We start from the raw sequence: 452,025 nt of genomic DNA on the forward strand, positions 1-452,025 counted from the left end.
CTGGCGTTCCGCGGTCTCGAGCGCCAGCCGATCGAAGAAGCGCAGGCAGGCGACATCGTCGCCATCGCCGGCCTGTCGAAAGGCACCGTTGCCGACACGTTCTGCGACCCGGCCGTCACCGAGCCGCTGCATGCGCAGCCGATCGATCCGCCGACCGTCACCATGTCCTTCATCGTCAATGATTCGCCGCTCGCCGGCACCGAAGGCGACAAGGTCACCAGCCGTGTCATCCGCGACCGCCTGATGAAGGAAGCCGAAGGCAACGTCGCGCTCCGGATCGAGGAATCAGCCGACAAGGACTCGTTCTTCGTGTCGGGCCGTGGTGAACTGCAGCTTGCCGTCCTGATAGAGACGATGCGCCGCGAAGGCTTCGAGCTTGCCGTGTCGCGCCCGCGCGTCGTCATGCAGAAGGACGAGGACGGCCAGTTGCTCGAGCCGATCGAAGAAGTCGTCATCGACGTCGATGAGGAACACGCCGGCGTCGTCGTGCAGAAGATGTCTGAGCGCAAGGCCGAGATGGTCGAGCTGCGTCCTTCGGGCGGCAATCGCCAGCGCCTGGTGTTCCACGCGCCGACGCGCGGCCTGATCGGCTATCAGTCGGAACTGTTGACCGACACGCGCGGCACCGCGGTGATGAACCGTCTGTTCCATTCCTATCAGGGTTACAAGGGCGAATTGCCCGGTCGTACCAACGGCGTGCTCATCTCCAACGAGCAGGGCGAATCCGTTGCCTACGCCATGTGGAACCTGGAGGACCGCGGCCCGATGGTCATCGACGCCGGCGTCAAGGTCTACCAGGGCATGATCATCGGCATCCACTCGAGGGACAACGACCTTGAAGTGAACGTGCTGAAGGGCAAGAAGCTCACCAACATCCGCGCCGCCGGCAAGGATGAAGCGGTCAAGCTGACGCCGCCGATCCGCATGACGCTGGAACGCGCGCTCGCCTGGATCCAGGACGACGAACTGGTCGAAGTCACGCCGAAGACGATCCGCCTGCGCAAGCTCTATCTCGACCCGAACGAGCGCAAGCGCTTCGAGAAGTCGAAGGTCAGCGCGGCCTGATGGTTTAAAGGGCGGGGATTTCCCCGCCCTTTTTTGACTGATCATTGTGGGCGAGCGTTGCGCATGATCACCTCGGCGTCGTCCACGGCAAGGTCAATCTCTACCCGGCAACCGTCCCGAACCGGCCGGTTGAGGCCAGCGGCTGTGATGATGTGGCCGGCATCCGCCATGGCGCCGATCCGGGCGCGGGGCAGGCCAAGTTCCATCGCGAGCAGACGGTCGAGCCGGATGGCGACCGGGACTGGTGTGGCTAGAACGATCTCCAGTCGGTCCGTTGCGGCTGACCCCAGTTCTTCCTTGCGGACGACGTTTCCAGCGAATTCCTCGACCCTGTATGCGAACCGGCGCAGGGCCGCGACATCGAAGGCGTAACGCCTGACCAGTGCCGGATCATTGGCCTCCAGGGCCGAAAGCAGATCCGGATCGAGGTCGCGGGCGTTGCGGCGCTCGAACAGCGTGTGGTTCCAGGTGTCGTCGCATGTGGTGCATTTGTAGACGAGCCAGGCATCGAGCCGCCTGCCATTGGCGTTGAGCCGGAATTTATCACTGCATTCGAAGGCGCGTTGCGTGCCGCAACGTGGACAGGAGCGCCAGGGGCGGGGGAAACGGTTTGCAATGAGGGTCCATCGGACGCGGAGCGTGCACGACATGCCGGTTGGTCCTTCCCGTCGGGAAGTCCGTCCAAGCGGCGATGAACGAGATGCCTCTCTTTGAGGCGCGGAATGGCGTTCGTGTGGAAATCAGGCGAGAGAGCCTTCGAGTCCGGCGCAGAGGCGCTGGCCAAACCGGTCTCGAACCGCCACAGGAACGAACGCAATTGTAAAAGCGGCAACGCGGCGCGCTGCCATGCGAGTTCTGGGAGAGCTGACGAGACCGGCGGTTACGATGGCAAAGTCGGAAGCCTGGGGCTGATGACGATGCGGCGTTCTAGCGAGCAGCCTCGATGAGATCAAGCCGTGTTCTCACGGCACATCTCCACGAACGTCGAACGGCAAAGGAGCCCGTCCACTCTCACGATTGCATCGTTTGACATTCGGCCTATGCTGCCGCGCTTGCCCGATGGAGCGCTTCATGACGTTCACGTCCCTTCTCATTTTCGCCGGTGCACTGTTCGTTGCCGCCGGCTCGCCGGGTCCTTCGATCGCTGCGCTGGTGGCGCGGGTGATCTCAAAAGGGTTTCGCGACGTGCTGCCGTTCCTGATGGCCATGTGGATCGGCGAAGCGATCTGGCTGTCCTTTGCGGTGTTCGGGCTGGCGGTCGTGGCGCAGACCTTCCATCTCGCCTTCGTCGCCATCAAATGGCTCGGCGTTACCTATCTCGCCTACCTCGCCTGGAAGATGTGGACGGCACCGGTCGAGGCGAACGAAGGCTCGCTACCGAAGGACGATTCGCCGATCAGGCTTTTCCTTGCCGGCATGGCGGTTACTCTCGGCAATCCCAAGATCATGATGTTCTATCTGGCGCTGCTGCCGACCATCATCGACCTCGCCTCGGTCTCCATGCTCGGCTGGATGGAGCTGACGGCGACGATGGCCGTGGTGCTGATCGTCATCGACTTCGCCTGGATCCTGGCGGCGGCGCAGGCGCGAAGGCTGTTGAAAAGCCCGCGCGCCATGCGCATCGCCAACCGGGTTTCCGCCGGAACCATGGCCGGCGCTGCCGCGGCGATCGCTGCGCGGTCTTGAACGAGCTCAAACTTTGTCCAGCAGACTCATGTCGGAAGTTCTCACTTTCCAGTCGACAAAGCAGCCCAGCACGCCACAGGCTGTGCATCGCACTCCGACATAAATCCAGCGAATGCCGTCCTGTGAAGGATAGATCGAAAAGCCAATCCCAATGTTGATGCTCTCCGATTCACAAACACATCTCAAACCAGTCGCTCCAGCGTCGTCCCAATACTCCGCAGAATCGCAAATGAAGTGCTGGGATCGACAGGCGGTGCATGTGCGTCGCGCCGCACCCTCATCGATGTCCGCGTCAAGGAGAAATGACTGCGATCCGCACCGGCAACGTGCGAGCCTGAATTCGCTTATGCCATAACCCTCGGAAGAGGCGTAGCTTTCCAGATATTGCGCGATGTCGGTTGGTCGATCTCCTACCCACCATTCGCCGGATGTATCGATCGTCATGATCAGCGCGCCATTGCGTGGTATTCGGCGTTGGGCCGCATGTCGATGGCGGCGGCGACGCGGTTCGACATGTTGAAGAAGGCTGCTGTCGAGGCGATGTCCCAGATGTCGCGATCGTCGAACCCGACCTGGCGCAGGGCCTCGCGATCGGCCTCAACGATCTTTGCCGGCTGCTCGGTCAGCTTGACCGCGAATTCCAGCATGGCGCGCTGCTTTTCGGTGAGGTCGGCGGCGCGGAAGTTCATCACCATCATCTCGCCGAATGCCGGATCGCCGGACAATTGGCGCACCGCTGCCCCGTGCGCGGTCAGGCAGTAGTAGCAATGGTTGATGGAAGAAACGACGACCGCGATCATCTCGCGTTCGAGCTTGGATAATCCGGAATCACCGAGCATCAGGTCGTTGTAGGTGTCGGTGAAGGCGCGCAGTTTCTTTTCGTCGAAAGCGTAGGCCCTGAGCACGTTGGGCACGAGGCCGAGCTTTTCCTCACACTTTGCGAAATAGGCCCTGGTGGCGTCGCTCAGTTCCCCCTGGGGCAAGTCCAGTGCGGTGATTTTCTCGCTCATCGTGGTGTCCTTTCGCCGGCATCTGCAAATTTTCTATGCAGCCAGCATTTTTCTTAGGCAGCCGTCAAACCTTTGTCGCCAAAAGGCGATCATCTGCTACGATAGTCGCAATACAGCCTAAGGCAGAGGTAAATCGCATCATGGCCAGCCTGAAGTCCGCAACCAAACCAAAGAAACCTGTGGTGAAGGGAGGCGGAAAAGAAGGTCAAAGGCCAGGACGGCTGGCGGACCATCTGCTGGCGAGAGCACCATCCGAAGACGTTGCCGTCTATGACCCGGCCGATCTCGCCCGCGCTGCCGAACTGGCCGAGAATGCGGTTTCCCGCCATAAGAAGGGCGAAAGCATCGTCGCCATCGAGACGGCATCCGGCGTGTCGCGCCAGGGGCGGCCGGTCACGGTGATCACCGTCGTCAACGACAACATGCCTTTCCTGTTCGATTCGATCCTCGGCGAGATCACCGAAGCTGCGGGCGAGCCGACACTGGTCACCCATCCTGTCATCGCGGTCAGGCATTCGAAGGCCGGTGTGGCCGAGATCGTCGGAGACGGTGGCCTCGCCAAGGAAGACGCAGGCCTCGACAAGGTCAGCGTGGTGCATGTCCATATCGGCCGGCTTTCGGAAGAAGCGGCCGCGGCGCTTGGCGCGCGGCTCACCAAGACGCTGGCGCAGGTACGCGCAGCCGTCGTCGACTGGAAGCCGATGCTGGCGCGTCTCGACCAGGCGATTTCGGAATTCCGCTACGCGCCGGTGCCGCTGGACAAGAAACATGTCGCCGAGGCCATCGCTTTCCTTGAATGGCTGCGCGACGACAACTTCACCTTCCTCGGCATGCGCGAGTTCAAATATTCGGGCGGTGAGAAGAGCGGCAGCCTTGAGCGCGCCGACAAGCCGGGGCTGGGCATTCTCTCCGATCCAGACGTGCTGGTGCTGCGGCGCGGCACCGAGGCAGTCACCACGACACCCGAGATCCGCGCCTTCCTGCACGGCCCGGAACCGCTGATCGTCACCAAGGCCAATGCCAAGTCGGTCGTACACCGGCGCATCTATCTCGACTACATCGGCATCAAGACCTACGACAAGAACGGCAAGCTGGCAGGCGAGCTGCGCATCGTCGGCCTGTTCACTTCGACCGCCTACACGCGCTCTGTGATGAAGATCCCCTATCTGCGCTCCAAGGCCGAGACGGTGATCGCCAAGTCCGGCTTCAATCCGGACGACCATTCCGGCAAGGCGCTGATCAATGTTCTGGAGAGCTATCCGCGCGACGAGCTGTTCCAGGTGCCGATACCCACCCTGCGTAAACATGCCGAGGCCATTCTCGGCCTGATCGAACGCCCACGCGTGCGTGCGCTGGTGCGCGCAGACCAGTTCGACCGCTTTGTCTCCATCCTCGTTTTCGTGCCGCGCGACCGCTACGACAGCGTCGTGCGTGAAAAGATGGGTGCGTATCTCAAGACAGTTTTCGATGGTCGTTTGTCGGCTTATTATCCGGCTTTCCCGGAGGGCGGCCTCGCCCGCGTGCATTTCATCATCGGCCGCTCCGGCGGCAAGACGCCCAAGGTCGAGCAGGAAACGATCGAGGCGGCGATCCGCGATATCGTCCGCACCTGGGAAGATGCGCTGGCGGAGGCCGCCGAGGCCGGCGGCCACGATGCGGCGCTGAAGGCGATCGCCGCGCGTTTCCCGGAAAGCTATCGTGATTCCTTCTCGTCGGCGGTGGCGCTGGTCGATGCCGAACGCATCGCGAGGATTTCGGCCGAGAGCCCGATCGACATCGATTATTATCGTGACGCCGGCCAGAAGCCCGAGCAAGCTTCGCTGAAGATCTATCACCACGGCAGTCCGGTGGCGCTGTCCCGGCGCGTGCCGTTGCTGGAAAACACCGGATTCCGGGTGATCAGCGAGCGTACCTTCGAGATCGACAAGGAGGACGGCAACCGAGTCTTCATCCACGACATGGAGCTGGAGAACGCGTACGGCCAGCCGATCGATCTCGCCGACGAGGGCGCGCTGTTCGAGGATGTGTTCCTGGCAGTGTGGCGCGGCGACGTCGACAATGACGGCTACAACAGCCTTGCCCAGACAGCCGGGCTGAAAGCAACCGAGATCCTGGTGCTGCGTGCCTATGGCCGCTATCTGCAGCAGGCCGGCATTCCGCAGAGCCAGGACTTCATCGCGGCGACGCTGAACCGCTATCCGGATATCGCCCGGGGCCTCCATGCGCTCTTCGTCGCGCGGCATGGCGCGGACGCGGCGGGCGAAGGCGTGACCACGGCCAAGCACCTCAAGGCGAAGATCAAGGATGCGCTGGAGGATGTGCCCAGCATCGACGACGACACCATCATCCGTCGCTACCTCAACCTGATCGAGGCGACGCTGCGGACCAACCATTTCGTGGATGGCAAGAAGGAGCGCGGCCAGTCGCTGGCGATCAAGCTCGATTCGCGCGCCGTCGACGGATTGCCGGAACCCAGGCCATGGCGCGAGATTTTCGTGTACGGCTCCGAGGTGGAAGGCGTGCACCTGCGCTTCGGCGCGGTGGCGCGCGGCGGTCTGCGCTGGTCGGACCGCGCCCAGGACTATCGCACCGAGGTGCTGGGCCTCGTGAAGGCGCAGCAGGTCAAGAATGCGGTGATCGTACCGGTCGGCGCCAAGGGGGGCTTCTATCCGAAGCGCCTGCCGCCGGCCAGTCAGCGCGACCTGTGGTTCGAGGCAGGCCGTCAGGCTTACATCAATTTCGTTTCCAGCCTGCTGTCGATCACCGACAACATCGGCATCGACCATGTCGTGCCGCCGGCCGGTGTGGTGCGCCATGATGCCGACGATCCGTATTTCGTCGTCGCGGCCGACAAGGGCACGGCAACCTTCTCAGACACTGCCAATGCGATTTCGGAAAAGCACGGCTTCTGGCTGGATGACGCTTTCGCTTCGGGCGGCTCTGCAGGCTACGACCACAAGAAGATGGGCATCACCGCCAAGGGTGCCTGGGAAGCGGTGAAGCGGCATTTCCGTGAAATGAACCGCGACATCCAGACCTCGCCCTTCACGGTGGTCGGCGTCGGCGACATGTCGGGCGACGTGTTCGGCAACGGCATGCTTCTGTCGGAACAGACCAAGCTGATCGCGGCCTTCGACCATCGCGACATCTTCATCGATCCCGAGCCGGACGTGGTGGCCTCCTTTGCCGAGCGCAAACGCATGTTCGACCTGCCGCGTTCGAGCTGGCAGGACTACGACAAGACGAAACTGTCCAGGAACGGCGTCATCGTCTCGCGCAACCAGAAGTCGATCACGCTGCCTGCGGAAGCCGCGGCAGCGATCGGCCTTGCCAAGACGACAGCGACGCCGGCCGAGATCATGACCGCCATCCTGAAGGCTCCGGTCGATCTTCTGTGGTTCGGCGGCATCGGCACCTATGTGAAGGCGGTTTCGGAGACCAACCAGGATGTCGGCGACCGCGCCAACGATCCGATCCGTGTCAACGCCGTGGACCTGCGCGCCAAGGTGATCGGGGAGGGCGCCAATCTCGGCGTCACCCAGCGGGGCCGCATCGAATTCGGACTGGCCGGCGGGCGCAACAATTCGGACGCCATCGACAATTCCGGCGGCGTCAACTGTTCCGACGTCGAGGTAAACATCAAGATCGCGCTGGCATCGGCCATGCGGAAGGGCTCGCTGGCGCGGCCTGCACGCAACAAGCTGCTGGCAGAGATGACCGATGAGGTCGGCAATCTGGTGCTCTCCAACAACTACGAGCAGACACTGGCACTGTCGCTCGCCCGCAAGCGCGGGCTGGCCGACATCGCGCATCAGGGCCGCTTCATGGCTGCGCTCGAAGCGCGTGGCCTGCTTGATCGCGCCGTCGAGACGCTGCCGTCGCCGGCTGCCCTTGCCGAGCGCGAAGCGAGAGGTGAACCGTTGACCCGGGCGGAACTCGGCGTCCTGCTCGCCTATGCCAAGATCGTGCTGTTCTCGGACATCGTCGCCTCGGATGTGCCGGACGACGGACATTTCAACACCGACCTGACCGGGTACTTTCCGGAACGGATGGTCAAGAAGTTCAATGAGGAGATCCATGGTCACCGGCTGCGGCGCGAGATCATCGCCCGTGTTGTCGCCAATGACCTGGTCAACCGCGGCGGACCATCCTTCACCAACCGGCTGATGGAAGCGACCGGACGCAGCGCGGCCGATGTGGTGCGCACCTTCGCGGTGATCCGCGACGGCTTCGGCCTGCCGGCGCTCTACAACGAGATCAACGCGCTCGACAACAAGATAGACGGTCAGGTGCAGATCGATCTCTATCAGATCGTAAGCCGGCTTATCTTTGTGACCGCCGGCTGGTATCTGAAGAACGATGCCGGCACCGCACCGCTCGGTCAGCGCATTGCCGAACTGCAGGAGGCCCGCAAGGCGCTTGAGCCGAAGCTGGTATCGCTGCTATCGGATTTCTCGCGAGAGCGGCTGGAGGAGAAGCGGCACGGCCTGTTCAAGGTCGGCACGCCCGACAGACTGGCGGAACGGCTGGCTCTGGCCGACGTCGCCGAGCTGATCCCGGATATCGCCCTGACATCGCGCCTTGCCGGTTCGGATATCGTCGCGGCGGCGAAAGCCTTCTTTGCCGTGAGCGAAGCCTTCCGCATTCCGCGCATCGAGGAAGCCGCGCGATCGGTGACACCGCCCGACTACTACGATCAGTTGGCGCTGTCGCGCGCCACCGACACAATCGGTGCCGCACGGCGCGGCATCGCGGTGGCGGCACTCACGCAGCACGGCAAGGCAGCCGATCCGGTCGCGGCCTGGCTGGAGGCTGGCGGTGAGCGCATCGCCCGCGTGCGCGAACGGCTGCAGGCCCTGACGGAAGGCGGTGACATCACAGTGTCGCGTCTGTCGGTCGCCTCCGGCCTGATGAGCGACCTGATCGGGGCTTGATGCCCCGATTCCGATCCCTAGTCCGACCCGATCCGCAGCCTGGAAGCTTCGAGCCTCTAGGCTGCCAGCCGGGTTCTCGACAGGCCCTCGCGAATGTGGCGGGCAAGTTCGAGCGTCGCGGGGGCCGCATCGCGCGTCGGCAGATGCAGGTTGATCGCGAAAGACGGCAGTGGCGGCAGGCCGGCCTCCGCCGGCAGGATGTCGAGATGTGACGGCACGGTAAAAGCAAGCCATGCCGTTACCGCGAGATCCGTCGTCACCGTGGCGGTGGTGGCATCGATGCTGCCATTCTCGAACACCGTACGCCATTCGCGATCCTGACTGTGCAAGGCTGCCAGGACCGCGGGCCTGAAAGCACAGGTTTCGGCGACCATCGAAACCGGCAGCGGTGTCTTCAGATGCGCGACACCGCCCTTGGCGCCGACCCAGACCAGACGGTCGACGGCGAGGCACTCGCCTTCGGAGGCGCCGAGTGGCGTCTCGACCAAAGCCAGATCGATCTCACCCCTGGCCAGTGCTTGCGTGAGATCGGGCGATGATGCGCAGAACAACGAAATCTCGACCTGCGGAAAGGCGTCCGCGAAACCCTTCAGAACAGGCGCGATGAGCGGACCGGCGAGATCGAAGGGCACACCGAGCCGGACGGGCCCTTCGACACGGCGTGTCGTCATGTCTGCCCAGATTTCATCGTTGAGGCCCAGCAGCGGTCGCGCCTTGCCTTGCAGGCGCTCTCCAGCGCTTGTGAGCCGCAGCCCACGTCGCTCACGCGAAAACAACTCATGGCCAAAGGCCTGTTCCAGCCGGGCTATCTGCTGGCTGACGGCACTTTGCGTGAGGTGCAGGGCATTGCCCGCAGCGGTCATGTTGCCGCGCTCGGCAACGGCGAGGAAGGTTCGGATCAGGGCAAGGTCGAGGTTGCGGGTCATAGCGCCATTATGATTGCTAATGCTGGCTATAATCAACATGCGTTTCTCTAATGATGTATCCGGCGCTAGCTAGGACGCCGCCGTATCCTCCGGAGAAACGCATGTCGCTCGAAGCCGTCCTGCCGTTGTTCATCTTTGCGCTCGTCTCATCCATCACGCCGGGCGGAGCAACCACCATGTCCGCTGCTTCGGGCGCGAATTTCGGCTTCCGTCGGTCAATCCCGTTGATGGCCGGCATCGCCGCAGGGCTTGCCAGCATGGCGGCCGCTGCGGCACTCGGCTTGGCCGGCGTCCTGATTGCGATGCCTTCGCTGCAGATCGTCCTGAAAGCGGGAGGTTCGGCCTATCTGTTGTGGCTCGCCTGGAAGGTTGGACGGGCGGGGCCGCCAAGTCTCGACACTGCGCTGGCGCGGCCAACCGGTTTTGCCAACGGAGTTTGGCTGCTGTGGCTCAACCCCAAAGCCTGGGCGATGACTTTGGGCGCAGCCGCGTCTTTCGCCACGCTGGCCAGCGGTCCAGCCCGGCTCGGCATCGTGCTGGCAGTCGCCTTTGGCCTGGCGGCCGCCATCTCGGTGTCGGTCTGGTGTACCTTCGGCGCGCTGATGGCGCGGCTTATCCGCACCGATGCGCAATGGCGGGGGCTCAACATAGCGCTCGCCGTCCTGCTCGCCCTTTCGATCGTACAGGTGTGGTTCTGATGACGATGGCTGTTCGAGCAGACAAGGAGATTGGTTTCATCGGCCTCGGCGTGATGGGACAGCCGATGGCGTTGAACATGGCACGGGCGGGAACACCGCTTTTGGTCTGGAACCGATCGCCGGGTCTTTGCGAACCGTTGCGCGAAGCGGGTGCAAAAGTGGCTGCAAGTCCCGGCGAGGTTTTTGCCGGAACGGAGATCGTCATACTGATGCTCGCCACGGAGCAGGCGATCGATGCCATGCTGGCGCGGGGCACGGCGGATTTCGCCACCTATGTCTCGGGGCATATCATCGTGCATATGGGAACAACCTCTCCGGGTTATTCGCGCGACTTGCAGGCCGACATCCGCGCAGCCGGCGGCCACTATGTCGAGGCGCCGGTTTCGGGTTCGCGCAAGCCTGCAGAAGCGGGACAGCTCGTGGCGATGCTGGCTGGCGAACCGGAAGCAGTGGAGGTGGTGCGGCCTCTGCTCTCGGCGATGTGCCGAGATACGGTTGTTTGCGGCGCGGTGCCGAATGCTCTCTTGATGAAGCTCGCAGTCAACATCTTCCTGATCACCATGGTGACGGGCCTGGCCGAGTCCGTGCATTTCGCCGAGCGCTACAATTTGAATCTCACCCAACTTGCTGCCGTGCTTGATGCTGGCCCCATGGCCAGCGATGTCTCGCGCATCAAGCTGGCGAAGCTGGTTGCCGGGGACTTTTCCGTGCAGGCGGCGATTACCGATGTCTTCAAGAACAACCGCTTGATCGCCGAGGCAGCGCGCGATGCAAAAGTCGCCTCGCCTTTGCTCGATGTCTGTCACGTGCTCTACGGTGAGACCGAAGCGATGGGGCTTGGTCAATCCGACATGGCCGCTGTCCTGCGCGCCATTGAAGCGCGCACGGCAAAGTCGCGCGATGCATGACCGGTAGCCGGATCGGGCAGTCCGGCGTCAGTGGCGCGGAATTTGAACATCAAAAGATCGTGTTTGCGGCCCAGGCCGCAAACCTCGCGCAAGGTCACGGCGGCCAACTCCCCGCGGGTCTTTGCAGAACCGCGAAAAACGTGCAGACATGGGCCACCGCGAACGGGACAAAGCGGTGGAGGACAGATGAGCGACGTGACCATGCAGCGCGCTTCCGGGCGCGGCATCTGGGGCTGGATGTTCTTCGACTGGGCGGCGCAGCCCTTCTTCACGGTGGTCACAACCTTCATCTTCGGCCCCTATTTCGTCTCGCGCCTGTCGGCGGATCCTGCGATGGGCCAGGCGGTCTGGGGTTATGGGCTGGCTGCGGCGGGACTGGTGATCGCGGTGCTCTCGCCGATCCTCGGTTCGATCGCCGACCAGACAGGGCCACGCAAGCCATGGATCGCCTTCTTCGCCACGATCAAGATCGTCAGCCTCATGCTGCTGTGGTTCGCTGCACCGGGATCGAACCTTTTCCTGATCGTGCTGTTCTTCTCGCTGGCCTCGGTGGCGGCGGAATTCTCGACGGTCTTCAACGATTCGATGATGCCGCGCCTGGTGCCCAAGGCGGAGATCGGCAAGATCTCCAACATCGCCTGGGGGCTCGGCTATCTCGGCGGCATGGTGGCGCTGATCTTCGTCGTGGCATTGATGGCGGGCTCGCCGGAGACCGGCAAGACGATCGTCGGCCTCGACCCGATCTTCGGTCTCGACCCCAAGCTCGGCGAGGATGCCCGCGCCACCGGGCCGCTCTCTGCGCTGTGGTACTTCGTCTTCATCCTGCCGATGTTCTTTTTCACGCCGGATGCAGTCAAAGGCATTCCGGTCGGGCCGGCGGTCAGGCAGGGTCTGGCGGAGCTGAAGTCGACGCTCGCGGAAGTGCGCAAGCGTGTCGGCATCTTCCGTTTCCTCGTCGCGCGCATGATCTACCAGGACGGCGTCAACGCACTGCTTTCGCTCGGCGGTGCCTTCGCCGCGGCGATGTTCGGCTGGTCGATCACCGAGATCGGCGTGTTCGGCATCATCCTCAATGTCGTCGCCATTCTCGGCTGCTGGGTTGCGGCGCGGCTGGATACCGGGCTCGGGTCGAAGGTCGTGGTGATGATCTCGCTGGTGCTGCTGACCATCGCCACCGTCGGCATCATCTCGACCGGGCCGGGCTATACGCTGTTCGGCTGGCTGCAGCTTCCCGGCGTCGACAGCGGCGGTCTGTTCGGCACGCCGGCCGAGAAGGCCTATATCGTCTACGGACTGCTGATCGGCGTGGCGTTCGGGCCGGTGCAGGCGTCGTCGCGCTCCTACATGGCGCGCAGTGTCACGGCAGAGGAGTCCGGCCGCTACTTCGGCATCTATGCGCTGGCGGGCCGGGCGACCAGTTTTCTGGCGCCATTCCTGATCGCCACCGTCACGGCGACGACCGGTTCGCCTCGCCTCGGCATGGCGATGATCATCCTGTTCCTGCTCGCTGGCATGATAATCCTCGCCGGCACGCCCTATCCGGCCGACAAGACGGAAGATTGAGGGCGGGCCTTTTGGCGAAAACTGCGGGCGAAGGCTGAGCGAAACCCTGCGAGATTTGGCGTCGCCCATCATCCGTCACTTCGTGACACCTTCTCCCCGCGAACGGGGGGAGAAGGAAAGGTCAATGGCGGAAATGCCTGATCCCGGTGAAGACCATGGCGATGCCGTGGTCGTCGGCTGCCTTGATGACGTCGTCGTCGCGCATCGAGCCGCCGGGCTGGATGACTGCCGTGGCGCCCGCTTCGACGGCGGCAAGCAACCCGTCAGCAAAGGGGAAGAAGGCGTCGGAAGCGACGACCGAACCCTTGGTCAGCGGCTCAGCGTGGCCGGCGGCTTCCGCAGCATCCAGCGCCTTGCGCGCCGCAATGCGCGAGGAGTCGACACGGCTCATCTGGCCGGCGCCGATGCCGACCGTGGCATGGTCCCTGGCATAGACGATGGCATTGGACTTCACATGTTTGGCGATGCGGAAGGCAAATTTCAGGTCCGCCATTTCAGCTTCGCTCGGCGGGCGCCTGGTGACGACCTTGAGGTCGAGATCGTCGACCACGGCATTGTCGCGGTTCTGCACCAGGAGTCCGCCGGCCACTGATTTCACGATCGTGCCGGCCTGGCGCGGATTGGGAAGCCCGTCGGTGACCAGCAGGCGCAGGTTCTTCTTGGCGGCGACGATCGCTGCGGCCTCTTCGGACACGTCGGGCGCAATGATCACCTCGGTGAAGGTCTTGACGATTTCCTCGGCAGCCTCGGCATCCAGCAGCCGGTTCAGCGCGACGATGCCGCCGAAGGCCGAGACCGGGTCGCAGGACAGAGCCTTGAGATACGCTTCCCTGAGCGTGGCGCCTTCAGCAACGCCGCAAGGGTTGGCATGCTTGATGATCGCGACCGCGGCGCTGCGGGCCGGGTCGAATTCACCGGCCAGCTCGAAAGCGGCGTCGGTGTCGTTGATGTTGTTGTAGGACAGTTGCTTGCCCTGCAGCTGGCGTGCCGTTGCAACGCCGGGACGCCTGTCGCCATTCACGTAGAAGCCGGCCGACTGGTGCGGGTTTTCGCCGTACCGCATGACGCTTTCCAGCCGTCCGCCGAAGGCGCGCCATGTCGGCTGCTCGATCTTCAGTTCTTCGGCGAACCAGCCGGAAATCGCCGCATCATAGGCGGCCGTGCGGGCAAAGGCCTTTGCTGCAAGCTGCTTGCGGAAATCCAGCGGAAGCGCGCCGCCATTGGCGGCAAGCGCTTCAAGCACCGCGCTATAGTCCTCGGGTTCGGTGACGATGGCGACATAGGCGTGGTTCTTGGCCGAGGCGCGTACCATGGCCGGACCGCCGATGTCGATGTTCTCCACGATGGCGGCGTAGCCGGCGCCGGAGGCGCGTACCTGTTCGAACGGGTAAAGATTGACCACGACCAGATCGATCGGCTGGATGCCGTGGTCGCGCATGGCGGCGGCATGTTCCGGATCGTCGCGCACGCCGAGCAAGGCGCCATGCACCGAAGGATGCAGCGTCTTGACACGGCCGTCCATGATCTCGGGGAAGCCGGTCAGTTCAGACACGTCGCGCACGGCGATGCCGGCAGCAGCGATCGACTTGGCGGTGCCGCCGGTCGACACCAGTTCGACGCCAGCCTTGGCGAGTGCCGCCGCGAAATCGATGAGGCCAGTCTTGTCGGACACGGAAAGCAGCGCGCGACGAACGGGAACGAGATCCGGCGCGGGAATGTTCTTGGCGGCAACGGCCATGGCTGGCGGCCTTTCTGCGGGCTGAAGAAGATGGCCCGCGCCGTAGCACACGGAGGCTCAAAATCAAGCAGGGTCAGCGCCGGAAAGCGTGCCGGGCACAAACTCAGGCGGGGAGCGCGTCCATCTTGTCACGCCAGAAGGACAGGCGTTCCTTCAGCGCAGCGCCTTCGGGTTGGGAATCGTCCTCGAAACGCTCGAGCACCTCGATGGCGATGGCGTCCTGGCCATGTCGGTCATATGCCGCTTGCAGCTGGGCTGCGCGATGGCTGCCCAGCCGAAGCGTGAACCACAACCGGTTCGGCATTGCGTCGAGATCCGGCGAATGCCCGACCCAGCGCTGATCCGTTTCGGCGCAGAACAGCCCATAAATCCCCGCCGGGACATCACGTTTCTTATAGGCCGCTACGGCGGCCTTCCTGTCGAGACTGCTCATGATGGAAACCTTTCGGCCGCCATGTAGCGGCAGCGTTCGGCAATGTCAATTATACCCGGGTAATATTTGACATTGCCGGAGAACACGGTATGAAGGCCGAACCAGGGAGAATTCTTGATGCCTTTGTCTCTGACCGCCGCCAGCACCGCGTTCGAGGGCGATCGCCGCCTCGCCGGCGGCTCGCTGGCCGAAGTGGCGCTCGCCGTGAAAGCGCGAGAAAGCGCCGCGGACGCGCCCTTATTGGTCTTCGACGACGCTACGGGTGCTGTCATCGATCTCGACCTGCGTGGTTCGGAAGCGGAGATCATTTCGCGGCTCGCCGGGCGTTTTCCATCGATTCCCTCCGCCAAGGCCGCTGCTGAGGACCAACCGATAGCGGAAGGGCCGGATACCGCAGCGCGCGGTCGGGGCCGGCCAAAGCTTGGGGTGATCGCACGCGAGGTCACGTTGTTGCCGCGGCAATGGGAGTGGCTGGCGGCGCAGCCTGGCGGTGCCTCGCAGACGTTGCGCCGGCTGGTCGATACGGCACGCCGTGCGGATGGCGATGGGAGCGTCCGGCGTAACCGACGAGAGGCCGCCTATCGTTTCCTTTCGGCCATGGCTGGAAACCTGCCCGGCTTCGAGGAGGCGTCCCGAGCCTTGTTTGCCGAGGATCCCGAGGCGTTCACGCGCGAAATGGCGAACTGGCCGACGGACATCAGGGCGCACGCCCGGAGGCTTGCAGGTTACGTGCCGGACACCTGAAATCGGAGCGCGCCAAGGTCAAGGCCTTGGGGCAAAACCCGCGGTGCCGGTGCGCACGAACTGCCAATGCACTTCCGCCAAGGTCGATGCCTGGAAATGCAGCACGATCTGCCGGCTGCGGCGCGGTCCGACGATACCGGCGAAGAAAATCGATTCCTCGACCTCGGGCTGTACCTGCGGCGAGGTGAACACCCAGATGTCGCCGCCTTCGGCGGCAAGCACGAGCCGGTCGTGCTCGTCACGGAACAGACTGGCGTCGGGGTGGATGTGAAAGCGCACGGCGACGGTGTCGCGACCATAATTGCGGATCGCACCGTTTCCGGCTTGCAGGAAACGGTCGCGGCCGGTCAGAACATTGCCATTCGTCGACAGCACCACTTCGCGTTCATGCAGGATGCCGAAGCGTTGCGCATAACCATCATGCCGGGCGATGAAGCCCTGACGCCCGCTGTCGTCAAGCCGTTCGCTCGAGACCTTGCGCGGACCTCCGAGCAAGGGCGAACCCGGCAGGCCGCCGAGCCGCATCGACAGAGCGAAACGCGCGGATGACGTATCGTTGAGCGTCGCAGTGGAATGCGCGGCAGTGGCGCGCGCCAACGGGCGGAATTCGGCGGCGCCATAGGTGTCCACGCCGGCATTGACGATGTAGTGCTGGCGGCCCGACGACAGCTCGAACGACAGACAGCCGGCATGGGCGGAATTGGAAACATCGATAGGCGGCGGCGCGCCTGTGTCGGCAATCACCGTCACGTCGCCCATGGCCAGCCGCTCGTAGCCGGAATAGGGCGCATGCAGCAACGGCGCGCCGGCGGTGTCGTCATGGCGCAGGATCGCGGCGATTCGGTCCTGAATCGTGGCGCCCATGCCGTTGAATCGGGCGAGGCTGCCGTCATGGTGGCGAAAGAAACGCAGCGCCGGCAGCATTCGGTCGATGGCATTGATCAACGCCGCCGGTGGTGTCTCGGCCTGATTGGCATAGGTCTGGCGCAGCGGCAGGAGGTCGGCCAGGATCTCCAGTACAGTCAGCGGATTGCGCGAGACATGACCGCCGTCGGGAAGGATCTGTCGGTCGAGCTCCTCGCCGAGATTGCGGGTGGCCGAGCGCAGTGCCGAGGCCGGCGCGGGCAGCGACAATGCCGCAAAGGCGAGAGCGACGCGGGCGCGCAGCCTGTCCTTGCCATCGGGCATTTCGCGCGCCAGCGAACGCAGGTAGCGGATCTGCACCGCAAGCGTTTTCAGGAAGGCGCGGTAGAATGGAAACTCCGCGCCCTGCAGGACGATGGAGGAATGCTGCTGCCAGGCGATGATGCGCTTGGCGGTGGTGGCCGGTTCCCAGGCCGGGCCCGCGATGCGATTGCCGTGCTGGGCGATCCAGTCGGAGACCAGCGCACGGGCGTTGGCGGCAGCAAGGTCGGTTCCGGCGGCGCGCATGTGGCGAAGCCAGCGGAACCCATGCAGTGAGCGCACCCAGCCATCATGGGCGACGTCAAGCTGGAACGGCGACAGGCCACCGGTCTCGACCAGATGGCCGGAGAGCGGAAAACGGCCATAGTAGATTTCATGCGCGATCTGCGGATCGGCCAGCCTGAGATCGGGCGGCGCAATCAGCACACGTTCGGGGGTGCGACCGGAATAGCGCCAGCGATAGACAGGCCCGGCGCGCAGGCGCCGGCGCGTCTTGCGCCAAAATTCCTTTGCGACGAGCGTCCACAGACGCGTCGTATCATCGGCAGCGAGTGCCAAAAACCACCTCGATTTGTCCCGTCCGCCCGCGTGAATTATAGGATTCAACTATATTCTTGAAAGCGAATTCGGCGGGAAGCCCACAGATCAGGGTTAAGCCAGACCTTTTTGGGGTATTTTGCCGCGACACGATTTGCCGAGTGCGGGATGTCAATCCGTTCTGCGCAGGCGGGCAGCAAAGAAGCCGTCGAGGCCGGACAACATCGGATTGTCCACGCCGAAGCCGGCGGGTGTGGTGCGCAGCGTTCCCTTCGGCGTCACGAAAGACGCGATGCCGGGGATTTCGTCCGGCCGGATCGGATCGTCGACAATACCCTTCGCCTCGGACAGGAAGGCTTCGTGGAGTTCCTCTCCTTCGAGCGGATCGAGCGAGCAGTTGGAAAAGACAACGCGACCGCCAGGCTTCAGCAGCGTGACGGCTTTCTCCAGCAATCGGCGCTGCAGGTTCGCAAGCTTGTCGATGTCGGCGAGCGTCTTGGTCCAGGGTACGTCGGGGTGTCGGCGTACCGTGCCGGTGGAAGAGCAGGGCGCATCCAGCAGAACAGCATCGAAAAGCTCGGCGGGGTTGTAGTCGAAAAGGTCGGACTGGATGACCTCGGCGTTCATGCCCAGCCGTTCGAGGTTCTGCCTCAGCCGCGCCAGTCGGCTTTTCGAGGTGTCGACCGCCGTCACCTTCGCGCCGCCGAGGATGAGCTGTGCCGTCTTGCCACCAGGGGCCGCACAAAGGTCGGCAACACGTTTGCCGGTGATGTCGCCGAAAAGCCTTGCCGGGAGGGCGGCTGCTGCATCCTGCACCCACCAGGCACCTTCCGCGAAGCCTGACAGCTCAGTGACAGGGGCGGGCAGCTTCTCCACACGAACCGTGCCCGTCGGCAGGACGATGCCACCGAATCGTTGTGCCCACAGTGCCGGGTCGGCTTTCACCGTGAAGTCGACCGGTGCCTCCAGCCGATGCACGGCGAGGATCGCATCGGTCGTTTCCTGGCCATAAGCGTCGCGCAACCGTTGCTCGAACCATGCCGGCGCATCATTGGTCGCATCCAGCGCCGGCGGCAGCTCGACATCCTTGGCGCGGACCAGGGCGCGCAGGACACCGTTGACGAGACCGGAAAAGCGTGCGGTGCGCGGATCGGCTTTGGCATGAGTCACAGCAAGGTCGACGGCAGCACTGTCGGGCACGTCCAGGAACAATATCTGCGCGGCCGCGACATGCAGGATATGCGAAAGCGTGGTGGCATTGGCCGGCAGCGGCTTTTCCAGCCGGCGGGAGAGCAGGCCGGCAATGGTCATGCGATAGCGGAGCGCGGTGACCAGAATGGCGCGCACCAGTGCACGGTCACGCCCGTCGAGCGCACGATATTGCGGGTGGCCGTGCTCGTTGTCGGTCAGTCCATCCAGGGGCGTGCGGGCATCGATGACCGCAGCCAGCAGTCGCGCTGCCGCCTGGCGCGCGGCAAGGCCGGGTGCCTGCGGCGCACTATCGGAACGATGAGGCGTCGGCTTGCGGGCGGCCCTGCCAGCTTGCTTCACTGCCATGGGCCTTTCGGGCCGGACGGGTTGCGACCCCAGGGATTGGATTTCGGCGCTTCCGGTTGCTCGCTTTCGCCTGAGGGAGGCTCCGAGCTGCCCCAGGGGCCGGCCGAATCGATCTGGCCGTGGCGCGGCGAAGGTGCCGCTTCGGGACGCGTCGCTTCGCCGGCCTCGCGGGCCTGGCCCATTTGCACGGCAAGCGCCTGCAAGGCGGCGATGCGGTTTTCCGTATTCGGGTGGGTGGAGAAGAGGTTGTCCATGCGCTCGCCGGAAAGCGGGTTGATGATGAAAAGATGCGCGGTGGCGGGATTGCGTTCGGCATCGTCGTTGCGGATGCGTTCGGCGCTGCGCGCGATCTTGTCAAGGGCGGAAGCCAGCCAGAGCGGATGGCCGCAGATTTCCGCACCGCGCCTGTCCGCCTCATACTCGCGGGTGCGGCTCACCGCCATCTGCACGATCATGGCCGCGAAAGGAGCAACGATCATCGCCACCAGCACGCCGATGAAGCCGAGCGGATTGTTGTTCTCGCGGTTGCCGCCGAAGAAGAAGGCGAAATTGCCGAGCATGGAAATGGCGCCGGCAAGGGTCGCCACGATGGTCATGGTGAGCGTGTCGCGGTGCTGCACATGGGCAAGCTCGTGCGCCATCACGGCAGCGACTTCCTCATGCGACAGGCGCTGCAGCAGCCCGGTCGAGGCAGCAACGGCGGCGTTCTCGGGGTTGCGGCCAGTGGCGAAGGCGTTGGGCTGGTCGGTGTCGATCAGATAGACACGCGGCATCGGCAGACCGGCATTGGCGGCAAGGCTCTTCACGATGGCATGGAATTCCGGTGCGCTGCGCTCGTCGACCTCGACGGCGTGGTTCATCGACAACACCATCTTGTCGGCGTTCCAGTAGCTGAAAAAATTGGTGGCGATTGCGATGACCAACGCAATCATCATGCCGCCGGAGCCGCCGATCAGGTAGCCGACACCCATGAACAGCGCCGTCATGGCGGCCAGAAGCATGGCTGTGCGCATCGTGCTCAAATGTTTCTCCATCGCCTGGCAAGGGTCGATCCCTCGCCCTGGTTCCGCTATATGATGGTAAGAAGCCCAAGCCGTTTCAATCCACTGGAAGAAAAGCATGCCGGACGAAAACCGCAAGCCGCACGAGATGCCGGGCGAAGCAGGCCAAGATAAGGCGCTGTCGCCGGCCGCGGAACGGGCACTGGCTGAAGCCGAAATCCGCCGGCAGGCCTATCGCCGGGCCGAGGCAGCCCTGCCCAGGGAAATCGGCGGGCGTGGCGGCAACGACCCTAATCGTTATGGCGACTGGGAAGTGAAGGGCCTGACCAGCGATTTCTGATGCGGGTTCGGGCCGGGGTCGATCGCCGCACGGTCTTTCCCGACGCTGACCCGCTGGCGGCATCGATACAATCGCCGACGCTAAATTAGCATTCTGTAACCTTGATTCTCAAAGCACCTGTAACTTTACCCTGCGTTTACCTTCGTTAGGGTTTTGGGGGCCGGAAAGCCGGGCCTTTACCAAGCACTCACCAATATTGGTCCAGATGCCGCCCCATCCGGCAGGAAACCCGCATTCGAAAATACGGGTTCCGCGGGCGGGGAAGGGCGATGATGTTTTTCGGCAGGCTTCGGCAGCTGGTCGGCAGGTTCGGCAGGGACCGCGGCGGCAATTTCATAGTGATGGCCGGCGTCGTGCTGGGTGTGCTGGCGCTGGCCGTGGGCTTTGCGGTGGATATCGGCCAGATGATGAATGCCCGTTCGGCGCTCGGCAACGCCATCGATGCAGCGGTGACCTCGACGGCACGCGATCTGACTACCGGGACTGCCACCGAGGCTGAGGCGACCAAGATCATCAAGGTCTACCTGGACGCCAATAGCAGCGGCGGCATTTTGAGCGCCAACCAGATCGTGATCGACAAGGTAACGCTGGACCGCACGCAATACACGCTTCAGGTTTCGGCCTATGTCGACGTACCGCTCTTCTTTCCGTTGTTCGGTACGGAAAAGACGCGGCGAGTGTCGCAAACGGGAGCTGCCGTCTATTCGTTCCGCCAGCTTGAGATTGCGATGATGCTCGACCTGACTGGGTCGATGAAAAGCGGGACAAAGGTCCAGGATCTCAAGAATGCCGCAAAAGATGCGGTCGACACTATTTTCAAGGATCAAAGCCCTAGCCGCCCCAGGGTGCGAGTGGCGCTTATACCTTATGCAAATGCGGTGAATGTCGGCAGCAGCCTGGCCGCAAGCTCCGTTTTCATTGAAACCAAGGATAGTGAACGCAAGCAGGCACCGGGCAACACCACGCCTCGACTGCCGTCGAATTCGAGCAACGGCACGAACAACAAATACAACTGTGCCACCGAGCGTAAGGGTGACTACCAGTATACCGACGATGGCCCCGAAAGCAGCATGGTCAATCGGGATCTATTCATAACGACTTTCTCGGACGGATCTGCCGGCTTCTCTGCTACTGTCATGTGCCCTAAAGCGGAAATAATGCCGCTCACGTCGGATGCTCAGGCGCTTAAGTCCCGGATCGATGCATTTGAGTTTGAGGGCGGTACGGCCGGCCATATCGGCGTGCAATGGAGCTGGTACCTGCTCTCGCCGAACTGGGCGGGAGCGCTCCCCGAGGCGCAACGTCCAATGGACTATGACAATACCAAGATAGGCAAATACGCGATCCTGATGACGGACGGCCTGTTCAATCTTTCCTATTTCGACGCTTCCACCGACAGAGGTGTGTACAAGGATGGCAAGGCTCCGCCACGTGACGCGGCCATCAAGCTTTGCGAAAGCATGCGTGCCAAGGGCATCGAAATCTACACCATCGGGTTCGATCTTTATAACCGCGATATCACCGCTGATTCCCGGGCCAAGGCGATTGATCTGTTGCAGAAATGCGCCAGCCCCGACAGCGGTGGAAAGCATTTCTTTGACGCCTCCACCGGACCGGAACTGAAGGCAGCCTTCGACAAGATCGCCAGGAACTTGAACAGACTGGCTCTGACGAAGTAACCGGTCTGTCAAACGACTCAACTGGAAACGGAAAAGGCCGCCACATCTTGTGATGGGCGGCCTTCCGTGGCTTTCGTCCAGGCGCGGCCCGTGGTCACGATCCCTTCGGACCGTGCACCGCGCGTCTCGCGCTTCAGCGGAGAGGCTGCTCTCCGTGAAGGCGATCCGCCGGGATCACGCTCTGGAAAACGAAATCACTCGACATCGGATCACCTCCTTTCAGTTCGTTGAACACGCCCACAAGGTGGGGTGTTTTCCGCCCGAGCGCAAGTGCAGGACCGCAACAGTTTCATGCTGCCGCGAAAAGCGCTGGAATTCCGGGCTTTGCCAGATGCAGGATGTCGTAGGCGGAACCATGTTCGGGTGTGGTCGCTGCCTCCGCGGAAAGCCGGAAACGCGAGAGACGCCAGTTGGCCAGGTCGATCGCCGTTACCGCGGCATAGATGCCCGCCTGTTTGACGAGCGCGGTGTTGTGTTCGTTCTCACTGCGTTTCAGCGCCGCGAAATTCGCGGCCGGATCGATCAGGACGTCTTCGCGATAGACGGAGCGTGCGCCTGTCGCCGATCCCAGATGCACATCGAGCGGCAGCCAGGTTTTCGATCGCGGGGCGACCAAAGCCATCGATCACTTTCTGGAAGCGCTCGCCGGTGATGAAATCGCTGGCGGCTTCGTCGTCCAGCCAGAGATAAAGCGACGAATAGGCATTGTTGATGGCGCCGTTCTCGCCACGCCGCTGCGCGACGAAGGCCTTGAAGCCGAGGCCGGGCGTCTCGTCCCAATCGGGGCCCAGACTGGCCGCCCTGCGGGCAATCTTCTCCATATCATGGTCGGCAGGAAGACGGTGGATGTACTGCATCATCAACATGGCTGGGCTCCTTGATTTCGATGCAGCTTGCCATCGCTGCTTCATTATGAAAACATATCAATAAATATATCAGCCATAAGATTTGAACATGAATGATCCGGCGCGAACGCTCGATATCGACACGGTCCAGGCCTTCGCGCTGGTCGCGGATCTTGCCTCCTTCACGCGGGCCGCGGAGGTGCTCGACACGTCGCAGGCAACGGTCAGCCTCAAGCTGAAACGGCTTGAAGCCCGCCTCGATGCCCGCCTGCTGGAGCGCACTCCGCGTCATGTTCGGCTGACCGCGCAGGGCGAACGCTTCCTGCCGGCGGCGCGCAACCTGCTCGAGGCGCATGAGCGTGCGCTTTCCGGCATCCAGGCAGCCGTGCCCAGTCGGCTCACGCTCGGCATAAGCGATCATGTCGCCGGGCCGGAACTGCCGTTGCTGCTTGCGAGGCTCAACGCCTACGACCCGTCACTGGTGGTGGAGGTCCGGATTGCCTCTTCGCGTGATGTCGTGGCCCGTTACGGCCACGGCGAACTGGATGCGGTGATCGCGCGACGCGGCGACGACAATGCCGACGGCGAGATCCTGTTTCGCGAGCCGTTCCGCTGGTTCGCATCACCGTCGTTCCAGCATCGCTCGGGCGAACCGCTCAGGCTGGCGGCGCTGGCCGCGCCCTGTGGCATCCGGGCGCTTGCCATAGATGCGCTGGATGAGGCGGGTCTGCCATGGAGGGAAGCGTTCGTCGGCGGGGGTGTCATGGCGTTGGGCGCGGCGGTGAGTGCCGGTCTGGCCGTGGCGGCGCTGGCCCAGAGGGTGGCGCCGGCAGGCGCCATCGATGTCGGTGCAGATCTTGGGCTGCCGCCCTTGCCGGGGCAGGACATCGTGCTGATGTCACGTCCCGGCCGCCGCGATGCGCGCGAGGTGCTCAAGGTTCTCGCCGCCGCTTTCCGGAGCGCGGCGGCGAGATCGTAGCCGCTCAGCCCTTCTTGTTCTGCCTGTTGCTGACGAGGTCGTCGACGACGGCGGGGTCGGCCAGCGTCGAGGTGTCGCCAAGCGCGCCGAAATCGTCCTCGGCGATCTTGCGCAGGATGCGCCGCATGATCTTGCCGGAGCGCGTCTTGGGCAGGCCCGGCGCGAACTGAATCTTGTCTGGCGAAGCGATCGCACCGATCTCCTTGCGCACATGCGCGATCAGTTCCTTGCGCAGGTCCTCGGTCGGCTCCACGCCTGCCATCAAGGTGACGTAGGAGTAGATGCCCTGGCCCTTGATGTCGTGCGGATAGCCGACGACGGCCGCTTCCGACACCTTGTCATGGGCAACGAGTGCGGATTCCACCTCGGCCGTGCCCATGCGATGGCCCGACACATTGATGACGTCGTCGACGCGGCCGGTGATCCAGTAATATCCGTCTTCGTCGCGGCGGCAGCCATCGCCGGTGAAATACTTGCCCTTGTAGGTGGAGAAGTAGGTCTGCACGAAGCGCTCATGGTCGCCATAGACGGTGCGCATCTGACCCGGCCAGGAATCGGTGATGCACAGATTGCCGTCGGCAGCACCCTCCAGCACCTTGCCGTCATTGTCGACCAGCTGCGGTTTGACGCCGAAGAACGGCCGCGTCGCCGAACCGGCCTTGAGGTCGGTGGCGCCAGGCAGCGGCGTGATCAGGATACCGCCGGTCTCGGTCTGCCACCAGGTGTCGACGATCGGCACCTTCTTGTCGCCGACGACGTTGAAATACCATTCCCAGGCTTCCGGATTGATCGGCTCGCCGACCGAACCCAGGACACGCAGGCTCTTGCGTGACGTTTTCTTCACCGGCGTTTCGCCGGCACCCATCAGCGCGCGGATGGCGGTCGGAGCGGTGTAGAAGATGTTGACCTTGTGCTTGTCGACCACTTCCCAGAAGCGCGATACCGACGGATAGTTCGGCACGCCTTCGAACATCAGTGTGGTGGCGCCGTTGGCGAGCGGGCCGTAGAGGATGTAGCTGTGGCCCGTCACCCAGCCGACATCGGCCGTGCACCAGTAGATGTCGCCATCGTGGTAATCGAACACATACTGGTGCGTCATCGAAGCATAGACGAGATAGCCGCCGGTGGTGTGCAACACGCCCTTCGGCTTGCCGGTCGAGCCTGAGGTGTAGAGGATGAACAGCGGATCCTCCGCTTTCATCTTCTCCGGCTTGCATTCGGCCTTAACCGTCTTGACCTCATCGTGATACCAGAGGTCACGTCCTTCAACCCAGCCGATCTTGCCGCCGGTGCGGCGCACCACGACAACCGACTTCACCGCGGTCTTCTGCCTGGCGGCGATCTCGATCGCCTTGTCGGTGTTTTCCTTCAGCGGAATGCTCTTGCCGCCGCGCAGGCCCTCGTCGGCCGTGATGACGAAGGTCGAGGCGGCGTCGACGATGCGGCCGGCCAGCGCATCCGGCGAGAAGCCGCCGAACACCACCGAATGGACCGCGCCGATGCGGGTGCAGGCCAGCATCGCATAGGCCGCCTCCGGGATCATCGGCATGTAGATGGTAACGCGGTCGCCCTTCTTGACGCCGTGCTTCTTCATCACATTGGCGAGCCGGCAGACATGCTCGTGCAGCTCGTTGTAGGTGATCTTCCTGTCGTCATAGGGATTGTCGCCTTCCCAGATGATCGCGACCTGGTCGCCGCGCTTCTTCAGGTGGCGGTCGATGCAGTTGTGCGAGACGTTCAACTGTCCGTCCTCGAACCACTTGATCGATACCTTGCCGTCGAAGGAGGTGTTCTTGACCTTGGTGTAGGGCTTGAACCAGTCGAGGCGCTTGCCGTGCTTGCCCCAGAATTTGTCCGGGTTCTTCACGCTTTCCGCGTACCACTTCACATACGTTTCGTTGTCGATCAGCGCATGCTTCTTCCACGCCGGCTGTACGCGGTGGACCTTAGCCTCGGTCATGTCTTGGTCTTCCTCCTGAGATCGGCCGCCGGTTGGCGGTGTTGCGGCCCGCGGGCCGCGAAATCGCCGGCATTATTATCAGTTCGGACGTTACGGCAATATTAGACATTGGGTTTGCCCGCCCGTAACAGAAAATTGCGTGAAGCCGCACACGCTTAGGTCGAACCAAGGGGGCGGATTGAACGTTTAAAGACATGGTTAACGTTCGAGGCGCAGAGTTTTTCCGGGAGGACCGGCAAGGGGTGTGTCGAGGCACATCCGAGATCAACTTGCGAGGGCTGCCATGCGCGACCATTCCGAACTGGAACTTCTGCTCAAGGGCTACGGGCTGACGACAGCCCGCATCCTGTATCATTATCCCGACCATCCGCACCTGCTGCAGACCTACATCTGGCAGGACTACGACATCGCCCCGAAATTCCCGATACTGGGTGCCTTCATCAGCTTCTGGCGCGAGAAGCTCGAAGGGCCATTGCACTCGGTCTGCTTCACGCACCAGAAGCTGATTTCGGCGAATGAATGGCGCAAGGTCGACGGCGAGATTCTGCTGCATTGATCGAATCGTGAGACTGTCCTGCTGCGGCAACTGCGGCAGGACAACGAAGGGCAGCCATCAAGATCAGCGGCGGGAGTTCGACCGCCCCCTGACGGAAGCGACTTTTTGCCTCGTCCGATGGATCGGCGGAAAGGCAAGTCGACGTTCATTTCTGGCCCAAAAGCTCATCTCCTTATCGCCTCTGGCTGATTGCAAAAGCCACTGCGCGCGGCTAAGCGCGGACCAGGCTTTCGGTCGAACCCGAAGCTGCACTTACGCTCTTAGAGGTTCGCTTGAGGAGGATTCCCGTGAATACGAAGAAACTGCTGACTGGCGTTGCATTCGCCGCTTCCGTGCTGGTTGCTGCCACGGCTGCCCGCGCCGACATCGTCATCGGCCTTGTCGCGCCGCTGACCGGTCCTGTCGCCGCCTATGGCGATCAGGTCAAGAACGGTGCCGAAGCCGCCGTTGAAGTCATCAACAAGGATGGCGGCATCAAGGGTGAGAAGGTCGTGCTGAAGCTCGCCGACGACGCCGGCGATCCGAAACAGGGCGTTTCCGCCGCCAACCAGCTGGTCGGCGAAGGCGTGAAGTTCGTCGTCGGTCCGGTGACCTCGGGTGTCGCCATGGCGGCGTCCGATGTGTTCGCCGAGAACGGCGTGCTGATGGTGACGCCGACCGCAACCTCGCCGGACCTGACCAACCGCGGTCTCACCAACGTCCTGCGCACCTGCGGTCGTGACGATCAGCAGGCGGAAGTGGCGGCTGCCTATGTGGTGAAGAACCTGAAGGACAAGAAGGTTGCCATCGTCGATGACAAGGGCACCTATGGCAAGGGTCTGGCCGACTCCTTCAAGAAGGCGATCAATGCCGGCGGCGTCAAGGAAGTCAGCCACAACTCGCTGACCCCGGGTGAAAAGGATCTGTCGGCCCTGGTCACACGCCTGAAGTCGGATGGCGCCGAAGTGATCTATTTCGGCGGCTATCATCCTGAAGGTGGCCTGCTTGCCCGCCAGCTCGCTGATGCCGGCGTCAAGGCACTGATCATCGGCGGCGAGGGCCTGTCCAACACCGAATACTGGGCGATCGGCAACCAAGCCGCCGCCGGCACGCTGTTCACCAACGCGACCGACGCACTGAAGAACCCTGACTCGGCTCAGGCCGTCGAAGCACTCAAGGCCAAGGGCATCCCGGCCGAGGCCTTCACGCTCAACGCCTATGCCGCCGTCCAGGTTCTGAAGGCGGGCATCGAAAAGGCCGGCAAGGATGATCCGGCAGCCGTCGGCACCGCGCTCAAGGGTGGTGAAGCCATTCCGACCGCCATCGGCAAGCTGACCTATGGCGAGACCGGCGACCTGACCAGCCCGAGCTTCTCGCTGTTCAAGTGGGAAGACGGCAAGATCGTCGCGGCCGAGTAAGGCAGCCGTACCGTTAAAGAAGAAAGGCCGGGAATTTCCCGGCCTTTCTTTTTTATGCGTTGGCGTGAGCGCGGCCCCTATCGGTGACCAAAAATGGCCGAACCGACCCGCGCCGAGCTGGCACCGAAGGCCACGGCCAGCTCGTAGTCGCCAGACATGCCCATCGAAAGCTTCTCGACGCCGGCCTCGCGTGCGAGTTTTTCAAGCAGGGCAAAGTGGGGTCCCGGATTCTCTTCCGCCGGCGGAATGCACATCAGCCCCTCGATGGTCAGGCCGTGCTCGCTGCGACAGCGGGCGACGAAGGCGACGGCATCTTTCGGTTCGATGCCGGCTTTCTGGGGCTCCGAGCCGGTGTTGACCTGTACATAGAGCTTTGGCGCCTTGCCTTGCCTTGCGATTTCCTTCGCCAGTTCGGATGCGATCTTTTCGCGGTCAACCGTCTCGATGACGTCGAACAGCGCGACGGCTTCCTTTGCCTTGTTGGATTGCAGCGGTCCGATCAGGTGCAGTTCGATCCCGGGAAATTCCTCGCGCAGCGCGGGCCACTTGCCCTGCGCTTCCTGCACACGATTTTCGCCGAAGACACGCTGGCCGGCGGCCAGCACAGGCCGGATGGCGTCGGCGTCGAAGGTCTTGGAAACTGCGACCAGGGTCACGGCCCCTGCCGGCCGGTTTGCCTCGCCTTCGGCGGCCACGATTCTTGCCCTGACCGTTTCGAGTTGCTGAACCGCGTCACTCATGTGCCAACCTGTCCTGATCCTGCTGTTTTTGCCGGGCCTCGAGACCCATATGGTTGACGGGTCCCCGAAAGCATGGTGAAGACCCCGACCATGTCCTTGAACTGCCGGACCAACCGGCGGTTTCCCGCATGCTTTGTAAGTGAAAAACCGGCCATGGCAACCGAACGATACAATCCTCGCGCAGCAGAGCCCAGGTGGCAGAAGGCATGGGACGAGGCCAAGCTCTTCGAGACGAAGAACGACGATCCACGGCCGAAATATTACGTGCTCGAGATGTTCCCCTATCCTTCGGGGCGCATCCATATGGGCCATGTGCGCAATTATACGATGGGCGACGTCGTGGCGCGCTGGCGCCGTGCCATGGGCTACAACGTGCTGCATCCGATGGGCTGGGACGCCTTCGGCCTGCCGGCGGAAAACGCCGCTCGCGACAACAAGGTCAATCCGCGCGACTGGACCTACAAGAACATCGAGACGATGAAGGGCCAGTTGAAGACCATGGGCCTGTCGCTGGACTGGGCGCGTGAAATTGCCACCTGCGACCCCAGCTACTACAAGCACCAGCAGAAGATCTTCCTGGATTTCTGGAAATCGGGCCTGGTCGAGCGCAAGTCGGCAAAGGTCAACTGGGATCCGGTCGACATGACCGTGCTGGCCAACGAACAGGTCATCGACGGACGCGGCTGGCGTTCCGGCGCGCCTGTGGAGCAGCGCGACCTGACGCAGTGGTTCTTCAAGATCACCTCGATGAGCCAGGACCTGCTCGACAGCCTGGACACGCTGGACAAGTGGCCTGAAAAGGTCCGCGTCATGCAGGCCAACTGGATCGGCCGTTCCGAAGGCCTGCTGGTCCGCTGGGCACTGGCCAATCCGCCTGCCGGCGAAAGCGAGCTCGAAGTCTACACCACACGACCGGACACGATTTTCGGCGCTTCGTTCATGGCCATCGCCGCCGACCATCCGCTGGCCAGGAAGGTCGCGGCAGGCAATCCGGAACTCGCCGCCTTCATCGAGGACGTGCGCCACATGGGCACCTCGGCGGCTGCGCTCGAAACAGCCGAGAAGAGGGGTTTCGACACCGGCCTGCGCGTCGTCCATCCGTTCGACGAGAACTGGACGCTGCCGGTCTATGTCGCGAATTTCGTGCTGATGGACTACGGGACCGGCGCGATCTTCGGTTGCCCGGGCCATGACCAGCGCGATCTCGATTTCGCCAACAAATATGGCCTGCCGGTCACCCCGGTGGTGTTGCCGGACGGCGTCGATGCCACCGGCTTCCACATCACGGAAGAGGCCTTTGTCGATGATGGCGCGATGATCAATTCGCGCTTCCTCGATGGCATGCGCTTCAAGGAAGCCTTTGACGAGGTGGCGACCAGATTGTCCGGCGTGACGATCGGCAATCGGCCGCAGGCCGAGCGCAAGGTACAGTTCCGGCTGCGCGACTGGCTGATTTCGCGCCAGCGCTATTGGGGTTGCCCGATACCGGTCATCCATTGTGAAAGCTGTGGCGCCGTGCCGGTACCGGCTAAAGACCTGCCGGTCGAGTTGCCGACCGATGTCACCTTCGACAAGCCGGGCAATCCGCTCGACCATCATCCGACCTGGAAGCATGTCGGATGCCCGCAATGCGGCAAGCCGGCCCGGCGCGACACCGACACGATGGACACCTTCGTCGATTCGTCCTGGTATTTCGCCCGCTTCACCGATCCGTGGAACGACAAGGCGCCGACGACGCTCGAGTATGTCGACGGCAAGAACGGCTGGCTGCCGGTCAGGCAGTATATCGGCGGCATCGAGCACGCGATCCTGCATCTGCTCTATTCGCGCTTCTTCACGCGCGCCATGCAGGTCACCGGCCATCTCAATGAGGTGAAGGAGCCGTTCGAGGGCATGTTCACGCAGGGCATGGTGGTGCACGAGACCTATCGCGCCGGCACCGGCGCGAATGCGTATTGGGTGCAGCCCGTCGACGTGAATATCGTGGACGTCGACGGCAAGCGCAGCGCCACGCTGATCGCGGATGGCAGCCCTGTCGAGATCGGCGCGATCGAGAAGATGTCGAAGTCGAAGAAGAATGTCGTCGATCCGGACGACATTCTGGCGAGCTACGGTGCGGACACGGCACGCTGGTTCATGCTGTCGGATTCGCCGCCGGAACGCGATGTTATCTGGACCGAGGCTGGCGTCGAAGGCGCGCACCGTTTCGTGCAGCGGATCTGGCGGCTGGTGTCCGAGACAGCGCCTGCGCTGGCAGGCGTTGAAGCCTCGGCTGCACGTGATGGTTCCGCCGCCGCGGTTTCGAAAGCTGTTCACAAGACGGTGAAGGCTGTCGGCGAAGACATCGAACGTCTGTCCTTCAACAAGGCGGTTGCCCGTCTCTATGAACTGCTCAACACGATCCAGCCCGTGGCGACTGCACTCGTCGACGGCAAGGGCGATCAGGCAACCGCTGCAGCGCTGCGCGAGGCAGTCGAGGCGCTTGTCGTCATGATCGCGCCAATGATGCCGCATCTGGCGGAGGAATGCTGGTCGGCACTGGGTGGCGAGGGTTTTGTCGCGAATCAGCCCTGGCCGCGCTTCGATCCTGCACTGGTGGTCGACAACGACGTCGTCTATCCGATACAGATCAATGGCAAGAAGCGTGGTGATTTGACAATCGCCCGCGACGCAGACCAAGCTCAGGTCGAACAGGCCGTCATGGCCCTGGACTTCGTACAGAAGGCGCTCGAGGGCAAGGCGCCGCGCAAGGTGATCGTCGTGCCCCAGAGGATCGTCAATGTCGTTGCCTGACACTCGTAAGACAGCGGCTTCGTTCGCGCGCCGCGCGGCGCTCTTCGGCCTGCTCGCCGGCGTTGCGCTGGTTTCGGCATGCCAGGTGCGGCCGCTCTATTCGAACCAGCCGCTGTCGACTGGTTCGACAGTGAGCGCGCGCGAGGAACTGGCTTCGATCGCCGTGAAGCCGGTCTCGTCGCGTTACGCCCAGCAGGTCCGCAACAATCTGATCTTTGCGCTGACCGGAGGAGGCGAGCGTCCCAACGCGCCCGCCTATTCGCTGGCGCTCAATGTCACCGAATCGGTGATCTCCACGGCGAGCATCCAGGTTGCCAAGGATCAGGACCAGCCGACCGCCGGTACGGTGATCATGACAGCGGCTTATACGCTGACCGATACCAAGACCGGCAAGGCTGTGGCCAACGGTCAACGTTCGATCTCTTCGTCCTTCGACAAGCCGGGCCAGGAATTCGCGTCCTATCGCGCACAGATCGATGCCGAAAACCGCGCCGCGCGCGAACTCGCTGAGCTGTTGCATCTGGCGCTGGCTCAGGACCTCGCCAAGCCCGGCGCCAGGTAAGCGGCGCGCAGGCGAGCAGCGAAACCATGCGCCTGACGGGGCTGGTTGCTGAAGGTTACCGGTCGCTCAAATCGATCCGGCTCGAGCTTGGCCAGGTCGGTTTGTTCGTTGGCGAGAACGGTGTTGGAAAATCCAATCTCTACCGCGCCCTGCAACTGATCAAGGCCGCCGGCGAAGGCACGCTTGCCCGCTCGATCGCCGGCGAAGGCGGCATGCAGTCGGCCCTTTGGTCCGGCGCACGTCGTCTGGGCCGACCCGTGCGCGTCATCCTGCAGGCGGATGTCGAGGATGACGAGACCGCGGCGCGTTTCTCCTATCGGGTGGAGATCGGGCTGCCGCCACCCGTTTCGGCGGGATTTGCTTTCGAACCTCACGTCAAGGAAGAGACCCTGACGGTCGAAACCGGGCGACGACCGGTGGAGATGATGAGCCGCAAGGGTCCTGCAGCCTACGGGCGTGACAGCGAGGGCAGGCGTACCGAACACCCCGCAAAGCTGCTCAATTCGGAAACGGCGCTGGCAGTGCTCGGCGCATCCGGCCGCTATCCGGAAACAGGGGATCTGCGGGCCGCGGTTTCGGGCTGGCGCTTCTATCACGGTTTTCGCACCGACGCCGATTCGCCCGCGCGGAAACCGTCGCTGGCGGTCACCTCGACGCTTCTGGACGAGGACGGCGGCAACCTTGCCGCGGTGTTCGCAACGCTTGCCCATATCAGGCAGGATACCGTCGATCTTGATCGCGCGCTGGCCAATGCCCTGGGAGCAAAGCTGGAAGTGCCGGAGCCGGGCGAAACCGCCACATTCGGCTTGCGTCTCCCGGATTTCCCGCAGCGGCTGTTCCGGCCGCAGGAACTTTCGGATGGGCAGATCCGCTTCCTGGCGCTCGCCGGCGCACTGATGTCGTATCGTCTGCCGGGGCTGATCGCACTGAACGAGCCGGAAGCCAGCCTGCACCCGCGCATGTTGCCTGCATTGGCCGACATGATCGCCAAGGCCGCGGAACGGACCCAACTCTGGGTGGTCACGCATTCGCGCGAACTGGCGGATCTGATCGCCGACCGCACCGGCGCGAGAGCGCTAACCGTGGTGCGGCTGGACGGGGCGACGACGATTGAGGGCCTGAGGCTAACGGGCCAGATGTCTGATGATGACTAGAGCGTTTCCGTTTTTAACGGAAACGCGGAAATGCTCTAATCGTTTGTTTTTACTATATTTTTGTAGCCAAGTGATTCCACTTGGCTACAAAATGCTCTAGCGGGCCACGGGCAGACTGGTACGTGGCTTGATCAGGCTCCAGCCCAGTGTCATGCCGGCGGCGGCAATCAGGATGGCGACGGCGCCGACCAGTTGCAGCGGATGCAGGCGCTGCCCGAAGACCACGAAGTCCGCGACAATGGCTACGACGGGATAGATGAAGGACAGCGCGCCGACGAGATTGGTGGGCAGTTTCTGGATCGCGCCGTAGAGCAGGATGTACATCAGGCCGGTGTGGACGACACCGACTGCGGCAAGCAAGGCCCAGGTACGGGCGTCTGTCGGCAGGTTCGTGAGATTCGCGAACGGGACCAGCATCAGGATGCCGACAGTAACCTGGATGAGCGCGATCAAGTGTGGCGGTACGCCCTTGAGCTTCTTCGCGACGATCGCGGCTATGGCGTAGAAGAATGCCGCGCCGAGCGCCAGCAGGATGCCGACCAGATAGTTCGACCCGGTGTGGGCGGCGTTCGGCTTGGCCTGCACGATCAGCAGCATGCCAACGAAAGCGACCGCAAGCCAGGTCAGTTTGGTCAGCGTCAGGCGCTCGCTGAACAGCAGCGCGCCCAGCGCCACCAGCATGAAGGGCTGCGTGTTGTAGACGGCCGTGGCAATCGAGATCGAGGCGCGCGGGAAGGCGGCGAACAGCAGCAGCCAGTTGGAGACGATGGCAATGCCGCCGATGATCGCATAGGCGATCTGCCGGCGCGAGATCACGTCGCGCCTGAACAGGCCGAGAGCGCCGCAGACGATCAGCAGCGTGACGGCGCCGAAGGCACAGCGCCAGAACACCACGTCCATCACCGGCTGCCCGGACAGCACGACAAACACGCCGATCGTTCCAGAGATCACCATTGCAGCGGTCATCTCGACCGTTCCACGTGTGTTGTCCGACATGATGCGACCTTTCCTTCGTTCGTGACCGTTTTGTACGCGCTCGAAGGTCAGGAATACATGCATTCGGAAAGGTATTTGCGGAGAACATCCTAATTCTGTAAGGTGTGATGTGTGGAAACCCTAAGGATGAGTAATGCTGGACGATTTAGACCGGCGTATTGTCGAAATCCTGGTCGACGACGCGCGTATCTCGCTGAAGGAACTGGCGGCTCGCGTGAACCTGTCGTCGCCGAGCGCGTCGGAGCGATTGCGGCGGCTGGAGGAGCGCGGCGTCATCCGCGCTTTCACTGTCGATGTCGATCCCGCCGCGCTCGGCTACACGCTGCAGGCGATCGTGCGCATCAAGCCGCTGCCGGGCAGGTTGCATCAGGTGCAGAAGCTCGTCGAGGAAATCCCGGAATTCACCGAATGCGACAAGGTGACCGGTGATGACTGCTTCATCGGGCGGCTGCACATCCGCTCGATCAGCGATCTCGACCGCATCCTCGACAGGATCACCGACAAGGCCGAGACCAGCAGCGCCATCGTCAAGGCACAGCCGGTGAAGCGCCGGCTGCCGCCGTTTGCTTGAACCATGCCGGACAAAAAAGAAACGGCGCCGTGACGGCGCCGTTTCTGTTCAATAGAAAGTCGGTGTCAGCCGATCTTCTGGCCGGTCTTTGCCCAGTCGGCGAGGAACTGCTCGAGCCCCTTGTCGGTGAGCGGATGCTTGACCAGAGCCTTCAGCGTGGCCGGCGGGATGGTGGCGACGTCGGCACCGATCAGCGCGGCGCGCTTGACATGGTCCGGCGTGCGGATCGAGGCGGCCAGGATCTCGGTGTCGAAGCCGTAATTGTCATAGACCTGGCGGATCTCGGCGATCACTTCCATGCCGTCGAAGCCCATGTCGTCGAGACGGCCGATGAAGGGCGAGATGAAGGTGGCGCCGGCCTTGGCGGCAAGCAGCGCCTGGTTGGCCGAGAAGCAGAGCGTGACGTTGACCATGCGGCCCTCGGCACGGATGGCCCGGCAGGCCTTGAGGCCGTCGAGGGTGAGCGGCACCTTGATGCAGACATTGTCGGCGATCTTCGCCAGCACCTTGGCTTCCTTCATCATGCCGTCGAAATCGGTGGCGGTGACTTCGGCCGAGACCGGACCCTCGACGATGTCGCAGATCTGTTTGGTGACCTCATCGATCTTGCCGCCGGACTTCAGGATCAGCGACGGGTTGGTGGTGACGCCATCGAGCAGGCCCAGCGCGTTGAGCTCCTGGATTTCCTTCACATCAGCGGTGTCGACGAAGAATTTCATGGTGTTCTCCTTGGGAGGGATAAGGCACTGCGCCGCAGGCTTGGCGTTGCCCTTTGCTCTAGACCAAAGTCGGGGCAAGGTCACGCGTCATGAAAGAAGATTCGCCCTTCACGACGGCCGCACCCGTGCTGGTGCCGATGCCTGCCGAACGCGCCTACACCTACGCGGTGCCGGAACGCATGCGTGTGGTGCCGGGTTCCATCGTGCGTGTGCCCCTCGGCCCCAGGCTGGTGGCGGGCGTTGTCTGGGATGGCACGGTCGAACAGGTCGACGCCAGGAAGCTGAGGCCCATCGACCATGTCTTCGATTGTCCGCCGATCGATCACGACATGCGCCGTTTCGTCGACTGGATCGCGCAATACACGCTGACCCCGCCCGGCCTCGTCGCGCGCATGCTGCTGCGGGCGCCCGAGGCCTTTGATCCAGAACCATGGATCGAAGGCCTGCAGCGTACCGCCGCGCTCCCAGACCGGATCACCGCCGCCAGGTCGCGCGTGCTGGAAACCGCCGATGGCGGCCTGGCGTGGACGCGCTCGGGCCTCGCGCATGCAGCAGGTGTTTCCTCGACCGTCATCGACGGCCTGAGGGCGCAGGGCGTATTCGAGACGGTGATGATTCCGCCGCGTCCGGTGGTGGCGGCACCCGACCCGACCTATGCGCGGCCTGAATTGACGCCCGATCAGGCGGCTGCGGCCGAGGCCCTGCGCGCCGGGGCCGCCGCGGGGACCTTTGGCGTGACGCTGCTGGACGGCGTCACCGGATCCGGCAAGACGGAAGTCTATTTCGAAGCCGTCGCGACAGCGCTCGACCAGGGCAAGCAGGTGCTGATCCTGCTGCCGGAAATCGCGCTCACCCACGCTTTCCTCGAACGCTTCCAGACGCGCTTCGGCGCCAAGCCGGCGGAATGGCACTCCGACCTTGCCCCGAAAATGCGGGAGCGCGTGTGGCGGCAGGTTGCGGAAGGCACCGTGCGGGTGGTCGCCGGCGCGCGTTCAGCGCTGTTCCTGCCGTTCAAGGAACTCGGCCTGATCGTCGTCGACGAAGAGCATGACCCTGCCTACAAGCAGGAAGATCGGGTCTTCTACAATGCCCGCGACATGGCGGTGGTGCGCGGCCATATCGGCTCGTTCCCGATCGTGCTCGCGTCGGCCACGCCTTCGGTTGAGAGCCAGGTGAATGCCAATCAGGGCCGTTATGCCCGTGTCGACCTGCCCGCGCGTTTCGCCGAAGCTGCCCTGCCGACCCTGCGCTCGATCGATATGCGCCGTGCACCACCGGCGCGTGGCAACTTCCTGTCGCCGCTGCTTGTCGAGGCGATGACCAGGACTCTTGCGAGGGAAGAGCAGTCGCTGCTGTTCCTCAACCGGCGCGGCTACGCGCCGCTGACGCTGTGCCGATCCTGCGGCCATCGTTTCGGCTGTCCGGTCTGTTCGGCGTGGCTGGTCGAGCATCGCTTTCGCGGGCAACTCGTCTGCCACCATTGCGGCCACAACGAGAGGCGTCCGGACGCCTGCCCGGAATGTGGCACCATCGATCATCTGGTGGCATGCGGTCCGGGCGTGGAACGCATCGCCGAGGAGGTGGTCGCTACTTTCCCGGATGCACGCACCATCGTGCTGTCCTCCGACCTCGTCGGCGGGGTGCGTCGACTCAGGCTGGAACTGGAAGCAATCGCGAAAGGCGAGGCGGATATCGTCATCGGCACCCAACTCGTCGCCAAGGGCCATAATTTCCCGAACATGACGCTGGTTGGCATCGTCGACGCCGACCTTGGTCTCGCCAACGGTGACCCGCGCGCGGCCGAGCGAACTTTCCAGCTTCTGTCTCAGGTGACGGGCCGTGCCGGCCGCACCGGCAAGAAGAGCCTCGGGCTGCTGCAGACCTATCAGCCGGACCATCCGGTCATGCGGGCAATCGTCTCGGGAGACGTCGCTGCTTTTTATGAGCGCGAAATCGCCGAGCGCGAACGTGCGGCCCTGCCGCCGTTCGGACGGCTCGCCGGCATCATCGTCAGCGCCGAGACGCGCCACGACGCGGAAGCGCATGCGCGGGGCTTGCGCCGGGCGGCGCCGGATGCGTCGGACATCTTCGTATTGGGGCCTGCGGAAGCGCCGTTGGCTCTGGTCGGTGGCCGTCACCGGTTTCGCCTGCTTGTGCATGGCGAGCGTCGCTCCGACATGCAGAGTTTCGTACGCCAGATGCTGGCAGGGGGACCGAAAGTGAGGGGATCGGTGCGGGTGAGTGTCGATATCGATCCGCAGAGCTTCCTGTGAGGGTGGTTGCTTGATCGAAGGGCATGCAGAGTTCCAATCCCTCTACAGAGAGCGACACGGCGAGGCAGTGTTGGAATTTTTCGGCCGCGCTGCCGACTATGCGTTGATGGAGCGCGGTCAGCTCCCTGATGTGGCAAGTGCTCGAAGCTTCTTCGAAGACTGTCCTCCGGGATGTGATCCGGCCAGTTCTCTCAAGCTGGCGTGCTTTGACGGGCAGGACGCTATCATCGGCATCGCGGATATGGCCTTCGGTTTTCCTGAAAAATCAGATGCCTATATCGGGCTGCTGCTGATCGATCCCGGGATGCGGGCACAGGGCATCGGCCGGCGTTTTGTGCTTCATCTTGTTCGCGAGGCGCAGGTGCGGCGGTGCCGGCGGATGCTGGTTGCTGTTCTCGACGTCAACACGCGCGGCCGCAGCTTCTGGGAGCGCGAGGGTTTTGTGCTGGAGAAGACGTTTGAACCGCGAGACATAGGTTCGAAGCGACATGTGCTGCATCGACTGATCAGGCCGCTATAGGCGAAGTCCGTTAAAGCGGGATGGCGACCATCAGCAGCAGCGGCGCATGTTCCGCGGCCTCGGTCCGCTGGATCTGCCATCGTGCGGTTTCGAGATTGTCACGGAGCCTGGCGATAATCGCTTCGATCGGGCCTGCCGATGGTGGTTCGTAAGCAAGGACAAGCCTGCCGCCCGGCTTGAGCAGGCCGCGGATGGTTTTCAATGCTGCATTCGCGTCGATCCAGAACAGATTGACATTGATGGCGAAGGCGATGTCGAAACGGTCGGCGCCGGCACCGAAGTTTTCGATCGAGGTGTGAACCAGCCTTAGCCTGCCAACGCGCTCATCAACCTCGTTGAGTACATGCGCAGCTTCGATCGCCGTGTCGGAGCGGTCGATGCCTACCAGCCTGCCGGTCGTCAGTTTCGACAGCACGAGTGCTGCAGCGATGCCGCGTCCGCCGCCGATCTCGAGCATCGTTTCGTGACCTACGAGGCCGAGCCGGTCGATCGTCCAGGCAAGTCGTTCGGGAACTTTCATCTCCAGCGAGCAATCCAACAGCGGGACGGCAATCTGAGCGACAGACCGAGGCGGTGGCAAGGGTTGCCGGATGGTTACGAAAGGTTTCCTTCGACGGAAACTTTCTATTGCCTTGTCAGCCTCGTGCGAATAGTTTCCGTCACTGGAAACTATCAAGGATCTTTCATGTCGCTGACCCTGTATCTCCATCCGCTCGCGGCGTTCTGCCACAAGGTGCTGATCGCGTTCTACGAGAACGACCTCGATTTTCGCTCCGAAACCGTGGACCTTCTGGACCCCGGTTCGGCGGCCAGCCATCTCGCACGATGGCCGGTCGGCAAGATCCCGGTGCTGCACGATGCAGTCCGTGACCGAGTGGTTCCGGAAACCAGCATCATCATCGAATATGTGCAGCAACATTACCCCGGCCCATTGCCGATGTTGCCGCACGAACCGGAAGCCCGGCTCGATGCCCGTTTGTGGGAGCGCTTTTTCGATCTCTATGTCAGCGAGCCGATGCAGAAGATCGTTACCGACCGGCTGCGGCCGCAGGGCGGCAACGACCCGGTCGGCGTCTCCCATGCCCGCAACACGCTGGATACGGCCTACGCCATGATCAACGGCCAGCTGGCGGGCAGGGAATGGGCGATCGGCGACGACTTCACCATTGCCGACTGCGCTGCAGCACCCTGCCTTTTCTTTTCCTCGATCGTGCACCCGTTCGGTGCCGATCAGGACAATCTTTGCGCCTATCTCGAACGCCTGCTGGCCCGGCCGACGGTGAAGAGAACACTTGCAGAAGCCCGGCCGTTCTTCTCAATGTTCCCCTATCGCGACGCCATGCCGGAGCGCTTCGCAAGCGGCGCCGCCTTTGTCCGAGGGTAATCCATGCAGCAAACCCAGCCTCTCGACCGTATCTTCCTGGCGCTCGCCGACCCCGGCCGGCGCGGCATGATCGAGCAGCTGGCGCGCGGCCCGGCGACGGTGAAAGAACTGGCAAGTCCGGCCAATATGCGGCTGCCGTCGGCGGTGAAGCATCTCAAGGTGCTCGAAGACGGCGGTATCGTCGTTTCGCGCAAGGCCGGCCGTACCCGCACCTATGCCATGCGACGCGATGCGTTCGCACCGGTGAACGATTGGGTGGGTGCACGGGAAACAGCACTCAATGCTGCATTCGATCGCCTCGCCCAGGCGATCGCCGACATGCCGGAAGAGGAATGACCATGACTGTCGAACACAAAACCTTTGTCGTCGAGCGCGAACTGGCAGCCAGCCCGAAACATGCTTTTCGGTTCTTTTCGGAGCCTGCGCTGAAAGAGCGCTGGACCTCCTGTCATCCGGACTGGGCGGTGCTGGAGGAGGAGTTCGATTTCCGCGTCGGTGGTGTCGAGGCCAAACGCTGGCGTACCGATGGGGGGCAGGAGCAGACCTTCCTTGCCCGCTATCTCGATATCGTGCCGGCACGGCGCATCATCTATGCCTTCGACATGGGCTTTGCCGGCGAGCGGCTCTCGGCCTCACTGGCGACGGTCGAGTTCTTTGCCGAGGCGGCCCGCACGCGCATGGTCTTCACCGAACAGATCGCCTGGCTCGGCGATGCCGGCTCGATGCAATTGCGCATTGCCGGTACGGGCGAAGGGATGGACCTGCTCGCGGACATCATCGCGATGGAAAGCGCTGATATTCATTAAGTCGTTGCATCTACAATGATATATCAAATGATATATCAGAGTTTGTCGCTTTGGATCGCCATCTTCCTGCGCAAAAATCGCTCCGGCATTCGCGCGACTATTTAACAGGCCATCGCCAGGAGCAGGCCGCCGACAACGGCAAAATTGATGATGAAAGCGGAGCGAAGGCCTTGTCTTTGCGGGCCTGAATAGCGCCAGAAATTGAGCGCAAGCGCACTTGCGGCGACGGTGAAGACGATCAGGGCGGCAGCGGCATAAGACCTGTGGAAGCCGAGGATCACACACAGGCCTGCTGTGACTTCAAGCAGTGAGCCGGCCGCAAGCAACGGCCCGGGTGCCGGGAAGCCGTGCTCGCCAAGCTGGCCGGCGAGGGCACGGAAGCGCAGGAAGTGCTCCAGCCCGGCCCAGACGAAGACGCCGCCGAGCAGGATGAAGCCAAAATGCTGAAGGGGCAGGTTCATGGTAAGGCCTCGCACGGTGTGAACGTATCGCACCATGCTCCGGCATCTCACCGCGATCTTGAACGAAACGGCCAAACAGCCTGGAGCAAGTTCAGTGTCCGGCGTTTCCGTTCAGAGAGCTTCAGAGTGTCTCCACGTTCCTGTGAAACCGGAAACTCTAGTCTTCGGGCGTGCCGGCGGTGACGGCGGCCAGCCAGCGGCGGACAATCTTCTGTTCGTCTTCCGAATATCCGGCGGCGAGATCGGCTTCGAGCAGGCGGACGCGGCCGCGCGCCTCGGCATAAACCGCCTTGCCCTTTTCGCTCAGTTCCAGCTGCCGGATGCGCTCGTTGCCGGCGTGGCGGCGTTTCACGATCGTGCCGGCCTTTTCCAGGTTGGCGACGATAACGCTCAGCGTCTGCGGTGTCAGCAATGCCGCGCGCGCCAGATCGGCATTGGACAGGCCGGGATAGGCACTCAGCATCGCCATCACCGCGAACTGCGGCTGGGTGATGCCAAGATCCACGAGTGTCGCCTCCATGCGATAGCGATAGGCGCCTGCCGCCTGGCGCAGCAGATAACCGAAGTAGCCGTCCTCGCCGCGCCTGCCCTCGCCGACACGCGGTATCGGCTGTGTGGAATCCGGTCCTGCTATGATATCTCTCCTCTCACCTGAATGGCCATCGTGGTCTTCGGGCAGAAGCACCGTCAAGGGGCCGCAGTTTTCGTCAGCGACGAACATGGCAAGCAAGGAAGCCGGTTCGGTCTTGCTGGCATTCTCCGCGAACAGATGGATTGCGCCTTTCGGCTCGAACCAGCTCTGTCCCTGGGTGTAGGTCATCGGCGGCTCGCCGGCGAGCTGCGATTTCAATGTGCCCTTCAGGACGAACGCGGTCACGTTGCCGGGATGGTGATGGCGCGGCGTGTAGGCATCCGGAGGGAAGTCGACAATCGCCACTGTCACCGCCTTGCCGGGAATGTCCGGCAGTGGCGTGCAGGAAATCGGTTTGATTTCGGTCGCCGGGCGACCCGAGGCCGCAGCAGACGTGCCATTTTCTGCCATGTGCATGGCCCCAGGTGGCGGTGCCATTGTCGTCACGTACAACCCTGCCGAAACTGCGCCGGCTACAGCCACGGCGGCCAATGCGACGAGGTGCCGCCGCTTCGACAGGCCTTGCGGGGTCTTGTCGTCGAAGATTTGGCTGCTCATGGTGTGGTTCTCCTGAAATCGGCGTGCCAACCAAGGTCCGCGGTGGCTCTTTCGGTCGAAACCTGGTCGTTCGGTTCTGCGATGTTGTAGATGCCGGCGCCGTGTTCGACGGCGAGCAACGCTGCGTAGGAGGCGGCGTCGATATGCACGGAAGCGCCCGGTTTCGGCGCTTCAAATCCCGTACCTGGACCATAGAACTGGCCGTAGCGCAGGATGACGGCCGCCATCGGCGCCTCGAGAGCCTGGCGTTCGAGGGCGACGACGCCGTTGATGCTGATGGCACGCGGCCCTTCCGCGCCGGTATCGAGCGGGTCCTGCTCGCCATGCGGCAGCGGACCGGGCGCATAGGCCGCGGCGATGCTCTGCACGATCAATCGCCTGGCACCGGCCCGTTTTGCAGCCTCGACCAGATTGCGGGTGCCTTCGTCGCGGATGCGGGCGTTGCGCACGATCGCTTCGCTCATCCGCGCCGGGTCGAGATCCTTCGGCAGGTCGGTCAACTGGTGGACGACGACGTCAGGCCTGGTTTCAAGCATGGCCGCCGACAGCGCGTCGGCATCGAATACGTCCACGAGCACGGCAGCGGCGCCTGCCGCCTTCAGTTCCACGGCTTTCGAGGCCGAGCGGGTGGTGCCCCATACCAGGTGCCCCTTTTCGACAAGCATCGGCGTGAGGCGTCGCCCAACCGCTCCGCTGGCTCCCGCGAGAAAAATCCTCGTGCCCATTCGATCTCCTCCATGTATCAGTGTTCTGATATCAGTATTCTTATATATGGTCAAGCAGACGAATTTGGGCAGTTGCCGGGCACGCGTCTGCGCGCTTGACTTCCCAAGGCGATGATCTTCAATGCGGTCTCGTTTCGAGGGGACCAAAATGGAATTTTCATTTCCTTGGCCGACCACCCAGGGGGAGTGGCTCGCGTGGTCGAGCGCAGCGGTCACGCTGCTGCTCGGTCTGGCCCTGTTCTTTGCGCCGGGTCTCTGTTTCAAGTTGCTGCGCCTGCAGCCCAAGCCGGAAAAGCCGGAAGCCATTGCCGAAGGGCGAGCGCGGATGGCTGGTTTTTATCTCGGCGTCGGGCTCTGCGCGATTCTGCTGGCCCAGCCGCTGCTCTATATGGCGCTCGGCTTCTCTTGGCTGTTCACCGCGTTCGGGCGGGTCCTCGCGATGATGTCCGATGGCGCCAATACACCTTACAACTGGGGTGCGGTCGTCGTGGAGCTCGTGCTGGCGGTGTTGCCGCTCGCGTTCGCCTTTGGCTTTTTGCCCTGAATCGTGGTGAATCCGCTGCCAGCCATTGAACTCGGCCGCCGGATGCGACAAAAGTGCCTTGAAAGCATGTCCGTGGACGCATTGCGGTCCTGAAAAGCCTGTGCTAGACGGCAACCGACTTTCGACCGGGGGACAGCGGAAGCCGCGTCCCTTGGCTTGAAAAAATGCAGTAAGGTCAAAGATTTAGCCAGAGTTTTCGCTCGCGCCAACGATCTGCGGCCTCTCAGACAAGAGAAAAGACGGTCCGTGGCCCAAACGTCCTCGCCAATCTCCGCTGTCGCAGAACGCTATGCGTCATCGCTTTTCGAGCTGGCGCTCGAGGCGAAATCCGTCGCCAAGGTCGAAGCCGATCTCAACAGCTTCGACGCTCTGCTCGCCAACAGCGCCGATCTGAAGCGCCTGATCGAAAGCCCGGTGTTCACCACCGAGGAGCAGGTTCGCGCCATTTCCGCCATTGTCGACAAGGCCAAGATCGCAGGTCTCGCCGGGAACTTCCTGCGCGTGGTGGCCGGCAATCGTCGTCTGTTCGCCGTGCCCGGCATGATCAAGGCGTTCCGCCGCATCGCTGCCGAGCATCGCGGCGAGACTGCTGCCGAGGTGACGTCGGCGCATGCATTGACTTCGGCTCAGGAAGCAGAACTGAAGACCGCACTGAAAGCCGTCGCCGGCAAGGACGTCGCGATCACCGTTACGGTTGATCCTTCGCTGCTCGGCGGCATGATCGTGAAGATGGGCTCGCGCCAGATCGACACGTCGCTTAAAACCAAACTCAATTCGCTCAAGCTTGCACTGAAAGAGGTCGGCTGATGGACATCCGCGCCGCGGAAATTTCCGCAATTCTGAAAGACCAGATCAAGAACTTCGGCAAGGAAGCCGAAGTCTCCGAAGTTGGTCAGGTTCTGTCGGTGGGGGACGGTATCGCCCGCGTCTACGGTCTCGACAACGTCCAAGCCGGTGAGATGGTCGAGTTCCCGGGCGGCATCCGTGGCATGGCGCTGAACCTCGAAGCCGACAATGTCGGCGTGGTTATCTTCGGTGCCGACCGCGACATCAAGGAAGGCGACACCGTCAAGCGTACCGGCGCCATCGTCGACGTTCCGGTCGGCCCGGGTTTGCTCGGCCGCGTCGTTGACGCTCTCGGCAACCCGATCGACGGCAAGGGTCCGATCAAGGCTGTCGAACGTCGCCGCGTCGACGTGAAGGCTCCCGGCATCATTCCCCGCAAGTCGGTGCATGAGCCGATGTCGACCGGCCTCAAGGCGATCGACGCTTTGATCCCGATTGGTCGCGGTCAGCGCGAACTGGTCATCGGCGACCGTCAGACCGGCAAGACCGCCATCATCCTGGACACCATGCTGAACCAGAAGTCGGTGCACGAAACCGGCCCCGAGGCGGAAAAGCTGTTCTGCGTCTACGTCGCCATCGGCCAGAAGCGCTCGACCGTCGCGCAGTTCGTGAAGGTGCTGGAAGAGCGCGGCGCGCTCGACTACTCCATCATCATCGCCGCCACCGCTTCGGATCCGGCGCCGATGCAGTTCCTGGCGCCGTTCACCGGCTGCACCATGGGCGAATACTTCCGTGACAACGGCAAGCACGCCCTCATCTCCTACGACGATCTGTCCAAGCAGGCCGTCGCCTACCGTCAGATGTCGCTGCTGCTGCGCCGCCCGCCGGGCCGCGAAGCTTATCCGGGCGACGTCTTCTACCTGCACTCCCGTCTGCTCGAGCGCGCCGCGAAGCTCAACGACGACAACGGCAACGGTTCGCTGACCGCGCTGCCGATCATCGAGACGCAGGCCAACGACGTGTCGGCCTACATCCCGACCAACGTGATCTCGATCACCGATGGTCAGATCTTCCTCGAAACCAGCCTGTTCTTCCAGGGTATCCGTCCGGCCGTGAACGTCGGTCTGTCGGTGTCGCGCGTCGGCTCGTCGGCGCAGATCAAGGCGATGAAGCAGGTCGCCGGCTCCATCAAGGGCGAACTCGCGCAGTACCGCGAAATGGCGGCCTTCGCGCAGTTCGGCTCCGATCTCGATGCCGCCACGCAGCGCTTGCTGAACCGTGGTGCACGCCTGACCGAGCTGCTCAAGCAGCCGCAGTTCTCGCCGCTGAAGACGGAAGAAGAAGTCGCGGTGATCTTCGCTGGTGTGAACGGCTATCTGGACAAGCTGGCAGTCAACCAGGTCGGCAAGTTCGAGCAGGGTCTGCTTTCGCATATGCGCACCACCGGCAAGGCGGTTCTCGATGCGATTCGCAAGGAGAAGGCGCTGTCGGACGATCTGCGCGGCAAGCTCAAGGCCGAGATCGACAATTTCGCCAAGACCTTCGCGTAAGGCGACGGAAGACGGGACCGGGTTTGAAGCATGCCTTCACTAAAAGACCTTCGTAACCGCATCGCCTCCGTCAAGGCGACGCAGAAGATCACCAAGGCGATGCAGATGGTCGCCGCGGCGAAGCTGCGTCGTGCCCAGGAGGCCGCGGAAGCGGCGCGTCCCTATTCCGAGCGGATGGGCGCGGTGCTGGCCAACATCACCCAGGCTGTCGGCGGCGGCGGTGACGCTCCTGCGCTGATGACCGGCACGGGCAAGGACGACGTGCATCTGCTCGTCGTCTGCACGGCCGAGCGCGGCCTGTGCGGCGGCTTCAATTCGCAGATCGCGCGTCTGGCTCGCGACCATGTCCGCAAACTTCTCTCGGCCGGCAAGCAGGTGAAGATCATCTGCGTCGGCAAGAAAGGCTTCGACATCCTGCGTCGCGACTATGCTTCGCTGATCATCGATCGCGTCGACCTGCGCGAAGTGCGTACGCTGAGCTTCGTGAACGCAGACGCCATCGCCAAGAAGGTGATCGGCCTGTTCAATGACGGTCAGTTCGACGTCTGCACGCTGTTCTATTCGAACTTCAAGTCGGTGATCAGCCAGATTCCGACCGCGCAGCAGATCATTCCTGCGGCAGCAGAAACCTCGGGCGAAGCCGCCAACGGTGCCGCTGTCTACGAATACGAGCCGGAGCCGGGCGAAATCCTCTCCGACCTCATCCCGCGCAACATCGCGGTGCAGATCTTCCGGGCGTTGCTGGAAAACGCAGCCGGTGAGATGGGCGCCAAGATGAGCGCGATGGACAATGCGACGCGCAACGCGGGCGACATGATCAACAGACTGTCGATCACGTACAACCGCCAGCGCCAGGCGCAGATCACCAAGGAACTGATCGAAATCATTTCGGGCGCCGAGGCGCTCTAAGCGTGAACCGCGAAGGCAGGCGGCCTTCGCTCGGAGCACGCGGTAACCAAACGGACGGAAAAGGGTAAACACGATGGCGAAAGCAGCGACCCCGAAGAAGGAGGCACCGGCGAAGGCCGCGGCTGCTTCCAAGGCGCCGGCGGAGGCAAAGGCCGCTCCGGCAAAGAAGGCGGCGGCCGCTCCGGCCAAGGCTGCGGCACCAGCGAAGACGGCTGCTCCTGCCAAGGCAGCGGCTCCGGCAAAGGCGGCTGCGGCAACGAAGGCTCCGGCCAAGACCGCTGCGGTCAAGGCCACCGGTGCCGCCGGCAGGGTTCGCCAGGTCATCGGCGCCGTTGTCGACGTGCAGTTCGACAACCATCTGCCGGCGATTCTGAACGCGCTGGAAACCGAGAACGTCGGCAACCGCCTGGTTCTCGAAGTCGCCCAGCACCTCGGTGAAAACACCGTGCGCTGCATCGCCATGGACTCCACCGAAGGTCTGGTGCGTGGCCAGCTGGTCTATGACACCGGCGCTCCGATCTCGGTTCCGGTCGGCCCGGGCATGCTCGGCCGCATCATCAACGTCATCGGCGAGCCGGTTGACGAAGCCGGTCCTGTGAAGGGCGTCGAGATTCGCGCCATCCACCAGCCGGCACCGGCCTATGTCGACCAGTCGACGGAGGCACAGATCCTCGTCACCGGCATCAAGGTTCTCGACCTGCTCGCTCCCTATGCCCGCGGCGGCAAGATCGGCCTGTTCGGCGGCGCCGGCGTCGGCAAGACCGTTCTCATCCAGGAACTGATCAACAACGTCGCCAAGGCGCACGGCGGCTATTCGGTGTTCGCCGGTGTCGGCGAGCGCACTCGCGAAGGCAACGACCTCTATCACGAGTTCATCGAATCGGGCGTCAACAAGAAGGGCGGCGGTGAAGGCTCGAAGGCAGCACTCGTGTACGGCCAGATGAACGAGCCGCCGGGAGCCCGCGCCCGCGTCGCTCTGACCGGCCTGACGGTTGCCGAGTACTTCCGTGACCAGGGCCAGGACGTGCTGTTCTTCGTCGACAACATCTTCCGCTTCACCCAGGCGGGTTCGGAAGTGTCGGCTCTGCTCGGCCGTATTCCTTCGGCCGTGGGTTATCAGCCGACGCTCGCCACCGACATGGGCGCGCTGCAGGAACGCATCACCACCACCACCAAGGGTTCGATCACCTCGGTGCAGGCCATCTACGTGCCTGCCGACGACTTGACCGACCCGGCGCCGGCAACCTCGTTCGCGCACCTGGATGCGACGACCGTGTTGAACCGCGCCATCTCGGAAAAGGGCATCTATCCGGCCGTCGATCCGCTGGATTCGACCTCGCGCATGCTCGATCCACTGATCGTCGGTGACGAGCACTATCAGGTCGCCCGCCAGGTGCAGTCGATCCTTCAGCGCTACAAGTCGCTGCAGGACATCATCGCCATCCTGGGCATGGACGAACTGTCGGAAGAGGACAAGCAGACGGTTGCCCGCGCCCGCAAGATCGAGCGCTTCCTGTCGCAGCCGTTCTTCGTCGCGGAAGTGTTCACCGGTGCACCTGGCAAGCTGGTCGACCTCGCCGACACCATCAAGGGCTTCAAGGGCCTTTGCGATGGCGACTACGATCACCTGCCGGAAGCCGCCTTCTACATGGTCGGCAACATCGACGAGGCGGTCGAGAAGGCCCAGCGTCTGGCTGCAGAAGCGGCCTGATCGCAAAAAGCAATCGCGCGGGCGATGTCGTCCGCGCGTTTCGTTCCGAGCGTTAGTGAGACGACATGGCTAAAGCTTTCAAATTCGAACTGGTCTCGCCCGAGCGTCTGCTTGTCTCGGAAGAGGTCGAGTCCGTCGTCATTCCGGGTGCGGAAGGCGAGATGACCGTCATGGCGGAGCATGCTCCGGTCATGACCACCATCAAGCCGGGCGTCGTCACGGTGAAGCCGGCTTCCGGCAATGTCCAGCGCTTCGTGGTGTTCGGCGGTTTCGCCGACATCCTGCCTTCGGGCTGCACGCTGCTTGCAGAATCCGCGGTCGCTGTCGGGGACATCGACCGGGCAGACATCGCCCGTCGCATCAGGAGGCGCGCGAGGATATCGCCGACGCCAAGGACGATGCGTCCCGCACCAAGGCGGAGCAGTTCCTGCACCAGCTCACCACGCTGGAAGGCGCGATCCTGCCTGCCTGACGGGTTGCTTGCACAGAGTTCAAAAAAGCCGGGCTTCAACCCGGCTTTTTTATTGTTGGAAATGGCTGAGTTCCTCAGTGGTCCTGATTTTGCCGCGTATCTAGACGCTCCAGATGCGTTTGGCGTTGGCCGACAGCAATTTCGTTCGTTCGTCGCTGCTCGTGCCGGCGAGCAAAGCGTGCGTGGCAGCGATCCATGTTGAGAGCCCTCCGCCCAGCGTGCAGACCGGCCAGTCGCTACCCCAGATCACGCGATCCCAGCCGAAGCTCGCTATCACATGTTCTGCATAGGGCCGCAGCGTCTCGACGGACCATTCATCCGGATTTGCATAGGCGACGATGCCCGAGATCTTTGCCACCACGTTCGGCCGGCGGGAAATCTCGATGATGTGCTCGCGCCAGGGATGTTCGATTGCGCCCTTGATGTCCGGTACGCCGCAATGGTCGAGCACGAATGTCGTGTCGGGCGCGAGGTCGATCAGCGCGATGGCCTTGGGGATCTGGTGCGGCAACACGCAGAGATCGAATGTGAGACCGCTGCCGATCCGTCTGATGTTATCGCGAAACAAGGTGCCCTCGGAGACCTCATCCGGGACGACATGCAGCACGCGGCGGAAGCCCTTGACGAATGGATCGCTGCGGACGCGCTCAAGATAGGCCGGAAAGCCGCTCTCTTCGGGGCGACAAGAAGCGATGGCGCCACGCAGCAGGCTGTCCGTGTTGGCCGCCAAGGCCTTCATGTGGGCGGTTTCCGCTTCGATGTCGTCCGGGTGGACATCCACCTCCATGTGGAACGCGCCTTCAATGCCTGCACGGCGGGCCTCGAGCGCGTATTGTTCATGCAGGAAGTCCCGGTTGAGCGCCGGAACGTTGCCGAGCCAGGGGTAATGCAGCGCCTGCCTGTCGATCAGGTGCAGATGGGTGTCGAAGATCATGGCGCGCTTCCTTGATGCGGCGGCGAAGGCACGCCCTGCTTCGGCCATGAGAGCATCATTCCACCGGGAAGGAAATGCTTCTTGGCGGGAAGCTTTTTTGCTGCACCGGCGGCAAGACGCCGTGGTCAAGGCAACCGCCCTTTTCCAGAACGTTTCCGTTATCAACGGAAACGCTGAAACGCTCTAGTTCTTTGTTTTTACGCAATTTCGAACGGAAAACCGCTGCGCACTTTTCCCGGAATTGCTCTAAGGTGCGGTCCCGGCGCGAAGGCAACTCAAAGCCAGGCCGCGCCGGCATCGAGGAGGAAGACGATGGGTTCACTCGACGGCAAGACCGTGGTCGTGACCGCAGCCGCGCAAGGCATCGGGCGAGCAAGCGCAATCGCTTTCGCCGAAGCGGGAGCGAGTGTCGTGGCCACCGACATCAACGAACCTTTGCTCGTCGAACTGGGCAGGACAAAGGGTATCCAGGTCCGCAAGCTGGACGTCCTCGACGATGCGGCGGTCAAGCAGGTCTTCGCAAAGATCGGCCGCGTCGACGTGCTGTTCAATTGCGCGGGCTTCGTCCATTCCGGATCGGTGCTGGAGATGAAGGACGGCGATCTCGACTTCGCCTTCGACCTCAACGTCAAGGCGATGGTGCGCACCATACAGGCCGTGCTGCCAGGGATGATCGAGCGCGGCGATGGTGTCATCATCAACATGTCGTCGGTGGCTTCGAGCATCAAGGGCGTCCCCAATCGCTTCGTCTACGGCCTGACCAAGGCGGCGGTGATCGGACTCACCAAGGCTGTCGCGGCGGACTTCATCACCAAGGGCATCCGCTGCAACGCCATCTGCCCCGGTACCGTCGACAGCCCCTCACTGGAGGGGCGCATGCGTGCGCAGGGCAATTACGAAGCTGCGCGCGCGGCTTTTCTTGCCCGCCAACCCACAGGCCGGCTCGGAACGCCGGAAGAGATCGCAGCGCTCGCGGTGCATCTCGCCGGTGCCACGTACACCACCGGTCAGGCATACGCCATCGATGGTGGCTGGACGGTCTAACTCTTTGTTTTCGCGCAATTCCGAATGCGAAACGCTGCGCGCTTTTGCTGGAATTGCCGTAACAGCCGAATTTGAACTGGAGGACTGTATGAAACTTGTTCGCTATGGCGCCGCCGGCGCCGAAAAGCCCGGTCTCATCGATGCGGACGGCACCATCCGTGATCTGTCCGGCTATGTCGCCGACATCGGGGGCAAGGCACTGGATCCGGCATCGCTCGCCGCCCTCGCCAGGCTCGATGCGAAAACACTGCCGGCAGTCTCCGGCAAGCCGCGCTTTGGCGCCTGTGTGTCCGGTACGGGTAAATTCATCTGCATCGGGCTCAACTATGCCGACCATGCCGCCGAATCCGGTCTGCAGGTGCCACCGGAGCCGGTGGTGTTCATGAAGGCCACTTCGGCCATCGTCGGACCGGATGACGACGTGCTGATTCCGCGCGGGTCGCAGAAGACCGACTGGGAAGTCGAACTCGGCGTCGTCATCGGCAAGACCGCCAAATATGTCTCCGAAGCCGAGGCGCTGGATTATGTCGCCGGCTATTGCGTCGCCCATGACGTGTCGGAGCGGTCTTTCCAGACCGAGCGTTCCGGACAGTGGACCAAAGGCAAGAGCTGCGACACCTTCGGCCCGACCGGGCCATGGCTGGTGACCAAGGACGAGATCAAGGACCCGCAGGACCTCAAGATGTGGCTCACCGTCAATGGCGAGACGATGCAGAACGGCTCCACCAGGACGATGGTCTATGGCGTCGCCTTTCTGGTCTCGTACCTGTCACAGTTCATGAGCCTGCATCCCGGCGACATTATCTCCACCGGCACGCCACCCGGCGTCGGCATGGGCATGAAGCCGCCGCGTTACCTGAAGCATGGCGACGTCGTCGAACTCGGCATCGAAGGGCTCGGCAGCCAGCGCCAGACGTTCCGGGCGGACGGCTGAGGCATGACATCATGAAGACCTCGCTCTTTGCCGCAGGATGGAGAGAGCGAGGGAGCTGGGCGTCAGGCGCGCGCGCGTCGGCGGTCCGCATCCTTGTTGCCCTCTTCGATCACCACGACTTTTCGCCATGGCGGCACGTTGTGGCCGGCATTGAGCAGGAACAGCAATGTCGGCGAACGGCGGATCATTTGTAGGCCGATGACAGCGCACAGGACCGCGAGAAGCGGTAATGTGAAGAAGGTGATCGGGAACAGGCTGGAGCCGTAGTCGCCGAAGAAACGCCGGAAGACGATGCCGGCGAAATTGAACAGGATGGCGTGGCTGCAGAACAGCACGAAGGAATACGGCTCGAGCCGTATGAAGGTTGCTGCGAACCCGGAATGCCGGATCAGGCCGGTCAGCACCCAGAAACCGCCAGCCATGGTGATGCGCAACAGGGTGTCGAGGGTGATGCGCAGCTGATCGTTCATCTCGCTGATCAGAATGTTCTGGACGCGAATGGCAATGAAGATCGCAGTCATCGCGGCGAGCCCGGCCGCCAGAAACAAGGACAGCCTGTCGATGGTTGCCGCGCCGGTTCCTGCAATGCGCAGCCACATGCCGAGGGAAAAGAACAACAGAAGTTGCGGCCGCTGCATCACATACAGGTCTTCGCCGAACAGCGCGTAGATGACGAGCAGCCCCATGGTGGCCAGTGCGAAGTGTTTCAGCCCTTGATAGAGCACGGGCGCCAGGAGGCAGCAGATGAACAGGTCGCGCAAAAACCACAAAGGCACGTCGGCCGGCCAGGCGGTGACGGCAAACAGCGCGTTCGCCCAGCTGAGCAGCGTCGGGTCCGGCATATCCTGCCACCTGTCGGTCATCAAACCGTAGGCGACCAGCAGCGCCAGCATGACGAGGTTCCAGGCCACGAGCGGTACGATCAGCGTCTTGAACTTCGATCGCGCCAGCGCAAGCGGATCGGTCTTGAGCAGACTGGCGACGATGAAATAACCTGAAACCACGCTGAGCAGCGAAACAGAGCTCAAACCGAGAAGGCGCGTGAAGGCGAAATAGACAAAATCGAAGATGGCGGTATCGCGATCCTCGATGTTTTGCATGATGCCCGGCTGCACGTGGACGAACATCATGAAAAAGATGCACAGGACGCGCGCAATTCTGACACGGTCGGACACTAACGGCGGAACAGCCGGGACGGGCGAGGGGCGGGACACATTGTTTTTCAAGATTCGTCTCCTCGACAAGGTCGGCTCCGATTGACGGAGCGGCGAGCGGTGCGGTCTCTCAGGAGGCGGAGCACAGAGACGCAGCGATGAACGGGCGATGTGTGAGGCCCGAAGACTAGGTTAGGGGATTCGGACCGTTTGACGGCTTCACAAAGTACTACCCGGGGTAACAGGGTGTGCCGGCGACTGTGCCGGTCCATTGCCAGGACCCGGGCGATCATGAAAAACGCCAGATGATCAAGCATGTCGGACGCATTCTCGGCCTGAGAGCGGCTGGCGCCCGGGCGCGCCTGGCGCGCCTGCGTCTCGATATGGCGGACACTGTCGTCTATGCGATCGGCGACGTGCATGGCTGCCTGGACGAGCTTCTGGCGCTGGAAGACGCCATTGTTCGCGACGCGGCGACGCTGCCTGGCCGCAAGCTCATCATCATGCTGGGGGATTATGTTGATCGTGGTCCTGCGTCGGCGCAGGTGCTCGACCATCTCGCGGCGCATCCGCCGGAGGGTCTGGAGCGCATCTGTTTGGCCGGCAATCATGAGCTTGCCATGCTCGATTATCTCGAGGGGCGGTCCAGTCTTGCCGCCTGGCTGCGCATGGGCGCGGAAAGCACGCTGCAGTCGTACGGCATCGATCATCGACGGCTGGTCGAGATCTTTCGCGATCAGCAACAGGTCGACGATGCGATCCGCAGATCGATTTCGCCGGCTCATTTTGCGCTGCTGCGCTCGATGCCGGTTCTGGTCGAAACCGCGCGGTACATCTTTGTTCATGCCGGCGTACGGCCTGACGTTCCGCTGGACAGGCAGACGGACGAGGATCTCGTCTTCATCCGCTCGGCCTTCTTCGAGCGCGCGCACCTGCTTTCGCGTTATGTGGTGCACGGGCATACGCCGGTCGAGCAAGCCGGCCGCGAAGGCATGCGTGTCAATCTCGACACCGGCGCCTTCTTCAGCGGCCGGCTGACAGCCCTGCGCATCTGGCAGGACAAGGGGCGCTACCTCAGCAACTTGACCCAGGAAGACTGAACGCGACCGGCCGGCCGGATATGCGGCGCCTTCCGTCACCCGATCAAGCGGGCTCCGTGCGGTTTGGCTCGGGCTCCGTCACCGTCTGCTCGACATAGTAGGACGCATAACGGTCGAGATACTGCTCGGCCGCGCCGAACATGCCGTAACTCGCCAGTTTCTTCATGTCGGTGCGGTTCAAGACGACGCCGAGGGTCTTTGCCGCGATCTGGCGGTCGGCCTGCAAGGCGGAGCGCACCAGAAGGCGCGGCGTGGCGCCCCACTCGGCCACCAGCACGAAGCCGTCGGCGAGCGGCGCAAAAGCCTTGGCATCGACCACGGGCCCGAGTGGCGGCAAATCGACAACGACATAGTCGAAGGACTTGCGTGCCTCTTCCAGCAGTGCCGCCATGGCCGGACCCGAGATGAGTTCGCTGGTGTGCGACAGGCGCCGGCGTACCACGGCGGGAAGGATGACGAGCTTGGTCTTGCGGTCGACCAGGCAGGCGCTCTGCCAGCGCTGCTCACCGACCAATGCCTCGACGAGGCCCTTGTCGGGGGTCAGCGACAGGCCGCGGCTAAGGCCTGGATTGCGCAAGTCGGCATCGATCAAAAGAGTGCGGGCGCCATTGGCAGCGAGCAGCCCGGCGAAATTGGCGGCGGTGGTCGTCTTGCCTTCGCGCGGCAGCACCGAGACAAAGCCGATCACCTTGCCGTTGGTCCGGTGAAGGACCACGTCGCTGGCCAGTTTGACGTTGCGCAAGGTCTCCGCGAAGGAAGAGGCCGGTTGGTTGATCGCCACCCTCAGGATGCGAGGGGTGACGGTTTCCGGTCCGGAGGAATTCGCGACCTGCGCATCGGTCGGTTGCGTTCGCGGCCGGGCGTCGGCGAAACGGCCGCCGATCGCCGGCAGATAGCCGAGGAAATTCAGGTCGAGTGCGTCCCGTACGTCGTCGCCGGTACGGAAGAAACGCTCGCGGAATTCCTGGACGGCACCTGCTGCCGCGCCGGCGAACAGGCCGAGTACCAAGGACAGGCCGAGCACCATGGTCTTGCGCGGGCTGGATGCCGAGGTCGGGTTGCCGGCGGTCGAGATGACACGGGCCTCGGCGATCGGGAAGGAGCGCTGCTGCGCGGCTTGCTCGTAGCGGGCAAGGAAGGCCTGGTAGAGTGTGTTGAGGGCCTGCGACTTCTGCTCAAGATCGCGCAGCTTCACCTGCGCCTGGCCGGTCTGAGAATTCTGGCCGGCCAAATCGCCGACATTGCCGCGCAGCGAATCCTCGCGCGATTTCGCGACCTGGTATTCGTTGCGGTAGCTTTCGGTGAGCCGTTGCAACTCGGCATAGATCTGGTTGGTCAGGTTGGCCTGCTCGGCGCGCAGCGCCACCGCCTGCGCGTGGTCCTGTCCGAAACGGCTGGAGATGTCCTGTTCGCGCTTGCTGACGTTGAGATAGCGCGCCTTCATCTCGTTGATGGCGGCGCTGTTGCTGCCGCTGGCGCCTTTTTCCTGCGGGATGGTGGCGTTCTTGACCGCGTTCTCGGGTCCGCTGTCCACGATCGCCTTGAACTGGTTGTAGCGGGCCAGCGCATTGGCGGTATCGGCCTGAGCCAGGATGACCTGCTTGTTGAGATCGGACAATTGCTGTTCCGACATCAGTTCGCCACGCGCGGCCGTCAGCCCGTTGGCCGCACGGAATTGCTCGACCTCGAGCGCTGCCTTCTGCGAATTTTCGCGCAGTTCGTCGAGACGGCCCTGCAGCCATACCGTGGCGCGCTGGGTGGCGTCGAAATTGGCGTCGAGATGATCGGACAGATAGGCGTTGGCATAGGCGCGCGCGATCGTGCCGGCCAGCTTGGGATCCGGCGCGGTGAAGGAGAGATCAATGACGAAGCTGCGGCCGACGCGTTCGGCGTGGACCCCGTCCTGGAGGATGCCGATGGCGCGACCGATCTTGGCGTCCTGTATTGAACCGGGTTCTTCTTCGGAGCGCGACGAGAAGAAGCCTGCCACGCTTTTGATCGTGGCTTTCAGCGCGCTGAGCGGCGAGCGTGGCGGGTCGAGGAAAGCTTCGTTGTCCTGAAGTTTCTCCGCCAGCACGACGGCGCGGGCGAGACGGCTGGATTTGAGGATTTCGACCTCGGATGACACCATCGCGTCGGCCTGCGGACCGGCGGGCGGGGCTGGCTTGTCTTCGGCAAAACGGGTCAGACTGTCATCGAGGAGGATCCGCGTTCCCGAAGTGTATTGCGGCGGTGTCGCCACGAGATAGACGACCCCGAGAACCAGGCCGATCAGCCCGAACAGGCCGACCAGCCGAGCCTGCCGGCGTGCTGCCGCCAGCAAGGCGTCGAGATCAATGAAGTCCGATGAATCTTCCGAGGACATGGGCTTCAACGGATAACTTCCCTGGTTCATGGCTGCTCCGGTGCTCCGTCGCGAAATGAAAAAATCGGCCACGGCCAGATGGCCGTGGCGCGTCGTGGAGTTTGAATCCACGCATCGTGCTTTCCGAAAATCGATTCCGATTTTTGGGCCGATGCGCGTCAGGCGGCGCGGCTGCGACGTGCCTGCGAAGCGATCATCTCCTCGATCGGTTCGAACACCAGGTCGCAAATGTCCTTGCGCGCGAGCGCGAAGGCGACGTTGGCCTGGATGAAACCGTCCTTCGAACCGCAATCGAACATGCGGCCTTCGAACGGAGAGGCATAGAATTTCTGGCTCTCCGACAGCCGTACCATGGCGTCGGTAAGCTGGATTTCATTGCCAGCGCCACGTTCCTGCGTGCCAAGAATGTCGAAGATCTCGGGCTGCAGCACGTAGCGGCCGTTGATGTAGTGATTGGAGGGGGCGGCCTCAGGCGCCGGCTTTTCCACCATTTCGGTGATGGTAAAGCCCGCGCCTACACCGGCACCCTTGCCGACGATGCCGTAGCTGCCGGTTTCGAGCGGATCGCACTGTTCGACCGCGACGACATTGCCGCCGGTTTCAAGATAGAGGTCCATGGCGCCGGCAAGGCAGCCACGATCGCCGAACGAGACCATGTCGGGCAACAGAAGCGCGAAGGGTTCGTCGCCGACGATATCCCTGGCGCACCACACCGCGTGGCCCAGGCCGTGCGGCGCCTGCTGGCGGGTGAAGGAAATCGTACCCGGCTGCGGCTGCATGCGGGTCAGCGACGCCAGCTGTTCGTTCTTGCCGGAGCGCGTCAGTGTCTCCACCAGCTCGGGCTGGATGTCGAAATAGTCCTCGATCACATGCTTGTTGCGGCCGGTGACGAAGACGATGTGTTCGATGCCGGCTTCCAGCGCCTCGTCCACCGCATACTGCACGACGGGGCGGTCCACCACCGTCAGCATCTCCTTCGGCATGGCCTTCGTGGCCGGCAGGAACCGCGTGCCCAAACCGGCAACCGGTATCACCGCTTTTCTCACCTTTTTCATCACGTCATCCCTGTTTGCAAATCGAGCCCCTCCGCCCAATTTCAAAAGTGGTTTGTTCAGCCGGCTTCCGATGATGTCCGGCCAGGTTGCAAGGTTGCCGCCAGCCGGCGCAATCGCGCCGCGATCGGCATGCCCAGATGCCGAAGTGCGGCCGGATCGCGCAGCGCCGTGGCTGCGGCAAGGATCGGCGCGCGCGCCTTCAGATGCTGCACCAGCTTGAGGAAGGATGCTGCCTGTCTGAGGCTGCGGGTGCGGCGTGTCTGCGCGGCGGCGGCACGCGGATCCAGCCTGTGCTGTTCGAGGAAGGTAGCATCCGCCCTCAGCATCGCCTCGACATGCCGTAGTTCCAGTACGCGCGAGATCGAGCCTTCGCGGATGTGATAGGCATAACCAACGCCTGGTTCGACGACGCAGCGGCCGCCTTTGGCCATGGCCGAAGCCAGGAAGATATAGTCCTCACCGATCCGCAGGGTCTCGTCGTAGCGCAGCTGGTGTCGTTCCAGGAAGCTTCGTTCGAAGATCGGTTTCATGTAGCCGAAGGAGAAGGTGCTTTCGAACATGATGTTGGCGGCGATGAAATCGGCGAGCGCGAGTTCGGAATGGGCCTCGAGAAGCTTGGTTTCGAACATCGCTTCGCGGGTGCCTTCGCCGTCGCGCACCACTTCGAGATTGTCGACAGCGATCTGGGCACCTTGTGCCTCGGCTTTCGCGATCATGCGCCGCAGGCGTTGCGGATGCACGGTGTCATCGGAATCAAGCACTGCGATCCAGCGACCGCGGGCGGCTTCCAGGCCGGCGTTGCGCGCGCCGCCGGGGCCACGGTTCTGGTCCAGCGCGATCACCTTGACCAGCTCCGGCGGAAAAGCGCGGGCGATCTCGACCGTGCGATCGCTTGAGCGATCGTCCACGACCACGACTTCAACCGACACGTCGCGCTGATCGAGCGCGCTCTCGATGGCGCGTGCAACCGAGTTCCCGGCGTTGTAGGCCGCGATGACGAAGCTGACGTCAGGCTGCATGGGTGCGCCCTCTCGCTGGCTGGTCACCATAGAGGCTGATTTCACGGACCCCGAGCAGCCCACTGATCGCCCCGACATGCATGATGCCGCGAAGTGCCTGGCGGTTGCGTCTGTGCGCAACAGCAACAAAAGCGCCGACACTCGCAAAACAATAAGCGGCCTTGGCTGCCGCCAGTCCGATCTGCAGCGGCCTTCTGCCCGTCTGCTGGCTGGCGAGCAGCCTGCCATGGGTCTGGCCCGAGCGGAAGCGGCGCTTGACCAGCCATTGCAGCCGGGCGCGTTCCTCGGGAACGGGTTCGAGCACCAGCGCATCTTCAGCATAGGCGATGCGTCCGCCGTCCGCATGAAGCTGCGAAAAATACTCAGTGTCCTCGCCGCCGGTCCTGCCGAGCGAAAGATTGAAACGTCGTCCTTCGACATGGGGAGACGCGCGGCGTAGAAGCACATTGCCGCTGTAGCCGGTGCGGATCTGCCCATCGACCCAAACCGGATTGGTCGAATGGAAATCGCCGCGACGCATCCAGCCGGGGGCGGTTGCGGCATAGATCGATCTTACCGGGCCAAGCACGGCATCGGCACCGGTGGTCCCGGCAATTTGCATCAGTGCGGCCATCCAGCCGGCCGTCACCGTGGAATCGTCATCGACAAAGGCGACGAAGTCGCCGTCGGCGGCATCGAGGCAAGCGTTGCGCGCCAGCGAGATGTTGGACGCCGGGCAATGGATATAGGTCAGCTCGAAGGGCAGGATCGGCGCGAGCGATGCCGTCAACTCCTGCGCGCTGGGCGCTGTATCGTTGTCGGCAACGATGATGCGCGCCTGGACATTGGACGGCCGTTCAAGCGCGCTGAGCGAGCGCAGGGTTTCCGCCAGATAGGGCCTGCGGTAGGTGCAAACGCAGACGTCGACCTGGATCTTCGGTGACGGGGGCAAGCCATTCTGGGTCACGACGCCGCCTCTCCGCGTTTCCACGAACCGAGAAGCTGCAGCCAGAAACCCATCGACCAGGCGAGGTGCATGATCATGGCGCAGAAGCTGGCCAGCAGGGCGTAGGGATTGCGCTGTCCGATCGCCATCCAGGCGCCGTAGCCGAGACAGGCTGCGATCCAAAGGCCGGCGGGAACGAGGGCCGACAGGCTGAGGAAGGCCAGCGAAGCACCGACGACAACCGGAAAGACCAGAAGCGGAATCGCCTGTCTCAGTTTCGGCCAGGTGCGGTGCTTCAGGATGTTGCGAGCCCGGCCGCGGCCGTAGCCGAGATACTGGCGAAACAGCGCGGATGCCGAGGCACGCGGATAGTAGGTCATGAAGGTCTTGTCAGTCATCCATATGCGATAGCCGGCGGCACGAAGCCGGTAATCCAGCTCGGCATCCTCGTTGTGGCTGAAGCTCTCGTCATAACCGCCGACGGCGCGGAAGGCCTCGACGCGCATCAGCGCATGGTGGCCGTGATCGGTCCAGTGGCCTGGCGCGCCCTCGCGATGCGGTGAGCCGCCATTGCCCAGTTTCGAATTCTGCGCGACCGCGGTCGCCTTTTGGAACAGCCCGAATCCCTTTGTCGCCATCGAGACGACGATCGAGTCAGCGCCGGTGGCCGAAGCCTCCTCGATCAGACGGTCGCAATAGTTTGCCGGGTAACCGCCATGGGCATCGATACGGATGAAGAAATCGACTTCGCCGCCATAGGCGGCGACCGCCTGATTGACGGCGGCGCTCTGCAGGCGTCGTGGATTGTCGAGCAGGACGACGCGGGGGTTTTGATCAGCGATCTCGCGAACGATGTCGCGGGTGCCATCGGTGCTGCCGCCATCGGCGACGACAATGCGCAGATCGTTCCGCTCGGCAGGTTCGGAAAGTTCGGTCAGCAGGGCGCCGATATGCCGGGCCTCGTTCAGGCAAGGAATCACCACCATGCACCGAGCGGCCGCTCCGTTTGCGACTTGTGCCTCCTCGCTTGCGGGGACGGCAGCCATCTTCGTGTCGAGGGCCGTCATGCCGCGACCCCCAGCAAGATGTCCTGCTGTTCCTTGCCGGCAAGGCGACCCAGTCGCGTCACCAGCGAACGGCAGTCATCCGGCACACAGATCCAGGTGCCGAGATCCTGAGCGGTTATCTTGCCTCGGCGCTCGAGATAAGTGTCGGTGTCGATGTCGCCCACCAGTGCAGAGAGGTTCTCGACGGACGGCTCGTCAAGCAGCAGGCCGATGTGGCGGTCGGCAAGGAAACGTGCCGTCTCGGTTCCCTTCATCGCGATAGGCACCGCCCCGAAGCGGCAGCCTTCATAAAGTCTGTTCGGCAGCAGCCAGCTCGAATTCAGGCCCTCCTCGAAGAAGTCGATGGCCCAACAGAAATGCACCTCGCCGTAGATGGCAGCGAGATCGTCCGGGTTGCGATAGGCACCCTGGAACGAAAGGTGGGGTTCGGCACGCACGAAGCCGTCGAAATCGTCGAACTCGACGCGGGCCGGTCGGCCGCGCAACAGGACCTCGAAACGCCCCTGCATGCGGCGCGTGAAATCTGCCAGCAGTTTCAGCGATTTGGCACAGCGCAATGCGCCGAACCAGCCAATCCTCCAGGGTTGGCCGTTCGCGGGCGGGGCCGGCAGCTTCGCCGGCTGGGCCGGTTTGCCGCTCAGGTCGAGCATCTTGTTCTGCAGCAGCACAGCTGGCGCCCGGGTCTGGCCGAAAGCCTCGAAATAGTCACGAACGAAGGCGGGAGAGCTGGTCAGCAACAACTGCGCATCGCGGCTGAAGAGCCGTTCGGCGCCACGCAGCGTTCTTCCAACGGCGCCTGTGTCGAGAAGGAAACGATGGATGTCCAGGCACTCGTAGACGATCGGTGCGGATCCACCGAAAATGCTGCGCGCCCGGTTGGCCAGGGCCAGCATCTCGAGGTTACGACCGATGATGATGTCGGGTTTCGGGATGGTGCCAAGCCTGGCGCCGAGCGAGAAGGCCGCCTTGGCGACGGCCGCAACGCGTTGGGCGAAAGCGCGATCGGCAGTGACGCCAAGATCGATTGGCGACAGGTCTTCGAAATCCGGCACCGTCTCGGCGCGGCGGAAACCCGCGAGCGTCACGGCGGCACCGCCGGTCTGGAGCATCGTCACGCGCCGGCGTACCGCCGGGTCGCAAAGATCGTGGACCAGGTAGAGGATATTCAGCATGGCCGGACCGTCAGCTTGGGCGATTTCGAAGAATTGTTGCGGCGATTTTGAAGCAAAGGTCGCGCCTAACGGGTGGTTGGCCTCCATCGGCAGATGCAACAATTCCTTGAAATCGTCCCGGGTGTCGCAGCGCCACGGGGCGCGGATGAAAGACCGCGCTCACTGCGTGCTCTTGTTCAGCTTGCAGACGATCGATTCCGGAAACTGGCAGGCGTCGCCGGGGGCTGTGTAGGCGACACGATCCACCTCGGCGATGATCTGCTGCGGAGGGCTGGAGAAGGTGCCCATCCAGGATTTCAGCGTGTCGCTGCCCCACAGGCTGAGATAGATCTTGGCAGGATGGCTGGGCAACTTGGCCGGGTCGGTGGCTTCCTCGACCAGCTTGCCATCGACATACCAGGCGATGCGATCCTGCTGCCACACGAAGGCGTAGTCGTGGAATTCCTTGTCGGCACCCCCAGGTACATCGACCAGCCTGGCCGAGCCGACGCTCTTGCCGTTGACATACTGGTTGACCTGGACCTTCGAAGGGTCTTTGCCCAGCACTTCGAAGTCGATCTCGTCATGCGGTTGTTTGTGGACCGGACCGATGAAGGAGAAGAAGCCGGTGTTGAGGCCGGACCCCGCCGCAGCCTTCATGCGGACCTCGAAAGTGCCGTAGCTGAAGCGCTTGTTGGTCTGCACCTCGCCACAGACATTGCTGCGGCCCTTGCTGGGTTCAGCCTGGAAGCCAAGCTTCAGGATTCCATCGGAGACATTCACCTGTTTGGCCGACCAGGTGCAATTCTGGTGGTCGCCGTTCGACCAGCCATCGGAAACATACCAGCGCTTCTTGTCGAGCTTGTCGAAGTTCTCGACGAAAGACTTGCCCGTCGCCTTAGGTTCTTTTTGATCTTCAGCACGGCCTGGAACGATACCAGCCATGGACGCGGACAATACCGACGCCACCACCAGACAACAGTTCAGGCCGGCTCGCGCCGGTATTCTCATACTTGCAGCCATACCGCTTGCTACTTTCGTTTTGGGTTCTCACCAGGGCGGCGGACCCGCGTCAATTTCGGGCGAATGTTGCAATGCACATAGAATAGATTAGCGGATCACAATGTGACGCCAACCCACATTCCTGCCGTCGATGCGGTAACTTTTTGTGATCGTCGGTTAAGCCAGCCGCCGACGAGGGGCTGGGGCGGGCGTCGCGATCTCTTCATTTTCATAGGGAAACAGCTCGGCCTGTGCTCGCAGACCGGTAACAAAATCGATCTGTTTCTCGAGGGCAGCGATCCGTGCCGAGTAGCGGATCATCACATCGGTGAGATCGTTGATGACCGGCGACATCGATGTGTCCTGGCCGTCTTCGAGTGCCTGCTGCGAGAAGGCAGCCTGAGCCGAGATGCTTTCGTGACGATCACGCAGGCCGTCCCTTTCACGCTCGATCTCCTTGCGCAACCCTTCGACCAGCCCAAGCAGTCGGGCGGCGCGGGTTGCGTCGGTCTCACGGTCCCGCCGCAGGCTCCGGACGCGGAACGGCTTGCGTGCGTTGAATTTGAATAAGGCCATGGCCGGTCCCTTCTCCTGCCGTTCGCAACCCTACCCGCCCACCGCGACGATCTTACTCTGCCGCAGCCAGCCCCGTCGAGGCATGCCATTGCCAGGCGGTGCGGACGATGGAACCGAGATCATGCCTGGGCCTCCAGCCCAGCACTGACCTTGCCTTGGCGTTGTCGGCGACCAGAACGGGAGCGTCACCCTCGCGGCGTCCTTCGCGGCGAATCGGGAACGGCTTGCCCGCTTCCGTCGCAATCGCCGTCAGCAATTCCTGCACCGTGGTTCCGGTGCCGGTGCCAAGATTGAGGGCAACGCTTTCGCCACCACCAAGCAGATATTCGACGGCGCGCCCATGCGCGTCGGCGAGATCGGAGACGTGGATGAAGTCGCGCACGCAGGTGCCGTCGCGCGTGTCATAGTCGGTGCCAAAGACGTTGAAGCCGTCGCGACGGCCAAGCGCTGCGTCGATGGCCAGCGGAACGGCATGCGTTTCTGGGGAATGCCGTTCGCCGATCCGCCCCTCGGGATCGGCTCCCGCGGCATTGAAATAGCGCAGGACCACAGAGCGGAAGTCCTGATGACGATCCAGATCGGACAGCATCTGCTCGACGATCAGCTTGGAGCGGCCATAAGGGTTGATCGGGTTCTGCGGATGCGTCTCCCGCATGGGGACATCGACCGGCAAGCCGTATGTGGCACAGGTCGACGAGAAGACCAGCTTGTCGATGCCGGCCTGCTGGGCGGCAAGGATCAGGGAGAGGGTGCCCGCGACATTGTTGTCATAAAAGGCAGCCGGCGCCTTCACCGATTCGCCGACTTCGATGAGAGCGGCGAAATGCACGATTGCAGCCGGTCGATACGCCTCGATCACTGCGGCAAGCTTCTCGCGGTCGCGGATATCGCCGCGCTCCAGCGGTCCCCATTTCACGAATTCAGCGTGACCGTTGCTCAGATTGTCATAGACCACCGGTGTGAAACCTCTCCCGGCCAGGTCCAGGCAGGTGTGGGATCCGATGTATCCGGCGCCGCCGACGACGAGAATATTGGTCACGGGGATCAATCCTTTTCGATTGCTGCGATGGGTTCGCGGGACATCGCCGGAGAGGCGACAAATTTCAGCCCGAATGTACTGGTCTTGGGAGGCTCGCTCCGGCCGACATGTTTTGTCACGCTTTTCAGGTTAAAAGCAGCCGGCATGTGACGAGCACCGTTTGTTTGAACGAGCGGGCCGTGCGTCAGCGAGCTCTGGACGGGGGGCACCGACCGGAATCATCGGAACCACTTGCGCGGGTTCCTAAACTCCTGAAGGCGCGAAAAAATGACGAAATGCACTGTCATCATTCCTTACTACCAGCGAGAGCCGGGAATCCTGGCCCGCGCACTGAGATCCGTGTTCGCGCAAACGCATCCGGATTTTGATGTGATTGTCGTCGACGATGCTTCTCCGCTGCCGGCCGAAGGCGATCTCGAAAACCTCAGCCCCGCCGAGCGGGCGCGAATAACCGTTGTAAAACAACCGAATGCAGGACCGGGCGGTGCACGCAACACCGGTCTGGATCATATCGGCGCCGACACTGACTATGCCGCCTTCCTCGATTCCGACGACGAGTGGACCCCCGACCACCTGAAGAATGCCGTGGCAGGCCTATCACTTTTTGAGGCGGATTGTTACTGGGCCTCGATCAAGGGTGGCGATGCCTTCTATTACCACTTCGGGGTGGCCGACCTGGCCGCTGTGACACAGGTGGTCCGTCTTTCCGAGCAGCCGCCTCTGGTCGAGGTCCCGGCGCTCGGCGCAACCATGCTGAAGAACTGGAGCTTCATGCACCTGTCATGCATGGTTATCGGCGAGGCCCTGTTCCGCAAGGTTCGCTTCGATGCCTCGTTGCGGTTGGCAGCCGAAGACGTGCTCTTCTTCTACGACTGCGTGAGAAGCTCCCGTCGCACGGTGCTTTCCGAGAGCTTCGGCGCCGTACGCGGCGAAGGCATCAACATCTTCCATGGGCTGGACAGTGATTCGCCGCAGTTCCTGAAACAGCAGTTCAACACCTGGGTGGCGCTCGACCAGCTGGAAAGCCGGTTTCAGCATGTTGCCGAAGACCGTGCGTCGATCGAGAACTACAAGCAGACGGCACGCAATCAGGCGCTGTGGGGACAGGCGCGGCTGGTGAAGGCTCGCAAGGCACCGCAATTCAAGCAACTGGCTGCGTGGGCCTGGCGCGATCCGAAACTCCTGCGCAGCGCCGTCAATCTCGCCGTTTCCAAGATCGCGAAATAGGACCCTGTGATGCAACCTTTCTACTGGGAATCCGCACACGGCAATTTTGGCGACGATCTCAACCTGTGGCTCTGGGATTTCCTCTTGCCAGGCTTCCGCAACGTCCATCCCGACGTGCTTCTGGTTGGGGTCGGCACCGTGCTCAATCAGGCATTGCTGCCGGCCGGCGTGAAGAAGCTCGTCGTCGGTAGCGGTTTTGGCTATGGCTCGCTGCCGGATCTGTCCGACAGGGAAGAATGGGATACCCGCGCGGTGCGCGGGCCGCTCACGGCGCAGAAGCTTGGATTGGCGCCGGAACTGGGCATCATCGACCCTGCCGTGATGGTGGCCGAGATGCCGGAGTTCCGCGATCTGCCAAGGACTGGCGGTGCGATCTTCGTTCCGCATTGGGAATCGACGGTCGGCGGCATCTGGCCGTTGGTCTGCCAGGCGGCCGGACTGGGCTATGTCGACCCATGCGGGGAAGCCAGGTCGGTGATCCGGGCGATCGCCCAGGCGGATCTGGTGGTGGCCGAATCAATGCACGCCGCGATCCTGGCCGACGCTTTCCGGGTGCCGTGGGTGGCGGTGACGACGTCCCGCTCCATCAATTCGTTCAAGTGGCGCGACTGGGCGACGTCGCTGGGTGTGGACTACAGACCCCGACAGATCCCGATCTCGTCGCGGGCAGAGGCGGTCACCAAGGGAGCACGATTCTGGGGCTTCGATTTCGAGACGCCGGCAGCGATGGTACACGATACAGGCCGACCCGATCATACCGAAGTCCTGGAGCGCAAAAGCGGAAATGCTTTGGTGATAATGCGCAACGACCCGCCACCGTCGATGCTGCGCTCCGTGGCAAAGCAGGTGTTGGCGGCGCCGTCGACGCTGGCATTGTGGCAGGCGCGCAAGGCGCGGCCACAGCTGAGCAGCGATGCGATGCTGTCGGAAAAGAAGGACCGCTTCCGTGAAGTGCTTGCGGACGTGCGGCGGGACTATCTCTGAGCGCCGATACGGGCTGGCAGCAGATAGCGCGGCGGTGCCGGCTCGTCGCTGACAGGCCGTTGCCGTGCCCGCCGGGCGTCCAGTTTGTCGCCGACTATGCCGCCAACGATCGCCGGCAGCGCGGCGGGACGCAGCAAGGCATGGATACCGGCTCCCGCAAGGCCCCGAGAAGCCTTGACGTCGAGGAAATGGCGCAACTCATAGCGGCCACGGACATGACGTTCATGGCGGCTCAGCATGGTCCTTGCCGTTGCCGGCAATGGGCCGGACAGCATGGCCAGATCGGCTTCGTAGAGCCGCTTGAGGTCATCGGTCCGGTGTTTGCCGCTGAGCGAATCGGGGCGCACGACGGCACCGTAGCCGCAGCCGTGAACGACCTTGTAGCGTGCGCCTTTCAGCAATGCGCGCGCATAGAGGTCATAGTCTTCGCCCAGCCGCAGGCGCTCGTCGTAGCGCAGGCCATTGGTGTCCAGGAAGGCGCGGCGCATGATGGGCTTGAGGAACCCGATCTCGCCACGCGAAGCGCCGCGCTTCGATATGTTGCCCTCGACGAAACCTTCGAGGTCCAGGAAGCGAGGGGCTGGTTCGAAATATGGGACGTGCGGTTCGGTGCCATGCGCGCCACGGCTGTCGATAAAAACGATGTTGTCAGCAACAAAGTCCCAGTCTTCACCGTCGACCAGGGCATCGAAACGTCCTTCCAGGAAAAAGTCGTCGGCATCCAGTATGGCGATCAGCGGGGCCTTGGAATGTTCGATCGCCCGGTTGCGGGCATGGGCCGGTCCATGATTGCGGTCGAGACGAAGGATATGCAGCCGTCCCGTAGCATCATCGGCCTCCAGGCTGACCTGGGCTGTTGCATCCTCCGAGCCATCATCGACCACGACGACCTCGGAAACCCGCTTTTCGCGTAGTGCCGAGGCGACCGCACGTCCGATCGTCGTTTCAGCGTTCTTGGCTGCGATGATGACGCAGACGGTGGCGGATGAAGCCATCTCGACACTCCAGTTGCGGCCGCTTGCTTGCAGCCGATGCATCCCCATGCCCGATTTGTGGCTAGCAGCCACGATCCTGCGCCATGACTGCCTGTTCGCAGAAACGCAAGGCGATTTGATGACAATTCGTGTCTGAGGGGTGGCAGGCCTGTGCGAGCACCTGAACGATCAGGGCAGCGGGGAACGTCCCACGCCAGGCAACTGCGCGGTTTCGCCCTTTGGCTGGATATCGGTGGTGGAAGCGGCGACATTCTCGCCGTGCGCAAGCGGTTCTCCGCGTTTCCCGGTCTCGCCCGAGCGCCAGACCATGACCAGAATGCCGATGAAATATCCGACTTGAATGATAACGGCACAAATCAGCGTCTGGATGAAAGTTGTCCAGGCCGATTGAGTAATCGCATAGCTTGCTACGGCGAATGCAACCAACACTGCGATGAAACCACGAAGGAATAACAGAAAGGACATATTATCCCTTCCTGATATTCTGATTTCGCGTCGTGTTGAAACGCTTGGGCAAAACCTGTCTCCCGCCATGACGGGCGCCGGTCTTACACCTCAGCCGGTGAAATCAAGACTCGCTTTCTTCAAAGCTTGAAGCCCAGATTTCCCATTTGCCCGCACGCCGTCAAATATAGGAATTTCGGCAACACTAGGCAACACGCTGCGGGATCACATCCATGGTCATGGTTTACCTTGGGTTCTCTGGAGATATTATTGCAACACGTCCGCGTAGCCGGTTGCGCTTGCAAAAGCTGAAGTGATGCTCTCCTTGTTATTTTAGCACTATTGGTTAGCTTCGCGACATCTTCATGGTGAAATAAAATACAATTTGATAAATACCGAAACTTGGCGTGATTTTTGTAGTTTAATATTGAAAACATAAAGGAAATCAAACACAAAAGTGAGATTTCATGCGGCGTTCGAACATAGGAGAACCCGCAATGTTTCGAATCGTTACAAAATATGACTGCCGTCTCCTCGTTGCGACCGATTTTCATCATAGAGGTGACATATCCAGCCCTCTATTGTTCGCATGCTGCGGTGCAGCATCGTTGACCTGACCATTTTTTGCGGAGCAACAAAATGAGAGACGCCGCCAGATTGGCCAACGGATTGTCATGCCAGCCCGACGAAGGGGCTCCTCCCGCGATAGGCGGTGCGATCAAGCGCGGATTCGACATTCTGGGCGCATTGGCAGGCATTGCCCTGCTCAGCCCCTTGCTGCTGATGCTGGCGGCGCTCGTCAAAACCACGGATGGAGGCGGCAGCATCCTGTACGGCCACCGACGAATCGGACGCAACGGGACGGTGTTCCGATGTTGGAAATTCCGGACGATGGTGAAGAACGGCGATGAGGTGTTGACCGCACATCTGGCCAGCAACCCGCAAGATCGCGAAGAATGGAATGCCACCCGCAAGCTGCAGAACGACCCCCGTGTGACACGTGTCGGAGCCGTACTGCGCAAACTCTCGCTTGATGAGCTGCCGCAGATCATCAACATCCTGCGCGGCGAAATGAGTTTTGTCGGTCCACGTCCCGTGGTGAAGGACGAACTCGAACTCTATGGCAATGCGGCTGAATTCTACTTGAAGTCGCGTCCAGGCCTGACCGGCCTGTGGCAGGTCAGCGGCCGCAACGACGTGTCTTATGGCGCCCGCGTCGCCTTCGATCAGCACTACGTCGAGAACTGGTCGTTTGTCTTCGATTTGAAGATTCTCGTCCGCACGGTCCCAGCGGTGTTCTCGTCGCGCGGTAGTTATTGATTTTTGCGACAGCCGGGCGGGTTTTCATCGGACCTTCCCTCCGGGAGGTCCAAGAAGAAGGACGGCATTCTTTGAGATATATTCGAGCAGCTTTGTCTGTACGGCTGTTTATCCACGGCCTGTGTGTCGGTTTCATGTTGATGGCGACATCCGCCTCCATGGCCGCCGATGGTTATCGTCTCGATGCGATGGACAAGCTGCGCATCCGGGTTGCCGAATGGCAGAGTGCCGAGGGCGCTGTGCGCGACTGGGCAACCATCAGCGGTGATTACAGCGTCAACCCCGCCGGAGAGGTTTCGCTGCCTTTCGTCGGCGAACTCGACGTCAAGGGCAAAACCACGACCGAAGTGGCGGCAGCCATTGCCGCCGGCCTGCAGCAGAAGCTCGGTCTGCCCGACCGGCCCGAGGCATCAGTCGAAATCGCCGAATTTCGTCCCGTCTTCCTCGCCGGCGATGTTCAGACACCCGGCAAATACCCCTATGCGCCGGGGTTGACCGTGCTGAAGGCGATGAGCCTCGCCGGCGGCCTGCGCCGCGCCGACAGCGGGCAGGGCGGTGTGCGCGACTTCATCCAGGCGCAAGGCAATTACGATGTCCTGATCGCGCAGCGGAATGGCCTGCTTGCACGCCGCGCGCGCTTGATCGCCGAGGCCGAAAACAAGGATCAGATCGATTTTCCGCCGGAGCTCAACAAGACCGATGTCGGCCGCAAGCTTATGGCGGACGAGACCGCGCTGAAGGAAGCGCGCGAAAAGCGCCTGCGCCTGCAACTCACGGCGCTGGATGACCTGAAGAAGCTGCTGCAGTCGGAGATCGAATCGCTCTCGAAAAAGATCGTCACGCAGAACCGTCAGGTCGAGTTGTCGAAGGACGAACTGAAGAGCATCAGCGGTCTTGCCGAAAAGGGCCTCGTGGTCAACCAGCGTATCATGAGCCTTGAACGGACAAGTGCCGAACTCGAGGGCAAGGTGCTGGATCTGGAGACCGCCAGCCTGCGCGCCAAGCAGGACATCTCCAAGGCAACGCAGGACGCGACCAAGCTGCAGAACGATCGCGATACCGAGGTCGCCCAGAGCCGGCAACAGACCGAGGCCGACCTTGAGGAGATGGGCTTCAAGGTCGGCATGTATTCAGGTCTCATGACCGAGGCGATGACACGGGCGCCGGATGCCGCGCGCACGGCGAACAATGGCACGGAGCCGGTCATCCGCTACGCGATCGTGCGGACGGGCGAGGATGGCAAGTCGAGCGAAGTCGCAGCCGACGAGAACACTCAGATCCTGCCCGGTGACGTGGTCAAGATCGAGATCGCCGGTCCTAACGTAACGTCCAACTGAGCCGTCGCAAGAGCCGAGTATGATGAAGCCGCTGGACCGGCGTCGTGTGCCTGAAAGGACGCGCGGCGCCCAGCGCATCAGCGTGAAAATCGGGATCGGTTTTCAAAAACGCGTTGCGCCGAGCTTCAGACGCGAGTGTAGCGGAACGATGTCGTGAAGATCGCCAAAGCATTGCTTGTGAATCCCGACCGCAATTTCTGGTACGGCGCCGTCGCGGTCGCGGTATCGATCTTCGTGTTCGCCTACTCGACCCGTTTCGGTCAGATTTCCATTCTGGCTTATTATGCCTGCTGGCTGCCGCTCGTTCTGGTCGACTACAAGCGGGCGCTGGGCGACTACCGTCGCTTCTTCTGGATCATCGCATTCGCGGTTCTCGCCTGCCTTTCCATGTTCTGGTCGGCAGCGCCCGGCGTGACGGCGCGTGCTGGCATACAACTGCTGTCGCATGTCATCTGCGCGTTGATTGCGGCGCGCACGATTTCGGTCCGCACGCTCAACATCGGTGCGCTGGGCGGTATCCTGATGGTGGTGCTGTTTTCCATTGCCTTCGGACAATACAATCTGGATCCGATCGACGGCACCTACAGTTTTGTCGGCGCTTTCTCGTCGAAAAACCAGCTTGGCCTGTTCTCGTCACTCGGCATCTACTTCGCGTTCACGGCGGTCGCTGTTCAGCACGAGCATGGCCTCTGGCGCCTGCTGGCGATCTTCTGCGGCTTGTTGTGTGCCTACACCTTGCTTGCGGCCCAGTCGGCGACCTCGGTGCTCGCTATAGGGGCGACGCTTGCCATGCTGATCTCCCTGAAGCTGGCGATGCTGTTTTCACCGTCCGCCCGCAGGGGCGGGCTGGTTGCCGGCATGGCGATAGGTTTGCTGCTCATCTTTGTCGGGCTCAACATGGGAGCGGCCGACGCCGTGCTTGGCGCCTTTGGCAAGGATTCGACCCTGACGGGCCGCACCTATCTCTGGCAGCAGGGCTGGGAGGCCGCCATGCAGTCCTTCTGGTTCGGCGTCGGCTATCAAGGCTATTGGGTGCAGGGATTTTCCGAAGCCGAACGACTTTGGCAGGAGTTCTATATCGGCTCGCGAAGCGGCTTCCATTTCCACAACACCTACATCGAAGTGCTGGTGGAGCTCGGCCTTGCCGGTATCCTCGCCATCGCTGTGCTGATCGTCCGTGTTCCCTTCGGCCTGCTGCTTCGCCTGATCGATGCGCGCCGGGATCCGGCCTCGTTCACACTGCTCGGCATCGCGGTGATGTTCCTGATCCGCTCCTTCGTCGAGGTGGACGTCATCAATCCTTATGTCGTCGGCTCCTTCCTGGTCTATTACGCGGCCGGGCAACTGGTGTTGCCGCAGCGAGCGCCCCAAATCGCCACGGCAGCGCGCTTGTTGCGGCCGGGCACGGCATGAACAAGCTCTACGGCATCCAGTACCTGCGAGCTGTCGCTGCGCTGGGCGTGGTCGTCTTCCACGCCGCCGAGCGCAATGGCGGTCATTTCACCATTGGCGCCGCGGGCGTCGATGTGTTCTTCGTCGTCTCGGGCTTCATCATGTGGGTGCTGGCCGAGACACGGCAGCCCTCACCAACAGCTTTCCTGAGAGAGCGGATCGAACGCATCGTGCCGCTTTACTGGATCGCGACCGCCGTGATGGTGGCGGGAGGAATGGCTGGCCTCTTCCCGAAGATGAAGCTCACCGCCTTCCATGTCTTCGGCTCGTTCACCTTCATTCCGCATGTGTCGCCAAGCGATGGCGGGACGTGGCCTGTGCTGGTGCAGGGCTGGACGCTGAACTACGAGATGTTTTTCTACGTCCTGTTCGCGGCAGTGCTGTTCCTGCCTGCAGCGAGGCGTTTCCTGGCATTGGTATTGCTGTTCGGCGTACTGGTCGGCTTCGGTCTGGTCGTGCAGCCGGATGGCGCGGTGCTGCGCACCTATACAAGCCCGCTGATGGCGGAATTCCTCATCGGCGCGGCGATCGGCAAATTGTGGCTGGCGGACCGAATGCCGCCGGCCACGCTGGGAGTTCCGCTGATCGTCGTGTCGGTAGCCGGCTTTGCATTGGTAGGCTTCGGTTATCTTCCGTTCGGGCCGGCTGCGCTCGCACCACTGTCGGGCATGCTTCTGGTCGGTGTGCTGTGTCTCGAGAAGGCCGGCAGTGTTCGGCACATGCGGGTTCTGACCTATCTCGGCGATGCCTCCTACTCAGTCTATCTCTGGCACACGATCGCGATCTCGGTCGTCATCAAGGCGAGCGGAATAGCAGGCCTGTCGGCGCTGCCTGCCTTCGTGCTGTCGATCATCGCCGGCACCGTTGCGGGACTGCTCTGCCACGAATTGCTGGAGAAACCGATTGCCGCCTGGTTCAAGGCGCGGCGTCACCGCGCACGCGTTCGCTACGCTGGGTAACAGCATGAATGATGAGGCGCGGCTTCTTCACGTCCGCTGCCTCGCGGGTCGTCTTTTGCCCCCTGCTACCGACACCAGCGCTCAATGGTCAGGGCGATGGCCTTGGTGCAGTCGATCAGGTCACGCACCGAGACGCGTTCGTTCGGCTGATGCGACTGGGCCGGATCGCCCGGGCCGAAATTGACGGTCGGCGTGTTGCCGAGCCCTGTCGGCAGGCCGATATCCGAGTGCGCCCCGAAACCCGACAGTTTCGGCGACAGCCTGGCGGCACCGACCGCGCCCTGAAAGGTCTGCACGAACGGATGGTCGGCCGGTACTTCGGCGCAATCCGCGTCGAGGATCCATTCCACCTGTGCCGGATGCGCGCGCAGGTACGGGTCTGCCTGGCAGACATTGGCGACGTGCTCTTCGATCTCGCGCTTGACCGCACCGCCCAGGCCGGACTCGTCTTTTTCATGCGGCAGATACTGGGCGTCGATGATGATTTCGGCGCGCCCGGCGGTCGAGGAAGGGTGCTCGCCGGCATTGATCTGCGTCACCATGATCTGGTTCGGCATGTCCATCAGCGGATGTATCTTGCGGGGATCGCACATCCAGCGGCGGTTGAGGATATCGATGCCATCGAGCATCTGCCGGCACAATTGAACCGCATCGACGGGTCCGCTCGAATACCACGCATTGGGTGTGAGTTCGGCGTGCCCGCCGATGCCGTCGAGGATGATGCGCCCCCAAAGGATGCCATGGCACAGTGGCGCGATGCGGTTGGCGGTCGGCTCGGTCATGATGCCGGCGTCGGCGTGGAAGCCGCGATCGACCATGGCAAGCGAGCCCATGCCGCCGATCTCCTCATCGACCACGGTGGTGAAGACGATATCGCCGGATAGCGGTACGCCGAGTTCCTTCAGGATCTCGACGGCCATCAGCATGCAGGCGACGCCGCCTTTCATGTCGACGGTGCCGCGGCCATGCAGGAAACCGTCCTTCAGCACGGGCTGGAACGGATCGGTCTGCCAGTGTTCGCGCGCGCCCGGCGGCACGACATCGATATGGCCGGTCAGCATGATCGACTTGCCGCCGCCGGTACCCTTCAGTGTTCCGCCGAGATTGGGTCGGCCCTCGAAGGTGCGGCCCTTGTTGGCGCCGGGCCTTCCCTTGTATTTCTCATAAAGCGCCGGGCCGTCCGGATCCCACAGGTCGGTGGTGAAGCCGAGTTTTTCCAGTCGTCCCTGCAGATAGAGCTGGCAGTCGCGTTCGCCTGGACCGGCCTTGGTCGGGTCGGACATGACGATCGACGGGAAGGAAACCAGCGCACTCAGCGTCTCGACAATGCGGTCGCCACGTGCCTCGACCTGTTCGGCAATTCTCTCTTCAATGGACGCCATCAATCATCTCCAGCGTTGTGAAAGGCGGTCGGCGAGAAGCACGAAGATCAGCAGCGCGCCGACGATGCCGACCTGCCAGACCGTGTTGACGTTGAGCTGCAGCAGCCCGGTCTTGAGCGTGACCAGCAGCACCACGGCTGCAAGCACACCGCCGACGCCGCCGCGGCCGCCGAAGATGGCGATGCCGCCGAGCATGGCCGCGGTCAGCGATTCCAGCTCGAGGTTCTGGCCGATATTGGGCCGGCCACTGCCGAACCATGCCAGCGACACCAGTCCTGCCACGCCGGCTAGCATGCCGCTCAGCCCATAGAGGAGGAGGCGCGTGCGATCGACCGGAATGCCGACCAGGCGCGCGGAGCGTTCGTTGAAGCCCATGGCATAGATCCAGCGGCCCCAGGCGGTGAAGACGAGCACAATGCCGGCAAGCACGAAGGCCGGCAGCGCCGCCGAGACGAAAGGCAACGGAATGCCGCCTACGGTGCCGCGCCCCCACGGCAGCAGCCATTGCGGCACACCCGGCTGCGGTGCGCCACCGGTGAGCGCCAGCGCCAGGCCGGAATAGGCAAAGAAGGTTCCGAGCGTCGCAATCAGCGGCAGGATGGCAAGGCGGGTGACCAGCAGACCGTTGAAAAGGCCGAGCAGAAGCCCCGCGACGATACAGGCGAGTGGCAGGAACAAGGGCGGCATTCCTGCCTTGAGCGCAAGCATGGCGAGGATGGCCGAAAGGGAGACGGTGCCGCCGACCGAAAGATCGATGCCGGCTCCACCGGCAAGGATGACCAGCGCCTGGCCAAGGGCGGCGAGCGCCAGGATCGTCGAAAACTGGAGGACCGTGGTCACCGTGGCGGCACTCAGCGCCGTCGGCTTGAGCACGAAAAGACCGCCAAGAACCACCACCCACAGGACGGCGAGGATCGCCAGCACCAGCGCCGGCCCGTGAAGACTGCGCAAGCGGTTCATCTGCTGGCCCATCCCAGTTTCGAGAAAGCCATGCGGCCGGCCAGGACCTCGAAGCTGAGCACGGCAATCAGCAGGCCGCCGGTGACGACCGTCTGCCAGAGCGACGGCACCCCAACCAGCAGAAGACCGTTCTGCAGGATGCGCAGCAAAAGCACCCCGAGCACGGTTCCGATCAGGGAGCAGCGCCCGCCGAGAATGCTCGTGCCGCCCAGCACCACCGCGGCGATCGCATCGAGAGCCAGCGTGCTGCCGGTGCTCATTTCGACGTTTCTATAGGTCGCGACGTAGAAGGTTGCCGCAAGTCCGGCCAGCATGCCGCTGATGACAAAGGCGGCAAAGCGTACCCTGGTCACGGAGATGCCGGCGAGCCGCGCCTTTTCCTCGGAGTTGCCGATGGCCAGCAGATGCAGGCCGAAGGGTGTGCGCCGCAAGGCCAGCCATACGGCAAGATAGGCCAGGGCGATCATCCAGAAAGAGAGCGGCACGCCGCCCAGACCGGCGCTGAGCATCTCGGTGAGGCCTGTTGGCAGGCCGGAAAGCCATTGCCCGCCCAGCACCACGAAGATCGCCGTGCGGTAGATGCCGAGCAGGCCGAGCGTGCCGACAATTGCAGGAATGCGGCCGAGCACGACCACGGCTGCCGTCACAAGGCCGAGCAGAGCACCGGTCAGAGGTCCGATCACCGCGGCAAGAGCCGGATCGAGGCCGGCGCCGAGCGCACGGCCGACGGCGATGGCCGACAGCCCCATGACGACACCGATCGAAACGTCGATGCCGCCCATGGCAAGCAGCAGCGTCATGCCAAGGCCGATCAGCAGCAGCTCGACGCTGTTGCGCATGATGGTCGCGGCATTCTCCGGCGTGGCGAACACGGGTGAGGCGGACGCAAACGCGATGGTCAGGACCACGCATGCCGCGAGCAGGATAAGCTCGCGGCCTGTCAGCATGGACATGGCCTGGTTCAGGCGGCGCATGGGTTCTCCCGTGTCAGAAGTCGAACTTGTCGACATTCTCGGCCGTGAAGATCGCCGGCGGACCGAGCAGCAGGATGCCCTTCTCGGCATCATAGGTCACGGGTTCGGCAAAGCCCGGTACGGTGTTCGATGCCTCGAACTTCTTTCCGTCGATCAGCTGCTTGCCTGCCCATACGGTGAGATAGCCGAGCTGTGAGGGGTCCCACAGGACACTGAAGCCGAACGCACCGCTCTTGATGTAGGAGCGTGCGGTGTTGGGGCTGCAATAGCCGGTGCCCACCACCTTGCCGATCTTGCCGGCCGTTTCGATCGCCTGCGCCACGCCGGGGCAGGTGCTGGAAGCCACAGCGATCAGGGCCTTGAGGTCGGGATTGGCGGCAATCAGGTCGCTCGAAATCTGTGCGGCGCGCTGGGCGGTGCCGCCGGCGAACTGCGGTTCGAGCAGGACGAGCTTGGGGTATTTCTCCGCGGCCCGCTTCTTCATGAAGCCGATCCAGGCGTTCAGGTTGGTGGCGGTCGCCTCGCCGGAAACGATGCCGACCTTGGCGTCTTCGCCGACCCGTTTGACCAGCTCATCGACGATGGCATAGCCGAGCCCTTCATCGGTCGCCTGCGCCACATAGACGGCGCGGCCGCTGTCGGGGGCATCGCTGTCGCTGGTGAACAGCTTGATGCCCTTTGTCTCGGCGGCCTGGACGACCGGTGCGATGCTGGATGCATCGAGCACGCTGACCGAGATGGCGTTGACACCCTGGTCGATCAGGTTCTGCACGATCTGCAACTGGTCGATCGGGTTCGCATCGACCGGGCCGGTATAGACGAAGTCGACGCCAAGATCGGCGCCAGCCTTCTTGCCGCCGGCTTCCATCGCGTTGAAATAGGGAATGCCGATGAGCTGCGGGACGAAAGCCACCTTGGGCTTGTCCTGCGCCATCGCTGAGGTGGCAATCGCAAGTATCGCCGAAGCTGCCAGGGCCCGCGCGAGATGTTTCAGCATGTTTGTTCCTCTCTGGGTTGGACGTGCTGTTATTGTGTTTTTTCGAGCGCCCGCACGTCGGGGTGAGCGCCTGTTATGAGAGCGACGATTTCCTCCGGTTCCGTCTCGGCACGCAGCCGTTCCGCGACCTTGCGTCCGCGCCGGAACACGACCATGCGGTCGGCGACCTCGAAGACGTCGGAAATGTTATGGCTGATCAACACGACCGCGCAGCCGCGCTCGGCGAGCTTGCGGATCAGAGCGAGCACCTTGCGGGTTTCGGCAACGGCGAGCGCGGCCGTGGGCTCATCCATGATGACCAGCTTCGCGTTCAGGTTGAGAGCGCGGCAAATGGCAACCGACTGACGCTGGCCACCGGAAAGACTGCCAACGGGCGCTTCCGGGTCGGAGATATGGGCGTCGAGTTCCTTCAGCAGCCCGGCGACCCGCTGCTTCATTTCCTTGCGCCGCAGGAAAGGAACGCCGAGCACCGAATGCCTCAGTTCGCGGCCGAGATAGACGTTCTCCGAGATCGACAGGTTTTCCGAGAGCGCCAGCTCTTGGAAAATCGTGGCGATGCCGGAGGCAGCCGCGTCCTTCGGGGAGGCGAAGGACACCGGCTGCCCCGCGACGAGGATCTGGCCTTCGCTTGGAGGGTGCGCTCCGGCCAGAACCTTTATGAAGGTGGATTTGCCGGCCCCATTGTCACCCAGCAGGGCGAGAACCTCTCCGGCGCGGATTTCGAGATCGACATTGGAAAGCGCCGTCAGGCCGCCGAACCGCTTGGCGATGCCTTTGGCAACCAGGAATGCTTCGGACATGTCTTTCTCCTCCCCAGCCACGTCCCGATTGCCCTGTCAGAGCCGGGTCAGCCAGCCGAGCGCATTGCGCCATAAGGTGGTGTAACCCGGCCAGTTCGAAAAGGATGCCGGAAGCCAGTGCGGGCTGACGTCGGACATCCAGGCTAGCGTGCGGCCGTTTCCAAACGTCCCGGTGACCAGCAGCGGATGGCCGCCCTGGTCTTCGGGCAGGCTTGCCAGGACCTCGATGCCGGCTTCCGGCTTCAGACGCACCTCGTTGGCGCCGAGCAACGGTGGCCATTCGCCGTCCAGGCCGTTCAGGATCGGATGGTTGCTTTTGGCGTCGACGACAGCGCTGAAACCTTCGGGTATCTCGAGGCGGTCATCGTAGGGCAGGCATTCCACCGGCAATACATCTTCGACCGGCGTACGGCGCCAGCGTGCGCGGCCGTCGATGCCCTGGAAGGAGAAATAGCCGCCGATCATCGCCAGGCCACCGCCTTGCGCCGTCCAATCCTTCAGCAGCTTGAGCCGGTTGGGTACCGTCTTGCCATGCAGCCAGACATCAGGGTGCAGCAGCAGGGACGAGGCACCGATGTCGGAAAGCAGGATTGCGTCATAGGCATTCAGCCCGTCGAGGTCGAAAGGCAGCTTCTCGACGGCCTCGTGCGCCGGCATGTGGGTGAGGTCGAAGGCGCTGCCCTCAAGCGCCTTGATCAGGGGCTCGGCGCCGGAATGAAAGGTGACGCTGCCGAACTGATCGAAGCCCTTGAAATGGGTGGCTGAACTCAACCAGGTCTCGCCGACAAGCAGCACTTTCTTCTTGGTATTGGACAAGGCTTCGATCTCCCATCAACTCCATTCGCCCATTCGGCGGCGAAGTGGTGCGGTAGGCATGCTTTGATGAAATGCCTGAACCGTTTCAGGTTTGTAGACTGCCGCAACAATCTCGGCTTTGCAATGGTTGAGTTTCAAATTTTTCTTAGATTGACAAAACTCAATGAACCGGTTCAATACTCCGGGTAATGTGAAGAGCGGAAAGCGGATGGTCAACAAAGCAGCCGCATATTCACTCGCCCTTGGAAATCTCCTTCAAAAACGCGTAGTTGACGTAGCCGGCGCGTTCCTGCGCCGCGACATGGTTTGAGGCCCGCAGCAGGCATGAGTGGATCGAGATCTTCGGGCAACGGCCGGCCAACCATTCGCGATGTGGCCCGGGAGGCGGGTGTTTCGATCGGTACGGTCAGCGCCGTCATCAACGAGCGCGGTCAGGTCGCCGAGGAAACCCGGCGCCATGTGCAGCGCTTCATCGCCGAACTCGGCTTCGAACCGAACAACACCGCCCGCAGCCTGAAGAGCCGGCGCATCTCTTCGATCGGTTTTGTCGTGCCTGATCTGGACAACCCCTTCTTCGCCGCGGTGGCGGAGGGCGTGCAGCGCGGCATCGGTGACAACGATATCCTCCTGATGCTGTGCATCACCTGGTCACAGACCGAGCGCGAGGAGTATTTCGCACGTATCCTGCGCACGCAGCGGCTGGACGGTGTCATCTATCTCACCGGCACAGGGCTTCCGAGTTCTTCGCTGCTCGAACTGGCGCGCGCCGGATCGGTCGTCTTCGTCGACGAGGTGTTGCCTGGCATCGACGTGCCGTTCGTGTCGAGCAGCAACCTGGCCGGCGCCCGTGCTGTCGCCAGGCATGTCATCGACCAAGGACACCGGCGCATTGCGATCGTCGGCGGACCGCCCCGGCTCTGGACCAGCGAGCAGCGGCTGGCTGGCTTTCGCGAGTCGCTGGCGGCGGCGGCCATCGATACCGACGCGGCGCCCTATGTCGCCGGCGACTACAGCGAGCGCTCCGGCTATCTGGCCGCAGAGCGCTTCCTGGCGGGTCCGCGCGGGCATTGGCCCACTGCCATCCTGTGCGCCAACGACCTGATGGCCATCGGCGTGATGCGATATTGCCGCGAGCACGATATCGCCGTGCCGGCTGAGCTCAGCATCACCGGTTTCGACGACATAGCCGCCGCCGAATTGCTGCAGCCCGCCCTGACCACCGTGGCGCAGCCGGGGCTGGAGATGGGTCGCGCGGCGGCCGAACTGCTGCTGCATCGGACCGGTGTCAGGCCGGAGCCACCGGCAACCACGCATTTCCAGACATCGGTCCGCATCCGCAATTCGGTGACCGGCGCCGCATCCTGACCGTTTCGGTCGGAGGCAGTCAGCCAAAAGCCGAGGGTTTCAATTTTCCGGCCAGCAGCAGGTGCTGCAGCGTATAGGCGACCGACAGGGCATCATCGAGCGCGTCGTGACCCTGCAGCGGCGGATGGTCGACGCCGTAATATTCCGCCAGCCTATTGCTGGGGGTCCTGGCAAGATCTTCGACCGGCATGCCGGCCGCCAGCAACAGCTTTACCGCGTTGTCGAAGCGCGGAGCCGGGATCGTCGGCGTGATGCCCTCGACGTAGCAACTGATGGCGACCATGTTCAGTTCGTCCTTGCCCCAGGACCAGAGCTGTTCTCCTTCCGAAAACGCGTCGACGTCCTGCAGGGCCTGAGGGAGTGGAACGCCTCGCGCGGCGATCTCTTCCGGCGTTATTCCCGTCAGCCGGGTAAAGAACTGGTCGATGTCATATTGCCGGCCAAAGCGGTCCATCGGGCGAACGTAGGATCTGTGCGTGTCCAGGATCGGATACGGGCCTTCCAGGCCGAGTTTCACCGCTCCGATCTGGGCGATGACCGGGTCGGGGTCATGGGCGCCACACCAGAACCGGCGTTGCGAGCCCTCCGCGCACAGAAATTCGCAGTCAAAGACGATCGCGGTTTTCATGCCGATTTCCCTGGGCTAGCACGCCTCTGCCGAATTTAGTGCCCCATCGTCGGTGTCAATGTCGAGATCGGGAGGGCAAGTCTTGCAGGACACGCTCCATCCGGGCCAAATATCCCGTCATGGTTCGCCGCTACTACAACCTTCCTTCGTTGATCGCGCTCGCTGCCTTCGAGGCGGCGGCGCGTCATCTCAGTCTCACGAAGGCGGCCGAGGAGCTCAACGTCACGGTCGGAGCCGTTTCGAAGCAGATCCGCATGCTGGAGGAGGAGCTTGGCAACCCGCTGTTCCTGCGCCGGCATCGGGCACTTGAGCTGACGCGCGAAGGCGAGACGATGGCGGCGGCCCTCAAGGAAGGGTTCGAGCGGATCTCGTCGACCTTTCGGCAGGTCAAGACGTCGGGCGGGCAGTCCAGCGTCACCATCGGCTGCACGATGGCGATGGCGCATCTGTGGCTGATGCCGCGCATGAGCGCCTTCTGGGGCAGTCACCAGGACATCGCCGTCGATCACGTCATCTCCGATCATCCGCGCGGCCTCGATCGTCCCGATATCGATCTCAGGCTGCGTTACGGCAACGGTGAGTGGCCGGACGAATTGTCGGCCAGGCTGTATGGCGACCGTATCTTCGCCGTCGCCAGTCCGGCGTTTGCGCGCGAGCATGCCGTCGAAACGCTGGACGACCTGGCCCAGCTGCAACTGCTTTCCGTCGAAGGCATGGACTGGAGCTGGACCACCTGGGCGGATTTCTTCCGCGAGCTCGGCTGCCCCAACCGGCGTCTCAATGTCAGGCGCTTCAACAGTCATGTCATCGCGCTGCAGGCGGCGCGCAGCGGACAGGGCGCAGTGCTGGGCTGGGCAAGCCTGGTCAGGCCGCTGATCGAAAGTGGCGACCTGGTGCAGCTCAGCGTTGCCGAAATCGCGGCGCCGCATTCCTACTTCGTCACCTGGAGCGCGCGTCGCCCGCTCAGCCGTCAGGCCGGCCTGCTGCGCGACTGGCTGCTGTCGCTAGACGATTGAGCCGCAGCTTCGGACGCAAGGCGTGCCGCTGTCAGGGGCGGGCAAGACAATCGACCAGGTCCCGTTGCTCCGCAAAGGCCGGGTGGCTGCGCGCCCAGCTTATCCAATAGCCGGCTTCCATGTGCAGCGTGCGATCCGTCAGGCGTTTCAGCCTGCCGGCGGCAATCGCGCCCGTACACAATGCGAGCGAGCCGAGCAAAACGCCGGCGCCGGCTTCCGCTGCCCTCAGGGATTGCGCGAAGGTGTCGAAGCGCAACAAGGGCGTCGGCCCGGGCGGTTCGGCCGCCGCGTTCGACCAATCGCGCCAACCGAGCCGTGGTCCGGACGTCGCGATACGCGGCTGGTCCTGCCAATTCGCGCCGGTTCCAAGCAGGGAGGGCGATGCCAGTGGCGTCAGCTCCTCGGTGAAAAGCTGGATCGCTTCGCGGCCCGGCCAATTGCCGGCGCCGAAGCGGATCTCGAAATCGACCTCCAGGCGTTCATAATCCGGCAGGTTCTGGATCGTCTCGAACGAAAGCTGCACATGCGGCAGCCGGCTCGCGATGTCGCCGAGACGGGGAACGATCCAGAGTTCGATGACCGAACTCGAGGCCGCGATGCTGATCTTGCGCCGCGGCTGCTCGAAGAGGTTTGCCGCACTGTGCAGCAGTTCCGCCAACGCGGCCTGAACGTGGGGGAGCCAGGCCTCACCCTGGGTCGACAGGATGACGCCCCGTGCCTGCCGGCTGAACAGCTGCGCGCCGAGATGGAGTTCCAGGTTCTTGATCCGCTGGCTGACCGCGGCCTGGGTCAGGCCGAGTTCATTGGCGGCCGCGGTAAAGCTGCCAAGCCGTGCCGACGCCTCGAAGACGCGGATCCATTCAAGTGGCGGCAGGCTCTGCGTTTTCTGAGGCATAATGAATTTTGGGTCTTGCTGTAAGGTAATGTTGTTTGTGCTTATGTGAGGTGCGGTGTCAAGTAGCGGTCATCCCCACCATTATCCGCTGAGGAGCGACCCATGGCAGGCAACACCCAATTCGAGATTCTGGACGGTGGCGAGGCTCTCGCGCTCGACCTTCCGGACAAAGGCAGGCGTCGTTTCCATGCCATCTGGCTGCGCGACAATGCCTGGGACGAAGCGACCCGCGCGCCGGGGAACGGTCAGCGCCTGATAACGCTCGGCGATATTCCCGCCGATACGACGATCGCTTCGGCACACGCGGATGGAAAGCAGCTCCATGTGACGTTCCAGCCGGAGGGCAGGACCATCGCCTACGATCTCAAATGGCTTGCCGACCATAGCTATGACGATACGCCGAGCCGCCTCACGGGATGGACCGGACCGGAAATCGAGACCTGGGATGCGACGCTGGGTGCGGCGATCCCGGTCGGCGATTTCGCCGCGGTGAGCCAGGATCGTCAAGCACTCGCCGTCTGGCTTGCCGGCGTGCGGCGCTTCGGGTTCGGCAAACTTGTCGGCGGTCCGGTCGAAAGCGGTGCGCTGTTCAAGGTCGCTTCGCTATTCGGCTATGTTCGGGAGACGAATTACGGCCGCCATTTCGAAGTGCGGACAGAGGTGAACCCCTCCAACCTCGCCTATACCGGTCTTGGCCTTCAGGCACACACCGACAATCCCTATCGCGATCCGGTACCCACCTTGCAGATACTGTACTGCCTGGAAAACTCTGCCAAGGGCGGCGAGAACATGGTTGTCGACGGGTTCCGCGCCTGTGAGAGGCTGCGCGCGGAAAATCCGCGTGGTTTCGATCTTCTGGCGGGCCACTGCGCCCGCTTCGAATATGCCGGCAGCGCCGGCGTCTGCCTGCGCTCGCGCAGGCCGATGATCGAGCTTGCCCCGGATGGGGAACTGGTCGGCATCCGCTTCAACAACCGTTCGGCGGCAGCCATCACCGAGGTGCCATATGACGACATGGCAGACTATTACGCCGCCTATCGCCGGCTGGGAGAACTCATAGACGACACGTCGATGGAAGTGACCTTCAAGCTGTCGCCGGGCGAATCCTTCATTGTCGACAACACACGCGTGCTGCATGCCCGAAAGGGCTACTCTGGCGCCGGCTCGCGGTGGCTGCAGGGCTGCTACGCCGACAAGGACGGCCTGCTCTCCACGCTTGCGGCCATCGAGCGGCAGGAGGCGGCATGATGGCCAGGACCGCTTCCGATACGTTGACGGCGGATACGATCGTGCCGTTCCTTGCCGATATCTTCGAGCGTCGCGGCGGGGAGGAATATCTCGGGGAGCCGGTGACGATGGCCGAACACATGCTGCAGGGTGCATATCTGGCCGAGCAGCAAGGCGAGCCGGAGATCATTGTCGTCGCTGCCCTGCTGCACGATATCGGCCATTTCACCAGCGAGTTCGGTACGTTCTCGATGGACGACACGCACGACAAACATCATGAGGAAGCGGGTGCCGAAGTGTTGCAGCGCTTCTTTCCCGATCTGGTGATCGACTGCGTTCGCTTCCATGTCGCCGCCAAGCGCTACATCTGCGCGACGGACCCTTCCTATTTCGGGCAGTTGTCGGCGGCTTCGATCCATTCCCTCAACCTGCAGGGTGGACCGATGAGCCCGGAGGAGATCGCCGTTTTCGAGACAAATCCCAATGTCCGCGACATCGTGCGTGTTCGCCATCTGGACGATGCCGGGAAGATCGCCGGCCTGACGACCCCCAGCTTCGCGCACTACGCACCGATGGTGCAGCGGGTGGTCGATGGGCACTGCAAGGCCGCTGCCTGATCGTCGCGCGGCTCACCGCTCTTGCTGGTCGCTTGAATTGAACTCAAGCGACCAGCGTTCCTTATTCGCTTGAACAAGCAGCTTGCAGTGCGTTCTCTTTCCGCAAGGGAGAACGCCTAATATGAGTGTTGCAGATCTAAGCCAGGTCACGGAAGCGCCGGCCCAGCATCGCCGCGGCGGCGGGCGCATCGGGCGCAAGGCGCTCAGAAGTGCAGCCGTGCCGGCCTTTCCCACGCTGGTACGCCAGATTCCGGCCTATGAGATCGTTCCCGACGAGGCAGTCGAGCTGATCCATCAGGAATCGCTGTCCATCCTCGAAGAGGTAGGCTGCGAATTCCGCGATGACGAGGCGATTGCGTTGTGGCGGCAGGCGGGAGCCGATGTTTCCGGCACGCGGGTTCGTTTCGACCGTGCTCTTCTGATGGAGCTGGTGTCGAAGGTTCCGGCCGAATTCACGCTCAACGCACGCAACCCTGAGCGCTCGGTGCGCGTCGGCGGCAAGAATTCCATCTTCGTGCCGATGTATGGCGCCCCTTATGTGCGCGACCTCGACAACAACCGGCGCTACGGCACGCTGGAGGACCTGCAGAACTTCCACAAGCTGGCCTACATGGCGCCGGCGCTGCATTCGTCGAGTTCGATTATCTGTGAGCCGATGGAAATCCCGGTGCCGAAGCGGCATCTGCACATCATCCATTCGGCCCTGAAGCACTCAGACAAGCCATTCATGGGCATCGTCACGTCGAGGGACCGTGCCGAAGACACGATGGCGATGGCCGGCATAGTCTTCGGCGAAGACTATGTCCGCGACAATCCCGTGCTGGTGTCGATCACCAACTGCAACTCGCCGCTGGTGTGGGATGCAACCATGCTCGACGCCATGAAGGTCTATGCGCGCAACAACCAGCCTCTGATCCTCGCCCCCTTCGCCCTTTGCGGTGCCTCGACACCGGCTTCCTCGGTGGGCGCCGTCGCGCAGGTCAATGCTGAGGCGCTGGCGGGCGTTGCCTTCACGCAGCTGCTGCGTCCGGGCTCGCCGCAGATCTATGGGCAGTTCATGGTCGCCGTCGACATGAAGACGGGGGCACCCATGGGCGGTACGCCGGAAGCCGCGCAGATGATGTACCTCATGGGCGCGCTCGCCCGGAAATACCGGCTGCCCTGGCGCACATCCGGCTTCCATGTCGGCTCCAAGCTGAACGACGCCCAGGCGGGTTACGAGGCGAACATGCTGATGCACGCGGCGATCCTGGCCGGCGCCAACTACATCTGGCACTCCGCCGGCTGGCTCGAGGCCGGACTGACCTGCGGCTATTCGAAATTCGCCACCGACTGCGAGCAGCTTGTCGGCTGGTATAAATATGCCGGCGGGGTTCCGTTCGAGGATTTCAAGGACGCGATGGCCGCCGTGCGCGAGGTCGGGCCGGCTGGCCACTATCTCGGCACGCAGCACACGCTCGACCATTTCGAGAACGCCTTCTTCAGCCCCAGCATCATGGACTTCAATTCCTTCGAGCAATGGAAGGCGGAAGGGGCGAAGGATCACGACACGCGCGGCCGGGAGAAGGCGCGCAACATGCTGGCCGACTACGAGGAACCGAAGCTCGACGAGGGCATCGCCGAGGCGCTGGAGGATTTCATCGCGCGGCGTGAGGAAAGGCTGCCGGACACCGTCAATTGAAACAGGTGGTCTTGGAGCGTTTCCGTTTCTCAGGGAAAAGGCGGAACACACTTTTCCTGAAATTGCTCAGGCGTCACAAATCGGCATGATCGGGCTTCCATTCAGATTCAGGCAGGCAGTCGTATGACTTCGCTACCCAAAGATCCGCTCCTCCAGCCATACCATCTGAAGCATCTGGTTCTGAAGAACCGGGTGATGTCGACGAGCCATGAGCCCGCCTATTCCGAAGACGGCATGCCGAAAGAGCGCTACCGGCTCTATCACGCCGAGAAAGCCAAGGGCGGCATGGCGCTGACGATGACCGCGGGCTCGGCCATCGTGTCGCGCGACAGCCCGGCCGCCTTCGGCAACCTGCACCTCTACGACGATGCCATCGTGCCCTGGCTGGCCGAACTTACCGACGCCTGCCACGAGCACGACTGCAAGGTGATGATCCAGATCACCCATCTCGGCCGCCGCACCGGCTGGAACAAGGCCGACTGGCTACCGGTGCTATCCGCATCGCCGGTGCGCGAGCCGGCCCACCGCGCCTTTCCGAAGACGGCGGAGGAGTGGGACATCGAGCGCATCATCGGGGATTATGCTTCTGCTGCCCAGCGCTGCCAGGCGGCAGGTCTCGACGGCATCGAGTTCGAGGCCTATGGCCATCTCATCGACGGCTTCTGGTCGCCGGCCACCAACCATCGCGACGACGACTTCGGCGGTTCGCTGGAGAACCGGCTGCGCTTCACCGACATGGTGCTCGATGCCGTGCGGGCAGCGGTGGGCAAGGATTTCGTCGTCGGCATCCGCATGGTGGCCGATGAGGATTTCGCCGCCGGCCTTTCGAAGGAGGAAGGCATCGAGATCGCGTGTCGGCTGGCGAACTCCGGCAAGGTCGACTTCCTCAACATCATCCGCGGATCGATCGAGAGCGACGCCGCGCTTTCCAAGGTCATTCCGGTGACAGGCATGCGCTCCTCGCCGCATCTCGACTTCGCCGGCGAGGTCAGGGCAGCGACGAAGTTCCCGACCTTTCATGCCGCGCGCATCCAGGATGTGGCGACCGCACGCCATGCCATAACCAGCGGCAAGCTCGATATGGTCGGCATGACCCGCGCCCACATCGCCGACCCGCACATCATGCGGAAGGTGATGGAGGGCCGCGAACACGAGATCCGCCCCTGTGTCGGTGCCACTTACTGCCTGGACCGCATCTATGAGGGCGGCGAGGCGCTGTGCATCCACAACGCGGCGACGGGCCGGGAAGCGACGATCCCGCATGTCATCGCCAGGGCGGACGGAGCACGGAAGCGCGTCGTCGTGGTCGGGGCCGGCCCGGCGGGGCTGGAGGCCGCCCGCGTGGCGGGCGAGCGCGGCCACATGGTGACAGTGCTGGAGGCTGCTTCGCAGGCGGGCGGGCAGATTCGGCTCGCCGCGCAGAATCCACGCCGCAAGGAGCTGATCGGCATCGTCGACTGGCGGCTTGCCGAACTGGAACGGCTCGGCGTCGATATCCGCTACGACAGCTGGGCCGAAAGCCAGGACGTGCTGGACCTGGAGCCGGACGTCGTCGTCGTCGCCACCGGCGGCATTCCGCAGAACCCGCCACTGGGGGCAGGCGATGATCTGGTCACTTCGAGCTGGGACATCCTCTCGGGCGCGGTCAAGGCGGCCGAGAACGTGCTGCTCTATGACGACAATGGCGGTCATCAGGGCATGGGTGCCGCCGAACTCATCGCCAACCAGGGTGCCAGGCTTGAGCTGGTTTCACCCGAACGGTTCTTCGCGCCGGAAATGGGCGGGCTCAACCATGTGCCCTATATGGCCGCCTTCCACGCCAGGGGCGTGACCATCACAATCAACACCCGCCTGCGCTCGGTGAAGCGAGATGGCAACCAGCTGGTGGTGACGCTCGGCTCGGATTTTGCCGACGGATGGCAGGCGACAAGACTGGTCGATCAGGTGGTCGTCGAGCACGGCACGGCGCCGCTCGACGAGCTCTATCTGGCGCTGAAGCCACTCTCCATCAACACAGGCGCGGTCGACTATGAGCGGCTGATCGAAGGCGGCGACATCTTTCCGCACCGCAATCCTGCCGGGTCCTTCACCCTCTATCGCATCGGCGATGCCGTCGCCTCCAGGAACATCCATGCCGCCGTCTATGACGGCATGCGTTTCACGCTGAGAGCGTGAACCGGCCCGAGACAGAAAGCTCAGAGATCCAAGGGAACACAAACCGAGCAGAACAAGAAAGGGAGGATAGAATGGGGTTCTTCAGAAACAATGGCGACCGCGTCCCGGCAGCCGTCGAGACGATGGCCAAGGACGTTATGGCAGGCCGCGTCGACCGGCGCGAGTTCCTGGCGCTGGCAAGCGCGCTGGGCGCCTCGACGGCGCTTGCCTACGGCATGGTCGGTCTGGCCGTTCCTGCTCCTGCTTTTGCCGAGGAGGCCAGGAAGGGCGGTACCTTGCGGGTATCGATGCCGGTCAAGGCACAGAAGGACCCCCGCACCTATGACTGGGTGGAGCTTGCCAATGTCTCGCGCAGCTGGCTCGAGCCGCTGGTGCGCTACACACGCGAATTCACCTTCGAGCCGGTGCTGCTCGAAAGCTGGGACGTCAATGACGACGCCACCGAATATGTCCTGCATGTGCGCAAGGGCGTGACCTGGAACAATGGCGACGCTTTCACCGCCGACGACGTCGCCTACAACCTGACCCGCTGGTGCGAAAAGGCCGCAGCCGGCAATTCGATGGCCGGGCGCATGGGCGCGCTGATCGACGCCAAGACCGGCAAGGCCCGGGACGGCGCCATCACCAAGGTCGATGATCACACGGTGAAGCTGAAGCTCGGCGAGCCGGATATCGCGCTCGTGCCGAACTTCACCGATTATCCGGCACTGATCGTGCACCGCAACTTCGACGCCGATGGCGCCGATCCGGTCAAGAAGCCGATCGGTACCGGGCCGTTCGAACTGGTGTCCTATGCGGTCGGCCAGAAGGCCGTGGTCAAGCGGCGCGAGAACGGCAAGTGGTGGGGTGGCGAGGCGCCGCTCGACGGTGTCGAATTCGTCGACTACGGCACTGATTTCAACGCCTCGGTGAATGCGTTCGAATCGGGCGAGATCGACCTCAACCTGGAAACCCCGGCCGACTTCATCGACATTCTGGACAAGATGGATCTGGTGAGGTCGGAAGTCGCCACGGCGACGACGCTGGTTGCGCGCACCAACGTCACCCACAAGCCCTATGACGATCAGCGCGTGCGCAACGCGCTGCAGATGGCAGTCGACAACAATGTCGTGCTGCAGCTCGGCTACAGCGGACGCGGAACAGTCGGCGAAAACCACCACGTCAGCCCGATCCAGCCCGAATATTATGCGCTGCCCAAGAAGGAGCGTGATGCCGCCGGCGCCAAGAAGCTGATGGCCGATGCCGGCCAGGCCGACTTCGAGCATGAGCTGATAACGATCGAGGACGACTGGCAGAAGAACACGGGCGACGCCATCGCAGCACAGCTGCGCGAGGCGGGCATCAAGGTCAAGCGGACCGTGCTGCCGGGCTCCACCTTCTGGAACGACTGGACCAAGTATCCTTATTCGATGACCATCTGGTACATGCGCCCGCTCGCCGTGCAGGTGCTGGCGCTGGGCTACCGCACCGGCGAGGCGTGGAACGAATCCGGCTATTCCAATCCCGATTTCGACGCCAAGCTGAAACAGGCGCTTTCCATCAATGATGTCGAGAAGCGGCGCGAAGTGATGAAGGACCTCGAGACAATCCTCCAGGACTCAGGCGTCATCATCCAGCCCTACTGGCAGAAGCTTTATTGCCACATGAGCAAGAAGGTGCGGAACTACGGCATCCACCAGACCTTCGAGATGGATCTGCAGAACGTCTGGCTGGAAGAGGCCTGATCCGCAGGGCGCAAAAGCAGCCGGCAGAACTGTGCCGGCTGTTCGCATGTTTGCCGACGAGGACCGCAATCGGTCGCTTGAAGGGGGGCGCTGGAGGCGGAAATTCAAAACTCGAGCGGCCATGGGATTTCTGTTTTCGTGAAAAAAACGGAGATTCATTACAACTTTTCCCGAGGCAAAAAACTGGGCGGAAAATTCACTCGAAGGCCATGGGAAAGGTGCGCTTTCGCAGTTGTCGCGAAGTTGTCCGCAGTCGCCAGGTGAACTTCCGAATTCGGGATTCTTCCCTCATAAGTTGCAATCGGCAAGATCTTTGGGTGGACAGTCTTTCCCGTCGGGTCTATATGACGGCTCCGGATTCTGAATATCATTTCCGCCAGAAAGCGCATTCCTGGCGATTATTTTGCCCCATAAGGGAATGTCGGAAGTTTCTTTCCCAGAAGAGGAGAGTTCATCCGCCGACACGGCGGATTTGCGAATTACTGCATGGTATCAAATTATTCTGATTCAATATCGACGACCGAACAACATAACGCCAAAAATTCAAGTGGCGTAAAAAGTAAGACTCAGAAATATATACAAGATATTTGGAGACAATGCCGATCGAGCGCTGGAAATGGCGCGTTCGGGCAAGCCAAAATTGGAGATCCATGCGTCCACCGGTTGTATGATCGGGGTCGACGATGCGAGCTTCGACATCATGACCGGCGAGACCTTTGTCATCATGGGCCTGTCCGGCTCCGGCAAGTCGACGCTGCTTCGCCTTCTCAACCGCCTGATCGAGCCGACCGCCGGTGCGGTCGAGATCGACGGTCGCGACATCACGAAGATGTCCAGGCGCGAGCTGATCGAACTGCGGCGGCACGACATGAGCATGGTGTTTCAGTCCTTCGCCCTGCTTCCCAATCGCACTGTGCTCGGCAACGCTGCCTTCGGGTTGGAAATTGCCGGGGCGAGCGAGGCCGAGCGTGCCGGGAAGGCTCTTGCAGCGCTCGACGCAGTCGGCTTGAAGCCCTATGCGAACAGCAGGCCGGACGAGCTTTCTGGCGGCATGAAGCAGCGTGTCGGTCTGGCGCGGGCGCTGGCCAGCGAACCGACCATCCTGCTCATGGACGAGGCTTTTTCCGCGCTCGATCCGTTGATCCGCACCGAGATGCAGGATGAATTGATGCGCCTTCAGGCCGAGCAGAGCCGCACGGTCGTCTTCGTCAGCCACGACCTCGACGAGGCCATGCGCATCGGTGACCGCATCTGCATCATGCAGCATGGCAAGGTCGTGCAGATCGGCACGCCAGACGAGATCGTCTCGAAGCCCGCCAACGACTATGTGCGGTCGTTTTTCCGCAATGTGGATGTCTCGCAGGTCTTCAAGGCCGGTGACATCGCCCGCAAGACACAGCTCACCATCATCGACCGGCAGGGGGTCTCCGTGGCGGCTGCGCTGGAGCAGATGGAACAGTCCGGGCGTGACGTGGCCATCGTTGTCGGTCGCGACCGAAAGTTCCACGGCATGGTCAGCCAGGACGCGCTGATCGACAAGATCAAAACAAAGACCGCGGAGCCGTATCGCAACGCTTTCCTGCAGGGCGTGGAGCCGATCGCTGCCGGCGAACCCTTGTCCAACGTGCTCGGCCGCGTGGCCGAAAGCCGCTGGCCCGTGCCCGTGGTCGACGAGCATGGCCGCTATGTCGGCTCCATCAGCAAGTCGGCGCTTCTGGAAACGCTCGACAGGGCCGGTTAGAGCGCCGCGCGTCCATTCGGACGCGCAAAGGTCGCTCTAACACTTTGATTTGGCGCATGATCTTTTCCGAAAATCGATTCCGATTTTCGGGGTCATGCGCTGAGCCGAAAGGAAAGATCGTGGATCTCAATTTCAGTGTCGGCCATGGCGCCGACGTCGTCGTCAATTACATCCTGGACAACTTCACCCCCGCGCTGGACGTGATTGCCGCGGCGATCGGTTTCGTGACCGGCAGCATCCAGGGCGCGCTGGTGGGCACTCCTCCGATGGCGGGTATCGCCCTGCTGGCGATGCTGTCGCTGTGGCGGGTGGGATGGAAATTTGCCGTGTTCGCCTTGCTGGCGCTTGCGCTGGTCAATCACATGGGCCTCTGGCAAGGCACCATGGAGACACTGTCGCTGGTGCTTTCGGCCACCGTCATCGCCGTGGTCGTCGGTATTCCGGCCGGCATCGCCATGGCACGCTCCGACAGGGTGGCGAGCCTGCTGCGACCCGTGCTCGACCTGATGCAGACGATGCCGGCCTTCGTCTATCTGATCCCTGCCGCGATGTTCTTCGGCCTGGGAGCGGTGCCTGGGACCATCGCCACGGTCATCTTCGCCATGCCGCCTGTGGTGCGCCTGACCAATCTTGGCATCCGGCAGGTCCATGGCGAGTTCGTTGAGGCAGGACTGGCCTTTGGCTGCACCCCTTCGCAACTGCTGTTCAAGGTGCAACTGCCCAATGCCATGCCTTCGATCATGGCTGGGGTGAACCAGACGATCATGCTGTCGCTTTCGATGGTCGTCATCGCCTCGATGATCGGCGCGGGCGGGCTCGGCAACAATGTGCTGACAGGCATCCAGCGTCTCGACGTGGGCGCCGGCTTCGAGGGCGGGCTGGCCGTCGTCATCCTGGCCGTTGTGCTGGATCGGATCACCCAGAGTTTCGGCAAAGGCAGTTCGGGCTTCCTGAATTTCCTTGTCTCCCGCAGGGCCGCGAGCGTCGAGCGGGCGAATTCGCCGGACCACGTTCCGGCTGATGACAAGCAGCGTTCCGCCGCGGCTTGAACTTCCAAATACGAAGGAGAAGAGATGTTCAGGACACTCACACGTATCGGATTGGCCGCGCTTGTTGCGGGCAGCATGGCCACCGCGGCCTTCGCACAGGAGGGCAAACCCGTGAAGTTGGGCTGGGCCGCGTGGTCGGATGCGGAATTCGTCACCAAGCTTGCCGCCAGGCTCATCGAGGACAAGCTCGGCCAGAAGGTCGAACTGGTGCAGACGGACGTCGCTCCGCTCTACCAGGGCGTCAGCCGCGGCGACATCGATGCCATGATGATGGCCTGGCTGCCCGAAACCCATGCCGACTATTTCAAGCGCGTGGAATCCAAGGTCGAGACGCTGGGTACCATCTATGACGGCGCAAAACTGGGCTGGGTCGTTCCGGCTTATATCCCCGAAAGCGAGATCAGCTCGATCGAGGACCTGAAAAAGGACGAGGTGAAGCAGAAACTCGGCGGCGAGGTGCAAGGTATCGACCCCGGCGCCGGCCTGACACGGCTTTCGGAGCAGGCGGTCAAGGATTACGGCCTGGACTACAAGCTGAAGATCTCCAGCGAGGCCGGCATGCTGACCACCGTCGACCGCGCCATGCGTTCCGAGAAGTGGTTCGTCGCCACGGCCTGGAGCCCGCACTGGATGTTCGGCAAGTACAAGCTGCGCTACATCGCAGATCCAAAGGGCTCGCTCGGCAAAGCCGAGCATATCGACATCCTCGCCCGGAAGGGGTTCAAGGAAGACAATCCCAAGGTCGCGGAACTGCTTGCGCGCATGAAGCTGCCGATCCCCGAACTCGAGGCGGCGATGTTCGACGCCCAGGAAACCTCCTACGAAAAAGCGGTCGACAAATACATCGCCGATCACCCCGACCAGGTGAAGAAGTGGGTCGAGGGATAAGGCACGCCACGCTCTTCGGGGCGCCCTCGACGTGACTGCTTCGCGGACGGCGGCGCTTGCCGCCGCCCATTGTTCCGGAACGCGAGTGCAGCCAGCCGCTGCGCTCATTTTCTCAAAGGAGACCGAAACGTGTCCCATCACCATGCCGACTTTTCCGCCGACACGCTGGGCGGCCGGATATCGCTTGCCCGCGAATTCGCGGGGCTCTCGATCGCACAAGCCGCGCAAGCCCTGGGCGTCCTGAGCTCAAGCTGGACCGCCTGGGAGTGCGATCGTGCCGAACTGCGAGCCAACCGATTGACCACCATGGCCGGAATCCTGGGCGTCAGCCCGATCTGGCTTCTCACCGGTGTCGGAAGCGCACCGGAGGAATCCATCCGGGACGACCCGGCGAAACTCTTGCGGGAGCTTCACGACACATCCAGGAGCATCGCTACCCTGAACATGCGTGTGCAGCAGCTTATCGTCGGTTTCGAAGGTCTCCGAACGATGGAGAGCGGGTCGACTGCAGCATGACGGAGGCTCGGCGTCCGGCATTCCAGCGCACCTAAAGATCGGTTGATTTGCCACCCATCTGCTTGCATAGTGCAAGCAGATGGGGTGGTCTCCGTGCGGGAGCGAACTGGCATGGCCAAACTTGTGTTCGGAATGAACCAGTCCCTGGACGGCTATGTCGACCACATGCGGTTTGCGCCAAGTCCCACGCTCTTCCGCCATTTCATCGAGGAAGCTCAAGCGCAGGCCGGCAGCATCTACGGTCGCCGGATGTATGAGATCATGCGTTACTGGGATGACGATCATCCGGAGTGGGATGCGGACCGACAGGCCTACGCCGCGGCGTGGCGGAAGCAGCCGAAATGGGTCGTGTCGCGCTCGTTGCAGGCGGTCGGTCCCAACGCCCGACTTGTCGAGGGTGGTCTCGAGGGCGCGATCCGGGAGATCAAGGCTGGGCATGACGGGGAGATCGAAGTTGCCGGCCCGGACCTGGCGCGAAGCCTCACCGAACTTAACCTGATCGATGAATACCGGATCTACCTGCATCCCGTCGTGCTTGGTCACGGCACGCCCTATTTCGCCGGTCCCCGGCCATCGCTTCGCCTTGTGACGCATGATCGGATCGGCGAGGACGTGATCAGGTTGACCTACGTTCCTGCCTGATCACGTTGCCAGCCGGATGGAAATCAGGACGTAGCATTTATCCTGCAGCGCCGAGGCGCCGCGTCATCGCATCGAGCGACGGCCATGGCGGACCCTCGCGCAGGGTGCGGATGAGCTGTTCAGCCCAGTGCCGGCCGTCTGGGAACTGGTCGCCCGCGTCCCACCGCCATGCTGCGACCATGACGAGAACGAGGGCCCGGCATGCGCTCAGCAGCGTCTGATCGACGTCGGGATAGTGCTCGATGACCGCATCAGGCACATGGGCCAGGTCGAACTCCACCGGCCCACGGCAACATGTCTCAAGGTCGATGAACAGCGGCCCGAATCTGGTGTTCAGTACGTTGCCGGGATGTGGTTCGCCGTGCAGCAATTGTTCTACGGCGCCACTCTCGACAATCGTTCGTTTGAGGCTCTCCAGCAGGCTGCCGAGAAACTCCCGATCCTCATCGCCCAGTCCGGGCGTCAGGTTACGGTTGGCCAGAAGTTGCCCTGCTTCCGCAACCCGATCGGTGAAGCGCAGCGTGGCGATCGCGATTTTTTCCATGCCGATGTGCAGGCGCCGCAATGAACGCGCATAGTCGACCGGCGCGACGTCCAGCGTGACGGACGCATGGTAGGTCCAGAATGTCAGCGTGAAACCATCGCGCTCGTAGACGCGCGGCGGAATGCGGGGTTCGAGCGCAACTGCGGGGCTGTCGGTCTTTGCAAGCAACTCGGCCAGCTCGACCTCGAACGGCATAACCGGATCCGCCAAGGGTGCTACCCGGGCAAGGATGTCGCAGGGCAGAAGGCGCAAGGTGAGCTTGTTCGAATTCTGGAGAACAACCGCATCATCGACTGTCAGGCCAAGCTCGGTGGCGGTGGACGTGGCCGCAGCCACAGCACGCGAAACGTCGGTAGCTTGCACGAAACGGCTCCGTTTTCATATGCTCGAGATCGCGACCACGATAATTGCAGTTGCCAAGACTCTGCCTCGAAACTCCTCTTAGTCGGGCTTTCCGGGCACGAGATTGATCCGCACGTGCTTTGCAATGATGAAGCCGGCTACCCCGTAGCTCGCACTCCATTCGATGCGGTAGTTCTCCTCGACCTGAGTGATCTCCAGATCAAAGATGATTGCCGGCATCATGTTGAAATCGATGCAATGGATTGTGGTCACGCCATCAAGGATGAGAGTGACCGTCGCGTGCTTGTCGAGAACAAAATAGCCCTTGGCATCCACCTGGTCCGTCATACTCCAGGCCTGTATGCGCAGCAGCGCAGCTCCCTTGCCGGAGAAGGTTATCTCAAGCAGTTCGGCATCATGAAAGCGGGGCACGCACCCGAACCAATCAACGAGTGCCTCCCCTCCAGGAATATCATGCAGCGTGGACTTGGGAGATGTCATGACTTGCGAGTATCCAAGGCCTCATAACCTTTTGCAAATTCACCGCTATCAAAATCACCGACGACCATGCCTTCACCACCATTGGTAGGGAGGACATTGTGGGTTCGGACTTCAAGGGTAGCCTTGTAGTCTTTCCTGCGGTCTGGACGAGGGGTGGGAACGGCTCTCCTTCCACCTCAAGACGACCCTCAGCATCCTGGGCATTCAAAAACGGAGCCAAATCCAGGGGGCAAAAAGATAATGGCGGAGAAGGAGGGATTCGAACCCCCGATACCCTTGCGAGTATGCCGCATTTCGAGTGCGGTGCTTTCAACCACTCAGCCACTTCTCCGCAGCGTGGTCGGCCTTGCCGGCGCGGCGCACTAGATAACGGCTGCTTGCCCGGGACACAAGGCCCTAAATGGGCTGATTTCGGCCCTTTTTGACGAAGCCGTCCGGCCTTTGCCTTGACTCACCGCGAAGCTGCGGTTATGGACGGCCCGCATTCGGCGTGGGGGATTCTCCGCGCCGCTTGTTTTTTGAACCCGCAGACTGACAAAAAGACGGCCGAACCGCCCCGACAAGGACAAGCGGTTCAAAAAGGCCGACCGAACAGCGAAAGGCAAAAAATGTTCGCAGTCATCAAAACGGGCGGCAAGCAGTATCGTGTTGCCGCCAACGATGTGCTCAAGATCGAGAAGCTCGAGGCCAATGTCGGCGACGTCGTCGAAATCGGCCAGGTTCTGGCGCATGGCGAAGGCGAGAATGTCGTGATCGGCGCTCCGTTCGTCGACGGCGCGGTGGTCACCGCCGAAGTCGTCGAGCAGGGCAAGAACCGCACCGTCATCGCTTTCAAGAAGCGCCGCCGGCAGAATTCGCGCCGCAAGATCGGCCACCGCCAGCTGCAGACCACCGTGCGCATCTCCGAGATTCTGGTCGCCGGTGCCAAGCCTTCCAAGAAGGCGGCTGCCAAGGCCGAGGTGAAGGCGGAAACCGCTGCAGAGGCCAAGGCTGAAGCCGCTCCCAAGAAGGAGAAGGCTGCGCCGAAGAAGGCCAAGGCAGAGGACGCCGCTGAGTAAGACTGACCGGGCGGCCATGTCGCCCGAGCAGGCTTGAAACGGAACGCGAACGCGTTCATAAGGGTTTTGAGGCGCCCCCGCGGCGCAAAGGAGCAATGAAATGGCACACAAGAAAGCTGGCGGTTCGTCGCGCAACGGTCGCGATTCGGAATCCAAGCGCCTTGGCGTGAAGAAGTTCGGCAGTGAAGCCGTGATCGCAGGCAACATCATTATTCGTCAACGTGGCACCAAGTGGCATGCCGGCACCAATGTCGGCATGGGCAAGGACCATACCCTGTTTGCGCTGGAAGCCGGCGTCGTAGCCTTCAACAAAAAAGCCAATGGCCGAACCTACGTGTCGGTGAACCCGACCCTTAAAGCAGCGGAGTAGCCGGTTCCGCACCTAGACACCGGCACCCCATCTCGGGAACCGGTGTCTGGCCAGGCCAGGAAAAGGATCAGGGGAGATGGGTGACCATCTCCCCTTTTTCTCGTGCCTGGAGGACTTTCAACATGGTTGCCGAAGCGGACTACACGGACGACGGAGGCTTCACGATCGATAACCCGGTGCTGCGCACCGAACGCCTGGTGATGCGGGCGCCGTGCGAGGCGGATATCGCTCAGCTGGTGGCGCTTGCCGACAACCGCCACGTCGCCGAGATGCTCGCCCGCATGCCGCATCCCTACGGCATCGAGGAAGCCCGCAGCTTCCTGGCCATGGCACGGGCGCCGCGCGGCGGCATCGTCTATGCACTGACTCTTGCCGAGAACGGCGCCTTCATCGGCTGCGCCGGGCTGAACAGCACCGACCGTGGCCTGGAACTCGGCTACTGGATCGGCGAGCCGCACTGGAAGCGCGGCTACGCCACCGAGGCGGCGCACGCGCTGGTCGACCTCGCCTTCACGCGCACGACGATCCAGGTCCTCCAGGCCTCGACCCGGGTGATCAACCCGGCCTCGCGCCGGGTCATCCACAAGTGCGGCTTCCAGTATGCCGGCCAGGGCATGCTGAATTCCATGGTTGCCGGCCAGGTGCCGGTCGAGCGTTACCGGCTCGACCGCAAGACCTGGGCGAGCCTGAGAAGCTGGGTGCGGCTGTAGTTGATGGCCGGCGGCGTTGAGAGAGGCCGCCGGCCGCTGACGGCAATGAGCAGGGCAATGAACGAAGCAACACAAGCCACCATCGCGCCGATGGCGGAGACCCATATCGAGAGCTTCCATCGCGCGCTCGATACCGTGGCGCGCGAGCGCAGGTATCTCGCCTTCCTGGAAGCGCCGCCGCTGGCAGCCACGCGCGATTTCGTGCGCGGCATGATGGAGAAGCGCAATCCGCAGTTCGTGGCAGTCGTGAAGGATGAAGTCGTCGGCTGGTGCGATGTTTCCAGGCACGAAAGGCCGGTTTTTGCGCACCGGGGAGCGCTCGGCATGGGAATCGTTCCAGACTATCGCGGCCGCGGGCTTGGCCGGCAACTGATCGAAACGACGCTCGCTGAAGCGCGTCGACAGGGCATCGTGCGTGTCGAATTGACGGCCTATGCCGACAACGCGCGCGCCATCGCGCTTTATCGGAAGGTCGGCTTCGTTCAGGAAGGCGTCGAACGCGATGCGGCCTGCATCGACGGCAGCTACTGCGACATGGTCATGATGGCGACCATCGACAAGGCAAACAAAGATGCTTGGCGAGGGTAGCTCAGCCCAGTTCGAGCCAGACGGGCAGGTGGTCGGAGCCGTCCGCGTTGCGGTCGACCCAGAGGCGTTTCAGCGAACCGGCCAGCGAGGCGCTGGTGAAGATGTAGTCGATGCGCTTGTGGCGGCTTTCGTCCTTGGGTCGCTCCGGGTCGACCCAGGTGACGAGGTCCGGTTCCCCGGCGTCCAGCCGCACGGCGGCGTCGACGGCGAGGTCGGCGCTGAGATGCAGGCCGAATTCGTGATCGGGCAGGCCGGCGAAGTCGACATATTCGGGCGAACCGGCCAGCATGTTGAAATCGCCCATGACGACGAAAGCCTCGGGGCATGGCGGTTCCGGCAGGCCGATCTCGCCGAGGCCGCTCAGTCCGCCGCCTTCAAGCGCATAGTTGAGCACACGATCGCGCAGGAAACGGACCTGCCGGGCGCGCTCGACGGGATTGCGATGGTCGAGATGTGCGGAATAGAAGCGCACGAAACCGAGCGGTGTCTCGATCAGGGCCTCAATGGCGCCGCGCTGGAAGTTCATGGTGCCGACGGAGCGGCTTCGCGGCAGCAGCAGGTTGCGCGACAGATGGATCGGCGTCTTCGACAGCACCATGTTGCCAAGCTGGAAGGTGACCGTGCGGGCACGGCCGCCGACGATCGAAGAGCCGATATTGGCCTCGAAATTGGAACCATAGACGGCAAAATAGTCCGGCAGCGCCTCGCCGATCGCGGCAACCATGTCATGTCCGCCGTTGCGCGGGTTGTTGCGCGAGATCTCCTGCAGGGCGATGACGTCGGCGCCGCGCACGGCGTCCGCGATGCGGCCGAGGTCGTAGCGACCGTCGAGGCCGATGCCGTACTGGACGTTGTAAGTGACAACCCGCATAACGCACTCTCCCGCATCCGGCCGCAAATTCGGCCGTACCCGCTCTCGCTCTGGGCCTTTCCATGGTTTAGAGCAGACAGGTTCATGAAACTCCATAGCAATAGAAATCGCGTCCGATGAAATTCCTCGATCAGGCCAAGGTCTACATCCGCTCCGGCGACGGCGGAGCCGGTGCCGTCTCGTTCCGGCGCGAGAAGTTCATCGAGTTCGGCGGGCCGGACGGCGGCGACGGCGGCCGCGGCGGCGATGTCTGGGTCGAGGTGGTCAACGGCCTCAACACGCTGATCGACTATCGCTACCAGCAGCACTTCCGCGCCAAGACCGGCGTGCATGGCATGGGCCGCAACCGTACCGGTGCCAAGGGCGGCGATGTGACGCTGAAGGTGCCGGCCGGCACGCAGATCTATGCCGAGGACAACGAGACGCTGATCTGCGACCTGACCGAGGAAGGCCAGCGCTTCCGTCTCGCCGCCGGCGGCAATGGCGGTTTCGGCAACCAGCATTTCAAGACGTCGACCAATCAGGCGCCGCGGCGTGCCAATCCCGGCCTGCCGGGCGAGGAACTGACGATCTGGCTGCGACTCAAGCTGATCGCCGATGCCGGGCTGGTCGGTCTGCCCAATGCCGGCAAATCGACCTTCCTGGCGGCGGTCACGGCGGCGAAGCCGAAGATCGCCGACTATCCGTTCACGACGCTGCATCCGGGGCTTGGCGTGGCGCGCATCGACGCGCGCGAATTCGTGCTGGCCGACATCCCCGGCCTGATCGAAGGCGCCCATGAAGGCGTCGGCATCGGCGACCGGTTCCTCGGCCATGTCGAGCGCACGCGTGTGCTGCTGCACCTGGTTTCCGCGCAGGAGGAAAACCCCGGCAAGGCCTACAAGACCGTGCGCACGGAACTGGAGGCCTATGGCAACGGGCTTGAGGACAAGGTCGAGATCGTCGCGCTTTCCCAGGCCGACACGCTGGACGAGGACGCACGCAAGAAGAAGCTGGCCTCGCTGAAACGCGCGGCCGGGCGGCAGCCTTTCCTGGTGTCGGCAGTCACCGGCGAGGGTGTCGAGGCGGTGCTGCGCGCGCTGATGGCCGTGGTGGCCGAAGCGCGCGACGCCGTGCCGGCAAGGGTCGAGACGCGCTGGGAACAGTAGGACATGTCCGTGCAGTCTCTGAAGAAATACCGCCGCATCACGGTGAAGATCGGTTCGGCGCTGCTGGTCGACCGCACCACCGGGCTGAAACGCGAATGGCTGGCCTCGCTGGCACAGGATGTCGGCACACTGGCGGCTGGTGGCGCTGAAGTGCTCGTCGTGTCCTCGGGCGCCATCGCGCTTGGCCGCACGATCCTGGGGCTTGGCAAACGGGCGTTGAAGCTGGAGGAAAGCCAGGCCGCTGCCGCCGTCGGGCAGATCGCCCTGGCCGGCGCGTGGTCCGATGCCCTGGGCGGCCATGGCCTGAAGTCCGGCCAGATCCTGCTCACCTTGGGCGATACCGAAGAGCGCCGGCGCTATCTCAACGCACGTGCCACCATCTCGACCCTGCTCAAGATGAAGGCCATACCCGTCATCAACGAGAACGACACGGTGGCGACGTCCGAGATACGCTATGGCGACAACGACCGCCTGGCTGCGCGGGTGGCCACCATGATGGGGGCGGACCTGCTGGTGCTGCTCTCCGACATCGATGGGCTTTACACGGCGCCACCGGCGCGCGATCCCAATGCCGCGTTCATTCCGGTGGTCGAGCGCATCACGCCGGATATCGAAGCGATGGCGGGTGCCGCGGCTTCCGAATTGTCGCGCGGCGGCATGCGCACCAAGCTCGACGCCGGCAAGATCGCCAATGCGGCGGGTACCGCCATGGTGATCACCTCGGGCACGCGGCTGTCGCCGCTGATGGCGATCGAACGCGGCGAGCGCGCCACCTTCTTCAAGCCCAGCCCGACGCCGGTGAAGGGTTACAAGACCTGGATCGCCGGCCAGCTGGAGCCGGCAGGGCGATTGACCGTCGATGCCGGCGCCGTCGGTGCGCTGATGTCGGGCAAGTCGTTGCTGCCGGCGGGCGTCAAGCTGGTGAGCGGCAATTTCGCGCGCGGCGATACGGTGGCGATCCTGTCGCCAGAGGGTCGCGAGATCGCGCGGGGCCTTGTTGCCTATGATGCCGCCGATGCCGTAAGAATCGCCGGTCTCAAGACGGCCGAGATCGAAACGGTGCTCGGCTATGAGGCGCGTTCGGCAATGATCCACCGCGACGACCTGGTGGTCAGCCATCCTGGTGTTCAAGGTGGGGCTGGCGCGCAAAGTGGAGAATGAGCATGCTGAAGCTGCATGACGGGCCGGTCGCCGACACGGCCCAGCTGATGGCGGCAATCGGCCGCAAGGCACGGGCTGCGATGCGACCACTGGCGATCGCCTCCACCGCCGCCAAGAATGCCGCTCTCTCCGCCATGGCGGATGCCATCCTGCGCAACGAAAAGACGATCCTGGAAGCCAATGCCATCGATGTGGCGAATGGCGAGGAAGCCGGGCTGTCGCCATCCTTCATGGACCGGCTGAAGCTCGATGCGGCGCGCATCCGCGCGATGAGCGACGGCATTCGCGAGATCGCGGCGCTGAAGGATCCGGTCGGCGACGTCATCACCGAATGGGACCGGCCCAACGGCCTGCATATCGAGCGTGTGCGCACGCCGCTCGGCGTCATCGGCGTCATCTACGAGAGCCGCCCGAACGTGACGGCGGACGCGGGGGGCATTGTGTCTGAAGGCCGGCAATGCCGTGGTCCTGCGCGGCGGGTCCGACTCGATCAATTCGTCAGCCGCCATCCATGCCTGCCTGGTCGAAGGGCTGAAGGCCGCCGGATTGCCGCAGGAGGCGATCCAACTGGTGCCGACCACCGATCGCGCCGCGGTCGGCGAGATGCTGAAGGGCTTGTCCGGCAACCTGGACGTGATCATTCCGCGTGGCGGGCGCAGCCTTGTCGAGCGCGTGCAGAACGAGGCGCGTGTTCCGGTGTTCGCGCATCTTGAAGGCATCTGCCATCTCTATATCGACAAGTCGGCCGATCTCGACATGGCGGTGAAGATCGCGGTCAACGCCAAGATGCGGCGCACCGGCATCTGCGGAGCGGCGGAAACGCTGCTGGTCGATCGCGCCGTCGCTTCCACGCATCTCGTTCCGGTGCTGGAAGCCCTGCGCGCCGCCGGCTGCGAAATCCACGCCGATGCCGATGTGCTGAGGGCTTTCTCCGATGCAAAGCCGGCGACGGATGTCGACTGGGTGACGGAATATCTCGACGCCATCATCGCGGTGAAGCTGGTCGACGGCGTCGGCAGCGCCATCGACCATATCGAAACGTTCTCCTCGCATCACACCGAGGCGATCGTCGCCGAGGACGCCGCGGCCGTGGAACGGTTCTTCAACGAGATCGATTCCGCCATCCTGCTGCACAACGCCTCGACGCAATTCGCCGACGGCGGCGAATTCGGCATGGGCGCCGAAATCGGCATCGCCACCGGCAAGATGCATGCGCGCGGACCGGTCGGCGTGGAGCAGCTCACCTCGTTCAAATATCGCGTGCGCGGCAACGGGCAGGTGCGGGCCTAGGGCCGCGCCTGCGTCCTGGAAAGCGGTTGGGGACCAGAATTTGAAATCGGACGGACCTCCGACCGGCATCGGCCAAGGGACTGAACCCCTGCGCAAGAACGACGGCGTTCCCGTGCAATATCTGCGGATGCCCTATGTCGAAAAGGGCATGCAGGTCGGGCTGTTCGGCGGCTCGTTCAACCCACCGCATGCCGGCCATTCGCTCGTAGCCGAGATCGCGCTGAGGAAGCTCGCCCTCGACCAGCTCTGGTGGATCGTCACGCCGGGAAATCCGTTGAAGAGCACGCGCGAACTCGCGCCGCTCGCCGAGCGCATCCGCCTTTCGGAAAAGATCACCAGGAACCCGCGCATCAAGGTGACGGCGTTCGAGGCCAGCCATCACATCCGCTACACCGCCGACACGCTGGCGCTGGTGCGGGCAAAGAATCCGGGGGTCGATTTCGTCTGGATCATGGGGGCGGATTCGCTGCGTGACTTCCACCATTGGCAACGCTGGCGCCAGATCGCCATGACCTTCCCGATCGCCGTCATCGACCGGCCCGGAGCAACCCTGTCCTTCCTGTCGTCGGTGGTCGCCAAGACGTTCGACTACGCCCGGGTCGACGAGGGCGATGCGCCCATCCTGGCGCACATGCGGGCGCCGGCCTGGACCTTCATCCACGGCCCACGCTCGCTGCTGTCGTCCACCGCGATCCGGAAAGCGGCAAAGAAATAGCAGTTTTGCAAGATAGATCAGCGCTTTGATGGTTGGTTTGTGACGAGTGTGCTCCAGCTTGTCTTGAAACTGCAATGCGACTCTGCCTATCTATTTAGCGTCACCTGATTTGGTTGGTGACTTCGTTGTTCTTGTCGCGAAAGGAAAGACACTGAGAACAGCACTGCGGAAGAAGGCCGACATCGTGCCTTCGGCGGCCGGGATAGGCGGCATCGACGCCTCGGCCCGCGCCATCAAGACAGTCCTTGCCAGTCTGGAAGACTCCAAGGCCGAAAACATCGTCTCCATCGACATCCAGGGAAAATCGAGCCTCGGCGACTACATGGTCATCGCGTCCGGCCGGTCGAACCGTCATGTCACGGCGGTTGCCGATCATCTCCTCAAAGCGCTCAAGGACGCCGGTTATGGCGACGCGCGCGTCGAGGGGCTGGCGAGCGCCGATTGGGTGCTGATCGATTCAGGCGATATCATCGTCCATGTCTTCCGACCCGAGGTGCGTGACTTCTACAATCTTGAAAAGATGTGGCAGGCACCCGATCTCGAGGAAGAGACCCTCCACTGAGCCGCAAGGTTCCTTGGAGCAATTCCAGGAAAAGTGCTCAGCGGTTTTCCGTCCGGAATTGCATGGAAACTAAGGGTCGGAGCGTTTCCGCGTTTCCGTTAAAAACGGAAGCGCTCTAGAGGCAGGGATGAAGATCATCATACATGCCGTGGGCCGGATGAAAGCCGGCCCCGAAAGAGATTTGGCAGCTCGTTACTTCGACCGCTTCGCCAAGAGCGGTCCCGCGCTCGGGCTCGAATTTTCCGGTGTCACCGAAATCCCGGAGAGTCGCGGCCAGACCGCCAGCGAACGCCGGCGCGAGGAAGGCCAGAAGCTGCAGACCCAATTGCAGCCCGGCGGCGCGCTGATCCTGCTCGACGAGCGGGGGCGGGTCTTTTTCCTCCGAAGAGTTCGCCGGTCGCATCGGGCTGTTCCGCGACGGCGGCCGCAAGGCAGTGGTCATTGCCATTGGTGGCGCCGACGGTCACGATCAGTCGCTGCGCGATCAGGCCGATCTGGTGGTGTCGCTGGGTGCCATGACCTGGCCGCATCAGCTGGTGCGTGTCATGCTGGGCGAACAGCTTTACCGGGCTGGAACGATCCTTGCCGGGCATCCATACCACCGTTCATGATAGCAGCTTAGTGGACCGATTTTTGCCCCATTGCGGTCCGAGAAGGCCCGCGGGTCGGGGCGAGCGGACATTTATGGTTGATGGTTCGTTAACGAAGCCGGAAATACAGTCAGGCTTCCATGTTTGAGCGTGCGAAATCGAAACCCCGCTTCATGCGCGGCTGCCTGGTTGCTGCCGCGCTTGTCGTGTCGTTTTCGGCGCGGGCGGAAAACACGCTGGAAACCACGACCGGTGCGGAAGAAAGCCGCGTCGAATATGAGCGGATTTCCAAGGAGATCACGCTTTCAGCCGAACGCCTGAGCAAACTGGCCGCCGATATCGCGACGGTGAAGAAGGATTCGGCCTCGATCACGGCGGCACTGATTCAATCGGCCAAAACCGAGCAGAAGCTTGGCCAGGATATCGAAGACATCAGCGGCAAACTCGGCGGCCTGAAGGACCAGGAAAAGAAGCTGCGCGAATCGCTCGCCGCTCGCCGCGATGTGCTGGCGGAGGTGCTCGGCGCGCTGCAGCGCATGGGACTCAACCCGCCTCCGGCCATCCTGGTGAAGCCGGAAGATGCGCTGTCTTCGGTACGCAGCGCCATTCTTCTGGGTGCGGTGGTGCCGGAACTGCGGCACCGGGCCGACATCGTCATGACCGAGTTGAAGGAACTGTCGCGGGTGACGGTCTCGATCGAGGCGGAGCGCACGCGGCTGGCTGCGGCGGTCACCGACCAACTGGCCGAGAAGCAGCGGCTCAATCTGCTGCTTCAGGCCAAGGGACGGTTGCAGACCGAGACCGAAACAGCCTTGGCGGACGAACAAAAGAAGGCGCATGAGCTGGCGGCAAAAGCCTCAAGCCTCAAAGACCTGATCGCCTCTCTGGATGCCGAAGCGGAAAAAACCCGCAAGGCGGACGAAAAAGCCAGGCAGAATGCGGCCTCCCAGGCTGACGCGGATGCCAGGGAAGCGGCCGCTGCGGTCCCGGAAGCCAACCGCCTCGCTTCGTCCGTGCCATTCTCGGCGATGCAGGGGCAGGTGTCGTTGCCGGTGACCGGCAAGGTGCGGCGCCGTTTCGGCGGCGAAGACGGCACCGGCGGCACCATGCAGGGCGACATGGTTGCGACACAATCGGGCGCCATCGTCACGGCACCGGCGGATGGGAGTGTCCTCTATGCAGGACCATTTCGTTCCTATGGACAACTCTTGATCCTGAATGCTGGCGACGGTTATCATGTCGTTCTGGCGGGAATGAGCAAATTGAACGTAGCGGCAGGCCAGGCCGTGCTCGCGGGCGAGCCGATCGGAACCATGGGCGAGGCCCGCGTAGCGAGCACATCGGCAACGCAGAATGGAAATACCACGCTGGAGCTCTACATCGAGTTCCGCAAGGATGGAAAACCCGTCGATCCTAACCCATGGTGGGCGGAGCGATTCTCTGGAAGGACGTAAGATGATGCGGAAACTGTCGCTCTTGGTTGCCGGCGCGCTGATGGGCGCGTCTGCCATGAGCCTGGTTTATGGGGTTCCAAGCTCGGCGGCGAACGCGGCAGGCTCCGACACCTATAAGCAACTCGCCATTTTCGGCGATATCTTCGAGCGCGTGCGCGCGCAATATGTGACGCCGCCGGATGACAAGTCGCTGGTCGAAAATGCCATCAACGGCATGCTGTCGTCGCTCGACCCACATTCGTCCTACATGAACTCCGAGCAGGCGCAGGACATGCGCGTGCAGACCAAGGGCGAGTTCGGCGGCCTCGGCATCGAGGTCACGATGGAGAACGACCTGGTCAAGGTCATCACCCCGATCGACGATACGCCGGCAGCCAAGGCGGGTGTTATGGCCGGCGACTACATCGCCAAGATCGATGGCGACGAAGTGCGCGGCCTGACACTCAACGACGCCGTCGACAAGATGCGCGGCGCTGTCAACACGCCGATCAAGCTGACCATCCTGCGCCAGGGTGCCGACAAGCCGATCGAACTGACGGTCGTGCGGGACATCATCAAGGTCAAGGCAGTGAAGTTCCGCGTCGAGAACGACATCGGCTATATGAAGATCACGTCTTTCACCGAGAAGACCTATGACGATATGCAGAACGCAATCGCCGAGATCAAGAAACAGGTACCGAAGGACAAGCTGAAGGGTTATGTGCTCGACCTGCGGCTCAATCCGGGTGGCCTGCTCGACCAGGCTGTGTCGGTTTCGGACGCGTTCTTGAAGCGCGGCGAGATCGTTTCGACGCGTGGCCGCGATCCCAAGGATGTGACCCGTTTCGACGCCAAGTCGAAGACGACCGACGAGATCGACGGCAAGCCGCTGGTGGTGCTCGTCAACGGCGGCTCGGCCAGTGCCTCGGAAATCGTCGCCGGCGCGCTGCAGGACCTGAAGCGCGCGACGGTCGTCGGCACGCAGTCCTTCGGCAAGGGTTCGGTGCAGACCATCATCCCGCTCGGCGAAAACGGCGCGCTCCGGCTGACCACGGCGCTGTACTACACGCCGTCCGGCAAATCGATCCAGGGCAAGGGCATCACGCCTGACATCAAGGTCGATCAGCCGGTGCCGGCGGAACTGCAGGGTCGCGACCTGACCCGCGGCGAGTCCGACCTCAAGGGGCACATCAAGGGCGTCGAGGAAAGCTCGCAGGGCTCCGGTTCCGCCGCCTATGTGCCGCCGGATCCGAAGAACGACCTGCAGCTGATCTTCGCCGAGCAGCTGCTGCGCGGCGAAAAGACTGATGCGGCCTTCCCGCCGAACCCCGACAAGGCGGTGATGAACCAGTAAGGCTGGCGCGTCGGCGGCGGTTCTTTCAAAGGACACTGGCCGCTTGAACCAAGCAATGCGATGCTGCCGGGACCGCAAGGTTCCGGCAGTTTGATTCGGGGGCTTGCGCCGAGCGATTCCAGGAAAACCGCGTTGCGGTGTTCCGTCCGGAATTGCGTAAGGACAAGGAACAATGCGGGTCGCCGTTCTGTGGAAGCGGTGCATCGCATCGACGTACCGCGCAGGCGGCAGGGGTTGGCGGCTTGGCTGATTTCACCAAGGAGATCGAACGCCCGCTCGGACAATCTGTCCGGGCGTCCACGCCGCGTTCCGCGCGACGGTTGGGCCGCGGTCAGGTGGCTGCCGTCCTGGGGGTTCTGGTGGCGGTCGGTGCCTCAGCCTTGATTGCCTTTGGTGAAAAACCGTTCCGCAAACCGGTGGTCGTCGCCACGCCGGTGCCGCAGGAAACGAAGCCGGTCGAAACAGTGGCCCAGACGCCAGCGGCACCACCGAAGGTCACGGCGCAGCCAAAGAAGAGCGACGGGCCGCAGATCATCCGCGTTCAGCCCACCGATACGGGTGGGCAGGCCGGTATCGTCATCCAGGACGCTTCCGCCGTCGGCCAGAACCTGTCCGTTGCACACCTGCCCGACAAGGCGCTGATCGAAGACGGCGAAGGCGGTCCCCTGCCGATCCGCTCGGCGGACGGACGACGGCCGTTCGATGTCTACGCCCGTCCCTGGTCCGGCGCTCGCGGTGCCCGTGTCGCCATCGTCATCGGCGGACTCGCCGTGTCGCAGACCGGCACCCAGTCGGCGATCGCCAAGCTGCCGGGTGAAGTGACGCTCGCCTTTGCCTCGCAAGGCAACAGCATCGGCCGCTGGATGCAGGAGGCCCGCCGGCGTGGCCATGAGATCGTCATGCAATTGCCATTGGAACCGTTCGATTATCCCAATGTGAATCCCGGCCGCAGCACACTCACCGTCGATGCCACTGAAGAAGAAAACCTGAAGAACCTGCGCTGGGTGTTGTCGCGTACCACGAACTATACGGCGGTGATGAACTACATGGGCGCGCGTTTCTCCACCGATCCCCAGGCGTTCGGGCCAGTGATGGCGGAACTCGCCAGGCGCGGCATTGGGTATCTGGACGATGGCTCGTCGGCGCGCAGCATCGCGCCGGATCTCGCCAGGAAGGATGGCGTGCCGCTGGCGATCGCCGACACCGCGATCGATGGCGTGCAGGAGCGTGGCGCCATCCTGAAGAAGCTCGATGAGCTGGAAGCGACGGCGCGCGCCAAGGGATATGCCGTCGGCACCGGGTCGGCTTTCAACGTCACCGTCGATGCCGTCGTGTCCTGGGTGAACGAAGCCAAGAAGCGTGGCGTCGAGATCGTGCCGATCTCGGCGGTGGCGATCGATCCGGAACGGAAGTGAGCATGGCAAAGAACAAACTCGTCGATCCCGAAACCTTGCCCTATCGCCCCTGCGTCGGCGTCATGGTGCTGAACAGCGAGGGCCTGGTGTGGGTGGGGCATCGCATCGCCGAACCGGACAGCGAGTTTTCCGGCACGACGCAGCTCTGGCAGATGCCGCAGGGCGGCATCGACAAGGGCGAAGAGCCGCTCGTCGCGGCCAGGCGGGAGATCTACGAGGAGACAGGGATGAAAAGCCTCGATCTTCTGGCCGAGGCTGCTGACTGGATCAACTATGACCTGCCGCGGGATCTGGTCGGCATCGCCTTCAAGGGACGCTATCGCGGCCAGACACAGAAATGGTTCGCATTCCGCTTCCGCGGCGACGAAAGCGAAATCAAGATCAATCCGCCTCCTGGTGGCCACGACGCGGAGTTCGATGACTGGGGGTGGAAGCCGATGAGCGACCTGCCCGATCTCATCGTGCCTTTCAAACGCAGGGTCTACGAAGAGGTCGTTGCTGCCTTCCGGCATCTGGTGGCATAACCGTTGCGGGAGCCAATCGTATTGCCGCACGGGGTCGAAGATGGTCGATGCCGCCAGGATTTCCGGAGCTAGACGACCCGAATTGACTGACAACCCGATCAATTTGCCCGCGCAGCCCGATGAGGCTGCAGCCGGCGCTATCCTCACCATCGATCTTGGTGCGATTCGCGAAAACTACCGTCGCCTGAAGGCGCATCTCGACGGCGTTGCCTGCGCCGGCGTCGTCAAGGCCGACGGTTACGGGCTTGGTGCCGTGCAGGTGGCGAATGCCCTGCGCAAGGAAGGCTGCGACACCTTCTTCGTCGCCCATCTGTGGGAAGGCATCGTGCTGCGCGATGCCCTGGGCACTGGGCCAGCGATTTTCGTGCTGCACGGGTTTCTGCCGGGATCGGAGGCACAGGGTGAGGCAGCCGGACTTATCCCGGTCGTCAACAGCACCGGACAGCTTGCCGCCTGGCGCAATCTCGCTCGCCAGCTTGGCAAGAAGCTGCCGGCGGCGATCCAGGTCGACAGCGGCATGTCGCGTATCGGCCTTGCCCCGGTCGAGGTCGAAGCGCTGGCAGCCGATCCGTCGGCCTTCGACGGCATCGAACTCAGGCTGGTGATGAGCCATCTGGCCTGCGCCGATGAACCGGAGCACGGCGCCAACGAGGCGGAACGGCTGCAGTTCGAACGGCTGCGCCGCATGCTTCCGCCGGCGCCGCTTTCCTTCGCCAATTCCTCCGGCATCTTCCTCGGCAAGCCCTACCATCACGACCTTGCCCGCCCGGGAGCGGCTCTTTACGGCATCAACCCGACGCCGGGTCGCAAGAACCCGATGCAGCCGGTGATCAAGCTGGAAGCCAAGGTGCTCCAGACCCGGCAGATCAGCGGCGGGGCAGGGGTCGGCTACGGCCACACCTTTCACGCCACGGGTCCGCTCCGGACCGCGACGATCACCCTTGGTTATGCCGATGGCTGGCATCGCCGCACGTCTGCGGCCGCCTTTTTCGAAGGCGTCGAGCTGCCGTTCATCGGCCGCGTATCGATGGATTCAATCATCCTCGATGTTTCCGCGCTGCCTGAAGGACGTCTGAAGGAAGGCGATCTGGTCGAGCTCATCGGCCCGTTTCACCCGCTCGACACGGTGGCGGATGTCGCCGGTACGATCGGCTATGAGGTGCTGACCAGCCTTGGCCATCGCTTCCACCGGCGCTACGTCGGCGGCTGAACGATCCCGTCATGCTTGACAAGCCGTGCCGGGTCGGCAAGGCTCGTGACATGAGCACCCTTGCCCATATCCAGACCTGCTTCAGGATCTGCCCCATCGCGGGAGCGTAGCCCCGGCGCGGACGCCTTCGTGCGTCCGTCCGTACCGGGGCTTTTTTCAAAAAACAGAACTGAATTTCGAGCCGAAGGCGGTGCGAACGCGCGTCGGTTCGATTGAAGGGCCGCCACGCGTGTGGCCGGCCACGCATCGTTCCGATGCATCATCAACCCGAAGGATTCCACCATGCAAAGATCAATCAAGGTTCGTCCGCCCGACACCATTCTGGTGACCGCCAATGACCATGGCCGCCTGACCGGCCTGGCGCGGGCATCGCTCGACCGGCTGCCCGATACCGCCGAAGAACTGCTTTCCGAGATGGATCGCGCCACCGTGGCCGCTCCCGGAACCCTGCCGGACACCGTCGTGCGGATGGGATCCACGATCCTTGCCCGCAATGGCGGTGGCGCCGAGCAGCGGATGACGCTGGTGTATCCAGCCGAAGCCGACATTGCCACCCAACGCATTTCCATACTTACGCCGCTGGGAACCGCCCTGATCGGCGCCGCGGTTGGTGACTGCGTTCGCTGGATCACGCGCGACGGTCGCGAAATGACGCTCGACATTGTTGCCGTCGAGCCGCCGCATGCGGATCGCGTCGAGGCTCGGGCATGAACAGGACCTGCCGCCTCACCACCAAGGATTTCGCCATTCTCGAAACGATGCTGGAACGTCGGCGCGCCCTGGATGATCCGCTTGCACAGCTGCTCGAAAAGAAGCTCGCCAATGCCAGCGTGGTTTTGCTCGATTCCATCGACGCCGATGTCGTGACCATGAACAGCCGCGTCACATTTCGTATCGGTGCCAATCCGGCGGAGACACGCACCGTGATCCAGAACGAGGTGCGCGGCGTCGTTGGCGCCAGCCTGCCGGTGACGACGCCATGGGGACTTTCGCTGCTTGGCATGGCGGAGGGCGAAGCCGGTTTCGTCGAACGGCCGGCAGGCGAAATCGAGCCGATCCGGGTGGTCAAGGTGTTGTTCCAGCCGGAAGCGGCGCGTCGCGCGAGCATCGCCCGACAGGCCCGGCCGCCACTCCGACTGGTCTACAGTGCCAATAGCATTGTGCCACCACTTGGCGCGGTGGAGAAAATCCGGCAGACAGGGGCCGATGACGACCCGGCTGGGCCAACGGCGGCTTGACCGGGTTGGAGCGTCTCTCATCCATCCGGATGCCGGGGCGTTTCGAGTTTGAGGTTGCGCATCGCGCCTGCCGAAGATCATTCTGATTTCGGGCGCCGATGCGCTGGAGCCGAATGCCACCAGGGCATTCTGCTCCATCTGGTTGTTTTGTCGTGACCCCGCAACTTTCGGGATCATGTTCTAGGAGCGGGGCGTATGAGAATTCTGGTGCTTGGAAGCGGCGTCATCGGGGTGACCGCCGCCTACTATCTGGCGGAAGCCGGCCATGAGGTGACGGTGGTGGACCGCCAGGGCGGTCCGGCGCTGGAAACCAGTTTCGGCAACGCCGGCGAGGTTTCGCCGGGCTATTCTTCGCCTTGGGCAGGCCCCGGCGTTCCGGTCAAGGCGATCAAGTGGTTGCTGATGCATTTCGGGCCGCTGGTGATCCGCCCCAAGGTCGACCCGGCCATGGTGTCCTGGGTGCTGAAGATGCTGCGCAACTGTACCGAGGCACGTTATGCCGTGAACAAGGCGCGTATGGTGCCGATCGCCGAATACAGCCGCGATTGCCTGAAGGCGCTGCGTGGCGAAATCGGCATCGAGTATGACGAACGCGCCAAAGGTACCTTGCAGCTCTTCCGCAACCAGAAACAGCTTGACGGCACTGCCGGCGACATCGAGGTGCTGAAGCAGTTCGGCGTGCCCTACGAGGTGCTCGATCCGGCCGGCTGCATCGGCGCTGAGCCGGCTTTGGCCAATGTGAAAGGCAAGTTCGTTGGCGGCCTGCGCCTGCCGGGCGATGAAACCGGCGACTGCAAGATGTTCACCGAACGGCTTGCCGAACACGCGGCCAGGCGTGGCGTGAGTTTCCGCTTCAACACCGCGATCAAGGGTATTGCCACCGAGGGCGGGCGCATCGCCGGTGTCGACACCAGTGAAGGGCTGCTGACGGCGGATGCCTATGTCTGTGCGCTTGGCAGCTACTCTCCGATCATGCTGAAACCGCTCGGACTTTCGATCCCGGTTTATCCGATCAAGGGTTACTCCATCACGGTGCCGATCTCCGATGCGGCCGGCGCGCCGGAATCGACCGTCATGGACGAGACCTACAAGGTGGCGATCACGCGGCTGGGCGATCGTATCCGTGTCGGCGGTACGGCCGAGATTTCGGGCTACGATCTTGCTCTGCGCCCGGCGCGGCGCGCGACGCTCGAACATTCGGTCACCGATCTGTTCCCGCGCGGCGGCGATGTGTCGAAGGCCAGCTTCTGGTGCGGGCTCAGGCCGATGACGCCGGACGGTCCGCCGATCATCGGCAAGACGCGCTACGACAACCTCTTCCTCTCCACCGGCCATGGCACGCTGGGCTGGACCATGGCCTGCGGATCGGGGCGGGTGCTGGCCGACATCGTATCGGGCAGGAAGCCGGACATCGACGTCAGCGAACTCGGCATGTCCCGCTACGCCTGATCCTGTTTTTTCAACACGCCGAAACCGAAGTTTCGGCGGGTTGAATGCTTGTGTTGCCTGCCGGGCTACGTCGTCAGCGAACGCGGCTGGTCTTCCGACTGGTACATCGAGATCTGGTGGCCGTCGGGATCGGCCACTTCGGCCGACCATCCTCCCGGGGCATGGCTGACCGGCGTGACGATTGTAGCGCCTTTCGCCGCCAGACCGGCAACGACATCGTCAATGCCGCCTTCGGCGATCTCGAAGACGATGATGGGCGAATTGCCCGGCCTCGATTCCTGCTGGAAGAAGATCAGCTCGATGCCGTTGGCGGTCTTCGCCATCAGCCAGTCATGGCCATCGCCTGCATCGCCCATGTTCTCGATATCGAGGCCGAGAACGTCGCGATAGAAGGTTTCGGTGCGGCTGATGTCAGCGACGAAATAGCAGATGCTGCCAAGCTTTCTGTTGCGAAACACGGGTGTCTACTCCTGGTTCGAGGGTTTGCGTTGGCTCTGTTGCCGCGCCATGCCGATTTGTGAGGGGATGCTCACCAAAAAAAGATGACCGTCAGGATCATGGCTGGCGAGAAGCACGCCGTCGCGGCGGGCCGGCCCAAGAAGCGCGCGGCGGATGCGGCCGAAATACAATGTACCGTCGAGACCGGGGATCTCCTCCAGCCGGCTTCCGCCGGCGTCACGCCAACGCCGTCTGATTTCGGCGATGCGTTGCCGCAGGGCGGAGTCGGAGAGCTGCAGCAGCCAGCGGATTTCCTGGCGGGTATGGCCGGTCAATGCGAGCAGCGCGGTGGTTTGGAGCGCTGCGGGCAGCGTCGCCACAAAGGCGGTGGGCATGATCTCCTGGGTGACGGACACTGCCGGTTCAGCCTGCCAGCGGGTTTCGCGCTGGCGCCGTCGGACGGCGGTGCGGGCTTCGAATGCGGCCCGCTTGCGGATGGCGCCCTGCAGCCATCGGCGATTGTCGGGGCAGGAGAGATCGTAGCGGCCGGCCTCGATGGCCGAAAGCAGCACGGCCTGGAGAAGATCGTCCGCCTCGTCCGGCCGTCTCGACGCACGCTGAGCCTGGCGCAGGAGTTCGACATAGGGTCGTGACAGCAAGGTTTTCTCCCGGGCTTAAAGAAACAGGGCTCGATCCTTTTCGACAAGCCCGGCAATGAAGGATGCCACCACCTGGATGCGCCTGAGCTGGCGCACGCTCTCATGGTAGACCAGCCAGTAGGCGCGCCGGATGGGGGGGGCCGCTTCCACCGACACCAGCTCCGGCATCGACCGGGCGACAAAGGTGTGCAGGATGCCGACACCGGCGCCGGAGCGCACGGCTTCGGCCTGGCCCATGGCCGAGGATATGCCGAATGTGGAACGCCAGTCGTGGCTGAACTCGGCAGCGTAGTCGAGCGACTGGCTGACGATCAGGTCGGGCACGTAGCCGATCAGCGTATGATCCTTCAGCTCCTCCCGGTTCCGGGGCAAACCATGTCTGTCGGCATAGGCGCGCGAGGCATAGAGGCCAAGTGTGTAGTCGACAAGCTTGCCGGCAACGAGCCTGCCTTCCGTCGGTCGTTCGACGGTGATCGCGATATCCGCTTCCCGGCGGGACAGGGAAAATGAACGCGGCACCGGCACCAGTTGCACGGTGAGCTCGCGATGCAGGGCGGTCAGTGCGCCGAGCCGCGGTGCGAGATAGGCGACACCGAAGCCGTCGGGCGCGCCGATGCGCACCGTGCCGGAAATGTCGTCGCCTTCGCCGGCAACCGTCGAGCGGGCGGCAATCATCTCAGCTTCCATGCGCTCGGCGATGTCGAGGAACCTTTCGCCGGCAGGCGTCAGTTCGGACCCTGTGGTGAGCCGCCGAAACAGTTTGGTGCGCAAGGCCTCTTCGAGCGTAGCGATGCGCCGGGAGACCGTGGCATGGTTCAGCTCCAGGCGCCTGGCCGCGCCCAGTATCTGGCCGGTGCGGGCGACGGCAAGGAAGATGCGCACGTCGTCCCAGTTCATGATATCTCCATGGCGGTTGCAGCATCCCGATGGCGAGGAAGTCGATCGTATCTTTGCGTCGTTTGATGCTTGTGTCCAGATCGATGTACGATTTTTGCACAACGGCTGCGATTTCCCTCGCGTTGCGTTCCAGCCTTTAAAGACCGACAATGGCTTCAATCAAAATCCAGGGAGAGAACCATGATCGACTACGGTCATTTCATCGGTGGCAAGCGTGTCGCCGGCACCAGCGGGCGCAGGCAGGATGTGATGCAGCCGATGGACGGCACGGTGCGCGGCACCGTGGCGCTGGCCTCGAAGTCGGAACTGCGCGCCGCTGTCGAGAACGCCAAGGCGGCGCAAGTGAAATGGGCAGCCGTCAATCCGCAGCGCCGCGTACGCGTGCTGATGAAGTTCCTGGAACTCGCCAACCGTGAATATGACTCGCTGGCCGACATTCTGGCGCGCGAGCACGGCAAGACCATCGCCGACGCCAAGGGCGACATCCAGCGCGGCCTGGAAGTGGTCGAGGTCTGCATCGGCGCGCCGCACATGATGAAGGGCGAATTCACCGATGGCGCCGGCCCTGGCATCGATGTCTATTCCATGCGCCAGCCGCTCGGCGTCGTTGCGGGCATCACGCCGTTCAACTTCCCGGCGATGATCCCGCTGTGGAAGATCGCCCCGGCGATCGCCTGCGGTAACGCCTTCATCCTGAAGCCGTCCGAGCGTGATCCGGGCGTGCCGCTGAGGATTGCCGAGCTCTTCATCGAGGCCGGCCTGCCGGAAGGTGTCCTCAACGTCGTCAACGGCGACAAGGAAGTGGTCGACGCCATTCTCGACGATCCGGATATCAAGGCCGTTGGCTTTGTCGGCTCGACGCCGATCGCGCAGTACATCTATTCGCGCGGTTGCGCGGCCGGCAAGCGCGTGCAGTGCTTCGGCGGCGCCAAGAACCATATGATCATCATGCCCGATGCCGACATGGACCAGACCGTCGACGCACTGATCGGCGCCGGTTACGGCTCGGCTGGCGAACGCTGCATGGCCATCTCCGTCGCGGTCCCGGTCGGCAACGACACCGCCAACCGGCTGATGGAAAAGCTGATCCCGCGCGTCGAGAGCCTGAAGGTTGGCCCATCGACCGATTCCGCCGCCGATTTCGGTCCGGTCGTGACCAAGCAGGCACTGGAGCGCATCAAAGGTTATGTCGATCTCGGTGTGAAGGAAGGCGCGAAGCTCGTCGTCGATGGCCGTGGTTTCAAGATGCAGGGCTACGAGGACGGCTACTACATGGGTGGCTGCCTGTTCGATGATGTGACGCCTGACATGACGATCTACAAGGAAGAGATCTTCGGCCCGGTGCTGTCGGTGGTGCGCGCGCCGCGCTACGAGGATGCGATCAAGCTCGCCAACGACCATGAGATGGGCAACGGCGTTGCCATCTTCACCCGCGACGGCGATGCGGCGCGTGACTTTGCCAGCCGCGTGCAGGTCGGCATGGTCGGCGTGAACGTGCCGATCCCGGTTCCGATTGCCTACTACACCTTCGGCGGATGGAAGGCGTCGTCGTTCGGCGATCTCAACCAGCACGGCCCCGATGCCTTCCGCTTCTACACCAAGACCAAGACGGTCACCTCGCGCTGGCCGTCGGGCATCAAGGATGGTGCCGAATTCGTCATCCCGACGATGAACTAGCCCGACGGTTTCCGGTTGCACGTCCTCGCCGCAGGGCGGCTGCGGAGCGTGCGGCAGGGCATAAAGGATGGTGCGTAATTCGTCATTCCGACGATGAACTAGCCCGACGATGAATTGATCGTCGTGGAGAAAAAAACGGGCGCTTCGGCGCCCGTTTTTTTATGCTTCGTCTTCTTCCTCGGCTCCCGGCTGGTATTCAAGCAGGTCGCCGGGCTGGCAGTCGAGCTCGGCGCATATTCGCGACAGGGTCGAGAAACGCACGCCCTTTACCTTGCCGGATTTGAGCAGCGAAAGGTTCTGCTCGGTGATGCCGACCTTGCCGGCAAGTTCCTTGGACCGCACCTTGCGGCGCGCCAGCATGACATCGAGGTTGACGATTATGGGCATCAGATGAACCGCTTGTTCTCGTCTTCGATCCGGGCGGCGACGGTCATCAGATGGCCGAACATCACCAGTACGCCGGAGACCAGCAAGGTAAGCAGTTCGGGTGAGCCGAAACCGATGCTGACGAAGCGATGGCCGGGTGGCATGTCGATCGACAGGATCAGCGAGACGACAGGTCGCGACACAAGTGCGATCAGCGCGTTGATGAAGAACGCGATCCCGGAACGGCGCAGCCAGCGCGCGGTCTCGATGCCGATCGTCTCATGCCGGGCGATTCCGCGAAACGCCAGGCGCAGGCTGAACAGGCCGGCCAAAAGCGGAACTGTCTGAACCATGAAGACGGCCATCAGCAGAAAGGCAGTCATGGCCGAACCCTGGCCTGGAGCGGCGAAACCATACTGCTCTGCGGCGAAGGGCGCGATCTTGTCCGGCTGGGCAAGTGCCCATGCCAGCCCAATTCCGGCCACCGCCAGGATCACCACGACAATCGCAGTGACCAGAAACTCCAGCCGCCGGCTCAGCCGGCGAGCCTGCTCGCGTTCTGTCATGACAAGGTCCTTAAATTGCCAATTGCATTTATTATCGTAAAACAATAATTACTGGCTGTCAAATATGGATAAGCCACATGTTCAAACGTATCTCGCGTGCCTGTCTGTTCGTTGTGACCCTGAGTGTTTCCGGCTGTGCCTCGGTCACTCCCTCCGCGCTTCTCAAACTTGCGGCAATGGATCCATTGTCGGCGGATCCGAAAGTCCTCGCTATCGCTGCTGTGATGCCGGCGGCGCTCAAATTGCGGACTGGCGATGTCGTGCTGGATATTTCCCTGCAAGCGCCGGCACCCTTTGGACCCGTGCATGAAACGGTGCTGCTCGAAATCGTCGACGGCGATAAGGCGCCTGGCGTGGCGGCGAGCCACAGTTTCGAACACACCCAGCAAGCCAGGGTCGCGGGGAAGGACGTCGAGCGGCTGGCGGCCGGATTGGCGAAAGCCCGCGCGTATCGGAAGACCGGGCAGCGCGGCGGAAAGGGCAGCATTTCCGTGACGATCAAGGGCGGTTGCCGTGCCGGCGCTGTCCACGACGGTCCGCTGACAGCAGCGATCTATATGCGCTTGAAGCCGGGCGAAAGGTTCTTCCCGGTGACGACGGCGATCGATTTGCGCGCACTGTTCGGCAAGGACGGCATCGCGCGCTTCCCGGTCTGTACGGGTGGGTGAACCGATCGCTTGTTTTCGTCGGAACAACCACCATATCGATTCATGAGACCCTGCAATAAGCAGGGAATGGAAGCCAGAAGGAGCGACGCGATGAGGTCGCCGCATCCAGCCTGGAGCGTATCGGTATACTGAGGCTGCCCATGTGCCTCCCTTTGCCGATATGCCAGGGCGAAGGAAGTGCCGGATGGCACGCTATCCTGTTTTTCGATGGTTGAGGTTGGCGGCGGCTGCCTTGCCGATGGCGTTTCTGCCGTTGCAGGCGGAGGCGCAAATTGGTTGCGGCACGCGTGACGTCATCGTTGCCAGACTTGGTCAGCTCTTCCACGAGCATCGGATCGGCTACGGCCTTGTTGGCCAGGCCGCCGTTGTCGAGATCTATGTTTCCATGGCCGGTACCTGGACGGTGCTGATGACCGATGTGAGCGGTCGGACCTGCATCGTCGGCGCGGGTGAGGGATGGGAAAACACACTGACGGCAGACGTCAGGGAGCGCGACAGCTGAGCAGGCGTCACCGCATCGCGGCGGCCTGGGCATGCAGGCGCAGCAGAGCCATCAGCCTGTCGGCTTCAGCTGCGGCCGCATCCTGATCGCGCTCCAGGATGGCGCGGATCAGTGTGACGTGATTTCCGGCGACTTCGGCGAGGCCTGTGCCGCTTTGGAAACGGAACCAGAAACGGCGGCTGTGTGTCTGCAGGGGGGCGACGAGCCGGGCGGCGAATTGGTTGTCCGCAGCGAGCGCCATTGCCTCGCCGATCGATTTGTCGGCTTCGAGGTATCCGATGACATTGCCGGTGACGACTGCGTCGTGAATGGCGAGCGCGGTCGCTTGCAGGCGAGCGACGATTTCCTGGGTGGCGAAACGGGCGGCCGAGCGTGCGAGAATGATTTCGATGCCGCGACGCGCGTCGAGCACCTTCAGCCAGTCGGCGGCGTGGAGGAGGGCGATTTCGAGACCGGCGCGGGGACGAACCGCAACGAGCCCCTCCCAGGCGAGGCGCTGGATGGCCTCTCTGACCGGGGTCCGGCCGAGCGATGTTTTTTCGATCAGGGCCTTTTCAGTGGTCACTCTGCCGGGAGCGAGTTCGAGCGTGACGATCATTTTTTCGAGAACGCGATAGGCTTTGGCGCTCGCCGATTCAGCGGCTTCGCCGCGTTCCGCTACAGGCACGTTTGTGTTCAAGGCACGTCGTCCGGAGTAGATATACTTTTGATATATCAGCCGGCAAAGCCAGCTGAAGCAAGGAAGTCATAAGAGATATGTCAGTGATATATCAAGGCGAAATGCCCGCTCGATATACTGGGCTCCGGACTGTCCTCAGCAAAATTCAGGGCAAACACCGTGCTTGATCCCGTGTGACTGCAGAGTGCCCGAGTACGTCCTGGTGTTGGACCTGGTTCTGCCTGACAGGAAGATCGAACCACTGACGATTGCGGGCAAAAGGCGGCGCAATCGAAGGCAGGCGTCCGCCGTTGTCGCGAGGGAGACTGCGGCGGCGCTGACAATTCGGCTCCATGGCGTGGCTTGCCCGAAGGCGGGCTGAGGTCGGACAATGGTAGCGTTGGCGAAGCACCCGCCGGAGCGTGCTCAGGTGTCAGGTGTCGAAAGGCAGTGGCGGCCGGCAGGTCTGCATCGATCGGGAGTTGAGAGCACATCGAGGGATCGAATATGACTTTCGTCGATGGTCGTGACGCGCTCCCGAGGGCTTTATCGCCAACTAAGGTTTCCCAAACGGGTTTGTCGACGAATAAGGAGGAAAAGTGACGGGTCCGAATGACGCAAGGATTCGTCTTCTCAACCGATTTTGAAGACTGAAACTTCGAAAATGGGTGCAAACTAATTCGGAATCGTCAAAGACATTGCTTTGTGCCAATGATACGGTCCGCCATAGTCCACAACCGGGCAACGATAATAAGGCAGTCGCGAGGCGTGTGGGAAACACGCGCCAGGCGGTAGAAAAATGCCGTTGCAATCTGGATTTGAGACCTTAGGACTAGGGGAAATTACGAGAGAGGCGCGCCAGGGCAGGCGACGTCTCAGGGGAGCCTCGGGAATATGCAGTATTTCGTTCAGCAGCTTGTGAACGGGCTGACGCTCGGGTCCATTTATGGACTCATCGCGATCGGCTACACGATGGTCTACGGCATCATCGGTATGATCAACTTCGCCCATGGCGATATCTTCATGGTCGGGGCGTTCACGGCGCTGATCGTGTTCCTGATCCTCGGTGCCATGTTTGCTTCAGTGCCGGTGGTCATTGCGCTGTTGATCATGATGATCGTCGCGATGCTGCTTACAGGTCTCTACAACTGGACGATCGAAAAAGTCGCCTATCGCCCCCTGCGCGGTTCCTTCCGTCTTGCCCCGTTGATCACCGCCATCGGCATGTCGATCGCCCTCTCCAATTTCGTGCAGGTCACGCAGGGTCCGCGCAACAAGCCGATCCCGCCGATGGTCAGCCAGGTCTACAACATCGGCGGCATATCCGTTTCGCTGAAGCAGATCATCATCGTCGTCGTCACGGCGTTGCTGCTGGCGCTGTTCTGGTACCTGGTCAACAAGACCGCACTCGGCCGCGCCCAGCGCGCCTGCGAGCAGGACCGCAAGATGGCCGCGCTGCTCGGCATCGATGTCGACCGCACCATCTCCATCACCTTCATCATGGGTGCGGCGCTTGCCGCCGTCGCCGGTACGCTGTTCCTGATGTATTACGGCGTCGTCTCCTTCTCCGATGGCTTCGTGCCAGGTGTGAAGGCCTTCACGGCAGCTGTCCTCGGCGGCATCGGCTCATTGCCTGGCGCTGTGCTCGGCGGCCTGCTCATAGGCTTCATCGAAAGCATGTGGTCGGCCTATTTCTCCATCGACTACAAGGACGTCGCCGCCTTCTCGATCCTGGCGATCGTGCTGATTTTCCTGCCTTCCGGCATCCTCGGCCGGCCAGAAGTCGAAAAGGTCTGACCCCATGGCCGTCACCGTTTCCAACAACACGGGCGACGCTGTCGCCAACCCGATGGCTCGCGCTCTCCGCGAGGCGATCTATGCCGGCCTCGTCGCGTTCGGGCTCTTCGTCCTGCTCATTGGCCTGAGGACCGACCAGAACATCCGCAACGAACTGGTGCTCATCCAGCGCTGGGGTTTGCTTGCTGTCGTGGTGGGCATCACCGCGCTTGGCCGTTTCCTCTACGTGGCCTTCGCCATACCGGCGATGGAGCGCGCCAAGGCAGAGAAGGCGGCCGCGCCCGCCGCGGTCGCCGAACCGGGGTTCGTTCGCCGCAATTTCAACTCGCTCGGCATTGCCGCTCTGGTGCTCTATCCAATCCTGGTGGTGTCGCTGGTCGGGTTCCAGAGCTCGCTGAAATGGGTCGACAATTTCGGCATCCAGATCCTGATCTACGTGATGCTGGCATGGGGTCTGAATATCGTCGTCGGCCTGGCCGGCCTGCTCGACCTCGGTTATGTCGCCTTCTATGCGGTGGGCGCCTATGCCTACGCCCTGCTCGGCACACATTACGGGCTGTCGTTCTGGATCCTGCTGCCTGCTGCCGGCATCATGGCTGCTTTCTGGGGTATCCTGCTCGGCTTCCCGGTCCTGCGCCTGCGCGGTGACTATCTTGCAATCGTCACGCTGGCCTTCGGCGAGATCATCCGCCTGGTGCTGATCAACTGGCGCGAGGTAACCAATGGCGCCGCCGGCATCTCCGGCATTCCCAAGGTCTCGTTCTTCGGCCTGATGTCGTTCAACGTGTCGGACCCGAACTACATTGCCAAGGTGCTGGGCATCGCCCAGTCGGGCGCCTACTACAAGATCTTCCTGTACTACCTCATCCTGGCCATGGCGCTGGTCACCGCCTTCGTCACCATCCGGCTGCGCCGCATGCCGGTGGGGCGGGCCTGGGAAGCGCTGCGCGAGGACGAGATCGCCTGCCGCTCGCTCGGCATCAACACCACCACCACCAAGCTCACGGCGTTTGCCACCGGCGCGATGTTCGGCGGTTTCGCCGGCTCCTTCTTCGCCGCCCGGCAAGGTTTCGTATCGCCGGAATCCTTCGTCTTCATCGAATCGGCCATCATCCTGGCGATCGTGGTGCTGGGCGGCATGGGTTCGCTCGGCGGCATCGCGGTCGCGGCGGTCGTGATGATCGGCGGCACCGAAATCCTGCGAGAGCTGGATTTCCTGAAAGTCGTGTTCGGACCGGACTTCACGCCTGAGCTCTACCGCATGCTCCTGTTCGGCATGGCCATGGTCATCGTCATGTTGTGGAAGCCACGCGGCTTCGTCGGCAGTCGAGAACCGACTGCGTTCCTCAAGGAACGAAAAGCGGTTTCAAGCTCCTTCACCAAGGAAGGACACGGCTGATGGATGCGAGCCCTGCCATGAACAAGACGCTTCTTCAGGTCGAGCACCTGTCGATGAAATTCGGCGGACTGGTCGCCATCGGCGACCTGTCCTTCGAGGCCAGGCGCGGCGAGATTACGGCGCTGATCGGTCCGAACGGGGCCGGCAAGACGACGGTGTTCAATTGCATCACCGGCTTCTACAAGCCGACCGAAGGCATGATCCGCTTCACCGGTGAGGGTGGCTCGGAATTCCTGCTGGAACGCATGCCGGACTTCCAGATCACCGCCAAGGCCAAGGTCGCTCGTACGTTCCAGAACATCCGCCTCTTCTCGGGAATGACGGTGCTGGAAAACCTGCTCGTCGCCCAGCACAACAAGCTGATGAAGGCTTCGGGCTATACGATTGTCGGCCTGCTTGGCCTCGGTAATTACCGCCGCGTGTCAGGTGAATCGGTCGAACTGGCCAAGCACTGGCTGGAAAAGGCCGATCTGATGGACCGCGCGGACGATCCCGCCGGCGACCTGCCCTATGGCGCGCAGCGCCGGCTCGAAATTGCCCGCGCCATGTGTACCGGTCCGGAACTGCTGTGTCTCGACGAGCCTGCCGCCGGCCTCAATCCGAAGGAATCGCTGGCGCTCAACGATCTGCTTCTGGACATCAAGAACAGCACCGGTACGTCGATCCTGCTCATCGAGCACGACATGTCGGTGGTGATGCAGATCTCCGACCACATCGTGGTGCTGGAATATGGCCGCAAGATCTCCGATGGCGATCCGGCTTCCGTGCGCTCCGACCCCAAGGTCATCGCCGCCTATCTCGGTGTCGACGACGAGGAAGTGGAGACCGTGCTCACCGACGTCGGTGATGAGAACATCATCGAACAGCTCGAGGCGCACCCCGATACCGCACATGGGCCAAGCACGTCGGCCTCGATGATGGCCGGCCCGATCAGCGAGACGATCGACCACGTCGAAGGTGAGCGGGTGACCGTTTCCAAGGGAGCATCGAAGGCCGCACTCGTGGAGGCGCGGGCCAATGTCGCGTCGGAGGCTTCCGCACTGGCAGGTGTCAAGACATCCAAAGGCAAGCCGGTGACGGCGACCGCCCCCTCAAAACCTGCTGCCAAGGCAGGCGGAAAGACCGCTGCCAGGTCAGCAGCCGCGAACCCGGTGGCCGTCGCAACCACACCCGCAGCCAAAACCACAAAAGCTGCAGCGCCGGCAACAAAGCCAGCAACCGGCAAGACACCCGCGGCCAAGCCGGCCGTTGCCGGGGGCATCTCCAACCGGCTCTCGGCACCGCGCGGCGGCAAGGCCGACAACCTGACCCGCATCAAGGGCATCGGCTCGGTCAACGAAAAGAAGCTGAACGACCACGGCATCTATCATTTCGACCAGATCGCTGCCTGGAAGAAGGCCGATGTCGTTGCGGCGGAAGCCTATCTCGCCTTTGACGGGCGCATTGCCCGTGAAGACTGGATCGGCCAGGCAAAGCTGCTTGCAAAAGGCAAGGAAACGGAGTTCTCGCGTCGGGTCGATGCGGGCGATGTACCAACCAGCCATGTGTCGGCAAAGTCCGCAGCGGCCAAGCGCGGAGGACGTAAATAATGGCCGGTGCACCGCTGCTCGATATCAAGGGTGTCCACACCTACTACGGCAACATCCGGGCACTGAACGGCGTCAACGTCAGCGTCAACGAGGGCGAGATCGTCGCTCTGATCGGGGCTAACGGCGCCGGCAAGTCGACGCTGATGATGACGGTCTTCGGCGCACCGCGTGCGCGTACCGGAACGATCACCTTCGCGGGTACCGACATCACGCAGATGCCGACGCACGAAATCGCCAGGCTGCGCATCGCGCAGTCGCCGGAAGGCCGTCGCATCTTCCCGCGCATGACGGTGATGGAAAACCTGCAGATGGGGGCCAGCCTCGACAACCTCAAATATTACAGCGAGGACGTCGAAAAGGTCTTCACCCTGTTCCCGCGCCTCAAGGAGCGTATCGGCCAGCGTGGCGGCACGCTGTCGGGCGGCGAACAGCAGATGCTGTCGATCGGGCGCGCGTTGATGGCGCGACCGAAACTGCTTTTGCTGGATGAGCCATCGCTCGGTCTTGCGCCGCTGATCGTCAAGCAGATCTTTGACGCCATTCGCGAACTCAATCGCACGCAGGGGCTGACGGTGTTCCTGGTCGAGCAGAACGCCTTCGGTGCGTTGAAGCTCGCCACGCGCGGCTACGTCATGGTGAACGGCAACGTCACCATGAGCGGCACCGGCAAGGACCTGCTCGCCAATCCGGAAGTTCGCGCCGCCTATCTCGAAGGCGGCCATCACTGAGTTAGGGGTCTTCATCATGCAAGGCATCATCTATGAGGAAGCCTCCGTCTGGCAGTTCTTCTTCGTCACCTGCCTGTTGGGCGGATGGGCAGCGTGGATGACAGGAAGGGCCTGCGCGCAGACATGGCGCACACGACCAATGCTGTTCCTCTACATTCTCGGCCTGGGGCTCGGCGTACGGTTCATCCACCACGCTCTTTTCGAAGGCACGATGTTCACGCTGCAATTCTACGTCGTCGACACGATCGTGCTGATGGTGCTGGCTTTCCTCGGCTACCAATATACCCGCACCAATCAAATGGTGTCGCAGTATAGCTGGCTATACGAAAAGGTTTCGCCGCTCAGCTGGAAGGCAAAAGGCTGACATTTTTGGCTCGTGCGCCTCGACCAAGAATCGGCGTGACAAGGCCTTAAAATGAGGCAAAGTACGTTTTCTGCGATTGGGGTGGGCATCGCGTGAAAACTCTATCATCGCCCGCCCGGGAAATGGGAGCGTTTCAATGAAAAAATCACTTTTGTCCGCCGTGGCCCTGACCGCGCTGGTCGCGTTCAGCGGCAACGCGTGGGCTGACCTTCAGATTGCCGTTGGTGCCCCGATCACTGGCCCCAATGCTGCCTTCGGCGCGCAGTTGCAGAAGGGTGCCGAAATGGCCATCGCCGAGATCAATGCGGCTGGCGGCATCAATGGTGAGCAGGTCAAGCTTTCGGTTGGCGACGACGTCTCTGATCCGAAGCAGGGTATTTCGGTCGCAAACAAGTTCGTTGCTGACGGCGTCAAGTTCGTGGTTGGCCACTTCAACTCGGGTGTGTCGATCCCGGCCTCGGAAGTCTATGCCGAAAACGGCATCGTCGAGGTGACGCCAGCCGCCACCAACCCGGTTTTCACCGAACGTGGTCTGTGGAACGTGTTCCGCACCTGCGGTCGTGACGACCAGCAGGGTGGCATCGCCGGTGCCTACATCGCCAAGAACTTCAAGGACGCCAAGATCGCGGTCATCCACGACAAGACCCCTTATGGCCAGGGCCTCGCCGACGAAACCAAGAAGGCGATGAATGCCGCTGGCGTCAAGGAAGTCATGTATGAAGGCGTCAACGTCGGCGACAAGGACTTCTCGGCTTTGATCGCCAAGATGAAGGAAGCCGGTGTCAGCCTGATCTACTGGGGCGGTCTCCACACCGAAGCCGGCCTGATCATCCGCCAGTCGACCGACCAGGGCCTGAAGGCCCCTCTGATGTCGGGTGACGGCATCGTGTCGAACGAACTGGCTTCGATCGCCGGTGACGCGGTTGCAGGCACGCTGAACACCTTCGGTGCCGACCCGCGCCTCAATCCGGCCAACAACGACCTGGTTGCGAAGTTCCGTGCCCAGGGCTTCGAGCCGGAAGCCTACACGCTGTACTCCTATGCCTCAGTGCAGGTGATCGCTCAGGCAGCTGCCGCCGCCAAGTCGAACGATCCCAAGGAAGTCGCCAAGGCTCTGCACGAGAAGGGTCCGTTCAAGACCGTTCTCGGCGACCTCTCCTATGACGAGAAGGGCGATCCCAAGCTTCCGGGCTATGTGATGTACATCTGGAAGAAGGGCGACGACGGCAAGTACACCTACGTGCCGAAGGTCGACTGATCTTTCTTCTGTCCTGATGAAATGCCCGGTGCGCCAAGCGCCGGGCATTTTCTTTTCCGGTTTCGATTTATTCATAAAACTACACGGCCGTGCACCGTTTGCGGGCGCGAATATCTTGTGTTCTTTCAAAGCCTGACGTAGCGGAATTTTCCACTCTTTTCCTGTTTCCGAGTGCCGTCACTGCCTGATCCGTATTCATCTCGGAAGGGCTGCTTATTTTAGTTGCACTGCAGCATTTTCCCGCTAATCATGCCCCCGCCTTTCTTCCCCAGAGCGTTGGAGCACCCCACTTGGCAATCACGAAGATCCTTGTCGCCAACCGTTCCGAGATCGCCATCCGCGTGTTTCGCGCGGCCAACGAACTGGGACTCAAAACGGTGGCGATCTGGGCCGAGGAAGACAAATACTCGCTGCATCGCTTCAAGGCCGACGAAAGCTACCAGGTCGGTCGTGGCCCCTGGCTCGCCAAGGACATGGGTCCGATCGAAAGCTACCTTTCGATCGACGAAGTAATCCGGGTTGCCAAGCTTTCCGGGGCCGACGCCATCCATCCAGGCTACGGCCTTCTGTCGGAAAGCCCCGAATTCGCCGAGGCCTGCGTGGCCAACGGTATCACCTTCATCGGACCGAAGCCGGAAACAATGCGTCGGCTCGGCAACAAGGTGGCGGCGCGCAACCTCGCCATCGAGGTTGGGGTGCCCGTGGTGCCGGCTACCGATCCGCTGCCGGAGGACGCCGAGGAAATCAAGAAGCTAGCCAAGGCGATCGGTTATCCGGTCATGCTCAAGGCGTCGTGGGGCGGCGGCGGGCGCGGCATGCGCGCAATCCGCAGCGAAGCCGATCTCATCCGCGAGGTGACAGAGGGCAAGCGTGAAGCCAAGGCGGCTTTCGGCAAGGATGAAGTCTATCTCGAAAAGCTGATCGAGCGGGCTCGCCATGTCGAGGTGCAGATCCTCGGCGACACGCATCGCAACGCGGTCCATCTGTTCGAGCGCGACTGCTCAATCCAGCGGCGCAACCAGAAGGTCGTCGAGCGTGCGCCGGCACCCTATCTCAGCAATGAGCTGCGGCAGGAGCTTTGCGGCCACGCGCTGAAGATCGCCAACGAGACCAGTTATATCGGCGCCGGCACGGTCGAATTCCTGCAGGATGCCGATACCGGCAAATTCTACTTCATCGAGGTCAATCCGCGTATCCAGGTGGAACACACCGTCACCGAACAGGTGACCGGCATCGACATCGTCAAGGCGCAGATACACATCCTCGACGGCTTCGCCATCGGCACGCCGGAATCGGGTGTGCCGGCGCAGAAGGATATCCGGCTGAACGGTCATGCCCTGCAGTGCCGCATCACGACCGAGGATCCCGAGCAGAACTTCATTCCCGACTATGGCCGCATCACCGCCTATCGCGGTGCCACCGGCTTCGGCATTCGGCTCGACGGCGGCACGGCCTATTCCGGCGCGGTCATCACCCGCTACTACGATCCGCTGCTTGAGAAGGTCACGGCCTGGGCGCCGACCTCGGATGAGGCGATCTCGCGCATGAACCGCGCCTTGCGCGAATTCCGCATTCGCGGCGTGGCGACCAATCTGACGTTCCTCGAAGCGATCATCAATCACCCGAGCTTCGCCGACAATTCCTACACGACGAAATTCATCGACTCGACGCCGGAACTGTTCGCGCAGGTCAAACGCCAGGACCGTGCCACCAAGTTGCTCAACTACCTGGCCGATGTCACCGTCAACGGTCATCCCGAGACGCGTGGCCGGCCGAAGCCGAATCCCGACGCGGCTGCGCCCGTCATCCCGTGGTTCACCGCGCCGATCCCCGACGGCAGCAAGCAGAAGCTCGACCAGCTTGGCCCTGAAGGCTTCGCCAAATGGATGCGTGCGCAGAGCGAGGTTCTGGTCACCGATACGACCATGCGCGACGGCCATCAGTCGCTGCTGGCAACGCGCGTGCGTACACACGATATTGCCCGCATCGCCGGAACCTATGCGCGTGCCTTGCCGCAGCTTTTGTCGCTCGAATGCTGGGGTGGCGCTACCTTCGACGTCGCCATGCGCTTCCTGACCGAGGATCCCTGGGAACGGTTGTCGCTGGTGCGCGAAAGGGCGCCGAACATCCTCCTGCAGATGCTGCTGCGCGGCGCCAACGGCGTCGGCTACACCAATTACCCCGACAATGTGGTGCAGCATTTCGTCAAACAGGCCGCGGAAGGCGGCATCGACCTGTTCCGCGTCTTCGACTGCCTGAACTGGGTCGAGAACATGCGCGTCGCCATGGATGCGGTCGGCGCCGAGGGCAAGCTGATCGAAGCGGCGATGTGCTATACCGGCGACATCCTCGATCCGAACAGGGCCAAATACAGCCTGAACTACTATGTCGGCCTGGCCAAGGAACTGGAAGCGGCCGGCGCCCATATCATTGCCGTCAAGGACATGGCCGGCCTGCTGAAGCCTGCAGCAGCGCGTGTGCTGTTCAAGGCACTGCGCGAAGCGACCGACCTGCCGATCCATTTCCATACGCACGACACGTCCGGCCTGTCGGCCGCAACCGTGCTGGCGGCGGTGGAGAGCGGCGTCGACGCCATCGACGCGGCGATGGACGCATTCTCCGGCAACACGTCGCAGCCTTGCCTGGGATCCGTCGTCGAGGCACTGAGGGGTACCGACCGCGACCCGGGTCTCGACCCGAAATGGATCCGCAAGATCTCGTTCTACTGGGAGGCGGTGCGCAACCAGTATGCCGCCTTCGAGAGCGACCTCAAGGGACCGGCTTCGGAAGTCTACCTGCACGAGATGCCCGGCGGCCAGTTCACCAATCTCAAGGAACAGGCCCGCTCGCTCGGGCTGGAGACGCGCTGGCACGAGGTGGCGCAGGCTTATCACGACGTCAACCTGATGTTCGGCGATATCGTCAAGGTGACGCCGTCTTCCAAGGTCGTCGGTGACATGGCGCTGATGATGGTCAGCCAGGATTTGACGGTGACCGATGTCGAGAACCCGGCCAAGGATATTGCCTTCCCGGATTCCGTCGTTTCGATGCTGCGCGGCGATCTCGGCCAATCGCCTGGCGGCTGGCCCGAAGCCCTGCAGAAGAAGGCGCTGAAAGGCGACAAGCCGATCACGGTGCGCCCCGGCTCGCTGCTCAAGCCTGCCGACCTGAAGAAGAGCCGCAAGGAGATCGAGCAAAAGCTCGGTCGCAAGCTGCCCGAGAACGAATTCGCTTCCTGGCTGATGTATCCGAAGGTGTTCTCCGATTTCGCTGCCGCCCAGGAGACCTATGGTCCGGTCAGCGTGCTGCCGACGCCGACCTACTTCTACGGCATGAAGCCGGAGGACGAAGTTTTCGTCGACATCGAGAAGGGCAAGACGCTGGTCATCCGCTGCCTTGCCGTCGGCGATACCGATGAAAAGGGGATGGTCACCGTCTTCTTCGAGCTCAACGGTCAGCCGCGCCGCGTCAAGGTGCCGGACCGGGCGCATGGTGCTTCCAACGGCAAGGCGAGGCCGAAGGCCGAAGCCGGCAACGACGCGCATCTCGGCGCGCCGATGCCGGGCGTGGTGTCGGGCGTGTCGATTTCGGCCGGCCAGAGCGTCAAGGCGGGCGACGTGCTGCTCTCCATCGAAGCGATGAAGATGGAGACGGCACTGCATGCCGAACGCGACGGCGTCGTTGCCGAGGTGCTGGTGAAAGCGGGCGACCAGATCGACGCCAAGGATCTCCTGGTGGTGTTCGGCTGACGCGCCAGCACGGCATTGCTGACAATCAGGTCTTGACCTGTCAGGCCCGGTCGGGCATCGAACCGGCCGGAAAACCGGCTGCCGCTTGCCCGAGTCGTGGCCGCTGAGAAGGAATGGAGACCACTATGGCCGACGAAATCACCGAGACCAGCCAGACTGTAGCCGCCGGCCAGTTGCGGGCACTCATCGAGCGTATCGAGCGTCTCGAGGAAGAAAAGAAGACGATCGCCGACGACATCAAGGATGTCTACGCGGAAGCCAAAGGCACCGGCTTCGACACCAAGGCGATCCGCGCGATCGTGCGCCTGCGCAAGCAGGACCAGGCCGAGCGGCAGGAAGAGGAATCGATCCTCGACCTGTACAAGGCCGCGCTCGGCATGGTGTGATCCCGTCGTCGCTTTGTGGACGTCGTCGTTTGAGGACTTGTCCTAGGACGCCCCGCAGGCGCACCGCCTCGCGGGGCTCTATTTAGAAGCAGATGGTGCCGATCAAGCTCGGATTGAATTGACGAGCACGGGCGGACCGCGAACGTCCGTGGTGGCCTAGCGCGTCTGCGTATCGAGCCAGATCGTGACCGGTCCATCGTTTACCAGTGCAACTTTCATATCGGCACCGAAGACACCGTTCTGAACGGAAACGCCGAATGATCGGATTCGCCCTGAAAAATCCTCGTACAGATGCTGCGCTTCTTCCGGTGACGCCGCGCTGCTGAAGCCGGGGCGGTTTCCCTTGGTCTCAGCTGCCAGCGTGAACTGGCTGACGACAAGGGCGGCTCCGCCGACCTCGAGGAGCGATCGGTTCATCCGGTCCGCGTCGTCTCTGAAAATGCGCAGGTTCGTGATTTTTCGCGCGAGCCAGTCGCCTTCCTTTTCGGTGTCGCCTCGCATTGCGCAAACGAAGATGAGGAGGCCGTTTTCAATCCGGCCCGCGACACCTGCCTCGGTCGTGACGGATGCCGATGAGACACGTTGGATGAGTGCTCGCATGAAAGACCCTTGCAGCATCGGACGAGACCGCCCGGAAAAATAGCCCGCGTTGCCTGCAATCTTTTCTCGTTCTGTCGAATTCATTCCATGGAGTGCGCCAAACATGGAACGTGGTCAACCGCGACGGCTGCAGCCTATGGTGACGGGCTGAAGCGATACCAAATTGTACGGACTGGGTCCGGTGGTGTTGATCTCAGCTCCAGCCGCCACCGAAAGTCCGATAGAAGATATGGGAACCGATCTGGGTCATGCGCTCCATCGAGCGTGACCAGGAAGGGGAAACATAGGTCGCGTTGTAGTGGGTCGACGACGCTACGTCCGGCAGGAAAATCTTGCCCGCGGTTACCGCCATCGCGATCTGCTCTGCCAATTCAAACGCGCGGCGATCGGTTACCACGTCGGCGATGCCGTCGCAGGCAAACGAAAACTGACATCGGTTGAGCAAGTCTTGATTCTGATAAACAACATCGCAGACCGTATCGGGATATGCGGGGTTCCTGACGCGATTGAGGATCACCTGGGCGACTGCTGCCTGACCTTTGAGTTCTTCTCCACGGGCTTCAAAATAGATGGCTGTCGCGAGGCATTTCTGCTCGGACGCCGAGAAGACCTCCCTTGGGAGAGCTGTTTTTATCCATGGGTGATCGCCTCCCGCGGCTGGGGGAACGAAGCGCCCGGAGGTGTCGCCTGACCCCAGCAGGCGGTCGAAAGGATTGCGCGCATCGTGAAATGCGTCATTGGGGGCATAAGCACTGGCAAGGATGTCCGCGCCATCGTTGTTCACGAGGTCGGCGAGAACGGCTGGGACCCCAACAAGCCTGTCGTATTGCGATCGATGACGCTCGGCGCGGTTGCTGGATGCCGTGACGCGGCCACGCTTTTCCTGAGCCTTCGGCACCGACGGCAATCTCGCCTTTTTCGGTTCGACCGCCGAGCGCGAAAATTGACCCAGGGGGCCGATTGAACTCAGCCTCAATTCCATGAGGTGTGAGCACTTGTCCTGCGTACCCGATGTCGGATTCTCAGCGGCAAGAATGTGTGGCGAACTGGCCGGCGCTGCAAAACCAAGCGTTGCAAAACATGCAAGGCCAATCGTCGGTATGCGCAGGCTTTGAGCGAAGAAGCGGCGCAAGCGCGGGCGGGGCGATCGCGACAACCAAAGTCTCCAAGATTGTCAGGGAGAATGGTTCGTTAACCCTAATGCCGCCTTAACGACAATTCACTTGAGCGTGATGGGCGTGTTGGAGGCAGGGCTTGCGGCTGCCGACAATTCGGTTCGAAGGTGCATGAAGCTGCCGATGAACACTGCGCCGACAAAAACGAGCAGCGCCGCGAGGAAAAATCTGTTCCGCGTGGATCGGCTCCTTGCAATGTCCAGGCTTTCAGTCCGGCTGACGTGATCGAGCGACACAGGCGGTTTCTCCGTTCGAAGACTGCTTCAAAGCGAAATCTGCACCAAATGCACTGCGGTCGATTGCCACTCTTCGACTTCGCCAAAGGGCGGCGCGACCCTGGCACGGCCCTTCGCGTCGCCAGGTCGTGTTCAAGCAAATTTGACCGCGGCCAGCGTCGAAGCCGCTTTTTGCATCTCGTTCGGGCTTGACCCTCTAGGGGCTAGAGGTTTTAGCCATGGCAAAACGCATGTGGAGAGCACTTTGAACAGAAGAGACATGGTGTTGGCGACAGGGCTGGTCGGCCTTGGAATGTTGTCGTGGTCTGTCGCGGTCGCACAGACACCTGCAGAACAACTGATGCAGCCCGGGCCACTTCCGGAGATGAGCTTCGGACCGGCCGACGCACGCGTAACAATCGTTGAATATGCTTCGATGACCTGCCCGCATTGCCGAAATTTTCACATGAACGTTTGGCCTGCGCTCAAGGCAAAATATGTCGACACCGGCAAGGTACGGTTCATAATGCGCGAGTTTCCCTTTGATCCGCGCGCCGCCGGAGCTTTCATGCTGGCCCGCTGTGCGGGCGACGACAAATGGTACGCCACAGTCGACCTGCTCTACCGGTCGCAAGAGACTTGGGCACGCAGCAAGGATCCATCCTCGGCGTTCAAGTCGATCCTGGGAATGACCGGGATGGATGGCCCGAAGGTCGAAGCCTGCCTTTCCGATCAGGCTCTGCTCGACAAGGTCAATGCTGTCGCCGAGCGCGGGAAGCTGCTGGGAGTCGAGGCTACCCCCACGTTCTTCGTCAATGGCGAACTCTACAAGGACGCTTATTCAATCGAAGCCCTGGGCAGCAAGATCGACAGCTTGCTGGCTGGCAAGAACTGAGGGACCGCCATGCTTGCCAGGAAACATCGCGCTTACACGTTCGGCGCATTCGCATCGATCTTCGTACTGACGGCGTCGTTGGCGACGGCGCAACAAAATGATGCAGTTGCGCGCGTCAATGGCGTGGATGTCACCGCGCAGGACTATGCCGTAGCTGAAGAGATGTACGGCCAGCAGCTCGGCAAAATGCCGGAAGACGCGAAGCGATCCACGATCGTTGATGCGTTGATCGAGTCGCGGCTGATGTCTGAGGCCGCTCGGAAGTCAGGCATACAGGACGACGAGGAATACAAGCGTCAGATTGCTTTCTTCGAAGCGCAAACCCTTCGTTCGATCTTCATGCAGCGGGAGCTTTCAAAGCGTGTCGACGACGGGGCGGTTCGGAAAGCCTATGATGAGCAAGTGGCCAAGATGCCTGTGGTCGAGGAAACGCGCCTGCGCCATATGTTGCTGCCGACAGCCGAGGCCGCAGATGTCGTCATCGCCGATCTGAAGGCAGGCAAAGATTTCTCGGCGATCGCCAAGGAGAAATCGGCCGATCCCGCTTCGAAAGAGAAGGGCGGTGACCTGGGTTTTCTAACGCCCGGGCAAACCCTTCTAGAGATTGAAAGCGCGGCGGCCGAACTGAAGGCGGGGCAGTTCAGCGAGACACCGGTGAAAAGCGCGTTCGGTTTTCACGTCGTCAAAGTCGATGAGCGTAGGCCACGCGCGGCGCCACGGTTCGAATTGCTTGCTGGTGAAATCAGACAGGCGCTTGAAGCTGAAGAGGCCGCCCGCATCTTGAGTGATCTGCGATCCGGGGCCAAGGTTGAAAAGCTTGTTCCCGATGTTCAGGCCCCCGAGGGCGAAGACGGTCATCCGCACTGATGGTGTCCAGGATGTTCAACAGACGATTTTTTCTTTTCGGCGTCGTGGCGCTGGCTTCGACGGATGCCTTTGCCGACCCGGCTCCGGCAAAAAAGAGCAGGGCATTCAAGCTCGACAAACGATATCTGCCCCAGCTGGTCGACTTCCCTTTGGGGCAGGATATCGGCACGGTTGTTGTCGATCCCAAGAGTCGCTTCCTCTATCTCGTGGAAACTGTTGGTGTGGCTCGCCGCTACGGCATAGGTGTCGGCAAGGCAGGGCTTGCGTTCAGGGGCCAGGCGATGGTTGGCCGGAAGGCCGAGTGGCCGCGCTGGAAACCCACGGCCAACATGATCAAGCGTGACCCGGAGAAGTATCTGCGTTTTGCGGATGGGCTGCCAGGTGGGAAAAGCAATCCGCTCGGAGCGCGCGCGCTCTACCTCTATCGGGATGGCCGCGACACGCTATATCGGATCCACGGTACGACTGAACCTTGGACGATCGGGAAAGCCGTATCGAACGGCTGCATCCGGATGGTCAACGATCATGTGATCGACCTCTACAACCGTGTCCCCGTCGGCGCATCCGTCGTTGTGGTTTGATGAATGTGATAACGCAGCCAGGCTTCTTGCAGCACTGAACACCAGTGTTTGCAAGGAGATCAAAATGTCCCTCCAGGGCCCCGTTCCTCCAAAGGCAACCGACTGCTCGGCGCGCAAATAAGAAGCCCCGGCGCTGCATTCAGGATCTGATGCTGTCTCCGCCGGATCAGATACCGCACAATGGCATCAGATCAGTGCTGTTCGTGCTCGCACATTTCGTGGTTGGCGAGCGATCGGATCACGTAGCAATCACCGATGGTTGAGCCACCGCAACGGGTAGCGATGCGCTCGAGTTCCGTTTCCAGTTTGCGGAGCTTGGCGATCCTGCCGCGCACGGAGACCAGTTGCTCCGAAGCAATCTTGTCGGCACGCGCGCAAGGAACGTCAGGGTGCGCGCTAAGTTCGAGCAGTTCCCTGATCGCATCGATGGAAATGCCCAGTTCACGCGCATGTTTGATGAAGGTGAGCCTGTCCCGCTCGTCGGTTCCGTAGCGGCGCTGATTGCCTTTCGAACGCTCAACTGCCGACACCAAACCCATTTGCTCGTAGTAGCGGATCGTCGGAACTTTTACCCCGGTGTGCCGGGAGAGATCGCCGATCGTCAGCATCATCGGTCCTTCATGCTTGGACAGAGGGGGCAATTCCTCTAGTCACTAGAGAATTTACGGCAATGGTCACGAAAACTCAAGTTGGTGTCAGCAGGCGCCGAAGGCCGACCCACTTCGAGGCATCTTTTCAGAATCCCACGTCGTCGCTAAGGCTTCTTGACCATGATCATCCAGCCTAAGCCAAATGTGCCTGCCAACAGCAAGCAAGGTCTCCGATGAGCTCCGGACTGCTAGCCCTTCTTGATGACGTCGCCTCGATTGCAAAGGTCGCGGCCGCTTCGATTGATGATGTTGCCGCGCAAGCCACCAAGGCGGGGGCAAAAGCCGCCGGGGTGGTGATCGACGATGCGGCGGTGACGCCTCGCTATGTTGTCGGCTTCACGGCGCAACGCGAGCTGCCGATCATCGCAAAGATCACGATCGGCTCGTTGCGGAACAAGCTCATCTTCCTGCTTCCGGCAGCTTTGCTGCTGGGATGGCTGGCGCCATGGGCGATCACGCCGCTGCTGATGATCGGCGGTATCTATCTTTGCTTCGAGGGCGCGGAGAAGGTGCTGGAGACCTTCTTCCCGCACGCCGAGGCGGACAACGGCACCAAGACGAACACTGCGGTCGAGCCTGCCACGTTCGAGAATGAAAAAGTCCGGAGCGCGATCAGGACGGATTTCATCCTGTCGGCGGAAATCATGGCCATAACGCTTGCCGCGATACCATCCTCTAGTGTTGCGACGCAGGCCGCCATCCTTGCCGTGGTCGGCATCGGCATCACGCTCGGGGTCTACGGTGTCGTCGCCATCATCGTGAAGGCCGACGACTTCGGATTGGCCCTGGCCAGGACCAAAGGACGTTTTCTCGGACTGGGCACAGCCTTACGCGCCTTCGGAAGAGGAGTCGTGACCGGGATGCCCTACTTCCTCAAAGCACTCGCTGCCGTGGGAACGGCTGCCATGATCTGGGTTGGTGGCGGCATCCTCGTGCATGGCCTCGAGACATTCGGCTACGGCACCCTCGCGCACCTCATCGAGGCTGTGGCAGAAAAGGCTGCACACTCCGTTCCCATGGCCAGCGAGCTGGTCGCTTTCCTGGTTTCGGCGGCAGCAGCCGGGCTGATTGGCCTGGCTGTCGGTTTGCTGACGATCCCGGTTGTCCAGAAGATCGTCGGCAAGCCCCACGCTACGGCATGAGCGAAGCCGGGGCGCTTTGAACGAGCTACCGGGAGGCGCGTTTCATTTATTTGCTTGCGCATACAAATAAATTGAATCGCGGCTGGCTTGTTACATGTATGCGCATGCAAATATAAGGACGGCACGAGAGCGGACAGCTTCTCGATGAAACGACGACCGAGGCGACCCCCGCCACGCAAACCGCAATTGGAAAAGGCCGTCACAGGCACACCGGTCATGAAAGGAAGTAGACAAATGAACTGGCTCTATCTCGGGATTGCCGTGATCTTCGAGATCGCGGTCGCGATCAGCGCAGGCAATGCAAAGGGGTTCACCAGACTGTGGTGGACGATCGCCACACTGGTCACCGGTGCGATAGGCACCTTCTTCCTCAGCCTTGCCCTGCTCACCTTCGACGTCGGTGTCGGTTACGCGATCTGGACCTCGGTGTCCGGCGTAGGGATCGTCATCCTGGGCGCAATCTTCTTCGGCCAGCAGCTCAACTGGAAGAAGGCTATCGGTATCGCTCTGGTCATCGGCGGCGTCGTCGGCCTGCGCCTCAGCGGTGCGGCCTGAAAGCCTGCCGTTTCATTTGCTTCACGGAAATCGGAAAGGAAAAGAGATGACACTCTCCCATGAAAATCGCCAGAGTGCCGGCCGGGCCTGGATCATGCTGCTGCTCGCCGGCGCTTTTGAAATCGGCTACGCCCTCAGTGTCGGTGGCAGCCAGGCGTTCACCGTACCGGGCTGGTCGATCGCCGCGCTGGTCTTCTTCCTGCTCACACTTTACTTCCTCAGCGCCGCCCTGCGGACCATCGACGTCGGCATCGGCTACGCGGCGTGGGCGGGCATCGGTTCCGTCGGCGCCGCGGCTTTCGGCAGCATCCTGCTCGATCAGCCGCTTACGCTCGTTCAAGCCTTCTGGCTTGGGGTCATCATCGTTGGTGTCGTGTGGCTGAAGCTCGCTGACAGCGTAAAGCTTCAAGGACAGGCCTGATGGCTGTCGATGTTCCTGCCCGCTACACGCAACTCATGGAGGCGACCGTCGCCAGTGCTTTGGACCATGTCCACAAGGGCGGCATCCCGTTCAGTGCTTTGGTCGTCGATCAGGACGGCATCATCCTCGGACGCGGCGTCAACCGCGTCCGGGAACATCACGATCCGACCGCTCACGCCGAAGTCGAGGCTATTCGTGACGCTTGCCGTTCGCACAAAACAACCCGTCTGGCAGGAATGACGCTTCTGGCCTCGGGAGAACCCTGCGCGATGTGTTACATAAGTGCGCTGCATGCGGGCCTCGCGCAGGTGTTCTATGCCGTCGACCGCGACGAGGCTGCCACGCATGGTTTTGACTATCGCGGCACGTATGGCCTTTTCGCTCAGGACCCACGGAACTGGCGGTTGCCGGTCGCCGGGAGGCTCGTTGTCTCAACGGGCTTGTGGCCGTTCCTGGCATTCCGCTCGCGCGCATCGTAGCGGTCGCCGCTCTTGAGCAGGCTATTGCATGGACATACATGTAATGGCGGTGAACAGTCGAAAGGGAATCCGCAGATCATGCCCGGCAAAAGCGATTCATGGCTCAGGCTGATTCATGCCGTGACGGGCGTCGAGGCCGAGCTCGGCGAGGTCCTGCAAGGGCAACACGGCCTCGGCCTTTCAGAGTACCGTGCATTGCAGATCCTGTCGCGATCGGCGAATTCCGAGCTCAGGATGCAGGATCTGGCCACGCATCTGCGGCTCAACCAGAGTTCGGTATCGCGCATGGTCGAGCGGCTGGAGCGCGGCGGACTTGCCCTTCGCGACCTTTGCCCCGACGACAAACGCGGGGTCTATGCGGTTCTTACCGATATGGGGCGCGCGCGTCTCGCCAGCGCGCAGCCCGACTATGAGGCGGCGCTGGACAGCGCCCTCCGGGACCATGGCGGCGAGGAACTGCTGTCGACGAAGTTCGTCGACGCCACCTGAAGTCAGCCAACGGTGCCGAGATCGTCGGAATGGCCGGCCTCCAGTCGAGGCCATTGCGTGATTGGCCGGCCACCCGTGCGCATACGGTGCTTGCCTTCCCCCCACCCTCGTGGCCAGCCGCTGGGCGAGTCCTCCCACAATTCCTGCCGGCCATAGACCGTCAGGTCGAGCAGGCGATAGCAGTTGTCCATTGCTTCGACGCCGCGCCGTGTCGTCCAATAGGTTTCAAAGACGTCATCTTCCTGCCGCAGGTAACAGATGAGGTACATCATCCCTGCCGGGCGTCCGGAAAGCAGGACCTCGGCTGAGCCCTGGACAGAGTACCAGGGCATTTCCCATCCCATGAAGCCGCGATAGCGGGCACTTTCTTCGTACGGACCCTGGCAGAACGTTGCGTAAGTAACGTCGCGGGAATGGATATGCGACAGTTCACGAACCTGCGTGGTGAAGAGCGTGCAGCCCTCGCACTGTTCCGGTGCCGGGCGGCCCGGATACCACATGAAGTAATAGGCGATCAGCTGGCGGCGGCCTTCGAACGCGTCCAGCAACGTTACTGGGCCATTTTCGCCAACAAGCCGCGCCGACCCATCGACCTTGACCATAGGCAGCCGGCGGCGCGCAGCCGCAATTGCGTCGCTCTCCCTTGTGTGCGCTTTCTCCCAGGCGCGTAGCGTGTCGACCTGGCGCTGGTAGCTGCTCCGGGTGACTGTGTTAGGTATTGCGCTGGTATCTCCAACAGGATGTTGCATCGTCTTCTCCTCTCGGATTGCCTCCGTCTCTCGGAGTGGTGATCGCTAGACTAGGGGCGGACAGGGGATGACGAGAGTTACAATGGTGGCGGGATAAGGCAGGCTCCCTGACGGATGCCAGAAACACGAGCTCGGATTGACGGATCGATCGATGAATGAATTCGATTTTGGAGCACGCAATGCGAGGGAATTCCGGCACCGAGCCTTCTGGGCGCTGTTCGAGGAGCGGCATCCGGTCGAGCGCTCCCGACGAGTCAGGCATGGACCCTGGTTCTGGCAGCGCGGGTTGCCGGAACTCAATCTCGTCGTCACCATGTATGTGGCGCCCGAGCAGAATGTCGTGGGTGTGTTCTTCGGCCGCAACGAGCGGCTGGGTGCCGTCGATACAAAAATCCGACTGGAGCCGTTCAGGGCCGCGATCGAAGACAGGCTGAAGTTGAAGGCTGAGCAGGGTGGGCAGGACTTCGGCGTCAATGCAATCTGGCGGGTCAACTGTTTCCCGGACGATAACTGGGCGGCCATGGCCGACTGGCTCGTTACCGAGGCAGGGCGCTTCGAGCGGGCGGTGACTGAAGTGCTGAGCGCAGAGCCGTGAGCTGGCCGCAAACATTCGGCCGCAAATCTCTCGCGGAATTCCTTCTGTCGAGGTGGCGTGGACAGGTCCCGCTCGGCAGACTGTTCTGGCGCGACATGATCGTTGCCGGGACGATCATCAACCTGGCGATCTCCGTCTTCGCCCTGCTGGCGCTAGGCGCGGGGTTGCCGCTTGCTGCCGCCCTCGCGGTTCATCTGCTGCCCTTGCCGTACAACCTCTTTCTTTTCATTGCGGTTTGGACAACAGCCGGTCGTCGACCGTTCGTGATAGCCGTTGCCTATCAGCTGGCGGCGACGGTCTGGCTCGTTTTCGTCACCGTGGCGTAGGGCGTTTCCTCCTTTCGCGGAGACGCTCTAATTCATTGTTTTCGCAATTCCGAACGGCAAACCGTTACACGCTTTTCCTGCAATTGCTCGAGCGCTTCATGCGATGGCGGCGAGATACCGGTCTACGGAAATGCGCATCGCCTCCCTGGCTCCGCCGATCACATTGCTTCCCCACCAGGCGCCGTAAATGTCGTCGTAGTCGAAGGGCTCGAGTGCCGTGGCGATGCGCCTGACGGTGCGTGCGTTGAGCGGGATCTGGTTCGGATAACTGTACATGAAGGAGAGATGCCGGCGCGTCGGTACCACCTGCAGGATGTCGCCGGAGAGGATGGCGTTGCCGCCATCGCGCTTCCAGTGCAACACCTGCCCGCCGGCGAAATGACCGCCGCAGCGGATGAGGGTCAGCGACGGGTTCAGGGGGAGCGTTTCGCCCTCCCAGAAAGCGACCGACGGATGCGGTCGCATCACCCACTCGCGGTCGTCGGCATGGATATGGATCGGTATGCCGCCAAAGGCTTCGCTCCACTCGGCCATCGCCGAATAATAATGGCAGTGCGAGATGGCTATCGCCTGCAGGCCGCCGCGCCGCTCGATCTCGGCCACGGCCTCGTCGCTGACAAGGCTGACGCAATCCCACAGAACGTTGCCATCAGGTGTTTCGGCCAGCAGCGCGCGCTGGCCGATGGCAAAGCGGGGCTCCACGCCGAAGGCAAGTACACCTGTATCGTCCTTCATCGACAGTCGGTGCGTCCCGGCGAGGTCCTCGAAAGTTGTCCAGGCCTGGCCCTCCCAGCGCACATATTGGCGCTCGTCCTCGCAAATAGGGCAATGCTCGGGCGGCAATTCGGTTTCGGCGAATTGCACGCCGCACTGCAGGCACATGAAATGTGTCATTCTCTCCTTCGGCTCCCAACCCACAGGTGGACATAGGTCAGCCGGAGGCGATACGGAAGGGCTTGGGAAGGGCCGTCAGGCAGGTTCGAACGTCAGCGCCACGCCGTTGATGCAATAACGCAGGCCGGTCGGCGGCGGGCCATCCTCGAAGACATGGCCGAGATGGCTGCCGCAGGTTGCGCAATGCACTTCGGTGCGCACCATGCCGTAGCTGCGGTCGACCGTGGTCTCGACCGAGCCGTCGACCGGATCGTTGAAGCTTGGCCAGCCGGTACCGCTTTCGAATTTGAGCTTGGATTCGAACAGCGGGCTGTCGCAACCGACACATTTGAAGGTGCCGGCGCGCTTTTCATAGAGAAGCGCGCAACTGCCCGGTCGCTCGGTGCCGTGGTGACGCATCACCTGATATTGCTCCGGCGTCAGCAGCGCGCGCCATTCGGCGTCGGTACGGGTGACGGGATAGGTATGGGTGTCCATGAATGATCTCCTTGCCTTTGCGGCTTGTTGTTCGTTGCAGAGGATGTTCGTTCAAACATAGGCATTCGTTACGCGCCTGCCCAGCCACTCCCGTCGGAGATGTTGGTCAGGTCGTGCCGTTCGCTTCTTCCTGCTCATGTCGCAGTGTGGCGATGAAACGCCTGGTGCGCTGATGCTGCGGATTGCCAAAAACCGTTTCGACGGGTCCCTTTTCGACAACGACGCCGGCCTCCAGGAAAACCACCTCACGCGCTACCTTCGAGGCGAGCCTCAGGTCATGTGTCGCCATGACCATGGTGGTACCCTCGGCGGCAAGTTGGCCGAGCACGTCGACGACCTCCTGGGCAAGCTCGGGGTCGAGAGCCGAGGTTGGTTCATCGCACAGAAGCACGCGTGGCGAAGGCGCCAGTGCCCGTGCAATGGCGACGCGCTGCTGCTGGCCACCGGACAAGGTCGCCGGCCATGCGTCCGCCTTGTGTGCCATGCCAACTTTCTCGAGCAGCGAAAGCGCCCGCTCGCGCGCCTTGTCCTCGGGCCACTTCAAAACCGTGACCAGCCCTTCCATGACGTTTTCGATAGCGGTGCGGTGCGGAAACAGCTGGAAGTTCTGGAACACCATGCCAGTCTGGCGTCGCAGTCTCAGCACATCACCCGACGAGACCTTGCCGCCCGGGTGGAAGGTCAGGGCTATCTCGCCGATCCTCACCGTGCCGGTGGTCGGGATTTCCAGCAGATTGATACAGCGCAGCAGTGTCGACTTGCCGCCGCCCGAAGGGCCGACAAGCGCGGTGACGCTGCCTTCCTTCATGGCAACATTGATGTCCTTCAGGACGACGTTGTCGCCAAAACGCTTTTCCAGTTTGGAGAGTTCGATCACGAGCGCGCCTCCAGGAAACCGCCATAACGGCCGAGCCGGGCCTCGAGGCGTACCTGCAATGCCGACAGGATCGAGCTCATCGCCAGGTAAATCAGCGCCGCTTCGACATAAAGGATCAATGGCTCATAGGTCACGGCGACGATACGCTGCGCCGACTGGAACAGTTCCGGCAAGGTAATGGCGGCCGCCAGCGAGGTGTCCTTGACCAGCGATATGAAGGTGTTGGACAGCGGCGGCACCGCGACACGGCCGGCCTGCGGCAGGATGGTGCGGCGCATCGTCTGGCTCCAGGTCATGCCGATCGAATAGGCCGCTTCCCACTGCCCTTTGGGCACCGAGCCGATGACTGCGCGGATGATCTCCGACGAATAGGCGCCGATGTTGAGCGTGAAGCCGATCAATGCCGCGGGGAAGGCATCGAGCACGATGCCGACGCTCGGCAAGCCGTAGAAGATGAGGAACAGCTGAACCAGCAGCGGCGTACCGCGAATGATCCACACGTAGAAACGGACGATCGCCGCCAATGGCCACGGCCCGAACAGGCGCAACAGCGCAGCGCCAAGCCCGACCGCGAGCCCAAAGGCGAATGAGAGAAGGGTGAGCGGTATGGTGAAGATCAATCCGGCCCACAGCAGGGGACCGAGCGAATCCAGCATCAATTGCAGCCAAGGTGGCACGAACTGTTCTCCCTCCGGGCCTGTTCTAGAATTTCATCATAGATAGTCGCAGAAAACACAAAAGCGGCGCGCCGCCAACGGCACGCCGCCTTGTTTGAGTGAGCCGGGTAAAATTCCCGGCCCGCAGCGGGGACTTATTTTGAAACGTCCTCGCCGAAATAGGTCTCGGAGATCTTCTTGTACGTACCGTCGGCCTTGATCTCGGCCAACGCCTTGTTGATCGCGGCGACCAGTTCCGGGTCGCCCTTGCGCACGATGACACCGGAGTAGTCGGCGTTGGCTTCCTGCGCGACGATCTTCACCTTGGCGTCCGGCTTGTGCTTCTTGAAGTCGAAGAAGGAAAGACTGTCGTTGATCGTGCCATCGACGCGGCCGTTGAGCACCAGCTGGATCGACTGGTCGAAACCGTCGGTGCCGACCAGTTCCGCGCCATTCTTCTCAGCGATCTTGCCGAAATTGGACGTCAGCGACTGCGCCGACTTCTTGCCCTTGAGGTCGGCGAAATCCTTGATTTCGGTGTTGTCGTCGCGGACGATCAGCACGGCCTTGGAGGCGATGTAGGGATCAGAGAAGTCGTATTTTGCCTTGCGCGCTTCGGTGATGCCGACCTGATTGATGACAGCATCATAACGCTTGGCATCGATGCCAGCGATCAGCCCGTCCCATTTGCCCTCAAGGAACTCGGCCTTGACGCCAAGCCGTTTGGCGATCTCGCGGCCGATCTCGACATCGAAGCCGACCAGCGCGCCGGACGTGTCGTGATAGGTGAAGGGCGCATAGGTGCCTTCGGTGCCGATCTTGAAGACACCCGCCTGCTTGATCTGATCGAAATCAGCACCGGCATGACCAGCGGTTACGGCCAGGACTTGCAGGGTTCCGGCCAGGAGCAGCGATTTCAGCCATTTCATCTTTTTGTGATCCCGTAATATCGGCGGACAGCAAATGTCGGCCTTTGGAGAGGTGCTGGAATGTGACAGAAGCTTGCCTTGCGAATAAGGAATGAAATTTCGAAATGAATCGATTTTGGGAATTTCATTCTCTTTTGAGGTTGCGGTCAACGCGCGGATGAACCACACCATTCCGTTTCCGGGCGGCTTCGTGAGAGCGGCCGGGGAACCATTACCCGCATGGCACGTTTGGGGGATGCCTTCGGGATGCAGACCTTCGGTCGATCCAGCCAGGTTCAACGGGCAGACGGGAAAGTCGCGATGCTTCAGGATAGTGCAGGGCGTATCATGGTCCGCGCGGCAATGGCCGCTCCCTATCTGGAACGCGACCAGGAGCATGATCTGGCGCTTCGCTGGAAGGATGGCCACGATCAGCATGCGCTGAACCAGATCGTCGTTGCACACATGCGGCTGGTCATCGCGATGGCCGCGAAGTTCCGCTATTTCGGCCTGCCGGTCTCCGACCTGATCCAGGAGGGCCATATCGGCCTTCTCGAAGCCGCTGCCCGTTTCGATCCCGAACGTGAGGTCCGCTTTTCCACCTATGCAAGCTGGTGGGTGCGGGCCTCCATGCAGGACTATATCCTGCGCAACTGGTCGATCGTGCGCGGCGGGACCAGTTCAGCGCAGAAGGCGTTGTTCTTCAATCTGAGGCGCTTGCGCGCCCGTCTCGGTACTGGAACCGAGGCCCTGTCCAACCAGGCTCTCTATCGCGAGGTCTCCACCGCGCTGGGCGTTTCGGAAACCGATGTCGCCATCATGGATGCGCGACTGTCGGCACCCGACAGCTCGCTCAACGCGCCGCTGACCGACGATGGCACCGGAGCGGAGCGCGTGGATTTCCTGGTTTCGGATGGGCCGCTGCCCGACGAGATCGTCGGCGACACCATCGACGTCGAGCGCCGCTCCGGCTGGCTGAAGCAGGCTCTGGCGGCTTTGAACGAGCGCGAACTGCGGATCATCGAGCAGCGCCGGCTGGGCGACGAGAGCGCTACCCTGGAAGAGCTCGGCGAGACGCTGGGCATCTCCAAGGAACGCGTCCGGCAGATCGAGGTACGGGCGCTGGAGAAGCTGAAACTGGCGCTGGTGAAGCAGAATCCGGAATTCCTCGCGGCCTGAACGTTCGTCGATCCGTCGACGTCAGAGCACACGCGCGATCGCCATGGTTATGACGGTAACGGCGAGCAATACCGCCGCCAGGCGCTCGCCGCGTATCGCCTGATCAAAAATGCTGGCGGCGTTACCCTCTGCGCCAATGCGTCGTGCCCGCCCAACCAGCGCGCCCTGAACGCCGGCGGCAACAATTGCCGCTGCTGCCCCCACCGCCAGAACCTGTTCCTGCGTGCCGAAATAGCCGCTGCCGTGAAAGAGATACCAGAGAACGGCGCCCGACAGGACGGCCATCGTGGCTGCCCCCATCTGCGGTGCGAACAGCGTTGTGGCCAGCCGGCCGTCACCCGTGCGTGCCAGCACGAAAGTCGAGCCGGCCCAGAACACGCCCGACATGACATGCAGCGCCAGTGCGATCATGAAAATGTACTGCATGCAAAGACCTCCACAAATTCGCGACTACCCAATTGATAGATATCTAACTGTTAGATGTCAATCTGTTAGACGTCGGCCTTTTGTATGCTAGTGTCCGGGCATGCCTAAACCTTCCGCCAAACCGATCGGTCTCGACCTCGCTCAAACCGCCAAGGTCGTCCGGCGCGCGCTGGATGATGCGATGATTGCCAATGGCGGATCGCTGCCGGTCTGGTCCGTGCTGATTTCGGTGAAGTCACGGCAATTCGGACACCAGCGCCAGCTCGCGCAATCGGTTGGTATCCAGGGGGCGACGCTGACACATCATCTCAATGCCATGGAGGCGGATGGCCTGCTGACCCGCCGTCGCGACCCAGCCAATCGGCGCAAGCATCTGGTCGAACTGACGCCGAGCGGCGAGGCGATGTTCCTGCGGCTGCGCGAAACGGCAATCGCCTTCGACCGGCAATTGCGAACTGGCATCAGCCAGGACGAACTCGATCACGCTCGGTCCGTGTTCGCGCGCCTGCGTGCGAATGTCGATGGAGAAGGCGTGGAAATGAGAGACGAGGCTGAAGCCGAGCTGTAGGCACCGATGTTCGCGCTCGAAACCGACGCCGTAATGCTATCTGTCGGTAACGATCTTGACCTTGTCGCCGGTCGAAACCGTCGCCCCCGGTCCCATCGCGTTGAGCACGCGGAACAGATCGAGCTTGCGGTCGACGCCGACCATCTGCGCCGACAGGGTGCCGATCGTCTCGCCCGGCCGCACGGTGACGACGCGGATACGCAGCGGCTTCAGGGCGGCCTTCTCGGCTGGGCTCAGGACACGGAATGTGCTGCTCACCGAACGCGCGACAGGCTCGAGTGACGTTCCCGCTGCAGGAGCGGCCGTCAGCAGCCGGTAGACCTGGCCGTTGGCGCGGATGACGACGATATCGAACTGCCAGCCATCGGCACGTGCCTTGGCAACCGCGGCTTCATTGCCATTGATCGTCTCCTGGCGGACAGTGGCGTCTTCCAGGCCGGCAACCCAGCCGCTGCGGATATAATCAGGCAGCGTGACGTCCTTGTCGATCGTCACGCCGTCGAAACGTACCGCCATGTCGCCGGGACCGGTGGCGGTGACGGCCGCTGCCGAGTTGTCGATGACGAAACCATCCGGCACGGCGAACGACACGCCGAGCTTGGGATGCAGGAAGGTATTGCCGCGCACATAGCCTTCCTCGGGCGTGTCGCCGTAGAGAAGACCGTCAATGCCGGCAAGATAGGAATCACGGTCACGGGTTCCGAAGCCCGGCTGGCCGAACATCCGCGCGTGGCGTTGCGCCAGATCGATACGTTGGGGCGTATTCGGATGTGTGGCGAGGAAGTCGAGGCTGGCGTCGGTCGCACCGCTGACCGAGCGGAAGCCGGCATAGGAGGCCATCGACTGCAGGAAGCGGCCGGCCGCGTAGGGGTCATAGCCGGCTTCACCGACCGACTTGATGCCGATGGCGTCCGCTTCGAGTTCCTGATTGCGCGAGAACTGGGCGAGCCTCAGCTTGCCGCGGATGAGGGCTGCCTTGGCGTTGGGATTGTCGCCGAGCACATCGGAGACGACCTTGGTGGCGAGGCCTTCCTCGGCTTCCAGCTGCTGGCGCTGCAGTCCGTGGTTGGCGGTGACGTGGCCCATCTCATGTGCAATCACCGCGGCGATCTCGGACGAGTCGTTGGCGAGCGCCAGCAAGCCGCGGGTGATGTAGAGATATCCGCCCGGCAGCGCGAAGGCGTTGACGTTGGGCGAATTGAGGATGGTGATGCGGTAGGTCTGCGTCGGGTTGGCCGACACCACGGTCAGCCGGCCGACGATCTTGGCGACCATGCGCTCCAGTTTCGGATCGGAGTACTCGCCGCCATAGGTGGCGAGGATGCGAGGGTGCTGCGCCTTGGCAAGATCGGCAAGGCGGCTGTTGGCCTGCGCGTTGTCGACGGTAACCGGCCTGTTCGAAGGCTGGAAGCCGGATTCCTCAACCGAATTCGGCATCACCGACTGGCAGGAAGCAAGCGCAAAAGCCACCCCGGCCAGTGCGAGCATGCGCACCGGGGTTTTCTTGCAGCTCATGTCCAGGCCGGTCGACAGGTCGGCTTCCTTCTTCGTCTCAATGGAGCAATCTACGATTGTGCCAGACAATCTGCGGTGGACCTAGCCACACACGAAGCAGATTGGCAAGCAACGACGATGATGCCCCCAAACCGGTTTGACCGCAAATTATGTCGGCTTCCGGGCAAGACAAATGCCTGAGTCGCATAATCCGTTCCAGATTTCCCTGGTGCAGGACCAGTCAAAATGTGGCGGTGGCCACTCTTTTCCGGCACTCGGCTAACCTTCGTCGGTTGCGCCGGCGTATCGTTGGAAGGCTGCCGGACCATTCGCGGAAAAGAAATCGCCTGCTCCGCCACTTGCGGCAACCGCGCCGTTCTCCAGGAAAACGACATGAGCAGCGATGCGGCGTGCGTCCTGTGGCTGATGGGTGACGAAGAGCGTGGTCATTTTTCGTTCGGTCTGAACCGCCGCCACGAGATCCAGCATATCCTCGCGCAGGGCAGGTCCGAGCGAAGCAAAGGGTTCATCCAGCAGAAGCACCGGTCGGTCGCGGACCAGGGCCCGCGCCAGTGCAACGCGTTGACGTTCGCCGCCGGAAAGCTCGCGTGGCAGGCGTTTGTCCTTGCCCGCCAGACCGGTGCGTGCGAGCGCGCCGGCGATGGTGGCGCGGTCGGCGGCGGTGAGGGCGAGCGAAGGCGAGATACCGAGGCCAACATTGCGGAACACATCGAGATGAGCGAACAGGTTGTTCTCCTGAAAGACCATCGAAACCGGCCGCTCGGACGGTGCAACGCTGGTGAAATCCTTGTCACCGATCAGGACACGCCCGGAGCGAGGTGTTTCGAACCCCGCCACAAGGCTGAGCAATGTCGATTTACCCGAGCCGCTCGGCCCCATGACGGCGGTGATTTCGCCGGCAGGAAATTCGACGTCGAAAGTGAGGTCGACCTCGCCATAGCTGAAGGTTGTCCTGTCGAGATGCAGCGACACCGCCTGTCGAGCCGGCATATCGGCGGTCATGAGGAACGTCCCTTTCCGAGCCGATCGGCAAGCAGGATCAGCGCAAAGCAAACCAGACCCAGCAGCAGAGCCAGCCCCGCGGCATCGGCGGTACGATAGCTGCCCATGCGCGCAAGCAGAAGATAAGGCAGCGTCTGCAGGGAATCCGAACCGAACAGCGCGATCACACCGAGGTCGCCGAGCGACAAAGCCATGGCAAAGGCGAAAGCGGTGGCAAGCGGGCGTCGCAGAACCGGCCAGTCGATCAATCTCAAGCGGGCCCAGCCGGTGATGCCAAGTTGTGCGCAAAGCCGCTCATGCCGTTCGCTGGCCGCGTCATAGGCCGGACGAATGGCACGCAGGGCGAAGGGCATCGCCATGATGGCGTTCACCGCAACGACCATGGCCGGGGCGATCGCGAAAGCGCCGCCGACATGGCGCAGCAGCAAAAACCAGCCGGCGCCGATGACGATCGGTGGCACGACCAGCACGAAGCCGGCTCCGGTATCGGTGGCATATTCCAGCAGCGACCGACCACCGGTTCTGCCGCGGCGGGCAGCCAGGCCATGCCGCGCCATTGCCAAAGACAAGGAAAGGGCTGTGGCAAGCAGGGCCGAGAGGAATGCAAGTGCCGCGCTTGTCGTGGTGGCCCGATGCACGGCTTGTTCGCCGACGAGGCGGACAAGATCGGATTGCACCCCGGCGGCTATGGTTGCCATCATCGGGCCTGCGACGAACAACAAGGCGAGCGTGATGAGCAAGGCGTTCAGGGCTGTCTCGCCATCACCGATCGAAAGGTAGCGGCGCGGCGCCACGGAAAGACCGGCCTCGGCGGCCGTGTTGGCGCCGAGGCGCGAAAGCAGGGCCACGACGGCGAAAGTGAGCAGGACCTGCAGCAGCGTCAGCGCAACCGCACGCGCTGGATCGAAATCGAAGCGCAACGCCTGATAGATGGCGACTTCCAGCGTGGTTGCGCGCGGCCCGCCGCCAAGGATCAGCACGATGGTGAACGAGGTGATGCACAGCATGAAAACGAGACCGGCGACACCGGGAAGCGCCTGCCTCAGCGCCGGCCATTCGATGAAGCGGAAGGCAGGGCGCACGCCCATGCCGAGTTGGCTGGCAAGCCGCCATTGGTCCGCCGGAATGGTCTGCAACGCTTCCAGGAAAAGCCGCACGCAGAGTGGCAGATTGAAGAAGACGTGGGCGACAAGGATGCCGGAGAGACCGTAAATGCCCGGCCAATCCTCGCCTGCGATCTTTGTCAGGAAAGGCGCGAAATAGCCGGCGCGGCCATAAAGAGTGAGAACCCCGAGTGCTGCAACGATGGCGGGCAGCGCCAGAGGCACCGCGAACAGGTGCAGAATGAAGTTGCGGCCAAAAAAACCGGGATGACGCGCCAGCGCTCGTGCCACGAACAATGCCGGTAAGACCGACAGGCAGGTCGACAGCACGGCCTGCCACAAGGTGAAGCGGACGACGCGAAGAAGATAGGAATCGAAAGCGGCAGCCGCGCCAGAAAAATCGCCGGCGCTTTCGATGGCAAGGCCAAGCAAAGCACCGCCGATCAGGACGGCGACAAAGGTCAATGCAGCGATCCCCGCGCCGACACGTCTGTCGCGCAATGCAGCGGGGTGTGCAGCCTGAGACAATGGTTTCGCCGTCGTTCCTATTTGCTCATCACGTTGAGCCACTCATCCACCCAGGCCTTGCGGTTTTTCGCAATCTCCTCGGGAGTGAAAGCCAGGGTCTTGACCGGCTTCACCAGTTTGTCGAAGGCCGGATCGAGTGGCTTGTCCATCTTGCTGGCCGGGAACATCCAGTTGGTTTCGGGGATCACATCCTGGAATTTCGGGCTGGTCATGAAGGCCATGAATTTCCCGGACAGCGGGTTTCTGGCGCCGGTGGTGGTGATGCCAGCGACCTCGACCTGAAGGTAATGGCCCTCGGAGAAGGAAGCTGCCTGGTAGCGATCAGTCTTTTCAGCGATCATATGGTAGGCGGGCGAGGTGGTATAGGACAGCACCATCGGCGCTTCGCCCTTGGTGAACAGGCCGTAGGCCTCGCTCCAGCCCGGCGTGACCGTGAGCACGCGGTTCTTCAGCTTCGCCCAGGCCTCTGGTGCCTTGTCGCCATACACCGCGCGCACCCACAGCAGCAGTCCAAGGCCGGGCGTTGAGGTGCGTGGGTCCTGGATGGCGATCTTCTGGGTCGCGTCGCCTTCGACCAGATCCTTGAGGCTGGCCGGCGGTGTCTTCAGCGTCTCTGTGTCATAGACGACGGCAAAATAACCGTAGTCATAAGGAACGAAGGTGTCGTCGTTCCAGCCGCCCGGCACGTCGGATGCCGCGGTTGCGCCATGCGGAGCGAACAGGCCAGTTGCCTTGGCATCCGCGGTCAGGTTGGTGTCGAGCCCAAGCACGATATCGGCCTTCGTGGCACTGCCCTCCAGCTTGACGCGATTGAGCAGGGCGACGCCATCCGCAACCGAGACGAAATCGACCTCGCAGTCGCAGTCCGCCTCGAACGCCTTCTTGACCTGGGGGCCCGGACCCCATTCAGCGGTGAAGCTCTCATAGGTATAGATGGTCAGCTTGTCTTTCGCGGTCGCCGGCAGCGTGGCGGCAGCGAAAGCGAGAGCGGAAACCAGGACAGACAGAGTTTTGCGCATAGGCGCCTCCTTCACTTCGTGACAAGGGAACTGGCGCTTTGGCTAAGCGTCTAATCCCTCCGCCGGTACAAACCGGATCAGGTTCAGCGGGTTGGCTTTTCGCCTCTCAGCCGGTTCGCGAAGCCGCGATCTGGCACCCCGTTAGAGCGGCCTGAGACATAGAGCGGGCGACGGTGGCGCGCAAGCGTTAGTTTGCCGGATGAAACGGGCAGGCTCCGCACGCCCTTCCGTTTCCGCATAGGGGCTGGTAAGGGCGACGCCCATGAGCACATTCACCCTTCTGCTTGGCGGCGAGGTCATCCAGACGCCGCGGCTCGAAGCCCAGGTCGCCGGCACGCGCGTGATCGCCGCCGACTCCGGCATCCGGCATGCGGATATGCTGGGGCTTACGCCTGAGCTGTGGGTGGGGGATTTCGATTCCGCACCAGCTCATTTGCCGCCGCATCTGGCGAAGGTGCCGAAGGAGCGGTTCCCGGCCGAGAAGGATTCCACCGATGGCGAGCTCGCCGTCTCGATTGCGCTTGATCTCGGTGCGGCGAAGCTGAATCTCGTGGGTGCCTTCGGCGGCGCCAGGGCCGATCATGCCTTCCTGCATCTGGCTTTGGCACTCAGCCTGGCCGAACAGGGGACAGACGTGCTCCTGACCAGCGGTGCGCAGGAAGGTATTCCGGTTCTGCCTGGCCGAACGGCGGCTTTCGATTATGCCGAAGGAACGTTGTTTTCCGTGCTTGGCTTCTCGAAACTCACCGGGCTCACGATCAAGGGCGCCAAATGGCCACTGAATGCGGTGGAAATGCCTTTCGGTTCGTCCCTCACCATCTCCAATGCCGTGCAAGGCAAGCTCGAAATAGCGCTCGGCACTGGCCGTGCGCTCCTGCTTGCTCATCCTTACCCACTTCCCGAAAGCTGACATGGCGCCGCCCCTTCTCAACCTGACTGGCATCAAACTGACCTTCGGCGGCACACCTTTGCTGGATGGCGCCGAACTCGTGGCCTCTCCCGGAGACAAGATCGCGCTGGTCGGCCGCAACGGTTCCGGCAAGTCGACATTGCTCAAGATCGCCGCCGGCATGATCGAGCCGCAGGATGGCGAGGTGTTCCGTCAGCCGACGGCAACCGTGCGTTACCTGCCGCAGGTTCCAGACATGGACGGTTTTGCCAGCGTGCGTGCTTATGTCGAAGCCGGGCTGGGGCCGGCCGACGATCCCTATCGCGCGACCTACCTGATGGAGCATCTGGGGCTCACCGGAGAGGAACGCCCTGCCGATCTTTCCGGCGGCGAAGCGCGGCGGGCCGCATTGGCCCGCGTCATGGCGCCGGAACCCGACATCCTGCTGCTCGACGAGCCGACCAACCATCTCGACCTCGCCGTCATCGAATGGCTGGAAGAGGAGCTGGCGCGCACCTCCTCAGCCTTGATCGTCATTTCCCACGACCGTCGTTTCCTGCAGCGCATCTCGCGTGCCACGGTCTGGCTCGACCGCGGCCAGACACGCCGGCTGGAAAAGGGCTTCGGCCATTTCGAGGAATGGCGCGATCAGGTTCTGGAAGAGGAGGAGCGCGACCAGCACAAGCTCGGCCGGCAAATCGTGCGCGAGGAGCATTGGCTGCGCTACGGTGTGACTGCACGGCGCAAACGCAACATGCGCAGGCTCGGCGAATTGCAGTCGATGCGCCAGCGTTTCCGCAGCCATCGCGGCGCAGAAGGCACCGCGACGCTGGTGGCCAGCGACGCAGCCGAATCGGGCAAGCTGGTGATCGAGGCCAAGAACATCGAGAAGAGCTTCGGCGATCTCACCGTGGTGAAGGATTTTTCGACCCGTATCCAGCGTGGCGATCGTGTCGGACTGGTCGGTGCCAACGGTGCCGGCAAGACGACCTTGCTGAAGATGCTGACCGGGGAGACGAAGCCCGACGCCGGCACGGTGCGGCTGGGAGTCAACCTCGAGATCGCTACTCTTGACCAGAAGCGCGAGGCCGCCGATCCGGATGAGACGCTGTCGCATTACCTGACGGACGGGCGTGGTGAAAACCTCGTCATCAATGGCGAGCAGCGCCATGTCGTGTCCTACATGAAGGACTTCCTGTTCAAGCCGGAACAGGCGCGTACGCCGGTGCGTGAACTTTCCGGCGGCGAACGGGCACGGCTGCTGCTGGCCCGCGTCCTGGCGCGACCGGCGAATCTGCTCGTGCTGGACGAACCGACCAACGATCTCGACATGGAAACGCTGGAACTGCTGCAGGAACTGGTGGCGGGTTTTGCCGGCACGGTCATCCTGGTCAGCCACGATCGCGATTTCCTCGACCGTACGGTCACCAGCGTGATCGCGCCCGACGGCGGTGGCCGTTGGGTGGAGTATGCCGGCGGCTATTCCGACATGCTGGCGCAGCGTGGCGGCACCAAGCTCGAGGACCGCAAGGCACGCAACGGCCAGTCTGCAGAGCCGAGAGCAGAGAAGCCACGCGCGGAGGTGCCCAAGGAGACGGCCAAAAAGCTCTCCTTCAAGCAGAAATTCGCCCTGGAAAATCTGCCGAAGAAGATCGAAGCGGTGACGGCATCGATCGCCAGGCTGGAAAACAACATCGCCGATCCGGCCTTCTACGAGCGCGACGCGGTTGGCTTCCAGAAGACGATCGCGGCGCTCGACAAGGAACGGGCCACACTCGCCGCACTCGAGGAAGAGTGGCTGGAACTGGAAATGCTGCGCGAAGAACTGGAAGGCTGAAGCGCTGTTCGGCTGATGCATCCTTATTCCGACAATCGGCAAAATCCGGCATTGATCTTGGCGGGGCGGATCGTGCTACCGTTGGCGAGTATTCGTTGGCTGACGGAGGAGGAGTTTCCATGGCAGAACCGACCGGGTGGCGTCACATGTCGAGCGCGCCGAAAGACGGCAGCCGGGTTCTGGTTACGGTGAGATCATCCGAGCAGGGACCTGCGGAAGTCGACGTCGCCTATTGGGCGAGGGCCGACCAGTTCGGCATGGAAGGATGGCGGGCCAATGATTCCTATCCCGGACATATGATCGAATATGCCGATCCCGAATTGAAATGCTGGATGCCGTTGCCGAGCGCCAACGCGAACACGAGTGCGCTGGCCGATATGCCGAGGCCCTGGGAAGGCAGCGAAGAGGAACTCTACGGCTCGGGCATCTAGGCCGCGAACCCACAAAAGCAGCACTCCGGTGTCGCGGATGTCGACATGCGGGTCGACTTCGGTACCTGGCATCTGCAACAGATTTTTCGCTTGGAAATCAACGACGCCGTCGCATCGCGAAACCTGGTATCCCGGCGACACGACGAAGCTTCAAACTCCTCTTGACTTAGAGTGCACTCTAACCGGTAGCTTTCTCTGCGTCGTGACGAAAGAAGGCGTTGATGAAGATTGGCGAGCTGGCAAAGCGTTCGGGACTGTCTGCCCACACCATCCGTTATTATGAGCGGATCGGGCTGCTTCCCCATGCCGACAGGGACCAATCGGGCCAACGTGACTACGACGCATCGATCCTGACCTGGATGGAATTTCTCGATCGTCTCAAGACGACCGGGATGCCTATACGGGAAATGCTGCGTTACGCGGCCTTGCGGGAGCGCGGCGGCGACACGGAAGCGGAGCGCGGCGCATTGCTCGAGCAGCACCGTGAGCGTGTCCGTGCGCATGTGGCCAAGCTGCAAGCCTGCCTTCTCGTCCTCGACACCAAGATTGCCGGATATGCCGGCATGAAACAGAGGATGAAGGACTATGACGCATCAATCCCCGAACGTCAGCGAAAGCCGGCTGGACCGCGGCAAGCGGGCGCTCGCTGAAATCGACGGCGAAGCCGGCCACAAGGTTATTGCCGCTCTGGCCGACGTCGCTCCCGATTTCGCAAACTACGTGTTCGAGTTCTCGTTCGGCGACATTTACAGCCGCCCTGGCCTCGACCTGCGCGCCCGCGAGATCGCGACCATCGCCGCGCTGACGGCGATCCGAACCGCGACCCCGCAACTGAAAGTCCATATCGAGGCGGGGCTGAATGTCGGGCTGAGCAAGGACGAAATCACCGAAATCATGATCCAGATGGCGGTTTATGCCGGCTTTCCCGCGGCGCTCAACGGGCTGTTTGCGGCCAAGGAAGTCTTTGCCGCCCGATTTCCCGTCCAGGAGGGCGAAGCGGCATGATTGAAGCTTCTCCGCTCCAGAGCGTCCCGGCACTCGATCCCACGTCATCGATCATGCTTAATGGATGGTATCTGGATCCCGTCCGGCGCGTAACCACATTTGCTGTATATATTATGAAGTACTTTCACAAGGCTGTGACATTGTTATAGCCTGATACAAAGCTGAGAAATCCAGTGCGTATCAAGGTGTTGCAGGCATGCGTATTCTTGAAGCTGGTTTGGGCTGTTTCAAGCGCGAGGAACCTTTTTTCCTCCTTTGCTGCCGCTTCATTTCGGCATCGCTGATCTGCATCTTCGCTTTCGGCACGCTGACGGCATTCCCGGCATTGGCCGACGAGTGCTCATCGCTGGCGCGCCAGATCCGCAGCAGCGGCAGTGGAGGCCTCAATCCGCAACAGGCCCAGCTGCGGCGACAGCTTGTCGCCATCCAGGCACTCGAGCGGCGGCGGCAGTGTTCGGGCAAGGGCTCCGGCGGGTTCTTCGACCCCTGTGGTGACCTTGCGCGCATGCGCGCCGATGTGCTGAGGCAGATGGCGGCCGCAAGCGGAGGACGCGACGCATCCGTTCTGCAGGCTCGTTACATCGCGCTTGGCTGTGTGCCGGAGCGACGCGAACGGCCGGCGCGCGATACCGCTTCGGGTCCGATGTCGATCGGCGGTGCTTCGATGCTCTATTGCGTACGGCCCTCGGACGGCTATTTCTTCCCGGCACCGAAATCGCAGTTCGCCAGGGATACAGACCTGAAGGAGACCACCGACCAGTGCCGCTTCATCTGCGATGATCCAGGCATGGAGGTATTCGCCCTGACCGATCCCAGCCTGGAAACCGATGAGATGATCTCGGTCGCCGAACGCAAACCCTACAAGGATCTGGCGACGGCGTTTCGTTACCGCGACGCCGCGGCGTTCAAGAGCTGCGACCTGCGACGTTACTACAGCCGGGTCAGCGAAATGCGCGCCCGCACGGTAACGCCGGGCAATATGGAAAACGCAGTCATTCCGCTGCCAGCGGGGAGGCCGGAACAGAATGTGTCGGAGCCATCGGCTGCCGGCGCGATGAACGGCAATTTACCCGCGCCCCTGGCCTTGATGGAAGAGCCTGCAATCAATCGAGCCGTGCGCATCGTCGGACCGGCCTTTCTGCCGGATCCTTGAAGACACCTGCCAGTCTTTTCGGGCAATCGGAGCAATGCAGCCGCCGCACGGCAATCTCGTGCTGTGTCATAAACGAATTGAACGGCGGCGGCTGACGCCAATGCTTGATGTCGCCGTTATTTCGTCCCACATCGGTCAGGATGAACAGTGACGCGCGGGAGCATGATGGTGGTGTGCTGTGGGGCTTGACCCCATCGCTGATCCTGCATGCGCTTATCATCGCGCTTCTGGTCTACGGTTCGTCGAGGCTTCCGCAACAGCATCCGGACGATGGAGCGGTCAGTGTCGTCATGGTGCCGCCGCCCGAACAAGTGAAGCCGGAACCGGTTCCGCCGCCAGAGACCAAGGTTGAAAAACCGCCGGAACCGAAGGTCGAAAAACCGGTCGAGCAGAAAGTCGAAAAGCCATCCCCGCCGCCGTCGTCCATCGAAGAGCTGAAGCCTGTTTTCCAGTACGGAGCCAAGGATTCCGGTCCAAGGCGATCCTTGGACGGCAACAGCGCGCAGGAAAGCTCGGCGTCGCCGACGAAGACAGAGGATCCGAAGCAGCCCGGTGCCGTGAAAGACAGCGAGAACAAAGCCGCAGCCGAGCCGGAGCGCCAGAAACAGGAAGACACGGCAAGCAATCGCGAAGCCGTTCAGGATGCAGCGAAGGATGGGAGTTCAGCGAAGCCTGACCAGCCAGAGGCCAAGGCGGCGGGTGCCGATGAACAGGAGGCCGTGACCGATGGATCCGGCGAAATAGAGCTTCCCGTGGCTGCAGCGGCGCCACAGCCCAGGCCGGCAAGAGGGCCGAAGCCGGCAAGCGCCGGCCCCAAAAAGTCAAGTTCCGCGGATGTGGCCGTCGCCGCGTCGCAAGGATATTCCAGCCTTCCGGGTGTCAGGCGGCTCTATTCGCTAGGCGCGACCGGCGATCCCTTCGCCGGGGCCTCGATGGACGGGGTGCCGCGTGATCAACGGGCGGGCAAGCTTTGCGCAAGCGCATTGCAGCAGCAACTTCTCGACGAAGGTTACTTTCCCGGATTGCTTCCATACCGTCTGCTCAAGTCGGGCAATGTCCTGGACGTTCCGGACGCCACCTTTCGCACGCGAACGGCATGGTACAGGGTGAGCTTCAGATGCGAGGTCGACGCCAATGCGACGCGGGTGTTGTCCTTTGTTTCCCGTACCGGAGCTCTTATCCCGCAGGCTGAATGGGCAGCCCTCGATCGGTCTGCCCGCAAACAAGATTTGTAAAGGTGCCAGGGGATCTGGTCGAGACCGCTATGGCTGCAGCGATCACCCGGACGTTTTCGCCTGCCAGGCCTTGAGTGCCTCGTCGAAGACCTTGTCGCCGGGCAAGCCCTTTTCCATGGTGATCAGCGCGCGCCGTCCCGATTTGTAGACGACTGGGATGTCGATCCATTCCTGGTTGCGCAGCAGGGTCAGGTTGGCATCCTGTCGGCCTTGGTGTCGTTCAGCGCGACCAGGAAATAGCCGTCGGCGATCTTGGCGGGCACGCCGATCAGCGGGCTGCCTGCTTCCTGCTCGGACGTCTTCATGGCGATGCGCAGCACATTGTCGATGCCGCCGCCTTCGAAGCCCTGCGGGGTCAGGAAGATCATCTCGATGATGTGGCTGGCCGGCAGGGTCTGGTCGGCGTTGCGGCGGATGGTCATGCGCAATTGCACGTCCTTGGCCGGCACCGTCACTTCGGCACGGATCGCCGGCTCTGGAGGCGCGTCGCCGCCCGGCGATTCCTGGACAACGGACCAGACGATGTTGCCTGGCTGGGCCGATCCTTCAGCCGAGCTGGTGCGTTCCTCGTAATAGATCGCCTTCTGGCCGACCGGGATTGCAGCCGGCTGGTTTCCTGCTTCCGGCGCGGGAGGCGTCGTTGCAGGAGTTGCCGGGGCTTCGGTGCCGGATGCCGGCGGTTGTCCCTGCGCCGGTTGTGTCTGGGCCGGCGGTGTTGCGGGTGGCGGCGTCGTCAGAGCCACGATGGACGTGCCTTCGCCAACGCTGGTGCTGCCTCCGGCGCGACCCGGGTCCGTCTCCTTGCCGTCGGGCAGCAGGCGCTGGGTGAGTTTCTGCGACTCGCCATTCTCCGCCGCTGGAGCGGGGGTCGGGCTGGTGGCCGTGTTCGGTTGAGTGGGCGCCGGTTCGGCGGGCTTAGCCGGTGTCGCCGGCTGCGCAGGCGTGTTGTCGGCGGTCTCCGTCTTGCCGAGGCCGAACATGTCCTTGAAGGCGTCCCTGTTCAGCCAGACGCCGTATCCACCGCCGCCCAGGACCGCGAGCGCCACGACTGCGGCGATGACGCGGCTGAACCCACGTTTCTGTTCCGGCTCCTCGATGTCGTCGAAGGTTTCGTCGGCGACATCGTCGATAGACTGATCCCTGAAGACCGAATCGTGGGTCACCCGTTCGGCTTCACGCCGCGTGTTGGCTTCGAAGGCCTGCGCCAGCGGGCGCTCGGGCGTTGGCTCTGTCGGTTTGCCAAGGTCGAAGATGGGTTTGGTTTCAGCCTTTGGTTTGGGCCAGACCGGCTCAAGCGCCGGTTGTGAGCCGAACAGGTTAGGCTCCGACTTTGGCGCGGGAGTGGATTCCAATTTTGGCGCGGGAGCGGGCTCCGGCTTCAGCGCGGGCTGGGTTTTCAGGTCAGGTTGACGTGCTTCTGGCAGCGGGCGCTGCCAGGAAGGCGGCGCAGAGCGTTCGTCCGTGCGAGCGGGCGCCGGCGTTTGCGGTGCAGGAACCGGCGTCTCGGTTTTCGTCGCAGGTCGCGCGTGGCTCTGCTGGGTCCGGTTGCGATCGATCGAGGAGAAGATGTTCTCGAGTTCCGCAAGGGGGTCGAGCGGTTGTGCCGTTTTTGTGTAGTCTTTTTCGACCGCGTCAATCGCATCCTCGAGCGCCTTGCGCTGACGATCGGCAACCGCGGCAGGCGGCGGCGGGTTGATCGCTGCGAGCTTGCTCTCGATGGTGGCGCGCGCCTTGTCGTAGACCTTGGCGCGTACGTCCGGCGTCGTCTCGCCGAGCCCATCGAGCGTCTTTTTCAGAACCGCAACGAAATCTGCCATGCTTCAATCGAACCTGTCGTTCGTTTCCAGGACAGGCCCCCGCAAATCAGTGGGCCTGTCAGGTCTTTGACAATTAATCTTCAAACGGATCGGTCACAAGTATGGTGTCGTCCCGCTCAGGGCTGGTGGAGAGGAGTGCTACCGGCGCACCGATCAATTCCTCGATGTAGCGCACGTATTTCACTGCCTGTGCCGGCAATTCGGCCCAACTTCTCGCCCCTGCAGTCGTTTGCGACCATCCCTCCAATGTTTCGTAGATCGGCTTAACCGCAGCTTGTGCCCGCATTGAGGCAGGCAGATAGTCTATCCGCTGGCCATCGAGTTCATAGCCGACGCAGACCTTGATCTCCTTCAGCCCATCCAGAACATCGAGCTTGGTCAGAGCGATGCCGGTGATGCCCGACGTCTTGACCGTCTGGCGCACCAGAACGGCGTCGAACCAGCCGCAGCGGCGCGGGCGACCGGTGTTGACTCCGACCTCGCGGCCGACCGTAGCCAGATGCCGCCCGACCTCATCGTCCAGTTCGCAAGGGAAGGGCCCTTCGCCGACGCGTGTCGTGTAGGCCTTGGTGATGCCGAGCACATAGCCGATCGCGGTCGGCCCGAGGCCCGAGCCGGCTGCAGCCTGGCCCGCCACCGTATTGGAGGAGGTGACGAAAGGATAAGTGCCGTGATCGTTGTCGAGCAGCGCACCCTGCGCGCCCTCAAACAGGATGCGGGCGCCGGTCCTACGCTTTTCATCCAGCACACGCCAGACCTGGTCCATGAAAGGCAGGATCTCGTCGGCGACGGAGGTGAGTTCGTCATGGATCGTCTGGGGATCGATCTCGTTCAAACCCATGCCGCGCCGCAGCGCGTTGTGATGGGCGAGCAGACGCTCGATCTTGAGCATCAGCGTTTCCGGCTCGGCGAGGTCGATGAGGCGGATCGACCGGCGTCCCACCTTGTCTTCATAGGCCGGGCCGATGCCGCGCCGGGTGGTGCCGATCTTGAGGCCTGAATTCCCGTCTTCGCGGATAGCGTCGAGCTCGCGATGCAACGACAGAATCAGCGGGGCATTGTCGGCGATGCGCAGGATTTCCGGGGTGATCGTCACGCCTTGATCGCGCAGTTTCTGCAGTTCCGTGATGAAGTGGTGCGGGTCGACCACCACACCATTGCCGATGACCGAGAGCTTGCCCTGCACAAGGCCCGAGGGCAGCAGTGCCAGCTTGTAACTGACGCCATCGATGACCAGTGTGTGACCGGCATTGTGGCCGCCATGGAAGCGCACGACCACATCGGCGCGGTCGGCCAGCCAGTCCACGATCTTGCCTTTGCCTTCGTCGCCCCATTGCGAGCCGACGACCACCACATTGGCCATGTCACTATCCCTTGCTCAACACCAAAAGCGGGCCTCGAAGCCCGCCACGACAGGCCCATATAGCCCCAAGCCCTCCGTTGCGCGACCCTTTCTTTGCCGTGAAAGGCATTCCTAGCCACAAGATTTTGGCCTTTTGCATCATTTACTTGCATGGAGCAGCACCATAGTCGGGTTGTCATCGTCCGGGCCGATCCGGCGGAGACTGCCGCATGCACCGCAAAGCCTATGTCCTGCTTCTTCTCACCACGCTGCTGTGGGGCGGCAACGCCGTGGCTGGAAAACTCGCCGTCGGCCATGTCTCGCCGATGACGCTGGTGTTCTTCCGCTGGGTGCTGGCCGTCGTCATCCTGCTGCCGATCGGCGGCCGCGCCTTCGTGGAAGACTGGCCGGTCATCCGGCGTCACCTGTTCCTGCTTCTCGTTCTCGGCGCGTGCGGCTTTTCGCTTTTCAATGTGATTTTCTATGCCGCGCTGAACTACACGACCGCGATCAATGTCTCGATCGAGCAGGCCAGCATGCCGATCCTGATCATTGTCGCGAACTTCCTGTTCTTTCGTCTCAGGATCGGCTGGCTGCAGGCGCTTGGCGTCTTGCTGACCATTGTCGGTGTCATTCTCACCGCGAGCCACGGCGATCCGACACAACTGCTGAAACTCAACCTGAACTTCGGCGATGCGATCATGCTGATCGCCGTCGTGCTCTACAGCGGCTATTCGGTCGGCCTGCGACTGAAACCCGCCCTGCAATGGCAGAGCCTGATGTTGGCCCTGTCGATCGCCGCACTCGTGGTTTCGGTGCCGTTCTTCATCTGGGAAGTCGCCAGCGGCACGGCCATCTTTCCCGATCCGGCAGGATGGGCGATCACACTCTACACAGCGCTCGGCGCGTCGGTGATCTCGCAGCTCACCTATATTCGCGGCATCGAGCTGATCGGCGCCAATCGCGCCGGGCTTTTCATCAACCTGGTACCGATTTTCGGCACCTTGCTGTCAATTCTGATCCTGGGTGAGGATTTTCACCTCTACCATGCCATAGCCTTGGCGCTGGTCTTTGGCGGCATCTGGCTGGCCGAGCATGGCAGCCGTCGCTCGGCTGCCTGAACGGTGTCTGCAATCGTCAGGGCTCATCGGCCGCTTGTCCTTTGCAGGATATGGCCTAGGTTGATGCGCGGAGACCCGACAAGGGAAGCTGGATATGCAGGAGGGGATCGGAGTTCGAGGCGGGACGCCGATGGCGAAACCGGTTCTGTTTCTTCGAGGCCTGCAAGGCTGGAGCCGAAGTGATCTCAGTGGTGACCTGTTCGCCGGCCTGACCCTCGCGGCGATTGCCATTCCCGAGCAGATAGCAACAGCCCGCCTGGGCGATTTCTCTCCGGAACTTGGGCTCTTCGCCTTCATTGCCGCCGTGCTCGCGTTCGCGTTGTCTGGTGCCAGCCGGCTCTTATCAGTGGGCGCGGATTCGACCATCACGCCGATCTTGGCCGGCGGACTTGCGCTGATCGCGACTTCGGGTTCGCCACATTATGTGACGATGGCCGCGCTGCTTGCGCTGATGGTAGGGGCGATCGTTCTGGTCGGCGGATTGCTCAGGCTGGGCTGGATCGCGGATCTCCTGTCCGTGCCGGTGATGGCCGGTTTTCTTGCCGGCATTGCCGTGCACATCCTGGTGTCGCAATTGCCGGAGCTGCTTGGCCTGCCGCCCGGCAGTGGCAATGTATTTCAGCGTCTGGCGGCTGTCAGGGCCGATCTCGGCCAAATCAATTTCTGGAGCCTGGTGCTTGGCGTCGCGGTGTTCGCGATTGTCAAGGGATGCGAGCGTATAAGCCCGCGCATTCCAGGCGCGCTGATTGCGCTGGCACTGGCTACGCTGGCCGTGACCGCACTCGACCTGACAATTCGCGGTGTCGCGGTCCTGGGTAGTCTGCCTGCGGGTCTGCCCGGTCTCGGCCTGCCGCAGGTGAGCTTCGACGACATGCGTACGCTGGTTCCGCTGGCTCTGCTGGTGGCGATCATCGTCATGGTGCAGACGGCTGCAACGACGCGCTCCTTCGCTGGTGATTCGGGCCGGCCTGCCGATGTGAATCGCGATTTCGTCGGCGTTGGTGCGGCCAGCCTGCTGTCCGGACTGGCGGGCGCCTTTCCCGTCAATGCCAGTCCGCCGCGTACGGCCATCGTCAGTGAGACCGGCGGACGTTCGCAGCTCTCCTGCCTGATCGCGGCGGCAGTCGTGCTGTTGCTCGTGCTGTTCGGGAAAAGCCTGCTGGCCAACGTGCCGCAAGCCGCGCTTGCCGGCATCCTGTTTTTCGTGGCGATGCGCATCCTGCGCTGGCAGACGTTCCTTGGCACGTTTCGCCAGGCGCCGCTGGAATTCGTGCTGATCATGATCACGGCGATTGCCATCATCGCCCTTCCGATCGAGGTTGGCGTGGCTATCGGCATTGGCCTTTCCCTGTTGCATGGCCTCTGGGGCATGACGCAGGCAAACGCGATCGAGTTCGAGAAAGTACCCGGCACATCGATCTGGTGGCCGCCGGGGGCCGAGCCCGCAGGCGAGCGGGTCCCCGGCGTGCTGGTGCTCGCGTTCCAGGCTCCACTTTCCTTCGTTAATGCAGAGAGGTTTGCTGAGGATTTCCGGACGATGATCGACGCCCGCGTCGTGAGACATGTCGTCTTTGAAGCAAGCAGCGTCATCGACATAGACTTCACCGCGGCGCAAGCCCTTCGGGCGATGATCGGGCATTGCCGAAAAGCCGGCATCTCCTTCCGGATCGCCAGGTTGGAAGCGGTACGGGCACAAAGAGCACTGGAGCGGTTCGGCATCGTGGCGATGCTGGGGCCGCACGCCATTTTCCGCAGCGTCGACAACGCCATAGCAGACATCATCACTGGCGAGCGGGACGGGCGTGAGCAGACGACGCCGCCATCAACCTCGGAAGGATGAACCATGCCACGGAACATCATCCCAGTCCTGCATCCGGTATCCGTCGCCGAATTGCGCCCGACACAAATGACCGTCGGCCTGCGCGAGGTGGCGCTCAAACGCAAGGAGCTGCGCGCGTTGGCGGCAGGCAAGAAGGACGATTTTCTCGGACTACATCTCATTCCTGCGGTGATCGGTCCAAAGCAGCGCCCCTTCGTCGTCGACCATCATCATCTTGCCCGCGCCTTGCATGACGAGGGTATCGGAAAGGTGCTGATCAGCGTGCTCGCGGATTTGTCGCGGCTCACCAAGGAAGAATTCCTGGTTTTCCTGGATAACCGTGCCTGGATGCATCCTTTCGATGCATCGGGGCGCCGGCGCGCTTACGAAGACTTGCCGAAATCGGTCGACAGGCTGGTCGACGATCCGTTTCGAAGTTTGGCTGGCGCGGTAAGACGAGCCGGCGGTTACGCCAAGGACACGACGCCGTTCGGGGAATTCCTTTGGGCGGATTTTTTCCGCCGGCGCATTGATCCCGGCCTCCTCGCCGACAATTTCGACAGGGTAGCCAGGAAGGCCGCCGCGTTGGCGCGGGATAAATCCGCAAGCCATCTGCCAGGCTGGAGCGGCCCTGACGACTGAGCATTCCAGCGTCGTGTCGGCAGATGCAGAAAGGCGCGGGGTTTGCCCGCGCCCTTCGAAGTCCGTGAAAAGACGATCAGGCCGGGCCGACGTCGAACTGCAGCCGCTTGGCCGAATCGATCGTCTGGTGTGCGCGCAACTTGGCCAGGACTTCTTCGGGGAACGGAGCATCGAGGTAGAGCAATGCGATCGCATCGCCACCCGGCCGATTGCGGCCGAGCTGGAAGTTGGCGATGTTGACGCCGTTCTCGCCGCAGACCGTGCCGAGCAGGCCGATGATGCCGGGCGCATCGGCGTTGGTGGTGTAGAGCATGTGCTGGCCCACCTCGGCGTCGAGATTGATGCCCTTGATCTGGATGAAGCGCGGCTTGCCGTCGGAGAAGCAGGTACCGGCGATCGAGCGTGTCATGTGTTCCGTCTTGACGCTCAGCTTGATATAGCCGTCGAACACGCCCGATTTGTCGCGCTTAACCTCGGCGACGATGATGCCGCGCTCCTTCACCATGATCGGCGCCGACACCATGTTCACATCGGCCACCTGGGGCCGGATCAGGCCGGCAAGCGCCGCACTGATCAGCGCCTTGGTGTTCATCTGTGCCGTTGAGCCGTCAAACAGGATCTCGACTTCCTTGATCGGGTCTTCGGTGACCTGGCCGACGAAGGCACCGAGCACCTCGGCCAGTTTGACGAAAGGCTTCAGCCTGGGAGCTTCTTCTGCCGTGATCGAAGGCATGTTGATGGCGTTGGTGACGGCTCCCTTGACCAGGTAATCCGCCATCTGTTCGGCCACCTGGAGTGCGACGTTCTCCTGCGCTTCCGAGGTCGAGGCGCCGAGATGCGGCGTGCAGACGACATTCTCCATATTGAAGAGTTCGTTCTGTTCCGCCGGCTCGACTTCGAAGACGTCGATGCCAGCACCCGCCACCTTGCCGCTCTTCAGGCCCGCGATAAGGTCCTTCTCGACCACCAGGCCACCGCGCGCGCAATTGATGATGCGCACGCCATCCTTCATCCTGGCGATGGCTTCGGCGTTGATGATGTTGCGCGTCTTGTCGGTCAGCGGCGTGTGCAGGGTGATGAAGTCGGCGCGGGCAAGCAGCTCGTCCAGATCCACCTTCTCGACACCCAGCTCCTCGGCACGCTGTTCGGACAGGAACGGGTCGAAAGCGACGACATGCATCTTCAGGCCGACGGCGCGGGTGGCGACGATCGAACCGATATTGCCGCAGCCGATAAGCCCGAGCGTCTTGCTGGTGATTTCGACGCCCATGAAACGGTTCTTTTCCCACTTGCCGGCGTGGGTCGAGGTATTTGCTTCCGGGATCTGCCGGGCGACAGCGAACATCAATGCGATGGCATGTTCCGCCGTGGTGATCGAATTGCCGAAGGGTGTGTTCATGACGATGATGCCGCGTCGCGACGCGGCGGGAATATCGACGTTGTCGACGCCGATGCCGGCGCGCCCCACGACCTTCAGCCTGGTCGCTGCGGCAATCAGCTTTTCGGTGACCTTGGTCGCCGAGCGGATGGCGAGACCATCATACTGGCCAATGACTTCGAGCAGTTTTTCCTTGTCCTTGCCGAGGTCGGGCAGATAGTCGACCTCGACGCCGCGATCCTTGAAGATCTGCACGGCGGTGGTGGAGAGTTTGTCGGAAACGAGTACGCGGGGCGCCATTGCTGCCTCCTTGAAGAGTGATTGAATTGTTCGAAAAGAGGGCGGCCTCTTATTGGAGCATGATCTTCTCTGAAAACCGTTTTCCGCTTTTCGGGATCATGCTCCGGGGCCGCCGCAAGTCTGTGTCAGGCAGCGGCCTTGAGCGCGGCCTTCTGGTTGGCAAAGGCCCAGTCGAGCCATGCCGTCAGCGCAACCAGATCAGCCGTCTCGATCGTGGCGCCGGCCCAGATGCGGAGTCCGGGAGGAGCATCGCGATAGTGACCGATGTCGAAGGCGACGCCTTCCTTGTCGAGCGCCGAGACGATGCCCTTGGCGAAAGCAGCCTGGCCGTCGGCGTCGAGCGCCGTGACATCCGGGTCGACGATCGAAAGACAGATCGAGGTATTCGAGCGCGTCTGCGCGACCGCAGCCAGATTGTCCAGCCAGGCCGTCCTCTGCACGAAGGCGTCGAGCGCTGCGAAATTGGCATCGGCACGGGCAATCAGCCCATCGAGGCCGCCGAGCTTCTTTGCCCAGTTCAAGGCGTCGAGATAGTCTTCCACGCACAGCATCGACGGTGTGTTGATCGTCTCGCCCTTGAAGATGCCTTCAATCAGCTTGCCGCCCGAGGTCAGGCGGAAGATCTTGGGCAACGGCCAGGCCGGCTTGTAGGTCTCAAGCCGCTCGACGGCGCGTGGCGACAGGATCAGCATGCCGTGCGCGCCCTCGCCACCGAGCGCCTTCTGCCAGGAGAAGGTGACGACGTCGAGCTTGGCGAAATCGAGCCGCTGCGCGAAGGCCGCCGAGGTGGCATCGCAGATGGTCAGGCCTTTGCGATCATCCGGAATGAAATCGCCATTGGGCACGCGCACGCCCGAAGTCGTGCCGTTCCAGGTGAAGACGACGTCGCGGTCGAAGTCAATTTTGGTCAGATCGGGAAGTTCGCCGTAAGGCGCATCGAATTTGCGCACGTCTTCGAGCTTGAGCTGCTTGACCACATCGGTGATCCAGCCGGCGCCGAAGCTTTCCCAGGCGACCATGTCGACGCCGCGTTCGCCGAGCAACGACCAGAGCGCCATTTCGACGGCACCGGTATCGGACGCCGGAACGATGCCGATGCGGTAGTCGGCCGGGACCTGCAGGATCTCACGGGTGAGGTCGATGGCGTCGGCCAGCTTGACCTTGCCGATCTTGGCGCGGTGCGAGCGACCCAAGGCAGCATTCTTGAGCGCCTCGACTGACCAGCCGGGACGTTTCGCGCAGGGACCTGAGGAGAAATTGGGATTGGCCGGACGCACGTCCGGCGTGGGGAGAGCAGTCATCGTGGTCTATCCTTCCAGATAGTAAGCCCCTCGGTGGGGAGGGGTGGCCCACGGACGGCGATAGGACTTCGGCTTGCCGGCGTCAAGAGCAAAGTTTTTGTCGTTTGCGGGATATTGGCTTGGGGCGGCGGTAGAGCCACAAAAACAAACGGCAGGCCCACAGCCTGCCGTTTGTTTTTGTGGTGAGTGGACGTGTCCTACCAGAGATCGTAGCGAACACCGACCTTGAACTGGTGGTAGTCGATACCCTTGTTCAGGACCACCGCGTTGTTGTCGAACGAAACGTAGCGCGCGCTTGGTGCCGATTTGTATTCGTAGCCGAAGTCGAGCTCGACGTTCTTCGAGACCTGATAGGCAAAGCCGGCGTTGAGCGAATAGATCAGGCCAAGCTGCTTTTCTGCGTCCGCCGAACCCTCATAGGTCGACGCGTCGTCGCACCTGAAAGCCGTGGTTGTCGTCACGTTGCCGCCTTGGATCACCGTGGGAGACGGTTCGGTGCAATGGCGGTCGCCCGTCGAACTGCGATACCTGGAATAGATCAGGCCAAGACCTCCACCGATATAGGGTGTCAGGCCGGCAAACGTGCCGAGATCGACATAGAGGTTGGCGGTGCCATCGAAGGCGCTGTTGGTTCCGGCATTCTGCCCCTGGCAATTTTGCGAGACACGCCGGCTGTCGACAAAAACCGAATCCTCCAAGCCGGGATTGCGAATAACCGTTGTCGTTGTCTGGGTTCCCTCGCAGCTCGACAGGAAATCGGTCGCGAATTCGCTTTTCGGCAGGAGGCCGAGATTAAGCTCGGCGCGCAGGTAGTCATTGAGGTGATAGCCTATGCCGACCGAGCCGGAGACCGGATTGGTGCTTGACGAGAACGCCGCGGTGTTCTCGAAATACTTGTAGGGTTTGTTGAAATTGTACCCGACGTCGCCGCGCAGATACCACCCCGAACCAACCTCCACCGGTTGATATTCGGGCGCCTGATCAACATAGATCGGCGGATCGTAGTCGGCAGCCAGTGCCGACATCGGCGGCAGAAGCACTGCAGCAGCCAGAGCCAGCGCTATGTGCAATTTGAATTGCATGGATTCAAGCTCCCAAACCCGCGCCGATCACCACGCGATCACGGCCCCTTCTGAGAGCATTGTTAACTATAGTGGTTAAGTCACCGTTAAGGATAACGAACCGTTACCCATTTGATCTTGCTGGGCTTCGCGCAACTCCAGGAAAAGTGCGTGGTGGTTTTCCGTCCGGAATGGCCTGAAAACAAAGAGCCGGAGCGTTTCCGTGACAAACGGAAACGCCCCGGCGGACGCCTGACGTCTTGTCTCAGCGTTCGGTAAGCTTCAGCTCGATACGGCGATTCTTGGATCGTGCATCGTCGGTGTCGGTACCATCCAGCGGCTGATATTCGCCGAAGCCCGCTGCCACCAGCCGATTGGCCGGAACACCATTGGCGATCAGGAATTTGACCACGGAGGTCGCGCGCGCGGACGACAGTTCCCAATTGTCCTTGAAACGGCCGGTGCCCGAAAGCGGCCGATTGTCGGTATGTCCATCGACACGAAGCACCCAATTGATCTCGGGCGGAATTTCCTTCTGCAGTTCGATGATCGCATCGGCCAGCTTCTTCATCTCGACCTTGCCGGCGTCGTTGATTTCTTCAGAGCCGACCGGGAAAAGCACTTCGGACTGGAAAACGAAGCGGTCACCGACGATGCGGATGTTCTCGCGGTCGGAAAGAATCTCGCGCAGGCGGCCGAAGAAATCCGAACGGTAGCGGTTCAGCTCCTGCACGCGCTGGGCAAGTGCGACGTTCAGACGACGGCCGAGATCGGCGATCTTTGTGTTGGATTCGCGGTCTCGTGTTTCAGACGCATTCAGCGCGTCCTCAAGGGCGGCGATCTGCTTGCGCAGCGCCGAGATCTGCTGGTTGAGCAGTTCTACCTGGCTCAGCGCACGCTGGCTGACCTGGCGTTCGGTGTCGAGTTCTCCCTCCAGCTTGGTGGCACGCTGGCTGGCAGCATTGCCTGCACCTGAGCCGGCGTTCAGCAATTGTTGCAGGCGGCTTTTTTCGGCCTCGGCCGCGGAGAGTGAAGCCTGCAGGTTGGCCAGAGAATCCTGAGCGTCCTGGCTGTTGCTCTTTTCCAGAGCCAGAAGCTGCGTCAGTTCGTTGATCTGGGCGTTGAGCCGGTTGAGCACCACATCCTTGCCGGAAATCTCGCGGCTGAGCAGGAACTGTGCCAGCACGAAGACGGAAAGCAGGAACATGATGGCGAGGAGCAATGTCGAAAGCGCATCGACGAAGCCCGGCCAATAATCGATGTGGCGATAGCTGCGTCGTCCCCTCGCGAGCGCCATTTAGTTGCGCTCCCGGCTTTTCAGGGCCTCGGCGATCTTGTCCAGTGTTGCGCGCATCGCCTTCTGCTCATCGGACTGCGCTTCCACCCAGTCGCGCATGATCTGCTGTTCAGAGCGCATGTTCTTGACCAGCCCGGAAATGCCATCGGCCAGATTGGCCATCGCGGTCGCAACGCGCGGGCTGGAGCTGTCGCTCTCGCTCATGTGACGCAGCCGCTCCGAAAGCGCGCGCAGCTCGTCGGAAGACTCCGAACGCGATGCATCGGTCGTGCCGACATCCGAAGAAAGGTCGGTGACCGTCGACAGCCAGTTCTCGAGCTCGGTGTAGAAGCGGTTTTGCGCGCGGCCGGCCTGCAGGTCGAGGAACCCAAGCACAAGTGAACCGGAGAGACCGAACAGCGAGGACGAAAAAGCTGTGCCCATGCCGGACAAGGGAGCCGACAGGCCCTGCTTCAATGCGTCAAGCACGGCTGCTGCGTCGCCCGAGCCGGGATCGAGCGACTGGATCGTCTCGCTGATCGAACCGATCGTGTGCAGCAGGCCCCAGAAGGTTCCGAGCAAGCCGAGAAAAACCAGCAAGCCGACCAGATAGCGCGAGGTGTCGCGGCTTTCGTCGAGGCGGGTACCGATCGAATCGAGCATGGTTCGCATGGCGCTGGTCGAAAAAGCGAGCGAGGACGAGCGACCGATCATCGCTTTCATCGGGGCGAGCAACACCGGTTCGGTGGTTTCGGAACCAGCCCGGAACGAATTCACCCAGCGCACTTCGCGAAACAGCCTGCCAACCTGGACGAAAGCCAGCAGGATGCCGACGACCAGTACGCCGACGATCAAGCCGTTGAGGCCGGGATTGGTGACGAAAGCCGTCTGGATCTGGCGGGAAAGAACAATGGCGATGAAGGCAACGATGGCCAGAAAGATCACCATCGTCAGCACGAAAACCTGTGGACTGGAAAGCTTGTGCGGGTCGTAGCTCAACACATCCGAACCCCGGCCGGCAGTCATGGATTTGAGAAAGGTCATTCCTGCCCCGTTTGCGATGTCGTCGCCGAATAGGATTGCCGCGACTCTAAACGGAAATGTGACGAAATTGGAAGGCGCCGAAATGCAGTGTCACAGCCGGTTGATGACCAGGCTGTCCAGCATGGCGGCAAAATGCAGGCCCGCGCCGGTGACGACGAAGCCGTGCCACAGCGCGTTGTGGAAACGCAGACCCTTCCAGACAAAGAAGATGACGCCCAGCGAATAGACGATGCCGCCGGCGAGCAGAAGACCGATGGCGGTTGGTGGCAGCGTTCCGACGAGCGGTTCGACCAGAACAATCCCGCTCCAGCCGATGGCGAGATAAAAGACGATGGCAAGACGGTCGAAGCGACCGGGCAGGAAAACCTTGATGGCGATTCCGGCAACAGCTGCCGTCCAGATCAGACCGAGCATCCAGCCGGCAAGCGTCGCGTCGCTGAGCTGAGCCAGAAAGGGTGTGTAGGTTGCGGCAATCAGCAGGTAGATCGCGGCATGGTCAAACCTGCGCAACAGCCATTTCATGCGTGATGTAACGGGCCAGAGATTGTAGGCCATCGACACGGAAAGAACCGTAAGCAGTGCCACGACATAAAACACCGCGGCCACATATTCACCCGGCCCAGCGTGAAAGGCAGCCAGGGTCAGCATGGCCGAACCCGCGGCAATCGCCAGCACGATGCCGACGGCGTGGACGATGCCGTCAGCGATCATCTCGGCACGCGAATAGTGCCATCGCCCGACAAAGGGGATGTCGATAGCCGTCTCGGGCCGGCCTTCACTCATGGGTTCACCTGCATACACTTTATCTGGGCAGTCGCAGGCGAGTATTTCAAGCTACTGTAACGGTTTCGTGGCTGCGGCGTACTTCACATATCGGCCGAAAATCGTAAGCGATTTTCGCGAGGTACGACGCTATAACTCGTCAGAGCGTGCCTTGTGGGGTGTGCTAGCGCTGGGCGAGCGGCTTCTTCAGCGTCGCAAGCAGGGCGCGATGGATCGCCTCATTGCCGGCAACGAGGCTGCCGCTTTCCAACATGCCCTGGCCACCGTCCGGATCGGAGACATAGCCACCCGCTTCGCGCACCATAAGGATGCCGGCAGCGATGTCCCAGGGCGACAGCTTGTCTTCCCAATAGCCGTCCATGCGGCCTGCGGCGACATAGGCAAGATCAAGTGCTGCCGAGCCGAGGCGGCGAATGCCGGAGACTTCGGCCATCACATTGCGCAGTTCGATGAGGAAATTACCGTGATGCCCGCGGCCGAGATGTGGCACGCCGCAGCCGATCACCGTGTCGGACAGCTTGTTGCGCGCAGCGACGCGCAGCCGACGGTCGTTCATGAATGCGCCGCCGCCACGCTCCGCCGTGTAAAGCTCGTCCATCGCCGGATTGTAGATGACGCCGGCGACGATCTGGCCCTGGCGCTCCAGCGCGATCGAGACCGAGAAGATCGGAATGCCGTGCAGGAAGTTGGTGGTTCCATCCAGCGGGTCGACGATCCAGCGGTGCTGGTCGTCATCGCCGCCAACCGTGCCGCGCTCTTCCATCAGGAAAGCGTAGCCCGGCCGCGCCTTGGAAAGTTCGGTAAAGATGATGTCCTCGGCCTTGCGGTCGGCCTGGCTGACATAGTCGCCCGGCCCCTTCATCGAGACCTGCAGGTTCTGCACCTCGCCGAAGTCGCGCGACAGCGAGCGGCCCGCCTTCATCGCGGCCTGGACCATGACATTGAGAAGTGCGGAACGCGCCATGCTGGTTAGTCCTTGGTGTGCGGGGCCAACTGGCGCTGGCCTGGCCTCAAATGCAGCAGGCCGGCAGAGCTGCCGGCCCTGGATATCAGTCCGCGCGGCGAACGTAGGTGATTTCGTTGGTGTCGACGATGATGCGTTCGCCTGACGAGATGAACGGCGGTACCAGAACGCGGATGCCGTTCTCGAGCACCGCTGGCTTGTAGGACGAAGCCGCCGTCTGGCCCTTCACGACGGGGTCCGCCTCGGTGATGGTCAAGGTAACCTGGTCTGGCAGAGCGATGCCGATCGGCTTTTCTTCGTAGAGCTCCACGGTGACGGTCATGCCATCCTGCAGGAAGGCAGCGCGGTCGCCGACGAAATCCTTCTGCAGCTCAAGCTGCTCATAGCTTTCGGTGTCCATGAACACCAGCATCTCTCCCTGCTCGTAGAGGAAGGAGAAGTCCTTCTGCTCCAGGCGTACCTTTTCGACCGTCTCGGCAGCGCGGAAGCGTTCATTGAGCTTGGTGCCGTTGATGAGGTTCTTGAGTTCGACCTGATTGTAGGCACCGCCCTTGCCGGGTTTCACCGCATTGGTCTTCACCGCCACCCAGAGGCCGCCATCATGCTCGATGACGTTGCCGGGACGGATTTCGTTGCCGTTGATCTTGGCCATGGTTGATTTGATCCGGAAAAAGAGGTGCGCCGAAAGGGCGATTTCGGCGCCTCCAAGACCATAATTTGCCGAAAGAGGCAAGAGAGGCGGCAAAATGCCTGTCTGTTTGCAAAGTCGTCAGGGTAGCCGGTTGGCCTTTTGCAACGCCTGCTTGGTCTGCTCTTCATCAAGGCCCTGCATGAAGTCGTCCATCTGGGGGTCAGCGAGGCCGGCCCGGCGCGCAACGATGAACCATGCCGCCGCAGTGACCAGATCTCCATCGACGCCGATGCCGCCCTCATAGAGTTTTGCCAGCCTGTTCTGGGCAGCGACATTGCCGCCTTCGGCCGCCCGCTTCGTCCAGTTGAAGCCGGATTTCAGATCCCGCTTGCCGCCGCGCCCGTCGATCAGCCATTGGCCGAGGTCGAGCTGGGCGGTGTCGTAATTCTGCTGTGCCGCCAGAACCAGAAGCTTTCTTGCTTCCGTGTCGTCCTTGGTCTTGCCGCCGGCACCGTTGGCGTAGATCTGAGCCATTGCATATTGGGCATCCGCCAGGCCGGTCTCGGCCGCTTTTTGATAGTAGGCAACGGCGCGGGTGAGACCTGCATCGCCCGGATCCTGCTCCAGAAGCAGCTGTGCGAGATTGAACTGCGCCAGAGGATTGCCAGCCTCAGCCGCCGCCTGCAGCAGGACCTGGGCCTTCTTTTCATCTTTCTTGACCTGGCGTCCGTCGATCAAGATCAGCGCATACTGGAACTGCGCTTCCGGCACGCCTTGTTCGGCAGCGCGCTGGTACCACTTGGCAGCCTCCGCGGCGTTGGCCGGCATGCCCAGTCCACGCGCAAGGATTTCCGCCACCAGGGTCTGGGCCGGAGCGTCCCCCTGCTTGGCGCGTTCCAGGGCCAGATTGTAGGCGGTCTTGTAGAGACCGCGCTGATAGGCGCCGTAGGCGGCATCCGGCGCCCTGCCGCCGAAGCGGGCTGGATCGATCTTCGTTGCGGGTTCCGTCGTTGTCGCCGGTTGCGGCAATGGATTGGCGATCGGGCGATCGCCTTTCTTCGCCGTGGTGGACGAATCGGGCAGGGGTATCGGCTGCGGCAGCAGTGGCGGCAACGCCGAAGGTGCCGGTTCGGCCGGTGCCTCTGTCTGAGGGCCCCCGGTTGCCGATTGAGCTGGCGCATTCGCTGACGGCTGCGGCGATGCCGGCTGCGATGTTGCTGCAGGTGCGGGGCTTTCCGCCGCCGAGTCCTTCGGCGATGGCGCGGTTACCGGCGGTACGGGAACTGACGTTGCAGCGTCCGGTGCAGCTGTTGGAGGGGTCTCGGCGTCGGACTTGGGGGATTCCGGCTTTGGATTCTCAGGATTTATTCTTTCCTGTGCCGGCGGTTGCGTCGGTTTCGGCGCTTCGGCAGTCTGGGCTTGCGCCTGGGACAGGGCGAAACCGACAACGAGTATACCAGCAAGGGTAAAGCGCAGGCGCATCGTCAGTCCTCGAGGCGCGGCGCCGTTTCATCGAGCAAGGCATTCGCCCTGGCGATTATGGTGGCGGGCTCTGCGCCTTCGGCGAAAACGGCCGCGGACAGAGCGACGAATTCCGCTCCGGTTGCGGCGACGGCCTCCACCGAGGCGACATCGGAGCCTGCCATGACGATGCATGGAATCTCGATCATTTCGGCCCACCATCGGCCGAGTGAGAGGTTGCGCGGGTGCGGCTCCGGTTTGTTGTCGAAGCCGAAACGGCCGAAGAAGATGTAGTCCGGGCGCTCCTCACCGAGCTCCAACGCATCATCGCGTGTCTTGGCACCGCCAACGCCCACCATCATGCGGTCCTGCACGCGGTCGATGGCGTCGGCAAGTTCCGCCTTGCCGGCCTCGATATGGAGGCCATCAGCCTTGACGCGCCCAGCAATGCGGCTGTCGCCGGCAATCACGACGGCGATGCCGGCAGCTTGCGCAGCGGGCACGATTTTTTCCGCATAGGCCTGGAAACTGTCCTCATCCCGATTGTCCTGGGGCAGGATCAGCGATGCAATGTCACCGCCGGTGAAGGCTGCGACAACACGCTCTGCAGGTGTGCCAGCCGGCGGAATGAGCACGATGCGGCAACGGTCGGGGGATGAGGGTTCGGTCATGGCGATATCTGGTTCCGGGTTCGCCTATGCGGGGCGAAGATGGTTGGATTGCGGCATAGACGAATGATGCGGTCTTGAACAGGCGCAGGCTCGCGGCCGTCAGAGGTCGATCTTGTAACCCAGATGGGTTTGCTTGAAGCCGAGGCGTTCGTAGAAACGATGGGCATCCTGCCGACTGCGGTCAGTGGTGAGCTGCACGACAACGCAGCCGCGCGTACGGCATTGATCGATAGCCCAGTCGATCATCCTTTGGCCGAGCCCTCCGCTTTGGCGGTCCCGTATCACGCGCACTGCCTCGATCTGGCCCCTCAGCGCGCCTTTACGGGAAAGCCCGGGAATGAAGGTCAGTTGCAGCGTACCGACCACGCGACCAGCTTCGGTCATGACTGCCAGCAACTGGCTCGGGTCGGTGTCGATCGCTGCGAACGCTTGCAGATAAGCTTCGGCCAGCGGTTCGCGAGGGTCTTCGCGGCCGCTGCCCAGCAAGTCGTCGGCCAGCATTGCGACGATCGCGGCGACGTCACTTCGCTCAGCGCGACGGAAGGCAATATCGACCATGGGTGGTTCTCCGTGTTCCACCTCCGCAATAGGTGGCCGGCTGCGCACGGGCAAGTCCATGTCCCGCCGAGGGCAACGCATTGGCACGACGGCGGGATCTCCCTATGGTGATGGCGAAAGGCAATCACCATGGCACAGAACATCTACGACCGGCCGGAGTTCTTCGCCGGCTACAGCAGCCTCGCCCGCTCGAGGGAAGGACTGGCCGGCGCTCCGGAGTGGCCGGCGTTGCAGGCGATGCTGCCCGAGATCAAGAACCGTCGTGTCGTCGATCTCGGCTGCGGCTTCGGCTGGTTCTGCCGCTGGGCCCACGAGCAGGGCGCGGCGAGCGTTCTCGGCCTCGATGTTTCGGAAAGGATGCTCGAACGCGCCGCTGCCACCTCGGATGCCGCGATCGAATACCGGCGCGCCAACCTTGAGGAACTGAGGCTTCCGGCAGCTGCCTATGACATCGCCTATTCGTCCCTGGCACTGCACTATGTCGAGGATGTGAACCGGCTTTTCGCCACGGTCTTCCAGGCGCTGGCGCCAGGCGGCATGTTCGTGTTTTCGACCGAACATCCGGTGCTGATGGCGTCGTCCAACCCGGGCTGGCTGCACGGTGCCGAAGGCAGGAAGACGTGGCCTGTCGACCGTTATTTCATCGAAGGGCAGCGGACGACTGATTGGCTGGCCAAGGGTGTCGTCAAATACCATCGAACGATCGGCACCACGTTGAATGCGTTGCTCGCGGCTGGTTTTGCACTAACCCATGTCGAAGAGTTCTGCCCGTCTGCCGAGCAGATCGCCATTCGCCCGGAGCTGGCGGAAGAACTGGAGCGACCGATGTTCCTGCTGGTGTCGGCTCGTCGCTGACGCGCGATGCTTTCTGAAAATCGATTCCGATTTTCAGGCCGATGCGCTACGTAAAGACACCATACCCTCAGTCATTTCCTTCCCGGCATGTCAGCTCTGCTCACCGATCCCTGGTTTTACGCCGTCGCAGTGCCTGCGGTCATCCTGGTGGGACTCACCAAGGGCGGGGTCGGCGGCTTCGGCCTGATCGGTGTGCCGCTGATGGCGCTGGCAATGTCGCCGGTGCAGGCGGCGGCGATCCTGCTGCCCATCCTGGTGGTGATGGATATCGTTTCGCTGTGGACCTGGCGTGGCCAGCATGACAAGGCAACACTGGTCGACATGCTGCCGGGTGCACTTGTCGGCATCGGCATCGGCTGGGCGACCGCGGCATTCGTGACGGCGGATATGGTGCGCTTCATCGTCGGCGCCGTTACCATCGCCTTTGTCGGGCGCTGGCTCTACGTCACCTACAGGCACGGCAGTTCCCATGTGGCGAAGCCGAACAGGCCGCAGGCCGCGTTCTGGGGAACGATCGCCGGTTTCACCAGTTTTGTCGCCCATGTCGGCGGACCTCCGTTCCAGGTCTACACGATGCCGTTGCGGATGGATCCGAAAGTGCTGACGGCGACCGGCGTGGTGTTCTTCGCCATCGTCAATGCCATCAAGCTCATTCCCTATTTCGCGCTCGGGCAGTTCGACGCCGCCAATCTCGCCGCATCGGCCGTGCTGATGCCGTTTGCGCCTCTGTCGACTCTGGCAGGTGCCTGGCTGGTGCGGCGCATGCGGCCGGAGGTGTTCTATCCATTCACCTACGCAACGATCGCGTTGGTGGCGATCAAGCTGTTGTGGGACGGTATCGTCAGCCTTGTGTAGAGGATGACGATGCTTTCAGGCTGTGCTTAGAAATGCAGGTATCGTTTCGGAGGGCGGGATGACGAACCCCTATGCGCTGGATCTCGACAAGAATCCGGCCAATCACCAACCGTTGACCCCGCTGTCATTCCTGGAGCGGGCAGCCAAGACCTATCCCGACCATGTCGCCATCATTCATGGCCGCCAGCGCATTACCTACCGGGATTTCTGGCGCCGCTCGCTGCAATTGGCATCAGCATTGGCGACAGAGGGAATCGGCAAGGGCGATACCGTGACTGTGATGCTCTCCAACACCCCGCCGATGCTGGAAGCACATTTCGGTGTGCCGATGGTGAAAGCGGTGCTGCATTCGCTCAACACCCGCCTCGACGCGGCTGTCATCGCCTTTCAGCTCGACCATGCCGAGACGAAGGTTCTGATTGTCGACCGCGAGTTTTCCGGTGTGATGAAAGAGGCGCTCGCGCTGGCCAGGGTAAAGCCGCTGGTCATCGACTATGACGATCCGGACTACGCGGCGGATGCGCCTTATCCGAAGGGCGGGCGCATCGGTTCGCGCGACTATGAAGATTTTGTCGCGGGTGGAGCGCCGGATTTTGTCTGGTCGATGCCCGACGACGAGTGGGACGCGATCTCGCTGAACTACACGTCTGGCACCACAGGCAACCCCAAAGGCGTCGTCTATCATCATCGTGGTGCGGCCTTGATGGCCTACACAAACACCATTCACGCCGGCATGGGCAAGCACGCCGTCTATCTGTGGACGCTGCCGATGTTCCACTGCAACGGCTGGTGCTTCCCCTGGACGCTGGCCGTGCAGGCCGGCACGCATGTCTGCCTGCGCTGGGTGCGGGCGAAAGGCATGTATGATGCCATTGCCGATCATGGCGTCACGCATCTTTGCGGTGCACCCGTCGTGATGGCGACGCTGATCAACGCCAGCGATGACGACAAGCGGATGTTCTCGCAGACCGTCACCTTCAATACCGCCGCGGCTCCACCGCCCGAGGTGGTGCTCTCGGGAATGGCGGATGCCGGCTTCTCGGTCACCCATCTCTACGGCCTGACCGAAACCTATGGGCCTGCAGTCGTCAACGAATGGCATGGCGAATGGGACACGCTGGACAAGGCAACGCGCACCGCCAGGAAGGCGCGCCAGGGCGTGCGTTATGCGGCGCTGGAAGACCTGACGGTGATGGATCCCGCGACGATGGCAAAGACGCCGGCCGACGGTGAGACCATCGGCGAAGTGATGTTCCGTGGCAACATCGTCATGAAGGGCTACCTGAAGAACCGCAAAGCGACGGATGAGGCGTTCGCCGGCGGCTGGTTTCATTCCGGCGATCTCGGTGTCATGCACCCCGACGGCTACATCCAGCTCAAGGATCGCTCCAAGGACATCATCATCTCCGGCGGCGAGAACATCTCTTCGATCGAAGTGGAGGATGCGCTCTACAAGCACCCTGCCGTGGCGTCCTGTGGTGTGGTCGCTCGTGCTGACGACAAATGGGGTGAAGTGCCGGTGGCTTATGTCGAGTTGAAGCCGGGCAAGGTTGCGACGGAAGCTGAAATCATCGAGCATTGCCGGGGGCTTCTCGCCCGCTTCAAGGTGCCGAAGGCCATCATCTTCCACGAGATACCCAAGACCTCGACGGGAAAAATCCAGAAGTTCCGGTTGCGTGAGATGGCCAAGGCCGGCTGATGCCGGCCGGGCACTCGGATCATGCCTTGCGCAGCACCGGCAGCGCAATGACCGCGAACAGCAGCATGGCCGCAAAGAACAGGATGGAGCAGATGCCAACCACAGGTTCGATGGCGGTGTTTCCAGCCAACAACATGTAGAGCGTCACCAGCAAGCCGATGCCGCTCAGCGCCGTCAGCCAGAAATGGATCGTCGCCAGCCTTGTTTCGCGAGCTGCCGGAAACAGATGGTAGAAGATGGCAAAGACCGCGGATGTCAGCCAGCCCGCGACCAGTGCGTGTGCATGCACCGGCATTTCGGTGTGGTCCTGGCTGATCGCCATGTGCAGGCCCAACGCCATGCCGCACAGCGCGTAGACGATAGCGAGCGCAAAGAAATTCCGAGACACGCCTTGCATGGATAATCCCCCAGGTTGATCGTCTTGCCGGTGCAGACGAGAGCGCAAACGTTTGCGGCGCCGGCATTCGTCCCGCTCCGAGCGGGATGGCACCATTCCCGATTTGCCGGGGGAAGATACTGCAAGAAGACGGAAATTGAGAGTGAGGTTTTTCACTCTGCCGGGGCCGGCGACAGCGGTTGCTGTTGTGCTGATACGGCACACTTGCGGACGGTTTCTTAAAAAAATTTCGCCCCTGTTAAGAGTTCATTAAGCTTTACGAGCGTTTACTATGTGCATCCAGTGATCTGGATTCTTACCGAGTGGTTGGAGCCACTTTGTTTGACGCCTCCCTGTTAAACTCCTGAGAGCCGCCTCATCGCGGCTCTTTTTTTGTCCGCTCGCCCAGGCGTGTCGCCTGTCGAAAAGCCGCCGTTAACCGTTTGTTAAACATGTGCTTGCCTTGCGAGAAGTCCCGGCGCATTTTCTTAGCCACTGTCATATAGGCTTGGAAACCGGCGGCATGATGCCGATTCGGCCGGAAGAATGCGAATACGGAACAGGAAATGAGCGAGCCTTCCAAGGAAAGCGCGAACACGATCAAGTTGGCCGAGCGAAGGGTTTTTTCGCAGTCGTTCAAGCCGCTCTATGACGAAGGCATGGGGCTCGTGGAGCGTACGGCTGAGTATCTTGACGGCAAGGGTCGTCTTGAAGCCAAGAAGCTGTCGCGGCTGGCTGCGACGCTCTATGCGGCCGAATCGATGCGCTTGACGACACGGCTCATGCAGATCGCATCCTGGCTGCTGCTGCAGCGTGCTGCGAATTCCGGCGAAATGACCCGCGATCAGGTTGCCTCGGAGAAATCCAAGGTGCGGCTGGACACGGCCTCGGCGCATAGCGAGGCTGCCGGCTGGAGCGAGTTGCCGGACGACTTCCTTGATCTCGTCAACAGGTCGCTGCGCCTGCAGTCGCTGGTGCGGCGCATGGATGAGGAGATCTACGGCAACGGCAGCACGGTTCATGCGCAGCCTGCCAACCGGCGCTCCAATCCGGTGTCCGACCAGATCACCCTGCTGAAGACGGCCTTTGCGGGCGGCTGAGCCGGAGCTCCGGCACGCAGCCCGCGTTCTACAGGCTGTTTCTGGTTTGTTCACATTTCTCTGGCATCGCTTTGCGCGAAAGGTAGACTTCGTGCATGGCGGAAGCGATTCGCATCATCGGTATCGATCCCGGGTTGAGGCGCACCGGTTGGGGTGTCGTCGAAAGCCTTGGCAATTCGCTGCGCTTCGTCGCGGCGGGTACCGTACGTTCCGACGACAAGGCGGCGCTGGCGGCGCGCTTGTGCCAGCTGCATGACGGCTTGGCCGACGTGCTGCATCAACTGATGCCGCAGGAAGCCGCCGTCGAACAGACTTTCGTCAACAAGGATGCCTCGGCGACGCTTAAGCTCGGCCAGGCGCGCGGCATCGCCATGCTGGTGCCGGCGCGTGCCGGGTTGCTGGTAGCCGAATATGCGCCCAACGCTGTCAAGAAGACGGTGATCGGCGTAGGCCATGGCGACAAGAAGCAGATCCATATGATGGTGAAGGTGCTGTTGCCGAAAGCAGCCTTCGACACCGACGACGCTGCCGACGCTCTGGCGATCGCGATCTGTCATGCGCATCATCGGCAGAGCGTCGCCTATCGTTTGGCAGTGGCATGACGGGGCAATCTCGATGATTGGCAAGCTGAAGGGCACCGTGGACGAAATCGAGGAGGATCACTGCCTCGTCGATGTGCACGGTGTCGGCTATGTCGCCTACTGCTCCGCGCGGACGCTCTCGGCCCTGCCCGGGCCCGGGGAAGCCGTGGTGCTGCACATCGAAACCTATGTGCGCGAGGACATGATCCGCCTCTATGGCTTCCAGACCGCGCTTGAGCGGGAGTGGTTTCGCCTGCTGATGAACAATGTCCAGGGCGTCGGTGCCAAGGTTGCGCTGGCGATCCTGTCGACGCTGTCACCGTCCGACCTCGCGAACGCAATCGCCCTGCGCGACATCGCCATGGTGTCCCGGGCGCCCGGCGTAGGCAAGAAGGTAGCCGAACGCATTGTCACCGAACTGAAGACCAAGGCCCCGGCCTTTGCGGGCGAGGCTTCAGGCACCATCGGCTTGAAGCAGGAGCTGGGCGAGGGCGTGGCGGCAGCGCCCGTCGCCGATGCGGTGTCGGCACTCACCAATCTTGGCTACTCGCGTGACATCGCTGCCAATGCCGTGGCTGCTGCCTTGAAGACCGCGGGCGACGGAGCCGATTCAGCCAAGCTGATCAGGCTGGGACTGAAGGAACTGGCGCGGTGACGCGCAGCTTGTTCAGCCCCCTCTCTCGTGCGAGGAGAGGGGCATGAATACCGCCCCCCGTCTCATCTCATCCGAAAAGCGCGGCGAGGATGCCGACCAGACGCTGCGCCCGCAGACGCTGGATGACTTTGTCGGCCAGGCGGCTGCGCGTGCGAACCTGAAGGTTTTCATCGAAGCTGCCAAGGGGCGAGGCGATGCGCTCGACCATGTCCTGTTCGTTGGCCCGCCCGGACTGGGCAAGACCACGCTGGCGCAGATCATGGCACGCGAGATGGGCGTCAATTTTCGCTCGACGTCGGGCCCGGTGATCGCCAAAGCCGGCGATCTCGCGGCATTGCTGACCAATCTGGAAGACCGTGACGTTCTCTTCATCGACGAGATCCATCGGCTCAGTCCGGCAGTGGAGGAAATCCTCTACCCGGCGATGGAGGATTTCCAGCTCGACCTGATCATCGGAGAAGGGCCAGCGGCGCGCTCGGTCAAGATCGATCTGGCCCGTTTCACGCTGGTGGCCGCCACGACGCGCCTCGGGCTCATCACCAATCCGCTGCGCGATCGTTTCGGCATTCCGGTGCGGCTGAATTTCTACACGGTCGAGGAACTGGAGCTGATCGTACGGCGCGGGGCGCGCATCCTCAGCATGCCGATCGCCGATGATGGCGCCGTCGAGATCGCCCGTCGTGCCCGTGGCACGCCGCGTATCGCTGGCCGGCTGCTGCGCCGCGTCCGCGACTTCGCGTCGGTCGCCGGTGCCGAGACCGTGTCGCGCAAGGTTGCGGACGAGGCGTTGTCGCGGCTTGAAGTCGATGCGCTCGGCCTCGATCAGCTCGACCGGCGCTATCTTTCGATGATCGCCATGAATTTCGGCGGCGGGCCGGTCGGCATCGAAACGATCGCGGCGGGCCTTTCGGAGCCGCGGGATGCAATCGAGGATATCATCGAGCCCTATCTGATCCAGCAGGGCTTCATCCAGCGTACCCCGCGCGGGCGCGTGCTGACGGCCAATGCCTGGAGGCATCTCGGCCTGGAGATGCCGCGCGATCTCGCGCAGCAGCAGATCAATCTTTTCCAGGAAGGGGATTGATCGATGTCCGGCGCGGACGACCTGCTCGGCGGCATTTCCGGCGCACTGACCGAATTCGGCCATCGGCTGATGGCGCGGGTCTATTATGCCGACACCGATTTCTCCGGCGTCGTCTACCATGCCCGCTATCTCGAATTCCTGGAGCGCGGCCGCTCGGATTTCCTGCGCCTGGCCGGCGTCCACCACACCGAACTCGCCGAGGGCAAGCATGGCGAAAAGATCGTCTGGGTCATCCGCCGCATGGAGATCGACTTCCGCTCGCCGGCCCGAATAGACGACATCCTGACGGTGGACACGCGCGCTGACGACATCTCCGGCGCACGCATCTTCATGGCGCAGCAACTCAAACGCGATGCGGAAGTGCTGGTCGATGCCAGGGTCGAGGCTGCGATCATCGGCGAGAATGGCCGTCCACGCCGCTTTCCGAAAGAGTGGGTGGCTGCCTTCATGCCAAAGGGCCGCTAAGCGAGCTTTTTCACTCTGTTGTGACCGTATGTTCGCGCGACAGTAATGCTGCGCCGCACAACGATTGCGATTCCTAACCTCTCCTTAACCATAACGGTTCATGAAGACATTGGTGAAGTTTGGAGGCGTTCGTGCCTTCGTTTTACCAATATTTGCCGTGAAAAGGCCGCGAAAGGCGCCTTTTGGGCATTTCCGGAAGCTTCGCGCGAACGGACCACAAGGGGTAGAGCGCCAGGGGCTAGCGGCGAGCCGGGCCCGGGAATTCTTAAGGAAGAAACCATGGAAAACATCGCACTCGCCGATCCGGGCGCGCAACTGTCGATTTGGGGCTTGTTCATGCAGGCCGGCTGGGTGGTCAAGCTGGTCATGCTGGGGCTCATCGGCGCTTCGGTCTGGACCTGGGCCATCGTCGTCGACAAGCTGATTTCCTACGCGCGCCTCCGTGTCGCGCTCAACCGCTTCGAGCAGGTATTCTGGTCGGGCCAATCGCTGGAAGAGCTTTACCGCAACCTCGCCGAGCGCAAGACCGTGGGCATGGGCGCCATCTTCGTGGCCGCCATGCGCGAATGGAAGAAGAGTTTCGAGAAGGGCGCAAAGTCGCCGCTCGCGCTGCAGACCCGCATCGACAAGGCGATGGACCTGGCGCTGACGCGCGAGATGGAGCGCCTGGAGGGCCGTCTCGGCTTCCTCGCCACCATCGGTTCGGCCGCACCCTTCATCGGTCTGTTCGGCACGGTTGTCGGCATCATGACCTCGTTCCAGGCCATCGCCGGTTCGAAGTCGACCAACCTCGCCGTCGTGGCGCCTGGTATCGCGGAAGCCCTGCTGGCGACTGCCATCGGCCTGCTCGCGGCTATTCCTGCCGTCATTGCCTACAACAAGCTGTCGTCGGACGCGGGCAAGATCGCGGTGCGCATGGAGGGCTTCGCCGACGAGTTCTCCGCCATACTGTCGCGCCAAATCGATGAGAAAGTGGCTCAGAAGGCCGCCTGAGGAATTACGCCGATGGGAATGTCAGTCAGCTCAGGCGGTTCGGGACGCGGTGGACGCGGCCACAGGCGGCGTGGCCGCCATCATGGCCTGATGTCGGAAATCAACGTCACGCCGTTCGTCGACGTCATGCTCGTGCTGCTCATCATCTTCATGGTGGCGGCGCCTCTGCTCACGGTCGGCGTACCGATCGACCTGCCGGAAACGCAGGCCAAGCCGATGAATGCGGAAACCCAGCCGATCACCGTTTCGGTGAACCAGGCCGGTGAAATCCATCTGCAGGAGACCGTGATCCCGCTCGAGGAGGTCGTTCCGAAGCTCGAGGCCATCGCCAAGACCGGTTATGAGGAGCGCATCTTCATCCGGGGCGACAAGGCCGCCGACTACGGCACGGTCATGAAGGTCATGGCCCGCATCTCGGCCGCAGGCTACAAGAACCTCGGCCTGGTCACACTGCAGGAACAGGACAAGTAACCTTGAAGGCCGGCCTCACCACATCGGTGATCCTGCATGCTGCCGTGATCGGGTTCGGCCTGTTCACGCTCAGGGCTCCGCCTGCGTTCCAGCCCATGAACGTCGAGTCGTTCCCCGTGGACATCGTCCCGGTGGAGGACGTTGCGCAGTCGGTGCAGGGCGACAAGAAGTCGACCGCGCGTGACAAGCCTGCGCCAAAACCGACGGAGCGGCCCGATATCGTCGCCAATGCACAGAAGATCGGCGAGAACAGCGTCGATACCGACAATCCGGTGACGCCGACGCCGAAACCAAAGCCGGTCGAGAACACGGAGTCGGCCCCCAAGGCGCCGGCGCCGACGGAAAAACCCAAGCCCGAAGATACGCCGAAGCCGAAGGAAGAGCCGAAGCCGACACCGGCAACGGAAGTCGCGCCGGCCGAACAGCCAAAACAGGATGTGAAGCCCGATCCCGTCAAGCAGCCTGAGCCGAAGCCGCAGCCGGTGAAGCAACCCGAGCCGGCGCCGAAGCCGGCCGAGCAGAAGCCTGCCGAGGCCAAGCCCGAGCCGGCGAAGCCGGATGCGGTGGCCGAGGCAATCGCTTCGGAACCGACGGAATCCGTTGCCCTGCCCAACTCGGCGCCCGCGCCGGAGGCCAAGCCGCGCCCCGAACAGGCCCAGGCCGAAACCGCCAAGGCTCCTGATCGCAAGAATTCGGACAAGCCGGTCAAGGAAGCGTCGTCGCGTCAGAAATCAGAGGACGATGCGTTCAACGACAAGGTCTCCGCTCTCCTGAACAAGGACAAACCTTCCGGCGGCGGCGCAAAGCGATCCGGCCAGCAGTCGTCGCTCGGCGGCGACCGGACCAATGGACAGAAGCTGAGCAACAGCGAAATGGGCGCCCTGCGTGAGCAGCTCAGCGGCTGCTGGACCATTCCGGCTGGCGCGCAGGATGCCGGAACCCTGGTCACGGTCATCCGGTTCAATGTGAATCAGTCAGGCAAGCTGGATGGCCGTCCGACGGTCCAGACCTCCAGCGGCAACCGTTCGTACGACGAAAGCGCCGTGCGAGCGATCCAGAAATGTGATCAGGCGGGGCTGATACTTCCAGCAGGAAAGCAGGACATCTGGTCCGAAATTCAAGTCACTTTCAACCCGAGCGACATGGGCATGTGATGTCTGTCACTCGGATATGAAAACAGGAATTCGTGATGAAGCATCTTTTCAAGACACTCTTTCTGATCGGCGCCATGGCCACCGGCATGAGCGGCCTTGCAATGTTGCCGGCGCATGCACTGGTGGAGATCGACGTCAACAAGGGCAATGTCGAGCCCTTGCCGATCGCCATCACCGACTTCGAGTCGTCCGGTGATCTCGGCAAGGAGATATCCGGCATCGTCGCCGCGGACCTCAAACGTTCCGGTCTGTTCGCGCCGATCGACAAGGGTGCCTTCATCGAGAAGATATCAAATCCCGACCAGACGCCGCGCTTCGAGGACTGGAAGGTGATCAACGCCCAGGCGCTGGTGACAGGCCGCGTCAACAAGGAAGCGGACGGTCGTATCCGTGCGGAATATCGTCTCTGGGATACTTTCGCCGGCCAACAGCTGGCAGGCGAGCAGTTCTTCGCGAACGCGGCCAACCAGCGCCGTGTCGCCCACATCATCGCCGATGCGATCTATGAGCGCCTGACCGGCGAAAAGGGCTATTTCGACACACGTGTCGTCTACATCGACGAGACGGGTGCCAAGAATGCGCGCAAGAAGCGCCTCGCCATCATGGACCAGGACGGTGCCAATGCGCGCTTCCTGTCCAACGGTGCCGCGATCGTGCTGACGCCGCGTTTCTCGCCGAACCGGCAGGAAATCACCTATATGTCCTATGAAAGCGGTGTGCCGAAGGTCTACCTGCTGCAGTTGGAAACAGGTCAGCGCGAACTCGTCGGCAATTTCCCCGGCATGACATTTGCGCCGCGCTTCTCGCCGGATGGCCAGAAGGTGATCATGAGCCTGCTGCGCGATGACGGCAATTCCAACATCTATGCGCTGGATCTGAGAAGCCGCTCGACCACACGTCTCACCGACTCGTCGGCGATCGACACTTCGCCGTCCTATTCGCCGGATGGTTCGCAGGTCGTCTTCACTTCGGATCGCGGCGGCGGCAGCGGTCGCTCGCAGATCTATGTGATGGGCGCCGACGGCTCCAACCCGCACCGCATCTCCTTCGGTGACGGTGTCTATTCAACACCGGTATGGTCGCCGCGCGGTGACCTGATCGCGTTCACCAAACAGGGTGGCGGTCAGTTCCAGATCGGCGTGATGAAGACGGACGGTTCGGGCGAGCGCATCCTGTCGACCGGATTCCAACAGGAAGGCCCGACCTGGGCGCCGAACGGACGTGTGCTGATGTTCTTCCGCGAGAGCGGTGGTGGGCCGAAGCTCTATTCGATCGACCTGACCGGCCGCAACGAGCAGCCGATCCCGACGTCGGGCTTCGGCTCCGATCCGGCCTGGTCGCCGCTTCTGGAGTGACGCATCGATCCCGAAACTTTACAGAAAGGGGCCTCCTGGCCCCTTTTTCGTGCCTTGGTCGCGTTTTGGCCGCATTTCGGACTAGAGCCTCGACCGAATGGTCTGGGGATCAGGGTGAGCAGCGCAAGCCGGCTACACTTTTCCAGGCAGTGCAGTGCAGCGTCAAGCGTGTCGCGGGATCGTGGTTCTACCCGACCGGAAGCCGCGGCGATGGTCGCGGACGGCGGCCGCAATAGAATTTTAACCGTGTTTCTTGAACGCCGGTTAACCCAAACGTGGTTACTGGCAGATCAACGAAATCACTCGAATGCGAAGGAGAGGCGGCATGCGCCGTATCGCAAAGCTTACCACGAACCCGGTCATGATCGCGCTGGTCGCCTCGCTGGCGATTGCAGGCTGCGCCTCGAAGAAGACCCCGAACAGCGCGGCTGATCTCGGCCTCGGCGGCGGCGCCGCCACTCCTGGTTCGGCACAGGACTTCACCGTCAATGTCGGCGACCGCATCTTCTTCGACACCGATTCCTCTTCGATCCGCGCCGATGCCCAGCAGACGCTTGGCCGCCAGGCCCAGTGGCTGAACAAGTACGGCCAGTACGCGATCGTCGTCGAAGGCCATGCCGACGAGCGCGGCACCCGTGAATACAACCTGGCGCTCGGCGCCCGCCGCGCTGCCGCGACCCGCGATTTCCTGATCGGCAAGGGTGTGGCCGGAAATCGCCTGAAGACGATTTCCTACGGCAAGGAACGTCCTGTCGCCGTCTGCGACGACATCTCGTGCTGGTCTCAGAACCGTCGCGCCGTCACCACTCTGTCGGGCGCGGGCTCCTGATCGCTGCCGGTCGCAGTCGAGACATTCCAGTAATCGTGAAAGGCGGCCGTGCGGCCGCCTTTTTTCTTGGCCGAACGGATCCTTGTTTCTGGTCGAAACAAAATTTGGCCGAAGTCTCGCGCCCTGCTAAAAGCGGATGCGTTCGGGTCGGCAATCGTTGCCAGGCGATGGCCGCTTCCGGGCAATGATCTGTTTTGACCCTGATGGCGAGAGACCAATGCATTTTAGAACAATCCTGAGCGGGACACTTGCAGTCCTGCTCGCAGCGAGTGTGATTGCACCCGCCAGTGCGGCCGGACCGGTGCGGACCACCGAGGACGGCTTTTCCTTCAGCTTGCCGAGCTTCGGACTTCCGGGCGTATTCGGCGGCAAGGAAAAGAAGAGTGAGCCGGTGCAGCTTGCCCAGTCGGGCTCAGTCGGCCTGGAGGACCAGATCCGCCAGATGAATGGCAAGATCGAAGAACTCAACTTCCAGATCTTGCAGCTGCAGGAACAGCTGCGCAAGACGCAGGAAGACAATGAGTTCCGCTTCCAGCAGATCGAGCAGGGGGGTGGTGCTGCCCCGCAGAAGAAATCCGACGCCGCCACTGGCGGCAACAGCGTGGCCCAGGCACCTGCCTCGGCCGCGCCTTCAGCGCCGGCTGCCGCCGGCGCCGGCCCCTCCGGACAGGCTCAGTCGGCCAATCAGGCCCCTCAGCCTGGCGGACAAAGCGATACCGGTGACCAGGTCGGCGATCTCATCATCGATTCCGGCAATGGCGAACCGGGCAAACTCGTCACGGGCAAGCCGCCGGCATCCTTCGGTACCATCACCGTCGACAAGAACGGCAATGTCATCAGCGCGGTGCCGCCGGCAGACGTTCCGAATTCGGCCCCGGCCTCGCCGGCTCCGGCCCAGGGCGGTGGCGTCGTTGCTTCATTGCCGTCCACCAACAGTCCCGACGAGCTCTATCGCAATTCCTATCAGTTCGTGCTTTCGGGGGACTACAATACCGCCGAACAAGGCTTCCGCCAGCATATCCAACGCTATCCGTCCGACCCCAAGGCCGCCGACGCGCACTACTGGCTGGGCGAATCCCTGCTCGGACAGCAGAAGTACCGCGACGCAGCCGAGGTTTTCCTCGCCGCCAGCAAGGACTACTCGAAGTCCAAGAAGGCACCCGACATGCTGCTGAAGCTTGGCATCTCGCTGATGGGCCTGAAGCAGCGCGACGTCGCCTGCGCCACCTTCTCGGAAGTGGGCAAGCGTTATCCCGACGCCTCCAGCGCGCTCAAGGAACGCGTCAAGCAGGAGCGGGCGCTCGCCTCGTGCTGATGCAACAAGCGGGCTCACTGCCCGCCGCTATGCTTTTCCCGCGGATCGATTTCGGCCAAGGCGCCGTAGCCGCCATTTCCGGCGGCAGTGACTCGACCGCTCTGCTTGTTCTCCTGAAGAACCATTTCGACCGTTTTCTGCCTTCGGCGCGGCTCATAGCCGTCACCGTCGATCATGCGCTGCGTTCGGCCTCTGCCACCGAGGCGCAAACCGTTGCCGGCCTCTGCGAGAAACTGGGCATTGTCCACCGCACGGTTGCCTGGGAAGGTGCCAAGCCTTCGAGCGGCATTCCTGCCGCGGCTCGCGAGGCGCGTTACAGGCTGCTCGCCGATGTCGCACGCGATGAAGGGCTCGACATTGTCGTGACCGGCCATACCGCCGACGATCAGGCCGAGACCGTTATCATGCGGCAGGCGCGGGACGAGGGGCCGGGGCTCGCCGGCATGGCGCCCGCAACACTTTATGAAGGCGATGTCTGGATCCTGCGCCCGCTGCTGGCCGAACGCCGTTCCACCCTGCGCGCGCTGCTGACGGCGCGCGGTCTCGGGTGGATCGACGACCCGACCAATCTTGACCCTGCGTTCGAGCGGCCACGTGCGCGTGCCACGCTCGCGGGGAATGAAAATCAGTTCGAGGATATTCTGGCCACTGCGTGCCGGGTCGCGCATGACCGCGAAGAGCTCAGCCACCGTGCCGCCATTCTGATTGACCGCCACGGCAGGCGATTGGCCCCTGGCCTGATCCGCCTCGCGCCTGAATTCGGGGCCGAAACTGACCGACCGGCGGCACTGCAGGCTATGCGCGTCCTGCTTGCCGTAACGGGAGGGACGTCCTTTCTGCCCGACAAGGATCGCGTCGCAGGACTTTTGCGGATGTCATCGGCCGGTACGGGTCGCGCTACATTGTCGCGGACGGTGATCGATGTGCGTCGCGCCGGCATCTTTCTTTACCGTGAAGCCCGTGGCCTTCCAGTTCCCTCGATGCCGTCGGATGGAGCCGTGTGGGACGGGCGGTATCGCATCACTTTCGACGACGGCGTCGAGGGTTGCGTGATCGCCCCGTTTGGACGCGAGGGGGGGCTGGAAAGCACAGCGTCGGCGGGAGAGGAAGCTCCGGCAAGCCTGTTTCGCGCCGCCCATGCAGTGGAGCCGGCGGTCTGGCGAGATGGCATTCGCCTCGGTTCACCGGGCGAACCCGGGCGATTGCCGGGGGCGCAAGTCGTTCCCGTCGTCGCTCCTTTCGCGCGGTTCCTGTCCGGCTTCGACCTGGAGGTCGCGCGCGCCGTATCGGGACTCGTCGGCGCTCCCTCCCTTCCGGCGCCACCGCTGAAAGTGCCTGCCGGATCTCAAGCGAGCGCTAATGCTTAACCGAGCCATGTTCTTATGCTTGGCAAGGGGGGGCGCTCTCCCTATGTTAGGCCTAACTCTTCAAGGATCCGCGTCCAAACATGGGCGCCAACGGGACAATCGATGAATCCGAACTATCGTAATCTCGCACTCTGGGCGATTATAGCGGTCCTGCTGATCGCTCTCTTCAATCTGTTCCAGACGCCGCAGACCCGTGGGGCTTCCACGGACGTTCCTTATTCGCAGTTCCTGCAGGATGTCGCCTCGGGACGCGTGAAGGCGGTGACGATCGCAGGCGAGCGCATCTCCGGCACCTATGCCGACAGCGCAGCCGGCTTCCAGACCTACTCGCCCGGCGATCCTTCGCTGGTCTCGCGGCTCGAGGAAAAGAACGTCGTCATCAACGCCCGTCCGGAAACCGACGGCTCCAACACGCTGTTCGGCTACCTGATCTCGTGGCTGCCGATGATCCTGATCCTCGGCGTGTGGATTTTCTTCATGCGCCAGATGCAGTCCGGCTCCGGCCGCGCGATGGGCTTCGGAAAATCCAAGGCGAAGCTGCTCACCGAGGCGCATGGCCGCGTCACCTTCCAGGACGTCGCCGGTGTCGACGAAGCCAAGCAGGATCTGGAAGAAATCGTCGAGTTCCTGCGCGATCCGCAGAAGTTCCAGCGGCTGGGTGGCAAGATTCCGCGCGGCGTGCTGCTGGTCGGCCCTCCCGGCACCGGTAAGACGCTGCTGGCTCGTTCGGTCGCGGGCGAAGCCAATGTGCCATTCTTCACCATTTCCGGTTCGGACTTCGTCGAAATGTTCGTCGGCGTCGGCGCCAGCCGCGTCCGCGACATGTTCGAGCAGGCCAAGAAGAACGCTCCCTGCATCATCTTCATCGACGAAATCGATGCGGTCGGCCGTCATCGCGGCGCCGGTCTCGGCGGCGGCAATGACGAGCGCGAGCAGACGCTGAACCAGTTGCTGGTCGAGATGGATGGCTTCGAGGCCAATGAGTCGATCATCCTGATCGCCGCGACCAACCGTCCGGACGTGCTGGACCCCGCGCTGCTGCGTCCGGGCCGCTTCGACCGTCAGGTCGTGGTGCCGAACCCCGACATCGTCGGCCGCGAGAAGATCCTCAAGGTGCATGTGCGCAATGTGCCGCTGGCGCCGAACGTCGACCTGAAGACGGTCGCGCGCGGCACGCCGGGCTTCTCGGGTGCCGACCTGATGAACCTCGTCAACGAGTCGGCGCTGATGGCGGCGCGGCGCAACAAGCGCCTCGTCACCATGCAGGAGTTCGAGGACGCCAAGGACAAGATCATGATGGGCGCGGAACGCCGTTCCTCGGCCATGACGCAGGCCGAGAAGGAACTGACCGCCTATCACGAGTCCGGCCATGCCATTCTGGCGCTCAACGTGCCGGCTGCCGACCCGCTGCACAAGGCGACCATCATTCCGCGCGGTCGTGCGCTGGGCATGGTCATGCAGCTCCCCGAGGGCGACCGCTACTCGATGAGCTACAAGTACATGATCTCGCGCCTGGCCATCATGATGGGCGGTCGCGTGGCGGAGGAGTTCAAGTTCGGCAAGGAGAACATTACCTCCGGCGCCTCGTCGGATATCGAGCAGGCGACGAAGCTGGCGCGGGCCATGGTCACGCGCTGGGGCTTCTCCGACAAGCTCGGTCACGTCGCTTATGGCGAAAACCAGGAAGAGGTGTTCCTCGGTCATTCGGTGGCGCGTACGCAGAACGTGTCGGAAGAGACCGCGCAGATCATCGACGCAGAGGTGCGCCGCCTGATCGACGAGGCCTATTCGACCGCCAAGACGATCCTGACCAAGAAGAAGAAGGACTGGATCGCGCTGGCCGAAGGCCTGCTCGAATACGAAACGCTTTCCGGCGACGAGATCAAGCAGTTGATCGCGGGTCAGAAGCCGTCGCGTGACCTTGGTGACGATACGCCGACCGCGCGCGGATCGGCTGTACCGAAGGCCGGTACCGGTGGCCGCCGCAAGAAGGGCCCGGAGCCTGAAGGTGGCATGGAACCGCAGCCGTCGAACTAAGGCTGGATTGGGATTGAATGCAAACGCCGCGACTTTGTCGCGGCGTTTCTTTTTGAGACTTCCGTCCACGGGGTTGTCTCCACGCCGGATACAGACGAGCCCGGCAATCGTGGCTATTGTTGTCGGAGGCGCACGCGCTCGCGAAGCCTGATGCTGCACGCGAAGAGGGACATCGCCCGGCCATGCAGACATTTGAATGGATCATTGCGCTCCTGCTTGGCGCCGCGCTGCTTTCGGCGCTGGCGCGGCGCCTGGCCGTGCCTTATCCGACTTTTCTCGCCGTTGGCGGCGTGCTGATCCCATTTCTGCCAGGCAGTCCGCAATGGACGCTCGATCCACATCTGGCACTCGCTCTGTTCGTGGCCCCGGTGCTGGTCGATTCCGCCTACGACACTTCGCTGCGCGATCTTCGTGACAACTGGCTGCCGGTGACCGGTCTTGTGCTGATGGCTGTCGGTTTGACCACCTTCGCAGTGGCCATGGCGGCGCGCTGGCTGGTGCCGGGCATCTCCTGGCCGGTCGCCGTCGCGCTCGGCGCTATCGTAGCGCCACCCGATGCCGCGGCGGCGACGGCTGTGATGCGGCAGGTCAAGCTGCCGCACCGGCTCCTGAAGATCCTCGAAGGGGAAAGCCTGCTCAACGACGCCAGTGCACTGTTGCTCTACAAGCTGGCCGTCATGGCGGTGCTCGGGGGCGGGCTTTCGCTGTCGAGCGGTGCGCCCGTTTTCCTGCTGACGGTGTTTGGAAGTGTGGCGGCTGGATATGTCCTGGCGCGCGTGCTGACGCCGGCCATACGCTTCGAGGATTTCCCGACTTCGATCATCGCCCAGTTCACCGTCACCTTCGGCGTCTGGATCACCGCCGAGGCGATCGGCCTGTCCGGCATCCTGACCATCGTCGTCTATGCGATGACGATCGCCAACACGCGCGGACCGAATATGCCAGCCAGGCTGCGGGTGCCGGTCTACGCGGTCTGGGAAGCGGTCGTCTTCATCCTCAACGCCATGGCCTTCGTGCTCATCGGCATGCAGCTCGGTCCGATCTGGGAGCGGCTTACGCCGGATATGCGCGGCAATTACGTCCTGTTCGCAGCGACCATCCTTGCCGTCGTCGTTCTGACGCGCTTTGCCTGGGTGATGAGCTACAACAAGCTGATCCGCTGGCGCATCGAGCGCTATGGTTTCAATCCACCGCGTCCTATGTCGAGGCCGACACGCGCGAGCGGGATTGTGATTTCCTGGGCCGGCATGCGTGGCATCGTCACCCTTGCCGCGGCCTTTTCCATACCCGAGGTGATGCGTGACGGATCGCCCTTTCCTTATCGCGATCTCATCCTGTTCACTGCCTTCGCTGTCGTCTTCGGCACGCTGGTGCTGCAGGGACTGACCTTGCGGCCGTTGATATTATGGCTTGGTCTTTCCGACGACGACCCGGTCGGACGGGAAGTGCGGCACGGGCGTGTCGAAGCCTACAAGGCAGCCGTTGCCGCTATCGGACAGGAAGACAGTCTCGCCGCGAGGCTGCTGCGCAAGGAGTACGGTGCCATTGTCGAGCTGTGCGAGGTCGGCGGCGAGCCCCGCCAGGCGGCAGGTCTGCCAGGTGGTGCCCTGCGGCTTCAGGCCATCACCGCTGCTCGCGCACGCGCGATCGAACTGAGGCGGACGTTCGTCATCGGTGACGACGCATTCCACCTGCTGGAAGAAGAACTCGACTGGGCGGAACTCAGCGCGGTTGGTCGAAGCGCTCCTGCCTGATCAGACGGCCTAGCGGCCAACACGCTCCACCATCAGTGCAACATGGGCTTCGATCTCCTCCCGCAGGCGAGCGCGGGCATCACCATCACTGGTGACAAGGTAGAGGTCGACCATCGTGCTGACCATGACGCTCAGAAAGCGCAGCCGCACCGGCTCGAGACTTTCCCAGTCCGTTGCATAACGGGCAAGAAAAGGCACAAGCAGGTCGCCTGTGATACCGGTATGGACATCGGTTTGCTGGTCAGCCTCGATCGGCCGGATGGACCGCATTGCCGCGAGCAGGCCGGCATGGGCTGGAATGGAGTCGGCCACTTCCAGATAGCGTGAGAGCAGGGCGCGGGCGGCGTCGACTGCCTTCAGATCGGAAGGTAGTGCGTCGAGCGTTGCCAGGCATTGTGCGACGATGCGTGCAACGGTTGCTTCGTAGGCGGCAAGCAGCAAGGCCTCCCGGTCGACAAAATACCGGTAGATCGTGCCGACCGCGACACCGGTTTCGGCGGCGATGCGGGTTGTCGTTACCGCGTCATGCCCATCCGAGGCAACCACGCCTTCCACAGCTTCGAGCAAAGCGGTGCGCGTTTTCAGCGCGCGGCGCTGGCGTGGTTCAACAGGTTTCGAGCGGGTGGTCGGATGATCCATAAGTGAAACAGTTTCATCTTTGTTGACAGCTGTCCAGCACGGGCGCATTGTCTGGGCAAAACGACGCGACGCAAGGGAGAGGGCGATGCGTGCAACCAAGATGCGGGCAGCATTGTTTCTTGCGTATGCGGCCCTGGCTGCGCCCGCTTCGGCGGCCGAGATTGCCGTTGCCGCCGGCGATGGCGCAGCGGAGAAACTTGTCGAAGCGCTGATTTCCGCGCAGCCAGGCGATACGGTCGCGATCGGTCCGGGACGTATCGAGTTGACGGAAGGTCTGTCGCTTGACGCCGACGACGTGACCGTCAAAGGCGCGGGTCCTGACCAGACGATCCTTTCCTTGAAGGGCCAGACCGGTTCGGGCGAAGGGCTGCTCGTTACCTCGGATCGCGTCGTGCTGGAGGATTTCGCTGTCGAGGACGCCAAGGGCGACGGTGTCAAATCCAAAGGTTCAAAACAGATCACCTTCCGCAACCTGCGCGTCGAATGGACGAACGGGCCGAACGAGAAAAACGGCTCCTACGGCGTCTATCCCGTCTCCTCCAGGCATGTGCTGATCGACAGGGTTACCGTGCGCGGCGCCTCCGATGCCGGTATCTATGTCGGCCAGAGCGAGGACATCATCGTGCGCAACTCGCGAGCTGAATACAATGTCGCCGGCATTGAGATCGAGAACTCCATGCGCGCCGATGTCTACAAGAACGTTGCGACCCATAACACCGGAGGCATTCTCATTTTCGATCTGCCCAACCTGCCGGTACAGGGCGGGCATGACATCCGTGTCTTCGACAACGACGTCGTGGACAACGATACGGCGAATTTCGCGCCGAAGGGCAATACCGTGGCCATGGTGCCGAAAGGCACCGGCATCATGGTGATGGCGAACCGCAACGTGCATGTGTTCGGCAATCGCCTGTCTGGCAACGGCACCACGCATGTGCTGATCGGCGCCTATCCGAAAGATTATGACGACAAGAACTACATGTTCGTGCCGCGTGGTGTCTTCGTGCACGGCAACATCTATGGCGAAGGCGGCAATGCACCCGACGGCGACGTGGGCAAGATGATCACCGATATCTCGGGCACACCTGTGCCGGACATCGTCTGGGATGGCGTGACAAGGATTCCCGAATATCTCAGCTGGGTCTCCGCCGAGAACCAGATTTACGTCGACGAGGCGGAAGGCACGAGTTTCGTCAATCTGAAGATGCTGTCGCAACTGCTGCTGCCCTGGGGCTGGTGGCCCGACACCGATATCTCGGCCTACAAAGGGAGCTTGCCTGAACCGGCGCCCGTCAAACTGCCGCAGGACGGCGGCGCGTGAAACTCGCCGGGATCGCACGGTCCTTGATCCTGGCGTCAGCGGCGCTTGCCGCGCTTGCCGTTCCCGCTCGAGCCGTTTCCGACCCGGCAATTCTCGGGCCAACACCGCCGAGGCAATTATCCGAGTTCGGTTTCTTCGAGGATCCGCGAGAACAGGCACCGGCATCCGGGGTCGTGCCGTTCCGACTGGCGACACCGCTGTTTTCGGATGGCGCCGAGAAGTTCCGTTTCGTCTATGTGCCCAATGGCCAGGCAGCGGCGTATAACGCAGTCGAGGCTTTCGATTTCCCGGTGGGCACCGCGCTGGTCAAGACTTTCGCCTTTCCCGCGGATTACAGAAAGCCGGCCGAGAAGCTGCGCCTGGTCGAGACCCGGGTCCTGCTGCATCATGCGGATGGCTGGTCGGCCTGGGCCTATCTCTGGAATGACCAGCAGACCGATGCCACGCTGAAGATCGCCGGTGCGAAAGTTTCGATCTCTTCGATCGGGACTGATGGAGCGCCGCTGTCGTTCGATTATTCGGTGCCCAACAAGAACCAATGCAAGGCGTGCCATGCCTTCAACGGCAAGATCATTCCGCTGGGTCCGAAGGCTCGCAACCTGAACATCGACTACGCTTATGCGAGGGGAACCGAGAACCAGCTCGTCCATTGGGGTGCGGCTGGCTTGCTCACCGGAGTGCCGGAAGCTGCGGAAATCCCGGCTGCCGCCGACTGGCGTGATGAAACGACTACCCTTGAGAAACGAGCCCGTACATGGCTCGACGTCAATTGTGCGCACTGCCACCGTGCCGAAGGGCCAGCCAGCAATACGGGCCTGTTCCTGACATATGGCGAGAATGTGCCGGTGCGGTACGGTGTGCTGAAGCGGCCGGCTGCGGCGGGGCGAGGTTCCGGTGATCGCGAATTCGACATCGTGCCAGGTGAGCCCGATCGTTCGATCGTGACCTACCGCGTGGAGAGCACGGTGCCCGGTGTGATGATGCCTGAGCTGGGCCGCCATATTGCCGATCCGGATGCGGTCAAGCTGCTTGCCGACTGGATCGCGTCGCTGCGGTAGCAATGGTGAATGCGGCAATCAATGAAAAGGGGTCGCGAACCCCTGGCGGTTCGCGCCCCCTTTTCGTCCAATCGGATCAAGCCGGCTGAGTGGCTTTCAGCCGCTTGCTGCAGATGCTGTAGTAGCCACCGCCTTTCTGGATCCAGCGCAGCCCGTTCAGCGTGCCGGCCTCCTTGTTGGCGTGATACTGCTTGAGGCAGGAGTGCATGCGCGCCTTCGACGGTGTCTCGTCCTTGAAGTCGGCTGCGATCTCGGTCGGGAATGTAACGCCCGCCGGCGCTTCCGCCGGATTGATGGAAGCCTTGTCGAGGGAAGCCTCCTTCTTGTCCAGCGTGTGGCCGCATTCCGCGGTTCGGTACTCGTCCCATCCACGACCGTTCAGTTCATCGTTGCGCTTGGCTTCCTGGTAGCGGGCGCCGCACTCCTTGAAGGAAACGAAGGCGACCTTTTCCACGGTAGCCGCAGTCGCGGCGTCGCCGGTATCAGCTGTGTCGGAACCGCATTCCGCCTTGCGGAAGGCGATCCAGTTCATTCCGTCGAGTGTGTCGGCGTCCTTGGCGGCCTGATATTTGGCGCTGCACTCTTTCATCGTCAGCGCGCTGGCCGGCATGACGCCGAGTGGAAACAAGATAGTCGCGGCAGTGGCCGCCAGATAAAGAACTCGCATGCAACCTCCCGATGCGTGATTTAAGAAACGCTGTTTGTATACTATTTGTTCTTCTTACGTTCCACAAGAATCTTGCAGTAGGGACAAAAAAAGAATCGCGTGAGCAAAACCCACGCGATTCCTTGTACTTGACGCTGACCTGGCGCCGAGGCGCCGTCGATCAGCTCTTCAGGCGGGCGTTGCAGAGGCTGTAGTAACCGCCGCCCTTCTGGATCCACTTCAGGCCACCGAGGGCGTTGTTGTCCTTGGCAGTGTAGTACTGATCGAGGCAGGTGTGCATGCGCGCCTTGCCGGGAGACTCAGAAGAATACTTCTTCGCAACCGCGCTCGGGAACTTGACGCCGCTCGGCGCCTTTGCCGTCGGTGCGTCCGGCTCGTTGGTGTAGGTGGCTTCGTCTGCCGCCGGCACCGAGTCGTCGTCATTGGCGCCGGCGCTGCAGTTGGCCTTGCGGAAATCGTTCCACTTCTGACTGCCCAGCGTACCACCGCTCTTGGCGGCCTGGTACTTGGTCGAGCACTCGGCCATGGTCAGGCCCTTGCCGCCGGCGGCGGCATCAGCCGCCTTGGTCGCAGCCTTGGCAGGCTTGGCCGGGGCAGCGGTGGTGTCGACCGCGGCACTCGCGCCCGGGCCGCACTGGGCCTTGCGGAAGTCGTTCCATTTCATGCCGTTGAGCGTGCCGGCCGCCTTGGCAGCCTGGTATTTTGCCGAGCACTCCTTGGCGGTCAGGCCTTTGGCGTCATCGCTCGCGGCGGCGGCTTTTTTCGCCGGCTTGCTGGTGTCGTCGGCGTTGGCCTTGGCCTTCTGCGCCGGCTTGGTGGTGTCCGTCGCTGCGCTGGCGTCGGTGCCGCACTGCGCCTTGCGGAACTGGTTCCAGGTCTGGCCGGCCAGTGTGCCGGCGTCCTTGGCGGCGTTATACTTGGTGCTGCACTCGGCCATCGTGAGTGCGCTGGCTGGTTGCGCCAGGAACAGGGTCACGACGGCAAGGCCCGTCAATGTAGCAAGTCGATCGATGAGCATAGCGTTCTCTCCGTTGTGCCACTCACAATCAATCCCATGCGAGCAATAGCGCGCAAGCCGTGCCTGCGCTAGTGCAGCAGCCGCATCTCCTCCCGCACTTATCCGCGAGCATTGTGACCATTGCGTCGCATTTTTGGCGGGGCAACAAATTTCTAAGATTCATGACATACTATAACACAAAGTGATGGCTTGGCACCGGGCAGTTGTGGCATTAGCAGCCATCGGGCAAACAGCCAGGGACGTGTAGTAGATGTCGGGACGTTATTTCGGAACGGATGGTATTCGCGGTCGCGCGAACAAGTTCCCAATGACGGCGGAAATCGCCATGAAGGTCGGCATGGCCGCCGGTCTTTCCTTCCAGCGTGGCAGCCATCGTCACCGTGCCGTGCTCGGCAAGGACACCCGGCTTTCGGGCTACATGATCGAAAACGCGCTGGTGGCCGGTCTGTGCGCCGCCGGCATGGACGTCTTCCTGCTCGGGCCGATCCCGACGCCAGGCGTTGCCATGCTGGTGCGCTCGCTGCGCGCCGACATCGGCGTGATGATCTCGGCCTCGCATAACCCGTATCACGACAACGGCATCAAGCTGTTTGGCCCGGATGGCTACAAGCTTTCGGACGAGATCGAGGAGCGGATCGAAAGCATGCTCGATGAGGATGTCGAGATGGCTCTCGCCGACTCCGACAGCCTCGGCCGCGCCAAGCGCGTCGATGGCGTTCACGACCGCTACATCGAATTTGCCAAGCGCACCCTGCCGCGGGCCATGTCGCTGTCGGGCCTGCGCATTGTCGTCGATTGCGCCAACGGCGCGGGCTACAAGGTCGCGCCGGCCGCACTCTGGGAACTCGGGGCCGACGTTGTCGCCATCAATGTCGAGCCGAACGGTTTCAACATCAACAAGGAATGCGGTTCCACCCATCCGGCCGAACTGCAGAAGAAGGTGCACGAGGTTCGGGCCGACATTGGCATCGCACTGGATGGCGACGCTGACCGCGTCGTCATCGTCGACGAGAATGGCATGGTGGTCGACGGCGACCAGATCATGGCGCTGATCGCCGAATCCTGGCACCAGAACGGCCGCCTGGCTGGTGGTGGCGTGGTTTCCACCATCATGTCCAACCTTGGCCTCGAGCGCTTCCTGGCCGGCATGAAGCTGCAGCTTCACCGCACCAAGGTCGGCGACCGCTATGTCGTCGAGCACATGCGCGCGAATGGCCTCAATGTCGGCGGCGAGCAGTCCGGCCACATCGTGCTTTCCGATTTCTCGACCACCGGCGACGGCCTGGTTTCAGCGCTGCAGGTGCTTGCTTGCGTCAAGCGCCAGAACCGTCCGGTCAGCGAACTGCTCAAGAAATTCGAACCCGTGCCGCAATTGCTGAAGAATGTGCATTTCTCGGGCGGCAAGCCGCTTGAGGAAGCGCCGGTCAAGGCTGCGATCGAAGAAGCCCAGAACCGGCTCGGCAAGAAGGGCCGGCTGGTCATTCGCCCTTCCGGCACCGAACCACTCATCCGCGTCATGGCGGAAGGTGACGATCCGAAGCTCGTCGAAGAGGTCGTCAACGACATTGTCGGCGTGATTTCCGAGACACGCAGCGCCGCCTGAAGCCAGTTTCGTCCCCTCAGGGCAAGACTGAATGACACGACCCGCTCCGGCGGGTCGTGTGCGTTCTGGCGAAGGTTTCGCCGCAGCGCTTTGATGGAAATCTAGACGAGTATAGTTAACTGATACGGTTAAATGCCTTTTAACCTTTGCAATTCATTATCCACACCCGAGGTCAATCATGTTCGGGCACCATCCGTGTTCCGACGTCTCAAGGGTGACAAGGATGTACAATTTCGGAAGGAAGGCAGCCGTGGCCGGCTTGCTGCTGTCCGGCCTCGCCGCACCGGCGCTGGCGGCGGATCTGGCCGAGCCGCCGGTGGTGGAAGCCCCACCCGTCGCGGCGCCGGTCTATGAAGAAGCCGAATATGGCGGCTGGTACATCCGTGGTGATCTCGGCTACCGCAAATCCAATATGAGCAGCCCGGAATATGTCCTTCCTGGTGGCTTTGTCGGGACCTTCGACACGCACAAGCTGAAGGGTGGCTTCTCGATCGGTGGCGGTGTTGGCTACCAGGTCACCAAATACTTCCGCACGGACGTTACCCTGGACTACTGGTCGAAGACCAAGTTCAATGGCGGCACGTCGGGTTTTTGCGGCACGGGCCTGCCCTGTACGTCGACCGACACCAGCTCCTATTCGGCGCTGCTCCTGTTGGCTAACGCCTATGTCGACATCGGCACCTGGCACGGCATCACACCTTATGTCGGCGCCGGTATCGGTGGTGCGAACCTCAAATGGAACACCCTTGTCAACAAGGACCCGGATGGCGAGTTCGAGCACGAAGGCAAGAAAGGCTGGCGTTTCGCCTATGCAGTCATGGCCGGTGCTTCCTACTGCCTGACCGACACCACCAAGCTCGATGTCGGTTATCGCTACAGCCACATCAACGGCGGCGGCATGTTCGGCTACAAGGTCGGCGGTGGCCCCGGCTTCGACAAGGGCATCAATACGCACGAAGTGCGTGCTGGCTTGCGCTATCAGTTCGGTGGCCGGTCGGACTGCGCGCCGCCCCCGCCAGTCTATGTGCCGGAGCCGGAACCGGTCTACACGAAGTAATCCCTGCCTCGAAAATTTCAGAACCCGCCCGGCAATGCCGGGCGGTTTTTCGTTCAGGGAAACGTCGGCAGATCACCAACCCAGCCACAGCGCGATCAGCGCCAGCGCAGCCGGGACAGCCTGGATGTAGAGGATCCTGCGGCTTGCCGTCGCCGCGCCATAGAGCCCGGCAACGATGACGCAGAGCAGGAAGAAGGTTTTTACCTGGAAGCCGGCTTCGCCGAGATACAGTCCCCAGATCAGCCCTGCGGCAAGGAAGCCGTTGTAAAGGCCCTGATTGGCCGCAAGAACCTTCGAGGCCGTGGCGAATTCGGGGGTCAGGCCGAAAGCCTTGTGGCCGCGCGGCGTGTCCCACAGCACCATTTCCAGATAGACGATGTAGACGTGGATCAGCGCGACCAGGCCGACCAATATGTTCGCGATCATTGTCTCCCCCTTGCCCGTCAAGATCGCGGATGTTCCCGCAAGCTCGCGTTTCGCGCAAGCCGTGCGGATAGGGTTGCCATCGCTCGCGGCTTGATGTCTGTTCGCGCCAACCCCATTCATGATCCCTGGTGAAGCAATGTCGTTCAAGAAACTGGATGAACTCGGCCGCAAGCTCGAGGCCCTGGAGCATGCCCAGGCCATTCTGGGTGCCGACGAGGCGACCCACATGGCGGTCGGTGGCGGCGAGAAACGGGCGGAGGCAATGGCCACACTGGCCGGCATGTATCATCGCCAGGCCACGGCGCCGGAGATTGCAGACTGGATTGCCGGCGCTGCGGCTGAAGGGCTGGATGCAGACCAGCAGGCAGCACTGCGGGAATTCGAGCGTCAGTACATCAATATGACTTGCCTGCCGGCAGAGTTCGTGGAGCGGCAGACGGCGGCGCGGTTGCGTTCGGAGCAACTGTGGCGGGAACTGCGTGCCAGGAACGACTGGATGGGCTTTCGCCCCGCGCTCGAGAACATCGTTGCGCTGGTGCGCGAGGAGGCGGGCTTGCGGGCCGCCGTGCTCAAGCTGTCGCCCTACGACGCCTTGATGGAGCAGTACGATCCGGGCAATCGCGCCGCGGACATCGCGCCGGTTTTCGCCGAACTCAAGACCTTCCTGAAGGACTTCGTGCCGGAAGCGCTCGCCGTCCAGAGCGAAAACCTGGCGAAACGGCCACTCAAGCCGCTGTCGGGAGTCTATCCGATCGACAAGCAGCGCGAACTGGGCCTGGGGATGATGGCGGCCGTCGGCTTCGACCTCAACCACGGCTCGCTTTCGGTGTCGCATCATCCGTTCTGCGGTGGCGTGCCGACCGATGTGCGCATCACCACCCGCTACAAGACCTCGGATTTCCTGTCGGCGCTGATGGGGGTGCTGCACGAAACCGGCCATGCGCTCTACGAGCAGAACCTGCCCAAGGAGTGGTCGCACTGGCCGCTCGGCAAGGCACGCGGCATGGCGGTACATGAAAGCCAGAGCCTGTTCGTGGAAAAGCAGCTCGGCCGCAATCCGGCCTTCTGGCGCTGGGCGCTGCCGGTGGTCGAGCAGCATCTCGGCGAGGCCTGGACGCTGGAAGACCTCCTGCCGCATGTGCATCGCGTCGAGCGCGGGCTGATCCGCGTCGATGCGGATGAAGTCACGTATCCGCTGCATGTCATATTGCGTTTCGAACTGGAGCAGGATCTGGTTTCGGGCAGGCTCGCCGTCGCCGATCTGCCCGAGGCGTGGGACGCCAAGATGCGCGACTATCTTGGTCTTTCCACCATCGACAACGCTGCCGACGGACCGATGCAGGATGTGCATTGGCCCTCGGGCGCCTTCGGCTATTTTCCTTCCTATACGCTCGGCGCCATGATGGCCGCCCAGCAATGGGCGGCGTTGACCAGAGAACATCCGACGGCGGACGAGGATATCGCCCGGGGCGATTTCGACGCAGTCAATGCCTGGCGGCGGGAGCGGATCTGGTCGCAGGGGGCGCGCTACTCGACGCCCGAGCTTCTCCAACGCGCCACCGGTGAAAAGCTGAACGCAGCGCATTTCATCACGCATCTGAAGCGGCGCTACGGCAAGTCATGATAGGCTCATTGCTGACAGCAACAATGCCGGGCTGCTTCTGGTGACGGACCGCGATCCTCTTTCGACCGCCCAGCAGATCGCGTCCGCCATCACGCAGGCCGTGCGCGGCGGCCATCTCGTGCCGGGCCAGCGCCTCACCGAGACCGAACTCGCTTCCCGGCATGGCGTGTCGCGGTCGTCGGTCCGTGAAGCCTTCCAGCGGCTGACTGTGGACGGGCTTCTGGCCTTCGAGCCGCATCGAGGGGTGACGGTGCGCCGGCTGTCACGCAAGGAGGTCGATGACCTGTTTGCCGTTCGAAGTTCCCTGGAGGCGCTGGCCGTCGGCCTTGCCCTGCCGGCACTGCAAGCGGAACCAGCCAGACTGTGGGCGCTTCAGGCTGAGATGGATGATGCCGTCTCGGCAAACGACATGGCGAAGTTCTCCGACGCCAACACGCGTTTTCATGCGCTGTTTCCAGCGGCCGCCAATAACGCTGTGCTGGCCGAGACACTGACCAGGTTGTCCAATTCGCTCTACTGGCTGCAGTTCCGCATGCTGGTCGATCGCGAGGACGTCTTTGCCAGCAACGCGGAACATCGACGGATCGTCGAAGCTGTCCTGGCTGACGACAGGCGAATTGCGGAAACCGCGATGCGCGAGCATGTCGTTGCCTCGGGCGCGCTCATCCAGAGGCTGTCCGACGATCATTTCGCACCGGCCTGACCGGCTTTAAAAGGTTGGACTTGCGCATTCCTGGATTGTCGGACAATATTGTTGGACAATCTTGAGGAGCATTGCGCGATGAAGCCTACAACGAGCTATCAGCCGATTCCGCTGCCGGACTTTCACGAGCTTCCGCTTGAAACCATGCGAGCGAATGCGGAAGCCTTCTATGCGGAAATGCGCGCGCGCCATACGGTGCGCGAATTCTCCACCAGGCCGGTCCCGCGCGACATCATCGAAACCTGCATCCTGACGGCAGGCACCGCGCCCAACGGCGCCAACCACCAGCCCTGGCATTTCGCGGTGATCGGCGATTCCGCGATCAAGAAGCGCATCCGCGAGGCGGCCGAGATCGAAGAGCGCGCCTTCTATGAGGGCAGGGCCGGCGAGGAATGGCTGGCCGCGCTGACACCGCTCGGCACCGATGCCGACAAGCCATTCCTGGAAGAGGCTCCCTGGCTCATCTGCATTTTCGGCGAGCGCCGCAGCCGCTCCGCCGATGGCGTGCTGCGCAAGAACTACTACGTGCCGGAATCGGTTTCGATCGCGACCGGTCTTCTGATCACCGCCATCCACCGCGCCGGCCTCGTCGCGCTGACGCACACGCCGAACCCGATGAGCTTCCTGAACGAGATCTGCGGCCGCGACCCGCATGACAAGCCCTACATCCTGATGGTCGTCGGTTATCCGAAGGAAGGCGCCACCATTCCGCAACACGCGGTTGAAAAGAAACCGTTGGCGGAAATCGCGACCTTTCTCTGATCGAGAGCAATTCCAGGAAAAGTGTGCCACGGTTTTCCATCTGGAATTGCGCAAAACAGTGAGCGAGAGCGTTCCGTGAAAACGGAAACGCTCGAGGGCGCCTGGAGGGCCGTTTTCCAGCAGCTGCCCCTTCCGATCCGCAACGTCCGGCGCCATCCTGTCCGCGATGAAGCCGGATGAGGAGGACGCATTGTCGCTTACCAACCAGGACCTGATCGAGCTCACGGCTTGGCGGCGCAGACTGCACCAGCATCCCGAGGTCTCGAACGAGGAGGAGGCGACGGCCAAAGAGGTGGTTGCCTTTCTCGCCGATACCGGGCCGGATAAAATCCTGACAGGGCTGGGCGGCCATGGCGTCGCCATGATCTATGACAGCGGCAAATCGGGCCCAACGGTTCTCTTCCGCTCCGAACTCGACGCGTTGCCGATCGAAGAACTGTCCGGTGTGGAGCATTCGTCGCTGGTACCGGGCAAGTCGCATATGTGCGGCCATGACGGACACACCACGATCCTGGCTGCCCTTGGACGCCAGTTCGGACGCAGCCGCCCCCGGAAAGGGCGCGTCGTTCTGATGTTCCAGCCGGCCGAGGAGACCGGCGATGGCGCTGTCGGTGTGGTGGCCGATCCGCGCTTCGGCGAGATCGCTCCGGATTTTTCTTTCTCGCTGCACAATCTGCCTGGCATTCCGTTCGGCGAGGTTCGTGTGAAACCCGGCGTCGTCAACTGCGCCTCGCGCGGCATGCGCATCGTGCTGGAGGGCAAGACGGCACATTCCTCGATGCCCGAAACCGGCACGTCGCCGATGCTCGCGATAAGCCAGCTGATGCCTGCACTGGCAAGGCTTGGTGGCGGTGCTTTCAGCGACGACGGTTTCGGCATGGTGACCGTAACCCATGCCACGATGGGCGCGGCGGTGTTCGGGGTGGCGCCCGGCCGCGCCGAAGTGTGGGCGACACTGCGGACACGATTGGACGGGCGGATGGCAGGCTTGTGCGCCGCCGCCGAAGTGCTGGTGGAGCGGGCCGCCAGTGAAGCCGGTCTGACCTTTGCCATCGACTATCATGAGATCTTCGTTGCCAGCATGAATGCGCCGACGGCCGTCGAGCATCTGCACACGGCGCTCGATCAGGAAGGTGTCGCGTACAGCGAAGACAGCCTGCCGATGCGTGCTTCCGAGGACTTCGGCATCTTTGGGCGCGCCGCGCCCTCAGCGATGTTCTTCCTGGGAGCCGGGGAACGGCACCCGGCGCTGCACAACCCGGACTACGATTTTCCGGACGACCTGATCCCGATAGGCTCAAGGATTTTCATGCGCACCGCACGCAACTTGCTGGGATAGCAGCTACTCCGCCGCGCCCATGAAGGCGCTGGCGCCGGTTTCGAACTGCAGCTTGGCGAGCCTGGCGTAGATGCCGCCCTTGGCCACGAGGCTCTTGTGCGTGCCTTCCTCGACGATACGTCCGCCGTCCATGACGAGGATCCGGTCGGCCTTCAACACGGTCGCCAGCCGGTGCGCGATGACGAGGGTGGTGCGACCCTGCATCAGATGTTCGAGCGCTTCCTGCACGAGCGTTTCGCTTTCGGCGTCGAGCGCGGAGGTTGCCTCGTCGAGCAGCAGGATCGGCGCGTCGCGCAGGATGGCGCGCGCGATCGCAATGCGCTGGCGCTGGCCACCAGACAAGGTGACTCCACGTTCGCCGACTTGCGTGTCATAGCCGTCCTGCAGCTTGAGGATGAATTCTTCGGCAAGAGCTGCCTTGGCCGCCGCCTCGATCTCGGTATTGCCAGCCTCCGGCCTGCCGAAGGCGATGTTGTCACGTACGCTGGCGGCAAAGATCGTGACGTCCTGCGGCACGATGGCGATGCGCTGGCGAAGCGCGAGCGGATCCGTTTGCGTCAGGTCGATCCCGTCGAGCTTCACCGAGCCTGTCTCGGGATCGTAGAAACGCAGGATCAGCGAGAAAACCGTGCTCTTGCCAGCGCCCGACGGGCCAACGATGGCGACCGTTTCGCCTGGCTTTACCGAAAAGCCCAGGTCGTGCACGGCGGCGCGATCGGGTCTCGCCGGGTAGGAGAAGGAGACATCGCTGAATTCGATGGCGCCCTTTGCCTTGACCGGCAGCGCGCGCGGCTGTGCCGGCGCTTCGATGCCGGGTTTCTCGGCAAGGATTTCCGTGAGCCGTTCAGCTGCGCCCGCCGCTTGCGACAGCTCGCCCCACACTTCAGACAGCGCGCCGAGGGCGCCGGCTGCAAAGACTGAATAGAGCAGGAACTGACCAAGCGTACCGGGAGACAGCGTGCCGTCGAGCACGTCGCGCGAGCCGAACCACAAAACCGCGACCACCGAAGAAAACACCATGAAAATGGCGAAGAAGGTGAGCAGCGCGCGGGCAAGAACGGAGGCGCGGGCGGCCGCAAAAGCGGCTTCGACAGCAGCGGAAAAGCGACCGGTGACCAATCCTTCGTTGGTGAATGCCTGCAGTGTGCGCACGGCGCCGATCTGCTCGCTGGCATAGGCGGTGGCGTTGGCCAGCGTGTCCTGCGCCTGCCGGGAACGACGGCGCACCGAACGGCCGAAGGCGACCAGCGGCAGCACGATGACGGGGATCGCCGCAATGACGAGGCCAGAGAGCTTCGGGCTCGTCACCACCATCATAGCCAGCGCACCAAGGCCAAGGATGACATTGCGCAGCGCCACCGAAGCGGTCGCGCCCACGGCCGACTTCACCTGCGTGGTGTCTGCGGCGAGCCGCGAGACGATTTCGCCCGATTGCGATGTGTCGAAAAAGGCGGGCGACAAAGTGGTGACATGCGAAAATACGTCGCGGCGAATGTCGGCGACGACACGTTCGCCAAGGGTGATGACGAAATAATAGCGACCGGCGGATGCCAGTGCGAGCACTGCGGCCATGACCATCAGCATGCCGAAATAGCTGGCGATGAAGGCGGAATCGGAACTGGAGAACCCGTTGTCGATCATGCGCCGCACGGCAAGCGGCAGCGCCAGTGTGGTGACGGCCGCCAGCACCAGCGAAATGCCTGCGCCGACCACCAGGCCGCGATAGCGGGCGATATAGGGAAAGACCCGCCGAAGCGGCTGGAGCGAGCGTCTGCGCTCGTCTGCGCTGGTAGGGTCAGCCATCGTCCCGGTTCCTGTCCGAATTGGCTCCGGCGCGGCCTTGTGATTCAATTTCGCCTGTTGTATAGGCACGCCGACCGTTTTTGAAGCCGTGGCTCCTCAATAGCTGCGGCTTCGAGTTTTAAAAAGGGGCGCATCGCCGCAGGGCCGCCGTCCCACCTAGCCAGGACAAGAGCGATGAAGGCTGACATCCATCCCGACTACCACACCATCAAGGTCGTCATGACCAATGGCACCGAGTACCTGACCCGTTCGACCTGGGGCAAGGAAGGTGACACGATGAACCTCGACATCGATCCCTCGACGCATCCGGCCTGGACCGGCGGCCAGCAGACGCTGCTCGACCGCGGTGGCCGTCTGTCGAAGTTCAAGAACAAGTTCGCCAATCTCGGCATCTAAGCCGGAGCCGCGATACGGACCCAAAAAACCCGCCCTCAGGGCGGGTTTTTTGTTGCGGGTCGACGCGGGTTGCATCGGGACCTGAACTGGCCGATCCTGCCATCGGGGGCAGGGAGGTCATGTGTCGGACACCGCTCTGCATTTCGATGATGCGCGTCGCCGGATCAAAGCCATCTTCATCGGTTCGATCGGCAATCTGGTCGAATGGTATGATTTCTACGCCTATACGGCGTTTGCGCTCTATTTCGCGCCGGCCTTCTTTCCCTCGCATGACCCCGTCGTCCAGCAGCTGAACGCTGCGACGCTGTTTGCCGCCGGCTTCATCGTGCGACCACTCGGCGGCTGGCTGTTTGGCCATATCGCCGACCGCTACGGGCGTCGATTGTCGCTCACCATTTCGGTGCTGATGATGTGTTTCGGTTCGCTGATCATCGCGTTCACGCCGACCTACGCGACGATCGGCTTTGCCGCGCCGGTGCTTCTGGCGCTGGCCCGTGTCATCGAAGGCCTCAGCCTCGGCGGCGAATATGGTGCGAGTGCCACCTATCTCAGTGAGGTCGCCGATCCGAACCACCGCGGTTTCTACTCCAGCTTCCAATATGTGACGCTGATCGGCGGGCAGCTGTGCGCGATCCTGGTCCTGCTGCTGCTGCAGAATGTGTTCCTGACCCATGAGCAACTGGTCGACTGGGGTTGGCGTATCCCCTTCGTCATCGGTGCACTGCTTGCCATCTTCTCCGCGGTGATGCGCCGGCAGCTCCATGAAACCGAGGCCTTCGTGGCGACGACGACCTCGCAGAAGCGCGAGGGCTCGCTGCGCGGGCTGAGGAAGTTCCCGCGCGAAGTGGCGATCGTGGTTGGACTGACCGCTGGCGGTACGGCCGCCTTCTACACGTTCACGACCTATATGCAGACCTTCGTCAAGCAGACGGTCGGCCTGTCGGACCTCACCACCACCTATGTGATCGCCGGCTCGCTGATCTTCGCGGCGATCCTGCAGCCGATCTATGGTTTGATTTCCGATCGTATCGGCCGCAAGCCGCTGCTGATCTTCTTCGGCGTCGCCGGCACCGTCCTGACGGTGCCGATCCTGACGATGCTGTCAACGACGACGTCGCCCTTTGTCGCCTTCCTGCTGATCTGCGGTGCGTGGATATTCACGGCGGGCTACACCTCGATCAATGCGGTGGTGAAAGCCGAACTGTTCCCGACCGCGGTCCGCGCCACCGGCGTCGGCGTGCCCTATGCGTTGACGGTCTCGATCTTCGGCGGCACCGCACCGGCAATCGCGCTGTGGTTCAAGCAGCAGGGCCACGAACAGTGGTTCTATTATTATCTGGCCGGCGTCATCTTCGTCTCGCTGCTGGTCTATTCGACCATGCGCGACACCAAGCACACGTCCGCAATGGATGAGCGCGCGGCTTCAGCTGCGCGCTAGCTCGCTGAGCGCCATGCGCTTGTAGGCTGTGACCAGCCGGTCGCCCTCGGTGCGGTCGACCGAAACCGCCAGCCGCATGGTCGCTTCGCCGAGCTGCCAGATCAGAAAGGCGGAGGTTTCGAGCAGGTCTGGATCCTCGTCCGGGCGCAGGCGCCTGAGCACGGCAAGCAGCATGCCGGCATTGGCACGGCTGTGGGCAAGTTCCAGTTCGCGCAGTGCCTTGTCGGCTTGCGTGCCCGACCAGATGTCACGCATCACCGGCTCGGCGAGGAAAATCCCGTAATAGATATCGACCAGTTCCGAGAAGGCCTTTTCCAGACCCTTCCTGTCCTTCACTTCTGCCAGGGCTTCGGAGATGCACGTCTCGCTCTCCTTCTGGTAGCGGTCGGCGAGAGCCCGGATGATGGCGCTCTTGTCGGGAAAGAACTGGTAGAGCGAGCCGATCGACACGCCGGCCTTCTCGGCCACTTCGCCCATGCGCAGAGCGTCGCTGCCCTTTTCCGCGATCAGCGCAGAGGCGACGGCGAGCATTCGTTCCACCCGTTCACGGCTGCGTTTCTGGATCGGCTCGCGGCGCGGGCCGGGTATGTCCTGAACGATGGCCGAGACGCTTTCCATGATCTTTCCTCGAATGCCGGCGGGCGGTTGCCGGAAAATTCCCGCTTGACTCTCACAATATGAGGATTTATCACATTTTGCAAACGCGAGGATTACTCACGTTTGTGACATGGAGAGAAAAGATGACCAGCAAGACATCGAAGCCCGTCCTGATCCTTGGCGGCACCGGCAAGACCGGCCGCAGACTGGCTGAGCGGCTCAAGGCAAAGAACATCCCGGTCCATATCGGCTCGCGTTCGGCGCGCCCGGCCTTCGACTGGACTGACAAGGCAAGCTGGGCAGGCGCCCTCGAAGGCGTAGGCGCCGTCTACATCAGCTACTATCCCGACATCGCCGTGCCTGGCGCCGCGGAAACCGTCGAGGAGTTTGCCAGGCTGGCCGTGAGCCGCGGCGTACGCCGGCTGGTGCTTCTGTCCGGCCGCGGCGAAGCGGAGGCGCAGCGCGCAGAAGAGATGGTCAAGGCCACCGGCGCCGACTGGACGATCCTGCGCTGCGCCTGGTTTGCGCAGAATTTTTCCGAAGGCGCCTTCCTGGACGGCGTGCTGGCGGGACAGATTTCCATCCCCGCTGCCGAGATCGGCGAACCCTTCGTCGATGTCGACGATATCGCGGACGTGGCGGCGGAAGTCCTGTCGAACGATGGGCATGTCGGTGAGTTGTACGAGCTTACCGGACCGCGGCTCCTGACTTTCCGCGAGGCCGTCGCCGAGATCTCCAGTGCCGCTGGCCGCGACGTGGGCTTCAGCCGCGTCTCGCCGGAAGCATTCAGGGCTGAACTCGAGGCTTACGAAACGCCAGCCGAGGTCGTCTGGCTGCTCGACGAACTGTTTGGACAGGTGCTTGACGGCCGAAATGAACACGTCACCGACGGTGTCCAGCGGGCTCTTGGTCGTGGACCCAAAGACTTTTCCGCCTATGTGCGCGAAACTGCCGCCACCGGCGTGTGGCATGTGAATCTCTGAGAGGGAGAGAAAGATGTTTGCTCAGATCGTAATCGCCATCACTTTCATTGCCGCCCTTGGCAGCGGCCTCATGGCGGGCCTGTTCTTCGCCTATTCCAATTCGGTGATGCCGTCGCTGGCGCAAGTGCCGGTACCGCAGGGCGTGCTGGCCATGAACACCATCAACACGGTGATCCAGAACCCGCTGTTCCTGTCCATCTTCATGGGCACGGCACTACTGGCGCTGTTCCTCGTGCTGGCAGCCCTGCTCGGATGGGGAGTCGCGCGGCCCAGCTGGGTGCTGATCGGCGCTGCGCTCTACATCGTCGGCAACATCATCGTCACCATGGTCATCAACGTGCCGATGAACGACGCACTGGCTGCCACCGCGCCCGACAGTCAGGCTGCCGCGCAGCTTTGGGCCGTCCATCTCGATCGCTGGGTGTTCTGGAACCATGTGCGTGCCTTCGCATGCACCGGCGCGCTGGCGGCCTTCATCGCGGCGCTGATGTAAGTTGCTCGGTGCTGCTGGGAAATCCGCCGTCTCGGGTCGAGGTGGCGGATTTTTGCTGCAGCCAGCCGGGATTGCAAAGACCGTGCTGTTGGCACCCTGACGTGCCGGCGTCGAACCGGCTGGAAATCAGGTTTTCTTGCGATCGGAATGGCCGAGATCGCGCTCGGGGTCGATTACATCACGCACGAGCTGTTTCAATTTGGCCGCGTCGGGAAAACCGCCATCGCGCTTGCGCTCCCAGATCAGCTCCTCGTTACAGGTAATGGTGAAGACGCCGCCGGTGCCCGGCACCAGGACCACCTCGCCGAGGTCGGTGGCGAAGGTCGACAGCAGCTCCTGCGCCATCCAGCCGGCACGCAGCAGCCACTGGCACTGTGTGCAATAGGTGATGACGATGCGGGGGCGTGGAGCGTCGGTCATCCAAACCTCGTAAAGCGATTCCAGCAAAAGTGCGCAGCGGTTCTGCGTCCGGACTTGCGTAAAAACAAAGAACCAGAGGGTTTCCGGAAAAGCGGAAACGCTCCGGATACGACAGAAAAGAAAACGCCCCGGCGTGCCGGGGCGTCTGGATCAGGCCGCGCTGAGCTTGGCCAGGGTCGCGTCGTCGACCTCGAAATTGGCGTAGACGTTCTGGACGTCATCGTCGTCCTCGAGTGTCGCCACCAGCTTCATCAAGGACTGGGCACGTTCCTCGTCGACCTGGATGTTGTTCTGTGGCCGCCAGATGGCTTTCACCGACTCAGCTTCGCCGAGTGCGCTTTCCAGGGCCTTCGACACTTCACCGAGATTTTCGAAGGCGCAGTAGATGGTGTGGCTTTCGTCGTCGGTCTCGACGTCGTCGGCACCGGCTTCGATCGCAGCTTCCATCACCTTGTCGTCGCTGCCGACCTTGGCCGGGTAGACGATTTCGCCGATGCGATCCCACATGAAGGAGACCGAGCCGGTTTCGCCGAGCGCACCGCCGGCCTTGGTGAAGGCGGCGCGCACATTGGAGGCCGAGCGATTGCGGTTGTCGGTCAGCGCCTCGACGATCAGGGCAATGCCGCCGGGGCCGTAACCCTCGTAGCGCACTTCCTCATAGCTTTCGGCATCGCCGCCAGAGGCCTTGGAGATGGCGCGTGCGATGTTGTCCTTCGGCATGGACTCGGCCTTGGCGTTCTGGATCGCCAGGCGCAGGCGTGGGTTCATCGCGGGATCGGGCAGCCCCTGCTTGGCAGCGACGGTAATCTCGCGCGCCAGCTTGGAAAAAATCTTCGAGCGGACCGCATCCTGGCGGCCCTTGCGATGCATGATGTTCTTAAACTGTGAATGGCCTGCCATGGCACCCCTGCGGTCGTTAGCGGTTGTCGAACCGTCGTGCGCCGGAATGGCGCGCCAAAAACGATCTGACATATTGATTGGGCAGCGGTTGCAATCCGATGCCGGGATGGCGGGCTTATAAATAAATCGGCTCAAAACGTCCAGATATGCCAAGGCGGCGCGGTGGGTGCGGCCGAACCTTCTTCGATCCTTGTCGCCCGCCCGCCCGCCCCGGCGCCAGGCAATGGGTTCAATAACCCGCCTTGATCTTCTCGAATTCGGCAACCATGCGCTGTTTCAGCTCCGCCGGCAGCGGCTGCTGGAACAGCGTCTTGTCGAGGAAGGCATCGAGATTGTCGAAACCACGCTCGGTGAGCAGCTTCTTGTCAATCGCAGCCATGCCGGCGGTATTGCCATGTCCATAACCGAATGTCGTGACCAGGTGGCTGGATACGTTGGGCGCGTTGACGGCGTTCAGGAAATCATAGGCCTCGTCGACATGCGCGGCATCCTTCAGGAGCGCATAACCGCATACCCAGGTGGACAGACCCTCCTTGGTGTCGCGATTCATCTCCAGCGGCACGCCCTGGCTTTTCAGCGTGACATAGGTTTCGGCCCAACCCCATGCGAGATCGATCTCTCCGCCGGAGAAGGCCTGGTTGATCGAGGTGTCGTCGGTCCAGTAGAAGCGGACATTCTTGTGCACCTGACGCAGGAAGTCGGAAGCCTCCCTGAACTGCGCATCCGTCATCTGGGTCCAGTCCTTCAGACCGATGACCAGGGAGGCCAGCGCATAGGCATCGTCGACATTGTCGCCGATGGTGACGCGACCCTCGAATTTCGGATCGGCGAAGATGCGGAGCGACTTCGCGTCGTCGGGCGTGACCTTGTCGGTGCGGTAGATGAGGGACGAAGTGCCCCAGTCGAACGGCAGCAGCCAGGCCTTGCCGTCGGCGGTGGTGACAAGGTCCTTCATTTTCATCAGGCCGGGGTTGATATCCTTCCAGCCAGAGATCCGTGACGTATCCAGTGGTTGCAGCAGGCCTGCCTCGCGCCATTTGACCACGCTCTGCGCGCAAGGATGGCCGACATCGGCCTTGAAGCCGGCGCGCATCTTCTCGAAGGCTTCATCCTCATCGCCAAAGAAGGAAAAACTTGGTTCCGCACCTTGCTTGGCAGTGTAGTCGGCGTGCAGGAGCGGATCTTCGTAGCCCGACCAGTCGAAGACGATGAGATCGCCGCCGGCTGCAAGTGCCGTGCCTGCTGCAGCGGCAGCCAGCGCGGTGGCCAGGATCATGCGGCGAAAACTGAAGGCCATGACGCGAGAGCTCCCCGATCGCAAACGGCACGCCTGTCGACGGTAGAGCAGTTTTTGCCGGCTGACGAGAGGAAGGGACAAGGCTAAGCCGGCGGATCAAGTCCGAGAGGCCGTTCGAAGGCTTCCAGAACCGTTTCGGCGGCGGCGCGGCCGCTGATGATGGCACCCTCGACATAGCCAGGAAACGACAGGGAGAGCTCCGAGCTGGCGAAATGGATGGACGCCATTCCGGCACGCAGCACGGCTTCGGCGTCCTGGGCGGCAAAATCGGCGACGATGTCGCTATAACCGCCACCGCTCCACGGATCGTCGATCCAGTCGCGCATGACGACGTCGAGTGGTTCAAGGATGTGCGGTCCGAGTGCGGCGGCGATCCGGGCGAGCACTTCCGCGCGCAAAGCTGCATCCCCCAGCGCGCGCAGTTGCAGAGCCAGCGGACCGCCGATGAAAACCACAAGCGCCGGATGCGCGTCGTCCCTGCTGGTGTCGCAGACGAACAGACCATGGATGTCGCGCCACAGAACCATGCCGTTGCGGCCCTGGTCGCGCCAGAACGCACGGGCGTAGCGAAGACGCATCTTGATGACCATGCCGCTACGCCAGGCGCCGAGTGCCTTGGCGAGCTTTGCCGGCAGGGGTGGCGAGAAGGCAATACGGTTTGCCATAACTGGTGGAACCGCGATGACGAGGCGCCTCGCCTGAAAGGAGCCTTCGGCCGTCATCAGGATCACGCCATTTTTGTCGTGCCGGACTTCCCGCACCGGCACCGTAAGCCGGATGCGGTCGCCAAGATCCGCGGCCAGATCCGCGGCCAGCGCATACATCGTCTCGGCAATGAAGTATTGCAGCTCGGAGACCTCATTGGTGATACGGCGGTCGTTGTCGATGAGATACCAGAGCGGGACGGCATCGATCGGCTGGCACCACAGGCCTTCGACCGTCGAGCAGAACGCCGATTTGGCGTGAACATCATCCGGTTGTCGCTGCAGCCAATCCCACACGCTGAGGTCACGCACTGCCGGATCGGTCGGATCGATCGCATTCATGCGATCGCGTATGGCGACATTGGCGTCCCAAAGCGCCTGGCTGTCTTCCTCCGACATTTCCGGTTGCAGCGTGAAAGCGCCGTCGATCGGGGTCGTCACCAATGTCTTGGCATGGCGCTTAACCAGCGCCATCACTTCAGGCATGTCCTCGCATAGGAACTGGCCGCCCCTGTCGTACCACTCCCCAAGGGCATCGGCCCGTGCCTCGACCCGCCCGCCGACACGTCCGCGCGCCTCCAGCACCAGCACGTCCAGTCCTTCGTCGCGCAAGGCAAGCGCTGCCGAAAGGCCGGCAAAACCGGCACCGACAACGATGACGTCGTGAACCATCAGTATCCTGCTTTGATCTTCTCGAACTCGGCGATCATCTTCTGCTTGAGTTCCGTCGGAACAGGTGACTGGAAAAGCGTCTTGTCGACGAATTTGTCGACGTCATCATAACCCTTGTCCTTCAGCAATTTCGCGTCGACGGCGGCCATGCCCTTGGTATTGGCCTGGCCATAGCCCCAGTCCTTCACCAGGACGTTGGCGACGTCGGGCTCATTGATCGCATTGAGATAATCATAGGCCTGGTCGGCATTGCCCGGTGCATCCTTCAAGCGAACATAACCACAGACCCAGGTCGAAATGCCTTCCTGGGTATCGGGTTTTGCCTTGATGGGCGAGCCGGCCAGAACGGACTGGGCGGTTGCATCGTTCCAGGCCCAGGCCAGGTCGATCTCGCCGCCGGTCAGCGCCTGCACGATGTTGGTGGTGTCGGTCCAGTAGAGGCGCACGTTCTTGTGCACCTGGCGCAGGAAATCCGATGCCTGTTTGAACTGTTCATCGGTCATCTGGGTCCAGTCCTTGAGCCCTATGACCAGGGAAGCCAGCGCATAGGCGTCGTCGACATTGTCAGGGATGGAGACGCGGCCCTGGAACTTCGGATCGGCAAGGGATTTCAGCGACTGGATGTCTTTCTCGTCCACCTTTTCGGAATTGTAGGTGAGCTGCGAATTGCCCCAGTCCCAGGGCATGAACCAGGCGGTGCCGTCGTCGGATGTGGCGAGGTTCTTCATCTTCATGATGCCGGGGTTGAGATCTTTCCAGGCGCTGATCCTGGAGGTATCGAGCGGCTGCAACAGGCCGGCGTCGCGCCATTTCACGACGCTTTGCGAGCAGGGATGCGCAAGGTCCGCCTTGAAGCCGGAGCGCATCTTCTCGAAGGCCTCGTCCTCGTCACCGAAGAAGGTGAAGGTCGGGGCGTCGCCATGCTTCTCGGTGTATTTCGGGTGGAACTCGGGCAGCTCATAACCCGCCCAGTCGAAGACGATGAGATCGCTGCCGGCTGCACGCGCGGCTGCCGGCGTCATCAACGTGCTCGCGAAGGCGAGTGCGGTCATCCAATGGCGGATCGTCGTCTGCATGCCAGTTCCCCTTGGTTGCGCGGGCCGGTGCCCGTCTGGTTGTCGTGCCGTCCTCAAGATCCCTGCGAGATGTGCAGCTCCGCCTCAGAGCCTCTGGATGCCGTTTGCCCCTCTTGTGTAGTGCCGCGGGAAAACGGTCAGCAGGAACTCATTGGCGGCTTGCAGGGCCGTTTCGCGGCTGACGTCTTCCAGCCCCATCATCAGGCGCAGCCACAACCCTTCGAGCAGGGCGCTGAGCGCCAGCGCAAGGGCCTGCGGCTCGAAGGCGTAGTCAGCTTCGGCTTTCAGCCCGCTGCACAGATCAGAGAGAAGGTTCTGGTAGTCGGTGTCGCGCGCACCCGACAGCGCCTGATAGGTGGGACGCGATTTAGCCTCACCCCAGAAGGCGCACCACGCAGCCAGCTTGCGCCTGTTGCAGATGGCGCGATCGAAATCCGCGGTGACCAGCGCCTTCAACCGATCGGCCGTGTTGTCGCCGGCCTTGTCGTAGGCGTTGCGCCAATGCGTGGAATATTCATCGTACATATATTGCAGCGTGGCGACGAGCAGCTTCTCCTTGCTCTCGAAATGGAAATTGACGATGCCGCGCGACAGCTTCGCGCCATCCGCCACGTCCGCCATCGTCGTTTCCGAATAGCCACGTTTGGCGAGGGAATCGATCGTCGCTTCGATCAGCTGCTGGCGGCGCACTTCCTTGGAAGCCTTGCGGCCACGCCGTTCGGAACCGCCTTGTCGTTCGGTCTCTGCAGGCTCTTCTTCGAGATCGATTGTCTTCATCGTAACGGTCCCCTACGCGCCGGCCTATACGGGCTTTCGGCCACGCAGATGAGTGGGGCGGTGTTCGCCCGAGTCAAGCATGTTCTGCATCGCTTCACGGGTGCGGATGTTCTTGTCGACATAGGCTGTTCCGACAGCCCTGTACGCCAGCGCCTCCCTGCTCATCGGGTGGATCACGGTGTCGGCTGATGGTTTTACGCAGAGCCTAGCGGTTCGAGGTGCAAACGCAAGAGTATTTGCTGAACATTCATTCAATATGGACAAAGCAAACCCCGCCATGGCAAGATCAGCTGCGGGCCGCCGGCAACTGAGGCGGGTCGTGAACATGGACGGCCTGACATGAGCGACCGGAACGAGACGGAAGTGGCGGAACAGTGGGCGCTGGTCAACACCCCGCTCGGACAGCCATGGTCGGGGCGCGCGCGGTATGCCGCCGCCATGTATTTCTACAAGCAAGGCGAGATGGATGCCGAGACCCTCGAAGTCTATCGCATCTGCTCCAGGCTGGATGCGGAAGACCCCCTGTCGATCATCCGTGATCGCGGCGTCGGCAAGGCGTGGCTGAAGCGGGTCGGAGCAATTCCAGAAAAACTGCGTAGCGGTTTTCCGTCCGGAAATGCGTAAGGGGCAGAGCGTTTCCGTGAAAACCGGAAACGCTCGCCAAGCGTAGATTATCCGATCGATTTCTCCAGCACGCGCACCCAGTTGCGATAGGCGATTTTTTCGATCAGGGCACGGCCATAGCCGTGTTTGGCCAATGCATCGAGAAGCCTGGGCAGCCCGGTTGCGTCGCCGATCGCGGCCGGGATCATGGCGCCGTCGAAGTCGGAACCCAGGCCGACGCGGTCTTCGCCGAGCGCCTTCACCAGATAGTCGACATGACGCACCATGACCTCGAGCGGCGTGTCGGAATTCATGCGGCCATCCTCGCGCAGGAAGCCGGTGGCATAGTTGAGGCCGACCATGCCGTCGGTATCGCGAATGGCGCCGAGCTGCCAATCGGTAAGGTTGCGGGAGTGCGGGCACAGCGCGTGTACGTTCGAGTGGGTTGCGACCAGTGGTGCGTTGGAAAGCCTGGCAACATCGCGGAATCCCTTCTCGTTGAGATGGGAAAGATCGATCATGATCCTGAGCTGGTTACACGCCTTGACCAGTGCCTTGCCGGCATCGGTCAGGCCGTCGCCGGTGTCGGGCGAGGATGGGAAGCGAAACGGCACGCCGTGGCCGAAGATGTTGGGCCGGCTCCAGACGATGCCGAGCGAGCGCAGGCCGGCGGCATGAAGCACGTCGAGCATCGCGAGGTCAGCGTCGATCGCCTCGGCTCCCTCGATGTGAAAGACCGCCGCCATGGTGCTCCTTGCCATGGCCGCGCGGATGTCGGCGGCGCTGCGGCAGACGGTGAGCGCTCCCGCTCTTTCCAGCCGCAACAGGATCGAGGCCATGCCGAGCGTCGTTTCACGGGCGAACTCGCGCGGCAGTTCCGGCGGCAGCGGCTCATTGTCGGACGGCATTGCCGGCACACCGTCATCCTTGGCCTTGCGCTCTTCCTGCGGTGGCGGAAAGATAGCGAACATGCCACCGGCGAGCCCGCCCTTCCTGGCGCGCGGCAGGTCGATATGCCAGCTGGCCGGCGATCCTTCGATGAACAGCTTTTCGACATCAGCCTTGCCGGACTGGTAGAGCTTGAGCAGCGTGTCGTTGTGGCCGTCGAAGACGGGGATCAGGTCGGTCTCGGTCATTGGGGGACTTTCGGCTGTCGACGTTGGAAAACGAGGCGCCCTGTTTAAGGCGCCCCGCCCGTGCACGCAAATGCCAGAGGGCTGCTGGTGCTTGTCACTGCGTGCAAGCCGTGCTGGAAAGAACCTCGATTTCGAACTGCCGGAGCCATCCTTGACGAATACGCTTTACGACGCGCTGTTTCGGCCGCACGAAGCCAATGACGGCACCTTTCTCGCGCTGAAGGATGGCTCGCGCGTTTCGTATGCCGACTTCCTGAAATTGTCAGCGCGTGTCGCGCATGCCATGGCCGGCGCCGGCGTGCGGCCTAGCGACCGGGTGGCGTTGCAGGCAAAAAAATCGCTGCAGGCGCTCGCCGTCTATGCCGCCGCCGTACGCATGGGCGCGGTGTTCCTGCCGCTCAACACCGCCTACACGGCTGCCGAGGTCGACTATTTCGTCAGCGACGCTGGTGCAAGGCTCCTGATCTGCGACGACGCCAGTGCAGCCGCTCTGCGACCGGCGGCCGACAGGGCAGGGGCGGCGCTGCTGACCCTCAACGGCGACGGCTCTGGAACACTTGGCGAGCGGGCGGCAGGCCAACCCGAAATCTTTGCGGCTGCCGAGCGAGCGCCGGATGACCTCGCCGCCTTTCTCTATACCTCCGGGACGACCGGACGATCGAAGGGTGCGATGCTGACGCACGACAACCTGCTGTCGAATGCGGCGGCGCTGGTGGAGACCTGGCGTTTCACCGGTCAGGACGTGCTGCTTCACGCCTTGCCGATCTTCCATACGCATGGCCTCTTCGTCGCCACCAACGTCATCCTGCTCGTCGGCGGGTCGATGATCTTCCTGCCCGGTCTCGACATTGACGACCTGGTCGCGAACATGCCGCGCGCGACCACATTGATGGGCGTGCCGACATTCTACACGCGCCTGCTCGCCGATCCCAGGCTGACACGGGAGCTGGTTCAGCACATGCGCCTGTTCGTCTCCGGCAGCGCGCCGCTGCTGGCAGAAACGCACCGGGATTTCGAGGCGCGCACGGGCAAGCGCATCCTCGAGCGCTACGGCATGACCGAGACCAATATGAACACCTCGAACCCCTATGACGGCGAGCGCCGGGCCGGCACCGTCGGCCAGCCGCTGCCCGGCGTCTCGGTACGCATCGCGGAGCCCGATACCGGCAAGCCCGTAGTGTCAGGCGATATCGGGGTGATCGAGGTGAAGGGGCGCAACGTCTTCAAAGGCTACTGGAACATGCCGGAGAAAACCGCGCAGGAATTCCGCGCCGACGGCTATTTCGTCACCGGGGATCTCGCCACACAGGACGACGATGGTTACGTCACCATCGTTGGTCGCGCCAAGGATCTGATCATTGCCGGCGGCTACAACATCTATCCCAAGGAAATAGAGCTTCTGCTCGACGAGATGCCGGGCGTCGAGGAGTCGGCGGTGATCGGCGTGCCGCATCCCGATCTCGGCGAAGGTGTGATCGGTGTCGTGACGGCGCGCAAGGGGGTAGCCCTGGACGAGGCCAGCCTGCTTGCAGGACTGGCTTCAAGGCTCGCGCGCTTCAAGCAGCCGCGCCGTCTCTTCGTGATCGACGAGTTGCCGCGCAACACGATGGGCAAGGTGCAGAAGAACCTTCTGCGCCAGCAGTTCGCCGAGACGTTCGCGGTGAAGGGCTAGAACGCTTCCTTCTTCCGCAAGGGAAGAAGGAAGAAGACGCATGCTGACTATGACAGCTTGTCGAGCTTGCGCTGCATGGCGGCGATCTGATCCTTCAGTTCCTGAAGGTCATCGGCCTTTTCCGCCGGTTCCGCCTTGGCAGGTTCGGGGGCGGTGTTCGCGGCGCCGCCTGCCGCGGCAGCCGGGAATGGCGTGAACATGCGCATGGCGTTCTGGAACATTTCCATGTTGCGGCGTGTCTGTTCCTCCAGCGCCTTCATCGGCGTCGGCAGTTTCATCATATCCATCGGCGTCTTGCCGAGCGCCGACTTCATCTGGTCGCGAAAGCGTTCCTGCTCCTTGGAGAAGGCAAGCATCGACTGCTCGAGGAAACTTGGCACGATCATCTGCATCTGATCACCATAGAAGGCGATGAGTTGGCGCAGAAAGGGAATGGGCAACATGTTCTGCCCGTCCTTGTTCTCCAGTTCGAAAATGATCTGGGTCAGCACGGGGTGCGTGATGTCGTCGCCGGTTTTGGCATCCTGGACGGTGAATTCCTCGCCTTTCTTGACCATTTCAGCGAGATCTTCGAGGGTCACATAGGTGCTGGTGCCCGTATTGTAGAGCCGGCGGTTGGCGTATTTCTTGATCACCACCGGTTCGTCTTTCGCCGCCATTCAGCATCCTCCCGCGGATACCGGCACGCTCGTAAGCAGCCGGTAACGATTACTCCCTGTGTCGAGGATATGCGCAAAACCGTCACAATTCCAAGCGGTTTGTGCAGTGCGGAAGCATACGCCGTCTTTTCGGCACTGCAATATGCTGCGCAGCATGCCGCAATATGCTGCGCGGCATGACTTACGCCGCGGCAAGGATAGCCAAATCGGACAGATTTCCAGTTTGACTCGCGGCCTCGAACCGGCAAGAAAAGTCAAAGCAACGGTTGCAAACCGCTCAATTCGAGGTCTGGAGAAGAACATGTCAGCATCCAACGCCATCGTCGTCGCAAGTGCCGCGCGCACTGCCGTCGGGTCCTTCAACGGAGCCTTCGCGGCAACGCCCGCGCATGAGCTCGGCGCGGTGGTGATCCGCGAGCTGCTGTCGCGTGCCGGTGTCGAGGCGGCGGAAGTCGATGAGGTGATCCTCGGCCAGGTGCTGACCGCGGCCCAGGGCCAGAACCCGGCGCGGCAGGCATCGATCAACGCCGGGCTGCCGATCGAGACGACGGCATGGGGCCTCAATCAGGTCTGCGGCTCGGGCCTGCGGGCGATCGCCATCGGCATGCAGCAGATCAGCAGCGGCGATGCCAAGGTGATCGTGGCCGGCGGCCAGGAATCGATGTCACTGTCGGCGCATGCGCAGCACCTGCGCGCCGGCGTGAAGATGGGCGACTACAAGATGATCGACACCATGATCAAGGACGGTCTGTGGGATGCCTTCAATGGCTACCATATGGGCATCACCGCCGAGAATGTCGCCAAGCAATTCCAGATCACCCGCGACGACCAGGATGCTTTTGCCCTGGCCTCGCAGAACAAGGCCGAGGCCGCGCAGAAGGCCGGCAGGTTCAAGGACGAGATCGTCGCCTTCACGATCAAGGGCAAGAAGGGCGACACGATCGTCGACCAGGACGAATACATCCGCCACGGTGCAACGATCGACGCAATGCAGAAGCTGAAGCCCGCCTTCGACAAGGACGGCACGGTGACCGCTGCGAACGCTTCGGGCATCAATGATGGTGCAGCCGGCGCCCTGCTGATGACCGAGGCCGAGGCTGCTCGCCGCGGCATCACCCCGCTCGCCCGCATCGCCTCCTGGGCGACGGCCGGTGTCGATCCGTCGGTGATGGGTACGGGCCCGATCCCGGCTTCGAAGCGCGCGCTGGAGAAGGCCGGCTGGAAGGTATCGGATCTCGATCTGGTCGAGGCCAACGAGGCTTTCGCCGCGCAGGCTTGCGCGGTCAACAAGGGCCTCGGCTGGAACCCCGAGATCGTCAACGTCAATGGCGGCGCCATTGCCATCGGCCATCCGATCGGCGCCTCGGGCGCGCGTATCTTCAACACGCTCGTCTTTGAGATGAAGCGCCGCGGCGCCAAGAAGGGGCTTGCCACCCTATGCATCGGCGGCGGCATGGGCGTCGCGATGTGTGTCGAGGCACTCTGATTGAAAATACGAGCGGGCGGCCAAAGTGCCGCCCGTTTCGTCTCTGGAGCGTCCGTTCTTGGAACGCTGAAATGATCCGGTTCAAAGGCTCGTCATAAGAGTCGGGTTCAAGAGGTCCGCCATACGGATAATTCCATGAAGGCGATTTCGAAATCGCCTGAGATGCAGCAAAGGGGAAACGCATGAGTAAAGTCGCACTCGTCACCGGTGGGTCGCGCGGCATCGGTGCCGCAATCTCGATCGGTCTGAAGAATGCCGGTTACAGCGTCGCGGCGAACTATGCCGGCAATGACGAGGCAGCAGCGAAATTCACCGGGGAAACGGGGATCAAGACCTACAAATGGTCGGTTGCCGACTATGAAGCCTGTGCGGCTGGCATCGCGAAGGTGGAGGCCGACCTTGGCCCGGTTTCCGTGCTGGTCAACAATGCCGGCATCACCCGCGACGCGATGTTTCACAAGATGACGCCGCAGCAGTGGAAAGAGGTGATCGACACCAACCTGTCGGGTGTCTTCAACATGTCGCATCCGCTGTGGAGCGGCATGCGTGACCGTAAGTTCGGCCGCATCATCACCATTTCCTCCATCAACGGACAGAAGGGCCAGGCTGGCCAGGCCAACTACTCGGCGTCGAAGGCCGGCGACATCGGCTTCACCAAGGCGCTCGCGCAGGAAGGCGCGCGCGCGGGCATCACCGTCAACGTCATCTGCCCCGGTTACATCGCAACCGAAATGGTCAAGGCGATCGATGAGAAGGTGCTCAACGAACGGATCATCCCGCAGATCCCGGTCGGTCGCCTCGGCGAGCCGGAGGAGATCGCGCGTTGCGTGGTGTTCCTGGCTTCCGAGGAAGCCGGCTTTATCACCGGCTCGACCATCTCGGCCAATGGCGGGCAGTATTTCGCCTGAGAGATTTATGCCTATTGCTGCGAAACGGGCCGCTTGCGGCCCGTTTTCGTTTCAGCGACTACGCTGGACCCTATTTTGCGGGGGCGACATCGCGGGGGATCGATGCCGTGGCCGCGGCTGCGATGATGGACGCGCAGCCGGCGATGATGAAGGCAGCGGACATCGATTGCGTGATGACCATGCCTGCGATGGCGGATCCGAGCGGGAAGCCGGCCAGGTTCAGGCTCATGGAAATCGACATGACGCGGCCGAGCTGGTGCGGGTCTGTGCGGCGCTGGCGCAAGGTCAGCAGCGCAACATCGATCGGGCCCGATACCATGCCGGCAATCATCAGGCCGATGGCCAGCCCACCCAGCCCGAACTCCGCCGCGACCGGCCAGGCAGCCAGGGCCGTGACAACCATGCCGACCGCCATGACATGGCGCTCGCGCCCCGTCGTGCGCAGATGACCCGCCAGAAGCGCTCCGATACCGCCGGCAATGCCCATGGCAGCCCACAGCGCGCCGGTCACCGAACTGCTTTCCGTCACGCCGTAACGCTCGGCCACGAACACCGGCACCACCACGACGAGCACTCCCCAGGTGACCTGATAGAACGAGTAGGAGACAGCGAGGCCGCGCAGGGTAGGCTGCCGTGCCACCATCTCAATGCCCTCGATCGTCTGGCGTAGCAGGGAGGCATGGCGTGATGCCAGCCCCGGCAACCGTTGAACATAAGACAGGCAGACAGCGGCGCCGGCATAGGCAAAGGCGATGATCGACAGCGCAGCCTCCGGCCCAAGCAGGGCTACGGTCAGGCCGGCCAGTGCCGGCCCCGCGACATCGGAGATGGCATAGACCGCGGTGTCGAGCGCATTGACCCGATCGAGCGCATGGGCAGGCACGAGCCTTGGCAGAAGCGTCCGCGTGCCGGATGCACCCAGAGGACCGGCCAGCGAGAACAGCACCACCAGGACGAACAGAACCAGCGGGCTCGCCCAGCCCGCCCAGCCGGCAATGCTGACCGCGGCGATGAAGGCGGCGCTGGCGATCAGGTCGATTCGGACCGCCGTTGTCGGACCGACGCGGTCGAGCAATGCACCGGCGACGGGACTGACGAGGAGGCCTGGAGCAATCGCGGCAAAAGTCAGCCAACCGGCCAGGGCCGGTGAGGAAAAACGCGCCAGGACGAACAGAACAAGGGTGAGGCCGAACATGCGTGCCGCCAGGCGTGACAGCGTTGCCGCGAGGATGAGCGGCGGCAGGCCCGGGATCGACATCAAGGTCCGATACGAGTTCTGGGATTCCATAGGGGCTGTTCCGGCTGCTGGCGGCCCACCGTATGGAGGTGTTTGCGCTTCTGTAAATGGACCACCGATCCCGGTTTGAAGCGGACACGCGTCACCCCGGCGGTGAAAAAAGAGGCCGTCTCGACCGTGGGGAAGGCTCGCCGATGCCCTCGGCTGATTGTGCCGTTCCGGCACGCAAACATTAATGTTGGTCCGTCGCATGGCGAACAAATGCGTCGGAAGCCTGTGAATCATTGGTGGACAAGCTGTGCACAACACCAGATGTTGGGGTGAACAAAACAGGAAACTTCTGCGATCGCCGATTCGTCGCCGATTCGTTCCGGCTTTGGTCGAATTGTTAATGAAAATGGACGGTTAAGTGTCAGATGTGGTTAATGGCCATTAAGAAAATGCTGTTATTTCAGCGGCTTGAACTGGTCGGCTCGTTAGCCGGCACTCGCGTGGCTGCCTCTTGCCGGCAAAAGTTAACGGCAGTTGTGAAAAGCGGATGGTTTGGTCGATTAGCCGATTCAGCATGTGGTGCGACTCAGTGAGCCGAGATCCATATCTAGCCGTGAACGAACCGTGAATCGCGAAGAGTCAGCGATTCGTCGCTGATTCGTTCCAGACTCGTTCCGTACGTTAATTCCGCGGTGCAAAAGGCAGGATCGGGTGAACGGGTGCGACGCTTCCATGAACATTCTGCTTTCGCTCCGGCGCCTGAATGCCTATGTGTGCGCTGTCGCCGGGCAAGCCGGCGCCGATGACGGGAAAAGGTCTTCTTTCCGGGCCGATGAATATCCATCCCAAACCTACCGAACCGCTGATCCTTTCAGGCCGTGACGTCACGGCTGTGCTCGGCCCGACCAACACGGGCAAGACGCATCTCGCGATCGAGAGAATGGTTGCACATGAGAGCGGTGTCATCGGCCTGCCGCTTCGCCTGCTGGCCCGCGAAGTCTACGCCCGGCTGTGCGAGAAGGTCGGCGCCAACAAGGTAGCGCTGGTAACGGGCGAGGAAAAGATCCAGCCCGCCGGGGCGCGATATTCGGTTCATACTGTCGAAGCGTTGCCGCGCGAGACCGACGCCGCATTCGTTGCCATCGACGAAGTGCAATTGGCCGGAGATCTCGAACGCGGTCACATCTTCACCGATCGTATCCTCAATCTGCGCGGCAGGCAGGAGACATTGCTGCTGGGTGCCGCCACCATGCACGGCATCCTGCAGAAATTGCTCCGCGGCGTATCGGTGGTGACCAGGCCGCGCCTGTCGCATCTTGCCTATGCCGGCTCCAAGAAGCTGACCCGTCTGCCGCGCCGTTCGGCCATCGTCGCCTTTTCGGCCGATGAGGTCTATGGGATCGCCGAGTTGATCCGCCGCCAGCAGGGTGGTGCGGCAGTCGTGCTCGGCGCATTGTCGCCTCGCACCCGCAATGCACAGGTGGCGCTCTATCAGTCCGGCGATGTCGATTATCTGGTTGCGACCGACGCCATCGGCATGGGGTTGAACCTTGACGTCGACCACGTCGCCTTTGCCCAGAACAGGAAGTTCGACGGCTATCAATACCGAAACCTGACCGCGGCAGAGCTCGGCCAGATCGCCGGCCGTGCCGGCCGGCACCTGCGCGACGGCACGTTTGGCGTCACCGGCCAGGTCGACCCGCTCGACGAAGACCTCGTCCAGAAGATCGAAAGTCATGATTTCGAGCCGGTGAAAGTGCTGCAATGGCGCACGCCGACCTTCGATTTTTCCAACCTCGATGCGCTGAAGCGTTCGATCGAGACCAACGCGCCGGTTCAAGGGCTGACCCGCGCCCTGCCGGCCGTCGATGCGCAGGCTCTGGATTTCCTGTCGAAGGACGGCGAAATCCGTGCGCTTGCCACCAACCGCGAGCGTGTGGCCCTGCTGTGGGAAGCCTGTGTCTTGCCGGATTACCGCAAGATCGCTCCCGCACAGCACGCTGACCTCATTGCTTCCATCTATATGGACCTTGCCAGGCGCGGCCATGTCGACGAAAGCTACATGGCTGAACAGGTGCGTCGTGCCGACACCACGGAGGGTGACATCGACACGCTTTCGCATCGCATCGCCCAGATTCGCACGTGGACTTTTGTATCCAATCGTCCAGGTTGGCTTGCCGATCCGACACACTGGCAAGAAAAGACACGGGAAATCGAAGACAGATTGTCGGACGCGTTGCATGAGCGGTTGACGAAACGCTTCGTTGATCGCAGGACTTCCGTCCTCATGCGGCGCCTTAGAGAAAATACCATGCCCGAAGCCGAAATCAGCCCAACCGGAACCGTCCTCGTCGAGGGCCATCATGTCGGCGAACTGCAAGGGTTCCGCTTCACGGCCGACCAGGGCGCCGGCGGCGAAGATGCCAAGGCTGTGCGTTCAGCCGCACAGAAGGCACTTGCCTCCGAGTTCGAAGCCCGCGCGGAACGCTTCGCGGCGTCCGGTAACAACGACATCGCCTTGGGTTCCGATGGCGTGCTGCGCTGGATCGGCGCGCCGATCGGTACGCTGGTTGCCGGCGAAGACGCGTTGAAGCCGCGACTGGTGCTGCTTGCCGACGAGCAACTGACCGGTCCGGCGCGTGACAAGGTCGCGGCGCGCGCCGATCGTTTTGTCAATTTCCAGGTCGAGCTGCTGTTGAAGCCGCTGGTGGACATGAAGAATGCCGAGCAGCTGACCGGGATCGCTCGCGGCATCGCCTTCCAGCTCGTCGAGCATTTCGGTCTTATCAACCGGCGCGATATCGCCGAAGAGATGCGCACGCTCGATCAGGAAGGTCGTGCGGCGCTGCGACGCCTCGGCGTGCGTTTCGGCGCTTATCATGTTTTCGTGCCATCGCTGATCAAGCCGGCGCCAGCGGGCCTCGTGACGCTGTTGTGGGCGCTGAAGAACGACGGCAAGGATAAGCCGGGCTTCGGCGACGTGGTCCACGCGCTGGCTTCCGGTCGCACCTCTATCGTGATCGATCCGACCTACGACAAGACATTCTACCGTCTGGCCGGCTATCGCAACCTCGGCCGTCGAGCGGTGCGCGTCGACATTCTCGAGCGACTGGCCGACCTCATCCGTCCGGCGACCAACTGGAAGCCGGGTCTTGGCGTTCGTCCGGACGGTGCCTATGACGGCCAGGCTTTCATGGTGACGCCGCCGATGATGTCGATCCTCGGCGCAACGGCCGACGACATGGAGGAGATCCTGAAGGGTCTCGGCTACCGTGCCGAGCCGAAGCCTGCGGTGGACGTCAAGGCCAAGCTCGAACAACTTGACCAGGCGGCCCGCGACGCCGCGGAAGCGAAGGCCGCGGCCGATGCCGCCGCAAAGGTAGCTGCGCAGACCGTCGAGGCGGCTGCCGCCGAGGAGCCTGCCGCAGCCGATGCCGAGCCGGTTTCCGAGCCGGCCACTGAAACGTCGGAAGTAGAGGCCGTCTCCGTAGACACTGCCGAGGCCGATGGCATCGAAGACGGCGCAGAGAATGCCGAGGCGGTCGATCCCGTTGAAGTGGCTGAGGTTGCTGAAGAGACTGAGGAAGTTGTCGCAACAGCCGATGCTTCCGATGAAGCCGGGGCGACCGAGCAGGGCGTGGTCGAAGTCGAGCCGCAGGCCGAAGCTGTCGCCAGCGAAAGCAGTGCCGCAGCCGGCGAAGCGGCCAAGGCGGACACGGAAGAGCCGAAGCCGATCCTGCTGTGGCGGCAGGCGCGCTTCGATCATCGCCGCGACAACCGTCATCACCGTGGCGGCCGCAACGCGCAGGCGGCAGGCGAAAACAACCGCCAGCGCTCCGATCGCGAAGGTGCCGATCAGGGCAACAACCGCGAGCGTTTTTCCCGTGACCGCTTCAAGGGACGCGCCAATGGCGAAGGCGGACGCCCGGATCGTCCCGGCGGCAAGCCGCAGGGCGAGCGTCAGGACCGGCGCGATGGCCGGCCCGAATGGAAGGGCAAGCAGGACGGCGGCAGGCCGGGGGGCAAGGCTGGCAAGCCGTCTTTCCAAAAGCCGCGTGAGGAACGCCCCGTGCGTTTCGACCCCGACTCGCCTTTCGCCAAGCTGGCCGCTTTGCGCGACCAGTTGAAGAAGTAGATGACGGGCCTGCGTCCCTCGGCGCGCAGCTTCGGTCATTGAACCGATGGTTGCCGAGGGTCGCCAGCGCATCGACAAGTGGCTGTTCTTTGCACGTGCCGTAAAATCGCGGTCACTGGCTGCCAAGCTGGCGGTTGCAGGACGGGTGCGCATCAACCGCGACAAAGCAGCGCAGGCATCCGATCTGGTCAAGGCCGGTGATGTTTTGACCATCACGCTCGATGGCCGGATCCTGCGTCTGGAAAGTTCTGGCTCCAGGTGTCCGGCGCGGCCCCGCGGAAGAAGCGCGCACGCTCTACGAGGATATGTCGCCGGTGCCGACCGACCGCAAGGAGGCACTGCCGGACGCGATCATGCCGCTGCGCGACACCGGCAGTGGCCGCCCGACCAAGAAGGAGCGGCGGCAGACCGATCGGTTGCGGGACGAGGATTGAGGAGCATAAACGCCCGTTGCGGCGTGGCGGTTGGAATGCAAAACCCACCTGGGCCAATTCGTTGGAATGAGCCGGCCTTGCAAGAGGTGGGCAAAGACGTTACCTGACCGGCAAGAAGCGCAATTCCAGGAAAAGTGTGTAGCGGTTTTCCGTCCGGAATTGCGCCAAATAAAGAGTTAGAGCGTTTCCGCGTTTCCGTGAAAGACGGACACGCTCTAGAGATAGAAGAACGGGACTTTCCCGGAGCAGGCCATGACCTACCTCGTCACCGACAACTGCATCAAATGCAAATACATGGATTGTGTCGAGGTCTGTCCGGTCGACTGTTTCTACGAAGGCGAGAACATGCTCGTCATTCATCCGGACGAGTGCATCGATTGCGGCGTGTGTGAGCCGGAATGTCCGGCCGACGCCATCAAGCCGGATACCGAACCGGGTCTCGACAAGTGGCTGCAGATCAATACCGAATACGCCGAGAAATGGCCCAACATCACCACCAAGAAGGACGCGCCGGCTGACGCCAAGCAGTTCGATGGCGAGACCGAGAAGTTCGAGAAATATTTCTCTGCGGAGCCGGGTGGCGGCGACTGACGGCCCAGGGCGATCCCCAGCTTTAACAGCAGGATTGTGCTAACCGTCTTGACGAGCGGGGTAGTGCTTGTCCTTCGCGAATGCAGCAAAATCTTGATTCTTGCGAGTTTTTGTGTTACACGGAAAAAACATGCCGGTGACACAACGTCGATTTATGGCGAACACGCCCCTAATCATCGAAAGGTGACTTCCTATTTCCGGACCAGAGCATTCTGGGCCAGGCGGACGCAGTTTTGCGGTTGGCCGGCACAGGCTTTTTCCGGAGGATTTCGCTTGTTGTGTGGCATTCCAGGCCGGACCTGATCCGGCAGCCCCAGTTCTGCCGGCAGAGGCCTGCCGGCGCCACAACAAGGAGTTCAGGGCGTAATGGCAACGACAACCCCGCAGAAGAAGTCCGCATCCGCAGCCCGTCACGGTTTCAAGACCGGCGAGTTCATCGTGTACCCGGCGCATGGCGTCGGCCAGATTGTCTCGATCGACGAGCAAGAGGTGGCGGGCCACAAGCTGGAGCTGTTCGTCATTGATTTCCAGAAGGACAAGATGCGCCTGAAGGTGCCGGTCGCCAAGGCGACCTCGATCGGCATGCGCAAGCTTTCCGAGACCGACTACGTCGACCGCGCGCTTAAGGTCGTGCAGGGCCGTGCCCGCGTGAAGCGCACCATGTGGTCGCGCCGCGCCCAGGAATATGATGCGAAGATCAACTCCGGCGATCTCATCTCGATTTCGGAAGTCGTGCGCGACCTCTACCGCGCCGAGAACCAGCCCGAGCAGTCCTACTCAGAGCGCCAGCTCTATGAAGCTGCGCTCGACCGCATGGCCCGCGAGATCGCGGCTGTGAACCGTATGTCGGAAACCGAAGCTGTCCGCCTGATCGAGGTCAACCTCAACAAGGGCCCTAAGCGGGGTGCCAAGGCTGACAACGAAGAGACCGAGCAGGAAGAGGCTGCCTGATCGCTTCCTTCCCTGAGTTTGCGAAAACCCGGCCTTCGGCCGGGTTTTTTGTTTGCCGGAGCGAGGAGCAGTCAGTGTTTTCGCGACAGTTGTCTTGTCGCGGTTTCCAGGCCGGTCAATGTCAGCGGGTACATGCGACCGCCGAAGATGTCGTGGATCATGCTTATGGAATGCGTGTAACCCCAATGCTGCTCGCGCGTCGGATTCAGCCAGACCGCGTTCGGCCACTGGTCGAGCACGCGTTGCAGCCAGGCAATGCCGGCTTCCTTGTTCCAGTGCTCGACCGCGCCGCCCGGCGAGACGATTTCATACGGACTCATCGAGGCGTCGCCGACGAAGATGACCTTGTAGTCGTGACCATATTTGTGAAGCACGTCGAAAGTCGGGATCTTCTCGGTGTAGCGACGGCGGTTATCCTTCCAGACGTCCTCGTAGAGGCAGTTGTGGAAGTAGAAATATTCAAGCTGCCGGAACTCTGCGCGCGCCGCTGAGAACAGCTCTTCCACCACCTTGATGTGGTCGTCCATCGAGCCGCCGACGTCGAAAAACATCAGTAATTTGACCGCATTGCGCCGTTCCGGCCGGGTCTGGACATCGAGATAGCCGTGCTCGGCTGTGGCATGGATGGTGCCCGGCAGATCGAGTTCTTCTTCAGCGCCCTCGCGCACCCAGCGACGCAGCCGTTTCAGCGCCACCTTGATGTTGCGGGTGCCAAGCTCGACACTATCGTCGAAATTCCTGAATTCGCGCTTGTCCCACACCTTCACGGCACGTCGGTTGCGGCTTTCCGCCTGGCCGATGCGCACGCCCTCGGGATTGTAGCCATAGGCGCCGAAAGGCGAGGTGCCGGCTGTGCCGATCCATTTCGAGCCACCCTGGTGGCGCCCCTTCTGCTCCTCCAGCCGCTGTCTCAGCGTCTCCATCAGCTTGTCGAAGCCGCCCAGCGCTTCGACAAGCTTCTTTTCTTCTTCGGTCAGCGTCTTTTCCGCCAGCCGGCGCAGCCATTCCTCCGGCAAGGCCGCGGCATCGACGCCGCCTTCGCCCGAGACAGCCTCCACGCCCTTGAAATAGTGCGAGAAGACCTGATCGAAACGGTCGATGTGGCGCTCGTCCTTCACCAGGGTGGCGCGGGCAAGATAGTAGAATCCCTCGACGTCATAGCTGACGAGATCCGCCTCGAGGCTTTCCAGCAAGGTGAGGTATTCCCGCAGCGAGACGGGAACTTTCGCGGCCTTCAATTCGAGGAAGAACGGGATGAACATCGCGCCAATGTGCGTCGGCACGGGCGTGGAGGCAAGGGCGGCCCAAACCCGCACGGCTGCCACACTCATGGTAAAAATAAGATTCAGCCTTTTTTGGTAATTTCCCGTTAGCAATTCCCTTGGCGGGAGTTTTGTATCGGCACCCGTCTCCGGTTCTTGTTCTTGCGTACGGGTTCTCATGCGTTTCACCACGGTGTCGGCAATTCTGCTTGCCTGCGCGGCGCTCGCCAGCTGCGCTTCCAGCTCCGGCATGGACGAAGTCCTGTCGCCGGGGCCGTCCTCCGAGACGACGAGCTCGATCACCCGGCCGAACAGCCCGGTGCCGAGCGCCAGCATCAGGTCCGAATTGCGTGAAGCGCCCGCACCGCAAGTGGCGATGGCGGCGCCCATTCCGGAGGCGCCCATTCCAGAGGTGGAATCCTTCGCCGGTTCGGAACCCGGCATGCCGGCCATGCCGTTGCCCGCGATGAAGCCGGCAATCCTGACGCCAGCGGAAAAGCCGGTGATCCGCAAGGCGGCGATCGTTCGCGGCGACGTCTATGCGCGCCGCTTCCGCGATGCCAAGCCGATCAATTTTGGCCGCACCACCTCACCGAGGCAGCTTGCCGTGCACGGCGTCGACGTCTCGCGCTGGCAGGGCGACATCGACTGGGCGAAGCTGCGCAGCCAGGGCGCCAACTTCGCCTACATCAAGGCGACCGACGGCGGCGACCATCTCGATCCGATGTTCAAGAAGAACTGGCGCGAGGCAAACGAGGCCGGGCTGCGCCGAGGCGCCTATCATTTCTTCTACTGGTGCCGCGTTGCCAGTGAACAGGCCGACTGGTTCATTCGCAACGTGCCGAAAGTGCCGGGTGCTTTGCCGCCGGTCATCGATGTCGAATACAATGGTGAATCCAGCTGCAAGCGGCGTCTTTCGCGCGAGAAAGTGCTGGAGAAGATGCAGGTGTTCATGGACAAGCTGGAAAGGCACTACGGCCAGCGTCCGATCATCTACACGGCGCCCGACTTCTACCGCGACAACCTGAGGGGTGAGTTCCAGAATTATCCGTTCTGGCTGCGCGCCGTCGCCCAGCACCCTTCCAAGGTCTATCCCGGCCGCAAGTGGGTGTTCTGGCAATATTCGGGTTCCGGCCTGTCGCATGGCGTCGCCGGCAAGATCGACCTCAATGCCTTCCACGGCTCGGAGGACGACTGGCACGATTGGGTCGCCGACAAATCCAGCTGACGAAAGGGCGGGATCGAACAGTCCCGCCCGCGCAACTCACATCAGGTCGTATTCGATAAAGCCGGTACGGCGCGCCACGCGGTCGTAGAGTTTGCGCGCGGTGGCATTGGTCTCGTGCGTCATCCAGTAGACATTGACGACGCCGGCTGCCTTGGCGGTCTGCCTGACAGCGTCGATCAAGGCGGTGCCGACGCCTTTGCCACGGATTTCGGGATCCGCGAACAGATCCTGCAGGTAGCAGTTGTTCGCCACGGCCCAGCAGGAGCGGTGGTACATGTAGTGGGTGAGGCCAACGGGCTCACCGTCGACGAGGGCGATGAAGCCACGCGGTTCATATTCGCCAGGTGTGAACAATCGTTTCCAGGTGAGCTGATAGGTCTCTTCCGGCAGAACGGTGTTGTAGAATTTGAGATAGGCTGTCCATAGCCGGTGCCATTCGGCGTGATCGGACTGTTCAAGCGGGCGGACGGTAACGGTCATGGTTCGGCTCCCCTTCAATGTGGGCCGTTGTACCTACGGGGTTGTGCCAATGCGATGGCACAGCCGAGCCTTTCCATTGTCAGAGCCGCAACGGTCCCCGGTGGCGCTGGAGTTCGCCGGTGACGGCGGATTGGCTTCACGCCTGGTCGAGATGCTCGGCTGCCAGCCGCCGTTTCATCTGTTCGACGGCGCCACCGGCGGAGAGCCCTTCCGCGATCGCACCCAACTCGGGGTCCGCCGGACGGTAACGATTGCCCCAGACTCCCAGATTTACCAGAACCGGCAATAGATCGATGCCGGCCGCGGTCAGACGATAGACAGCCTTCAGCTTGTGGGTTGGATCGTCATGGCGGGTCACAATGCCTTCGTCCTGCAAGGCCTGCAGGCGATCCGCCAGCGTGCGTGACGAGATTCCTTCTTCCGACTGCAGGAACTCCCTGAAGTGTCTTTTGCCGGCGAACATCATGTCGCGGATGATCAGCAGCGTCCATCGGTCACCGATCACCTCCAGGGACAGGTTGATGGGGCAATCCGATTTTTCCTTGCCGGACATTTCCGCTTCCATTTTTAAAGTGATTTACTATTGACATCGTTTTGGGTCGATTCAACAATTCCAATTGTAAACCGTTCGAGCGTCGATCCGGCGTTCAATCCAGGAGGAAGAGACCATGACCCGTTTCGATCACCGGAATGCCGGCAAACGCACCATCGTGGTGGTTGGCGCGACCAGCGAGGTTGGTGCCGCGGCATCGACAAGGCTGCGTCAGCAAGGACACGACGTCAGAGGCGTGGCGCGCAGCCTCGGCATTTCACTGTCGGACCAGGAAGGTCTGAACCGCGCCTTCGCCGGCGCGGATGCCGCCTATGTGATGATTCCGTTCGATGTACAGGTTGCGGATCTGCATGGGTTCGAGCGTGAAGTCGGGTCGCGGCTGGCAGACGCAATTTCCGGTTCCGGAGTCAGCCGTGTCGTGTTGTTGAGCGGTCTCAACGCGCATCTCAAGATGGGCACATCTCTGGGTGCGGCCGAGATGGAGGATCGGCTTGAGACGCTGGGCCTGCCAGAGCTGGTGCATCTGCGTGCGGGTTTCTTCAACGAGAACTTCGTCAAGGGCATGGGTTTCCTTCAGCAGGCCGAAACCGGCGTCTTCGCGACACCGTTCCGCGGCGACCTGCCGATGCCGCTGATCGCCGCCGGCGACATTGGTGTGCGTGCCGCGGAGCTCCTGGCCGCAGACGACTGGCCAGGCGATCGGGTCATCGAACTGCACGGCGGCGGTTATTACACACTGGCGGAGGCGACAGCGATCCTCGGCAGGGCGATCGGCCGCGATGTGGCCTACCAGACCGTATCCTATGACGATGCACGCGCAGGAATGTTGCAGGTCGGCATATCGGCCAGTTTCATCGAAGCGCTGATCGAGACTGCGACCAGCTTCAACAAAGGCGAGCGCTGGACGCTCGAGACACCAAATGCCCGCAACACGACGCCGACGACGTTGGAGCGCTGGGCGGCAGAGACGCTGGCCGTTTCCGGTGCCGTGGCCTGATCAAATCTTCAACCCCAGTTCGAGGAGTTTCCGCAATGAAAAAGCTCATCCTTCAAATGCAGATGTCGGTGGACGGTTTTGTCGGTGCCGAAGAGGACAAGGACTGGCAGGTCTGGAATTGGGCCGACGACAATCGTTGGGACGAAGCGTTGAAGCGCGACTTCAACAGCCATTTCCAATCGATCGACACCATTCTCCTGAGCAGCAAGATGGCCGAGGAGGGATATCTCACCCATTGGGGCAACGCGGCCAGGCGTTATCCGCAAGATCCTTTCTACGCCTTTGCGCAGCGCATCGTCGAGGTGCGCAAGGTGGTGCCCAGCGATCGGCTCGACACGTCACGCTGGGAGCGTACGGAAGTGCGCTCGGGCGACCTCGCCAGGGAACTTGGCCTGTTAAAGGCGGAAGAAGGCAGCAATATCGGCGTATTCGGTGGTGCCGGTTTCGCTTCGGCGCTGATAGCGGCCGGTCTGGTCGACGAAATCCAGCTCTATATCAATCCGGCTGCACTTGGCCGCGGAACGCGGATCTTTTCCGAGGCCGGCTTCCAGAACCTGAAGCTGCTCGGCGCCAAGGCTTATGATTGCGGCATCGTGGTCAGCCGCTACGCGCCCGCGCGCTGAACAAGGCTTTCTCTTACCCCCTGGCGTCTGGCCATGAACGCCAGACGTTCGAACAGATGCACATCCTGTTCGTTCTTGAGCAGTGCGCCATGCAGTTTGGGCAAGGCGTTTTTCGGGTCGGCGCGCAGATCCTCCGGCGAGATGTCGTCGGCAACCAGCAGACGGATCCAGTCGAGCGCTTCGGAGGTCGACGGCTTCTTTTTCAGGCCCGCCACGTCACGGATTTCGTAGAACTGGGTCAGTGCCGCACGCACAAGGCTCTGCTTGATGCCCGGATAGTGCACATCGACGATGCGATGCAGAGTGTCGACGTCGGGGAAGCGGATGTAGTGGAAGAAACAACGACGCAGGAAGGCGTCCGGCAGTTCCTTCTCGTTGTTGGAGGTGATGATGACGATCGGGCGCACGCTGGCGCGGATGGTCTCGCCCGTTTCGTAGACGAAAAACTCCATGCGATCGAGTTCCTGCAGCAGGTCGTTGGGGAACTCGATATCGGCCTTGTCGATCTCGTCGATCAGAAGCACGATCTTTCTGCCGGCGGCGAAGGCATCCCAAAGCTTGCCGCGCTTGATGTAATTGTGGATGTCGTTGAAACGCGCGTCGCCAAGCTGGCTGTCGCGCAGGCGCGAGACGGCATCGTATTCATAGAGGCCCTGCTGCGCCTTGGTGGTGGATTTCACGTTCCATTCGATCAGATCGAGGCCAAGGCCGGCTGCCACCTGACGGGCAAGTTCGGTCTTGCCGGTGCCCGGTTCGCCCTTGACCAGAAGCGGCCGCTCCAGCGCGATCGCCGCATTCACCGCCACCATCAGATCCTTGTCGGCGACATAGGCCGATGTTCCTTCAAACCGCATCGAAAACTCCAGTTCCGTCACTGCGAATCTAGAGGCGGGCGGCGGAAGGGGCAAGCCACGGGTGGTTTGGCTAAAAGACGGGTAAGACAAAGATGCCCACTGGCAAGCTGGTCGGCGGCGCTCTATATTTGCCGGCGACGGTCTGCGTCTCGCGGCAGGAGAGACATTTCCCCGGGGCCTTATTGATCTCGAAGGGAGCTGTCCCTGACCGGACCCGTGGGTTCGGACATATGGCGCCCACCTACTTTGTAGGTTCCCGGGATCAACTTCTCCACCGGTTGCGTGGATCGTCACTTCCCCCCTTTTTTGTCTCGGGCTGTGTTGGCTTAAGGTCGCCGTTGCGACAGTGCGCGTTGCCGTGCCATGGCATAGGCGCTGCGAGCCGACAGGAGTGCCTTCCCCATCATGCACAAGGAACGCAAGAAACAACTGCGCAAGGAGGCTCTGGCGCGCCGCGACGCGCTCGACCCGTTCTGGCGCATCGAGGCGTCGCTGGAGATGGCGGAGACCGCGCGCGACAGCATTTCCTTCGAACACGGAGCGATCGTTTCCGGCTTCTGGCCGATGCGTTCGGAAGTCGACGTGCGGCCGATGATGTTCGCGCTGCGCGAACATGGAGCACGGCTGTGCCTGCCAGCGATTCTCGACAAGACCACGATCGCCTTTCGCGAACTGGTGCGTGGCGCGCCGCTGGTCGAAATGGGGTTCGGCACGCATGGCCCCGGCGACGAGGCCGAGGTGCTGGATCCGGATATCATGCTGATCCCGCTCGCCGCATTCGACGCCCGCGGTCACCGCATCGGTTATGGCGCCGGCTATTATGACCGGGCGATCGCCAGGCTGCAGGATGCCGGCAACCAACCACGCCTGATCGGCATCGCCTTCGATTGCCAGGAGGTGGCGGAGGTTCCGGACGAGCCGCATGACGTGGTCATCCCCGAAATCCTGACAGAGAGCGGGTTGCGGCGGTTTTCCCAGCAGTTATAGATGACTGCATGAGACTGCTTTTTCTGGGCGACATGGTGGGCAAGACGGGCCGCACGGCAGTGTGGGAACAACTGCCCGGCCTGATCTCCGACTTCAAACTGGATTTCGTCATCGTCAACGGCGAGAACGCTGCCGGCGGCTTCGGCATCACCGAGGAGATCTTCCACGAGACGATCGCCGCCGGTGCCGATGTGGTGACGACCGGAAACCATGTCTGGGACCAGCGTGACGCGCTGAACTTCGCACCGCGCGAGGAACGATTCCTGAGGCCAGCCAACTTCCCCAAGGGTACGCCTGGGCGCGGCTCGGGTGTTTATATCGCGCGCAACGGCGCGCGCGTGCTGGTTGCGAACATCATGGGGCGGGTGTTCATGCATCCCGAGCTCGATGACCCGTTCCAGGCGGGCGAACGTGAGCTTGCCGCTTGTCCGCTCGGTGAGCAGGCCGATGCCGTCGTGATCGATTTCCATGCCGAGGCGACGAGCGAAAAGATGTGCTTCGCGCATTTTATCGACGGCCGTGCCTCGCTCGTGGTCGGCACGCACACCCATCAGCCGACCGCCGACCATCAGATCCTCAATGGCGGAACCGCCTATCTGACCGATGCCGGCATGTGCGGCGACTACGATTCCTCGCTCGGCATGGACAAGGAAGAGCCGCTCAACCGGTTCCTCTCGAAGGTGCCGAAGGGCCGCTTCGAAGCGGCGAATGGGCCTGCTACAATCTGTGGCGTTGGCGTTGATATCTCTGACCGTACTGGTCTGGCGGAGCGCGTTGCGCCGTTTCGCCGCGGACCAAGACTGGAAGAAACGGTCCCATCCTTCTGGTTGTGACATTGAAGACGGGAGCCGTCGTACCTAACTGCCGCCGAAACCTAATTTGCCTGCTTCAGATCGTTCAAGGGGAAGACGACCTCCATGCAGATCATCGAGTTTCTTGCGCCGTACTTCACTTTCGTCAACGACCCGACCGCCTGGGTCGCGCTGCTGACCCTGATCGCGCTCGAGATCGTTCTCGGCATCGACAACCTGATCTTCATCTCGATCCTGACCAACAAGCTGCCGGAGGCCCAGCGCGCCCGGGCACGCCGGCTGGGCATTGGCGCCGCGCTCATCATGCGGCTCCTGCTATTGGCCACGATCTCGATCATCGTCGGGCTGACGGCGCCGGTGTTCAGCGCCTTCGGCCATGACTTCTCCTGGCGCGACCTGATCCTGATCGCCGGTGGCCTGTTCCTCGTCTGGAAGGCGACGAAGGAGATCCATCACACGGTCGACCCGCAGGATCATCAGGATTCGATGATCGGCGAGACGCTGCAGATCAGCCTGGGTGGCGCGATCGTGCAGATCCTGCTGCTCGATCTGGTGTTCTCGGTCGATTCCATCATCACCGCTGTCGGCATGACCGACGAGATCGCCATCATGTACATCGCGGTCATCGTCACCGTGGTGGTCATGCTGCTGGCGGCTGCTCCGCTTGCGAACTTCATCGCCAAGAACCCGACCATCGTGATGCTGGCGCTCGGCTTCCTTTTGATGATCGGCATGACGCTGATTGCCGACGGCATGGGCTATCATGTGCCGAAGGGCTACATCTACGCCGCCATGGGCTTCTCGGCACTGGTCGAGGCGCTCAACATGCTGGCACGACGCAGGAAGGCGAAGAAGAGCGCAGGACACTGAGGCTGTCTTTGCCCGTCTCAACGGAGGCGGGCAAGTCTTCAAGCGGTGCCGAACATCACCTTGCGGCCATCGGGGTCTTCGACGGTGACGACGACGTCGTCGAGGGCGAAGGGTTCGATGGCGAGCGCCTCCAATCGGGCAAGAAAGCCTTCCCGGTCATCGATCTTGAAATAGAGATGGGTCAGGTTCGAACCGGCCAGAGGCGGATGGGTGTAGGCAGCGAAAGCTGCTGCCTCGTGGATCGCCAGCTGAATTCCGTCGCGGTCGATGCGCCAGTAGGCATAGCTGCCCGGCATGCCGACCTGTTCGAGCGGCAGGCCTGCGACACGGCTGTAGAATTCCGCGGTTTCGGCCGGGTTCGCCGCGGTCAGGAAAATTCCGCGAAATGTCGTTTGCATGATCCTGCCTATGCCGATGGCACGCCGGCAGGATGCCGGTCAGCGATCAATCCAAGTGTGATGCCCTGTTCCAGCCAGGCCTTGGCGCCCGCGAGGACGAGCGCGAAGCCATCCGTCGAATCCACAGCCGCCTTGACCTGCTGGCCCGCGTCACCCTGGAAGTCGAAATTGCGGATGGCAACAAAGGTGGCGGTGCCATCGAGCATCGGTTTGAAGGTCCATTCAACGGTGGTCGCGGGCTCGCCCCAGCCGATAAGAATCTTCTCGTCTTTCAGCAGTTCCCTGACGGCGACAGGGGACTTGAAGTCATACATGCGCCATTCCCATTCGATCTGCCGGCCGGAATCGAGACGAGCGCTGCCGTGCGTGAACCAGAATTTCGACGTGATGGCCGGGTCGATGAAGGCTTCATAGACCTCAGTCACCGGCCTACGGATCAGCATGCCGACTTCCGCGGCGGGGGCCTTGTGCAGTTCCATCGCTTTCTTCCCTTCGTGTCTTCAGGTTGGCGAGGCTATGGCTGTCAGGGCAGATTGATCTGCCAGGAAACACCGAAGCGGTCATTCAGCCAGGCGAAGCGCCGGCTGAAGCCATAGTTGTCGAGTGGCATCAGCATCCCGCCACCCTCGCCAAGGTTCTGCACGATCCGGGACTGCTCGTCTTCGGAGGTACAGGTGACGAACAGCGAGATCGACGGCGTGAAAGTGAATGCGTGGTGGACATGACTATCGCTGGCCAGAACCTCGAGGCCGGCGATTTCGGCGCGAGCCAGCCGGACCGAACCCTTGGGACCTGCTTCGCCTACATCATAGCGATCAATAGCGAGGATGCGGCTCGCCGGTACGATCGCGCAGTAGAGGTTCAGTGCCTCCTCGGCCTTGCCCTCGAACATCAGGAATGGTGCTGCCGTCACCATGATACTCTCCTCTCGATGGGGTCAGATGTTGTCCTCGCGGGCCGGTTCGCCCTTCATCTCCGAACGGTAGTAGCCGTCGCGCAGATTGATGCCGTATTCGACATAGGCCTTCATGCAGGCGAGCATCTGCGACCAGCCCTCGCAGTTCAGGTAGGAGCGCTTGCGGCCGGGCTCATCCTCACGCCAGCCTTCCTCGGCAATGGTCACGAAGGTGCCACCATCCTCGAGCTGTTCGAAATTCATTTCGATGCGGGTCTTGTAGGACGGCTTGTCGTCCGGCCCGCTGCCGTCCCAGCGCAGGACGATGCGGCGCTCGGGCACGACTTCGTCGACTTCGACCGGAATTTCGCCCCACCAGGTCACAGTTGTGCCGGCGACCAGTGGCGCGGAGGCACCGCGGATGGTGGTGAAATAACCGCTGAGCTTGGTTGGATTGACGACGGCGTCGAACACTTCGGCGACAGGCTTGCCGATACGTCCCGAAACCCTGATTGCGATGGACATGTCCACAGCCTCCTGCTTGAAATCTCCCCTATCATGTTATAAAAACATAACATGTCAAGCGAAGCAAAAGACGATCATGTTTTCAAGGCCTTGGCACATCCGCGCCGGCGCCTTCTGCTTGATGAACTCAAGGATGGGCCGAAGACGACAGGCACTTTGTGCGAGATGTTCGCAGACATGGACCGTTGCACGGTGATGATGCATCTCAAGGTGCTGGAGGATGCCGGACTGGTGGTCGCCCGCCGCGAAGGCCGTGAGCGCTGGAACCATCTCGACGCGCTGCCGATCAAACGCATCCACGACCGTTGGATCAGCGAATACGCGACCCATGCCGTTTCGATCCTCGATCGCCTGAAAGCGGATCTGGAAGGATGACGCTTCCTATTCGGGGTCGAACAAGATTAGCGCCAAATCGTACACTCTAACTCTTTCTGTGCGCGCAATTGCGGACAGAAAACCGCTACGAACTTTTCTGGGACCTTGCTTTAAGGTCAAGCGGAGCAACCTTCATTGCGAACCCGGATAAATGTCTGCCTTCCATAGGAAGTTGTGTGTCAGATCAGATAGCGCGGCCCGTTCGGTAACTTTTGGCTCAGGTCTCGTTGCCTCAACCTGTGTGTAGCGAAATCATAACCTTGCCGTTCCTGAAACGACCTGGTCTCGCTGTTCATGAAGTCCGAATAGGTCTGCATCAGTGTCAGAGCCTTCACGAACTCGCCCTGTTCAGCATAGACATCCATAGCTTCGCGCAACACGGGATAAGCCTGACTGTCTTTTGTTCCTCCCGTCGGAATCGAGGCGAGTTTTGCACGTCCCTTCCAGATGGGATCTTCGGTGAGATCCGCCGGTCCGGTATCAAGTCGAGAGAACCAGCGGGCGATATTGTCGACCGGCCCACCAAAACCGAAGCTTGGTGGAGAAATGATCATCTGAACGGCCAATCGGCACGCCTCGTCGGTGCGCTGCATTCGCAAATATTGCCCGGCCAGTGCGGCCAGCGCCTCCGTGTATTCCGGCAGGGCAGCCACGGCCTTTTCAAGTTGCGCGACGGCCGGGTCAAACGCCTTTTCGGCAATCAGCTCACGCGCCTTGCCATAACAATTCCTGGCCGAATCCGGATCTTCTTCAAAGGTGGGCAATTCTATCCAGTCGTGACTATCGATACCTTCGGTCTTTCCCAGAAACGCCTTTAAACCACTGAAACCTGGCTCCAGTCTCCCACCGTCATGCTGTGTTTCAGCAATTAGCGGCTCGCTGTTCTCCCGGCCCACCGGCCAGTAAAAACCAAAATAATCGCCGTTGCCGAGTTGATGGGCCTCAAAGGTTACGAAACCCAGCGGCAGGTAGCTGCTGAGTACGTCAGTCTTGTTAATTTGCAGATGCTCGACACCTGCCGGCAAGCGTAGTCCTGCGGCCTGCGGGGGGAGGGCTGTCTCAGCCGTGATTTCTGATGAAAACAGGCGTTTGAGGTAATGTAGAAGACCCGAATTCATGCTCGCCTCCAAGTTTCGAGATTCTACACCAGTGTCGAACGGATGATGATTCTTAGAGCAATTCCAGGCAAATTGTGTAACGGTTCGCCGTCCGGAATTGCACAAAAACAAAGAGTTGGAGCGTTTCCGTGAAAAGCGGAAGCGTTCTGATCGTTAACATGCATGACGGTCTGCTGATTGGTCCCAAATTTCTCGGTGATAGCCGAAACACTCAGGCCCGTCGCAACAGATGCCGGAGGGCTTCAGGCTCTTGTGCCTTCCTGACCGCCTCGTGCGCTCAGCTTGTCGTTCGCTTTCTGTTTGCCTGGTGTGTGATTTTGAACGGCTGTTGTTTCGACCCTATTCTGCCATCGCCACCAGTGCGTCGCGGTCATAGCCGAGGCGGATTGGGGCGCCGACAGGAATGTCGTCGGCGCCGAAATCGTTTGTCTCGGTGACCGACAGCGGCTTTTCCAGGCCCGGGATATCGACGATGAGATGCGTGATCTCACCGAAATAGTGTCGCTCCACCACAGTGCCGGACACCTCGTACTTGGCCGTTGCGCTGTCCCACAGCACGCGCAGCCGCTCCGGTCTGATGCCAAGTGTGGTGCCGGCACCGTTACGCATCAATGCCTTAGGCTTTTCGGTGGTGACGCGGCCGAAACCCAGAGTGTCGACGGTGATGGACGAGCCGTTCTCCTCGACGATCTCGGCCTTCACGAAATTCATGCCGCCAAGGAAATCGGCAACCTGTCGGTTCACCGGCCGCTGGTAAATCTCTTTCGGCGAAGCGATCTGCGCGATGCGGCCGCCGAACATCACGGCGATGCGGTCGGACATGGCCAGGGCTTCATACTGATCGTGGGTGACGAGGATGAAGGTGATGCCGACTGCCTGTTGCAGGCGGCGCAGTTCCACCTGCATCTGCTCGCGCAGTTTCTTGTCCAGCGCTGACAGAGGCTCGTCGAGCAGCAACACCTTGGGCCGCATCACCAGCGCGCGGGCTAGTGCCACGCGCTGGCGTTGGCCGCCGGAGAGTTCATGGGCGCCGCGCTTGCCAAGGCCGTTCAGCGAAACCATGGCGAGTACGTCGTCGACACGGCGCTTTTCCTCGGCCGGGGCGAGTTTCAGCCGCTTCAATCCATAGGCGACATTCTGTTCGACGTTGAGGTGCGGGAAGATGGCATAGCTCTGGAACACCATGTTGGTGGGGCGCCGGTTGGCCGGCACGCCGACCATTTCCTGCCCGTCGACGGCAATGGTGCCGCTGGTCGGGTTGTCGAAGCCGGCGATCATCCTGAGCAATGTGGTCTTGCCGCAGCCGGAGGGGCCGAGCAGGGAGAAGAATTCTCCCTCGCGAATGGTCAGGCTGCAGTCGTCCAGTGCCTTGAAGGCGCCATAGCTGCGGGTGACGCCCTTGATTTCGATCATCGGACGATCCGATGTCGGGCGGTCGGGCATTGGCCGGTCAAGCATGCAGAAGACCCTCTGACTGGGTGCGACGCGCGGCGCGGCGGCGCAGGATTTCGGCGATGGAGAGCAGCACGAAGGAGCCGATGAGCAGCAGCGTGCCGAGCGCCAGTACACCCGGCAGCTTGGCGGCGAAACGCAGCTGACCCCAGATATAGATCGGCAGCGTCGCATCGGTTCCGGTGAGGAAAAAGGCGATGATGAAATCGTCGAGCGAGATGGTGAAGGAAACGAGCAGGCTCGAGATGATGGCGGGCGTGACCATCGGCAGGGTCACCCGCCGGAATGTGCCGAAGGCACTCTCGCCAAGATCGGCCGATGCCTCCTCCAGGCTGCGGTCGAAACCTTCGAAGCCCGAGGTGAGAACCGACATTGAATAGGGTATGCAGATCAGCACATGGCCGAGAACGACGGTGAAGAGCGAGAGGCTGAGGCCCAGCTGCAGCATGACCAGGAGCATCGAGATGGCAACGATGACTTCCGGCAGCACCAGCGGCGCCATGATCAGTCCGTGGATCGGGCGTCGCCCGGGAAAGCGGTAGCGCGTGATGGCGCGCGCGGCGAGGATGCCGAGGGTCGTGGAGAGCACGGCAGCTGAAACACCGACGATCAGGCTATTCCAGGCAGCGTCGATCAGCGCCGGTGTCTTTGGCAGGTCGCGGTACCATTGCAGCGTATAGCCGGCGAGCGGGAATTTCGGCGAAGCCGAGGTGTTGATGGAGAAGATCGGCAGGAACAGCACCGGCAGATAGAGGAAGCCGATATAGAGGAAGGCGTAGGCCGCCAGCCAGGAATTGCCGCCGGGCAGGAAACGCTTGAGGGCGGTCATCGCGAGAGCCTCATTGCCGCGCGAAGCAGGAACACGGTGGCGCCCGCCATCAGGCTGACCACGACCATGGTCGTCACGGAAAGCGCTGCCCCCAAGGGCCAGTTCGCCGCCTTGCCGAACTGTGCCTGGATGGCGTTGGCGATCATGACGCCGTCCTTGCCGCCGACCAGCTTCGGCGTGACGTAGTCACCGACCGTCGGGATCATCACGATGAGCAGCGCCGAGATCACGCCTGGTGCCGACAGCGGCAGCGTCACGCGCAGGAAGGATCGAAGCGGCCCATCGCCAAGATCCTTGGCCGCTTCGATCAGTGTACGGTCGACTTTTTCGAGCGAAACGTAGATCGGCAGGATGGCGAAGGCCGCCCATGCATGGGTGAGCGTGATGATGACCGCGCTGGTGTTGTAGAGCAGGGCGGTGGACGGCTCGCTGATCAGGCCGAGCCCCATCAGGCCGGAATTCAGCACGCCGTTGTAGCCAAGGATGACTTTCCACGACATCACGCGCAGCAGATAGCTCGTCCAGAACGGGATGGTGATGAGAAAGAGCCACAGGCTCTTGTGACGGCCGCCGTGGAAGGAAATGAAGTAGGCGATCGGATAGGCCAGCACCACGGTGAACAGCGACACCAGAAGCGACACGAAAAGCGAGCGCCACAACAGATCGAGATAGATCGGTTCGGTCAGCGCGGTGCGATAGTTCTGCAGCGTGAAGGTGTGGTCGATGGTGAGGTAATTCTGCGTCCAGAACGAATGGGCGAACACCACCAGGATCGGCAGCAGCAGCAGGATAAGAGCGTAGAGAAGCGTCGGACTGATCAGGGCAAGGCCCTGGAAGGTTTCGGACTGCAGAAAGGGTGGCCTTCGCCTGATGATGTCCGCAGCAAGTGGCGGCGACCCTTCCGCGGCTGCCGTCATTGCAGCGCTCCGGTTGCGTATGTGGTCGCCGGCCTGGATCGTCCCGCCATGCTGCCTCCCGCCGGTCGTTCCCGCATTTTTTTGTCGAGATTCGACCACCTTGTGCTTGCGCGTCGATACGCAGCTTTGGGCGGCGATCCTCTTGCCGGCTTTCCTCATCATGAGCGCATCCGCCGGTTGAAATCAAGTGATATTTCTGCGATGTTGATTGAACAGCCATTCAAAATAAGTTGGTGAAACCCGACGTTCCCAACGGTTTGAGTGGTTTCGAAAAATTGTATTGGAAGCGAGGTGGTGATGGCTGCGGTGCGCGAGACAAGAAGCGGTGAGCCGAATGCAGGAGTTCCGGAAAACGCTGTCGAGACCGCGCGGCGTCACCTCGTCCAGCCTTGGCCGGTGGCTGCCACCGTCGGTGCAGAGGCGCGGACGCTGATCGGCGATGGTGACGGCATCTACGTCACCGACGCCGAGGGCAAAAAGTTGATCGACGGTCCGGCCGGCATGTGGTGCACCAATGTCGGTCACCGTCGCGAGGAACTGGCGCGCGTGCTCTACGACCAGGCGATGCAGCTTTCCTACAACACACCCTGGTACACGATGAACGCACCTTCGGCGGAGCTGGCACGGCGTATCGCCGCCGCTGCACCAGGCGATCTCAGTCACGTCTTCTTCACCACCGGCGGGTCGTCAGCGGTCGAGACCGCGCTGCGTTTCATGCAGTTCTACAACAATGTGCGCGGTCGGCCGGAAAAGAAACTGATCCTGTCGCGCGGTGGCGCCTATCACGGCTCGACCTATCTGGCGGCTTCGCTGAACGGCCGCCCGCGCGACCGCGACTGGATGGACGGCGCCGACGAGCTGGTGGTGAAGCTGTCATCACCCGATCCGTTCCGCCGGCCGAAGGGGATGGAAGTCGATGCCTTTGCCGACATGCTGGTCGAGGAGTTCCGCGGCAGGATCGAGGCGATCGGCGCCGACAGGATCGGTGCCTTTGTCGGCGAACCTGTCCAGGCCTCGGGCGGCGTCATCGTGCCGCCCGACGGCTATCTCAACCGCATCCGCGAGATCTGTCGCGAGAACGATATCCTTTACATCTCGGACGAGGTGGTGACGGCATTCGGCCGGCTCGGCCACGTCTTTGCTTCCGGCGATGCGTTCGGGCTTGACCCAGACATGATCACCTTCGCCAAGGGGGTCACCTCCGGCTATTTCCCGCTTGGCGGCGTTGTCATTTCCGAACGGTTACTGGAAGAACTGCGTCGCTCCAACCATCCCGACGCGATGTTCGCGCATGGGCTGACCTATACCAGCCATCCGATCGGTTGTGCGCTGGCACTGAAGAACCTCGACATACTGGAAGGCGAGGTTCTGGCGCATGCTCGGGCCGTTGCGCCCTATTTCCAGGCACGGCTGAAGTCGCTGGAAGATCTGCCGCTGGTCGGTGAGGTGCGCGGGCTGGGATTGATGGCCTGCGTTGACTGCGTGGCGGATCGCGAAAGCAAGAACCCGCTGCAACTGGACAGGGCAGTCGGCGCGCGCATCGATGCGCATTGTCACGAGCTTGGGCTTCTGGTGCGGCCGCTGATCAACATGTGCGTGATGTCGCCGCCGCTGATCATCACCCGCGAGCAGGTCGACATGATGGTGACGATCCTGCGTGAAGGCATCTCGCGCACGATGGAGGATCTGCGCCGTGAGGGCCTGTGGCAGGGCTGAGGTTAGAGCGTCTCCGCCACACGCGGAAATGTCTCTGTGTTTCTGGGCAATTCGGAGCGTAATACCGCTGCGTGCTTTGCTGGAATTGCTTCAGCCGTCGCTGCCACCACCACTGTCGCCACCCCCGTGACCTCCTCCGGAATGGTGGTCGCCGCCATAATGCCCTCCGCCATCGCCGGATCCCAGGGAACCACCGACGAGCGGCACCATGAACTGACGGCTGGACGTGCGGTATTTGATGCCGAGGAAGATCGCGGCGACAATCGCCACCGGGATCAGCAGATAGAGCCATGCGTCCATATCGCCGCCTCCTTGTGTGGAGGCTGACTATCGCATGGTCGAAGGTGTTTGTGGACCCGAGCTAGGCGACTGGTTCATCGACGCGGATCGTCTTGCTTTGCCAAAGCAGGATCAGGCCGGCAAGGACGATAAGAGCAGCGCCGGCGATGGTGGCCGGGCCGGGAACCTCGTTGAAGGCGAGATAGCCGATGATGGCTGCCCCCACCAGTTCGAGGTAGACAAGTGGTGCCAGCACCGATGTTTCGGCAAGCCGGAAGGCGACGATCAGCATGAAATGACCGATCAGGGAAAAGATACCCACTCCGGCGAAAAAGATGAGGTCGCTCCAGGCAGGTGTGGACCAGGTGAACAGGGCCTGCGGCAACAGGATCAGCGCACCGAAGGCGCATTGGAAGGCCAGTGTCTTGAGCGGGTCGCTTTCCAGCGCGGCCTTTCGGGTGACGATCATGTAGAAGGCGAAACACAAGCCCGAGGCGAGCGCCAGCAGAATGCCGGGGTCAATCGTGCTGCCCGGCTGCAGGATTACCATGGCGCCGGCGAAACCAAGCACCAGGCTGATGCCCTTCACCGACGTCATGCGTTCCTTGAGGATGAGCACCGACAGCACCATGCCGATGATGGGCGCGATGAAATAGGCGCTGATGGCGGTGGCCAGCGGGATGAAGGTGATGGCGACGAAATAGAGTGTCATCGCCGTGACCAGCAGGATGGTGCGCAGCATGTGCGCGCCGAGGCGTTCAGAGGGGAACACGTGCCAGCCGTGGCGCGCAAAGGCGTAAGGCAGAACGACAATAGTGGCCACAGCATAGCGCGCCCAGCCGATGAAGAGCGGCGAATAGTCGGCACTCAGATATTTCGCCAGCCCGTCGACGATCTGGATGGCAAAGGCCACCGCGGCCATCAGCAGGATGCCTCGGGTCTGCGGGGATAGGCCGGCGGATGCGCTCATGCGCGGCTTCTAGCGCTAAGCCTCATGCCGTTACAGTCGAAGATATTGATCCAGACAGGCAGAATTCACTCCCTTCTTCGGCGTTGGTGAAGAAGGGAGTGTGACGTCGCCGGCCGATAGATCCTACCAGCGCGTCTGGCCGAGCAGCTTCTCGCCCAGCGGCGTCAGGCTTGCAGTCCTGGCGTTGTGTTTTTCCCATTCACGCGGGTCGCCCGGGAAGGCGTCACGCTGCGGATGGTCGAGTTCCCGCCACAGCCGGAGGCGTTCCTGGCGCTCCGCCTCGTCGTCCCATTCTGCCGGATGCATGGAGATATACTGCGCCATGCGCACGCGGTTGTCGGAATGGTTGGGCCGCACGCCATGGGCAAGCAGCGAGTTGAAGATCATCAGGTCGCCGGCTTCCATCTCGATGTTGACGGTTGCCTGACCGGTCATGTCGGGATGCATCGGGTCTCGATCGGCGGGCTGGGTCTTCTCCCAGGCCTCGAAATCGGAGAACAGCTTCGGCACGCATTGGAAGCCGCCGACATCGCCGTCCTGCTTCTGCAGGCTGAGCACCCCTTGCACACCGATCGGCATCGGGCGCATCGAGGTGTCGACATCCCAATGGATGAAGCCGTTCGGGTTGCCCTTCACCTTTTTCGGCGGGTTGAGGTTGGCGCGGTCGATGGTCACCCACAGGTCTTCGCGATCCCAGATGTCGACGAAGGCGTCGTAGATGCGCCGCTCCATGCGATTGTCCCAGAGATACTGGTGATTGTAGATCTCCAGCATGCCGGTGTTGTTGAGCTCCTTCATCTTGTGCTCGCGTCGTTGCGGCGCATACCAGGTGGAAGGATCCGTCGGGTCCTTCTCATCGAAGCGCCACAGGAGATCCACCAGCCGTTTGACGTTCTCGGCAGGCACAGCCTGGCGCACGATGACGTAGCCATTGGTGATCCAGTGCTGCCAGTCGTCTTCGGACAGCACGCGCAACGGCAGCGTCTTCTCGATGTCCTTCAACTGGGTCGACATCTTCGTGGTTGGGTGATGGTCTTTCACGGCTGCTGCTTGCATGGCTCTCTCCCTGGCTGGCGCACCCAATGGTGGGGCATGAGCGGAAGAATAAAGAAGCAGGGGAAGTCGTGTTGTCCTGCACCAGCAATTTATGGTACTATTCTGGCGTTTTGAAACAAGGCAGCGCCGTATGAAGCCCTATCTCGAGCGGGTGCCAGCCAGTCTCGACGCTTCCTGGAGCATGCTGAACCGGCGGCTCGACGACGGCATTCCGTTCCAGTGGCATCATCATCCGGAACTCGAGCTGACCTTGACGCTGAACTCGCGCGGGCACCGTTTCATCGGCGATCACGTCGGTACTTTCGATGGGATCGACCTGGTCCTGGTTGGCTCCAACCTGCCGCACACATGGTCGTCCTCGGAAAAACTCGATCCGTCCTTGCCGCATATCGCGCTGGTGGTGTGGTTCAAACAGGATTGGATCGAAGCGATCACCCGTTCATCGGTCGAACTGGGCGCCGTCGGCGCGCTTGTTGCCAAAGCTGGCACCGGTCTGCGTTTCTCGACCGAAGCGGCCGTTGCGCTCGCCGATGACTTCAAGCGGCTGTTCGAGCTACCCGCGCCGCAGCGGCTGCTCGCCATGCTCGCCATCCTCGACAGGCTCGCGGGTGATGCCGAAATCGAACCGCTTTCCAGCGAGGCCCTGGTGCCGATGGAGCGCGAGGTCGGTGCTGAGCGGATCGACCGGGTGCTGACCCACATCCATCAATCCTATACCCAGGAGATTCGGCTGGAGGAGCTTGCCGGCATCGCCGCGCTCAGCGTTTCCGGAACACACAGGCTGTTTTGCCGGCATATGCGCGCGACGATTTCCGACTACATCATCCGGCTGCGCATCGGCGATGCCTGCGCACGTCTGTCGGGGACGAGCCAGCCGATCCAGCATATCGCAGGCGCCGTCGGCTATGGTTCGCTGGCGAACTTCAACCGGCATTTCCGCCGTCTGCGTGGCATGTCGCCTCGTGACTACCGAGCGCGGTTCAGGTTGCAATAGATCGAACTGAGGTCTTCCCCGCGACTTCACAGTTTCGTCGCTGCGCGAGGACCGCGGCGGTCAGTCACACCCGGCTGAGCAGCGCGGCGTTGAGCGCATCCATATCCTTCTCGGCTGGCTGGACTTCCAACGACAGCACCGGCAATTGCTGGCGCAGATGGTCGTGATGCGTCCGTACGCCATATTCGAGGTCGGACATATAGAAGCCGGCAAAGGCCTCCGACAGCATGGATTCGTTCGACCAGACCGAAAGCTGCACGTCCTCGGCCATGGTGTCGCGGTCGATGCGGAAAGCAAGATAGCGAGCGGCAGCCTGCTCGCGGCTCTCGTCGGCGTAGCGGTAGATGGCACCGCGCAGCAGCGTCTCGCCGGTCGACAGCGGGAACTCCTGATAGAATTGAACCGATTCCGGCGTTACCGCGATGACGGCGTTGGGAAACAGACCATAATAGATCCAGGCCTTCTTCTGCGTCTCGGGAAGATGGTCCGGCTGCGGTGCAATCCGTACATAGTTCTTGACGCTCCAGCGGCGACCGGCGTGCGGATTGTAGGTTGCGAAGGAGCGCGAGACGCCATTGATGAAAGGCTCGTCGTAGTAGGTAGAGCCATAGAGGTCCTGCAGGGCGGGATGCGCCATCGCGACGTGATAGCCTTCATTGTCGACATCGCGCACCGATTTCCAGTTGACCGGGCTCTTCTGGGTCCAGATGCCCCAGGACGGCACCATCTCGGCGGCACGGTAGGGCGCGAACTCCGCCTCGATCGGCTTCAGCAAGTCGGCTATGGCCGGTTGTGGTCCGCCATCGCGGAAACGGATGAAGATGAAGCCCATCCAGATCTCCAGGTCGAGCGGCTTCAGGCCGAATTCGGTCTTGTCCAGCTCCGGGAAGGAGCGGGGACGGGCGGCACCACGCAACGTGCCGTCGAGATTGTAGACCCAGCCATGGAAAGGGCAGACCAGCGCATTGGCGCAATGGCCCTGATTGTCGGCGACCACGCGGCTGCCGCGATGCCGGCAGAGATTGTGGAAGCCGCGCACGAGGCCGTCCTTGCCGCGCACGATCAACGCACGCTCCCCGACCACGTCCATGGTCAGATAATCGCCTGGATTGGGTACGTCGGAGATGTGGCCGGCGATCTGCCAATGGGTGCGGAACAGATGCTCCTTCTCCAGTTCCAGCAGCGCGTCGGAATGGTAGGCCCAGCCTGGCAAGCCACTGCGGTCCCAATCGTTGGGGATCGCCACATCGCGAAAATGTGGGTTCATATTGAGTGCTTTCTTATTGAATAATCATTCAATAAAAGCATATTTGTTATTGAAATGCAATGGTTTGCGGATTTCACGCTTTCGCATATGCGAAGGCATCCCGTCCCTGGATCGGGAATTTTCCCGTCTTTCCCGACACTTAGTCGCCGTCCGGCACTGGCTGCCTAGCGCGCGAAAAGGGCATGGAAATCATACGTGCCTCACCAAGTCGAATTGCCAGCTCGATCGCACTCGACATGGCATGCAAAGACATGCCCGAAGGCCGGTCCGGCCTTCGGAACGCGTTGTAGCAAGCGACAATGACGGCGCTGGTTATCCAGCCTTGGCAGGCGACTTCGGTTTCGCCGCCTTCTTGGCGGCGGGTTTGGCCTCGGCAACCTTCGCCGCTGGCTTTGCAGTCTTGGCCGGAGCCTTCGCCGTGGCTGCTGCCTTGGCGGGTGCAGCTGTCCTGGTTGGCGCCTTTGCCGGTTTCGCCGCAGCCTTCGGCTTGGCGGGGGCTGCTGCCTTGGTGGGTTTTACGGCAGCAGCACGGGCTGGCTTTTTGCCCTTGCTCTCTTCGATCTCGATCTCGCCGGCGGCCTGATGCCAGTGGCGTTCGTGGGCGCCGTGCGGCCTGCCCTCACGTTCCCAGATTTCGTGGGCGCGCTGCCGGATGCGTTCTTGCCTGTCGTCTGCCATGGACATCTCTCCTGATGTTCGACGCATACCCGCGCGACGCAGCGAACCATGCGCAGCCGCAGGTTGAACGTCCGCATATTTCCGCAAGGTGACGACGGTGGCAAGTGCATGGATTGGGCGTGTTTCCGTGAAGCGGAGGACGCTCGGGTCACGAGGTTCTCGGCTGCCCCTCAACCTCAACGAAAACCCTGGCCGAGGCCAGGGTTTTGCGCGCTTTGATGTGAGATGATCTAGCTGTTTTTCTTCGTGATCAGCGTCAGGGTGCCGTCCTGGCCCATGCTCGTTGCCACGACCTGCGCCGATGTCGAACCCTTGGCCTTCAAGGCGGCCTTGGCTTCGGGGACGGCATCGATATTGCTGCGCAACTGTTTCAGGCTGTCGTCGGTGCCTTGTGCGACCACCTGTTCGACTTCCTTCTGCGTCGCCTGGGGCAATTCGCTGACATCGACCACATTGATGCGCTGGATCTTCGGTGCTTCGCTTGGAGCCGCCGCCGGCGGATTGGCCGGTGTTTGTGGCGTAGGCGATGATTGAGCATTCGCAGCCACGGCGCCGACGAAAGTAATACTGGCCGCAAGCAATAAAGCCTTGTGCATGGGTTTCCCTTTCCGGTTGGCCCCCGCTGGCCAGCCAGAAGAATACGACAATGAGTCCTGAAGCCGCCGCTCACCGGGTTATTTCGTGACCAATTGGTGTCCGCAATGTGCGGGCTGTTTCAAATCGCCACGGCGACGGAACATGTATAAAATTTGCGTGTTAAGGAGCGCCGCCATCAAAAAAGCGTTCGAGGCATTTTATTCCGGTTTACCAATCGGCTTCACCAAACGGCAGGCGAAAGCGGCTAAACCGTGCCTAGACGAGTTCACTCCCAGACATTCCTTGATGATCAACACTGCTTCCCACGAGACACGCACTACAGCCTCCACTGCCATGATGCAGGCTTTCGGCGAAAGCCGGCCTGCAGAGGCATGGTCTTTCCGCGCGATGCGCTCACGTCTGATGAAGCGGGATCAGCGTCTCTATCCCAAACTCTCGTTCAGCATCGGCCTGGCCATCCTGTGTGCGGCGGTGCTGGCCGCCATGATCCTGTCGCGTGCCTGGAATGATTTTGCGGAAGCAAGGCAGGATCATTACGATATCCAGTATTTCCGCCAGATACTCGATACCGCGAATTTCATTTCAGCCGAGCGAGGCCCGGCCAATGATGTGATGTCGGATCCAAGCGATGCTGCGTGGAAACGGCTCGCCGATTTCCGCGCCCGCAGCGACACCGGGCTCGCCAGTCTGGCTACAGCGCGGGATGTGCCGGTCCTGCTTCACGACCATCCTATTCCGTCCGAGCTGCTCGAAGCGGTGACCAAAAGCCTCTCCATCGCCAGGATCAAGGTCGATCACGCCGCTACCGTCCAGGGCGGCAAGGCCAAGCTTGATGCCATGCAAGAGGCTATCGAGGCGATGTTCGGCGTATCGGATCACTTTCGTGCCGTGGTGGCGTGGCGCGCGAACGAATTGATCGGCCACGGCAGTGGCCTGTCGGAGCCCGTACTTGTCGGCCAGATGCTGGCGGATCTGCGCGAGTATGGCGGTCGGATAGCCTCGGAGGTGATTGCGCCGTTGGCGTCGCGCCAGCGCATCCCGCTGGAAAACATCATCGAAGCGCGCCGGGATCAGGGGCGCATCCATCAGATATGGAACATGCTGCGCGGCCAGACCGTTCTCAATGCGATGCCGGAGCTTGCGCATAACCAGGCCGCCATCGACACGCTTTTCTTTGGGGTCGGCATGAGCATGGTCGATGCCATCATCAAACAAGGCAAGGATACCAGCGACTATCCGATCACTGCGGTCGAATTGACCAGAGCCTTTGTGCCGACCATGAAGTCGGTGGAGGATTATCGCACGGCTTTTCTCGATGAAACCGTGTCGAGGGTCGCTGCCGGGCGCGACGCCGCGCTGAGGCTACTGGCCATCGTCGCACTGGCGACCACGATCGTGCTCAGCGTGCTGATCGGCGTACTCCTGTCGGTGCGACGCGATGTTTTTCGCCCCTTGCTGCAGGCGCGGGAGGAAGTGATCGGACTGGCAGAGGACCGTCCGCTGGCGGTAAGGTCCGATCCTGGCGGTGCGGGCGAAATGGCGCGTCTGTTCGATGCAATCGACGTGCTTCAGGATCGCATGCGCGAACGCGCCTCCCTTACCAGCGAGCTGCGGCTGCAAGCCGAAACAGACGGCCTGACTGGCGCGTTGAACCGGCGCATGCTCGACTACATTGCCCAAAACGGAGGGGAAGGACTGCCGACAGGTGATGCGCTGGCTCTGATCATGATCGACATAGATCATTTCAAGAGCATCAACGACACCCATGGCCATCTCGCCGGCGACCGCGTGTTGATCGAAACGGCCAGGCTTCTGCAGCGTGAGGCGCCAATCGATTGTGTCGTCGCCCGTTTCGGCGGCGAAGAATTCGCCTTGCTGCTTTCCCGTGCCGACCTCGATCAGGCCGGACGTCTGGCTGAAACGATCCGGACCAAATTGCAGAACCACCGCTTCATACTCTCGGATGGCCAGCACATCACCATCACGGCCAGCTTTGGCGTTGCTTGCGGCCGGCGAGGCCCGCGCGACTGGCGCCATCTGGTGGAGCGAGCGGACAAGGCGCTCTACCGGGCGAAGTCGGATGGTCGCAATCGTGTGTCCGTGGCTCCGACCATCATCGCACGCCGACCCGGAGGCAAGGATAGCCAGCGGCTTCGGGCCTGAGGTCGGCTACAGGTCCCAGGGCGTACGCTGCCGCGACCATTCCGCCCAGAAAAATGCTGCTTCGCCCAGCACTTCCTCGCGGGTCAGTCCCGCGTCGCGCAGCAATCGGTCGTCTCGCCGGGCCAGCAGCAAGGTGAGCATCGGGCCGATCGACGGCCGACGTGCAGCCACCAGCGGCTGGCCGGTCCGCTCGCTGCTGCTGAACCAGGCAGTGGTGATGGCCATCTGGATGGGCACTCCGGAAGTTTCGAGATCGACGCTAGCGCTCGGGTTTGACATTTGACAAACGAATATCGATGATGCCTGTCATCATCGATTGGAATGCCTCAGCATGAACATCCAGCTAGACAGTGATCTGCTGCGCAGCTTCGTTGCCATCGCGGATTTGGAAAACTTCACACGCGCGGCAGCCACGCTCGGGCGAACCCAATCCTCAATCAGCATGCAGATGAAGCGTCTCGAGGAGCATGTCGGCGTCCGGCTTTTCGAGCGCGGCCCGCGCGGTGTCACGCTGACCCGCAGAGGCAACGAATTGCTCGTGAAAGCGCGACGGATCGTCGACCTGCTCGATGAAACGGCTGCTTCACTCAGCGCGCCGGAGCTCGAAGGCCGTGTCCGCATCGGCATACCCGAGGAGTACGGAGCGTCGATCCTGTCGCGCACGCTGCGGGACTTCGGCAAGGCGCATTCCAATGTGGAGATCATCGTTCAGCATGCCTGGTCCGCCGTTCAGAAGGCGGCGCTCGAACGAGGCGACCTGGACCTTGCCGTGGTCTTCGAATGGGAAAGTGCCCCGCTTGGGGAAGTGCTAATGGTCGACCCGACCGTGTGGACGACATCCGAAGTCCATGGGATGCACGAGGAGCTGCCGATGCCAATCGCATTGTACGAAAGCTCCAGCTGGTGCAGGGAGTTCGCTATCCGATCGTTGGAAGGCAGTGGCCGCGCCTACCGCGTTGTCTATCGCAGCGACACCAGTGGCGGGCTAAAGCTGGCGGTGTCATCCGGCCTTGCCATTGCCCCGCTTTCCCGCAGCAACATTCCGCCAGGCTGCCGCGAGCTCACGGCGGCCGATGGCTTCGGTGATATCGATGCGTCCACCGTGGTCATGTATCGGCGCAAGAATGCGACAGGCAAGGCCGTCACGGCCATGGCGGAGGCGATCCGCGAAGCCTTCAGGAGACACACAATGGTCGGCGGGCGATGATCCCGCGACATTTTTTCGAGGCCGATCGCCGTTTTCAGTGTGTGGGTCTTTCGATGCTGCGTCCCCTCCAGGTCTCCCACAGGCTTGCCGCCAGCATGACGATGGTGGTCAGCCAGCCCATGGTCAAAAGGTCGACGCTGAAGGATAGGGGGAACAGCACCGCAAGCGCGACGATGGCGGCAATATGGGAAACCGGGACCGTGCCATACACCACCTTCTTGTAGATGGCGCTGCCAAGCAGGTAGATCGCCGGTCCGCCGCACAATGTCAGGGCATAGGCCATTTTCAAGCCGTCATGCGGATGCGCAAGCACAAGATCGTTGCCGACGGCCGTGGCGATGATGCCGCCGATCAGCACGGCATGGATATAGTGGAAATAGGCGCCGAGCCGGCCGGGGTCGTCGGAACGGGTGATGGTTTCGGTGGCATCCTTGCTCGATGTGCCGAAATACAGCCACCACATCGCCAGCGTGCCGAGGAAGGTGGCGAGCAGGGCCGACAGCACGGCAGGCTCCCATACTTCCGCGCGGCCCAGCGTTGCGCCGGTAGCGAGCAACGTTTCGCCAAGCGCTACGATGACGAACAGCTGGCAGCGTTCCGCCAGATGTCCGCCCTCGATGGTCCAGTCGCTCGTCCTGGAACGACCGAATCCGGGGAGCGCAAAACCGAACATCGGCGACAGATATTCGCAGGCGATCGCAACGGCCCATAGTGCCGCGCGGGTCCAGTGTTCGGCGAGAGCACCGCCGATCCAGAACACCGCCGCGATCAAAAGCCAGCCCAGCATGCGCCGGTAATTGGCGGAAAGCGGGTGGTTCGGTCCCAGCTCCCAGACCACGTAGGCCGTACGGCCGACCTGTATCGCGACATAGGCCAGTGCAAAGACCAGTCCGCGATCGCCGAAAGCCCCGGGGATGGCCGAGGCCATGATAAGAGCCGCCAGCATCACGCCGAACAGCGTGCCGCGAATGCGGGGTGTTTCAGGATCGAACCAGTTGGTGAACCAGCACGTGTACTGCCAGCCGAGCCAGACCGCGAACCACAGGATCAAGGTTTCGACGACACCGGTCGGGGTCAGATTGGTCAACAGCTCGTGGCTGAGCTGGGTGACCGCAAACACATAGACCAGATCGAAGAACAGTTCCTCGAACGTGACGCGGGCGTGATGGCCGTCACGCCGCCGCAGCAGAGGGTGATGCCCGGTCATCTTGCTCGCTTCAACAGTCATCCCGCGTTCCCCTCGAAAAAGACAACGTCAAATTGAACACCGACGCGAGCTGACCGCAATCGTTGCAGGCGGGGTTCTTCACAGGCTTCGCGAAGATCCCCGCCGATCGTGGTCGCAGGAGTGCCTGCCTACTTGGTGGTGTAGCCACCATTGACCAGGATGGTCTGCCCCGTCATCCACCAGCCTTCGGAGACCAGCATGCGGATCCACGGCACGATGTCTTGGATGTCGGTGAGACCGGTCCTGGAGAAGTTCGACAGTGCCGCGGCTGTCTTGTGGTAGGCGACCGCATCGGCACCTTCGGCCGGATAGAAAAAGGGTGTGTCCATCGGGCCCGGTCCGATCGCCGTCACCGAGATGCCACGCTCGCCGAGCTCCCTGGAGGCTGCACGCGTGAAGTGTTCCACGGGTGCCTTGGTGCCGGCATAGCTGGAGTAGAAGGGCGTGAAGGCGCCGAGCAGCGAGGTCACCAGGGGTGCAGATCTTGCCGTTGTCATTGATGGTCCTGCCTGCCTCCTTAAGGAAGAAGAAGGCCGTCTTGGCGTTCACCGCGCTCATCTCGTCATATTCGGCCTCCGAAATCTCGACCATCGGCTTCTTCAGCACCTTGCCGACGGTGTTGATGGCGATGTCGGGCCGACCGACCGCGGCAACCGCATCCGCAAAGAGCTTTTCGATGGCACCGGCCGTGGTGAGGTCCGCCTGGAGTGCCACCGCCCTGGCGCCGGCAGCTTCCACCGCGGCAAGCGTTGCATCGGCAGCGGCCTTGGTGGCTGCGCTGTTGTAGTGGATGACAACGGCCCTGGCGCCGTGTGCCGCGAGATCGCGGGCGATCAGCCCTCCGAGGTTCTTTGCGCCTCCGGCGATGAGAACGGTTTTGCCCTTGATGCTGTGATCGGTCATGACGTGGCCTCCTTTGCTTCCTGTCTTTGCGGCGATCACGACAACATGTATCGTCCGAAACCGGCGTATAAAGCTGGCGTTACTGACATCACTTGTCAGAAATGAATACCAATGAGGGTGCCTGGATTTGGATCGGATAGACCTGTTCCGCGTCTTTGCGCGTGTTGTTGAATGCTCCAGTTTCACCCGCGCGGCGGCGACACTGGGAATGCCGCGCTCATCCGTCTCGGCGGCGGTCATCGAGCTGGAAGACCGTGTCGGCGTCCGGTTGCTGCACCGGACGACACGACATGTTTCACCCACCCAGGACGGCGCCGCCTTTTATGATCGCTGCCTGCGCCTGGTCGCCGATGTCGAGGAAATGGAAACCTTGTTCAGGCAAGCCGGATCGGCGCCTTCCGGCCGGTTGAAGGTCGATGTGCCAAGCCGCATCGGGCGCCTGATCATCGCCCCGGCTCTGCCGGGTTTCCTGGAAAAATACCCTAAGATCGATGTCGACCTCGGTGCTACCGATCGTGCCGTCAACCTCATCGAGGACAGTGTCGATTGCGTCCTGCGGGTCGGTCCTTTGGCGGATTCGGGCCTTATAGCGCGTTCGATCGGACAGTTGCCTCTCATCAACGTTGCCAGTCCCGCCTATCTCGAACGCCATGGCACGCCGGCGGTGCCAGATGATCTGAAGGATCATCTGGCGGTCAACTATGCGTCTCCTTCGAGTGGCCGTATCGACGATTGGGAATGGCTGGAGAATGGCATCTTGCGGTCTCTCCCGATGCGTGGCCGCGTCACCGCCAACAGCGCGGAGGCTTGCATCGCCTGTTGTCTTGCCGGGCTGGGCCTGATCCAGATCCCAGCCTATGACGTCCGCTCGCATCTTGAGGCCGGCGAACTCGTCGAGGTGTTGCCGGGCTTTCGAGCGGAGCCGATGGCGATGACGATCCTCTATCCAACCAGACAGCATCTGTCCCGTCGGCTACATATCTTTGCCGACTGGCTGGAGGGGTTGTTGAGGGACGCCGTCAGATAGCGTCGCATCGCTCGACGCAAGCCTGAATTCCCGCGCCCCTTTCCAGCTATCTGATGCCTTGTGGCTGGAGACCAGCAGGATACGATCCTGAAGATGAGTGCTCAAACGCTCGACAATGCGGCGAGCCTGCAGCGTGTCCAGATGCTCACCGGGTTCGTCGAGCAGGATCAGGGGAAGCGGGCTCAGCAGTGCACGGGCGAGGTTGAGCCGATGCGCTTCGCCGAGTGAAAGCCTGTCCTGGGTGATCCAGCCTTCCAGCCCGCCGGTGAGCCGCACACGTTCGCCAAGCTCGACGGTGTCGAGTGCCGCCCAGCATTCAGCGTCGGTCGCGCCCGGTGCGAACAGGTTCTCGCGTACCGAATCCGAAAGCACCGCGGCGTCGTGCAGCCCAAGAAAAGTGAGCTGCCTGCGCGAGGGCGGCGAAAGCATGCTGCCGTCGCCAAGCAGCTTGCCATCGCCATCGGCGTCCAGCCATCCGGCAACCTGTTTCAACAGGGATGTCTTGCCGGCGCCGCTTGGCCCGGAAAGCACCGTCGGATGTCCGGCTTCCAGGATGAAATCCACTGTATCGCCGAGCGGCCTGCCGTCTGGTGCACAGCGTGTCAGAGCCTCGATTTCCAGTCGACCCAAACGGAAAGGCTTTTCGTCGCCGGCGCGCACATCGTCGTGCGACGTGCCTGCGGACCACGCTTTCAACGTTCTTGAGGCGGCTTCCTCCTTGACCCGGGCAAGCAGGATGCGTGAGGCGCCTTGCATGGCCTCGCCCACCGCAAGCCATGCGAAGGCGACAAATGCAGCTGGAAGCAGGGCTTCACCGCGCAGCCCGTCCAGCCATGCAGTTGCCAGCACGACCACGCCGCAGGCGGGGCCGAGCAAGCCAACAAGCGTATCGGCGACAGCCATCCTCTGTCGTGAGCGGAGCAAATGTGCATCAGCGCTTGAAAGGGCGGCGAACGATGCGCTCAATGTCTTCGACCAGACGTGCTCCGCCTGCAACGGGACAACCGCGCCAAGGCCGGCGCCGAGCCGGCGGCCTGCCGCACGCCTGCGAAGGCGGGCGGAATGCCAATCCCTTGCCAGGCTCGGTAGAAGCCAGCGCGCGCGGGCGGCGACGCCAAGCAGAATTGGCAAGATGGCAGCCAAAGCCATCGGGGCGACAAAGAACGTGACCGCCGCAGCAAATACAAGACCCGCGGCCGTTGCCAGCAGCGGTAACCCGACCCTGAGCCTGGCTAAATCCATGTTCTCGACATCGTCGATGAAATCCGCAAGCCTGTCCTGGTCGCCAAGCTGCCAACCTGCGCCGCGCACCTTTGGCGCGGCAGCCATCGCCGAGAACAACGCCGCGCGGCGCGATACCTGGTCAAGCAGGGCTGCCTTGTGGCCGACGAGACGCTCGCCATATTTGGCGGCCGTGCGGGCCATGGCGAACATCCGGATCAAAGCGGCAGGGATGTGGAAATTGAAGGTGTAGGCGGCTCCACCGGCCCCGGCCAGGGCAACGGAACCCAGAAACCATACCGAAACACCGGTCAGCAGGATGCCGGCGAACAACGCCACCAGCGCAAGCAGCGCAGCCAGGCGCCACCAGAAAACCGAGCCGTGCGAGGCGCCGCTTTCTTTCCTGGTCTCTGGCGACATGGAGAGGCTCATAGTGCGACCTCCGGGTGAACGGGCCGCTGCCGGTCGAGATCGACAATCAGCGTCGCCAGCACCTTCAACTCCGGGTCATGGGTTGCCACCACCACCAGCCTTTCGCGAGCGCGGTCGGCCAGAGCTGCCCTGACACGTGCGGCGTTGGCGGCATCGAGCTTGGCGGTCGGTTCGTCGGCAAAGATCGGGCGATCGGATATCAGGGCGCGCGCAACGCCGATCCTGAGGCGCTGGCCGCCGGACAGGTTCTCGCCGCCTGCCCTTATCCGCGCATTCAATCCTCCCGGCAACAGGGTGTCGTCCAGCAGACCGACACGTTCCGCCGCAGACGACAGCCCTGCCGGGTCGCGATCCGCCCGGTGCCAGGAAAGCGCATCCGCGAGCGTACCGGTGGGCACCGCAACGTCCGCCGAGATCCAGGCGACGCCATCCGTGAAAACTGGATGCGGCTCCGTGGACTCTGCCGCGGTGGGTGCTTCAACGCCCGCAAGCCGGCGCAACAATGTCGATTTCCCTGACCCGCTTTCGCCGACGATGGCGACGAGACCCCTTCGTGGCAGGTGCAGGTCACTCTCGGAGCGATCGCGGGCGGTCGTCCGTTCAGGAGCGGCCGGCTCAGCCAGGAAACCATCCAATTCCACTGCTGCTGCATTGCCCTCAGCCTTGGCGTGATACTGCTCCGCATAGCGGCGGAAGGGAGCGAAGAATTCCGGCGCCAGCATGAGGATGAACAGGCTCTGCCACAGCTGCATGCCAGAGAAGCCGGGAATCTCGGCGAGCTTGAGATGTCCCAGGCCGAGGAAGACGGCGAGGATGGCGATTGAAAGCGATGAGAAGAAATCGATGACGCCTGCGTTGAGGAAAGCCACTCTCAGCATGCTCATGGTGCTGTCCGCATAAGCCGTCATCCTGGCCTCCAGCTTCCGGCGTTCGCGATCCACGCCATGCGTGGAGAGAATGGTCGGCAAGGTGCGGATGCGGTCGTCGAACTGAGTCGCCAACTGTCCGAAAGCGTGTTCCTGATTTTGTGCCTTGGCATGGATCGCGCCGCCGAGCAGGACGAAGAACGCGATCATGACAGGCGTGGCAAAAAGCAGCGCCAATGCCGCCTGCCAGGAAACTGCGACGATTGCACACACCACCAGAACCGGAACGATGCCCAGCATGAGAGCTGCGGCGCGGTGGCCGACGACAAGTGCCGCCAGCGCTTCCGGATAGCGCTGGAGACCGGCAATCAACGCGCCTGCGGGCAAGGCCTGTATCGTGCGGGCCGGCATCGCGGCGAGCTTTTCCCGGACAGTTTCGCGCAGGCCCTCGGCCACGGAAAACTCCGACACGGCCTGCTGCCGATCGGCGAAAAACCCGGCCAGTGCAGCGAGAAACAGCGCGGCAAGGCCAATGATGACCGCAAGGGTCGAAATGGTTGCGACCTCGATCATGACGCCGGCAAAGATGGCGAGCGCACCGGCGAAAACCAGGCGTAGCGCTGTGCGCGAGACCTGCAGCAGAAGCGTGCCGCGCAGTCCGCCAGCCGCAAGCGACTGAGCCCTCGCGAGCATGCCGGATGCCATATCGGGAAATATCTGTTTCGGGGCTGGGCTCATCTGCCTTGCTGCGATCTGCGTGGTGTTCACCCGGACTTGCGTCGAAGAGGCACAAGGCAGGCTATTGTAATCATCATTCTATGCTCGTCTTATAGTGAGCGTCGTGACGCCTATAGGGGACGCCAGATGACCGATCCGCTACTCGTCGAATTGTCGCGCCTGCAGTTTGCGCTGACCGCGATGTATCACTTCCTGTTCGTGCCGCTGACCCTCGGTCTCTCCATCATGATCGCGATGATGGAGACGGTCTACGTCATGACCAAGCGCACCATCTGGCGCGACATGACCAAGTTCTGGGGCGTGCTGTTCGGCATCAACTTCGCGCTCGGTGTCGCGACTGGCATCACCATGGAGTTCCAGTTCGGAATGAACTGGGCCTTCTATTCGCATTATGTCGGCGATGTCTTCGGCGCGCCGCTGGCCATCGAAGGCCTGATGGCCTTTTTCCTGGAAGCCACTTTCGTCGGGCTGTTCTTCTTCGGCTGGGAAAAGCTGTCTGCCCGCGCGCATCTTGCCGTCACCTGGCTGGTCGCGCTTGCCACCAACTTCTCGGCGTTGTGGATCCTGATCGCCAATGCCTGGATGCAGAACCCTGTCGGGGCTGCCTTCAACCCCGACACGATGCGCATGGAAGTCACCGACTTCCTCGCCGTTCTGTTCAATCCGGTCGCGCAGGCCAAATTCGTCCATACGGTTTCGGCCGGTTATGTCTGCGGCGCGACCTTCGTGCTTGGCATCTCGGCCTTCTACATGCTGCGCGGCCGGCATATCGAGCTGGCCAAGCGGTCCTTCGTCATTGCCGCCGCCTTCGGTACCGCGTCGGCGCTTTCCGTGATCGTGCTCGGCGACGAGAGCGGCTATGAGATCACCGACAACCAGAAGATGAAGCTGGCTGCCATGGAGGCGATGTGGGAAACCGAGCCCGCGCCGGCTTCCTTCACTGCGATCGGCATTCCCGACATGCAGGACAAGACCACGCATTTCGCGATCCGGATTCCGTGGGTGATGGGACTGATCGGCACGCGTTCGATCGACAAGCAGATTCCCGGCATATTCGAACTGGTGGAACGCGCGGAAAAGCGCATCCGGGACGGCATTCCCGCCTATGATGCGCTGGAGCAACTGAAGGCGGACCACGGCAATGCCGCTGCTCGCGCACGCTTCGACGCAACCAGTGCGGATCTCGGCTATGCGCTGCTTCTGAAGCGCTATGTCGCCGATCCGCGCCAGGCGACGGAGGAGCAGATCAAGCAGGCGGCGTGGGATACGGTGCCCACCGTTCCCGCGATCTTCTTCACGTTCCGCATCATGGTGGCGTGTGGTTTCCTGCTGCTCGCCGTGTTCCTGACTTCCCTGTGGTACACGATGCGTGAGACCCCGGCGCCGCGCTGGCTGTTCCGCATGGCCCTCTTCGCGATGCCGTTACCCTGGATCGCGGTCGAGGTCGGCTGGTTCGTGTCCGAATTCGGTCGCCAGCCCTGGGTCATCGAAGGGGTGCTGCCGACCTTCCTTGCAACCTCCCAGCTCGGCATCAGCGATCTCATCATCACCATACTCGGCTTCACGCTGGCCTACGGCACACTGGCCGTCATCGAAGTCCGGCTGATGCTGGCCGCCATCGCCAAGGGGCCGGCAACCGAGCATGCCGAGACCTCGCGCAGCGCCACACTTGCTCCCGCGGAATAGGCACCTGGATCAAGGAACACGGACATGATCGAGTTTCTTTTCGACTACACCACGCTTCGCCTGATCTGGTGGGTTTTGCTGGGTATCCTGCTGATCGGCTTTGCCGTGACGGACGGTTTCGACATGGGGGTAGGCACCTTGCTTCCTTTCGTTGCCAAGACCGACATCGAGCGCCGCGTCGCCATCAACACCGTCGGCCCGGTCTGGGAGGGCAACCAGGTGTGGTTCATCCTCGGCGGCGGTTCGATCTTCGCCGCCTGGCCGGCGCTTTATGCGGTGAGCTTCTCCGGCTTCTACCTGGCGATGTTCCTGGTCCTGTTCGCCCTGATCCTGCGGCCGGTCGGTTTCAAATACCGTTCCAAGCGCGACAGCCAGCGCTGGCGCAACAACTGGGATTGGGCGCTGTTCATCGGCGGCGCGGTGCCGGCCCTGATCTTCGGCGTGGCGATCGGCAATGTCCTGCAGGGTGTGCCTTTCCATTTCACCGATGATCTGCGCCCGATCTATGAAGGCAACCTTTTTGGCCTGCTCAACCCGCTGGCAATCTTCTGCGGACTGGTGTCAGTGGCGATGCTGGTCATGCATGGCGCCGCATGGCTCGCCTTCAAGGCCGACGGAGTGGTTGGCGAGCGCGCCGCATCAATCGGCCCGAAGGCTGCGCTGCTGGCCGCGGTGCTGTTCGCGCTGGGCGGCGTTTTCATCTCGCTGGGCTGGTTCGGTGGCTATGAGGTGACGAGCCCGATCGTGTGGGACGGACCGTCCAATCCGCTGCGCAAGACGGTTGCCGAAAATGCCGGCGCATGGCTGCACAATTTCCAGAACATGCCGCTGCTGTGGCTGGCGCCGTTGCTCGGCGTGCTGCTGCCGCTGGTAGTCGCGGCAGGTTTCCGCGCACGCAAGGCCGGCCTGACTTTCCTCGCCTCACAGCTTTCGATCGTCTGCATCATCGCCACGGTCGGGTTGGCGATGTTCCCGATCATCCTGCCCTCGAGCACCAATCCCGATCATTCTCTGACGGTGTTCGATGCCTCGTCCAGCCGGGCGACACTGCGCAACATGCTGTTCGCCACCGCGATCTTCCTGCCGCTCATCCTGATCTACACCGCCTGGGTCTACAGGGTGCTGTGGGGCAAGGTGAGCGAGAAGGACGTCCGCGAAGCGGATCACGCTTATTGAGGAGCAACGGTCATGTGGTATTTCGCCTGGATACTCGGCCTCGGCCTCGCTGCCACCGTCGGCATTCTCAATGCGCTGTGGTACGAACTGCGCGTCCTGCGCGACCAGCCGCAGGACCTGACGCAGAAGCAGCCCACGCCCTAGGTGGTTGCGCGATTGACAGAGACTATCGAGCGCTGGTCAGTTCGGTAGCTCCAGATTGATCAGCAGCACCGTATGCAGAAGTCAGATAGCAGACTGCCAATCGCAACGCATGCGGTCCCGGTGTTGCGATAACCAACAATATCATCGCGCGAAAATACGAAGTCCTCGGCGTCGAGAGGCGGCCAGTCGAGCCATCGGTGCTCGATCACTATGTCGCAATCTGGCAAAAGGGCAGGGTGTTTTCCGACATGCTGGACATCGCGCTTCAGGCCATACTGTCGGCATTTTCGCGATGACTGCAGCCATGCGGTGACTGCGTCGCCACCGAGGCGACGTCTTGCCAGGTCCAGGCAGCAGTACAAGAATTGCGCGCTGCACGGGAAGGCGACATGTCCGCAAACAATCTGTCCCGCAATCTGCGCCTGCTGTGTGACCGTCACGGCTCGATTGCCGAGGTGTGCCGGCGGATCGACATAAACCGCCAGCAGTTCAATCGCTACCTCAGCGGTGAAACCCGGCCGTCCGGATCGATCCTTCGCAGGATTGCCGACTTCTTTCGCGTCCCGGGAGCAGATCTTGATCTCGACGCCTCGCTATTCGCCAGGCGACACGACCGGCAGCAAGGCGCAAAGGTTGCTCCTCTGGGCTTCGGCTCCGCTGGCGAGGCGGGGCAGCTCGACCGCTATTGCCGCTACTACCACACCTATTTTCGCTGGACCAATCACCACAAGGCGATCGTGAAGGGGTTTGCCAGGATCTACCGGGATGGCGACGTCATGCGCAGCAAGGTTCTTGATCGCTACATCCAGAAAGATGAACCGATCCTCAGGAAGCCCGTCTACTACTACAAGATGAATGGACTGGTCAGCCTGGCGGGTGGTTTCCTGTACATCCTGGACAACCACAAGGGCCTGAACGAGTCCTACACGATGACCTGTCTGTATCCGAGCTATACCGATCAGGTCAGCATCCTCACAGGCATGATGATCGGCGTGTCGAGCTATCTCGACAGGCGTCCCTTTGCGTCGAACCTTGCCTATGTGGCCGTGGACCACAACGCATCGCTGATCGATGCCGTCAGGCAGTGTGGTGTCTATCCCGAAGACTCCGAACATATCCCGAAGGTTATCAGGCACCTCGTGCAGAACCGCATCAAAAGCGATCTCGGTGTGCTGATCGCCCGTGGCCTTTCCTAGAGCATTTTGTAGCCAAGCGGGATGACTTGGCGTTACAGAAATGCGGCGAAAACAAAAGCCTGGAGCGGTTCCGCGAAAAACGGAAACGCTCCAGGCTACAATGGTTGCCAGACGGCAGATCTGCGCGCTCCTGCCAGCCAGGTTTCTGATCCGACAAGCCAGCCAAGTTGCGTTGACGGTCAAACCGCCTCTGCATCCCGATCGGGAATGCGGTAACCGGTTTCCAATCAGCGGCAGACTCGGCATTCGCCAGCTGACGCTACCGCATTCGCTGACTGACGCCGGCAGCGCTCCAAAGCGAGAAGCCATGCAGCGAAATCCTGCGAAATTGACGCTCATGCGGCTCCCCTGAATAGTTTGCGCCGCAAGCTTCGGAACGGCGCTTGCCAGCCTGTGGAGCGCAGTTTGAGGGCCTCATCGTCGCAAGTCCGGGATGAGGACTTGGGACTGCGGACCAGCGCATGGCTGGCTGCCGGGGGCGACGGCTGCCCCGAGAGAAAGCGTCTGTCCGGAGCTTGAAGGAACCAATGACAAATGGAGGGAACATGAACCTGCGGTCACTGTTGCATATTGTCTCTGCGATCGTCGCCTCAACCGTGTTGACGACGGCATTTTGCGCGACCGCGCAAGCCGAAGATACCATCGCCGTGGAACAGCTGCTTGGCACCGCGCAGCCTGGAGGACTTGTCCCGAACACCGCATTTCTGCCCAGTGCCGCAGCCGGGCCGGCCAAGCACGACTTCACCGGTGCGCTGCAGCTCGAAGAAATCACCATGGGCACATCGCCGGCGAGCTTCAGAGCTCCCAAGGTCATGGGTAAGGATCCAAAGGTGTTCCCTGCCGTGAACCTGTCCTTCTTTGTGCAGAATGGCGATCTTGTCCCGGTTGACAGGGATGTCATCCGGCTCGGGTCGACCCCGGCGGGCAGCAGCTACTGGGACGTCATCGTCCAGCCCGGCCGCGTCTGGTCGGAGCCAGGTGACGGAAAATGGTCGCGGGCTTCATTCCCGTTTTCCCTGGTCCATTCGATCGAAGGCGAAACCCACAACGGGATCGCGACCTTCCTCTTCAACGGCAAGGAGGTTTCGAAACTCCGCTTCCAGATCGTGCAGCAAACGGCACCCTACTACATAGAAGACTATTTCACGGCGTGGGGTCTGGCGACCGCGCACTATGCGCCCGGCGACATCGCGCAGCTTGCAAGCCTGAAGAGCGACTACAGCCGCGAGGTTGCCGATCGGTTCCCTGTCGCGGACTGGTCGCAGCTGGAGACCAGGGTTGGCAAGGACAGGCTGGCAGATTTCGAAAGCGCCATGGTGCAGGAGGAGGTGCTGGTCAGCGGGATTGTCGTTGATGGCACCTTGTACCGCAAGCCCTGCAAGAGCGCGGCGGGTCCGTTGCCATATTGCGATACCACCGGCTTCGGTGTCTGGTCGGCCACCAAGACGCTGGCGAGCGGTGTTGCCTTGCTCCGGCTCGCGCAGAAATATGGCCCGGAAGTCTTTGCGGCCAAGGTCGTGGACTACGTCAAAATCCCGGCAGCGCACCAAGGCTGGCGCGATGTCACGTTTGCAAATCTGCTCAACATGGCAAGCGGGGTGGGCTTTGGCACCGACAAGCGCAATCCCAACGCCGCCCATGATGGATATCTCGAAGGCAATTACCCCGAATGGTATGAGGCCAAGAGTGTCGACGACAAGGTGAAGGCGCTGGCCAAGACCCCCGATTTCCCATGGGGTCCCGGGGAAGTGATGCGCTATCGCGATCAGGACCTTTTCCTGCTGGGCGTCGCGATGCAGTCGTATCTCAAAAGCAAGGATGGCAAGGGCGATCTATGGGCGATGCTGGAAGACGAGGTCTATCGGCCGATCGGCATCCACCATGCACCCACAAACCGCACGATCGAGCAGGATGGCAGCAAGGGTCAGCCGATGATGGCCTATGGCTACTATCCCACCCTTGGCGACATCGCCAAGATTGCTGATCTCTACCAGAACGGCGGGCGGTTTGGCGCCGAGCAGATCCTCTATGCGCCCATGGTCGAGAAGATGCTGGCCGGAAAGGAAGATCGGGGTTTGCCGACCGGCGACAGCAATGCCTTTGGCGCACAACGTTACTTCATGGCGCTCTGGAACGATCGTTACGACGCTTCCCCGGATTGCAAGCTGTACATACCTGCGGCGCTCGGCTGGGGCGGCAACATCGTTGCCTTGATGCCCAACGGCATGGTTGGCATCCGGCTGTCAAAGAACTGGGTCCGCAACGATGCAGTCAGCGACTACACGGGCATGGCGAACGTCGCCAATCGCCTGAAGCCGTTCTGCGGATAACCGTGGATTCCGATTGCAGACGGCTTGAGACTTCCGATCTCCTTGCAGGAGAACGCCGGCCGTCGACGCGGCCGGCGCCTGCTCTCTCGATTTTCTCCACCAATTCTCCAAGGTGGCCAGATTTTAACCACGCATTTTCTTGCGACTACCTGAGCCGGTTCTTTTGGAGTACGCAACGTAAGCCCTGACTAACCGGGGCAGATGGCCAGGGATCATCGCCCCTGGTTCAAAGTGCAGGCCAGGAGATTTTTCTTGTGGCATCTTTCGATCGCATACCTCCGCTCCAGGCTCCCCGTGCGCTTCCGGATCGGCCTTCCTGAAAGCAATGTCGTGGCCGGACGCGGTGCCGGAACGACCGCGGGTTCATCCCGGTCGCTGCCGATGGCCCCGGTGCGGGCCGGCATCCTCGCCGATCAGCTTGCTGACCTGAAAGCAGGGCTTTTCATCTCGATGCCGATCGGCATCGTGCTTGCAGCCGTGATCCTGGTCGAACAGATCCGCTCGGAGGGAGGTCTCCTGGCTTCCTTCTGGTTCGCGGCGAGCGTTGCGGTCAGCGGCGGACGCATTGCGCTCGCCCTCGGACGGTCGGACGCAAACGGAGGTGACGAGAACACTGTCCGTGCCGCGCTCGTGCGGTATGGACTGCTGGCCTTGCTGTCGGGGATCATCTGGACGCTGCCTGCCGTGCTCACGCATGGCTACACCAACCCGCACTGGCCGCTCTATCTGATCGTGCTGGCCGGCGCCTGCGCCGGATCCGTGACCTATGGTGCCGCCTACGCGCCGGCCTCCCTCAATTTCATGGTTCCGCCGCTCGTGGTGGCTGCGGGCTGCCTTGTGGCCAAAGGCGACACTGACAGCTACATCCTGGCATTCACGGTGATCCTGTTCCTCGGCGGGATGGTGAGGAGCGCCTTCATCGGTCAGTCGCGGTTCTGCGAGACGAGCCGCCTCAAACATGAAGCCAAGGCGTTCGCCGCCGAGATGCAACGGACTTCCAGGCTCGACCCGCTGACCAATCTGCTCAATCGAAGCGGATTGGAGCAGGCAGTCGGCCGGCTTGGACCGGAGGACGGTCCGTTCGTGGTCATGCTGATCGATCTGGATGGCTTCAAGTCGGTCAACGACACCTATGGCCACAGTGTTGGCGATGACCTGCTGGTGAATGTTTCGGCTACAATCGAAAGCCATGCCCCGGAAGGAGCGACAATCGCGCGTATCGGCGGCGACGAATTCGTCCTGCTTTTTTCAGCCGAAGGGCGAATTCAGACCGAGGTGTTCGCAGGCTCGATCATATCCGCAATCGCAAGCCAGGTTTCCACTTTGAATTCGGTGCGTATCGGCGCTTCGATCGGCATCTACGCGTCGGACAAACCAAATCTCACAGAAATGCTGCTTCGCGCAGACTTCGCGCTCTATGCCGCCAAACGCAGCGGCAGGAACGAATACTGCTTTTTCGACCAAGAGCTTGAGGAGGCGCTCGAGCGCAAGCATTGCATTGAACGCGATCTGCGCTCGGCCATCGAGGCGGGTGCCGTGTGCTCCTGGTTCCAGCCTGTCGTGCGGCTGGACACGAATGCGACGGTCGGTTTCGAGGCCCTCCTGCGCTGGCAGCATCCGCTGCACGGCTTCCTTTCCCCTCCCGCGGTGGTGAACGCGGCTCGCGAAACCGGTCTGCAGTCCCTGCTGACGGAGACGGTCCTGCTCAACTGCTGCTCTATGATTGAAGAGCTGATCAGGAGTGGTCGCGGTCACATGCGCGTCGCGATGAACCTGTCGCCGCGAGAACTGGAAGCGGGCAATGTCGATGACATGATCCTTGGGACGCTCGCTGCGAAGAACATCCCGGCAGCAATGCTCGAAATCGAGATCACGGAGGAAGCCCCGATCGATCGCGGCAGGGTGGACAGGAAACTCGAACGCCTGGCCGACGCGGGCATATCGATTGTGCTCGATGATTTCGGGACCGGATTTTCGACACTCCTGTCGCTGAAGGACAGCCGTATCCGCAAGATCAAGATCGACCAGAACTTCGTGCGCAATCTCTCCAAGTCCGCCGAGGATCAGGCTCTTGTCAAAGCCGTCATCGATCTTGGGCAGGCACTCGAGATCGACGTGATGGCTGAAGGCGTGGAGACCGATGAAGACCGGTTGATCCTCGTGTCCCTCGGTTGCCTGATTGCGCAGGGCTACCTTTTCTCGGCCGCCGTGCCGATGGACAAGGCCCTGGGCTTCACCCCTGAGCCCGATCGCGTGTTGCGGCTGCCACTGTTCACCAGCTGACCAATCGCGGCAGCTTCACACCTCTTGAAGCCGCATAAGCAAAATTTCCGATAATGTATAGTTCACCGCCAAAACTGCAAAGCAGGAGGCGAAGCTCGGCGGGTATTGTTTCTCGAGCAATCGCGCGCCGGCCCAAACTCAGTTTCCCGGTCTTCTTGCCGGGCAACAGAATTCAGGAGGCGCTTCCTGCAAGGCAACAAGATGACCAAGCAGACAACGGACGAAGATCACCTGGTCGTATTCTTCCTGATGCCTGAGTTCACCATGCTGGCCTTCACCTCGGCGATCGAGACGCTGCGTCTGGCAAACAGAGCGCTCGGCAGATCGGGATATCGCTGGCGGGTTGCCTCGACAGGTGGTGAAGGCGTCACAGCAAGCTGCGGCCTCTCCATCGCAGCCCAGTCGTCGATCGCCGAAGAGCGGCTGGCGCTTGGTCATCCCGACCGCGCCGACCTGGTGATCGTCTGTTCGGGCCAGAATGTCTCACGGTACTACGACAGGTCAGCGGGTGCATGGCTGCGGGAGTGCAGGCAGAGGGGTGTCGTCGTTGGCGGCGTCTGCACCGGTGCATACACGCTCGCAAAAGCCGGACTTCTCGACCACAAACGCTGCACCATCCATTGGGAGAACTACCCGCAGTTCAGCGAGGTGTTCCCGCAGGCACTGGCCAACACAAGCGTCTATGAGATCGACGGAGGCATCTACACTTGCGCCGGCGGCACCGCCACCTTCGATATGATGCTGGACGTCGTGCGCAAGGACTATGGTGACGATACAGCTTCGGCGGTGTGTGCTCAGGCCCTGATAGACCGGGTGCGGTTGCCTTCGGAGCCGCAACGGGCGCCACTCTCCGTACGCCTCAAACAATGCACGACCAGTCTGCTCAGGGCGGTTTCGCGTATGGAGAAAGCCCTGGATCAGCCGGTTGCCATAACTGCCATCGCGAGGGACCTGAACATGTCGCGCCGGCAGCTCGAGAGGCTGTTCAGGACGGAGCTGGGATCGTCCCCGGCGCAGTACTACACGAAGATGCGCATCGAACGCGCCAGGCTCCTGCTCAAACAATCTCCGATGCCGATCGTGGAAGTAGCCATAGCAAGCGGATTCACGTCCGCGTCGCATTTTTCGAAAGTCTACAAGCGTGCATTTGGCTGCTCGCCGTTGCGGACGCGGGAGCAGAACAGCGAGGCGCTTGTCGCTGCGGCCTGATCGGCCCGTCAGCTTGCATTGCCCTGCCGGCTTTGGCGTCTTCAAGCAGTCTGGCGGCCGAAAGATTTCATGCGCCTGCGGGTCCCGGATGGGCTCTCGCCAAAATGGGAGCGGTAGCATCGCGTGAACGCGGAAGCCGACGTGAATCCGGTCGTGACCGCGATTTCGGCGAATGAGTTCCTGGTTTCAATGACGCGGCGCCTGGCAGCATTCATGCGCAGGGCGACGTAGTGCACGTGAGGTGCCACGCCCATCGTGCGATGGAACAGTGTCTGCAGGTGCCGGGCGCTCATTCGCAATGTCGACGCCAGCTCGTCGAGTGCCATCGGCTGCTCGATCGTCTGCTCCATGATGCGGATCGCGGCTGCCACCCGAGGCTCTCCCACATGAAGATCATGGCCAGTCACGGTTTCGCTGCGCCGGTCGGACAGCGTATCGGTGTAGATGAACAGCCGGTTTACCTCCAGCGCCAGCGAGTAGCCCTGTCTGCACTTGATGAGCTCGAGCATCAGGTCAATGGTCGGCAACGAACCGCTTGTCGTCACACGCTTGCCGTCAATCACGAACCTGGAGAAACTGACATCGACTGCCGGGTGCCTGGCGGTGAAATCGTCGATGTCCTCCCAGTGCGTCGTTGCCTTGAAATGGTCGAGCAGACCGGCGCGGGCGAGCAGCCATGTTCCGGATTCGATCCCGGCGACGAAAGGCCGATGGCGGGCAGTTCGGGAAAGCTGGGAGATCAGCTGCGGCGAGGCCGCGCGCATCCAGTTGTAGCTGGCCAGCACAAACAGAGGATTGGTATCGGCATTTGGCCGAAACGCCTGACTTGCCGGTATCGGAATATGGCTGGTTGTTTCGACAGGCCCGCCATCGGGTGTCAGAATCCGCCAGCGGTATTTCTCTTCGCCGGCAATCCGGTTCGCGCCACGAAGGGGTTCAATGACGGAGGCCAGCAGGATGAGGTTGGTTTCCGGAAGCAGGAGAATATCGATGCACAGCGGATCCGTGGAATGCGAGAAAGTGTCTGGAATTGGCTTGGTTCTCGATGGATCGGCGAACATGGCGCGGCTTGTTTCCCCTGTGTGGGCGCATCCTCTGTTGGTCTTGGAACAGTCTGAAGGCGAAGCCATTTTTCAACAAGGCCGGACTGCGACATCTGCGGTCTACGCGACCCGGTCCCTTGCATGCGGGCTGCCCGGCATTTGTTTTGGCCCTTGTACCCCACTCCGAAGCCTGCTGGAGACCTCCTCCCTGGAGGATGAGGTTTCCGTCAGCATGTTCGCAGTCGGCCCAGGCCAACCGGCCGTGCTTCGCCGTCAATTGCTTGGAAGTGAAGGTGAGTCCGATGTTTTCCCGTCTTGCTCGAAGGGATCGACCGGGAAGAGGTCCTCTTGCGAGATTTCGCGCGTTTCTCCTCGCCGCACATCCCTGACGATATAGGTGTTGCTTTCCTCGGAACAGCGCGCCTCTTCAATGAGCATCGCTGTTCCATCCAGTGCCCAGACCGTCTTCTTGACAGGCCAGCATTCCTCATCTGCAAATGCAGGGACAGAGGCGGCAATCAGGGAAACTGCCGCAAGAAACATTTTCGTCATTACAACCTTTCGGTATTCAACTCTCAGCGGGTGAATCAATCCCGCTGCCAAACGACGCAACGAGTACCACCCGAATGGTGTCCCCCGGCAAGAACACAGCCACAGTTGCCAAGTGTGAGCGTTATCCCTGCGCGAGTCGGATTGTAGCCTCCGAATAGGGCACTTCCATGAATGCTGACGGCAATTGTGAGGAACAAATGACCAAAATAGGCGACAAATTCGTAAGGGTTAATTCGATGCTGCCGGCAGTCAGTGCGGCTTTTTCAGTTTCGGCCATCATCTGCACGAATTACGGATACAATGGATGGGGAGGCGTTCTCTCAATATTATCTTGTCCCCTATTTATCGTTTCGGCCAATTCATCCCGCAGTGAAAAGGTGAACATTTTTGTTTTTTCTTCGGAGAAAAATATATTTAAGTCGAGCACCGAGCAATTCAACCGGATATCGACAATTCCATTTGTCTTTCTATTTTCTTATTTTGTTCGTAAGTTTTGATCAGATCCACGAAAAAACCGACAGTTGGATATCAACGGCAAATTCTGTTGCGTTGTTCCTCTGCATTATATCAATGTTTATTGTTGTGGTTCGAGCAATAAAGATCAGGAATGATTGACGGGGGTCTGTGTCCGTGGCGGTCTTCGGAGAATCATCACCTTAGTTGGCCGAACGTGAGCCAAACTGTGCGCTACGATCACAGTGATTTCGAAATCACTGTGCGCCCGTTCCTTGAGCTCGACCATTTCTTCAAAGCCCTGTGTTGAGCCTTGAATCTAGCTCTCTCGATAACCGGAGGATCGATGTTTTGTCTTTCGGGCTCGTGCCACCAGAGCAGATGCTCGCGGGCAAAGTGGAGGGCTCGTCGCCAGACCTCTTCGGAGATGGGAAGGGTTTGCATAATGCCCTCTGCAAAACACCAAAGGGTCTATTGAGAAGCCGACAATCAACGCCAGCGATGGGGATCTGTAGTGGTGTGGAATGTGTTCTGTGCCCCTAAGGTACGTCGTCCTTCGCCGTTATCCCGCCTTCGCTCTCCAGAGTGCCAAGCCGTTTGGTGAGCGACTGGTTGAATTTCAGCCTGACGCCGACACCCTGCGATCCTTCCTCTGGCAGGAAGACCGCACCAAGTTCCTCCAATGCGGTCCTAATGGCGTTTCTCGCGGCTTCGCCTGGAACATCGATACCGCGCTCGAAGAGCGCGATGACCTCTTCGTCAATGTGTGCGTTGGTTGCTAGCTTGGATCGGCTGATTTCCACCAACGCGCGAGCGGCTTTGCATAAAGGCCCCGTGATCATCCTCACCTCCGGTTGATGGTGGAGAATAGCACGAATGCTCAAGCGCCAATCATCGCTCTCTTTAGAGTTTTCAGCGAGGAAAAGGGGAGCCATTCAGTCCTGCTCCCATGAATCTCGGCTATCCGGCGGGTCGCGCCACACCACAGACGCATAGAGTGGCCGTACTGAAAATCATTTCAGTTGCAGCATGAAATATAGATATCACCGCTAACCGTTTGATTTTGGTGATCCCGACAGGAATCGAACCTGTGACCTACAGATTAGGAATCTGCCGCTCTATCCTACTGAGCTACGGGACCACGCGGGCGAACACATAGCCGTTTCGCGCCGCTTCGCCAAGTACCGGGCGGCCAAATTGGAAGGCTCGCCCGGCAGATGATGGTTCAAGGCGCGGGATGGTCGATTATCAGGCGGCCAGCGCCTTTTCGGCGAGTTTCACCCAGTAGCTGACGCCGTGCGGAATGACCTCGTCGTTGAAATCATAGGCGGGGTGATGCAGGCCGGCGCTCTCGCCATTGCCGATGAAGATGAAAGCGCCGGGGCGCGCTTCCAGCATGTAGGAGAAATCCTCGCCACCCATCACCGGCTGGATCGCCCGCTGCACCTGGGCGTCGCCGGCCACCTCGGCGGCGATATCACCGGAAAAAACGGTCTCGTCGGGATGGTTGAAGGTGACAGGATAATTGGCGTCGTAGTCGACCTCGATCGTCGTGTCGTGGGCGGCGGCAAGCCCGGCGCAGAGCTGGCGGATGCGCTGTTCGGCCTTCCTGGCGACGTCCTTTTTCAGCGAGCGCACCGTCCCGGCGATCTCGGCGGCTTCCGGGATGACGTTGTAGGCAGCGCCGGCATGGAACTTGGTGACCGAGACGACGACCGATTCGACCGGATCGGTGTTGCGCGAGGCGATCGTCTGCAAGGCGCCGACCAGTTGGCTGGCGATGACGATCGGATCGATGGTGCCGTGCGGCATCGCCGCATGGCCGCCGCGGCCCTTGACGGTGATGGTGAATTCGGCGGTTGCCGCCATGATCGGGCCCGGACGGATGGCGAACTGGCCGACCGGCAGGCCTGGCATGTTGTGCATGCCGAACACCTTCTGGATGCCGAAACGGTCCATCATGCCGTCCTTGACCATCTCGTTGCCACCGCCGCCGCCTTCTTCGGCAGGCTGGAAGATGACGGCGACCGAGCCCGCGAAATTGCGCGTCTCGGCAAGGTATTTAGCCGCACCCAGCAGCATGGCGGTGTGGCCGTCATGGCCGCAGGCATGCATCTTGCCCGGTGTCTGCGAGGCATAAGGCTTGCCGGTGGTCTCGGTGATCGGCAGCGCGTCCATGTCAGCACGCAGGCCGACGGTGGAGCCATTGCCCTTGCCACCGCGAATGATGCCGACCACGCCGGTCTTGCCGATGCCGGTCACCACCTCGTCACAGCCGAATTCCTTGAGTTTCTCGGTGACGAAGGCCGCGGTCTCGAACACGTCGAAATTCAGTTCCGGCTTCTGGTGGATGTGACGACGCCAGCCGGCGACCTCTTCCTGCAGTTCGGCGGCGCGGTTCAGAATGGGCATAGGTCTCAAACTCGCTGTTGGTCCGGTCTCAATCCGGCGTGGACAGAATTGTGATCGCCCTATGCTTTGCCTTGGTGATGTCACATAGGCTAGATAGCAGCGCGGCATTGCGGCCAGGAGGTGGCCGAATGACGAAACCTGACGATCCGTGGGCAAATCTTACGGAGACCAGGGTGATGACGGCAAGAGCGATTTCGGAACGGATGATGAGGCCAAGGCATTTGCTCAAGATTCTGTCGGCAGGCGCGGTGTTTATGACCGCCCTCGCGGCGCAGCAGGCCCAGGCCAATCCGGCCGTGCTGTTCGACCTCGACAACGGCCGCATCCTGGAACATCAGGACGCCTTCAAGCGCTGGTATCCTGCCTCGCTGACCAAGCTGATGACCGCCTATGTCACCTTCAAGGCGATCGCGAACGGCGAAGCAGCGCTCAATTCGCCGATCCGCATGACCAAGCTGGCCAGCAGCCAGCCGCCGTCGAAGATGGGATTCAAGCCGGGCTCGGTGCTGCGGCTCGATACGGCGGTCAAGATCATGATCACCAAGTCGGCCAACGACGTCGCCATGGCGATCGGCGAGAATATCGGCGGCACGCAGGAAGACTTTGCCGCGCGCATGAATGCCACCGCCGCTCAACTCGGCATGACCGGCACGCATTTCGTCAATCCGAACGGCCTGTTCTCGCCCGACCAGTACACGACCGCGCGCGACATCGCGCTGCTGGTGACGGCGCTGCGCCGTGATTTCCCGCAATACCAGCCATGGTTCTCGATCGAAGGACTTTCGCTCGGCAAGAAGAAGATCCCGAACTACAATCTGCTGGTCGGCCGCTATCCCGGCGCCACCGGCATGAAAACCGGTTTCGTCTGTCCGTCGGGCTTCAACATGGTCGGCACGGCGACGCGCAACGGCCGCACGCTGGCCGCCGTGGTGCTGGGCGAGAAATCAGCGATCGCACGCGCCGATGCCGCCGCGAAGCTGCTTGACCAGGGTTTCGGCACGTCGATGACGACATCCGCCAGCCTTGCCTCCCTGCAGCCCTATGGCGACACGCTGGCGGTCAACGACATGCAGGAAGAAGTCTGCAAGAAACAACCGAAAGAAGCGCAGTCCGAGGCGGCTCCGGCCGCCGACGCCAAGGCGCCGAAATCGCCCTGGCGCGAAAAGCTCGTCAATCCCAGGCTGGTCGCGGTCAGCCTCGGCGGTGCGACGGGACCGGTGCCAAGGGCGATGATCGGCCGCGTCGAAGTCGCCGATACGGTTCCCGAAAGCGGCAAGGCCGCCAATGTACCGGTTCCTGTCTGGCGGCCCGACCGTCCGGCTCCAGCCTTCGTGGCTCCGGTCGCGACCGGTATGCAGGGCGATCAGCCGGTCAAGACGGCCAATTAGAGCGTTTCCGTTTTTCACGGAAACGCTTCAGCAGTGAGGCAGGCATCATGAGCGGCGCGACTTTTCCCATTCCCGTTACCGTGGTGACGGGGTTCCTGGGTGCCGGCAAGACCACGCTGCTCAATCGCCTGCTGAAAGATCCCGCGCTTACTGACACCGCCGTCATCATCAACGAATATGGCGAGGTCGCCATCGACCATCTCCTGGTCGAACAGGCCTCCGACGGCATCATCCAGCTTTCCGATGGCTGCCTGTGCTGCACGGTGCGTGGCGAGCTGGTCGATACACTGGCCGATCTCGTCGATCGCTTGCAGACCGGGCGCATCGAGAAACTGGCACGCGTCGTCATCGAAACGACCGGCCTCGCCGACCCGGCACCGGTTCTGCAATCGATCATGGCGCATCCGGTTCTGGTGCAGGCCTTCCGCCTCGACGGCGTCGTCTCGCTGGTCGATGCGGTCAATGGCGACGCGACACTCGATGCCCATGTCGAGGCACTGAAGCAGGCGGCCATGGCCGACCGGCTGGTGCTCACCAAAGCCGATCTCGCCGATGCCGGACAGGTCGCCTCGCTGACGGCGCGGCTGAAGGATATCAATCCAGGCGCCCGGCTTCTCGATGTTCAGACTGCCGGCGCCGCAGCGTTGCTCGACTGCGGCCTCTACAATCCTGCCGCCAAGGGCGCCGATGTCGCGCGCTGGCTGGGAGAGGCGGCGGAAGATCATCACCACCATGACCACGATGATCACCACGATCATGAACATCACCATGATCATGATCACCATGGGCATCGCCACGACGCGCGGGTGAGGACCTTTTCACTGGTGCATGAAGGCCCGGTGGCATTCGCGGCGATCGAGATGTTCTTCGACCTGCTGCGTTCCACGCATGGCGAGCATCTCCTGCGCATGAAGGGCGTGATCGAGTTGAAGGAAGATCCGGAACGGCCACTGGTCGTGCACGGCGTGCAGAAGCTGCTGCACCCACCGGCACGTCTGCCGGCATGGCCGGATGGCCAGCGGGGTACGCGGCTGGTGCTGATCACGCTCGATATGCCGGAAGACTATGTGCGGCGGCTGTTTTCGGCGCTGACCGATCGTCCGGCCATCGACACGCCGGATCGAGACGCCCTGACGAACAATCCGCTGGCGATTGCCGGGCTCTGAAATGTCGCAGCTTCCGGGCGCTCAAGCCGTAGAAAGCGAGAGCAATTCCACGAAAAGTGCGTAACGGTTTTCCGCCCGGAAATGCGCAAAACAGGGAGCTGAAGCGTTTCCGTAAAGGTGAAACGCTCTAAGCGCCGCGCTCGACCAGGAAGCGGTGGCCCCCCGGCATGGCTGCGGTCTCGACCAGACGGTGGCCGCTCTGGCTGCAGAAGGCAGGGATGTCGATGACGGCGAGCGGATCGGTGGTTTCCAGCCACAACAGGCCGCCGGGTTGCATGTCCGTCAGCCGTTTGCGCGCCTTCAGGACCGGCAACGGGCAGTTCAGCCCCTTGAGGTCGTAGATTGCGGCTGTCCCGGCACCGGCTTCCTGCGGCATGCCGCTCAACCGCCGAACATGCCAAGCAGTTTCTTCTTCATCTGCGACAGACGGCTCTCGTCCTCGACCGGCACCTCCGGCGCGGGTTGCACCTGAGCCGTCAAGGTCTCGGCCGGCTCGGAAGCCTTCTTCCTGGCGGCTTCCTTTGCGGCCAGGGCTTCAGCCTTGATGCGTTCCTTTTCGGCCTTGGCGAAGGCGATCGCCGCCTTCTTCTCTTCCTCGGCCTTCTTCTTGGCGGCCTGCTCGGCTTCGAGCGCCGCCATCTTGCGTCCGGCCGGGGAATCGATACGGCCCATGCGCGTGGTGGTTTCGGTCACCGAACCATCGTGGTTCATCGACGGCGGATCGATGGTGATGCGTTCACCGCGGGCGCGGCGCTTGGTCCAGTCAGAGACCAGGTTGGCTTCCTTGACCCCGGCGATCGAGGCCTTGGGCGCCGCCGGGGCGGAACTGTTCATGGCGCTGGCAAAAGCAGCGTCATAGTTCTTCTGATAGGCGCCGTAGGCGACCTTGAGCGGGTCCGGCGTGGTGCTGGTCGGGCAGGCGCCGGTCGGATTGAACTTCTGGCCGTCGGGCGCGACCTGGTTGAAGACATAACGCTTCTCGCAGACGTCGACCTTCGGCGGCACCTTGGTGATCTCGAAATTGTCGTATCCCACCTTCAGCATCTTCCAGAAATCGTAGTTCGGATCGCTGCGGTAGCGCGCCATGTTGGCAGCGGTCATGCGGAAGGGATAGGCCTGGATCTGGAATTCGGTCTGGCCGCCCTTGAAGGCGTCGCGCGCGAAAGCATAGATCTCTTCGATCTGCGGGTCGTTCATCGAATAGCAGCCTGACGACGAACAGGCGCCGTGCACCATCAGATTGGAGCCGGTGCGACCGTTGGCGCGATCATAGGTATTCGGGTAGCCGATGTTGAAGGAGAGATGATAGCCCGACTTCGGGTTCATCTGGCCGGGGCGCACCGTGTAGAAACCTTCCGGCGCCTGGCGGTCGCCCTCGGTGTATTTCGGGCCGAGCTTGCCGGAATAGCGACAGATCGGATAGCTGGCGATGATTTCGTAACGGCCGTTGGTCTTCTGCTTCCAGACCTCGACGACATTCTCTTCCTTGAAAATGCGCCCGACGATCGGTGACTCGCGATTCATGCCCTTGGCGCGCATGTCGGCCAGGATCTTTTCCGGCAACTGCTTGTTGGCACCCTGCGGTACGAAGTCGGCAACCGACTTTTCGTTACAGCCGGCCACGGCAAGAACGCTGATCATGAAGCCGGTGCGTGCAAGTTTCGCGAACATGGATGCGCTGTCGTCTTCCAATTGTACGCCACGGGCTTCAAGGCCCAGGCGTTACCCCGAACATCGATGGACCCTAAGCCCGTTAACCTTGAAATTTCCTTACTGCAAGCAGCGCCGGCAGTCTTCCCGACAAAGTGACTGAGCCGAAAGCGACGGCATTTTTGTGGCGGAAAACAGGTTCTTCGCCACATTTTGAACCATCGGGCTCCGCGCGGCCTGACGGCTGTGCTGCCGGCGATACCGTCCGTTCCGGTCAATTCGTCAGAGCGAACGCCCCATGGCGAGGTATTTCTCGCGGCGCTGCTCGCGGAAATCGGCGTTTGAGCTGGCGAAGTCCTGCATCGTCCTGGCGATCAGGTCGCCTGTGGCGCCGATCACCTTTTCGGGCTCACGATGAGCGCCGCCGAGCGGTTCGGGAATGATGGCGTCGATGATCTTGAGCTCGAGCAGGTCCTGCGCGGTGATCTTCATGTTCGTCGCCGCATCCTTCGAACGCGTGGTGTCGCGCCACAGGATGGAAGCCGCACCCTCGGGCGAAATCACCGAATAGATCGCATGCTCGAGCATGTAGACGCGGTTGGCGGTCGCAATCGCGATCGCGCCGCCCGAACCGCCTTCGCCGATGACGATCGAGATCGACGGCACTTTCAACGCAAGGCCTGCCGATGTCGAACGAGCGATCGCCTCGGCCTGGCCGCGTTCCTCGGCATCAACGCCCGGGAATGCGCCGGCGGTGTCGACCAGCGTGACCAGCGGTACCTTGAAACGGTCGGCCATTTCCATGACCCGCACCGCCTTGCGGTAACCCTCTGGGCGGACCGAGCCGAAATTGTGCTTCAGGCGGCTGGCGGTGTCGGAGCCCTTTTCCTGACCGATGACGGCGACCGATTCTCCACGGAAGCGGGCGAAACCGCAGACGATGGCCTGGTCTTCGCCGAAGCCGCGATCACCGGCCAGCGGGGTGAAATCGGTGAACAGGCCGCTGATGTAGTCGAGGCAATGCGGCCGGTCGGGGTGGCGCGCCACCTGCACCTTCTGCCATGGCGTCAACGCCTTGTAAGCCTCGCGCAGCGCTTCGCGCGCCCGCTTTTCCAGCCGCGCGATCTCGTCGGCGACATCGACGGCCTCGCCGCTCTCGGCAAGCTTCTTCAGTTCGAGGATCTTGCCCTCGAGGTCCTGAACCGGTTTTTCGAAGTCGAGATAATTGTACATTCGTGAGGGGACCGCTGCGCCGGAAAACAGATGGACAGGAAGCCGTAACGGCAGTTCCGAGCTGTGAAACGTCGCCCTCACATAGCGACACCGGGCCTAGTCGGCAAGCGGATGGTGATCGTTGACCAGCCGAACGAGCCTTTCCTCGAGAACATGGGTGTATATCTGCGTGGTCGAAATGTCGGCATGGCCGAGCAATTGCTGAACGGCGCGCAGGTCCGCGCCGTTCTGCAGGAGATGGCTGGCGAAGGCATGCCGCAGCACGTGCGGGGATATCTTCGACGCCGCGATGCCGGCGCGGGCTGCCAGGCCTTTCAGGTCGCGCGCGAAGACCTGGCGGGGCAGGTGGCCGCTGTCGGACGAGGAGGGAAACAGGAAAGCGCTTTCGGCATAGGCAGCTACCCCGGCGCGGGCGGCCAGCCATGCGGTCATGGCGAGGCGGGCCTTGGTCGAAAGCGGCACCATCCGTTCCTTGTTGCCCTTGCCGCGCACCATGAAGAAGCGGTCGTCACGCTGTGCCACCGTCACCGGCAGGCCGACAAGTTCGGAAACGCGCAATCCCGTGGCGTAGAGCACTTCCACCAGCGCATGCAGCCTGAGTGCGGCAAGGGGATCGCTGCCCGACGGCGGTTCCTTCGCTTCGGCGGCGGCGCGGTCGAGCAGGCGGCCTGCTTCGGCCTCGCCCATCGTCTTGGGCAGCGGGCGGCCTTTCTTCGGGCTGTCCAGCGTGCCGGTGGGATCGTCCTGGCGCAGGCCTTCGGCGTAGAGAAACTTGAAGAACTGGCGCAGCGCCGAAAGCTTGCGTGCCTGTGATGTCGGCGCAAAGCCCTGCGCCGCGATGCCGTCGAGATAGCCGCGGATGTCGCCCGGGGCGGCATTGGCCAGGCCGCCCCTGATGGCAGAGGCGGCATCTTCGAGATCGCGGCGATAGCTGGTCAGCGTGTTCTCGGCAGCACCCCGCTCGGCACTCATCATCTCGAGGAAGGCTTCGATGCGGGCGGCACTGCTCATGGTGCAGGCTCTTTCGCTGACTAGTTTTTCTTCGGGTTGAGCTTTTCGGCCGGGATGCGCACCGAAAGCTCGGCCTGCTTGGGCGAAACGAACATCACCAGAGCGAACATCGTGCCGTAGGCAAGGCCGGCCAGGATCGCCAGGGTCACGACGAGGCGGAACAGGGTCGGCATGGGTTCTGGTGGCGCCTTGATTCTGTGGTGTTGCCGGAAACGTCCCGTTATGGGACGGCGATTCCGCCATTTCAAGGGCAGTTCGCGACGTGCGCCGCTTGACGCAAAGGGGCTTTTCATGTCGATACGCCGGCAATGAACCCGCAAGCCGCCATTCCGCAGGACGAAAGCCGTGTCGCGCTGATCGAGCGGCTTGGTGGTCGTTCGATCGTGTTTGTCGGGCTGATGGGTGCCGGCAAGACGGCAATCGGCCGCAAGACGGCCGGAGCACTCGGGCTCACCTTCATCGACAGCGACCAGGAGATCGAGGGTGTGTCGCGCATGACCGTCCCCGAGCTTTTCGAACGTTACGGCGAGACGGAATTCCGGGCGCTCGAGCAGCGGGTCATCCTGCGCCTGCTGGAGCAAGGGCCGCAGGTGCTCTCCACCGGCGGCGGCGCTTTCATGAACGCGCAGACGCGTGAAGCGATCGCTTCACATGGCATTTCCGTGTGGCTGAAAGCCGATCTCGATCTTCTAATGGACCGAGTGTCCAAGAAGCAGAACCGCCCGCTGCTGAAGACCGCCAACCCGCGCGCCACGCTGCAGAAACTGATGGATGACCGTTATCCAACCTATGCGCTGGCCGATGTTACCGTGCCGACCCGCGACGAACGCAAGGAAGTGATCGCCGAGGAAGTGATTGCGGCACTGTGCGGTCATTTCAACATCCAGACGGCTGTTGCCGTCGGCGAGGGGCAGGCATGAGCAGGACCGTCACAGTCGAGGTCGGATTGGGTGACCGCGCCTATGACATCCTGATCGGTCCCGGCTTGCTCGGCCGTGCCGGCGAGACCGTTTCTTCCCGCCTGCCGGGCACTCGTGTGGCGATCGTTACCGACGAAAATGTCGCGGCGAGCCATCTCGAAACGCTGAAGAGCGGGCTGGAAAGCGGCGGGGTGGCCGTTGCTGCGACCGTCATGTTGCCGGCCGGTGAAAAAACCAAGAGCTTCGAGCATCTGCAGGAAGTGGTCGACGCGGTCCTGGGGGCGAAGCTGGAACGCCGCGATGCTGTTGTCGCACTGGGCGGTGGCGTGATCGGCGACCTGGCCGGCTTCGCCGCAGGCATCGTGCGGCGCGGCATGGATTTCGTGCAGGTCCCGACCTCATTGCTTGCCCAGGTCGATTCTTCGGTTGGCGGCAAAACCGGTATCAACAGCGCGCGCGGCAAGAACCTGATCGGTGTCTTCCATCAGCCGAAGCTGGTGCTCGCCGACAGCGGCGTACTGGATACACTGCCAATCCGCGAATTTCGCGCAGGCTATGCCGAACTCGCCAAATACGGTCTGATCGACCGGCCTGCCTTCTTTGCCTGGCTGGAGAAGAACTGGCAGGAGGTCTTTGACGGCGGCGATGCCCGTATCGAGGCCATCGCAGAAGCCTGCCGGGCTAAGGCCGATGTGGTGGCACGCGACGAATTCGAAACCGGCGACCGCGCGCTGCTCAATCTCGGCCACACCTTCGGTCATGCGCTGGAGGCAGCGACTGCCTATGATGGTGCCAGGCTGGTGCACGGCGAAGGTGTGTCGATCGGCATGGTGCTGGCGCATCGGTTCTCCGCGCGGCTGAACCTGGCGAGCCAGGACGACGCGGCACGTGTCGAAGCCCATCTCAAGGCAGTCGGCTTGCCGACGCGTGTCGCCGACATTCCAGGCGAACTGCCGGGCCCGGAAAAACTGTTCGACTACATCACCCAGGACAAGAAGGTGTCGCGCGGCGCATTGACCTTCATCCTGACACGCGGCATCGGCCAATCCTTCATCGCCAGGGATGTGCCGGCCTCGGAAGTGGTGGCGTTCCTGCGGGACAGCCTCGAATGAGCGAAATGGCGGGATGGATCATTGCCGCCGGGCTGGTTGCCTTGGCGTTGCTGGCCGTCCTGTTCCGCAAGCCCCTGCTTGCTTCGTTCGGCCTGCAACTGATCAGCCGGAAACGGCGACGCCTGACGCAGCAGGAGGCGCGCGCGGTGATCTCGCGGCTGCGCAGCGAAGCGAAAGCCATGAAAGAGGATCGCAACCGGGTCGAGGCGCTGCTGGCGCTGCGCGAGCTGGAAGTCTCCGACGTCATGGTCCATCGCACCAACATGCGCTCCGTCAACGCCGACAACGCGCCGGAGGCGATCGTGCGCGAAGTGCTGCAGAGCCCGCATACCAGGCTGCCATTGTGGAAGAGTTCGCTCGACAATATCGTCGGAATTCTTCACGCAAAGGATCTGCTGCGGGCGCTCAACGAAGTCGACAACGATTTTTCGAAGATCGACATCCTGAAGATCGCAGCGAAGCCCTGGTTCGTGCCGGACACGACCAGCCTTGAGGAGCAGCTCAACGCGTTCCTGCGCCGGCGCGCCCATATCGCCATCGTCGTCGACGAATATGGCGAGGTGGAAGGGTTGCTGACGCTGGAGGACATCATCGAGGAAATCGTCGGGGAAATTTCCGACGAGCACGACATCGATGTCCAGGGCGTGAAGCAGGAAGCCGACGGCTCCGTGGTGGTGGAAGGCACGGTATCGATCCGCGACCTCAACCGGGCGCTGGGGTGGACGCTGCCTGATGAGGAGGCGACGACGATCGCCGGCCTCATCATTCACGAGGCGCAGTCGATCCCGGTCGAGAAGCAGGCTTTCACCTTCCACGGCAAGCGCTTCCTGGTGATGAAGCGCGACAAGAACCGCATCGCACGGATCAGGATCAGGCCGGCGTCCGTAGAGATACAGCAGCAAGAGGCTCCGAAGCTGCAGTAGCCCTTGGCCAGAACAGGCGCGCGACAAGGCATGCCGCGAAAGCACCGAGACATTGCGCAATGATCCAGCCGGCGACATCCTCGAGCCGGATGCCCGCCGCGGTCGCGGTGAAGGCGCGGGCAAGTGTCATGGCAGGATTGGCGAAGGAAGACGACGCGGTGAACCAGTAGGCGGCGGCGATATAGAGGCCGACCGCTGCGGCAGTCGCTGCGGGCTTGCGGGCAGCGCAGCCGAGCACGACCAGCAGCAGGCCGAATGTCGCCACCGCTTCCGAAAGCCATAGGCCGAAGCTGTCGCGTGTCGTCGCCGAGAACTGTAACACGGGCTGTTCGAACATCGCATGTGCCACCCAGATGCCGATGATCGCGCCGATGATCTGGGCAGCGCAATAAGGAAGGCATTCGCGCCAGGCGAAGTCGCCGGTGGCGGCAAGTCCGAAGCTGACGACAGGGTTGATGTGCGCGCCCGACACCGGTCCGAAGGCGGAAATCAGCACAAACAGCATGCCGCCGGTAGAGGTCGACGTGACAAAGAGCGCAAAGGCCGGATTGGCGGGTGCCAATGTCGTGCCCATGATGGTCGAGCCGATGACCGTGGCGAGCAGCAGCGCCGTCGCCAGCGTCTCCGCTGCCAGTCGCGTGTGAAATGGCATGTCGCTGATCTCCCCCAGCCTGGAAGTTTCCCAAGCGGAAGGCAGGGCGTCTACTCTCGGCGGCAGCAGAAGTGTTTCAAGTTTTGGACTACCAGCGCGTCTTTTCGCCGGGGGCTGCCGGCTCGATCGCCAGGGCGTGCAGGCCAGCTTTCAACTCGTCGGCCAGCAGGGCATTGACGGCACGATGGCGCTCGATGCGGCTCATGCCGGAAAAGGCAGGCGAGACGATGCGGATGCGGAAATGTGTCTCGCCGGTTCCGTCGAAGGTGGCATGATGATCGCTCTCGGCGTGATGATGGCCGGCATGAAGGTGGCTTTCGTTGACAATGGCCAGTCTTTCGGGCGCAAAAGCTTCAGTCAGCTTTTTTTCCATCGCCGTCTGCATGGACATTGTCGTTCTCCTTCACCACATAGGCTTGATCGCCAACAATTTTCGTCGCCGGCCGGCAGTCGTTCGCCCCGTTTAAGCCGCGATTCAGCGGTTAGGGCGATCATCGCCGAAATGTCAATTCTTGTATCGTCGGGCGAACAGCCCATAAATGGGGTCAGATGAAGCCCTATCCAAAATATTTCGAAAAACTCCGCATTCGCCCGGAAAAGGACGCGGAGCTGAAGTCGCGCGCACCGATCTGCCAGTGGGATGGCTGCAAGGAACCGGGTACGCATCGTGCGCCTGTGGGGCGCATGGCCGAAGGCCAGTATTTCAAATTCTGCTTCGACCACGTGCGCGAGTACAACAAAGGCTTCAATTATTTTTCGGGCGTTCCCGATTCCGAGATCGCGCGTTTCCAGAAGGAAGCGGCGACCGGGCATCGCCCGACATGGACCATGGGCACCAATGGCGGCACCCATACCGCGCCCGATTTCGCGAAGCAGCGTTCCGGCCGCGCCGGCTACTACAATCGCATGCGCGACCCCTACAACCTGTTCAATGAGCCGCGAGACCACGGCGCCCCGCGCGAACGCAAGGCGAAGCCACTTGAGGCCAAGGCGCTGGAAACGCTTGGCCTTGACACAAAGGCGACTGGCCAAGAGATCAAGGCGCGGTATAAGGAACTCGTGAAGCGCCACCATCCGGATGCGAATGGCGGCGACAGAGGTTCGGAAGACCGGTTCCGCGATGTGCTGCAAGCCTATCGCGTGCTCAAGCAGGCAGGCCTGTGTTGAGCTCAAGCTGAGCTGAGGTCGTGCCTTTTTCCAACTATCCTCGGGTTGGAAAAGGTTTTATGACCGCCCCGAACAATTTGGGTTGCCGGCGAAGCGCAACGCTTCGCCCGTGGAGACGTTGAGACGCATGAACAAGGTCGATCGCGATATCGCCAACCTGCCCGACACGACGGTGTCGGTGAAGGAAAAATTCGGCTTCGAATCCAAGATGGTCGTGCCAGCCTATTCGGTGGCCACGGAGCATGTTCCGGATGTCGACCCGGACTATCTGTTCGACCAGCACACCACCATGGCGATCCTCGCCGGCTTTGCCTACAACCGTCGCGTCATGGTGTCGGGTTATCACGGCACCGGCAAGTCGACGCACATCGAGCAGGTTGCCGCCCGCCTCAACTGGCCCTGCGTGCGCGTCAACCTCGACAGCCATGTCAGCCGTATCGATCTCGTCGGCAAGGACGCGATCGTCGTCAAGGAAGGCATGCAGGTCACTGAATTCCGCGACGGCATCCTGCCATGGGCCTACCAGCACAATGTCGCGCTCTGCTTCGACGAATACGATGCCGGGCGGCCGGACGTGATGTTCGTCATCCAGCGCGTGCTGGAAAGCTCGGGCCGTCTGACCCTGCTCGACCAGAGCCGCGTCATCCGCCCGCATCCGGCCTTCCGCCTGTTCGCCACCGCCAACACGGTCGGCCTCGGCGATACCACCGGCCTCTATCACGGCACGCAGCAGATCAACCAGGCGCAGATGGACCGCTGGTCGATCGTGACCACGCTGAACTACCTGCCGCACGACAACGAAGTCGCCATCGTGCTGGCCAAGGCCAAGCATTACAAGAACGACAAGGGCAAGGATATCGTCAACAAGATGGTGCGGGTCGCCGACATGACGCGTTCGGCCTTCATCAATGGCGACCTGTCGACCGTGATGAGCCCGCGCACGGTGATCACCTGGGCCGAAAATGCCGAGATCTTCGGCAATGTCGGCATGGCGTTCCGGTTGACCTTCCTGAACAAGTGCGACGAGCTCGAGCGTTCGGTGGTGGCCGAGTTCTATCAGCGTGCGTTCGGTGAGGATCTCCCGGAGAGCTCCGCCAACGTGGTGCTCGGCTAAGCAGGAAGTTCCATGGCCGGCCCCGGCGACAACACGCGCAACAAGCCGAAGAACGGCTCGGACACGGATGCCTTCAAGCGTGCCGTGACCGTGTGCATGCGTGCCATCTCCGGCGACAAGGAGATGGAAGTCGGCTTCGCCAAGGAGCGACCGGCGCTGGCCGGCAGCCGCGCCCGCCTGCCGGAATTGCCGAAGAAGGCTTCAGCCGTCGACATCGCGGTGACCCGCGGCCTCGGCGATTCCATGGCGTTGAAACGCGCCTGCCACGATGCCCGCATCCACACCAAGCTGGCCCCGGAAGGCAAGCAGGCGCGCGCCATTTTCGATGCGGTCGAGCAGGCCCGCGTCGAGGCGATCGGTTCGCGCATGATGGCCGGCGTTGCCGACAACATCGGCACGATGCTGGAGGACAAATACGCGAAGGCCAATCTGGCCGACGTGCGCGATCGTGCCGATGCGCCGCTCGAGGAAGCGCTGGCGCTGATGGTCCGCGAAAAGCTGACCGGACGCGCGGTGCCGAAGAGCGGCGAACGCATGGTCGATCTCTGGCGGCCATGGGTCGAGGACAAGGCCGGCGCCGATCTCGACGGACTGGCCGGAAAGCTGGAAGACCAGCAGGCCTTCGCCCGTGTCGTGCGCGAGATGCTCGCTTCCATGGAAATGGCCGAGGAACTCGGCGACGACCAGGAAACCGAAGATACCGAGGACGACAACGAGAACCAGCCGCAAGGCGAAGAGCAGAGCGAGGAAGGCGGCGAGGACGATTCCGGTTCCGACCAGTCGCAGGCCGAGGACGCCGACGCTTCCGACGATGACGAGGACTCCGCCGAGGCCGAGGCCACGGACGCCACTTCGCAGGACCTGTCCGATGAAGAGGAAGCCGACGCCGAGACCCCGGGCGAAGCCAAGCGCAACGACAACCCCTTTGCCACGATCTCGAAGGATGTCGACTACAAGGTTTTCACCACCGCCTTCGACGAGACGGTGGGAGCGGAGGAACTGTGCGACGAGGAGGAACTCGACCGCCTGCGCGCCTTCCTCGACAAGCAGCTTGCCAATCTGCAGGGCGTGGTCGGCCGTTTGGCCAACCGGCTGCAGCGCCGCCTGATGGCGCAGCAGAACCGCTCGTGGGACTTCGACCTCGAAGAGGGCTATCTCGATCCGGCGCGTCTGGTGCGCGTCGTCATCGATCCGATGCAGCCGCTCTCCTTCAAGCAGGAGCGTGACACCAAGTTCCGTGACACGGTTGTCTCGCTGGTGCTCGACAATTCCGGCTCGATGCGCGGCCGGCCGATTACGGTTGCGGCGACCTGCGCGGACATCCTGGCGCGCACGCTGGAGCGTTGCGGCGTTTCGGTGGAGATCCTGGGCTTCACGACGCGCGCCTGGAAGGGCGGGCAGGCGCGCGAGAAGTGGCTGAAGGACGGCAAGCCGCCGGCGCCCGGCCGCCTCAACGACCTGCGCCACATCGTCTACAAGTCCGCCGATGCGCCGTGGCGGCGCGCCCGGCGCAATCTCGGCCTGATGATGCGCGAGGGCCTGCTCAAGGAGAACATCGACGGCGAGGCGCTGTTGTGGGCTCACAACCGGCTGATCGCCCGGCCAGAGCAGCGCAAGATCCTGATGATGATCTCGGACGGCGCGCCGGTCGACGATTCCACGCTTTCGGTCAATCCGGGCAACTACCTCGAGCGGCATCTGCGCGCCGTGATCGAACTGATCGAAGATCGTTCGCCGGTGGAGTTGCTGGCCATCGGCATCGGCCATGACGTCACGCGCTATTATCGCCGGGCCGTCACCATCGTCGATGCCGAGGAGCTGGCCGGTGCCATGACCGAGCAGCTTGCCTCGCTGTTCGGCGAGGAGACCGCGCGCGACATGCGCCGCGGCGGCTTCAGGCGCGCTTCGTGAGCCGTTCGAGGCGGCTAGGATGGCTGCGGCTCTCTTCTTTCCTCGTCGCCGGCTTCCTTGCCACCTCAACTGGTTTCGCGGCCGGGCGACAGGCCGTCGAACCGGTCGAGATCAGCGTGCGGCAGATCACCCAGTTCCATATCGGCCGGGATGAGAGGAAATTCGGGCCGCTGGAATTTGTTGGCGGGCTGGAAATGACCGGCTCATCGCGCGATTTCGGCGCCCTGTCGGCTTTCCGGTTCCTCACCCCGGGCAGTGATTTCATCGGCGTGACCGACACCGGTTTCTGGTATTTCGGTTCCATTGCACGCATGGCGCAAGGCCAGCCTTTTGCCATCTTCAACTTCACCATGCAGCAGATGGTGGACGACGCCGGGCAGCCGATCGACAGGAAATGGGAGGTCGACGCCGAAGGCCTGAACGTCAAGGACGGCATCGCAACCGTCGGCTTCGAGCGCAACCATCGTGTCGCGCAGTTCAAGATCGACCCGGCTGGCATGAAAGCGCCGTTCAAGCTGCTCGACTTCCTCATCCCGGCAAACGAACTGCGCAGGAACCGCGGCTTCGAGACCGTGACACGCGCGCCGGCCGATGGGCCGCTGGAAGGCGCTCTGGTGGTGGTGTCTGAAAAGAGCCTGGACAAGGATGGCAACATCTATGCGGCCATCATCGAAGGGCCGGGCAAGGGCATCTTCACGGTTCGTCGCAACGGCGAGTTCGACATCACCGATGGCGCATTTCTTCCTGGTGGCGATCTGCTGCTTCTCGAGCGATCCTTCTCAATGGCCGGGGGTGTCAAGATGCGGTTGCGTCGTATCGGCGGGACCGAGATCGCCAAAGGCAACGTCGCCGATGGTTCGGTTCTGCTGGAGGCCGACATGGCCTACCAGATCGATAACATGGAAGGCATGGATGTCTGGCGGCGCGACGACGGCAAGCTGATCGTCTCGCTTGTCTCCGACGACAATCATTCGATCCTGCAGCGCAACCTCTATCTGGAATTCATCCTCAACGAGGATTGAGAGCACGCTGGCGCCGGTGCTTGAGCAATTCCAGGAAAAGTGCGTAGCGGTTTTCCGCCCGGAATTGCGTAAAAATAAACTTAGAGCGTTTCCGCGTTTCCGTTAAGAACGGAAACGCTCTAGGCTAGGGATCGCGCACGCTTCGAGGCCAGCCGATGCCCTCAAATGTCACAGACCTGATCGATCGTTATTGCGCCGTCTGGAATGAAGCCGACGATGCACGTCGTGCGACGCTTCTGCACGCGGTCTGGGCCAAGGACGCCACCTACACCGATCCGCGCGCGGCCACGACCGGCGCTGAAGAGCTGCTCGCTCATATCGTCAGGATCAGAGCGAGCCGTCCCGGCGCACGGATTGAGCGTACCACCGCTGTCGACATCCATCACGGCATCGCGCGTTTCGGCTGGCGCGTGGTTGAAGCCGACGGCACGGAACTGCCGGAAGGTCTCGACATTGCCGTTTTCAGTTCTGACGGCAGCCACATCGAGAGCATCATCGGCTTCTTCGGACCATTGCAGTCTCCCAAGTGATCCAGCGTCCATCGTTTCGCTCTGGTGGCTCGACAGCCTTGCTCAGGCTTTCTTGAGCTCGAGGCGCATGACGGTCTCGTCGCCCAGGATCTGGCCGGTCTCCCGAAACCCTTCCTGTCGATAAAAGGCGGCAGCGGAGCGGTTCTCCTTAACGACACCGAGGTAGATGGCGTCGCAACCGGGAATGGCGGCCATCCTTTCGACCACGGCACGCAAGCCGGCGCGGCCGTAACCGCGCTTCTGGAAGCGCTCGTCGATCATCAGGCGGTAGATCCACCAGTTTCCGTCGTCTGCGTCGAGCGTGTACATGGCGAAGCCGACCGGCTGGTCGTTCACGAAGATTCCGAGCGGCACGCAGGCTGGATTCTCGTCGGCTTCTTCCAGGGATTCAGCGTTCGTTGCGACGAAGTCGGACTGCTCATCAGCGACATGGAGAGCAACAACGGCTTCCCGCTCGGTTTCGCCGAGCGTTTTCAAAACAACAGTCATTTGGCTTGGGTCCGTCAGTTGGGGATGGTCAATCAAAGACTGGGCGGAAAAAAGAGCGCTCGTAGCTCAGGAAGCACTGGGTCTCCTCGTAGTAACGCATGGCCGCCTGACATTCTGGATCCTCCGCGGCCTTTGTCCGGTACTCCTCATAGGTTGCAAGGCTTGGGAAGGTGAACAAGGCGAGCGCAACATTGCTCGCCCCTTCGGAGGGCATGAAATAGCCGTGGTGGGTGCCGCCGAACTTTTCGACAAGCGGGATCCACAGCCGGCCGTAATGTTCGAATTCCTTCAGGCGCGCGGGGTTGAGAATGTAGCGCAGGTAACAGGTGACCATGATTTCTCCGGCAGTCTGTTGAGAGCGGAGAAAAACACCGGCGCCGACCGCCCGGTAGGGCCAGCGACTTCTTTGCAATGTGCAGCGCCTGGAGTGGTTCCGTTTTTCATGGAAACACGGAAACGCTCCACCTTTGCTCTTGCGCAATTCCGGACGGAAAACCGTTACACACTTTTCCTGGGATTGCCCAAGTGTGGTTTGACGGCGAGCCAGATGGTATGCTTGGCGCCGCGTTTGCCGTGCGCGCGCACGGTGACCGCCTCGGCGATGAAGCCGCTCTGCTGCAAGCGGCGAGTGAAGCCGCGATCCGGTCCGCACGACCAGACAGCCAGGACGCCTCCTGCCGTCAGCGCGTTGTGGGCAGCCTTCAGGCCGGTGAAGCCGTAGAGCGTGTCGTTGCTGTCCTGCGTCAACCCTTCGGGCCCGTTGTCGACGTCGAGAAGGATAGCGTCGAATTCGCGGCGAGCGGCATCGATCGCGGCGGTGACATCGCCTTGGCTGATGGCGACACGCGCATCCTCGAGACAGCCGTTGAAGATTGCGGTCATCGGGCCGCGTGCCCAGGCGATCACCGCCGGCACCAGCTCGGCGACGGTGACCCTTGCATCGCTGCCGAGTTCGGCAAGTGCGGCGCGCAGGGTGAAACCCATGCCGAGCCCGCCGATCAGGACGTTGATGCGATCGCGCCTGCCGAGTTTCTCCAGCGAAAGCCGGGCGAGCGCTTCCTCAGAGCCGCTGAGACGGCTGTTCATCAGCTCGTTGGAGCCGAGCATGATCGAGAATTCGCTTCCGCGCCGCTTCAGCCGCAGCTCCTGCTTGCCGTCAGGCGTCCTGGCGGCGTCGAGCTGCTCCCAGGGGATCAAGGCTGGACCGTTGCCGGCTGGCCCCAACGCGCTGCGATCAGGCGGTAGGGAATCAACGCGAAGACCGCGATGATGAGCTTCACCGACAGGTCGCCCAGCGCCCAGGACAGCCAGCGCATGGTTTCCATCGGAAAGATGCCGAGCAACGGCGCATTCTCCAATGCGAAAGCATCGTCAGGGCCGATAAAGGCGAAGGTAGCGGAAAAGGCGATCGAGAAGAAAATCAGCGTGTCGAACACCGAACCGACCAGCGTTCCGAAGATCGGAGCACGCCACCAGCTCTGGCGGCGCAACCAGTTGAACACCGTGACATCAAGAAGCTGGGCGGTCAGGAAGGCAGCACCGGAAGCGCAGGCGATGCGCACCAGGCGGGCAGCCGCCGTGTCGAATTCGATCAGCCCGGCGCGGAACAGCAGCGGCGGCGCGACGATGGAGCAGATCACGGCGGCCATGAAGCCGACGAAGACGATCCGGCGTGCCACAGACGGCCCGTAGCGGCGGTTGGCGAGATCGGTGACGAGGAAGGCGAACGGATAGGTGAAGGCGCCCCAGGTCAGGATATCGGCCAGCGACAACGCGCCGACCTGTCCCTGCATCGGAAACTGAACGAGGATGTTCGAGGCCACGACGACAAGCGCCATGGCGACCACAAAGGGCAAGTAGCGCGAAAGGAAACGCATTTTTTTATCCTGGGTAATGGAACCAGCGGAGCGCCTGGCCGGGACGGGCGGCGCATCCATCATTCGAGCATCGGATGTTCAAGCTATGCGCCAGCCAATCCGATGCTCAGGCGGTCGTCCCCCGCCCGAAATCAATCAGGCAGCGATCTCGCCGGCAGTCTTCTTGGCGATCTGCTTCTTCAGCAGGCGAGCGCGCTGCGACAGTTCCTTCACGTCGGCCTTGGCCAGGAAGGCGTCGAGGCCACCGCGGTGCTCGACCGAACGCAGTGCGTTGGCCGAAATGCGCAGGCGCACGTTCTGGTTCAGCGCTTCCGAGATCAGCGTGACATTGACCAGGTTCGGCAGGAAGCGACGACGGGTCTTGTTGTTGGCGTGGCTCACATTGTTGCCGGTCTGGACGGCTTTGCCGGTGAGTTCGCAAGCGCGGGACATTTTTGCTACCTTCAGTTCATACCGGCCAAACCTTCGAGCCACGCCAGATGGCGCGCGATGCTCTCGGCGGCCTTAAGGAAAAAGTTGGCGTTCCATAGTGCCATTTCGTGGGGGCGTCAAGCGTTGTTCGGCTTAGCAATCCGCCAACCAGCCGATGCAAGCTTCGATATCACCGGCATATGGCTATGCTTTTGCGCGCCGGTGGTCGAGCCTTACTTCACTGAATGCGGAATCGGCGATACCGCTGCACAGGTCGAACCATTCGCAGCCATGGCAAGCCTGTCGTGTGGTTCCGGCATGAAACGCCTCGCGCATGCGCTTTATCGTCGATGCATCGAGGGAAAAACGCTCGCCAACGCAGATCGGGCGACCGATCAAAGTCTCGACCGCATCGGCGGCAAGCTGATCGCGTTCAGGCACGGTGTCGCGGAAACAATGAGGGTCTGAGTCGGCCAGCAGCGGTTGGCAGATATCGTCAGGACCGGCGACGAGGAGCATGTCCTCGCCGCGGTTCAGTCGTTGCACCACCTTGTCATAGCCCTTGGTGAAGGCCTCGCTGTAGCCCTTGCCGACATAGGTCAGCATGCACAGCAGGTGGTGGCCGCGGATGCGGACGGTCACGTCAGCCCCGCAAAGAAGGTTTCAGAGCGAGATCTTGCCGCGGCGTACGGCTTCGATGGTCGCGGTCGCCAGGACGGCCTTCAGGATGCCGCCGAGCACGAACGGGGCGAAACCGAAGGTGTAGGCCTTTTCGGCACCGATCATGCCGGCCAGCACCAGCGTGCCGAAAACCAGGATGAAGGCGTTGCCCGCCAGCATCGCGACGACGTTGCGAACCAGACGGCCTTCGGCGGTCCAGCCACGCTCGGCCAGCCAGCCGACAAAAGCGGCGGCGATCGGGAAGGCGGCGAGGTAACCGGCGGTCGGGCCGGCAAAATAGGCGAGGCCACCGGCGCCGCCAGCGAGAACCGGGAAGCCGACGGCAGCTTCACCCAGCCAGGCGAGAACCGTGACGAGGCCGAGACGCCAGCCGAAAAGCGCGCCGACCAGCGTGACGGCGAACGTCTGCATGGTCATCGGCACCGGGAACATCGGCACCTCGATCCAGGAGGAGGCGGCGAGGAACAGCGTGCCGAGGAAGACGGCGGTTGCCTGGACGGCAACCGAACGGCCGGCGAGGCGCAAGGGGACGAAAGTGGTGGAAGTCGCGGCGGGAGCGTTCATCGGGCCTCTCCGGTCAAATTTTGGTTCGCCGGCTCTGCGGCATTTTGCAGGATGCATATTTCACAGGCTGATGGTGCAACGCAACAGCATTTGCGGCGTTGAGGGACAAGCCATGCTCGAGATCATCAAATGCCTTGACGGCGTCCCCATATATTCGCCGGATTTGCCCGCTTGAGAAGCTGTCAGAGCATGATCCCGAAAAGGTGCGGACTTCTCGGACGAGGATCATGCGGCAAGACAAAGAGACGGAGCGTTTCCGCGTTTCCGTGAAAAGACGGAAACGCTCCACGGAGATCCAGGCTGTTTCAGCCAACACTGAAAGGACCGACGTTTCGATGCCGCGCCCGACCCTTGTCCTTGCAGCCCTGCTTGCCGGCACAACCATGGCGACCTCCGCGGCGCCTGCCGCGGAAGCTTTCCACGGCGAATACACGATTTCCTTTCTCGGCATCACCGTGGCCCGATCAAGCTTCGACAGCCGCTACGAGGGCGACAAGTATACCATAGACGGCAGCGCCTCGGCGGCCGGACTGGCGCTGATCTTCGACGACACGACTGGCACGTTGACGGCATCCGGCCGCTTTTCGCGCGCCGGCATCCAGCCGCAGGCTTTCCGCGCGGACTATACCTCGGGCAAGAAAGTCTCGATGGTCGACATCCGCTTTTCCGCCGGCGCGGTATCGTCTTCCAAGGTACTGCCACCCCCCAAGCCACGCGGCGACGACTGGCTACCGCTCGATGCCGGGGACCTGAAGGGCGTCGCCGATCCGATCGGTGCTACTGTCATCCGTGCCGGCAGCCTCGATGAGGTCTGCGGCCGCACGGTGAAGATGTATGATGGCGAGATGCGCGCCAATCTGGTGCTGACGCCAGTCAGCAAGGGGAAAATGGCGGTGAAGGGCTATCAGGGCCCGACCGTGACCTGCCTGATGACGTTTCAGCCGGTGTCCGGCTATGCGCAGCGGCGCAAGGCGTTGAAGTTCCTGCGGGACCGTTCGAAGATCATGGTGACGTTTGCGCCGCTCGGCCAAACCGGGATATATGCGCCAATCCATGCCACGGTCGGCACGGAAATCGGCACGATCACCGTCAAGGCGCGACGGTTCGAGGCAAAGAGCTAGGCGCACGAAGATGCGCCATCGGAGGGGGCATGGCGCGCGCGACATTGATAGGCTTCTCGGCAGTGGCGATGTGGGCCTTGCTGGCTCTGCTAACCGATGCTTCCGGCACGATGCCGCCCTTCCAGCTTTCGGCAGTCACCTTCGCCATCGGCACCTGTGTCGGCCTCGCGGCCAGGCTGTTCATGCCGGCTGCCAAACCGGAGCCGATCCCGGCGATCGTGTGGGTGATCGGCATCGGCGGCTTGTTCGGTTACCATTTCTTCTACTTCACGGCGCTGCGCAACGCGCCGGCGGTCGAGGCGAGCCTGATCGCCTATCTGTGGCCGCTGCTCATCGTGCTGGGCTCGGCGCTGATGCCGGGTGAGAGGCTTGCCTGGAACCATGTCGCCGGCGCATTGCTCGGCCTGGCAGGCACCTTCCTGATTGTCACAAAGGGTGGCGGATTGGCCTTCGATCCCCGCTATGGCTTCGGTTATGCAATGGCTGCGGTGTGCGCGGTATTGTGGTCGTCCTATTCGCTTCTGTCGCGGCGCTTTCCATCGGTGCCAACCACCATCGTCACCTGGTTCTGCCTGGCGACATCGGTGCTCTCCCTGGTCTGCCACCTGCTGCTTGAGCAGACCGTATGGCCCGCAAATGCCGGCCAGTGGCTGGCCGTAATGGGTCTCGGCCTGATGCCGGTGGGGGCTGCCTTCTACGCCTGGGACATCGGCGTGAAGCGCGGCAACATCCAGGTGCTGGGGGCGGCGAGCTATGCGGCGCCGCTCCTGTCCACGCTGGTGCTGATCGTCGCCGGTTTTGCGGAACCCAGCCTGCGCATCCTTGCCGCCTGCGTGCTCATCACCGGTGGCGCCGTGCTGGCGGCGAAATCGTTGTTGTTCGGCAAGCGTCAGGCGGTCGAGAATGGAGCCGGCGCATGATGCCCTTTCCCGGTGGCATCGAAGCGACACCGAACGGCACGCTGATCTTCTCGATCGTGGCAGCGGTGCTTTATGCCTTCGTCCTCGACGGCGCGCCGTCGTGGAAACGTTCGGCTGCAAAGACACTTGCGACCGCGTTGCTCGCCGTGCTCGCCTACCTGCAAGGCGGTCCAGCGCTGCTTGTCGCCGCGCTGGCGCTTAGTGCGCTCGGCGACGCATTCCTGTCGCAAGCCGGTGACAGGGCCTTTCTCGGCGGACTGGGCAGTTTCCTCGCTGCCCATCTTGCCTATGTCGCGCTGTTCGCCGTCGCCGGCGATGGGTTGTCGGCGCTGACCGGAGCACCCTGGCACATCGTGGCAGCCCTGATCATGGCTGTTTTCGCGCTCGGCATGCTGCGCCTGCTGTGGCCGCATATCGGTTCGGACCTCAAAGTCCCGGTTGCTGTGTATGTCACCGCCATCTTCGCCATGGGCGTGACCGCGCTGACCACCAACAACGCGCTTGTCATCGCAGGCGCGGTCCTGTTCATGGCTTCGGACGCGCTTCTGGCGATCGAAAAGTTCCTGGCCGAGGCGGTGGAGCGGCATCGGGTCTGGATGCGCTATGCGGTATGGGGGCTCTACTACCTGGCGCAACTGGCGATCACGCTGGGCTTTCTTCTCGCAACCTAGCTCTCGAAAATCGTCATCGATTTTTCGGCAGGAAGGACGTGCTAGGAGGGCCGCCAGCCGGGCGCTGCCATTTCGAATGCGCCGAAATTGAAGCCCGGCGCAACGGTGCATCCAACGAGTGTCCAGTCGCCAAGGCTCGCCGCGGTCTGCCACCAGCCTGCCGGCACGACAATCTGCGGCCGTTGGCTGGCGACAAGGTCGACGCCCAGCACATGCCGGGTCACGCCGTGGCCCTCACGATGCAACGAGAGTTCCAGCGGAGCGCCGGCGTGATAGTGCCAGATTTCGGAAGCATCCTTGACCCGGTGCCAGACCGAGACCTGGCCGCGTTCGAGCAGGAAATAGATCGCCGTCGAAAAGCCACGTCCGCCTTGCGGCGCGTCACGAAAGGTCTCGACGTACCATCCACCTTCCGGGTGCGGCTGCATGTCGAGCGCCGCGACGATTTCCGCCGGCGTCATGGTCAGAACACGTCCTTGCGCTTGCGGATTTCGGCGAAGACCTCGGCGTCGCTGGCTTTTTCCATGCCGAGATGGCGGCGGATCGCCGGGTCGTGCCAGCGCAGGAACGGGTTGGTGGAGAGTTCCTCGCCGATCGTCGTCGGCAAGGTCGGCTTGTCCGTGGCGCGCAGTTTTTCGATTCTGGTGGCGCGCTCCTTCAGGGCCGAGTTGGTGGGGTCCACCGTCAGTGCGAAACGCGCATTGGACAAGGTGTATTCGTGGCCGCAATAGACCTTTGTGTCGGCGGGGAGTGCAGCGAGCTTCTTCAGCGATTCGAACATCACCGCGGCGGGCGCCTCGAACAGTCGGCCACAGCCGAGCGCAAACAGCGTGTCGGCGGTGAAAACGACGCTGGATTGCGGAAAATAATAAGAAACATGGCCGGCGGTATGACCAGGAGTGAAGATCACTTCGACCGTCTCTTCGCCCAGGTTGAAGCGATCGCCGCCTTTCACGGTGCGGTCGATGCCGGGGATCTTGGTCTTCTCGGCCTCCGGCCCGACAATCTCAAGATTGTAGCGCTGCTTCAGCGTCAGGTTAGCCTCGACGTGGTCGGTGTGGTGATGGGTGGTCAGGATGGTTTTCGGTGTCCAGCCGGTGCGTTTCATGGCGGCTGAGATGGAGGCTTCCTCCGGCGCGTCGACGAGAGCCACCGCGCCGCTTTTCGGCTCGCGCAGCAGAACGCCGAAATTATCCTGGCGGCACATGAACTGTTCGATTTCGATCGCCATCGCCGGTCTCCTCTGTCGCCCGCACAGATAGGGTGATCGGCCGTTCCTGTCACCCTCTAATGCATGTCGCGATCTTTCACATTCGCTCCTTGCGCAGAAGGTTCTTCATCTCCCGCATGTCGTTATCGCAAAACCGCCGCGCACTTTTGCGCGACATGCTTTAAAGATGCCGACGCGACCCTACTTGTCGGGAGATACGGTCATCAGCACCGCTGTTTGTTGACACCAGCCTTCCCGCAGATACGGTCCAGCCCATGCATTCGGATATTGTCGACCTGCGCTCCTTCTATGCCTCGCCGCTCGGACAATTGGCCGAGCGTTCGATCACCATGGCACTCTCGTCGATCTGGGCCTCCGTTCCCAATGAAAGGCTGGTCGGATTGGGCTATGCGCTGCCCTGGCTGGAGCGTTTCGGCACCGATGCGGAGCGGGCGCTCGCCTTCATGCCGGCCACGCAAGGTGCGGTAATCTGGCCACCTGCCGGCCCGTCGGCAACCGCCCTGGTCTTCGACGAGGAACTGCCGCTGGTCGATTCTTCCATCGACCGCATGCTGCTGATCCATTCCCTGGAGCATACGGAAAATCCACGCGAGACACTGAATGAGGTCTGGCGTGTGCTGGCGCCGGCCGGTCACGTCGTCATTGTCGTGCCGAACCGGCGCGGTGTGTGGGCGCGTTTCGAACACACACCGTTCGGCACCGGAAGGCCTTATTCGCGTGGGCAGATCGCGGAGTTGCTGCGCGAGGCGAACTTCACTCCGGCCGCCTGGTCGGATGGACTTTATTTCCCCCCCTCGCAACGCCGTTTCATGATGCGCTTCCAGTCGCTTTTTGAAAGCGCCGGACGGCGGATGTGGCCGATCTTCTCCGGCGTCATCGCGGTGTCGGCGCAGAAGCGGCTCTACCAGGGCGTGCCGGTGGTGCAACGCGCATCGCGCCGCGTCTTCGTGCCGGTGTTCTCCCCGCAAGGTGCGACACGGCTCGGCCGACAGGTCAACGAGGCCGATGGGTTGGGAGCTCGCGGAGCGCAACGGTGATGAGCGAGATATCCGGCACCACCGTCCAGGCTGAAATGAGCAGCCTTCGCGATCAGCTGGCCACGGTCCGGCAGGGGTTGAGCCTGTCGCCAGGGCGCCGTGCGCTGCTGATCTTCGGCGCTGGCATTCTCGCGATCATCCTCGCCACGGCCTACGGCCAGATCCTGCTCAATCGCTGGAACCAGCCGTTCTACGATTCGCTGCAACGGCGCGACTTGACCGCCTTTCTCGATCAGCTTGGCGTTTTCGCGATGATTGCCGGTGGGCTGCTCGTGCTCAACATCGGCCAGCAATGGCTCAATCAGCGCTTCCGCCTGAAGCTGCGTGAAGCGCTGACCATCGACCTGATCGAGGAATGGCTGAAACCGAACCGTGCGTTCCGCGTCGCCAATGCGGGAGCCATCGGTGTCAACCCTGATCAGCGCATGCAACAGGATGCCGGACACCTGTCCGATCTTTCGACCGATCTCGGAGTCGGTCTGGTGCAATCCTTCATCCTGCTGGTGTCGTTCGTCGGCGTGCTCTGGGCACTGTCCTCGGGGTTTGTCTTCAACATAGGCGGACATGCCATCGCCATTCCAGGCTACATGGTCTGGGCCGCGTTCCTCTATGCCGGGATCGCGTCCTGGCTGAGCTGGCTGGTCGGGCGACCGTTGATCGGGCTGAACAGCGACCGCTATGCACGCGAGGCGGACCTGCGTTTTTCCATGGTTCGCGTGAACGAGAACATCGATGCCATCGCGCTTTCGCACGGTGAAACAAGCGAGAAACGGCGGCTGGCGACGGATCTCGCCGCGCTGATCGCTTCGATCATGCGGATCTTCCGCGCTCAGATCAATCTGGGCTGGGTAACGGACACCTATGGCTGGATAACCGTGGTTGCGCCGATCCTGGTGGCGGCGCCGGTCTATTTCGCCGGCGACATCACGTTCGGTGGGCTGATGATGGCGGTTGGCGCCTTCAACCAGGTCCATTCCTCCCTGCGCTGGTTCGTCAACAACATCGGCGCCATTGCCGACTGGCGTGCCACGCTGATGCGGGTCGCCGACTTCCGCATGGCGCTGAAGGAGACCGATCAGTTGCATGGCAACGAGCAGCATATCGAGGTGTTCGAAACCGAGGACGGCACCATGGTGTTCGAGGACCTGATCGTCGGGGCGACCTCGGGCTGCTCGAGACTGGCGCAGAAGTCGGTGACGATCAAACCGGGCGAGCATGTGCTGATCACCGGCGACCCGAGTGCCGGCAAGACGCTGTTCTTCCGGGCAGTGGCCGGGCTGTGGCCCTGGGGAGCAGGGCGCATCGGCATGCCGGCAGGTGCCAATCTCGCCTTCGTCCCGCGCACGCCGTATTTTGCACCCGGCACGCTGCGCGAGGTGCTGGTCGACGGCGTCACGACTATCGACGATGCGAGCACCAGGCGTGTTCTGGCCGAGGCCGGTCTCGATCACCTCGCGCCGTCGCTTGACCGCCACGCCCGCTGGGACAGGGAACTCAGCGAGGAAGAACAGCGGCTGGTTGCTTTTGCCAGGCTCGCCCTGCAGAAACCGGACTGGGTGGTGATCGACGAAGCGATGGACACGTTCAGCGGCACGATCGCCAAGCGCATCTTCGCCATGCTGGGCAAGCATCTGCCCAAGGCGGGCATCGTCAACATCGGCCGTGGCCAGCACAACTACAACTTCTTCCCGCGCGCGCTCGAGATCATCAAATGCGCCGACCTGCCGGCGCTGCGACCGCCGCGGATAAGAGCGGGCGCGCTGGAGCCGCCACCGGTGATCCGCGCGCGCAAGCGCAACGGAAATGGCGTCAAGCGCAATGGCAACGGAGCCAGGCATGATCGCGATGACGAGAAGGTCGAGCACGTGAACTAGAGGTAAACCGTCCCGTTGTCGGCGGGACGGTTTACGAGCGGATCTTGCACGCTCAGAGGATATGCGATTCCGCGCGTGCTTCGGATGCCGAAATCGGCCCGGCCTTGCTGGAACCGAAGATGGCGAAGGACAGCGCGGCCAGGACCCATACGCCGAGGCCGCCATAAAGCATCACCCAGCCGAAACCTTCGACCAGAGCCGAGTGGACCACATCCGCCGGCACCGCCAGACCCGGCTGGCTGCCATCGTGCAATGCACTGGTGTTGCCGGCGGCAATCCTTTCGGCAATCGCACGCAGGTCAACCCCTTCGGTCGCGTTCGGCAGGCCCTTCTTCAGGCCGTGCAGGATGCCTTCGACAAGGACAAACCCCATTACCGCAATGTTGATGGCGAGCGCGATCAGGCGGGCGCTGGTGTCGATGCCCGAGGCCATGCCGGCACGGCTCGCCGGCACCGAACCGGTCGTCATGTTGGTGGCCGGCGTCGTGGTGAGACCGAGGCCGATGCCCGCGACGAGCGCACCGGGCAGCACCGTGAGGCCGCTTGCCGCCTCGGAAGCGGAACCCAGCCACATCAGGATGAAGCCGAGGCCGATGGTGAACAGGCCGAGCGGGATGACGATGCGCGCGTTGAAGCGCGCCAGCAGGTACTGGGCGATCGGCGGCATCACCAGGAAAGGCACCGTATAGGCCAGTACCGCGAGACCTGTCCTGGTGCTGTCATAACCCAGCCCGACCGAAAAATAGATCGGCAGGTAAATCATGAACGGCCAGTAGCTGAAGTTCATGCCGACGCAGCCGACGATCGCGCCGGAGAAGTCACGGATCCTGAAGACCGAGAAGTCGAACATCGGGTGAGTGTGGTAGCGTTCCACCAGCACGAATGCGATGAAGCCGACGATCGTGGCCGCGGCAATACCGAGCGCGGCCGGGCTCAGGAAGCCACCGAAGTCAGGGGCCTGGGTGATGTAGTAGGCGAGGCCGAAGACGGCAGCGCTGAGGGTGACAATGCCAAAGACATCGAGCTTCTTGGCCTGCGGATCGCGCGATTCGGTGACGCCGGCATAGGTGAGGACCAGGCAAAGAACCGCCAGCGGTGCGTGTACGAGGAAAACCCATTGCCAGGTGGACAAGGCGACGATTCCGCCGCCGATGATCGGTCCGAAACCGAGACCGATGCCTGCAATCACGCCCCAGATGGCGAAGGCCTTGCCGCGTTCCCTGCCATCCTGGAACTGATGCGAGAGAATGGCGATGGAGCAGATGAACATGGCGCCGCCGGCCATACCCTGCAGGAAGCGCGCGACGATCAGCAGCGAAGTGTTGGGCGCCAGCCCGCACATCAGCGAGGTCAGGCCGAAGGCCGCGACCGTAATGGCGAAGACAAATTTCCTGCCGAAGCGATCGGCGAAAGTTCCGGTCGCCATCAACACGGTGGTGCAGGCGATGGTGTAGGCGTTCATGATCCATTGCATGGCCTTGAAATCGGCCTGCAGCACACGCTCCAGCGTCGGCAGGATGACCGGTACGCTCGAAATCTCCAGGCCGAACATCAAGGCGGACAGGCACACGGCCGCCAGCACGAGACCGTTTGTATTGGGGGTAGGCATCAAAAACCTCCGGCGCCGGCGGAGGCGATGTCCACGCCCACGCCGCTCAATTGCGTTGTGAAATCCGAATTCCAGATAGTTGCAGCTTGAACATAAGAAAATGCGATGTAAATCTATTTCAGAGATAACAAATTGGTATGCTGACAATGTTGTCACTAGACGTCGAGGCCGTGCAGGCCTTTGTCATGGTTGCCGACCTTCAGAGTTTCACCCGAGCCGCCGATGCGTTGGGTACGACCCAGGCGGCGATCAGCGTGAAACTCAAGCGCCTCGAGGAGAAGGTTGGCCGCAAGCTGATCGAGCGCACGCCGCGTCACGTGCGGCTTTCAGCGGAAGGAGCGGTGTTCATCCAGCCTGCGCGTGATTTTCTCGTTGCGCATGACCGTGCCGTTGCCGGGCTCTTCTCCTGTGCCCGCCGTTTCGCGCTGGGCATCGCAGCCCACGTCGCCGGCCCGGAGGTGACGACCCTGCTGGCGCGGCTCAACGAACATGATCCCGCGCTGACCATCGAGGTACAGGTCGACAATTCGCGCAATCTGCTCGATGCGTTCGATCGCGGCGAGCTGGATGCTGCCATCGTGCGGCGCGAGGACGATCGTCGCGACGGCGAGGTCCTTGGGCCTGAGCATTTCGGCTGGTTCGCCGCTCCCAGTTTCCGTTGCCGGCCGGACGAGCCGATACGGCTTGCCGCCCTGTCTCCGGCATGTGGCGTGCGCGACATCGGCACCCATGCACTAGACGATGCCGGCATCGCCTGGACGGAGGTGTTCCTGGGCGGCGGCTCGTCGGTGGTGATGGCAGCTGTGTCGGCGGGACTCGCCATGGCCGTATTCTCCGAGCGGCTTGCACCGGTCGGTACTGTCGAAGTCACCCGCAGGTTCAATCTGCCGCCGTTGCCGTCCTCGGAAATCGTGCTGCATTCGACGCTGACCGATCAGCGTTCGCGCGATGCGCTGCGCACCATCGCCTGCGCCTTCCGCGAGCATCGCGCCGCAGCGGCATAGGCGGAAGCGCGCCTGTCAGGCGCGCTCCAGGCTACCGGTCAGCGCTTCCTGCCGATATTTTCCAGGTCGTAGGCGGTGGTCTGATAGACGCTGTTGATCCAGTTGCCGAACAGGAGATGGGCGTGCGAGCGCCAGCGGTTGAGCGGCGGGCGCCTGGGGTCGTCGTCCGGGTAATATTCGTGCGGCACCGCGATCGATACGCCGGCATTGACGTCGCGGTCGTATTCTTCCTTGAGCGACGTCGAGTCGTATTCGATGTGGTTGAACATGTAGAGCCGGTTGCCAGCCTGCTCGGCAAGCAGGCTTGGACCTGTCTCTTCCGAATCCATCAGCAATTCCAGGCCGGAACCCGCTGGAATGTCGGCGGTCCGCACCTCGGTCCAGCGCGAGACCGGAATCGCGAAATCATCCGAGAAGCCGGAGAGATAGGGAGAGGCGGGCGCGTTGTTGCGATGGCGGAAGACGCCGAACGCCTTCTCCTCCAGCGTGTGTTTCGGGACTTGATGGAAATGCCAGGCAGCGGCCATTGCCCCCCAGCAGATGAAGAACGACGAATGCACGTTGGTCTTCGTCCAGTCGAGGATGCGCTGCAGTTCGTTCCAGTAGGTCACATCCTCGAAAGGCAGCAACTCCACCGGCGCGCCGGTGATGATGAAGCCGTCGAACCTGCGATCCTTAACTTCCTCCCAGGTCTGGTAGAAGGTGATGAGATGTTCCTCGGAGGTGTTCTTGGCCTTATGGTTGCCGACGCGGACCAGGGTCAGTTCGACCTGCAGCGGCGTGGCGCCGATCAGCCGGGCAAACTGCGTCTCCGTCCTGATCTTGTTGGGCATCAGGTTGAGCAGGCCGATCTGGAGGGGACGGATGTCCTGGCGCAGGGCGGTCTGCTCGTCCATTATGGACACGCCCTCCTTGACCAGAACTTCACGGGCGGGGAGCTGATCGGGGATCTTGATCGGCACTTTGCGAACTCCAAAAAACAAAACCGGCATTGCTGTCGCAAAGCCGGTTTACGGATCGCAAACGGCCCTTTAGCGACTTATTTAACGTGGCTGCAAGCCGACCGGCCAAATCACCACGGATCGATGTCCTGCTAATACGCCGACCAAGCGATGGCGTCAATCGATGGTGAGGCGGGTCGCTCAAACGCTGGGCCAGGCGGTTCGGTTTTCCTCGACAAGCGGCGGTGCGGGCGGTATTTCCGCCACTGGAGCATTTTTGTAGCCAGGTGGAATCACGTGGCGTCACAAAAATACCTCGAAAACAAAAACTTAAAGCGTTTCCGCGAAACGGAAACGCTCTGGCCTCCGGCCGGAGGCATCAATCACGGACCTTTCGACATGACCAAGGCAACCGACCTGCTTCGCCCGCAACCCCGCGCCGGTATCATGGATATCGAGGCGTATGTGCCGGGCAAGGGCGTCGCGCATGGTGTCGCCAAAGTCCATAAACTCTCGGCCAATGAAAATCCGCTCGGACCCTCTCCGAAAGCAGTCGAGGCAGCGCAGGAGGCTGCAGCCGGATTGGAACGTTATCCGGACGGCCAGGCGACCAGACTGCGCCAGGCAATCGCCGATGCGCACGGGCTCAACATTGCCAACATCCAGTGTTTCAACGGTTCCGATGAGGCGCTCGGCCTGCTGGCGCGCATCTATCTCGGCGCGGGCGACGAGGCGATCTACACCGAGCACGGCTTCCTGGCCTACCGGATATTTATCCTCGCAGCTGGTGCAACGCCGGTGGTGGCAAAGGAGGCCGACGAGCGCGTCGACGTCGACGCCATCCTTGCGGCCGTGACGCCGCGCACCAGGATGGTATTCCTGGCCAATCCGAACAATCCGACCGGCACCTATATTCCCTTCGGAGAGGTGCGACGCCTGCATGCCGGTCTGCCGAAGAACGTGCTTCTGGTGCTGGATGCGGCTTATGCCGAGTTCGTGCGCCGCAATGACTACGAAGCGGGCGTCGAACTGGTCGCGGGCAACGAGAATGTCGTGATGACACGCACCTTTTCCAAGGTGCATGGGCTCGGCGGCGCGCGTATCGGCTGGTCCTATGCACCAGCGCATGTGGTCGATGCGCTCGAGCGTGTCCGCGATCCCTTCAACGTCAGTGCCACCGCCATTGCGGCAGGCGAAGCCGCGATACGCGACCGCGGCCATGTCGAGCGCTCGGTGCACCATGTCGAGACGTGGGTGGCGTGGCTGACTGAAGAACTGACCCGGCTCGGCCTGCGGGTGACACCGAGCGTCGGCAACTTCATCCTGATCCATTTCCCGGATGACAGCAGACATTCCGCGCCGGAAGCGGACGGGTATCTGAGTGAGCGAGGCTATATCCTGCGGCGCGTTGCCGGCTACGGTTTTCCCAACGCGCTGCGGATGACGGTCGGAACCGAAGAAGCCAATCGCGGCGTGGTCGCCACACTTACCGAATTCCTGAAAAGCTGAAAAAATGTCCGAACCCATGTTTGAAAAGATCGCCCTCATCGGCATCGGCCTGATCGGTTCTTCGCTGGCGCGCGTGGTGCGCCGGGAAGGACTTGCCCGCCACATTGCCGTCTCCACCCGCCGTCCGGAGACGTTGAAACGTGCGGAGGAGCTGAAGCTCGGCGACAGCTACACGACCGATGCGAAGGTGGCGGTGCGCGACGCCGATCTTGTCATCGTCTCGGTACCGGTGGGCGCTTCCGGTGCCGTTGCCGAGGAGATCGCACCGGCGCTGAAGAAGGGCGCCATCCTGACCGATGTCGGCTCCACCAAGCAGTCGGTGGTCGCGCAGATGTCGCCTTTCGTGCCGGAGGGCGTGCATTTCATTCCCGGCCATCCGCTGGCTGGTACCGAGAATTCCGGTCCTGACGCCGGTTTTCCGGACCTGTTCGACAACCGCTGGTGCATCTTCACGCCGCTGCCGGATACCGATCCAAAAGCGCTGGAGACATTGTCGGAATTCTGGCGTCGCTGTGGTTCGAACATCGACACGATGACGCCCGAGCATCACGACATGACGCTGGCCATCGTTTCGCATCTGCCGCATATCATCGCCTACAACATCGTCGGTACGGCCGACGATCTGGCCAATGTGACGAAGTCCGAGGTCATCAAGTATTCGGCCTCGGGTTTCCGCGACTTCACACGCCTCGCCGCCTCGGACCCGACCATGTGGCGGGACGTGTGCCTGCACAACAAGGATGCCATCCTGGAGATGCTTGCGCGCTTCTCGGAGGATCTTTCCTCGCTGCAAAGGGCGATCCGCTGGGGCGACGGCGACAAGCTGTTCGACCTGTTCACGCGCACCCGCGCCATCCGCCGCTCGATCATCCAGGCCGGCCAGGATATCGATGTTCCCGACTTCGGGCGCCAGGTGGTGGAGCATCCGGGCAAATGAGTAGGGGAATAGGACAATAAGGGAGCAGGGGGATAAGTTACGCTATTGCGTGGCCACTCCCTGGTGGCAGTACCTACTGCCCTATTCCACCGGCTTGATCATCCCGAGCGGGATGAAGCCGAGCGAAGCGCGGCCCTTTACCACCTTCAGTGGCATCGTCGGTTCGTTGCCGAGCATGGAAAGGGCAGCGAAACCCTGCCGGATCTGGTTTGCCTGTTCCGGGATCGCCGTGGCGAGGATGGCCGCCACCGCTTTCGGGTTCTGCAGCTTGATGTTGAGGGTGGCGTCGATCAGACCGTCGGCGTCGACCGCGATAGGGCCTGCAAGGACGATGCGGGCTTCGCCGGAAGACAATTCGAGGTTCCTGATCTCGGCGGATTGACCGCGCAGGCTTTTTGGCGGTGCGCCGAGCAGGGGAATGCCATTCTTGACCGTGGCGTCACCCTTGCCGCTGAAGGGCGGGAGCACCCGGCCGCCAATGGTGTGAGCGTCGATTTCCAGGTCGGTGAAATCATGAGTCAGCACAAGATCCTGGCCGTTGGGGCTGGCCGCCGCGGTGAGCTGGCCGACACTGAACAGCTGGACGGGATCGGTCTCATCGGTCGGGTCGGTCTGGCCGTTGAAGCCCTCCGCCGTCACCGAAATGCGGCTGGGCAGGGGCCACCACAGATGTCCGCTGATGTCCAGCTGGTCCCAGTCGATCCACAGCGGCGGCATGTCGGGCACAGAGGTGCGCAACGGTCCGTCGAGATTGACATTCGGCGTCAGCGGCTGGGCGAGGCTTGCCGTGGCGATCATGCCGCCGGCGGCCGCTGCAACGTTCCTGGCATCATCCTGATAGGCGAGCCCGTCGCAGGTGACCACGAAACGCATGGGGTAGCCGCTGACGGTCAGATTGGCGCAGTCGGCGTTGATCCCCTTGGCGGCAAGGGCGGCAACAGTGTTCGTCGCGTCGCTTCTGACGCGTGCGGCCAGCCAGTACCAGCCCGCACTGTAGAGACCGAACAGGACGAGCGAGGCCAGGATCAGCCGGGGCAGCCAGCGCCGACGTTTTGGCTTGGTCTGGTCACTTGACGTCATGCTGTGGCCCTCGATAACGCAGAAAGAACCGGAATGACCATCCCGGTCGAAGTGATTTGGTGCGGACGACTATGCCTGCTTAAGGCGGGAATGCGATGAAAATGAAACGGCATTCCGCCCTGTCTGTTTGCTTGTCGCATGATCTTTGTCCAAAAGGTCTGCGACCTTTTGGGATCACGCTTTAGGCTTGGCGATATGGGCGATTTTTGGGTTTTTGGCTACGGTTCGCTGATCTGGCGGCCCGGTTTCGCGCATGTCGAAACGCAAAGGGCGCGCCTGCACGGCTATCGACGCTCGCTCTGCGTCTATTCCTTCGTGCATCGCGGCACCCGCGAAAGGCCTGGGCTGGTGCTCGGGCTCGACCGTGGCGGTTCCTGCATCGGGCTGGCCTTCCGGGTGCCCGGCGAATTGCGTGACGAGGTTATCGCCTATCTGCGCGAGCGTGAACTGGTCACCAACGTCTACCTCGAACGCTGGGTGAAGGTGGCTCTGGAGGACGGCCGCATGGCGGATGCGGTGACCTATGTCGCCGACCGTGGCCATGAGCAATATGCCGGCGCACTCGAGGAAGCGGAGGCCGCTGCCGTCGTGCGCGGCGCCGTCGGCCAGTCGGGTGTCAACGAAGACTACGTTCTCAATACCATCCAGCATCTCGAGGCGCTCGGCATCCGCGACCGCTGGCTGGAAGAGGTGGCGCGGCGGATCGTCCCGCCTGAAAACGCTTCTGGCCCATTGAACCCTGCGCGCTAATCCCTAGCTTCCTGCGGGGACCGGCGCCCCCGCCGGCATTAGAGCGGTTCCGTTCTTACGGAAACGCGGAAACGCTCTAAGTTTGTTTTCGCCGCATTCTTGTAACGCCAGGTGATTCCACCTGGCTACAAAATGCCCTAGGGAGACCCATCTTGGATAGACGTCTGCTCGGTCGTACCGACCTCGAAATCGCGCCGCTCGTGCTGGGCGGCAACGTGTTTGGCTGGACCGTCGACGAAAAGACGTCCTTCGATCTGCTGGACCGTTTCGTCGACGGCGGGCTCAACACCATTGATACCGCGAATGTTTATTCGCGCTGGGTGCCCGGCAACAAGGGCGGCGAGTCGGAGACCATCATCGGCAAGTGGATGAAGGCGCGGGGCAATCGCGAGAAGGTGGTCGTCATCACCAAGGTCGGCGCGGATATGGGGCAGGGCAAGAGGGACCTTTCCGCTGGCCACATCGAACGGGCGGTGGAAGATTCGTTGAGGCGCCTGCGGACCGACGTCATCGACCTCTATCTTTCGCACTGGCCGGATCCGAGTGTGCCTTACGAGGAGACGCTCGGCGCCTACCAGACCCTTCTCGCCAAGGGCAAGGTTCGCCATATCGGCTGCTCGAACCTCGACGCGGGCCAGTTGCGGGCGGCGCTGGATGTCGCCAAGCTGCGCAATCTGCCGCGCTACGAAGTGCTGCAGCCGGAATACAATCTCTATGATCGTGCGTCCTATGACGGTCCTCTGCGCGACCTTTGCATGGCGGAGGGACTCGGCGTGATCACCTATTTCAGCCTCGCCAAAGGGTTCCTGTCGGGCAAATATCGCAGCAAGGCCGATCTCGGCAAAAGTGCCGCGCGCGGCGAGGATGTGGAGGCTTATCTCAACAGGCGCGGCATGCGCATTCTGGCAGCGCTTGATGCCGTCGCCGGGCGACACGCGGCCAAGCCAGCAGAAGTCGCGCTCGCCTGGGTGATCGCACGGCAGGGCGTGACGGCGCCGATCGCCAGCGCGACCACGTCGGAACAGATGGCAAGCCTGGTACGCGCCGCCTCGCTTCGGCTCACGCAGGCGGATATCGAAGAACTGGACAAGGCGAGCGCTTAGCTCGCCTTGAGATGGCTGGAGCAATTCCAGGAAAACTGCGTAGCGGTTTTCCGTCCGGAATTGCGTGAAAACTAAAAGTTAGAGCGTTTCCGCGTTTCCGTAAAAAACGGAAACGCTCTAGTGGCAGCGGGCGCGGTCAGGCCGCCAGCGCACGACCGACGCGGTCGCGGATTTCAGCCAGGGTGAAGGGCTTCTGCACGACGTCCAGGATGATGCCGTTCAACTCGTCCGCTCGCTCGCGCTGGTCGGCATAGCCGGTCACCAGCATGATCTTGAGCGCAGGGAAAGCGGCGGCTGCCGCCTTGGCCATTTCGATGCCGTCCATCTCCGGCATGCGGATATCCGAGACGATGAGGTCGTAATTGCCATTGGCGGCATGGATGCTTTCCAGCCCCTGCGCGCCATCGGCGGCGACGTCGATATTGTAGCCTGCGCGTTCAAGCGCGCGGGCAGCCAGGGTGCGGACGGATTCATCGTCCTCGACGATCAGGAGCTTTGTCATGCGCAGAGATTTGCCCTGCAAACGTTGACGTTTTCTGAAAGTCGAAGGCGCTTCCGATTTCTTTTCAAAGCGTCGAGGCGAGTCTCAGACGTCGCCTTTCACGACCCCGACGAAGGGCAGTTCACGGAATGCGTGGCCGACATCCATGCCGTAGCCGACGACAAAATAATCCGGGCAGTCGAAGCCGACATAGTCTGCATTGAGATCCGTCTGGCGCCGCATGCGCTTGTCGAGCAGCACTGCGACGGAACAGCTCCTGGCGCCGCGCGACAGCATCAGTTCGCGGGTGAACTTCAGCGTCTTGCCGGATTCCAGGATGTCGTCGATCAAAAGCACGTCGCGGCCGGCGACCTCATTGTCGATGTCGCGCAGCACGCGCACCTGGCCGCTTTCGGTTCCGGCGCCATAGCTGGAAATGAAGATGAACTCGACCTCCGGCGACAGGCCGGCGTCGTGCATGGCACGAATCAGGTCGGCCGCGAAAATGAAGGAGCCCTTCAGCACCGAGATGACCAGAAGGTCGTGATAATCGTGGGCTGCGATTTCCTTGGCTAGTTCCAGATTGCGACGCGCGATTGCCGACGCCGAAAACAGAACCTCGATATCCTTGCCGCGCACAACTGGCATGAAGATCCTTTCTGGGAATGCGCGGGACAGCCGCAGCCGTCGCTTATCGCGCGAAGGTGACCGAGACGGCCGTTACACCGTTTCTAGGCACGTCGAGGCGGCTGGAAAAGGCAAATCTTTCGCCAGGCGGCAAGGTGCGGCCGGATGTCCCCAGGCCATAGCGGGTGATACGGCCATCGTTGCCCGTCACGCGGATCTCCAGCGGCGGCAGTTCGGCCGCTTCCATGCCATCGTTTCCGGCTTCGCCATCGACCAGAAGCACGGGCCTGTGTCCGCTGCTGTCGACGCGCGAACTCACGCCGGAAATGCTGAGCGCGGTGGTCGCCTTGTCGTCAGGGCCGAAGAACGCATTTTCGTGGAACAAGGCGTGACCTCCGGAGACCCAGAAGGCCAACATGGCAATTGCAACACCGCCGCTCCAGAACAACGGCCCGCCTGCTGACGCATCGCGCATCTCAGGCACAGTTTCGCCCTTGCGAAGCATGCCCATGCCGTCAAGCAAGGGCGCCTGCTCAACCGCTTCCACAGGGGCTTGCGGTGGCGGTCTGTCGAACTGGGTGGGAGAATCAGGACCAAGCACGATGAAATCGGCGTCGACCACATCCGCGGCCACGGCGCTGCCGTTGCGAGCCGATGAGGCCGCCGTCATGATTTCGCCGGAAACCGGGCGTGCCGTGCCGTGATCGGCCATGCCTTGATATGGTTGCCTCTGTTCGCCCTCTGTTTCCATTCCGTAGACAAAAATGGTTAATGCTTCCCGACCGAAATCGATTTACAGCGACAGCCGATGCCGAAATTAACCGGCGGTTAACCATGCCGGTCAATGGTCGTTTCACAGATACGGGCGGACTGCCGCCAAACACAGTTCCAGGTCGCCGCACGTGATCCGCTTCGAAAATGTCGGCCTCCGCTACGGCATGGGTCCGGAGATTCTCCGTGACATCACCTTGCATGTTCCGGAGCGCTCCTTCCAATTCCTCAGCGGGCCCTCCGGTGCCGGCAAGACGACCTTGCTGCGCCTTCTGTTCCTGTCGCTGAAGCCGACACGCGGATTGATCACGGTGTTCGGCAAGGATCGCGCGCGCATCACGCGCGAAGAGCTGCCGCATCTGCGCCGCCGTATCGGCGTGGTGTTCCAGGATTTCCGCCTGCTGGACCATATGACGACCTATGAGAACGTGGCGTTGCCCCTGCGCGTGCGTGGCCGTGAGGAATCGAGCTACCGCACCGACGTCGTCGAACTTCTGAAGTGGGTCGGTCTTGGCGACCGCATGCACGTGCTGCCGCCAGTCCTCTCCGGCGGTGAGAAGCAGCGTGCGGCGATCGCGCGCGCGCTGATCGAGCAGCCGCAGATCCTGCTTGCCGATGAACCGACGGGCAATGTCGATCCGCAACTGGCGCGTCGGCTGCTCCGGCTGTTCATAGAACTGAATCGCCTCGGCACAGCCGTCGTGATCGCCACCCACGATCTTGCTCTGATGGATCAGGTCGATGCCCGGCGACTGATCCTGTCGGGAGGAAGGCTGGACATCTATGACTGAGATGACGGCCGATCACGAAGAGGAAGAGGGCGAGATCCATCGCGCCGAGGCGCCCCAGCGCGCGCAGCGCAAGATGGCGCCCATCGTGCCGGCGCAGAACATCGCTGGACGCGCGCTGGTGTTCGTCATCGCCATCATGACCTTCCTGTCCTGCCTCACCTTTGGTGGCGTCACCCTGGTGCGGAGCACGGCTGCGGTGTGGGAGAATCAGATTTCGCGCGAGGCGACGATCCAGATCAAGCCGGTCGACGGTCTCGACATGGAAGCGACGCTCGCCAGCGCCGCGGAGATCGCCGCCAAGTTCCCGGGTGTCGAAGGGACCAGCATCATCGATCGTGACGCCACAGCGCGATTGCTGGCGCCCTGGCTGGGCAGCGGGCTCAACATCGACGAACTGCCGGTGCCGCGCCTTGTCGTCGTCACCATCGACGAGAACAATCCTCCCAATTTCACAGCCATGCGCGAGGCGTTGACCAATACGATCGCCAGCGCCTCGCTGGACGATCACCGCACCTGGGTCGACCGTCTGGTCGCCATGGCGCGCACGACGGTGACCATAGGCATGCTGGTCCTGGTCCTGATGTTGTCGGCGACCGTGCTGACGGTGGTATTCGCCACGCGCGGCGCCATGGCTGGCAATGGCCACATCATCGAGGTTTTGCATTTCGTCGGTGCGGAAGCGCGGTTCATTGCCCGCCAGTTTCGGCAGCAGTTCCTTGTCACCGGCATGAAGGGTGCGGCGGCGGGTGGTGTCGCGGCGATCGTCGTGTTCCTGGTTTTCTCCTTCTGGGCCTCGCGCAACATGGCGACGCCGCAGGCCGACCAGGCTGTTGCGCTGTTCGGCAGCTTTGCCATCGGCTGGGCCGGATATCTCGGTGTCATCCTGATGGTGCTGGTGATCGGCGCGCTGACTGCGGCCACATCCCATGCCACGGTGATCGCCTATCTCAGCGATCTCGATACACGCCAGACCGACGGTGGCTGACGGAGGGCGGCGATGACGCAGTGCGGCCCTGAAATCAGTTCGCGGGAAGGTGCTTTCTCCTACCAAAGGCCGCAATTCCGCACTAATCATGGAGCCATGAAAAGTCGCGATTCTGCCGATATGGCCGAAGCCGCGCCGGACACGTTTCGCGTGTCGCGCGGCGCATCCCGGCTGCGGCGTGTCGTGCGCAATATCGGCCTGCTCGCGCTGGTCGCAATCGCCTTCTATCTCCTGGGCTTCGGCTGGTTCGCCAGCCATGTCAGCCGGTTGACCACACCGGCTGATCCCGAGCCGGCTGACGCCATCATCGTGCTGACCGGTGGCCAATCGCGGCTCGACGCGGCCATCGGCCTGCTGGAATCCGGCAAGGGCGCACGTCTCTTGATCAGTGGTGTGCATCCGACCGCCAGCCGCAAGCAACTGCAGAGAGCAACCAAGGGCGACACGCAGCTGTTTTCCTGCTGCATCGACATTGACCGTGCGGCGCTCGACACGATCGGCAATGCCGAAGAAAGCGCCAAATGGGTCCAGACCCATGGCTACAACCGCATCATCCTAGTCACCAACAACTACCACATGCCGCGCAGCCTTCTGGAAATGGGCCGGTTGCTGCAGGGTGCCAGGCTGGTGCCCTATCCGGTGGTCAACAGCAACCTCGACAACGGCGGCTGGTTGATCAAGCCGGGCGCCTTCCGGGTGCTCTTCACCGAATACAACAAATATCTGCTGGCGCTCGGCCGTGTCGTCCTGCCGATCCGGCCGGCTTTCGCCAGCCATGCGGGTGATTGACGCCTGAGCTCTCCCGGTGACGCTATTTCGGGGTTTCCGCGCGCAATCTGGCGATTTCGGCTTCCAGAACAGCGATGCGTTTGTCGCGTTCACCCAGGATAGCGGCCACGTCGCTCGCGTCGAAACGCTGGGGAATATGCTGCGGGCAATTCGCATCCCATGTCGACACGGTGAACAGGATGATCTGTTCGGGACGTGCCTTGTAGTCGGGAGGCATGAGCCGGGTCAGGAGTTCGGGATCGTTCTCGACGACACGGGCCTCGCCCCAGATCTTGATGCGCTGCCGCATCATGTAATCGATCAGGAAGAGAAAGGCCTTGCCGTTATCGGCCAGGTTGCCCTGTGAAATGAACTGCCGGTTGCCCGAAAAGTCGGCGAAGCCGATGGTGCGATGGTCCAGCACATGCAGGAAGCCCGCCGGCCCACCGCGATGCTGGATGTAGGGCTGGCCTTCTCCATTGGCCGTAGCAAGGAAGATGCTGGTCTGGGCAGCGATGAAGGCGGCGAGGTCGGGCGTGATATCCTGGTTCCAGCCGCGTTCCTCCGACCGGGCATAGGCCTGCCGTGACCCCTTGCGGCGCTGGATCGCCTTTACCGTGGGGGTGAAGGCGACATCGCTTGCATAGATGTGTGAACCGGCCATTGCGGTCTCCTTCCTGATGCTCTTGGCAAAAGCGCGCAAAACGCCCCGGCATTGGAATGCCGACGGCAAATCCTCCGGAAAGTGGTATCTTTCGCATTCCAGAAGTAGACACCGTTGTTGGAAGGCATTGTTCCGGATATTGGAAGAATGATGGATCGACTGGGTTCGATGGCGTTGTTCGTGACTGTGGCTGAAGCCGGCAGCCTGTCGGCAGCTGGCCGCGTTCTTGGCATGCCTCTGGCGACCGTCAGCCGCAAGCTTTCCGATCTCGAAAAGTACCTTGGAACACGGTTGCTCAATCGCTCCACCCGCCGGCTAGAGCTTACCGAAGCGGGGCGCACCTATCTCGCTGCCTGCCGCCGCATCCTCGAAGAGATCGAGGAGGCCGAACAGTCCGCCGCCGGAGAATACAGCCAGGCGCGCGGCGAACTGGTGGTGACCGCGCCCATCGTTTTCGGCCGCCTTCATGTGCTGCCGGTGGTGGTGGATTTCCTTGCCACTTATCCGGAGGTCGACATCAGGTTGACGCAGTCCGACACGTTGCGGCGGCTTGTCGAGGAGCATATCGACCTTGCGGTGCGTATCGGACACTTGCCGGATTCCAGTATGGTCGCGGTCAGGGTGGGGGCGATCCGCCGCGTCGCCTGCGCCAGCTCGACCTATCTCCAGGCTCATGGCGAACCCCGGACGTTGCAGGAGCTGAGCAGCCATCACTGCGTGACCGTGGAGCGTCTGGCGCTGCCGGCGGCGTGGACATTCATGGAGGGTCAAAAGGAGATCGCCGTGCCGGTGCGGTCGCGGCTGACGATCAACACGGCCGAAGCTGCCATCGACGCGGCGACCGCCGGCGTGGGCATCGCCAGGGTGCTCTCCTATCAGGTGGCGGACGCGGTGCGCACAGGGGCGTTGAAGCTGATCCTGGAGGATTTCGAACCCGAACCCTGGCCGGTCAGCCTTGTCCATGCCGGACGTGGCTTGCTGCCGCTCAAACTGCGCGCTTTCCTGGATTTCGCGGCGCCACGGCTGAAGGCCCGCCTGGCAGGGCTCGGCATCTGAAGACCGACAAGCTTCGTTTCATCTGCATGACCGTTGTTCACAAGAGCCCGCAGCTTCCGGCTTCGCCGACCTTTGGTTTGCGCCCACGCCTGGCAAACCGTGCTGTCATTCCTTTTTGCGCATTCATGGTGTAACGAACACGCGCTTCCTCATCAGGCTTCCCGAATGCTCTACATCCGCTCGCTGGCGTTCAACTTCGTCTTCTACCTCAGCCTCATCGTTCAGATGATCCTGTGGACACCCTATTATTTCCTGTCGCCGCGCGCTCGCGCCTGGTTCGTGCCGAAGTTCTGGTCGCGCACCAGCATGTGGCTCTACAAGGTCATTGGCGGGACCGACAGCGAGATCACGGGCACGGAAAACCTGCCTGAGGGTTCCTTCATCCTGGCGCCCAAGCACCAGTCTTTCTGGGACACCATAGCGTTCTTCCCTTATCTCAACGATCCGCTCTACATCCTGAAGCGTGAGCTGACCTGGATACCCTTCTTCGGCTGGTACATCATGAAGATGCGTATGATCCCGGTCGATCGCGGCAGCCGCTCGAAAGCACTGAAGGCCGTTATTGCCGCCACCAGGGCGGAACTGGCTCGCAATCCGCGCCAGTTGATCATCTATCCCGAAGGCACGCGTCGCGCGCCGGGTGACGAGCCCGCCTACAAATACGGTATCGTCGAACTTTATTCGCAGCTCGGCGTGCCTGTCGTGCCGGTCGCCCATGTCGCCGGTCTTTACTGGCCGCGCCGCAAATTCCTGCGCTTTCCGGGCACGATCAAGGCACGCTTCCTGCCGCCCATCCCGCCGGGCCTGGACAGGGAAGAATTCATGCGCCGTCTGATCGACGAGACGGAAACAGCCTGCGACGAATTCCTGATCGAAGCAGCGAGGTCGGACAACCCGCCGCAACTGCCGCCAACCGCCATCAAGCGTCTGGCCGAACTGGGTGTTGCCGCCAAAGGCTGATCGCTCGGCCGTTGGCCGAGATTGCGCCTATTTGAGGTTGAGCAACCGCTCCAGATAACTGCGCTCGATGTCCGGGCTCAGCGCATTGCCGAGGCGTTTGCGGATCGCGTCCAATATCTCGCGGGCGCGTTGCATATCGATCTGGTCGGGAACCTTCACCGAGCTGTTTTCGTCCGGGCCATCGGACCTCGTCGGCCTGTCGAGCGGATCGCGGCTGCTGCCGCGATCACGACGACTTTGGGCGTTGCCGTCGTCGCCTTGCATCGCCTGCAATTGCTGCATCATGTCTTTGGCGCCGCGTCGCAGCGCCTCCAGGGCACGACCTTGCTGTCCGACGGCCGCGCCGCTCTCGCCGCCGCCCAGGGATTGTTCCGCATCGCCCATGGACCGGCCGGCTTCGCCGAAGCCTTCGTTCGGCTCCATGCCCATGCCTTCCAGATCCTTCTTCAGCTTGTCCAGATCGTTCTTGAGTTTGCCTTGGCCTTCCTGCAATTGTTTCAGCGCATCGGCGAATTCTTCCGGTGTCATCGGCTTGTCGCCACCGGCACCGTTCTGCTGGCCTTCATTGCTGTCAGGTCGCCGCTGGCCCTGCTGGCCGGGCATCTCCTGGTCGGTCCCTTCCTCACCATCCTGCCTGCGCTGCTGGCGGTCGGTACGATAGGTCTCGTTCATCATCTCCTGCTGGCGACGCATGATCTCGCCGAGCTTGTCCATCTGCTGGCGCATTTCGCTGTTCTGCTGGCCCTGGTTCTGGCGGCGGGCCGTGCGCAGATTGTTCATCATGTCCTGCAACTCGGACAGCAGTTGCTGTGCCTTGTCGCGATCGCCGGATTTCGCCAGATCCTCGATCTGGTCCATCATGCGCTTGAGGTCGTTTTCACTGAGGACGCGTGCATCGTCGGGCAGCGGCTGCTCCTTGCCCTGCGGATTGCGTTGCGCCAGTTCGCGCATGAAATCGGCCATTGCCTGGCGCAGCTCCTTCATGAGCTTGTCGATCTCCTCGTCGCTGGCGCCATTCTGCAGCGCGTCCTGCAGGGCCTGCTGCGCCTGACGCAGCCGCTTCTCGGCGTTCGACAGGCTGCCATTCTCAATGCCGAGCGCCAGGTCCCACAGATAGGAGACGACACCACGCAACTCGTCATCGGTGCCGGCAAGTTTCAGCCGGCTGCGGGCGCTCATCAATCCAAGGTAGTTCGACATGGAATCGAACGTGTCCTCCGGACGGAGCGTGATTGCATCCATCAGGTCGAGGACCCGCGGCCTGGCGTTGGCGTCGAGCGCAAGCAGCCGGCGCTGCTCGATGACGGCCCGCGCGAGCGGATTGGCGAAGGGTCTTTCCGGTAGTGTCCAGGTCTTGGTCTCACTGCGGGCGGTCTGGCCGGCGCCGTCCGTCGCCTCCAGCGTCACCTTCACGCTGGCACCCGCCCAGACATGCTCGGTCAGGTCCTTGGTGGTGCGTGCCGCGTTGTTCTTGGCGCCGCGCCGCGGCAGTGCCAGCGGCATCTCGGGTGCGCCGTAGAGCGGGCGCGCATCTGGCGCCTGCTGTTCGGCCAGCTTGAACTCCGCAAGTGCTTTTGCCGGACCATAGTCGTCGTCGATCTGGTAGTTGATTTCCGCGGTGCCGTTGGCAGCGCGGCGCGGTTCGCCGGCGAAGCGGATCTGTGGCGCAACATCCGGAGTTACGGCGAATGCCCAACGCCCCAGCTCATCATTGCCGGATTTCAGCACAAGCGCACCGTCCGTGATGAGCTTGCCGTTGAACTGGTGCACCGCATTCGCCGGCGCGGGATTGCTGGCGGCGGCGTCCGTCTTGGCCGGGGCATCGGCCTTGATCTCGCGGCTGCTGCCGCTTGCCTCGTAGACAACCGTTTCGTCATTCGCGCCGCCGGTGATGCGCACGGTCACGTCACTGCCTTGTGGCACCGTGAAAGTCCCGTCCTTGCGGGTGGCGTCGGTACTCAGGAAGATCGGCGGCTTGCCCGTGTAGCCGGGCGGTGTCACCCAGGCGTCGATGCGCGGCGGCACGGCATCACGCGTGCCTGCGGCGCTGAATGCATCGCTGATGCGGCCGCCCTGCGGGCCATAAGAAAACGCCAGGGAAACCACCAGCAGCAGGGCGACAACCGCGCGAACAGCCCAGGGGTCACGTCGGGCTACACCCGTGGAGGGGAGGTCGGTGCCCAGCGAACCAAGCCTGGCAGCCATGCGCTTCTGATGCTCGCGCCACAGCGCCTGCGCAAACTCACCGGCTTCGCCGCCAGGCCTATCGGTCTGGACGCGCAACGGGCTGTGAAGCAGCGCATTGGCAGCCTCGATACGGGTGTCGATCTCGGATGCCGTCGGCAGGCAGAAGAAACGCAACGGATAAAGTGCGGCAAGCGCTGCGCCACCGAACACGGCGACAACGGCAAAACGGGCCATATCCGGCAGTCGCGCGAACAGGCCGAGCCAGGTCACGGACAGGAACAATGCGACAACGAGCAGGAAAGGCAGGAGCAGCGGCCAGCCGCGTTCCACCACCATGACGGCACGCGTCGCCAGCCTGCTGGCAGCCAGCCGCGCCGCCAGGTTGCGCTCGGTGCCGGATGTGGGTCGCTCTGTCATCGGCTCTCCGGAAAGCCGGCCAGAATGGCGCGGCCTCACGATTCAAAATCATAGCAGCAAACACGGCAAAGGCGAGGCGGCATCGCGAAAAGCCCGTTCACGTTGTCGTCCGCTTCAGCTTGGGCCGTGGCACTATCGCCACACGATAAAAATGCGATCGCAAAATTCACAGACTATACTTGACTCAAATAGTCATATTTGTGAGGCGGGACTGCACTCGAAAAAAGGAGACAAGCATGGGGTCGCAGTCACTGGTTCGCCGGCTCGAGATCTTAGCGCTCGGAAGCGCGCTCTGGCTCTTGCCGTTGTCAGCTGCGGAAGCCCAGGACGGCAATGGTACCCTGCTTGAGAAAATCACCCTCGAATCAGAGAGTGGCGACACGCTGAAACAGAATGGCTACGTCGCCAAACAGGACCGCGACGGCACGAAGGTCGATACGCCGATCGTGCAGATCCCGCAGGCGATCACCGTCATCACGCAAGACCAGATCGAAGACCAGAAGCCGCGGTCACTCAATGAGGCGCTCAACTACACGGCGAGCGCCAACCCCAACGCCTATGGTTCCGACAGCCGCTACGATGCCTTTTTCCTGCGTGGCTTCCAGGCCTACTACAACGGCATGTTCCGCGATGGACTGCGCCAGTACAACGGCCCATCGGCCTGGTTCAAGACCGAGCCGTATGGCATCGAAGGTGTCACCATCCTGAAGGGGCCTGCGTCTTCACTCTATGGCGTCAGCGGCCCAGGTGGCATCGTCAACGTCATCACCAAGCGCCCCAAGGACGAGAATTTCCGCGAGATCGAAGTGCTCGGAGGCGAATACAATCGCTACCAGGGCGCGTTTGACATCACCGGCCCGGCGAACGAAGACAAGACCCTGCTTTATCGCTTCACCGGTCTTGCCCGCAAAAGCGGGACGGAATTGCCGGGCTATCCCGACGACAAGGCCTATTTTGCGCCGGCCTTTACCTTCAAGCCCGATGAAGACACCAAACTCACCATCCTCGGCGAGCTGTCGCGCTCCGTCACCGGCGGCACGGCGTCCTTCTACAATCCTTCCTATGGCGTGCGTTCCGATCTCTATGAAGGCGACCCCGCCTGGAACGATTTCCGTCAGAACCAGGGCCGTGTCGGCTACGAGTTCGAACACCGTTTCAACGATCTGCTCACGGTGCGGCAGAACCTTCGCTACAACGCCGTCGACACCGACATGGAATACAGCCTTCATTACGCGCCGGCACCAAACCAGCCGCTGAAGAGGTATTGGGGGCATTATCGCGAAGACATGAAGAACTTCGTCGTCGACAACATGGCGCAGTTCACCTTCGACACCGGGCCAATCAAACACGCCGCCGTTGCCGGTCTTGACTACAGCTGGGCGCAATATGGCTCCCACAGTGCGGTCTCATATGTCTCGGCCGCGGACATCGCCAAACAGCCGGTGCCCTTCACGCGGGGACAGGAACTGAACCAGACCGGCGCCTATCTGCATGACCAGATGGAATGGAACAACTTCACCCTGTTCGCCTCGGGCCGCTATGACTGGGTTGATACCGCTTCCACGGATGCCGAGTACAACAGGACAAAACAGCGCGACCGCGATTTCTCCTGGCGGCTCGGCCTGTCCTACCGCACGGACTGGGGCATCATTCCCTATGCGAATTACTCGACCTCGTTCTCGCCCAATATCGGCTACGTCTACGACCCTGTGAGCAACATCCGCCGCGTGGCGCGAGCGACCACGGCCGAGCAGATGGAAGTCGGCGTCAAATATGAGATTCCCGACACCAACGCGGTGCTCAGTGCCGCCTATTTCGATATCAGCCAGAAGGACGGCCTCGTCTATGACGGCACCTTTGACGACCAGGGCAACCAGCGCCAGCGCCAGCTCGATCTCAATTCGCGCGGCATCGAGCTGGAAGCAAATGCGTCCTTCGACAATGGTTTTGGTCTGATCGCCTCCTACACGCATCTGCGCATGAAGATCGAAAAGGGTGCCGCCGGCACGATCGGCAAGGAGTTGTCGGCGACGCCGAACGACGTGCTGGCGCTTTGGGGCAACTACAAGTTCGAGGCGGATGCCCTGGCCGGGCTCGGTCTCGGCGCCGGTATCCGCTATTCCAGCGAAAGCTACGGCGACGACACCAACAGCTTCAGGAACGCCGCACGCACCTATGTCGATGCCGCGCTGTCCTACGACTTCGGCTATCGCAACCCGGAGATGCAGGGCCTGACGCTGCAGGTGAACGCCAAGAACCTGTTCAACAAGCAGGGCACCGTCTGCCAGGCCGGCAACTGCTATCGCGACGAAGGTCGCTCCGTGTTCGGCAGCATGAGGTATCGGTTCTGATGCACGGCGGCGTTTCGAGGAAAGCGGCATCACCGTTCGCCGTGCTGACGGCGGTTGGCGGGCTTTACATTGCCCAGAGCGTGATCGGCGGCGTTACCTGGATCGGTCTTCCTGCCATCATGCGCAGCGAAGGCGTGCCGCTCGATCGCATTGGGCTGGTTTCGCTGATCGTGCTGCCCTGGGCGTTGAAGTTCCTGTGGTCGCCGGCGGTGGAGCGTTATCGCCTGCCGGCGAACGGCCGCAATCGTACAGCCACGATCGTGCTGGTCGGCGGCCTTGTTTCAGCAATCGGCCTGTTCGCGGTCGGCGCGATCGGCCCGGCGGCCGTCCTGCCGGTGCTTGCCTTAATGATCATCGTCGCGTTTGCAGCTTCCACGGTCGACATCGCCTGCGACGGCTATGCGGTGCAGAGCCTTGCCAAGGAGTATCACGGCTGGGGCAATGCCGCGCAGGTCGGCGGCGCCTATCTGGGGTCGGCGCTTGGCGGAGGGCTGTTTTTGATGCTCGTCGATGTGTCCGGCTGGCAGATCGGCATCTGGGCGATGGCCGCGCTGCTGCTGTTGCTCGGCCTGCCGTTCCTGTTCGCGCCGACGCCGATCCTGCCGGAGGAAGCGCACGGGCACGTGCCGTCACTGCTCACCGCGCTCAAGCGGCCGGAAATCCGGCGCGGCCTCGCGGCGGCGGCGATCTATGTGATCGCCCAGAAGGTGGCTCTCGGCATGTTGGGGCCGTTCCTGATCGACGCAGGGCTCGACCTGACCGCCGTGGGATTGATCAATGGCATCGGCTCGATGTTTGTCGGTGTCGCGGCTGCCCTTCTTGGCGGGGCCCTGGTGAAATCCTGGGGCATGCGCAACGTACTCGTTCTGGCGCTGGCGCTGCAGGCGGCGGGCCTGTTCTTCTTCGCCTGCTACAATCTGATCGGCGGCATCCCGCAACCCGTGCTGATTGTCGTGGCAATCTTCGCTTCGTCGGGTGTCATGGCGCTCGGCTTCGTGGCACTTTATGCGCAGTTCATGCGCTGGTCGGATCCGAAGCAGGCCGGCGTGGACTTCACCTTGTTCCAGTGTATGGACGCACTGGTCGGCATGGCCGGCGGCATGATTGCCGGCTACGCCGCGCAACATTTCGGCTACGGCATCTTCTTTGCCGCCGCCGGCGTCATTGCGCTGGCGGCAATTCCGGCGATTTCCCTGGTTTCCGACCGGCATTGAGGCGAGGCCAGGGCAACTACAGCAAACGTGCGTTGCGGTTTTGCGTCAAAAAGGATTGGGGCGTTTTTGTGAAAAACGGAAACGCCCTAATCCTCGCCTCTCACGCCTTCCTCGCCCGAGGTTCCACGACGCCAATAGGCGACGATCAGCTGGCGATCCTTCTTCAGGCCCCATTCCTTGCGCACGATCCGGCGCAGTTCGCGGAAATCGCCGAATTCGCAGCCAGCCCAGACAAAGACGTCATCGGCTAAAGAAGCCTGGTCGATGTCCTTCAGCGTCTGCGACAGCAGATTGGCGGTGCCGGGTTCGCGGCCGTGCCGATAGAGCCAGGTGATGTTGATGTTGTCGCCTTCAGCCAGCGGCAAGGTGTCGGCTGGGCTGTCGACCTCGATGAAGACGTCCGCGCGGCTTTCCGGAGCGAGACCGTCCAGCATGCGCCCGATCGCCGGCAGCGCGGTGTCATCGCCGAAAAGCAGGAGGTTGCGCTGGTCGGATGCGTCTCCGCCGCCGGGGCCGATCAAACCGATGACTTCGCCGGGCCTTGCGTTGGCAGCGAAAGTCGCGGCCGGCGTGTTCTCGCCTTCATGCAGGACAAAGTCGACGTCGAACCACCCGGCAACAGGGTCGATGGCGCGGATTGTGTAGACGCGAACGGTCAGCGCATCGTCACCCGATGGCCAGACCATCAGGCCGTCGGTACCCAGCGTTGGCCAGACCGGCTTGCGGCCTCTGGGCGGCAGAAGCAGGCGCATGTGCAACCCGCCGCTGGCGAAGCGGGCGAGATTGTCACCGGTGAAACGCACCCTCTGCATATGCGTTGATATGCGGGTTGAGGACTGCACGGTGATTTCGCGGAAGAACACCGGCGTGCCGGTCTCGGCGCCGTCGCCGTTCCAGCGCAAGCCCCGGGTGCTGCCGAGATATTCGGCGATGTGACCGGCAACGACCATCTTCATGTAGGATAGACATGTCTCGTCCTCGGCGGAGACGCGGATCGATACACTGCGGTCCGCCAGGACGGCGCTCAGCGCGCCGTAGTGCGTCTGGAATTCCCATTGATGTTCGACACCGGTCTCGACCGCATATTCCTCATGCTCGGCATGGAATTTTTCCATCGCCATGCGGATGTTGTCGTCTTCGACCAGAGTTTCTGCAGTGAGTTGGCTCATGGGGCTGTCCATTCGAATGCGGCATGGATGTCGGGTTTGCAGGCCTGTTCCTCAGTCCGACAGGTTCCCCATGCCACAGTCGATGACAGGTTTCCAGTAAACTTGATGTTTTAAATCATGTTTATGATGATCTTGTCGCTGCGAACGTTGCTGACTTCTGGTCCGACTAGAACTGCACCGCAGTGGTGTTGGCACCGCAGACCAGTACCGCCACCCGCTCACCGGGGGCCGGTTGGTACTTACCCGAGAGCAGGGCGCCGAAGGCTGCAGCTCCGCCGGGTTCGGTCGCAACACGCACCGCATCCCACAAGGCCTTCTGTGCCGCCACGATGTCGTCGTCACTGACCAGGATCGAACGCTCGATGTAATTCTGGGCGATCGGGAACATCAGGGAACCGACGCGCTTCGGTGCCAGCGAGTCCGCTGCTATGCCCTCTGTCGGTGCATCGACGGGCTCTCCCGCTGCAAAAGCGTCGTGCAGCGTCGGTGATCCTTCAGGTTCGACGGCAACGACCCGCACGCGTCCGTCAAGCCAGGCAGCAATTCCACCAATCAGCCCGCCACCACCGACCGCAACCAACAGCGTGTCGATATCCGGCAGATCCTGTTCGATCTCGAGGCCGAGTGTGCCCTGGCCAAGCAGTGTCTCGATCTGCTCGAAGGCATGCACCGACATGGCACCAGTCCTGGCGACATGGGCTTCGCTGGCGGCGAGCGCATCGGCGTAGCGATCGCCGGCGATCACCAGCTCGGCACCATAACCGCGAATACGATCTGTCTTGGCTTTCGGCGACACGCTCGGCACGAAGATCGTCGCGGGAATGCCGAGACGCATGGCGGCATAGGCAACGGCAGCGCCGTGATTGCCGCCCGAAGCGGCGACCACGCCGGCTTTTGGAACATCGCGCTGCAGCAGGTTGGAGAAGGCGCCACGCGCCTTGAAGGAGCCGGAGTGCTGCAGGCATTCCAGCTTCAGCCGCACCGGAAAGGCGGTGCGGCCGAAATCGATCATGTCGACGGACAACACCGGCGTGCGCCTGATATGCGGCCTGATCAGCGCCTCGGTCCGGCTGATGCGTTCGGGCGTGATCTGCGTTGCGACTGACATGAGAAACTCCGACATTCGGCTGTTGACATCAATTAGTAACTTGGCAAAATGCCTAAATGCAAGAGGCTGAAATTTTCAAGGCGATCGCCAATCCGCGCCGGCTGCAAATCCTCGATTGGCTGAAGGATCCGGTGGCGCATTTCCCGCCGCAGGTGGACGGCGATCTGGTCGCGGATGGCGTCTGTGCTTTGCTGATCGCCGACAAGCTCGGCATCACGCCGGCCACGCTCAGCGAGCATATGCGCGTGCTTTCGCAATCAGGACTGGTGCGCTCCAAGCGCATCAAGCAATGGATTTTCTACCAGCGCGACGAAGACAGAATCGGCGCGGTCAAGGCCATGGTGCTGGAGAGCTTGTGAGGCTGGCAGCACCAGCCAATCCGGGCCGTATTCCGGCCGATCAGATCTTCTTAGGCCCGGCGCGCGCACCCGATGTGGTTCGATCCGCGTCCGAGTTTTCATCTGCATCTCCACCGGGAGAGTTCTCAGTCGGAAATCGACAGCGCACGGTCATGTGGTCGACTTCCGTGGGAATGAATCTTGAATATCGCGGACTAAAAGTTCGGGCTGTTCAAGCGCGGCGAAATGCCCACCCTTCGGCATATCTGTCCATCGACGCACATTAAATACACGCTCGACCCATGAACGCGGTGGAGTCGGCAGTTCCTTCGGGAAATGTGCGAACGACATCGGCACATCTACGCGTGAGACGCCCGGAAACGAAAAAGGCTGCAGCCGATTTTCCTTGTACATTCGAAGGGACGAGTCGATGGTGTTTCCAAACCAGTAGATCGAGACATTCGTCAGCAGCGCATCTGCAGATATCACCGTCTCGAGATCGCCGTCACAGTCGGACCAACTCGCAAATTTTTCGGCTATCCAGCCCAGCAAGCCGACGGGACTATCGGACAAGGCGAACGAAAGCGTCTGCGGTTTGGTCGCCTGCAGCAGCGAATAGGCACCTTCCACGCTCGCGAACATCGTCGCCCGATCCAGGAACTGCTGTTCTTCGCTTGTAATGGCCGGGTAGTCCGCCCCCAATGGCGGTCGAAAACTTCCGGGAATGTAATTCAGGTGAACCCCTTCGACGGAGCCCGGATAGAGAGCAGCAAGCCAGGCCGATACGCCCGCCCCGATATCGCCACCCTGCGCAAAATATCGCTCATAGCCAAGTTGAAGCATCAGCTTCTGCCAAAGTCCGGCAACCCGTCGGGCACTAAATCCAGGTTGCCTTGGCGCTGCTGAGAAGCCGAAGCCAGGAAGCGAGGGCACCACGACGTCAAATGCATTGAGCGGGTCACCTCCGTGTGAGCCCGGGTCCGTCAGCAGTGGTATTATTCTTTCGAACTCTACGAAGGAGCCTGGCCAGCCGTGCGTCAATATAAGGGGTCGCGCATTCGGTCCCGCGCCCTTCTTGTGGATGAAATGAATGTCTTGCCCGTCGATATCGATGGTGAATTGGGGCAGCTCGTTCAATTGCGCTTCCCGCGCGCGCCAATCAAACTCGTCCGACCAACGTGTTGCGAGCTTTTGAACGAGTGCGAGGCTCACCCCATCCTCGTCTCCGCTCTGAAATATCGAACCGGGCCAGCGCGCTTGGCGCACTCTTTTTTTAAGGTCCTCGATCTGTTCATCGGCGATACTGATCTGGAAGGGCTTCACGCAGCAATTCCTTCAATAGCCTGCCCGGCACTTGCAAATTCCGCTACGTTTCGGCGACTGTCGAAACGCTTGTCGCAGCCTCAAGGAATTGGTCTTCCATGGCCTGATCTGGTTGACGTGCACGTGGAATCTAAGCCGAACTCCGGCAGAAACGCCACTTGGGCTCCCTGTGAAGATCTTGCGAGCCACACTCGGCGAACATATGCGCGTGTTCGCAGTCAGGGCCGGTGCACCCCAAGCATATCAAGCAATGCATGTTCCATCGGCGCGACGAAGACAGGATCGGCGCCGTCAAGGCGATGGTGCTGGCGAGCCTGTGAAGACCCAATCCGACCTTCCGGCCGTTCAGGCCAGCCAATCCGGGATTGCATCCAGGCCGATCAGATCTTCATAAGTCCGGCGCGGGCGCACGACGGCAAAGCGATCGCCGTCGACCAGCACTTCCGGAACCAGAAGGCGGGTGTTGTAGGTGCTGGACTGGGTCGCGCCATAGGCTCCGGCCGTACCAATCGCAATCAGGTCGCCGCTTTTCGGCTTCGGCAGGTCGCGGTCATGACCCAGATAGTCGCCGGTTTCGCAGACCGGACCCACCACGTCGGCGCGGATGCGCGGCCCGTCGGCCGGCCCCAGTCGTACCGGGCGAATATCATGGTACGCGTCATAAAGCGTCGGGCGTATCAAGTCGTTCATCGCCGCGTCGATAATGACGAAATTCTTGGCTTCGCCCTCCTTGAGGTAGATCACCTCGGCCACCAGGATGCCGGCGTTGCCGACGATCAGCCGGCCCGGCTCGAAGATCACCTTCAGCCCCAGTCCGCCGACATGCTTCTTCACGATGCCTGCATAGGCATCCGGCAATGGCGGTGGGTTGTTGTCGGTCTTGTAAGGGATGCCCAGGCCGCCGCCGAGATCGATGTGCTCGATGGCATGACCATCGGCGCGCAGCGTCATGGCGAGTTCGGCGAGCAGCCGATAGGCATCGTCGAAAGGTTGCAGTTCGGTGATCTGGCTGCCGATATGGGTATCGATGCCGATTGCCTTGATGCCCGGCAACTCGGCCATGCGCTTATAGACCTCGCGGGCCCGCTGCCATGGCACGCCGAACTTGTTTTCGGCCTTGCCGGTGGAGATCTTCTTGTGTGTCCTGGCGTCGACATCCGGATTGACGCGCAGCGACACCGGCGCTGTCTTTCCCGCCGCCACGGCGCGCGCCGACAGCAGTTCGAGCTCCGGCTCGGATTCGACATTGAAGCAGTGAATGCCGGCGGCGAGTGCAAAATCCATCTCGCGCGCCGTCTTGCCGACGCCGGAAAAGACTATCCTGTCGGCTGGAATGCCCGCCGCGAGCGCGCGGCGCAATTCCCCTTCCGAAACCACGTCGGCGCCGGCACCGAGCTTGGCCAGCGTGCGCAGCACCGCCTGGTTGGAATTCGCCTTCGGCGAGTAGCAAACCAGCGCGTCGAGTTCGGCGAAGGCTTCGGAGAAGACCCGGAAATGGCGTGTCAGCGTCGCCGTCGAATAGCAATAGAACGGCGTGCCCACAGCTGCCGCGATTGCAGGTATTGCCACGTCCTCGGCATGCAGGATGCCGTCGCGATATTCGAAATGGTTCACGGGAGGATCGTCCGGAAGGCTACTGGATCAGCTTGTCGAGAATGAACGGCTTGTCCGTTTCCGGTTTCGTCGGCTCCGGCGGCAAGGGCTGCTTGGCCTTGGCGGCGTCCTTGCGCGCCTGTACGGCGGCTTCGTAGGGCGTATCGAGCCCGGCGCGACGTCCGCAAGCCGTCACTGCCGTCACCGCCGCCAGAACCGTCAGCGTCACCAGTATCCTGCCTGCCGTCATCGTTGCTTCCGTTCGTGCGTTTCGAGCTGTCGCTTGTAGCCGAGTTTGTCAGGCATTGCACCCCGGCATCAGGCCTTGGCGAGGCGCTTTTTCCAGTAACGAATCTGTTTGCGCACTTCCGATGGCGCGGTGCCGCCGAACGAGGTGCGGCTCTTGACCGAATTCTGCACCGACAGCACCGAGAAGATGTCCTGAGTGATGCCGCCGTGGATCGACTGCAAATCTTCAAGCGTCAGTCTTTCCAGGCCGACCTTGTTGGCTTCGGCAAGCGCCACCGCACGGCCGGTGACATGATGCGCTTCACGGAACGGCAGGCCGAGCGTGCGCACCAGCCAGTCGGCGAGGTCGGTGGCGGTTGAATAGCCGGAGCCGGCAGCCTTCTTCATCGCGGCCACGTTGATGGTCATGTCGCCGACCATGCCGGTCATGGCGGCCAGCATCAGGTCGAGGGTTTCGGCGGCGTCGAAGACGGCTTCCTTGTCTTCCTGCATGTCCTTGGAATAGGTCAGCGGCAGGCCTTTCATGACGGTGAGCAGGCCGATGAGATGGCCGTTGACGCGGCCGGTCTTGGCGCGCACCAGTTCGGCCGCATCCGGGTTCTTCTTCTGTGGCATGATCGAAGAGCCGGTCGAGAAGGAGTCCGACAGGCGTACGAAGCCGAATTGCGGCGTCGACCAGATGACGATCTCCTCGGCCAGACGCGACAGATGAGTCGCCGAGATCGCCGCCACGGACAGGAATTCCAGCGCGTAGTCGCGGTCGGAAACGCTGTCGAGCGAATTGCGGGTCGGTTCACGGAAACCAAGCGCCCTGGCTGTCTTGTGGCGGTCGATCGGGAAGCCGGTACCGGCAAGGGCCGCCGCACCCAGCGGGCTCTCGTCCATGCGCTCGATGGCGTCGCGCACGCGCGACAGGTCGCGGGCAAACATTTCGACATAGGCAAGGCAGTGATGGCCGAAGGTCACCGGTTGTGCGGTTTGCAGGTGGGTGAAGCCCGGCATCACGGTGGCGGCATGTTCCTCGGCACGCACCAGGAAAGCGGTGATCAGTCCCTTCAGGGCTTCCGCCACACGATGGAATTCATCCTTGACCCAGAGCCGGAAATCGAGGGCGACCTGGTCGTTGCGGGAACGCGCAGTGTGCAGCCGACCGGCCGCAGGTCCGATCAGCTCGGCAAGACGCGCTTCGACATTCATGTGGATGTCTTCCAGCCGGGTCGAGAACTCGAACTGGCCGGTTTCGATCTCTTTCAAAATCGTGTTCAGCCCGTGAGCGATCTTGTGTTGATCGTCCGTCGAAATAATGCCTGTTTCGGCCAGCATCTCGCTGTGGGCGAGCGAGCCGCGGATGTCCTGTCCGTAAAGCTTGCGATCGAACGAGATGGATGCGTTGATCGCTTCCATGATCGCGGCCGGGCCCGAGGCAAATCGTCCGCCCCACATCTGGTTGCTGGCCTTCTTGTCGCTCATCGCTATAACCCGTTTCCCGGAGACATCTTTAGACATGGCAGACGGCAAGAAATTCTTTCCCGCCCCACGGCTGATCCTGGCAGCAATCGTCGCCGGCGTGCTGGCCGGTGCGGTCGCGGTATATGTCAGGCAGAGCGGGTCTGGCAACAATGAGCCGGGTTCCGTTGCAATCGCTTCGGCGGGCAAGGATGACACGGTCTGCACCGCCAAGGCCGAGCGCGCCAAGAAGGTGGCTGCAGCGGCGACGGGCCAGGTTGCGGCCCTCCTGCCGGCCGATCCGCCGCAGTCCCTGAAGACGCTCGCCTTCAACGGCCCTGACGGCAAGCCGATGACGCTGGCCGACCGGGCCGGCAAGACCGTTCTGGTCAACCTCTGGGCGACCTGGTGCGCGCCGTGCCGTGCCGAAATGCCGGCGCTCGATGCGCTGCAGAAGGAGAAGGGCTCGGACAAGTTCGAAGTGATGACGGTCAATGTCGACACCGGCGACGATGCCAAGCCGAAGGCCTTCCTCGACGAGATCGGCGTGAAGTCGCTGGCGCACTACCGCGACGCGTCGATGGGCGTGTTCAACGACCTTAAGAAACGCGGGCTGGCGCTTGGCCTGCCGGTCACGCTTCTGGTCGACGGTGAGGGTTGTCTGATCGGCCACATGAACGGTCCGGCCGAGTGGGCAGGAGACGATGCCAAGCGGCTGATGGATGCGGCGCTGGCCAACTAAGAAGCCAGCTGCCGGCTAACGGTTCTCGCGCAATTCGAAAGCCAGTCGCAAGCGAAACGCTGCTACGATAGTCGCACTCGAAACAAAAACGTTGTCGGCTCAACGTATTCGCCCCATACTCCCGTCGTGGACGTTCACGTTCGCCAATGGATAACGGGAGAGAGACATGACGTTTCGCGGTCTTGCGGCCGGGGTCGCCGCTACATTCGTCCTTGGTGCCACAAGCTCGGCCTTTGCCGTCACGCAGATCAGCTGGTGGCATGCGATGACCGGCGCCAACGCCGAAGTCGTCGACAAGATCGCCAAGGACTTCAACGCCAGCCAGAAGGACTACGAAATCGTCCCGGTGTTCAAGGGCACCTATCCGGAAGCGTTGAACGCCGGCATTGCCGCGTTCCGTGCGAAGCAGGCTCCCGATATCCTGCAGGTGTTCGATGTCGGCACCGGTGTGATGATGGCTGCGGAAGGCGCGGTAAAGCCGGTGGCGGATGTTTTGACCGAATCCGGCGCGCAATTCGACAAGGCCCAGTATCTGCCGGGGATCGTCGCCTACTATTCGAAGCCGGACGGCACGATGCTGTCCTTCCCCTACAATTCCTCCTCGCCGATCCTTTATTACAACAAGGATATTTTCCAGAAGGCGGGGCTGGACGTGAGCAAGCCGCCGAAAACCTGGAACGAGGTCTGGGAGGCTGCCAGGAAGATCAAGTCGAGCGGTGCCGCTGCCTGCGGCTACACCTCGACCTGGCTGACCTGGATCCATACCGAGAATTTCGCGGCCTGGAACAATGTCTCATGGGCGACGCAGCAGAACGGTCTTGCCGGCGGTGACGTCGAACTGAAAATCAATGCACCGATCTACGTCAACCATTTCCAGGCGCTGGCCGATCTCGCCAAGGACGGCACCTTCAAATATGGCGGCCGCACCTCGGAAGCCAAGCAGCTCTTCCTTGCCGGCGAATGCGGAATTCTCACGGAATCCTCCGGTGGTCTCGGCGACATCGTCAAATCGGGCATGAACTATGGCATCGGCCAGTTGCCCTATGACAGCGATGCGCCCGGCGCACCGCAGAACACCACGCCGGGCGGCGCCAGCCTGTGGGTTTTCGGCGGCAAGTCCGAGGAACAGTACAAGGGTGTGGCCGCCTTCTTCACCTATCTGTCGAAGACCGAAGTGCAGGAGTTCCTGCACCAGAAATCCGGTTATCTGCCGGTGACGCTGGCTGCCTACGAGGCGACCAAGAAGTCGGATTTCTACGAAAAGAATCCCGGTCGCGAGACGCCGATCCTGCAGATGATGGGCAAGGCGCCGACCGACAATTCCAAGGGTGTCCGCTTGCCCAACCTGCCGCAGGTGCGCGATATCCAGAACGAGGAATATGAGAAGATGCTGGCCGGTCAGCAGACCGCGCAGCAGGCGCTCGACAATGCCGTCTCGCGCGGCAACGCCGCCATCAAGGAAGCGCTCGGGAACTGACACGCTTGAAGCGCCCAGTCCCTCGTTCGCTCATCTCCATCGGCTCGCTTCTCCACCGCGCTTCCTGGCCGGTGGAGATACAACGGGCGTTTGAAGCGCGCGGTGGCGCATGACCCCCCGCGTCGTCTTTCCCAACAGGGTGCTGCCTTATCTTCTGGTGGCACCGCAGCTGGCGATCACGCTGATCTTCTTCTATTGGCCGGCGGCGCAGGCGCTGTACCAATCGATGCTGAAGGAGGATCCTTTCGGCCTGAAATCGAAATTCGTCTGGTTTGACAATTTCAAGAAGGTGCTGGCCGACCCGAACTATCTGCACTCGATCAAGGTCACCGTGGTCTTCTCCGTGGCCACGGCTGCGGTTGCCATGGTCGTGGCTCTCCTGCTGGCGGTCATGGCCGAGAAGGTGGTGCGCAGCAAAGGTTTCTATCGTACGCTTCTGATCTGGCCCTACGCAGTAGCTCCGGCGATTGCCGGCATGTTGTTTCTCTTCCTGTTCAATCCGTCGATCGGTTCGCTGGCGATCCTGCTGCGCAAGATGGGTATCGCCTGGGATCCGGTGCTCAACGGCACCGACGCGATGATCCTGCTGGTCGCCGCCGCCGCCTGGAAACAGATCAGCTACAACTTCCTGTTCTTCGTCGCCGGGCTGCAGGCGATCCCCAAAACGTTGATCGAAGCCGCCGCGATCGACGGCGCCAGGGAGACGAAACGTTTCTGGACGATCGTCTTCCCGCTGCTCGCGCCGACCACCTTCTTCCTGCTGGTCATCAACACCACCTATGCCTTCTTCGACACGTTCGGCATCGTGCACGCCGTCACCGGCGGCGGGCCGGGCAAGGCGACTGAGACACTGGTCTACAAGGTCTACAATGACGGCTTCGTCAATCTGATCCTTGGCTCCTCCGCCGCACAGTCGGTCATCCTGATGATCCTCGTCATTGCACTTACCGCCATCCAGTTCCGCTATGTGGAGAGGAAGGTGCATTATGGCTGAGCCGAAAGCGCCCGTGAGCGGGCACGACAAGCTGATGATCGGCCAGTCGGCGCGCGGCATCTATCTCGCCCATGCCATCCTGATCCTCGGCCTGGTGATCGTCGCCTTTCCGATCTACTACACCTTCGTCGCGTCCACGCAGACATTGCAGACGATCCTCAGGCCGCCGCTGCCACTCGTTCCCGGCGGCGAGTTCTGGAACAACTATAGTGAAGCGCTGTTCGGCGGCGCCGGGCGTATCGGGGGTGTCGGCGCGGGCACACTGCTGTGGAACACGACGGTGATGGCGCTGGGCATCGCGATCGGCAAGATCGTGATCTCTATCCTGTCGGCCTATGCCATCGTGTTCTTCCGGTTTCCATTCCGGATGGCGATCTTCTGGCTGATCTTCATCACGCTCATGCTGCCGGTCGAAGTCCGCATCCTGCCGACCTATAAGGTCATGGTCGATCTCGGCCTGATCGACACCTATGCCGGTCTGATCATTCCCCTGATTGCCTCTGCGACGGCAACGCTGCTGTTCCGGCAGTTCTTCATGACCATTCCGGGTGAGCTGGTCGAGGCGGCACGAGTCGACGGCGCGGGTCCGTGGCGCTTCTTCTTCGATATCCTCCTGCCGCTATCGCGCACCAACATAGCGGCGCTGTTCGTCATCCTCTTCATCTATGGCTGGACGCAGTATCTGTGGCCGCTGCTGGTCACCAACCGCAACGACATGACCACCATCGTCATCGCGCTGAAGAAGATGGTGTCGTTTGCGGATGCAGATACGCAATGGCATCTGGTGATGGTGACGGCGATCCTTGCCATCGTGCCGCCGATCCTGGTTGTCGTGCTGATGCAGCGCTGGTTCGTGCGCGGTCTCGTCGATACGGAGAAATGAGAATAGATGGCGACAGTTGACCTGAAGGATGTGCGCAAGGTCTACCCCGGCGGGGTAGAGGCGGTGAAGGGCGTGTCGATCGCCATACCCGACAAGGAGCTTTGCGTGCTGGTCGGTCCGTCCGGCTGCGGCAAGTCCACGCTGCTGCGCATGATCGCCGGCCTGGAGACGATCTCGTCAGGCACCTGCGCCATCGACGGCAAGGTGGTCAATGCGGTCGGGCCTACCGAGCGCGACATCGCCATGGTGTTCCAGAACTATGCGCTCTATCCGCACATGAAGGTCTACGACAACATGGCCTACGGCCTGCGCAATCGCGGCACGCCGAAGGACGAGATCGATTCGCGGGTGCGCTCGACCGCCAAGGTGCTGGAATTGTCGCATCTGCTCGACAGGCGGCCGCGGGAGCTTTCCGGCGGCCAGCGCCAGCGCGTTGCCATGGGGCGCGCCATCGTGCGCAATCCGAAAGTATTCCTGTTCGACGAACCGCTTTCCAATCTGGACGCCAAGCTGCGCGGACAGATGCGCGTCGAGATCAAGAACCTGCAGCGATCGCTGGGCGTCACCTCGGTCTATGTCACACATGACCAGCTTGAAGCGATGACGTTGGCCGATATCCTTGTGGTCATGAACGCCGGGCTTGTCGAACAGATGGGCGCGCCGCTGGACATCTACGAGAAACCGGCCTCGACTTTCGTTGCGTCCTTCATCGGCGCACCGCCGATGAACCTGCTCGCCATCGCCGCCAAACCGGACAGCCCTGCCGACACGGCGGAAAGGGTTTTTGCCAATGGCACGGGCCTGGGTATAGCGGCGCCGGCGCACGCAGCAACTCTGGGTTTCCGGCCGGAAGATGCCGATGTCCTCGGGGAAGGAGCGAAGCCGTCCGGTTCCCTCAAACTGTCGGCCATCGTCGAAGCGGTCGAGCCGGTGGGTGCCGAAAGCTTCCTTTATTGCGCCGCCGCTGGTGGCCGAATCGTCGTCAGGGTAGCGGGTCGTGCCGCCGCCAGGCCGGGTGACGGCCTCGAAGTCCTGGTACCGGCCACCAGGCTGCACTGGTTCGACGGTGTGGGAAAGCGAGTCTAAAACCTGCGCTAACCGGTCGAGCAGAAGCTTGCCCGGCTGTTCTCAGCTGAAGACGTGCGCCTTGCCGACGATGCTGATGCGGACGATGTCGCCTACCGATGGTGCATCGACGCCGGGTTTCTTCAGGATCAGCGGCGTCGAACCGATGGCGGCGGCTTCGGGCGGATCGGGAGTGTTGAGCAGCTTGATGGCGACGGCGCATGCGGCACCGCCGAATTCGGATTCGGTCACTTCACCGAAGAGTACACCCGGCTTGGCGGCAGCCAGTTCCGCGCGCGTCGCAGCGGCAAGCAGAACTTGCTCGGGCCGCAGCATGATGCGGGCGACCTCGCGTCTTTCCCTGCCGTCTACCGCAATGCGGCCAAGCGTGGATTCGGCATAGCCGTTGGCGATCTTCGCCGATAGCACGATGGCGTCGCCGAGGAATTCCGCGATCATGCGGTCCTTGGGCCTGAGATAGAGGTCCCGCGGCGTACCGATCTGCGAGAAGCGGCCCTCGCGCATGACGGCAACCTGGTCGGCGAAGGAGAGGGCTTCGGCCTGGTCATGCGTGACCAGGATGGTGGTGATGCCGGCGCTTTCCAGCATCTCGGCCACTGCCTTGCGCATGGAGGCGCGCAGGCCGGTGTCCAGCGCCGAGAAAGGTTCATCGAGCAGCATCAGCCGCGGCTTCATCGCCATCGCGCGAGCCAGTGCAACGCGCTGCTGCTGTCCACCCGAAAGCTGGTGCGGCCGACGCGTCAGAACGCTTTTGTCCAGCCCGACGATGTAAGACAGCTCAGCGATGCGCTCGTCGCGCCGGGGTTCCTTGCGGTCGAGGCCGAAGCCGATATTGCCGGCGATGGTAAGATGCGGGAACAGGGCACCATCCTGCGCCACCAGGCCGATCCCGCGCAGATGCGCCGGCACGCTGGTACCACCATTGGCGAGCAGCTTGCCGTCGAGCGTGATGCGGCCGCCATCCGGCGCCTCAAAGCCGGCGATGAGGCGCAGCAATGTGGTCTTGCCGCAGCCGGAAGGACCGACGATAGCGGTGCGGCTGCCGGCTGCGACGGCAAGATCGATGCCGGCAACGGCCGCGACCGGGCCGTAGTTCTTCGACAGTGAGGCGATTTCCAGGAAACTCATTGGCCGGCCATTCGCTTCGACTGCACATACAGCAGCCAGGTAAGGGGCAGCGACATCAACACCATGATCGCCGCATAGGGTGCGGCTGCCGCATAGTCGATCTCACCGCTGTAGTTCCAGAAGGCCATCGCCAGCGTGCGCGTGCCATTGGGGGCCAGCATCTGGGTGGCGGTCAACTCGTTCATGATGCCAAGCGCCACCAGCGCCATGCCGGCGGCGGCACCCGGCGCCGACAGACGAATGGTCGTCGCCCAGAGCGCCTTCAACGGTGAGCGGCCCAGGCTGCCCGCAGCACGTTCCAGTTCCACCGGCGCCTGCGCGATCGAGGCGCGCAGCGATACCAGCGCGCGCGGCAGGAACATCAGCACATAAGCGAACAGGATGGTGGCAAGCGTCTGGTAGAGCGGCTGGACGACGCGCACCGCGATGGTGACCAGCGCCAATGCAACCACAACGCCGGGCAGTGCTCCGACCACATAGTTGCAGCCCTCCAGGATGCGCTGCACGCGGCCTGGAGCGCGGATGGACAGCCAGGCCATTGGCGTCGCGGCGATGGTCGCCAGCACACCCCCCGCAACGGCCAGGAACAAGGTCTGGCCGAGTGCCAGGCCGATCTCGTCCATGCGCCAGACGGCGCTGCCGCCGGCGATGAGCCAGCGGCCAATGGTCAGGAAAGGCACACCGATGGCCAGCAGCGTGATGACGATCGGCAAGGCCAGGCAAGGCAATGTAGCGCGGCCGAGGGCCATGCGCGGCTTCAGGCGAGCGGCACCGGAACCGACACGGGCATAGCGCTCCTCACCCCGTACCAGCACCTCAAGCGTCAGCAGCACGAGGCAGCAGGCGACGAGGACGCCGGCCAGCATGTTGGCGGCGGGGCCGTTGAAGGTCGACTGGAACTGGTCGACGATCGCGGTTGTGAAGGTGTCGAAACGGACAAATACGTAGAGGCCGTATTCGGCAAGCAGATGCAGCCCCACCAGCAGCGCGCCGCCGCAGAGTGCCAGGCGCAGTTGCGGCAGCACCACCCGGAGGAACACACGCCAGGGGCTGAGGCCCAAGGAAGCGGCGGCATCTTCCAAAGCAGGGTCGAGACGGCGGAAGGCGGCCGAAACCGGCAAGTAGAGGAAGGGGAAATAGGCGATCACCGAAACCCAGACCCCGGCGAAGAGGCCATTGAGATCCGGCCAGAAGGTGATCCAGGCGTAGGAATGCACAAAGGCCGGTACCGCCAGCGGTGCGACGGCAAGCCACGACCACAGGCGGGCGCCGGGTAGATCGCTGCGCTCCGTCAACCAGGCAAGCGCCACTGAAAGCACCGCGCAAATCGGCACAGCCAGCACGACGAGGAGAACGGTGTTGACCAGCAGTTCGCCGACGCGAGGCCTGAACACCAGCTGTACGACTGTCGTCCAGCCAGTCTGGATGGCGATGAAGATCACAAAGGCAAGCGGCAGCAAAGCCAGAATGGAGATGATGATCGCAGTCAGCGTGATCAGCGGAAAGGAGCGGGCAGGGGCTCGCCGTCCAGACGAGCGGGCCGGCGCGTCGGTCTGCGCGAGTTCGCCCGACGCCATCAAATCACCCGTGCTGTCCCGCCATGCGGCGGGCCTGGATGAAGGGAAGGGCTACGGGCTGCTTGGCCATCGGGGGAGTTGGTCTCTGAAACGAAATGCTCCCGCGGAAACCGCGGGAGCGTTGTCTATGCGGTCCTTATTAGGATGAATGCCGGCTAAAGCAAGCCAGCAGCCGTCATCAAATCGGTCACCTTCTTGGAGTTGAGTTTCTGCGGGTCGATCTTTGGCGCCTGCAGGTCGGCCAGCGGTACGAGCTTGGTGTTCGATTCCGCACCATTGCCGACGGCATATTCGAAAGAGGTACCGGTTTTCAGGATGTCCTGGCCACCCTTGCCGGCGAGCCACTTCACGAAAGCCTGGGCTTCCTTGGCATGCTTGGACGAGGCCAGTACGCCGGCACCTGAAACCGAGACGAAAGCGCCCGGATCCTGGTTCTTGAAGTAATACTGGACGACGTTCTTGCTGTTCTCGCCGGTCTTATTCTGATCGCCGAAATAGTAATAGTGATAGATGACGCCACCATCGACCTGGCCGGCATTCACCGCCTTGAGCACCGTGCTGTTGCCCTTGAACGGCTTGAAGTTCTCCTTCATGGCCTTGAGCCAGGTGGCGGTTGCTTCTTCGCCCTTGAGTTCGAGCAGCGCCGAAACGATTGCCTGGAAGTCGGCCCCGGATGGCGAAGCACCCCAGCGGCCTTTCCAATCGGCGCCAGCGAGGTCGAGCAGCGACTTCGGCAGCTGGTCTTCCTTCAGTTTGTCCTTGTTGTAGACAAAGACGGTGCTGCGTGCCGCGATGCCGACCCACTTGCCGTCGGATGGGCGATACTGTTCCGGCACCAGCGCCAGCGTATCGGCTTCAATCGGAGCAAACAGGCCGGCTGCATCGACCAGCGCCATGGCCGGCGAATTCTCGGTGAGGAATACGTCGGCGGGCGAAGCCTTGCCTTCCGCCACGATCTGGTTGGAGAACTCGCTGTCGCCGCCATTGCGCAGCGTCACCTTGATGCCGGTCTCCTTGGTGAAGGCTTCAGCCCATTCCTTGGCCAGGCTTTCATGCTGGGCGTTGTAGACGACGATGCCGTCGCCGTCCGCGGCCATGGCCGGGAACACGGCAACGCTGATCGACAGTGCGGCAGCACCCGCCAGCATCGAAAGAATGGACTTCATCAAGGTCTCCTCGGTTGGGTGATCCAGTGTCAGGAGCAGCTATCGATACATGATCAACCGAGTCAAGATTTTATCAAATGAAACGGCTGCGGCATGTCGCCCGGCACGGCTGCCACTTAAAATTACACCGGTGGGTGCATCATCCTGACACTTGCTGCCAGACTTTTGGGACACCTGGTTCCGGCAAGCGGTGGAGCGCATCGGATTTCGGTTGCGCAATTGCTTGCTGACAGAAGCCGTCGCTGCCCGATGCTATCCGACGCGTTGTTTTTGCGGACAGATTGCCAAAACGGCGTTTGCGGGAACGCCGGGGGAGCGGCGATATTCAGGCCGGTATAGAATTCTGCATAGATTTCAAATGATTGCGAGGGCAGCAAGGAATCTGAAAGGCGATCCGGCAGGGGCATCGCTGACGACTGATTCGTGCTAGGGCGCTTTGTCCGCCAGGCAAGGGTCCAGTGGGTCTCGACTGCCTGACGATGGTTGCTGCCCATGGTCGGCAATGTGGCGACGGGCATCGAAATTTCTTTTCGCGTCGCAGTGAAAGCCCAGCCGATTTTTGCGAAAACCACGATTTGATCGTGTCGAAACGACTCCAAACCGTCGATCGTCCCTATTTTTACCACTGTCTAATAAGAGCGATTCATGTAGAAAGCGCGCTCCGCCGATCACGGTAAATTGAAGATCGCACCACGCATTCCCATATCGAGTTCGCGCCGACCGGAGACGCGGCGGGGGTTCACGTTTTGCCGGATGGATGACGATGCCGAAGATGAGGTTTCACAAGGTCGCAGCGATTGTGGTGCTTGTTGGCTTTGCGGCGTGGATGGGTACTGGACATTTCTCGTCTGTGGGTAGCGCTGCCGCGGAACAGCCCAAGACCGCGGCCAAGCCGGAACCTGCAGAGCAGAAAGCATCGCTGCGTATCGTCAAGGTGGTGACACCGCCGCGCAGCGAACATGCCCGGGCCATCCGCATTTCGGGTGTCACCGAAGCCGACAAGCGTGCCGTGCTCGCGACACGTGTGGCCGGCATCATCAGCGAACTGCCGGTCAAGCAGGGCGATCACGTCAAGCTCGGCGATACCGTGCTGATGCTCGATGCCGAAGAGAAGATCTCGGCGGTCGAGAATGCCCGCCAGTTGAAGGGTCAGCGCCAAGCGGAGCTCGATGCCGCCGAACGGTTGGCCAAGACTGGAAATCTTGCCAAGCTGCAGCTCGACAGCGCCCGCTCTGCACTGGCACTGGCGACGTCGCAGCTTTCTGCTGCCGAGTCTGAACTCACCCGCAAGGAGGTGAAGGCACCGTTCGATGGTGTCATCGACCGCGTACCGGTGGAACTCGGCAGCGCCGTGCCCCTGGGTGGCGAGGTGGCCACCATCCTCAGCCTTGATCCGGTGATCGCTCGCGGCGAAGTCAGCGAACGTGACCTCGGCTATCTCAAGATCGGCGACAAGGCCAATGTGCGGCTGGTGAGCGGCCAGGTCGCCGAAGGCACCGTCCGCTACATCAGCCGTGACGCTTCCGCTGCCACCCGCACCTTCCGTGTCGAGATCGCCATTCCGAATGCGGACGGTGCCATCCCGGCCGGCATGACCGCCGAAATCACGCTGTCGGCCAAACCGACCGATGCGGTCATGCTGCCGCGCTCGGTCGTGACACTCGGCAAGAAGGGCGACCTGGGCATTCGCGCTGTCGACAAGGAAAACAAGGTCATGTTCTTTCCGATCGACCTCGTTGACGACATGCCAGGTGGTCTCGTGCTTGGCGGTATTCCAACGGATGCGCGCATCATCGTCGCCGGCCAGGAGCTGGTGACGGAAGGCGATATCGTGCAGCCGGTCGCGGCTGATCCACAGGAAATCAAGAAACTGGTTGGCGACAATGCCGCTGGCGGGACGCTCTAACTCTTTGTTTTTACGCAATTCCGAGTGGGAAACCGTTACATATTTTTCCGGGAATTGCTCTAGCCGTCATATCGAATCCAAATTCGGGATCTGCCCATGGATATCGTCAAGCTTGCCATCCAGAATGCGCGGCTGACCATTTCGGTGCTGCTGTTCCTGCTCCTTGCAGGCGCCGTCGCGTATATGTCCGTGCCCAAGGAAGCCGAGCCGGACGTTCCGATCCCGATGATGTACGTCTCCCTGGTCTATCAGGGCATTTCGCCCGAAGACTCGGAGCGGCTGCTGCTGAGGCCGGTCGAGACCAAGCTCAAGAGCCTCAAGGGGCTGAAGGAAATGCGCTCGGCCGCCTATCAGGGTGGCGGCTACGTGCTGGTCGAATTCGACCCGTCGACCAATCTTGCACAGGCGTTGCAGGACACGCGATCCAAGGTGCAGGACGCCAAGGCGGACTTACCCCAGGCGGCCGAAGAGCCGACCGTCAACGAAGTCAATATTTCCGAATTCCCGGTTCTGGTCGTCACCTTGTCCGGCAATGTGCCTGAGCGAGTGCTGGCCAAGGCCGCGCGCGAATTGCGCGACCGCATCGAGGAAGTTCCCGGCGTGCTGGAAGGCACGCTGCAGGGCTCGCGCGACGATCTCGTCGAAGTTGTCGTCGATCCGGTCAAGCTTTCTTCCTACGGACTGCAGCTCGACCAGCTGATGCAGGGCGTCGGCCAGTCCAACAGCCTGGTTGCCGCGGGCAACATTGAAGGTTCGGAAGGCAAATACGCGGTCAAGGTGCCGTCGCTCATCGAAACGCCGGAGGATGTCGCCAACCTGCCCGTTGTGGCGCGGCCGAACGCAGTGGTGCAGGCCAAGGATGTCGCCTCCATCCGCTCGACCTTCAAGGACGCCGAGACCATTACCCGCCTGGACGGCAAGCCGGCCATCGCCATCGAAGTGAAGAAGCGCATCGGCGCCAACATCGTCGAGACGATCGAGGGCGCCAAGAGGGTCGCCAACGAGTTCGTCAAGATCGCGCCGGCTGGCATGGAAGTCACCTATACGCAGGACAAATCCGTCTTCGTGAAGCAGTTGCTGAACGATCTGCAGAACCATGTGCTGATCGCAGTCATCCTGGTCTTCATCGTCATCCTCTACGCACTTTCCGGTCGCGCCTCGTTGCTCATCGGCCTGGCGATTCCCTCATCCTTCCTGATCGGCATCCTGCTGCTGGCGCTCATGGGCTACACGATCAACATGATCGTGCTGTTCAGCCTGATCCTGGCGGTCGGCATGCTGGTGGACGATGCCATCATCGTCACCGAATTCGCCGAAAGGCGCATGACCGAAGGCATGCCGAAGGAGGAGGCCTTCGCTCTGGCCGCCAAGCGCATGGCCGGCCCGGTCATCGCTGCTACCATGACGCGTATCGCCGCCTTCTCGCCGCTGCTGTTCTGGCCAGGGATCATCGGCGACTTCATGAAGTACCTGCCGATCACGCTGATCGTCACGCTGGCTGCGTCCATGCTCTATGCCCTCGTGTTCACGCCAACGCTTGGTGCGATCTTCGCCAAGGCTGAGGTCCACAGTGAGGAGGAGCGCAAGGACGGTGCCTACATGGCGGTCGTGCGCAAGGCGGTGCAGTATCCGAAGACGGTTCTGGTGATGACCGTCGTGCTGCTGGTCGGTATTCAGGTCGGCTATTCCAAATATGGTGCCGGTGTCGAGTTCTTCCCAAATGTCGAACCGGATTATGGCCTGCTGTATGTGCACGCTCGTGGCAACCTCTCGCTTGCCGAAATGGACGCCGCGACACGCACCGCGGAGGAAAAGCTTCTTGGCTGGCCGGGCGTGAAGTCCGTCTATACGCGGGTAGGCAAGACACGAGGTGGTGGCGCAGACGTTCCCGAGGATGTCGTCGGCGTCATCCAGTATGAATTCGTCGACTGGCGCGAGCGCAAGGCCGCGAACCAGATCCTCGACGATCTGCGCAAGGCAACCGCTGGCATTCCGGGCGTCGATGTCGAAGTGCGCGTGCCCGAGGCTGGCCCGCCAACCGGCAAGCCGATCCAGGTGCGTATTTCGGCTGTCGATCCGGCCGGCATCGATAAGGTGGCACGCGATGTCGCTGCACATATCGCCAAGGTCCCCAATGTCATCGACGTCACGGATGGCCTGCCGCCGCCCGGCATCGACTGGGCCCTTGAGGTCGACCGCAGCAAGGCCGCGCAATACGGCGTCAACCCGACCTCGGTCGGCACTGTCGTGCAACTCGTCACCAACGGGCTGAAGCTCAGCGAATACCGCCCGGCCGGTGCCGACAAGGCGGTCGATATACGTCTGCGTCTGCCTGAGGATCGGCGGACACTGTCGACGCTGGACGAACTGCGCGTGCAGACCAGCCAGGGCTCGGTGCCGATCGCCAATTTCGTCATCCGCAAGCCGGAACCAAGTGTCGGCACGCTGAACCGTATCGATGGCGCCCGCACCGTGGTGGTTCAGGCAAACGTCGCGGCGGGAGCGCAGGTCGCGGTCGTGCAGGCGGAGGTGACCAAGACGATCGCCGACATGGGCCTTCCCGACAACTTCCGCTGGAAACTTGCCGGCTCCAATGAGGACAGTGCGGAAGCGAGCGCGTTCCTGTCCAAGGCATTCGGCGCCGCCATCTTCCTGATCTTCCTGGTGCTGCTGGCGCAGTTCAACAAGTTCACATCGGTCTTGCTGGTGCTGTCTTGCGTGGTCATGGCGACGATCGGCGTGTTCCTCGGACTGATGATGACCGGCCAGCCGTTCGGCATCGTCATGTCGGGCATCGGCGTGATCGCTCTGGCCGGCGTGGTGGTGAACAACAACATCGTGCTGATCGACACCTACGACCGGTTGCGTGAAGAAGGCTGGGACAAGACGGAAGCGGTGCTGCAGACCTGCCGCGAACGCGCCCGTCCGGTGGTGCTGACCGCCGTGTCGGCGATCCTCGGCGTGCTGCCGATCGCGTTTGGTCTCGGCCTTGAGATCTTCCACCACGAGACGACGATCAATGCACCGTCGACGCAATGGTGGATTTCGCTGTCGTCGGCGATCGTGTTCGGTCTGTCCTTCGCAACGCTGCTGACGCTGGTGGTGACGCCGGCCATGCTGATGGTGTTCACCCGTGCCAAGCGCAAGCCTGGCCAGCGCAGCTGGCTTGGGCGGCTGTTCCGCCGGGGCAAGGTCGCCGCTTCCAACGACGACGCGCCGGATCTCGGTGCAGCGGGGGCGTTGCCCAAGGCTGCAGAGTAGAATCATCGTTATGATGTGAAGAAGGCCGCCGGGTCGACCCGGCGGCCTTTTGTTTGTCGTTGCAGGGCCGTTATGCAGCTTCCTTCTGTGCCGCGAGACTTGCGACAGGGATGCCCAGATCGGTCAGCGCCTCGGCAACGGCGCGGTCGAGCGGCGTGTGCGGGATTGGCCCGATGACATCCTCCAGGCGGTTTGACGCCAGCCGGTGTGGCTCGAAGCGCAGGTATGACATCTGCAGCATCGCCTTCCACATCGGCATGAACGGTGCGCCGATCTTGAACACCCACCAGGGCAGCGATGACATCGCAAGCTTGTGGCCCACGGCTCGCTCGAGAGCAGCCTTCATCTGCAGGTCGGTGATGGCGTGACCCGGGAAATGGAAGGTCTCATAGTAGCCCAGTTGATCCTGTCGGTCCGCCAGTTCGACAAAGGCGGCGGCGAGATCGGGCAGATATGCCCATTCATGCACGATATCGGTCGGGCCGGCGGCGGTGTAGACGCCCTTCTGGATCTTTGAGGCCATGCCCAGGTCAAACCATCAGCCGGTGCCTGTGCCGCCGAAGAAATCGCCGGCCCGCAACAGGATGGTGCGCAGGCGTCCGGCGTCCGCTTCGGTGCGCAGCAGGGTTTCCAGTGCCACGCGAATACGACCCTTTTCAGTCGTCGGATTGAACGGCGTATCCTCGGTGATGATTTCCGGAAGCGGCGAACCGTAGTTGTAGATGGTGCCGGGGAAGAGCAGGAGGGCGCCATTGGCCTCGCAGGCGGCAACCACATTCTCGGCCATCGGCAGAACACTGCTCCAGTCGGAATAGACCGGGCTCAGGCCGTGGAAGATGATATCGACGCCGGCCGTGGCGCGCACCAGAGCCTCGCGGTCGAGCGCATTGGCGGCGATGCCGCTGGCGCCAGCGAGATCGGCCGGCAGCCTGCCGCTGCGGGTGATGCCGCGAACGTCATAGCCGGCCTGGATGAATGCCTTGCCGATAGCGCGGCCGAGCCGTCCGTTGGCGCCGAGGATTGCGATACTGGTCATGTCGGATCTCCTTGTCGGTGTTGCGATGTCCCTATTTTGCCCTTTCACTGGCGAATGGAAATTGACTGTTTTCGGCTTTGTGATATTCATTTTTGAATGAAAGACATCGACTGGAATTTGATCAAAAGTTTTGTTGCGGTGGCTGAAACCGGCAGTCTGTCGGCTGCGGCGAGAAAGCTCTCCTCGAGCCAGCCGACGCTTGGACGCCACATCTCGGAGCTTGAACAGGCGCTGGATGTGACGCTGTTCCGGCGTGGCCGGCAGGGGCACGAACTCACCGAGGCAGGCGCGATTCTTTACGAGAGAGGCCAGGCGGTCGCCGAACAGGTAACGGCTTTTTCCCTGTTGGCATTGGGCTCTGTCGAGGCGGTCGAGGGAACTGTGCGGATCTCGGCCAGCGAGGTGGTGGCGGCGTTCGTCCTGCCTGAAATCATCGCTAGGCTCGGTCTTGAGGAACCGGGCATCGAGATCGAGGTAGCGGCTTCCAACCAGGTCGAGAACCTGCTGCGCCGCGACGCCGATATCGCCATTCGCATGGTTCGGCCCATGCAGAACGAGCTGGTGGCGCGCAAGGTTACCGACATTGCGCTGTGCGCCTGTGCCGCCACCACCTATATCGAACGGCGCGGCCGACCCGAATCCGTCGCTGATATCGTCAACCACGACATTGTCGGTTTCGACCGTGACGACGGCATCATCCGCGGTTTCGCTGCCGCAGGCATTCCACTGGACCGCAGTGCCTTCCGCTTCCGCTGCGACAACCAGATCGTGCATTGGCAAGCGGTGCGCGCCGGCAACGGTATCGGTTTCACGCAGCGGCCCCTGGTCGATCGGGACCCAAATGTGGAACCCTTGCTGCCTGATCTCGCGCTGCCGGCTCTACCGGTTTGGCTCGCCATGCACCGCGATGTGCGCGGCTCGCTGCGCATCCGCCGCGTCGTGGATTTCCTGCACGAAGCGCTGAAGCGCTATTCCGCCGGCTGAGCGACGAAATCAGCGGCGTGGGCGAGGTTGGACATCAGGAAGACCGCTGCCAGGAACCCGGACAGCACCACAAAGACCGCTGTAAAGCCGACATGCTCGGCAACGAAGCCGATCAGCGACGGCGCCAGCAAAATGCCCGAATAACCCATGGTCGTGACCACGCTCATGCCTGTGCCGGATGCCATGCCGGGCTGATTGCCACCGGCTGAAAAGGCGATCGGAACCATATTGGCGATGCCCAGCCCGGCAAAAGCGAAGGCGGCGATTGCCAGCCATGGCCACGGCGAAAGGGCTGCCACCAATATGCCGGAAGCCGCGATCAGCGAGCAGACGCGTAGCGTCGTTACCGCACCGAACCGGTTGCGCACACCATCGCCAGCGAAGCGCATTGTGGCCATGGCACCCGAGAACAATGCGTAGGCGAGGCCGGCGGTAGCGAGATCGGCGCCAAGCTCCTGATTCAGATAGAGAGCGGCCCAGTCCAGCACGGCGCCTTCCGGCACCATGGTGATCAAGGCCATCAGGCCGATCAGATAGATGCCGGGGCTCTTCGGGAATGTGAACTTGTGATGTTCCTCATGGGCCAGTTTCTTGGGATCGCTGACCAGATAGCCGGCGGTCAAGACAAGCAGCACGATGGCAATAATGGTGACGCCGACGGCGTGTGTCAGATGGCCATAGTTCTGGATGACAAGTCCGCCGATGCCGCCACCGGCGAAGCCGCCGAGGCTCCAGAAACCGTGCGAGGAGGACATGACCGCGCGCGAAAGGCGGCGCTCAACCGAGACGGCGTTTGCATTCATGGCCACATCCATGCCGCCGACCAGTCCTCCGAACAGGAACAGGGCGGCAGCCGCCAATGGCAGGCTGGGGGCCAGCGCCACCAGAAGCAGGCCAAACACGGCCACGCTGGCAAAACCGCGAACGACGGCGCGCGAGCCATGTTTCGACATGAGGTAGCCGGACAGTGGCATGAAGACCAGCGCGCCGAGGCCGAACAGCAGGATCAGAACGCCGAGCGTGAACTTGCTGATGTCCAGGCGGGTCAGGAAAACCGGGATCTGCGGAGCCCAGCTGCCGGTCAGGAAGCCGTTGATGAAGAACATCGCTGCCACAGCCCAGCGACCGCGCGCGGCATCTTGCAGGGAGGAAACTGCGGTCATGGCGATGGCTCGAACAAGAATTGGAACGATTCAATCGTTAGATCGATTCAAAGTCATCGTCAAGCAATTAAGGCGATCGAACCATCCGAGAAGGAGGCCGCGAGCTGCAGGAAGGGCGTGTCTGCCGCCCGCGTGCCTCAGTGATCTTTCGGGCGATTGGCCGCGAAGGCAGCCTTCTGGGCATCCGATGCCTCGGTCTGATGGCGCGCCTGCCACTCGCCATAGGGCATGCCGTAGACGATCTCGCGGGACTGGTCCTTGGAGAGTGCGACGCCTTCCGCCTCCGCTGCCTCGCGGTACCAGTTGGACAGGCAGTTGCGACAGAAACCGGCGAGATTCATCAGGTCGATGTTCTGGACGTCGCTGCGTTCGCGCAGATGCTCGACCAGCCGACGGAAGGCCGCAGCCTCGAAATCGCGCTGCTGTTCGTCGCTCAGATCGGTCATGGCGGTGCCCTCGTGTTGGCGCTTCACAGTGGTCCGGTGCGCGAACCGAATATCTTCACAGCGTGTATATCGGAATGGCGGTTGATCGCGTCAACGATGGGAGCCAGCCTTTCCGCCCATGCGAGCGCACCTTTGGTGTCGGCAATCAGATCCTGCCGTATCTCAATCAAGGCATGTGCGAAGCCATTGACGATGGCATGGCGAAACATGGTGTCGCCGCGCAGGGCGCCGTCATACGGTTCATTGTCGCCGACCACGAGATCCTTGTCTGCAGCGAGCGCTTCGATGAGTGCGCGCGGCGCACGATCATCGAGATCCCACAAGACGCCGACGTGCCAAGGCCTGGCGCGGCCCTGCATGACCGGAGTGAAGGAATGAACAGAGAAGATGAACGGCGCGCGCCCGGACTTCTGGGCCACCGAGGCGACAACGGCAGCGACAGCGTCATGATAAGGGCGGTAGAACCGCTCCAGCCGCCTTTCGCGCTCTTCGGCCGGCATCGGATAATTGCCCGGAACGATGGTGCCGTCATAAAGCTGGCGGATCAGCGTCGGGTCGTCTTCGCCGCGATTGGGGTCGATCAGCAGGCGTGAAAAATTGGCGAGCACTGCCGGCACACCAAGCAATGAGGCCAATTCGCGCGTTACGGCTTCAACGCCGATATCATAGGCGATGTGGCGCTCGAATTCGGCGGCCGGCAGGCCGAGCGCTCCATACTCCTCCGGCAGTTCGCGTCGCGCATGGTCTGCCACCAGCACGATGCCGCGACTGCGATCGCCCTCGATCAGATCAAATGGCGCAAAAACTGTGGATCGGGTCATGGCACGGGGAAAATCAAGCGGTGGCGTCTCGGAGCGGGATGGTAACGTGATCCCATGAAGCGGAAGTCCGCGCAATGCCGTTGTTTGGTCAAGGTTTTTGCGAAAAACTTTCATCCTCCGGCATAGCATGCGCCGGCTTGCCAATTAAATCGATTGGATTCACAGTGGGGCGCGCGTTGACATGCGCCCGGACATCTTCGAAAAGGGCGCCTGATCATGCAAGTTTCACTCAGCGAGGGGTCTCGAATGGCATCCGCCAGCCGGCAGCGTACGCGAAAGGGCCTCGCCCTCTTGCTGCCGCTGTTTGCCCTGTTCGCGGCGCCTCTGGTGATGGCCTCTCCGGCCATGGCCGATTTCCGTGTCTGTAATGCCACGCAGAATCTGGTCGGCGTCGGCATCGGCTATCGTGCCAAGACCGGCTGGATCACCGAAGGTTGGTGGCACATCGAAGGTTCGACCTGCAAGACGCTGATCGAAGGGCCGCTGTCATCGAGGTTTTACTATCTCTATGCAGAAGATGCCGAGCGCGGCGGTCGTTGGGATGGTCCGATCTCGATGTGTGTTGCCGAGAAGGAATTCAAGATTGCCGGCGTAACCGATTGCGTCGCCCGGGGCTTCCAGCGCGCCGGATTCCAGGAATACGACACAGGCGAGCAGGCGAGTTGGATGGTCCAGCTGACCGAGCAGCCCACTGCGGATGGCACCCCGGCCGCTCCGCCAAGCAACGGTCAGAACAATCAATGAGACGTAGCCGCAAGGTCAAGATCCTAGCCACCATCGGTCCTGCTTCCTCCGATGAAGCGATGCTGAAGAAGCTCTTCGAAGCAGGTGCGGATGTGTTCCGCATCAACATGAGCCATTCCGATCATGACCTGATGCGCACACTTGTTGGTCGCATCCGCTCGGTAGAGGCCGCAGTCGGTCGTCCGATCGGCATCCTGGCCGATCTGCAGGGGCCGAAGCTGCGCGTCGGCAAATTCGCCAACGGCAAGGAAGAACTGAAAGTTGGCCAGACCTTCACCCTGGACGACAATCCGGAGCTCGGTGATTCCAGGCGTGTCCATCTGCCGCATCCCGAAATCCTGCGCTCGGTCGCCGTTGGCGACCGGCTGCTGATCGATGACGGCAAGGTCGAACTGAAGGCCGTGAAGGTTGATGGCCATTCGATCGTCGCCACCGTGGTGGTCGGTACCAAGATTTCCGACAAGAAGGGCGTGTCGCTGCCGGACACCGAGCTGCCGGTCGGTGCGCTCACCGAGAAGGATCGTGCCGATCTCGACGCGGTCCTGGCCGCCGGCGTCGACTGGGTAGCGCTTTCTTTCATCCAGCGTCCGGAGGACCTCGCCGAGGCACGCAAGATCGCGCGTGGCCGGGCGCTGCTGCTTTCCAAGATCGAGAAACCGCAGGCCGTGGCGCGGCTGGCCGAGATCATCGAGCTGTCGGATGCGCTGATGGTGGCGCGCGGCGACCTCGGCGTCGAATTGCCGCTGGAGGCTGTGCCGGGCATCCAGAAGCAGATCACCCGCGCGGCGCGCCGCGCCGGCAAGCCGGTGGTGGTGGCGACGCAGATGCTGGAATCGATGATCTCCGCGCCGGTGCCGACCCGCGCCGAGGTGTCGGACGTCGCGACCGCCGTGTTCGAGGGCGCCGATGCGATCATGCTGTCGGCTGAATCCGCAGCAGGGTCCTATCCGGTCGAAGCGGTGGCGACCATGAACCGCATCGCCGAACGTGTCGAACGCGACCCGACCTATGCCGGCATCATCAATGCCCAGCGCTCCGAGCCGGAGGCGACAGGTGCCGATGCCATCTCGCTGGCGGCACGCGAGATTGCCGAGACGCTGAAACTGTCGGCGATCGTGACCTACACGGCTTCCGGCACGACGGGCCTGCGAGCTGCCCGCGAACGGCCGCAGGTGCCGATCATCGCGCTGTCGCCGATCCTTGCCACGGCCCGGCGCCTCTCGTTGCTATGGGGCACGCATTGCGTGGTTTCGGAAGATGCAACCGATCTCGACGACATGGTCGATCGTGCCTGCCGCATCGCTTCGGAGCAGGGCTTCGGCAAGGCGGGTGACCGCATCATCATCACCGCGGGCGTACCGCTGAGAACCCCCGGCTCCACCAACATGCTGCGGATCGCCTATCTCGGGGCAGATGGGAAGCAGTAAGATCAGGGGGGAATGAGGGAATAGGGCAGTAAACACTTTGCCGTGTATGGGCGCCAGGCTAACTCACTGCCCTACTGCCCTACTGCCCTACTGCCCTACTGCCCTACTGCCCTAGATCGCCTCTCCAGCCAGTTCCTCCGACAGCTTCGACACCTGGTCCTGCGCATTGCGCAGCATCGGGTAGAGGTCGAGCACCTTCTGCCAGGCATCGAGCGCGGCCTGCTTGCGTCCGGTCTCGGTCATGATCTGCGCCATCCCCGACAGGGCGCCGAAATGACGGGGTTCCAGTTCCAGCGTCTGCTCGATATCGACCATCGACTTGGCATAGTTCTTCATCAGGAAATGCGCGGTGGCGCGGCGGTTCCAGCCCTCCGCATATTTGGGCTGCAGCGTCACCACCTGGTCGAGGAAGTCGAGCGCGACGTCGAACTTCTTGTCTTCGATCGCTTTCTGCGACCATTGCATCATCAGGTCGACCGAGGCGCTGCCGGACCGGCTCCATTCGTTCCAGATCCGGCCGGCAACGAGTTCGGCCGATTTCGGACTGCGCGCATGCTTGAGGTCGGTGAAAAGCTGGTCGATGCGCTGTTCGCGCGTCTGTGCTACCGCAGGTTTGACACCGTCGTCGGCAGCAATGGCTGGCAGCGAAAAAGAGAGGGAAAGAGCCGTACAAACGGCGAATAACGTCCGCATTCCCGGATTCTATCTCCGGGATGCCGGACGTTCAAACTGAATCTGAATTCAGCATCATCATGCAGCGCTCAATACGCGCCACAGCAGGATCAGCCCTGGCGCGCCTTGTAGCGCGGAGCGGTCTTGTTGATGATGTAGATGCGGCCCTTGCGGCGAACCAGGCGGTTGTCACGGTGACGCGCCTTGAGCGCCTTGAGCGAATTCTTGATCTTCATGGTCTTGCCCGTCGGTATGAGCCCGGTTTCGGGCTGAACTTTAAAGGCGCGCCCGAAGACGCGCCCTGTTGCGATCGGCTCATACCGAGGTGCCCGGTACATGTCAACCTTGCAGGCGGCTTGATCACGCTTTCAGCCGGCAAATGGGCGGATGCGGGTGAAGTGCCCCATCTTGCGTCCGGGCCGGGCCTCGGCCTTGCCGTAGAGATGCAGCATCAGGTCCGGCTCCGCCAGCAATGCCGGCACCTGGTCGACATCGTGGCCGATCAGGTTCTGCATGACGCAATCCGAGTGCCGGCCGGCATCGCCGAGCGGCAAACCGGCAACGGCGCGGATATGCTGCTCGAACTGGGAAACCGTGCAGGCCGCCTCGGTCCAGTGACCTGAATTGTGCACGCGAGGCGCCATCTCGTTGGCGAGCAGGCTGCCGTCGGGGAGCACGAAGAATTCGATGCCTATGACGCCGACATAGTCGAGCGCGGTGATGATCGCCATTGCCGCCTGCTTGGCCGCATCCGCCGTGGCGATCGAAATGCCGGAAGGCACCGTCGAGCTGTGGAGAATGCCGTCGCGATGGACGTTGCGGGCCGGATCGTAGACAGCAAGGGCGCCATCGGTGCCGCGCGCCGCGATGATGGAGATTTCGTAGTCGAAGCCGATCAACGCTTCCAGGATCAAGGGGACATTGCCCATCGCCTTGTGGGTGCCCTCGACGTCCGTGACGCCGCGCAGCACGCGCTGACCCTTGCCGTCGTAACCGAGGCGCCGCGTCTTGAGCACGCCGCTGTTGCCGAAGGCGTCGAGCGCGGCGGCAAGATCGGCATCATTGTCGACGGCGCGGAAGGCGGCGGTGGCGACGCCGATATCATTGAGGAATTGCTTTTCGATCACGCGGTCCTGGGCCACCCGTAGGGCTCGTGCCGAGGGCCGTACCGGTCGCGTCGCTGAAAGCCTCTCGGCAGCCGCAACCGGAACGTTCTCGAACTCGTAGGTCACGACCGTGCAGGCTGCTGCAAGTTCGGCAAGGGCCGCCGGGTCGTCGTAGGCGGCAACGATTTGCCGGTTCGCGACCTGGGCGGCCGGGCAGTCCGGCTGCGGTTCGAGAATGACGGTCTGGTAGCCGAGTTTCGCTGCGGCCATCGCCAGCATGCGGCCAAGCTGGCCGCCGCCGATGATGCCGATGATGGAGCCTGCGGGAAGAGCTGCGGTCACGGCTGGTCTACCGGCTCCTCGGCGACCCTGGCGGTCTGGCCGGCGCGCCAGCCATCAAGCCGTTCGGCCAGGGCCTTGTCATAGAGGGCGAGCACGGCAGCGGCCAGCAGCGCGGCGTTTGCCGCGCCGGCCTTGCCGATGGCCAGTGTGCCGACAGGGATGCCCGCAGGCATCTGTACGATGGAAAGCAGCGAATCCTGCCCCGACAGCGCTTTCGATTCCACCGGTACACCGAAGACTGGCAGCGAAGTCATCGCAGCGGTCATGCCAGGCAGGTGCGCCGCCCCACCGGCTCCGGCGATGATCACTTTGTAGCCTGCCGCCTTGGCGCCGTTGGCGAACTGGTATAGCCGGTCCGGGGTGCGATGGGCCGAGACGATCAGCGCCTTGTGCGGGATCTCCAGCACCTCCAGCAATTCCGCGGCGTGACGCATGGTCGCCCAGTCGGACTGGCTACCCATGATGATGGCGACATCGGCTTTATGCTCGGCCAAGCTGCTCTCCCCGGAGGCAAAGTGGCGAGGTAGCGGAATTTGCCTTGTGGAGCAAGGATTGCGGTGGCGCCGGATACGCTCAGGCGATGATATCGGGAATGATGCGGTCTTCGAGCGCGCTCAGCCGATCCTTGAGCGCCAGCTTCTTCTTCTTCATGCGTTGCACCTGCAGAGGATCGCAACCGGTGGCGATCATCGCATTGATGGCCGCGTCGAAATCGGCATGTTCCTGTTTCAAGCGTGCAAACTCGAGACGAATCTCGGCCTGTTCCTGTTCCGACATATCCACCGTTCTGCTGGCTCCGGCGCCCATGCGCGCCTGATGGGCGGGGTCCGCCAGCCTTCGCCAGCGGCGCGCACGCATTATCACATTTCACGACGCGGTGGAATGCTACCACATGCCATTCGACAAGGCGAAGCAATGGTGGCACACTGTCATTTGGCCGTCACGCGGGCGTCCGCGGTGGACGTCGTGCGTCGGTCGCTGGCAGGAATATGAAAGGGAGAACCATTCATGTCTCTAGCGTCCCATCTTGAAGAGCTTCAACGGAAACACAGCGACATCGAACGTGAGATCGATGACGCGCTGCTGCATCCGTCGGTGGACGATCTCGAAATCGTGTGCCTCAAGCGACGCAAGCTGGCCATTAAGGACGAAATGGAAAAACTGAGGGGCAGACCCTCGACTCACTAAATCAGTCCCCAATAGGCGCAAATGCTCCCGGCGGCGCGCAGCCGCCGGCCAGGGACCTTTTAAGTATCTCGCTCGGCATTGCTTCGGAGGATCGTGGTTTCACCCCGATCTTTCTCGTTCGCTGCCGCGTCGTGAGTGCCGGAATCTGTTTGTGCGCGTCGATTTGACAGGCTGCGCTTGAGCTTGCCATTGACAAGGCTGTGTTGCTCCTCCACCTCATGCCCGGACGCATTTCTCATGAGGCGACCGGCATGACCGGGTATTTTTCCTCCCCATTTCCGCGCCGGCAGTCGGTCGGCGTCGACGTCGGCGGCGTGATCGTCGGCGGTTCCGCGCCTGTCGTCGTGCAGTCGATGACCAATACCGACACGGCTGATATCGACCAGACGGTGGCCCAGGTTGCGGCACTTCATCGCGCCGGCTCGGAGATTGTGCGGATCACCGTCGACCGCGACGAAAGTGCCGCTGCGGTGCCGAAAATCCGCGAACGGCTGGAGCGGCTGGGCGTCAATGTGCCACTGGTCGGCGACTTCCACTACATCGGCCACAAGCTGCTGGCCGATCATCCGGCCTGTGCCGAGGCGCTGGCAAAATATCGCATCAACCCTGGCAATGTCGGCTTCAAGGACAAGAAAGACAAACAGTTCGCCGAGATCGTCGAAACGGCGATCCGCTACGACAAGCCGGTTCGCATTGGCGTCAACTGGGGGTCTCTCGACCAGGAACTGTTGACCCGACTGATGGACGAGAACCAGGAAAAGGGCTCGCCGCTGACGGCGAACCAGGTCATGCGCGAGGCGATCGTGCAGTCGGCAATCCTGTCGGCGGAGCTTGCCGAGGAAATCGGGCTTGGCCGAGAGAAGATTATCCTGTCGGCTAAAGTCAGCGGCGTGCAGGATCTGATTGCCGTCTACACCATGCTTGCCACCCGTTCCGATCATGCGCTGCATCTCGGGCTTACCGAGGCCGGCATGGGGTCGAAGGGCATCGTCGCTTCATCGGCGGCCATGGGCATCCTGCTGCAGCAGGGCATCGGCGACACGATCCGCATTTCGCTGACGCCGGAACCCGGAGGCGATCGCACCCGTGAGGTGCAGGTGTCGCAGGAACTTCTGCAGACCATGGGGTTCCGCCAGTTCGTGCCGATCGTGGCGGCTTGCCCCGGCTGCGGTCGCACCACGTCGACCGTCTTCCAGGAGCTCGCGCAGTCGATCCAGGAGGACCTGCGCAAGAACATGCCGATCTGGCGCGAGAAGTATCCTGGCGTCGAAGAACTGAAGGTCGCGGTGATGGGCTGCATCGTCAATGGCCCTGGCGAATCCAAACATGCCGATATCGGCATTTCGCTACCGGGCACCGGCGAGACGCCGAGCGCGCCGGTGTTCGTCGACGGACGCAAGGCAGCGACCTTGCGCGGACCCAATATCGCCGCCGATTTCGAGAAAATGGTCGCTGACTATATCGAACAACGGTTCGGCAGCCACGGCCAGGCGGCGGCAGAATAGCAGCGATGCGGCGTGCTGCCGGTCTTGCCTTGCTTGTTCTGCTCGCACTGCCGGCGGTGTCGCCGGCAAAGGCTGATCCTCCTCATACGCATTCGGCCCAGAAGCGCCTGATCGAACGCGTTTGCGACCTGATCGAAGTGCATGCGACCGAACAGGGGCTGCCGAAGGATTTCTTCGCACGGTTGATCTGGAAGGAAAGCCGTTTCGATCCAAACGCGGTCAGCCCCGTGGGCGCTGAAGGCATTGCCCAATTCATGCCGGGCACCGCAAAGATGCGCGGCCTTGTCAATTCTTTCGACATCGAGCAGGCGATACCGGCTTCCGCCAGATATCTGTCGGAGCTCAAATCCGGCTTCGGCAATCTCGGGCTGGCCGCCGCGGCCTACAACGCCGGTGAAAACCGGGTGGCGCGCTGGCTGGCTTCCGGAGGGTTCCTGCCGCTGGAAACGGAAGAGTATGTGCTCGACGTCATGGGCGAGCCGGCCGACAAGTTCTCAGACAAGACCTATGCCGGGGTGGTGCTGCCCCTCGACGCCAGGCAGCGGAATTTCTCGATCGCCTGCCGGCGGTTGCCGGTGAGCAAGGCAACGACGGTGCCGATGGCCGCGGTGCATGTGAAACCATGGGGCGTGCAGGTGGCGGGCAATTTCCGACGTTCCGCCGCCGTGCGGCAATGGCAAAGGGTGCAGGCGCGGTTTCCGGCCGTGCTTGCCGATGTCGAACCCGTCGTCAGCCGCGTGCGGACCCCGATGGGGCGACGGGGCGTCTATGCCGTGCGCATCGGCGCCGACGATCGCAAGGCGGCGAACGCGATCTGCGACAAACTGCACAGCGTTGGCGGCGCCTGCATCGTGCTGAGGAACAGATAAGTTGAGCAAGGAACCTCCCGCTGAAGATCCGCTCGTAATCGTACCGGTACCGGCTCTTGTGGCGGTGTTGCTCGCCATGGAGGAGAAGAAGGGTTCACCACTGACACAGGCAGAGGTGTTGCGTATTCGCGATGACGCTCATTCTATTGTGATGCCTGCCTCAATTGTTCGTGAACTTGCGGCGGAACGAGGCTACACCGATATTGATCCCGAAAATGCTTGGGAAGAGTGGGGTCAGTTCCGCAGCGGGCTCCAATCATAACCGAACGCTGCCTCCCGGGGACGCTCCTTTCCCCGATTGGTTTTGCCGATATTCCCGTCTTTCCAGTTGGCTACCTGAACCAAGGGGCCGTGTCAGGCGGTCTTGGCCACCGTTTCGCTGAGCCATGTGCCGATCTTGGCGCCGAGCCGATCCGGCGAGACCGGCTTGGCCAGGTAGTCATCCATGCCGGCTTCGATGCACTTGTCGCGATCGCCCTTCAAGGCATGTGCGGTTACGCCGATAATCGGCGTGCGGGTGCCGTTGGCCGCTTCGATCTGGCGGATGGCGCGTGTTGCTTCGTAGCCGTTCAGTTCCGGCATCGAGACATCCATCAGGATCAGCTTGGGATTGAGCGTCTTGTACATCTCCACGGCGGTGCGCCCGTTGGCAGCGATGCGGTAGTTCAAGCCCAGTCCGTTCAGGATCTGCCCGAAGACCATCTGGTTCACCTCATTGTCCTCGGCGATCAGGATATCGAGCGGACGGGCGGGATTGGCGATGGCTTCCGGCTTAGGCGCCGGAGCGGGCGTACCACGAATGACCGTGAAAGCCGGTTGCGCGGGTGCCGTGGCATGCACCGGCTCGCGCACGAAATGCGCTCTGCCGGCCTGATTGCGAGCCTTCTGGATGACGGAAATGACGTTTCCAAGCAGCACGGCCGAACGCGACGGCTTGGTGAGGTGCGCGGCGATGCCGAAGTCGAGGATGAGCTTGGCGAAGTCGATCTGGTCGACCGAGGTCAGCAGGATGACGGGAATGGAGGACAGCCGGCTGTCCGCCGCTATCGCCCTGGCAACGTCGGCGCCGTTCATGCCGGGCATCTGGTAGTCGAGGATGACGCAATCCACCGATGCGCCGAGCTGATGGGCACGATCGAGGAACGCAAGGCCGACCGCGCCGCTTTCCGCTGCCGCACAATCAAAACTCCAGCTGCGCAACTGCTCCAGCAGGATCTCGCGGTTGACCGGATTGTCATCGATGACGAGCACGCGCGCGCCAGTGACGTCGACAGGCACGATGTCTTCATTGCCGGTCGCTTCGTGAGCCGGAAGTGGTACTGCGAACCAGAACACCGAGCCGCGGCCGATTTCACTTTCGACGCCGATCTGGCCGCCCATCAGATCGACCAGGCGGGCGGCGATGGCCAAGCCCAGCCCCGTACCTTCGTGGCGCCGGGTCGAAGAGGAATCCACCTGGGCGAATTTCTCGAACACGTTCTGCAGCTTGTCGGCCGGGATACCGATTCCGGTATCCTCGACGCGGACCTTCATCTGAACGTGACCGTCCACGACTTCACCTGAAACGTCGACCAGCACATGGCCCTTCTCGGTGAACTTCACCGCATTGCCGAGCAGGTTGGTGATGATCTGACGGAAGCGACCGACGTCGCCGACGACATGATGCGGCAGGCGTGGATCGACCCGCACGATGAGTTCCAGGTTCTTCTCGGCGACCCGCGCCGAAACCAGCGTGGCGACATCTTCGACCGCCTCGGCGAGGCGGAAGGGTGCCGGGTCCAGCGTCAGCTGGCCGGCATTGATCTTGGAGAAGTCGAGAATGTCATTGATGATGGTGAGCAACGCGTTGCCGGACTTCACGATGACATCGGTGAAGGTTTTCTGGCGCGGATTGAGTTCGGTCTTGGCGAGCAGTTCGGCCATGCCGAGCACGCCATTCATCGGCGTGCGGATCTCATGGCTCATATTGGCCAGGAATTCCGATTTGGCGCGGTCGGCGGCCTCGGCCTTGAACAGCGATTCCGCCGTTTCCGTGAAAGCGCGGCGGATCGCCTTTTCCATCGGGCGGAAGATCCAGACGGCAACGGCGAGCAGCGCGGCGCAGAGCGACAGGCTCACCCACAGCAGAAGCCGATCGCTGCGTGCTTCCGCCATGCGGCGTTCGACGTCCATCGCGGTTCTGGCACGCGCCAGCATGGGTTGGGCGAACAGGTCGTTCTGGTTACGAATCTCGCGGTAGTTCCAGTCCGTTGCGCGCGTCGCTGCGATCATCAGGTCGAAGTTGCGCAGGATATCGCGGGCCGACCACAGCAGGTAACCGTTGACGGAGGCCGCGTTCAATTCGTCCTGCGTCGGTTTGGAAAGTTTCGGCGCGATGGCGGCAAGCTCGGCATTGAGCGATTCCATGCCTGCCTTGAGGCGTTGCGCATGGTCCTTGGCGGATTTGGCCAGCTCGAGACGTGTGCCCGGGCTCCAGGTGCTGACGGCTGTTTCGGCAAAACCGGTGGCGTTGTTGAGATCTCGAGCGAAGGTGACGATGTGGCCACTCAGCGCATCGATTTCGGCGCGATAGGAACCGGCGCGGTTCAGCGCGAAGATAGTGCCGGTAACGGCAACCGCCAGTATCAGCAGGCCGGAAAGATAACGAATCCGGATCGACCGGATGAAGGACGAATATTCAGGCATGCGTAACCCCAACCCATACGCATTTTAACGGCCGGGATTACGCTCTATTACCATTAAGATTTCGTTCCGGGCTGAGCGCTTTCAGTTGTTGCGGTTCGCGATGAACGCTGCGGCTGCCTTCAGCATCGAAGCCTGTGCGCCAAAAGGCTCAAGCAACGCGTGGGCCTGTTCGACAAGTCCCTTCAGCTGTTTGCGTGCCCAGGCCTCGCCGTGCAGGGCAACCAGCGTCCCCTTTCCTGCAGCGGCATCCTTGCCGGTCGCCTTGCCCATCGTTCCGGCATCGGCGGTCAGGTCGAGCAGATCGTCGGCAAGCTGAAAGGCGAGGCCGATAGCCGAACCGAATTCCGCCAATCGTTCGCGGTCGGCCGTGGAGGCCCCGGTCAGGATCGCACCTGCCTCGCAGGCGAAGCGGATGAGGGCGCCTGTTTTCATGGCCTGCAGGCGGATGATACCAGCTTCGTCCGGCGTGGATTTCTCCGCCTCGATATCGAGCATCTGGCCTCCGACCATGCCACCGGTTCCGGCGGCGCGCGCCAGCGCCAGCACAAGAGCGGCGCGGCGATCGGCAGGCAGGCCAAGCGCTTCGTCTGCCAGGGTGTCGAAGGCAAGCGTCAACAGCGCATCGCCGGCCAGGATCGCGGTGGCGTCGTCGAAAGCCTTGTGGACGGTCGGTTGACCACGGCGCAGGTCGTCATCGTCCATGGCTGGCAGATCATCGTGGATAAGCGAATAGCAGTGGACGCATTCGAGTGCGGTGGCCGTCGTCAGCGCCGGCGCCTCGTCATGGCCGGGCGCCAGGAGCGCCGCACTTTCCAGCACGAGAAAGGGGCGCAGGCGTTTGCCGCCATTCAGCACACCATGGCGCATTGCGGCGATCAGGCGCTGGGGGCGAACGATCTCTCCCGACAGCGGCTTGCCGTCGAGCAGCGTGCGCAGGCGTGCCTCGACCTGTTCGGCGCGCACGAGCAGGGCTGCCTCGAATGGAATATCGGTGTCCATAACCATGGCGGCGAGCGGTAGCCGACAGTCAGACGTTGCGCAAGAAGCCAAGCGCCTTTATGCGGGAGAGAGCTGTGACAGGATTGGGCGGGTGGCAGAGCCGATCATCGATCACGAGACCGAAGGGTTGGACATGGCGTCGCGACCGAGGGGCAGACGCGGTGATTACCAGCGCTGGCTTCGGCGAGTGTTGCGTATTGCCGTCGTGCTGGCCATCATTCCGGCCGTGCTGACTTTCCTCTACATGCCTTCCTTTGTGCATCCGGTCTCAACGCTGATGCTGAAGGACCTCGCGACATTCTCCGGCTACGACCGGCGCTGGGTGTCGATCGACGATGTGGCGCCTGTGCTCGCCAATTCCGTGATCATGTCGGAGGACGGCCAATTCTGTTTCCACAGGGGTGTCGACCTCGGCGAACTCAAGGGCGTTGTCGACGATGCCATGGCGGGCGAGATGACGCGGGGCGCTTCCACCATCACCATGCAGACCGTGAAGAACCTGTTCTTGTGGTCGCGGCCGCTGGGCACCGTGCGCAAGGTGATCGAACTGCCGCTTGCGGTCTATTTCGACGCATTGATGTCGAAACGGCGCATCATGGAGATCTACCTCAACATCGCGGAATGGGGTCCCGGCATCTATGGTATCGAGGCGGCCGCACGTTATCATTTCGGCGTTTCCGCCAAAAATCTGTCGCGTCGGCAGGCTGCCTTGCTGGCGGTCGCCCTACCCAATCCGATCACGCGCGATCCCGGTAAGCCCGGGCCAGGCCTGAGACGACTCGCCTCACTGATCGAACGCCGGGCGTCTCGCTCGGGCGCATATGTCGGGTGTCTCGATTAAGGTGATTTCGAAGAATCATCGCACTGGTCCTGGACCAGGGTCTCGCCTGGCGGATGGTTGGCTTTCGACAGGTCGCTGCGGTGGTTCTTCGAAATCACCTGAGCCGGTTCAAAAAAAGTCGCGGCAACACTGGCCAAAAGGCGATCAGCCGTGTATAGGCACGCCACTTTCTTCTAGAACTCGGCTGTACGCGGCCCTTTCACGAGGGCGTTGCGGGCCATTGACCGATCGAATGGAGCATATCCATGGCTGTGCCGAAACGAAAAACCTCTCCGTCCAAGCGCGGCATGCGCCGTTCTGCTGACGCTCTCAAGACCCCGACTTACGTCGAGGACAAGAATTCCGGCGAAATGCGCCGCCCGCACCACGTTGACCTGAAGACCGGCATGTATCGCGGCCGCCAGGTCCTGGAGCCGAAGGAAAGCTAAGCAGCTCTCCTTCTACGGGACGAATAAAAAGACCGGCCGCTGGCCGGTCTTTTTATGTTTGTGTCGCAGCCGACATGTTCAACCGGCGTCCGCGGTCAGGCCGGCTGTTTCGATACCGGCGATGGCGGCAGTCTCGTCATTGTCGGAGGTGTCGCCCGAGATACCGACGGCACCGATTACGGTGCCAGCGCCGTCGCGGATCAGAACGCCGCCGACTACCGGCAGGATTTTACCGCCCGACAGATCGGAAACGCCAGCCGTCAAATGCGGCCTTTCCCTGGCAATCGCCTCGACGCGACGGCCACCCATGCCGACCGCAAGTGCCGCATAGGCTTTGCCCGAAGACATCTGCGGGCGCAGGAAAGAAGCGCCATCCTGGCGCTGGAAGGCGACGAGATGGCCGCCCGCGTCGAGAACGGACACGCCGAGCGGTTTCAAGCCCAGGGCCACTGCCTTGGCGAAGGCGCCGGCAATGATCTGGTTGGCCGCGTCGATCGGAAAACTGGTCATGAGAGAGGCTCCTTGGTCAAGGGAATGCTCGGCACGATGATCGCCGATTCCCGCGATCTTCCGGTCCGAAGATTTTACGGGCAAGCCGCCATCCACTTGAAACTGCTTCGCGTGGTTTCGCCGTCGCAGTTGACCAGTCGAACTCAGGAAGCCTTGCGCGCCTGCGCGTCAACGACGGCCTGGTAAGCCGCCCGCAGCCTGGCGCGCACCGTGGTTTCGGCGGGTTTGGGTGCGCCGGTGCCGAGATGTTCGAACCGTAGCTCGTCCATGAAATCCTGCCACAGCGACGGACCGCCTTCCTCGAGAAGCTTGGCGCGGATGGACAATTCTTCCGTGACAGGCAGCCAGACCCGGCCCCAGGCACCAAGCTGCGCCATGATCGGCACCAGGGTGATCGACATTTCAGTCAGGCTGTAGATCGCCTTCTGTTTGTGGCTCGGATCGTCGGCCTTGGTCAGCATGCCGAGTTCGACCAGCCGCTTCAGCCGATCGGCCAGGATGTTGGAGGCGATGCCTTCCATCGAATGGTTCAGTAATTCACGAAAATGTCGCCTGCCGCCGAAGATCATGTCGCGCAGGATGATCAGGCTCCAGCGATCGCCGAAAACCTCCAGCGAAAGATTGATCGGGCAGCCGGAACGGCGATCGAGTGTCATGAACGCATCCCTCAGAAAAACCAGTTGCATTATAGGATCGGTTTTATTATGGTTCAACCAATTGCAAAATGCAATCAGTTGGAGGGTGCCATGCAGTCAGAGATCGTTCGTCCGGACGGAGCCCGGCTCGCAACGCAAACATTTGGTGAGGCACGCAATCCGTCCGTGCTGCTGATCATGGGGGCCATGGCCTCGATGCTGTGGTGGCCCGACGATTTCTGCCGGGCTCTCGCGGAAAGGGGGCTGCATGTGGTCCGTTACGACAATCGCGACACCGGGCTCTCCACCAAATACGAACCGGGAAAACCTGGTTACACTTCCGCCGATCTGGTGGACGACGCCGTCGCTGTGCTCGATGGCCATGCCATCGCCAGGGCGCACGTCGTCGGCATGTCGATGGGTGGCATGCTCGCGCAGATGCTGGCGTTGCAATATCCGGCGCGCGTTGCGTCCCTTTCCGTGATCAGTACCTCGCCCATAGGCGTCGATACATCGACGCTTCCGGGGATGACACCTGCCTATCAGGAACATGCGGCAAAGGGGGGCGATGTCGACTGGTCGAACAGGGCTCAGGTGATCGAGTTCATGATCGAGGACAGCCGCATGCTGGCAAGCACGGCTCATGCATTCGACGCCACACGGCTGCGTGACTTCGTCAGTCACGACTATGATCGGGCAGGGGGCCTGGCGAGCGCCTCCAATCATTTCATGGTGATGGATGGTGTCGCGAGCGAAAGCATCCGCGATCTCTCGGTGCCGCTTCTAACCATACACGGTACGACGGACCCGATCTTTCCAGTCGAGCACGGCCAGGCTCTTGCCGCAGCCGCGCCGGGTGGCCGGTTGGTCGAGGTGACCGGTGGCGGACATGAGTTGCATCGCAACGACTGGCCGATCATGATCGATGCCATCGCAGCGCACGTACGAGCAGCGTAGAAGTCTGAAGCAAAAGGCCTGTGAGAACTGCGGCTGGGCGATTGCCGGCCGCAAACTTCTTGGATTGCCTTATATTAGCTAGTCTTCACTCTTCCCAGAACTGGTCGAGCCATAGGTTCAATCTGAAGAACCCGCCATTGGAAACGGCGTAGACCCGCTTCGTGCCCTCAGGCCTCGCGCTGACCAGGCCTGCCTCGAGCAAAACCTTGAGATGCTGGGAAACCGCGGGCCTGGAAACAGGCAGGCCCGAGGCCAATTCGTTGACTGTTTTGGGACCTCGTCTCAATTCTTCCAGAAGATAACGCCGGTTCGGATCAGCAATGGCGACGAAAGCATCGGAAAGCATCATGCCCCATTTGTGAGGCAAGTTGCAGTAAATCTCAACAGGAAACGTTTAGGTTGTTTCAGGTTTCGTGCGAGGGTCCAATCGCACCGCTTCCGGCGTCACCGCACGTTCCGCCGGCTGGGTCTTGAAGGCCTCGCGCGCCTCGACCGGAACCGGAGCCCGGCGACTGATGCGCAGTGCCGTATAGCCGGCAAGCGCCACGTGCGCGAAGGCCGTTGCCAGGAAAAGCCCTTCCGGTCGGATCCAGTCCATCAGGGCTGCCGCGAGCAGCGGCCCGATCATCGTGCCGAAACCGTAGAGCAGCAGCAGACCACCGGAAACCTTGACGAATTCCTCGGGAGAAGCGTGGTCGTTGGCGTGGGCGACGGCGATCGAATAGAGTGTGTAGGCGAAGGCGCCATAGGCCGCGGCGAAGGTGATCACCAGCGTGCCGTCGCGGAATTCGAACAGGAACATGACGAGCGCGCAAAGCGTTGCACCGACGGCAGCCGCGGCCAGTACATAGCGACGGTCGGTGCGGTCCGAAATACGTCCGGCGGGAATCTGCATGGCAGCGCCCGCCACCACGACAAGGCTCATCATCAGTGCGATCTGGGCTGTCGAAATGCCGATCCGTGCGCCGTAGACCGCGCCGAGCGTACCCCAGGCACCGTTGGCGACGCCGATCAGCACGCAGGCCACCGCCGATACGGGCGAGTTGGAATAGAGGCCTTTCAGATCGAGCTTCACATCCTGCAGCGGCTTGGGGTGCGACGCGCTGGAGACAGCGGTCGGTATCAGTGAAAGGCAGAAGAAGATGCCGGTGATCATGAACAGCGAGGCGGATTTCACGTCGCCGCCGGCAACGATCATCTGTCCGCCCATGATCGAGGCGTAGGTGACCATCATGTAGAGGCCAAAGACGGTGCCACGGTTTTCGTTCGTGGCCTTTTCGTTCAGCCAGCTTTCGATGACCATGAAGGCGCCGGCCATGGTGAAACCGGTGAAGGCTCGCAGTGCGATCCAGGTGTATTCGTCGATCAGAAGACCGGTGAGCAACGCGATGATCGCGCCCACAGAGGCAAAGGTGCTGAAGGCGCGCACATGGCCGGCGCGGCGCACAAGGCGCGGGGCGAAGAAGCAGCCGGCAACGAATCCGCCCGCCCAGGCCGTGCCCATCAAGCCAAGCGATGTGGTCGAAAAACCTTCCACCTGGCCGCGCAGCGGCAGCAACAGGCCGTGCAGTCCGGAAGCCGCGAGCAGGAACGCCGTGCCGCGTAGCAGGGAGAGGATCGGTCGGTAGGCTGCGAACATCAGGTCGGTCCAGTGCGCGAATCAGGCAGAGCCAGTGGAGACGATGTTTTCAGGCATTTCGGCGGCATGTTGCCGCCGTTGCGACGATCAGCGGCGAAACAACGCCTCGGCGGCGGACTTCGTGACGCTTTTCTGCTGAAGCTCAGCTTCCAGTCGTGTGATCTCGGCGCGTAGAAGGTCAATGCGCTCCGTGAGTTCGCCGACAGAAAGCAGGGCCAGATCCTGCCCGACCTCATGTTTGGGGGCTTCTTTACGGGCTCGTCGTCGAAGATCGCCATCGTCGCTCCTTCGTTCTTTTTGCGGTTTGCCTGACCCGCCTATCCGCATACATAGGAAAAGCATACATGGGGCAGGGGGTAAAATCATCCCGCCGCACGAGCGGAGCAGATTGGTAGGGAACATGGTGAACGGACAGAAAATCCCGGCGAAGATGACAGCGGTGGCGATATCGACTCCCGGCGGCCCGATGGTGCTCAAGCCGGAAAAGCGCGATGTGCCGATGCCCGAAGCCGGCGAGATCCTGATCCGGGTTCACGCTGCCGGCGTGAACCGGCCAGACGTGATGCAGCGCAAGGGCGCTTATCCGCCGCCGCCGGGTGCCTCGGATCTGCCAGGACTGGAAGTGGCCGGCGAGGTTGCCGCACTGGGCGAAGGCGCCGTGCGCTGGCGTATCGGCGACCAGGTCTGCGCGCTGACGCCCGGCGGAGGCTACGCCGAATATGTCAGGGTACACGCGTCCAATGCGCTGCCCTTGCCTGCGGGCTTCACCTATACTGAAGCTGCCGCTGTGCCGGAAACCTACTTCACGGTCTGGCACAATGTGTTCGAACGCGGTGCTCTGAAGGCTGGCGAGACATTGCTCATTCATGGCGGCTCGTCCGGTATCGGCACTACCGCCATCCAGCTCGCCTCCGCGCTTGGCGCCTATGTGATCGCGACTGCCGGCAGTGCCGATAAATGCGATGCCTGCCTCAAACTCGGCGCTGATCGCGCGGTGAACTACCGCGAGGAGGATTACGTCAAGGCAGTCAAGGACGCGACGGGTGGCAAAGGCGCCGATGTCATCCTCGACATGGTCGGTGGCGACTACATCGGACGCAACTACGACGCCGCGGCCGTCGAAGGCCGCATCGTGCAGATCGCGACGCAGGCCGGCGCGGTCGCATCGGCCGACTTTTCCAAGCTGATGGTCAAGCGGCTTGTTCACACCGGCTCGACGCTCAGGCCACGCACCATCGAATTCAAAGGTACCGTCGCAGCAGCGCTGGAAACGCAAGTCTGGCCGTTGCTGGCTTCCCGGCGCGTGGCGCCGGTGATGGACATGATCTTTCCGCTCAAGGAAGCCTGGCGTGCGCATGAGCGCATGGAAGAAGGCGACAACATCGGCAAGATCGTGCTCGACGTCGGATAACAGCGACAAGGCCGGCCAGGCCCGATCTGGCAACGCCGGCAAGAATGCCTATGCGGCCCGCGGTACAACCCGGTAAGCACAGCGGCGGGCGCCGGCCAGGATATGGTCCAGTCGCTCGATATCGGCATCCGGACCGATGATATCCTGGAAGACCGCGAGTTCCGAACGGCAGAAATTCTGGCAGGCGGCGGCGGCGGCGCAGATCGGGCAATGGTTCTCGATCAGCATGAATGCGCCGTCTTCCTCGCGCCATTCGGCCATGTAGCCTTCACGCGAGCGGATTTCGGCGAGTTTCGACACGCGCTCCTTCAGACTGGCGATGCCATCCATCTCGCGTCGATAGCTCGCCAGCGTCTCGCTTTCGCGGGCCTCGATCAGTTTTTCGAGGCCGGCAGGTCCGAACGTGCTTTGTACCGCGCGCAGCAGTTGCACCGTCAATTCAGCATGTGCATCGGGGAAACGGGCATTGCCGGCCTCGGTCAGCTGCCACAATTGGACTGGCCGGCCGACGCCGCGCGTTTCGGCGTGCGCTTCGACAAGACCTTCGGCTGCCAACTTGGCAAGCTGCTGGCGCGCGTTTTCTCCAGTCGTGCCCAGGGCCGCACCAAAATCCGAGGCCGTCTGCGGTCCCCGTGTCTTGAGCAGTGTCAGCAGGCGGTCGGCTGCCGAGCGTGGGGTACGCGATTTATCCAAGTTCTCGCTTGACATATTCGGGATGTGCTCAATATTTACCCAAGCCTTATCTTTGAAAATAGTCAACGATGGCGGCCTGCGCAAGCTTGCGTCGTCCGAGGATCCTCCCATGTCCCAAGAACACGAAACCGGCTGGGGTGCTTTGCTCTCCGGCTCGAATGCCGTCGCCTCGCTGGCACTCGCTGGCGGCGTGGCGCTTCATGCCATCAATGTCTATGTCGCCACCACCATCCTGCCCTCAGTGGTCAAGGATATCGGCGGTATCGACTATTATGCCTGGAACACGACGATCTTCGTCGCGACTTCCATCCTGGGCTCCGCCCTTTCGGCCAAATTGCTCGGCGTGGCGGGACCGCGTGGCGCCTATCTGGTGGCCGCCCTTGTCTTTGCCGCCGGCACGCTGTTGTGCGGTTTCGCGCCCTCCATGCCGGCGTTGCTCGCCGGTCGTGCGGTGCAAGGGTTCGGTGGCGGATTTCTGTTCGCGCTTTCCTACGCCATGATCCGCATCGTCTTCCCTGAAGCGCTATGGCCGCGTGCGATGGGGCTGATATCGGGCATGTGGGGCGTAGCCACCCTGGTTGGCCCGGCCATCGGTGGTGTCTTTGCCGAATATGGCGTCTGGCGGGCGGCATTCTGGTCGCTGGCGCCGATCGCCATCCTGTTTGCCATACTGGCGGTCGTCGTTCTGCCGGCGCAAAGCCCTGACAGGAATGAACGCACGACAGTGCCGATCCTGCAACTGGCACTGCTGCTGGGTGCGGTGCTCGCGGTGTCGGCCGGCAGCGTGTCGCCCGATCCCGCCTACAATCTCTATGGGCTTGGCGCGGCCATCGTGCTGATCGCGCTGTTGATCGCTGTCGAGAGCCGTGCCCGCAACCGGCTGCTGCCCCGCGGGTCGTTCCGGCCCTCGACGGCGCTTGGCGCGCTTTTCGCCACCATGGCTCTGCTCGGCGTCACGGTGACCGGTTCGGAAATCTTCATCCCGTTGTTCCTTCAGGTGCTCTATGAACAGACGCCGCTGATCGCCGGCTATCTCGCCGCCATCATGTCGGCCGGCTGGACGCTGGGCTCGATCTGGAGTTCAGGCGCCGAGGGCAAGGGCATCGACCGGGCCATCTTCGCTGCGCCCCTGTTCAGCTTCATTGGTATGGCGGCACTCGCCGGACTCTTTCCGCTGGGCAGTGGGCATGACTGGCTGTTGCTGGCCCCGATCTGCGTGGCCTTCGCGGCCATCGGCCTGGGTGTCGGTATCGCCTGGCCGCATATCCTGACGCGCATCTTCAAGGCGGCGCCCGAGGATGAACAGGACATCACATCGGCTTCCATCTCGACCGTCACGCTATTTGCAACCGCATTCGGAGCGGCACTGGCCGGCATGGTCGCCAACCTCGGTGGCCTGCTCGACCCAGGCGGGATCGCAGGTACGGCCAGTGCATCGCGCTGGTTGTTCGGCCTGTTCGCGCTGGCGCCGCTGACCTGTTTCATCACGGTCCGGCAGGTGGCGCGGACTTGCCCCGTGAAAAGCGATCCCGCAGCGGCCGTGGCGGAACCAGGAGCGGCCTGAGTTGGTCACGACTGAGCTGGTTAACGCCCGGGCCGGCAACGGTTCGGGCGTTTTCCTTTTGGTAATGTTGCAATGCAGCAAAGCATTGCTGCCATGCAAAAGCGTCTGTTCAACAAATGAGCAGGAATGCCTATTTGAGCGTCATACAGATGATTGTGAAACTTAGGAGGGACAGATGAACCTGATCCGCAGCTACAAGAATTGGCGCCGTTACACCCAGACCGTTCGCGAACTGAGCCGTCTCAACAACCGCGAACTGGACGATCTCGGCATCAGCCGCTCTGACATCGAAAAGGTCGCTCGCGCGGCTATCTAAGCAGAGCCGACGCCTGGCGCGGTTTATCTGCGCCGCCGGTTCCGAGCCCGCTGGACCCTGTCCGGCGGGTTTTGTTTTGGGACGAGCCTTCTGGCTCCCACTCCAACAAAAATGGCCACGGCATCGCTGCCGTGGCCATTTTCTTGCTCGGGCGGGAGGTCACCCGGGGCAGGGAGTTCAAGCGGCGCACCGTTTTGTGGAAACGGCGACCGCTCTATCTCTTGGTTTGCCGCCATTCCGGACGGCAAACCGGCAAGCATCTTCCTGGAACTGCTCAGTTCGTCTTGACGCTGTTGCCGAGGTTCAGGAACAGGGTCTCACCGGAGGAGTCGTCGACGCCGTCATTGTCGGTGACGACATAGGCGTTGCCCTGCTTGTCGATGGTGAAGCCTTCGACCTTGTCGACGACATAGCCGTTGGTGGCCGACTTCAGATCGGGCAGCAGGTCACGCACCAGTGTCTTTTCGACCACCGGCAGTTCACCACCGAGTTTCGCCGGCTTGAAGCCGTCGAGCGCCACGCTGTAGATGCGTTTCACCCTGGCTTCCGAACCGATCAGGTTGTCACGCTCGATGACATAGAACTTGCCGTCATGGGCTGTGATCTCCGACAGGCCCATCCAGCCCTTTTCGGCCTTCTCCAACGGATAGCGCACGGCGGACCATTCCTTGGTCTTCGGCTTGTAGGCGAGCAGCTTTACCTGGCCCTTGGGATCGTCCTTCCACTCGCGCTGGACGGCTGCGACCAGGGTGAGGTCGTCGCCCTCGCCTATGGTTGTGATGCCTTCGAGACCGAAGCGCGTCTCGTTGGGCAACAGTTCCGCCGGGAAGGGGATCTCCTGCTTGATCTCGCCCTTTTCGTCGACGCGGTAGATGGCGTGCGGCACCAGCTTTTCGCTATTGCCCTCCGAAGCCAGCCAGAAACCACCCTTGCCGTCCGGCGTGATGCCTTCGAGATCGAGCTTCTGGGCCGGGTTGCCGTTGCGGGTGACGACGATCTTGCCGGTAATCTTCGCCGGCGCCTGGGTGGCGTCGATCATGTAGATCGCGGGCTGATTGCCGTAGGCCGAATCCGAAACCGCGTAGAGCTTGCCTGCGGCTTCCGGATCCGCGGCGAGACCGGACAGCGCCCCCCAGCCGAGCGGCGCGCCCTTGTCGGTGAGGCCGGCCGTGATCATTGGATAGGCAGGCTTGCCTTCGGCGCGTTCGAAAACCATGACATGCGAGCGGGCGAGGCCGTCTTCGCCGAGGTCGGTTTCATTGGCTGTCACGAAGAGGTTGCGCGCCGGGATGGCGAGCAGGCCTTCAGGGCCGATGCCGGAAGGCAGGGCCTGCAGGAACTTCGGCTCGGCGCCGGTGTCCTGATAGACGCCGACGAGAGAGGCGCGCTCGGCACCGACGAACAGCAGCTTGCTGTCGCCATAGGTGCCGACTTCGACGCCTTCCGGCTCGATGCCCTTCTTGTTGCGATGCTCCGGATAGTGGCCGAGATTGGCGGCTTCGTATTCGAAGCTCGTGCCGGATTCGTAGAGCACCTCACCCTTCTTCGAGAAGATGGTGAAGCCGCGCGAACCGCCCTTCCAGTCGCCTTCATTGGCGGTGACAAGGCGATCGTTGTCGAGCCACTTGACCGCGTCGGGCTCACGCTTCTGGTTCTCCAGCTTGCCGGAGAAGTTGAACGCGCCATCTTTCTTGGTGTCGATGTTTTCGAGCGTGACCGCGCCTGCCGAGAAATGCGACACGACCTTGGCGGTCTTCGCATCGATGATGGCGATGTGGTTGTTTTCCTGCAGCGTCAGCGCGATCTCGCCAGCCTCGTTGAAGGCGACGAATTCCGGCTCGGCATCTTCGGGCGCGATTTCGGACAGGCCGGTGACGTCCACGGTCTTGATGCCAGCGCAATCCGGCACGCCGGCGGCGATCGGCACGATCTTGAGGTTGCCGGACGGCAGCTGCGGCAGGGCGCCCTCGTTGATTTCCTCGTCGCGTTCATTTTCGATGGCGACAGCCAGGAATTTGCCATCCTTGCTCAGCGCCACGGAATCGGGCTGGCCGCCGAGATCGCAGCTCGCCTCGATCTTCTTGGAGACGATGTCGATGACGGTCAGGTTGCCCGAGGGTTCGGTCTTGGTCTTCGACGTGTTCACGCCGGCCAGCACCTTGCCGCCGGCGACGGTGACGGAAGTGGGCTCGCCGTCGATCTTGACAAGGCCACCGGCCTTCGGTGCCTTCGGATCGGTGATGTCGACAAAGCCGACCGCGCCATAAGGGCTGTCGGAATAGACCAGCGTGTTGCCGTCTTCGCTGGTCGTGATGATTTCAGCCGAGGTCTTCGCTTTCTTGTCGGCATCGGCGGGCAGGTTCTCGGCAACGGCAAAAGTGGCAATGCGGTTGAAAACCTGGTCGGCATGTGCGGGCAGGGCGGCTGAAGCGGCAAGCGTCGCGGTCAGCGCCAGAAGGATGGAAGAGCGGGGCATCGTTGATCTCTCGCAGAGCATGGGAACCATCCTCCCATGAGCGAGCCACATTTCAGCGGCATGACGGAAACATGAAGCTTCGATGACAATCTGGATCGACGGCAGATTGTCATCGGTCGACGTTTTCCACCCGATCCGTAAAAACGTTGCGATCAGGTCCGTTAACCGCTATATACGGCGCGATTTCCCTTACTGGTGGCCTCAAACCACCGCCCGCGCGGGAACGCGGGCGAACGAGAAGGATTTTCTAAATGGCCAACACGCTTCTGATGCCCAAGGCGACCGCTGTCTGGCTGGTCGACAATACAGCGCTTTCCTTCGACCAGATCGCGCAGTTCTGCTCGTTGCACCCTCTCGAGGTGAAGGCGATCGCCGACGGCGAATCCGCACAGGGCATCAAGGGCATGGACCCGATCATGACCGGTCAGCTGTCGCGTGAAGAGATCGCTCGCGGCGAGAAGGATTCCATGCACCGCCTCAAGCTGTCGGACCCGAAGGTTCGCGTGCCGGAATCCAAGCGCAAGGGCCCACGCTATACGCCGCTGTCCAAGCGCCAGGATCGTCCGAATGCCATTCTCTGGCTGGTGCGCAACCATCCGGAACTGAAGGATGCGCAGATCTCGCGTCTCGTCGGCACGACCAAGTCGACCATCGAGCAGATCCGTGAGCGCAAGCACTGGAACTCGGCCAATCTGGCGCCGATGGACCCGGTTACCCTGGGGCTCTGCTCGCAGATCGACCTCGACCTGGAAGTGCAGCGCGCCTCGCGCGGCCGCGAACAGGTTCAACCGGTCGGCGATACCTTGCTGCCGGCTGCACTCACCGAGCGCCTCGTGCCCGAAATGGACAAGCCGAAGGCAGAGGACGAGGAACTCGACGCCAATGCCGTGTTCGCCAAGCTCTCGGCACTGAAGGGCAAGACCGAAGAGGAAGAAGAGGAATAGCGCGCGCCTCCCTGGCAGCGCGCTGTCAGGGACTGTTTTTCGCGGCGTAGCCGTCCATGAACGCCGACACCGCGGCGTCCACACTTTGTTCGATCTCGGATTCGCTCGGCGCCGGCTGGATGTTCCAGATCGTGCGCCTGAGCAACCACCCGGCGCACATTTCGAGAAACTGCTCGATGGCGACCGCCGGATCGGCGCGACGCAGCACGCCGGCATCCATTGCGTTGTCGAAAATCCCGGCGGCCATGCGATATCCCGGCGTGATGGCGTCATCAAATGCCTTGCCGATGTCTGGAAAACGCAACGCCTCGGCGGCTGCGAGCCGCTGCAGGGATATATAGTCCGGCGAGGTGATCCGCTTTACCGTTGCGATGCCGAACCATGCCAGCCAGGCTCGGAATTCCGAAGGCTCGGCACTGGTGTCGTAGACACCACCACCTGCCTCGACCACGCCGTCAACGACAGCCAGCAACAACTGCTCCTTCGATTGGAAGTGATTGTAGAGCGTCGTCTTGGAGCCTCCGACCGCCGCGGCGATCTGTGACATCGACGTGCCGGCGTAGCCGGCCTGAAAAAACAACTGCCGGGCTATCGCCACGATCTCTGCCCGCTTGCGCGCTACGCTTGCGGAAAGAACACTTTCCCTTGCCATCGGATGCCCCACATATCAACTCTTGACTGGACCGTACCGTACGGTTTAAAACCGTACGGTACGGTCCATTTTAATAGCGTCGGATGTTTGGATTGTCGAGGCCAGAGACACTGGTTTTCGGCTTCGCTTCGCTGCGTACGCGCCAGGACCGTATCTGGCCCTGCAAGGAGAAGATCAATGCGAGTTGAACCCTACCTCTACTTCAACGGCCGTTGCGAAGAAGCGGTCGAATTCTATCGTCAGTCGGTCGGTGCGACGCTGAATGTCCTGACGCGGTTCAAGGACGTTCCCGGTTCGCAAGCACCGGCAGGTGCCGAGAACAAGATTCTGCACGCCGATCTGAAGATCGGCGAGACCACGATACTTGCTTCGGACGGAGAGTGCGACGGCAAGCCCAACTTCCAGGGCTTCTCGCTCGCCATCACGGCAGGAAAGGATGCAGATGCCGACCAGTTGTTCGAAGCATTTTGCGATGGTGGCCGGATCCAGGTGCCGCTGACGGCGACACCCTTTGCGTCACGCTTCGGCATGGTCGCCGATCGCTTCGGCGTGTTGTGGACGATCGTCGCCTACGGACAAACCGCCGGTGTCCAAAACTAGCAGTCTTTCTGCGGACGATACATCGGACCAGAAACCACTTCGGCTTCTGGTCCGATGCTCTGGATGCAGGAGCAAGGCAAGAGGGCTACGCGCCTCTTGCGGTAGGGCCCATGCCATAGGCTTCGCTGCGCTCGACCGCGCGGTAGAAATCGGCGAGCTGCTTGCCGCGTTCCGGCTTGAAGATACGGCCGGCAATATCGAGCGACGCGATGCGGTCGATGCGGAAGGCGCGGAAATCATCCCGCATCTCACACCAGGCAACCAGCGTCCAGACCTTGCCCCAGAACCACAGTCCGAGCGGGCGCACGTCGCGTGCGGTGCTGCGTCCAGCTTCATCATTATAGTCTATGGTCAGCACCTGGCGCTTCTCGATCGACCGTTCGATCAGATCGATCGCTTCACGCGCGGCGTCGCTCACCACCCACATCGGCGTGTGGATTTCAGTGCGGGCAATACGATCCTTCTCGGTATCCGGCAGGACAGCGCCGATCTTGACCAATGCTTCGTCGGCTGCACGCGCCATGGTGGCTCCACCGAAGGCGCGCACCATACGGGCACCGGCAACCAGCGCAACGATCTCGTCACGGGTGAACATCAGCGGCGGAAGGTCGAACCCCTCCCGCATCATGTAACCAACGCCCGCCTCGCCATCGATCGGCACGCCGGTCGACTGCAAATCGGCGATGTCGCGATAGATGGTGCGCTCGGATACTTCGAGCCATGTGCCGAGCTTCTGTGCGGTGACGAGACGGCCGCCGCGCAGATGCTGGACAATCTGGAAAAGCCTGTCGGCACGTCGCATCGTCTTGATCCTCTAAGGTTCCAACCCTTCGCGCCCGCGCTGCCTGGCGACAAACGCGGCGCCGAAGGACAATCGCTTCGTCGTAGGCGTCCTCGAACTGAGCACCCGCCAGAAGGGTGTGATGTCGGCGAGCGCGGCACCGCGCTCGAGGTCTTCCGCGGCTGCCTCCGCTATCGTGCGCAGATGGTAGCCGATGGTGACAGGACAGGTGACTTCGGCGCCATGCTCGATGGCCAGCGCCGTCCGCAGCGCCCGCACATCCATCTCGACACCTTGCGGAATCGAGCGGATGAAATCGTCCACCTGCCTTGGCGTAGGCACGAGCATCGGCTGGCCCTCGACCACGTCACTCATCGTGCGTGGCGTCGGTCTGATGCCGTTGATGCCAGGCGTGTTCAGCCTCTCCGTCCAGCTCTTGACCATCGTCCCATCCGTTCGAACGAAAAACACTCGTTCCATTCTGTCAGTATGGCATTGTGCTCCTGACAGCATATTGTCAGGAGCTTGCACCGTACTCCCGCGCGAACAGTGCGCGCATCTCGGTCAGCTCGGATTGTTTGCCAGGATACAGCGCGCCAATGAATTCCTTGGCAAAGGTTCCCGGCGCCGACCCCGGTGCCGATATGATCGTCCGGTCAGCCACCGCATGCGGCACGTCATTGTAACGCTCCGCACCGGCATAAGTGGGCAGGTGCGCAAGGATCCAGTCGCGACCATTGCTGGTGTGGGCATGACCCTTGAACAGGCCAGCGCGCGCCAGCGCCAGCGTGCCGGCGCAGATGCCACCGACAATGCCGCCGCGTGCCGCAACGGCGTTGACCAGGCCCGACACGTCCGGTGCACCATCGCCGGTCCAGACATCGGAGCCGATGACGGCAACCGCATCGAGGTCGGTATTCTCCGCGCTGTCGATAGACCGTTGCGGCGTCAGCTGAAAACCACTCGTCGAGGCAACCGGGTCGCGGCCTGGACTCAGGGAGATGGCTTGAGCGCCGAACCATTCGACTGCAGAAGCCGCCAAAAGTCCGTATTCCCAATCGGCGAAGCGATTGATGAAGACGAAACCGATCTTCTTTCTGTCCGCCATGATCCTGTCCCCTCCCGATCCGGTCACGTACGCCCCATGGCGTTCCGCGACCTTCAGACGGCTGGCGCATGCTTTCCTGGAATGCGTTCCAATTGGATCATGCGCAGCGGCCGTGGTTCCTTACTTGGGTGTGACAATCTGTCAATCCAAGGGTTTGCTAAAAAAAGTCGCTCGGAGCGATTCCAGGAAAGTGCGTAGCGGCATTCAGTCCGGAATTGAGTCAAGGCAAAGTGTCGGAGCGTTTCCGTGAAAACGGAAACGCTCTAGTCCTCGCGGCGGCGCAGGCCGCTGTACATATCCGGCCAGCCGATGTCCGAGCGGATGTCGGCCGACAGGCTGTTCAGCAGCCGTTCGGTGCGGATCTCGTTGCGGATCGTACGGATCTTGCCGACATAACGATGCAGCGAATCGATGATGGCGAAACGGTTCATGACAGCCTCCTTCATTTGATGGAGACATCATCGCATACCCCTCCTGACAGCAGTCTGTCAGGAGTACCGAAGCCGGTTTACGCGCCTATTCCGCGAGCCTTCAGAGCCTGCGCGATCTCCTCCAGAATGGCAGGATCATCGATGGTCGCCGGCATCTTCCACTCTTCGCTGTCGGCGATTTTCTGCATGGTGCCGCGCAGGATCTTGCCGGAACGCGTCTTGGGCAATCGCTTGATGGTGACCACCGTCTTGAAGGCGGCGACGGGACCAATACGGTCGCGTACCAGCGCCACGGCTTCCTTTTCGACCGCACCGTCCTCGCGCGTTGCCCCGGCATTGAGAACGACCAGCCCAAGCGGCACCTGTCCCTTCATCGCATCGGCGATGCCGATGACCGCGCATTCGGCGACGTCGGGATGTTCTGCCAATACCTCCTCCATGGCACCCGTCGACAGGCGATGGCCGGCGACGTTGATGATGTCGTCGGTGCGGGCCATCACGAAGAGATAGCCGTCCTCGTCGACCATGCCGGCGTCGGCTGTCTTGTAATGGCCGGGGAACTCGTCGAGATAGGACTGGCGGAAGCGCTTGTCCGCCTTCCACAGCGTCGGCAGGCAACCCGGCGGCAGCGGCAGTTTCAGCACGACATTGCCGAGTGTGCCCGTCGCCAGCTCATGGCCGGCATCATCGAGCACGCGGATGTCGTAACCGGGCATTGGTACGCCAGGCGAGCCGTACTTCACCGGCAGCATGCCCAGGCCGACCGGATTCTGCGTGATCGGTGCGCCGGTCTCGGTCTGCCACCAATGGTCGATCACCGGCACTTTCAGGTTGCGTTCCGCCCATTTGATGGTCTCGGGATCGGCGCGCTCTCCCGCCAGGAACAGGGTACGGAATTTCGAAAGGTCGTGATCCGGTATGAGCAGCCCCTGCGGATCCTGTCCCTTGATGGCGCGGAAGGCGGTCGGGGCAGTGAAAAGCGCTGCAACACCATGATCGGCGATGACGCGCCAGAAGGTGCCGGCATCGGGCGTACCGACCGGCTTGCCTTCGAACATCACTGTCGTGCAGCCGACAAGCAGCGGTGCGTAGACGATGTAGGAATGACCCACCACCCAGCCGACATCGGAGGCTGCCCAGAAGACCTCGCCTGGCCTGACGCCGAACTCGTTCTCCATAGTCCATCGCAGCATGACCATATGGCCGCCATTGTCGCGCACCACGCCCTTGGGCTGGCCGGTGGTGCCGGATGTGTAGAGCACGTACAGCGGGTCGGTCGCTGCGACGCGAACACAGTCGACCCAGGCACCGGCGGCGCGTTCGCGCGCCACCTGATCGGCAAGATCAAAGTCGCGACCGGGATTAAGTTCGCAGCGCAGTTCCTCGCGCTGAAGCACAAGGCAGGCATCCGGCTTGTGGCCAGCCAGTTCGATGGCACCGTCGAGCAACGGCTTATAGGGGACGACACGTCCGGGCTCGATGCCGCAGGAGGCGGACACGATGACTTTCGGTGTCGCATCGTCGATGCGGGTTGCGAGTTCGCGCGCGGCAAAGCCGCCGAAGACCACGGAATGGATGGCGCCAAGACGAGCGCAGGCGAGCATGGCGATCGCTGCCTCCGGCACCATCGGCATGTAGATGATGACGCGGTCGCCCTTGCGCACGCCCCGGTTCCAGAGCGCCGAAGCGGTGGCCACCACCTCGCGCATCAGTTCGGCATAGGTGTAGCGGGTGACCTTGCCGCTGTAGGCACTGTCATGGATCAGTGCCAGTTGATCGGCGCGGCCACCGGTGACGTGACGATCAACGGCGTTGTAGCAGGTGTTGCAGACGGCGCCGGTGAACCAGCGGCCATAAACATCCTCGCGCGGATCGAAGACGCGGTCCCAGCGGCGATACCAGTCGATCGCCTCCGCCGCCCTGGCCCAGAAGGCATCCGGGTCGCGTTTCCAGTCGGCATAGACCTCATGGTAGCGGCTGGCCATTCCGTCCCCTCCCTGCCTTTCTTCCCAGAGCGTTTCCGTTTTCACGAAAACGCTCCAACTCTTTGTTGTGTGCAATTCCGCACCGAAAACCGCTACGCACTTTTCCTGGAATTGCCGTGGAAGGAAATCTAGCGTCTGCGTGCCCTCAGCGTCTATCTGACTAAGGGCGGTGATGAGGTTCGCACAGCCTTTGACAGCCGGCTCCGGCCCTGCTCAAAAAGCGACCATGTCGAAGCTGCTCGCGCTCATCATTCTCGCCATGATGGCTATCCAGGTCATCAAGCCGCTTGGCCTGCCAGGGCTGAGGCGCCGGCGCGATTGCTGGAAACTTGCGGTCGCCGCTCTCGCCGCCATTTCACTGACGGCCCTGCTCGGACACCAGTGGTAGCTACAGGTGCCGCCAGGCGCCTTCGTCGTCCCCAACCACAAAGCGCAGCAGATGTTCGGCCCAGGCACGGTAGCCGGCCGCAGAGGCATGGAAGCCGTCGCTGGCGAAACCTGCCTCAGGGTTGGTGATCGGCAAGCGCGATGCGGGCACCGCACCGCGCTCATAACACAGCCGCGTGCCCATGCGGTTCATTTCCCGGGCGCGGATTTCCAGGATCTTGCCGAGCAGCGACGGCATCGCCGGCGCGCGCGTGAATTCCAGCACCGGCGACCAGACCACCCGTGCTTCCGGCCACTTGGCGCGCAAGGCATAGAGCAGCCCGCCGAATTCCTTCTTGAAGCGCGCGACCGAGTGGAAATTCTTGGTGTCGTTGGTGCCGATGCAAAGCACGATGTGGGTCCAGGCATCTGCCGAAAGGTTGGGCAGGACGTGATCGCGGATCTGGCCCGACGTCGCCGAGTTGAATCCGGCGGCGCGCCAGCGCACGGCTTGCCCGGTCTGCTCGGAGATCAACGTGGCCAGTTGCGCCGCCAGACCATCCTCGGAACGGCCGATGCCGACCGAGGCGGCGGAGGAATCACCCAGGACCAGAAGGGAGAGGGGCGGCTTCCTGCCGGTTATCTCATGCATGACCGGACCTGAGGCCGGCAACATGCGCGTGGTCCTGCGGCGCACGCCAATGCCCTGCCAGACATAGACGGGCAGTGCGAACCAGGTAAGCAGGGCGGCGATACGGGACATGGCAAGCTCGATGCGATTACCAACCAAGCCTTAGCGCAGGACAGGCGACAGATGAATAGGCAGCCTGCGCTTAGCCTCTTGCCGCTGCGTCAGCCCGAATACTCTCCGCTCTAGTGACAACAACTGCCTTCTGCTGTCGTGGTGTCCTCGTATTCGTCGTGCAGGCGCACCCAGTCGATCATGCCGTGATAGGGGCCGTTTTCATTGCGGCCCTTTGGGGTCATGTCGAGATAGTCGTAGGTCGTGATCAGCGGCTCGCCGCCGCGTGCCCGTGACACGAAGGTGAGGAAGATATTGCCGGCGTCGTCCTTGAAGAAGACGCTGATGCCCGGCAGGTCGCGGATGGTGATTGGGCGTGTCTCGAAATTGTAGATGGTGTCGCCGGCCGCGATCTGCTTGTCGGTGTAGGACACCTGCATGTCGAAGTTGAAGTCGCTTGCGTAGGACGACACCATGTCGAACTTCCAGCCCATGCGTTTCCTGAACGGCAGCAGTTCGGCAAGCGGGGCCCGTGCCACGACCACCAGGGACACGTCATGGCGGCGCAGGTGCTGGTTGGCGCCGTCGATGTGGTCGCACAGGAACGAACAGCCTTCGCAATAGTGGTTGTCGCCCGGTCCCAGCATGAAATGATAGACGATGAGCTGGCTGTTGTTGCCGAACATGTCGGCGAGGTCTCTCGGCCCGGACCCGGTCTCGAAGACGTAGTCCTTCCGTATCTTCAGCCACGGCAATTCGCGCCGTTCCGCGGCGATCCTGTCGCGCAGGCGTGTCAGTTCCTTCTCGCGTTTCAGATGTTCCTTGTGGGCACGAAACCACTCGTCATGCGGGACGATCTTGCGCTTGGACATGGATCTACTCCTTTCCCCATCGCCCAAGGACGTATGGAGAGCGTCCATTTCGACATCTGTGGTCAAATATTTCGGCTGGCGGGATTTGCTCTGCTCAGAATAAAAAAAACCCGGGCGCGTGGCCCGGGTTTCGAAAAACAATTGCCGGTGTCTCAGGCAGCTGCCTTCTTGGCACGCGATGCCTCGAAGATGCTGTCGATCGCCGAGCCCAGAGCCGTGTTGAATTCGCTGTCGCTCTGGCCAGCCGACAGACCTTCGGTCAAGGCGCGCGAGAAGCTGGCGATGATGCCATCGTTCTGTTTCAGCTTGGCATTGGCGTCATCGCGCGAATAGCCGCCGGACAAGGCGACGACACGCATGACGCGCGGATCGTCGACCAGCGGCTTGTAGAGGTTCGGCTTGGTCGGCAGCGTCAGCTTCAGCATGACCTGCTTGCCGGCCGGCACCTGGTCGAGATGCTTGCGAATTTCCGCAAGCAGGATGTCCTCAGCTTCAGCCTTGTCCGGGATCGAGATCGTGACTTCGGGCTCGATGATCGGGACGAGGCCATGCGCCAGCACCTGTTTGCCGATTTCGAACTGCTGGTCGACGACGGCCGCAATGCCCTTCGGGTTCGCCGCGTCGATCACCGACCGTTCCTTGGTGCCGAAAATCCCCTTGGCGACGGCACGCTTCAGCAGAGCGTCGAGGGTCGGCATCGGCTTCATCAGCTTGACGCCATCCTGAGCCTCGGCCAGACCCTGGTCGATCTTCAGGAAGGGCACGACATGGCGCTTTTCCCAGAGGTACTGTGCGGTCGGTGTACCATCGATGTCGCGATCCATCGTCTGTTCGAACAGGATCGCACCCATGACCTTGTCACCGGTGAAGGCGGGCGACTTGATGATGCGCGCGCGCATCTGATGAACGAGGTCGAACATTTCGGCGTCGTTCGACCAGGCGCTTTCGTCGACGCCGTACAGCTTGAGCGCTTTTGGCGTGGAACCGCCCGACTGATCGAGCGCTGCAATGAAGCCGTCCTTGTGTGCGGCCTGCGCAGCCATGTCCTTGTTCATCTCACCACTCATCTATTGCCTCCTGATTGTCTGCCCGGGCGAATATCAGAAGAGTTTTTGCGATGGAATGCCAGCAAAAACCTTGAATCGATTGAAAGATATCACTTGCGATGTGGAAGTGTTTCAGCCCGCAAGAGGTAAGACGAGCAAAAACGATAAAGCGGAATGCAATCACGAGGACCGCAATTCCGCTTATCTCCTTGTTTTGCCACGAGGCCCGGATCTGAAAGGTCTGTCGACTGGTTCGCCGGCTTTCAGTCCGGGATCCGATGCTAGGCCTTAAGCACCTCGACACCCGGCAACGGCTTGCCCTCCATCCATTCCAGGAAGGCTCCCCCGGCGGTCGAGACATAGGTGAAGTCATCGGCCACGCCGGCATGGTTGAGCGCGGCGACCGTATCACCGCCGCCAGCCACCGACACAAGCTTGCCGGCCCTGGTGCGGGCAGCCGCATGCCTGGCGGCGGAAACGGTCGCCTTGTCGAAGGGCTCGATCTCGAAGGCACCGAGCGGGCCGTTCCACACCAGCGTGGCGGCGCGATCGATCCACTGATTGACGGCCTCGACGGTCTTTTCGCCGACATCCAGGATCATGGCATCTGCCGGCACGTTGTCGATGGCGACGGTCTCGTTGGCAGCACCCGCCTTGAACTCGCGCGCAACAACACCGTCCACCGGCAGGATGATGGCGCAGCCGGCGGTTGCCGCCTCGATCATGATCTGCTTTGCCGTGCTGGCGAGATCGTGCTCGCACAGCGACTTGCCGACGTCGGTGCCGCGGGCTGCGAGGAAGGTGTTGGCCATGCCGCCGCCGATGACGAGGGCATCGACCTTCTTCACCAGATTCATGAGCAGGTCGATCTTGGTCGAGACCTTGGCGCCGCCGACAATGGCGATGACCGGCTTCACCGGTGCGCCGAGGCCTTTTTCCAGGGCCTCCAGCTCTGCCTGCATGGTGCGGCCGGCATAAGCCGGCAGTGCACGGGCGAGACCTTCGGTCGAACAGTGAGCGCGATGCGCGGCGGAGAACGCGTCATTGACGTAGATGTCGCCGAGCGCGGCGAACTGTTGGGTCAATGCCGGGTCGTTCTTTTCCTCGCCCTTGTAGAAGCGGGTGTTTTCCAGGAGCAGCACGTCGCCGTCCTTGAGCTCGGCCACCGCCTGTTCGGCCTTCTCGCCAACGCAGTCGTCAGCGAAAGCAACCGGGCGCCCAAGCACCTCGGAGGTGGCGTTGGCGATCGGGCGCAGCGACAGTTCCGGCGAGGGGCCATCCTTCGGGCGGCCGAAATGGGCGAGCAGGATGACCTTTGCGCCCTTGTCCGACAGTTCCCGGATCGTCGGCACAACGCGTTCGATGCGGGTAAGGTCGCTGACCTTGCCGTCGGCGACCGGTACGTTGAGGTCGACGCGCACCAGGACGCGCTTGCCGCTCACGTCGCTGAGGTCGTCCAGTGTCTTGAAGCCAGCCATGCGGGTCCCTTCAGAAGCAATTCGAGGCAAAGTGTGTAACGGTTTTCCGTCCGGAATTGCGAAAAAACGAAGTGTCAGAGCATTTCCACATTTCCGTGAAAACGGAAACGCTCCAGCGAAAAGATGCCGGACCTTACCGGCCAAAATCGGCGATGCAAGACCGCATGACTGCATGGCGGAAAATATCTCGCCATAAGCTGACGTCAGGCCGGCTGCTTGGCGTCGTCGTCTTTGCGAACAGCTTCGCCGGAGCCTGCTGCTGAACCTTCGTTTTCAGCAGCAGGCTCCGATCTGGCGGGTTTGCGCAGGTTGCGGATGAAGCCGGCTATGCGATCGAAAAGCTCGCCGCCGCTGAGGAAGACGGGAACCTTGGCCACCGGCGCTGTCGGTTCGAAGGAAAGGCCAAGGCTGGTGATACGGCCCTTGTCGTCAACGTCGCGCACGATCAATTCGATCGATCCCAGCGAGACGCGATCGGCATATTCGGCGTGCCCGTCGAGCCGTTCCGTCACAAGGGCACCGATGGTGAGCTTGCGCTCTTCCTCGGTCAGGCCGGGACCATAGGCCAGCTCGAGTTCCTCGGCTGGTCGCGCGGGGTCGACGGCGAAAGCACCGAAGAAATCCGCGTCCTCGGGATCGACCACCGCGCGGCTGGCGAACAGCTTGTCGATCAGGCGCGGATAGCGGTCGGGTACGAAGATGTAGACGTTGTCGCCTGCCTGCAGGCGGCCCATGTCCTGGAATCGCATGGAACGGCCATCGCGTACCACCAGCGAAGGCCGTGCCCAGCGCGGGATGCGCTCGCCGCGCGCCACCGGGCTGCCTGCGACGACACGATAGGCGAGCAGTTCGTGATGGGCAGAGCCGGGCAATTCGAGTTCGACCTTGTCGAGCGGGCCGATGCGGGCGGGAACGATGAGGCCGAGGCGACGGGCCAGTGGTCCAACTGTCCAACCCTGCACCACCAGCGACACCAGCACGATGATGAAGGCGGCGTTGAAGATCACGCGGCCATGTTCCAGGCCGCCCAGCAGCGGGGTGATGGCGAGCAGGATGGAGACGGCGCCGCGCAAACCGACCCACGAGATAAAGGCCACCTCGGGGCGCGGCAGGCGGAACGGCAAAAGACACAGCCACACGGCCAGGGGACGTGCGATGAAGATCAGGAACAGGCCCAGCAGAATGGCCGGCAGCAGGATTGCCGGGAACTGCGACGGCGTGGCGAACAGGCCGAGCACCAGAAACATGATGATCTGCGCCAGCCAGGACATGCCGTCCTGGAAGCGTTTCAGGATGGTGACGGCACGGATGTCGGAATTGCCGGCGACAAGGCCGGCCAGATAGACGGCGAGGAAACCGGAGCCACCGATGGCGCCGGCCGCCGCAAAGACCATCAGGGAAAGGGTCAGAACGAAGATCGGCAAAAGGCCGTGGTCGAGATTGAGCCGATCGACCAGACGCACGATGGCCATGCCGCCGACAATGCCGGCCGCTGCTCCCAGTCCCATGTTGAGGACAAAGCCGAGAGCAAGGTCGGCGAGCAGTACAGGTGCTTCGGGATTGGCGCCCGCCGCGATGACCTCGACCAGCGTGATGGTGAGGAAGATGGCGATCGGATCGTTGGTGCCGGACTCCACTTCCAGCGTCGAGCGCACGCGCTCGCGAAGATTGATCTCGCCTGCGCGCAGCAGGAAGAAGACCGCGGCTGCATCCGTCGAGGCGACCGAAGCGCCAAGCAGGAAGGATTCCAGCCAGTTCAGGTCGAGCAGATAGAAGGCAGCGACACCGAAGACAGCGGTGGTCAAAACGACACCGATGGTGGCAAGCGAAAGCGCTGGCCCCGCGGCCTGGCGCAGGATTTTCAAAGGCGTGCCGAAGCCGGAATCGAACAGGATGACGGCGAGGGCCAGGGAACCGACAAAATAGGCGACCCTGGCATTGTCGAAGGCGATGCCCAGCCCATCAACGCCCGTGGCGAGGCCGATACCCAGGAAGAGCAACAACAGCGGGGCACCGAAACGGAAGGCGATCAGGCTCGAAAACGCGGCGGCCACCACCAGTCCGGTGCCGATCAGCGTCGCGAGATAGATCGCATGCTCCATCCGGTCTTTGTCCCTCACCCTTCACTGATTTCCGCTTTACGGGAGAGTGGGGCGAAGACATGGCCGGTGCAAGGCGTGACGATGATTTTTTGACCTAGCACGCTGACTTTCATGCTTTTTTGGCTCCGGGACGCTCCAACGAAAAACGCCCGGCGGAGCCGGGCGTTTTGGAAAAGCAACGAAGCTTGCGATCAGGCGATCGTCTTGGCCATGGCCACTGCGGTGTCGGCCATGCGATTGGAGAAGCCCCATTCGTTGTCGTACCAGGACATGACGCGCACCAGATTGCCCTCGATGACCTTGGTCTGGTCGAGCGCGAAGGTCGAGGAATGCGCGTCGTGGTTGAGGTCGATCGAAACGAGCGGATCCTTGGTGTAGGCGAGGATGCCCTTGAGCGAACCGTCGGCGGCGGCAACCAGCGCGGCGTTGACCTCTTCGACGGTGACCGGCTTCTTGGCCACGAACTTGAAGTCGATGACCGAGACGTTCGGGGTCGGTACGCGGATCGAAACGCCGTCCAGCTTGCCCTTGAGCTCCGGCAGCACCAGGCCGACAGCCTTGGCGGCACCGGTCGAGGTCGGGATCATCGACATCGCCGCGGCGCGGGCGCGGTAAAGGTCCTTGTGCATGGTGTCCAGCGTCGGCTGGTCGCCGGTATAGGCGTGGATCGTCGTCATGAAGCCCTTTTCGATGCCGAAGGCGTCGTTGAGCACCTTGGCCACCGGCGCCAGGCAGTTGGTGGTGCAGGAGGCGTTGGAGATGACGATGTGATCCTTGGTGATCTTGTCGTGGTTGACGCCGTAGACGACGGTGAGGTCGGCGCCGTCGGCCGGAGCCGAGACGATCACGCGCTTGGCGCCGGCGGTCAGATGCGCCGAAGCCTTGTCCTTCGACGTGAAGATGCCGGTGCACTCCAGCGCGATGTCGACATTGAGTTCCTTCCAGGGAAGCTGGGCAGGATCCTTGACCGCGGTGACCTTGATCTTCTCATTGCCGATGATGATCTGGTCGCCATCGACCTTCACCTCATGCGGGAAACGGCCGTGAACGCTGTCGTAGCGCAGCAGGTGGGCATTGGTCTCGACCGGGCCGAGGTCGTTGACGGCAACGACGACGATGTCCTTGCGGCCGGACTCGTAGATGGCGCGCAAAATGTTGCGGCCGATACGGCCAAACCCATTGATGGCAACTCTGACGGTCATGTGTTTCTCCCGGGGAGCGTAAAAAGGCGGATGAAAGGTCCGCCGCCTCAATAAAGGCGGGCGGCTAAAATATCCAGTCGCCCGGCCTGTAGGCTAATCGTTTCAGTCGTCTGGTGCGACGAAACGGCCCGGCGGATCGCTCCGCCGGGAAGACATTGCTAAGCGTGCAGGCGGGCTTCCGCCGCCTTTGCCGCATCTTCGGCGGTGATGCCGAAATGCTTGTAGAGCTGTTCGATCGTGCCGGAAGCGCCGAAGCCGGTCATGCCGACGAAGATGCCGTCGGTGCCGATGATGGCGTCCCAGCCCTGGCGAATGCCGGCTTCGATGGCGACCTTCACCTTGGCCTTGCCGATGATCTTCGCGCGATACGCCTCGTCCTGCTGGAAGAACAGCTCGAAGCAAGGAATGGAGACGACGCGGGTCGGGTGGCCATGACCCTGCAGCAGGGTGCGGGCGCCGAGCGCGATCTCGATTTCGGAGCCGGTGGCGAAGATGGTGACGGCGGCTTCACCGCCTTCAGCCGCTGCCAGCTCGTAGGCGCCCTTGGCGCAGAGGTTCTCTGCCACATATTCGGTGCGCACGGCAGGCAGGTTCTGGCGGGTCAGTGCCAGCGTCGACGGCGTCTTCTCCGATTCCAGCGCCAGCTGCCAGCACTCGGCGGCCTCTGTCGCGTCGGCCGGACGGAAGACGAGGTGGTTCGGAATGGCGCGCAGGGCGGCCAGATGTTCGACCGGCTGGTGGGTCGGGCCGTCTTCGCCGAGGCCGATCGAATCGTGCGTCATCACGAAGATCGAGCGGATGCCCATCAGCGAGGCAAGGCGCATCGCCGGACGGGCATAGTCGGTGAAGCACATGAAGGTGCCGCCGTAGGGGATGATGCCGCCATGCAGCGTCAGGCCGTTCATGGCCGCGGCCATGCCGAGTTCGCGGATGCCGTAATGCACGTAGCGCTGGCCGTAGTCGTTCGGCGTGATCGCCTTGGTCTGGCTGGTCTTGGTGTTGTTGGAGCCTGTCAGGTCGGCTGAGCCGCCGATGGTCTCCGGAACTGCGCCGTTGATGACTTCCAGCGCCATTTCCGACGACTTGCGGGTGGCAACCTTCGGCTTGTCGACAGCCAGCTTCTTCTTGTAGTCGGCGATGACGGCGTCGAAATCCTGCGGCAGCTTGCCGGCGTTGCGGCGCTCGAACTCGGCGCGCTGCTTGGCATCGGTCTTGGCAAGGCGGCCTTCCCATTCCGTGCGCTTGCTGGCGCCGGCTTCGCCGGCAGTGCGCCAGGCCGAAAGGATGTCGGACGGAATTTCGAAAGGCGGCGATTCCCAATTGAAGAACTTGCGCGCGCCGGCGATTTCTTCGGCGCCGAGCGGCGAGCCGTGCACCTTGTTGGTGCCTGCCTTGGTCGGTGCGCCGAAACCGATGGTGGTCTTGGCTGCGATCAAAGTCGGCTTGTCGGAATGGCGGGCGGCTTCGATGGCGTAGGCGATCGCTTCCGGATCGTGGCCGTCGACATGCATCGCATTCCAGCCCGAGGCCTGGAAGCGCGCGACCTGGTCGGTGGAGTCGGACAGCGTGACCGGGCCGTCGATGGAGATGTTGTTGTTGTCCCAGAACACGATCAGCTTGTTCAGCTTGAGGTGCCCGGCGAGCGAGATCGCTTCCTGGGAAATGCCTTCCATCAGGCAGCCGTCGCCGGCCAGCACATAGGTGTAGTGGTCGACGAGGTCGTTGCCGAAGGCGGCATTCAGGATGCGTTCGCCGAGTGCGAAGCCGACCGAATTGGCGATGCCCTGGCCGAGCGGGCCGGTGGTGGTTTCAATGCCCGAGGCATGGCCGTATTCGGGGTGACCGGCGGTGCGGGAACCCAGCTGGCGGAAATTCTTGATCTCCTCGATGGTCATGTCCTCGTAGCCCGTCAGATAGAGCAGCGAGTAGAGCAGCATCGAGCCATGGCCGGCCGAAAGGATGAAACGGTCGCGATCCGGCCAGTGCGGGTTCTTGGCGTCGAACTTCAGGAACCGTGTGAACAGGACGGTCGCAATGTCGGCAGCGCCCATCGGCAGGCCGGGATGGCCGGAATTGGCCTTCTCGACGGCGTCCATGGACAGAAAGCGGATCGCATTGGCCATCCGGTCATGTTGTTCACGCGAAACCATGGTTCCTCCAGCCGTTCGGTTCGGAAAAAGATGCCGGGACACATAGCAGGCCAGCCGCTTGAGTCAATAAAACCTAAATCGATTTAATAGGCTTCTCGTCAAGGAAAATGTCGCCGTGGCCTCATCAATTCGGCGTTAGCGGGGGACAGGAGAGGCGGCTTTATTGACGCGGCCTTCACACGCCGCCTAATGTTTCACGAATAACGCGTTCTGAACGCGAGCGATTCGGTGATGGGCACGGGCTGAGGACGAAGGCCATGACCGGGGAAACGACCCTTAGAGAAGTGATAGCGAGGCTGGGCAAGGCCATTGAAGGGCTGGAGGATGCCGTCGCCGCGAAGCTGGAAAGCGAACGCGACTATTCCGAAGCCGAGGCCGAGGTCCAGCGCATGAACGCCGACCGTTCGCGTCTGGCACAGGAACTCGACAATTCCGAAGCGCGGGCCGAACGGCTCGAGGACGCCAACAAGGAAGTGTCGCGCCGGCTGGTGACCGCCATGGAAACCATCCGCGCAGTGCTCGACAGATAGCGCAGGAGATCCGGCATGGCGCAGGTCACTGTCACCATCGACAACAAGCAATACCGCATGGCCTGCGACGAGGGCCAGGAAGAGCACCTGATCGATCTTGCCGAGCGCTTCGATCGTTATGTCGCGCATCTGAAGGATTCCTTCGGCGAGATCGGCGACCAGCGGCTCACCGTCATGGCCGGCATCATGGTCATGGATGAATTGTCCGAGGTGCAGAAACGCATCAAGGGCATGGAGAGTGAGGTCCTGACCTTGCGCAAGACCCGCGACGAGGCGTTGACCAAGGCAGACAAGAACGACCAGGCTCTCACCGGTGCGCTTGGCTCGCTGGCACAGCGCATGGAAGATCTCGCGGCATCGCTTGCGCCGCGCAAGGCCACCGAAAGCCCCTCTTAGCAGGCCGCTGGCGGGATAGAGCGTTTCCGCTTTTCGTGGAAAAGCGGAAATTTTCCAGCTCGTTGTTGACTTAATTCCGGACGCAAAACGGCCAGGCGCCTGTGCCGGAATTGCTCTGGTCCTGCGCCAGCGAAACTATTTTCCAGTTTGTCCGGCGGGGTGCGGCAAAATTCACCTCCCTAACGGCCTCTTTTTGGAGGAAGATGCGATGATTGCCGGTGCGCAGCCGGCAGACGCCATTCAACGCGTTTCAAAGAGGTGGGTACGCCATGAGCCTTCGTATCAACAGCATCGCGCCGGATTTCGAAGCCGAAACCACGCAGGGTTCGATCCATTTTCATGACTGGATCGGCGACGGCTGGGCGGTGCTTTTCAGCCACCCGAAGAACTTCACACCGGTCTGCACCACCGAGCTCGGCACCATGGCTGGCCTCGAAGGCGAGTTCAGGAAACGCAACGTCAAGATCATCGGCATTTCCGTCGATCCTGTCGAAAGCCATGGCAAGTGGCAGGACGACATCAAGACCGCGACCGGCCATGTCGTCGCGTATCCGCTGATCGGCGACAAGGATCTCAAGGTAGCCAAGCTCTATGAGATGCTGCCGGAAGAGGCGGGTGACAGTTCCGATGGTCGCACACCCGCCGACAACGCCACGGTGCGCTCCGTCTACGTGATCGGGCCCGACAAGAAGATCAAGCTGATCCTGACCTACCCGATGACCACCGGGCGCAATTTCGACGAGATTCTGCGCGTGATCGATTCCATCCAGCTCACCGCCAAACATCAGGTGGCAACGCCGGCCAACTGGAAGCAGGGCGACGATGTCATCATCACCGCCGCCGTCTCCAACGAAGATGCGATCAAGCGCTTCGGGGCCTTCGACACGATCCTGCCTTATCTCAGGAAGACCAAGCAGCCGGGGGCTTGAAACCACTCCGGACCGGTTGCCCGCGCATTTTCGCGCCTGAACGATTTGTGAGAAGCCTGTGCTTGACGGCTCGGCCTTCGCAGATAATCGTACTCTTCATCGATCCCGGATTGGAAAACCATTCCGGGGTGAACGATGCTGGAGGCGCAGTTGGATGCATCCTTGGCGAGGCCACAGGTAACCGGCTTCTACGACAAGCCCACCGGTTCCATTCAGTATGTGGTGGCGGATGGCGCGACACGGCGTTGCGCCATCATCGACCCGGTTCTCGACTTCGACGAGAAGTCGGGCGCTGTCTCCACGGGCAATGCGGATGCGCTGCTCGCCTTCATCCAGGAAAGCCGGCTCGAGCTGGAATGGATCCTCGACACCCACCCGCATGCCGATCATTTTTCGGCCGCCCACTACCTGAAAGAGAGGACCGGAGCGCTCACCGCGATCGGCGACAGGATCGTCGACGTCCAGGCTCTGTGGAAGGCCATCTACAACTGGCCGGAGTTTCGCGCCGACGGCTCGCAGTGGGATCGGCTGTTCGCCGACGGTGAAATCTTCCATATCGGCTCGCTGCCGGTGACGGTGCTGTTCTCGCCCGGCCATACGCTGGCATCGATCACCTATGTTGCCGGCGACGCCGCCTTCATCCATGACACCATGTTCATGCCGGACAGCGGCACCGCCCGTGCCGATTTTCCCGGTGGCAGCGCCGTGCGGCTGTGGAACTCGATCCAGCGCATCCTGGCGTTGCCGGATACGACACGCCTGTTCGTCGGTCACGACTATCAGCCGGGTGGGCGGGACGCGGCATGGGAAACGACGGTCGCCGGGCAGAAGCGCAGCAACACCCATGTCCGCATCCCGACGAGCGAGGCCGATTTCGTGGCCCTGCGCGAGGCGCGCGACAAAACCCTGCCGATGCCGCGGCTGATCCTGCATGCGCTCCAGGTCAACATCAATGGCGGCCGGCTGCCCGAGCCGGAAGCGAACGGCAAGAGGTATCTGAAGTTTCCCCTGGATGGGCTGTAGCGGCTTCTGTTGTCGGGCAATACTGGACAAACAAAAACGGCGCCGGTCTCCCGGCGCCGTTTTTCATGTGACTGTCAGAACCGTCAGGCGGCCGGCTGTGCGTCGATGGTGCGCAATGCCTCGGCCTGGCGCTTGGCGGCTGCCTTGACCGCATCCTGCACCTTTTCGAAGGCGCGCACTTCGATCTGGCGCACGCGTTCGCGGGAGATGTCGAACTCGGCCGACAGTTCTTCCAGCGTCAGCGGCTCCTCGGCGAGGCGGCGCGCCTCGAAGATGCGGCGTTCGCGATCGTTGAGGACCGACATGGCGCCGGCCAGCATCTGGCGGCGGTTGTCCAGTTCGTCCTGCTCGATCAGCATGTCTTCCTGGCTGTCGTGGTCGTCGACCAGCCAGTCCTGCCATTCGCCGCTCTCGCCCTCGGTCGCGCGGATCGGCGCGTTGAGCGAGGCGTCGCCCGACAGGCGACGGTTCATCGACACTACTTCTTCCTCGGAAACATTGAGGCGGGTGGCGATCTCGGTGATCTGGTCCGGCTTCAGGTCGCCGTCATCCAGCGCCTGGATCTTGCCCTTCACCTTGCGCAGGTTGAAGAACAGGCGCTTCTGGTTGGCGGTCGTGCCCATCTTGACCAGGCTCCACGAGCGCAGGATGTACTCCTGGATCGAGGCCTTGATCCACCACATGGCATAGGTGGCCAGCCGGAAACCGCGCTCCGGCTCGAACTTCTTGACGGCCTGCATCAGGCCGACATTGCCTTCCGAGATGACTTCGCCGATCGGCAGGCCGTAGCCGCGATAGCCCATGGCGATCTTGGCCACGAGCCTGAGATGGCTGGTGACCAGCTTGTGGGCGGCGCCGGTGTCTTCATGCTCCTGGTACCGCTTGGCGAGCATGTACTCTTCCTGCGGCTGAAGCATCGGAAAGCGACGGATTTCTTCCAGGTAGCGGCTGAGGCCGCCTTCACCGGAAACGATACTGGGTAGTGACTGGGCCATGAACTGCGCCCTCCTCTCTTTTAGGACTGCCCCCGAAACGCGGCGGGCATGTGACGCGCCTGCCTGATGGCACGATCGCGTTTAGACAATTTATACCGGAACAAACCCGGAAAATCCACGTATTTGTTCAAGGTGGAACAGTGTGTCACTGGGAAGTGAACAGTGTGAAGTGAACAATACGAGTCAGGTTTTTTGGTGGCAGGTTCAGAGATTTCGAAAGCCGCCGACCAGATCCTCCATGTCCCCGGGCATCGGCGCCTCGAACCTCATCGTCAGATGGGTATCGGGATGGCTGAATTCAAGCAGGCGTGCATGCAGGGCCTGGCGGGGAAACGCCGCGACTTCGTTCTTCAGCGGCTCCGGCAGGCGGTTGGCCTTGGTGCGGAAGGCCAGGCCATAGTCCGGGTCGCCGACCAGCGGGTGGCCGATATGCGCCATATGCACACGGATCTGGTGCGTGCGACCGGTTTCCAGGCGACATTCGACAAGGCTGGCAGCCGCGAACTTGTCCTGCCCCTCGCCGAAGCGTTCCTCCACCGTGTAGTGGGTGACGGCATGGCGGGCATCCTCGCGATGTTCCGGCACGACGGCGCGCCGTACCCGGTCGGCGGCGCGGCCGAGCGGTGCGTCGATGGTTCCGGTCGGGCGCGGCGGGATACCCCAGACCAGCGCGACATAGGCACGCTGCAGGTCGCCGGTGCGGCCATGGTCGGCGAAGGCTTCGGAGAGGGCGCGATGGGCATGGTCGGTCTTGGCCACGACCATGACGCCGCTGGTATCCTTGTCGAGGCGGTGCACGATGCCCGGCCGCCTGACCCCGCCAATGCCGGAGAGGCTCGCGCCGCAGTGATGGATAAGGGCGTTGACCAGCGTGCCGGTCCAGTTGCCGGCGCCGGGATGGACGACCAGGCCTGCCGGCTTGTTGATGACGATCAGCGCGTCGTCCTCATAGAGAACGTCGAGCGGGATATCCTCGCCCTGCGGCTCCGCCGGCTCGGGTTCCGGCATCGCCACGGAAACCGAGTCGCCCGCGGCGAGCTTGCGCTTGACCTCGTCGATCCGCTGGCCGGCTATGCGGACTGCCCCTTGCTTGATCAGCGCCTGGATGCGGCTGCGTGACAGCTCCGGCGCCAGCTGCGCGGCAAGCCATTGGTCGAGGCGCTGGCCAGCGGCATCTTCGCCGGCTTCCAGCGCGATCGGCGCCGCCCCTATCATTTCCTCGGTGTCTTCGTTATCAGGTGCGGCCATCGAAACAGTTCCGGAATAGATCGCCCATGGCCCGGCCCCTTGCCGATGACGAGGAAGACAAGCCGCTCGATCCGAATGTGGACAAGCTGCGCAGGAAGCTGATCCGCTTCATGGTCGTCAATCTTGGCCTGTTGTTCTTCGCCCTTATGGTCGTGGTGGCGGCGCTTGTCTACAAATCCTACACAGCCAAGCCGGCAGCGCCGATCGCCGGCGATATCCAGACGCCCGCTGGCGAGCCGCAGAGCGGGGATATTGTCCTGCCGGTCGGCGCCAAGGTGCTGTCGCAGTCGCTCTCGGGTGATCGCCTGTCGATCGAGGCGGAACTGGCTGACGGCGGCCGGGCGATCTTCGTCTACGACATCGCCGAACGGCGCATGATCGGCCGCTACACCTTGCGGCTGCAGTAGCCCCATGAGTGACTTCGCCACAGAGCGCCGGGTCGCCACGGTCACGCTGGTCGTCGCCGACTATGACGAGGCGATCCGCTGGTATGTCGATCGCGCCGGGTTCACGCTGACGTCCGATCTCGACCTCGGCGGCGGCAAGCGCTGGGTGACGGTCGAACCGCAAAATGGCGGCGGGGCGCGGCTGCTGCTCGCGAAGGCCGACGGGGCAGGGCAGGCGGCCAGCATCGGCAACCAGACCGGCGGCCGTGTCGCCTTCTTCCTCGAGACAGATGATTTCGCACGTGACCATGCCGCCATGCTGGCGCGCGGCGTGGAATTCCGTGAAGCACCGCGCCATGAGCCATACGGCACGGTTGCCGTGTTCGCCGATCTCCATGGCAATCTCTGGGATCTGATCCAGCCGAAGCGATAGGTTGCTGCCGAAGCGGTTGTCCGGGGCTGCACTGCACCGAAACAATGCTGGCCGGACCGGGAAGGCACCAAAAACTTGCCGTTTCAGCCTGTTGCTTTTTCAGACGGGCCAGCCTATATCGCCGGTTCTCGGCTGCGCCCATCGTCTAGCGGTCAGGACGGCGCCCTCTCACGGCGCAAACAGGGGTTCGATTCCCCTTGGGCGTACCAGTCTCGTGTAAACAGCGAACACAGCGGGCGGCAGGGCCTTCCTGCCGAATTGCCTGCTCAGTTGTTGTCTCTGCGATTGCAATCCTGATGACAGTATCGTGGGCGTTCCAGTTTGAGCGCACCGATACGCCTCCTCAGCAAGACATGCATCTTGCCAACACAGTCCTCGCCCCTTTGTCGAATTGCTGGAGTTCTTCGGCATCGGCGGCTTCGTGCTGCGTTTTGGGCAATGCGCCTGTTGATCTTGGCGGAGCGGCCAATCTCCGCACTCGAGCAGATCGCGAGGGAAAGGATCGAGGATCAGCGTACCAAGCTTTGGACCCGGCGGGCTCTTGCGGGCTGTCTTGCCCTCTTGCCGCAGGTCGAGCAGTCACAATGGCGGTGCGCACGGTCCTGGCAGGCGATGCTGTCACGGTAACTGGTGCGGACAGCCGGCCTGCCGCCGGGACATGGCACTGACGTCACGCAGCGTATTGGGCGCAGGTTGCGCGATTGAGTGTCGCCAACTCAGGATCATGCCGCCGGCGCCTGTCAAAATGATCACAGGGTTGGCCTCCCGAGATCAAAGCCGAACGGTTGACATTCTAAATTTGTCCCGGTAGGTAGTATTCAGTCTCATCCATAGGGACAATATAACAAAAACGAAGATCATAGGGAACGCCTGACGGAGCAAACTCAAGGGCAGGTAACGTGCCAAGAGTGCATGTCCGGGCGGGAATGTGTGGCGTGGGAAGGGGCTAGGCCCTCCCTTGCCGCCACCGGGAGGAGAAAAATGAAGTCACGTCTTGCGAGCCTTTTAGGCTCGACGATTCTGCTTGCGCTTTTGCTGGCTGATGCATCGACATCAAGCGCGCAGGCGGGGCCGAAAATCTGTGTCAATCAATATGCCACGGCGAGCGTTATCGAGGACATCCTGAACGGCCTCAAGGACGGGTTGAAGAAGGAAGGCGTACCGATAGACGGGATGGTCATCCAGAACCCTGAAGGCGACGCCGCCACCCAGCAGACGCTGGCGCAGGGGTTTGTCAGCGACAATTGCGACGTCATCGTCGCCATCGCCACCCCGGGGGCCCAGGTCTTCCGCAAGCTGACCTCGACCATCCCCGTGGTCTTTGTCGGTTCATCGACGCCGATTGAAGCCGGCTTGGTCAAGTCGTTCGAGGAGCCCGGCACCAATTTCACTGGCATTGCCGATCCGGCCCCGGTGGAGGCTGACATCGACGCCATGACCAAGGTGCTGCCGCACATGAAGAACGTCGGCCTCATCTACAAGGCCGGCGACCCGGCCGGTGACTTCCTGGCCAAGCGCGCTATTGCGCATCTGGAGAAGCGCGGACTCACGCCCGTGATCGCCTCCATCGCCAATGCCGGTGAGGCAACGCAGGCAGCGCAGTCACTGATGGGCAAGGTCGAGGCCGTGGAACTGCCTGGCGACTCCACCACCATGAGTGGCATCGCCGGCATCCTGAAGGTCACCAACGACTCGAAGATCCCGGTGTTCGGCTGCCTGAGCGAAGCTGTCAGCCAAGGCGCACTGCTCTCCGGATCCTACAGCTATGTCGAGGTCGGCGAACTGGCGGCGAGGACGGTCAAGCGGATACTTGATGGAGAAAATCCGGCGAAGATACCCGTCGTCGTGCCGAACGCCCACGGCTTCGAGGTCAATCTCACTCAGGCCAAAAAACTCGGGATCGAGATTCCCGAAGAGGTCATGAGTCGGGCAACGCGCACCTATTGAGTCGACTGCTTATCTGGAGGCGAACCTTTGAGCATCTTGCTGATAGGCGCGCAGGTCGGGCTGATCTATGGCCCGCTCGCGCTAGGGATATACTTTGCACTGAACGTTCTCAGCCTGCCGGACCTGACACTGGAAGGTTCGTTCGGTATCGGCGGCGCCACCACGGCAGCCCTGCTCGTCGGAGGCCTCGATCCAGCTTCCGCACTCCTCGTTGGCATGGCGAGCGGCTGCACGGCCGGTCTCATAACCGGGCTTTTGCATGTTTACCTGCGCATGAATGTACTCCTGGCGGGCATTTTGATGACCACCGCCGCCTGGTCTGTCAGCCTCGCCATCATGGGCGCGGGCAATATCTCCCTGCTCAGCCAGCCGACGATCTTCACCTGGGTCGAGGATCTCGGCCTTTCCACCCAGGCCGCAGCAATTGTCGTCGGCGCCGGTGCTTCATTCATCGTGGCAGCGGGGCTGATCTGGTTCTTGCACACCAATTACGGGCTGTCGCTGCGGGCGGCTGGCCTGAACATCCAGACAGCGCGCAGCCTCGGCATCCGCACCGAATTTCGCCAGATAATGGGCCTCGTCATCGCCAACGGCCTGGCGGCCACTTCGGGGGCTCTCGTGGTGCAGAGCCAGGGATTCATGGACGTGTCGATCCAGACCGGCGTGATCGTGGTCGGCCTTGCAGCGCTGATGATCGGCATGAGCGTGTTCAAGACGCCGAAGATCGTGCCGTCCATACTCGGCGTGCTGCTCGGCATACTGGTCTACCGCGTGGTCGTCACGCTGGCGCTCAAGCTCGGCCTGCCACCCTACTTCGTCAAGCTGGTCACGGCGCTGGTCGTGTTCGCCATCATCGTCATACGCAGCCACGGCCTGGGAATGCTGGCCTTTCCCGGAACCGCTGCCGCCAGGAAGAACGCCCGCGACCGGCTCGAATATCTGGAGAATGATCGTGTCGTCAACATCACCTAGGCACCAGCCGCCGGCGCTCGAAGTCAAGGGCTGCGAAAAGCGGTTCAAGGGGTTTGGCCGCAACGAGATCGTGACGGCTGCGCACCACATTGATCTCACCATCGCAGCAGGAACCATCGTGGCACTGGTCGGCTCCAATGGTTCGGGCAAGTCGACGCTGCTTTCCATGATAGCGGGCAGCCAACTGCCCGATGCAGGCCGTATCCTGATCCAGGACGAGGACGTCACCGATCTGCCTTCCTGGAAACGGACAGGGCGAGTGGCGCTGGTCCGGCAGAACCCGGAGCACAACGTTTTCTCCGCCTTGACCATCGCTGAGAACTTCGCTCTCGCTGACGCCGGCCAGGCGCGCTCCTTCAACCTGAAGCGGGCCGCCGGCACGAAGGTGCGCGAGATCGCGCACCGGGCGCTGGCCCAGTTCTCCATGGGGCTGGAGGACAGGCTGGACGCCCTCGCCGGTACCCTGTCCGGTGGCCAGCGCCAGGCTGTCTCGGTGGCGATGGCGACGTCCCGCAATCCAGGTCTCTTGCTGCTCGACGAGCACGTCTCGGCGCTTGATCCGACCAAGGCCAGGCTGGTGATGGAGCAGACCGAGGCCATCGTGCGGGCACGCAGCATCGCGACGCTGATGGTGACGCACGACATGGGCCACGCCATCAAGCATTCCGACCGGCTGATCCTGATGCATCGTGGCAGGATCGCCATGGATCTCGATGAGGAACAGAAGAAGGGTCTCACCGTGCCGGACCTTCTGTCTCGCTTCGAGACGCTGACCGGCGAGACGTTGCCGGACAGCGCCGTGCTGGCTTGACCCACCGGCCGAGCGTCGCGGGAGACAGAACAAGGCGTGGCACCTGCCTGCCGTCGGCCTTCAGGCCTGTGGGAGCGCCCTTCACCACATTGATACGAGGATGAGTTCGATGATCGTAGACTTTCCGCTGCCGGAGCTCGGGCCCGAAGTGCCCGCCGCCACCATCGTCACGTGGCGCAAGGGTGTAGGAGAAGGCATCGCCGACGGCGACGTCCTGCTCGAGGTCATGAGCGAGAAAGTCAATATCGAGGTCGAATGCAGCATCGTCGGCCGGCTGGTCGAGATCCTGCACGAAGCGGACGAAGAAGTCGCTCCGGGTACGGTCGTTGCCCGCATCGACACTGCCGGCTGATCGCCCGGCCCCGATACCACTCGGAGGAGAAACTCTCTTGAAAATCGAGGATAATCTGCTGATTTCGCTCTATCACCTCGTGGCCAAGGGCCGCGAGCTGGAGCGCCAGATGACGAAGCTGCCGGGTTTCCATCCCGGCGTCGGTGAGGAGGCCGTTGTCGTCGGCTCATTCTTCGGTTTGGGCGAGCGCGACTACATCGCTCCGCACTATCGCGGCGCGCTGCTTGCAGCCCATATGCGCGGCGCCGAGTTGCGAAAGCTGGTGGCCGGTGTGCTCGGCAAGGTCACGTCCTATTCGCGTGGCCGGGTGCGGGGCGATATCTGTCTGCCGCTGAAGTTCAACACGCTTGGCATGTTCTCGGGCGTGCTCGGTAATCCGATGAACATCTCCACGGGCCTCGCGCTGTCGCTGAAGATGCAGGCGCAAAAGGGCGTGGTGGTAACGAGCTTCGGCGAGGGCACCAGCAATCTCGGTGCCTTCCATGAAAGCCTCAACCTTGCCTCCTGCCTTTCGCTGCCGATCATTTATGTCTGCCAGAACAACGGCTACGCCATGTCGACGCGCACCGAATATGCGCTGAAATGCGCCTCGGTGGCTGATCGCGCCGCGGGCTACGGCATGCCCGGCGTACAGGTGGACGGCAACGATGTGGTGGCGGTGCACCAGGCGGTGCAGGCGGCGGTGGCCCGAGCCCGTGCCGGCGAGGGCCCCACCCTCATAGACGCCCGCACCTATCGCATCAGCGGTCATTACAGCGCCGATGCCAATGGCTACCAGCCCCCTGAGGAGCGCGAGGCGTGGCTGAAGAAGGACCCGCTGCTGCGCATCAAGGCCACGCTGCAGCAACGCGGCATTCTCTCCGAAAGCCAGGTGGCCGAGATAGAGGAGGGGGCCAGCCGCGAGATCATGACGGCGATCGAGGAAGCCCAGGCCGATCCGGACCCGACGCTGGAAGTGCTCGGGCCCGACGATCTGTATTGCAATAATGAAGTGCTCGAAGGTGTGAAATGAGCCAGCTTACGTTCCAGGAAGCGGTCGTGGCCGGCATTGCCGAGGAGATGGAGCGCGACCAGCGCGTGTTCAATCTCGGCCAGGACATCGGCCCCGTCTACAACGGCGCCATGCACTCGGCAAAAGGTCTTGGCGAACGCTTCGGACCTGCCCGCGTCATCGAAACGCCGATCAGCGAGGCAGCGATGATGGGCGCCGGCATCGGGGCGGCGCTCGGCGGTATGCGCCCGATCGTGCAGATCATGTTCGCGGAATTTCTCGGCCTTACGATCACGCCGCTCGCCTGCGATGCCGCAGCGATGTGGTACAAGTCCGATGGGCAGACCTGTGTGCCGCTGGTGGTGCGCGTGCTGTTTGGTGCCGGGCCGCATCGCGGCCACTCCGAAGACTACCAGGCCTGGGTGGCCAGCGTGCCTGGGATCAAGGTGGTGATGCCGTCCTGCCCGCGCGATGCCAAGGGCCTGATGAAGGCGGCAATACGTGACAACAACCCGGTCGTCTTCTTCGAACATATGGGCATCTACCATGCCTCGCGCCAGGAAGTGCCGGAAGACGATGCCGTTGTTCCGCTAGGCAAGGCCGACGTCAAGCGCGAGGGTGGCGACGTCACCATCGTCGCAACCGCGATGATGGTGCAGCATTCTCTCAAAGCCGCCGAGCAGCTGGAAAAGGACGGCATCTCGGTCGAAGTCGTCGATCCGCGCACCATCGTGCCGCTCGACCGCGAGACGGTGCTGCGCTCGGTTGCCAAGACGCGCCGGCTTGTCGTCGCATCCGAGACCTGGAAGACCAGCGACCCGCTGGCGGACCTGGCCGCCACTGTGGCCGAGGAACTGGGGGGCAAGGTGCGCATTGCGCGGATCGGCCTTCAGGACACGCCGCGCCCCTTCGCCTTGCCGCTTTCCCGGGCGGCGATGCCAAGCGTCCAGACCATCGTCGAAACGGTTCACCGCGTGATGGAGCCAAGGTGATGTCGAACGCAAGCGCGCAGGACATACCCACAGATAGCCACATCTTCTTCCGCAGCGCCGGCTCGGTCAATCCGGTGATCGAGCGTGCCGAAGGCATCTATTGCTACGATGTCGCCGGCAAACGTTACATCGACGGCATGGGCGGCGTCGGTGTCGTCAGCATCGGCCATGGCGTTCCCGAGATCAGGGAGGCGGCCATGGCCCAGATGGATAAGGTGTGCTTCGCGCATCCCTTCCACTGGAAGAACCAGCCACACATGGAACTGACCGAGCGGATCGCGAAATTCGCGCCTCCGGGAATGACCAAGATATTCATGTGCTCGGGTGGCTCGGAGGCGACCGAGACGGCGCTGAAGCTGGTACGCCAGTATCACCTGGAGAGGGGCAGCGTCTCCAAATACAAGGTGGTGTCACGCTGGAGCAGCTTCCATGGCAACACGCTGGGCTCTCTGTCTATGACCGGCATGCGATCGCGTCGCGACCTGTTCGCGCCGCTGCTCCAGGACTTTCCCAAGATCGCGGCCTGCAATTGTTATCACTGCCCGTTCGAGCGCGAATATCCGAGCTGCAATATGCCCTGCGCGCATGATCTGGAAGCGATCATCAAACGCGAAGGCCCGGAAAACATCGCCGCTTTCATCGCCGAGCCGATTGTTGGAGCTGCCGGCGGTGGCCTCACCGCGCCGGACGACTATTTCAAGGTCATCCGCGAGATTTGCGATCGCTACGATATCCTGATGATCGTGGATGAGGTCATCACCGGCTTCGGCAGGACCGGCAAGAATTTCGGTATCAACCACTGGGGCGTCGTGCCCGACATCATCTGTACCGGCAAGGGGCTGAGCAGCGGCTATTCCCCACTGGGCGCGGTCATCGTGGCCGAAAAAGTGTTCGAGCCGTTCCGCACCGGCCGAGGATTTTCCCACGGCTACACTTTCGGCGGCAATCCGCTGTCATGTGCAGTAGGCAGCGCAGTGCTCAAATACATCGAGGATCACGGGCTGGTCGACCGCGTGGCTCAGCTCGGCGCTTATTTCTTCGAAAAGGCGCAGGAACTGTACGAGCTCGACATCGTCGGCGACATTCGCGGCAAGGGCTTCTTCATGGGCATCGAGTTCGTGAAGGACAAGAAGACCCGCCAGCCCTTCGCGAGTTCGGCCAATGTTGCCGGCAAGATCGCTGACACCGCCTTCACCGCCGGTCTGATCGTCGGCGCTGGCAGGGGCGGCATCGACGGTGTGCTCGGCGACCATATGAATCTGGCCCCGCCCTTCATATGCGGCGAAAGCGACCTGGACGAAATCGTCGACATCGTCAGGGCTTCCGTCCTGAAGGTGCAGAATTCGCTCTAGGCCAATTGCGGGAAAGGGGCGGAGAGCTTTCGGTCCGGAACTGCGTAAAGACAAAAAGATAGCGATCCAACTGACCGGGGGCAGGGGCAATTTTCCCTGCCTATTACGCCTTGGAGACGAAAATGAGTGGCGAGCCAAAGTCGAAACAGGGCGTGCGCATCAAGGAAACGGTTTCGCTGACGGGCATGAAGCGGGCCGTCGCCGAACACATGGTGATGAGCCATCAGCAGGTCCCCTCCGTCACCGTCTTCGCCGATCTGGAGATGGATGCCTTGCTGACTTTCAAAAGGGAAATGCTCGACGCGGCGGCGGCCGAAGCGGGGATCAGGCTCACCCTCACGCCGATCGTGATCAAGGCCGTCGCCGTGGCCCTCCAGCGCTTTCCCCTGCTCAACGCCACGATAGGCGAGGACGGGATTCAGCTGCTCGACGAGGTCAATATCGGCATGGCCGTCGCCCTGCCGGACGGCAATCTGATCGTGCCGGTGATCCGTAACGCTGGCAGCATGACAATCATTGAGGTCGCGCAGGAATCGAACAGGCTGGCCGCCGCCGCGGTCGCGGGCAAAGTCTCGCTGAACGATGTGCGCGGCGGCACCTTCACGGTCTCCAATGTCGGCTCCGTTCCCGGCACGCTATGGCAGACGCCGCTGGTCAACCACCCGCAAAGCGGCATACTGGCGCTCGGCCGTGTGCGGGAAGCCCCTGTCGTCAGGGACGGCCAGCTCGGCGTCGGCAGGCTGATGGGCGCGAGCCTCAGCTTTGACCATCGCGTCATCAGCGGGCTGCCAGCGAGCGAGTTCATGGCCTGTCTGGCAGAACTGCTGCGCATGCCGGAAATGGTGCACGCAGCCGATTGATTTCGATGCGCGGTTGGATGCGCGTGCGCTGGATTGCTTGACTGTGCAATCTCGGCAGCCGATATTCGGTCCCGTTTGGTGAAACTGGCAAGGGCGCATGCAGCAGAAGGAATCAATGCAAGGCATGCAGAGCCTGGAGCGGGCGGCGATGACGTTGCGCGTGGTGGCCGGCATGGGCACTTCGGGCGCCAAGCTGGCGGACGTGGCCGAGGCGACAGGCCTTAGCCGCTCGACCGCCCATCGCTTCCTGGGCGCGCTGACACAAGTCGGATTTCTGGAACAGGACGACGCTTCCGGAGCTTATTTCCTCGGCATGGATCTCAGCCACTTCGGAGCCATCGCGGCAAATCGCTACAGTTTGCGCGACATTGCCCAGCCGTCGATGGAGCGCCTGACCGAACGGACCGCCGACACGGTCTATATGTCGATCCGGCGTGACTACGAATCGATCTGCGTCGAGCGTTTCGAAGGCGATTATCCGATCAAGACACTGACCCTCGACGTGGGTGACCGCAGGCCGCTCGGCGTCGGCGCTGGAAGCATGGCGCTGCTGGCTTTTCAGAGCGATGAGTTCATCAGCCGCGCCATTGCGGTCAACGCGACCGCGGTGAAGGCGGCGTGGGGCTTCACTTCGGCGGAGCTGTTCGAATTCGTGGAAGAAACGCGCCGCAAGGGGTTCGCCTACAATCCCGGCCGCGTCGCGCCCGGCATGACGGCCATAGGTGCGCCTATTCTCGGCGCCAACGGTGACGCCGTGGCCGCTCTCGGCGTTGGGGCGATCACCAGCCGCATGACGCAGGAGCGCTGCGCCGATATCGTTGCCTGGATGCTGGAGGAGGCACGGGAGATCGAGGCCAGCCTGACGCGTCTGCTCGGCCCGCTCAACGCACAGGCGGTGCGGCGGCTTGCCCGCAAGACCCCGCGCCGACGATAGAGGCGCATTTGCACAATCTGGATTTCAGTTCCTGGCACAGCGTCCTCGTCACATTCATTGGGCTGGCGCTGTTCACGCTCATCAGCATGGGCATTCGCTTGCTGATGATGATGACGATCCAGCAGCGCCGCGAGCGCATGAACCGGCAGATCAACGAGCGCCTGCGCGTCCTGATCGCTGCCTACAAGACGCTGGGCGGATCCTTTACGGGCAATCTTTCCGTCGACCCGACCCACCTGCGTGATTTGAAGCGACGTGCCCAGTCCGCTGGAGACGCTGAAAGCGAACTGGCGGATAGCGGTGTAACGGGATCCGAGCGGACAAGACGGATTCGTGATGCTGTCGAAGCAGCCCTGTCGGACATCCTTCTGCTTGGAACCGAAGCACAGGTTCGGTTGGCCGAGCGCGCAATACGAGAACTTATCGCGGGGCGTCCGGTGCACATCCACGAGCTCGTCGTCTCGCTGCGCGATTTCATTCGCGAGGCGCTGAGCCTCGACCCTATCCCGTCCGATCTCGAGATACCCATGCAAGGCCCGACCCGGCCTTCATCGGGGACCAGCAGGGGCAAGGGTGACCGGGAGAGTGGTGCCGGTCGCGGCAGCGGCGGCGGAGGCGGCGGAATGGGCATGGGCGGGATGGGTGGCGGCATAGGCGGCACGTTCGAGCCCGACGATCCGCATCGCCAAAGCTGATCGGTGAAGCGGCTTGGCGGAGCTCTCCCTGAAGGTCTCCCATGTCGGCATCAGTCCACGCGATGGTCGCCTGGCGGTGCCTCATCCTTCCAACCGGCCAGCTCCGGCAGGTCGTCAAGCCAGCTTTTCTCCGTCATCGAGGCATCGCCAGCCGACGGCGCAGACTCGGTGGCGTTTTGAATAAGCCAGTCCATCCACTTCCGATAGGCACGCGCGTCCAGTTGCGGCGGCAGCACCTTGGCCTTGGCCAGCATGCGTTTGCGGAAACTGACCTGCCTGCGCAGCTTGGTCGTCGTGAACTTGATTAACTTGCCCTGGTATTCAACCGTCCAGCGCCCATCTCCGTGGCTGGTGAGCCTGTCGATGGCGAAACCGGGATCGACCGGCCTCTCGCGCCAGGGAAGCTCGATGGCATTCTTCCTGAGGTCGAGTGCCCATCGCCGGTAGGTGGCCCCCGCACGCTGCGGTGGCAGCACGCCGGCCTGTTCGAGGATCTTCCTGCGGAAAGTCGTCTGCTTCTTGATCTGCCCCGTCGTCAGCTCGATGCGATGCCCACGGAATTCGACGTGCCACCGGATCCTCCCGTTGCCGAAATACTTTACCAGCCTGTCGATGACGAACTCGTCATCGGTAAGCGTCGCGCATCCCTGCTGGATGCTTTCGAGAATGTACTGGCTGTCGGTGGGCATTGCGCGGCCGGACCTCTCGGAAGCTTAGAGAGCAAAAAAGTTGAGGACCAATTTCACCACCATATCAGTTGTTGGTTCCCGGCAGCTTTCGAACTTTCTGTCTCGCACAGTCGATTACTATCTTTCAGCCTTGGTATTTCAGCCTTGCGGGCGAAGGTGGCCCGTACGGTGCTGCCTCTCGACAGGCTGCCGTTTGGTTACCCCTCCAATCCTGCCGCCACTTCGGGTCAAAAGTGCGCTTCAAGCGATAGAAGACGTTGTGGAACACTAGGGCCCCGGGGGAAGGGGCATCGGCAGCACTGATAGCAGGCGGGCCGGAATGGATGCAGAGCCACACATGCGATCCAGCTGCTTCCCCACGGCAGAGGAATTCAACGCAGCTGCCAGTTGGCGTGCCGGTACTGGATCATCACGGGTAGGGACCAAAAGGATCACATGGTTTTCAGCAACGATCCCACAGTGTCTGATCACGAAATCATGCGGGATCTCGGCCGCCGTGATCCGACGCTTTTGATTGCGCGCAGAAGTGCGCTGGATGGCAACACATCCTGTTTCAACGAGATAATTGGCGCCTGCTGGCACGTCGACCCAACCATGCTTGCGTAGAAGGGCGCCACGTTCAAAATCAAAAGACCCATCCTGGCCGATAGCCTTGGCCCAGATCAGCGGTACACGTCCCTTCCCACAGGTCTCGTGGATTCGCTCCTGTTGTCGGTTTGCCACGAGATAGCCGATCCGAGGGGTGTACCCCCAGTCGGCCAGTGTCGAGGGGAGGTGCTGCGCTTCCCCCGGCAACACCCAAGGGCCATCACCAGCCGGCAGGCTGACTTCACCCTCCGACAGAACCTGACCGGCCCCCGAAACAAAATTGGACAACGCGGTTTCCGCATCCAATCTCTCGCACTCAATCTCACGGCGCCGCAGTACGAGCACGCAGGTGTCTTGCACAACATCGGTGAAAACGGTCTGCCTTCCCTCGATCATGTCAACGGCCATGACCTCGGCCATTTGACGAATGCGTAGTCGAAAGCGCCTAAACTCAGGGCCGCCAATGAAAGAGGCCGGGATGATATAGGCGAGGATTCCACCAGGGGGCAGAGCGGCAAGACCGCGGCGCACGAACACGGAATATAGATTCAGTCTCCCAGCGGCGATGTCGTCATACCGGGAAGCTTCAGGTGGGGCGTCCTTCGCCGCCAAACGCAGAAATGGTGGATTGCCAATCTCATGATCGGCCTTGTCGTCGACATCAGCCGCCAAGCTGTCCCCGGTGGCGATCAGCTCAAGGGTGCCGGCCAACGCGGGGGCCATACCGTATTCAACGGTTAAGCAACGATGCAGCAGTGCGTTGGCAAGCTTGGCGAGATCAGGATCAATCTCGCGGCCCATTAAGTGGGACGACAACATTTCAATGATGTCGCTATCGCCCTTGCCGGCTTCGCGCCAGCGCTTCACCATCTCTCGAGCGATTGGAACTATGAAAGCGGCACCACCGGCAGCGGGGTCGCGAACGCGTTCCTTGGTGATGTCGACACCAAAGTCGGCGGCACGGCCCAGCAGATAGCGGACGAGGCCTGGCGGGGTGAAATAGGCGCCGAGCTTCTTCCTGCGCTCTTTGCCCATCAGTGCCGCGTAGACGCTGGCGGCGGCATAGTCCATCCATGCTGCATCAAAGCCAGAGAGCAGCTCGGCTGCCTCGACCGAGCAGGTTTGGTGCACAATCGACAAGCTGGCAGATAGGGCCGTGCCCTCCTTGTCGCGACGGTGCATGTTCATGATACGGGTGACACGTTCTTCCGGTGCCATCCCTGCGGAAGGTGAATGGAGCATTCATGACACTCCCACGGGGATAGCGATCCGCTGCACACTGCGTACCAGCGCGGCAACGGCATGGGCTGCCTTGCCCTTCACGATGATGCCGAGCTCCATCGAATGCCGGTTGTACATGGTCATGTTCGCGCTGCCTACGTAAGCAAGATCGCCATCGGCAACAACGACCTTGGCGTGGAAGGTCTCATAACCTTCACCGGCCGGGATGAAATAATCCAGGACACGTATGCCTCGTCGGTTCATCTCGGTCAGCAAGGGTCTGACAACGTGGCCGGTATTTCCCGCCAGCCGTGTGACCAGTGTCTTCTCTTTTGCCTGGCTTTGATCAAAGGCGCGCATTGCAAATTCTGCACCTACTTTGTTCACAAACGGGCTCATGATCGTGATTGAGGTCACGGCAGATTGGGCGATTCGAGTGATTTCGTTGTCGGTTGATTCCATGCTGGCATGAACCGGTCCCTCGATCGGCAGGACTTGGGTCAATCTGCTGGGTGCAGCCGGCAGTGTCACGACAGCCACCGATGCAGCCTCTGCCAATACCTGTATGCGCATCTCAGCAGCGCCGGCGAGATAGCTCGACAAACCTCTGGGGATAGGCATTTGAGTGAGGCGCCAAGCCGAACCGTCTTTGCGAAGCCATCCTCGATTCTCGAAATTGCGCGCCACTCTCTCGACAGACGCTACCGAAAATCGGCCGCTCAGGGTTGCGGCCGTTATCGACTGGATGCCTTGCTCAAGCCGCTCGGCCAGCGCCGCCGCAGTACCACAGTCCTGTCCAAGGGTCGCAATGAGTGATCGGCCGACATCTATTCCCAACGCAGTGATCGAGGTCATGGGCGGCCAGCAGCGATGTCCAGATAGCCAACCAAGTACCCCGGTGTGCTGTCGAAACGCGGCTTGCCGCGCCCGACTAAGACAGAACGAGACAAGAGCTCGTTCCGGGTGATGCAAGCGTTCTCAGGAATAAGAACGCAGTCGGGGCATGCGCTACCACGATGGTTGCAGACACTTTCTGATCCGCAGCGCAGGCTCGAGGGGGTGAGCATGTGCTCGAGCACATGGTTGCCCACGTCTGGATCGCCCTGGTCGCGCCACATCGAAGAGAGGTTACCCAGATCCATAGTGGTTCCCCGACGGTACACCAGGAAAGCCAAGTCTGGCACGAACAGGTGCTCACCGAACGAGCCGAGGTCGAGGCCGGACATAGAAGAGCATGTGTCGATCAGGTGATGTGCCATGGTGTGCAGCAGAGTGTACACGTATGGATAAGCTTGGCGCGGCAAGGCGCCTTCACGGCGATACTCATCCAGAAAGCGGGTGAAGCGGGTGTTTCGGTCGCCGTCCAGTGCGTGGAAATTCTCAATGAGCTGGCCACCGAGCCGCACGCTGCTCGCCGCTGGTGGAAGCAGTATGTTGTTGGCGGTCAGCCATTGGCGAACGAGATCCTCGTCAAGTTTGATGTAGAACCCTTCGTTCTGTTGAACCGAGCACAGGATCGGATGCTTTGAATCATCCGAAACCTCGACTTTATCGAAGAGCCGGAGCCGAACCGGCATCTCAGCATCGCCTGCCTTGTCGCGCATCACCACCGGCGCTGCCGAGGTGCGAGTATAGGCAAAACTGTATTCACAAATGCCCACACCGCGAAGGAGCCGCATTTCGGAGATACCGAGGAGCGCCAACCGCTGCCGTGAAGCTACCTCCTGGCGGCGCAAGTCGACTTCGCTGAGGCCATCGGGTCGCAAAAAGGCATCGAGCAGAGCCACATCGACCGAGACGGCCCTTCCATCGGCCATTTCGCCCCCACGAAGCTTCTCTTCTTGGAGGGTGAGATGCTCAACGGCCATACGCAGTGGATCGTGCTTGCGGACATAATCACGCCGTCCCCGGCAGGCTGAGGCGATTGCCTCTGGTGCTTGGGCATAGGCCTTGAAGACCGATCCGGCCCATTCGTCATCCTGGCGTGCGATCTGTTCGCGCTGGGCTTCAAGCATGCCCTCCGTGACGCCAGCCATCGTTTCGGCCATCCGCAGCATTTCTTTTATCAGCCGGTAGTGGGTCCACTCTTTTTCGCGCCCGGCCTCTCGTAGAATGCGCTCACGGTCCAAGTCATCGAGGGACGCGATCGGATAACCGTACTGGGCAGATATCAGCCGCTCGAGATCGGCGGTCTGCCTGTCGTTGAGTTGGGCAAGGTATTTGTCGTCCTGGAAAACCAGTAGGCGATCGCCATGCACGTAATACGCAGCGGAAGCACGGTACGAGACCGGCTCCATATTGATCTCACCCCAAGTGGCCAATTTGGCGTCGATAAGCGGGCCAAGAATTTTGAGACTTTCGCGGTCGCGCTGGAGAATCTGCCTAGGTTGTTGGCACGAGACACACTCGAAATACCAATTGCCCAGGGGCCCTGGCGGGCGCCGGAGCTTGAAGCGATCATTGCTGCAGTTGCCGCAGCTATTGATAGGCTGGATTTCCTGCCGTTCAGAATGCCAGTGTCGGTATTCCGGCGTAATCGGCTCGACCTCGCCCGACCAGTGAGCAAGAACGACGTCGAGCTGTTCCCAATCATCGGCGCAGTTGCGAGCTCCACCCTCCGGGCACGCGGACTTGAAGCGTTCGGCGTCGCGCTGGAGCGTGTTCGCGTCTCGGCTATTCCGGTAAAGTCCGCAGCGACCGCATGCGAATGCCAAGGGAAACGGCTTGTATTCGGCGCGATTTGGAATTTGGAATTCAAACTCGCCGATCGAGACGCGCACTGAGCCGTCGACGATAACGCGCTTGTCGACGGCAAGCTCAAGTGGAACATCGTGACGGAGATTTTCCCCTTTGCTGGCACGATCAGCCCATGTGCTGAAATACTCCTGGATCTGTTCACCGATAGTGTGCGCTGTCACAGTTGAAAGCGCGGCACGCGTATTGTGACCGGTGGGCAGCGCCATACAGGCGCCTCGCCCACCCTCGAACGTGAAAAGACTATGCGGAGCATAGGCGGTAGCGATTTGCCCGCGCGACCTTTGCATTACTGGAGCCTTGGCCATATTAGTTCTCCGGGTCCAGTTCGTTGCCAGCAGGTCGGCCGGCCCCACGGTTGCGCACGAAGGCCATAGCGTCGGCCAAGATTTCTCTGTCGATGTACTGGTGCGGCTCGATATGGCCGGCAGCGTCGACATCGCGCAGGCTGGACATGGGCTTTTTCAAACCCGTCAGCCTGTTGTCCCAGAATCTATACAGCTGACCCGTGAATCGCCCTGACGATGCTTCGTTCAGGATTCGGCGAAGCTGCTCTGTAATCAGATTTGCGTAGTAGTCGGGGTTCTGGGCTCGACCTTCGAGCGCCTGAAGACCAATCGCCTCCTGGATAAAAGCGGTGCAGTCACGCAGAGCGGTGGGATCGGACAGGATGCGGTCCAACTGTTCCACGCTGCCAGGAAATGGCACCGAGGCCTTGGCTTGCGGGGGGCTACCAGCAAATCGGTTCTGGAAATGGACGCCGGCCAGCCAGGTCTGTAGGAGCGATGGTACTGTGCGGGCGATCGCACGATCGGCCCAACGCTCCACGGCCGGGGGCGAAATCATCCGTTCAAGCAGGCGATGGAAGGACTCGTGGACTTCGACGACGAAGCGATCGCGCCTCGTTTGTGGGGTTGGCACAAGCAGAGAAAAGCCGACATGTGTTCGGCCAACACGGGAAGACGCTTGGATATACTCGGCAATGTCCGAAGGCATGCCGGCGAAAGCCATGGAGTTGAATGCCTCGACGTCGACTCCATGCGAGATGGCGCTGGTGGCGACGATGATCCGCAGCGCGTCGGAAATGTCTTCTGCCATCGGATCAAAAGGCGCTTCGGCCGCACGGATGACGCGCTGGATCCCGCCAATATCAACACCGCCGGAGATCAGCTCGGTGAAGAAGCTGGAGATCTCATACTCCGGTCCCATCGCCGCATGGGCTTCCAACGCCTCTGCATTCAGTGCAGACAGAATTTGATCGCCACCCTTCTTGTTGGTGACATAGGTCAACTCAATACGGTGGAGATCAACCAATGCCGCTAGGCGCTCGACATCGGTTTGCCCAGCAGCGCGCACCGCTGCGCGTCGACCCGCCGCGTAGGGAGCGTCGGACACGCAGTCCTCGATCTCAGCGACTGCACGCTGACGGCGCGCGGGTTCGGTCGATGCAAGATCCCTCTCCCAGCGCGTGATCGTGGCCGCGTGGGCGGCGAGAACTGAGATCGTGGTGACTGTGTGCAAGCGCCCATTGGTCATGATGCTGGCATAGAGCCTTGCCCAAGGCGCCGCCCTTTCCTTCTCGCGAGCTTCGCTCGCCGGGTCGCTCAACACGCCAGCACGGTTAGCGCCGGCGCCACCGGCATCGAAGTCCGCCATCCCGCTATAGAATGTGGAATAGAGGGATGGACCCGGATGGGGAAACTGACACACGCGCCGCTGATAGAGGGCGCGAGCGTGTTTAGCCGCGTCGGAAACCGTTGCCGTCGCACCAATGACGTGCGGCAAGCGAGGCAATTCAGGTGCACCGGGAATATGTGCTGCTCGAGTGCCCAACAAGACAGCGAGCCTTTTGAGCCAGGCAAACAATCCAGTTTCAAAAATCCCCCCAAACGTACCCAAGCTTTCTTCGAGCAGGTGCATTTCGTCTTGAATGATCAAGCTCGGGAATGGGTCGATGAACAGCTCTCGCCCACCGGAATAGGCCGGGGCTACAGCTTGGAGGGCACCACTGTCGATGGCGGCGAGCGCGGTACCAGAAGGGCGGTCAAGCAGCTGAGCGCCCGTGGGCTCGACCGCTCTCGCCATGCCAAACATACCCGCGATGGCATCGACGGTATGGGGATTCTGGCCAATCAACGCCAGCTTGTCGATCGTACCCAGCAAGATCGAAGGCGCACGTCGGTAAATATCAGCGTCTGTTAGCAGGAATGGGAGTGGCACCTGCCGCCCCTTCGGACGGTGCAACACATTCCAATCGCATCGCGGGTTGAGACAGACGATACCAAGCCGGTGATGCTCATCTGGAAAGAGACGCAGGGCGGTCGGTGTCTCGGAGCTGCAGAATGGACAGGTCGGCAACTTGTTCCAGGCTGCATTGGCCGCGCGATAACCGCTGACGCCAGGTGCTGAGCCGTTGAGTAGTGCTTCTTCGTCGGCACCACGAGCCGAATTCGAAGCCGGGATCATGGCAATATCGTCGAGAACACCCCCGCCTGGTTTCTCCACGCGGTTCGGCGTATTGCCGCCACCAACCCAGAAGCCGATCTCGAACGGAGCCCCAGGCACGTTTTCCTGCACGCGGACCAACTCGGCTTGCGCAAGGAGCCTCGCAAGGCGCTGAGCCTGCTGCACCGTCAGCAAGCGCAGCGGGTAATGCATCATGGCGGTAACGCCCCGATGCTTGCCGCGCAGACGGTCGAGAAACAGTCCAAACACGACGGTGCCGAAGAAGGCCTCGGTCTTGCCACCACCTGTCGACATATAGAGGAGACTGACCGCTTCTTCGTCGAAGTCGGCTCGAAACACGTCATGGAATTCCGGCAACCTGGATGCCAGCGTTGGAACATGGGCAAGGATGAATGCCAACTGGAACAATCGCCAGCCTGGCTGCGCTTCGTTCTCCCCGTGCCGACTAGCCCGGCTGAACGTGGCGTTCAACAGCAACCAGGTGCGGTAAGGGATGGCTTCCCAGGATTCCGGGCTAGTCAACCAAATCCTCTGCGAGCGCTCAAGGGTGTCTATGCCAAGTTCGACACGGCGCGCTTCGTAGTTCCAGGCGCCGAGATCGGTCTGGAACTGCTCGCGCTGACGTAGTTCATCATTCGCATCACCCTCGTCAGGACGAAGCGACAGGTTCGTCGAGGCCATCACCTGCACGCGCCAAGCGTCCATCTCGCCCACTAAGCCACGCAGATTGCCGACCGGTAGAAGAGGATCGGCGAGACGGGCATAGGCTGTGGGTACGGACGGAATTCTCCGAGCCAGCATTCTCGGCAGCACATAACGTGGAGACCAGGTCGTGCACATACTCCGGGTTTGCCCAGATTGTCCCAGGTCTTCTACCCCGCCATTCACCCCGATTGCCGGCATGTTCATGAAGCCGTTGAGGTGATAGCTGCGCTTGACGCGCTCCAGCCTCATCGGCGCCAGAGCGCTTTCGGGGAGCCTGACAACTAGGCTAACCGTGAACAGTCCACTTTCCAGTTTGGGATCGGTTTCGCGCAGGTTCTCGAGTGCGATCCGTAGTGAGTGACTGCCTGGGGCGGTCACATCCGGGAGCGCTTGGACGAGCAGGCCAGCCTGGATAGGCGGGATCAGATCTGCTGGCACGGGCGCGTCGGCGCGGGCCCGGGCCAGGAAACTGTTCCACGCATCGGGGGTCCAAAAATCTTCCGATTCTGGTCGGCGCCGACGCCACGCCCATGCTTGTCCCTCGGCGCTGCCAATAAAATCCAGACAGGCTTGCCGGATAGCTGCCACCAGCTGCGCACTGAACGCATCCGCAGAGCGTTCCCAAGCCAAGCGATCTACGGGAAACGCGAGAGCAAGCGTCTCCACCGGAACGTCGATACGCCGCCACTTGCTGGGCGACTCGTACTGGCGTGACAACCGGTTGGGAATTCTGATCCGGGCCCGCACGGGCCCAGCTGACGGCGGCTGCTGTCCTTCATCTGCATCACTATTGGGGTCGTCGTCGTTGCCCTGCTGAATCAGCGCTCCCATTGGCACGACAATGCCCATGGCTTGGTAGACTTCAGTCGCCACCGCCGTTTTCATTTCTGCCCGGGCTCGACCCGTTTGCAGGTCAGCAACATTGCCCATGCGCTGCTTGATCTGTTCCTTGACGATCAGCTCGGCTTCTTTGGACAGCTCAGCCCTGGGCAACTGCCGCCCTTCGCGCTGGAAGAGATCGTCCGCTGTGGGAAACACTCGGATATAGACAGAAAATGTTGGAGTGATCTCGATCTGCCCAACGTCACCACGCACACGGATATCGAGTCCATGCGCCGGCAATCGAATGTCGCTCGACTCATCATCGCCATTCTGGTCGTGGCGGGGCAGGATGAAACCACTGCTGAGAACACGGGAGGGCTTTGATCCCAGGATGAAACGGCCTTCCTCCCCGGCGCCCGAAACCACGCGACGGGTGCGCTCAACAATCGCATCGCACACCGCTTCCTTAAGAATCTGCCGATCGTCCGGGGACATGCTACGCAGCGGCAATGGCTCAACCATGGCGAGGCTCCTCTTTCAAGATTTCGATACTCTCGACCTCGTCGACGGCATCTTGGAGCGACAGCCAGAGCTGCCTCAGGCCGGCGCTGCTATCCTTGACACCATGGGCGCTCTCCGGATCGAGGACGAATTGGACGACACGCTGATTGAACTGAAAGCCTTCTTGAACCCGGTACGACCGCGTGGGCACAATGGCAAAGTCCCAGAAGGTTCTCGCCATCAATTCGCTGAATCCATTGGCTTCCATGAACAGCTTGAAGCGGGACCAATCACGGGCGGCGCGAGGTTGCCTGCCGCCCTCGGCGCTGGCTGGCGCCGTGTCGGCGGTCAGCCAACGCTGGACATTATGTATCTCATGGTCAGCTATACCTGGATTGATTTCTCGCATACGGTGCAGGATGGCCCGGGCTTTGTCCAAGTCCTTTACCCCGGGCGTCCGTTCGCGAAGCTGCCCCACGATTTCGTGGTACTTTGCGAGCTGTGCCAAGCTCTTGTGAGAGGTGGCCAATGATGACCGGATACGATTTCTGATGGCCTCATCCAGAACCAGTATGTGATCACCGCGCTCGATCTCACGCGCCGGCAGCTTCTCAAAAAGCCGTGCCTCTCCCGACGTGAACACCAAGACATCGCTGTTCGGTCGGTAGATAATGCGGTGAGACGAAGTGTGAAGGCGGACGCGCTCACCCGAGTAACGATCACCCTCGCGGGTCAGATCGATCTCTTTCGCCCCCGCGATCGGAGCAATTCGGAACTCGGCCTCTCCAAGATCGAGCTTTTCGTCGAGCCCTCCGCGCTTGAGTGCTGCCTGCAGCCCAGACGCCCGATCTGCCACTGCAGCGAAACCTTCAAGCCGGGTCAGCGGCAAAAGCTCTCCGACGAGCAACCCCGCACCGGAGGCATCGCCCAATAGAACCACGTCAGAGGGCGTGCTCTCACCTACCAGGAGAGTGCGCAGCGCCTTCGAGGTCGGGCCAGTGACAATCAGTTGATCATAGTAGGACTGATCCAAAACCCCTGCCAGATCGTGGTGATCACAGACTGTGCAGTCCCAACCAAGCGCCCTGTCTGATCCCAAGACAATCTCAGCAATGCGGCGATCCGGGACCGAGAGAAGAATGCGCTGCGGGCGATCCTCGAAGGCCAGCATTTCACTCAGTTTGGCTGAGACTGGGGTTTCATCTTGCCATTCGGCAACGAGCTGTTGGATCCTTTGCAGGATTGGTCGTGCTCGCCCATTGTCAGCTCCAGTCGCTTCGATGGCAGCCAGATCGGCCAGGGCCATGCCTTCAAGGAACATGGCGCGGATTCCGCTATCTACATCGTCATCGGCGTCGAACAGGATGCTTGCGGCTGTACGCGCTTCAGAGAGGCCAAGCGGCAGGCAAGCTATGCGACGGACGAACGACAGTGCGGTCGCGGCGGCCCGGATGCCTTCGAGATTGCCTGCCTCCCTGAAATTCCTAAGAAGATCGAGTAGGTCATTGCGCAAGCCAACGAGGGACGCGTCTTTGATGTCAGCGTGGAAGGCAACTCTTGGGAGTTGGGCAGGCAGGTCCGGCGATGCGCCGAGCAGTCCACGGTCGGCCAAATAAAGGCCTATCTCGATGGGATAGGCCCGCTTCGGCTTTACCTTCGCATTGTGGGAACGGATCAGCCGGCTAGCCGACTTAAGCGTGAACGGATCGTCACAAATCGCAACAATGCCGGGACGCTTTCGCTCGAGGCCATCTAGTGTTTCGAGGAGAATTTCGAGGCGCTTTTCCCATTGTTCACCGAGGTCGGCCTTTGAGGCTCTCGTCAAGTCCACAACAATTAGCTCGATTGGACGCTCTTCTAAGAGGTGATGATTGAGATAACGGCGAAGCCTTTTCAGTGACCGTTCACCTGGGAGCCCCAGGATGGCAAAAGGCGTAGTTCTCGGATTGCCAATTGAAGCTCGAGCGTTGGTGAGACTGGCACCCGTTTCGTTGAGGTGCGTATGCTGGCTGACCCTGCGCAAAGCCTGCTCTGCGTCCGGTGAATAGCCAGCAGAGGACGGGGGGAATACCGCGGTCGTTTCGAGAAGGGTCGGGTTTTTCACAACCACCTCAACGCGCGGCCGCCCGCGAAGCCGACGTCGAGGCGTGTTTTCGGGAAGCAAATCCCGCAAACGTAACTCGACCATGCACAAGTCCCTATGTGCCAGACCATCGCCGGTCATCCAGGCGGCACCAGCAACATGATCGTTCATTGCGTACTTTGCAGTGTCTGCGATGTCCTGCGGATGAACGAGGATCGACCGGGCAGCGCGCGTAAGACCATTGCGCCATGGCCAGACGGCGACCGATGCTGATGCCAAGCGACCTGATGAGCGGGCCTCGCGCATCGCCAAAGCGGCCAACGTGAAGCCGTTCCCGGGCTTCTCCGGCCAAGCAAGGATTATGCGATCTTTGCCATCTTCAATAGATTCAAGCAGGGCTTCTACAGCAGGTCGACCAGCAGAAATTGTCGACCAGGACTCTGGAAAAGCCGTGGTTGCGTATCGAGAATTGGTAGCAGTCGTCACGCCAGGCCGCGATACGCGGCTGTCCATCGGAATAGAATTACGGCGCGCACCATCAAGAAGGGCGCGAATACGCTCGCCCTTCGACTTTTCACCTTTTGCTAAACGCTCGCTCCAGCCACGTGCGGACCAGTCGCGCCCCGAACCACTACCCAAATATACCGCCCCCCACGCGGCATTATTGGCATGCATTGGAAAAAAATCGAGCCAGAATCACGCTAATGCGGTCGGCAAGATCGATGTCTGTCCATGTGGCCCATGTCGGGCAATGTCCGCTATTCTGAATTTTCTAAGCTTGATCAACGGCGGTCAGATTAGGAACTCTCAGTTACAATAAATCGTTTTCGACCTAGGCAAGATCATCAATGATGCAAGGGTTCATTCGTCTGCCTGCTGGCAGTGTGCCGATCTCTCAAGCAAGCTGGCCTCCGGTTGCGTTGCGCGGGCATCTCCCGAGCATTGACCATCGCAGCAAGCTCGGGCAACTTGATTCCTCGGTGGAAGGGCATCCTCGGGTAATCGTTCAGCGGTTGCCGGCAGGCTTCGAAAGGCTTCTCCCGATGTCCAGAAACCTCAAAACCGCAATCATCGGCATCATCGTTGCCCTGATCGCCGGTCTGGCGGTCAATTACGGGCTCATCAGCCAGCAGACGGCGGACGAGATCAAAGCCAAGACCGATGAGGTTCTGAGCAACGAGCAGACGGCACAGCCCGAGGGTACCCAGCAAGCCGCGCCGCAGGCTCCCAACCCTCCGTCGGCCGAGCCGTCGCAAACGCCGCCCTCCACGGGCGGCCAGGAACAGCCCCAGCCATCACCGGCCAACTAAAGCAATTCCAGGAAAAGTGCGTAACGGGTTTCCGTCCGGAATTGTGAAAAAACAAAGAGTTGGAGCGTTTACGGAAACGCTCCAGGCTACGGCCATAGCCCGATAGCCATCCGGAGCGCTACCTGCCAGCCCGATGCGAAGTTTCTTCACCGCCTGCGGTGTCGAAAAAGATATTGACTAAATAGTTAGTAATAATAATCTCGCGATCGGGAAAAGACCAGCCAGCCGGCGCCTGCCGGTGAATGGCTGCCCCGTGGGAACACAAAGCGAGACCGTCCCCGGCAGTCGTCTGCCCAGGGCGAAATGGACCCGAGCGGGTCCCAAAAGGGAGAAATGTGCATGAAGCTGAAAATGGCAGCAGCAGCGCTTGGCCTGTCGCTTCTGGCGGCAGGAGGTGCGGCCCACGCCGAAGGCGTGCTCAACATCTACAACTGGGGCAACTACACCAGCCCGGAGCTGATCAAGAAGTTCGAGAAACAATACGACATCAAGGTCACCGTCACCGACTACGATTCCAACGACACCGCGCTGGCCAAAGTGCGGCAGGGCGCGTCGGGCTACGACATCGTCGTACCTTCGGCCAGCGTCATACCGATCTGGATCAGTGAGGAATTGCTGCTCGAAACGCGCCCGGACCAGATGGAGAACTTCAAGAATGTCGACCCGCGCTGGGTCGACGTGCCGTTCGACCCAGGCCGCAAATACACCGTGCCGTGGCAATGGGGCAGCACCGGCATGTCGGTCAACAAATCCGTCTATTCCGGCGACATCAACACCTCGGCGATCTTCCTCGACCCGCCGCCGGAGCTCGTCGGCAAGATCAATGTCGTGCCCGAGATGGGCGACATCATGTATTTCACCATCACCTATTTCGGCGGCAAGTTCTGCACCGAAGACAAGGCGCTGCTGAAGAAGGTGCGCGACAAGCTGGTCGAGGCCAAGGCGAAGTGGCTTTCGCTCGACTACGCTGCCGTCGACGGGCTTGGCCGCGGCGACATCGCCGCCGGCGTGAACTGGAACGGTATTTCGCTGCGCCAGCGGCTGCAGAACAAGGACATCACCTACGGCTATCCGAAGGAAGGCTATCCGATCTTCATGGACAATGTCGCCGTGCTGAAGGATGCCAGGAACGTCGAGAACGCCAAGCTGTTCCAGAACTTCATCATGGATCCGGAAAACGCGGCGATGATCTCGGCCTTCGCCCGCTATGCCAACGGCATCAAGGGCTCGGATAAATTCATGCCCGCAGACATGAAGGGCGCTCCGGAAGTCGACATCCCGGCCGAGTTCCTCGCCAAGGGCGAAGTCATGCCGATCTGCCCGACGCCGGTGATGCAGCTCTATACCAAGATCTGGACCGACATCCAGAAATAACGCCCCTCACCAGCCAGTTCCAGGCGCCGCACCGCCCGGACAACCTTTCCAGCACAATCGCGATCGCCTGATCGCCGGAGACCACGCATGTCCGATCTCGACCTTTGCTACATGCCAGCCAACAAGGCGCTGCAGCTTTTCAGGGCCAAAAAACTTTCGCCGGTGGAATTGATGCAAGCCACAATCAGGCGCGCCGAGGCTACGAAATCCTCGATCAACTGCCTGACGTTCACCTATTTCGATGAAGCCATGGCGCTCGCCAGGAAGGCCGAAGTCAAATACGCCAAAGGCGCCAGGACCGGTGCGCTCGAAGGCCTGCCGATCGGCATCAAGGACGAGAGCTATATCAAGGGTAAGCCGACCTCGCATGGTTCGCTGCTGACCCAGGGCGCGGTGAGCGGCCACACCTCCACGATCAATGAACGCATCATCAAGGCCGGCGGCATCGTGCATGCGCGCACCGCGACGCCGGAATTCAGCTGCGCCGGCTACACCTGGTCGAAGCGCTGGGGTGTCACGCGAAATCCGTGGAATCCCGAGTTCACGCCTGGCGGTTCCTCGGGCGGCTCGGCGGCGACGCTGGCCGCGGGCACGTCTTCGATCGCGACGGGGTCCGACATCGCCGGTTCCATCCGCATCCCGGCCTCGGCATGTGGTCTCGTCGGCTTCAAGCCGCCCTATGGCCGCAACCCGGACGAGCCGCCGTTCAATCTCGATTTCTACTGCCACACCGGGCCGCTGGCGCGCAACGTCACCGACGCGATCCTGCTGCAGAACGTCATGACGGGGCCGAGCCCGCTCGACATCTCCACCTTGCGTCCGAAGCTGAGGCTGCCGCTCGACTACAAGCCGATCAAGGGCTGGCGGATCGCCTTCTCCATGGACCTCGGCTCGTTCGAGGTGAGCCCGGACGTACGCAGGAACACGCTGGAAGCCTGTGAGGTGTTCCGTTCGCTGGGGGCGACTGTGGAAGAGGTCGATCTCGGCTGGGGCGACGAGGTGCTGAAATCCGGCATGGCCTATCTCGAGCATATCTTCGGCGCGTCGCTGGCCGGCCTGCTCAAGGAGCATGGCGACGACATGACGAGCTATGCCCGGCAGTTCGCCCTGGACGGGCAGAAATCGAAGGCGACCGACTTCGTCGCAACGCTGGAGGTGGCGGGGCGGATGTATCAGAGCCTCGGACCGCTGCTCGAGAAATACGATGTACTCGTGTGTCCCACCAATGCGTTGCCGGCGGTGCCGGCCGAGTTCGACCAGACCAAGGATAGCGTGCAGATCAACGGCAAGACGGTGAACCCGTCGCTCGGCTGGGTGATGACCACGCCGTTCAACATGCTGAGCCGCTGTCCCGTTGTCTCGATGCCGTCTGGCCGGGCGACAAATGGCGTGCCGACAGGCATCCAGATTGTCGGGCGTACCTACAGCGATGCCGATGTATTCCGCGCGGCAATGGCCTATGAAACGGCACGGGGCCAATGGTATGGCGACGGAGCACGCCCGTCGCTGTGACGGCGGCCCGCTGCGAAGGGAATGAGCCGGCGCCGGGCATGGTCGCCCGTTGCCGGTGCAAGGGACTGAAACAAGATGGCACAAGGCAAGGCAGTCACGGCTGACAGACAGGCAAACGCCGTGACCAAGCGCCCGGCGGGCACGGGTGATCGTCGGCGTCAACGCGGCGAGGCGAGCATCCAGCGCATCATCGATGCTGCCATCGATCTGATCGCCGAGGAGGGCCTGTCCAGCCTGACCATGCAAGCCATTGCCAAGCAGGCAGAGGCCTCCAATGCGCTGGTGGTCTTCCATTTCGGCAACAAGGAGAACCTGCTTCGCGCGGTGCTGCAGTATCTCAGCGATCAGTATGACGCACTCTGGACCAGCATGGTGCGTGCGCCCGGCCTGTCAGCCGTGCAGCGCGTGACGGGCGCGGTCGAATGCGGACGGCGCTTCGCGCGCCAGCATCCGAAATGGGTTTCTGTCTTCGTCATCTTCGGCAGCGATCGCAAGAGCATGCAGATCTACAAGGAGATCGGCCTGCCCGGCGACCTTGCCTATAACGCGGAAGCAAGCGACCTGCTGGCCGAGATCGTGCGTCTCGGCAACTATGACAATGTCGATCCGACGACGCTGGCCGAAAGTCTCAACTACCTGGTCCAGGGAGCGTGGTACTGGGGGCATCTCAATCCGCCCGACTTGCAGTCCGAAGTGCCTGCCAGGACGATCGCAACGCTGCTGCATCATGCCTTCCCACGGCATTTCGATCCGGCATGAAGATGAACTCAGTGCCCCCGGATGACCATCTGAGGGCACTGTTCAGACCGACAGCTCAGGCTGCGGCGGCGGTGCGTACGAAACGAGCCTTTTCGGCAAGCTGCCTGGTGGCGTCGACAGTGTCCTGCGCGGCGTACCAGTAGCGTTCCTTCAGCTCGATGTTGAACAGCACACCGTCAGGGAACTCGCATTCGGCCATCAGCCTGTCCCAGGGAATGTCGCCCCAGCCGACCGGCAGATGAAGGTCGCCGTGACCGTAGGCGATGCGTTCGCCGTCGGTGAACATCCAGATGTCGTCCTGGCGGCCGAAGCTGTCGTGAACGTGCAGATGGCGCGCATAGGGTGCCAGCGCCTTCACCTCCTCGACGAATTCGTCACGACGGCCGTCGAAGTCGAGTTTCAGATAGGCATGGCTGAAATCGAGCGTGGCCATGACGTTCGGATGGTTGATCGCACCGAGCTCCGTGGAAAGCCGTGACGGCGAGGCCGCAAGCGCCTTGCCGTCATAGCCTGCAAACAGGGTCTCGACGCAGAGGATCAGCCCATGCTGGCGGGCGACGTCACCGCTTTTGGCCAGCCACTCGCGCTGCCGCTGATAACCGGCTTCGACGCCGTCGGCCTGTTGCATCGGCATCAGGCCGGAATGGATCACATAATGCTCGGCGCCGACCTCGGCCGCCACTTCCAGCGACGCCTGCAGCACCTCGAAATGCCGCGGCAGCCGGTATGCTTCGTCCATGAAGTTGATGGCGAGCGGGCCATGCACGGAATAGACGACGTCGCGGCCGGCGCAGGCACGCTTAAGCGCGGCAAGCTGCGGTTTCCTGATCTTGCCGCCGACGACGATATCCATGTCGTAGGTCGGCAGTTCGATCGCCTCGACGCCCAGTTCCTCGATCATGTCGAGCTCTTCGGCAAAGTCCGAGAGATCGTTGGCGCGCTTGTGGGCGGAGATTCCGGTGCCGGTGACGGCTGACATGGGCTTGGTCCTTCAGTTTACGGGCTTGCGACTTTGCAGGCTGGATCTTGGGCAGGCTGGATCTTGGGCAGGCTGGATTTTGGCCGAGCGGTGCTCGGCAGGCCATTCGCGACAATGGCGCGCTTTCATGTCCGGCATCTGACCGGCGCATGACACTTCGCTGACGCGGCCTGGGGAAAACCATCCGCCGCCGCGTTCAATCGAGCCTCGACAGAAGCCGGCAAATGTCATTGAATCGTCACCTGATCGTCATGGATGAGGATTCGGGCTTTGCGCGGCATGGCTTTGCATTCGGCACTCCTGGTCGCTTCGCTGCTTGTCTCCGGCGAAACGAGCGCGGGCGATCTCACATCAGCCGAACTGAAGAACGAGTTGGTCGGGCATTCGATCGCCTGGTGGGAAGATGGCGGCTGGCGCGGCGGTTCGCTGATCCTTGCACCCGACGGCTCCGCCGAGATCACGATCGACAATTCGGGCGACAACTCGGTCCGGCAGGGCGACAAGGGGCGGTGGGCGCTGCGCAATGGTGAACTGTGCACCGTGTGGAGCGAGATCCGCGACGGCGGCGAGAAATGCTACAGCGTTCGTCGCGGCGAGCGCGGGCGCTTCCTCACCAGCGGCGGCAATGTCTTCGAGATCCGCGACGCCGGTGTCTGATCCGGATTGACTGTTCAGGCCCGGCTCTGGCCCGGTTCTGCCTCTCAGAGGCGAATAACAGCTTTTGCTGGCCTGCGCCGGTGGGGATTGTCGTCATTTCATCACGAAACCACAACGCGGCTGTCATGTGATCTCTCTAGGGGGAGGCGCCGTAGCGGGCGTTGCGCTCGCGCAGCAACCTTCCTGTCTGGAGAGGACGAATGAAACGATTAATCCTGCTCGCGACGACGGCCGTCGTGCTTGCTAGCGGCGCCAGCGCCGCCGAACGCACCAAATTCGAATTCTGGTACGGCCTCACCGGCGATCTCGGCGAAGTGGTGGCCAAGCACTGCCAGCTGTTCAACCAGTCGCAGGACAAATACGAAGCCGTCTGCACCGGGCAGGGTGGCTACGACAAGGCCGAGCAGAACACCATCGCGGCCTATCGCTCCAAGCAGCATCCGACGATCGTCCAGATCTACGACGCCGGCACCGTGAACTTCATGCTGTCGGGCGCCATCTATCCGGCCACCAAGTTCGCCAAAGACTACAAGCTCGACATCGACTGGAAATCCTATTTTCCGGGCATCGCCAACTACTACGCCACCTCCACCGGCGAGATGTGGTCGTTTCCCTACAATTCCTCGACCGCCGTCTTCTACTGGAACAAGGAAGCCTTCGCGAAGATCGGCAAGACCGAAGCGCCGAAGACCTGGGCCGAGTTCGGCGAAGACCTGAAGGCGATGAAGGCCGCCGGCGTTCCCTGCGGTTTTGCCTTCGACTTCGATTCCTGGATGGACCTCGAACAGTTCTCGGCGACCAACTCCATTCCGCTGGCCACACTCGACAACGGCTACGGCGGTCTCGGTGCCGAACTCGCTTTCAACAAGACAGCCTTCGTTGGCCACATGAAGGACTTCAAGTCCTGGCTCGACGCCGGCTATGCCAAGATCCAGACCAAGCAGATGGGCAAGGACGTCGTCCAGGCGTTCGCCGACGGCACCTGCGCCGCTACCATCACCTCGATCGCCAACCACGGCACCGTGCACAACACCCAGGCCAAGGACCTGAAGTGGGACGTCGCCATGATGCCGGTCATCGATGCCGCCAAGCGTACCAATTCGATGGTCGGCGGCGCTTCGCTGTGGGTCATGGAAGGCAAGTCGCCGGCAGAATACGAAGCCGCGGCGGCTTTCCTGAAATACGTCACGGCTCCGGATACCGGTGAGAAGTACATCGCCGAAAACACCGGCTATATCCCGGTCACCACCAAGGGCTATGAGCTGCTGAAGGCGGACGGCTTCTACAAGGATCCGAAGCGTGTCAACCGCGACATCGCGATCGCTTCGCTGACCGCGTCCGACGTCACCCCGCTGTCGCGCGGCATCCGTCTCGGCAACTTCACCTCGGTCCGCGCCGAGCTGCGCTCCGAGCTGGAAGCTGCCTTCACCGGCCAGAAGGATATGCAGACCGCCATCGACGCCGTCGTCGAACGCGGCAACCAGATCCTGCGTCGCTACGAGCAGACTTACAAGGGTGTCGCCCTGCCGTAAGCGGACGACGTCTTCCCGGGCGCCGCGGCTTACTGCGGCGCCCTTTTCATAATCATGACCGGCAAGGAGCATCCGCGTGGAAAAGCGTGCGACTTTCTCCAATCTGTGGCTGGCGGCAGCTTTCATCGCTCCGCAGATGCTTCTGATCTTCGTTTTCTTCTATTGGCCGTCCGGCGAGGCGCTCTACTGGTCGCTTACGCTGGAGCCACCTTTCGGCGGCAGCAACCAGTGGGTTGGCCTGCAGAACTTCATGACCGTGTTCGAGGACCCGAAATACTGGAACTCGGTGCGGGTTTCGCTGACCTTCGCCTTCTCGGCCACTGTGCTCTCGCTTGCGATTGCCGCGTTGCTCGCGCTTTTCGTCGACCGCCGGCTGCCCGGCCACCAGGTCTACAAGTTCACCTTCTTCCTGCCCTACGCGCTGGCGGCCCCCGCCGTCGGCCTGGCGTTCCGCTTCATCTTCTCACCGGATGCCGGCTTCGTGTCGGTGATCAACCATGCTTTCCCCGGTCTCTGGAACCCGGCACTCAACGGCTACGACGCCTTCACGCTCATCGTGCTGGCGCAAAGCTGGAAGATGGTCGGCTACAATTTCATCTTTTTCCTGGCCGCCCTGCAGTCGATACCGCGCACGATTTCCGAAGCAAGCGCGATGGACGGTGCCAGCGTGCTGAGGCGCATGTGGGATATCCAGCTGCCGCTGATCACCCCGACACTGTTCTTCCTGATCGTGATCAACATCACCGACAGTTTCGTCGACAGTTTCGGCATCGTCGACATCACCACATCCGGCGGCCCGGCGCGGGCGACCGAACTGATGGTCTACAAGATCTACACCGACGGCTTCCAGGGCAAGGACTACTCGCTCGCCGCCGCGCAATCGATCGTGCTGATGGTGCTTGTCATCGCACTGACCTTCATCCAGTTCCGCTTCGTCGAGCGGCGCGTCCACTATCGCTGAGCGGAGGCCTGGCCGTGATCGAACGCACCCCCGTCCTCGATTCCCTCACCCACGCGCTGCTCATCTTCAGCCTCGCGGCACTGCTCATTCCGTTCTGGATCATCTTCGTGGCTGCGAGCCACGACTTCCATACGGTCAACCAGGTGCCGATGCCGCTATGGCCCGGCAGCCATTTCTTCGAAAACATGGCCACCGCCTGGGAACGCGGCAATTTCGGCCGGGTGATGCTGAATTCCATCATCGTCGCCGGCGGCGTCACCATCGGCAAGATCGTGATCGCCGCGCTTTCGGCATTCTCGATCGTCTACTTCCGCTACAAGCTGCGCATGGTGATGTTCTGGCTGATCTTCATCACCCTGATGCTGCCGCTGGAAGTGCGCATCGTGCCGACCTATGCGGTGGCGGCCGACGCGTTGCGGCCATTCAAGGCGATCTTCGGACTGTTCGGGGTCTCGGTCGGATTGCCGGAGTGGAACCTGCTCAATTCCTATTCCGGCCTGATCCTGCCGCTGATCGCCACAGCGACCGGCACGTTCCTGTACAGGCAGTTCTTCCTCACGGTTCCCGACGAATTGACCGAAGCGGCCAAGATGGATGGCTCGGGCCCGGTCCGCTTCTTCCTCGAAGTGCTGATGCCGCTCTCCAAGACCAACATGGCTGCGCTCGCCACCATCATGTTCGTATGGTCATGGAACCAGTATCTGTGGCCGCTGCTGGTGGTGACCGACCAGTTGAACTTCGCCACCGCCACCATGCAGCTTCAGAAGATCGTGCCCGGGCCGGTGTTCGGCGAACCGCCGATCTGGAACGTTGCCATGGCCGCCAACCTGATCGTGCTGACCCCGCCGGTGCTGGTCACCATCTTCCTGCAGCGCTGGTTCGTGCGCGGCCTCATCTCCACCGAAAAATAAGGGATCACACCCCATGGCCGAAATCACCTTGCGCGACGTGCGCAAATCCTACGCCAAGAACGAGGTCGTGCACGGCGTGAACCTCGATGTCGCCAGCGGCGAGCTGATCGTCATTCTCGGCCCCTCAGGCTGCGGCAAGTCCACGCTGCTGCGCATGGTGGCCGGCCTGGAAACGATCACCTCGGGGGAGGTCACGATTGCCGGCCGCGTGGTCAACAGACTGGAGCCGCGCGAACGCGGCTGCGCCATGGTGTTCCAGAACTATGCGCTCTATCCGCATATGTCTGTCGCGAAAAACATCGGCTACTCGCTGAAGATCGCCGGGCTGCCGAAAGCCGAACGCACCGAACGCGTCAACAAGGTCGCGGCTACGCTTGGCCTGACCGATTTTCTCGAACGCAAGCCGGCCCAGCTTTCCGGCGGCCAGCGGCAGCGCGTGGCGATGGGGCGCGCCATGATCCGCGAACCGAAAGTGTTCCTCTACGACGAGCCCTTGTCCAACCTCGATGCAACGTTGCGCGTCGCCATGCGTGTCGAAATCCGCAAGCTGCACCAGCGGCTCGGCGCGACGACCCTGTTCGTGACGCACGACCAGGTCGAGGCCATGACGCTCGCCGACCGCATCGTCGTGATGAACAAGGGCGGCATCGAGCAGGTCGGGACGCCGAGCGAGGTCTATGGTCGCCCGGAAACCACCTATGTCGCCAATTTCATCGGCTCGCCCGGGCTCAATCTGCTGAAGGGTGCCGCTCATCCGGACGAAGGCGTCATCAAGCTGCCAGATGGCCAGCAGCTCGCCTATGACCGCAGCCAATGGCCGGAGATCGGCCATGGTCCGGTCGTCGCGGGCTTCCGTGCCGAAGCGGTGAAATTCGGTTCCGGTCCGCTTTCCGCGCGCTTCGACTTTGCCGAAGAGCTCGGCATCGCCAAGCTGCTGCATGGCTCGTTCGGTGGACAGGGGATGATCGTGCACGTCGCGACACGCGCCGACCTGCAGCCGGGCCAGCCGTTCTTCTTCTCGGTCGATCCCGCCGATATCCAGTTGTTCGACGCCGACAGCGGTCGACGGCTGGAGGAGGTCAGGGCGCCCGTGGCCGCAGTGAAAAATACGACGCCTTCGCAGATCATCGCTTGACGACGACGACCACCGGCCGCCTTTCGGCTTACCGGTGGTTTACGACATCGCGCTAGGCTTGCTCATGTCCGATTCGTGAGGGAAGCGCCGTGAGCAAGATCGTCACTTCATTCGCCGTGGTTGCGGTGTTCTCCGCCTTGCTGATGGCGTTGAGCCTGGCGGTAGCGCAGCACGGCTATCCGTTCGGCGCCATCGGCGTGAAGCGGCTGGACGACATTGCGGATGCAACGACCTTCCTGCCGCTCGCCGCGCTCTATTTCTTTTCGGCCATGCTGATGATGGTGCTGCCGCTGCGCGCGGCGAGCATCGTCCTGCTCAATGCCGCCGATATCGTCGTCTGGGCGGTTGTGGTGCTGTTCGCCAGCATTGTCGGGTCGCTGGCGGCACGCTGGGCCTTCGGCCAAAGCAGCGCGCTGTGGGCATTGTGGAACTGGCGCTTCCTGTTTGTCGCGGCTGTGGTGGGCTGTCACCTCGTCATGAACGAGTTGAGGCGCAACGTTCTGTTGCGCAGCCTCTTCCTGGTCGTTTTTGCGGCAGCAACGCTCGCCTGCCTGTTCTGGTCCTTCGCGCTCTGAACCACGGTGGGGTGCAAGGAACGCGCCAACACTCGAAGCTACGTACCATGACTGCCGAAATCGATTTCGATTTTCAGGTCGATGCGCTAGCTTGGAGCTTCCGGCATGTGCGGGTTTACAGGCTATTATCCATTCCCGTTCATGCGATTTTATTGCGGTTAATTTAGAGGAAGGGCGAGGATGGCGCGTTCCTTCTTGGGTAGGGTGAGTATCGTGGGCGATGTAAAGTCGAAAATTCGTGAAATTCTGGCCGCGCGTGGCGGTTTGCCGGGCGGGATCGAAACGCTCGGCGACCAGTCGGACCTCTACGCGGCGGGATTGTCGTCCTTCGCCTCAGTTCAGATCATGCTGGCTCTGGAAGAGGCGTTCGACCTCGAATTCCCGGATTCGCTGCTCAACCGCAAAACATTCCAGAGCGTCGATGCGATTGCCGCAGCCGTGCAGGGCATCCTCAACGGGGCCACGGCGGCAGAATGAACGCGCCGGCCAGCACACGTCTTGCCGAACGCGCCGGCCGCGTGGCGGCGGTCGCCGCCGCTCATGCCGACGACGTCGACATCAAGAGCCGTTTTCCGCAAGAGGCGGTCGATGCCATGCGGCTCGAACGGCTGCTTTCCGTCCAGATCGCCGACGAGTTCGGCGGCGAGGATGCCACGATATCGGACGTTGCCGAAATCTGTTCGCTGATCGGCCAGTCGTGCGCCTCCGCGGCCATGGTCTTCGCCATGCACCACATCAAGCTTTCCAGCCTCGTTTCGCACGGCTCGGAGAGTGGCTGGCACCAGGCTTTCATGCGTCGCGTCGCCGACGAACAACTGCTGCTTGCCTCGGCCACCACCGAAGGGGGCATCGGTGGCAATCTGCGCAACAGCATCTGCGCCATCGAAGTGAACGGAGCCGATTGCCATCTGGAGAAGGATGCCACGGTCATCTCCTATGGCGAATATGCCGATGCCATCCTGATCACCTCGCGTGCCAATGCCGAAGCCGCTTCCACCGACCAGGTAATGACGGTGTTTGGCAAGGATCAATACACGCTGGAGCGTACCCAGGTATGGGACACGCTCGGCATGCGCGGCACCTGCTCCGACGGCTACCTGTTCAAGGGCGATGCGCCCGCCGTGCAGATCCTGCCGAAGCCCTTCGCCGAAATCGCAGCGCAATCGATGCTGGCGACCTCGCACCTTTTGTGGAGCGCGGTCTGGTACGGCATCGCCGTCAACGCCATGGCGCGCGCGCAGAGCTTCGTGCGCGCAGCTGCCCGCAAGAGCCCCGGCGCGCCGCCGCCAGGCGCGTTGCGGTTGGCCGAAGCGTCCAGCCTGCTGCAGCTCCTGAAATCCAACATCATTGCCGGACTGCGTGAGTTCGAGGCGGCGAAGGCCGATCACGATCGCCTGTCCTCCATCGGGTTTGCGGTGGCGATGAACAACGTCAAGATCGGCTCGTCCGAGACGATCCTCACCATCATCAACCACGCCATGCTGGTATGCGGTATCCTCGGCTACAAGAATGGCACGCCCTACAGCCTTGGCCGCCACCTGCGTGACGCGCACTCGGCGCAATTGATGATTTCCAATGACCGTATCCTCGGTAACACGTCGAACCTCCTGCTTGTGCACAAGCAGGACACGAGCCTGATGGGGTAAGCCATGGACCAGCAAACCTCGCTTCTGGACCGGCTGTTCGAAACCGGCCTGCTCATCGAAACCGGCGTCGAAGGGCTTTATGGCCGCAGCGGCCGGTTCGAGGACATCATCACCCGTTTCGAGGCTCTGATCGACAGGGTCGGTGGCGGTGACGGCGCCGAAGCGATCCGCTTCCCGCCCGGCATGAATCGCGCGCATTTCGAGGGCAGCGGCTACATGAAGAGCTTTCCGCAGCTCGCCGGCACGATACATTCCTTCTGCGGCAACGAACTCGACCACATGAATCTCCTGCAGTGCATGGAGACCGGCGAGGACTGGACCAAGACCCAGGAAGGCACCGACATCGTGCTGACGCCCGCCGCCTGCTATCCGCTCTATCCGACGGTGGCCAAGCGCGGTGCCTTGCCGGAGGGCGGCGGTCTGTTCGACCTGCAATCCTATTGTTTCCGGCGCGAGCCTTCCAATGATCCTGCGCGTATGCAGCTTTTCCGCATGCGCGAATATGTGCGCATGGGCACGCCGGAACAGGTGATGGCGTTCCGCAACGACTGGATGGAGCGCGGTAAGGCGCTGATGGCTTCCGTGGCGTTGCCGGTGGAGATCGACGTCGCCAATGATCCGTTCTTCGGTCGCGCCGGGCGCATGATGAAGAACAACCAGCGCGACCAGAACCTGAAGTTCGAACTGCTGATCCCGATCACCTCGACAGCCAAGCCGACGGCCTGCATGAGCTTCAACTATCACCAGGACCATTTCGGCAAGGGCTGGGAAATCAACACGGCCGACGGCGAAGTCGCCCATACTGCGTGCGTCGGCTTCGGGCTGGAGCGCATCGCGCTGGCGCTGCTGAACCACCACGGCCTCGATATCGACGCCTGGCCGGCGCCGGTTCGCAAGACCTTCGGATTCTGATCTTGACGCTGCCGACGGTCTTTGCCGGGCTCGACCCCGCCAGCTACAAACCACATGCGCTGCACCAGGCGGAGCGCATGTGGCCCGAGACCAATTGTTATGTCGATCTGTGGATCGAGACGCTGCACGCCTTCGGCAGCGAGCCGGAGGCGATGCTGGGTTTCACGCTGACGCAGGATTTCGAGGGCGACCAGTTCACCTTCTTCAAGGTGCCGCTGGAAGATCTCGAGGCACTGTACGGCATCCGTTGCACGGAACTCGCCATCTACGACCGCGTCGAGGCGCATGTCGCCGAACAGCTGAAGCGTGGCCGTCTGTGCCTTGTCGAGATGGACAGTTTCTATATGCCCGACACGCATGGTGTCGGTTACAGGCACGAGCACGGCAAGACCACGGTGGCGATCAACCGGCTTGATGTCGCCAGCCGCAGTATCGACTATTTCCACAATGCCGGCTTCTTCAACCTCGAAGGCGATGATTTCGACGGCTTGTTCCATATGAAGGACGGGCCGGAGGACCTGCCGTTCCTGCCCTATACGGAATTCGCCAAATTTCCTGCGCAACGGCCCGCGCACGACCATCTGCATTCGCATGCCGAGCACCTGGCAATTCAGCATTTTGCGCGTCGGCCGGTCGACAATCCGGTGGCGGCCTTCGCCAAGGCCTTTCCCGGCCAGGTCGAAAAGCTGGCGGAGCGGCCGTTCGATTTCTTCCATAAATATGCGTTCAACACGCTGCGCCAGCTCGGTGCGAATTTCGACCTGGCCGCGGCTCACCTCGACTGGCTGTACCCCGACGGTTCCCTGGCCGGAGCGGCCGGTCATGCGCGGCGTATTTCCGAAGTTGCCAAGGCGGCGCAGTTCCAGGTGGCGCGCGCCGTGGCGCGGCGCAAGTTCGAACCGCTGGCCACCGCTCTCGATCCGGCCATCGAGGCCGGGATGCCTTGATGCGCGACCTTGCCGGCAGGCTCGGCTAGAGCGCCGTGAACGCGGCTACTCCAGCACGTGGCAGTCAGGGCCGCCTTCTCGAACAGGGCTGGCGGATGGCGCTCACACCTGCCGGTGCCTGGGATACGCCGCCGCCGGATGCAGGGCCTTTTCGGACGGTGCCAGCGCCTGTTCCCGGTACGGTTGCCGGTGCGCTGGAGCGGGACGGTCAGTTCGAGCGCACCGCGCCGCGACCGCTGAACACGTCCGACGCCTGGTACTTTCTCGATCATCTGGGAGAGCCGCCGGGACCGGCCATGCTCCATTTCGATGGGCTGGCGACCGTTGCGGAAATCTATTGGAATGGCGATCTGGTCCTCACTTCCGGCTCGATGTTCATCGGCCATGAACTGGCTGTCACCTTGACCGGGAAGGACAGGCTGGCCGTCTGCTTTCGGGCGCTCGCACCCCATCTGGAAAAGCGGGGAACCCGCGCACGCTGGCGGCCACAGATGATCACCCCGCCGGGTTTGCGCCTGGTTCGCACCACCGTGCTCGGCTACATGCCCGGCTGGTGTCCGGAGATCCATGCCGCCGGGCCTTACCGCCCGATCCGGCTGACCCGGCCGGACCGCGGCGAGCCGCAGGATGTCCGCGTCGCCGCGACGTTGGATGAGGACGGAACCGGCCAGTTGAAGGTAAGCTTCAAGGCGTCCGGCTTGAAGGGCACCGTCCACCTCATCTGCGCGGGCAGCGAAGCCGAGCTTTCGAGCGAGGGCGGGCACGTCGAAGGTCGCTTATCCATTCCGGATGTCGCGGTGTGGTGGCCGCGCACGCACGGAGCGCCAGCTCTGCACGATGTCGAAATCCTGGCGGGCGGTGAGCGCCGCACAATCGGCCGCACCGGCTTTCGGCGGATAGCCGTCGATCGAGGTCCCGACAGACGGGACTTCGCCCTTCTCGTCAACGGTGTGCGTGTCTTCTGCCGCGGAGCGGCCTGGACCAGCGCCGACATCGTTGACCTTCCCGGTGAGCGGGACCGCTACGCGCCACTTCTCGAACTCGCGGCCGACGCGAACATGAACATGGTCCGTCTTGGCGGAACCATGCTCTACGAGACGCCGGAATTCTTCGCGCTGTGCGATGAACTCGGCATCATGGTCTGGCAGGACTTCATGTTCGCCAACTTCGACTATCCGATCGGCGATGCCGATTTCGCGGCGTTGGTGCGCAGCGAGGCGGAGCAGTTCCTGCATGGCATTTCGTCCTCGCCGTCATTGGCGGTGCTGTGCGGAGGCAGTGAGATGGCGCAGCAGGCGGCCATGCTTGGGCTGCCGCCGGCATCGTGGTCGGGCCCGCTGACGGACGACCTGCTGCCCGCCATTGCGACCGCGATCAGGCCGGACGTGCCCTACGTGCCGAACAGTCCAAGCGGCGGAGCGATGCCGTTTTCGCCCAATGAAGGCGTCACCCACTATTACGGCGTCGGCGCTTACTGCCGGCCGCTGGAGGATGCGCGCCGCGCCGGCGTCCGTTTTGCCGCCGAGAGCCTGGCATTTGCCAATGTGCCGGAACAGACGCTGCTCGACAGTGCGTTGCCGGTGCCGGCCGTTCATGATCCGCGCTGGAAGGCGCGCGTGCCGCGCGATCGTGGCGCGTCATGGGATTTCGAAGACATTCGCGAACACTATCTGGCACTGCTTTACGGTGTCGATCCGATACGGCTGCGTCGCGAAGATCCAGTCCGCTATCTCGACCTCTCGCGTGCCGTGACAGGCGAGGTGATGGAAGCGACCTTCGCCGAATGGCGCCGAGCGGGCTCAAGCTGCAACGGAGCATTGGTCTGGACGTTCCAGGATCTGCTGCCGGGTGCCGGGTGGGGTGTTGTCGATGCCAGGGGCATGCCAAAGCCAGCCTGGTATGCGCTAAAGCGCGCCTTTCGCCCGGCGCAGATCATGCTGACTGACGAAGGTACAAACGGTATCGACGTGCATGTCGTCAATGATAGTGGCATGGACCGCGAGTTCATCATCGAGATCGCCTGCCTGCGCGATGGGATGCAGCCTGTGGTGCGTGGCACGCAGACGATCATGGTTCCAGCCCGCCGGGGCATCGCCTTGCCGGCGACGGATCTGTTCGGCGCCTTTTTCGATACCGCCTATGCTTTCCGCTTCGGGCCGCCTGCGCACAATGTGACGGTTGCCCGGTTGGAGGACGACGGCGGTCAAGGCCTGGTTGCCGAGGCGTTTCATTTTCCGCTCGGGCGGGCCGAGCTTTGACCGAAGCTGCCTTGACGGCGGTGCTGTCTGAAGCGGAGGGGCGCTGGCTGCTGACGCTCTCCACCGACCGTCTGGCCCAGTCGGTTCATATCGACGTGCCCGGTTTCCGGCCTTCGGACAACTGGTTCCATCTGGCGCCGGGAGACGCGAAGACCGTGCGGCTTGTTGCGCTTGGAGGCGTTGAAAAGCCGACTGGCGGTGTCAGTGCCCTGAATTCAAGGGCAACCGCACGGTTCTAACGGGAGGTGGTGCAAGGTCGCGCAAGTCGAGCCCGATCTTCGAAAATCATCCGCCAGCTTGCGATGTCGGGGCGCCGTTTGCATGTGTGTTTGAACGTGCGCCGTCAGGTTCGCCCGCCTTCAGGGCAGCTTCAAGAATGCGTTCGCGCACCACAGCCTTGGCAGCAGGTGGCGAGATGTTGTGGTCGGCATCGGCAATGATATCCAACGTGGCGTTGCCGTAGCGTTTCAGCCCTTCGCCGTCCTTGCCGAAATGGAAGCGGAAGCGGTCCAGGCCGATATCGGTCGCGCTGTAGATCAATGTCAGCGGCATGTGCCGCTGGGCGAGGCGCTTGAACAGGGCATGTGTCGCTTCTCCCAGGCGAGCATATTTTGAAACCGGCGCCATCAGCGACGGCATCATCCCGGCGATGCGCCTGGCGACCTGCTTGCCGATGCTGGTTACGGCACTGCGGACATCGATGCGGCCGGCAAACAGGCGGCGCAGGGTATCGCCGCTGACCATGCGGCGACCATAATCTTCGAGCGATCGGGCATTGTAGCGCAAGGCGTCATCCACCGCCTCGTCCTTGTCCCAGACGAATGTGAAGGGATTGACCAGAACGGCGGCCTTGCAGCGGTCGTCGGCAATGGCACTGCGGAAGGCGAGATAGGCGCCGCTGCAGCGACCGGCGAGCACAGCCAGACCGAGTGCCAGCCCATCGAGCAGGTCAAAAGCGGCGATCACGTCGTCCACCTGATAGTCGGTATACAACGTCTGTTCGGGCGCCCCGACCACCGGTGGACTGTCACCGACGTCAGCCCCGTCGAAACGCAGGGAAGCCACGCCTTTGGCCGCCAGATAGCGGGCGGTTTCAACAGTCATGCGTGCCCAGCCGGCCTGGCGGTCATAGCCACTTCCAAGGCAGATGACGGTGGCACCTCGCCTTTGACCTCGCGGCTGGCAGAGAACACCATAGAGGCGATCGTCGGCACCGAAGCGCAGGGGAGTCTCCACGAAATCGGGACCTTCCAGTCGTGCCGCGCCGGGGACCTCCGATGCCTGCAGGTGCGCTTTCTTGCCCTTCGACTGCGTGGCTGCCTCGGACACCCATGCCACGACCTGGCCAATGACCGTGAGTGGCTGTTTGGCGAGTGTCGGGTTGGAAACCAGATCATCATAGCCCAGATAGGGCAGGCGGGTGACCTTGGCGCCCAGCGTGGCCAGATGTTTCGAGAGCGCGACTTCCTTGTCGTGCGCCGGCCGCTCCAGCATCAGGACACGGCCCGCCGGTGGCGTGGGCAGCGCTTCGATGTTGAGCTTCTTGATCTGCGCGGCGATTTCGTCGGGCATGACCAGGCCCGCCACCGCGACATGATCGGCAATTCGTTGATCCTTTCGGAGGCCGAGCCCCTCGTCCACCATCTTTGACCAGGCAGCCAGCTCGCGCAGGTAGGAGCGACCGCTGACCACCGGCGCCATCAGAACGGCTGCATCGACGGCCGTGAGCCTGGGGGCGAAGCTTGCAGCCAGCGTTGCGCCGATGCCATGACCGATCAGGATCAGGCGGGCGGCGCCGGAGAGGCGCCGCAATTCTTCGGCGGCGCCAAGCACAGCCCTCTCCCAGACAGCGAGACCGTCGGCGAAGTCGGCCCGGTCCAGCGCGTCGCCGGTCCCCGGGTAGTCGAAGCGCAGGCTGGCAATGCCGGACATCGCCAGGCGCTCAGCGAGATCGCGCCAGAGCTTGCGCGTGCACATCTCCTCGAGGCCCCATGGGCTGAGGAAAAGAACTGCGCTGTCGCGCTTTGTGGAACCAGCTGCCGCTTCAGCGTAGAGCCCGACTGTGCCGCAGAACGTCACGGGCTGTGCCGCGGCCCATTGCCTGCGCATCTGGTTCTCGGTCATGCCTGGTGCCTGGCTCGATGAAACAGGAACAGATGGAGCATTCATTTCGAAGCCTGTGAGGTGGAAGGCAGTGGTGCGATCAAACCGAACAACAATCGCGCCATTCGTCCGATGCCAGATGGAAGACGCGATTGCAGGCGATTGATGGCTGCCGCGTCCTCCGATGGTATCGCCGCCAGCAGACGCATTGCAAACGCGTAGACAAGCGCGCCGACCGCGATGCCGACAACCAGGCCGAAAATCCCCTGCAATGCGCGTGCTGCCAGATATGCAGCGACACCGCAAGCGATAGCAGCCAAGGCTGTCCTGACCACGACCAGAACAAGATCCTTCGCCTTTCCTTCGAGGGTGATACGACTGGCGAGGAGTGCGCCCATGGCCAGAAAAACGAAACCACGAACCATCGCTGCGCCTGCCAGGCCCCATGAGGGCACCGCGACAAGGCAACCTACAACCATCAACAGGGCGCCAATACTGCTGATGACCAGGCGATCCGTCACCTGGTTCCTGGAGTAAAGATACTGGGTGACGAGCAGCATGAAGACATAGGCAGGCGAGCCGACAGCCAGGATCGCCACGGCCATGGCGGCTGGTTCGAACGCACTGCCGAAAACGGCGACGACCAGAGGCGAGGCAACCGCGGCCAGACCGAAGCAGAGCGGCAGGGTGATATAGGACAGTGAGCGGACCACGGCGGCAAACAGGTCGGCAGAGCTGATATCGTGCTCGGTTTCGTGTCGTTCGGCATAGAAGGGGATCAGGCTTCCCGCCAGTTGCACAGGCAGCTGAAGTGCAAGGTTCGCCAGGGACAGCGCGACCGCATAGAAGCCGACATCCTGTGTGTCCCGGAAATGCTGCAAGAAGACCAGCTCCGGTCTGGTCAGAAAAACAGCAGTGATAAGGAATTCGAAGAACAGCAGGAGCGACGTCGCGGCGAGGGCGCGGCCGCTGTGCCCGGCCTTTCGGCGTCGGGTCGAAAGAATGCGCAGGGTGTAGATGAAGAACACCGATTGGCCGGCTATGTAGCCGATCAGGACGCCTTCGGTGCCGGCAAGTCGCGCACCGCCCAGAACGATGCCGAGCTGCAGGATCGATGCAATGACGGTGAAGATGAAGAAGGTGCCGAGACGCGTCTCACCGATCAGGTAGTTCTTGGTGAAGGAGCCGATCGACTGGATGAACAGCAAGGCGATGGCGAACGCAGCCACGCTGGCGGTTGAGTTGCTCCATTCAAGGCCGCCGCCCTTCCAGCAGAACAGTGCATAAAGCGCCGTCAGCAAGCTCGTGGCGAGGACGACCGGCACGGCCAGAAAAGCGGCGAAACCGCGCCGTTCGTCCGCGTCCACGCCCTTGGCCTTCAATTGAGGCAGCAGCCTCAGCAACAGGATTCCCGTGCCCAGTTCGGCCACCAGCGAGCCGGTGGCCGCCACCCATAGCGCGAAAGCGACAGTGCCGCTGGCAGCGGGGCCGAGCAGGCGCGCGACGATAACCGAGCAAGCGAAGCCGGTGACCAGGAGCAGCATGCCTGCTGCCGCATTGATCAGCGAATTCGACATGATGCTTCTGCTCAAAGAGTTCCTCGCAACTGCGCTACACCCCACCCCGATCCTGGTCTCAGCTTAAACGGAATGGTGTTTGCGCACACTTTACAAGCCGCTACGCGAAATCGGGGCGCCATGAGGCGAAATGGGTGTTGGGGCGGTGCGCCAACCGACCCAGCGGCCGGCGAAGATGCTCCACGAGCGGTATGCCATGCCAGGTTTGCCGGTAAACGTATAAACGACGACCCGGCCAGGGGGCGCAGGAGCCGCGGCAGGTAGTCACCGAAGCCATAACCATGCTTGCGCATGACGTAGCCGAGGCCCATTGAATAAAGGCGCATCTTGGCCACTGCGGCAGGCGTGGTCCGATTGGAGCGATCGTCTGGGTGGTGGCCGATAAAAGCGGGATCGTACCATCCTGTTCGTCCCGCGGACAAAAGTCTCAGCGCCAGGTCCTGGATTTCATAGCCCCCCCACTGCGTATCGGAGCCCGGGCCGATCGCGACGTCGAAGCCACCGGCCGCGTCGAAGTCAGATCGTTTAACAACCAGCATCCATTCGATCAGGGTCGTCCAGACCGTCGCAGGCTCGATCGGTACCGCCGCCGCAGCGAAGTCGCCCATGATTGTTTGACCCAGCGCATTGGTGGCGCGACCGCAGTAGAAATCGGCGGGATGATCCTTCCTGAGGGTGTCTATGCGAGCGAGCAGGTCCCGCGGATACCAGCAGTCGTCGTCCGGAAACATCAGCCATTGGCCTCGGGCCCGGGCGGCGCCAAGATTGCGTGCGCGGCAGACACCCTTCCTGTCGGTACGCAGGTGGATGATGGTCATCAGCCCGACGAAGCTGGCCAGTACCGGGACCAGCCGGTCGTCGGGATTCTGATCGACAATGATCAACTCGAAGTCGCGACGCTCCTCGGCAGCCAAGGAGCGCAGCAGCGCAGCCAGCTCGTGCGAACGGCCCAGCGTGGCGACGACCATAGAGGTCTCGATTTCCGGACCGTTCCGGGACATGCATGCCCTGTCTGCGGCGAGGTTGCGGCTGTCGGACGAGGCCTCGTCCTGATACCGGCCTATCTTGGCTTCGACGCGTTAAATTGACGTGAAACCAGCCTGGATCGGGCTTATTGATTTTGCGTTGGAGAGCGACGCAGCAGCCTGCCTGCCAATGTGATCGTGGCGATGCCAATGAGCCCGGCAGCTGCCTTGATGACCATGTCCTCGATCCGCCCGTGGCGACCGGGATCGATCAACTGAAGCAATTCCAGCACTGTAGCGATGCTCACGACGAAAACGGCGATGCGTAGCGTGTGCCGCGGGAAGCTCAGCGCCAACGCACTGCCCAGCAGCATATAGGCCAAGGCCCGCTCCAGATTGGCATCGCCGAGATGCGGTCTCAGTCCGATCGGCGAGAGGGTGGCGAAGACGATCAAAGCCAGGAGGAAGATCGAAGCAAGGCGGTAAAGAAGAATCATCGCGCGTAACTAATGTCGGATTCAGGCAGTTTAAAGCACGCTTTTTGTCGCTGCCCAAGGGATGCTGCCGGTCAACAGAATTTTACTGCGGAGCAGGCGGGCCAAGATTCAAACGGCCGATTTAGCGGTTTGTTAACCATAAATTGGAACATTCGCGATACGCCAATCTGCGCGCGGCAGTTCGTTGCGTGAGGCAGAATGGGGGTTAGGTCGTGCCGCTTGCCCAGGCTCAGGCGTAACGACTTTTATCTCGGGGCACCATGGACATAGATATCCTTCAACTGCCTGGGGTTCTCAGACGCCGGTGGCCTTATGTGGTGCTGGCGGTGCTGGCGTCCCTGGCGTTGGCGGTGGCCTTTCTCGCCACCCAGAATGCATACTATCGTTCTACCGTCGAAATTCTGCTGGATACCAGCCGTGACGCTGCAACGGGCGACGCCGGTTCGGGCGAAGCACAGGTGAGCACGCAGCAAACCGTCACCAGCCAGATTTACGTGCTCCAGTCGCGCGAGACATTGCGCAAGGTCGTCGACAAGCTCGACCTGACAAACGATCCCTACCTGGCCGCCAGTGGTGGTGGCTTGTTGCAGATCTTCGGGGGAGGCACACCGGCACCGGCGGATCGTACGGACGCGGTCGTCGATGCGCTGGTGAAGAACCTGACTGTCGCTCAGGCTGGAGATTCGCTGGTGCTGTCGGTGACGGTGAAGCACCAAGACAGCGAAAAGGCGGCCAAAATCGCGCAGGAGATTGCCGATATCTATCTCAAGAGCTCGAATGAGGCTCGGACCGATGCAGAAGAACGCGCCAACACCGCGCTGCAGCAGCAGGCGGAAACCTTGCGGAAACGCCTGTCGGATGCCCTGGCTGCAGCCGAAAAATTCCGAAGCGAGAATGGGTTGATCACCGCCGGGCAACAGGGCCTGGTGACAGATCAGCAACTGGCGGGCATCAATCAGCAACTGCTTGCGGCGCGGCAGGCAGCCGAGCAGCAGAAGGCGATCGCCGACCAGGCCAGCCAGCTCAACATGTCCAATGTCGAGACCGGCGCCATTGCCGAGGCGCTGCAGTCGCCGACGCTGATCGACCTGCGCAGCCGCTATGCGCAACTGCTGGACAGACAAGCGGAGGTCGCAACCAGCCTCGGTGGGGAGCACCCGCAAATGCGGGCCGTGCGTTCGCAGATCGCCGCCATGCGCGTCTCGATCGAAAACGAACTCGAGCGTGTCCGCAGGACCGCACAGTCCAATGCCGATCGCGCGCGCGCCAATCTCAACTCCTTGCAGACGCGCTTCGACGCCTTGGCCGAGATGAACAGCGAGAAGGGTGATGCCCGGATCAAGCTGGCGCAACTCGAGAATGAGGCCGCCTCGATCAATTCCGTCTACCAGTCCTTCCTGAGCCGCTCGGAGGATCTGGTCAGTCGACAGAACATCGGCAAGGGCTCTTCGCGGATCATTTCACCGGCCATCGCGTCGACGAAACCAGTGCAGGCGCCGAAGAGCCTGGTACTCATTGCTGCGCTGCTGTTCGGTACGGCTGCAGGATCGGTGCTCGCGGTGCTGCGCGATGCGATCAGTGGTGCCGTCCGTTCGGAACGGGAACTGGTAGCCACGACCGGTGCTCCGGTACTGCGCACCGTCACACGCCTTGTGGACAGCGGCAAGATCGGCTGGCGTCAGCGGTTGAGCCAGATCTTCCAGCTGCGTCGCGCAGACGCCCCACCCGCCGAGGTGAAGGGCCAGCAAATACCGGAAATGGGTCTCGCCAGGATCAACAATCTGACGGGGCTTCGACGTTCCGACGGACTGCCTACCGTCGTCGTCGTCGCGGCAGCCGATCCGACCGTGGTCAGCGAGCATGCGGCGCCAGGGATTGCCCGCCAACTGCACGGCCTCGGCGAAGAAGTCTACCTGTTCAATGGCGCGCTCCGTACCGAAGCGCGGGCAAGGCCTCACGGCCGCGCGGATCATCATCCACTTAAAGACGTGCTGGAATATGAGCACATTGGCGACAGCCGTTCGCCCGCGTTGCTTTCGTTGGCCGCGGAGCTTGAACGCGTCTCCGGCGCGGTGCCTCCTTTCTTTGTGGTCGATGCTTGCGGCACCGAGGCGCAGGAACTGTTGCCAGTCCTGCTCAAATTTGCCGACGGCATCATTCTGCAATCTGAGATCGGTTCAACTCACAAGAACGAACTGGCCTTGCTGATCAGCGAGATCGAACCGTGGCGCGAGAAGCTGGTTGGCAACATCGTCGTCGGAAGAGCTGCGTGAGTATCGGGGCGGGATCATGACCGCAGCGTCCGCGACCGTCCAAGGCTTGAGCCGTTCCCAGTCGACTATGGCAGGATCGGCGGATGACACAATGCCGGGGCTGATTAGGTTCCTGGCAATCGCCGCGCTTGTCGCGGCACTGGTGTTCAACTTCTTCCTCTGTTTCGTGAACACCAAGCTGATGGGCATCACCGACGGCTATGTAATCCTGTCGGAAATGACGATTGTCGGCACCGCGTTTGTCGTCGCATTGACGCGGCGCGCGCCAATCTACCTGCTGCTGGGAGCCTTCATCAGCTACATGTTGTTCATCTTCGCCCTGAGAGGCGGTGAACTCAATCTGAAATCCGTGCGCGACATCCTGATCCCGATCGCCTTCTATTTCGCCGGCATGCGCCTGCGCGATCCGAAACTGGGCGACAGCCTTGTGCTGGTTTCGGGGATCATCGTGGTTGCCGCCGGGCTGTTTGAATATCTCGCTGTCGACACCTACGTGTCCTACTTCAATATCGTCGGCTACTACATCGCCCGAGGCACCATAACGGCCGACCGGATTTTTGGTGTCAAGGAGGGCCTGTTCGTCTCCGGCATACGACCAGAGCCGCGTACGATCCTGCCTTTCCTTGGTCAGCATCGCGTCTCATCGGTGTTCCTGGAGCCGGTGTCGATGGGCAACTTCGCGGTCATAATCTATGCCTGGGCACTCTATCGTGGCCGCGCCTTCAAGGGTTTCTGGCTGGCGTTGACCATGGCGTTCGCGGTGATCGCGCTGGCCGATGCTCGCTTCGGTCTCTATACCTGCGTGCTCATTACCGTGTTCTACCCGTTCTACAATCTTGTGCCGCGGCTCGCCTGGGCCATTCTTCCTTTCCTGCTGCTGGCTGTTCTGGCGGCCTATGGCACGGCAAGCGGCACTGACGGTGGCGCAAACGATCTGGTGGGCCGTTTCATGGTGACAGCCCATATCCTGACGCAGTTGTCACCGGCGGTTGTGCTGGGCTCCGAGCAGACCTCGCAATTCACGGCCGACTCCGGTCTGGCCTACTCACTCACCGCCTTCGGAATCTTCGGCTTCGTGGTGCTTTGGGCAATCCTGGTGTTTGCACCGGCGGCCGAAGCACGTGCCTGGCGGTTCCATTGCATGGTGATGGTCTATCTGTTGCTGCTGATGCAGATCAGCGACTCGCTCTACTCGATCAAAACCGCGGCGCTGCTGTGGTTCCTGCTCGGAACGTCGAATGCCTACAAGTCGTTCGTCGCGGATGAGACTTCGCTCAGGCCGGCTGTGAGGCCAGCGCCCGCGCGATAGGATTGCCTATCAGCCTTTCTTTTCAAGCGCGGGGCAAGAACCCCTCGCAGCCGGGATCGCTCCTGCCGCCTCCAGAGCTCTGAGTTGTGGACGATCGCCTGCCTTGGTCGGCTGGATGTTCAGGTCCTCGCTTTCCGGCCACCAGTCGCCACCTGCCCAATAGGTCCAGCCGGTCCATGTTTCCGGATTCTTGCCAACGAAATCGGCCATGGCAGTGATGCCATCCATGCAGACCTTGTTGGGAGCGCCGCCAAACTCTCCAAGGAAACCGCGCTTGCCGTTCTTCCGCAGCCACCCCGTGACGTCCCTGAGGGCGGTCAATGCATCAGCTGCCCGCGAGCATGTTTCGTTCGTGCCGGAGAAGTCGCTGTCGAGATACTGGTGGACTTCGTAAGCGTAGTTGTTTGCGCTATCCTCCACACCGAGCATCACCACGCCATTGGCCTGCTCCGGATCATCATTCAACCAGCTGTGCGCGCCGGTCCAGTTGGTCCCCGGTACCAGGATCAGGTTGCCGGCACGGGCCTGGCGTATGGCGGAAATGGCGGCATTGGCTGCCGAAAGCCATTGTGTGGCAGCGACATCATATGGCTCGTTCATCAGGCCGAACTGCACCGCCGGATCGTTGCGGTACTCGCTGGCGAGGCGCTTCCACAAATCCGCGAAGGCGGCATTGGGCACTGCTTCCGAGCCGATCAGCTGGCCGCGATAGCGGGCGTAATTGTGCACGTCGAGTATGACGGTCAGGCCGGCACCCTTGAGCCTGGCGATCGCATCGGTGAGACGCGCGTGTTCGGCCTTGTCAAAGGCCTTGCCGAGGTGCGGCTGCAGATGTTCCCATCGGAAGGGCAGGCGCACTGCATTGAAGCCTTTCCCTGCGAAATAGCCGATCGTGGCGTCGCTGGGATAGATGTAATCCTTGCCGTAGACGCCTTCAGAATTCCCGAATTCGGCGCCAGCCAGGTTGACGCCTCTGAGGCAGCCGGCCGAGGCCGCATTTGATGCCAGGATCATGGATGCAACCAGGGTGGCCATGGTTCTCCAGGAGCGGGGACAGGATCGAGCCATGCGATGTCCTAGCCTGCTTCCGATGCGACCGCCATGGCCGCAGCTGGTGCGCTTGCGCCCAGGACCTCGCGGTAGACTGCGAGATAGCGTTCGGAAACGTGTTCCCAGGAGTAACCGTCAGCTGCTTGCATCGCAGCGGTGCGATAGCCTGCCGTGTCCGCCGCAAGCGTGTCAAACGCCGTTTCCATCGTTGTGGCGGTGGTTTCACTGTCCGCGAAGTCGCTTATGGAGATTTCGGCATGTTGCGAGGCCAGATCGCTATAGGCGGTGTTGGTGTTGAGCACCGGCATCAATCCGGCACTGAGGGCCTCCACCGCAACAAGGCCGAAGCCCTCATAGTCCGAGGCCGAGGCAAATAGCGAGCAGTTGCCGAGTATGCTGCGGATTGTCTCGTTGGAGGGGCCGATATGCATGGTGGCATGGCGGCCAAGGTCGCGCGCGGTGATCATGTTTTCAACATCCGCCCCGCTCTGGTCGCCCGGCACGCCGACAATGTCGAGATGCCAATCCCCGGATCTTGCGACCAGCGCCCGAATGGCATCGAGCAGATTGTCGAGACGCTTGTTGATCGAGAACCGGCCAAGCGTGACCACACGGCGCACTGCCCGAGGCGAACCTGCATCGGCGAATTTTCGCGTGTCGACGCCGTTGTCGATCTGAATGACGCGGCTGCCGGCAATTGCCTGGAAAGTTCGCGTATCCTGGGCGCTGCAGCCGACAAGGCGGCGATAGGCACGCGCGGACAGCCGCGTCGCCGTGTTGAACCATACGGTCTTCAAGCCGGCGTATTTTTCGGTGTGGAAAAAGCCGCCATGCGTCGTGGCAATCATCGGTTTGCCGTGAAGGAAGCGTGTCCAGGCCAGTGCATCGAAGAAGAAATCGATGGCGTGCACGTGAACGATATCGGCGTCGCCGATATGCCGGAAAACCTGCGGCGCCAACGGATAGCGCGTGCTGCCGGAGAACGGAATCCGCACCACCTCGACCCCGTTGATGGTTTGCCTGGGCGGCAAGGTCTCGTGAAGTACGGTAAACCGCCGGTCGAGCGTCACGACGCGAACCCGATACCCTTGTTGCAGCAACTGGCTCGCCAGGTTGGCGACGACTTCCTCAAGCCCGCCTCTATTGGGCAGATATTGTCGCACCACCTGCACAGCAAGCGGAGCGCCGCGGTCGAAGGTGAGCTTGTCGGCTGTCAAAGACATGAAATTCTCGAGCTGCGGCGGCAGACCTTGGCATACCCGATATCACAAGGGGTGGTGAGAGGCTAAGACCTGGTTAATTGAAGCGGGGTCGACAGCCCTGCGGGCGCAAATTCATTGCGGGAGACGGTGAGCCGCCGGCATGCATCCGCCTATTTGCAGGTCACGTGCACTCGCCCATCAGCCTGTTTTGCCTCGCCGCAAGCAATTGGCTCAGACGTCTGAGAAGCAGGGGACGGGGTATTCAGTCGTGGGGCGGATGCCGTCCGGGCAGGCCGTCGCTTGCGCTGGACTACCGGTCTTTGCGGCGCAACCGGTTCTGCCGTCGGGCCAACCGGGAAGACCTCGGTGCCGCTTTCGACAGGTGGTGTCTGCACGGAGGGGGCGTCGTGCAGCCAGGCACGCCGCATGTCCATGGAGGGGGGAATAACGACGGTTCCATCATCGGTACGCGCACAGCCACCTGCCGCCATGGGCAGGCAGAAAATCATTCCCAGGACGTAGGGCCGTATCCGCATCATTCCGAAGACATCCATTACTCATATGTCGCATCCCCCGCAACTGCCTATCGGACAGAACAGGCTGGCACGTGCGCCGGTTCCGATTTGTTAAGGTTAATCGCCCATTAAACCTTCTCGGGCAGATTTGGCCGCCGGCTTGGGGAAGGCGGCGAGGCTTTTGGGCGAGGGGGTGGCTATGATGGACGACGCGATCGGAGCAGGCTTGTCTCCGGCGGCAAACGGACATGGCGTGGCCCACCTGACGACCGCCGATGACGCCTTTTCCCGCGAGACAGTTCACGAGTTGATCGAGGCCGACTCCGCCTGGTTGTGGGAGACCGATGCGGACCTGCGGTTCTCCTGGCTTTCCGCGAGTTATCGCGCGGCGACAGGCAACGAGCCGGGCACCGTCATCGGGCATTTCCGCTTTGATTTTCTGGATCAGGTGCAAAAAGGCA

Annotated in this window: 429 protein-coding genes, 3 tRNA genes, 1 other RNA gene, 11 pseudogenes and 2 riboswitches (2 of these 446 only partly in view); of the genes and pseudogenes, 243 read left to right on the forward strand and 201 right to left on the reverse strand. The window is 62.1% G+C overall.

All coding sequences use genetic code 11. The features are described from left to right. Positions 1-1,065, forward strand: partial view of a translational GTPase TypA gene (gene typA, locus ACFJIU_RS27935; RefSeq protein ID WP_129412548.1) — the 3' portion only. Its footprint begins 759 nt before the window's first position; the window shows 1,065 of its 1,824 coding nt (coding positions 760-1,824); its start codon lies off the left edge, out of view; the stop codon is at positions 1,063-1,065. Positions 1,066-1,106: 41 nt separating this feature from the next. On the opposite strand, the gene ACFJIU_RS27940 is transcribed toward typA, so the two are convergent. Then, a complete protein-coding gene (locus ACFJIU_RS27940; protein ID WP_379065466.1) occupies positions 1,107-1,715 on the reverse strand; it encodes a DUF1062 domain-containing protein in 609 nt (202 codons plus the stop codon). Between the two features lie 421 nt (positions 1,716-2,136). Between ACFJIU_RS27940 and ACFJIU_RS27945 the strand changes: the two genes are divergently transcribed. After that, positions 2,137-2,751 carry a LysE family translocator gene (locus ACFJIU_RS27945; RefSeq protein ID WP_379065468.1) on the forward strand — a complete coding sequence of 205 codons (615 nt, stop codon included), beginning with the start codon at positions 2,137-2,139 and terminating at the stop codon, positions 2,749-2,751. Between the two features lie 6 nt (positions 2,752-2,757). Here the strand turns inward: ACFJIU_RS27945 and ACFJIU_RS27950 are convergent, their stop codons facing one another. Further along, a complete protein-coding gene (locus ACFJIU_RS27950; protein WP_379065470.1) occupies positions 2,758-3,195 on the reverse strand; it encodes a hypothetical protein in 438 nt (145 codons plus the stop codon). Positions 3,196-3,197: 2 nt separating this feature from the next. Then, positions 3,198-3,761, reverse strand: a complete 564-nt coding sequence (locus tag ACFJIU_RS27955; protein ID WP_379065472.1) for a peroxidase-related enzyme — start codon at positions 3,759-3,761, stop codon at positions 3,198-3,200. Between the two features lie 140 nt (positions 3,762-3,901). On the opposite strand from ACFJIU_RS27955, the gene ACFJIU_RS27960 reads away from it, so the two are divergent. Beyond that, entirely contained in the window at positions 3,902-8,695 is a 4,794-nt protein-coding gene (locus tag ACFJIU_RS27960; RefSeq protein ID WP_379065474.1) for an NAD-glutamate dehydrogenase, read from the forward strand. Positions 8,696-8,751: 56 nt separating this feature from the next. Here ACFJIU_RS27960 and ACFJIU_RS27965 read toward each other — a convergent pair whose 3' ends face one another. After that, entirely contained in the window at positions 8,752-9,621 is an 870-nt protein-coding gene (locus tag ACFJIU_RS27965) for a LysR family transcriptional regulator (protein WP_379065476.1), read from the reverse strand. A 101-nt stretch (positions 9,622-9,722) separates the two neighbouring features. Between ACFJIU_RS27965 and ACFJIU_RS27970 the strand changes: the two genes are divergently transcribed. The 3 genes from ACFJIU_RS27970 (at position 9,723) to ACFJIU_RS27980 (ending at position 12,790) form a co-directional block, all read left to right on the forward strand. Further along, complete coding sequence (locus ACFJIU_RS27970; protein WP_379065478.1) at positions 9,723-10,319, forward strand: LysE family translocator; 597 nt, start codon at positions 9,723-9,725, stop codon at positions 10,317-10,319. Then, the gene (locus ACFJIU_RS27975; RefSeq protein WP_379065480.1) at positions 10,319-11,227 is read left to right on the forward strand and encodes an NAD(P)-dependent oxidoreductase; all 909 of its coding nucleotides are present in this window, start codon (positions 10,319-10,321) and stop codon (positions 11,225-11,227) included. The genes ACFJIU_RS27970 and ACFJIU_RS27975 overlap by 1 nt, the downstream gene beginning before the upstream one ends. A 186-nt stretch (positions 11,228-11,413) precedes the next feature. After that, on the forward strand, positions 11,414-12,790 hold the full coding sequence (locus ACFJIU_RS27980; protein ID WP_379065482.1) for an MFS transporter: 1,377 nt from the start codon (positions 11,414-11,416) through the stop codon (positions 12,788-12,790). Positions 12,791-12,911: 121 nt separating this feature from the next. Here the strand turns inward: ACFJIU_RS27980 and purH are convergent, their stop codons facing one another. Then, positions 12,912-14,528, reverse strand: coding sequence for a bifunctional phosphoribosylaminoimidazolecarboxamide formyltransferase/IMP cyclohydrolase (gene purH / locus ACFJIU_RS27985; RefSeq protein WP_379065484.1), 1,617 nt, complete (start codon positions 14,526-14,528; stop codon positions 12,912-12,914). Between the two features lie 103 nt (positions 14,529-14,631). Next, positions 14,632-14,961 carry a GIY-YIG nuclease family protein gene (locus tag ACFJIU_RS27990; RefSeq protein WP_379065486.1) on the reverse strand — a complete coding sequence of 110 codons (330 nt, stop codon included), beginning with the start codon at positions 14,959-14,961 and terminating at the stop codon, positions 14,632-14,634. Positions 14,962-15,078: 117 nt separating this feature from the next. Here ACFJIU_RS27990 and ACFJIU_RS27995 point away from each other — a divergent pair, with 117 nt between their 5' ends. Beyond that, positions 15,079-15,705, forward strand: a complete 627-nt coding sequence (locus ACFJIU_RS27995; RefSeq protein ID WP_379065488.1) for a DUF2239 family protein — start codon at positions 15,079-15,081, stop codon at positions 15,703-15,705. 18 nt (positions 15,706-15,723) lie between these two features. On the opposite strand, the gene ACFJIU_RS28000 is transcribed toward ACFJIU_RS27995, so the two are convergent. The 3 genes from ACFJIU_RS28000 to htpX form a co-directional block, all read right to left on the reverse strand. Continuing rightward, positions 15,724-17,448 (reverse strand): heparinase II/III family protein, encoded by a 1,725-nt coding sequence (locus tag ACFJIU_RS28000; RefSeq protein ID WP_379065490.1) that lies wholly within the window; start codon positions 17,446-17,448, stop codon positions 15,724-15,726. A 150-nt stretch (positions 17,449-17,598) separates the two neighbouring features. Then, the gene (locus ACFJIU_RS28005; protein WP_379065492.1) at positions 17,599-18,984 is read right to left on the reverse strand and encodes an RsmB/NOP family class I SAM-dependent RNA methyltransferase; all 1,386 of its coding nucleotides are present in this window, start codon (positions 18,982-18,984) and stop codon (positions 17,599-17,601) included. After that, the gene (gene htpX / locus ACFJIU_RS28010; RefSeq protein ID WP_379065494.1) at positions 18,975-20,006 is read right to left on the reverse strand and encodes a zinc metalloprotease HtpX; all 1,032 of its coding nucleotides are present in this window, start codon (positions 20,004-20,006) and stop codon (positions 18,975-18,977) included. The genes ACFJIU_RS28005 and htpX overlap by 10 nt, the downstream gene beginning before the upstream one ends. Positions 20,007-20,103: 97 nt before the next feature. Here htpX and ACFJIU_RS28015 point away from each other — a divergent pair, with 97 nt between their 5' ends. Both ACFJIU_RS28015 and ACFJIU_RS28020 read left to right on the forward strand, forming a co-directional pair. Then, positions 20,104-20,325: a DUF1674 domain-containing protein gene (locus ACFJIU_RS28015; protein ID WP_379065496.1), complete on the forward strand. Its 222-nt coding sequence runs from the start codon at positions 20,104-20,106 to the stop codon at positions 20,323-20,325. A gap of 269 nt (positions 20,326-20,594) precedes the next feature. Beyond that, positions 20,595-22,004: a pilus assembly protein TadG-related protein gene (locus ACFJIU_RS28020; RefSeq protein ID WP_379065498.1), complete on the forward strand. Its 1,410-nt coding sequence runs from the start codon at positions 20,595-20,597 to the stop codon at positions 22,002-22,004. Between the two features lie 289 nt (positions 22,005-22,293). Here ACFJIU_RS28020 and ACFJIU_RS28025 read toward each other — a convergent pair whose 3' ends face one another. Both ACFJIU_RS28025 and ACFJIU_RS28030 read right to left on the reverse strand, forming a co-directional pair. Continuing rightward, positions 22,294-22,626, reverse strand: a complete 333-nt coding sequence (locus ACFJIU_RS28025) for a DUF4865 family protein (protein ID WP_379065500.1) — start codon at positions 22,624-22,626, stop codon at positions 22,294-22,296. A 4-nt stretch (positions 22,627-22,630) separates the two neighbouring features. Then, positions 22,631-22,915, reverse strand: a pseudogene (locus ACFJIU_RS28030) (DUF4865 family protein); the annotation flags it as partial. 43 nt (positions 22,916-22,958) lie between these two features. Between ACFJIU_RS28030 and ACFJIU_RS28035 the strand changes: the two are divergent. Further along, the gene (locus ACFJIU_RS28035; protein WP_379065502.1) at positions 22,959-23,828 is read left to right on the forward strand and encodes a LysR substrate-binding domain-containing protein; all 870 of its coding nucleotides are present in this window, start codon (positions 22,959-22,961) and stop codon (positions 23,826-23,828) included. Positions 23,829-23,832: 4 nt separating this feature from the next. Here ACFJIU_RS28035 and acs read toward each other — a convergent pair whose 3' ends face one another. Further along, positions 23,833-25,788, reverse strand: a complete 1,956-nt coding sequence (gene acs / locus ACFJIU_RS28040) for an acetate--CoA ligase (protein WP_379065504.1) — start codon at positions 25,786-25,788, stop codon at positions 23,833-23,835. Between the two features lie 283 nt (positions 25,789-26,071). Between acs and ACFJIU_RS28045 the strand changes: the two genes are divergently transcribed. Both ACFJIU_RS28045 and ACFJIU_RS28050 read left to right on the forward strand, forming a co-directional pair. Further along, on the forward strand, positions 26,072-26,344 hold the full coding sequence (locus ACFJIU_RS28045) for an usg protein (protein ID WP_129412567.1): 273 nt from the start codon (positions 26,072-26,074) through the stop codon (positions 26,342-26,344). Positions 26,345-26,631: 287 nt separating this feature from the next. Then, the gene (locus tag ACFJIU_RS28050) at positions 26,632-27,741 is read left to right on the forward strand and encodes a branched-chain amino acid ABC transporter substrate-binding protein (RefSeq protein WP_379065506.1); all 1,110 of its coding nucleotides are present in this window, start codon (positions 26,632-26,634) and stop codon (positions 27,739-27,741) included. A 77-nt stretch (positions 27,742-27,818) separates the two neighbouring features. On the opposite strand, the gene ACFJIU_RS28055 is transcribed toward ACFJIU_RS28050, so the two are convergent. Next, entirely contained in the window at positions 27,819-28,481 is a 663-nt protein-coding gene (locus tag ACFJIU_RS28055; RefSeq protein WP_379065508.1) for a YggS family pyridoxal phosphate-dependent enzyme, read from the reverse strand. Positions 28,482-28,634: 153 nt separating this feature from the next. Here ACFJIU_RS28055 and leuS point away from each other — a divergent pair, with 153 nt between their 5' ends. Genes leuS through ACFJIU_RS28070 form a run of 3 tightly spaced genes read left to right on the forward strand, consistent with a single transcriptional unit; the run spans position 28,635 to position 32,990 of the window. Further along, positions 28,635-31,274: a leucine--tRNA ligase gene (gene leuS, locus ACFJIU_RS28060; protein WP_379065510.1), complete on the forward strand. Its 2,640-nt coding sequence runs from the start codon at positions 28,635-28,637 to the stop codon at positions 31,272-31,274. Further along, positions 31,261-31,836: an LPS assembly lipoprotein LptE gene (gene lptE, locus ACFJIU_RS28065; protein ID WP_379065512.1), complete on the forward strand. Its 576-nt coding sequence runs from the start codon at positions 31,261-31,263 to the stop codon at positions 31,834-31,836. Before leuS ends, lptE begins: the two co-directional genes overlap by 14 nt. A gap of 26 nt (positions 31,837-31,862) precedes the next feature. Further along, positions 31,863-32,990 (forward strand): AAA family ATPase, encoded by a 1,128-nt coding sequence (locus tag ACFJIU_RS28070; RefSeq protein WP_379065514.1) that lies wholly within the window; start codon positions 31,863-31,865, stop codon positions 32,988-32,990. Positions 32,991-33,086: 96 nt separating this feature from the next. On the opposite strand, the gene ACFJIU_RS28075 is transcribed toward ACFJIU_RS28070, so the two are convergent. Continuing rightward, positions 33,087-33,986: a DMT family transporter gene (locus tag ACFJIU_RS28075; protein WP_379065516.1), complete on the reverse strand. Its 900-nt coding sequence runs from the start codon at positions 33,984-33,986 to the stop codon at positions 33,087-33,089. Between the two features lie 133 nt (positions 33,987-34,119). On the opposite strand from ACFJIU_RS28075, the gene ACFJIU_RS28080 reads away from it, so the two are divergent. Continuing rightward, on the forward strand, positions 34,120-34,557 hold the full coding sequence (locus ACFJIU_RS28080) for an Lrp/AsnC family transcriptional regulator (protein ID WP_379065518.1): 438 nt from the start codon (positions 34,120-34,122) through the stop codon (positions 34,555-34,557). A gap of 65 nt (positions 34,558-34,622) precedes the next feature. Here the strand turns inward: ACFJIU_RS28080 and fsa are convergent, their stop codons facing one another. Continuing rightward, positions 34,623-35,276, reverse strand: coding sequence for a fructose-6-phosphate aldolase (gene fsa, locus ACFJIU_RS28085; RefSeq protein ID WP_379063702.1), 654 nt, complete (start codon positions 35,274-35,276; stop codon positions 34,623-34,625). 89 nt (positions 35,277-35,365) lie between these two features. On the opposite strand from fsa, the gene ACFJIU_RS28090 reads away from it, so the two are divergent. Continuing rightward, complete coding sequence (locus ACFJIU_RS28090; protein WP_379065519.1) at positions 35,366-37,549, forward strand: primosomal protein N'; 2,184 nt, start codon at positions 35,366-35,368, stop codon at positions 37,547-37,549. A 10-nt stretch (positions 37,550-37,559) separates the two neighbouring features. Beyond that, complete coding sequence (locus ACFJIU_RS28095; protein ID WP_379065521.1) at positions 37,560-38,069, forward strand: GNAT family N-acetyltransferase; 510 nt, start codon at positions 37,560-37,562, stop codon at positions 38,067-38,069. A gap of 10 nt (positions 38,070-38,079) precedes the next feature. Here the strand turns inward: ACFJIU_RS28095 and ACFJIU_RS28100 are convergent, their stop codons facing one another. Beyond that, entirely contained in the window at positions 38,080-38,589 is a 510-nt protein-coding gene (locus ACFJIU_RS28100) for a class I SAM-dependent methyltransferase (RefSeq protein WP_379065523.1), read from the reverse strand. Between the two features lie 165 nt (positions 38,590-38,754). Here ACFJIU_RS28100 and ACFJIU_RS28105 point away from each other — a divergent pair, with 165 nt between their 5' ends. Genes ACFJIU_RS28105 through ACFJIU_RS28115 form a run of 3 tightly spaced genes read left to right on the forward strand, consistent with a single transcriptional unit; the run spans position 38,755 to position 40,259 of the window. Further along, positions 38,755-39,453 carry a glutathione S-transferase family protein gene (locus ACFJIU_RS28105; RefSeq protein ID WP_379065525.1) on the forward strand — a complete coding sequence of 233 codons (699 nt, stop codon included), beginning with the start codon at positions 38,755-38,757 and terminating at the stop codon, positions 39,451-39,453. 3 nt (positions 39,454-39,456) lie between these two features. Next, positions 39,457-39,789 carry an ArsR/SmtB family transcription factor gene (locus tag ACFJIU_RS28110; protein ID WP_379065527.1) on the forward strand — a complete coding sequence of 111 codons (333 nt, stop codon included), beginning with the start codon at positions 39,457-39,459 and terminating at the stop codon, positions 39,787-39,789. Between the two features lie 2 nt (positions 39,790-39,791). Further along, complete coding sequence (locus ACFJIU_RS28115) at positions 39,792-40,259, forward strand: SRPBCC family protein (protein WP_379065529.1); 468 nt, start codon at positions 39,792-39,794, stop codon at positions 40,257-40,259. A gap of 101 nt (positions 40,260-40,360) precedes the next feature. Here the strand turns inward: ACFJIU_RS28115 and ACFJIU_RS28120 are convergent, their stop codons facing one another. The 3 genes from ACFJIU_RS28120 to ACFJIU_RS28130 form a co-directional block, all read right to left on the reverse strand. Beyond that, a complete protein-coding gene (locus ACFJIU_RS28120) occupies positions 40,361-40,720 on the reverse strand; it encodes a DoxX family protein (protein ID WP_379065531.1) in 360 nt (119 codons plus the stop codon). A 157-nt stretch (positions 40,721-40,877) separates the two neighbouring features. Next, entirely contained in the window at positions 40,878-41,909 is a 1,032-nt protein-coding gene (locus ACFJIU_RS28125) for a cupin domain-containing protein (protein WP_379065533.1), read from the reverse strand. Further along, positions 41,906-42,634, reverse strand: a complete 729-nt coding sequence (locus tag ACFJIU_RS28130) for an NAD-dependent epimerase/dehydratase family protein (protein WP_379065535.1) — start codon at positions 42,632-42,634, stop codon at positions 41,906-41,908. The genes ACFJIU_RS28125 and ACFJIU_RS28130 overlap by 4 nt, the downstream gene beginning before the upstream one ends. A 148-nt stretch (positions 42,635-42,782) precedes the next feature. Here ACFJIU_RS28130 and ACFJIU_RS28135 point away from each other — a divergent pair, with 148 nt between their 5' ends. From ACFJIU_RS28135 to ACFJIU_RS28160, 6 genes and pseudogenes are all read left to right on the forward strand, one after another. After that, positions 42,783-43,178: a DUF4345 family protein gene (locus ACFJIU_RS28135; RefSeq protein ID WP_326894926.1), complete on the forward strand. Its 396-nt coding sequence runs from the start codon at positions 42,783-42,785 to the stop codon at positions 43,176-43,178. Between the two features lie 246 nt (positions 43,179-43,424). After that, positions 43,425-43,985, forward strand: a complete 561-nt coding sequence (locus tag ACFJIU_RS28140) for a F0F1 ATP synthase subunit delta (RefSeq protein ID WP_379065538.1) — start codon at positions 43,425-43,427, stop codon at positions 43,983-43,985. Next, positions 43,985-45,514, forward strand: a complete 1,530-nt coding sequence (atpA, locus tag ACFJIU_RS28145; protein ID WP_379065540.1) for a F0F1 ATP synthase subunit alpha — start codon at positions 43,985-43,987, stop codon at positions 45,512-45,514. The genes ACFJIU_RS28140 and atpA overlap by 1 nt, the downstream gene beginning before the upstream one ends. A 30-nt stretch (positions 45,515-45,544) precedes the next feature. Beyond that, on the forward strand, positions 45,545-46,423 hold the full coding sequence (locus ACFJIU_RS28150) for a F0F1 ATP synthase subunit gamma (RefSeq protein ID WP_379065542.1): 879 nt from the start codon (positions 45,545-45,547) through the stop codon (positions 46,421-46,423). Positions 46,424-46,496: 73 nt separating this feature from the next. Continuing rightward, positions 46,497-48,134, forward strand: coding sequence for a F0F1 ATP synthase subunit beta (gene atpD / locus ACFJIU_RS28155; RefSeq protein ID WP_379065544.1), 1,638 nt, complete (start codon positions 46,497-46,499; stop codon positions 48,132-48,134). Positions 48,135-48,199: 65 nt separating this feature from the next. Beyond that, positions 48,200-48,606 (forward strand): annotated as a pseudogene (locus ACFJIU_RS28160) (F0F1 ATP synthase subunit epsilon). A 100-nt stretch (positions 48,607-48,706) separates the two neighbouring features. On the opposite strand, the gene ACFJIU_RS28165 reads toward ACFJIU_RS28160, so the two are convergent. After that, on the reverse strand, positions 48,707-49,540 hold the full coding sequence (locus tag ACFJIU_RS28165; RefSeq protein WP_379065546.1) for an amidohydrolase family protein: 834 nt from the start codon (positions 49,538-49,540) through the stop codon (positions 48,707-48,709). Here ACFJIU_RS28165 and ACFJIU_RS28170 point away from each other — a divergent pair. From ACFJIU_RS28170 to ACFJIU_RS28180, 3 genes are all read left to right on the forward strand, one after another. Further along, the gene (locus ACFJIU_RS28170) at positions 49,527-49,727 is read left to right on the forward strand and encodes a hypothetical protein (RefSeq protein WP_379065548.1); all 201 of its coding nucleotides are present in this window, start codon (positions 49,527-49,529) and stop codon (positions 49,725-49,727) included. The genes ACFJIU_RS28165 and ACFJIU_RS28170 overlap by 14 nt on opposite strands. 125 nt (positions 49,728-49,852) lie before the next feature. Next, on the forward strand, positions 49,853-50,584 hold the full coding sequence (locus tag ACFJIU_RS28175) for an SDR family oxidoreductase (RefSeq protein ID WP_379065550.1): 732 nt from the start codon (positions 49,853-49,855) through the stop codon (positions 50,582-50,584). Positions 50,585-50,672: 88 nt separating this feature from the next. Then, positions 50,673-51,518: a fumarylacetoacetate hydrolase family protein gene (locus tag ACFJIU_RS28180; RefSeq protein WP_379065552.1), complete on the forward strand. Its 846-nt coding sequence runs from the start codon at positions 50,673-50,675 to the stop codon at positions 51,516-51,518. Between the two features lie 62 nt (positions 51,519-51,580). Here the strand turns inward: ACFJIU_RS28180 and ACFJIU_RS28185 are convergent, their stop codons facing one another. After that, entirely contained in the window at positions 51,581-52,648 is a 1,068-nt protein-coding gene (locus ACFJIU_RS28185; RefSeq protein ID WP_379065554.1) for an acyltransferase, read from the reverse strand. Between the two features lie 329 nt (positions 52,649-52,977). On the opposite strand from ACFJIU_RS28185, the gene ACFJIU_RS28190 reads away from it, so the two are divergent. After that, a complete protein-coding gene (locus ACFJIU_RS28190; protein WP_379065556.1) occupies positions 52,978-53,772 on the forward strand; it encodes a metallophosphoesterase family protein in 795 nt (264 codons plus the stop codon). A 43-nt stretch (positions 53,773-53,815) separates the two neighbouring features. Here ACFJIU_RS28190 and ACFJIU_RS28195 read toward each other — a convergent pair whose 3' ends face one another. From ACFJIU_RS28195 to galE, 9 genes are all read right to left on the reverse strand, one after another. After that, a complete protein-coding gene (locus tag ACFJIU_RS28195; protein WP_379065558.1) occupies positions 53,816-56,167 on the reverse strand; it encodes a polysaccharide biosynthesis tyrosine autokinase in 2,352 nt (783 codons plus the stop codon). Between the two features lie 128 nt (positions 56,168-56,295). Beyond that, entirely contained in the window at positions 56,296-57,192 is an 897-nt protein-coding gene (locus ACFJIU_RS28200; protein WP_379065560.1) for a UTP--glucose-1-phosphate uridylyltransferase, read from the reverse strand. Positions 57,193-57,248: 56 nt separating this feature from the next. Then, the gene (locus ACFJIU_RS28205; RefSeq protein WP_379065562.1) at positions 57,249-58,211 is read right to left on the reverse strand and encodes a glycosyltransferase family 2 protein; all 963 of its coding nucleotides are present in this window, start codon (positions 58,209-58,211) and stop codon (positions 57,249-57,251) included. Beyond that, the gene (locus tag ACFJIU_RS28210; protein WP_379065564.1) at positions 58,201-59,157 is read right to left on the reverse strand and encodes a glycosyltransferase; all 957 of its coding nucleotides are present in this window, start codon (positions 59,155-59,157) and stop codon (positions 58,201-58,203) included. The genes ACFJIU_RS28205 and ACFJIU_RS28210 overlap by 11 nt, the downstream gene beginning before the upstream one ends. Continuing rightward, positions 59,154-60,182, reverse strand: coding sequence for a glycosyltransferase family 2 protein (locus ACFJIU_RS28215; RefSeq protein WP_379073253.1), 1,029 nt, complete (start codon positions 60,180-60,182; stop codon positions 59,154-59,156). The genes ACFJIU_RS28210 and ACFJIU_RS28215 overlap by 4 nt, the downstream gene beginning before the upstream one ends. Positions 60,183-60,199: 17 nt before the next feature. Further along, complete coding sequence (locus tag ACFJIU_RS28220) at positions 60,200-61,375, reverse strand: glycosyl transferase family 1 (protein ID WP_379065566.1); 1,176 nt, start codon at positions 61,373-61,375, stop codon at positions 60,200-60,202. Between the two features lie 159 nt (positions 61,376-61,534). Beyond that, positions 61,535-62,377, reverse strand: a complete 843-nt coding sequence (locus ACFJIU_RS28225; RefSeq protein WP_379065568.1) for a glycoside hydrolase family 16 protein — start codon at positions 62,375-62,377, stop codon at positions 61,535-61,537. Between the two features lie 156 nt (positions 62,378-62,533). Next, on the reverse strand, positions 62,534-62,932 hold the full coding sequence (locus tag ACFJIU_RS28230; protein ID WP_379065570.1) for a hypothetical protein: 399 nt from the start codon (positions 62,930-62,932) through the stop codon (positions 62,534-62,536). A 52-nt stretch (positions 62,933-62,984) separates the two neighbouring features. Continuing rightward, positions 62,985-63,977, reverse strand: coding sequence for a UDP-glucose 4-epimerase GalE (gene galE / locus ACFJIU_RS28235; protein ID WP_379073254.1), 993 nt, complete (start codon positions 63,975-63,977; stop codon positions 62,985-62,987). Between the two features lie 261 nt (positions 63,978-64,238). Between galE and ACFJIU_RS28240 the strand changes: the two genes are divergently transcribed. Together ACFJIU_RS28240 and ACFJIU_RS28245 are read left to right on the forward strand one after the other, a co-directional pair. Continuing rightward, positions 64,239-65,198, forward strand: a complete 960-nt coding sequence (locus ACFJIU_RS28240; RefSeq protein ID WP_379065572.1) for a glycosyltransferase family 2 protein — start codon at positions 64,239-64,241, stop codon at positions 65,196-65,198. 9 nt (positions 65,199-65,207) lie between these two features. Beyond that, the gene (locus ACFJIU_RS28245; RefSeq protein ID WP_379065574.1) at positions 65,208-66,182 is read left to right on the forward strand and encodes a polysaccharide pyruvyl transferase family protein; all 975 of its coding nucleotides are present in this window, start codon (positions 65,208-65,210) and stop codon (positions 66,180-66,182) included. Here ACFJIU_RS28245 and ACFJIU_RS28250 read toward each other — a convergent pair. After that, positions 66,173-67,177 (reverse strand): glycosyltransferase family 2 protein, encoded by a 1,005-nt coding sequence (locus ACFJIU_RS28250; protein WP_379065576.1) that lies wholly within the window; start codon positions 67,175-67,177, stop codon positions 66,173-66,175. The genes ACFJIU_RS28245 and ACFJIU_RS28250 overlap by 10 nt on opposite strands. A gap of 168 nt (positions 67,178-67,345) precedes the next feature. Further along, on the reverse strand, positions 67,346-67,642 hold the full coding sequence (locus ACFJIU_RS28255; protein WP_379065577.1) for an exopolysaccharide production repressor protein: 297 nt from the start codon (positions 67,640-67,642) through the stop codon (positions 67,346-67,348). Between the two features lie 618 nt (positions 67,643-68,260). Here ACFJIU_RS28255 and ACFJIU_RS28260 point away from each other — a divergent pair. From ACFJIU_RS28260 to ACFJIU_RS28275, 4 genes are all read left to right on the forward strand, one after another. After that, entirely contained in the window at positions 68,261-68,941 is a 681-nt protein-coding gene (locus tag ACFJIU_RS28260) for a sugar transferase (RefSeq protein WP_379065579.1), read from the forward strand. Between the two features lie 134 nt (positions 68,942-69,075). Then, positions 69,076-70,278 (forward strand): polysaccharide biosynthesis/export family protein, encoded by a 1,203-nt coding sequence (locus ACFJIU_RS28265; RefSeq protein WP_379073255.1) that lies wholly within the window; start codon positions 69,076-69,078, stop codon positions 70,276-70,278. 153 nt (positions 70,279-70,431) lie between these two features. Then, positions 70,432-71,691 carry an O-antigen ligase family protein gene (locus ACFJIU_RS28270; RefSeq protein ID WP_379065581.1) on the forward strand — a complete coding sequence of 420 codons (1,260 nt, stop codon included), beginning with the start codon at positions 70,432-70,434 and terminating at the stop codon, positions 71,689-71,691. Next, positions 71,688-72,689, forward strand: coding sequence for an acyltransferase family protein (locus ACFJIU_RS28275; protein WP_379065583.1), 1,002 nt, complete (start codon positions 71,688-71,690; stop codon positions 72,687-72,689). The genes ACFJIU_RS28270 and ACFJIU_RS28275 overlap by 4 nt, the downstream gene beginning before the upstream one ends. A gap of 65 nt (positions 72,690-72,754) precedes the next feature. Here the strand turns inward: ACFJIU_RS28275 and ACFJIU_RS28280 are convergent, their stop codons facing one another. From ACFJIU_RS28280 to ACFJIU_RS28305, 6 genes are read right to left on the reverse strand one after another with little or no spacing between them, the layout of a single operon-like run. Continuing rightward, entirely contained in the window at positions 72,755-74,071 is a 1,317-nt protein-coding gene (locus tag ACFJIU_RS28280; RefSeq protein WP_379065585.1) for a M20 family metallopeptidase, read from the reverse strand. Between the two features lie 3 nt (positions 74,072-74,074). Beyond that, positions 74,075-75,031, reverse strand: a complete 957-nt coding sequence (locus tag ACFJIU_RS28285; RefSeq protein WP_379065587.1) for an ABC transporter permease — start codon at positions 75,029-75,031, stop codon at positions 74,075-74,077. Beyond that, positions 75,028-76,005, reverse strand: coding sequence for an ABC transporter permease (locus ACFJIU_RS28290; RefSeq protein ID WP_379065589.1), 978 nt, complete (start codon positions 76,003-76,005; stop codon positions 75,028-75,030). Before ACFJIU_RS28290 ends, ACFJIU_RS28285 begins: the two co-directional genes overlap by 4 nt. Positions 76,006-76,018: 13 nt before the next feature. Further along, complete coding sequence (locus ACFJIU_RS28295; RefSeq protein WP_379065591.1) at positions 76,019-77,002, reverse strand: autoinducer 2 ABC transporter substrate-binding protein; 984 nt, start codon at positions 77,000-77,002, stop codon at positions 76,019-76,021. Positions 77,003-77,031: 29 nt separating this feature from the next. Next, positions 77,032-77,802 carry an ATP-binding cassette domain-containing protein gene (locus ACFJIU_RS28300; RefSeq protein WP_379065593.1) on the reverse strand — a complete coding sequence of 257 codons (771 nt, stop codon included), beginning with the start codon at positions 77,800-77,802 and terminating at the stop codon, positions 77,032-77,034. A 36-nt stretch (positions 77,803-77,838) separates the two neighbouring features. Further along, positions 77,839-78,618, reverse strand: a complete 780-nt coding sequence (locus tag ACFJIU_RS28305; RefSeq protein ID WP_379065595.1) for a glutamine amidotransferase — start codon at positions 78,616-78,618, stop codon at positions 77,839-77,841. A gap of 324 nt (positions 78,619-78,942) precedes the next feature. On the opposite strand from ACFJIU_RS28305, the gene ACFJIU_RS28310 reads away from it, so the two are divergent. Further along, positions 78,943-79,983 (forward strand): LacI family DNA-binding transcriptional regulator, encoded by a 1,041-nt coding sequence (locus ACFJIU_RS28310; protein WP_379065597.1) that lies wholly within the window; start codon positions 78,943-78,945, stop codon positions 79,981-79,983. 19 nt (positions 79,984-80,002) lie between these two features. Here ACFJIU_RS28310 and ACFJIU_RS28315 read toward each other — a convergent pair whose 3' ends face one another. Then, positions 80,003-80,611: a 3'-5' exonuclease gene (locus ACFJIU_RS28315; protein ID WP_379065599.1), complete on the reverse strand. Its 609-nt coding sequence runs from the start codon at positions 80,609-80,611 to the stop codon at positions 80,003-80,005. A 119-nt stretch (positions 80,612-80,730) separates the two neighbouring features. On the opposite strand from ACFJIU_RS28315, the gene ACFJIU_RS28320 reads away from it, so the two are divergent. After that, complete coding sequence (locus ACFJIU_RS28320; protein WP_379065602.1) at positions 80,731-81,627, forward strand: LysR substrate-binding domain-containing protein; 897 nt, start codon at positions 80,731-80,733, stop codon at positions 81,625-81,627. Positions 81,628-81,658: 31 nt separating this feature from the next. Here the strand turns inward: ACFJIU_RS28320 and ACFJIU_RS28325 are convergent, their stop codons facing one another. Continuing rightward, a complete protein-coding gene (locus ACFJIU_RS28325; RefSeq protein WP_379065604.1) occupies positions 81,659-82,522 on the reverse strand; it encodes a LysR family transcriptional regulator in 864 nt (287 codons plus the stop codon). A 102-nt stretch (positions 82,523-82,624) separates the two neighbouring features. Here ACFJIU_RS28325 and ACFJIU_RS28330 point away from each other — a divergent pair, with 102 nt between their 5' ends. The 10 genes from ACFJIU_RS28330 (at position 82,625) to ACFJIU_RS28375 (ending at position 94,782) form a co-directional block, all read left to right on the forward strand. Next, entirely contained in the window at positions 82,625-83,770 is a 1,146-nt protein-coding gene (locus ACFJIU_RS28330) for a TauD/TfdA family dioxygenase (RefSeq protein ID WP_379065606.1), read from the forward strand. Then, on the forward strand, positions 83,767-84,366 hold the full coding sequence (locus ACFJIU_RS28335) for an HD domain-containing protein (RefSeq protein WP_379065607.1): 600 nt from the start codon (positions 83,767-83,769) through the stop codon (positions 84,364-84,366). Before ACFJIU_RS28330 ends, ACFJIU_RS28335 begins: the two co-directional genes overlap by 4 nt. A gap of 121 nt (positions 84,367-84,487) precedes the next feature. Beyond that, on the forward strand, positions 84,488-86,047 hold the full coding sequence (locus ACFJIU_RS28340) for a trimethylamine methyltransferase family protein (RefSeq protein WP_379065609.1): 1,560 nt from the start codon (positions 84,488-84,490) through the stop codon (positions 86,045-86,047). A gap of 123 nt (positions 86,048-86,170) precedes the next feature. Beyond that, positions 86,171-88,222: an FAD-dependent oxidoreductase gene (locus ACFJIU_RS28345; RefSeq protein WP_379065611.1), complete on the forward strand. Its 2,052-nt coding sequence runs from the start codon at positions 86,171-86,173 to the stop codon at positions 88,220-88,222. A 71-nt stretch (positions 88,223-88,293) separates the two neighbouring features. Further along, a complete protein-coding gene (locus tag ACFJIU_RS28350) occupies positions 88,294-89,946 on the forward strand; it encodes an ABC transporter substrate-binding protein (protein ID WP_379065613.1) in 1,653 nt (550 codons plus the stop codon). Between the two features lie 574 nt (positions 89,947-90,520). Next, the gene (proV, locus tag ACFJIU_RS28355) at positions 90,521-91,687 is read left to right on the forward strand and encodes a glycine betaine/L-proline ABC transporter ATP-binding protein ProV (RefSeq protein ID WP_379073256.1); all 1,167 of its coding nucleotides are present in this window, start codon (positions 90,521-90,523) and stop codon (positions 91,685-91,687) included. A 119-nt stretch (positions 91,688-91,806) separates the two neighbouring features. Next, the gene (locus ACFJIU_RS28360; RefSeq protein WP_379065615.1) at positions 91,807-92,736 is read left to right on the forward strand and encodes an ABC transporter permease; all 930 of its coding nucleotides are present in this window, start codon (positions 91,807-91,809) and stop codon (positions 92,734-92,736) included. A gap of 24 nt (positions 92,737-92,760) precedes the next feature. Then, the gene (locus tag ACFJIU_RS28365; RefSeq protein ID WP_379065616.1) at positions 92,761-93,624 is read left to right on the forward strand and encodes a glycine betaine ABC transporter substrate-binding protein; all 864 of its coding nucleotides are present in this window, start codon (positions 92,761-92,763) and stop codon (positions 93,622-93,624) included. Between the two features lie 129 nt (positions 93,625-93,753). Beyond that, the gene (locus ACFJIU_RS28370) at positions 93,754-94,140 is read left to right on the forward strand and encodes a helix-turn-helix transcriptional regulator (RefSeq protein WP_379065618.1); all 387 of its coding nucleotides are present in this window, start codon (positions 93,754-93,756) and stop codon (positions 94,138-94,140) included. A 111-nt stretch (positions 94,141-94,251) separates the two neighbouring features. Continuing rightward, positions 94,252-94,782 (forward strand): dihydrofolate reductase family protein, encoded by a 531-nt coding sequence (locus ACFJIU_RS28375; RefSeq protein ID WP_379065620.1) that lies wholly within the window; start codon positions 94,252-94,254, stop codon positions 94,780-94,782. A 37-nt stretch (positions 94,783-94,819) separates the two neighbouring features. Here ACFJIU_RS28375 and ACFJIU_RS28380 read toward each other — a convergent pair whose 3' ends face one another. The 3 genes from ACFJIU_RS28380 to ACFJIU_RS28390 form a co-directional block, all read right to left on the reverse strand. Then, positions 94,820-95,689 carry a phosphotransferase family protein gene (locus ACFJIU_RS28380; protein WP_379065622.1) on the reverse strand — a complete coding sequence of 290 codons (870 nt, stop codon included), beginning with the start codon at positions 95,687-95,689 and terminating at the stop codon, positions 94,820-94,822. 78 nt (positions 95,690-95,767) lie between these two features. After that, positions 95,768-96,169 (reverse strand): hypothetical protein, encoded by a 402-nt coding sequence (locus tag ACFJIU_RS28385; RefSeq protein WP_379065624.1) that lies wholly within the window; start codon positions 96,167-96,169, stop codon positions 95,768-95,770. Between the two features lie 241 nt (positions 96,170-96,410). Further along, positions 96,411-96,500 (reverse strand) — tRNA-Ser (locus ACFJIU_RS28390). A gap of 277 nt (positions 96,501-96,777) precedes the next feature. Between ACFJIU_RS28390 and rplU the strand changes: the two are divergent. From rplU to ACFJIU_RS28410, 4 genes and pseudogenes are all read left to right on the forward strand, one after another. Beyond that, positions 96,778-97,221: pseudogene (gene rplU / locus ACFJIU_RS28395) on the forward strand (50S ribosomal protein L21); the annotation flags it as partial. A 106-nt stretch (positions 97,222-97,327) separates the two neighbouring features. Beyond that, positions 97,328-97,597, forward strand: coding sequence for a 50S ribosomal protein L27 (rpmA, locus tag ACFJIU_RS28400; RefSeq protein WP_054309796.1), 270 nt, complete (start codon positions 97,328-97,330; stop codon positions 97,595-97,597). 122 nt (positions 97,598-97,719) lie between these two features. Next, positions 97,720-98,307, forward strand: coding sequence for a GNAT family N-acetyltransferase (locus ACFJIU_RS28405; protein ID WP_379065626.1), 588 nt, complete (start codon positions 97,720-97,722; stop codon positions 98,305-98,307). Between the two features lie 57 nt (positions 98,308-98,364). Then, a complete protein-coding gene (locus ACFJIU_RS28410; RefSeq protein ID WP_379065628.1) occupies positions 98,365-98,895 on the forward strand; it encodes a GNAT family N-acetyltransferase in 531 nt (176 codons plus the stop codon). A gap of 1 nt (position 98,896) precedes the next feature. Here ACFJIU_RS28410 and ACFJIU_RS28415 read toward each other — a convergent pair whose 3' ends face one another. Further along, positions 98,897-99,766 (reverse strand): endonuclease/exonuclease/phosphatase family protein, encoded by an 870-nt coding sequence (locus ACFJIU_RS28415; RefSeq protein WP_379065631.1) that lies wholly within the window; start codon positions 99,764-99,766, stop codon positions 98,897-98,899. 116 nt (positions 99,767-99,882) lie between these two features. On the opposite strand from ACFJIU_RS28415, the gene obgE reads away from it, so the two are divergent. The 14 genes and pseudogenes from obgE (at position 99,883) to ACFJIU_RS28485 (ending at position 113,855) form a co-directional block, all read left to right on the forward strand. After that, a complete protein-coding gene (obgE, locus tag ACFJIU_RS28420; RefSeq protein ID WP_379065634.1) occupies positions 99,883-100,914 on the forward strand; it encodes a GTPase ObgE in 1,032 nt (343 codons plus the stop codon). Positions 100,915-100,923: 9 nt separating this feature from the next. After that, positions 100,924-102,075 carry a glutamate 5-kinase gene (gene proB, locus ACFJIU_RS28425; RefSeq protein WP_379073257.1) on the forward strand — a complete coding sequence of 384 codons (1,152 nt, stop codon included), beginning with the start codon at positions 100,924-100,926 and terminating at the stop codon, positions 102,073-102,075. A gap of 2 nt (positions 102,076-102,077) precedes the next feature. After that, positions 102,078-103,365, forward strand: a pseudogene (locus ACFJIU_RS28430) (glutamate-5-semialdehyde dehydrogenase). Positions 103,366-103,492: 127 nt separating this feature from the next. Continuing rightward, positions 103,493-104,080: a nicotinate-nucleotide adenylyltransferase gene (locus tag ACFJIU_RS28435; protein WP_129416156.1), complete on the forward strand. Its 588-nt coding sequence runs from the start codon at positions 103,493-103,495 to the stop codon at positions 104,078-104,080. 184 nt (positions 104,081-104,264) lie between these two features. After that, positions 104,265-104,642 carry a ribosome silencing factor gene (gene rsfS / locus ACFJIU_RS28440; RefSeq protein ID WP_129412637.1) on the forward strand — a complete coding sequence of 126 codons (378 nt, stop codon included), beginning with the start codon at positions 104,265-104,267 and terminating at the stop codon, positions 104,640-104,642. A 127-nt stretch (positions 104,643-104,769) separates the two neighbouring features. Next, positions 104,770-105,253 (forward strand): annotated as a pseudogene (gene rlmH / locus ACFJIU_RS28445) (23S rRNA (pseudouridine(1915)-N(3))-methyltransferase RlmH). 119 nt (positions 105,254-105,372) lie between these two features. Next, positions 105,373-106,686, forward strand: a complete 1,314-nt coding sequence (locus ACFJIU_RS28450; RefSeq protein ID WP_379065636.1) for a murein hydrolase activator EnvC family protein — start codon at positions 105,373-105,375, stop codon at positions 106,684-106,686. A gap of 1 nt (position 106,687) precedes the next feature. Then, on the forward strand, positions 106,688-108,019 hold the full coding sequence (locus ACFJIU_RS28455; protein ID WP_379065638.1) for a S41 family peptidase: 1,332 nt from the start codon (positions 106,688-106,690) through the stop codon (positions 108,017-108,019). A gap of 242 nt (positions 108,020-108,261) precedes the next feature. Next, on the forward strand, positions 108,262-109,434 hold the full coding sequence (locus ACFJIU_RS28460; protein WP_379065640.1) for a divergent polysaccharide deacetylase family protein: 1,173 nt from the start codon (positions 108,262-108,264) through the stop codon (positions 109,432-109,434). A gap of 2 nt (positions 109,435-109,436) precedes the next feature. After that, positions 109,437-109,958 carry an RNA pyrophosphohydrolase gene (locus tag ACFJIU_RS28465; RefSeq protein WP_379065643.1) on the forward strand — a complete coding sequence of 174 codons (522 nt, stop codon included), beginning with the start codon at positions 109,437-109,439 and terminating at the stop codon, positions 109,956-109,958. 82 nt (positions 109,959-110,040) lie between these two features. After that, the gene (gene alr, locus ACFJIU_RS28470) at positions 110,041-111,168 is read left to right on the forward strand and encodes an alanine racemase (protein ID WP_379065645.1); all 1,128 of its coding nucleotides are present in this window, start codon (positions 110,041-110,043) and stop codon (positions 111,166-111,168) included. A 282-nt stretch (positions 111,169-111,450) separates the two neighbouring features. Further along, entirely contained in the window at positions 111,451-111,879 is a 429-nt protein-coding gene (gene rnk, locus ACFJIU_RS28475; protein WP_379065648.1) for a nucleoside diphosphate kinase regulator, read from the forward strand. Next, on the forward strand, positions 111,876-112,406 hold the full coding sequence (locus ACFJIU_RS28480; RefSeq protein WP_379065650.1) for a nucleoside-diphosphate kinase: 531 nt from the start codon (positions 111,876-111,878) through the stop codon (positions 112,404-112,406). The genes rnk and ACFJIU_RS28480 overlap by 4 nt, the downstream gene beginning before the upstream one ends. Before the next feature lie 195 nt (positions 112,407-112,601). Next, positions 112,602-113,855, forward strand: coding sequence for a D-amino acid dehydrogenase (locus tag ACFJIU_RS28485; protein ID WP_379065652.1), 1,254 nt, complete (start codon positions 112,602-112,604; stop codon positions 113,853-113,855). A gap of 65 nt (positions 113,856-113,920) precedes the next feature. On the opposite strand, the gene ACFJIU_RS28490 is transcribed toward ACFJIU_RS28485, so the two are convergent. The 3 genes from ACFJIU_RS28490 to ACFJIU_RS28500 are packed head-to-tail and all read right to left on the reverse strand — an operon-like array spanning position 113,921 to position 115,849. After that, positions 113,921-114,313 (reverse strand): VOC family protein, encoded by a 393-nt coding sequence (locus ACFJIU_RS28490; protein ID WP_379065654.1) that lies wholly within the window; start codon positions 114,311-114,313, stop codon positions 113,921-113,923. A 6-nt stretch (positions 114,314-114,319) separates the two neighbouring features. Further along, positions 114,320-114,952, reverse strand: a complete 633-nt coding sequence (locus tag ACFJIU_RS28495; protein ID WP_379065656.1) for a transcriptional regulator — start codon at positions 114,950-114,952, stop codon at positions 114,320-114,322. A 15-nt stretch (positions 114,953-114,967) separates the two neighbouring features. Then, a complete protein-coding gene (locus tag ACFJIU_RS28500) occupies positions 114,968-115,849 on the reverse strand; it encodes a LysR family transcriptional regulator (RefSeq protein WP_379065658.1) in 882 nt (293 codons plus the stop codon). A gap of 180 nt (positions 115,850-116,029) precedes the next feature. Here ACFJIU_RS28500 and ACFJIU_RS28505 point away from each other — a divergent pair, with 180 nt between their 5' ends. Beyond that, entirely contained in the window at positions 116,030-117,526 is a 1,497-nt protein-coding gene (locus ACFJIU_RS28505; protein WP_379065660.1) for a CoA-acylating methylmalonate-semialdehyde dehydrogenase, read from the forward strand. Positions 117,527-117,685: 159 nt separating this feature from the next. On the opposite strand, the gene ACFJIU_RS28510 is transcribed toward ACFJIU_RS28505, so the two are convergent. Both ACFJIU_RS28510 and ACFJIU_RS28515 read right to left on the reverse strand, forming a co-directional pair. After that, positions 117,686-117,913 carry a helix-turn-helix domain-containing protein gene (locus ACFJIU_RS28510; protein WP_379065663.1) on the reverse strand — a complete coding sequence of 76 codons (228 nt, stop codon included), beginning with the start codon at positions 117,911-117,913 and terminating at the stop codon, positions 117,686-117,688. Beyond that, positions 117,913-118,458 (reverse strand): hypothetical protein, encoded by a 546-nt coding sequence (locus tag ACFJIU_RS28515; RefSeq protein WP_379065665.1) that lies wholly within the window; start codon positions 118,456-118,458, stop codon positions 117,913-117,915. Before ACFJIU_RS28515 ends, ACFJIU_RS28510 begins: the two co-directional genes overlap by 1 nt. Before the next feature lie 77 nt (positions 118,459-118,535). Between ACFJIU_RS28515 and ACFJIU_RS28520 the strand changes: the two genes are divergently transcribed. Both ACFJIU_RS28520 and ACFJIU_RS28525 read left to right on the forward strand, forming a co-directional pair. Then, complete coding sequence (locus ACFJIU_RS28520) at positions 118,536-119,126, forward strand: hypothetical protein (protein ID WP_379065667.1); 591 nt, start codon at positions 118,536-118,538, stop codon at positions 119,124-119,126. 184 nt (positions 119,127-119,310) lie between these two features. After that, on the forward strand, positions 119,311-119,628 hold the full coding sequence (locus ACFJIU_RS28525) for a hypothetical protein (protein WP_379065669.1): 318 nt from the start codon (positions 119,311-119,313) through the stop codon (positions 119,626-119,628). 7 nt (positions 119,629-119,635) lie between these two features. Here the strand turns inward: ACFJIU_RS28525 and ACFJIU_RS28530 are convergent, their stop codons facing one another. Beyond that, positions 119,636-120,226 (reverse strand): GntR family transcriptional regulator, encoded by a 591-nt coding sequence (locus tag ACFJIU_RS28530; RefSeq protein WP_379073258.1) that lies wholly within the window; start codon positions 120,224-120,226, stop codon positions 119,636-119,638. Between the two features lie 954 nt (positions 120,227-121,180). On the opposite strand from ACFJIU_RS28530, the gene ACFJIU_RS28535 reads away from it, so the two are divergent. The 8 genes from ACFJIU_RS28535 (at position 121,181) to ACFJIU_RS28570 (ending at position 131,556) form a co-directional block, all read left to right on the forward strand. After that, positions 121,181-122,083, forward strand: coding sequence for a branched-chain amino acid ABC transporter permease LivH (locus ACFJIU_RS28535; RefSeq protein WP_326894828.1), 903 nt, complete (start codon positions 121,181-121,183; stop codon positions 122,081-122,083). 4 nt (positions 122,084-122,087) lie between these two features. Further along, the gene (gene livM / locus ACFJIU_RS28540) at positions 122,088-123,482 is read left to right on the forward strand and encodes a high-affinity branched-chain amino acid ABC transporter permease LivM (RefSeq protein WP_379065671.1); all 1,395 of its coding nucleotides are present in this window, start codon (positions 122,088-122,090) and stop codon (positions 123,480-123,482) included. Continuing rightward, positions 123,482-125,071 carry an ATP-binding cassette domain-containing protein gene (locus tag ACFJIU_RS28545; protein ID WP_379065673.1) on the forward strand — a complete coding sequence of 530 codons (1,590 nt, stop codon included), beginning with the start codon at positions 123,482-123,484 and terminating at the stop codon, positions 125,069-125,071. Before livM ends, ACFJIU_RS28545 begins: the two co-directional genes overlap by 1 nt. Further along, complete coding sequence (locus tag ACFJIU_RS28550; protein ID WP_379065675.1) at positions 125,071-125,799, forward strand: ABC transporter ATP-binding protein; 729 nt, start codon at positions 125,071-125,073, stop codon at positions 125,797-125,799. Before ACFJIU_RS28545 ends, ACFJIU_RS28550 begins: the two co-directional genes overlap by 1 nt. 16 nt (positions 125,800-125,815) lie before the next feature. Next, positions 125,816-126,163, forward strand: a complete 348-nt coding sequence (locus tag ACFJIU_RS28555; RefSeq protein ID WP_379065677.1) for a DUF6867 family protein — start codon at positions 125,816-125,818, stop codon at positions 126,161-126,163. A gap of 136 nt (positions 126,164-126,299) precedes the next feature. After that, entirely contained in the window at positions 126,300-127,421 is a 1,122-nt protein-coding gene (locus ACFJIU_RS28560; RefSeq protein ID WP_379065679.1) for a branched-chain amino acid ABC transporter substrate-binding protein, read from the forward strand. Positions 127,422-127,711: 290 nt separating this feature from the next. Then, the gene (gene pyc, locus ACFJIU_RS28565) at positions 127,712-131,170 is read left to right on the forward strand and encodes a pyruvate carboxylase (RefSeq protein WP_379065681.1); all 3,459 of its coding nucleotides are present in this window, start codon (positions 127,712-127,714) and stop codon (positions 131,168-131,170) included. Positions 131,171-131,295: 125 nt separating this feature from the next. Continuing rightward, complete coding sequence (locus ACFJIU_RS28570; protein ID WP_129412659.1) at positions 131,296-131,556, forward strand: DUF2312 domain-containing protein; 261 nt, start codon at positions 131,296-131,298, stop codon at positions 131,554-131,556. Positions 131,557-131,712: 156 nt separating this feature from the next. On the opposite strand, the gene dtd is transcribed toward ACFJIU_RS28570, so the two are convergent. Further along, the gene (gene dtd, locus ACFJIU_RS28575; RefSeq protein WP_379065683.1) at positions 131,713-132,240 is read right to left on the reverse strand and encodes a D-aminoacyl-tRNA deacylase; all 528 of its coding nucleotides are present in this window, start codon (positions 132,238-132,240) and stop codon (positions 131,713-131,715) included. Between the two features lie 109 nt (positions 132,241-132,349). After that, a complete protein-coding gene (locus ACFJIU_RS28580; RefSeq protein ID WP_379065685.1) occupies positions 132,350-133,312 on the reverse strand; it encodes a cell wall hydrolase in 963 nt (320 codons plus the stop codon). Positions 133,313-133,709: 397 nt separating this feature from the next. Between ACFJIU_RS28580 and ACFJIU_RS28585 the strand changes: the two genes are divergently transcribed. Genes ACFJIU_RS28585 through ACFJIU_RS28595 form a run of 3 tightly spaced genes read left to right on the forward strand, consistent with a single transcriptional unit; the run spans position 133,710 to position 135,889 of the window. Continuing rightward, entirely contained in the window at positions 133,710-134,441 is a 732-nt protein-coding gene (locus ACFJIU_RS28585; RefSeq protein WP_379065687.1) for a DsbA family protein, read from the forward strand. A 9-nt stretch (positions 134,442-134,450) separates the two neighbouring features. Continuing rightward, positions 134,451-135,308, forward strand: coding sequence for a peptidylprolyl isomerase (locus ACFJIU_RS28590; RefSeq protein ID WP_379065689.1), 858 nt, complete (start codon positions 134,451-134,453; stop codon positions 135,306-135,308). A gap of 11 nt (positions 135,309-135,319) precedes the next feature. Continuing rightward, the gene (locus ACFJIU_RS28595) at positions 135,320-135,889 is read left to right on the forward strand and encodes a L,D-transpeptidase (RefSeq protein WP_379065691.1); all 570 of its coding nucleotides are present in this window, start codon (positions 135,320-135,322) and stop codon (positions 135,887-135,889) included. Between the two features lie 191 nt (positions 135,890-136,080). Here ACFJIU_RS28595 and ACFJIU_RS28600 read toward each other — a convergent pair whose 3' ends face one another. After that, positions 136,081-136,497: a helix-turn-helix domain-containing protein gene (locus tag ACFJIU_RS28600; protein ID WP_379073259.1), complete on the reverse strand. Its 417-nt coding sequence runs from the start codon at positions 136,495-136,497 to the stop codon at positions 136,081-136,083. 215 nt (positions 136,498-136,712) lie between these two features. On the opposite strand from ACFJIU_RS28600, the gene ACFJIU_RS28605 reads away from it, so the two are divergent. The 5 genes from ACFJIU_RS28605 to ACFJIU_RS28625 all read left to right on the forward strand — a co-directional run bounded on the left by ACFJIU_RS28605 (position 136,713) and on the right by ACFJIU_RS28625 (position 139,625). Next, a complete protein-coding gene (locus ACFJIU_RS28605) occupies positions 136,713-137,681 on the forward strand; it encodes a DUF808 domain-containing protein (RefSeq protein ID WP_379065693.1) in 969 nt (322 codons plus the stop codon). A gap of 234 nt (positions 137,682-137,915) precedes the next feature. Further along, positions 137,916-138,236, forward strand: coding sequence for a DMT family transporter (locus ACFJIU_RS28610; RefSeq protein WP_379065695.1), 321 nt, complete (start codon positions 137,916-137,918; stop codon positions 138,234-138,236). Between the two features lie 46 nt (positions 138,237-138,282). After that, positions 138,283-138,657, forward strand: a complete 375-nt coding sequence (locus ACFJIU_RS28615; RefSeq protein WP_379065697.1) for a DMT family transporter — start codon at positions 138,283-138,285, stop codon at positions 138,655-138,657. Then, positions 138,657-139,136: a nucleoside deaminase gene (locus ACFJIU_RS28620; RefSeq protein ID WP_379065699.1), complete on the forward strand. Its 480-nt coding sequence runs from the start codon at positions 138,657-138,659 to the stop codon at positions 139,134-139,136. Before ACFJIU_RS28615 ends, ACFJIU_RS28620 begins: the two co-directional genes overlap by 1 nt. A 78-nt stretch (positions 139,137-139,214) precedes the next feature. Then, positions 139,215-139,625 carry a MarR family winged helix-turn-helix transcriptional regulator gene (locus ACFJIU_RS28625; protein WP_379065701.1) on the forward strand — a complete coding sequence of 137 codons (411 nt, stop codon included), beginning with the start codon at positions 139,215-139,217 and terminating at the stop codon, positions 139,623-139,625. A gap of 2 nt (positions 139,626-139,627) precedes the next feature. On the opposite strand, the gene ACFJIU_RS28630 is transcribed toward ACFJIU_RS28625, so the two are convergent. Then, entirely contained in the window at positions 139,628-140,374 is a 747-nt protein-coding gene (locus ACFJIU_RS28630; RefSeq protein WP_379065703.1) for a DUF899 family protein, read from the reverse strand. A 151-nt stretch (positions 140,375-140,525) separates the two neighbouring features. Between ACFJIU_RS28630 and ACFJIU_RS28635 the strand changes: the two genes are divergently transcribed. Continuing rightward, entirely contained in the window at positions 140,526-140,969 is a 444-nt protein-coding gene (locus tag ACFJIU_RS28635) for a hypothetical protein (RefSeq protein ID WP_379065705.1), read from the forward strand. Further along, complete coding sequence (locus ACFJIU_RS28640; protein WP_379065707.1) at positions 140,966-141,295, forward strand: hypothetical protein; 330 nt, start codon at positions 140,966-140,968, stop codon at positions 141,293-141,295. Before ACFJIU_RS28635 ends, ACFJIU_RS28640 begins: the two co-directional genes overlap by 4 nt. Positions 141,296-141,391: 96 nt before the next feature. Here the strand turns inward: ACFJIU_RS28640 and ACFJIU_RS28645 are convergent, their stop codons facing one another. The 5 genes from ACFJIU_RS28645 to ACFJIU_RS28665 form a co-directional block, all read right to left on the reverse strand. Beyond that, the gene (locus tag ACFJIU_RS28645) at positions 141,392-142,189 is read right to left on the reverse strand and encodes an MBL fold metallo-hydrolase (protein WP_379065709.1); all 798 of its coding nucleotides are present in this window, start codon (positions 142,187-142,189) and stop codon (positions 141,392-141,394) included. Between the two features lie 75 nt (positions 142,190-142,264). Then, positions 142,265-142,666, reverse strand: coding sequence for a peptide-methionine (R)-S-oxide reductase MsrB (gene msrB / locus ACFJIU_RS28650; protein WP_379065711.1), 402 nt, complete (start codon positions 142,664-142,666; stop codon positions 142,265-142,267). A gap of 106 nt (positions 142,667-142,772) precedes the next feature. Continuing rightward, complete coding sequence (locus tag ACFJIU_RS28655; protein WP_379065714.1) at positions 142,773-143,543, reverse strand: amino acid ABC transporter ATP-binding protein; 771 nt, start codon at positions 143,541-143,543, stop codon at positions 142,773-142,775. Beyond that, the gene (locus ACFJIU_RS28660) at positions 143,540-144,220 is read right to left on the reverse strand and encodes an ABC transporter permease subunit (RefSeq protein ID WP_379065716.1); all 681 of its coding nucleotides are present in this window, start codon (positions 144,218-144,220) and stop codon (positions 143,540-143,542) included. Before ACFJIU_RS28660 ends, ACFJIU_RS28655 begins: the two co-directional genes overlap by 4 nt. Positions 144,221-144,354: 134 nt before the next feature. Beyond that, positions 144,355-145,128, reverse strand: a complete 774-nt coding sequence (locus ACFJIU_RS28665; RefSeq protein WP_129412679.1) for an amino acid ABC transporter substrate-binding protein — start codon at positions 145,126-145,128, stop codon at positions 144,355-144,357. A 300-nt stretch (positions 145,129-145,428) separates the two neighbouring features. Here ACFJIU_RS28665 and ACFJIU_RS28670 point away from each other — a divergent pair, with 300 nt between their 5' ends. Next, positions 145,429-146,286: an RNA polymerase factor sigma-32 gene (locus ACFJIU_RS28670; RefSeq protein ID WP_379065718.1), complete on the forward strand. Its 858-nt coding sequence runs from the start codon at positions 145,429-145,431 to the stop codon at positions 146,284-146,286. 21 nt (positions 146,287-146,307) lie between these two features. Here the strand turns inward: ACFJIU_RS28670 and ACFJIU_RS28675 are convergent, their stop codons facing one another. After that, positions 146,308-146,712, reverse strand: a complete 405-nt coding sequence (locus tag ACFJIU_RS28675) for a hypothetical protein (RefSeq protein WP_379065720.1) — start codon at positions 146,710-146,712, stop codon at positions 146,308-146,310. 100 nt (positions 146,713-146,812) lie between these two features. Here ACFJIU_RS28675 and ACFJIU_RS28680 point away from each other — a divergent pair, with 100 nt between their 5' ends. Continuing rightward, complete coding sequence (locus tag ACFJIU_RS28680) at positions 146,813-147,280, forward strand: MarR family winged helix-turn-helix transcriptional regulator (RefSeq protein WP_379065722.1); 468 nt, start codon at positions 146,813-146,815, stop codon at positions 147,278-147,280. A gap of 36 nt (positions 147,281-147,316) precedes the next feature. On the opposite strand, the gene ACFJIU_RS28685 is transcribed toward ACFJIU_RS28680, so the two are convergent. From ACFJIU_RS28685 to thiB, 4 genes are all read right to left on the reverse strand, one after another. Then, complete coding sequence (locus tag ACFJIU_RS28685; protein ID WP_379065724.1) at positions 147,317-148,795, reverse strand: M48 family metalloprotease; 1,479 nt, start codon at positions 148,793-148,795, stop codon at positions 147,317-147,319. A 258-nt stretch (positions 148,796-149,053) separates the two neighbouring features. After that, positions 149,054-149,797, reverse strand: a complete 744-nt coding sequence (gene thiQ / locus ACFJIU_RS28690; protein ID WP_379065726.1) for a thiamine ABC transporter ATP-binding protein — start codon at positions 149,795-149,797, stop codon at positions 149,054-149,056. Continuing rightward, positions 149,794-151,428, reverse strand: a complete 1,635-nt coding sequence (gene thiP / locus ACFJIU_RS28695) for a thiamine/thiamine pyrophosphate ABC transporter permease (protein ID WP_379065728.1) — start codon at positions 151,426-151,428, stop codon at positions 149,794-149,796. Before thiP ends, thiQ begins: the two co-directional genes overlap by 4 nt. 17 nt (positions 151,429-151,445) lie before the next feature. Continuing rightward, positions 151,446-152,447, reverse strand: a complete 1,002-nt coding sequence (gene thiB / locus ACFJIU_RS28700; RefSeq protein ID WP_379065730.1) for a thiamine ABC transporter substrate binding subunit — start codon at positions 152,445-152,447, stop codon at positions 151,446-151,448. Between the two features lie 37 nt (positions 152,448-152,484). Further along, a riboswitch (TPP riboswitch) is annotated at positions 152,485-152,598 on the reverse strand. A 111-nt stretch (positions 152,599-152,709) separates the two neighbouring features. On the opposite strand from thiB, the gene ACFJIU_RS28705 reads away from it, so the two are divergent. The 7 genes from ACFJIU_RS28705 to ACFJIU_RS28735 all read left to right on the forward strand — a co-directional run bounded on the left by ACFJIU_RS28705 (position 152,710) and on the right by ACFJIU_RS28735 (position 158,997). Then, positions 152,710-153,357, forward strand: coding sequence for a thiamine diphosphokinase (locus ACFJIU_RS28705; protein ID WP_379065732.1), 648 nt, complete (start codon positions 152,710-152,712; stop codon positions 153,355-153,357). Between the two features lies 1 nt (position 153,358). After that, the gene (locus tag ACFJIU_RS28710; RefSeq protein ID WP_379065734.1) at positions 153,359-155,173 is read left to right on the forward strand and encodes an ABC-F family ATP-binding cassette domain-containing protein; all 1,815 of its coding nucleotides are present in this window, start codon (positions 153,359-153,361) and stop codon (positions 155,171-155,173) included. 119 nt (positions 155,174-155,292) lie between these two features. Then, complete coding sequence (locus tag ACFJIU_RS28715) at positions 155,293-155,604, forward strand: hypothetical protein (RefSeq protein WP_129412689.1); 312 nt, start codon at positions 155,293-155,295, stop codon at positions 155,602-155,604. Positions 155,605-155,825: 221 nt separating this feature from the next. Continuing rightward, positions 155,826-156,254 carry a MerR family transcriptional regulator gene (locus tag ACFJIU_RS28720; protein WP_379065736.1) on the forward strand — a complete coding sequence of 143 codons (429 nt, stop codon included), beginning with the start codon at positions 155,826-155,828 and terminating at the stop codon, positions 156,252-156,254. Further along, positions 156,190-156,609, forward strand: a complete 420-nt coding sequence (locus ACFJIU_RS28725; RefSeq protein ID WP_379065738.1) for a carboxymuconolactone decarboxylase family protein — start codon at positions 156,190-156,192, stop codon at positions 156,607-156,609. The genes ACFJIU_RS28720 and ACFJIU_RS28725 overlap by 65 nt, the downstream gene beginning before the upstream one ends. A gap of 196 nt (positions 156,610-156,805) precedes the next feature. Continuing rightward, positions 156,806-157,762 (forward strand): DUF2865 domain-containing protein, encoded by a 957-nt coding sequence (locus ACFJIU_RS28730; protein WP_379065740.1) that lies wholly within the window; start codon positions 156,806-156,808, stop codon positions 157,760-157,762. 140 nt (positions 157,763-157,902) lie between these two features. Then, a complete protein-coding gene (locus ACFJIU_RS28735; RefSeq protein WP_379065742.1) occupies positions 157,903-158,997 on the forward strand; it encodes a DUF930 domain-containing protein in 1,095 nt (364 codons plus the stop codon). Positions 158,998-159,185: 188 nt separating this feature from the next. Here ACFJIU_RS28735 and ACFJIU_RS28740 read toward each other — a convergent pair whose 3' ends face one another. Both ACFJIU_RS28740 and ACFJIU_RS28745 read right to left on the reverse strand, forming a co-directional pair. Next, a complete protein-coding gene (locus ACFJIU_RS28740; RefSeq protein WP_379065744.1) occupies positions 159,186-160,814 on the reverse strand; it encodes a hypothetical protein in 1,629 nt (542 codons plus the stop codon). Positions 160,815-160,887: 73 nt separating this feature from the next. Then, positions 160,888-162,177: an adenylosuccinate synthase gene (locus ACFJIU_RS28745; protein WP_379065746.1), complete on the reverse strand. Its 1,290-nt coding sequence runs from the start codon at positions 162,175-162,177 to the stop codon at positions 160,888-160,890. A 209-nt stretch (positions 162,178-162,386) separates the two neighbouring features. Here ACFJIU_RS28745 and ACFJIU_RS28750 point away from each other — a divergent pair, with 209 nt between their 5' ends. The 3 genes from ACFJIU_RS28750 (at position 162,387) to ACFJIU_RS28760 (ending at position 165,738) form a co-directional block, all read left to right on the forward strand. Further along, complete coding sequence (locus ACFJIU_RS28750) at positions 162,387-163,277, forward strand: DMT family transporter (protein ID WP_379065748.1); 891 nt, start codon at positions 162,387-162,389, stop codon at positions 163,275-163,277. 130 nt (positions 163,278-163,407) lie between these two features. Then, on the forward strand, positions 163,408-165,117 hold the full coding sequence (locus ACFJIU_RS28755) for a SulP family inorganic anion transporter (RefSeq protein ID WP_379065750.1): 1,710 nt from the start codon (positions 163,408-163,410) through the stop codon (positions 165,115-165,117). A 3-nt stretch (positions 165,118-165,120) separates the two neighbouring features. Further along, entirely contained in the window at positions 165,121-165,738 is a 618-nt protein-coding gene (locus ACFJIU_RS28760) for a ParB-like protein (RefSeq protein ID WP_379065752.1), read from the forward strand. 76 nt (positions 165,739-165,814) lie between these two features. Here ACFJIU_RS28760 and serA read toward each other — a convergent pair whose 3' ends face one another. The 11 genes from serA to ACFJIU_RS28815 all read right to left on the reverse strand — a co-directional run bounded on the left by serA (position 165,815) and on the right by ACFJIU_RS28815 (position 177,166). Next, entirely contained in the window at positions 165,815-167,416 is a 1,602-nt protein-coding gene (gene serA, locus ACFJIU_RS28765; protein ID WP_379065754.1) for a phosphoglycerate dehydrogenase, read from the reverse strand. Between the two features lie 125 nt (positions 167,417-167,541). Further along, the gene (locus ACFJIU_RS28770; protein WP_379065756.1) at positions 167,542-168,717 is read right to left on the reverse strand and encodes a phosphoserine transaminase; all 1,176 of its coding nucleotides are present in this window, start codon (positions 168,715-168,717) and stop codon (positions 167,542-167,544) included. 197 nt (positions 168,718-168,914) lie between these two features. After that, entirely contained in the window at positions 168,915-169,799 is an 885-nt protein-coding gene (locus ACFJIU_RS28775) for an outer membrane protein (RefSeq protein ID WP_379065758.1), read from the reverse strand. A gap of 244 nt (positions 169,800-170,043) precedes the next feature. Next, positions 170,044-171,075 (reverse strand): peptidoglycan -binding protein, encoded by a 1,032-nt coding sequence (locus ACFJIU_RS28780; protein WP_379065760.1) that lies wholly within the window; start codon positions 171,073-171,075, stop codon positions 170,044-170,046. After that, entirely contained in the window at positions 171,076-172,098 is a 1,023-nt protein-coding gene (locus ACFJIU_RS28785; RefSeq protein ID WP_379065762.1) for a MotA/TolQ/ExbB proton channel family protein, read from the reverse strand. Positions 172,099-172,188: 90 nt separating this feature from the next. Then, positions 172,189-172,881, reverse strand: a complete 693-nt coding sequence (locus tag ACFJIU_RS28790; RefSeq protein WP_379065764.1) for a hemolysin III family protein — start codon at positions 172,879-172,881, stop codon at positions 172,189-172,191. A gap of 163 nt (positions 172,882-173,044) precedes the next feature. Then, the gene (locus ACFJIU_RS28795; protein WP_379065766.1) at positions 173,045-173,845 is read right to left on the reverse strand and encodes an inositol monophosphatase family protein; all 801 of its coding nucleotides are present in this window, start codon (positions 173,843-173,845) and stop codon (positions 173,045-173,047) included. 85 nt (positions 173,846-173,930) lie between these two features. Beyond that, entirely contained in the window at positions 173,931-174,497 is a 567-nt protein-coding gene (gene efp / locus ACFJIU_RS28800; protein ID WP_379065768.1) for an elongation factor P, read from the reverse strand. Between the two features lie 117 nt (positions 174,498-174,614). Continuing rightward, on the reverse strand, positions 174,615-175,580 hold the full coding sequence (locus tag ACFJIU_RS28805) for a tetratricopeptide repeat protein (protein ID WP_379073260.1): 966 nt from the start codon (positions 175,578-175,580) through the stop codon (positions 174,615-174,617). A gap of 380 nt (positions 175,581-175,960) precedes the next feature. Next, the gene (locus ACFJIU_RS28810) at positions 175,961-176,608 is read right to left on the reverse strand and encodes a thiamine phosphate synthase (RefSeq protein ID WP_379065770.1); all 648 of its coding nucleotides are present in this window, start codon (positions 176,606-176,608) and stop codon (positions 175,961-175,963) included. A 99-nt stretch (positions 176,609-176,707) separates the two neighbouring features. Continuing rightward, a complete protein-coding gene (locus tag ACFJIU_RS28815) occupies positions 176,708-177,166 on the reverse strand; it encodes a GNAT family N-acetyltransferase (RefSeq protein WP_379065772.1) in 459 nt (152 codons plus the stop codon). A gap of 129 nt (positions 177,167-177,295) precedes the next feature. Between ACFJIU_RS28815 and ACFJIU_RS28820 the strand changes: the two genes are divergently transcribed. From ACFJIU_RS28820 to ACFJIU_RS28830, 3 genes are all read left to right on the forward strand, one after another. Continuing rightward, entirely contained in the window at positions 177,296-178,021 is a 726-nt protein-coding gene (locus tag ACFJIU_RS28820; protein ID WP_379065774.1) for a class I SAM-dependent methyltransferase, read from the forward strand. Positions 178,022-178,108: 87 nt separating this feature from the next. Next, a complete protein-coding gene (locus ACFJIU_RS28825) occupies positions 178,109-178,876 on the forward strand; it encodes a sulfite exporter TauE/SafE family protein (RefSeq protein WP_379065777.1) in 768 nt (255 codons plus the stop codon). Positions 178,877-178,934: 58 nt separating this feature from the next. Continuing rightward, a complete protein-coding gene (locus ACFJIU_RS28830) occupies positions 178,935-180,575 on the forward strand; it encodes an acyl-CoA synthetase (RefSeq protein ID WP_379065779.1) in 1,641 nt (546 codons plus the stop codon). Positions 180,576-180,594: 19 nt separating this feature from the next. Here the strand turns inward: ACFJIU_RS28830 and ACFJIU_RS28835 are convergent, their stop codons facing one another. Further along, positions 180,595-180,972, reverse strand: coding sequence for a hypothetical protein (locus ACFJIU_RS28835; protein WP_379065781.1), 378 nt, complete (start codon positions 180,970-180,972; stop codon positions 180,595-180,597). Between the two features lie 545 nt (positions 180,973-181,517). On the opposite strand from ACFJIU_RS28835, the gene ACFJIU_RS28840 reads away from it, so the two are divergent. The 14 genes from ACFJIU_RS28840 to ACFJIU_RS28905 all read left to right on the forward strand — a co-directional run bounded on the left by ACFJIU_RS28840 (position 181,518) and on the right by ACFJIU_RS28905 (position 196,111). After that, on the forward strand, positions 181,518-182,051 hold the full coding sequence (locus tag ACFJIU_RS28840) for a DUF1465 family protein (RefSeq protein WP_129412711.1): 534 nt from the start codon (positions 181,518-181,520) through the stop codon (positions 182,049-182,051). 95 nt (positions 182,052-182,146) lie between these two features. Beyond that, positions 182,147-182,653, forward strand: a complete 507-nt coding sequence (gene ruvC, locus ACFJIU_RS28845; RefSeq protein WP_379065783.1) for a crossover junction endodeoxyribonuclease RuvC — start codon at positions 182,147-182,149, stop codon at positions 182,651-182,653. Positions 182,654-182,666: 13 nt separating this feature from the next. After that, on the forward strand, positions 182,667-183,287 hold the full coding sequence (gene ruvA, locus ACFJIU_RS28850; protein ID WP_379065785.1) for a Holliday junction branch migration protein RuvA: 621 nt from the start codon (positions 182,667-182,669) through the stop codon (positions 183,285-183,287). Positions 183,288-183,330: 43 nt separating this feature from the next. Beyond that, positions 183,331-184,371: a Holliday junction branch migration DNA helicase RuvB gene (gene ruvB / locus ACFJIU_RS28855; RefSeq protein WP_379065787.1), complete on the forward strand. Its 1,041-nt coding sequence runs from the start codon at positions 183,331-183,333 to the stop codon at positions 184,369-184,371. Positions 184,372-184,374: 3 nt separating this feature from the next. Next, on the forward strand, positions 184,375-184,836 hold the full coding sequence (gene ybgC, locus ACFJIU_RS28860; RefSeq protein WP_379065789.1) for a tol-pal system-associated acyl-CoA thioesterase: 462 nt from the start codon (positions 184,375-184,377) through the stop codon (positions 184,834-184,836). Positions 184,837-185,115: 279 nt separating this feature from the next. Beyond that, positions 185,116-185,829, forward strand: a complete 714-nt coding sequence (gene tolQ / locus ACFJIU_RS28865; RefSeq protein WP_129412716.1) for a protein TolQ — start codon at positions 185,116-185,118, stop codon at positions 185,827-185,829. 12 nt (positions 185,830-185,841) lie between these two features. Continuing rightward, positions 185,842-186,300, forward strand: coding sequence for a protein TolR (tolR, locus tag ACFJIU_RS28870; RefSeq protein WP_054313860.1), 459 nt, complete (start codon positions 185,842-185,844; stop codon positions 186,298-186,300). Between the two features lie 2 nt (positions 186,301-186,302). Beyond that, the gene (locus tag ACFJIU_RS28875) at positions 186,303-187,454 is read left to right on the forward strand and encodes a TonB family protein (protein WP_379065791.1); all 1,152 of its coding nucleotides are present in this window, start codon (positions 186,303-186,305) and stop codon (positions 187,452-187,454) included. Between the two features lie 74 nt (positions 187,455-187,528). Then, complete coding sequence (gene tolB / locus ACFJIU_RS28880; RefSeq protein WP_245488598.1) at positions 187,529-188,809, forward strand: Tol-Pal system beta propeller repeat protein TolB; 1,281 nt, start codon at positions 187,529-187,531, stop codon at positions 188,807-188,809. 325 nt (positions 188,810-189,134) lie between these two features. Beyond that, on the forward strand, positions 189,135-189,638 hold the full coding sequence (gene pal / locus ACFJIU_RS28885) for a peptidoglycan-associated lipoprotein Pal (RefSeq protein WP_129412719.1): 504 nt from the start codon (positions 189,135-189,137) through the stop codon (positions 189,636-189,638). A 217-nt stretch (positions 189,639-189,855) separates the two neighbouring features. Next, on the forward strand, positions 189,856-190,953 hold the full coding sequence (gene ybgF / locus ACFJIU_RS28890) for a tol-pal system protein YbgF (protein ID WP_379065793.1): 1,098 nt from the start codon (positions 189,856-189,858) through the stop codon (positions 190,951-190,953). Beyond that, the gene (gene tilS, locus ACFJIU_RS28895) at positions 190,953-192,320 is read left to right on the forward strand and encodes a tRNA lysidine(34) synthetase TilS (protein WP_379073261.1); all 1,368 of its coding nucleotides are present in this window, start codon (positions 190,953-190,955) and stop codon (positions 192,318-192,320) included. The genes ybgF and tilS overlap by 1 nt, the downstream gene beginning before the upstream one ends. Before the next feature lie 102 nt (positions 192,321-192,422). Beyond that, positions 192,423-194,357 carry an ATP-dependent zinc metalloprotease FtsH gene (gene ftsH, locus ACFJIU_RS28900; protein ID WP_379065795.1) on the forward strand — a complete coding sequence of 645 codons (1,935 nt, stop codon included), beginning with the start codon at positions 192,423-192,425 and terminating at the stop codon, positions 194,355-194,357. Positions 194,358-194,539: 182 nt separating this feature from the next. Then, on the forward strand, positions 194,540-196,111 hold the full coding sequence (locus ACFJIU_RS28905; protein WP_379065797.1) for a cation:proton antiporter: 1,572 nt from the start codon (positions 194,540-194,542) through the stop codon (positions 196,109-196,111). Between the two features lie 9 nt (positions 196,112-196,120). Here the strand turns inward: ACFJIU_RS28905 and ACFJIU_RS28910 are convergent, their stop codons facing one another. Next, a complete protein-coding gene (locus ACFJIU_RS28910; protein WP_379065799.1) occupies positions 196,121-196,750 on the reverse strand; it encodes a TetR/AcrR family transcriptional regulator in 630 nt (209 codons plus the stop codon). Positions 196,751-196,835: 85 nt separating this feature from the next. On the opposite strand from ACFJIU_RS28910, the gene ACFJIU_RS28915 reads away from it, so the two are divergent. Both ACFJIU_RS28915 and ACFJIU_RS28920 read left to right on the forward strand, forming a co-directional pair. After that, entirely contained in the window at positions 196,836-198,071 is a 1,236-nt protein-coding gene (locus tag ACFJIU_RS28915; RefSeq protein ID WP_379065801.1) for a parallel beta-helix domain-containing protein, read from the forward strand. Then, the gene (locus tag ACFJIU_RS28920; protein ID WP_379065803.1) at positions 198,068-199,129 is read left to right on the forward strand and encodes an SO2930 family diheme c-type cytochrome; all 1,062 of its coding nucleotides are present in this window, start codon (positions 198,068-198,070) and stop codon (positions 199,127-199,129) included. Before ACFJIU_RS28915 ends, ACFJIU_RS28920 begins: the two co-directional genes overlap by 4 nt. 76 nt (positions 199,130-199,205) lie before the next feature. On the opposite strand, the gene ACFJIU_RS28925 is transcribed toward ACFJIU_RS28920, so the two are convergent. Next, a complete protein-coding gene (locus ACFJIU_RS28925) occupies positions 199,206-199,796 on the reverse strand; it encodes an antifreeze protein (RefSeq protein ID WP_379065805.1) in 591 nt (196 codons plus the stop codon). A gap of 160 nt (positions 199,797-199,956) precedes the next feature. Then, entirely contained in the window at positions 199,957-200,814 is an 858-nt protein-coding gene (locus tag ACFJIU_RS28930; protein ID WP_379065807.1) for a hypothetical protein, read from the reverse strand. A 250-nt stretch (positions 200,815-201,064) separates the two neighbouring features. Between ACFJIU_RS28930 and glmM the strand changes: the two genes are divergently transcribed. Further along, positions 201,065-202,417 (forward strand): phosphoglucosamine mutase, encoded by a 1,353-nt coding sequence (glmM, locus tag ACFJIU_RS28935; RefSeq protein WP_379065809.1) that lies wholly within the window; start codon positions 201,065-201,067, stop codon positions 202,415-202,417. Positions 202,418-202,640: 223 nt separating this feature from the next. Continuing rightward, positions 202,641-203,474, forward strand: a complete 834-nt coding sequence (locus tag ACFJIU_RS28940) for an outer membrane protein (RefSeq protein WP_129412728.1) — start codon at positions 202,641-202,643, stop codon at positions 203,472-203,474. A 72-nt stretch (positions 203,475-203,546) separates the two neighbouring features. On the opposite strand, the gene ACFJIU_RS28945 is transcribed toward ACFJIU_RS28940, so the two are convergent. Further along, positions 203,547-203,900, reverse strand: a complete 354-nt coding sequence (locus ACFJIU_RS28945) for a DUF1304 domain-containing protein (protein ID WP_379065812.1) — start codon at positions 203,898-203,900, stop codon at positions 203,547-203,549. Between the two features lie 136 nt (positions 203,901-204,036). Here ACFJIU_RS28945 and ACFJIU_RS28950 point away from each other — a divergent pair, with 136 nt between their 5' ends. From ACFJIU_RS28950 to ACFJIU_RS28965, 4 genes are all read left to right on the forward strand, one after another. Continuing rightward, entirely contained in the window at positions 204,037-205,524 is a 1,488-nt protein-coding gene (locus tag ACFJIU_RS28950) for a carboxypeptidase M32 (RefSeq protein WP_379065814.1), read from the forward strand. A 40-nt stretch (positions 205,525-205,564) separates the two neighbouring features. Beyond that, complete coding sequence (locus tag ACFJIU_RS28955; RefSeq protein WP_379065816.1) at positions 205,565-206,227, forward strand: GntR family transcriptional regulator; 663 nt, start codon at positions 205,565-205,567, stop codon at positions 206,225-206,227. A gap of 78 nt (positions 206,228-206,305) precedes the next feature. After that, entirely contained in the window at positions 206,306-206,989 is a 684-nt protein-coding gene (locus ACFJIU_RS28960; RefSeq protein WP_379065818.1) for a nitroreductase family protein, read from the forward strand. Between the two features lie 190 nt (positions 206,990-207,179). Further along, positions 207,180-208,328 carry an amidohydrolase gene (locus ACFJIU_RS28965; RefSeq protein ID WP_379065820.1) on the forward strand — a complete coding sequence of 383 codons (1,149 nt, stop codon included), beginning with the start codon at positions 207,180-207,182 and terminating at the stop codon, positions 208,326-208,328. 3 nt (positions 208,329-208,331) lie between these two features. Here the strand turns inward: ACFJIU_RS28965 and ACFJIU_RS28970 are convergent, their stop codons facing one another. Beyond that, positions 208,332-210,131 (reverse strand): ABC transporter transmembrane domain-containing protein, encoded by a 1,800-nt coding sequence (locus tag ACFJIU_RS28970; RefSeq protein ID WP_379065822.1) that lies wholly within the window; start codon positions 210,129-210,131, stop codon positions 208,332-208,334. Between the two features lie 174 nt (positions 210,132-210,305). Between ACFJIU_RS28970 and rpmE the strand changes: the two genes are divergently transcribed. Together rpmE and ACFJIU_RS28980 are read left to right on the forward strand one after the other, a co-directional pair. Further along, on the forward strand, positions 210,306-210,527 hold the full coding sequence (gene rpmE, locus ACFJIU_RS28975; protein WP_379065824.1) for a 50S ribosomal protein L31: 222 nt from the start codon (positions 210,306-210,308) through the stop codon (positions 210,525-210,527). Positions 210,528-210,648: 121 nt separating this feature from the next. After that, entirely contained in the window at positions 210,649-211,965 is a 1,317-nt protein-coding gene (locus tag ACFJIU_RS28980) for an MFS transporter (protein ID WP_379065826.1), read from the forward strand. Here the strand turns inward: ACFJIU_RS28980 and ACFJIU_RS28985 are convergent. Further along, complete coding sequence (locus ACFJIU_RS28985) at positions 211,951-212,583, reverse strand: TetR family transcriptional regulator (protein WP_379065827.1); 633 nt, start codon at positions 212,581-212,583, stop codon at positions 211,951-211,953. The two genes, ACFJIU_RS28980 and ACFJIU_RS28985, sit on opposite strands and share 15 nt — an antisense overlap. Positions 212,584-212,705: 122 nt before the next feature. Here ACFJIU_RS28985 and ACFJIU_RS28990 point away from each other — a divergent pair, with 122 nt between their 5' ends. Together ACFJIU_RS28990 and ACFJIU_RS28995 are read left to right on the forward strand one after the other, a co-directional pair. Next, positions 212,706-213,545: an NAD(P)H-binding protein gene (locus tag ACFJIU_RS28990; RefSeq protein ID WP_379065829.1), complete on the forward strand. Its 840-nt coding sequence runs from the start codon at positions 212,706-212,708 to the stop codon at positions 213,543-213,545. 13 nt (positions 213,546-213,558) lie between these two features. Continuing rightward, positions 213,559-214,038, forward strand: a complete 480-nt coding sequence (locus tag ACFJIU_RS28995) for a DUF1772 domain-containing protein (RefSeq protein WP_379065831.1) — start codon at positions 213,559-213,561, stop codon at positions 214,036-214,038. A gap of 126 nt (positions 214,039-214,164) precedes the next feature. On the opposite strand, the gene ACFJIU_RS29000 is transcribed toward ACFJIU_RS28995, so the two are convergent. The 6 genes from ACFJIU_RS29000 to betI form a co-directional block, all read right to left on the reverse strand. After that, positions 214,165-214,458 carry a SelT/SelW/SelH family protein gene (locus tag ACFJIU_RS29000; protein WP_379065833.1) on the reverse strand — a complete coding sequence of 98 codons (294 nt, stop codon included), beginning with the start codon at positions 214,456-214,458 and terminating at the stop codon, positions 214,165-214,167. Positions 214,459-214,608: 150 nt separating this feature from the next. Beyond that, entirely contained in the window at positions 214,609-215,358 is a 750-nt protein-coding gene (locus tag ACFJIU_RS29005; protein WP_379065835.1) for a YebC/PmpR family DNA-binding transcriptional regulator, read from the reverse strand. A 229-nt stretch (positions 215,359-215,587) separates the two neighbouring features. Continuing rightward, complete coding sequence (locus tag ACFJIU_RS29010) at positions 215,588-216,634, reverse strand: extracellular solute-binding protein (protein WP_379073262.1); 1,047 nt, start codon at positions 216,632-216,634, stop codon at positions 215,588-215,590. Between the two features lie 104 nt (positions 216,635-216,738). Next, complete coding sequence (locus ACFJIU_RS29015) at positions 216,739-218,031, reverse strand: flavin monoamine oxidase family protein (protein WP_379065837.1); 1,293 nt, start codon at positions 218,029-218,031, stop codon at positions 216,739-216,741. Beyond that, positions 218,031-219,107 (reverse strand): ABC transporter substrate-binding protein, encoded by a 1,077-nt coding sequence (locus ACFJIU_RS29020; protein ID WP_379065839.1) that lies wholly within the window; start codon positions 219,105-219,107, stop codon positions 218,031-218,033. The genes ACFJIU_RS29015 and ACFJIU_RS29020 overlap by 1 nt, the downstream gene beginning before the upstream one ends. 84 nt (positions 219,108-219,191) lie before the next feature. Next, positions 219,192-219,884: a transcriptional regulator BetI gene (gene betI, locus ACFJIU_RS29025; RefSeq protein ID WP_379065841.1), complete on the reverse strand. Its 693-nt coding sequence runs from the start codon at positions 219,882-219,884 to the stop codon at positions 219,192-219,194. Positions 219,885-220,223: 339 nt separating this feature from the next. Here betI and ACFJIU_RS29030 point away from each other — a divergent pair, with 339 nt between their 5' ends. Then, on the forward strand, positions 220,224-220,508 hold the full coding sequence (locus ACFJIU_RS29030) for a hypothetical protein (RefSeq protein ID WP_379065843.1): 285 nt from the start codon (positions 220,224-220,226) through the stop codon (positions 220,506-220,508). 47 nt (positions 220,509-220,555) lie between these two features. On the opposite strand, the gene ACFJIU_RS29035 is transcribed toward ACFJIU_RS29030, so the two are convergent. Next, entirely contained in the window at positions 220,556-221,623 is a 1,068-nt protein-coding gene (locus tag ACFJIU_RS29035; RefSeq protein ID WP_379065845.1) for a dipeptidase, read from the reverse strand. Positions 221,624-221,774: 151 nt separating this feature from the next. On the opposite strand from ACFJIU_RS29035, the gene ACFJIU_RS29040 reads away from it, so the two are divergent. Beyond that, positions 221,775-223,295: a malonyl-CoA synthase gene (locus ACFJIU_RS29040; RefSeq protein ID WP_379065847.1), complete on the forward strand. Its 1,521-nt coding sequence runs from the start codon at positions 221,775-221,777 to the stop codon at positions 223,293-223,295. Between the two features lie 47 nt (positions 223,296-223,342). Here the strand turns inward: ACFJIU_RS29040 and phaR are convergent, their stop codons facing one another. Then, the gene (phaR, locus tag ACFJIU_RS29045; RefSeq protein WP_144222777.1) at positions 223,343-223,954 is read right to left on the reverse strand and encodes a polyhydroxyalkanoate synthesis repressor PhaR; all 612 of its coding nucleotides are present in this window, start codon (positions 223,952-223,954) and stop codon (positions 223,343-223,345) included. Between the two features lie 301 nt (positions 223,955-224,255). On the opposite strand from phaR, the gene ACFJIU_RS29050 reads away from it, so the two are divergent. Both ACFJIU_RS29050 and phbB read left to right on the forward strand, forming a co-directional pair. Continuing rightward, positions 224,256-225,440, forward strand: coding sequence for an acetyl-CoA C-acetyltransferase (locus tag ACFJIU_RS29050; RefSeq protein ID WP_379065849.1), 1,185 nt, complete (start codon positions 224,256-224,258; stop codon positions 225,438-225,440). A gap of 182 nt (positions 225,441-225,622) precedes the next feature. Beyond that, positions 225,623-226,348, forward strand: coding sequence for an acetoacetyl-CoA reductase (phbB, locus tag ACFJIU_RS29055; RefSeq protein ID WP_379065851.1), 726 nt, complete (start codon positions 225,623-225,625; stop codon positions 226,346-226,348). Between the two features lie 70 nt (positions 226,349-226,418). Here phbB and ACFJIU_RS29060 read toward each other — a convergent pair whose 3' ends face one another. Then, positions 226,419-227,636: an MFS transporter gene (locus ACFJIU_RS29060; protein ID WP_379065853.1), complete on the reverse strand. Its 1,218-nt coding sequence runs from the start codon at positions 227,634-227,636 to the stop codon at positions 226,419-226,421. A 772-nt stretch (positions 227,637-228,408) separates the two neighbouring features. Between ACFJIU_RS29060 and ACFJIU_RS29065 the strand changes: the two genes are divergently transcribed. From ACFJIU_RS29065 to ACFJIU_RS29080, 4 genes and pseudogenes are all read left to right on the forward strand, one after another. Further along, on the forward strand, positions 228,409-231,711 hold the full coding sequence (locus ACFJIU_RS29065) for a helicase-related protein (protein ID WP_379073263.1): 3,303 nt from the start codon (positions 228,409-228,411) through the stop codon (positions 231,709-231,711). A gap of 46 nt (positions 231,712-231,757) precedes the next feature. Then, a pseudogene (locus ACFJIU_RS29070) lies at positions 231,758-232,145 on the forward strand (RNA-binding S4 domain-containing protein). 252 nt (positions 232,146-232,397) lie between these two features. Then, positions 232,398-232,736: a ferredoxin FdxA gene (gene fdxA / locus ACFJIU_RS29075; RefSeq protein ID WP_024922886.1), complete on the forward strand. Its 339-nt coding sequence runs from the start codon at positions 232,398-232,400 to the stop codon at positions 232,734-232,736. Positions 232,737-233,102: 366 nt separating this feature from the next. Then, positions 233,103-233,687: a CarD family transcriptional regulator gene (locus tag ACFJIU_RS29080; protein WP_054313823.1), complete on the forward strand. Its 585-nt coding sequence runs from the start codon at positions 233,103-233,105 to the stop codon at positions 233,685-233,687. A 71-nt stretch (positions 233,688-233,758) separates the two neighbouring features. On the opposite strand, the gene ACFJIU_RS29085 is transcribed toward ACFJIU_RS29080, so the two are convergent. Then, positions 233,759-234,949 (reverse strand): VWA domain-containing protein, encoded by a 1,191-nt coding sequence (locus tag ACFJIU_RS29085; RefSeq protein ID WP_379073264.1) that lies wholly within the window; start codon positions 234,947-234,949, stop codon positions 233,759-233,761. Between the two features lie 178 nt (positions 234,950-235,127). Between ACFJIU_RS29085 and ACFJIU_RS29090 the strand changes: the two genes are divergently transcribed. After that, positions 235,128-236,177, forward strand: a complete 1,050-nt coding sequence (locus ACFJIU_RS29090) for a GH25 family lysozyme (protein ID WP_379065856.1) — start codon at positions 235,128-235,130, stop codon at positions 236,175-236,177. Between the two features lie 36 nt (positions 236,178-236,213). On the opposite strand, the gene ACFJIU_RS29095 is transcribed toward ACFJIU_RS29090, so the two are convergent. Beyond that, positions 236,214-236,657 (reverse strand): GNAT family N-acetyltransferase, encoded by a 444-nt coding sequence (locus ACFJIU_RS29095; RefSeq protein WP_379065858.1) that lies wholly within the window; start codon positions 236,655-236,657, stop codon positions 236,214-236,216. 136 nt (positions 236,658-236,793) lie between these two features. Further along, entirely contained in the window at positions 236,794-237,210 is a 417-nt protein-coding gene (locus tag ACFJIU_RS29100; RefSeq protein ID WP_379065860.1) for a winged helix-turn-helix transcriptional regulator, read from the reverse strand. 115 nt (positions 237,211-237,325) lie between these two features. Here ACFJIU_RS29100 and ACFJIU_RS29105 point away from each other — a divergent pair, with 115 nt between their 5' ends. Continuing rightward, the gene (locus ACFJIU_RS29105) at positions 237,326-238,207 is read left to right on the forward strand and encodes an NmrA family NAD(P)-binding protein (RefSeq protein WP_379065862.1); all 882 of its coding nucleotides are present in this window, start codon (positions 237,326-237,328) and stop codon (positions 238,205-238,207) included. A 35-nt stretch (positions 238,208-238,242) separates the two neighbouring features. After that, a complete protein-coding gene (locus ACFJIU_RS29110) occupies positions 238,243-238,830 on the forward strand; it encodes a dihydrofolate reductase family protein (RefSeq protein WP_379065864.1) in 588 nt (195 codons plus the stop codon). On the opposite strand, the gene ACFJIU_RS29115 is transcribed toward ACFJIU_RS29110, so the two are convergent. Further along, the gene (locus tag ACFJIU_RS29115) at positions 238,812-239,684 is read right to left on the reverse strand and encodes an AAA family ATPase (RefSeq protein WP_379065866.1); all 873 of its coding nucleotides are present in this window, start codon (positions 239,682-239,684) and stop codon (positions 238,812-238,814) included. The genes ACFJIU_RS29110 and ACFJIU_RS29115 overlap by 19 nt on opposite strands. 136 nt (positions 239,685-239,820) lie before the next feature. Between ACFJIU_RS29115 and ssrS the strand changes: the two genes are divergently transcribed. The 4 genes from ssrS to ACFJIU_RS29135 all read left to right on the forward strand — a co-directional run bounded on the left by ssrS (position 239,821) and on the right by ACFJIU_RS29135 (position 242,353). After that, positions 239,821-239,977: non-coding RNA, 6S RNA (ssrS, locus tag ACFJIU_RS29120), on the forward strand. 112 nt (positions 239,978-240,089) lie between these two features. Continuing rightward, positions 240,090-240,671 (forward strand): 5-formyltetrahydrofolate cyclo-ligase, encoded by a 582-nt coding sequence (locus tag ACFJIU_RS29125; RefSeq protein ID WP_144222771.1) that lies wholly within the window; start codon positions 240,090-240,092, stop codon positions 240,669-240,671. An 8-nt stretch (positions 240,672-240,679) separates the two neighbouring features. Then, positions 240,680-241,504 (forward strand): YmdB family metallophosphoesterase, encoded by an 825-nt coding sequence (locus ACFJIU_RS29130; protein ID WP_379065868.1) that lies wholly within the window; start codon positions 240,680-240,682, stop codon positions 241,502-241,504. 84 nt (positions 241,505-241,588) lie between these two features. Then, positions 241,589-242,353: a TerC family protein gene (locus ACFJIU_RS29135; protein WP_144222769.1), complete on the forward strand. Its 765-nt coding sequence runs from the start codon at positions 241,589-241,591 to the stop codon at positions 242,351-242,353. A gap of 38 nt (positions 242,354-242,391) precedes the next feature. On the opposite strand, the gene ACFJIU_RS29140 is transcribed toward ACFJIU_RS29135, so the two are convergent. From ACFJIU_RS29140 to ACFJIU_RS29155, 4 genes are read right to left on the reverse strand one after another with little or no spacing between them, the layout of a single operon-like run. Beyond that, positions 242,392-242,751 (reverse strand): VOC family protein, encoded by a 360-nt coding sequence (locus ACFJIU_RS29140; RefSeq protein WP_379065870.1) that lies wholly within the window; start codon positions 242,749-242,751, stop codon positions 242,392-242,394. Between the two features lie 8 nt (positions 242,752-242,759). Continuing rightward, complete coding sequence (locus ACFJIU_RS29145; protein ID WP_379065872.1) at positions 242,760-243,230, reverse strand: SRPBCC family protein; 471 nt, start codon at positions 243,228-243,230, stop codon at positions 242,760-242,762. Between the two features lie 44 nt (positions 243,231-243,274). Further along, entirely contained in the window at positions 243,275-243,667 is a 393-nt protein-coding gene (locus ACFJIU_RS29150; protein ID WP_379065875.1) for a VOC family protein, read from the reverse strand. Between the two features lie 21 nt (positions 243,668-243,688). After that, positions 243,689-244,171, reverse strand: coding sequence for an SRPBCC domain-containing protein (locus ACFJIU_RS29155; protein WP_379065877.1), 483 nt, complete (start codon positions 244,169-244,171; stop codon positions 243,689-243,691). Positions 244,172-244,222: 51 nt separating this feature from the next. Between ACFJIU_RS29155 and ACFJIU_RS29160 the strand changes: the two genes are divergently transcribed. Further along, positions 244,223-244,546: an ArsR/SmtB family transcription factor gene (locus ACFJIU_RS29160; RefSeq protein WP_379065879.1), complete on the forward strand. Its 324-nt coding sequence runs from the start codon at positions 244,223-244,225 to the stop codon at positions 244,544-244,546. A gap of 179 nt (positions 244,547-244,725) precedes the next feature. On the opposite strand, the gene ACFJIU_RS29165 is transcribed toward ACFJIU_RS29160, so the two are convergent. The 4 genes from ACFJIU_RS29165 to ACFJIU_RS29180 all read right to left on the reverse strand — a co-directional run bounded on the left by ACFJIU_RS29165 (position 244,726) and on the right by ACFJIU_RS29180 (position 248,862). After that, on the reverse strand, positions 244,726-245,664 hold the full coding sequence (locus ACFJIU_RS29165; RefSeq protein WP_379065881.1) for a tetratricopeptide repeat protein: 939 nt from the start codon (positions 245,662-245,664) through the stop codon (positions 244,726-244,728). Between the two features lie 339 nt (positions 245,665-246,003). Beyond that, positions 246,004-247,077, reverse strand: coding sequence for an ABC transporter ATP-binding protein (locus tag ACFJIU_RS29170; protein ID WP_379065883.1), 1,074 nt, complete (start codon positions 247,075-247,077; stop codon positions 246,004-246,006). Between the two features lie 37 nt (positions 247,078-247,114). Continuing rightward, a complete protein-coding gene (locus tag ACFJIU_RS29175) occupies positions 247,115-247,945 on the reverse strand; it encodes an ABC transporter permease (RefSeq protein WP_379065885.1) in 831 nt (276 codons plus the stop codon). Next, the gene (locus ACFJIU_RS29180) at positions 247,942-248,862 is read right to left on the reverse strand and encodes an ABC transporter permease (protein WP_379065887.1); all 921 of its coding nucleotides are present in this window, start codon (positions 248,860-248,862) and stop codon (positions 247,942-247,944) included. Before ACFJIU_RS29180 ends, ACFJIU_RS29175 begins: the two co-directional genes overlap by 4 nt. 297 nt (positions 248,863-249,159) lie before the next feature. Between ACFJIU_RS29180 and ACFJIU_RS29185 the strand changes: the two genes are divergently transcribed. Beyond that, complete coding sequence (locus tag ACFJIU_RS29185) at positions 249,160-250,578, forward strand: aminotransferase (protein ID WP_379065889.1); 1,419 nt, start codon at positions 249,160-249,162, stop codon at positions 250,576-250,578. 90 nt (positions 250,579-250,668) lie between these two features. Here the strand turns inward: ACFJIU_RS29185 and ACFJIU_RS29190 are convergent, their stop codons facing one another. The 3 genes from ACFJIU_RS29190 to ACFJIU_RS29200 form a co-directional block, all read right to left on the reverse strand. Further along, on the reverse strand, positions 250,669-250,878 hold the full coding sequence (locus tag ACFJIU_RS29190) for a hypothetical protein (protein WP_379065891.1): 210 nt from the start codon (positions 250,876-250,878) through the stop codon (positions 250,669-250,671). 61 nt (positions 250,879-250,939) lie between these two features. Beyond that, positions 250,940-251,827, reverse strand: a complete 888-nt coding sequence (locus ACFJIU_RS29195; RefSeq protein ID WP_379065892.1) for a DMT family transporter — start codon at positions 251,825-251,827, stop codon at positions 250,940-250,942. A gap of 123 nt (positions 251,828-251,950) precedes the next feature. Continuing rightward, positions 251,951-252,883, reverse strand: a complete 933-nt coding sequence (locus tag ACFJIU_RS29200) for a phytanoyl-CoA dioxygenase family protein (RefSeq protein ID WP_379065894.1) — start codon at positions 252,881-252,883, stop codon at positions 251,951-251,953. A gap of 130 nt (positions 252,884-253,013) precedes the next feature. Here ACFJIU_RS29200 and ACFJIU_RS29205 point away from each other — a divergent pair, with 130 nt between their 5' ends. Beyond that, the gene (locus ACFJIU_RS29205; protein WP_379065896.1) at positions 253,014-253,877 is read left to right on the forward strand and encodes a helix-turn-helix domain-containing protein; all 864 of its coding nucleotides are present in this window, start codon (positions 253,014-253,016) and stop codon (positions 253,875-253,877) included. A 64-nt stretch (positions 253,878-253,941) separates the two neighbouring features. On the opposite strand, the gene ACFJIU_RS29210 is transcribed toward ACFJIU_RS29205, so the two are convergent. From ACFJIU_RS29210 to ACFJIU_RS29220, 3 genes are all read right to left on the reverse strand, one after another. Further along, positions 253,942-255,144 carry an SRPBCC family protein gene (locus tag ACFJIU_RS29210; protein WP_379065897.1) on the reverse strand — a complete coding sequence of 401 codons (1,203 nt, stop codon included), beginning with the start codon at positions 255,142-255,144 and terminating at the stop codon, positions 253,942-253,944. Between the two features lie 312 nt (positions 255,145-255,456). Beyond that, on the reverse strand, positions 255,457-255,822 hold the full coding sequence (locus ACFJIU_RS29215; RefSeq protein WP_379065899.1) for a DUF2934 domain-containing protein: 366 nt from the start codon (positions 255,820-255,822) through the stop codon (positions 255,457-255,459). Between the two features lie 230 nt (positions 255,823-256,052). Beyond that, the gene (locus ACFJIU_RS29220; RefSeq protein WP_379065901.1) at positions 256,053-256,469 is read right to left on the reverse strand and encodes a hypothetical protein; all 417 of its coding nucleotides are present in this window, start codon (positions 256,467-256,469) and stop codon (positions 256,053-256,055) included. Between the two features lie 235 nt (positions 256,470-256,704). Between ACFJIU_RS29220 and ACFJIU_RS29225 the strand changes: the two genes are divergently transcribed. After that, positions 256,705-258,582: a diguanylate cyclase gene (locus ACFJIU_RS29225; protein WP_379065903.1), complete on the forward strand. Its 1,878-nt coding sequence runs from the start codon at positions 256,705-256,707 to the stop codon at positions 258,580-258,582. A gap of 6 nt (positions 258,583-258,588) precedes the next feature. Here ACFJIU_RS29225 and ACFJIU_RS29230 read toward each other — a convergent pair whose 3' ends face one another. Next, positions 258,589-258,819, reverse strand: a complete 231-nt coding sequence (locus ACFJIU_RS29230; RefSeq protein ID WP_379065904.1) for a hypothetical protein — start codon at positions 258,817-258,819, stop codon at positions 258,589-258,591. 94 nt (positions 258,820-258,913) lie between these two features. Between ACFJIU_RS29230 and ACFJIU_RS29235 the strand changes: the two genes are divergently transcribed. Continuing rightward, a complete protein-coding gene (locus ACFJIU_RS29235) occupies positions 258,914-259,789 on the forward strand; it encodes a LysR family transcriptional regulator (protein WP_379065906.1) in 876 nt (291 codons plus the stop codon). A 34-nt stretch (positions 259,790-259,823) separates the two neighbouring features. Here the strand turns inward: ACFJIU_RS29235 and ACFJIU_RS29240 are convergent, their stop codons facing one another. After that, positions 259,824-261,017 (reverse strand): low temperature requirement protein A, encoded by a 1,194-nt coding sequence (locus tag ACFJIU_RS29240; RefSeq protein ID WP_379065908.1) that lies wholly within the window; start codon positions 261,015-261,017, stop codon positions 259,824-259,826. Positions 261,018-261,145: 128 nt separating this feature from the next. Continuing rightward, a pseudogene (locus tag ACFJIU_RS29245) lies at positions 261,146-261,920 on the reverse strand (SDR family oxidoreductase). A 127-nt stretch (positions 261,921-262,047) separates the two neighbouring features. Here ACFJIU_RS29245 and ACFJIU_RS29250 point away from each other — a divergent pair. After that, entirely contained in the window at positions 262,048-262,947 is a 900-nt protein-coding gene (locus tag ACFJIU_RS29250) for a LysR family transcriptional regulator (protein WP_379065910.1), read from the forward strand. Here ACFJIU_RS29250 and ACFJIU_RS29255 read toward each other — a convergent pair. Together ACFJIU_RS29255 and ACFJIU_RS29260 are read right to left on the reverse strand one after the other, a co-directional pair. Further along, positions 262,894-264,600: an ATP-binding cassette domain-containing protein gene (locus ACFJIU_RS29255; RefSeq protein ID WP_379065912.1), complete on the reverse strand. Its 1,707-nt coding sequence runs from the start codon at positions 264,598-264,600 to the stop codon at positions 262,894-262,896. The genes ACFJIU_RS29250 and ACFJIU_RS29255 overlap by 54 nt on opposite strands. Next, positions 264,597-266,159, reverse strand: coding sequence for an ATP-binding cassette domain-containing protein (locus ACFJIU_RS29260; protein WP_379065914.1), 1,563 nt, complete (start codon positions 266,157-266,159; stop codon positions 264,597-264,599). Before ACFJIU_RS29260 ends, ACFJIU_RS29255 begins: the two co-directional genes overlap by 4 nt. Positions 266,160-266,330: 171 nt before the next feature. Here ACFJIU_RS29260 and ACFJIU_RS29265 point away from each other — a divergent pair, with 171 nt between their 5' ends. The 7 genes from ACFJIU_RS29265 (at position 266,331) to ACFJIU_RS29295 (ending at position 276,228) form a co-directional block, all read left to right on the forward strand. Continuing rightward, positions 266,331-267,890: a cytochrome ubiquinol oxidase subunit I gene (locus ACFJIU_RS29265; RefSeq protein WP_379065916.1), complete on the forward strand. Its 1,560-nt coding sequence runs from the start codon at positions 266,331-266,333 to the stop codon at positions 267,888-267,890. 24 nt (positions 267,891-267,914) lie between these two features. Then, positions 267,915-269,066, forward strand: a complete 1,152-nt coding sequence (cydB, locus tag ACFJIU_RS29270) for a cytochrome d ubiquinol oxidase subunit II (RefSeq protein WP_379065918.1) — start codon at positions 267,915-267,917, stop codon at positions 269,064-269,066. A gap of 12 nt (positions 269,067-269,078) precedes the next feature. Continuing rightward, on the forward strand, positions 269,079-269,210 hold the full coding sequence (cydX, locus tag ACFJIU_RS29275) for a cytochrome bd-I oxidase subunit CydX (RefSeq protein ID WP_129412790.1): 132 nt from the start codon (positions 269,079-269,081) through the stop codon (positions 269,208-269,210). Positions 269,211-269,599: 389 nt separating this feature from the next. Further along, positions 269,600-270,406, forward strand: coding sequence for a helix-turn-helix domain-containing protein (locus tag ACFJIU_RS29280; protein WP_379065920.1), 807 nt, complete (start codon positions 269,600-269,602; stop codon positions 270,404-270,406). A 545-nt stretch (positions 270,407-270,951) separates the two neighbouring features. Next, the gene (locus ACFJIU_RS29285) at positions 270,952-272,736 is read left to right on the forward strand and encodes a serine hydrolase (protein WP_379065922.1); all 1,785 of its coding nucleotides are present in this window, start codon (positions 270,952-270,954) and stop codon (positions 272,734-272,736) included. Between the two features lie 252 nt (positions 272,737-272,988). Continuing rightward, positions 272,989-275,019, forward strand: coding sequence for a putative bifunctional diguanylate cyclase/phosphodiesterase (locus ACFJIU_RS29290; protein WP_379065924.1), 2,031 nt, complete (start codon positions 272,989-272,991; stop codon positions 275,017-275,019). A 201-nt stretch (positions 275,020-275,220) separates the two neighbouring features. Beyond that, positions 275,221-276,228 (forward strand): GlxA family transcriptional regulator, encoded by a 1,008-nt coding sequence (locus ACFJIU_RS29295; RefSeq protein WP_379065926.1) that lies wholly within the window; start codon positions 275,221-275,223, stop codon positions 276,226-276,228. Positions 276,229-276,269: 41 nt separating this feature from the next. Here the strand turns inward: ACFJIU_RS29295 and ACFJIU_RS29300 are convergent, their stop codons facing one another. The 5 genes from ACFJIU_RS29300 to ACFJIU_RS29320 form a co-directional block, all read right to left on the reverse strand. Then, positions 276,270-277,289, reverse strand: a complete 1,020-nt coding sequence (locus tag ACFJIU_RS29300; RefSeq protein ID WP_379065928.1) for a GlxA family transcriptional regulator — start codon at positions 277,287-277,289, stop codon at positions 276,270-276,272. A 255-nt stretch (positions 277,290-277,544) separates the two neighbouring features. Then, positions 277,545-277,823, reverse strand: a complete 279-nt coding sequence (locus ACFJIU_RS29305; RefSeq protein WP_379065930.1) for a hypothetical protein — start codon at positions 277,821-277,823, stop codon at positions 277,545-277,547. 992 nt (positions 277,824-278,815) lie between these two features. After that, positions 278,816-279,211 (reverse strand): XRE family transcriptional regulator, encoded by a 396-nt coding sequence (locus ACFJIU_RS29310; RefSeq protein ID WP_379065932.1) that lies wholly within the window; start codon positions 279,209-279,211, stop codon positions 278,816-278,818. A gap of 129 nt (positions 279,212-279,340) precedes the next feature. Further along, a tRNA-Arg gene (locus ACFJIU_RS29315) sits at positions 279,341-279,417 on the reverse strand. A 107-nt stretch (positions 279,418-279,524) separates the two neighbouring features. Continuing rightward, on the reverse strand, positions 279,525-280,688 hold the full coding sequence (locus tag ACFJIU_RS29320; RefSeq protein WP_379065935.1) for a M20 aminoacylase family protein: 1,164 nt from the start codon (positions 280,686-280,688) through the stop codon (positions 279,525-279,527). Positions 280,689-280,894: 206 nt separating this feature from the next. Between ACFJIU_RS29320 and ACFJIU_RS29325 the strand changes: the two genes are divergently transcribed. Both ACFJIU_RS29325 and ACFJIU_RS29330 read left to right on the forward strand, forming a co-directional pair. Then, positions 280,895-282,076 (forward strand): D-alanyl-D-alanine carboxypeptidase family protein, encoded by a 1,182-nt coding sequence (locus tag ACFJIU_RS29325; RefSeq protein ID WP_379073265.1) that lies wholly within the window; start codon positions 280,895-280,897, stop codon positions 282,074-282,076. 47 nt (positions 282,077-282,123) lie between these two features. Then, positions 282,124-283,242, forward strand: coding sequence for a CobW family GTP-binding protein (locus ACFJIU_RS29330; protein WP_379065937.1), 1,119 nt, complete (start codon positions 282,124-282,126; stop codon positions 283,240-283,242). A 127-nt stretch (positions 283,243-283,369) separates the two neighbouring features. Here the strand turns inward: ACFJIU_RS29330 and ACFJIU_RS29335 are convergent, their stop codons facing one another. The 5 genes from ACFJIU_RS29335 to ACFJIU_RS29355 all read right to left on the reverse strand — a co-directional run bounded on the left by ACFJIU_RS29335 (position 283,370) and on the right by ACFJIU_RS29355 (position 287,309). Further along, positions 283,370-283,618 (reverse strand): sulfurtransferase TusA family protein, encoded by a 249-nt coding sequence (locus tag ACFJIU_RS29335; RefSeq protein WP_379065940.1) that lies wholly within the window; start codon positions 283,616-283,618, stop codon positions 283,370-283,372. A 5-nt stretch (positions 283,619-283,623) separates the two neighbouring features. After that, complete coding sequence (locus ACFJIU_RS29340) at positions 283,624-284,913, reverse strand: L,D-transpeptidase family protein (RefSeq protein ID WP_379065942.1); 1,290 nt, start codon at positions 284,911-284,913, stop codon at positions 283,624-283,626. Positions 284,914-285,174: 261 nt separating this feature from the next. Next, a complete protein-coding gene (locus ACFJIU_RS29345; protein ID WP_379065944.1) occupies positions 285,175-286,125 on the reverse strand; it encodes an acetyl-CoA carboxylase carboxyltransferase subunit alpha in 951 nt (316 codons plus the stop codon). A gap of 96 nt (positions 286,126-286,221) precedes the next feature. Next, on the reverse strand, positions 286,222-287,136 hold the full coding sequence (locus tag ACFJIU_RS29350; RefSeq protein WP_379065946.1) for a site-specific tyrosine recombinase XerD: 915 nt from the start codon (positions 287,134-287,136) through the stop codon (positions 286,222-286,224). A 20-nt stretch (positions 287,137-287,156) separates the two neighbouring features. Beyond that, the gene (locus ACFJIU_RS29355; protein WP_379065948.1) at positions 287,157-287,309 is read right to left on the reverse strand and encodes a histidine kinase; all 153 of its coding nucleotides are present in this window, start codon (positions 287,307-287,309) and stop codon (positions 287,157-287,159) included. Positions 287,310-287,444: 135 nt separating this feature from the next. Between ACFJIU_RS29355 and ACFJIU_RS29360 the strand changes: the two genes are divergently transcribed. The 3 genes from ACFJIU_RS29360 to ACFJIU_RS29370 are packed head-to-tail and all read left to right on the forward strand — an operon-like array spanning position 287,445 to position 290,091. Next, positions 287,445-288,056 carry a shikimate kinase gene (locus ACFJIU_RS29360; RefSeq protein ID WP_379065950.1) on the forward strand — a complete coding sequence of 204 codons (612 nt, stop codon included), beginning with the start codon at positions 287,445-287,447 and terminating at the stop codon, positions 288,054-288,056. Beyond that, positions 288,053-289,168, forward strand: coding sequence for a 3-dehydroquinate synthase (gene aroB, locus ACFJIU_RS29365; RefSeq protein WP_379065952.1), 1,116 nt, complete (start codon positions 288,053-288,055; stop codon positions 289,166-289,168). The genes ACFJIU_RS29360 and aroB overlap by 4 nt, the downstream gene beginning before the upstream one ends. After that, entirely contained in the window at positions 289,165-290,091 is a 927-nt protein-coding gene (locus ACFJIU_RS29370) for a transporter associated domain-containing protein (protein ID WP_379065953.1), read from the forward strand. The genes aroB and ACFJIU_RS29370 overlap by 4 nt, the downstream gene beginning before the upstream one ends. Here ACFJIU_RS29370 and ACFJIU_RS29375 read toward each other — a convergent pair. Together ACFJIU_RS29375 and ACFJIU_RS29380 are read right to left on the reverse strand one after the other, a co-directional pair. Further along, complete coding sequence (locus ACFJIU_RS29375) at positions 290,039-290,743, reverse strand: aquaporin (protein WP_379065955.1); 705 nt, start codon at positions 290,741-290,743, stop codon at positions 290,039-290,041. The two genes, ACFJIU_RS29370 and ACFJIU_RS29375, sit on opposite strands and share 53 nt — an antisense overlap. Positions 290,744-290,831: 88 nt before the next feature. Next, positions 290,832-291,134 (reverse strand): BolA family protein, encoded by a 303-nt coding sequence (locus ACFJIU_RS29380; RefSeq protein ID WP_379065956.1) that lies wholly within the window; start codon positions 291,132-291,134, stop codon positions 290,832-290,834. 158 nt (positions 291,135-291,292) lie between these two features. Between ACFJIU_RS29380 and ACFJIU_RS29385 the strand changes: the two genes are divergently transcribed. The 5 genes from ACFJIU_RS29385 (at position 291,293) to ACFJIU_RS29405 (ending at position 296,487) form a co-directional block, all read left to right on the forward strand. Next, positions 291,293-291,910 carry a J domain-containing protein gene (locus ACFJIU_RS29385; protein ID WP_379065958.1) on the forward strand — a complete coding sequence of 206 codons (618 nt, stop codon included), beginning with the start codon at positions 291,293-291,295 and terminating at the stop codon, positions 291,908-291,910. A 127-nt stretch (positions 291,911-292,037) separates the two neighbouring features. Next, complete coding sequence (gene cobS / locus ACFJIU_RS29390; RefSeq protein ID WP_129412806.1) at positions 292,038-293,024, forward strand: cobaltochelatase subunit CobS; 987 nt, start codon at positions 292,038-292,040, stop codon at positions 293,022-293,024. 12 nt (positions 293,025-293,036) lie between these two features. After that, the gene (cobT, locus tag ACFJIU_RS29395; protein WP_379065960.1) at positions 293,037-294,935 is read left to right on the forward strand and encodes a cobaltochelatase subunit CobT; all 1,899 of its coding nucleotides are present in this window, start codon (positions 293,037-293,039) and stop codon (positions 294,933-294,935) included. After that, entirely contained in the window at positions 294,932-295,957 is a 1,026-nt protein-coding gene (locus ACFJIU_RS29400; protein WP_379065962.1) for an esterase-like activity of phytase family protein, read from the forward strand. The genes cobT and ACFJIU_RS29400 overlap by 4 nt, the downstream gene beginning before the upstream one ends. A gap of 155 nt (positions 295,958-296,112) precedes the next feature. Then, positions 296,113-296,487: a nuclear transport factor 2 family protein gene (locus ACFJIU_RS29405; RefSeq protein WP_379065964.1), complete on the forward strand. Its 375-nt coding sequence runs from the start codon at positions 296,113-296,115 to the stop codon at positions 296,485-296,487. Positions 296,488-296,529: 42 nt separating this feature from the next. On the opposite strand, the gene ACFJIU_RS29410 is transcribed toward ACFJIU_RS29405, so the two are convergent. From ACFJIU_RS29410 to ACFJIU_RS29440, 7 genes are all read right to left on the reverse strand, one after another. Next, the gene (locus ACFJIU_RS29410) at positions 296,530-296,976 is read right to left on the reverse strand and encodes a GNAT family N-acetyltransferase (protein ID WP_379065966.1); all 447 of its coding nucleotides are present in this window, start codon (positions 296,974-296,976) and stop codon (positions 296,530-296,532) included. Positions 296,977-297,004: 28 nt separating this feature from the next. Beyond that, entirely contained in the window at positions 297,005-297,310 is a 306-nt protein-coding gene (locus ACFJIU_RS29415) for an NIPSNAP family protein (protein ID WP_379065968.1), read from the reverse strand. Positions 297,311-297,474: 164 nt separating this feature from the next. Continuing rightward, positions 297,475-298,173 (reverse strand): hypothetical protein, encoded by a 699-nt coding sequence (locus ACFJIU_RS29420; RefSeq protein WP_379065970.1) that lies wholly within the window; start codon positions 298,171-298,173, stop codon positions 297,475-297,477. Continuing rightward, a complete protein-coding gene (locus ACFJIU_RS29425; protein WP_379065971.1) occupies positions 298,170-298,853 on the reverse strand; it encodes a queuosine precursor transporter in 684 nt (227 codons plus the stop codon). Before ACFJIU_RS29425 ends, ACFJIU_RS29420 begins: the two co-directional genes overlap by 4 nt. Positions 298,854-298,988: 135 nt before the next feature. Next, complete coding sequence (gene rpmB, locus ACFJIU_RS29430; protein ID WP_379065973.1) at positions 298,989-299,285, reverse strand: 50S ribosomal protein L28; 297 nt, start codon at positions 299,283-299,285, stop codon at positions 298,989-298,991. A 183-nt stretch (positions 299,286-299,468) separates the two neighbouring features. After that, complete coding sequence (locus ACFJIU_RS29435; RefSeq protein WP_379065975.1) at positions 299,469-299,870, reverse strand: DUF1284 domain-containing protein; 402 nt, start codon at positions 299,868-299,870, stop codon at positions 299,469-299,471. 57 nt (positions 299,871-299,927) lie between these two features. Then, entirely contained in the window at positions 299,928-300,509 is a 582-nt protein-coding gene (locus tag ACFJIU_RS29440) for a biotin transporter BioY (protein WP_379065976.1), read from the reverse strand. Positions 300,510-300,844: 335 nt separating this feature from the next. Between ACFJIU_RS29440 and ACFJIU_RS29445 the strand changes: the two genes are divergently transcribed. From ACFJIU_RS29445 to ACFJIU_RS29455, 3 genes are read left to right on the forward strand one after another with little or no spacing between them, the layout of a single operon-like run. Further along, a complete protein-coding gene (locus ACFJIU_RS29445; protein ID WP_379073266.1) occupies positions 300,845-301,630 on the forward strand; it encodes a DUF3108 domain-containing protein in 786 nt (261 codons plus the stop codon). A gap of 29 nt (positions 301,631-301,659) precedes the next feature. Continuing rightward, positions 301,660-302,550 carry a DMT family transporter gene (locus ACFJIU_RS29450; protein ID WP_379065978.1) on the forward strand — a complete coding sequence of 297 codons (891 nt, stop codon included), beginning with the start codon at positions 301,660-301,662 and terminating at the stop codon, positions 302,548-302,550. Next, the gene (locus tag ACFJIU_RS29455) at positions 302,547-303,221 is read left to right on the forward strand and encodes a lysoplasmalogenase (RefSeq protein WP_379065980.1); all 675 of its coding nucleotides are present in this window, start codon (positions 302,547-302,549) and stop codon (positions 303,219-303,221) included. Before ACFJIU_RS29450 ends, ACFJIU_RS29455 begins: the two co-directional genes overlap by 4 nt. 41 nt (positions 303,222-303,262) lie before the next feature. Here the strand turns inward: ACFJIU_RS29455 and ACFJIU_RS29460 are convergent, their stop codons facing one another. Then, complete coding sequence (locus ACFJIU_RS29460; RefSeq protein ID WP_379065982.1) at positions 303,263-303,682, reverse strand: cupin domain-containing protein; 420 nt, start codon at positions 303,680-303,682, stop codon at positions 303,263-303,265. Between the two features lie 2 nt (positions 303,683-303,684). Next, positions 303,685-304,452 carry a hydroxyacylglutathione hydrolase gene (gene gloB / locus ACFJIU_RS29465; RefSeq protein WP_379065984.1) on the reverse strand — a complete coding sequence of 256 codons (768 nt, stop codon included), beginning with the start codon at positions 304,450-304,452 and terminating at the stop codon, positions 303,685-303,687. Between the two features lie 254 nt (positions 304,453-304,706). Here gloB and ACFJIU_RS29470 point away from each other — a divergent pair, with 254 nt between their 5' ends. Further along, positions 304,707-305,489, forward strand: a complete 783-nt coding sequence (locus ACFJIU_RS29470; protein ID WP_379065986.1) for a class I SAM-dependent methyltransferase — start codon at positions 304,707-304,709, stop codon at positions 305,487-305,489. Then, positions 305,489-307,363, forward strand: a complete 1,875-nt coding sequence (locus ACFJIU_RS29475) for an ABC transporter ATP-binding protein/permease (protein WP_379065988.1) — start codon at positions 305,489-305,491, stop codon at positions 307,361-307,363. The genes ACFJIU_RS29470 and ACFJIU_RS29475 overlap by 1 nt, the downstream gene beginning before the upstream one ends. A gap of 52 nt (positions 307,364-307,415) precedes the next feature. On the opposite strand, the gene ACFJIU_RS29480 is transcribed toward ACFJIU_RS29475, so the two are convergent. Next, positions 307,416-308,972: an MFS transporter gene (locus tag ACFJIU_RS29480; protein ID WP_379065990.1), complete on the reverse strand. Its 1,557-nt coding sequence runs from the start codon at positions 308,970-308,972 to the stop codon at positions 307,416-307,418. A gap of 146 nt (positions 308,973-309,118) precedes the next feature. Here ACFJIU_RS29480 and ACFJIU_RS29485 point away from each other — a divergent pair, with 146 nt between their 5' ends. After that, a complete protein-coding gene (locus ACFJIU_RS29485; protein WP_379065992.1) occupies positions 309,119-309,976 on the forward strand; it encodes a LysR family transcriptional regulator in 858 nt (285 codons plus the stop codon). Positions 309,977-310,014: 38 nt separating this feature from the next. Here the strand turns inward: ACFJIU_RS29485 and metA are convergent, their stop codons facing one another. Beyond that, the gene (gene metA / locus ACFJIU_RS29490; RefSeq protein WP_379065994.1) at positions 310,015-310,938 is read right to left on the reverse strand and encodes a homoserine O-succinyltransferase; all 924 of its coding nucleotides are present in this window, start codon (positions 310,936-310,938) and stop codon (positions 310,015-310,017) included. 49 nt (positions 310,939-310,987) lie between these two features. Next, positions 310,988-311,065, reverse strand: a riboswitch (SAM riboswitch). 251 nt (positions 311,066-311,316) lie between these two features. On the opposite strand from metA, the gene hisC reads away from it, so the two are divergent. Both hisC and ACFJIU_RS29500 read left to right on the forward strand, forming a co-directional pair. Next, positions 311,317-312,426: a histidinol-phosphate transaminase gene (gene hisC, locus ACFJIU_RS29495; RefSeq protein WP_379065996.1), complete on the forward strand. Its 1,110-nt coding sequence runs from the start codon at positions 311,317-311,319 to the stop codon at positions 312,424-312,426. A 4-nt stretch (positions 312,427-312,430) separates the two neighbouring features. Next, entirely contained in the window at positions 312,431-313,363 is a 933-nt protein-coding gene (locus ACFJIU_RS29500) for a prephenate/arogenate dehydrogenase family protein (RefSeq protein WP_379065998.1), read from the forward strand. An 81-nt stretch (positions 313,364-313,444) separates the two neighbouring features. On the opposite strand, the gene ACFJIU_RS29505 is transcribed toward ACFJIU_RS29500, so the two are convergent. After that, complete coding sequence (locus ACFJIU_RS29505) at positions 313,445-314,443, reverse strand: DUF2125 domain-containing protein (RefSeq protein ID WP_379065999.1); 999 nt, start codon at positions 314,441-314,443, stop codon at positions 313,445-313,447. Between the two features lie 195 nt (positions 314,444-314,638). Between ACFJIU_RS29505 and ACFJIU_RS29510 the strand changes: the two genes are divergently transcribed. Together ACFJIU_RS29510 and ACFJIU_RS29515 are read left to right on the forward strand one after the other, a co-directional pair. After that, the gene (locus ACFJIU_RS29510) at positions 314,639-315,193 is read left to right on the forward strand and encodes a gamma-glutamylcyclotransferase (protein ID WP_379066001.1); all 555 of its coding nucleotides are present in this window, start codon (positions 314,639-314,641) and stop codon (positions 315,191-315,193) included. Positions 315,194-315,345: 152 nt separating this feature from the next. After that, entirely contained in the window at positions 315,346-316,296 is a 951-nt protein-coding gene (locus tag ACFJIU_RS29515; protein ID WP_379066003.1) for an aldo/keto reductase, read from the forward strand. A gap of 136 nt (positions 316,297-316,432) precedes the next feature. Here the strand turns inward: ACFJIU_RS29515 and ACFJIU_RS29520 are convergent, their stop codons facing one another. From ACFJIU_RS29520 to ACFJIU_RS29530, 3 genes are all read right to left on the reverse strand, one after another. Beyond that, positions 316,433-316,798 (reverse strand): response regulator, encoded by a 366-nt coding sequence (locus ACFJIU_RS29520; protein WP_379066005.1) that lies wholly within the window; start codon positions 316,796-316,798, stop codon positions 316,433-316,435. A gap of 84 nt (positions 316,799-316,882) precedes the next feature. Then, a complete protein-coding gene (hpt, locus tag ACFJIU_RS29525; RefSeq protein ID WP_129412831.1) occupies positions 316,883-317,425 on the reverse strand; it encodes a hypoxanthine phosphoribosyltransferase in 543 nt (180 codons plus the stop codon). A 43-nt stretch (positions 317,426-317,468) separates the two neighbouring features. Further along, positions 317,469-318,116, reverse strand: a complete 648-nt coding sequence (locus ACFJIU_RS29530) for a hypothetical protein (protein WP_379066006.1) — start codon at positions 318,114-318,116, stop codon at positions 317,469-317,471. A 190-nt stretch (positions 318,117-318,306) separates the two neighbouring features. Between ACFJIU_RS29530 and ftsE the strand changes: the two genes are divergently transcribed. The 3 genes from ftsE to ACFJIU_RS29545 all read left to right on the forward strand — a co-directional run bounded on the left by ftsE (position 318,307) and on the right by ACFJIU_RS29545 (position 320,740). After that, positions 318,307-318,966, forward strand: coding sequence for a cell division ATP-binding protein FtsE (gene ftsE / locus ACFJIU_RS29535; protein ID WP_379066007.1), 660 nt, complete (start codon positions 318,307-318,309; stop codon positions 318,964-318,966). Beyond that, positions 318,959-319,951, forward strand: coding sequence for a cell division protein FtsX (locus ACFJIU_RS29540; RefSeq protein ID WP_379066008.1), 993 nt, complete (start codon positions 318,959-318,961; stop codon positions 319,949-319,951). The genes ftsE and ACFJIU_RS29540 overlap by 8 nt, the downstream gene beginning before the upstream one ends. A gap of 120 nt (positions 319,952-320,071) precedes the next feature. Next, entirely contained in the window at positions 320,072-320,740 is a 669-nt protein-coding gene (locus tag ACFJIU_RS29545; RefSeq protein WP_379073267.1) for a YdcF family protein, read from the forward strand. 22 nt (positions 320,741-320,762) lie between these two features. On the opposite strand, the gene ACFJIU_RS29550 is transcribed toward ACFJIU_RS29545, so the two are convergent. Next, positions 320,763-321,383, reverse strand: coding sequence for a pyridoxamine 5'-phosphate oxidase family protein (locus ACFJIU_RS29550; protein WP_379066009.1), 621 nt, complete (start codon positions 321,381-321,383; stop codon positions 320,763-320,765). A gap of 150 nt (positions 321,384-321,533) precedes the next feature. Between ACFJIU_RS29550 and ACFJIU_RS29555 the strand changes: the two genes are divergently transcribed. Then, positions 321,534-322,439, forward strand: coding sequence for a LysR substrate-binding domain-containing protein (locus ACFJIU_RS29555; RefSeq protein ID WP_379073268.1), 906 nt, complete (start codon positions 321,534-321,536; stop codon positions 322,437-322,439). A 165-nt stretch (positions 322,440-322,604) separates the two neighbouring features. Beyond that, the gene (locus ACFJIU_RS29560) at positions 322,605-323,399 is read left to right on the forward strand and encodes a lysophospholipid acyltransferase family protein (protein WP_379066011.1); all 795 of its coding nucleotides are present in this window, start codon (positions 322,605-322,607) and stop codon (positions 323,397-323,399) included. Between the two features lie 27 nt (positions 323,400-323,426). Here ACFJIU_RS29560 and ACFJIU_RS29565 read toward each other — a convergent pair whose 3' ends face one another. Then, positions 323,427-326,003 carry a TIGR02302 family protein gene (locus tag ACFJIU_RS29565; RefSeq protein WP_379066013.1) on the reverse strand — a complete coding sequence of 859 codons (2,577 nt, stop codon included), beginning with the start codon at positions 326,001-326,003 and terminating at the stop codon, positions 323,427-323,429. A 236-nt stretch (positions 326,004-326,239) separates the two neighbouring features. Here ACFJIU_RS29565 and ACFJIU_RS29570 point away from each other — a divergent pair, with 236 nt between their 5' ends. Continuing rightward, positions 326,240-328,354, forward strand: coding sequence for a TonB-dependent siderophore receptor (locus tag ACFJIU_RS29570; protein WP_379066015.1), 2,115 nt, complete (start codon positions 326,240-326,242; stop codon positions 328,352-328,354). Beyond that, positions 328,354-329,568: an MFS transporter gene (locus ACFJIU_RS29575; protein WP_379066017.1), complete on the forward strand. Its 1,215-nt coding sequence runs from the start codon at positions 328,354-328,356 to the stop codon at positions 329,566-329,568. Before ACFJIU_RS29570 ends, ACFJIU_RS29575 begins: the two co-directional genes overlap by 1 nt. 86 nt (positions 329,569-329,654) lie before the next feature. Here the strand turns inward: ACFJIU_RS29575 and ACFJIU_RS29580 are convergent, their stop codons facing one another. Beyond that, on the reverse strand, positions 329,655-330,737 hold the full coding sequence (locus tag ACFJIU_RS29580) for a siderophore-interacting protein (RefSeq protein ID WP_379066019.1): 1,083 nt from the start codon (positions 330,735-330,737) through the stop codon (positions 329,655-329,657). A gap of 166 nt (positions 330,738-330,903) precedes the next feature. Beyond that, positions 330,904-331,845, reverse strand: coding sequence for a threonine/serine dehydratase (locus ACFJIU_RS29585; protein WP_379066021.1), 942 nt, complete (start codon positions 331,843-331,845; stop codon positions 330,904-330,906). A gap of 56 nt (positions 331,846-331,901) precedes the next feature. Here ACFJIU_RS29585 and ACFJIU_RS29590 point away from each other — a divergent pair, with 56 nt between their 5' ends. Then, entirely contained in the window at positions 331,902-332,204 is a 303-nt protein-coding gene (locus ACFJIU_RS29590) for an ArsR/SmtB family transcription factor (protein WP_379066023.1), read from the forward strand. Positions 332,205-332,354: 150 nt separating this feature from the next. Here ACFJIU_RS29590 and ACFJIU_RS29595 read toward each other — a convergent pair whose 3' ends face one another. The 4 genes from ACFJIU_RS29595 to argH all read right to left on the reverse strand — a co-directional run bounded on the left by ACFJIU_RS29595 (position 332,355) and on the right by argH (position 336,818). After that, complete coding sequence (locus ACFJIU_RS29595) at positions 332,355-333,506, reverse strand: epoxide hydrolase family protein (RefSeq protein WP_379066025.1); 1,152 nt, start codon at positions 333,504-333,506, stop codon at positions 332,355-332,357. A gap of 345 nt (positions 333,507-333,851) precedes the next feature. Beyond that, complete coding sequence (lysA, locus tag ACFJIU_RS29600; protein ID WP_379066027.1) at positions 333,852-335,120, reverse strand: diaminopimelate decarboxylase; 1,269 nt, start codon at positions 335,118-335,120, stop codon at positions 333,852-333,854. 19 nt (positions 335,121-335,139) lie between these two features. Continuing rightward, on the reverse strand, positions 335,140-335,349 hold the full coding sequence (locus ACFJIU_RS29605) for a hypothetical protein (RefSeq protein ID WP_054313747.1): 210 nt from the start codon (positions 335,347-335,349) through the stop codon (positions 335,140-335,142). Between the two features lie 68 nt (positions 335,350-335,417). After that, positions 335,418-336,818 (reverse strand): argininosuccinate lyase, encoded by a 1,401-nt coding sequence (argH, locus tag ACFJIU_RS29610; RefSeq protein WP_379066029.1) that lies wholly within the window; start codon positions 336,816-336,818, stop codon positions 335,418-335,420. 34 nt (positions 336,819-336,852) lie between these two features. Between argH and ACFJIU_RS29615 the strand changes: the two genes are divergently transcribed. The 5 genes from ACFJIU_RS29615 to ugpC (ACFJIU_RS29635) all read left to right on the forward strand — a co-directional run bounded on the left by ACFJIU_RS29615 (position 336,853) and on the right by ugpC (ACFJIU_RS29635) (position 341,976). Beyond that, on the forward strand, positions 336,853-337,536 hold the full coding sequence (locus ACFJIU_RS29615; RefSeq protein WP_379066031.1) for a TlpA disulfide reductase family protein: 684 nt from the start codon (positions 336,853-336,855) through the stop codon (positions 337,534-337,536). A gap of 166 nt (positions 337,537-337,702) precedes the next feature. Then, complete coding sequence (gene ugpB, locus ACFJIU_RS29620) at positions 337,703-339,013, forward strand: sn-glycerol-3-phosphate ABC transporter substrate-binding protein UgpB (protein ID WP_379066033.1); 1,311 nt, start codon at positions 337,703-337,705, stop codon at positions 339,011-339,013. Between the two features lie 109 nt (positions 339,014-339,122). After that, complete coding sequence (ugpA, locus tag ACFJIU_RS29625) at positions 339,123-340,007, forward strand: sn-glycerol-3-phosphate ABC transporter permease UgpA (protein ID WP_379066035.1); 885 nt, start codon at positions 339,123-339,125, stop codon at positions 340,005-340,007. A 34-nt stretch (positions 340,008-340,041) separates the two neighbouring features. Further along, positions 340,042-340,890 (forward strand): sn-glycerol-3-phosphate ABC transporter permease UgpE, encoded by an 849-nt coding sequence (gene ugpE / locus ACFJIU_RS29630; protein WP_379073269.1) that lies wholly within the window; start codon positions 340,042-340,044, stop codon positions 340,888-340,890. Between the two features lie 6 nt (positions 340,891-340,896). Beyond that, entirely contained in the window at positions 340,897-341,976 is a 1,080-nt protein-coding gene (gene ugpC / locus ACFJIU_RS29635) for a sn-glycerol-3-phosphate ABC transporter ATP-binding protein UgpC (RefSeq protein WP_379066037.1), read from the forward strand. 42 nt (positions 341,977-342,018) lie between these two features. Here the strand turns inward: ugpC (ACFJIU_RS29635) and ACFJIU_RS29640 are convergent, their stop codons facing one another. The 3 genes from ACFJIU_RS29640 to ACFJIU_RS29650 all read right to left on the reverse strand — a co-directional run bounded on the left by ACFJIU_RS29640 (position 342,019) and on the right by ACFJIU_RS29650 (position 345,847). Next, a complete protein-coding gene (locus tag ACFJIU_RS29640) occupies positions 342,019-343,104 on the reverse strand; it encodes an ABC transporter ATP-binding protein (RefSeq protein ID WP_379066039.1) in 1,086 nt (361 codons plus the stop codon). Continuing rightward, the gene (locus ACFJIU_RS29645) at positions 343,101-344,681 is read right to left on the reverse strand and encodes an ABC transporter permease (RefSeq protein WP_379066041.1); all 1,581 of its coding nucleotides are present in this window, start codon (positions 344,679-344,681) and stop codon (positions 343,101-343,103) included. The genes ACFJIU_RS29640 and ACFJIU_RS29645 overlap by 4 nt, the downstream gene beginning before the upstream one ends. Before the next feature lie 155 nt (positions 344,682-344,836). Beyond that, entirely contained in the window at positions 344,837-345,847 is a 1,011-nt protein-coding gene (locus ACFJIU_RS29650) for an iron ABC transporter substrate-binding protein (protein WP_379066044.1), read from the reverse strand. A gap of 763 nt (positions 345,848-346,610) precedes the next feature. On the opposite strand from ACFJIU_RS29650, the gene ACFJIU_RS29655 reads away from it, so the two are divergent. Both ACFJIU_RS29655 and ACFJIU_RS29660 read left to right on the forward strand, forming a co-directional pair. After that, complete coding sequence (locus ACFJIU_RS29655) at positions 346,611-347,753, forward strand: efflux RND transporter periplasmic adaptor subunit (RefSeq protein ID WP_379066047.1); 1,143 nt, start codon at positions 346,611-346,613, stop codon at positions 347,751-347,753. A gap of 96 nt (positions 347,754-347,849) precedes the next feature. Continuing rightward, positions 347,850-351,014: an efflux RND transporter permease subunit gene (locus ACFJIU_RS29660; protein ID WP_379066050.1), complete on the forward strand. Its 3,165-nt coding sequence runs from the start codon at positions 347,850-347,852 to the stop codon at positions 351,012-351,014. Between the two features lie 70 nt (positions 351,015-351,084). Here ACFJIU_RS29660 and ACFJIU_RS29665 read toward each other — a convergent pair whose 3' ends face one another. Together ACFJIU_RS29665 and ACFJIU_RS29670 are read right to left on the reverse strand one after the other, a co-directional pair. After that, positions 351,085-351,537, reverse strand: coding sequence for a hypothetical protein (locus ACFJIU_RS29665; RefSeq protein WP_379066053.1), 453 nt, complete (start codon positions 351,535-351,537; stop codon positions 351,085-351,087). 15 nt (positions 351,538-351,552) lie between these two features. Beyond that, complete coding sequence (locus ACFJIU_RS29670) at positions 351,553-352,050, reverse strand: NAD-dependent epimerase/dehydratase family protein (RefSeq protein ID WP_379066056.1); 498 nt, start codon at positions 352,048-352,050, stop codon at positions 351,553-351,555. A 96-nt stretch (positions 352,051-352,146) separates the two neighbouring features. On the opposite strand from ACFJIU_RS29670, the gene ACFJIU_RS29675 reads away from it, so the two are divergent. Further along, complete coding sequence (locus ACFJIU_RS29675) at positions 352,147-353,034, forward strand: LysR family transcriptional regulator (protein WP_379066059.1); 888 nt, start codon at positions 352,147-352,149, stop codon at positions 353,032-353,034. Here ACFJIU_RS29675 and ACFJIU_RS29680 read toward each other — a convergent pair. From ACFJIU_RS29680 to ACFJIU_RS29690, 3 genes are all read right to left on the reverse strand, one after another. Then, the gene (locus ACFJIU_RS29680; protein WP_379066062.1) at positions 353,019-354,197 is read right to left on the reverse strand and encodes an MFS transporter; all 1,179 of its coding nucleotides are present in this window, start codon (positions 354,195-354,197) and stop codon (positions 353,019-353,021) included. The genes ACFJIU_RS29675 and ACFJIU_RS29680 overlap by 16 nt on opposite strands. Before the next feature lie 137 nt (positions 354,198-354,334). Continuing rightward, a complete protein-coding gene (locus tag ACFJIU_RS29685) occupies positions 354,335-354,643 on the reverse strand; it encodes a DUF1244 domain-containing protein (RefSeq protein ID WP_379066065.1) in 309 nt (102 codons plus the stop codon). Between the two features lie 23 nt (positions 354,644-354,666). Continuing rightward, the gene (locus tag ACFJIU_RS29690; RefSeq protein WP_379066068.1) at positions 354,667-355,464 is read right to left on the reverse strand and encodes an N-formylglutamate amidohydrolase; all 798 of its coding nucleotides are present in this window, start codon (positions 355,462-355,464) and stop codon (positions 354,667-354,669) included. Positions 355,465-355,710: 246 nt separating this feature from the next. Between ACFJIU_RS29690 and ACFJIU_RS29695 the strand changes: the two genes are divergently transcribed. Further along, positions 355,711-356,208, forward strand: coding sequence for a DUF1036 domain-containing protein (locus ACFJIU_RS29695; RefSeq protein WP_379066071.1), 498 nt, complete (start codon positions 355,711-355,713; stop codon positions 356,206-356,208). Then, positions 356,205-357,635: a pyruvate kinase gene (gene pyk, locus ACFJIU_RS29700; RefSeq protein ID WP_379066075.1), complete on the forward strand. Its 1,431-nt coding sequence runs from the start codon at positions 356,205-356,207 to the stop codon at positions 357,633-357,635. Before ACFJIU_RS29695 ends, pyk begins: the two co-directional genes overlap by 4 nt. A gap of 111 nt (positions 357,636-357,746) precedes the next feature. Here the strand turns inward: pyk and ACFJIU_RS29705 are convergent, their stop codons facing one another. The 5 genes from ACFJIU_RS29705 to ACFJIU_RS29725 form a co-directional block, all read right to left on the reverse strand. Next, on the reverse strand, positions 357,747-358,328 hold the full coding sequence (locus ACFJIU_RS29705) for a tetratricopeptide repeat protein (protein WP_379066078.1): 582 nt from the start codon (positions 358,326-358,328) through the stop codon (positions 357,747-357,749). A gap of 89 nt (positions 358,329-358,417) precedes the next feature. Next, positions 358,418-358,543 carry a type B 50S ribosomal protein L36 gene (ykgO, locus tag ACFJIU_RS29710; protein WP_040974291.1) on the reverse strand — a complete coding sequence of 42 codons (126 nt, stop codon included), beginning with the start codon at positions 358,541-358,543 and terminating at the stop codon, positions 358,418-358,420. 132 nt (positions 358,544-358,675) lie between these two features. Next, positions 358,676-359,692 (reverse strand): 5-(carboxyamino)imidazole ribonucleotide synthase, encoded by a 1,017-nt coding sequence (locus ACFJIU_RS29715; RefSeq protein WP_379073270.1) that lies wholly within the window; start codon positions 359,690-359,692, stop codon positions 358,676-358,678. Between the two features lie 59 nt (positions 359,693-359,751). Continuing rightward, positions 359,752-360,216 (reverse strand): 5-(carboxyamino)imidazole ribonucleotide mutase, encoded by a 465-nt coding sequence (gene purE, locus ACFJIU_RS29720; protein WP_379073271.1) that lies wholly within the window; start codon positions 360,214-360,216, stop codon positions 359,752-359,754. A gap of 112 nt (positions 360,217-360,328) precedes the next feature. Further along, on the reverse strand, positions 360,329-360,532 hold the full coding sequence (locus tag ACFJIU_RS29725; protein ID WP_024922779.1) for a YdcH family protein: 204 nt from the start codon (positions 360,530-360,532) through the stop codon (positions 360,329-360,331). A 231-nt stretch (positions 360,533-360,763) separates the two neighbouring features. On the opposite strand from ACFJIU_RS29725, the gene ACFJIU_RS29730 reads away from it, so the two are divergent. From ACFJIU_RS29730 to ACFJIU_RS29745, 4 genes are all read left to right on the forward strand, one after another. Beyond that, a complete protein-coding gene (locus ACFJIU_RS29730) occupies positions 360,764-360,943 on the forward strand; it encodes a YdcH family protein (RefSeq protein WP_129412865.1) in 180 nt (59 codons plus the stop codon). Between the two features lie 251 nt (positions 360,944-361,194). After that, positions 361,195-362,448: a flavodoxin-dependent (E)-4-hydroxy-3-methylbut-2-enyl-diphosphate synthase gene (gene ispG / locus ACFJIU_RS29735; protein ID WP_379066081.1), complete on the forward strand. Its 1,254-nt coding sequence runs from the start codon at positions 361,195-361,197 to the stop codon at positions 362,446-362,448. Between the two features lie 5 nt (positions 362,449-362,453). Continuing rightward, positions 362,454-363,317, forward strand: a complete 864-nt coding sequence (locus tag ACFJIU_RS29740; protein ID WP_379066084.1) for a lytic transglycosylase domain-containing protein — start codon at positions 362,454-362,456, stop codon at positions 363,315-363,317. A gap of 1 nt (position 363,318) precedes the next feature. After that, the gene (locus ACFJIU_RS29745) at positions 363,319-363,579 is read left to right on the forward strand and encodes a hypothetical protein (protein WP_379066087.1); all 261 of its coding nucleotides are present in this window, start codon (positions 363,319-363,321) and stop codon (positions 363,577-363,579) included. Between the two features lie 92 nt (positions 363,580-363,671). Here ACFJIU_RS29745 and ACFJIU_RS29750 read toward each other — a convergent pair whose 3' ends face one another. Together ACFJIU_RS29750 and ACFJIU_RS29755 are read right to left on the reverse strand one after the other, a co-directional pair. Continuing rightward, positions 363,672-366,002 carry a response regulator gene (locus tag ACFJIU_RS29750; protein WP_379066090.1) on the reverse strand — a complete coding sequence of 777 codons (2,331 nt, stop codon included), beginning with the start codon at positions 366,000-366,002 and terminating at the stop codon, positions 363,672-363,674. Between the two features lie 81 nt (positions 366,003-366,083). Continuing rightward, a complete protein-coding gene (locus ACFJIU_RS29755) occupies positions 366,084-367,001 on the reverse strand; it encodes a polyprenyl synthetase family protein (RefSeq protein ID WP_379073272.1) in 918 nt (305 codons plus the stop codon). 82 nt (positions 367,002-367,083) lie between these two features. On the opposite strand from ACFJIU_RS29755, the gene ACFJIU_RS29760 reads away from it, so the two are divergent. Together ACFJIU_RS29760 and rpmF are read left to right on the forward strand one after the other, a co-directional pair. After that, complete coding sequence (locus tag ACFJIU_RS29760) at positions 367,084-367,842, forward strand: biosynthetic peptidoglycan transglycosylase (protein WP_379073273.1); 759 nt, start codon at positions 367,084-367,086, stop codon at positions 367,840-367,842. A 245-nt stretch (positions 367,843-368,087) separates the two neighbouring features. After that, positions 368,088-368,270: a 50S ribosomal protein L32 gene (gene rpmF / locus ACFJIU_RS29765; protein WP_129412871.1), complete on the forward strand. Its 183-nt coding sequence runs from the start codon at positions 368,088-368,090 to the stop codon at positions 368,268-368,270. 78 nt (positions 368,271-368,348) lie between these two features. On the opposite strand, the gene ACFJIU_RS29770 is transcribed toward rpmF, so the two are convergent. Continuing rightward, a complete protein-coding gene (locus ACFJIU_RS29770) occupies positions 368,349-368,780 on the reverse strand; it encodes a heme-binding protein (protein ID WP_379066093.1) in 432 nt (143 codons plus the stop codon). A 143-nt stretch (positions 368,781-368,923) separates the two neighbouring features. After that, positions 368,924-369,436: a winged helix-turn-helix transcriptional regulator gene (locus ACFJIU_RS29775; RefSeq protein ID WP_379066096.1), complete on the reverse strand. Its 513-nt coding sequence runs from the start codon at positions 369,434-369,436 to the stop codon at positions 368,924-368,926. Positions 369,437-369,526: 90 nt separating this feature from the next. Between ACFJIU_RS29775 and ACFJIU_RS29780 the strand changes: the two genes are divergently transcribed. Further along, positions 369,527-370,372 carry an alpha/beta fold hydrolase gene (locus tag ACFJIU_RS29780; RefSeq protein WP_379066099.1) on the forward strand — a complete coding sequence of 282 codons (846 nt, stop codon included), beginning with the start codon at positions 369,527-369,529 and terminating at the stop codon, positions 370,370-370,372. 85 nt (positions 370,373-370,457) lie between these two features. Here ACFJIU_RS29780 and ACFJIU_RS29785 read toward each other — a convergent pair whose 3' ends face one another. The 3 genes and pseudogenes from ACFJIU_RS29785 to ACFJIU_RS29795 all read right to left on the reverse strand — a co-directional run bounded on the left by ACFJIU_RS29785 (position 370,458) and on the right by ACFJIU_RS29795 (position 372,289). After that, positions 370,458-370,721, reverse strand: coding sequence for an ArsR/SmtB family transcription factor (locus ACFJIU_RS29785; protein WP_379066102.1), 264 nt, complete (start codon positions 370,719-370,721; stop codon positions 370,458-370,460). Positions 370,722-370,766: 45 nt separating this feature from the next. Then, positions 370,767-372,011, reverse strand: a complete 1,245-nt coding sequence (locus tag ACFJIU_RS29790) for an MFS transporter (RefSeq protein WP_379066105.1) — start codon at positions 372,009-372,011, stop codon at positions 370,767-370,769. An 87-nt stretch (positions 372,012-372,098) separates the two neighbouring features. Beyond that, positions 372,099-372,289: pseudogene (locus ACFJIU_RS29795) on the reverse strand (DUF1192 domain-containing protein). 122 nt (positions 372,290-372,411) lie between these two features. Between ACFJIU_RS29795 and ACFJIU_RS29800 the strand changes: the two are divergent. Then, complete coding sequence (locus ACFJIU_RS29800; RefSeq protein ID WP_379066108.1) at positions 372,412-373,422, forward strand: NAD(P)H-quinone oxidoreductase; 1,011 nt, start codon at positions 372,412-372,414, stop codon at positions 373,420-373,422. Between the two features lie 48 nt (positions 373,423-373,470). On the opposite strand, the gene ACFJIU_RS29805 is transcribed toward ACFJIU_RS29800, so the two are convergent. Beyond that, positions 373,471-374,130 carry a helix-turn-helix transcriptional regulator gene (locus tag ACFJIU_RS29805; protein ID WP_379073274.1) on the reverse strand — a complete coding sequence of 220 codons (660 nt, stop codon included), beginning with the start codon at positions 374,128-374,130 and terminating at the stop codon, positions 373,471-373,473. A gap of 94 nt (positions 374,131-374,224) precedes the next feature. On the opposite strand from ACFJIU_RS29805, the gene ACFJIU_RS29810 reads away from it, so the two are divergent. Both ACFJIU_RS29810 and ACFJIU_RS29815 read left to right on the forward strand, forming a co-directional pair. After that, on the forward strand, positions 374,225-375,679 hold the full coding sequence (locus tag ACFJIU_RS29810) for an MFS transporter (protein ID WP_379066110.1): 1,455 nt from the start codon (positions 374,225-374,227) through the stop codon (positions 375,677-375,679). Positions 375,680-375,854: 175 nt separating this feature from the next. Beyond that, positions 375,855-375,995 carry a DUF1127 domain-containing protein gene (locus ACFJIU_RS29815; RefSeq protein ID WP_129412880.1) on the forward strand — a complete coding sequence of 47 codons (141 nt, stop codon included), beginning with the start codon at positions 375,855-375,857 and terminating at the stop codon, positions 375,993-375,995. Between the two features lie 274 nt (positions 375,996-376,269). Here the strand turns inward: ACFJIU_RS29815 and ACFJIU_RS29820 are convergent, their stop codons facing one another. Continuing rightward, a complete protein-coding gene (locus ACFJIU_RS29820) occupies positions 376,270-378,471 on the reverse strand; it encodes an esterase-like activity of phytase family protein (RefSeq protein ID WP_379066113.1) in 2,202 nt (733 codons plus the stop codon). A gap of 251 nt (positions 378,472-378,722) precedes the next feature. Between ACFJIU_RS29820 and ACFJIU_RS29825 the strand changes: the two genes are divergently transcribed. Beyond that, positions 378,723-379,415, forward strand: coding sequence for a DUF1013 domain-containing protein (locus tag ACFJIU_RS29825; RefSeq protein ID WP_379066116.1), 693 nt, complete (start codon positions 378,723-378,725; stop codon positions 379,413-379,415). 25 nt (positions 379,416-379,440) lie between these two features. Here the strand turns inward: ACFJIU_RS29825 and ACFJIU_RS29830 are convergent, their stop codons facing one another. Beyond that, positions 379,441-380,067 carry a TetR/AcrR family transcriptional regulator gene (locus ACFJIU_RS29830; RefSeq protein ID WP_379066120.1) on the reverse strand — a complete coding sequence of 209 codons (627 nt, stop codon included), beginning with the start codon at positions 380,065-380,067 and terminating at the stop codon, positions 379,441-379,443. A gap of 177 nt (positions 380,068-380,244) precedes the next feature. On the opposite strand from ACFJIU_RS29830, the gene ACFJIU_RS29835 reads away from it, so the two are divergent. After that, positions 380,245-380,667 (forward strand): VOC family protein, encoded by a 423-nt coding sequence (locus ACFJIU_RS29835; RefSeq protein ID WP_379066123.1) that lies wholly within the window; start codon positions 380,245-380,247, stop codon positions 380,665-380,667. A gap of 85 nt (positions 380,668-380,752) precedes the next feature. Here the strand turns inward: ACFJIU_RS29835 and ACFJIU_RS29840 are convergent, their stop codons facing one another. The 5 genes from ACFJIU_RS29840 to ACFJIU_RS29860 all read right to left on the reverse strand — a co-directional run bounded on the left by ACFJIU_RS29840 (position 380,753) and on the right by ACFJIU_RS29860 (position 384,972). After that, positions 380,753-381,469 carry a YafY family protein gene (locus ACFJIU_RS29840; protein WP_129412885.1) on the reverse strand — a complete coding sequence of 239 codons (717 nt, stop codon included), beginning with the start codon at positions 381,467-381,469 and terminating at the stop codon, positions 380,753-380,755. A 12-nt stretch (positions 381,470-381,481) separates the two neighbouring features. Further along, entirely contained in the window at positions 381,482-381,892 is a 411-nt protein-coding gene (locus ACFJIU_RS29845) for a hypothetical protein (RefSeq protein ID WP_379066126.1), read from the reverse strand. A 73-nt stretch (positions 381,893-381,965) separates the two neighbouring features. Next, positions 381,966-382,556: a DJ-1/PfpI family protein gene (locus tag ACFJIU_RS29850; RefSeq protein WP_379066129.1), complete on the reverse strand. Its 591-nt coding sequence runs from the start codon at positions 382,554-382,556 to the stop codon at positions 381,966-381,968. 263 nt (positions 382,557-382,819) lie between these two features. Beyond that, positions 382,820-382,987, reverse strand: a complete 168-nt coding sequence (locus ACFJIU_RS29855; protein WP_165358141.1) for a hypothetical protein — start codon at positions 382,985-382,987, stop codon at positions 382,820-382,822. A gap of 77 nt (positions 382,988-383,064) precedes the next feature. Further along, positions 383,065-384,972, reverse strand: coding sequence for a propionyl-CoA synthetase (locus ACFJIU_RS29860; RefSeq protein WP_379066132.1), 1,908 nt, complete (start codon positions 384,970-384,972; stop codon positions 383,065-383,067). 226 nt (positions 384,973-385,198) lie between these two features. On the opposite strand from ACFJIU_RS29860, the gene ACFJIU_RS29865 reads away from it, so the two are divergent. After that, complete coding sequence (locus ACFJIU_RS29865; RefSeq protein ID WP_165358142.1) at positions 385,199-385,360, forward strand: hypothetical protein; 162 nt, start codon at positions 385,199-385,201, stop codon at positions 385,358-385,360. Here ACFJIU_RS29865 and ACFJIU_RS29870 read toward each other — a convergent pair whose 3' ends face one another. The 7 genes from ACFJIU_RS29870 to tkt all read right to left on the reverse strand — a co-directional run bounded on the left by ACFJIU_RS29870 (position 385,361) and on the right by tkt (position 394,930). Then, positions 385,361-386,101, reverse strand: coding sequence for an SGNH/GDSL hydrolase family protein (locus ACFJIU_RS29870; RefSeq protein WP_379066137.1), 741 nt, complete (start codon positions 386,099-386,101; stop codon positions 385,361-385,363). It abuts the gene before it with no gap. A 110-nt stretch (positions 386,102-386,211) separates the two neighbouring features. Continuing rightward, positions 386,212-386,952: a DUF899 domain-containing protein gene (locus tag ACFJIU_RS29875; protein ID WP_379066140.1), complete on the reverse strand. Its 741-nt coding sequence runs from the start codon at positions 386,950-386,952 to the stop codon at positions 386,212-386,214. A gap of 152 nt (positions 386,953-387,104) precedes the next feature. Further along, positions 387,105-388,019: a fructose bisphosphate aldolase gene (locus ACFJIU_RS29880; RefSeq protein WP_379066143.1), complete on the reverse strand. Its 915-nt coding sequence runs from the start codon at positions 388,017-388,019 to the stop codon at positions 387,105-387,107. 260 nt (positions 388,020-388,279) lie between these two features. Next, a complete protein-coding gene (locus ACFJIU_RS29885; RefSeq protein WP_379066146.1) occupies positions 388,280-389,476 on the reverse strand; it encodes a phosphoglycerate kinase in 1,197 nt (398 codons plus the stop codon). Between the two features lie 203 nt (positions 389,477-389,679). Continuing rightward, positions 389,680-391,578 carry a potassium/proton antiporter gene (locus tag ACFJIU_RS29890; protein WP_379066149.1) on the reverse strand — a complete coding sequence of 633 codons (1,899 nt, stop codon included), beginning with the start codon at positions 391,576-391,578 and terminating at the stop codon, positions 389,680-389,682. A 191-nt stretch (positions 391,579-391,769) separates the two neighbouring features. Then, positions 391,770-392,780 (reverse strand): type I glyceraldehyde-3-phosphate dehydrogenase, encoded by a 1,011-nt coding sequence (gene gap, locus ACFJIU_RS29895; protein WP_379066152.1) that lies wholly within the window; start codon positions 392,778-392,780, stop codon positions 391,770-391,772. 158 nt (positions 392,781-392,938) lie between these two features. Then, positions 392,939-394,930: a transketolase gene (tkt, locus tag ACFJIU_RS29900; protein WP_379066155.1), complete on the reverse strand. Its 1,992-nt coding sequence runs from the start codon at positions 394,928-394,930 to the stop codon at positions 392,939-392,941. Positions 394,931-395,187: 257 nt separating this feature from the next. Between tkt and ACFJIU_RS29905 the strand changes: the two genes are divergently transcribed. From ACFJIU_RS29905 to ACFJIU_RS29920, 4 genes are all read left to right on the forward strand, one after another. Further along, the gene (locus ACFJIU_RS29905; protein ID WP_326894503.1) at positions 395,188-395,460 is read left to right on the forward strand and encodes a DUF4164 domain-containing protein; all 273 of its coding nucleotides are present in this window, start codon (positions 395,188-395,190) and stop codon (positions 395,458-395,460) included. A 15-nt stretch (positions 395,461-395,475) separates the two neighbouring features. Continuing rightward, on the forward strand, positions 395,476-395,856 hold the full coding sequence (locus ACFJIU_RS29910; RefSeq protein ID WP_379066158.1) for a cell division protein ZapA: 381 nt from the start codon (positions 395,476-395,478) through the stop codon (positions 395,854-395,856). Positions 395,857-396,125: 269 nt separating this feature from the next. Further along, a complete protein-coding gene (locus ACFJIU_RS29915; protein WP_379066161.1) occupies positions 396,126-396,785 on the forward strand; it encodes a peroxiredoxin in 660 nt (219 codons plus the stop codon). Between the two features lie 135 nt (positions 396,786-396,920). After that, on the forward strand, positions 396,921-397,808 hold the full coding sequence (locus tag ACFJIU_RS29920) for an MBL fold metallo-hydrolase (RefSeq protein WP_379066164.1): 888 nt from the start codon (positions 396,921-396,923) through the stop codon (positions 397,806-397,808). Between the two features lie 83 nt (positions 397,809-397,891). On the opposite strand, the gene rpoH is transcribed toward ACFJIU_RS29920, so the two are convergent. Together rpoH and ACFJIU_RS29930 are read right to left on the reverse strand one after the other, a co-directional pair. Further along, positions 397,892-398,803, reverse strand: a complete 912-nt coding sequence (gene rpoH, locus ACFJIU_RS29925; RefSeq protein WP_379066167.1) for an RNA polymerase sigma factor RpoH — start codon at positions 398,801-398,803, stop codon at positions 397,892-397,894. A 204-nt stretch (positions 398,804-399,007) separates the two neighbouring features. Beyond that, complete coding sequence (locus ACFJIU_RS29930) at positions 399,008-400,051, reverse strand: RluA family pseudouridine synthase (RefSeq protein ID WP_379066170.1); 1,044 nt, start codon at positions 400,049-400,051, stop codon at positions 399,008-399,010. A gap of 26 nt (positions 400,052-400,077) precedes the next feature. Between ACFJIU_RS29930 and ACFJIU_RS29935 the strand changes: the two genes are divergently transcribed. From ACFJIU_RS29935 to ACFJIU_RS29995, 13 genes are all read left to right on the forward strand, one after another. Next, positions 400,078-400,458, forward strand: a complete 381-nt coding sequence (locus ACFJIU_RS29935) for a fimbrial protein (RefSeq protein WP_379066173.1) — start codon at positions 400,078-400,080, stop codon at positions 400,456-400,458. 4 nt (positions 400,459-400,462) lie between these two features. Continuing rightward, complete coding sequence (locus ACFJIU_RS29940; protein ID WP_379066176.1) at positions 400,463-400,870, forward strand: VOC family protein; 408 nt, start codon at positions 400,463-400,465, stop codon at positions 400,868-400,870. 134 nt (positions 400,871-401,004) lie between these two features. Beyond that, positions 401,005-401,079, forward strand: a tRNA-Glu gene (locus tag ACFJIU_RS29945). 772 nt (positions 401,080-401,851) lie between these two features. Beyond that, complete coding sequence (locus ACFJIU_RS29950; RefSeq protein WP_379066179.1) at positions 401,852-402,817, forward strand: ABC transporter substrate-binding protein; 966 nt, start codon at positions 401,852-401,854, stop codon at positions 402,815-402,817. A gap of 27 nt (positions 402,818-402,844) precedes the next feature. Next, positions 402,845-403,789 (forward strand): ABC transporter permease, encoded by a 945-nt coding sequence (locus ACFJIU_RS29955; protein ID WP_379066180.1) that lies wholly within the window; start codon positions 402,845-402,847, stop codon positions 403,787-403,789. Next, positions 403,770-404,600 carry an ABC transporter ATP-binding protein gene (locus ACFJIU_RS29960; protein WP_379066181.1) on the forward strand — a complete coding sequence of 277 codons (831 nt, stop codon included), beginning with the start codon at positions 403,770-403,772 and terminating at the stop codon, positions 404,598-404,600. Before ACFJIU_RS29955 ends, ACFJIU_RS29960 begins: the two co-directional genes overlap by 20 nt. 109 nt (positions 404,601-404,709) lie before the next feature. Next, entirely contained in the window at positions 404,710-404,952 is a 243-nt protein-coding gene (locus ACFJIU_RS29965) for a biotin/lipoyl-containing protein (protein ID WP_379066182.1), read from the forward strand. 37 nt (positions 404,953-404,989) lie between these two features. Beyond that, positions 404,990-405,964 carry a thiamine pyrophosphate-dependent dehydrogenase E1 component subunit alpha gene (locus ACFJIU_RS29970; RefSeq protein ID WP_379066184.1) on the forward strand — a complete coding sequence of 325 codons (975 nt, stop codon included), beginning with the start codon at positions 404,990-404,992 and terminating at the stop codon, positions 405,962-405,964. After that, positions 405,961-406,935, forward strand: a complete 975-nt coding sequence (locus tag ACFJIU_RS29975; protein ID WP_379066186.1) for an alpha-ketoacid dehydrogenase subunit beta — start codon at positions 405,961-405,963, stop codon at positions 406,933-406,935. Before ACFJIU_RS29970 ends, ACFJIU_RS29975 begins: the two co-directional genes overlap by 4 nt. Next, positions 406,935-408,287 (forward strand): aspartate aminotransferase family protein, encoded by a 1,353-nt coding sequence (locus tag ACFJIU_RS29980; RefSeq protein WP_379066188.1) that lies wholly within the window; start codon positions 406,935-406,937, stop codon positions 408,285-408,287. Before ACFJIU_RS29975 ends, ACFJIU_RS29980 begins: the two co-directional genes overlap by 1 nt. Positions 408,288-408,439: 152 nt before the next feature. Then, on the forward strand, positions 408,440-409,147 hold the full coding sequence (locus tag ACFJIU_RS29985; protein ID WP_379066190.1) for a 2-oxo acid dehydrogenase subunit E2: 708 nt from the start codon (positions 408,440-408,442) through the stop codon (positions 409,145-409,147). 97 nt (positions 409,148-409,244) lie between these two features. After that, complete coding sequence (locus ACFJIU_RS29990; protein ID WP_379066192.1) at positions 409,245-410,081, forward strand: IclR family transcriptional regulator; 837 nt, start codon at positions 409,245-409,247, stop codon at positions 410,079-410,081. Between the two features lie 8 nt (positions 410,082-410,089). Continuing rightward, complete coding sequence (locus tag ACFJIU_RS29995; protein WP_379066194.1) at positions 410,090-410,776, forward strand: hypothetical protein; 687 nt, start codon at positions 410,090-410,092, stop codon at positions 410,774-410,776. 50 nt (positions 410,777-410,826) lie between these two features. Here the strand turns inward: ACFJIU_RS29995 and ACFJIU_RS30000 are convergent, their stop codons facing one another. From ACFJIU_RS30000 to ACFJIU_RS30025, 6 genes are all read right to left on the reverse strand, one after another. Beyond that, positions 410,827-411,465 carry a hypothetical protein gene (locus tag ACFJIU_RS30000; protein ID WP_379066196.1) on the reverse strand — a complete coding sequence of 213 codons (639 nt, stop codon included), beginning with the start codon at positions 411,463-411,465 and terminating at the stop codon, positions 410,827-410,829. A 267-nt stretch (positions 411,466-411,732) separates the two neighbouring features. Then, the gene (locus ACFJIU_RS30005) at positions 411,733-413,295 is read right to left on the reverse strand and encodes an Eco57I restriction-modification methylase domain-containing protein (RefSeq protein ID WP_379066198.1); all 1,563 of its coding nucleotides are present in this window, start codon (positions 413,293-413,295) and stop codon (positions 411,733-411,735) included. Then, positions 413,296-414,129: a phospholipase D-like domain-containing protein gene (locus ACFJIU_RS30010; protein WP_379066200.1), complete on the reverse strand. Its 834-nt coding sequence runs from the start codon at positions 414,127-414,129 to the stop codon at positions 413,296-413,298. Further along, entirely contained in the window at positions 414,126-416,237 is a 2,112-nt protein-coding gene (locus ACFJIU_RS30015) for a hypothetical protein (RefSeq protein ID WP_379066202.1), read from the reverse strand. The genes ACFJIU_RS30010 and ACFJIU_RS30015 overlap by 4 nt, the downstream gene beginning before the upstream one ends. 100 nt (positions 416,238-416,337) lie before the next feature. Further along, a complete protein-coding gene (locus tag ACFJIU_RS30020) occupies positions 416,338-420,543 on the reverse strand; it encodes a DEAD/DEAH box helicase family protein (RefSeq protein ID WP_379066204.1) in 4,206 nt (1,401 codons plus the stop codon). Beyond that, positions 420,536-423,280: a hypothetical protein gene (locus tag ACFJIU_RS30025; protein ID WP_379066206.1), complete on the reverse strand. Its 2,745-nt coding sequence runs from the start codon at positions 423,278-423,280 to the stop codon at positions 420,536-420,538. Before ACFJIU_RS30025 ends, ACFJIU_RS30020 begins: the two co-directional genes overlap by 8 nt. A 173-nt stretch (positions 423,281-423,453) precedes the next feature. Between ACFJIU_RS30025 and ACFJIU_RS30030 the strand changes: the two genes are divergently transcribed. The 4 genes from ACFJIU_RS30030 to ACFJIU_RS30045 all read left to right on the forward strand — a co-directional run bounded on the left by ACFJIU_RS30030 (position 423,454) and on the right by ACFJIU_RS30045 (position 427,560). Continuing rightward, the gene (locus ACFJIU_RS30030; protein WP_379066208.1) at positions 423,454-423,915 is read left to right on the forward strand and encodes a hypothetical protein; all 462 of its coding nucleotides are present in this window, start codon (positions 423,454-423,456) and stop codon (positions 423,913-423,915) included. A gap of 339 nt (positions 423,916-424,254) precedes the next feature. Further along, complete coding sequence (locus tag ACFJIU_RS30035; RefSeq protein WP_379066210.1) at positions 424,255-425,289, forward strand: extracellular solute-binding protein; 1,035 nt, start codon at positions 424,255-424,257, stop codon at positions 425,287-425,289. 87 nt (positions 425,290-425,376) lie between these two features. Next, on the forward strand, positions 425,377-426,801 hold the full coding sequence (locus ACFJIU_RS30040; RefSeq protein WP_379066212.1) for an amidase: 1,425 nt from the start codon (positions 425,377-425,379) through the stop codon (positions 426,799-426,801). Between the two features lie 75 nt (positions 426,802-426,876). Further along, positions 426,877-427,560, forward strand: coding sequence for a TetR/AcrR family transcriptional regulator (locus ACFJIU_RS30045; RefSeq protein WP_379066214.1), 684 nt, complete (start codon positions 426,877-426,879; stop codon positions 427,558-427,560). Between the two features lie 55 nt (positions 427,561-427,615). Here the strand turns inward: ACFJIU_RS30045 and ACFJIU_RS30050 are convergent, their stop codons facing one another. Then, positions 427,616-428,539 (reverse strand): sugar phosphate isomerase/epimerase family protein, encoded by a 924-nt coding sequence (locus tag ACFJIU_RS30050; RefSeq protein WP_379066216.1) that lies wholly within the window; start codon positions 428,537-428,539, stop codon positions 427,616-427,618. 279 nt (positions 428,540-428,818) lie between these two features. Here ACFJIU_RS30050 and ACFJIU_RS30055 point away from each other — a divergent pair, with 279 nt between their 5' ends. From ACFJIU_RS30055 to ACFJIU_RS30105, 11 genes and pseudogenes are all read left to right on the forward strand, one after another. Further along, positions 428,819-429,196: a hypothetical protein gene (locus ACFJIU_RS30055; protein WP_379066218.1), complete on the forward strand. Its 378-nt coding sequence runs from the start codon at positions 428,819-428,821 to the stop codon at positions 429,194-429,196. Between the two features lie 200 nt (positions 429,197-429,396). Then, positions 429,397-430,728, forward strand: a complete 1,332-nt coding sequence (locus ACFJIU_RS30060) for an extracellular solute-binding protein (protein ID WP_379066220.1) — start codon at positions 429,397-429,399, stop codon at positions 430,726-430,728. Between the two features lie 76 nt (positions 430,729-430,804). Continuing rightward, positions 430,805-431,689 carry an ABC transporter permease subunit gene (locus ACFJIU_RS30065; RefSeq protein ID WP_379066222.1) on the forward strand — a complete coding sequence of 295 codons (885 nt, stop codon included), beginning with the start codon at positions 430,805-430,807 and terminating at the stop codon, positions 431,687-431,689. A 14-nt stretch (positions 431,690-431,703) separates the two neighbouring features. Next, a complete protein-coding gene (locus tag ACFJIU_RS30070; protein ID WP_379066224.1) occupies positions 431,704-432,600 on the forward strand; it encodes an ABC transporter permease subunit in 897 nt (298 codons plus the stop codon). Positions 432,601-432,613: 13 nt separating this feature from the next. Continuing rightward, complete coding sequence (gene ugpC, locus ACFJIU_RS30075) at positions 432,614-433,735, forward strand: sn-glycerol-3-phosphate ABC transporter ATP-binding protein UgpC (RefSeq protein ID WP_379066226.1); 1,122 nt, start codon at positions 432,614-432,616, stop codon at positions 433,733-433,735. Between the two features lie 89 nt (positions 433,736-433,824). Continuing rightward, the gene (locus tag ACFJIU_RS30080) at positions 433,825-434,310 is read left to right on the forward strand and encodes a hypothetical protein (protein ID WP_379066228.1); all 486 of its coding nucleotides are present in this window, start codon (positions 433,825-433,827) and stop codon (positions 434,308-434,310) included. Positions 434,311-434,490: 180 nt separating this feature from the next. Continuing rightward, on the forward strand, positions 434,491-434,787 hold the full coding sequence (locus ACFJIU_RS30085; RefSeq protein ID WP_379066229.1) for an acyl carrier protein: 297 nt from the start codon (positions 434,491-434,493) through the stop codon (positions 434,785-434,787). After that, a complete protein-coding gene (locus ACFJIU_RS30090; protein WP_379066231.1) occupies positions 434,784-435,956 on the forward strand; it encodes an acyl-CoA dehydrogenase family protein in 1,173 nt (390 codons plus the stop codon). The genes ACFJIU_RS30085 and ACFJIU_RS30090 overlap by 4 nt, the downstream gene beginning before the upstream one ends. Before the next feature lie 3 nt (positions 435,957-435,959). Continuing rightward, positions 435,960-436,868, forward strand: coding sequence for an amino acid--[acyl-carrier-protein] ligase (locus ACFJIU_RS30095; RefSeq protein ID WP_379066233.1), 909 nt, complete (start codon positions 435,960-435,962; stop codon positions 436,866-436,868). 8 nt (positions 436,869-436,876) lie between these two features. Then, positions 436,877-437,844 (forward strand): annotated as a pseudogene (locus ACFJIU_RS30100) (DUF1839 family protein). A gap of 66 nt (positions 437,845-437,910) precedes the next feature. Then, positions 437,911-440,312 (forward strand): annotated as a pseudogene (locus ACFJIU_RS30105) (glycoside hydrolase family 2 protein). 46 nt (positions 440,313-440,358) lie between these two features. On the opposite strand, the gene ACFJIU_RS30110 reads toward ACFJIU_RS30105, so the two are convergent. From ACFJIU_RS30110 to ACFJIU_RS30125, 4 genes are all read right to left on the reverse strand, one after another. Then, on the reverse strand, positions 440,359-442,197 hold the full coding sequence (locus ACFJIU_RS30110; protein ID WP_379066235.1) for an alpha/beta hydrolase: 1,839 nt from the start codon (positions 442,195-442,197) through the stop codon (positions 440,359-440,361). 41 nt (positions 442,198-442,238) lie between these two features. After that, positions 442,239-443,753 carry an oligosaccharide flippase family protein gene (locus ACFJIU_RS30115; protein ID WP_379066238.1) on the reverse strand — a complete coding sequence of 505 codons (1,515 nt, stop codon included), beginning with the start codon at positions 443,751-443,753 and terminating at the stop codon, positions 442,239-442,241. An 11-nt stretch (positions 443,754-443,764) separates the two neighbouring features. Further along, entirely contained in the window at positions 443,765-444,721 is a 957-nt protein-coding gene (locus tag ACFJIU_RS30120) for a glycosyltransferase family 2 protein (protein ID WP_379066241.1), read from the reverse strand. Between the two features lie 143 nt (positions 444,722-444,864). Then, a complete protein-coding gene (locus ACFJIU_RS30125) occupies positions 444,865-445,215 on the reverse strand; it encodes a VanZ family protein (protein ID WP_379066242.1) in 351 nt (116 codons plus the stop codon). 260 nt (positions 445,216-445,475) lie between these two features. Here ACFJIU_RS30125 and ACFJIU_RS30130 point away from each other — a divergent pair, with 260 nt between their 5' ends. Next, the gene (locus ACFJIU_RS30130; protein ID WP_379066244.1) at positions 445,476-447,488 is read left to right on the forward strand and encodes a GumC family protein; all 2,013 of its coding nucleotides are present in this window, start codon (positions 445,476-445,478) and stop codon (positions 447,486-447,488) included. Between the two features lie 91 nt (positions 447,489-447,579). Next, on the forward strand, positions 447,580-448,797 hold the full coding sequence (locus ACFJIU_RS30135; protein ID WP_379066246.1) for a UDP-phosphate alpha N-acetylglucosaminyltransferase: 1,218 nt from the start codon (positions 447,580-447,582) through the stop codon (positions 448,795-448,797). Positions 448,798-448,806: 9 nt separating this feature from the next. On the opposite strand, the gene ACFJIU_RS30140 is transcribed toward ACFJIU_RS30135, so the two are convergent. Both ACFJIU_RS30140 and ACFJIU_RS30145 read right to left on the reverse strand, forming a co-directional pair. Next, positions 448,807-449,832: a glycoside hydrolase family 5 protein gene (locus tag ACFJIU_RS30140; RefSeq protein ID WP_379066248.1), complete on the reverse strand. Its 1,026-nt coding sequence runs from the start codon at positions 449,830-449,832 to the stop codon at positions 448,807-448,809. A gap of 41 nt (positions 449,833-449,873) precedes the next feature. Next, positions 449,874-451,070 carry a glycosyltransferase family 4 protein gene (locus tag ACFJIU_RS30145; protein ID WP_379066250.1) on the reverse strand — a complete coding sequence of 399 codons (1,197 nt, stop codon included), beginning with the start codon at positions 451,068-451,070 and terminating at the stop codon, positions 449,874-449,876. A 747-nt stretch (positions 451,071-451,817) separates the two neighbouring features. Here ACFJIU_RS30145 and ACFJIU_RS30150 point away from each other — a divergent pair. Further along, positions 451,818-452,025, forward strand: a pseudogene (locus ACFJIU_RS30150) (response regulator); it runs 3,507 nt beyond the window's last position.

Source organism: Mesorhizobium sp. UC74_2 (assembly GCF_042701485.1).
In the GTDB taxonomy this organism is placed as follows: Bacteria; Pseudomonadota; Alphaproteobacteria; order Rhizobiales; family Rhizobiaceae; genus Mesorhizobium.

Bases quoted from the DNA above. Each gene is read 5' to 3' on its own strand.
- ACFJIU_RS27940 (WP_379065466.1), bottom strand. From the start codon at position 1,715: ATGTCGTGCACGCTCCGCGTCCGATGGACCCTCATTGCAAACCGTTTC.
- ACFJIU_RS27945 (WP_379065468.1), top strand. From the start codon at position 2,137: ATGACGTTCACGTCCCTTCTCATTTTCGCCGGTGCACTGTTCGTTGCC.
- ACFJIU_RS27950 (WP_379065470.1), bottom strand. From the start codon at position 3,195: ATGACGATCGATACATCCGGCGAATGGTGGGTAGGAGATCGACCAACC.
- ACFJIU_RS27955 (WP_379065472.1), bottom strand. From the start codon at position 3,761: ATGAGCGAGAAAATCACCGCACTGGACTTGCCCCAGGGGGAACTGAGC.
- ACFJIU_RS27960 (WP_379065474.1), top strand. From the start codon at position 3,902: ATGGCCAGCCTGAAGTCCGCAACCAAACCAAAGAAACCTGTGGTGAAG.
- ACFJIU_RS27965 (WP_379065476.1), bottom strand. From the start codon at position 9,621: ATGACCCGCAACCTCGACCTTGCCCTGATCCGAACCTTCCTCGCCGTT.
- ACFJIU_RS27970 (WP_379065478.1), top strand. From the start codon at position 9,723: ATGTCGCTCGAAGCCGTCCTGCCGTTGTTCATCTTTGCGCTCGTCTCA.
- ACFJIU_RS27975 (WP_379065480.1), top strand. From the start codon at position 10,319: ATGACGATGGCTGTTCGAGCAGACAAGGAGATTGGTTTCATCGGCCTC.
- ACFJIU_RS27980 (WP_379065482.1), top strand. From the start codon at position 11,414: ATGAGCGACGTGACCATGCAGCGCGCTTCCGGGCGCGGCATCTGGGGC.
- purH (WP_379065484.1), bottom strand. From the start codon at position 14,528: ATGGCCGTTGCCGCCAAGAACATTCCCGCGCCGGATCTCGTTCCCGTT.
- ACFJIU_RS27990 (WP_379065486.1), bottom strand. From the start codon at position 14,961: ATGAGCAGTCTCGACAGGAAGGCCGCCGTAGCGGCCTATAAGAAACGT.
- ACFJIU_RS27995 (WP_379065488.1), top strand. From the start codon at position 15,079: ATGCCTTTGTCTCTGACCGCCGCCAGCACCGCGTTCGAGGGCGATCGC.
- ACFJIU_RS28005 (WP_379065492.1), bottom strand. From the start codon at position 18,984: ATGGCAGTGAAGCAAGCTGGCAGGGCCGCCCGCAAGCCGACGCCTCAT.
- ACFJIU_RS28015 (WP_379065496.1), top strand. From the start codon at position 20,104: ATGCCGGACGAAAACCGCAAGCCGCACGAGATGCCGGGCGAAGCAGGC.
- ACFJIU_RS28020 (WP_379065498.1), top strand. From the start codon at position 20,595: ATGATGTTTTTCGGCAGGCTTCGGCAGCTGGTCGGCAGGTTCGGCAGG.
- ACFJIU_RS28025 (WP_379065500.1), bottom strand. From the start codon at position 22,626: ATGGCTTTGGTCGCCCCGCGATCGAAAACCTGGCTGCCGCTCGATGTG.
- ACFJIU_RS28035 (WP_379065502.1), top strand. From the start codon at position 22,959: ATGAATGATCCGGCGCGAACGCTCGATATCGACACGGTCCAGGCCTTC.
- acs (WP_379065504.1), bottom strand. From the start codon at position 25,788: ATGACCGAGGCTAAGGTCCACCGCGTACAGCCGGCGTGGAAGAAGCAT.
- ACFJIU_RS28045 (WP_129412567.1), top strand. From the start codon at position 26,072: ATGCGCGACCATTCCGAACTGGAACTTCTGCTCAAGGGCTACGGGCTG.
- ACFJIU_RS28055 (WP_379065508.1), bottom strand. From the start codon at position 28,481: ATGAGTGACGCGGTTCAGCAACTCGAAACGGTCAGGGCAAGAATCGTG.
- leuS (WP_379065510.1), top strand. From the start codon at position 28,635: ATGGCAACCGAACGATACAATCCTCGCGCAGCAGAGCCCAGGTGGCAG.
- lptE (WP_379065512.1), top strand. From the start codon at position 31,261: ATGTCGTTGCCTGACACTCGTAAGACAGCGGCTTCGTTCGCGCGCCGC.
- ACFJIU_RS28070 (WP_379065514.1), top strand. From the start codon at position 31,863: ATGCGCCTGACGGGGCTGGTTGCTGAAGGTTACCGGTCGCTCAAATCG.
- ACFJIU_RS28075 (WP_379065516.1), bottom strand. From the start codon at position 33,986: ATGTCGGACAACACACGTGGAACGGTCGAGATGACCGCTGCAATGGTG.
- ACFJIU_RS28080 (WP_379065518.1), top strand. From the start codon at position 34,120: ATGCTGGACGATTTAGACCGGCGTATTGTCGAAATCCTGGTCGACGAC.
- fsa (WP_379063702.1), bottom strand. From the start codon at position 35,276: ATGAAATTCTTCGTCGACACCGCTGATGTGAAGGAAATCCAGGAGCTC.
- ACFJIU_RS28090 (WP_379065519.1), top strand. From the start codon at position 35,366: ATGAAAGAAGATTCGCCCTTCACGACGGCCGCACCCGTGCTGGTGCCG.
- ACFJIU_RS28100 (WP_379065523.1), bottom strand. From the start codon at position 38,589: ATGAAAGTTCCCGAACGACTTGCCTGGACGATCGACCGGCTCGGCCTC.
- ACFJIU_RS28105 (WP_379065525.1), top strand. From the start codon at position 38,755: ATGTCGCTGACCCTGTATCTCCATCCGCTCGCGGCGTTCTGCCACAAG.
- ACFJIU_RS28110 (WP_379065527.1), top strand. From the start codon at position 39,457: ATGCAGCAAACCCAGCCTCTCGACCGTATCTTCCTGGCGCTCGCCGAC.
- ACFJIU_RS28115 (WP_379065529.1), top strand. From the start codon at position 39,792: ATGACTGTCGAACACAAAACCTTTGTCGTCGAGCGCGAACTGGCAGCC.
- ACFJIU_RS28120 (WP_379065531.1), bottom strand. From the start codon at position 40,720: ATGAACCTGCCCCTTCAGCATTTTGGCTTCATCCTGCTCGGCGGCGTC.
- ACFJIU_RS28125 (WP_379065533.1), bottom strand. From the start codon at position 41,909: ATGAGCAGCCAAATCTTCGACGACAAGACCCCGCAAGGCCTGTCGAAG.
- ACFJIU_RS28130 (WP_379065535.1), bottom strand. From the start codon at position 42,634: ATGGGCACGAGGATTTTTCTCGCGGGAGCCAGCGGAGCGGTTGGGCGA.
- ACFJIU_RS28135 (WP_326894926.1), top strand. From the start codon at position 42,783: ATGGAATTTTCATTTCCTTGGCCGACCACCCAGGGGGAGTGGCTCGCG.
- atpA (WP_379065540.1), top strand. From the start codon at position 43,985: ATGGACATCCGCGCCGCGGAAATTTCCGCAATTCTGAAAGACCAGATC.
- ACFJIU_RS28150 (WP_379065542.1), top strand. From the start codon at position 45,545: ATGCCTTCACTAAAAGACCTTCGTAACCGCATCGCCTCCGTCAAGGCG.
- atpD (WP_379065544.1), top strand. From the start codon at position 46,497: ATGGCGAAAGCAGCGACCCCGAAGAAGGAGGCACCGGCGAAGGCCGCG.
- ACFJIU_RS28165 (WP_379065546.1), bottom strand. From the start codon at position 49,540: ATGATCTTCGACACCCATCTGCACCTGATCGACAGGCAGGCGCTGCAT.
- ACFJIU_RS28175 (WP_379065550.1), top strand. From the start codon at position 49,853: ATGGGTTCACTCGACGGCAAGACCGTGGTCGTGACCGCAGCCGCGCAA.
- ACFJIU_RS28180 (WP_379065552.1), top strand. From the start codon at position 50,673: ATGAAACTTGTTCGCTATGGCGCCGCCGGCGCCGAAAAGCCCGGTCTC.
- ACFJIU_RS28185 (WP_379065554.1), bottom strand. From the start codon at position 52,648: ATGATGTTCGTCCACGTGCAGCCGGGCATCATGCAAAACATCGAGGAT.
- ACFJIU_RS28190 (WP_379065556.1), top strand. From the start codon at position 52,978: ATGATCAAGCATGTCGGACGCATTCTCGGCCTGAGAGCGGCTGGCGCC.
- ACFJIU_RS28195 (WP_379065558.1), bottom strand. From the start codon at position 56,167: ATGAACCAGGGAAGTTATCCGTTGAAGCCCATGTCCTCGGAAGATTCA.
- ACFJIU_RS28200 (WP_379065560.1), bottom strand. From the start codon at position 57,192: ATGAAAAAGGTGAGAAAAGCGGTGATACCGGTTGCCGGTTTGGGCACG.
- ACFJIU_RS28205 (WP_379065562.1), bottom strand. From the start codon at position 58,211: ATGCAGCCTGACGTCAGCTTCGTCATCGCGGCCTACAACGCCGGGAAC.
- ACFJIU_RS28215 (WP_379073253.1), bottom strand. From the start codon at position 60,182: ATGGCTGCCGTCCCCGCAAGCGAGGAGGCACAAGTCGCAAACGGAGCG.
- ACFJIU_RS28220 (WP_379065566.1), bottom strand. From the start codon at position 61,375: ATGCTGAATATCCTCTACCTGGTCCACGATCTTTGCGACCCGGCGGTA.
- ACFJIU_RS28225 (WP_379065568.1), bottom strand. From the start codon at position 62,377: ATGGCTGCAAGTATGAGAATACCGGCGCGAGCCGGCCTGAACTGTTGT.
- ACFJIU_RS28230 (WP_379065570.1), bottom strand. From the start codon at position 62,932: ATGGCCTTATTCAAATTCAACGCACGCAAGCCGTTCCGCGTCCGGAGC.
- ACFJIU_RS28240 (WP_379065572.1), top strand. From the start codon at position 64,239: ATGACGAAATGCACTGTCATCATTCCTTACTACCAGCGAGAGCCGGGA.
- ACFJIU_RS28245 (WP_379065574.1), top strand. From the start codon at position 65,208: ATGCAACCTTTCTACTGGGAATCCGCACACGGCAATTTTGGCGACGAT.
- ACFJIU_RS28250 (WP_379065576.1), bottom strand. From the start codon at position 67,177: ATGGCTTCATCCGCCACCGTCTGCGTCATCATCGCAGCCAAGAACGCT.
- ACFJIU_RS28255 (WP_379065577.1), bottom strand. From the start codon at position 67,642: ATGTCCTTTCTGTTATTCCTTCGTGGTTTCATCGCAGTGTTGGTTGCA.
- ACFJIU_RS28260 (WP_379065579.1), top strand. From the start codon at position 68,261: ATGAGAGACGCCGCCAGATTGGCCAACGGATTGTCATGCCAGCCCGAC.
- ACFJIU_RS28265 (WP_379073255.1), top strand. From the start codon at position 69,076: ATGTTGATGGCGACATCCGCCTCCATGGCCGCCGATGGTTATCGTCTC.
- ACFJIU_RS28275 (WP_379065583.1), top strand. From the start codon at position 71,688: ATGAACAAGCTCTACGGCATCCAGTACCTGCGAGCTGTCGCTGCGCTG.
- ACFJIU_RS28280 (WP_379065585.1), bottom strand. From the start codon at position 74,071: ATGGCGTCCATTGAAGAGAGAATTGCCGAACAGGTCGAGGCACGTGGC.
- ACFJIU_RS28285 (WP_379065587.1), bottom strand. From the start codon at position 75,031: ATGAACCGCTTGCGCAGTCTTCACGGGCCGGCGCTGGTGCTGGCGATC.
- ACFJIU_RS28290 (WP_379065589.1), bottom strand. From the start codon at position 76,005: ATGCGCCGCCTGAACCAGGCCATGTCCATGCTGACAGGCCGCGAGCTT.
- ACFJIU_RS28295 (WP_379065591.1), bottom strand. From the start codon at position 77,002: ATGCTGAAACATCTCGCGCGGGCCCTGGCAGCTTCGGCGATACTTGCG.
- ACFJIU_RS28300 (WP_379065593.1), bottom strand. From the start codon at position 77,802: ATGTCCGAAGCATTCCTGGTTGCCAAAGGCATCGCCAAGCGGTTCGGC.
- ACFJIU_RS28310 (WP_379065597.1), top strand. From the start codon at position 78,943: ATGAGTGGATCGAGATCTTCGGGCAACGGCCGGCCAACCATTCGCGAT.
- ACFJIU_RS28315 (WP_379065599.1), bottom strand. From the start codon at position 80,611: ATGAAAACCGCGATCGTCTTTGACTGCGAATTTCTGTGCGCGGAGGGC.
- ACFJIU_RS28320 (WP_379065602.1), top strand. From the start codon at position 80,731: ATGGTTCGCCGCTACTACAACCTTCCTTCGTTGATCGCGCTCGCTGCC.
- ACFJIU_RS28325 (WP_379065604.1), bottom strand. From the start codon at position 82,522: ATGCCTCAGAAAACGCAGAGCCTGCCGCCACTTGAATGGATCCGCGTC.
- ACFJIU_RS28330 (WP_379065606.1), top strand. From the start codon at position 82,625: ATGGCAGGCAACACCCAATTCGAGATTCTGGACGGTGGCGAGGCTCTC.
- ACFJIU_RS28335 (WP_379065607.1), top strand. From the start codon at position 83,767: ATGATGGCCAGGACCGCTTCCGATACGTTGACGGCGGATACGATCGTG.
- ACFJIU_RS28340 (WP_379065609.1), top strand. From the start codon at position 84,488: ATGAGTGTTGCAGATCTAAGCCAGGTCACGGAAGCGCCGGCCCAGCAT.
- ACFJIU_RS28345 (WP_379065611.1), top strand. From the start codon at position 86,171: ATGACTTCGCTACCCAAAGATCCGCTCCTCCAGCCATACCATCTGAAG.
- ACFJIU_RS28350 (WP_379065613.1), top strand. From the start codon at position 88,294: ATGGGGTTCTTCAGAAACAATGGCGACCGCGTCCCGGCAGCCGTCGAG.
- ACFJIU_RS28365 (WP_379065616.1), top strand. From the start codon at position 92,761: ATGTTCAGGACACTCACACGTATCGGATTGGCCGCGCTTGTTGCGGGC.
- ACFJIU_RS28375 (WP_379065620.1), top strand. From the start codon at position 94,252: ATGGCCAAACTTGTGTTCGGAATGAACCAGTCCCTGGACGGCTATGTC.
- ACFJIU_RS28385 (WP_379065624.1), bottom strand. From the start codon at position 96,169: ATGACATCTCCCAAGTCCACGCTGCATGATATTCCTGGAGGGGAGGCA.
- rpmA (WP_054309796.1), top strand. From the start codon at position 97,328: ATGGCACACAAGAAAGCTGGCGGTTCGTCGCGCAACGGTCGCGATTCG.
- ACFJIU_RS28405 (WP_379065626.1), top strand. From the start codon at position 97,720: ATGGTTGCCGAAGCGGACTACACGGACGACGGAGGCTTCACGATCGAT.
- ACFJIU_RS28410 (WP_379065628.1), top strand. From the start codon at position 98,365: ATGAACGAAGCAACACAAGCCACCATCGCGCCGATGGCGGAGACCCAT.
- ACFJIU_RS28415 (WP_379065631.1), bottom strand. From the start codon at position 99,766: ATGCGGGTTGTCACTTACAACGTCCAGTACGGCATCGGCCTCGACGGT.
- obgE (WP_379065634.1), top strand. From the start codon at position 99,883: ATGAAATTCCTCGATCAGGCCAAGGTCTACATCCGCTCCGGCGACGGC.
- ACFJIU_RS28435 (WP_129416156.1), top strand. From the start codon at position 103,493: ATGCCCTATGTCGAAAAGGGCATGCAGGTCGGGCTGTTCGGCGGCTCG.
- ACFJIU_RS28450 (WP_379065636.1), top strand. From the start codon at position 105,373: ATGTTTGAGCGTGCGAAATCGAAACCCCGCTTCATGCGCGGCTGCCTG.
- ACFJIU_RS28455 (WP_379065638.1), top strand. From the start codon at position 106,688: ATGATGCGGAAACTGTCGCTCTTGGTTGCCGGCGCGCTGATGGGCGCG.
- ACFJIU_RS28465 (WP_379065643.1), top strand. From the start codon at position 109,437: ATGGCAAAGAACAAACTCGTCGATCCCGAAACCTTGCCCTATCGCCCC.
- rnk (WP_379065648.1), top strand. From the start codon at position 111,451: ATGCAAAGATCAATCAAGGTTCGTCCGCCCGACACCATTCTGGTGACC.
- ACFJIU_RS28480 (WP_379065650.1), top strand. From the start codon at position 111,876: ATGAACAGGACCTGCCGCCTCACCACCAAGGATTTCGCCATTCTCGAA.
- ACFJIU_RS28485 (WP_379065652.1), top strand. From the start codon at position 112,602: ATGAGAATTCTGGTGCTTGGAAGCGGCGTCATCGGGGTGACCGCCGCC.
- ACFJIU_RS28500 (WP_379065658.1), bottom strand. From the start codon at position 115,849: ATGAACTGGGACGACGTGCGCATCTTCCTTGCCGTCGCCCGCACCGGC.
- ACFJIU_RS28505 (WP_379065660.1), top strand. From the start codon at position 116,030: ATGATCGACTACGGTCATTTCATCGGTGGCAAGCGTGTCGCCGGCACC.
- ACFJIU_RS28510 (WP_379065663.1), bottom strand. From the start codon at position 117,913: ATGCCCATAATCGTCAACCTCGATGTCATGCTGGCGCGCCGCAAGGTG.
- ACFJIU_RS28515 (WP_379065665.1), bottom strand. From the start codon at position 118,458: ATGACAGAACGCGAGCAGGCTCGCCGGCTGAGCCGGCGGCTGGAGTTT.
- ACFJIU_RS28520 (WP_379065667.1), top strand. From the start codon at position 118,536: ATGTTCAAACGTATCTCGCGTGCCTGTCTGTTCGTTGTGACCCTGAGT.
- ACFJIU_RS28525 (WP_379065669.1), top strand. From the start codon at position 119,311: ATGGCACGCTATCCTGTTTTTCGATGGTTGAGGTTGGCGGCGGCTGCC.
- ACFJIU_RS28530 (WP_379073258.1), bottom strand. From the start codon at position 120,226: ATGATCGTCACGCTCGAACTCGCTCCCGGCAGAGTGACCACTGAAAAG.
- ACFJIU_RS28535 (WP_326894828.1), top strand. From the start codon at position 121,181: ATGCAGTATTTCGTTCAGCAGCTTGTGAACGGGCTGACGCTCGGGTCC.
- livM (WP_379065671.1), top strand. From the start codon at position 122,088: ATGGCCGTCACCGTTTCCAACAACACGGGCGACGCTGTCGCCAACCCG.
- ACFJIU_RS28545 (WP_379065673.1), top strand. From the start codon at position 123,482: ATGGATGCGAGCCCTGCCATGAACAAGACGCTTCTTCAGGTCGAGCAC.
- ACFJIU_RS28550 (WP_379065675.1), top strand. From the start codon at position 125,071: ATGGCCGGTGCACCGCTGCTCGATATCAAGGGTGTCCACACCTACTAC.
- ACFJIU_RS28555 (WP_379065677.1), top strand. From the start codon at position 125,816: ATGCAAGGCATCATCTATGAGGAAGCCTCCGTCTGGCAGTTCTTCTTC.
- ACFJIU_RS28560 (WP_379065679.1), top strand. From the start codon at position 126,300: ATGAAAAAATCACTTTTGTCCGCCGTGGCCCTGACCGCGCTGGTCGCG.
- ACFJIU_RS28570 (WP_129412659.1), top strand. From the start codon at position 131,296: ATGGCCGACGAAATCACCGAGACCAGCCAGACTGTAGCCGCCGGCCAG.
- dtd (WP_379065683.1), bottom strand. From the start codon at position 132,240: ATGAATTCGACAGAACGAGAAAAGATTGCAGGCAACGCGGGCTATTTT.
- ACFJIU_RS28590 (WP_379065689.1), top strand. From the start codon at position 134,451: ATGCTTGCCAGGAAACATCGCGCTTACACGTTCGGCGCATTCGCATCG.
- ACFJIU_RS28595 (WP_379065691.1), top strand. From the start codon at position 135,320: ATGTTCAACAGACGATTTTTTCTTTTCGGCGTCGTGGCGCTGGCTTCG.
- ACFJIU_RS28600 (WP_379073259.1), bottom strand. From the start codon at position 136,497: ATGCTGACGATCGGCGATCTCTCCCGGCACACCGGGGTAAAAGTTCCG.
- ACFJIU_RS28605 (WP_379065693.1), top strand. From the start codon at position 136,713: ATGAGCTCCGGACTGCTAGCCCTTCTTGATGACGTCGCCTCGATTGCA.
- ACFJIU_RS28610 (WP_379065695.1), top strand. From the start codon at position 137,916: ATGAACTGGCTCTATCTCGGGATTGCCGTGATCTTCGAGATCGCGGTC.
- ACFJIU_RS28615 (WP_379065697.1), top strand. From the start codon at position 138,283: ATGACACTCTCCCATGAAAATCGCCAGAGTGCCGGCCGGGCCTGGATC.
- ACFJIU_RS28620 (WP_379065699.1), top strand. From the start codon at position 138,657: ATGGCTGTCGATGTTCCTGCCCGCTACACGCAACTCATGGAGGCGACC.
- ACFJIU_RS28625 (WP_379065701.1), top strand. From the start codon at position 139,215: ATGCCCGGCAAAAGCGATTCATGGCTCAGGCTGATTCATGCCGTGACG.
- ACFJIU_RS28630 (WP_379065703.1), bottom strand. From the start codon at position 140,374: ATGCAACATCCTGTTGGAGATACCAGCGCAATACCTAACACAGTCACC.
- ACFJIU_RS28635 (WP_379065705.1), top strand. From the start codon at position 140,526: ATGAATGAATTCGATTTTGGAGCACGCAATGCGAGGGAATTCCGGCAC.
- ACFJIU_RS28645 (WP_379065709.1), bottom strand. From the start codon at position 142,189: ATGACACATTTCATGTGCCTGCAGTGCGGCGTGCAATTCGCCGAAACC.
- msrB (WP_379065711.1), bottom strand. From the start codon at position 142,666: ATGGACACCCATACCTATCCCGTCACCCGTACCGACGCCGAATGGCGC.
- ACFJIU_RS28665 (WP_129412679.1), bottom strand. From the start codon at position 145,128: ATGAAATGGCTGAAATCGCTGCTCCTGGCCGGAACCCTGCAAGTCCTG.
- ACFJIU_RS28670 (WP_379065718.1), top strand. From the start codon at position 145,429: ATGCTTCAGGATAGTGCAGGGCGTATCATGGTCCGCGCGGCAATGGCC.
- ACFJIU_RS28675 (WP_379065720.1), bottom strand. From the start codon at position 146,712: ATGCAGTACATTTTCATGATCGCACTGGCGCTGCATGTCATGTCGGGC.
- ACFJIU_RS28680 (WP_379065722.1), top strand. From the start codon at position 146,813: ATGCCTAAACCTTCCGCCAAACCGATCGGTCTCGACCTCGCTCAAACC.
- ACFJIU_RS28685 (WP_379065724.1), bottom strand. From the start codon at position 148,795: ATGAGCTGCAAGAAAACCCCGGTGCGCATGCTCGCACTGGCCGGGGTG.
- thiQ (WP_379065726.1), bottom strand. From the start codon at position 149,797: ATGACCGCCGATATGCCGGCTCGACAGGCGGTGTCGCTGCATCTCGAC.
- thiB (WP_379065730.1), bottom strand. From the start codon at position 152,447: ATGCGCAAAACTCTGTCTGTCCTGGTTTCCGCTCTCGCTTTCGCTGCC.
- ACFJIU_RS28705 (WP_379065732.1), top strand. From the start codon at position 152,710: ATGAGCACATTCACCCTTCTGCTTGGCGGCGAGGTCATCCAGACGCCG.
- ACFJIU_RS28710 (WP_379065734.1), top strand. From the start codon at position 153,359: ATGGCGCCGCCCCTTCTCAACCTGACTGGCATCAAACTGACCTTCGGC.
- ACFJIU_RS28715 (WP_129412689.1), top strand. From the start codon at position 155,293: ATGGCAGAACCGACCGGGTGGCGTCACATGTCGAGCGCGCCGAAAGAC.
- ACFJIU_RS28720 (WP_379065736.1), top strand. From the start codon at position 155,826: ATGAAGATTGGCGAGCTGGCAAAGCGTTCGGGACTGTCTGCCCACACC.
- ACFJIU_RS28725 (WP_379065738.1), top strand. From the start codon at position 156,190: ATGACGCATCAATCCCCGAACGTCAGCGAAAGCCGGCTGGACCGCGGC.
- ACFJIU_RS28730 (WP_379065740.1), top strand. From the start codon at position 156,806: ATGCGTATTCTTGAAGCTGGTTTGGGCTGTTTCAAGCGCGAGGAACCT.
- ACFJIU_RS28735 (WP_379065742.1), top strand. From the start codon at position 157,903: ATGAACAGTGACGCGCGGGAGCATGATGGTGGTGTGCTGTGGGGCTTG.
- ACFJIU_RS28740 (WP_379065744.1), bottom strand. From the start codon at position 160,814: ATGGCAGATTTCGTTGCGGTTCTGAAAAAGACGCTCGATGGGCTCGGC.
- ACFJIU_RS28745 (WP_379065746.1), bottom strand. From the start codon at position 162,177: ATGGCCAATGTGGTGGTCGTCGGCTCGCAATGGGGCGACGAAGGCAAA.
- ACFJIU_RS28750 (WP_379065748.1), top strand. From the start codon at position 162,387: ATGCACCGCAAAGCCTATGTCCTGCTTCTTCTCACCACGCTGCTGTGG.
- ACFJIU_RS28755 (WP_379065750.1), top strand. From the start codon at position 163,408: ATGGCGAAACCGGTTCTGTTTCTTCGAGGCCTGCAAGGCTGGAGCCGA.
- ACFJIU_RS28760 (WP_379065752.1), top strand. From the start codon at position 165,121: ATGCCACGGAACATCATCCCAGTCCTGCATCCGGTATCCGTCGCCGAA.
- serA (WP_379065754.1), bottom strand. From the start codon at position 167,416: ATGGCGCCCCGCGTACTCGTTTCCGACAAACTCTCCACCACCGCCGTG.
- ACFJIU_RS28770 (WP_379065756.1), bottom strand. From the start codon at position 168,717: ATGACTGCTCTCCCCACGCCGGACGTGCGTCCGGCCAATCCCAATTTC.
- ACFJIU_RS28775 (WP_379065758.1), bottom strand. From the start codon at position 169,799: ATGCAATTCAAATTGCACATAGCGCTGGCTCTGGCTGCTGCAGTGCTT.
- ACFJIU_RS28780 (WP_379065760.1), bottom strand. From the start codon at position 171,075: ATGGCGCTCGCGAGGGGACGACGCAGCTATCGCCACATCGATTATTGG.
- ACFJIU_RS28785 (WP_379065762.1), bottom strand. From the start codon at position 172,098: ATGACCTTTCTCAAATCCATGACTGCCGGCCGGGGTTCGGATGTGTTG.
- ACFJIU_RS28790 (WP_379065764.1), bottom strand. From the start codon at position 172,881: ATGAGTGAAGGCCGGCCCGAGACGGCTATCGACATCCCCTTTGTCGGG.
- ACFJIU_RS28795 (WP_379065766.1), bottom strand. From the start codon at position 173,845: ATGGCGCGTTCCGCACTTCTCAATGTCATGGTCCAGGCCGCGATGAAG.
- efp (WP_379065768.1), bottom strand. From the start codon at position 174,497: ATGGCCAAGATCAACGGCAACGAAATCCGTCCCGGCAACGTCATCGAG.
- ACFJIU_RS28810 (WP_379065770.1), bottom strand. From the start codon at position 176,608: ATGACCGAACCCTCATCCCCCGACCGTTGCCGCATCGTGCTCATTCCG.
- ACFJIU_RS28815 (WP_379065772.1), bottom strand. From the start codon at position 177,166: ATGGTCGATATTGCCTTCCGTCGCGCTGAGCGAAGTGACGTCGCCGCG.
- ACFJIU_RS28820 (WP_379065774.1), top strand. From the start codon at position 177,296: ATGGCACAGAACATCTACGACCGGCCGGAGTTCTTCGCCGGCTACAGC.
- ACFJIU_RS28825 (WP_379065777.1), top strand. From the start codon at position 178,109: ATGTCAGCTCTGCTCACCGATCCCTGGTTTTACGCCGTCGCAGTGCCT.
- ACFJIU_RS28830 (WP_379065779.1), top strand. From the start codon at position 178,935: ATGACGAACCCCTATGCGCTGGATCTCGACAAGAATCCGGCCAATCAC.
- ACFJIU_RS28835 (WP_379065781.1), bottom strand. From the start codon at position 180,972: ATGCAAGGCGTGTCTCGGAATTTCTTTGCGCTCGCTATCGTCTACGCG.
- ACFJIU_RS28840 (WP_129412711.1), top strand. From the start codon at position 181,518: ATGAGCGAGCCTTCCAAGGAAAGCGCGAACACGATCAAGTTGGCCGAG.
- ruvC (WP_379065783.1), top strand. From the start codon at position 182,147: ATGGCGGAAGCGATTCGCATCATCGGTATCGATCCCGGGTTGAGGCGC.
- ruvA (WP_379065785.1), top strand. From the start codon at position 182,667: ATGATTGGCAAGCTGAAGGGCACCGTGGACGAAATCGAGGAGGATCAC.
- ruvB (WP_379065787.1), top strand. From the start codon at position 183,331: ATGAATACCGCCCCCCGTCTCATCTCATCCGAAAAGCGCGGCGAGGAT.
- ybgC (WP_379065789.1), top strand. From the start codon at position 184,375: ATGTCCGGCGCGGACGACCTGCTCGGCGGCATTTCCGGCGCACTGACC.
- tolQ (WP_129412716.1), top strand. From the start codon at position 185,116: ATGGAAAACATCGCACTCGCCGATCCGGGCGCGCAACTGTCGATTTGG.
- tolR (WP_054313860.1), top strand. From the start codon at position 185,842: ATGGGAATGTCAGTCAGCTCAGGCGGTTCGGGACGCGGTGGACGCGGC.
- tolB (WP_245488598.1), top strand. From the start codon at position 187,529: ATGGCCACCGGCATGAGCGGCCTTGCAATGTTGCCGGCGCATGCACTG.
- pal (WP_129412719.1), top strand. From the start codon at position 189,135: ATGCGCCGTATCGCAAAGCTTACCACGAACCCGGTCATGATCGCGCTG.
- ybgF (WP_379065793.1), top strand. From the start codon at position 189,856: ATGCATTTTAGAACAATCCTGAGCGGGACACTTGCAGTCCTGCTCGCA.
- tilS (WP_379073261.1), top strand. From the start codon at position 190,953: ATGCAACAAGCGGGCTCACTGCCCGCCGCTATGCTTTTCCCGCGGATC.
- ftsH (WP_379065795.1), top strand. From the start codon at position 192,423: ATGAATCCGAACTATCGTAATCTCGCACTCTGGGCGATTATAGCGGTC.
- ACFJIU_RS28905 (WP_379065797.1), top strand. From the start codon at position 194,540: ATGCAGACATTTGAATGGATCATTGCGCTCCTGCTTGGCGCCGCGCTG.
- ACFJIU_RS28910 (WP_379065799.1), bottom strand. From the start codon at position 196,750: ATGGATCATCCGACCACCCGCTCGAAACCTGTTGAACCACGCCAGCGC.
- ACFJIU_RS28915 (WP_379065801.1), top strand. From the start codon at position 196,836: ATGCGTGCAACCAAGATGCGGGCAGCATTGTTTCTTGCGTATGCGGCC.
- ACFJIU_RS28925 (WP_379065805.1), bottom strand. From the start codon at position 199,796: ATGCGAGTTCTTTATCTGGCGGCCACTGCCGCGACTATCTTGTTTCCA.
- ACFJIU_RS28930 (WP_379065807.1), bottom strand. From the start codon at position 200,814: ATGCTCATCGATCGACTTGCTACATTGACGGGCCTTGCCGTCGTGACC.
- glmM (WP_379065809.1), top strand. From the start codon at position 201,065: ATGTCGGGACGTTATTTCGGAACGGATGGTATTCGCGGTCGCGCGAAC.
- ACFJIU_RS28940 (WP_129412728.1), top strand. From the start codon at position 202,641: ATGTACAATTTCGGAAGGAAGGCAGCCGTGGCCGGCTTGCTGCTGTCC.
- ACFJIU_RS28945 (WP_379065812.1), bottom strand. From the start codon at position 203,900: ATGATCGCGAACATATTGGTCGGCCTGGTCGCGCTGATCCACGTCTAC.
- ACFJIU_RS28950 (WP_379065814.1), top strand. From the start codon at position 204,037: ATGTCGTTCAAGAAACTGGATGAACTCGGCCGCAAGCTCGAGGCCCTG.
- ACFJIU_RS28960 (WP_379065818.1), top strand. From the start codon at position 206,306: ATGAAGCCTACAACGAGCTATCAGCCGATTCCGCTGCCGGACTTTCAC.
- ACFJIU_RS28970 (WP_379065822.1), bottom strand. From the start codon at position 210,131: ATGGCTGACCCTACCAGCGCAGACGAGCGCAGACGCTCGCTCCAGCCG.
- rpmE (WP_379065824.1), top strand. From the start codon at position 210,306: ATGAAGGCTGACATCCATCCCGACTACCACACCATCAAGGTCGTCATG.
- ACFJIU_RS28985 (WP_379065827.1), bottom strand. From the start codon at position 212,583: ATGGAAAGCGTCTCGGCCATCGTTCAGGACATACCCGGCCCGCGCCGC.
- ACFJIU_RS28990 (WP_379065829.1), top strand. From the start codon at position 212,706: ATGACCAGCAAGACATCGAAGCCCGTCCTGATCCTTGGCGGCACCGGC.
- ACFJIU_RS28995 (WP_379065831.1), top strand. From the start codon at position 213,559: ATGTTTGCTCAGATCGTAATCGCCATCACTTTCATTGCCGCCCTTGGC.
- ACFJIU_RS29000 (WP_379065833.1), bottom strand. From the start codon at position 214,458: ATGACCGACGCTCCACGCCCCCGCATCGTCATCACCTATTGCACACAG.
- ACFJIU_RS29005 (WP_379065835.1), bottom strand. From the start codon at position 215,358: ATGGCAGGCCATTCACAGTTTAAGAACATCATGCATCGCAAGGGCCGC.
- ACFJIU_RS29010 (WP_379073262.1), bottom strand. From the start codon at position 216,634: ATGATCCTGGCCACCGCGCTGGCTGCCGCTGCAGCAGGCACGGCACTT.
- ACFJIU_RS29015 (WP_379065837.1), bottom strand. From the start codon at position 218,031: ATGGTTCACGACGTCATCGTTGTCGGTGCCGGTTTTGCCGGCCTTTCG.
- ACFJIU_RS29020 (WP_379065839.1), bottom strand. From the start codon at position 219,107: ATGCAGACGACGATCCGCCATTGGATGACCGCACTCGCCTTCGCGAGC.
- betI (WP_379065841.1), bottom strand. From the start codon at position 219,884: ATGAAGACAATCGATCTCGAAGAAGAGCCTGCAGAGACCGAACGACAA.
- ACFJIU_RS29030 (WP_379065843.1), top strand. From the start codon at position 220,224: ATGAGCGACCGGAACGAGACGGAAGTGGCGGAACAGTGGGCGCTGGTC.
- ACFJIU_RS29035 (WP_379065845.1), bottom strand. From the start codon at position 221,623: ATGACCGAGACCGACCTGATCCCCGTCTTCGACGGCCACAACGACACG.
- phaR (WP_144222777.1), bottom strand. From the start codon at position 223,954: ATGGCGGCGAAAGACGAACCGGTGGTGATCAAGAAATACGCCAACCGC.
- ACFJIU_RS29050 (WP_379065849.1), top strand. From the start codon at position 224,256: ATGTCAGCATCCAACGCCATCGTCGTCGCAAGTGCCGCGCGCACTGCC.
- phbB (WP_379065851.1), top strand. From the start codon at position 225,623: ATGAGTAAAGTCGCACTCGTCACCGGTGGGTCGCGCGGCATCGGTGCC.
- ACFJIU_RS29060 (WP_379065853.1), bottom strand. From the start codon at position 227,636: ATGGAATCCCAGAACTCGTATCGGACCTTGATGTCGATCCCGGGCCTG.
- ACFJIU_RS29065 (WP_379073263.1), top strand. From the start codon at position 228,409: ATGAATATCCATCCCAAACCTACCGAACCGCTGATCCTTTCAGGCCGT.
- fdxA (WP_024922886.1), top strand. From the start codon at position 232,398: ATGACCTACCTCGTCACCGACAACTGCATCAAATGCAAATACATGGAT.
- ACFJIU_RS29080 (WP_054313823.1), top strand. From the start codon at position 233,103: ATGGCAACGACAACCCCGCAGAAGAAGTCCGCATCCGCAGCCCGTCAC.
- ACFJIU_RS29085 (WP_379073264.1), bottom strand. From the start codon at position 234,949: ATGTTCATCCCGTTCTTCCTCGAATTGAAGGCCGCGAAAGTTCCCGTC.
- ACFJIU_RS29090 (WP_379065856.1), top strand. From the start codon at position 235,128: ATGCGTTTCACCACGGTGTCGGCAATTCTGCTTGCCTGCGCGGCGCTC.
- ACFJIU_RS29095 (WP_379065858.1), bottom strand. From the start codon at position 236,657: ATGACCGTTACCGTCCGCCCGCTTGAACAGTCCGATCACGCCGAATGG.
- ACFJIU_RS29100 (WP_379065860.1), bottom strand. From the start codon at position 237,210: ATGTCCGGCAAGGAAAAATCGGATTGCCCCATCAACCTGTCCCTGGAG.
- ACFJIU_RS29105 (WP_379065862.1), top strand. From the start codon at position 237,326: ATGACCCGTTTCGATCACCGGAATGCCGGCAAACGCACCATCGTGGTG.
- ACFJIU_RS29110 (WP_379065864.1), top strand. From the start codon at position 238,243: ATGAAAAAGCTCATCCTTCAAATGCAGATGTCGGTGGACGGTTTTGTC.
- ACFJIU_RS29115 (WP_379065866.1), bottom strand. From the start codon at position 239,684: ATGCGGTTTGAAGGAACATCGGCCTATGTCGCCGACAAGGATCTGATG.
- ACFJIU_RS29125 (WP_144222771.1), top strand. From the start codon at position 240,090: ATGCACAAGGAACGCAAGAAACAACTGCGCAAGGAGGCTCTGGCGCGC.
- ACFJIU_RS29130 (WP_379065868.1), top strand. From the start codon at position 240,680: ATGAGACTGCTTTTTCTGGGCGACATGGTGGGCAAGACGGGCCGCACG.
- ACFJIU_RS29135 (WP_144222769.1), top strand. From the start codon at position 241,589: ATGCAGATCATCGAGTTTCTTGCGCCGTACTTCACTTTCGTCAACGAC.
- ACFJIU_RS29140 (WP_379065870.1), bottom strand. From the start codon at position 242,751: ATGCAAACGACATTTCGCGGAATTTTCCTGACCGCGGCGAACCCGGCC.
- ACFJIU_RS29145 (WP_379065872.1), bottom strand. From the start codon at position 243,230: ATGGAACTGCACAAGGCCCCCGCCGCGGAAGTCGGCATGCTGATCCGT.
- ACFJIU_RS29150 (WP_379065875.1), bottom strand. From the start codon at position 243,667: ATGGTGACGGCAGCACCATTCCTGATGTTCGAGGGCAAGGCCGAGGAG.
- ACFJIU_RS29155 (WP_379065877.1), bottom strand. From the start codon at position 244,171: ATGTCCATCGCAATCAGGGTTTCGGGACGTATCGGCAAGCCTGTCGCC.
- ACFJIU_RS29160 (WP_379065879.1), top strand. From the start codon at position 244,223: ATGTCAAGCGAAGCAAAAGACGATCATGTTTTCAAGGCCTTGGCACAT.
- ACFJIU_RS29165 (WP_379065881.1), bottom strand. From the start codon at position 245,664: ATGAATTCGGGTCTTCTACATTACCTCAAACGCCTGTTTTCATCAGAA.
- ACFJIU_RS29170 (WP_379065883.1), bottom strand. From the start codon at position 247,077: ATGATCGAAATCAAGGGCGTCACCCGCAGCTATGGCGCCTTCAAGGCA.
- ACFJIU_RS29175 (WP_379065885.1), bottom strand. From the start codon at position 247,945: ATGACCGCCCTCAAGCGTTTCCTGCCCGGCGGCAATTCCTGGCTGGCG.
- ACFJIU_RS29180 (WP_379065887.1), bottom strand. From the start codon at position 248,862: ATGACGGCAGCCGCGGAAGGGTCGCCGCCACTTGCTGCGGACATCATC.
- ACFJIU_RS29185 (WP_379065889.1), top strand. From the start codon at position 249,160: ATGGCTGCGGTGCGCGAGACAAGAAGCGGTGAGCCGAATGCAGGAGTT.
- ACFJIU_RS29190 (WP_379065891.1), bottom strand. From the start codon at position 250,878: ATGGACGCATGGCTCTATCTGCTGATCCCGGTGGCGATTGTCGCCGCG.
- ACFJIU_RS29195 (WP_379065892.1), bottom strand. From the start codon at position 251,827: ATGAGCGCATCCGCCGGCCTATCCCCGCAGACCCGAGGCATCCTGCTG.
- ACFJIU_RS29200 (WP_379065894.1), bottom strand. From the start codon at position 252,883: ATGCAAGCAGCAGCCGTGAAAGACCATCACCCAACCACGAAGATGTCG.
- ACFJIU_RS29205 (WP_379065896.1), top strand. From the start codon at position 253,014: ATGAAGCCCTATCTCGAGCGGGTGCCAGCCAGTCTCGACGCTTCCTGG.
- ACFJIU_RS29210 (WP_379065897.1), bottom strand. From the start codon at position 255,144: ATGAACCCACATTTTCGCGATGTGGCGATCCCCAACGATTGGGACCGC.
- ACFJIU_RS29215 (WP_379065899.1), bottom strand. From the start codon at position 255,822: ATGGCAGACGACAGGCAAGAACGCATCCGGCAGCGCGCCCACGAAATC.
- ACFJIU_RS29225 (WP_379065903.1), top strand. From the start codon at position 256,705: ATGATCAACACTGCTTCCCACGAGACACGCACTACAGCCTCCACTGCC.
- ACFJIU_RS29235 (WP_379065906.1), top strand. From the start codon at position 258,914: ATGAACATCCAGCTAGACAGTGATCTGCTGCGCAGCTTCGTTGCCATC.
- ACFJIU_RS29240 (WP_379065908.1), bottom strand. From the start codon at position 261,017: ATGACTGTTGAAGCGAGCAAGATGACCGGGCATCACCCTCTGCTGCGG.
- ACFJIU_RS29255 (WP_379065912.1), bottom strand. From the start codon at position 264,600: ATGAGCCTCTCCATGTCGCCAGAGACCAGGAAAGAAAGCGGCGCCTCG.
- ACFJIU_RS29260 (WP_379065914.1), bottom strand. From the start codon at position 266,159: ATGCTCGCGAGGGCTCAGTCGCTTGCGGCTGGCGGACTGCGCGGCACG.
- ACFJIU_RS29265 (WP_379065916.1), top strand. From the start codon at position 266,331: ATGACCGATCCGCTACTCGTCGAATTGTCGCGCCTGCAGTTTGCGCTG.
- cydB (WP_379065918.1), top strand. From the start codon at position 267,915: ATGATCGAGTTTCTTTTCGACTACACCACGCTTCGCCTGATCTGGTGG.
- cydX (WP_129412790.1), top strand. From the start codon at position 269,079: ATGTGGTATTTCGCCTGGATACTCGGCCTCGGCCTCGCTGCCACCGTC.
- ACFJIU_RS29280 (WP_379065920.1), top strand. From the start codon at position 269,600: ATGTCCGCAAACAATCTGTCCCGCAATCTGCGCCTGCTGTGTGACCGT.
- ACFJIU_RS29285 (WP_379065922.1), top strand. From the start codon at position 270,952: ATGAACCTGCGGTCACTGTTGCATATTGTCTCTGCGATCGTCGCCTCA.
- ACFJIU_RS29295 (WP_379065926.1), top strand. From the start codon at position 275,221: ATGACCAAGCAGACAACGGACGAAGATCACCTGGTCGTATTCTTCCTG.
- ACFJIU_RS29300 (WP_379065928.1), bottom strand. From the start codon at position 277,289: ATGTTCGCCGATCCATCGAGAACCAAGCCAATTCCAGACACTTTCTCG.
- ACFJIU_RS29305 (WP_379065930.1), bottom strand. From the start codon at position 277,823: ATGACGAAAATGTTTCTTGCGGCAGTTTCCCTGATTGCCGCCTCTGTC.
- ACFJIU_RS29310 (WP_379065932.1), bottom strand. From the start codon at position 279,211: ATGGCTCCCCTTTTCCTCGCTGAAAACTCTAAAGAGAGCGATGATTGG.
- ACFJIU_RS29320 (WP_379065935.1), bottom strand. From the start codon at position 280,688: ATGCCCATTCTGAACCGCGCCGCCGAACTGCAGGAAGAGGTCGCCGGC.
- ACFJIU_RS29325 (WP_379073265.1), top strand. From the start codon at position 280,895: ATGAGGCCAAGGCATTTGCTCAAGATTCTGTCGGCAGGCGCGGTGTTT.
- ACFJIU_RS29330 (WP_379065937.1), top strand. From the start codon at position 282,124: ATGAGCGGCGCGACTTTTCCCATTCCCGTTACCGTGGTGACGGGGTTC.
- ACFJIU_RS29335 (WP_379065940.1), bottom strand. From the start codon at position 283,618: ATGCCGCAGGAAGCCGGTGCCGGGACAGCCGCAATCTACGACCTCAAG.
- ACFJIU_RS29340 (WP_379065942.1), bottom strand. From the start codon at position 284,913: ATGTTCGCGAAACTTGCACGCACCGGCTTCATGATCAGCGTTCTTGCC.
- ACFJIU_RS29345 (WP_379065944.1), bottom strand. From the start codon at position 286,125: ATGTACAATTATCTCGACTTCGAAAAACCGGTTCAGGACCTCGAGGGC.
- ACFJIU_RS29350 (WP_379065946.1), bottom strand. From the start codon at position 287,136: ATGAGCAGTGCCGCCCGCATCGAAGCCTTCCTCGAGATGATGAGTGCC.
- ACFJIU_RS29355 (WP_379065948.1), bottom strand. From the start codon at position 287,309: ATGCCGACCCTGTTCCGCCTCGTCGTGACCCTGGCGATCCTGGCCGGC.
- ACFJIU_RS29360 (WP_379065950.1), top strand. From the start codon at position 287,445: ATGAACCCGCAAGCCGCCATTCCGCAGGACGAAAGCCGTGTCGCGCTG.
- aroB (WP_379065952.1), top strand. From the start codon at position 288,053: ATGAGCAGGACCGTCACAGTCGAGGTCGGATTGGGTGACCGCGCCTAT.
- ACFJIU_RS29370 (WP_379065953.1), top strand. From the start codon at position 289,165: ATGAGCGAAATGGCGGGATGGATCATTGCCGCCGGGCTGGTTGCCTTG.
- ACFJIU_RS29375 (WP_379065955.1), bottom strand. From the start codon at position 290,743: ATGCCATTTCACACGCGACTGGCAGCGGAGACGCTGGCGACGGCGCTG.
- ACFJIU_RS29380 (WP_379065956.1), bottom strand. From the start codon at position 291,134: ATGTCCATGCAGACGGCGATGGAAAAAAAGCTGACTGAAGCTTTTGCG.
- ACFJIU_RS29385 (WP_379065958.1), top strand. From the start codon at position 291,293: ATGAAGCCCTATCCAAAATATTTCGAAAAACTCCGCATTCGCCCGGAA.
- cobS (WP_129412806.1), top strand. From the start codon at position 292,038: ATGAACAAGGTCGATCGCGATATCGCCAACCTGCCCGACACGACGGTG.
- cobT (WP_379065960.1), top strand. From the start codon at position 293,037: ATGGCCGGCCCCGGCGACAACACGCGCAACAAGCCGAAGAACGGCTCG.
- ACFJIU_RS29405 (WP_379065964.1), top strand. From the start codon at position 296,113: ATGCCCTCAAATGTCACAGACCTGATCGATCGTTATTGCGCCGTCTGG.
- ACFJIU_RS29410 (WP_379065966.1), bottom strand. From the start codon at position 296,976: ATGACTGTTGTTTTGAAAACGCTCGGCGAAACCGAGCGGGAAGCCGTT.
- ACFJIU_RS29415 (WP_379065968.1), bottom strand. From the start codon at position 297,310: ATGGTCACCTGTTACCTGCGCTACATTCTCAACCCCGCGCGCCTGAAG.
- ACFJIU_RS29425 (WP_379065971.1), bottom strand. From the start codon at position 298,853: ATGCGTTTCCTTTCGCGCTACTTGCCCTTTGTGGTCGCCATGGCGCTT.
- rpmB (WP_379065973.1), bottom strand. From the start codon at position 299,285: ATGTCCCGCGCTTGCGAACTCACCGGCAAAGCCGTCCAGACCGGCAAC.
- ACFJIU_RS29435 (WP_379065975.1), bottom strand. From the start codon at position 299,870: ATGCTGACCTATGTCGGCAAGGGCTACAGCGAGGCCTTCACCAAGGGC.
- ACFJIU_RS29440 (WP_379065976.1), bottom strand. From the start codon at position 300,509: ATGAACGCTCCCGCCGCGACTTCCACCACTTTCGTCCCCTTGCGCCTC.
- ACFJIU_RS29445 (WP_379073266.1), top strand. From the start codon at position 300,845: ATGCCGCGCCCGACCCTTGTCCTTGCAGCCCTGCTTGCCGGCACAACC.
- ACFJIU_RS29450 (WP_379065978.1), top strand. From the start codon at position 301,660: ATGGCGCGCGCGACATTGATAGGCTTCTCGGCAGTGGCGATGTGGGCC.
- ACFJIU_RS29455 (WP_379065980.1), top strand. From the start codon at position 302,547: ATGATGCCCTTTCCCGGTGGCATCGAAGCGACACCGAACGGCACGCTG.
- ACFJIU_RS29460 (WP_379065982.1), bottom strand. From the start codon at position 303,682: ATGACGCCGGCGGAAATCGTCGCGGCGCTCGACATGCAGCCGCACCCG.
- gloB (WP_379065984.1), bottom strand. From the start codon at position 304,452: ATGGCGATCGAAATCGAACAGTTCATGTGCCGCCAGGATAATTTCGGC.
- ACFJIU_RS29470 (WP_379065986.1), top strand. From the start codon at position 304,707: ATGCATTCGGATATTGTCGACCTGCGCTCCTTCTATGCCTCGCCGCTC.
- ACFJIU_RS29475 (WP_379065988.1), top strand. From the start codon at position 305,489: ATGAGCGAGATATCCGGCACCACCGTCCAGGCTGAAATGAGCAGCCTT.
- ACFJIU_RS29480 (WP_379065990.1), bottom strand. From the start codon at position 308,972: ATGCCTACCCCCAATACAAACGGTCTCGTGCTGGCGGCCGTGTGCCTG.
- ACFJIU_RS29485 (WP_379065992.1), top strand. From the start codon at position 309,119: ATGTTGTCACTAGACGTCGAGGCCGTGCAGGCCTTTGTCATGGTTGCC.
- hisC (WP_379065996.1), top strand. From the start codon at position 311,317: ATGACCAAGGCAACCGACCTGCTTCGCCCGCAACCCCGCGCCGGTATC.
- ACFJIU_RS29500 (WP_379065998.1), top strand. From the start codon at position 312,431: ATGTCCGAACCCATGTTTGAAAAGATCGCCCTCATCGGCATCGGCCTG.
- ACFJIU_RS29505 (WP_379065999.1), bottom strand. From the start codon at position 314,443: ATGACGTCAAGTGACCAGACCAAGCCAAAACGTCGGCGCTGGCTGCCC.
- ACFJIU_RS29510 (WP_379066001.1), top strand. From the start codon at position 314,639: ATGGGCGATTTTTGGGTTTTTGGCTACGGTTCGCTGATCTGGCGGCCC.
- ACFJIU_RS29520 (WP_379066005.1), bottom strand. From the start codon at position 316,798: ATGACAAAGCTCCTGATCGTCGAGGACGATGAATCCGTCCGCACCCTG.
- hpt (WP_129412831.1), bottom strand. From the start codon at position 317,425: ATGCCAGTTGTGCGCGGCAAGGATATCGAGGTTCTGTTTTCGGCGTCG.
- ACFJIU_RS29530 (WP_379066006.1), bottom strand. From the start codon at position 318,116: ATGGCCGATCACGGCACGGCACGCCCGGTTTCCGGCGAAATCATGACG.
- ACFJIU_RS29540 (WP_379066008.1), top strand. From the start codon at position 318,959: ATGACTGAGATGACGGCCGATCACGAAGAGGAAGAGGGCGAGATCCAT.
- ACFJIU_RS29545 (WP_379073267.1), top strand. From the start codon at position 320,072: ATGGCCGAAGCCGCGCCGGACACGTTTCGCGTGTCGCGCGGCGCATCC.
- ACFJIU_RS29550 (WP_379066009.1), bottom strand. From the start codon at position 321,383: ATGGCCGGTTCACACATCTATGCAAGCGATGTCGCCTTCACCCCCACG.
- ACFJIU_RS29555 (WP_379073268.1), top strand. From the start codon at position 321,534: ATGGATCGACTGGGTTCGATGGCGTTGTTCGTGACTGTGGCTGAAGCC.
- ACFJIU_RS29560 (WP_379066011.1), top strand. From the start codon at position 322,605: ATGCTCTACATCCGCTCGCTGGCGTTCAACTTCGTCTTCTACCTCAGC.
- ACFJIU_RS29565 (WP_379066013.1), bottom strand. From the start codon at position 326,003: ATGACAGAGCGACCCACATCCGGCACCGAGCGCAACCTGGCGGCGCGG.
- ACFJIU_RS29570 (WP_379066015.1), top strand. From the start codon at position 326,240: ATGGGGTCGCAGTCACTGGTTCGCCGGCTCGAGATCTTAGCGCTCGGA.
- ACFJIU_RS29575 (WP_379066017.1), top strand. From the start codon at position 328,354: ATGCACGGCGGCGTTTCGAGGAAAGCGGCATCACCGTTCGCCGTGCTG.
- ACFJIU_RS29580 (WP_379066019.1), bottom strand. From the start codon at position 330,737: ATGAGCCAACTCACTGCAGAAACTCTGGTCGAAGACGACAACATCCGC.
- ACFJIU_RS29585 (WP_379066021.1), bottom strand. From the start codon at position 331,845: ATGTCAGTCGCAACGCAGATCACGCCCGAACGCATCAGCCGGACCGAG.
- ACFJIU_RS29590 (WP_379066023.1), top strand. From the start codon at position 331,902: ATGCAAGAGGCTGAAATTTTCAAGGCGATCGCCAATCCGCGCCGGCTG.
- ACFJIU_RS29605 (WP_054313747.1), bottom strand. From the start codon at position 335,349: ATGACGGCAGGCAGGATACTGGTGACGCTGACGGTTCTGGCGGCGGTG.
- argH (WP_379066029.1), bottom strand. From the start codon at position 336,818: ATGAGCGACAAGAAGGCCAGCAACCAGATGTGGGGCGGACGATTTGCC.
- ACFJIU_RS29615 (WP_379066031.1), top strand. From the start codon at position 336,853: ATGGCAGACGGCAAGAAATTCTTTCCCGCCCCACGGCTGATCCTGGCA.
- ugpB (WP_379066033.1), top strand. From the start codon at position 337,703: ATGACGTTTCGCGGTCTTGCGGCCGGGGTCGCCGCTACATTCGTCCTT.
- ugpA (WP_379066035.1), top strand. From the start codon at position 339,123: ATGACCCCCCGCGTCGTCTTTCCCAACAGGGTGCTGCCTTATCTTCTG.
- ugpE (WP_379073269.1), top strand. From the start codon at position 340,042: ATGATCGGCCAGTCGGCGCGCGGCATCTATCTCGCCCATGCCATCCTG.
- ugpC (WP_379066037.1), top strand. From the start codon at position 340,897: ATGGCGACAGTTGACCTGAAGGATGTGCGCAAGGTCTACCCCGGCGGG.
- ACFJIU_RS29640 (WP_379066039.1), bottom strand. From the start codon at position 343,104: ATGAGTTTCCTGGAAATCGCCTCACTGTCGAAGAACTACGGCCCGGTC.
- ACFJIU_RS29645 (WP_379066041.1), bottom strand. From the start codon at position 344,681: ATGGCGTCGGGCGAACTCGCGCAGACCGACGCGCCGGCCCGCTCGTCT.
- ACFJIU_RS29650 (WP_379066044.1), bottom strand. From the start codon at position 345,847: ATGAAGTCCATTCTTTCGATGCTGGCGGGTGCTGCCGCACTGTCGATC.
- ACFJIU_RS29655 (WP_379066047.1), top strand. From the start codon at position 346,611: ATGCCGAAGATGAGGTTTCACAAGGTCGCAGCGATTGTGGTGCTTGTT.
- ACFJIU_RS29660 (WP_379066050.1), top strand. From the start codon at position 347,850: ATGGATATCGTCAAGCTTGCCATCCAGAATGCGCGGCTGACCATTTCG.
- ACFJIU_RS29665 (WP_379066053.1), bottom strand. From the start codon at position 351,537: ATGGCCTCAAAGATCCAGAAGGGCGTCTACACCGCCGCCGGCCCGACC.
- ACFJIU_RS29670 (WP_379066056.1), bottom strand. From the start codon at position 352,050: ATGACCAGTATCGCAATCCTCGGCGCCAACGGACGGCTCGGCCGCGCT.
- ACFJIU_RS29675 (WP_379066059.1), top strand. From the start codon at position 352,147: ATGAAAGACATCGACTGGAATTTGATCAAAAGTTTTGTTGCGGTGGCT.
- ACFJIU_RS29680 (WP_379066062.1), bottom strand. From the start codon at position 354,197: ATGACCGCAGTTTCCTCCCTGCAAGATGCCGCGCGCGGTCGCTGGGCT.
- ACFJIU_RS29685 (WP_379066065.1), bottom strand. From the start codon at position 354,643: ATGACCGATCTGAGCGACGAACAGCAGCGCGATTTCGAGGCTGCGGCC.
- ACFJIU_RS29690 (WP_379066068.1), bottom strand. From the start codon at position 355,464: ATGACCCGATCCACAGTTTTTGCGCCATTTGATCTGATCGAGGGCGAT.
- ACFJIU_RS29695 (WP_379066071.1), top strand. From the start codon at position 355,711: ATGGCATCCGCCAGCCGGCAGCGTACGCGAAAGGGCCTCGCCCTCTTG.
- pyk (WP_379066075.1), top strand. From the start codon at position 356,205: ATGAGACGTAGCCGCAAGGTCAAGATCCTAGCCACCATCGGTCCTGCT.
- ACFJIU_RS29705 (WP_379066078.1), bottom strand. From the start codon at position 358,328: ATGCGGACGTTATTCGCCGTTTGTACGGCTCTTTCCCTCTCTTTTTCG.
- ykgO (WP_040974291.1), bottom strand. From the start codon at position 358,543: ATGAAGATCAAGAATTCGCTCAAGGCGCTCAAGGCGCGTCACCGTGAC.
- ACFJIU_RS29715 (WP_379073270.1), bottom strand. From the start codon at position 359,692: ATGCTGGCGATGGCCGCAGCGAAACTCGGCTACCAGACCGTCATTCTC.
- purE (WP_379073271.1), bottom strand. From the start codon at position 360,216: ATGGGTAGCCAGTCCGACTGGGCGACCATGCGTCACGCCGCGGAATTG.
- ACFJIU_RS29725 (WP_024922779.1), bottom strand. From the start codon at position 360,532: ATGTCGGAACAGGAACAGGCCGAGATTCGTCTCGAGTTTGCACGCTTG.
- ACFJIU_RS29730 (WP_129412865.1), top strand. From the start codon at position 360,764: ATGTCTCTAGCGTCCCATCTTGAAGAGCTTCAACGGAAACACAGCGAC.
- ispG (WP_379066081.1), top strand. From the start codon at position 361,195: ATGACCGGGTATTTTTCCTCCCCATTTCCGCGCCGGCAGTCGGTCGGC.
- ACFJIU_RS29740 (WP_379066084.1), top strand. From the start codon at position 362,454: ATGCGGCGTGCTGCCGGTCTTGCCTTGCTTGTTCTGCTCGCACTGCCG.
- ACFJIU_RS29750 (WP_379066090.1), bottom strand. From the start codon at position 366,002: ATGCCTGAATATTCGTCCTTCATCCGGTCGATCCGGATTCGTTATCTT.
- ACFJIU_RS29755 (WP_379073272.1), bottom strand. From the start codon at position 367,001: ATGGACACCGATATTCCATTCGAGGCAGCCCTGCTCGTGCGCGCCGAA.
- rpmF (WP_129412871.1), top strand. From the start codon at position 368,088: ATGGCTGTGCCGAAACGAAAAACCTCTCCGTCCAAGCGCGGCATGCGC.
- ACFJIU_RS29770 (WP_379066093.1), bottom strand. From the start codon at position 368,780: ATGACCAGTTTTCCGATCGACGCGGCCAACCAGATCATTGCCGGCGCC.
- ACFJIU_RS29775 (WP_379066096.1), bottom strand. From the start codon at position 369,436: ATGACACTCGATCGCCGTTCCGGCTGCCCGATCAATCTTTCGCTGGAG.
- ACFJIU_RS29780 (WP_379066099.1), top strand. From the start codon at position 369,527: ATGCAGTCAGAGATCGTTCGTCCGGACGGAGCCCGGCTCGCAACGCAA.
- ACFJIU_RS29785 (WP_379066102.1), bottom strand. From the start codon at position 370,721: ATGATGCTTTCCGATGCTTTCGTCGCCATTGCTGATCCGAACCGGCGT.
- ACFJIU_RS29790 (WP_379066105.1), bottom strand. From the start codon at position 372,011: ATGTTCGCAGCCTACCGACCGATCCTCTCCCTGCTACGCGGCACGGCG.
- ACFJIU_RS29800 (WP_379066108.1), top strand. From the start codon at position 372,412: ATGGTGAACGGACAGAAAATCCCGGCGAAGATGACAGCGGTGGCGATA.
- ACFJIU_RS29805 (WP_379073274.1), bottom strand. From the start codon at position 374,130: ATGTCAAGCGAGAACTTGGATAAATCGCGTACCCCACGCTCGGCAGCC.
- ACFJIU_RS29810 (WP_379066110.1), top strand. From the start codon at position 374,225: ATGTCCCAAGAACACGAAACCGGCTGGGGTGCTTTGCTCTCCGGCTCG.
- ACFJIU_RS29815 (WP_129412880.1), top strand. From the start codon at position 375,855: ATGAACCTGATCCGCAGCTACAAGAATTGGCGCCGTTACACCCAGACC.
- ACFJIU_RS29820 (WP_379066113.1), bottom strand. From the start codon at position 378,471: ATGCCCCGCTCTTCCATCCTTCTGGCGCTGACCGCGACGCTTGCCGCT.
- ACFJIU_RS29825 (WP_379066116.1), top strand. From the start codon at position 378,723: ATGGCCAACACGCTTCTGATGCCCAAGGCGACCGCTGTCTGGCTGGTC.
- ACFJIU_RS29830 (WP_379066120.1), bottom strand. From the start codon at position 380,067: ATGGCAAGGGAAAGTGTTCTTTCCGCAAGCGTAGCGCGCAAGCGGGCA.
- ACFJIU_RS29835 (WP_379066123.1), top strand. From the start codon at position 380,245: ATGCGAGTTGAACCCTACCTCTACTTCAACGGCCGTTGCGAAGAAGCG.
- ACFJIU_RS29840 (WP_129412885.1), bottom strand. From the start codon at position 381,469: ATGCGACGTGCCGACAGGCTTTTCCAGATTGTCCAGCATCTGCGCGGC.
- ACFJIU_RS29845 (WP_379066126.1), bottom strand. From the start codon at position 381,892: ATGGTCAAGAGCTGGACGGAGAGGCTGAACACGCCTGGCATCAACGGC.
- ACFJIU_RS29850 (WP_379066129.1), bottom strand. From the start codon at position 382,556: ATGGCGGACAGAAAGAAGATCGGTTTCGTCTTCATCAATCGCTTCGCC.
- ACFJIU_RS29855 (WP_165358141.1), bottom strand. From the start codon at position 382,987: ATGAACCGTTTCGCCATCATCGATTCGCTGCATCGTTATGTCGGCAAG.
- ACFJIU_RS29860 (WP_379066132.1), bottom strand. From the start codon at position 384,972: ATGGCCAGCCGCTACCATGAGGTCTATGCCGACTGGAAACGCGACCCG.
- ACFJIU_RS29865 (WP_165358142.1), top strand. From the start codon at position 385,199: ATGTCGAAGCTGCTCGCGCTCATCATTCTCGCCATGATGGCTATCCAG.
- ACFJIU_RS29870 (WP_379066137.1), bottom strand. From the start codon at position 386,101: ATGTCCCGTATCGCCGCCCTGCTTACCTGGTTCGCACTGCCCGTCTAT.
- ACFJIU_RS29875 (WP_379066140.1), bottom strand. From the start codon at position 386,952: ATGTCCAAGCGCAAGATCGTCCCGCATGACGAGTGGTTTCGTGCCCAC.
- ACFJIU_RS29880 (WP_379066143.1), bottom strand. From the start codon at position 388,019: ATGAGTGGTGAGATGAACAAGGACATGGCTGCGCAGGCCGCACACAAG.
- ACFJIU_RS29885 (WP_379066146.1), bottom strand. From the start codon at position 389,476: ATGGCTGGCTTCAAGACACTGGACGACCTCAGCGACGTGAGCGGCAAG.
- ACFJIU_RS29890 (WP_379066149.1), bottom strand. From the start codon at position 391,578: ATGGAGCATGCGATCTATCTCGCGACGCTGATCGGCACCGGACTGGTG.
- gap (WP_379066152.1), bottom strand. From the start codon at position 392,780: ATGACCGTCAGAGTTGCCATCAATGGGTTTGGCCGTATCGGCCGCAAC.
- tkt (WP_379066155.1), bottom strand. From the start codon at position 394,930: ATGGTTTCGCGTGAACAACATGACCGGATGGCCAATGCGATCCGCTTT.
- ACFJIU_RS29905 (WP_326894503.1), top strand. From the start codon at position 395,188: ATGACCGGGGAAACGACCCTTAGAGAAGTGATAGCGAGGCTGGGCAAG.
- ACFJIU_RS29910 (WP_379066158.1), top strand. From the start codon at position 395,476: ATGGCGCAGGTCACTGTCACCATCGACAACAAGCAATACCGCATGGCC.
- ACFJIU_RS29915 (WP_379066161.1), top strand. From the start codon at position 396,126: ATGAGCCTTCGTATCAACAGCATCGCGCCGGATTTCGAAGCCGAAACC.
- ACFJIU_RS29920 (WP_379066164.1), top strand. From the start codon at position 396,921: ATGCTGGAGGCGCAGTTGGATGCATCCTTGGCGAGGCCACAGGTAACC.
- rpoH (WP_379066167.1), bottom strand. From the start codon at position 398,803: ATGGCCCAGTCACTACCCAGTATCGTTTCCGGTGAAGGCGGCCTCAGC.
- ACFJIU_RS29930 (WP_379066170.1), bottom strand. From the start codon at position 400,051: ATGGCCGCACCTGATAACGAAGACACCGAGGAAATGATAGGGGCGGCG.
- ACFJIU_RS29935 (WP_379066173.1), top strand. From the start codon at position 400,078: ATGGCCCGGCCCCTTGCCGATGACGAGGAAGACAAGCCGCTCGATCCG.
- ACFJIU_RS29940 (WP_379066176.1), top strand. From the start codon at position 400,463: ATGAGTGACTTCGCCACAGAGCGCCGGGTCGCCACGGTCACGCTGGTC.
- ACFJIU_RS29950 (WP_379066179.1), top strand. From the start codon at position 401,852: ATGAAGTCACGTCTTGCGAGCCTTTTAGGCTCGACGATTCTGCTTGCG.
- ACFJIU_RS29965 (WP_379066182.1), top strand. From the start codon at position 404,710: ATGATCGTAGACTTTCCGCTGCCGGAGCTCGGGCCCGAAGTGCCCGCC.
- ACFJIU_RS29975 (WP_379066186.1), top strand. From the start codon at position 405,961: ATGAGCCAGCTTACGTTCCAGGAAGCGGTCGTGGCCGGCATTGCCGAG.
- ACFJIU_RS29980 (WP_379066188.1), top strand. From the start codon at position 406,935: ATGTCGAACGCAAGCGCGCAGGACATACCCACAGATAGCCACATCTTC.
- ACFJIU_RS29990 (WP_379066192.1), top strand. From the start codon at position 409,245: ATGCAGCAGAAGGAATCAATGCAAGGCATGCAGAGCCTGGAGCGGGCG.
- ACFJIU_RS30000 (WP_379066196.1), bottom strand. From the start codon at position 411,465: ATGCCCACCGACAGCCAGTACATTCTCGAAAGCATCCAGCAGGGATGC.
- ACFJIU_RS30005 (WP_379066198.1), bottom strand. From the start codon at position 413,295: ATGCTCCATTCACCTTCCGCAGGGATGGCACCGGAAGAACGTGTCACC.
- ACFJIU_RS30010 (WP_379066200.1), bottom strand. From the start codon at position 414,129: ATGACCTCGATCACTGCGTTGGGAATAGATGTCGGCCGATCACTCATT.
- ACFJIU_RS30015 (WP_379066202.1), bottom strand. From the start codon at position 416,237: ATGGCGCTGCCCACCGGTCACAATACGCGTGCCGCGCTTTCAACTGTG.
- ACFJIU_RS30020 (WP_379066204.1), bottom strand. From the start codon at position 420,543: ATGGTTGAGCCATTGCCGCTGCGTAGCATGTCCCCGGACGATCGGCAG.
- ACFJIU_RS30025 (WP_379066206.1), bottom strand. From the start codon at position 423,280: ATGCATGCCAATAATGCCGCGTGGGGGGCGGTATATTTGGGTAGTGGT.
- ACFJIU_RS30030 (WP_379066208.1), top strand. From the start codon at position 423,454: ATGATGCAAGGGTTCATTCGTCTGCCTGCTGGCAGTGTGCCGATCTCT.
- ACFJIU_RS30035 (WP_379066210.1), top strand. From the start codon at position 424,255: ATGAAGCTGAAAATGGCAGCAGCAGCGCTTGGCCTGTCGCTTCTGGCG.
- ACFJIU_RS30040 (WP_379066212.1), top strand. From the start codon at position 425,377: ATGTCCGATCTCGACCTTTGCTACATGCCAGCCAACAAGGCGCTGCAG.
- ACFJIU_RS30045 (WP_379066214.1), top strand. From the start codon at position 426,877: ATGGCACAAGGCAAGGCAGTCACGGCTGACAGACAGGCAAACGCCGTG.
- ACFJIU_RS30050 (WP_379066216.1), bottom strand. From the start codon at position 428,539: ATGTCAGCCGTCACCGGCACCGGAATCTCCGCCCACAAGCGCGCCAAC.
- ACFJIU_RS30055 (WP_379066218.1), top strand. From the start codon at position 428,819: ATGGCTTTGCATTCGGCACTCCTGGTCGCTTCGCTGCTTGTCTCCGGC.
- ACFJIU_RS30060 (WP_379066220.1), top strand. From the start codon at position 429,397: ATGAAACGATTAATCCTGCTCGCGACGACGGCCGTCGTGCTTGCTAGC.
- ugpC (WP_379066226.1), top strand. From the start codon at position 432,614: ATGGCCGAAATCACCTTGCGCGACGTGCGCAAATCCTACGCCAAGAAC.
- ACFJIU_RS30085 (WP_379066229.1), top strand. From the start codon at position 434,491: ATGGCGCGTTCCTTCTTGGGTAGGGTGAGTATCGTGGGCGATGTAAAG.
- ACFJIU_RS30090 (WP_379066231.1), top strand. From the start codon at position 434,784: ATGAACGCGCCGGCCAGCACACGTCTTGCCGAACGCGCCGGCCGCGTG.
- ACFJIU_RS30095 (WP_379066233.1), top strand. From the start codon at position 435,960: ATGGACCAGCAAACCTCGCTTCTGGACCGGCTGTTCGAAACCGGCCTG.
- ACFJIU_RS30110 (WP_379066235.1), bottom strand. From the start codon at position 442,197: ATGACCGAGAACCAGATGCGCAGGCAATGGGCCGCGGCACAGCCCGTG.
- ACFJIU_RS30115 (WP_379066238.1), bottom strand. From the start codon at position 443,753: ATGTCGAATTCGCTGATCAATGCGGCAGCAGGCATGCTGCTCCTGGTC.
- ACFJIU_RS30120 (WP_379066241.1), bottom strand. From the start codon at position 444,721: ATGGTCGTCGCCACGCTGGGCCGTTCGCACGAGCTGGCTGCGCTGCTG.
- ACFJIU_RS30125 (WP_379066242.1), bottom strand. From the start codon at position 445,215: ATGATTCTTCTTTACCGCCTTGCTTCGATCTTCCTCCTGGCTTTGATC.
- ACFJIU_RS30130 (WP_379066244.1), top strand. From the start codon at position 445,476: ATGGACATAGATATCCTTCAACTGCCTGGGGTTCTCAGACGCCGGTGG.
- ACFJIU_RS30135 (WP_379066246.1), top strand. From the start codon at position 447,580: ATGCCGGGGCTGATTAGGTTCCTGGCAATCGCCGCGCTTGTCGCGGCA.
- ACFJIU_RS30140 (WP_379066248.1), bottom strand. From the start codon at position 449,832: ATGGCCACCCTGGTTGCATCCATGATCCTGGCATCAAATGCGGCCTCG.
- ACFJIU_RS30145 (WP_379066250.1), bottom strand. From the start codon at position 451,070: ATGTCTTTGACAGCCGACAAGCTCACCTTCGACCGCGGCGCTCCGCTT.